The 459,623-nt window shown below is 73.2% G+C and carries 358 protein-coding genes and 14 pseudogenes (1 of these 372 only partly in view); 195 read left to right on the forward strand and 177 right to left on the reverse strand.

The window, feature by feature from the left end; all coding sequences use genetic code 11:
* The 6 genes from ACW14Y_RS38900 to ACW14Y_RS38925 form a co-directional block, all read right to left on the reverse strand.
* Window positions 1-537: the 5' portion of a TOMM precursor leader peptide-binding protein gene (locus ACW14Y_RS38900; protein ID WP_456985167.1), read on the reverse strand. 1,368 nt of this gene lie to the left of the window's left edge; the window shows 537 of its 1,905 coding nt (coding positions 1-537); its start codon is at window positions 535-537; its stop codon lies off the left edge, out of view.
* Window positions 534-2,330, reverse strand: a complete 1,797-nt coding sequence (locus tag ACW14Y_RS38905) for a hypothetical protein (protein WP_456985168.1) — start codon at window positions 2,328-2,330, stop codon at window positions 534-536. The genes ACW14Y_RS38900 and ACW14Y_RS38905 overlap by 4 nt, the downstream gene beginning before the upstream one ends.
* On the reverse strand, window positions 2,327-3,574 hold the full coding sequence (locus ACW14Y_RS38910) for a hypothetical protein (protein ID WP_456985169.1): 1,248 nt from the start codon (window positions 3,572-3,574) through the stop codon (window positions 2,327-2,329). The genes ACW14Y_RS38905 and ACW14Y_RS38910 overlap by 4 nt, the downstream gene beginning before the upstream one ends.
* Window positions 3,571-6,264 (reverse strand): lantibiotic dehydratase, encoded by a 2,694-nt coding sequence (locus ACW14Y_RS38915; RefSeq protein WP_456985170.1) that lies wholly within the window; start codon window positions 6,262-6,264, stop codon window positions 3,571-3,573. Before ACW14Y_RS38915 ends, ACW14Y_RS38910 begins: the two co-directional genes overlap by 4 nt.
* Window positions 6,265-6,407: 143 nt before the next feature.
* Window positions 6,408-6,596, reverse strand: coding sequence for a thiazolylpeptide-type bacteriocin (locus tag ACW14Y_RS38920; RefSeq protein ID WP_380441638.1), 189 nt, complete (start codon window positions 6,594-6,596; stop codon window positions 6,408-6,410).
* Between the two features lie 46 nt (window positions 6,597-6,642).
* Window positions 6,643-6,825 (reverse strand): thiazolylpeptide-type bacteriocin, encoded by a 183-nt coding sequence (locus tag ACW14Y_RS38925; protein WP_380394583.1) that lies wholly within the window; start codon window positions 6,823-6,825, stop codon window positions 6,643-6,645.
* An 820-nt stretch (window positions 6,826-7,645) separates the two neighbouring features.
* On the opposite strand from ACW14Y_RS38925, the gene ACW14Y_RS38930 reads away from it, so the two are divergent.
* The 3 genes from ACW14Y_RS38930 to ACW14Y_RS38940 all read left to right on the forward strand — a co-directional run bounded on the left by ACW14Y_RS38930 (window position 7,646) and on the right by ACW14Y_RS38940 (window position 11,015).
* Window positions 7,646-8,824 (forward strand): serine hydrolase domain-containing protein, encoded by a 1,179-nt coding sequence (locus ACW14Y_RS38930; protein WP_380441640.1) that lies wholly within the window; start codon window positions 7,646-7,648, stop codon window positions 8,822-8,824.
* 134 nt (window positions 8,825-8,958) lie between these two features.
* The gene (locus ACW14Y_RS38935; RefSeq protein WP_456985171.1) at window positions 8,959-9,948 is read left to right on the forward strand and encodes a S66 peptidase family protein; all 990 of its coding nucleotides are present in this window, start codon (window positions 8,959-8,961) and stop codon (window positions 9,946-9,948) included.
* A 182-nt stretch (window positions 9,949-10,130) separates the two neighbouring features.
* Entirely contained in the window at window positions 10,131-11,015 is an 885-nt protein-coding gene (locus ACW14Y_RS38940; RefSeq protein WP_456985172.1) for a prohibitin family protein, read from the forward strand.
* A 69-nt stretch (window positions 11,016-11,084) separates the two neighbouring features.
* Here the strand turns inward: ACW14Y_RS38940 and ACW14Y_RS38945 are convergent, their stop codons facing one another.
* Together ACW14Y_RS38945 and ACW14Y_RS38950 are read right to left on the reverse strand one after the other, a co-directional pair.
* Window positions 11,085-11,450: a darcynin family protein gene (locus tag ACW14Y_RS38945; protein WP_402723225.1), complete on the reverse strand. Its 366-nt coding sequence runs from the start codon at window positions 11,448-11,450 to the stop codon at window positions 11,085-11,087.
* Window positions 11,440-12,387 carry an NAD(P)H-binding protein gene (locus ACW14Y_RS38950; RefSeq protein WP_456985173.1) on the reverse strand — a complete coding sequence of 316 codons (948 nt, stop codon included), beginning with the start codon at window positions 12,385-12,387 and terminating at the stop codon, window positions 11,440-11,442. The genes ACW14Y_RS38945 and ACW14Y_RS38950 overlap by 11 nt, the downstream gene beginning before the upstream one ends.
* A 109-nt stretch (window positions 12,388-12,496) precedes the next feature.
* Here ACW14Y_RS38950 and ACW14Y_RS38955 point away from each other — a divergent pair, with 109 nt between their 5' ends.
* Window positions 12,497-13,441, forward strand: a complete 945-nt coding sequence (locus ACW14Y_RS38955) for a LysR family transcriptional regulator (RefSeq protein ID WP_380299644.1) — start codon at window positions 12,497-12,499, stop codon at window positions 13,439-13,441.
* 150 nt (window positions 13,442-13,591) lie between these two features.
* Here ACW14Y_RS38955 and ACW14Y_RS38960 read toward each other — a convergent pair whose 3' ends face one another.
* A complete protein-coding gene (locus ACW14Y_RS38960; protein ID WP_456985174.1) occupies window positions 13,592-15,082 on the reverse strand; it encodes an alpha/beta hydrolase family protein in 1,491 nt (496 codons plus the stop codon).
* Between the two features lie 323 nt (window positions 15,083-15,405).
* Here ACW14Y_RS38960 and ACW14Y_RS38965 point away from each other — a divergent pair, with 323 nt between their 5' ends.
* The 11 genes from ACW14Y_RS38965 to ACW14Y_RS39015 all read left to right on the forward strand — a co-directional run bounded on the left by ACW14Y_RS38965 (window position 15,406) and on the right by ACW14Y_RS39015 (window position 32,878).
* Window positions 15,406-16,632: a sensor histidine kinase gene (locus tag ACW14Y_RS38965; protein WP_456985175.1), complete on the forward strand. Its 1,227-nt coding sequence runs from the start codon at window positions 15,406-15,408 to the stop codon at window positions 16,630-16,632.
* The gene (locus tag ACW14Y_RS38970; RefSeq protein ID WP_380299641.1) at window positions 16,629-17,291 is read left to right on the forward strand and encodes a response regulator; all 663 of its coding nucleotides are present in this window, start codon (window positions 16,629-16,631) and stop codon (window positions 17,289-17,291) included. Before ACW14Y_RS38965 ends, ACW14Y_RS38970 begins: the two co-directional genes overlap by 4 nt.
* Window positions 17,292-17,363: 72 nt before the next feature.
* Window positions 17,364-19,421, forward strand: a complete 2,058-nt coding sequence (locus tag ACW14Y_RS38975) for a glycosyl hydrolase (RefSeq protein WP_456985176.1) — start codon at window positions 17,364-17,366, stop codon at window positions 19,419-19,421.
* A 248-nt stretch (window positions 19,422-19,669) separates the two neighbouring features.
* Complete coding sequence (katG, locus tag ACW14Y_RS38980; RefSeq protein ID WP_456985177.1) at window positions 19,670-21,859, forward strand: catalase/peroxidase HPI; 2,190 nt, start codon at window positions 19,670-19,672, stop codon at window positions 21,857-21,859.
* 1,202 nt (window positions 21,860-23,061) lie between these two features.
* Window positions 23,062-24,228 carry a 4-hydroxyphenylpyruvate dioxygenase gene (gene hppD / locus ACW14Y_RS38985; RefSeq protein WP_380441654.1) on the forward strand — a complete coding sequence of 389 codons (1,167 nt, stop codon included), beginning with the start codon at window positions 23,062-23,064 and terminating at the stop codon, window positions 24,226-24,228.
* Between the two features lie 122 nt (window positions 24,229-24,350).
* A complete protein-coding gene (locus tag ACW14Y_RS38990; protein ID WP_456985178.1) occupies window positions 24,351-25,583 on the forward strand; it encodes an acyltransferase family protein in 1,233 nt (410 codons plus the stop codon).
* 26 nt (window positions 25,584-25,609) lie between these two features.
* The gene (locus ACW14Y_RS38995; RefSeq protein WP_456985179.1) at window positions 25,610-26,704 is read left to right on the forward strand and encodes a prenyltransferase; all 1,095 of its coding nucleotides are present in this window, start codon (window positions 25,610-25,612) and stop codon (window positions 26,702-26,704) included.
* 130 nt (window positions 26,705-26,834) lie between these two features.
* On the forward strand, window positions 26,835-27,983 hold the full coding sequence (locus ACW14Y_RS39000) for a polyprenyl synthetase family protein (protein ID WP_456985180.1): 1,149 nt from the start codon (window positions 26,835-26,837) through the stop codon (window positions 27,981-27,983).
* Between the two features lie 79 nt (window positions 27,984-28,062).
* A complete protein-coding gene (locus tag ACW14Y_RS39005; RefSeq protein WP_456985181.1) occupies window positions 28,063-29,946 on the forward strand; it encodes a prenyltransferase/squalene oxidase repeat-containing protein in 1,884 nt (627 codons plus the stop codon).
* Window positions 29,947-29,954: 8 nt separating this feature from the next.
* Window positions 29,955-31,304, forward strand: coding sequence for an FAD-dependent oxidoreductase (locus tag ACW14Y_RS39010; RefSeq protein ID WP_456985182.1), 1,350 nt, complete (start codon window positions 29,955-29,957; stop codon window positions 31,302-31,304).
* A gap of 62 nt (window positions 31,305-31,366) precedes the next feature.
* Window positions 31,367-32,878, forward strand: coding sequence for an NAD(P)/FAD-dependent oxidoreductase (locus ACW14Y_RS39015; RefSeq protein WP_456985183.1), 1,512 nt, complete (start codon window positions 31,367-31,369; stop codon window positions 32,876-32,878).
* A 129-nt stretch (window positions 32,879-33,007) separates the two neighbouring features.
* Here ACW14Y_RS39015 and ACW14Y_RS39020 read toward each other — a convergent pair whose 3' ends face one another.
* The 4 genes from ACW14Y_RS39020 to ACW14Y_RS39035 all read right to left on the reverse strand — a co-directional run bounded on the left by ACW14Y_RS39020 (window position 33,008) and on the right by ACW14Y_RS39035 (window position 36,738).
* Window positions 33,008-33,397: a transglycosylase family protein gene (locus ACW14Y_RS39020; protein WP_380299460.1), complete on the reverse strand. Its 390-nt coding sequence runs from the start codon at window positions 33,395-33,397 to the stop codon at window positions 33,008-33,010.
* 459 nt (window positions 33,398-33,856) lie between these two features.
* Window positions 33,857-34,492: a TMEM175 family protein gene (locus tag ACW14Y_RS39025; protein WP_380308805.1), complete on the reverse strand. Its 636-nt coding sequence runs from the start codon at window positions 34,490-34,492 to the stop codon at window positions 33,857-33,859.
* 112 nt (window positions 34,493-34,604) lie between these two features.
* On the reverse strand, window positions 34,605-35,336 hold the full coding sequence (locus tag ACW14Y_RS39030) for a heparin lyase I family protein (protein ID WP_380308803.1): 732 nt from the start codon (window positions 35,334-35,336) through the stop codon (window positions 34,605-34,607).
* Between the two features lie 262 nt (window positions 35,337-35,598).
* Entirely contained in the window at window positions 35,599-36,738 is a 1,140-nt protein-coding gene (locus ACW14Y_RS39035; protein ID WP_380440651.1) for a PucR family transcriptional regulator, read from the reverse strand.
* An 87-nt stretch (window positions 36,739-36,825) separates the two neighbouring features.
* Between ACW14Y_RS39035 and ACW14Y_RS39040 the strand changes: the two genes are divergently transcribed.
* Together ACW14Y_RS39040 and ACW14Y_RS39045 are read left to right on the forward strand one after the other, a co-directional pair.
* Entirely contained in the window at window positions 36,826-37,881 is a 1,056-nt protein-coding gene (locus tag ACW14Y_RS39040) for a ferredoxin reductase (protein ID WP_456985184.1), read from the forward strand.
* A gap of 7 nt (window positions 37,882-37,888) precedes the next feature.
* The gene (locus ACW14Y_RS39045; protein WP_380392987.1) at window positions 37,889-39,007 is read left to right on the forward strand and encodes a fatty acid desaturase family protein; all 1,119 of its coding nucleotides are present in this window, start codon (window positions 37,889-37,891) and stop codon (window positions 39,005-39,007) included.
* A gap of 51 nt (window positions 39,008-39,058) precedes the next feature.
* Here the strand turns inward: ACW14Y_RS39045 and ACW14Y_RS39050 are convergent, their stop codons facing one another.
* Window positions 39,059-40,453 carry a uracil-xanthine permease family protein gene (locus ACW14Y_RS39050; protein ID WP_380308795.1) on the reverse strand — a complete coding sequence of 465 codons (1,395 nt, stop codon included), beginning with the start codon at window positions 40,451-40,453 and terminating at the stop codon, window positions 39,059-39,061.
* 271 nt (window positions 40,454-40,724) lie between these two features.
* On the opposite strand from ACW14Y_RS39050, the pseudogene ACW14Y_RS39055 reads away from it, so the two are divergent.
* Together ACW14Y_RS39055 and ACW14Y_RS39060 are read left to right on the forward strand one after the other, a co-directional pair.
* Window positions 40,725-41,002, forward strand: a pseudogene (locus tag ACW14Y_RS39055) (ATP-binding protein); the annotation flags it as partial.
* Between the two features lie 49 nt (window positions 41,003-41,051).
* The gene (locus ACW14Y_RS39060) at window positions 41,052-41,510 is read left to right on the forward strand and encodes a DUF4279 domain-containing protein (protein ID WP_380308793.1); all 459 of its coding nucleotides are present in this window, start codon (window positions 41,052-41,054) and stop codon (window positions 41,508-41,510) included.
* Window positions 41,511-41,744: 234 nt separating this feature from the next.
* Here the strand turns inward: ACW14Y_RS39060 and ACW14Y_RS39065 are convergent.
* The 5 genes and pseudogenes from ACW14Y_RS39065 to ACW14Y_RS39085 form a co-directional block, all read right to left on the reverse strand.
* Window positions 41,745-42,527, reverse strand: a pseudogene (locus ACW14Y_RS39065) (GNAT family N-acetyltransferase).
* A 287-nt stretch (window positions 42,528-42,814) separates the two neighbouring features.
* Window positions 42,815-43,441 carry a class I SAM-dependent methyltransferase gene (locus tag ACW14Y_RS39070; RefSeq protein WP_456985185.1) on the reverse strand — a complete coding sequence of 209 codons (627 nt, stop codon included), beginning with the start codon at window positions 43,439-43,441 and terminating at the stop codon, window positions 42,815-42,817.
* Between the two features lie 300 nt (window positions 43,442-43,741).
* Entirely contained in the window at window positions 43,742-44,620 is an 879-nt protein-coding gene (locus ACW14Y_RS39075) for a SecDF P1 head subdomain-containing protein (RefSeq protein ID WP_456985186.1), read from the reverse strand.
* A gap of 350 nt (window positions 44,621-44,970) precedes the next feature.
* On the reverse strand, window positions 44,971-47,457 hold the full coding sequence (locus ACW14Y_RS39080) for an RICIN domain-containing protein (RefSeq protein ID WP_456985187.1): 2,487 nt from the start codon (window positions 47,455-47,457) through the stop codon (window positions 44,971-44,973).
* A gap of 588 nt (window positions 47,458-48,045) precedes the next feature.
* Complete coding sequence (locus ACW14Y_RS39085) at window positions 48,046-49,392, reverse strand: ROK family transcriptional regulator (protein ID WP_456985188.1); 1,347 nt, start codon at window positions 49,390-49,392, stop codon at window positions 48,046-48,048.
* A 303-nt stretch (window positions 49,393-49,695) separates the two neighbouring features.
* Between ACW14Y_RS39085 and ACW14Y_RS39090 the strand changes: the two genes are divergently transcribed.
* The 5 genes from ACW14Y_RS39090 to ACW14Y_RS39110 all read left to right on the forward strand — a co-directional run bounded on the left by ACW14Y_RS39090 (window position 49,696) and on the right by ACW14Y_RS39110 (window position 55,941).
* Window positions 49,696-50,997, forward strand: coding sequence for an ABC transporter substrate-binding protein (locus ACW14Y_RS39090; RefSeq protein WP_456985189.1), 1,302 nt, complete (start codon window positions 49,696-49,698; stop codon window positions 50,995-50,997).
* A 2-nt stretch (window positions 50,998-50,999) separates the two neighbouring features.
* Window positions 51,000-51,980, forward strand: a complete 981-nt coding sequence (locus tag ACW14Y_RS39095; protein ID WP_402723191.1) for a carbohydrate ABC transporter permease — start codon at window positions 51,000-51,002, stop codon at window positions 51,978-51,980.
* Entirely contained in the window at window positions 51,977-52,819 is an 843-nt protein-coding gene (locus tag ACW14Y_RS39100) for a carbohydrate ABC transporter permease (RefSeq protein WP_380393003.1), read from the forward strand. The genes ACW14Y_RS39095 and ACW14Y_RS39100 overlap by 4 nt, the downstream gene beginning before the upstream one ends.
* A 173-nt stretch (window positions 52,820-52,992) precedes the next feature.
* On the forward strand, window positions 52,993-54,951 hold the full coding sequence (locus ACW14Y_RS39105; protein WP_380308777.1) for a DUF5107 domain-containing protein: 1,959 nt from the start codon (window positions 52,993-52,995) through the stop codon (window positions 54,949-54,951).
* Window positions 54,952-55,125: 174 nt separating this feature from the next.
* The gene (locus ACW14Y_RS39110) at window positions 55,126-55,941 is read left to right on the forward strand and encodes a hypothetical protein (protein WP_402723189.1); all 816 of its coding nucleotides are present in this window, start codon (window positions 55,126-55,128) and stop codon (window positions 55,939-55,941) included.
* Between the two features lie 22 nt (window positions 55,942-55,963).
* Here ACW14Y_RS39110 and ACW14Y_RS39115 read toward each other — a convergent pair whose 3' ends face one another.
* The 4 genes from ACW14Y_RS39115 to ACW14Y_RS39130 form a co-directional block, all read right to left on the reverse strand.
* Window positions 55,964-56,827, reverse strand: coding sequence for a carbohydrate ABC transporter permease (locus tag ACW14Y_RS39115; RefSeq protein ID WP_380312559.1), 864 nt, complete (start codon window positions 56,825-56,827; stop codon window positions 55,964-55,966).
* Window positions 56,827-57,756 (reverse strand): carbohydrate ABC transporter permease, encoded by a 930-nt coding sequence (locus ACW14Y_RS39120; protein ID WP_380312562.1) that lies wholly within the window; start codon window positions 57,754-57,756, stop codon window positions 56,827-56,829. Before ACW14Y_RS39120 ends, ACW14Y_RS39115 begins: the two co-directional genes overlap by 1 nt.
* A gap of 127 nt (window positions 57,757-57,883) precedes the next feature.
* Window positions 57,884-59,152 carry an extracellular solute-binding protein gene (locus ACW14Y_RS39125; protein WP_380443670.1) on the reverse strand — a complete coding sequence of 423 codons (1,269 nt, stop codon included), beginning with the start codon at window positions 59,150-59,152 and terminating at the stop codon, window positions 57,884-57,886.
* Between the two features lie 635 nt (window positions 59,153-59,787).
* Complete coding sequence (locus ACW14Y_RS39130; RefSeq protein ID WP_266272152.1) at window positions 59,788-60,546, reverse strand: DeoR/GlpR family DNA-binding transcription regulator; 759 nt, start codon at window positions 60,544-60,546, stop codon at window positions 59,788-59,790.
* Window positions 60,547-60,804: 258 nt separating this feature from the next.
* Here ACW14Y_RS39130 and nagA point away from each other — a divergent pair, with 258 nt between their 5' ends.
* From nagA to ACW14Y_RS39155, 5 genes are all read left to right on the forward strand, one after another.
* Window positions 60,805-61,977 carry an N-acetylglucosamine-6-phosphate deacetylase gene (nagA, locus tag ACW14Y_RS39135; protein WP_456985190.1) on the forward strand — a complete coding sequence of 391 codons (1,173 nt, stop codon included), beginning with the start codon at window positions 60,805-60,807 and terminating at the stop codon, window positions 61,975-61,977.
* 133 nt (window positions 61,978-62,110) lie between these two features.
* Entirely contained in the window at window positions 62,111-62,983 is an 873-nt protein-coding gene (locus ACW14Y_RS39140) for an SIS domain-containing protein (protein WP_380304173.1), read from the forward strand.
* Between the two features lie 322 nt (window positions 62,984-63,305).
* A complete protein-coding gene (locus ACW14Y_RS39145) occupies window positions 63,306-66,131 on the forward strand; it encodes a TIM-barrel domain-containing protein (protein ID WP_456985191.1) in 2,826 nt (941 codons plus the stop codon).
* Window positions 66,132-66,425: 294 nt separating this feature from the next.
* Entirely contained in the window at window positions 66,426-66,713 is a 288-nt protein-coding gene (locus ACW14Y_RS39150; protein ID WP_380439742.1) for a hypothetical protein, read from the forward strand.
* 379 nt (window positions 66,714-67,092) lie between these two features.
* A complete protein-coding gene (locus ACW14Y_RS39155) occupies window positions 67,093-67,653 on the forward strand; it encodes an exonuclease domain-containing protein (RefSeq protein WP_456985192.1) in 561 nt (186 codons plus the stop codon).
* 167 nt (window positions 67,654-67,820) lie between these two features.
* Here the strand turns inward: ACW14Y_RS39155 and ACW14Y_RS39160 are convergent, their stop codons facing one another.
* From ACW14Y_RS39160 to ACW14Y_RS39180, 5 genes and pseudogenes are all read right to left on the reverse strand, one after another.
* On the reverse strand, window positions 67,821-68,453 hold the full coding sequence (locus ACW14Y_RS39160; protein ID WP_456988435.1) for a hypothetical protein: 633 nt from the start codon (window positions 68,451-68,453) through the stop codon (window positions 67,821-67,823).
* Window positions 68,454-68,621: 168 nt separating this feature from the next.
* Window positions 68,622-68,795: pseudogene (locus ACW14Y_RS39165) on the reverse strand (IS630 family transposase); the annotation flags it as partial.
* Between the two features lie 141 nt (window positions 68,796-68,936).
* A complete protein-coding gene (locus ACW14Y_RS39170) occupies window positions 68,937-72,503 on the reverse strand; it encodes an NACHT domain-containing protein (RefSeq protein ID WP_456985193.1) in 3,567 nt (1,188 codons plus the stop codon).
* 176 nt (window positions 72,504-72,679) lie between these two features.
* Window positions 72,680-74,416, reverse strand: coding sequence for an amidase (locus tag ACW14Y_RS39175; RefSeq protein ID WP_380300320.1), 1,737 nt, complete (start codon window positions 74,414-74,416; stop codon window positions 72,680-72,682).
* Between the two features lie 153 nt (window positions 74,417-74,569).
* Window positions 74,570-76,066 (reverse strand): APC family permease, encoded by a 1,497-nt coding sequence (locus tag ACW14Y_RS39180; protein ID WP_380300319.1) that lies wholly within the window; start codon window positions 76,064-76,066, stop codon window positions 74,570-74,572.
* A gap of 98 nt (window positions 76,067-76,164) precedes the next feature.
* Between ACW14Y_RS39180 and ACW14Y_RS39185 the strand changes: the two genes are divergently transcribed.
* The 3 genes from ACW14Y_RS39185 (at window position 76,165) to ACW14Y_RS39195 (ending at window position 78,824) form a co-directional block, all read left to right on the forward strand.
* Complete coding sequence (locus ACW14Y_RS39185) at window positions 76,165-76,794, forward strand: TetR/AcrR family transcriptional regulator (RefSeq protein ID WP_456985194.1); 630 nt, start codon at window positions 76,165-76,167, stop codon at window positions 76,792-76,794.
* Window positions 76,795-76,988: 194 nt separating this feature from the next.
* Entirely contained in the window at window positions 76,989-77,852 is an 864-nt protein-coding gene (ddaH, locus tag ACW14Y_RS39190) for a dimethylargininase (protein WP_380394327.1), read from the forward strand.
* A gap of 369 nt (window positions 77,853-78,221) precedes the next feature.
* Window positions 78,222-78,824 (forward strand): MarR family winged helix-turn-helix transcriptional regulator, encoded by a 603-nt coding sequence (locus tag ACW14Y_RS39195; protein ID WP_456985195.1) that lies wholly within the window; start codon window positions 78,222-78,224, stop codon window positions 78,822-78,824.
* A 68-nt stretch (window positions 78,825-78,892) separates the two neighbouring features.
* Here the strand turns inward: ACW14Y_RS39195 and ACW14Y_RS39200 are convergent, their stop codons facing one another.
* Window positions 78,893-79,840 carry a methionyl-tRNA formyltransferase gene (locus ACW14Y_RS39200; protein ID WP_380300316.1) on the reverse strand — a complete coding sequence of 316 codons (948 nt, stop codon included), beginning with the start codon at window positions 79,838-79,840 and terminating at the stop codon, window positions 78,893-78,895.
* A gap of 188 nt (window positions 79,841-80,028) precedes the next feature.
* Here ACW14Y_RS39200 and ACW14Y_RS39205 point away from each other — a divergent pair, with 188 nt between their 5' ends.
* From ACW14Y_RS39205 to ACW14Y_RS39240, 8 genes are all read left to right on the forward strand, one after another.
* Window positions 80,029-81,390 (forward strand): lysine N(6)-hydroxylase/L-ornithine N(5)-oxygenase family protein, encoded by a 1,362-nt coding sequence (locus ACW14Y_RS39205; RefSeq protein WP_380439726.1) that lies wholly within the window; start codon window positions 80,029-80,031, stop codon window positions 81,388-81,390.
* Window positions 81,391-81,661: 271 nt separating this feature from the next.
* Window positions 81,662-82,657: a FecCD family ABC transporter permease gene (locus tag ACW14Y_RS39210; protein ID WP_456988373.1), complete on the forward strand. Its 996-nt coding sequence runs from the start codon at window positions 81,662-81,664 to the stop codon at window positions 82,655-82,657.
* On the forward strand, window positions 82,654-83,715 hold the full coding sequence (locus ACW14Y_RS39215; RefSeq protein ID WP_380394339.1) for a FecCD family ABC transporter permease: 1,062 nt from the start codon (window positions 82,654-82,656) through the stop codon (window positions 83,713-83,715). The genes ACW14Y_RS39210 and ACW14Y_RS39215 overlap by 4 nt, the downstream gene beginning before the upstream one ends.
* Window positions 83,716-83,753: 38 nt before the next feature.
* Window positions 83,754-84,653 (forward strand): ABC transporter ATP-binding protein, encoded by a 900-nt coding sequence (locus tag ACW14Y_RS39220; protein ID WP_380439724.1) that lies wholly within the window; start codon window positions 83,754-83,756, stop codon window positions 84,651-84,653.
* Window positions 84,654-84,740: 87 nt separating this feature from the next.
* Entirely contained in the window at window positions 84,741-85,802 is a 1,062-nt protein-coding gene (locus ACW14Y_RS39225) for an iron-siderophore ABC transporter substrate-binding protein (protein ID WP_380394345.1), read from the forward strand.
* Between the two features lie 46 nt (window positions 85,803-85,848).
* Complete coding sequence (locus tag ACW14Y_RS39230; RefSeq protein ID WP_456985196.1) at window positions 85,849-87,660, forward strand: ABC transporter ATP-binding protein; 1,812 nt, start codon at window positions 85,849-85,851, stop codon at window positions 87,658-87,660.
* Window positions 87,661-87,700: 40 nt separating this feature from the next.
* The gene (locus ACW14Y_RS39235) at window positions 87,701-98,674 is read left to right on the forward strand and encodes an amino acid adenylation domain-containing protein (RefSeq protein ID WP_456985197.1); all 10,974 of its coding nucleotides are present in this window, start codon (window positions 87,701-87,703) and stop codon (window positions 98,672-98,674) included.
* On the forward strand, window positions 98,661-100,364 hold the full coding sequence (locus ACW14Y_RS39240; RefSeq protein WP_380300308.1) for an ABC transporter ATP-binding protein: 1,704 nt from the start codon (window positions 98,661-98,663) through the stop codon (window positions 100,362-100,364). Before ACW14Y_RS39235 ends, ACW14Y_RS39240 begins: the two co-directional genes overlap by 14 nt.
* A 41-nt stretch (window positions 100,365-100,405) precedes the next feature.
* Here ACW14Y_RS39240 and ACW14Y_RS39245 read toward each other — a convergent pair whose 3' ends face one another.
* On the reverse strand, window positions 100,406-101,530 hold the full coding sequence (locus tag ACW14Y_RS39245; RefSeq protein ID WP_456985198.1) for an alpha/beta hydrolase-fold protein: 1,125 nt from the start codon (window positions 101,528-101,530) through the stop codon (window positions 100,406-100,408).
* 157 nt (window positions 101,531-101,687) lie between these two features.
* Between ACW14Y_RS39245 and ACW14Y_RS39250 the strand changes: the two genes are divergently transcribed.
* Window positions 101,688-101,900, forward strand: a complete 213-nt coding sequence (locus ACW14Y_RS39250) for an MbtH family protein (protein WP_380300306.1) — start codon at window positions 101,688-101,690, stop codon at window positions 101,898-101,900.
* A gap of 61 nt (window positions 101,901-101,961) precedes the next feature.
* Here the strand turns inward: ACW14Y_RS39250 and ACW14Y_RS39255 are convergent, their stop codons facing one another.
* A complete protein-coding gene (locus tag ACW14Y_RS39255; protein WP_380387656.1) occupies window positions 101,962-102,543 on the reverse strand; it encodes a DEAD/DEAH box helicase family protein in 582 nt (193 codons plus the stop codon).
* A 249-nt stretch (window positions 102,544-102,792) separates the two neighbouring features.
* Between ACW14Y_RS39255 and ACW14Y_RS39260 the strand changes: the two genes are divergently transcribed.
* Window positions 102,793-104,373: an amidohydrolase gene (locus ACW14Y_RS39260; RefSeq protein ID WP_456985199.1), complete on the forward strand. Its 1,581-nt coding sequence runs from the start codon at window positions 102,793-102,795 to the stop codon at window positions 104,371-104,373.
* Between the two features lie 413 nt (window positions 104,374-104,786).
* The gene (locus ACW14Y_RS39265) at window positions 104,787-105,122 is read left to right on the forward strand and encodes a type II toxin-antitoxin system PemK/MazF family toxin (protein WP_456985200.1); all 336 of its coding nucleotides are present in this window, start codon (window positions 104,787-104,789) and stop codon (window positions 105,120-105,122) included.
* Between the two features lie 657 nt (window positions 105,123-105,779).
* Here the strand turns inward: ACW14Y_RS39265 and ACW14Y_RS39270 are convergent.
* The 5 genes from ACW14Y_RS39270 to ACW14Y_RS39290 all read right to left on the reverse strand — a co-directional run bounded on the left by ACW14Y_RS39270 (window position 105,780) and on the right by ACW14Y_RS39290 (window position 109,692).
* Window positions 105,780-106,790 (reverse strand): hypothetical protein, encoded by a 1,011-nt coding sequence (locus ACW14Y_RS39270; protein WP_456985201.1) that lies wholly within the window; start codon window positions 106,788-106,790, stop codon window positions 105,780-105,782.
* 54 nt (window positions 106,791-106,844) lie between these two features.
* Window positions 106,845-108,119, reverse strand: coding sequence for a hypothetical protein (locus tag ACW14Y_RS39275; RefSeq protein ID WP_456985202.1), 1,275 nt, complete (start codon window positions 108,117-108,119; stop codon window positions 106,845-106,847).
* Between the two features lie 52 nt (window positions 108,120-108,171).
* Window positions 108,172-108,492 carry a chaplin family protein gene (locus ACW14Y_RS39280; protein WP_380300300.1) on the reverse strand — a complete coding sequence of 107 codons (321 nt, stop codon included), beginning with the start codon at window positions 108,490-108,492 and terminating at the stop codon, window positions 108,172-108,174.
* 254 nt (window positions 108,493-108,746) lie between these two features.
* Window positions 108,747-109,100 (reverse strand): ferrous iron transport protein A, encoded by a 354-nt coding sequence (locus ACW14Y_RS39285; protein ID WP_456985203.1) that lies wholly within the window; start codon window positions 109,098-109,100, stop codon window positions 108,747-108,749.
* A gap of 70 nt (window positions 109,101-109,170) precedes the next feature.
* Window positions 109,171-109,692 (reverse strand): MerR family transcriptional regulator, encoded by a 522-nt coding sequence (locus ACW14Y_RS39290; protein WP_456985204.1) that lies wholly within the window; start codon window positions 109,690-109,692, stop codon window positions 109,171-109,173.
* 232 nt (window positions 109,693-109,924) lie between these two features.
* Between ACW14Y_RS39290 and ACW14Y_RS39295 the strand changes: the two genes are divergently transcribed.
* On the forward strand, window positions 109,925-111,088 hold the full coding sequence (locus tag ACW14Y_RS39295; RefSeq protein ID WP_456985205.1) for an MFS transporter: 1,164 nt from the start codon (window positions 109,925-109,927) through the stop codon (window positions 111,086-111,088).
* 7 nt (window positions 111,089-111,095) lie between these two features.
* Here ACW14Y_RS39295 and ACW14Y_RS39300 read toward each other — a convergent pair whose 3' ends face one another.
* Window positions 111,096-111,611 carry a hypothetical protein gene (locus ACW14Y_RS39300; protein ID WP_456985206.1) on the reverse strand — a complete coding sequence of 172 codons (516 nt, stop codon included), beginning with the start codon at window positions 111,609-111,611 and terminating at the stop codon, window positions 111,096-111,098.
* Between the two features lie 96 nt (window positions 111,612-111,707).
* On the opposite strand from ACW14Y_RS39300, the gene ACW14Y_RS39305 reads away from it, so the two are divergent.
* A complete protein-coding gene (locus ACW14Y_RS39305) occupies window positions 111,708-112,073 on the forward strand; it encodes a MerR family transcriptional regulator (RefSeq protein WP_456985207.1) in 366 nt (121 codons plus the stop codon).
* A 62-nt stretch (window positions 112,074-112,135) separates the two neighbouring features.
* Here the strand turns inward: ACW14Y_RS39305 and ACW14Y_RS39310 are convergent, their stop codons facing one another.
* The 4 genes from ACW14Y_RS39310 to ACW14Y_RS39325 form a co-directional block, all read right to left on the reverse strand.
* Window positions 112,136-113,050, reverse strand: coding sequence for a LysR family transcriptional regulator (locus tag ACW14Y_RS39310; RefSeq protein WP_456985208.1), 915 nt, complete (start codon window positions 113,048-113,050; stop codon window positions 112,136-112,138).
* A 125-nt stretch (window positions 113,051-113,175) separates the two neighbouring features.
* Entirely contained in the window at window positions 113,176-114,213 is a 1,038-nt protein-coding gene (locus ACW14Y_RS39315) for a sulfotransferase (RefSeq protein ID WP_456985209.1), read from the reverse strand.
* A 64-nt stretch (window positions 114,214-114,277) separates the two neighbouring features.
* Window positions 114,278-115,327 carry an SDR family oxidoreductase gene (locus tag ACW14Y_RS39320; protein ID WP_380300292.1) on the reverse strand — a complete coding sequence of 350 codons (1,050 nt, stop codon included), beginning with the start codon at window positions 115,325-115,327 and terminating at the stop codon, window positions 114,278-114,280.
* A gap of 300 nt (window positions 115,328-115,627) precedes the next feature.
* Window positions 115,628-116,617, reverse strand: a complete 990-nt coding sequence (locus tag ACW14Y_RS39325; RefSeq protein ID WP_456985210.1) for an aldo/keto reductase — start codon at window positions 116,615-116,617, stop codon at window positions 115,628-115,630.
* A 207-nt stretch (window positions 116,618-116,824) separates the two neighbouring features.
* Between ACW14Y_RS39325 and ACW14Y_RS39330 the strand changes: the two genes are divergently transcribed.
* The gene (locus ACW14Y_RS39330) at window positions 116,825-118,378 is read left to right on the forward strand and encodes an AMP-binding protein (RefSeq protein ID WP_456985211.1); all 1,554 of its coding nucleotides are present in this window, start codon (window positions 116,825-116,827) and stop codon (window positions 118,376-118,378) included.
* Between the two features lie 15 nt (window positions 118,379-118,393).
* Here ACW14Y_RS39330 and ACW14Y_RS39335 read toward each other — a convergent pair whose 3' ends face one another.
* Complete coding sequence (locus tag ACW14Y_RS39335; protein WP_456985212.1) at window positions 118,394-118,768, reverse strand: hypothetical protein; 375 nt, start codon at window positions 118,766-118,768, stop codon at window positions 118,394-118,396.
* A gap of 314 nt (window positions 118,769-119,082) precedes the next feature.
* Between ACW14Y_RS39335 and ACW14Y_RS39340 the strand changes: the two genes are divergently transcribed.
* On the forward strand, window positions 119,083-119,586 hold the full coding sequence (locus ACW14Y_RS39340) for a hypothetical protein (RefSeq protein ID WP_380300321.1): 504 nt from the start codon (window positions 119,083-119,085) through the stop codon (window positions 119,584-119,586).
* A gap of 104 nt (window positions 119,587-119,690) precedes the next feature.
* On the opposite strand, the gene ACW14Y_RS39345 is transcribed toward ACW14Y_RS39340, so the two are convergent.
* The gene (locus ACW14Y_RS39345; protein WP_380439686.1) at window positions 119,691-120,182 is read right to left on the reverse strand and encodes a DUF1269 domain-containing protein; all 492 of its coding nucleotides are present in this window, start codon (window positions 120,180-120,182) and stop codon (window positions 119,691-119,693) included.
* A 310-nt stretch (window positions 120,183-120,492) separates the two neighbouring features.
* Between ACW14Y_RS39345 and ACW14Y_RS39350 the strand changes: the two genes are divergently transcribed.
* Window positions 120,493-121,395 carry a polyphosphate kinase 2 family protein gene (locus ACW14Y_RS39350; RefSeq protein ID WP_380387619.1) on the forward strand — a complete coding sequence of 301 codons (903 nt, stop codon included), beginning with the start codon at window positions 120,493-120,495 and terminating at the stop codon, window positions 121,393-121,395.
* 172 nt (window positions 121,396-121,567) lie between these two features.
* Window positions 121,568-124,330 carry a cation-translocating P-type ATPase gene (locus ACW14Y_RS39355; protein ID WP_456985213.1) on the forward strand — a complete coding sequence of 921 codons (2,763 nt, stop codon included), beginning with the start codon at window positions 121,568-121,570 and terminating at the stop codon, window positions 124,328-124,330.
* Between the two features lie 24 nt (window positions 124,331-124,354).
* Here ACW14Y_RS39355 and ACW14Y_RS39360 read toward each other — a convergent pair whose 3' ends face one another.
* Window positions 124,355-124,594 (reverse strand): amphi-Trp domain-containing protein, encoded by a 240-nt coding sequence (locus ACW14Y_RS39360; RefSeq protein WP_340634921.1) that lies wholly within the window; start codon window positions 124,592-124,594, stop codon window positions 124,355-124,357.
* 420 nt (window positions 124,595-125,014) lie between these two features.
* Here ACW14Y_RS39360 and ACW14Y_RS39365 point away from each other — a divergent pair, with 420 nt between their 5' ends.
* Complete coding sequence (locus ACW14Y_RS39365) at window positions 125,015-127,612, forward strand: collagenase (RefSeq protein ID WP_456985214.1); 2,598 nt, start codon at window positions 125,015-125,017, stop codon at window positions 127,610-127,612.
* 196 nt (window positions 127,613-127,808) lie between these two features.
* Here ACW14Y_RS39365 and ACW14Y_RS39370 read toward each other — a convergent pair whose 3' ends face one another.
* Complete coding sequence (locus tag ACW14Y_RS39370; RefSeq protein ID WP_456985215.1) at window positions 127,809-128,600, reverse strand: class I SAM-dependent methyltransferase; 792 nt, start codon at window positions 128,598-128,600, stop codon at window positions 127,809-127,811.
* Window positions 128,601-128,780: 180 nt separating this feature from the next.
* Here ACW14Y_RS39370 and ACW14Y_RS39375 point away from each other — a divergent pair, with 180 nt between their 5' ends.
* The gene (locus ACW14Y_RS39375; RefSeq protein ID WP_380300283.1) at window positions 128,781-129,125 is read left to right on the forward strand and encodes a 5-carboxymethyl-2-hydroxymuconate Delta-isomerase; all 345 of its coding nucleotides are present in this window, start codon (window positions 128,781-128,783) and stop codon (window positions 129,123-129,125) included.
* Window positions 129,126-129,192: 67 nt separating this feature from the next.
* Here ACW14Y_RS39375 and ACW14Y_RS39380 read toward each other — a convergent pair whose 3' ends face one another.
* Window positions 129,193-129,447 (reverse strand): hypothetical protein, encoded by a 255-nt coding sequence (locus ACW14Y_RS39380; RefSeq protein WP_456985216.1) that lies wholly within the window; start codon window positions 129,445-129,447, stop codon window positions 129,193-129,195.
* 711 nt (window positions 129,448-130,158) lie between these two features.
* On the opposite strand from ACW14Y_RS39380, the gene ACW14Y_RS39385 reads away from it, so the two are divergent.
* Both ACW14Y_RS39385 and ACW14Y_RS39390 read left to right on the forward strand, forming a co-directional pair.
* Window positions 130,159-131,379 (forward strand): hypothetical protein, encoded by a 1,221-nt coding sequence (locus tag ACW14Y_RS39385; protein WP_456985217.1) that lies wholly within the window; start codon window positions 130,159-130,161, stop codon window positions 131,377-131,379.
* A gap of 117 nt (window positions 131,380-131,496) precedes the next feature.
* Window positions 131,497-133,719 (forward strand): tetratricopeptide repeat protein, encoded by a 2,223-nt coding sequence (locus tag ACW14Y_RS39390; RefSeq protein ID WP_456985218.1) that lies wholly within the window; start codon window positions 131,497-131,499, stop codon window positions 133,717-133,719.
* 138 nt (window positions 133,720-133,857) lie between these two features.
* Here the strand turns inward: ACW14Y_RS39390 and ACW14Y_RS39395 are convergent, their stop codons facing one another.
* From ACW14Y_RS39395 to ACW14Y_RS39410, 4 genes are all read right to left on the reverse strand, one after another.
* A complete protein-coding gene (locus ACW14Y_RS39395) occupies window positions 133,858-134,367 on the reverse strand; it encodes a DUF6545 domain-containing protein (protein WP_380300279.1) in 510 nt (169 codons plus the stop codon).
* Window positions 134,360-134,911, reverse strand: a complete 552-nt coding sequence (locus ACW14Y_RS39400; protein WP_380438410.1) for a ParH-like protein — start codon at window positions 134,909-134,911, stop codon at window positions 134,360-134,362. Before ACW14Y_RS39400 ends, ACW14Y_RS39395 begins: the two co-directional genes overlap by 8 nt.
* Before the next feature lie 90 nt (window positions 134,912-135,001).
* A complete protein-coding gene (locus ACW14Y_RS39405; protein ID WP_456985219.1) occupies window positions 135,002-135,493 on the reverse strand; it encodes an XRE family transcriptional regulator in 492 nt (163 codons plus the stop codon).
* Between the two features lie 137 nt (window positions 135,494-135,630).
* Window positions 135,631-136,338 carry an SDR family oxidoreductase gene (locus ACW14Y_RS39410; protein WP_456985220.1) on the reverse strand — a complete coding sequence of 236 codons (708 nt, stop codon included), beginning with the start codon at window positions 136,336-136,338 and terminating at the stop codon, window positions 135,631-135,633.
* A 250-nt stretch (window positions 136,339-136,588) separates the two neighbouring features.
* On the opposite strand from ACW14Y_RS39410, the gene ACW14Y_RS39415 reads away from it, so the two are divergent.
* The gene (locus ACW14Y_RS39415) at window positions 136,589-137,065 is read left to right on the forward strand and encodes an N-acetyltransferase family protein (protein ID WP_456985221.1); all 477 of its coding nucleotides are present in this window, start codon (window positions 136,589-136,591) and stop codon (window positions 137,063-137,065) included.
* A gap of 22 nt (window positions 137,066-137,087) precedes the next feature.
* Here the strand turns inward: ACW14Y_RS39415 and ACW14Y_RS39420 are convergent, their stop codons facing one another.
* The 3 genes from ACW14Y_RS39420 to ACW14Y_RS39430 form a co-directional block, all read right to left on the reverse strand.
* The gene (locus tag ACW14Y_RS39420) at window positions 137,088-137,459 is read right to left on the reverse strand and encodes a fic family toxin-antitoxin system, toxin component (protein ID WP_380438401.1); all 372 of its coding nucleotides are present in this window, start codon (window positions 137,457-137,459) and stop codon (window positions 137,088-137,090) included.
* A complete protein-coding gene (locus ACW14Y_RS39425) occupies window positions 137,456-137,707 on the reverse strand; it encodes a plasmid mobilization protein (protein ID WP_030397208.1) in 252 nt (83 codons plus the stop codon). The genes ACW14Y_RS39420 and ACW14Y_RS39425 overlap by 4 nt, the downstream gene beginning before the upstream one ends.
* 182 nt (window positions 137,708-137,889) lie before the next feature.
* On the reverse strand, window positions 137,890-139,389 hold the full coding sequence (locus ACW14Y_RS39430) for a purine-cytosine permease family protein (RefSeq protein WP_380300274.1): 1,500 nt from the start codon (window positions 139,387-139,389) through the stop codon (window positions 137,890-137,892).
* Window positions 139,390-139,623: 234 nt separating this feature from the next.
* Between ACW14Y_RS39430 and ACW14Y_RS39435 the strand changes: the two genes are divergently transcribed.
* Window positions 139,624-140,361, forward strand: a complete 738-nt coding sequence (locus ACW14Y_RS39435; RefSeq protein WP_380438397.1) for a VOC family protein — start codon at window positions 139,624-139,626, stop codon at window positions 140,359-140,361.
* A 95-nt stretch (window positions 140,362-140,456) separates the two neighbouring features.
* Here the strand turns inward: ACW14Y_RS39435 and ACW14Y_RS39440 are convergent, their stop codons facing one another.
* The gene (locus tag ACW14Y_RS39440; RefSeq protein ID WP_456985222.1) at window positions 140,457-141,671 is read right to left on the reverse strand and encodes a saccharopine dehydrogenase family protein; all 1,215 of its coding nucleotides are present in this window, start codon (window positions 141,669-141,671) and stop codon (window positions 140,457-140,459) included.
* Window positions 141,672-141,960: 289 nt separating this feature from the next.
* Between ACW14Y_RS39440 and ACW14Y_RS39445 the strand changes: the two genes are divergently transcribed.
* From ACW14Y_RS39445 to ACW14Y_RS39465, 5 genes are all read left to right on the forward strand, one after another.
* Window positions 141,961-143,346, forward strand: a complete 1,386-nt coding sequence (locus ACW14Y_RS39445) for an NAD(P)/FAD-dependent oxidoreductase (protein ID WP_402724963.1) — start codon at window positions 141,961-141,963, stop codon at window positions 143,344-143,346.
* 5 nt (window positions 143,347-143,351) lie between these two features.
* Window positions 143,352-143,846: a nuclear transport factor 2 family protein gene (locus tag ACW14Y_RS39450; RefSeq protein WP_456985223.1), complete on the forward strand. Its 495-nt coding sequence runs from the start codon at window positions 143,352-143,354 to the stop codon at window positions 143,844-143,846.
* A gap of 308 nt (window positions 143,847-144,154) precedes the next feature.
* Window positions 144,155-144,715, forward strand: coding sequence for a dihydrofolate reductase family protein (locus tag ACW14Y_RS39455; protein ID WP_340634941.1), 561 nt, complete (start codon window positions 144,155-144,157; stop codon window positions 144,713-144,715).
* A gap of 253 nt (window positions 144,716-144,968) precedes the next feature.
* Window positions 144,969-145,187: a DUF397 domain-containing protein gene (locus ACW14Y_RS39460; protein WP_380301331.1), complete on the forward strand. Its 219-nt coding sequence runs from the start codon at window positions 144,969-144,971 to the stop codon at window positions 145,185-145,187.
* 122 nt (window positions 145,188-145,309) lie between these two features.
* A complete protein-coding gene (locus ACW14Y_RS39465) occupies window positions 145,310-146,269 on the forward strand; it encodes a Scr1 family TA system antitoxin-like transcriptional regulator (RefSeq protein ID WP_380438389.1) in 960 nt (319 codons plus the stop codon).
* Window positions 146,270-146,328: 59 nt separating this feature from the next.
* Here ACW14Y_RS39465 and ACW14Y_RS39470 read toward each other — a convergent pair whose 3' ends face one another.
* Together ACW14Y_RS39470 and ACW14Y_RS39475 are read right to left on the reverse strand one after the other, a co-directional pair.
* Window positions 146,329-147,156: an SAM-dependent methyltransferase gene (locus ACW14Y_RS39470; protein ID WP_380301261.1), complete on the reverse strand. Its 828-nt coding sequence runs from the start codon at window positions 147,154-147,156 to the stop codon at window positions 146,329-146,331.
* Between the two features lie 201 nt (window positions 147,157-147,357).
* Window positions 147,358-147,804, reverse strand: coding sequence for an RNA polymerase sigma factor (locus ACW14Y_RS39475; protein ID WP_380301263.1), 447 nt, complete (start codon window positions 147,802-147,804; stop codon window positions 147,358-147,360).
* An 808-nt stretch (window positions 147,805-148,612) separates the two neighbouring features.
* Between ACW14Y_RS39475 and thpR the strand changes: the two genes are divergently transcribed.
* Window positions 148,613-149,230 carry an RNA 2',3'-cyclic phosphodiesterase gene (thpR, locus tag ACW14Y_RS39480; protein WP_456985224.1) on the forward strand — a complete coding sequence of 206 codons (618 nt, stop codon included), beginning with the start codon at window positions 148,613-148,615 and terminating at the stop codon, window positions 149,228-149,230.
* An 80-nt stretch (window positions 149,231-149,310) separates the two neighbouring features.
* On the opposite strand, the gene ACW14Y_RS39485 is transcribed toward thpR, so the two are convergent.
* Both ACW14Y_RS39485 and ACW14Y_RS39490 read right to left on the reverse strand, forming a co-directional pair.
* Window positions 149,311-150,663: a glutamate-cysteine ligase family protein gene (locus ACW14Y_RS39485; RefSeq protein WP_456985225.1), complete on the reverse strand. Its 1,353-nt coding sequence runs from the start codon at window positions 150,661-150,663 to the stop codon at window positions 149,311-149,313.
* The gene (locus ACW14Y_RS39490; RefSeq protein ID WP_327075240.1) at window positions 150,660-152,192 is read right to left on the reverse strand and encodes a flavin monoamine oxidase family protein; all 1,533 of its coding nucleotides are present in this window, start codon (window positions 152,190-152,192) and stop codon (window positions 150,660-150,662) included. The genes ACW14Y_RS39485 and ACW14Y_RS39490 overlap by 4 nt, the downstream gene beginning before the upstream one ends.
* 405 nt (window positions 152,193-152,597) lie before the next feature.
* Between ACW14Y_RS39490 and ACW14Y_RS39495 the strand changes: the two genes are divergently transcribed.
* Window positions 152,598-153,716 (forward strand): zinc-dependent alcohol dehydrogenase family protein, encoded by a 1,119-nt coding sequence (locus ACW14Y_RS39495; protein WP_456985226.1) that lies wholly within the window; start codon window positions 152,598-152,600, stop codon window positions 153,714-153,716.
* 32 nt (window positions 153,717-153,748) lie between these two features.
* On the opposite strand, the gene ACW14Y_RS39500 is transcribed toward ACW14Y_RS39495, so the two are convergent.
* A complete protein-coding gene (locus ACW14Y_RS39500; RefSeq protein ID WP_456985227.1) occupies window positions 153,749-155,119 on the reverse strand; it encodes an amidase family protein in 1,371 nt (456 codons plus the stop codon).
* A gap of 297 nt (window positions 155,120-155,416) precedes the next feature.
* Between ACW14Y_RS39500 and ACW14Y_RS39505 the strand changes: the two genes are divergently transcribed.
* Complete coding sequence (locus tag ACW14Y_RS39505; protein WP_380438381.1) at window positions 155,417-155,866, forward strand: hypothetical protein; 450 nt, start codon at window positions 155,417-155,419, stop codon at window positions 155,864-155,866.
* Window positions 155,867-156,061: 195 nt separating this feature from the next.
* Here the strand turns inward: ACW14Y_RS39505 and ACW14Y_RS39510 are convergent, their stop codons facing one another.
* Window positions 156,062-157,102, reverse strand: a complete 1,041-nt coding sequence (locus ACW14Y_RS39510; protein WP_380438379.1) for a GIY-YIG nuclease family protein — start codon at window positions 157,100-157,102, stop codon at window positions 156,062-156,064.
* A gap of 156 nt (window positions 157,103-157,258) precedes the next feature.
* Between ACW14Y_RS39510 and ACW14Y_RS39515 the strand changes: the two genes are divergently transcribed.
* From ACW14Y_RS39515 to ACW14Y_RS39540, 6 genes are all read left to right on the forward strand, one after another.
* On the forward strand, window positions 157,259-158,029 hold the full coding sequence (locus tag ACW14Y_RS39515) for a hypothetical protein (protein ID WP_380438377.1): 771 nt from the start codon (window positions 157,259-157,261) through the stop codon (window positions 158,027-158,029).
* A gap of 115 nt (window positions 158,030-158,144) precedes the next feature.
* The gene (locus tag ACW14Y_RS39520; RefSeq protein WP_380438375.1) at window positions 158,145-159,230 is read left to right on the forward strand and encodes an ATP-binding protein; all 1,086 of its coding nucleotides are present in this window, start codon (window positions 158,145-158,147) and stop codon (window positions 159,228-159,230) included.
* Between the two features lie 1,324 nt (window positions 159,231-160,554).
* On the forward strand, window positions 160,555-160,986 hold the full coding sequence (locus tag ACW14Y_RS39525) for a hypothetical protein (protein ID WP_380438373.1): 432 nt from the start codon (window positions 160,555-160,557) through the stop codon (window positions 160,984-160,986).
* A gap of 57 nt (window positions 160,987-161,043) precedes the next feature.
* On the forward strand, window positions 161,044-161,964 hold the full coding sequence (locus ACW14Y_RS39530) for a hypothetical protein (protein ID WP_380438371.1): 921 nt from the start codon (window positions 161,044-161,046) through the stop codon (window positions 161,962-161,964).
* 53 nt (window positions 161,965-162,017) lie between these two features.
* Window positions 162,018-163,100 carry a hypothetical protein gene (locus ACW14Y_RS39535; protein WP_456985228.1) on the forward strand — a complete coding sequence of 361 codons (1,083 nt, stop codon included), beginning with the start codon at window positions 162,018-162,020 and terminating at the stop codon, window positions 163,098-163,100.
* Window positions 163,101-163,288: 188 nt separating this feature from the next.
* Window positions 163,289-164,290, forward strand: a complete 1,002-nt coding sequence (locus tag ACW14Y_RS39540; RefSeq protein ID WP_380438367.1) for a hypothetical protein — start codon at window positions 163,289-163,291, stop codon at window positions 164,288-164,290.
* A 216-nt stretch (window positions 164,291-164,506) separates the two neighbouring features.
* Here the strand turns inward: ACW14Y_RS39540 and ACW14Y_RS39545 are convergent, their stop codons facing one another.
* The 3 genes from ACW14Y_RS39545 to ACW14Y_RS39555 all read right to left on the reverse strand — a co-directional run bounded on the left by ACW14Y_RS39545 (window position 164,507) and on the right by ACW14Y_RS39555 (window position 166,857).
* Window positions 164,507-164,773 (reverse strand): hypothetical protein, encoded by a 267-nt coding sequence (locus ACW14Y_RS39545; protein WP_380438365.1) that lies wholly within the window; start codon window positions 164,771-164,773, stop codon window positions 164,507-164,509.
* A 68-nt stretch (window positions 164,774-164,841) separates the two neighbouring features.
* Entirely contained in the window at window positions 164,842-165,852 is a 1,011-nt protein-coding gene (locus tag ACW14Y_RS39550) for a DUF4365 domain-containing protein (RefSeq protein ID WP_456985229.1), read from the reverse strand.
* A gap of 74 nt (window positions 165,853-165,926) precedes the next feature.
* Window positions 165,927-166,857 (reverse strand): IS5 family transposase gene (locus tag ACW14Y_RS39555; RefSeq protein WP_456985230.1). Its coding sequence is split into 2 segments (ribosomal slippage): window positions 165,927-166,463 and window positions 166,465-166,857, totalling 930 coding nucleotides; the frame shifts between segments, so codons are not numbered across the junction.
* A 374-nt stretch (window positions 166,858-167,231) separates the two neighbouring features.
* On the opposite strand from ACW14Y_RS39555, the gene ACW14Y_RS39560 reads away from it, so the two are divergent.
* The gene (locus ACW14Y_RS39560; RefSeq protein WP_456985231.1) at window positions 167,232-168,824 is read left to right on the forward strand and encodes a hypothetical protein; all 1,593 of its coding nucleotides are present in this window, start codon (window positions 167,232-167,234) and stop codon (window positions 168,822-168,824) included.
* 54 nt (window positions 168,825-168,878) lie between these two features.
* Here the strand turns inward: ACW14Y_RS39560 and ACW14Y_RS39565 are convergent, their stop codons facing one another.
* Together ACW14Y_RS39565 and ACW14Y_RS39570 are read right to left on the reverse strand one after the other, a co-directional pair.
* The gene (locus tag ACW14Y_RS39565; protein ID WP_456985232.1) at window positions 168,879-169,178 is read right to left on the reverse strand and encodes a hypothetical protein; all 300 of its coding nucleotides are present in this window, start codon (window positions 169,176-169,178) and stop codon (window positions 168,879-168,881) included.
* A 14-nt stretch (window positions 169,179-169,192) separates the two neighbouring features.
* The gene (locus ACW14Y_RS39570; RefSeq protein ID WP_456985233.1) at window positions 169,193-174,364 is read right to left on the reverse strand and encodes a DUF6531 domain-containing protein; all 5,172 of its coding nucleotides are present in this window, start codon (window positions 174,362-174,364) and stop codon (window positions 169,193-169,195) included.
* Between the two features lie 815 nt (window positions 174,365-175,179).
* Between ACW14Y_RS39570 and ACW14Y_RS39575 the strand changes: the two genes are divergently transcribed.
* The 4 genes from ACW14Y_RS39575 to ACW14Y_RS39590 all read left to right on the forward strand — a co-directional run bounded on the left by ACW14Y_RS39575 (window position 175,180) and on the right by ACW14Y_RS39590 (window position 177,594).
* The gene (locus ACW14Y_RS39575) at window positions 175,180-175,539 is read left to right on the forward strand and encodes a hypothetical protein (protein ID WP_456985234.1); all 360 of its coding nucleotides are present in this window, start codon (window positions 175,180-175,182) and stop codon (window positions 175,537-175,539) included.
* 89 nt (window positions 175,540-175,628) lie between these two features.
* Window positions 175,629-176,489, forward strand: a complete 861-nt coding sequence (locus ACW14Y_RS39580; protein ID WP_456985235.1) for a peptidoglycan-binding protein — start codon at window positions 175,629-175,631, stop codon at window positions 176,487-176,489.
* 47 nt (window positions 176,490-176,536) lie between these two features.
* Entirely contained in the window at window positions 176,537-176,791 is a 255-nt protein-coding gene (locus tag ACW14Y_RS39585; RefSeq protein WP_456985236.1) for a hypothetical protein, read from the forward strand.
* 215 nt (window positions 176,792-177,006) lie between these two features.
* Window positions 177,007-177,594, forward strand: a complete 588-nt coding sequence (locus ACW14Y_RS39590) for a hypothetical protein (RefSeq protein ID WP_456985237.1) — start codon at window positions 177,007-177,009, stop codon at window positions 177,592-177,594.
* 15 nt (window positions 177,595-177,609) lie between these two features.
* Here ACW14Y_RS39590 and ACW14Y_RS39595 read toward each other — a convergent pair.
* The 3 genes from ACW14Y_RS39595 to ACW14Y_RS39605 form a co-directional block, all read right to left on the reverse strand.
* Window positions 177,610-178,541, reverse strand: a protein-coding gene (locus ACW14Y_RS39595; RefSeq protein WP_456985238.1) for an IS5 family transposase whose coding sequence is annotated in 2 segments (ribosomal slippage) — window positions 177,610-178,098 and window positions 178,101-178,541 — 930 coding nt in all. Because the reading frame shifts where the segments join, the coding sequence is not laid out codon by codon here.
* A gap of 123 nt (window positions 178,542-178,664) precedes the next feature.
* Window positions 178,665-179,228, reverse strand: coding sequence for a peptide deformylase (locus ACW14Y_RS39600; RefSeq protein ID WP_380438361.1), 564 nt, complete (start codon window positions 179,226-179,228; stop codon window positions 178,665-178,667).
* Window positions 179,225-180,193 (reverse strand): helix-turn-helix domain-containing protein, encoded by a 969-nt coding sequence (locus tag ACW14Y_RS39605; RefSeq protein ID WP_380438359.1) that lies wholly within the window; start codon window positions 180,191-180,193, stop codon window positions 179,225-179,227. Before ACW14Y_RS39605 ends, ACW14Y_RS39600 begins: the two co-directional genes overlap by 4 nt.
* Before the next feature lie 195 nt (window positions 180,194-180,388).
* Between ACW14Y_RS39605 and murC the strand changes: the two genes are divergently transcribed.
* Window positions 180,389-181,816 (forward strand): UDP-N-acetylmuramate--L-alanine ligase, encoded by a 1,428-nt coding sequence (murC, locus tag ACW14Y_RS39610; protein WP_456985239.1) that lies wholly within the window; start codon window positions 180,389-180,391, stop codon window positions 181,814-181,816.
* Between the two features lies 1 nt (window position 181,817).
* On the opposite strand, the gene ACW14Y_RS39615 is transcribed toward murC, so the two are convergent.
* Window positions 181,818-183,206, reverse strand: a complete 1,389-nt coding sequence (locus ACW14Y_RS39615; protein WP_380438355.1) for a UDP-N-acetylmuramoyl-tripeptide--D-alanyl-D-alanine ligase — start codon at window positions 183,204-183,206, stop codon at window positions 181,818-181,820.
* A gap of 130 nt (window positions 183,207-183,336) precedes the next feature.
* Between ACW14Y_RS39615 and ACW14Y_RS39620 the strand changes: the two genes are divergently transcribed.
* The 5 genes and pseudogenes from ACW14Y_RS39620 to ACW14Y_RS39640 all read left to right on the forward strand — a co-directional run bounded on the left by ACW14Y_RS39620 (window position 183,337) and on the right by ACW14Y_RS39640 (window position 187,343).
* On the forward strand, window positions 183,337-184,287 hold the full coding sequence (locus ACW14Y_RS39620) for a D-alanine--D-alanine ligase family protein (RefSeq protein WP_380438353.1): 951 nt from the start codon (window positions 183,337-183,339) through the stop codon (window positions 184,285-184,287).
* Window positions 184,284-185,297, forward strand: coding sequence for a threonine ammonia-lyase (locus ACW14Y_RS39625; RefSeq protein WP_380438351.1), 1,014 nt, complete (start codon window positions 184,284-184,286; stop codon window positions 185,295-185,297). Before ACW14Y_RS39620 ends, ACW14Y_RS39625 begins: the two co-directional genes overlap by 4 nt.
* Window positions 185,273-185,881 carry a C39 family peptidase gene (locus ACW14Y_RS39630; RefSeq protein ID WP_380438349.1) on the forward strand — a complete coding sequence of 203 codons (609 nt, stop codon included), beginning with the start codon at window positions 185,273-185,275 and terminating at the stop codon, window positions 185,879-185,881. The genes ACW14Y_RS39625 and ACW14Y_RS39630 overlap by 25 nt, the downstream gene beginning before the upstream one ends.
* 246 nt (window positions 185,882-186,127) lie before the next feature.
* A pseudogene (locus ACW14Y_RS39635) lies at window positions 186,128-186,340 on the forward strand (transposase); the annotation flags it as partial.
* Between the two features lie 82 nt (window positions 186,341-186,422).
* Window positions 186,423-187,343, forward strand: coding sequence for an IS3 family transposase (locus ACW14Y_RS39640; RefSeq protein WP_380438416.1), 921 nt, complete (start codon window positions 186,423-186,425; stop codon window positions 187,341-187,343).
* 28 nt (window positions 187,344-187,371) lie between these two features.
* Here ACW14Y_RS39640 and ACW14Y_RS39645 read toward each other — a convergent pair whose 3' ends face one another.
* Window positions 187,372-187,884 (reverse strand): recombinase family protein, encoded by a 513-nt coding sequence (locus ACW14Y_RS39645; protein WP_380438347.1) that lies wholly within the window; start codon window positions 187,882-187,884, stop codon window positions 187,372-187,374.
* 47 nt (window positions 187,885-187,931) lie between these two features.
* Between ACW14Y_RS39645 and ACW14Y_RS39650 the strand changes: the two genes are divergently transcribed.
* Both ACW14Y_RS39650 and ACW14Y_RS39655 read left to right on the forward strand, forming a co-directional pair.
* A complete protein-coding gene (locus ACW14Y_RS39650) occupies window positions 187,932-188,204 on the forward strand; it encodes a hypothetical protein (protein ID WP_380438345.1) in 273 nt (90 codons plus the stop codon).
* 178 nt (window positions 188,205-188,382) lie between these two features.
* Window positions 188,383-189,864 (forward strand): glutamate synthase subunit beta, encoded by a 1,482-nt coding sequence (locus ACW14Y_RS39655; RefSeq protein ID WP_456985240.1) that lies wholly within the window; start codon window positions 188,383-188,385, stop codon window positions 189,862-189,864.
* Here the strand turns inward: ACW14Y_RS39655 and ACW14Y_RS39660 are convergent.
* Window positions 189,854-190,294 carry a hypothetical protein gene (locus ACW14Y_RS39660; protein ID WP_456985241.1) on the reverse strand — a complete coding sequence of 147 codons (441 nt, stop codon included), beginning with the start codon at window positions 190,292-190,294 and terminating at the stop codon, window positions 189,854-189,856. The two genes, ACW14Y_RS39655 and ACW14Y_RS39660, sit on opposite strands and share 11 nt — an antisense overlap.
* 217 nt (window positions 190,295-190,511) lie before the next feature.
* Window positions 190,512-191,078, reverse strand: coding sequence for a TetR/AcrR family transcriptional regulator (locus ACW14Y_RS39665; RefSeq protein WP_456985242.1), 567 nt, complete (start codon window positions 191,076-191,078; stop codon window positions 190,512-190,514).
* A 104-nt stretch (window positions 191,079-191,182) separates the two neighbouring features.
* Between ACW14Y_RS39665 and ACW14Y_RS39670 the strand changes: the two genes are divergently transcribed.
* Window positions 191,183-191,653, forward strand: coding sequence for a nuclear transport factor 2 family protein (locus ACW14Y_RS39670; protein ID WP_380301281.1), 471 nt, complete (start codon window positions 191,183-191,185; stop codon window positions 191,651-191,653).
* Window positions 191,654-191,685: 32 nt separating this feature from the next.
* Here ACW14Y_RS39670 and ACW14Y_RS39675 read toward each other — a convergent pair whose 3' ends face one another.
* Window positions 191,686-192,426, reverse strand: a complete 741-nt coding sequence (locus ACW14Y_RS39675) for a class I SAM-dependent methyltransferase (RefSeq protein ID WP_456985243.1) — start codon at window positions 192,424-192,426, stop codon at window positions 191,686-191,688.
* Window positions 192,427-192,639: 213 nt separating this feature from the next.
* Window positions 192,640-194,223: an FAD-binding oxidoreductase gene (locus ACW14Y_RS39680; protein ID WP_456985244.1), complete on the reverse strand. Its 1,584-nt coding sequence runs from the start codon at window positions 194,221-194,223 to the stop codon at window positions 192,640-192,642.
* 65 nt (window positions 194,224-194,288) lie between these two features.
* On the opposite strand from ACW14Y_RS39680, the gene ACW14Y_RS39685 reads away from it, so the two are divergent.
* Window positions 194,289-194,912 carry a TetR/AcrR family transcriptional regulator gene (locus ACW14Y_RS39685; RefSeq protein WP_380301287.1) on the forward strand — a complete coding sequence of 208 codons (624 nt, stop codon included), beginning with the start codon at window positions 194,289-194,291 and terminating at the stop codon, window positions 194,910-194,912.
* A 154-nt stretch (window positions 194,913-195,066) separates the two neighbouring features.
* Here the strand turns inward: ACW14Y_RS39685 and ACW14Y_RS39690 are convergent, their stop codons facing one another.
* From ACW14Y_RS39690 to ACW14Y_RS39700, 3 genes are all read right to left on the reverse strand, one after another.
* Window positions 195,067-208,890, reverse strand: coding sequence for a DUF7927 domain-containing protein (locus ACW14Y_RS39690; protein ID WP_456985245.1), 13,824 nt, complete (start codon window positions 208,888-208,890; stop codon window positions 195,067-195,069).
* 274 nt (window positions 208,891-209,164) lie between these two features.
* Window positions 209,165-209,764 carry a fasciclin domain-containing protein gene (locus ACW14Y_RS39695; RefSeq protein WP_456985247.1) on the reverse strand — a complete coding sequence of 200 codons (600 nt, stop codon included), beginning with the start codon at window positions 209,762-209,764 and terminating at the stop codon, window positions 209,165-209,167.
* Between the two features lie 160 nt (window positions 209,765-209,924).
* Window positions 209,925-211,442, reverse strand: coding sequence for an MFS transporter (locus tag ACW14Y_RS39700; protein WP_456985248.1), 1,518 nt, complete (start codon window positions 211,440-211,442; stop codon window positions 209,925-209,927).
* A gap of 285 nt (window positions 211,443-211,727) precedes the next feature.
* Here ACW14Y_RS39700 and ACW14Y_RS39705 point away from each other — a divergent pair, with 285 nt between their 5' ends.
* Window positions 211,728-212,300, forward strand: coding sequence for a hypothetical protein (locus ACW14Y_RS39705; protein ID WP_456985249.1), 573 nt, complete (start codon window positions 211,728-211,730; stop codon window positions 212,298-212,300).
* Between the two features lie 229 nt (window positions 212,301-212,529).
* The gene (locus tag ACW14Y_RS39710; protein WP_456985250.1) at window positions 212,530-213,264 is read left to right on the forward strand and encodes a hypothetical protein; all 735 of its coding nucleotides are present in this window, start codon (window positions 212,530-212,532) and stop codon (window positions 213,262-213,264) included.
* A gap of 43 nt (window positions 213,265-213,307) precedes the next feature.
* Here ACW14Y_RS39710 and ACW14Y_RS39715 read toward each other — a convergent pair whose 3' ends face one another.
* The 5 genes from ACW14Y_RS39715 to ACW14Y_RS39735 form a co-directional block, all read right to left on the reverse strand.
* The gene (locus ACW14Y_RS39715) at window positions 213,308-213,565 is read right to left on the reverse strand and encodes a hypothetical protein (RefSeq protein WP_159400532.1); all 258 of its coding nucleotides are present in this window, start codon (window positions 213,563-213,565) and stop codon (window positions 213,308-213,310) included.
* Window positions 213,566-213,651: 86 nt separating this feature from the next.
* Window positions 213,652-214,539: an alpha/beta fold hydrolase gene (locus ACW14Y_RS39720; protein ID WP_456985251.1), complete on the reverse strand. Its 888-nt coding sequence runs from the start codon at window positions 214,537-214,539 to the stop codon at window positions 213,652-213,654.
* Window positions 214,540-214,545: 6 nt separating this feature from the next.
* A complete protein-coding gene (locus tag ACW14Y_RS39725; RefSeq protein WP_380391638.1) occupies window positions 214,546-215,214 on the reverse strand; it encodes a dihydrofolate reductase family protein in 669 nt (222 codons plus the stop codon).
* A 143-nt stretch (window positions 215,215-215,357) separates the two neighbouring features.
* Entirely contained in the window at window positions 215,358-216,371 is a 1,014-nt protein-coding gene (locus ACW14Y_RS39730; RefSeq protein WP_456985252.1) for an alpha/beta hydrolase, read from the reverse strand.
* Between the two features lie 113 nt (window positions 216,372-216,484).
* Window positions 216,485-217,552 (reverse strand): alcohol dehydrogenase catalytic domain-containing protein, encoded by a 1,068-nt coding sequence (locus ACW14Y_RS39735; RefSeq protein ID WP_456985253.1) that lies wholly within the window; start codon window positions 217,550-217,552, stop codon window positions 216,485-216,487.
* Between the two features lie 134 nt (window positions 217,553-217,686).
* Here ACW14Y_RS39735 and ACW14Y_RS39740 point away from each other — a divergent pair, with 134 nt between their 5' ends.
* A complete protein-coding gene (locus tag ACW14Y_RS39740; RefSeq protein ID WP_456985254.1) occupies window positions 217,687-218,325 on the forward strand; it encodes a CGNR zinc finger domain-containing protein in 639 nt (212 codons plus the stop codon).
* 22 nt (window positions 218,326-218,347) lie between these two features.
* Here ACW14Y_RS39740 and ACW14Y_RS39745 read toward each other — a convergent pair whose 3' ends face one another.
* The gene (locus tag ACW14Y_RS39745) at window positions 218,348-219,706 is read right to left on the reverse strand and encodes a Fic family protein (protein WP_456985255.1); all 1,359 of its coding nucleotides are present in this window, start codon (window positions 219,704-219,706) and stop codon (window positions 218,348-218,350) included.
* Window positions 219,707-220,139: 433 nt separating this feature from the next.
* Between ACW14Y_RS39745 and ACW14Y_RS39750 the strand changes: the two genes are divergently transcribed.
* Window positions 220,140-220,907: a DUF4232 domain-containing protein gene (locus ACW14Y_RS39750; protein ID WP_402724052.1), complete on the forward strand. Its 768-nt coding sequence runs from the start codon at window positions 220,140-220,142 to the stop codon at window positions 220,905-220,907.
* A gap of 263 nt (window positions 220,908-221,170) precedes the next feature.
* Window positions 221,171-221,326, forward strand: a complete 156-nt coding sequence (locus tag ACW14Y_RS39755; protein WP_380438310.1) for a hypothetical protein — start codon at window positions 221,171-221,173, stop codon at window positions 221,324-221,326.
* 51 nt (window positions 221,327-221,377) lie between these two features.
* Here the strand turns inward: ACW14Y_RS39755 and ACW14Y_RS39760 are convergent, their stop codons facing one another.
* The gene (locus ACW14Y_RS39760) at window positions 221,378-222,370 is read right to left on the reverse strand and encodes a protein kinase domain-containing protein (protein ID WP_456985256.1); all 993 of its coding nucleotides are present in this window, start codon (window positions 222,368-222,370) and stop codon (window positions 221,378-221,380) included.
* 111 nt (window positions 222,371-222,481) lie between these two features.
* Entirely contained in the window at window positions 222,482-222,940 is a 459-nt protein-coding gene (locus ACW14Y_RS39765) for a hypothetical protein (RefSeq protein WP_380391622.1), read from the reverse strand.
* A gap of 301 nt (window positions 222,941-223,241) precedes the next feature.
* Between ACW14Y_RS39765 and ACW14Y_RS39770 the strand changes: the two genes are divergently transcribed.
* Entirely contained in the window at window positions 223,242-224,069 is an 828-nt protein-coding gene (locus ACW14Y_RS39770; protein ID WP_456985257.1) for a lipase family protein, read from the forward strand.
* A 54-nt stretch (window positions 224,070-224,123) separates the two neighbouring features.
* On the opposite strand, the gene ACW14Y_RS39775 is transcribed toward ACW14Y_RS39770, so the two are convergent.
* A complete protein-coding gene (locus tag ACW14Y_RS39775) occupies window positions 224,124-224,867 on the reverse strand; it encodes a hypothetical protein (RefSeq protein ID WP_456985258.1) in 744 nt (247 codons plus the stop codon).
* A gap of 252 nt (window positions 224,868-225,119) precedes the next feature.
* Here ACW14Y_RS39775 and ACW14Y_RS39780 point away from each other — a divergent pair, with 252 nt between their 5' ends.
* From ACW14Y_RS39780 to ACW14Y_RS39790, 3 genes are all read left to right on the forward strand, one after another.
* Window positions 225,120-225,533, forward strand: coding sequence for a hypothetical protein (locus ACW14Y_RS39780; protein ID WP_380309289.1), 414 nt, complete (start codon window positions 225,120-225,122; stop codon window positions 225,531-225,533).
* A gap of 729 nt (window positions 225,534-226,262) precedes the next feature.
* Entirely contained in the window at window positions 226,263-234,377 is an 8,115-nt protein-coding gene (locus ACW14Y_RS39785) for a ricin-type beta-trefoil lectin domain protein (protein WP_456985259.1), read from the forward strand.
* Window positions 234,378-234,435: 58 nt separating this feature from the next.
* Complete coding sequence (locus ACW14Y_RS39790) at window positions 234,436-234,813, forward strand: hypothetical protein (RefSeq protein ID WP_456985260.1); 378 nt, start codon at window positions 234,436-234,438, stop codon at window positions 234,811-234,813.
* A gap of 747 nt (window positions 234,814-235,560) precedes the next feature.
* Here ACW14Y_RS39790 and ACW14Y_RS39795 read toward each other — a convergent pair.
* Together ACW14Y_RS39795 and ACW14Y_RS39800 are read right to left on the reverse strand one after the other, a co-directional pair.
* Window positions 235,561-236,445 (reverse strand): DMT family transporter, encoded by an 885-nt coding sequence (locus ACW14Y_RS39795; RefSeq protein ID WP_456985261.1) that lies wholly within the window; start codon window positions 236,443-236,445, stop codon window positions 235,561-235,563.
* A 50-nt stretch (window positions 236,446-236,495) separates the two neighbouring features.
* A complete protein-coding gene (locus ACW14Y_RS39800; protein WP_456985262.1) occupies window positions 236,496-237,299 on the reverse strand; it encodes an alpha/beta fold hydrolase in 804 nt (267 codons plus the stop codon).
* Between the two features lie 367 nt (window positions 237,300-237,666).
* Here ACW14Y_RS39800 and ACW14Y_RS39805 point away from each other — a divergent pair, with 367 nt between their 5' ends.
* Complete coding sequence (locus ACW14Y_RS39805) at window positions 237,667-238,698, forward strand: serine protein kinase RIO (protein ID WP_456985263.1); 1,032 nt, start codon at window positions 237,667-237,669, stop codon at window positions 238,696-238,698.
* A gap of 71 nt (window positions 238,699-238,769) precedes the next feature.
* Here ACW14Y_RS39805 and ACW14Y_RS39810 read toward each other — a convergent pair whose 3' ends face one another.
* The 12 genes from ACW14Y_RS39810 to ACW14Y_RS39865 all read right to left on the reverse strand — a co-directional run bounded on the left by ACW14Y_RS39810 (window position 238,770) and on the right by ACW14Y_RS39865 (window position 251,594).
* Window positions 238,770-239,870 (reverse strand): LLM class flavin-dependent oxidoreductase, encoded by a 1,101-nt coding sequence (locus tag ACW14Y_RS39810; RefSeq protein WP_456985264.1) that lies wholly within the window; start codon window positions 239,868-239,870, stop codon window positions 238,770-238,772.
* Between the two features lie 6 nt (window positions 239,871-239,876).
* The gene (locus tag ACW14Y_RS39815; protein WP_380442535.1) at window positions 239,877-240,449 is read right to left on the reverse strand and encodes a flavin reductase family protein; all 573 of its coding nucleotides are present in this window, start codon (window positions 240,447-240,449) and stop codon (window positions 239,877-239,879) included.
* Complete coding sequence (locus tag ACW14Y_RS39820) at window positions 240,446-241,291, reverse strand: alpha/beta hydrolase (protein ID WP_456985265.1); 846 nt, start codon at window positions 241,289-241,291, stop codon at window positions 240,446-240,448. Before ACW14Y_RS39820 ends, ACW14Y_RS39815 begins: the two co-directional genes overlap by 4 nt.
* Window positions 241,288-242,517, reverse strand: a complete 1,230-nt coding sequence (locus tag ACW14Y_RS39825; RefSeq protein WP_456985266.1) for an LLM class flavin-dependent oxidoreductase — start codon at window positions 242,515-242,517, stop codon at window positions 241,288-241,290. Before ACW14Y_RS39825 ends, ACW14Y_RS39820 begins: the two co-directional genes overlap by 4 nt.
* A gap of 91 nt (window positions 242,518-242,608) precedes the next feature.
* Window positions 242,609-243,817, reverse strand: coding sequence for an acyl-CoA dehydrogenase family protein (locus tag ACW14Y_RS39830; RefSeq protein WP_456985267.1), 1,209 nt, complete (start codon window positions 243,815-243,817; stop codon window positions 242,609-242,611).
* On the reverse strand, window positions 243,814-244,890 hold the full coding sequence (locus ACW14Y_RS39835; protein WP_456988376.1) for an ABC transporter ATP-binding protein: 1,077 nt from the start codon (window positions 244,888-244,890) through the stop codon (window positions 243,814-243,816). Before ACW14Y_RS39835 ends, ACW14Y_RS39830 begins: the two co-directional genes overlap by 4 nt.
* A 2-nt stretch (window positions 244,891-244,892) precedes the next feature.
* Window positions 244,893-246,002 (reverse strand): ABC transporter ATP-binding protein, encoded by a 1,110-nt coding sequence (locus ACW14Y_RS39840; RefSeq protein WP_456985268.1) that lies wholly within the window; start codon window positions 246,000-246,002, stop codon window positions 244,893-244,895.
* Complete coding sequence (locus ACW14Y_RS39845) at window positions 245,983-246,906, reverse strand: ABC transporter permease (RefSeq protein ID WP_456985269.1); 924 nt, start codon at window positions 246,904-246,906, stop codon at window positions 245,983-245,985. Before ACW14Y_RS39845 ends, ACW14Y_RS39840 begins: the two co-directional genes overlap by 20 nt.
* Complete coding sequence (locus tag ACW14Y_RS39850; RefSeq protein WP_456985271.1) at window positions 246,903-247,982, reverse strand: ABC transporter permease; 1,080 nt, start codon at window positions 247,980-247,982, stop codon at window positions 246,903-246,905. Before ACW14Y_RS39850 ends, ACW14Y_RS39845 begins: the two co-directional genes overlap by 4 nt.
* Window positions 247,979-249,529, reverse strand: coding sequence for an ABC transporter substrate-binding protein (locus ACW14Y_RS39855; RefSeq protein WP_380301774.1), 1,551 nt, complete (start codon window positions 249,527-249,529; stop codon window positions 247,979-247,981). Before ACW14Y_RS39855 ends, ACW14Y_RS39850 begins: the two co-directional genes overlap by 4 nt.
* Before the next feature lie 674 nt (window positions 249,530-250,203).
* On the reverse strand, window positions 250,204-251,079 hold the full coding sequence (locus ACW14Y_RS39860) for a DsbA family oxidoreductase (RefSeq protein ID WP_456988378.1): 876 nt from the start codon (window positions 251,077-251,079) through the stop codon (window positions 250,204-250,206).
* A gap of 95 nt (window positions 251,080-251,174) precedes the next feature.
* Complete coding sequence (locus ACW14Y_RS39865) at window positions 251,175-251,594, reverse strand: RrF2 family transcriptional regulator (protein WP_053648489.1); 420 nt, start codon at window positions 251,592-251,594, stop codon at window positions 251,175-251,177.
* A gap of 204 nt (window positions 251,595-251,798) precedes the next feature.
* Here ACW14Y_RS39865 and ACW14Y_RS39870 point away from each other — a divergent pair, with 204 nt between their 5' ends.
* Complete coding sequence (locus ACW14Y_RS39870; protein WP_380301770.1) at window positions 251,799-252,341, forward strand: cupin domain-containing protein; 543 nt, start codon at window positions 251,799-251,801, stop codon at window positions 252,339-252,341.
* A 16-nt stretch (window positions 252,342-252,357) separates the two neighbouring features.
* Here ACW14Y_RS39870 and ACW14Y_RS39875 read toward each other — a convergent pair whose 3' ends face one another.
* Window positions 252,358-253,236 carry a TauD/TfdA family dioxygenase gene (locus tag ACW14Y_RS39875; protein ID WP_456985272.1) on the reverse strand — a complete coding sequence of 293 codons (879 nt, stop codon included), beginning with the start codon at window positions 253,234-253,236 and terminating at the stop codon, window positions 252,358-252,360.
* Window positions 253,237-253,373: 137 nt separating this feature from the next.
* Between ACW14Y_RS39875 and ACW14Y_RS39880 the strand changes: the two genes are divergently transcribed.
* Entirely contained in the window at window positions 253,374-253,703 is a 330-nt protein-coding gene (locus ACW14Y_RS39880; protein ID WP_380392005.1) for a UBP-type zinc finger domain-containing protein, read from the forward strand.
* Between the two features lie 22 nt (window positions 253,704-253,725).
* On the opposite strand, the gene ACW14Y_RS39885 is transcribed toward ACW14Y_RS39880, so the two are convergent.
* Window positions 253,726-254,244, reverse strand: a complete 519-nt coding sequence (locus tag ACW14Y_RS39885) for a dihydrofolate reductase (RefSeq protein WP_380442519.1) — start codon at window positions 254,242-254,244, stop codon at window positions 253,726-253,728.
* Window positions 254,241-255,038, reverse strand: a complete 798-nt coding sequence (locus ACW14Y_RS39890) for a thymidylate synthase (RefSeq protein ID WP_456985273.1) — start codon at window positions 255,036-255,038, stop codon at window positions 254,241-254,243. Before ACW14Y_RS39890 ends, ACW14Y_RS39885 begins: the two co-directional genes overlap by 4 nt.
* A 492-nt stretch (window positions 255,039-255,530) precedes the next feature.
* Here ACW14Y_RS39890 and rho point away from each other — a divergent pair, with 492 nt between their 5' ends.
* A complete protein-coding gene (gene rho, locus ACW14Y_RS39895) occupies window positions 255,531-256,982 on the forward strand; it encodes a transcription termination factor Rho (RefSeq protein ID WP_456985274.1) in 1,452 nt (483 codons plus the stop codon).
* Between the two features lie 100 nt (window positions 256,983-257,082).
* Complete coding sequence (locus ACW14Y_RS39900; protein ID WP_456985275.1) at window positions 257,083-258,090, forward strand: S66 peptidase family protein; 1,008 nt, start codon at window positions 257,083-257,085, stop codon at window positions 258,088-258,090.
* Between the two features lie 38 nt (window positions 258,091-258,128).
* Here the strand turns inward: ACW14Y_RS39900 and ACW14Y_RS39905 are convergent, their stop codons facing one another.
* Together ACW14Y_RS39905 and ACW14Y_RS39910 are read right to left on the reverse strand one after the other, a co-directional pair.
* Window positions 258,129-258,857 carry a nucleotidyltransferase family protein gene (locus ACW14Y_RS39905; protein WP_456988380.1) on the reverse strand — a complete coding sequence of 243 codons (729 nt, stop codon included), beginning with the start codon at window positions 258,855-258,857 and terminating at the stop codon, window positions 258,129-258,131.
* Window positions 258,858-259,071: 214 nt separating this feature from the next.
* Entirely contained in the window at window positions 259,072-259,557 is a 486-nt protein-coding gene (locus ACW14Y_RS39910; RefSeq protein ID WP_456985276.1) for an SRPBCC family protein, read from the reverse strand.
* A gap of 256 nt (window positions 259,558-259,813) precedes the next feature.
* Here ACW14Y_RS39910 and ACW14Y_RS39915 point away from each other — a divergent pair, with 256 nt between their 5' ends.
* From ACW14Y_RS39915 to ACW14Y_RS39925, 3 genes and pseudogenes are all read left to right on the forward strand, one after another.
* Window positions 259,814-260,422 carry a VOC family protein gene (locus ACW14Y_RS39915; RefSeq protein ID WP_456985277.1) on the forward strand — a complete coding sequence of 203 codons (609 nt, stop codon included), beginning with the start codon at window positions 259,814-259,816 and terminating at the stop codon, window positions 260,420-260,422.
* A gap of 192 nt (window positions 260,423-260,614) precedes the next feature.
* A pseudogene (locus tag ACW14Y_RS39920) lies at window positions 260,615-260,842 on the forward strand (helix-turn-helix domain-containing protein); the annotation flags it as partial.
* Entirely contained in the window at window positions 260,839-261,915 is a 1,077-nt protein-coding gene (locus tag ACW14Y_RS39925) for an alpha/beta fold hydrolase (RefSeq protein WP_456985278.1), read from the forward strand. The pseudogene ACW14Y_RS39920 and the gene ACW14Y_RS39925, both read left to right, overlap by 4 nt.
* Before the next feature lie 92 nt (window positions 261,916-262,007).
* Here ACW14Y_RS39925 and ACW14Y_RS39930 read toward each other — a convergent pair whose 3' ends face one another.
* The 3 genes from ACW14Y_RS39930 to ACW14Y_RS39940 form a co-directional block, all read right to left on the reverse strand.
* Window positions 262,008-264,773: a helix-turn-helix transcriptional regulator gene (locus tag ACW14Y_RS39930; RefSeq protein WP_456985279.1), complete on the reverse strand. Its 2,766-nt coding sequence runs from the start codon at window positions 264,771-264,773 to the stop codon at window positions 262,008-262,010.
* Window positions 264,774-264,906: 133 nt separating this feature from the next.
* Window positions 264,907-265,677 (reverse strand): VOC family protein, encoded by a 771-nt coding sequence (locus ACW14Y_RS39935; protein WP_380383351.1) that lies wholly within the window; start codon window positions 265,675-265,677, stop codon window positions 264,907-264,909.
* A 198-nt stretch (window positions 265,678-265,875) separates the two neighbouring features.
* Window positions 265,876-266,340: a hypothetical protein gene (locus tag ACW14Y_RS39940; protein ID WP_266272021.1), complete on the reverse strand. Its 465-nt coding sequence runs from the start codon at window positions 266,338-266,340 to the stop codon at window positions 265,876-265,878.
* A gap of 321 nt (window positions 266,341-266,661) precedes the next feature.
* On the opposite strand from ACW14Y_RS39940, the gene ACW14Y_RS39945 reads away from it, so the two are divergent.
* Window positions 266,662-268,059 (forward strand): DUF7507 domain-containing protein, encoded by a 1,398-nt coding sequence (locus tag ACW14Y_RS39945; RefSeq protein ID WP_456985280.1) that lies wholly within the window; start codon window positions 266,662-266,664, stop codon window positions 268,057-268,059.
* A 72-nt stretch (window positions 268,060-268,131) separates the two neighbouring features.
* Here ACW14Y_RS39945 and ACW14Y_RS39950 read toward each other — a convergent pair whose 3' ends face one another.
* Window positions 268,132-268,830 (reverse strand): hypothetical protein, encoded by a 699-nt coding sequence (locus ACW14Y_RS39950; RefSeq protein ID WP_456985281.1) that lies wholly within the window; start codon window positions 268,828-268,830, stop codon window positions 268,132-268,134.
* Between the two features lie 285 nt (window positions 268,831-269,115).
* On the opposite strand from ACW14Y_RS39950, the gene ACW14Y_RS39955 reads away from it, so the two are divergent.
* The 3 genes from ACW14Y_RS39955 (at window position 269,116) to ACW14Y_RS39965 (ending at window position 274,407) form a co-directional block, all read left to right on the forward strand.
* On the forward strand, window positions 269,116-269,454 hold the full coding sequence (locus ACW14Y_RS39955) for a PadR family transcriptional regulator (RefSeq protein ID WP_380301734.1): 339 nt from the start codon (window positions 269,116-269,118) through the stop codon (window positions 269,452-269,454).
* Entirely contained in the window at window positions 269,451-270,068 is a 618-nt protein-coding gene (locus tag ACW14Y_RS39960) for a hypothetical protein (RefSeq protein ID WP_456985282.1), read from the forward strand. The genes ACW14Y_RS39955 and ACW14Y_RS39960 overlap by 4 nt, the downstream gene beginning before the upstream one ends.
* A 310-nt stretch (window positions 270,069-270,378) precedes the next feature.
* Window positions 270,379-274,407: a hypothetical protein gene (locus ACW14Y_RS39965; protein ID WP_456985283.1), complete on the forward strand. Its 4,029-nt coding sequence runs from the start codon at window positions 270,379-270,381 to the stop codon at window positions 274,405-274,407.
* Between the two features lie 78 nt (window positions 274,408-274,485).
* Here the strand turns inward: ACW14Y_RS39965 and ACW14Y_RS39970 are convergent, their stop codons facing one another.
* Window positions 274,486-275,256 carry a hypothetical protein gene (locus tag ACW14Y_RS39970; protein WP_456985284.1) on the reverse strand — a complete coding sequence of 257 codons (771 nt, stop codon included), beginning with the start codon at window positions 275,254-275,256 and terminating at the stop codon, window positions 274,486-274,488.
* On the reverse strand, window positions 275,240-276,514 hold the full coding sequence (locus ACW14Y_RS39975) for a hypothetical protein (RefSeq protein ID WP_456985285.1): 1,275 nt from the start codon (window positions 276,512-276,514) through the stop codon (window positions 275,240-275,242). The genes ACW14Y_RS39970 and ACW14Y_RS39975 overlap by 17 nt, the downstream gene beginning before the upstream one ends.
* A 178-nt stretch (window positions 276,515-276,692) precedes the next feature.
* On the opposite strand from ACW14Y_RS39975, the gene ACW14Y_RS39980 reads away from it, so the two are divergent.
* The 3 genes from ACW14Y_RS39980 (at window position 276,693) to ACW14Y_RS39990 (ending at window position 278,898) form a co-directional block, all read left to right on the forward strand.
* Window positions 276,693-277,481 (forward strand): hypothetical protein, encoded by a 789-nt coding sequence (locus ACW14Y_RS39980; RefSeq protein ID WP_380444162.1) that lies wholly within the window; start codon window positions 276,693-276,695, stop codon window positions 277,479-277,481.
* 112 nt (window positions 277,482-277,593) lie between these two features.
* Window positions 277,594-278,091, forward strand: a complete 498-nt coding sequence (locus ACW14Y_RS39985) for a phosphoribosyltransferase (protein WP_093858332.1) — start codon at window positions 277,594-277,596, stop codon at window positions 278,089-278,091.
* Between the two features lie 153 nt (window positions 278,092-278,244).
* Entirely contained in the window at window positions 278,245-278,898 is a 654-nt protein-coding gene (locus ACW14Y_RS39990) for a hypothetical protein (protein WP_456985286.1), read from the forward strand.
* Between the two features lie 121 nt (window positions 278,899-279,019).
* Here the strand turns inward: ACW14Y_RS39990 and ACW14Y_RS39995 are convergent, their stop codons facing one another.
* The 3 genes from ACW14Y_RS39995 to ACW14Y_RS40005 all read right to left on the reverse strand — a co-directional run bounded on the left by ACW14Y_RS39995 (window position 279,020) and on the right by ACW14Y_RS40005 (window position 282,257).
* Window positions 279,020-279,235, reverse strand: coding sequence for a DUF6243 family protein (locus ACW14Y_RS39995; protein ID WP_380306747.1), 216 nt, complete (start codon window positions 279,233-279,235; stop codon window positions 279,020-279,022).
* Between the two features lie 413 nt (window positions 279,236-279,648).
* Window positions 279,649-281,511: a hypothetical protein gene (locus ACW14Y_RS40000; RefSeq protein WP_456985287.1), complete on the reverse strand. Its 1,863-nt coding sequence runs from the start codon at window positions 281,509-281,511 to the stop codon at window positions 279,649-279,651.
* Entirely contained in the window at window positions 281,508-282,257 is a 750-nt protein-coding gene (locus tag ACW14Y_RS40005) for an ABC transporter ATP-binding protein (RefSeq protein ID WP_380393689.1), read from the reverse strand. Before ACW14Y_RS40005 ends, ACW14Y_RS40000 begins: the two co-directional genes overlap by 4 nt.
* A 421-nt stretch (window positions 282,258-282,678) precedes the next feature.
* Between ACW14Y_RS40005 and ACW14Y_RS40010 the strand changes: the two genes are divergently transcribed.
* Window positions 282,679-283,320, forward strand: coding sequence for a sigma factor-like helix-turn-helix DNA-binding protein (locus tag ACW14Y_RS40010; RefSeq protein ID WP_380393687.1), 642 nt, complete (start codon window positions 282,679-282,681; stop codon window positions 283,318-283,320).
* Window positions 283,317-284,084 carry a hypothetical protein gene (locus ACW14Y_RS40015; RefSeq protein ID WP_380306755.1) on the forward strand — a complete coding sequence of 256 codons (768 nt, stop codon included), beginning with the start codon at window positions 283,317-283,319 and terminating at the stop codon, window positions 284,082-284,084. The genes ACW14Y_RS40010 and ACW14Y_RS40015 overlap by 4 nt, the downstream gene beginning before the upstream one ends.
* Before the next feature lie 261 nt (window positions 284,085-284,345).
* Here ACW14Y_RS40015 and ACW14Y_RS40020 read toward each other — a convergent pair whose 3' ends face one another.
* The 6 genes from ACW14Y_RS40020 to ACW14Y_RS40045 all read right to left on the reverse strand — a co-directional run bounded on the left by ACW14Y_RS40020 (window position 284,346) and on the right by ACW14Y_RS40045 (window position 289,667).
* Window positions 284,346-284,681 (reverse strand): hypothetical protein, encoded by a 336-nt coding sequence (locus ACW14Y_RS40020; protein WP_456985288.1) that lies wholly within the window; start codon window positions 284,679-284,681, stop codon window positions 284,346-284,348.
* 60 nt (window positions 284,682-284,741) lie between these two features.
* Complete coding sequence (locus ACW14Y_RS40025; RefSeq protein ID WP_456985289.1) at window positions 284,742-286,055, reverse strand: sensor histidine kinase; 1,314 nt, start codon at window positions 286,053-286,055, stop codon at window positions 284,742-284,744.
* A gap of 4 nt (window positions 286,056-286,059) precedes the next feature.
* Window positions 286,060-286,857, reverse strand: coding sequence for a response regulator transcription factor (locus tag ACW14Y_RS40030; RefSeq protein ID WP_456985290.1), 798 nt, complete (start codon window positions 286,855-286,857; stop codon window positions 286,060-286,062).
* A gap of 175 nt (window positions 286,858-287,032) precedes the next feature.
* Window positions 287,033-287,467, reverse strand: coding sequence for a DUF6188 family protein (locus ACW14Y_RS40035; RefSeq protein ID WP_380306761.1), 435 nt, complete (start codon window positions 287,465-287,467; stop codon window positions 287,033-287,035).
* A gap of 158 nt (window positions 287,468-287,625) precedes the next feature.
* The gene (locus tag ACW14Y_RS40040; protein ID WP_456985291.1) at window positions 287,626-288,486 is read right to left on the reverse strand and encodes an endonuclease/exonuclease/phosphatase family protein; all 861 of its coding nucleotides are present in this window, start codon (window positions 288,484-288,486) and stop codon (window positions 287,626-287,628) included.
* Window positions 288,487-288,680: 194 nt separating this feature from the next.
* Window positions 288,681-289,667 (reverse strand): D-alanyl-D-alanine carboxypeptidase family protein, encoded by a 987-nt coding sequence (locus tag ACW14Y_RS40045; protein ID WP_380306793.1) that lies wholly within the window; start codon window positions 289,665-289,667, stop codon window positions 288,681-288,683.
* 354 nt (window positions 289,668-290,021) lie between these two features.
* On the opposite strand from ACW14Y_RS40045, the gene ACW14Y_RS40050 reads away from it, so the two are divergent.
* Window positions 290,022-290,447, forward strand: a complete 426-nt coding sequence (locus ACW14Y_RS40050) for a DUF6228 family protein (protein WP_456985292.1) — start codon at window positions 290,022-290,024, stop codon at window positions 290,445-290,447.
* Window positions 290,448-290,607: 160 nt separating this feature from the next.
* Window positions 290,608-291,321 (forward strand): hypothetical protein, encoded by a 714-nt coding sequence (locus ACW14Y_RS40055; RefSeq protein WP_380393666.1) that lies wholly within the window; start codon window positions 290,608-290,610, stop codon window positions 291,319-291,321.
* Window positions 291,322-291,479: 158 nt separating this feature from the next.
* Here ACW14Y_RS40055 and ACW14Y_RS40060 read toward each other — a convergent pair whose 3' ends face one another.
* From ACW14Y_RS40060 to ACW14Y_RS40105, 10 genes are all read right to left on the reverse strand, one after another.
* Window positions 291,480-291,950 carry a PH domain-containing protein gene (locus ACW14Y_RS40060; RefSeq protein ID WP_456985293.1) on the reverse strand — a complete coding sequence of 157 codons (471 nt, stop codon included), beginning with the start codon at window positions 291,948-291,950 and terminating at the stop codon, window positions 291,480-291,482.
* Window positions 291,951-292,165: 215 nt separating this feature from the next.
* The gene (locus tag ACW14Y_RS40065) at window positions 292,166-295,099 is read right to left on the reverse strand and encodes a polysaccharide lyase family 8 super-sandwich domain-containing protein (RefSeq protein ID WP_456985294.1); all 2,934 of its coding nucleotides are present in this window, start codon (window positions 295,097-295,099) and stop codon (window positions 292,166-292,168) included.
* A gap of 273 nt (window positions 295,100-295,372) precedes the next feature.
* Window positions 295,373-296,587: an MFS transporter gene (locus ACW14Y_RS40070; protein ID WP_456985295.1), complete on the reverse strand. Its 1,215-nt coding sequence runs from the start codon at window positions 296,585-296,587 to the stop codon at window positions 295,373-295,375.
* A complete protein-coding gene (locus ACW14Y_RS40075; protein WP_380306775.1) occupies window positions 296,577-297,869 on the reverse strand; it encodes an ATP-grasp domain-containing protein in 1,293 nt (430 codons plus the stop codon). Before ACW14Y_RS40075 ends, ACW14Y_RS40070 begins: the two co-directional genes overlap by 11 nt.
* A gap of 53 nt (window positions 297,870-297,922) precedes the next feature.
* Window positions 297,923-299,554: a class I tRNA ligase family protein gene (locus ACW14Y_RS40080; RefSeq protein ID WP_456985296.1), complete on the reverse strand. Its 1,632-nt coding sequence runs from the start codon at window positions 299,552-299,554 to the stop codon at window positions 297,923-297,925.
* A 55-nt stretch (window positions 299,555-299,609) separates the two neighbouring features.
* The gene (locus tag ACW14Y_RS40085; RefSeq protein ID WP_456985297.1) at window positions 299,610-300,743 is read right to left on the reverse strand and encodes an FAD-dependent oxidoreductase; all 1,134 of its coding nucleotides are present in this window, start codon (window positions 300,741-300,743) and stop codon (window positions 299,610-299,612) included.
* Window positions 300,730-301,560: a class I SAM-dependent methyltransferase gene (locus tag ACW14Y_RS40090; protein ID WP_456985298.1), complete on the reverse strand. Its 831-nt coding sequence runs from the start codon at window positions 301,558-301,560 to the stop codon at window positions 300,730-300,732. Before ACW14Y_RS40090 ends, ACW14Y_RS40085 begins: the two co-directional genes overlap by 14 nt.
* A complete protein-coding gene (locus ACW14Y_RS40095) occupies window positions 301,557-302,870 on the reverse strand; it encodes an ATP-grasp domain-containing protein (protein ID WP_456985299.1) in 1,314 nt (437 codons plus the stop codon). Before ACW14Y_RS40095 ends, ACW14Y_RS40090 begins: the two co-directional genes overlap by 4 nt.
* Window positions 302,867-303,208, reverse strand: a complete 342-nt coding sequence (locus ACW14Y_RS40100) for a cupin domain-containing protein (protein WP_456985300.1) — start codon at window positions 303,206-303,208, stop codon at window positions 302,867-302,869. The genes ACW14Y_RS40095 and ACW14Y_RS40100 overlap by 4 nt, the downstream gene beginning before the upstream one ends.
* Window positions 303,201-304,565, reverse strand: a complete 1,365-nt coding sequence (locus ACW14Y_RS40105; protein WP_456985301.1) for a lysine N(6)-hydroxylase/L-ornithine N(5)-oxygenase family protein — start codon at window positions 304,563-304,565, stop codon at window positions 303,201-303,203. Before ACW14Y_RS40105 ends, ACW14Y_RS40100 begins: the two co-directional genes overlap by 8 nt.
* Before the next feature lie 647 nt (window positions 304,566-305,212).
* Here ACW14Y_RS40105 and ACW14Y_RS40110 point away from each other — a divergent pair.
* From ACW14Y_RS40110 to ACW14Y_RS40135, 6 genes are all read left to right on the forward strand, one after another.
* Window positions 305,213-306,070: a hypothetical protein gene (locus tag ACW14Y_RS40110; RefSeq protein WP_456985302.1), complete on the forward strand. Its 858-nt coding sequence runs from the start codon at window positions 305,213-305,215 to the stop codon at window positions 306,068-306,070.
* Between the two features lie 184 nt (window positions 306,071-306,254).
* On the forward strand, window positions 306,255-307,055 hold the full coding sequence (locus ACW14Y_RS40115; protein ID WP_456985303.1) for a dienelactone hydrolase family protein: 801 nt from the start codon (window positions 306,255-306,257) through the stop codon (window positions 307,053-307,055).
* Window positions 307,056-307,265: 210 nt separating this feature from the next.
* Entirely contained in the window at window positions 307,266-308,612 is a 1,347-nt protein-coding gene (locus ACW14Y_RS40120; protein WP_456988383.1) for an NAD(P)/FAD-dependent oxidoreductase, read from the forward strand.
* Between the two features lie 5 nt (window positions 308,613-308,617).
* A complete protein-coding gene (locus ACW14Y_RS40125) occupies window positions 308,618-309,436 on the forward strand; it encodes a DUF1365 domain-containing protein (protein ID WP_402724066.1) in 819 nt (272 codons plus the stop codon).
* Window positions 309,433-310,767, forward strand: coding sequence for a class I SAM-dependent methyltransferase (locus ACW14Y_RS40130; RefSeq protein ID WP_456985304.1), 1,335 nt, complete (start codon window positions 309,433-309,435; stop codon window positions 310,765-310,767). Before ACW14Y_RS40125 ends, ACW14Y_RS40130 begins: the two co-directional genes overlap by 4 nt.
* Entirely contained in the window at window positions 310,764-311,603 is an 840-nt protein-coding gene (locus tag ACW14Y_RS40135) for a DUF1295 domain-containing protein (protein WP_380394514.1), read from the forward strand. The genes ACW14Y_RS40130 and ACW14Y_RS40135 overlap by 4 nt, the downstream gene beginning before the upstream one ends.
* A 52-nt stretch (window positions 311,604-311,655) precedes the next feature.
* Here ACW14Y_RS40135 and ACW14Y_RS40140 read toward each other — a convergent pair whose 3' ends face one another.
* From ACW14Y_RS40140 to ACW14Y_RS40155, 4 genes are all read right to left on the reverse strand, one after another.
* Window positions 311,656-312,978 (reverse strand): MFS transporter, encoded by a 1,323-nt coding sequence (locus tag ACW14Y_RS40140; protein ID WP_456985305.1) that lies wholly within the window; start codon window positions 312,976-312,978, stop codon window positions 311,656-311,658.
* The gene (locus ACW14Y_RS40145; protein WP_456985306.1) at window positions 312,975-313,523 is read right to left on the reverse strand and encodes a hypothetical protein; all 549 of its coding nucleotides are present in this window, start codon (window positions 313,521-313,523) and stop codon (window positions 312,975-312,977) included. The genes ACW14Y_RS40140 and ACW14Y_RS40145 overlap by 4 nt, the downstream gene beginning before the upstream one ends.
* Window positions 313,520-314,800: a hypothetical protein gene (locus tag ACW14Y_RS40150; protein ID WP_456985307.1), complete on the reverse strand. Its 1,281-nt coding sequence runs from the start codon at window positions 314,798-314,800 to the stop codon at window positions 313,520-313,522. Before ACW14Y_RS40150 ends, ACW14Y_RS40145 begins: the two co-directional genes overlap by 4 nt.
* A gap of 201 nt (window positions 314,801-315,001) precedes the next feature.
* Entirely contained in the window at window positions 315,002-315,151 is a 150-nt protein-coding gene (locus ACW14Y_RS40155) for a hypothetical protein (RefSeq protein ID WP_167349754.1), read from the reverse strand.
* A 409-nt stretch (window positions 315,152-315,560) separates the two neighbouring features.
* Between ACW14Y_RS40155 and ACW14Y_RS40160 the strand changes: the two genes are divergently transcribed.
* Window positions 315,561-316,547, forward strand: coding sequence for a YncE family protein (locus ACW14Y_RS40160; protein ID WP_456985308.1), 987 nt, complete (start codon window positions 315,561-315,563; stop codon window positions 316,545-316,547).
* Between the two features lie 164 nt (window positions 316,548-316,711).
* Entirely contained in the window at window positions 316,712-317,749 is a 1,038-nt protein-coding gene (locus ACW14Y_RS40165; protein WP_456985309.1) for an ArsR/SmtB family transcription factor, read from the forward strand.
* A gap of 96 nt (window positions 317,750-317,845) precedes the next feature.
* On the opposite strand, the gene ACW14Y_RS40170 is transcribed toward ACW14Y_RS40165, so the two are convergent.
* From ACW14Y_RS40170 to lanKC, 3 genes are all read right to left on the reverse strand, one after another.
* Window positions 317,846-318,532 carry a hypothetical protein gene (locus ACW14Y_RS40170; RefSeq protein WP_456985310.1) on the reverse strand — a complete coding sequence of 229 codons (687 nt, stop codon included), beginning with the start codon at window positions 318,530-318,532 and terminating at the stop codon, window positions 317,846-317,848.
* Window positions 318,533-318,726: 194 nt separating this feature from the next.
* Window positions 318,727-318,849, reverse strand: coding sequence for a hypothetical protein (locus ACW14Y_RS40175; protein ID WP_380444072.1), 123 nt, complete (start codon window positions 318,847-318,849; stop codon window positions 318,727-318,729).
* Window positions 318,846-321,497, reverse strand: coding sequence for a class III lanthionine synthetase LanKC (lanKC, locus tag ACW14Y_RS40180; protein ID WP_456985311.1), 2,652 nt, complete (start codon window positions 321,495-321,497; stop codon window positions 318,846-318,848). Before lanKC ends, ACW14Y_RS40175 begins: the two co-directional genes overlap by 4 nt.
* A 648-nt stretch (window positions 321,498-322,145) precedes the next feature.
* On the opposite strand from lanKC, the gene ACW14Y_RS40185 reads away from it, so the two are divergent.
* The 3 genes from ACW14Y_RS40185 to ACW14Y_RS40195 are packed head-to-tail and all read left to right on the forward strand — an operon-like array spanning window position 322,146 to window position 326,022.
* Window positions 322,146-323,615 carry a pyridoxal phosphate-dependent decarboxylase family protein gene (locus ACW14Y_RS40185; protein ID WP_456985312.1) on the forward strand — a complete coding sequence of 490 codons (1,470 nt, stop codon included), beginning with the start codon at window positions 322,146-322,148 and terminating at the stop codon, window positions 323,613-323,615.
* Complete coding sequence (locus ACW14Y_RS40190) at window positions 323,612-324,796, forward strand: sulfotransferase family protein (RefSeq protein WP_456985313.1); 1,185 nt, start codon at window positions 323,612-323,614, stop codon at window positions 324,794-324,796. Before ACW14Y_RS40185 ends, ACW14Y_RS40190 begins: the two co-directional genes overlap by 4 nt.
* Window positions 324,793-326,022 carry a cytochrome P450 gene (locus ACW14Y_RS40195; protein ID WP_456985314.1) on the forward strand — a complete coding sequence of 410 codons (1,230 nt, stop codon included), beginning with the start codon at window positions 324,793-324,795 and terminating at the stop codon, window positions 326,020-326,022. Before ACW14Y_RS40190 ends, ACW14Y_RS40195 begins: the two co-directional genes overlap by 4 nt.
* Before the next feature lie 59 nt (window positions 326,023-326,081).
* On the opposite strand, the gene ACW14Y_RS40200 is transcribed toward ACW14Y_RS40195, so the two are convergent.
* Window positions 326,082-326,696, reverse strand: coding sequence for a helix-turn-helix domain-containing protein (locus ACW14Y_RS40200; protein WP_456985315.1), 615 nt, complete (start codon window positions 326,694-326,696; stop codon window positions 326,082-326,084).
* Window positions 326,697-326,838: 142 nt separating this feature from the next.
* Between ACW14Y_RS40200 and ACW14Y_RS40205 the strand changes: the two genes are divergently transcribed.
* The 8 genes from ACW14Y_RS40205 (at window position 326,839) to ACW14Y_RS40240 (ending at window position 337,437) form a co-directional block, all read left to right on the forward strand.
* Window positions 326,839-327,828, forward strand: coding sequence for an alpha/beta fold hydrolase (locus ACW14Y_RS40205; RefSeq protein ID WP_456985316.1), 990 nt, complete (start codon window positions 326,839-326,841; stop codon window positions 327,826-327,828).
* Between the two features lie 216 nt (window positions 327,829-328,044).
* On the forward strand, window positions 328,045-329,238 hold the full coding sequence (locus ACW14Y_RS40210) for a hypothetical protein (protein WP_402723992.1): 1,194 nt from the start codon (window positions 328,045-328,047) through the stop codon (window positions 329,236-329,238).
* A gap of 107 nt (window positions 329,239-329,345) precedes the next feature.
* On the forward strand, window positions 329,346-330,602 hold the full coding sequence (locus ACW14Y_RS40215; RefSeq protein WP_456985317.1) for a COG4705 family protein: 1,257 nt from the start codon (window positions 329,346-329,348) through the stop codon (window positions 330,600-330,602).
* 416 nt (window positions 330,603-331,018) lie between these two features.
* Window positions 331,019-331,465, forward strand: coding sequence for a peptidase inhibitor family I36 protein (locus tag ACW14Y_RS40220; protein WP_380308557.1), 447 nt, complete (start codon window positions 331,019-331,021; stop codon window positions 331,463-331,465).
* 82 nt (window positions 331,466-331,547) lie between these two features.
* Entirely contained in the window at window positions 331,548-332,510 is a 963-nt protein-coding gene (locus tag ACW14Y_RS40225; RefSeq protein ID WP_456985318.1) for a hypothetical protein, read from the forward strand.
* 224 nt (window positions 332,511-332,734) lie between these two features.
* Window positions 332,735-334,813 (forward strand): MDR family MFS transporter, encoded by a 2,079-nt coding sequence (locus ACW14Y_RS40230; RefSeq protein ID WP_456985319.1) that lies wholly within the window; start codon window positions 332,735-332,737, stop codon window positions 334,811-334,813.
* Window positions 334,814-335,077: 264 nt separating this feature from the next.
* Window positions 335,078-336,403, forward strand: coding sequence for a preATP grasp domain-containing protein (locus ACW14Y_RS40235; protein WP_456985320.1), 1,326 nt, complete (start codon window positions 335,078-335,080; stop codon window positions 336,401-336,403).
* A gap of 86 nt (window positions 336,404-336,489) precedes the next feature.
* Window positions 336,490-337,437: a quinone oxidoreductase family protein gene (locus ACW14Y_RS40240; RefSeq protein ID WP_456985321.1), complete on the forward strand. Its 948-nt coding sequence runs from the start codon at window positions 336,490-336,492 to the stop codon at window positions 337,435-337,437.
* Between the two features lie 116 nt (window positions 337,438-337,553).
* On the opposite strand, the gene ACW14Y_RS40245 is transcribed toward ACW14Y_RS40240, so the two are convergent.
* From ACW14Y_RS40245 to ACW14Y_RS40255, 3 genes are read right to left on the reverse strand one after another with little or no spacing between them, the layout of a single operon-like run.
* Window positions 337,554-338,087: a MaoC family dehydratase gene (locus tag ACW14Y_RS40245; RefSeq protein ID WP_456985322.1), complete on the reverse strand. Its 534-nt coding sequence runs from the start codon at window positions 338,085-338,087 to the stop codon at window positions 337,554-337,556.
* A complete protein-coding gene (locus ACW14Y_RS40250) occupies window positions 338,087-339,340 on the reverse strand; it encodes an aminotransferase class I/II-fold pyridoxal phosphate-dependent enzyme (RefSeq protein ID WP_380308569.1) in 1,254 nt (417 codons plus the stop codon). Before ACW14Y_RS40250 ends, ACW14Y_RS40245 begins: the two co-directional genes overlap by 1 nt.
* A gap of 2 nt (window positions 339,341-339,342) precedes the next feature.
* Window positions 339,343-340,308 (reverse strand): HpcH/HpaI aldolase/citrate lyase family protein, encoded by a 966-nt coding sequence (locus ACW14Y_RS40255; RefSeq protein ID WP_456985323.1) that lies wholly within the window; start codon window positions 340,306-340,308, stop codon window positions 339,343-339,345.
* A 271-nt stretch (window positions 340,309-340,579) separates the two neighbouring features.
* Between ACW14Y_RS40255 and ACW14Y_RS40260 the strand changes: the two genes are divergently transcribed.
* Together ACW14Y_RS40260 and ACW14Y_RS40265 are read left to right on the forward strand one after the other, a co-directional pair.
* Window positions 340,580-342,487 carry an nSTAND1 domain-containing NTPase gene (locus tag ACW14Y_RS40260; protein ID WP_456985324.1) on the forward strand — a complete coding sequence of 636 codons (1,908 nt, stop codon included), beginning with the start codon at window positions 340,580-340,582 and terminating at the stop codon, window positions 342,485-342,487.
* Between the two features lie 437 nt (window positions 342,488-342,924).
* Window positions 342,925-344,004, forward strand: coding sequence for an inosamine-phosphate amidinotransferase 1 (locus ACW14Y_RS40265; RefSeq protein WP_456985325.1), 1,080 nt, complete (start codon window positions 342,925-342,927; stop codon window positions 344,002-344,004).
* A 174-nt stretch (window positions 344,005-344,178) separates the two neighbouring features.
* On the opposite strand, the gene ACW14Y_RS40270 is transcribed toward ACW14Y_RS40265, so the two are convergent.
* Window positions 344,179-345,015, reverse strand: a complete 837-nt coding sequence (locus tag ACW14Y_RS40270; RefSeq protein WP_456985326.1) for a hypothetical protein — start codon at window positions 345,013-345,015, stop codon at window positions 344,179-344,181.
* A gap of 188 nt (window positions 345,016-345,203) precedes the next feature.
* Here ACW14Y_RS40270 and ACW14Y_RS40275 point away from each other — a divergent pair, with 188 nt between their 5' ends.
* Window positions 345,204-345,959 carry a TIGR04222 domain-containing membrane protein gene (locus ACW14Y_RS40275; protein ID WP_456985327.1) on the forward strand — a complete coding sequence of 252 codons (756 nt, stop codon included), beginning with the start codon at window positions 345,204-345,206 and terminating at the stop codon, window positions 345,957-345,959.
* Window positions 345,960-346,072: 113 nt separating this feature from the next.
* Here the strand turns inward: ACW14Y_RS40275 and ACW14Y_RS40280 are convergent, their stop codons facing one another.
* The 3 genes from ACW14Y_RS40280 to ACW14Y_RS40290 form a co-directional block, all read right to left on the reverse strand.
* On the reverse strand, window positions 346,073-346,504 hold the full coding sequence (locus ACW14Y_RS40280; RefSeq protein WP_380308581.1) for a hypothetical protein: 432 nt from the start codon (window positions 346,502-346,504) through the stop codon (window positions 346,073-346,075).
* Window positions 346,505-346,866: 362 nt separating this feature from the next.
* Window positions 346,867-348,609: a TnsA endonuclease N-terminal domain-containing protein gene (locus ACW14Y_RS40285; protein WP_456985328.1), complete on the reverse strand. Its 1,743-nt coding sequence runs from the start codon at window positions 348,607-348,609 to the stop codon at window positions 346,867-346,869.
* Between the two features lie 287 nt (window positions 348,610-348,896).
* Window positions 348,897-349,280 (reverse strand): winged helix-turn-helix transcriptional regulator, encoded by a 384-nt coding sequence (locus ACW14Y_RS40290; RefSeq protein WP_380395054.1) that lies wholly within the window; start codon window positions 349,278-349,280, stop codon window positions 348,897-348,899.
* 63 nt (window positions 349,281-349,343) lie between these two features.
* Here ACW14Y_RS40290 and ACW14Y_RS40295 point away from each other — a divergent pair, with 63 nt between their 5' ends.
* The gene (locus ACW14Y_RS40295; protein ID WP_456985329.1) at window positions 349,344-350,186 is read left to right on the forward strand and encodes an SDR family oxidoreductase; all 843 of its coding nucleotides are present in this window, start codon (window positions 349,344-349,346) and stop codon (window positions 350,184-350,186) included.
* A gap of 386 nt (window positions 350,187-350,572) precedes the next feature.
* Here ACW14Y_RS40295 and ACW14Y_RS40300 read toward each other — a convergent pair whose 3' ends face one another.
* On the reverse strand, window positions 350,573-352,075 hold the full coding sequence (locus tag ACW14Y_RS40300) for a hypothetical protein (protein ID WP_456985330.1): 1,503 nt from the start codon (window positions 352,073-352,075) through the stop codon (window positions 350,573-350,575).
* Between the two features lie 378 nt (window positions 352,076-352,453).
* Here ACW14Y_RS40300 and ACW14Y_RS40305 point away from each other — a divergent pair, with 378 nt between their 5' ends.
* Window positions 352,454-352,885 carry a nuclear transport factor 2 family protein gene (locus tag ACW14Y_RS40305; RefSeq protein ID WP_380308591.1) on the forward strand — a complete coding sequence of 144 codons (432 nt, stop codon included), beginning with the start codon at window positions 352,454-352,456 and terminating at the stop codon, window positions 352,883-352,885.
* 90 nt (window positions 352,886-352,975) lie between these two features.
* Entirely contained in the window at window positions 352,976-353,629 is a 654-nt protein-coding gene (locus ACW14Y_RS40310; protein ID WP_456985331.1) for a hypothetical protein, read from the forward strand.
* Between the two features lie 88 nt (window positions 353,630-353,717).
* Here ACW14Y_RS40310 and ACW14Y_RS40315 read toward each other — a convergent pair whose 3' ends face one another.
* Complete coding sequence (locus ACW14Y_RS40315; protein WP_380311243.1) at window positions 353,718-354,332, reverse strand: YdeI/OmpD-associated family protein; 615 nt, start codon at window positions 354,330-354,332, stop codon at window positions 353,718-353,720.
* A 255-nt stretch (window positions 354,333-354,587) separates the two neighbouring features.
* Between ACW14Y_RS40315 and ACW14Y_RS40320 the strand changes: the two genes are divergently transcribed.
* From ACW14Y_RS40320 to ACW14Y_RS40345, 6 genes are all read left to right on the forward strand, one after another.
* Window positions 354,588-355,049 carry an N-acetyltransferase family protein gene (locus ACW14Y_RS40320; RefSeq protein WP_456985332.1) on the forward strand — a complete coding sequence of 154 codons (462 nt, stop codon included), beginning with the start codon at window positions 354,588-354,590 and terminating at the stop codon, window positions 355,047-355,049.
* A gap of 669 nt (window positions 355,050-355,718) precedes the next feature.
* Window positions 355,719-355,877 (forward strand): hypothetical protein, encoded by a 159-nt coding sequence (locus ACW14Y_RS40325; RefSeq protein ID WP_456985333.1) that lies wholly within the window; start codon window positions 355,719-355,721, stop codon window positions 355,875-355,877.
* Between the two features lie 139 nt (window positions 355,878-356,016).
* Window positions 356,017-356,631: a hypothetical protein gene (locus tag ACW14Y_RS40330; protein ID WP_456985334.1), complete on the forward strand. Its 615-nt coding sequence runs from the start codon at window positions 356,017-356,019 to the stop codon at window positions 356,629-356,631.
* A gap of 801 nt (window positions 356,632-357,432) precedes the next feature.
* Entirely contained in the window at window positions 357,433-357,822 is a 390-nt protein-coding gene (locus tag ACW14Y_RS40335; RefSeq protein WP_456985335.1) for a peptidase inhibitor family I36 protein, read from the forward strand.
* A 273-nt stretch (window positions 357,823-358,095) separates the two neighbouring features.
* The gene (locus ACW14Y_RS40340) at window positions 358,096-359,277 is read left to right on the forward strand and encodes an ISAs1 family transposase (RefSeq protein ID WP_456985336.1); all 1,182 of its coding nucleotides are present in this window, start codon (window positions 358,096-358,098) and stop codon (window positions 359,275-359,277) included.
* A gap of 90 nt (window positions 359,278-359,367) precedes the next feature.
* Entirely contained in the window at window positions 359,368-360,450 is a 1,083-nt protein-coding gene (locus tag ACW14Y_RS40345) for an RICIN domain-containing protein (RefSeq protein WP_380311233.1), read from the forward strand.
* 346 nt (window positions 360,451-360,796) lie between these two features.
* Here the strand turns inward: ACW14Y_RS40345 and ACW14Y_RS40350 are convergent, their stop codons facing one another.
* The gene (locus ACW14Y_RS40350) at window positions 360,797-362,143 is read right to left on the reverse strand and encodes a hypothetical protein (RefSeq protein WP_456985339.1); all 1,347 of its coding nucleotides are present in this window, start codon (window positions 362,141-362,143) and stop codon (window positions 360,797-360,799) included.
* Window positions 362,144-362,383: 240 nt separating this feature from the next.
* Window positions 362,384-363,001: a TetR/AcrR family transcriptional regulator C-terminal ligand-binding domain-containing protein gene (locus tag ACW14Y_RS40355; protein ID WP_456985340.1), complete on the reverse strand. Its 618-nt coding sequence runs from the start codon at window positions 362,999-363,001 to the stop codon at window positions 362,384-362,386.
* A 101-nt stretch (window positions 363,002-363,102) separates the two neighbouring features.
* On the opposite strand from ACW14Y_RS40355, the gene ACW14Y_RS40360 reads away from it, so the two are divergent.
* Window positions 363,103-364,323, forward strand: a complete 1,221-nt coding sequence (locus ACW14Y_RS40360) for an alpha/beta hydrolase family protein (protein WP_380394073.1) — start codon at window positions 363,103-363,105, stop codon at window positions 364,321-364,323.
* Window positions 364,324-364,429: 106 nt separating this feature from the next.
* Here the strand turns inward: ACW14Y_RS40360 and ACW14Y_RS40365 are convergent, their stop codons facing one another.
* Window positions 364,430-364,924: a cupin domain-containing protein gene (locus ACW14Y_RS40365; RefSeq protein ID WP_456985342.1), complete on the reverse strand. Its 495-nt coding sequence runs from the start codon at window positions 364,922-364,924 to the stop codon at window positions 364,430-364,432.
* A gap of 338 nt (window positions 364,925-365,262) precedes the next feature.
* On the opposite strand from ACW14Y_RS40365, the gene ACW14Y_RS40370 reads away from it, so the two are divergent.
* On the forward strand, window positions 365,263-366,861 hold the full coding sequence (locus tag ACW14Y_RS40370; protein WP_456985343.1) for an alpha/beta hydrolase: 1,599 nt from the start codon (window positions 365,263-365,265) through the stop codon (window positions 366,859-366,861).
* 137 nt (window positions 366,862-366,998) lie between these two features.
* Window positions 366,999-368,477 carry an insulinase family protein gene (locus ACW14Y_RS40375; RefSeq protein WP_456985344.1) on the forward strand — a complete coding sequence of 493 codons (1,479 nt, stop codon included), beginning with the start codon at window positions 366,999-367,001 and terminating at the stop codon, window positions 368,475-368,477.
* A 1,324-nt stretch (window positions 368,478-369,801) separates the two neighbouring features.
* Here the strand turns inward: ACW14Y_RS40375 and ACW14Y_RS40380 are convergent.
* Window positions 369,802-370,269 carry a MarR family winged helix-turn-helix transcriptional regulator gene (locus ACW14Y_RS40380; protein ID WP_456985345.1) on the reverse strand — a complete coding sequence of 156 codons (468 nt, stop codon included), beginning with the start codon at window positions 370,267-370,269 and terminating at the stop codon, window positions 369,802-369,804.
* A 116-nt stretch (window positions 370,270-370,385) separates the two neighbouring features.
* Here ACW14Y_RS40380 and ACW14Y_RS40385 point away from each other — a divergent pair, with 116 nt between their 5' ends.
* From ACW14Y_RS40385 to ACW14Y_RS40395, 3 genes are all read left to right on the forward strand, one after another.
* Window positions 370,386-371,714: an aldehyde dehydrogenase family protein gene (locus tag ACW14Y_RS40385; RefSeq protein ID WP_456988385.1), complete on the forward strand. Its 1,329-nt coding sequence runs from the start codon at window positions 370,386-370,388 to the stop codon at window positions 371,712-371,714.
* A 51-nt stretch (window positions 371,715-371,765) separates the two neighbouring features.
* The gene (locus ACW14Y_RS40390; RefSeq protein WP_456985346.1) at window positions 371,766-372,536 is read left to right on the forward strand and encodes a maleylpyruvate isomerase family mycothiol-dependent enzyme; all 771 of its coding nucleotides are present in this window, start codon (window positions 371,766-371,768) and stop codon (window positions 372,534-372,536) included.
* Between the two features lie 123 nt (window positions 372,537-372,659).
* Window positions 372,660-373,412 (forward strand): hypothetical protein, encoded by a 753-nt coding sequence (locus tag ACW14Y_RS40395; protein WP_456985347.1) that lies wholly within the window; start codon window positions 372,660-372,662, stop codon window positions 373,410-373,412.
* Window positions 373,413-373,414: 2 nt separating this feature from the next.
* Here the strand turns inward: ACW14Y_RS40395 and ACW14Y_RS40400 are convergent.
* Together ACW14Y_RS40400 and ACW14Y_RS40405 are read right to left on the reverse strand one after the other, a co-directional pair.
* Window positions 373,415-373,813: pseudogene (locus tag ACW14Y_RS40400) on the reverse strand (transposase); the annotation flags it as partial.
* Between the two features lie 104 nt (window positions 373,814-373,917).
* Window positions 373,918-374,214 (reverse strand): hypothetical protein, encoded by a 297-nt coding sequence (locus ACW14Y_RS40405; RefSeq protein WP_380300125.1) that lies wholly within the window; start codon window positions 374,212-374,214, stop codon window positions 373,918-373,920.
* Between the two features lies 1 nt (window position 374,215).
* On the opposite strand from ACW14Y_RS40405, the pseudogene ACW14Y_RS40410 reads away from it, so the two are divergent.
* Window positions 374,216-374,470, forward strand: a pseudogene (locus tag ACW14Y_RS40410) (DUF4383 domain-containing protein); the annotation flags it as partial.
* 157 nt (window positions 374,471-374,627) lie between these two features.
* Here ACW14Y_RS40410 and ACW14Y_RS40415 read toward each other — a convergent pair.
* The 8 genes from ACW14Y_RS40415 to ACW14Y_RS40450 all read right to left on the reverse strand — a co-directional run bounded on the left by ACW14Y_RS40415 (window position 374,628) and on the right by ACW14Y_RS40450 (window position 386,697).
* Window positions 374,628-374,975, reverse strand: a complete 348-nt coding sequence (locus tag ACW14Y_RS40415) for a PRC-barrel domain containing protein (protein ID WP_456985348.1) — start codon at window positions 374,973-374,975, stop codon at window positions 374,628-374,630.
* A gap of 192 nt (window positions 374,976-375,167) precedes the next feature.
* On the reverse strand, window positions 375,168-376,859 hold the full coding sequence (locus tag ACW14Y_RS40420; RefSeq protein ID WP_456985349.1) for an Imm49 family immunity protein: 1,692 nt from the start codon (window positions 376,857-376,859) through the stop codon (window positions 375,168-375,170).
* 220 nt (window positions 376,860-377,079) lie between these two features.
* Entirely contained in the window at window positions 377,080-377,382 is a 303-nt protein-coding gene (locus ACW14Y_RS40425; protein WP_456985350.1) for a hypothetical protein, read from the reverse strand.
* Window positions 377,383-377,675: 293 nt separating this feature from the next.
* Window positions 377,676-379,307 (reverse strand): S41 family peptidase, encoded by a 1,632-nt coding sequence (locus tag ACW14Y_RS40430; protein ID WP_456985351.1) that lies wholly within the window; start codon window positions 379,305-379,307, stop codon window positions 377,676-377,678.
* On the reverse strand, window positions 379,304-380,908 hold the full coding sequence (locus ACW14Y_RS40435; protein ID WP_456985352.1) for an amidohydrolase family protein: 1,605 nt from the start codon (window positions 380,906-380,908) through the stop codon (window positions 379,304-379,306). Before ACW14Y_RS40435 ends, ACW14Y_RS40430 begins: the two co-directional genes overlap by 4 nt.
* A 16-nt stretch (window positions 380,909-380,924) precedes the next feature.
* Entirely contained in the window at window positions 380,925-381,731 is an 807-nt protein-coding gene (locus tag ACW14Y_RS40440) for a uracil-DNA glycosylase family protein (protein ID WP_456985353.1), read from the reverse strand.
* A 455-nt stretch (window positions 381,732-382,186) separates the two neighbouring features.
* Entirely contained in the window at window positions 382,187-386,227 is a 4,041-nt protein-coding gene (locus tag ACW14Y_RS40445; protein ID WP_456985354.1) for a tetratricopeptide repeat protein, read from the reverse strand.
* 2 nt (window positions 386,228-386,229) lie between these two features.
* Window positions 386,230-386,697: a hypothetical protein gene (locus tag ACW14Y_RS40450; protein ID WP_380300177.1), complete on the reverse strand. Its 468-nt coding sequence runs from the start codon at window positions 386,695-386,697 to the stop codon at window positions 386,230-386,232.
* 258 nt (window positions 386,698-386,955) lie between these two features.
* Here ACW14Y_RS40450 and ACW14Y_RS40455 point away from each other — a divergent pair, with 258 nt between their 5' ends.
* The 3 genes from ACW14Y_RS40455 to ACW14Y_RS40465 all read left to right on the forward strand — a co-directional run bounded on the left by ACW14Y_RS40455 (window position 386,956) and on the right by ACW14Y_RS40465 (window position 388,003).
* The gene (locus ACW14Y_RS40455) at window positions 386,956-387,099 is read left to right on the forward strand and encodes a hypothetical protein (protein ID WP_456985355.1); all 144 of its coding nucleotides are present in this window, start codon (window positions 386,956-386,958) and stop codon (window positions 387,097-387,099) included.
* Window positions 387,100-387,340: 241 nt separating this feature from the next.
* Window positions 387,341-387,571, forward strand: coding sequence for a hypothetical protein (locus ACW14Y_RS40460; protein WP_456985356.1), 231 nt, complete (start codon window positions 387,341-387,343; stop codon window positions 387,569-387,571).
* A gap of 210 nt (window positions 387,572-387,781) precedes the next feature.
* Entirely contained in the window at window positions 387,782-388,003 is a 222-nt protein-coding gene (locus tag ACW14Y_RS40465; RefSeq protein WP_380300134.1) for a hypothetical protein, read from the forward strand.
* Window positions 388,004-388,117: 114 nt separating this feature from the next.
* Here the strand turns inward: ACW14Y_RS40465 and ACW14Y_RS40470 are convergent, their stop codons facing one another.
* Window positions 388,118-389,368 carry a hypothetical protein gene (locus ACW14Y_RS40470; RefSeq protein WP_456985357.1) on the reverse strand — a complete coding sequence of 417 codons (1,251 nt, stop codon included), beginning with the start codon at window positions 389,366-389,368 and terminating at the stop codon, window positions 388,118-388,120.
* Between the two features lie 744 nt (window positions 389,369-390,112).
* Between ACW14Y_RS40470 and ACW14Y_RS40475 the strand changes: the two genes are divergently transcribed.
* From ACW14Y_RS40475 to ACW14Y_RS40490, 4 genes and pseudogenes are all read left to right on the forward strand, one after another.
* Window positions 390,113-392,923 (forward strand): tetratricopeptide repeat protein, encoded by a 2,811-nt coding sequence (locus tag ACW14Y_RS40475; protein ID WP_456985358.1) that lies wholly within the window; start codon window positions 390,113-390,115, stop codon window positions 392,921-392,923.
* 176 nt (window positions 392,924-393,099) lie between these two features.
* Window positions 393,100-393,369: pseudogene (locus tag ACW14Y_RS40480) on the forward strand (SDR family NAD(P)-dependent oxidoreductase); the annotation flags it as partial.
* A 192-nt stretch (window positions 393,370-393,561) separates the two neighbouring features.
* Entirely contained in the window at window positions 393,562-394,164 is a 603-nt protein-coding gene (locus ACW14Y_RS40485; RefSeq protein WP_456985359.1) for a DJ-1/PfpI family protein, read from the forward strand.
* Window positions 394,165-394,482: 318 nt separating this feature from the next.
* A complete protein-coding gene (locus tag ACW14Y_RS40490; RefSeq protein ID WP_456988387.1) occupies window positions 394,483-395,022 on the forward strand; it encodes an SMI1/KNR4 family protein in 540 nt (179 codons plus the stop codon).
* Between the two features lie 358 nt (window positions 395,023-395,380).
* Here ACW14Y_RS40490 and ACW14Y_RS40495 read toward each other — a convergent pair whose 3' ends face one another.
* A complete protein-coding gene (locus ACW14Y_RS40495) occupies window positions 395,381-396,307 on the reverse strand; it encodes a DMT family transporter (RefSeq protein WP_456985360.1) in 927 nt (308 codons plus the stop codon).
* Between the two features lie 882 nt (window positions 396,308-397,189).
* On the reverse strand, window positions 397,190-398,968 hold the full coding sequence (locus ACW14Y_RS40500; protein ID WP_456985361.1) for a penicillin-binding transpeptidase domain-containing protein: 1,779 nt from the start codon (window positions 398,966-398,968) through the stop codon (window positions 397,190-397,192).
* Window positions 398,969-399,669: 701 nt separating this feature from the next.
* Between ACW14Y_RS40500 and ACW14Y_RS40505 the strand changes: the two genes are divergently transcribed.
* The 8 genes from ACW14Y_RS40505 to ACW14Y_RS40540 all read left to right on the forward strand — a co-directional run bounded on the left by ACW14Y_RS40505 (window position 399,670) and on the right by ACW14Y_RS40540 (window position 407,336).
* Complete coding sequence (locus ACW14Y_RS40505) at window positions 399,670-400,596, forward strand: ABC transporter substrate-binding protein (RefSeq protein WP_456985362.1); 927 nt, start codon at window positions 399,670-399,672, stop codon at window positions 400,594-400,596.
* 145 nt (window positions 400,597-400,741) lie between these two features.
* The gene (locus ACW14Y_RS40510; RefSeq protein ID WP_456985363.1) at window positions 400,742-401,758 is read left to right on the forward strand and encodes a DUF4129 domain-containing protein; all 1,017 of its coding nucleotides are present in this window, start codon (window positions 400,742-400,744) and stop codon (window positions 401,756-401,758) included.
* On the forward strand, window positions 401,755-402,348 hold the full coding sequence (locus tag ACW14Y_RS40515; RefSeq protein WP_380438953.1) for a hypothetical protein: 594 nt from the start codon (window positions 401,755-401,757) through the stop codon (window positions 402,346-402,348). Before ACW14Y_RS40510 ends, ACW14Y_RS40515 begins: the two co-directional genes overlap by 4 nt.
* A gap of 146 nt (window positions 402,349-402,494) precedes the next feature.
* Window positions 402,495-403,604, forward strand: a complete 1,110-nt coding sequence (locus tag ACW14Y_RS40520; RefSeq protein WP_380438955.1) for an AAA family ATPase — start codon at window positions 402,495-402,497, stop codon at window positions 403,602-403,604.
* The gene (locus ACW14Y_RS40525) at window positions 403,601-404,959 is read left to right on the forward strand and encodes a DUF58 domain-containing protein (RefSeq protein ID WP_456985364.1); all 1,359 of its coding nucleotides are present in this window, start codon (window positions 403,601-403,603) and stop codon (window positions 404,957-404,959) included. The genes ACW14Y_RS40520 and ACW14Y_RS40525 overlap by 4 nt, the downstream gene beginning before the upstream one ends.
* Window positions 404,956-405,567 (forward strand): hypothetical protein, encoded by a 612-nt coding sequence (locus tag ACW14Y_RS40530; RefSeq protein ID WP_456985365.1) that lies wholly within the window; start codon window positions 404,956-404,958, stop codon window positions 405,565-405,567. The genes ACW14Y_RS40525 and ACW14Y_RS40530 overlap by 4 nt, the downstream gene beginning before the upstream one ends.
* 110 nt (window positions 405,568-405,677) lie before the next feature.
* Window positions 405,678-405,989 (forward strand): ArsR/SmtB family transcription factor, encoded by a 312-nt coding sequence (locus ACW14Y_RS40535; RefSeq protein WP_380438960.1) that lies wholly within the window; start codon window positions 405,678-405,680, stop codon window positions 405,987-405,989.
* A 135-nt stretch (window positions 405,990-406,124) separates the two neighbouring features.
* Window positions 406,125-407,336: an MFS transporter gene (locus tag ACW14Y_RS40540; protein ID WP_380300148.1), complete on the forward strand. Its 1,212-nt coding sequence runs from the start codon at window positions 406,125-406,127 to the stop codon at window positions 407,334-407,336.
* Window positions 407,337-407,697: 361 nt separating this feature from the next.
* Here the strand turns inward: ACW14Y_RS40540 and ACW14Y_RS40545 are convergent, their stop codons facing one another.
* Window positions 407,698-408,567 (reverse strand): DUF3592 domain-containing protein, encoded by an 870-nt coding sequence (locus ACW14Y_RS40545; protein WP_456985366.1) that lies wholly within the window; start codon window positions 408,565-408,567, stop codon window positions 407,698-407,700.
* A gap of 76 nt (window positions 408,568-408,643) precedes the next feature.
* Window positions 408,644-409,753, reverse strand: a complete 1,110-nt coding sequence (locus tag ACW14Y_RS40550; protein ID WP_456985367.1) for a hypothetical protein — start codon at window positions 409,751-409,753, stop codon at window positions 408,644-408,646.
* Between the two features lie 691 nt (window positions 409,754-410,444).
* On the opposite strand from ACW14Y_RS40550, the gene ACW14Y_RS40555 reads away from it, so the two are divergent.
* Window positions 410,445-410,945 carry a hypothetical protein gene (locus ACW14Y_RS40555; RefSeq protein WP_380438966.1) on the forward strand — a complete coding sequence of 167 codons (501 nt, stop codon included), beginning with the start codon at window positions 410,445-410,447 and terminating at the stop codon, window positions 410,943-410,945.
* Window positions 410,946-411,106: 161 nt separating this feature from the next.
* On the opposite strand, the gene ACW14Y_RS40560 is transcribed toward ACW14Y_RS40555, so the two are convergent.
* Window positions 411,107-411,955 carry a DUF1206 domain-containing protein gene (locus tag ACW14Y_RS40560; RefSeq protein ID WP_456985368.1) on the reverse strand — a complete coding sequence of 283 codons (849 nt, stop codon included), beginning with the start codon at window positions 411,953-411,955 and terminating at the stop codon, window positions 411,107-411,109.
* A gap of 583 nt (window positions 411,956-412,538) precedes the next feature.
* Between ACW14Y_RS40560 and glsA the strand changes: the two genes are divergently transcribed.
* Complete coding sequence (glsA, locus tag ACW14Y_RS40565; RefSeq protein ID WP_456985369.1) at window positions 412,539-413,942, forward strand: glutaminase A; 1,404 nt, start codon at window positions 412,539-412,541, stop codon at window positions 413,940-413,942.
* Window positions 413,943-415,514: 1,572 nt separating this feature from the next.
* On the forward strand, window positions 415,515-415,748 hold the full coding sequence (locus ACW14Y_RS40570; RefSeq protein WP_380443024.1) for a hypothetical protein: 234 nt from the start codon (window positions 415,515-415,517) through the stop codon (window positions 415,746-415,748).
* Between the two features lie 817 nt (window positions 415,749-416,565).
* On the opposite strand, the gene ACW14Y_RS40575 is transcribed toward ACW14Y_RS40570, so the two are convergent.
* Window positions 416,566-418,107 (reverse strand): alpha/beta hydrolase family protein, encoded by a 1,542-nt coding sequence (locus ACW14Y_RS40575; RefSeq protein ID WP_456985370.1) that lies wholly within the window; start codon window positions 418,105-418,107, stop codon window positions 416,566-416,568.
* Between the two features lies 1 nt (window position 418,108).
* Here ACW14Y_RS40575 and ACW14Y_RS40580 point away from each other — a divergent pair.
* The 7 genes and pseudogenes from ACW14Y_RS40580 to ACW14Y_RS40610 form a co-directional block, all read left to right on the forward strand.
* Window positions 418,109-419,287, forward strand: a pseudogene (locus tag ACW14Y_RS40580) (sensor histidine kinase); the annotation flags it as partial.
* A 25-nt stretch (window positions 419,288-419,312) separates the two neighbouring features.
* Window positions 419,313-419,983: pseudogene (locus ACW14Y_RS40585) on the forward strand (response regulator transcription factor).
* 559 nt (window positions 419,984-420,542) lie between these two features.
* Window positions 420,543-420,746: a hypothetical protein gene (locus ACW14Y_RS40590; RefSeq protein WP_456985371.1), complete on the forward strand. Its 204-nt coding sequence runs from the start codon at window positions 420,543-420,545 to the stop codon at window positions 420,744-420,746.
* A 779-nt stretch (window positions 420,747-421,525) separates the two neighbouring features.
* Window positions 421,526-422,041 carry a hypothetical protein gene (locus ACW14Y_RS40595; RefSeq protein ID WP_456985372.1) on the forward strand — a complete coding sequence of 172 codons (516 nt, stop codon included), beginning with the start codon at window positions 421,526-421,528 and terminating at the stop codon, window positions 422,039-422,041.
* A gap of 495 nt (window positions 422,042-422,536) precedes the next feature.
* Window positions 422,537-422,722, forward strand: a complete 186-nt coding sequence (locus tag ACW14Y_RS40600; RefSeq protein ID WP_456985373.1) for a hypothetical protein — start codon at window positions 422,537-422,539, stop codon at window positions 422,720-422,722.
* Window positions 422,723-422,858: 136 nt separating this feature from the next.
* A complete protein-coding gene (locus tag ACW14Y_RS40605) occupies window positions 422,859-423,194 on the forward strand; it encodes a hypothetical protein (RefSeq protein WP_456985374.1) in 336 nt (111 codons plus the stop codon).
* 180 nt (window positions 423,195-423,374) lie between these two features.
* A complete protein-coding gene (locus ACW14Y_RS40610; protein WP_456985375.1) occupies window positions 423,375-424,520 on the forward strand; it encodes a hypothetical protein in 1,146 nt (381 codons plus the stop codon).
* 486 nt (window positions 424,521-425,006) lie between these two features.
* On the opposite strand, the pseudogene ACW14Y_RS40615 reads toward ACW14Y_RS40610, so the two are convergent.
* The 3 genes and pseudogenes from ACW14Y_RS40615 to ACW14Y_RS40625 all read right to left on the reverse strand — a co-directional run bounded on the left by ACW14Y_RS40615 (window position 425,007) and on the right by ACW14Y_RS40625 (window position 427,906).
* Window positions 425,007-426,104: pseudogene (locus ACW14Y_RS40615) on the reverse strand (MerR family transcriptional regulator).
* A 266-nt stretch (window positions 426,105-426,370) separates the two neighbouring features.
* The gene (locus tag ACW14Y_RS40620; protein ID WP_456985376.1) at window positions 426,371-427,117 is read right to left on the reverse strand and encodes an MBL fold metallo-hydrolase; all 747 of its coding nucleotides are present in this window, start codon (window positions 427,115-427,117) and stop codon (window positions 426,371-426,373) included.
* Window positions 427,118-427,579: 462 nt separating this feature from the next.
* A complete protein-coding gene (locus ACW14Y_RS40625; RefSeq protein ID WP_380300160.1) occupies window positions 427,580-427,906 on the reverse strand; it encodes a hypothetical protein in 327 nt (108 codons plus the stop codon).
* 282 nt (window positions 427,907-428,188) lie between these two features.
* Here ACW14Y_RS40625 and ACW14Y_RS40630 point away from each other — a divergent pair, with 282 nt between their 5' ends.
* From ACW14Y_RS40630 to ACW14Y_RS40645, 4 genes are all read left to right on the forward strand, one after another.
* A complete protein-coding gene (locus ACW14Y_RS40630) occupies window positions 428,189-429,151 on the forward strand; it encodes an endonuclease toxin domain-containing protein (RefSeq protein WP_456985377.1) in 963 nt (320 codons plus the stop codon).
* A gap of 14 nt (window positions 429,152-429,165) precedes the next feature.
* Complete coding sequence (locus ACW14Y_RS40635) at window positions 429,166-429,465, forward strand: hypothetical protein (protein WP_402723929.1); 300 nt, start codon at window positions 429,166-429,168, stop codon at window positions 429,463-429,465.
* Between the two features lie 283 nt (window positions 429,466-429,748).
* Entirely contained in the window at window positions 429,749-430,369 is a 621-nt protein-coding gene (locus ACW14Y_RS40640; protein ID WP_456985378.1) for a hypothetical protein, read from the forward strand.
* A gap of 266 nt (window positions 430,370-430,635) precedes the next feature.
* On the forward strand, window positions 430,636-430,908 hold the full coding sequence (locus ACW14Y_RS40645) for a hypothetical protein (RefSeq protein WP_380300176.1): 273 nt from the start codon (window positions 430,636-430,638) through the stop codon (window positions 430,906-430,908).
* A gap of 1,775 nt (window positions 430,909-432,683) precedes the next feature.
* Here the strand turns inward: ACW14Y_RS40645 and ACW14Y_RS40650 are convergent.
* Window positions 432,684-433,220 (reverse strand): DUF6884 domain-containing protein, encoded by a 537-nt coding sequence (locus ACW14Y_RS40650; RefSeq protein WP_456985379.1) that lies wholly within the window; start codon window positions 433,218-433,220, stop codon window positions 432,684-432,686.
* 267 nt (window positions 433,221-433,487) lie between these two features.
* On the reverse strand, window positions 433,488-433,874 hold the full coding sequence (locus ACW14Y_RS40655; protein ID WP_456985380.1) for a hypothetical protein: 387 nt from the start codon (window positions 433,872-433,874) through the stop codon (window positions 433,488-433,490).
* A gap of 311 nt (window positions 433,875-434,185) precedes the next feature.
* Between ACW14Y_RS40655 and ACW14Y_RS40660 the strand changes: the two genes are divergently transcribed.
* On the forward strand, window positions 434,186-434,749 hold the full coding sequence (locus ACW14Y_RS40660) for an SMI1/KNR4 family protein (protein ID WP_456985381.1): 564 nt from the start codon (window positions 434,186-434,188) through the stop codon (window positions 434,747-434,749).
* 15 nt (window positions 434,750-434,764) lie between these two features.
* On the opposite strand, the pseudogene ACW14Y_RS40665 reads toward ACW14Y_RS40660, so the two are convergent.
* Window positions 434,765-435,130: pseudogene (locus ACW14Y_RS40665) on the reverse strand (transposase); the annotation flags it as partial.
* 83 nt (window positions 435,131-435,213) lie between these two features.
* On the opposite strand from ACW14Y_RS40665, the gene ACW14Y_RS40670 reads away from it, so the two are divergent.
* Window positions 435,214-435,924: an SMI1/KNR4 family protein gene (locus tag ACW14Y_RS40670; RefSeq protein WP_456985382.1), complete on the forward strand. Its 711-nt coding sequence runs from the start codon at window positions 435,214-435,216 to the stop codon at window positions 435,922-435,924.
* A 1,019-nt stretch (window positions 435,925-436,943) separates the two neighbouring features.
* On the opposite strand, the gene ACW14Y_RS40675 is transcribed toward ACW14Y_RS40670, so the two are convergent.
* Window positions 436,944-437,645: a hypothetical protein gene (locus tag ACW14Y_RS40675; protein WP_456985383.1), complete on the reverse strand. Its 702-nt coding sequence runs from the start codon at window positions 437,643-437,645 to the stop codon at window positions 436,944-436,946.
* Window positions 437,646-438,569: 924 nt separating this feature from the next.
* On the opposite strand from ACW14Y_RS40675, the gene ACW14Y_RS40680 reads away from it, so the two are divergent.
* From ACW14Y_RS40680 to ACW14Y_RS40740, 13 genes and pseudogenes are all read left to right on the forward strand, one after another.
* Window positions 438,570-440,123 carry a Mu transposase C-terminal domain-containing protein gene (locus ACW14Y_RS40680; RefSeq protein WP_456988389.1) on the forward strand — a complete coding sequence of 518 codons (1,554 nt, stop codon included), beginning with the start codon at window positions 438,570-438,572 and terminating at the stop codon, window positions 440,121-440,123.
* A complete protein-coding gene (locus ACW14Y_RS40685; RefSeq protein ID WP_456985384.1) occupies window positions 440,120-440,875 on the forward strand; it encodes an AAA family ATPase in 756 nt (251 codons plus the stop codon). Before ACW14Y_RS40680 ends, ACW14Y_RS40685 begins: the two co-directional genes overlap by 4 nt.
* Before the next feature lie 119 nt (window positions 440,876-440,994).
* Window positions 440,995-441,984, forward strand: coding sequence for a hypothetical protein (locus ACW14Y_RS40690; protein ID WP_456985385.1), 990 nt, complete (start codon window positions 440,995-440,997; stop codon window positions 441,982-441,984).
* Between the two features lie 285 nt (window positions 441,985-442,269).
* Window positions 442,270-442,896: a DNA-binding protein gene (locus ACW14Y_RS40695; protein ID WP_456985386.1), complete on the forward strand. Its 627-nt coding sequence runs from the start codon at window positions 442,270-442,272 to the stop codon at window positions 442,894-442,896.
* A 992-nt stretch (window positions 442,897-443,888) separates the two neighbouring features.
* Window positions 443,889-445,331, forward strand: a complete 1,443-nt coding sequence (locus ACW14Y_RS40700; protein ID WP_456985387.1) for a hypothetical protein — start codon at window positions 443,889-443,891, stop codon at window positions 445,329-445,331.
* Window positions 445,279-445,824, forward strand: a complete 546-nt coding sequence (locus tag ACW14Y_RS40705; RefSeq protein ID WP_456988391.1) for a helix-turn-helix domain containing protein — start codon at window positions 445,279-445,281, stop codon at window positions 445,822-445,824. The genes ACW14Y_RS40700 and ACW14Y_RS40705 overlap by 53 nt, the downstream gene beginning before the upstream one ends.
* Window positions 445,825-446,202: 378 nt before the next feature.
* Entirely contained in the window at window positions 446,203-447,876 is a 1,674-nt protein-coding gene (locus ACW14Y_RS40710; RefSeq protein WP_456985388.1) for an ATP-dependent nuclease, read from the forward strand.
* 529 nt (window positions 447,877-448,405) lie between these two features.
* Window positions 448,406-449,569 (forward strand): exonuclease SbcCD subunit D, encoded by a 1,164-nt coding sequence (locus tag ACW14Y_RS40715; RefSeq protein ID WP_456985389.1) that lies wholly within the window; start codon window positions 448,406-448,408, stop codon window positions 449,567-449,569.
* Window positions 449,569-449,892, forward strand: a pseudogene (locus tag ACW14Y_RS40720) (AAA family ATPase); the annotation flags it as partial. The gene ACW14Y_RS40715 and the pseudogene ACW14Y_RS40720, both read left to right, overlap by 1 nt.
* A 62-nt stretch (window positions 449,893-449,954) precedes the next feature.
* Complete coding sequence (locus ACW14Y_RS40725) at window positions 449,955-452,591, forward strand: SbcC/MukB-like Walker B domain-containing protein (protein WP_456985390.1); 2,637 nt, start codon at window positions 449,955-449,957, stop codon at window positions 452,589-452,591.
* A gap of 115 nt (window positions 452,592-452,706) precedes the next feature.
* Window positions 452,707-453,243 carry a DEAD/DEAH box helicase gene (locus tag ACW14Y_RS40730; protein WP_456985391.1) on the forward strand — a complete coding sequence of 179 codons (537 nt, stop codon included), beginning with the start codon at window positions 452,707-452,709 and terminating at the stop codon, window positions 453,241-453,243.
* A gap of 547 nt (window positions 453,244-453,790) precedes the next feature.
* Window positions 453,791-453,940: pseudogene (locus ACW14Y_RS40735) on the forward strand (hypothetical protein); the annotation flags it as partial.
* Window positions 453,941-454,121: 181 nt separating this feature from the next.
* The gene (locus ACW14Y_RS40740; protein WP_456985392.1) at window positions 454,122-455,045 is read left to right on the forward strand and encodes a helicase associated domain-containing protein; all 924 of its coding nucleotides are present in this window, start codon (window positions 454,122-454,124) and stop codon (window positions 455,043-455,045) included.
* Between the two features lie 477 nt (window positions 455,046-455,522).
* Here ACW14Y_RS40740 and ACW14Y_RS40745 read toward each other — a convergent pair whose 3' ends face one another.
* Window positions 455,523-457,313 carry an RICIN domain-containing protein gene (locus tag ACW14Y_RS40745; protein WP_456985393.1) on the reverse strand — a complete coding sequence of 597 codons (1,791 nt, stop codon included), beginning with the start codon at window positions 457,311-457,313 and terminating at the stop codon, window positions 455,523-455,525.
* 377 nt (window positions 457,314-457,690) lie between these two features.
* On the opposite strand from ACW14Y_RS40745, the gene ACW14Y_RS40750 reads away from it, so the two are divergent.
* Window positions 457,691-457,813 carry a hypothetical protein gene (locus tag ACW14Y_RS40750; protein WP_456985394.1) on the forward strand — a complete coding sequence of 41 codons (123 nt, stop codon included), beginning with the start codon at window positions 457,691-457,693 and terminating at the stop codon, window positions 457,811-457,813.
* A gap of 581 nt (window positions 457,814-458,394) precedes the next feature.
* On the opposite strand, the gene ACW14Y_RS40755 is transcribed toward ACW14Y_RS40750, so the two are convergent.
* The gene (locus tag ACW14Y_RS40755) at window positions 458,395-458,544 is read right to left on the reverse strand and encodes a hypothetical protein (RefSeq protein WP_456985395.1); all 150 of its coding nucleotides are present in this window, start codon (window positions 458,542-458,544) and stop codon (window positions 458,395-458,397) included.
* Window positions 458,545-459,623 lie beyond the last annotated feature (1,079 nt).

The raw sequence follows: 459,623 nt of genomic DNA on the forward strand, positions 1-459,623 counted from the left end.
CGGGTGGGGCGCGCCGGGCAGCCGGGCGGCGTCGGGGGTGTCCTCGGGGAGCGGGTGGCAGACGGCGCAGCCGCCGACGGGGCGGACCCGGTGGGTGGACCAGGTGGCGCGGTCGCCGTGGACCAGGTGGACGGTGGCGTGGGTCGGGCCGTCCGGGCCCGCGCTCGCGTCGGTGCTGTCGTCGGCCTCGGCGAGGTCGGCGGCCAGGGCGAGCACGGCCTCGGAGAAGGCCGGGGTGCCGGTGCCCGCGAGGGCCAGGGCCGGGCTCCGCCAGGGCACCCGGCCGCCGGCGGTGGCGAGCCGCTGGAACTCGGTGCAGCTCAGACAGGCGGGCGAACCGGGGTGGAGGACGGGCCCGACGACGGTCAGCGCACCGTCCTCGCGCACCGGGACCAGACGGACGGGGTGCGCCAGGGCGTGCCGGCCGAGCCGCTCGGCGAGGCCGAGCGTCCAGGCGGTGAGGTGGACGACGGCGGTGCCGCTCGTGGTCGCCAGGGCCTGTTCGGCGTCGAGGACGGGCGGCTCGGGGGCGGTCACCGGCGGTCTCCCACGGGGACGAGGACGGTGAGGCCGCAGCCCGCCAGGGCGTCGGCCAACGGGTGGGCGGCGGTTCTCCGGGGTTGCCAGGGGGTGGTGCGCAGTCCGGTCAGGCCGTGCAGCGCGGCCTGCAGGTGCGCTTCGCGGTCGGCGAGTCCGGCGAGCCAGCGGCCGGTCCAGCCCTCGTCCACCCAGTCGGGCAGTTCCCGTCCGGCGGCGGCCAGCGGGGCGGCGGCGCCGCTGAAGGCGGTGTGGCGGACGCGGGCGGGGGCACGGGCCGGGTCGAGGTCGCGGGCCGCCAGCCGGGTGAGGGCGCCGAGGGCGGCGACGGCCACCGCGTCGGCGGCGGTGGCCTCGACGGCGCGGCTCCCCTCGACGGTGGCCAGGACGGCGGAGCCGGCGAGGCGGCGGACCGTGACGTCGGGGTCGTGGCCGAGGCGGCGGGCCAGCGCCGTCGTCCAGTACCGGGCCTGCGGGTGCCCCTGCCACCGGCTCCCGGGCGCCGCCCCGACCGGGGCGGCGGCCCGGGGGTCGGCGGGGTCGGCGAGGGCGGTCAGGGTGGCTCGCCGCAGGGCCCGGCCGAGGGCATGCGCGGGCCCGGCGCCGACCGTGACGCGCGGTGCTGCCCCACGGGCCCCGGCAGCCCCGGCCGCTTCCGGATCGACGGCCGCCAACCCGAGTTCGAGGGCCCGGACGGCACCCGTCAGCCGGGCGAGGTCGGTCCGGGCGGCCCCGGCCACCAGCAGGCCGTCCGGCGTCCGGCAGCTCACCAGGGCGGTGGGCAGCTGCGGAAGGTCGCCGGGGGAGGGTGCGTCGAACACGCCGAGCCGCGGGTCGCCGAGCGCGGCGACGCGGCGCAGGGCCGCGTCGAGGTCCTCGGGCGGCGCGGCCACCGGTCCGGGCCCCGCCGCCCAGGGGTGGTGCTCGGCCCGCAACGGGCGGGTGTCGGCGACCAGGACGGCGGGGCGGCCGGGGAGGAGCCGGGGGTTGTCCGCCGGGTCGCCCGGGTCGGGAAGCCCGGCGACGGCGCAGAGCAGCCGCTGGGCCGTCGCGGCGGCGAGCAGCAGCGGGAGCGCCCTCGGTGCCGAACTGCCCTGGCCCCGAACGGAGTCGGACCGCAGCCGTTCGGTGAGGGCCGCGAGATCGGCGCGGGTGCGGGCGGGACCGGCGGGCGCGGTGACGAACCCGCCGTCCGGGCCGTGCCGCAGTCCGACGGCCACCGGGGGGTCGCCCGCGACGACCAGCAGCTGTCCGACGGGCAGTGAGGCCTCGGTGCGGACGGTCGGCGTCGCTCCGCCCCGGGCCAGGGCGCGCGCCACCGCGAGGGCCGTGCCGTCCTCCGGGTCGGCCGCGAGGACCACCGGGTGGGCGGCGGCGATCGCCGCGACCGCGTCCCCGGGGCGTTCGGCCACCGAGCCCGGCCAGGGCGGCGGTTCGGCGTCGTCGAACCGGTCGACCAGCAGGTCGTGCTCGCGCAGGCGGGCGGTGACGGTGGCCAGCGCGGCCTCCAGCTTCGGGTGCCCGACGGTGGGGTCGCGGCGGCCCGTCGCCGGTTCGGGGCTTCCCGGGCCCGTGCCCGCGTTCGCGTCCGTCCCCGGCGGCCCGGGGTCCGTCGCGGCGGCCGGATCACCGGCCAGCCGTGCGGACAGGACCTCCCACAGCGCGGGCAGCGCGCGGCTGCCCTCCAGGGTCAGGCTGGTGCCGCGCCCGCGCAGGTGCAGCCCCTCCCGCAGCGGGGTGACCGCCACGCCGGGGCGCAGCCGGGGCTGTCCGGCGTCCGGTTCCGCCGTCATGCCGCCCCCTCGGCCCTGGCGACCGCCGCGCCCTCGGCCCTGGCGACCGCCGCGCCGAGGTGGTCCTGCCAGCGGTGCCCGGTGAGTCCGGGGACGGCGCGCACGAGGAGGTGGGCGGCCAGGTAGCGTTCCACCGGCCGGACGTCGCAGATCGCGAAGAGCCGGTAGAGGGCGTTGGTGGCGGTCCGGTAGATCAGGTAGTCGGCGCGGTCGAACATCGTGCCGTCGGGGTCGCTGCGGGCCGTCAGCCGGTGGAACTCGCTGTAGCGGGTCCGCAGTTCGAAGTCCCAGCGTTCGGCGACGGCCCGGTCGCCCAGGGCGGCCGCGCGGGCCCGGTACTCCTCGCTGCGGCCCGAGAGGTCGGCCCCGGCCGCCAGCAGCCGTTCGGCCCGCCACCAGGCCGTGGCCGACCAGTGCGCCCAGTCCCGCTCCCAGCCCCGGGCGTCCCCGGCCGCGACGCGGCGGACCAGCTCCGTGACCGCCGGGCCGCCGCGCTCCCAGTGCCGGTCGAAGGCGGCCCGCAGACGGCCGTCCGGGTCCTCGTGGACGAGGAAGTCCTCCAGGTGGGAGAGGAAGGAGTAGTGTCCGCCGACCAGCCCGTCCGTGTGGGTGCTCGCGTGCGCCGCCAGTGCCGTGACCGCCAGCCGCACCCGCGCCTCCGCCGTGTCGCCGTGCTCGCCGAGGAACGCGCAGGCCGAGCCGGCCGGGGCCAGCCCGGCGCGCATCAACTCGTCGCGCAGTGCGGCCGGTTCGGCTCCGAGCAGGGCGTGCAGGTCGGCCGTCGCGGCCGGGTCGGCGGGCGCGGTCCGGACGGTGTTGTCCGGGACCAGCGGGCCGTACGGCGGGGCGATCAGTTCGGCCCGCCCGGCGACGGCGGCCTCGGCGAGCAGCTGCTCCTCCGTGCGGTCGGCGACGGAGGGGTGCGCGGCGACCCACGCCCGCAGCACCTCGGCGGACTCCCGTGCGGCGGCGGTCACGTGTTCGGCCGGGCCCTCCAGGCGCAGCCGCAGGTGCGGACCGAACCGCCAGTGCCGTTCCACGTGGGCGCGCAGCCCGCGTTCGGTCGCCCGGCGGGCCAGCGGCAGGACGGCCTCGCGCAGGACGGGGGCCTTGACGGGCCGGTAGTAGTACAGGACCACGTCGTGGGCGGTGCCGGGTGCCGGCCCGTTCGTCGGCCCGTTCGTCGGCTCGGTCATGAGGTCGGTCACGGGCTCGCTCACGGGCTCGGTCACGGGCTCGGTCATCGGGGAACTCCTCGGCGCCGCGCCGACGGTGCGGAGGCGGGGTGGGCAGGGGGAGCGGGCCGGGGGTCGGCCGCCGCGACGGGCCGGGCCGGACGGTAGGTCTCCGCGACGAGTTCGACGGCCCGGGTCGGTTCGGCCCGGCCGCCGATCAGGGGCAGCGCCTCCTCCAGCAGGACGCCGTTCGGGTGGCGCGCGAGCCACCGCTCCAGGTGGCGGAGGTGGAGCGGATTGCCGAGGTCGACGGGCTGCGGCTTGGGCTCCCGCAGCCGGTCGAGGAAGACCTCGACCGCCGGGGCGTCCTCGCGGGGCCGTGCCACGGGGTGGAGGAAGACCTGTTCGGGCAGGTCGAGGCGGGCGCGCCAGCGGGCGACGGCGGCGGCCGGGACAGGGTCCGCCCCCGGGGAGCGGGGGGAGCCCGGGGGATCGGCGGCGAGGTCGGCCCGCAGGGCGTCGAGGACCCCGGCCGGGAGGTGCCAGCGGCGCCGGGCGAGCACGACGTGCCGGTGCCGCAGCCGGGGAGTGCGGACGACGGTGCCGCCGGGCGCGGGCAGGGTGGTACGGGGCAGCAGCGACTGGAGGACGACGACGCCGTTCGGGTGGTCCGCGAGCAGGGGCGCCAGCCCTTGCGGCAGCACGACCGGGGAGAGGAAACCCAGGTAGAGCACGTCGAGGTACTCGCGGGTGGAGCGCAGCCGGAACCGGAGCTGGTCGCTGTCGACGTCGTGGACGAGATCGAGGTCGGCCTCCGCGAGGGCGGACCAGCGACGGTCGGGGCCGATCTCCTCGGCGAGCAGCAGCGGGTGCAGGTTGGCGTTGAAGCCGCCCACCGGGCGGACCTGGGCGGCGCGCGCGTCCGCGCCGAGCCCCTCGCGGATCTGCCGGGCGACCTCGGCCGAGGCCTGCGGCGCGGTCGCGTCGAGGAACCGGCTGGTGAAGCGGCCCCAGCCGCCGTAGACGTGGTTGACGCACAACAGGCCCTCGGACGGCTCGCGTTGGACGAACCAGGAGTAGCTGAGCGGCCGGGCCGCCGTCCAGGCGGGCAGCCGGCCGGCCAGCGTGCGCACCCGGTCGGCGGGCAGGACGACCTCGCCGTCCCGTTCGGGCAGGCCGGTGAACTCCCGTCGCAGGGCGCCGATGTCCTCGGGGACCGGGAGGTCGGCCCAGGCGTCCCCGATCCCTGCGCCGAACTCCCACGGCGCGACGCAGACGCCGCCGGTGCCGTACCGGGCGACGAAGCGGTCCCGGGTGGCCGACCGGGTGAGATGGCCGTGGTCGAACAGCTCGGCCAGCGCGGTGAGTTCGGCGAGCGCGGCGCGGTCGGCGGCGTTCGGCCGGGGTTGCGGCGGCGTGGAGGTGTGGACGTCCTCGCTGAGGACGTTGATCGGCAGGGTCCCCGCAGGGAGGGGCCGACCGGCGTCGGCGAGCAGGTCGCGCCAGCCGGCGGCCAGGGCGGCGAGCGCCGCCGGACGGAGTTCGGCGGGCGTGGTGGCGTAGGCGGCGGTGTCGTCGGCGAGCCTGCGCAGCGCGCGGGCCAGCGCGGCGTCCTCGGGCCAGGCCCCGAGCCATTCGGCGAGCCGTTCCAGCGGGTCGGGGCTCTGCGGGTCGACCGGGTCGGTGGGCACAAGCAGGCCGGCGTCCAGGAGTCGGTCGACGAAGCGCCGAACCGCCCGGTCCCCGGCGGGGCGCCCGAGGGCCGAGGCCAGTCGTGCCGTGAGCGGCTCCAGGGGTTCGGGGGTCCCGACGAGGGAGGCGAGCAGCGTCAGTTGCGGCCGGGCGCCGAGTTCCACCTCCTCCTCGTGCGTGCTGAGGTAGCGGCCGCCGACGAACACCGGCCGGGTGCGCAGGTAGTGGGCGCGGCCGGCCTCGACACGGGCGGCGCTGGTCATCCGGTGCGGCAGGCCGCGGGCGCGCCGGGGTTCGTCGAGCAGGGCCTGGACCAGCGCGCCGACCAGCGTCCGGTTGACCCGGACGACCGCGCGCGGAGCCCGGTCGGCCGCGCCGGGGGGCGGCTCCTCGGAGGCCCAGCCGACCGCCGTGAACCAGGACAGCGGACTCGTCTTGCAGGTCGCCCGCAGCGCGTGGCGCAGGACGGCGGCCTCCTCCTTGCGGGCCCGGCCCGGCCGTCCGGCCTGCTGGTCCGAGGTGTGGACCACCGCGCGCAGCAGGTCGGCGCTGCCCAGGGCGACGGCGCGCCGGAACGCGGGCTCCCGGCAGAGCCCGGCCAGCGCGGCCCGTTCCGCCGCGAGCGCCGGCGGCAGGGCCTGCGCGAGCGAGGCCAGCAGCCCGGTCCGACGCTCCCGGAGCTCCAGCCACTCGGCGAGACGGGGGACCCGGGCGGGGAGGTCCCCGAGCCGGTCGAGCTGTGCGGCGCGCGGGGCGCGGCCGTTGTGCAGGTCCCGGCGCAGCGGCAGGACGACCCGCCGGTGGAACTCCTCGTCGTGGCCGTCCCGGCTGGCGTAGAGGTCGTCGCCGAGTGCGGAGCGCAGGGCGGCGTCGGCGGTCTCCGCGTCGGTGAGTCGTGCCAGCAGGTCCCTGACGAGCGCGGACGCCGCGGACTGCGGGGCCCGGGCGAGCACGGTGGAGCGCACCAGCGCGTACGCCGCGGTGGAGGCGGTGGTGGAAGCCTCGGTGGGCGCGGCGGCCGGTGGCGCGGGCGCCGGGACGGCCCTGGCAGGGGCACGGTTGGGCACGGCGGGCTACCTCCGGTGGCTGGTGGGCGGCAGGGGCGGACCCGGCGCGTTCCGCCGCGGAACGCGCCGGGTCCGATGGTGGTTCGTCGCCGCTCAGCGTCTGCCGACGCCTCCGGCTGCCGAGCGGCGCGGGTCCGCGCCGCTCACCAGCGGGTCGTGGGCGGGTGGATGATGCTGGAGTTGGAGGAGGACTGGCAGGAGGAGGAGGCCGGGTTGCTGGAGGCCCCGCCCTCCGGCAGGGCGATGCTGTCGCGCAGCGCGGTGACGGTCAGTTCGCCGAGGTCGAGGTCGAGGTCGTCGAGCACGAGGGCGTCCTGCGGTTGGTCGGACATACGGGTCTCCCGGGAATGTCGATGGGGGAAGGGATCCGACGGATCGTCAGATCAGGTCCGTGGCTGTCAGGTTGGGCTGGACACAGGACGACGAGGCCTGGCAGGAGCACGAGCCGTGGGACGCGCCGTTCTCCGGCAGTGCGACGGTGTCGCGCAGCGCGGTGACGGTCAGCTCGCTGAGGTCGAGGTCTTGGAGGTCGAGGCCGAAGTCGTTGGACGGGTCGGACATGACGGGCTCCCTGGGCGTGGAGGGCGTACCGGGTGGAGGTGCGACCTGCATGCTCTTGCGCACATGTGTGCCCGAGCGGGTGGTGCCGCTGTGCCTGGTCCCCCGTGGGTGCCCGGCGCGGACCGATCACGGCCGGGCGTCACCGCGGAGCCGAGTCTAGGTCGCCGTGCGCGCCGCCGAGAGGGGGCCTCGACCACATTGGCCGGTAAGGCGCGCCGGTCCGCGGCGGGGGCCGCACGGGGCCGGGGTGTCGTGATGCCCGGTTCGTCCGCATGCGCAGGTCCCGGCGGCGGCGGCGCCCGCCGGCCCGCGCGAGCGCCGTCGGCGCGGTCCGGCGGGCACCGGTCCGCGCCGTGTTCCTGAAGAGGGCAGCTCGGCGCCGCCTTCGGCCGCCGACGGATCCTTCACCCCGCCTCCACCTCCGCCGCCTTCCTAAGGGTCCGGTGCGACCCGGGTCCTCCGCGCGGGTACCGGGCGGAGACGTGTCCGGATTCGGTCGGCGGTCGCGACCACTGCGGTCGGAACGTGCTGACTAATCGTCAAATACCGTTACTGCACAGGCATGTTCGACAGCGGGCCCGCAGCGCACCGGCTCCGAGCGAGCCGAGGCCGGTACCCCTCGGGACCGAAGGACGGCCAGCGGCGGCGGTACGCACCCGACCTCCCTGTGCCCCGAGGTGACGGACGGTTCGGGCCCGGGGGAAACCGGCCTGGGGCAAACCCCCGTACCGGCCGGGGTGTCAGCGGGATGGGCGGCCGGTGCGCCGCCCCGGCAGGATGGGTACGAACCAGCACGGCACCGGAAGTCAGGGGAACACCGATGAGGACACGTACGGGGATCGCGGCACTGTGGGTGGGGCTCTGCGCGGTGGCGGTGACGGGGTTCCTCCCGGCCTCGGCCGTCGCGGAGCGGGCGCCCGCGGCGCCGCCCGCCGGCCTCACGGAGAGCCTCGAACAGGCGGTCGCGGACGGATTCCCGGGCGTCGTGGCCTACACCAGGAACGGGGAGCGGGAGTCACGGGTGGCCGCCGGGGTCGCGGACACGGCGAGCGGCGAGCGGGCCCGGCCGGACCACCGGTTCCGGATCGCCAGCAACACCAAGTCGTTCGTGTCCACGGTGCTCCTCCAACTGGAGGGCGAAGGACGGCTCTCGCTGGGCGACAGCGTGGAGAAGTGGCTGCCCGGCGTGGTCAGGGGGAACGGCAACGACGGCCGGACCATCACCCTGCGGCAGTTGCTCGACCACACCTCGGGCATCTACGACCCCACCACCGAGCCGGAGTTCTTCGCCCCCTACCTGGAGCACCACGACCGGGACCACCTCTACACCCCGCGGGAGGTGGTCGCCCGCGCCGTCCGCCACGCACCGGCGTTCGCCGCGCCCGACCACGGCTGGGAGTACTCCAACACCAATTACCTGCTCGCCGGTCTGGTGATCGAGGCGGTCACCCACCGCAGCGCGTCCGCCGAGATCCGCCGGCGGATCCTCGAACCGCTCGGCCTGAAGGACACCTCCTTCCCGCTGACCGACCCGGTCGTCCGCGGTCCTCATCTGCACGGGTACGACCTCGGGGGACAGGACGTCACACGGTTCAGCCCGTCGTACGACTGGACCGCCGGCGCCATGATCTCCACCGTCGACGACCTGGCCCGCTTCCACCGGGCCCTGTTCGGCGGCAAGCTGCTGCGCCCCGCCCAGCAGCGCGAACTCCTGACCACGGTGCAGCCCGACGGCACGCCGGTGGCGTACGGACTCGGGGTGCAGCGCATGGACCTGCCGTGCGGCTCGGGGTCGGACGGCAGGCCGCCGGTCGGCGTCTGGCTGACCGACGGCGGCGGACCCGGCTACACCAGCTACTCGTTCACCACCGTCGACGGTGAGCGGCAGTTGGTCATCGCCCTCAACGTCTACGACCTCGGGGCCGACCTGAAGCACCAGGCGCCCTTCCCGCTGAGCAAGGGGATCCTGAAGGCGCAGACGGCGGCCCTCTGCGGCTGACGCGCCGCCGGGCCGCCGGGCCGCCGTGGACGAGGTCCTCGCGGCTCTCGGCCTCGCTGTCGGTACGTCGCTGTCAGTGCCTCCGGCTAGTGTGCCGACGACCGTCCACCGGAGCCGGGAAAGGGTCCTCCGCCATGCCGTCACTCCTGCGCCCACGCGCGCTCTCGCCCGGCGATGTCGTCGCGGTCGCCGCGCCCTCCGGCCCGCTGGACGCAGCGGACGCACCGCTCCTGGCCCGTGGCATCGGGACACTGCGGCAGCTGGGTTTCGAGGTGCGCGACTCGGCGGTGCTCGCCGCGGACCGCCCGCGCTGGTGGGCGGCGGGCTCCCCGGCCGCGCAGGCCGAGGAGTTGAACGGCCTGCTGCGCGATCCGCAGGTGCGGGGCATCATCGCCCACACCGGCGGTCAGGCGACCCTGGGCTACCTGGACCTGCTCGACCTCGACGCGATCCGCGCCGACCCCAAGCCGCTGCTGGGCTGCAGTGACATCTCCCTGCTGCTGCTCGCCCTGTACGGCCGCACCGGTCTGGCCGGCATCCACGCCGACATGGCCACCTACGGGCTCGGCGGTTCCTGGCACACCGTCCCGGGCCGGCACGAGGAGTTGGCCGCCCTCCATCGTCGGCTGCTCACCGTGCCCGAGCCGCTCGGCGCCCTGCCCCCGAGGTCGGGCCGGGAGTGCTGGCGGGCCGGGCGGGCCCGGGGGCCGCTGGTCGGCGGCCTCCTCAACCGGCTGATCTCGTTGCAGGCCACCCCGTACGCCCTGCCCGCCGAACTCTTCGACGGCGCGGTGCTGTTCTGGGAGGAGGTCGAGCGCCCGCTCGCCGCGGTCTGGAGCGATCTGCACGTCCTGCGGCTGTCCGGGGTGCTGGACCGGATCGCGGCGATGGTGGTCGGAGTCCCGCACCGGCTCACCGCCCCCGGGTGCGCGCAGGGGGCGCCGGCGCTGCGCGAGGTGGTCCTCGACGTCCTGGGCGACCGCGACCTCCCCGTGCTCGGCCAGGTCGACATCGGCCACGCCGGTCCCAATCTCCCGCTGCCGCTGGGCATCCGCGCGGAGGTCGACGCCACGGCGCGGACCTTGACCCTCCTGGAGGCCGCCGTCACGGCCGGACCGTCGTGAACGCTCCGAACCGGGACCCGGTGTTGCCGTAAGCCGGGCGGCGTCGGGGCACCTCCCGCTCCCCTCGGCCAACGAGGGGGGTTGGTCGTATGAATATCGCGTGACGTGGCTTATGGAGGCGAGGGTGGGCTGTCTAGGCTGCGGCCGTCCGGTGTGATCATTTCAGTTCGAGAGACTTTTCCATGCTGATCGTTTCCCTGCTGTTCCTGGCCATCGGTGTCAGTCTGCTCGTTCTCCGCTGGCGCAAGGTCGGGTCCTGGCCGGTCACCGTGGGCGGACTCCTCGCCGGTGCCCTGGGGCTGCTGCTGGGGCTCACCACCTTTGTGCACGTGGTCGATCCGACCGAGGTCGGGGTGCCGACCAGCCTCGGCAAGGTCGGCTCGGCCTGGCAGCCGGGGCTGCACTTCAAGTCGCCGCTGACCGACGTGACCACCTTCTCGACCCGGCCCGTCGACCTCGATCTGACCGGTGACTCGACCGTCGAGGTCCGGTCCTCCGAGGGCGGGGTGCTGTACGCGGACCTGACGGTCAAGTGGTCGATCGACCCGCAGCACACCGTCGAGCTGTACAAGCTGGCCGGCAGTTCCGAGGCCGTCCAGCAGCGGCTGGTCTACCCGGACAGCCGGGAGATCGTGCGCAACGTCTTCGCCCGCCACACCAGCGTCGAGGGCTACAGCTCGCAGCGGGAGGCGATCAGCGCGGAGATCGACAAGCTGATCACCGCCCGGCTGGCCCCGCGCGGCATCCTCGTCAACGGGGTCAACCTGCGCAACGTCCGGCCGAGCGACGGCCTGCAGAAGGCCATCGACCAGAAGATCCAGCAGGACCAGGCCACCGCCCAGGCGGAGGCGTCCGTGCGCACGGCCAAGGCCGAGGCCGAGAAGCGCAAGATCGAGGCCGACAGCACCGCCGCCGCCAACGCCGCGATCGCCGGCTCGCTGACCGACAAGATCCTGCTGAGCCAGTGCATCGAGGCCTTCAAGGCCGCCGCAGAGAAGAACGCCGTCTACGCCAGCCCCTGCGGCTCCAACGGCACGCCGGTCATCGTCGACGGCACCAAGCGCTGAGGCCGGAGCCCGGTCCACCCCTGCCGCCCCTCCCCGACGTGTGCGCGGGGGAGGGGCGGTGACCGATCGTCAGACCGCGACGGTGGCGACCGGGTCCAGGCCGTAGGTGCGGGCGTAGCCGTTCTCGGTGCCCACGAGCAGCTCGACGACGTCGAACCAGCGGTCCCAGAACGGGGTTTCGCGCAGCGCGTCGACGAGCAGCCGGTAGGCGTCGTGGTCGTCCGCCTCCCAGACCCAGATGTCGGTCACCCGCGCCGAGTAGAACTCCGTGTCGTAGAAGCGGGAGCGGACACCGCGGGCGCGCGCCTCGATCACCGGGAGGACCTGGGTGGTGAAGCCGTGGACCCGCTCGCCCACGGTCATCCCCAGCCACTCGGGCGTGGTCTTGACCAGCATGAACGCGGTGACGGGCGCCGTGGTCGGGTCAGTGGGCATCGATGGCCTCCGAAGCCGTGTCGGCGGTGGGGACGGTGTCGGCGGCGAGGACGGCGGGCTTCAGCGTCTCGGCGCACCACCGCGCGAACCCGGTGGCCGGGACCACCGGCCGCGCCGGGCGCCCGACGCCCGCGTCCAGCCCCTCGTCCTTGGCACGCTTCATCTCGACGACGCCCTCGGCGAAGGCCGGGTGCAGGCCGTACCCGAGCAGCTCGGCCCGCAGGTCGTCCAGCGACCGGCGCCGGTAGCGGACCGGGCGGCCGAGCTGCTCGGTCATGATCAGGGCCAGGTCCTCGGGCGAGAGGTCCTGCGGGCCGAGCACCGGGACGCTGTCGACGCCGATCCAGGAGCGGTCCAGCAGCAGCCCGGCCGCCGTCGCGGCGATGTCGGCGACGGCCACCAGCGGGGCGCGGCGGTCCGCGGCGACGGTGTCGGTGAAGACGCCCTCGGCGCGGATCGAGCCGGCCTCCTCCAGCAGGTTCTCGAAGAAGGACGGGCAGGCCAGGGCGCGGTAGGCGACGCCGGACCCGGCGATCAGGTCGTCCATGGCGAGGGAGGCGGTGACCAGCCCGGCCCGGGCCGCCTGCGCGGTGCCCCGGCCGAGCGCCGACACCCCGACGACCCGGTCGACACCGTGGGCGGCGAGGGCCCGGGCGGCGGGGCGGGTGAAGCCGCTCCACCCGTCCTCGGGCGCGGCCGAGGCGTCCGGCGGGACCAGCCAGAACACGGCGTCGGCGCCGGCGAACGCGCGCTCGACGGTCGCGGCGTCGCCGTGCGAGCCGGTGACCACCTCGACCCGGTCGCGGACGCCCGCGGGCAGCCGGGCCGGATCGCGGACCACGACACGCAGCTCCTCCCCGTGCGCGGGCGCGGCCTCGACCAGGAGGGACAGCAGCCGACGGCCGATGTTCCCGGTGGGGGCGGTGATGACGATCATGAAAACCTCACGGTCTCGGTCGGATCGGGGGTGCCCCCTCATCGTGCGGACGGTGACCGTATTGCCACAATGGGAACTTCAGCATCCAATCCTTGCCCAGAACGGAACAATGCCGGTGACCGGCCCGGATCCGAACCTCGACGCCAATCTCGCGGTCGCCCTCGACGCCCTGCTGACCGAGCAGAGCGTCACCCGCGCCGCCGCGCGGCTGCACACCTCCCCCGCGGCGATGAGCCGCACCCTGGCCCGGCTGCGCCGGGTCCTCCAGGACCCGCTGCTGGTACGGGCGGGCCAGGCGATGGTGCCCACGCCCCGCGCCGAGGAGCTGCGGGAGGAGGCCGCCGCGGTGGTGCGCCGGCTGGAGGCGCTGCTCACCCCGGGCGGCGGGGTCGATCCCGCCGCGCTGCGGCGCACCTTCACCGTCCAGGCCGCCGACCTGGTCGGCGCGGCCCTGGCACCCGGCCTGCTCGCCCTGGCCCGCCGCCGGGCACCGGGCGTCTCGCTGCGGGTACTGGCCGAGGACGCCGAGGCAGGGCCCGCCCTGCGCGAGGGCCGGGTCGACCTGGAGATCGGCGCGATCGACCACGTCGACCCGGAGACCCTGGTGGAGGAGCTGACCACCCTGCGGATGGCGGCCGGGGTCAGGGCGGGCCACCCGCTCGCCGAGGGGCCGCTGACGGCGGACCGGCTGGCGGCCGCCGAGCACGTCGTGGTCAGCCGCCGCGGCCGTTTCACCGGCCCGCTGGACGCGGCCCTCGCCGAACGGGGGCTCAGCCGCCGGGTGAGCGCCGTCCTGCCCGGACACCTGGCGGCGATGACCCTGGCCGCCACCGGCGACGTGGTCTGCCTGGTACCGGTCGCGCTGCCGGGCGAGCCGCCGTCACCGCTCTCCGGCGCGGCGCGGACACTGGGCCTGCGGCTGCTGGACATCCCGCTCGAACTGCCGCCGCTGACGATCGGCATGGCCTGGCACCCGCGCCACGCGGCCGACGGCGGCCACCAGTGGCTGCGCGCCGCCGTGCGGCGGGTGCTGCGCCCGGCCCCGGCGGGGTGAGGCCCCGGACCGCGGCGGCCGGAACCGCGGGTGCGGCACCGCCAGGGCGATGCCGCACCCGCGTCAGCGGGCCGTCGGTGGGAGCACCCCTCACGTAGGAGCACCCCCACTAGGAGCACCCCTCAGTAGGAGCGGCCCTCAGTGCCCCCCTCAGCCCCCGCCGCCCGGCGCCCGGACGGTGAGGCTCCCGTAGGCCGACAGCGCCCCGGCCAGGTCGCCGGGCCGGTCGCGCAGGGTGGCGTCCAGGAAGGCCAGGGTGGCCCCGGCGACGACACGCGGGCTGCGGGTGCGGCCCAGGGAGCCCACGATCGCGGGCACGGGCGGCAGGTACAGCGGGCCGTCCATGAAGCTGAGGTGCGCGGCGCCGGGAACGGTGAGCCGGTAGCTCGTCGCGGAACTGGCCGCGAGCGCCTCGGTCAGCCGGGGGAGGTAACGCGCGTCGGTCGCCCCGGTGAGAGCCTGGGTCATGGCGAGCGCCGGCCGGTCCAGGGCGGGCGAGGCCGGGCCGTGCGGGAAGCCGTCCAGATCGACGACGGCGCGGAACCGGCGGTCCTGCCGGGCCGCCTGGAGCGCGGCGGCGCCCCCCATCGAGTGGCCGGTCACCGCGGCCCGGCCGGTGTCCAGTCGACCGGCCAGCGGGTCGCCGCTCCCGGCCCGGCCGAGACCGTCCAGCTGGGTGAGGACGAAGCCGAGGTCGGCGGCCCGGACCGCCGTCCAGCCGGCCGCCAACTGCTCGTCCTGCTCCGCGTCGCCGGAGGAGGAGGTCTCGGTGGTGACCGTCCGGCCGTCGGCGAGGACCACGGCGGCGGAGTCGTACGGGTGGTCCAGGGCGGCCACCAGGTAGCCGTGGCTGGCGAGTTCCTCCGCCCAGGCGGTGTTCTGGGTGCGCACCCCGCCCGAGCCGGGCGAGAACAGCACCACCGGGAACCGCTCGCCGCCCCCGGCCACCGGGGCCTCGAAGACCGAACGGCTGCGGGCGTGCGGGACGCCGTCGACCAGGAAGTCCGGCAGGCCGACGCCGCGGGCGAGGGCGGCGGAGACGGTGCGCGCCTCGTCCTCCGTGCGCCCGAGGTACTGGGCCCTCGGCGTGCCGGCGGGGCTCTCCTGCGCCGGGTACCAGAGCTGGACCACGACCGTGCGCCGGTCGGCCGGATCGGGGGTGAAGGTCTCCTCCCGCTGCTGGTCGGTCCACTGCAGCACCCGGGTGCCGACCGCGAACTCGCCCGTGGGCTCGGGGAACAGGGGAACGGGGAAGGCCCAGGCGGACACCGGTCCGCCCGCGATCAGCCCGGCGCAGGCCAGCGACCCCGGCAGCGCCAGCCACCAGCGGGCCCGCCACGCCGGCCGGCCGGTCCGGCGCCGCCGCAGCGGAGCGAGGACGAAGGGCAGCACGAGGGCGGCACCGGCCAGCACGGGCAGCAGCTGCCAGCGGAGCCCGGTCACCCCCAGCACGATCACGGACAGCAGGAGCACCGCCCCCGCCGCGACCGCGGTGCGCGGGCGGGCCGCGGGGGGCAGCCAGCGCGTCACCACCAGGGCGAGGGCACTCAGCAGGGCAAGTATTTCCAGGGGGGACATGAACAGTCCCGTGATGATCTCGGTCACGGGCCCATCGTCGGCGCCGGGCCCCCGCCGCCACATCGCTCCCGGGTCGCCACCCGCTCCGACCGGGGGCGGGCGCCGTCGGCGTCACCGCTGCGACCCGGGTGGCAGGCGAACGCCCCGGATCGGCGGCCGCGTTGCGACCCCGGGAGGTGTCCGTCTCCTCCTCCGGTCGTACACCGGCCCGGACGCCGTCCGACGGTGGACCCATGCGCCCGGCGGACCGGTGGCCTACCGTGACAGGGCCGCGGGACGAGCCGGCCGGCGCGCGGAGTGCGGTCCCCGTACCCGAGGCGGGCCCGGCGGTCCCCGGTGGTGGGCCCGACCGGGCCGCCACGACACCGGATCGACAGGAACAAGCGATGACCGAGGCCGCCGCGGAACCCGGCAAGGCCCACCGGCCGGGGGCCCGCCCGTGGCAGCGGGCGGCCGCCGCCGCCCGTCGGATCCCCCGCCTGCCGCCGCCGGTGTGGGACTCGCTGCTGCCGGTGCTCCTCCTCCTCAACGCCGCGACCACACCCGCGCCGCGCGAACCGGTGGGGACCGTGCTCCTCACCGCCGCCCTCGCGCTGCCCCTGCTGTGGCGCCGCCGGGCCCCGCGCGCGGTGTTCGGCGCGGTGGTGGCCGCGGCCCTGGCCCAGTGGCTGCTGGACGTCCAACTCCCGGCCGACATCGCCGTACTGGTCGCCCTCTACACCTTGGCCGCGCACTCGGACCGCCGCACCACGCTGCTCGCCGGAGCCGTCGTGCAGGCCGGGGTCCTGCTGGCCTGCCTGCGCTGGGCGCCGGACGGCGCGTTCCTCACCCCGTTCGTCGCGGTCACCGCGATGACCGCGGCCGCCGCCGTCCTCGGGATGAACGTGCGGACCACCCGCGCCTATCTCGCCGCCGTGGAGGAACGGGCCGCGCACCTGGAGCGGGAGCAGGAGCAGCAGGCACGACTGGCCGTCGCCGAGGAAAGGGCACGGATCACCCGGGAGATGCACGACATCGTCACCCACAACCTGTCCGTCATGGTCGCGCTCGCCGACGCGGCCGGCTACGCCCGGCAGCGGTCGCCCGAACGGGCCGACGCCGCGATGCGGCAGATCTCCGAGACCGGCCGACAGGCCCTGACCGACATGCGGCGCTCGCTCGGCGTCCTGCGGGCCGACGAACCGGACGCGGAACGCCACCCGCTGCCCGGCATCGCCCAGCTCGACGCCCTCGCCGAGCAGATGTCCGCCGCCGGTCTGCCGACCGCGCTGGAGGTCCACGGCGGCCACGACCACCTGCCCGCCACCGCGCAGCTCACCGTCTACCGCCTGGTGCAGGAAGCCTTGACCAACGCCCTCAAGCACACCCCCGCCGGCACCCGCGCGACGGTCCGGATCCGCTGCTCCGGCGCCGCCGTCACCGTGGACGTCACCGACACCGGCCCCCGCCCGCGGACCTCCGACCCGGCCGCCCCCTCCGGCCACGGCCTCCCCGGCATGCGCGAACGCTCGGCCGCCTACGGGGGGACCCTGCGGGCCGGACCGCTCCCCGGCGGCGGCTGGGGCGTGCGTACCCGCCTCCTCCTCGACAGCGCCGGGGCGGTGTCCGCATGACGATCCGGATCCTGATCGCCGACGACGAGGCCCTGCTCCGGATGGCCTTCGGCACCGTCCTGGACGCCCAGCCCGACATGGCCCCGGTCGGCGAGGCCGCCGACGGGGCGCAGGCCGTCCGCCTGGCCCGGGAGCTGCGCCCCGATGTCGTCCTGATGGACGTCCGGATGCCCGGGACCGACGGGATCGAGGCCACCCGCGAGGTCGTGCGGGTCTCCCCGCGGAGCAGGGTGCTGATCCTCACCACCTTCGACCTGGACGAGTACGCCTTCGCCGGGCTGCACGCCGGAGCCTCCGGCTTCCTGCTGAAGAACACCAGGCCGGAGGAGCTGCTCGCGGCGATCCGGAGCGTGGCCGCGGGCGACGCGGTGGTCTCGCCGCGGATCACCCGGCGCCTGCTGGAGACCCTCCGCCCGCACATCCCCGACGGCCGGGGCGGCGCGCGCGACGACCGGTTGGGACGGCTCAGCGCCCGGGAGCGCGAGGTGCTGGTCGAGGTGGGCCGGGGGCTGTCCAACGCCGAGATCGCGGCCACCCTGTACCTGGCGGAGGCGACGGTGAAGTCCCATCTGGGGCGGGTCCTGCACAAGCTCGAACTCCGCGACCGGATCCAGGCCGTGGTCTTCGCCCACGAGAACCGCCTCGTCCACCCGGGGTGACGCCGCCACCGGTCGCCGTACGGGCGGCGGCCACGCCCTAGTGTGATCATCGGCAGGACGGACGGTCCTGCCGTGCTGAAAGCAACGGGGGTGCTGATGAGGCTGCGTCGACGATCCGTCGCGGTCCTGCTCGCGGTGGCGAGCATGCTGGGCGGCGGGAGCGCCGCCGCGCCGGCGGCGGTGGCCGTCCAACCGGTGACCGCCGTCCGACCGGTGGACGCGGGCGCGGGCCCGCAGGCGCGGGCGGTGCTGAACTGGCTCGCGCAGCTGCCCGACCGGGGCCTGCGGAACCGGACGGCGTCCGGATTCTTCGCCGGGTACAGCGGCAGCGCCGCACCCGGGTCGGGCAAGGACTTCGCCACCCAGTACCGGGACGTCACCGAACTGGCCGACCGGACGGGCCGGTTCCCGGCCGTGCTGGCCTGCGACTACGCGAGCGGCTGGAACGCCGACGGGGCGCCGACCGCGATCGACTCGGGCTGCGACACCGCGATGATCGACCACGCGGGTCGCGGCGGACTGGTCTCGGTGAGCGTCCACCTGCCGAACCCGGTGGCGGGGGCCGCCTGGCGGACTCCGCTGCCGCAGCCGGCCTTCCGCCGGCTGTCCGACCCGGCCACCGCCGCCGGACGGGCCTGGCGGGCCGAACTCGACGACATCGCCGCCGGGTTGCGGCGGCTGTCCGACGCCGGGGTGCCGGTGCTGTTCCGGCCGTTCCACGAGATGAACGGCGACTGGTTCTGGTGGGGCCGCCAGGACCCGGCCGACTTCGCGGCACTGTGGCGCGGCACCTACGACTACCTCACCACCGCCAAGGGCCTGCACAACCTGCTGTGGACGTACGCGCCGAACTGCGGCTCCGCCGACCCCACCGCCTACTGGGTCGGCGGCGGCTACGCCGACGTGGTCGGGCTGGACTGCTACACCGCCGACCCGTCGGCGATCACCGGCTACGAGAAGCTGGTCGAGCTCGGCAAGCCGTTCGCGTTCACCGAGATCGGCCCCGGCTCGGGCGCGGGCGGCACCTTCGACTACGAGCTGTGGGTGAAGGCGCTGCACGAGCGCTTCCCGCGCACCTCCTACTTCCTGGCCTGGAACAACGAGTGGAGTCCGGCCCGGAACGTCAACGGCGCCGAGCTGATGAACGACCCGTGGACGGTGAACCGGGGCGGGGTCGACCTCGCCGCCGCCCCGGCGGAGAACCCGCCGGTGACGTACCAGGACTTCGAGAGCGGCACCCAGGGCTGGAGCGGCTGGCACCTCGCGGCCGGCCCCTGGCAGGTCACGGAGTGGTCCGCCCGCGGCAGCGGCTCGCTCAAGGCCGACGTCGACCTCGGCACCGGCGCCGCCTACCTCAACAAGGTCGGCCCGCTCGACCTCTCCGGGGACACCGTGCTCAGCGTCGACGCCCGCACCGCGCCCTGGGGCGACCAGGCCGGCGGCACCCGCGCCAAGCTCTATGTGCGCACCGGCACCGGCGACGCCGCCGGCTGGAGCTGGACCGACTCGGGCGCCGTCACCGTCGACACCAAGTCCACTCGGCTGGTCCTGGACCTGACCAGGGTGCCGGACCGGGCCCACGTCCGCGAGATCGGCGTCGAGTTCGCCCCCGCGGCCGGGGCGAGCGGCCGCTCCGCGGTCTATCTGGACGACATGCGGCGCGGCGGCCTGCTGGCCGGCTTCGAGCACGGCACCGAGGGCTGGTCCGGCTCCGGCATGGCGGCCGGGCCCTGGGCGGTCGCCGACGAGGGAGCGGCCGAGGGCCGCAGCGCGCTCAAGGCCGACGTCGAGCCCGAGCGGGGCGCCGTCCTGCTCCGGCGGACGGCCCCCGCCGACCTGACCGGGGCCACCGCGCTCACCGTCGCCGCCGGCACCGCGCCCTGGGGGCAGCAGGCGGGCGGCACCACCGCCACGCTGTATGTGCGCACCGGTACCGGCGACGCCGTCGGCTGGACCTGGACGGGGAGCCCCGCCGTCACCGTCGGCCCGGACGGGCGGACCCTGCGGCTCGACCTGGCCGGGGTGCCCGACCTCGCCCACGTCCAGGAGATCGGCGTGGTGTTCACCCCCGCGCCGGGCGCCACCGGCCGCACCGCCGTCCACCTGGACGGCCTGTGGAGGTGGAGCTGACCCGGACGGCCCTGCTGCCGCCCGGCCGGGCCTGATCCCCGGTACCGGACGCCCCGGTCCCCGCCACCGTGCGGGGGCCGGGGCGTCCGGCGTCCGGCCGCGCGCCGCCCGGCCCGTCGGCCCGCCGGCCGCGCCGTCGTCCGTCCCAGTGGCCGGTGGCGCCCCGCGTGTTCTGCCCGCCGTACGGTCCCGGGTGCGGGACCATACGGGCGAAAGGGCAGAAAACGACTAAGGACGAAGGGGCGGACGTGTCCGGCAGCGAGAGCGAAAACCCAGCAATTCCTTCCCCCACCCCCAAGGCGACCGGGCCCCGGAGCAACCGTGACTGGTGGCCCGAGCAGCTGGACCTCCAGGTCCTGCACCGGCACTCGCCCCTCTCCGACCCGATGGGCGAGGACTTCGACTACGCCGCGGAGTTCGCCACCCTCGACGTCGAGGCGCTGAAGCGGGACGTCATCGCGCTGATGACCGACTCCCAGCCCTGGTGGCCCGCCGACTACGGCCACTACGGCCCGCTGTTCATCCGGATGAGCTGGCACGCCGCCGGCACCTACCGGATCTCGGACGGCCGGGGCGGCGGCGGCAGCGGCGCCCAGCGCTTCGCGCCGCTCAACAGCTGGCCGGACAACGCCAGTCTGGACAAGGCCCGGCGACTGCTCTGGCCGGTCAAGCAGAAGTACGGCCGGAAGATCTCCTGGGCCGACCTGCTGGTGTTCACCGGGAACTGCGCCATGGAGTCGATGGGGTTCCGGACCTTCGGCTTCGGCTTCGGCCGCGAGGACATCTGGGAGCCCGAGGAGGTCTTCTGGGGCCCCGAGGACACCTGGCTCGGCGACGAGCGCTACAGCGGCGAACGCGAGCTGGCCAATCCGCTCGGCGCCGTCCAGATGGGGCTGATCTACGTCAACCCGGAGGGCCCCAACGGCAATCCGGACCCGAGGGCCGCCGCCGTCGACATCCGGGAGACCTTCGCGCGGATGGCGATGAACGACGAGGAGACGGTCGCGCTCATCGTCGGCGGCCACACCTTCGGCAAGTGCCACGGAGCCGTGGACCCGTCCTGCCTCGGCCCGGAGCCCGAGGGCGCCCCGATCGAGCAGCAGGGCCTGGGCTGGCGCAGCACCTGCGGCAGCGGGTCCGGGGCCGACGCCCTCACCAGCGGGCTCGAAGGAGCCTGGACCACCGAGCCGACGAAGTGGGACAACGGCTACCTGGACAACCTGTTCCGCTACGACTGGGAGCTCACCACCAGCCCGGCCGGGGCCAAGCAGTGGAAGCCCACCGATCCGGCGGCCGCGAGCGCCGTGCCGGACGCGCACGACCCCGCGAAGCGGCACGCCCCCATGATGCTGACCACGGACCTCGCGCTGCGTCAGGACCCGGTCTACGAGGCGATCTGCCGGCGCTTCCACGAGCACCCCGACCAGCTCGCCGAGGCCTTCGCCAAGGCCTGGTACAAGCTGCTGCACCGCGACATGGGCCCGGTGTCCCGCTACCTCGGACCGTGGGTGCCGGAAGCGCAGCTGTGGCAGGACCCGGTGCCCGCCGCCGACCACGAGCCGGTCACGGACGAGGACGTCGCCGCCCTCAAGAAGCGGATCGACGACTCCGGCCTGGGTGTTCCCCAGCTGGTCGCGACCGCGTGGGCGTCGGCGGCGACCCACCGCGGCACCGACCTGCGCGGCGGCGCCAACGGCGCCCGGATCCGGCTCGCGCCGCAGAAGGACTGGGAGGTCAACGACCTGCCCGAGGTGGCCGACACGGTCCGGCGGCTGGAGGAGGTCCGGCGGGACTTCAACGCGGGGCAGAGCGGCGCCAGGCGGATCTCGCTCGCCGACCTCATCGTGCTGGGCGGCAACACGGCGGTCGAGCGGGCCGCGCGCGCCGCCGGGCACGCCGTGACGGTCCCGTTCGCCCCGGGGCGCACCGACGCCTCGCAGGAGCAGACGGACGTGGAGGCGTTCGCCGTGCTCGAACCGAGGGCGGACGGGTTCCGGAACTACCTGCGGGCCGACGAGAAGCTGTCACCGGAGAGCCTGCTGCTCGCCCGGGCCGACCTGCTGACGCTGACCGCGCCCGAGATGACGGTCCTGGTCGGCGGGATGCGGGCGTTGAACGCCGGCTTCCGGGGCTCCCCGCACGGCGTCCTCACGCACCGGCCGGAGACGCTGACCACGGACTTCTTCGTCAATCTGCTCGACATGGGCACGGAGTGGAAGCCCTCGGCCTCGGAGGCGAACGTCTTCGAGGGGCGGGACCGGGCCACGGGCGCGGTGAAGTGGACGGCCACCGCCGTCGACCTCGTCCTCGGCTCGCACTCCCAGCTGCGTGCGCTTTCCGAGGTCTACGGATCCGGGGACGCGGACGAGAAGTTCGTCCGGGACTTCGTGGCGGCGTGGACCAAGGTGATGAACCTGGACCGGTTCGACCTGCGCTGAGCGGCTGCCCGGCCGGGCAGCCGCCCGGCCGGGCACCGGGGGGAGAAGCGGGGGAAGAGGGGGCGGGAAGGGGGAATCGGAGCCGGTGCATTCCGTTCCGCGAACACCGGAACCGAACGGCCCCTGTTCCGCTCCGGGGCGAGCGGAACCGAATCATTTCCGTTCCACTCCGCAGTGCGGGTACGGCCCGCAAAATTCGTCGGCGACGCTCTTGAATCAACCTCGGGGTGGGGTAGTGTGATCCCGTCGCTGGGGGAGCGAAGGAGTGGAAACGCCTCCTCTGCCGGCCATCGCATTCCCGATGAATAGCGCCTTGATACCAGCACTGCCGTCACTTTCCGTCGCCTCCGGCATGCTCCGGACGCGGCGGTCGGGTGGACCTGTCCGGTCTCGGTTCGAGAAGAGCCTCGCCGTTGAATCCGGGCATTGTGCACAAACGGGGGAGATGGAAGATCATGGTACTCATTTCTGAACGCGTGCCCGCATTGTCGCCGGATTCGGCGGGGCCGTCCGGGACCGTCCGCAAGGATTGCCCGGGGATTCTCGGAGCGCGTTTCCAGGTCGGCCGGGAATTCGTTCCGGCCCGACCCTGTACCGACCAGGGGCCGGCCGTCGAGGAATTTCCGGCAACGGACCTGCGATCATTTCCCGGCTCCGGCTGAGCGACGCCTCCGGGGCCCGGCGCCGGCTGAAGGCGGACGTCCCGTCCGCGCGGCCGGTCGCCGTACGTGATTCCCGCGCGCCCGCGCACCGTCGGGCGGACGCCGCCCCGGTCCACGACCGGTGCGGCCGGCGCGGCACGCCCGCCTGCACCTTGTCCCGGTCCGGGACCCCGTGCGGTGTGCGCGCCGTGCCCGGATCCGCTGTGACCACCTGACCGGCGTTCCCCGCTCCACCATCACCTCTTCCATGCGAGCCGGTGCGGTCGCGTACGGGTTTGTTGTTGGTCGGTGCGGTCGCATGCCCGTGCGGTGCGCGGCGCGCCGTCGTGCCGCCGTGTCGTCGTGCCGTCGTGTCGTCGTGCCGCCGTGACGGTGGTCGCGGCCGTCGGGCCTGCCCTGCGGTGCCCTGCCCTGCCCTGCCCTGCCCTTCCCTGCTCGGCCCTGCCTCTCCCTGCCTCTGCCCTGCTCGGCCCTGCTGCGCCGAGCCATGTCCTGTCTCCTCCCCGGTCCGGGACCGGGGCTTCTCACGAAGGAAGCCTGATGACCGATCTCGTGCTGCCCGAAACCGCCCAGGTGGCCCGCGGCGGGCGGACCCCGTCCACCGAGCCGTTCCCCGTCCTCGGTATCGACGCCGTCGAGTTCGCGGTCGGAAACGCCAAACAGGCCGCACACTTCTACACCACCGCGTTCGGCATGCGGCTCGTCGCCTACCGGGGTCCGGAGACCGGTCACCCGGAGACGGCGTCCTACGTGCTGGTCTCCGGCGACATCCGGTTCGTCTTCACCTCGGCGGTCCGCGCGGTCGGCGAGGAGGCCGCGTTCGTCGCCGGGCACGTCGCCCGCCACGGCGACGGCGTGCTCGACGTGGCGATCGCCGTCCCGGACGCCCGCCGCGCCCACGAGCTCGCGGTGGAACGGGGCGCGACCGGCCTCGCAGCGCCCCGGGAGACGGCCGACGAACACGGGACGGTGCGGACCGCCGTGATCGCCACGTACGGCGAGACCAGGCACAGCCTGGTCGAGCGGACCGGCTACGACGGCCCCTACCTGCCCGGCTACGTGCACCGCGGGCCGTCGCCCGCCACCGCTGCCCGGCGGCCGCTGCTGACCGGCATCGACCACTGCGTGGGCAACGTCGAACTGGGCCGGATGGACGAGTGGGTGGCCTTCTACAACCGCGTCATGGGCTTCACCAACATGAAGGAGTTCGTCGGGGACGACATCGCCACCGAGTACTCGGCGCTGATGTCCAAGGTCGTCGCGGACCGCACCCGCAGCGTCAAGTTCCCGCTCAACGAGCCGGCGGTCGGCCGGAGGAAGTCCCAGATCGACGAGTACCTGGAGTTCTACGGCGGGCCGGGCGTCCAGCACATTGCCCTGGCGACCGACGACATCGTCACGGCCGTCCGCGAACTCCGTTCCAGGGGAGTCGAGTTCCTGGACACCCCGGACAGCTACTACGACGCCGTCGGCGAACGGCTCGACGGGACCGGGGCGGTGGTCGAGGAACTGCGCGAGCTGGGGATCCTCGCCGACCGGGACGAGGACGGCCACCTGCTGCAGATCTTCACCAAGCCGGTGCAGGACCGGCCGACCGTGTTCTTCGAACTCATCGAACGCCACGGCTCCCAGGGCTTCGGCAAGGGCAACTTCAAGGCCCTGTTCGAGGCCATCGAGCGCGAACAGGAACGCCGCGGCAATCTCTGAGCGGCTCTCCGGCACGCCATTCACGCCATTCACGTCAGCAGGTCGGCAGGTCGGTACGTCACCACGTCGAAGGGAGCGGACTCGTGTCCGACGAAGGGCCGAAGCGTTCAGCGGAACAGCAGGTGGAACGGTACCCCTCCCTCACCGGGCTGAGGTTCCTCTGCGCGCTGGGGGTCTTCCTGACCCACGCCTGGTACGTCGCGAAGGTGTTCCGGGACGACCGGGCCGAACAGGCCGTCAAAGCCGTGCTCCCGCTGGGCATGGTGGGCGTCTCGGTGTTCTTCGTACTGAGCGGATTCGTGCTCACCTGGTCCGCCCGCGACGGCGACGGTGCCCGCGACGGCAATGGTGCCCGCGACGGCGACGGCGCCCGCCGGGGCGGGAGCGCCCGTTCGTTCTGGCGGCGCAGGGCCGCCAAGGTCTACCCCAACCACCTGGTGGTGTGGGCGCTGCTGTTCGTGTTCGTGCTCGCGACCGGCTCCGCCGTGACGGGCGGGTCCGGCGGCGGCTTCCCCTGGCTGCCCGCGCTGGCCAACCTGCTGCTGCTGCACGCGTGGCTGCCCGGCCCGGGCTTCACCGCGGGGCTGAACATCGTCACCTGGTCGCTGGCCGTCGAAGTGTTCTGCTACGCCCTCTTCCCCTTCCTGCTGCCCCGCCTGCGACGGATCCGTCCGGAACGGCTCTGGGCGGCCGCCGGGTGCGCGGTGCTGGCGGTGTGGCTGGTGGCGGTGATCGCCTCGCAGTTCCGCGGCGGCCGCACCGTGCCGGACGTCGAGGTCTCCCAGTGGCAGTTCTGGATCCCCTACTTCTTCCCGCTCGGCCGGCTGCCGGAGTTCGTCCTCGGCATGCTGCTGGCCCGGATCGTCCGCGAGGGCCGGGGTGTGGTGCCCGGCATGGCACTGTCCGGGCTGGCGCTGGTGCTGGCCCTGGGCACGGCACTGGCGACCCTGCCGTTCGCCTTCCTGCCGGCCGCCGCGACCGTCGTGCCCGTGTCCGGTCTGATCCTCTCGGCCGCGGCGGCGGACCGCGACGGCCGCAGGTCCTGGCTGCGCCGCCCGGCGCTGGTGCGGCTCGGCGAGGCCTCGTTCGCCTTCTACGTGGTGCACTGGCCGGTCGTCATGGTCGCCCACTGGGCCCTCGGCGGCGGCCGCTGGAGCACACCCGTCGCGATGGCGGCGACCGCGCTGTTCCTCGCCCTGTCCCTGCTCGCCGCCCGGCTGCTCCACCGGTACGTCGAACTGCCCGCGATGCGCCGGTTCGCCCGGCCGCGCCGAGCGGGCGCCCCGTCCACACCCCCACCCCTCGACGAGGCACGCCGCCCGGCGGTCCCGGTGCCCGGCAGCACGGCGAGCTGACGTACGAACAGCAAGGGAGCTGACGCATGAACAGCACAGGATTCGCCGCCTCCGCCTCCGCCCCCGTACCCGCCCCCGTTCCGGCCGCCGCGCCCGCACTGCCGCGCGCCGAGCGCGTGCGCGCCTTCGTCAGGCTGGGCAGGCCCAAGTTCCTCGTCCAGAGCATGATGGTGGTCGGCCTCGGGGTCAGCATGTCGGTGCACGACGGCCACGCCTTCCGGCCCGGCTGGTTCGTCCTCACCCTGGCCTTCGCCTGGTGCACCCACCTGATGACGCACTACTGCAACGAGTACTTCGACCTCGACGCCGACCGGGCGAACGCCGCGCCGACGGGCTGGACCGGCGGCAGCCGGGTCCTGGTGAGCGGCCTGCTGCGCCCGATGGTCAGCCTGTCCGCCGCGTTCGTGCTGCTCTTCGTCTCGCTCGGCCTGATCGCCGTCATGCCGACGACGGGCACCCGGGTGATGGCGGCCGCGATCGCCGCGCTCTCCTGGTTCTACACGGCCCCGCCGCTGCGGCTGAACTACCACGCGCTGGGCGAGGTGGCCTGCGCGCTGGTGCTGTACGGGCTCGGGCCGCTGCTCGCCCGCGCCCTCCAGTCCGGCTCGGTGACCGGGGCGGACGTCGTCTACGCCGGTGTGGTCTGCGCCCTGCAGTTCCTCCGGATGTCCGTGATGAACCTCGCCGACATCGAGGGCGACCGGCGGACCGGCAAGCACACGCTCGCGGTCGCCCTCGACGGCCCGGGCCTGGTCCGCCTCTACATCGCCGGCCAGGTCGCGGTGGGCGCCGGGATGCTGGTGCTCGCCGGGACCGGGGTCGTCCCCGCGGCCGGCGCGATCGCGGTGCTCGCCACGGCCCCCGTCGCGGCCTGGGTCTCCCGGCGGCTGCTCACCGGGGCCCTGCGCCGGCCGGAGAAGGCGAACGCGGTGACCTTCCTGGCCTCGATGCACATGCCGGTCACCGCCTGCGCGATCACGCTCAGCCTGCTCGGCAGCGCCCTGAACACCGGTCGCGGGGTGCCCGGCGGCTGGCTGGCCGTCTACGGCGTGACGCTCACGGCGTTCCTGGTGTGGCTGACCGGAGCGGTGCGCAGCAACGTCCTCCGGCGCCCCGCCTGACTCCGCACCGCGACCGCATCCGAACGTTGCCCGGCGCCGAACCGCCGAACCGCCGCACCGCCGGGGTCGGACGACCGACCGGCCCCCGAGCTTTCGCCCAAGCCGACCACCGCTACAGGAAGGGTCCGCCATGACGACGATCGCGCACACGCTGCCCCCGCACACGCCGTCCCCGAACGGCCAGTCCCCGAACGCCCAGTCCCCGAACCCGCAGCCCCCGCACCTGCCCTCCCAGCACTCCCTGGCCGCCGGAACGACCCGACGGGCCAGGGAGCTCACCGAACCGCTGCTGCGTGAGGCGGTCGCCCTGCTGGAGCCCTGGACCGCCATGATGAGCTCCTACCACCTCGGCTGGTGCGCCGCCGACGGCTCGCCGGTGGAGCTGGACTCCGGCAAGGCCGTCCGCCCCGCCCTCGCGGTGCTGGCCGCCGAGGCCGTCGGGGCGCCGGCGGAGGCCGCGCTGCCCGGTGCGGCCGCGGCGGAGCTGATCCACAACTTCAGCCTGATCCACGACGACATCATGGACGGCGACGAGGAACGCCGACGGCGCCCGACGGTCTGGAAGGAGTTCGGCGTCAGCGGAGCGATCCTGGCCGGGGACGCGCTGCAGGTCCTCGCCTTCGACCTGCTGCTGGCCAAGGGGGGACCGCACGGCCCGGCCGCGGCCGGTCATCTCGCGGTGGCGCTGCGCGAGCTGGTGGAGGGCCAGGCGTGCGACATCCGGTTCAGCGAGCGCCCCTGGTCCGGCCCCGGCACGGTGACCGTGGCCGAGTACCAGGCCATGGCGATGGCCAAGACCGGCGCCCTGCTGGCGGGCGCCAGCGCGATGGGCGCCGTCCTCGGCGGAGCGGACCGGCCGCTGGTCCACGCGCTGGCCGAGGCGGCGGGACAGCTGGGACTGGCGTTCCAGTGCGTCGACGACATCCTGGGCATCTGGGGCGACCCGGCCGTGACCGGGAAGCCCGTGCGCGGCGATCTGCGCGAGCGCAAGAAGAGCCTGCCCGTGGTCGCCGCCTCCGCCGCCTCCGGGACCGTCGCGCGGCGCCTGGCGGAACTGCTGGCCGACGGCCGCGCCCCGGCGGGCGAGGAGGAGGCGGAGAAGGTGCTGCTGGAGGCCGCCGCACTGATCGAGGAGGGCGGGGGCCGGCGGGCCTGTGAACGCGAGGCCGAACAGGCCCTGGCCAGGGCGCGGGCCAGCCTCGACCTGGTGCCGATGCCCGCCGGGGTCCGCGCGCAGTACACGGCGCTCGCCGACTCCTTCGTCTCCCGCGTGATGTGACGTGTCGTCCCGTCACAGCCACAGCCACAGCCACAGCCACAGTCAGAGCCCGGCCCCGTCGTCGTCCCGTGGAGCGCCGATGTCCCTCCCACTGAACCAGCACCCGCATCAGCACCCGCACCAGCACCTGCACGACGGCCTCGAACGGCGGACCCGGATCGAAGGCGCGGTGGCGGCGAGCACCGGCCTGCTGCTCGCCACCCAGTTGCCCACGGGCGCGTGGACCAATCCCCGCCCCGCCGCGGTCTCCGGCACCGCGGGCGCGGCCCTGGCCCTGCACCTGGCGGGCACCGGGGCCGACCGCGCCCTGGCGGAGGGCGGGTGCGCCTGGCTGCTGCGGGTGCGCAACCCCGACGGCGGCTGGGGCACGCTCGAAGGATTCCCCTCGGACGCCGTGGCCACCTGCATGGCGGCCGCCGCCCTGACCCTGGTGCCCCGGCCGGACCCCGGCGACGCCGCGGCCCGCGAGGCGGTTGCCGGTGCGCTGGCCTGGCTCGGCGCCGCGGGGGGCGTCGAGGCCGTGGCGGACCGCACGGTCCGGCAGCTGTGCTCGCTGGTCCTGGCCCTGGCGGGCCTCGGCGACGCCGGCGGGGTGTCCCGCGTCCCGGTCGAGCTCGTGCTCCTGCCGGCCGCGCTGCGCCGCAAGGTGCTGTCCTACCTGTCGCCGCCGTTCGTCGCGCTCGCCCTGCTGCAGTCCCGCTTCGGGGCCCCGGGCCCGCTCGCCCGCGGCGCGCTCGCGGCCGCGCGGCCGGCGGCCGTCCGGCTGCTGGGCGCGGTGCAGTACCAGGAGGGGGACGTCGGCTCGTACGGGGGCGACCCGTGGCTGACCGGCCTGGTCGTCACGGCCCTGGCGAGCACCGGCTCCGTCGCGTCGCCGGGCTCTGTGGCGTTGCCGGGTTCCGGCACGTCGTCGGGTTCCGGAGCGGAACCGGACGATGCGCGTCTCGTCGCGGCGGGGCTCGACTACCTGCGGGCGACCGTCCAGCCGGACGGCTCCTGGTGCATGATCCACGGGATGGAGACCGCCCGGGTCGAGGTCACCGGCCCGGCCTTCGCGGCCGCCGCCCTGGGCACGGCGGGCTTCGCGGACGACCCCCGGTTGGCCCGCACCAGGACCTGGCTGGCCGACTGCCAGCAGACCACGCCGTTCCCGCTCTACGACTGCCCGCCCGGAGGCTGGACCTGGTCCGGACCCAAGGGCTGGCCGAACGTCCTGGACTCCCTCGCCGTGCTGGAGGTGCTGCTCCAGGGCGACCGCGACGCCCCCGCGCTGCGCCGCGGTCTGGACTGGCTGCTCGCCCGGCAGGACCGGCGCGGCTCGTGGAGCACCTTCGTCCGCAACACCCTCGTCCCGCTGGACGGCCCCTGCCCGTACATCACGGCGAAGGCGCTGCTCGTCCTGCACGAGGCGGGCGTGCCCGCGAGCGACCCCCGGCTGGTGCGCGGCCTGCGGTGGCTGCTGCGCCGGCAGGACCGGGACGGCGGCTTCCGGGCGCTGTGGCACCGGGGCGTCGTCCCGGCCACCGTCGCCGTGCTGCGGCTGCTGGCCGCGCTCGGCCGTTCCCGCAGCCCGGTCGCGCGGCGTGCCCTCGACCGCCTGCGGGCCGCACAGCTCCCGGACGGCTCCTGGTCCACCGGCGACCGGGGAGAACCCGGCACGGTGGACGAGACCGCCCGCGCCGTCCTGGCCCTCGCGGCCTGCGGGGACGGTGCGGGGGCGGCGCGCGGCGCCGACTGGCTGCTGGAGCACCAGCGGCCGGACGGGAGCTGGGAGCCGGGCCGGACGTGCGTGTACATCCGCGACCACGTCCACTACAGCGACTTCCTGATGGCCCAGGGCCTGGCGCTGTCGGCACTCGCGGCGGTCTCGGCCCTCCCGGCGCCGTCCGACGCGTCCGACCCGTCCGGCGCGTCCGAAGTGTCGGAGCCGGTGGCCGGTGCCGGGACGGGGGACGCCCGATGAGCGGGGCCGTGGACGCAGGCCCGGGCCGGGGCCGCTGGGACGCGATCGTCTGCGGCGCCGGGGTGGCCGGGCTGGCCACCGCCCGCGCCCTCGACCTCGCCGGGCTGAGGGTGCTCCTGCTGGAGAAGCAGCGGGTGCCCGTGCCGATCGCCAAGGGCGAGGTGCTGCAACCCAGTTCGGTCCGGATCCTGCGCGAGTGGGGCGTCATGCCGCTGCTGCTGCGGCGCGGCGCCGTCCCGCTCGGGCAGCTGATGATCCGCGACGCGGACGGCCGGCGCCTGATGCTCTTCGACTACCGGACGATGCCCGGCGAGGACCGCCAGCTGTTCTCCCTCGACTACCCGGAGATCCTGGCGGCCCTGCGCGAGTCCCTGGGCGAACGGGTGGAGTCCTGGTCGGGTGCCCTGGTCGAGGGGCTGGTCCGGGACGGCGGCCGGGTGTCCGGCGTGCGGGTCGCACGGCAGGGCCACGAGCGGGAGCTGACCGCACCGCTGGTGGTCGCCGCCGACGGACGCTCGTCGAAGCTGCGCCGCGACGCGGGCATCGGGACGAGTTCCGCCGAGTACGGGCACCGACTGCTGTCCTTCGACATCGACGGCGTCCCGGCGGCGGCACCCGAGGTGACGACCTATCTCACCGGCGAGGGGCTGCGGCTGGCCTACCCGCTGCCCGGCGGGCGGATGCGGCTCTACGCCCAGGTGCGCCCCGACGCGCTGCGCGGCACCGGCCCGGAACGGCAGGCGAGGCTGGAGGACTGGTGCCGCGACCTGCTGGCGGGCACGCCCGCGCTGCGGCCGCTGGAGGAGCGGCTGCGCGCCAGCTTCGGCAGCCGGCAACTGCTCAACCTGTGGCGGTTCACCGCCGACGTGCTGGCCGTCCCCGGGCTCGCCCTGGTCGGCGAGGCGGCGCACTGCGTGCACCCGATGGCGGCCCAGGGCATGAACACCGCCATCGCCGACGCCGAGGCTCTGGCGGCCTGTCTGACCGGCCGGGGCTTCACCGCCGGCGCGTCCACGGCCACCGCCACGGCCACGGCCACGGCCACCGCCTCCTCCACGGCCACGGCCACCGCCGCCGTCGACCGGGCGTTGGAGGCGTACGCGGCGCAGCGCGTGGACTGGGTGCGGCACATGGACCGGATGAGCCACGACGCGACCCGGATGATCACCCAGCTCTCCAGGTCCGGCCAGGCGCTCGGGCGCCGGGTGCTGCGCCGGATGGACGGCAACCCGCGGCTCCGCTACCAGGCCACCTACAACATGGCGGGGCTCGGTATCCGCCCCTTCACCGCGCTGGACCGGCTGCACCAGTTGGGCCTGCCGGACCCGCGCGCCCGGCGCGTGCCGGACTGGGCGTGACCGGGGCGAGGGCCGGGGCGAGGACCGAGGTGAGGACCGACGAGGAAGGACGGGACAAGGGGATGGACCGATCACGCGGGGCCGAGAGTATGGCCGAGGGTGCGGGGGACGAACGGTCGCGCCGTCCCGCGGTGCGCCGGGCCGTTGTCCTGGGCGGCGGCTTCGCGGGCATGCTCACCGCTTCGGTGCTCGCCCGCCACGCGGAGCAGGTCGTCGTGGTCGACCGGGACCGGCTGCCGGCCGGCCCGGTCGCGCGGGCGGGCCTGCCCCAGGCCCGGCACGGACACCTGCTGATGGCTGCGGGGGCGGCGAGTCTGGAGGCGCTGCTGCCCGGGTTCACCGACGCCCTCACCGCCGCCGGGGCCCGCCGTCTCGCCCTGCCCGGTGACCTGGTGACGCTCACCCCGCACGGCTGGCTGCCCCGGACCGGCGAGTCCTCCCACGGCTGGTGCCTCAGCCGTGACCTCCTGGACTGGATCGTCCGCGCCCGGGTGCTCGCCGACCCCGGGGTCGAGCTCCTCCAGGGCGTCCACGGCGAGGGCCTCGTCGGCGACGCCCGCCGGGTGACCGGCGTACGGGTGCGGGGCGGGGCGTGGCCGGACGGCCGCGAACTCGCCGCGGACCTGGTGGTGGACGCCACCGGGCGGGGCTCGCGCGCACCCGACTGGCTGGCCGGGCTCGGCCTGCCCGAGGTCGCGCAGGAGCGCGTCGACTGCGGGCTCGTCTACGCGACCCTGCTGGTCCGCGCGCCCGACGCGGCGGCCGGCTTCCCCTCGGTCTCGATCCAGTCGGGACCGGGGGCCGGTCCCGGGCGGGCGGGCGTGGTCTTCCCGATCGAGGACGGTCGCTGGCTGGTCACCCTCTCCGCCACCCGCGGCGCGGAGGCGCCGCGCGACGAAGCCGGGTTCCACGCGTTCGCGCGCGCCCTGCCGCATCCGCTGATCGCGGACCTGCTGCCGCTCTGCGAACCGCTCGACCGGGTGCGCCGCTACGGCAACACCGCCGACCGCCGCCGTCGCTACGACCGGCTCCGGCGGTGGCCGACGGGCTTCGCGGTGGTCGGGGACGCCGTCGCGCACACCAACCCCGCCTACGGACACGGCCTGTCCGTCGCGGCGGCAGGCGTTCTGGCGCTCGCCCGGGCCCTGGAGCGCCGGGGCGCGGACGACGGAGGCGTCACCGCGGGCGTCCAGCGGGCCGTCCACCGGGCCACGCGGGCCGCCTGGAGCCTGGCCACCGGCCAGGACGTGCTGTACCCCGACGTCGCCGGAGCCCGGCCGACCAGGGGCGACCGGGCGCGGGCCCGGCTGGGCGCGCGGCTCCAGGCGGTGGCGGTGCGCGCGGACGGCACCGGGGGAGACGCCGACGCCGTGCTCGGCACACTGGTCCGGCTGGGCACGCTGGAGGGACGGCCCGCGGACCTGGCCCGCCCCGCCGCGGTGCGCGCGCTGCTGCGCGGCCCGTCCGCCGCGGTGCTTCCCGGCCGTGAACCGCCCCTCACGGAGGGCGAGCTGGCCTTGCTGGGCGGTGCTGCGGGGCGTCCGTACGACCGGGCGGGCGGTCGTACGGTGTGAGGCTGTTCGGGCCCGGTGTGCGGGTCGGGGGAACGCACGACGCCGCTGGTCACCTGGCCGTCCCCGGGGTGGGGGTGGTCGGGTGCAGCGGCGTTGTTGTGGTGCGCCCCCTGTGTGGGGGTGGGGGTGTTACTTGGTGAGGCCGGCCTTGACGGAGCAGACGGGCCAGGCGCCGGGGCCCTGGGCGGCGAGGACCTTCTCGCCGATGGTGATCTGCTGGGCCTTGGTGGCCTGGTGGGCCTGGGGGGCGTAGGCGGTGCCGCCGAAGGCGGCCCAGGTGGAGCTGGTGAACTGGAGGCCGCCGTAGAAGCCGTTGCCGGAGTTGATGGCCCAGTTGCCGGTGGCCTCGCAGGCGGCGACCTTGTCCCAGACGCCGGCAGGAGCGGCGGAGGCGGCGTTGGCCGTGACGAGGCCGGCCACCGGCAGGGCGGTGAGGGCCCCGGCCATGAGTGCCATCCGGACGCGGTTGCGGCGCTTGGTGGCGGTGGTGGCGGTGGCGGTCTCGTTACGGAAGGTCATGGGTTTCCTTTGCGGAAGGGGATGCGGGCGTGCGGAACCAGGCCCTGGGGGCTTGTGGTTTCGCGGGGTTCGCACGGGGTGTTGCCGGTGAGCGGTGTGCTCGTTCGGTGCGACGCATTCGAAGTTACGGGGGTGGGGGTGGGGTTTCAAGGATTCGTAGGTTTAGGCACGTCAGTGGGGGGTTACCGTGGGTATGGATCTTGATATTGGCCTGTTTTGAAGGCATATGTCCGCATTTTCAAGATCGAATACTGGCTGGAAGTGGTCCGGGCCACTCCGGGGGGTCTGTGAGGCCGGGCACACGGTCGACGCGCGGTGGCCGTGCCGTCGCGCGGGGTGCGGGAATCGGGGTGCCGGGCGGGGTGCGGCGGTGGTGCCGGGTGGTCCGGGCCACAGCCCTCACCCGCCGTGCCCCGCGCCGTCACCCGCTGTGCGCGAAAACCCCCGACGCGGGCGCGGTCAGACGTCCGAACGGCTGACCCGCGTGCTCCAGCGCCCGATGGCGACCTTCACCGGCAGCAGGACCAGCCAGCCCCACGCGACCCGGGACCCGACGAGGAAGCTCAGCGGCGCCGTGGCGGCGAAGACGACCACCGTCGCTCCGAGGTCCGCCAGATAGGCGTGGGCCTCCCGGTCGGGAAGCGGTGCCGCCCGGAGCCAGGGGCGCTTCCACACCACGAACAGCAGCGCGAACTGGGCGCTGCCCAGGGTCGCGACGGCCGCCGAGTAGACGGCCACGGCCGAGGGCTCGCTGGCGTACTCGGCGATGAGGGAGGTGGGGAAGGGGAGCAGCGCCGCGACCCCGAGGCCGAACAGCGTCAGCCGGATCACCAGGCCGTCCACCTGCCGGACGCCGAGGAAAAGACGGTGGTGGTCACGCCAGAAGGCCGCGAGGACGAGGAAGCTCAGGGCGTACGCGCCGACCTGGGGGAGGAGGTCGTGCAGCTGGCGGTGGAACTCGGCGGAATCGAGGCCGTCCGGGAGCTTGATGTCGATGGCGAGCAGGGTGATCGCGATGGCGTAGACGCCGTCGGCCAGCGCGACCAGCCGTTCCGGCCGGCCGAGCAGGGGTTCCGGGGCTGTCGGGGTCGTCATCCTGCCGACCTTAGGGAGGGGAAGGCCGGGAGCGGCGCAGGTCCGACGGTGTGCCGGGCCGTGTCCCGCCCCCGGCCGCGTCTCCCGCTCCGGCCGCGCGGCGCGCCGGGTGTCAGGAGCCGGCGGTGGCCGCCTGGAGGGTGGTCGCCATGATCGGGCTGGTGAAGGTGTTCGTCGCGTTCCCCGGGGACGGGTGGTACGAGCCCCACTTGAGGTAGTTGCGGTCACCGTCCCAGGTGGTGCCCTTGAAGGTGCCGGAGCCGGTGGTGAAGGTCTGCTTCACACCGTCGAACCAGAAGTCGATGGTGCCGTTGGTGCGGCCGAGCCGGATCTTCAGGGCGTAGGAGTGCCACTGGTTGTTGCTGGTCGGCGCGGTCCAGAGGGTGTGGGCGACGTGCTTGGTGTCCCACTCCTGGAGGCGGATGCGGCCGGTCGTCGCGTCGATCTCGATCGGGTGGTTCGCCGTGTCGGTGCTCGGCGAGCACTTGAGCTGGAAGACGTAGCGGCTGTTGGAGTCCTTGATGTTCAGCTTGGAGGACCAGCCGAGGTAGAAGGTGCTGCCCTCCTTGAGGTTCGGGCCGAGCGTCTCGCAGCGCTCCTCGCCGGCGGCCTGGAAGGCCCGCCACACGTTGCCCTTGGCCGGGTCCTTCACCACGCCGAACTTGCCCTCCGCGCACTGGACGCCGGCGAAGGAGGAGGGGCCCTTGCTGGTGCTGGGGGTCCACAGGACGGTGTCCGCCGCGGTGGCGGAGCTTCCGGCGACGGCGGTGCCGCAGGTGATCGCGAACGCGCTGAGCGCCACGACACCGGCGGTGGTTCGATGGCGGTGTGCCGAAGAAGGCATGTCTCTCCTGGGCGGACGAGTTGTCGGAATCGGATGCCGACCGGGCGGTCGGCCCGGACGTGCGAGGAGATTCGACCACCTGACGACCCGTTGGACCAGCCGGGCCGACCGGCCGTGGCCCTTTCGGGCAACACCGCCGGTCGACCCGTCCCGGCGGCCGCCCGGGGCGGGCGACCGGGGGAGGTCGGCGGCGGGAACGGCACGGGAACAGGGGAGGGCCGCCCGGGTCGCCGGCGAACGAGGGAGGTGGCCCGCCACCGTCTCAGCCGGCCGCGATGCCCACGGCCAGCGTCAGTTCGAGGACCCGGTGCGGCGAGGCGAGGTCCGGGAAGAGCTCCCGCAGCTTCGTCATCCGGTACCGGACGGTCTGGGGGTGGACGAACAGGGCTGCCGCCACCTCCTCGCGCCTGCCCTGGTGCAGCAGCCACGCCCGCAGCGTCTCCTCCAGCCGCCGTGCGGTCGCGACGGGCAACGGTCGCAGGGGTGCGAGGGCTCGCGCGCGCAGATCGGCGAACGCGTCCGCGTCCGCGCTCAGCACCAGTTCGGGCAGGTGCTCCTCGGTGTCGCGGATGTCGGGTGACAGGGAGCGCGCGCGTACGGCCCGTGCGTAGGAGGCGGACGCGCGGGTCCACGGCCGGGCCGGGCCGACCACGGCGACGCGGTCGGTGAGCTGCCGCAGGAGCCGCGACCGGTCGGCGTCGGGGACGAGGAGCACTCCCGTGGCGTCCGGCAGGTCGTCGAGGACGAGGGTGCCCGGGGCGAGCGTGCGGTACGCGGGCCGGGTCTGGGCGGCGGGGAGCAGCACCGCGGTCAACGAGGACGGAGGCTGCCAACGGGCCCGTTGGGCGGAGGCCAGCAGGACGTCCTGGCTCGCGTCGGCGAGGAGGTCGCGGGCGAGCTGCTCCAGGTGGCGCTCCTGGGCCCGGCCCCGGGCGGCCAGCTCGTCGGCGTGCCCCGCGGCGCTCGCGGCGGAGAGCTCGTCGATGTAGGCGAAGGTCAGCTCGGCGAACTTGGCGACCTCGGCGGCGGGCAGGCCCGCGGGTACGGCACCCGCCGCCAGGCACCGCCAGGCCACCCGGGCACCGACGCGGTACGCGCTCAGCAGGGCGTCCATCGAACGGCCGTCGCGCACCTCGCCGCGGCCCAGTTCGTAGGCCGCGTCGCCGGCGTCGCCTCCGGTGGGGTTCCCGCTCGCCAAGTCCAGGTAGTGCCCCAGGGCGGTGCGGACGGCTCGGCGGATGGTGTTGCCCATGCGGCCGGACAGGGCGTTGGCGTAGGAGGGGACTTCTTCGATGATCGCCCGGACGACCTCCTCGGCGGTGGCCGTCAACGCGGCCCTGAGGGCGGCGACCGTCGTCTCGTCCAGGGCCGGCTCGCCGGCCTTTCGGACTGCGTTGCTCATGTTCTTGTTCCCTGCGAACAAATCGGCGGACCGGATTCACGTTCTACGGTCAGGACTTTACGCCCGTATGCGCAGCAAGCTGGGCCTATGACGAGTGCAGCCCTCCGCAGCCGGGCGTGGAAACTACTGGAGCTGGTCACGACGCCGCTGCTGCCGTCGGACTACCTCGACCTGGTCAGTCCGCTGCGCGCGGGCGCCGACCTGCGCGGGCGGATCGAGGCCGTGCACCCCGAGACGGAGGACGCCGCGACCGTGGTGATCAGGCCCGGTCGCGGCTGGCGCGGCCACCGGGCCGGCCAGTACCTGTCGGTCGGGGTCGACGTCGACGGAGTCCGCCTGTGGCGGTCCTACTCCATCACCTCGCCGACGGACCGCAAGGACGGCCGGATCACGATCACCGTGAAGGCGGTGCCGGGCGGCAAGGTCAGCAACCACCTGGTCCACCGGGCGGCACCGGGCACCCTGGTCCGGCTCGACCAGTCCGCCGGCGACTTCGTCCTGCCGCCGGCCAAGCCCGCCAAGGTGCTCTTCCTGACGGCCGGCAGCGGCATCACGCCCGTGATGGGCATGCTGCGGGACACCGGGTTCGACGACGTCGCCATGATCCACTGCGCGCCGCGGCCCCAGGACGTGATCTTCCGCGACGAGCTGCGCGAGCTGGCCGCGGCGAAGAACCTGCGCCTCACCGAGGTGCACACCGGCACGGACGGTCGGCTCGACCTCGCCCGCCTCGACGAGCTGGTGCCCGACTGGGCCGAGCGCGAGACCTGGGCGTGTGGGCCCGCGGGCCTGTTGGACGCCGTGGAGGAGCACTGGACCGGGCACGGCGTCCTCGGGCGCCTGCGCACCGAACGCTTCCGGCCCGCGGTCGTCGCCACCGGTGACGGCGGGACGGTCACCTTCAGCGCCACCGGCCGGACCGTCGAGGCGGACGGCGCCACGCCGCTGCTGGACCTCGGTGAGGAGGCCGGGGTGCTCATGCCCTCCGGCTGCCGGATGGGCATCTGCTTCGGTTGCGTCACGCCGCTCAAGGCGGGCGCCGTCCGCGACCTGCGCACCGGTGGGATCACCGAGGCCGAGCCGGGCGTCCTCATCCAGACCTGCGTGTCCGCCGCGGCGGGCCCCTGCGACATCGAACGGTAGGAGCACCATGACCGCCATCGACCCCGCCACCCGTCTGACGGCGGAGCAGATCGAGGAGCTGGGCCGCGAGCTGGACGCGATCCGCGACGAGGTGATCGCCGGCCGCGGCGAGAAGGACGCCGCCTACATCCGCAAGGTCGTCTCCGCGCAGCGCAAGCTCGAACTGGCCAGCCGGGCCGTGCTGCTGTTCTCGCTCTTCCCGCCCGCGTGGCTGATCGGCACCGCCGGTCTGTCGGTCGCGAAGATCATGGAGAACATGGAGATCGGCCACAACGTCCTGCACGGCCAGTGGGACTGGATGCGTGACCCGAAGATCCACTCCACCACCTGGGAGTGGGACCACGTCTCGCCCTCCGACCAGTGGAAGCACTCCCACAACGAGCTGCACCACACGTACACCAACGTGATCGGCAAGGACAACGACCTCGGCTACGGCATCATGCGCGTCGACGAGGACCAGAAGTGGTACCCGTTCCATCTCGGCCAGCCGCTGTGGAACCTCGTCAACGCCTGCTTCTTCGAGTACGGCATCGCGGCCTACGACCTGGAGCTCGGCAAGAACCTCCGCAAGCGCCGCCGCAAGGACCCGGAGTTCCGCGCCCGGGTCAGGGCGGTGGGCCGCAAGATCCGCAGGCAGATGCTCAAGGACTACGTGATCCACCCGCTGCTGTCGGGCCCGTCCTTCCTCACCACCCTCGCCGCCACCTTCACCGCCAACCTGGTCCGCAACCTCTGGACCCACTCGGTCATCATGTGCGGGCACTTCCCCGAGGGCGTCCAGGTCTTCCAGCGCCGGTCGATCGAGGGGGAGACGCGCGGCCAGTGGTACCTGCGCCAGATGATGGGCTCGGCGAACATCAGCGGCAGCAGGGCCATGCACTTCATGACCGGCAACCTGTCGCACCAGATCGAGCACCACCTCTTCCCGGACCTGCCGAGCAACCGGTACGCCGAGGTCGCGGTGAAGGTGCGCGCGCTGTTCGAGAAGTACGAGCTGGAGTACGTCACCGGACCGCTGCCCAAGCAGGTGTTCTCCGCGTGGCGCAAGGTCGTCCGGCTCTCGCTGCCGAACCGGCGGCCCGCGGCCGGGACGCCAGACCGCGAGCGGGAACTCGCCGCCGCCTGACGCGCGTACGGGACCGCCCGCGCTGCGGACGGTCCCGGCTTCGGAGCCCGATCAGTCGCGCGTGCCCTCGTGGTCGTCGTAGTCGGTGGTGCCCGCGTCCAGGAGTGGCGTTTCGGTCGGCTGCTTCATGTGGGCCGGCGCCATCGCGCGCAGCGCGTGGTATCCCGTCAGCACGATGATGGTGCCGAGGGCGATCCCGGACAGCTCGAAGTTGTCGGTGAACTTGAGTGTCACATTGCCGATGCCCACGATGACGCCGGCCGCCACCGGGACGAGGTGGAGCGGGTTGGTGAGGTCGACCCTGTTGTGCACCCAGATCTGCGCGCCCAGCAGGCCGATCATCCCGTAGAGCACCACCGTGATCCCGCCCAGCACCCCGCCCGGGATCGCCGCGATCACCGCACCGAACTTCGGACACAGCCCGAACAGGATCGCGAACCCGGCCGCGCACCAGTACGCCGCCGTCGAGTAGACCCGGGTCGCCGCCATCACGCCGATGTTCTCCGCGTACGTCGTCGTCGCCGGACCGCCCACCGCCGTCGACATCACCGTCGCCGCGCCGTCCGCCATGATCGCGGTGCCCATCCGGTCGTCCAGCCGGTCCCCCGTCATCTCGCCGACCGCCTTCACGTGCCCGGCGTTCTCCGCGATCAGCGCCACCACCACCGGCAGCGCCACCAGCACCGCCGACAGCGAGAAACTCGGCGCGTGCAGCGACGGGAACCCGACCCACTCCGCCTTCCCCACCCCCGACAGGTCCAGCCGCCAGTGCTCCACCGTCTGCCCCGCGCCGTTCACCGAGTCGATCCGCCCGAAGACCCGGTCGAACAGCCACGACACCGCGTACCCGAACACCAGCCCCAGGAAGATCGCGATCCGCGACCAGAACCCCCGCAGCACCACCAGCGCCAACCCCGTGAACGCCATCGTCAGCAACGCCGTCCACTGGTCCTGCGGCCAGTACGTCCCCGCCGCCACCGGCGCCAGGTTGAACCCGATCAGCATCACCACCGCACCCGTGACCACCGGCGGCAGCACCGCATGGATCACCTGCCCACCCAACGCCTGCACCACCGCGCCACAGGCCGCCAGCACCGCACCCACCACCAGCAACGCCCCCGTCAGCGTCGCCGCGTCCCCACCCTGGGCTTTGATGACCGCCGCCACCCCCACGAACGACAGGCTCGACCCCAGGTACGACGGGATCCGACCCCCCGTCACCAGCAGGAAGAACACCGTCGCCACACCCGACACCATCACCGCGAGGTTCGGATCCAGCCCCATGAGCACGGGGGCCACGAACGTCGCCCCGAACATGGCCACCACATGCTGCGCGCCGAGCCCGACCGTCCGCCCCCAGGACAACCGCTCGTCCGGCCGCACCACCACCCCGGGCCGCGGCGCCCGTCCGTCCCCGTGCAGCTTCCACCCGAACCCGACCTTCATGCCGCTCCTCGCTCGTGGCCGACGCCTGTCGGCGCTGTCGGACCGCTATGTACGATCAACCAGGGTCCGATCATGCATCGACCGGAGCAGCGACGGCCGCACATGGACGATGGTCGGAGGCAGTTCCTCCGGCCGGCACCTCGCACCGCGAGCGGCGTCACCATGGGCCCGCTGCCGGTCCGGGCCCGGCGTCCGGTCGAGGACCTGGTCGACGACATCCTCGCCGCCCACGCCGAAGCCCGGCGTCTGCGCGACGCCGCCCGCCTGGTCGAACGCGCTCGTCGAAGCGGCCGACGAGAAACAGCTGACCAGGACCATCGCCCGCTACGGCCGCGTCGATCTCCTCTGCGTCGATGAACCGGGCCACCTCGAACTGGACCGCCGCAGCGCCGAGATGTTCCAGGTTCTGACGGAAAGAGAGGAGAAGAACAGCGTTGCCCCGGCCTCCGGCTCTGCGCGGCCGTCGTCGACCGCCTCACCTTCAACGGCACCATCATCGAGACCGGCGCCGAGCCCTACCGCCTCGCGCAGACCGAAGCCAGGCGGCAGGCGAGGAAATGGTCGGGCGGCTGTGCGGCTGCGTCGGTAGTCTCCGCGGGTGTCGTTGAATCAGTACGTCTACTTTGCGATCGCCAGCGTGGGCACCACTGCCGACGAGATCACTCAGTTGCTCGGCGTGGAACCGGACGAGGTGACGGTGCGGGGGAGCATAGCCACCTCACCTCACGCCATCCCGTTCTGCCATGTCTGGAAGGTTGTCTGCCGCGAGCCCGGCCTGCCGGTCGACGAGCAGATCGGCCGGGTCATCGGCAGGCTCGCGCCCCGCATGGAGGCGCTCATCCGTCTGACGGCCCGTCTCGCAACCGAGGAGGGCCCCGGGGGCACGATTCTGCAGGTCGAGCGCTTCTTCAACCGGCGTCACGAGCAGCCGTCCGGCTCGTCGGACGACACGAACCTGTTCGGCTGGCGCCTGGACCGCGCGGTGGTGGACTTCCTCGCCGCAACCGGCGCGGACCTGGATGTCGGCGAATACGACATGACGCCCATCGACGACTGATACCGCCCCCATCAAGGCGGTGCCAGTTCAGACCGGAAGCGGCGCTGCTCGGGGCCGGAACACAAGGGCCCCTCGCGGAAAGGCGGGGCCAGTTCGGACCGGAAAGACGGGGCCGTACCGAACCGTTGACGCCACGGATGACGGCTGCGACTGGCGCCTCCAGGCCGCCCGCGCGCATCGCCGCAGGAATTGCCAAATTCTGTGGATCGACCGGACAGTCCAATGGCTGGTCGCTCAAGCGAGTGGCTTGCGGTAGCGGACGTACTCGTTCTGTCTCCGGAACCCCACGCTCTCGTAAAGATCGTAGGACCGGTGGGGATTTGCCGTGCCCGTGTACAGCCTGGCCGTCGTTGCACCCTGTTCGCGAAGGCTTCGCAGCCCTTCCAGCAGTAGGATCCGGCCGATTCCCAGGCGCCGCTGGTCCGTTCGGACGCTCAGCTCTTCCACCTCGCCCACGGTGTGGTCGTGGCTGCGGATGGAGCAGAGGGCCACTCCGAGCATCTCCTGCTCCCTCCAGGCAGCTCTCCAGCAGGTCGGGTCGGCGGTGTCGACAAAGTCCTGGAAGGACCATTTCTGAGTGAAACCGGTATCCGTATACGAATCGACGACCGTCGTCCAGGCCGCGCGGTAGTGGCTGGTCCCGATCGGCTCCGTCCGTAACCCTGCCGGGAGTTCGCTGCCCGGCCCGGGCAACTGCTGCGGATCGTTCAGCTCCAGCTCGACCAGACTGAAGACACGTCGGGTAGCCGGCTACGAGCAGAAGAGCCGTGGCGTCCTGCTCGGAGACCGTGGCGTTCGCACCGATCACTGCCGCCCGCGCCGTGCCATGGTCCTCGGCGAGCCGGCGGATCCGCTTCTCGGCCCAACTCAGCATGGCTGACCCGATGCCCTGGTGGCGATGCTCGGGCAACAGGTAACCGCGGTGCAGGTAGAGCCAGGGTCGTGGTCCTCGTGGCCCCGATACGGCCGGAACCCGAAGCCGGGTGGGAGGTCCTGTCCTGGTGTGTCGTCCGACATGAGCGGATGATCTCGAACTTCGAGACAGGTCCGCCACCCTGTTCATGATTCATGCCGCGGTTGTGTTGGGCCGTTCCACGAGGCAGCCGCGTTCGAACAGGGGTCTGGTCCGACCGGCGAAGTCACGCAGGCGGATCGAACACGACTACCGCGAGCTGAAGACCCGAATCGGGCCGGACCACGTCGAGTGACTCCAGCCGGCGAGCAAGGTGTTGGGCCGTCCGCGCCGGTCCGGAATCTCGCACGATCGGGTGCTGCCACGATGCCCCCACTCCTTCCCGCCACTGTCACCCCCAAGGGCGCCGAGCCCAGAACAGGACATGGCCGCTGTCGCCCTCGGGCACGATCTCTTCATGAACCACGTCGAGGCCGGCCCGCACGAGCCATGAGCGGCTCGTCGCGGCGTCCGCGTGACTCCACCACATCGCCGCCCCGCCACCGAGCCAGTTCTCATCGGTCCCGGTCCAGGCTCGATGCCCGGCGGTGGCCAGGAACCAGCCCCCGGGCCGCAGCCAGGAAGCGATCCGACCCAGCAGGGCAGGCTGTTCCTCCACCGGAATATGGATCAGGGCATACAGGCAGACCACGGCGTCGAAGCTCTCCTCGGGGAACTCCGAGGTCGTGGCGTCAGCCCGGACGAAGTCGGCGCCAGGCACGAGTTCCCGGGCCCTGCGGATCTGGACCTCACTGATGTCTACGCCCGTCACGCGGTGACCAGCCATGACCAAGGACCGGGCCGCAGGGACACCGGTGCCACACCCGATGTCCAGGACGATGCCTGCCTCCGGCAGTCGGCCGAGCAACTCCTCGATCCACGATCCGTATTTCGTCTCGCTGCCGAATGCCCGCTCATAGTGCTCCGAGAGCAGGTCGTACCCCCTCCGGACCACCTCTTTGGGATCTTCAACGTTCACGCGGCGCACGATAACGGCGCATCGCCGAGAACACGACTCCTTTTCCTCGCAGGTCCGGTTGCCAGAACTGCCACCCGCTCCAGTGACCGTCGAGTTCGGGTTGCCGGAGAGAGCGGCTCCCTCGGGCAACCCGACCGTCCACTCCTGCTGATCGGCCTGCCCGCGCCGTCCGGGGACCGGCTCCGAACCTCCGAAGACCGTGACAACGCCACGGCACAGCCTTCCGTCCAGACCCGCTCAGCCCGGAGCACCCCACCCGTACCGGAGAGATGCCCGGTCCCGGACCTTCCGGAACAAGCTTCAGGGTGTGGTTCCTCCGGCGACGGTGATGTCGGAGGACGTCAGGTCGAGGGGCAGCTGGTCGGTGAGGGCCGCGGCAAGCTGTTCGGCCTGTTCGCGGGTGAAGGAGCCGCTGATCTGGGCGGTGCCACCGGTGACGGCTTCGCGGACGTAGGGGTGGGAGAGCACGGCGCCGTCCACGACGATGGCGAACTGATTGTTGGGCAGGTTCTGCCGGGCGAGCTTGCCGGTGGTCTCGGCGAAGGCCTTGGCGCCGGTACTGGTGAACGAGAGCTGGACCTGCCAGCCCGCGCCCGACTGTTCGTCGTAGGCGGCCTTGGCGCCGGCGATGGTCGTGCCGTCGAGCGCGGCCGGGCCCAGTGCGAACTTGTACCAGATGTCCTGCTCGGCGGTGGAGCCGCAGGCGAGGGCGGCGGCAGCGGCGGAGTGGGAGGTCGAGACGTCGCCGGCCCGCTGGGAGGCGTCTGCACAGTCGAGCGCCGCGAACGGGGCTGCGAGTTCGGGCGGCACCGTTCCCTGGGTCATCGCGGCCGACGGGTCGCCGGTGCCGGGTGCTGCGGCGGACGGCGCGGCGCCGGCCCGGGCGGTCGGAGAGTCGGCCGGCGCCTTGAGCGCGGCGTTGACCCCCGAGGGGGCTACCGCGGGCGGGGTGGGAGACGGCGGATTCGTGATGCACGGCGCAAGCGCGAGGACGGGGCGCAGGTGGAGGCGGCCCGGTCGGGTGGCGGCCGCGACCTTGTCGGTGGCGTCGCCGGCGGCCGAGAGCACGATTCGGCCGTCCTGGACCGTGACTTCGACGGCGGTCAGGCCGAGCGCGTCGGCGCGGTGGCGGAGTTTCTCGGCGGCCGACTGGAGCGTCGGCACCGAGGCGCTGGTCACGGGGGAGAGCGTGACAGTCGTGCGCTTTCCGTCGCCGGCAGCCCTGGGCGGTGTGCCGGTTTGTCCGGAGCAGGCGGCGAGCGCGGTGGCGGCGAACAGGAGTACCGCCGCCCGGCGTGCAGGAGCGGAGCCTGGGAGGGAGTGCATGGCGGCCAATGTTTCCGCTGCCGTGTGCGAGTCGTGGACGACTTGACCCAAACGTGACCGAACTGTCTTGGGAACATAAGGAGTTGATGAGGTCGGCAGTGGCGGTCGCGTCCCGGGCGAGGGGTGGGGCCTCCCGGGCGGTTCGGACGGTGCGTCCGTTCCGGCCGGGAGGCCCCGTCCTGCCCAGGTGCCTCCAGTGGTGGCTAGTTGACGGTCCAGCGCTGGAGTGCGGTGTCGGTGTCCGGTTGCTGGGTGACGAGGGCTCCGTTGGTGGTGGAGGCGGTGGTGAGGAGGAGTCCGCTGCCCTTGGAGGTGATCTTGTAGCCGCCGCTGGTGGCGGGGGTCACGGTCCAGCGTTGGTTGGCTCCGGTGGTGCAGGGCCACTGGATGACGGCGGTGCCGGCGGTGGTGGATCCGCCGTTGACGTCCATGCAGAGGCCGGACTCGGCGTTGGTGATGCGGTAGGTGCCGTCGCTCTGTTGGGCGAAGGTCCACTTCTGGTTGGCGCCGGTGCCGGGGGTGTAGGTGATGAGCTGGGTGCCGGGGACGGTGGAGTGGTTGGGGTTGTCGAGGGCCTTGCCGGAGGCGGTGAGGGTGTGGGTGCCGTCGAGAGCGGTGGTGACGGTCCAGGTGAAGGTGGTGTTGCCGGTGGTGGTGCCGGCGGTGGCGGTGACCGTGGTGGTGTAGGCGCCGGTGGTGGTGGGGGTGCCGGTGATCAGGCCGGTGGTGGCGTTGATCGTCAGGCCGGTGGGCAGGCCGCTCGCGCTGTAGGAGAGGGTGCCGGCGCCGCCGGCGTTCGCCTGGATCTGCAGGCTGACGGCGGCGTTGACCTTGCTCGACTGGGTGCCGGGGTCGTTGACCGTGACGAGCGCGGGCGCGGGGCCGGTCTGGGTGAGGGTCAGGGTCTGTTCGGCCGCGCCGCGCGTCCCGCCGACCGGGCTGGTCGTGGAGTTGGTCCAGGTGCGGGTCGGCGTGGTCTCCGACGGGCGGGCGGTGTCCGCGGACAGCCCGATCACCAGGCCGCTGTAACGGTTGACCAGGCGGTACGTTCCGGAGGCGGACCCGTTGCTCGCGGACGTGCCGGGGACGACGAACCACTGCTGCCCGACGCCGGGGCCGCTCGCGCCGGCGGCGGTGACGATCGGCTTGGCGCCCCAGGCCCGGCCCGCCTTCGAGGAGGCGTCGACGCCGAGCAGCTTGCCGGTCGAGGCGTTGGTGATCCGGTAGGAGCCGTCGCCGTTGCCGGTGAACACCCAGGACTGCAGGGCGGAGGTGGTGGCCGTGGCGACGGAGGTGGTCGCGGAACTGCCGGAGACCTGGGCGAGGATCTGGCCGTTGCCGCCGGAGATCCGGTAGGCCTTCGTTCGGTCGACCGGGGCCGGGGCGGGGGCGGACGAGCCGATGCTCACGTCCACGTACTCGCCGGAGGCGCCGCCCGAGCAGCCGAAGGCGCAGTAGGTGCGGAAGTTCTTGCCGACGATGGTGGAGCTGGTGCGGTTCGCGCTGTCGAGGAACCAGCGGTACCAGGAGGCGGTGTGGTAGCTGCCGCTGTTGCCGATCGGGTACCACTTCTGGGTGGCCAGGTTGTCGGTGGCGTAGTACTGCTGGGACGCGTTCCCGCTCTGGTCGACGCCCTGCGGCTCGCCGATGTACAGGCCCAGGTACGCGTTGTAGGTGATGTCCATGACGAACAGCGGCGAGGTCGCCGGCATCGTCCCCGCGGTGATCTGCTGGGCCGAGGTGCCGGTGTTCGCCGGGTTGTACTCGCCCGCGACGGGGGTGTAGCCGGTGGTGCTGGTGGTGCCGACCGGCACCATGTTGCTCTCCTTGCCGCCGACCCCGGCCTGGGACCAGGCGCCGTCGTACCACTTCTGCCAGCTGGAGGGCGCCATCTTGCCGGAGATCGGCGCCCGGGCCACGTGCTCGTGGAAGGCCTTCCAGCCGCCGCTCTTGTCGACGACGCGCGAGCCGTAGAAGACGTAGAAGTAGCCCGAGGCGGTGTCGACGAAGAGGCGCTGGTCGCCGTCGCCGTAGTGGTAGGTCTGGTGGGGGAACTGGGTGGTGTCGCCCCGGACGGTGCTGAACGGCGAGGTGATCACGTGGTCCTTGATGGTCCACGTGCGGCCCTGGTCGGTGGAGACCGTGTAGTCGATGGCGTCGAAGTGGAGGCCGTCGCCGAAGGGCTGCGGGGTGAACTCGTTGTGGACCAGGCCGTACCAGTCACCGGTGTCCGGGTCGACCCAGACCCCTGACAGGTCGCAGAAGTTCTTCTGCGAGTAGCTGGTGCTGCCGACGGCGAAGCTCGACGTGAGGCCGGTCGGGCTGTTGTTGCACCGCCAGGTCGTGTCGTTGTTCCTGTCGTTGGTGTTGGCGGGGTTCACCGCGTCGCTGACGGTGCTCGACCGGGAGGCGGTGTCGAAGTCGGTCCCGGTGAAGAAGTCCCAGTACCTGGGCTGGTCGGCGCCGTACAGGGCGGCCGACTGCTGGAAGTAGAACGTGCCGTCCTTGTCGAGGTACGGGACGGCGGGGGTGTCCGTCGGGTGCGGGTACGGGACGGGGGACCCGACGCTGATCGTGTAGCCGGCACTGTCGGGGGTCGCCGCTGTCGCGGGCGGGGTGGCGGCGCCGCCGAGCGCGAGGAGCGCGGTGGCGAGGGAGGTGGCGAGGATTCTGCGCGGCGGGGATGACACGAGAGCTCCTTGGGGGGACAACGCACTGGTGGGGGAGGGGCCGACCGGGACTGCCGTTCGGTACTGCCTGCCGTTCGGGACTGCCGGCCGGGATTGCCGACCGGTACTGCCGTTCGGGATTGCCGCGTCGGCCGCCGGGGGCCTGTCGGCACGGCGACGGTCGGGCGGGGCAACGGCGATCGGCGCCGTGGAGGGGGGACGTGCGGCTCCGAGGGCCCGGGTGTCGGGCGAGGAGCGGTGGTCCGAGGGACATCTCGATGTCCCTGGATCGATCTGACTGAAGTTGCTCGAAATCATGCGTCAGAGAGCAACTGCGATCAAACGGTGGCAGGGGACGTCGCGACTGTCAAGGGCTCGCCCGGTGAATGTGGGGTGCCGGTCGGGCTGGTCGCCGCGCAGGTGCGGGCAGGTCGGTCCACGGCGCCGGCCGGCGGCCCGGAGGACGGCCCTCGGGCCACAACTGGGCGGCCTGGCGCATGGATTGTGGGCCTGGCTGGTCGAAGACGTGGACGTTCGAGCAAGTCGGAGCAGGATTCGGCACTGGCCGCCGGGCTCGGGGCCGGGGCGGTGACTGCCCCGGCCGGGGCGTCAGAGCGGCCAGGTGTCGCTGTCCTCCGGGGCCGGTCGGACCGGGACGACGGAAGGGTCCTGGAAGATGCCCGCGAGCGCCAGCAGCGCGCCGCCCCGCGCGGCGTTGGAGAGCCCGAGCGTCGAGGCGGCCACGATCACCCGCTCGGTGGTGGGGGCGATCCTGCGCTCGTCGAGGATCTGCTGCGCGGGCCCGACCAGGTAGCGGCCGAACACCGCGAAGTACCCGCCGAGGACGATCCTGGGCGGATTGAGCACGTCCACCAGGATGCTCAGCCCGAGGGCGAGGTCCTCGGCGAGGCCGGCGAGCGCGGCGAGGGTTCTCGTGTCCCCGGCGTCGGCCCGGTCGAGCAGGTCGCCGAGGCGTTCGGCCAGGTCGACGGAGAGGTCGTGCACCCGGTCCGTCGGGTCGGCGGCCGCGTCCAGGAAGGCCTGGAGTCCGACGGCGACCTCCCAGCAGCCGGTCCGTCCGCACGGGCAGGGCCGGTCGAGCCGGTCGAGCTTCATGTGCCCGATCTCCGAGCCGCGCAGCAGTTTGCCGCCCGAGATGCTGGCGCCGCCGACGCCGATTCCGCCGGTGACGTAGACGAGTTCGCGGACGTCGGTGCCGGGGGCGCCGAGGTATTCGGCGAGGGCGCCGGACTCGGCGTCGTTCTCGACCAGGACGGGCGGGGCGTCCCGGCCGAGCCGCACGCGCAGTTCCTGGGCCGCCCGTACGCCCCGCCAGCCGAAGTTGGTGGCGACGACGACGCTGCCGGAGGCGGCGTCGACCGATCCCTGGGTGACGAGGGTGATCCCGATCGGGTGCATGTCCCGCTCGGCGACGGCGCTCAGGCAGTCCGCGACGAGGTCGGCGACCTCCGCCAGGGCGGCCCGGGCGGTCAGTGCCGGTACGTCGAGCGCCCGGCGGTCCTCGTGGACGACGGTGCCGCGCAGGTCGAGGGCGAGCACGGTGAGGTGGTCGGCACCGATCTCCGCGCCGAGGCCGCAGATGCGGCGGCCGTCGAGCTCGACCATGCGGTGGGGTCGGCCGATCGAGCCGGCCCGGTCGAGTTCGCCCTCGCGCACCAGGCCGCGCTCGATCAGGTCGGCGACCAGGACCGACACCGTCGCCTTGGGCAGGCCCGTCGCGGTGGACAGGTGGGTGCGGGACTGCGGCCCGCTGTCGCGCAGGTGACGCAGCAGCACGCCGAGATTGGTGCGGCGCAGCGAGGCCTTGTCGGCCGCCTCGGGGTAGCCCGCCATGACGGCGGCGGCCCCGGTGGCCGGTGCCGGTGCCGCGCCCGGGTGGGTGCGGCCGGCCGGGCCGGCGCCCGTGCCGGTGGTGCCGCGCTGTCCTGGCCGCACGTCGTCTCCTTGTTCCGCTCCGGATCCTGCGCGCAGGGCAGGGCCGATCTTGACCATGTTAGTTGATGCACCGTTCGAAGAAACTCGCCCCGACGCGACCGCGGGATGCGGTGCTGTGCCCCTTTCGAACCGTTCTGCGGGCTGGTGGGGCCTGTTTGCAGAACGTTCCGACGCATCCCTTGACAGCGCCATTCTTAATTAACACACTAGCCGAACTAACAACCCGCAGCGTCAGCGGGTTCCCCCACCGCCGCGTCCGGGCCGTGCGTCCCGCCCGCGGCAGGCAGAGATGAGGGCCTCCCCATGAAGTCACGCCCGTTCAGAGCGGCCACCCTCGCCATGGCGCTCACGTCGCTGACGGCCTTCGCCGCCGCCTGCGGCTCCGACGGGTCGGCCGAGCAGGCCTCGGGGCCGGTCACCGTCGAGTTCTGGGGCTGGGCCCCCGGTTACGAGAAGTCCGTCGAGCTCTTCAACGCCGCTCACCCCGGCATCAAGGTCACCTACAGCAAGATCTCGCCCGGCTCCAAGGGCGGCTACACCAAGATGCTCAACGCGGTGAAGGCGGGCAACGCCCCCTGTCTGGGATCGGTCGGCTTCGAGACCCTCCCGACCTTCGCCGCCGCCGGAGCCCTCCAGGACGCGACGCAGGCCGCCGCGCCCTACGCCAAGGAGTACGCCCCCTGGGCCTTCGCCCAGTCCGGGGTCTCCGGGCGCACCTTCGGCCTGCCGGTGGACATCGCCCCGATGGCGATGATCTACCGCAAGGACCTGTTCGCCAAGTACGGCATCGCCGCCGCGCCCAGGACCTGGGACGAGTACGCCGCCGACGCGGCGATCATCCACGCGGCCGACCCGAACGCCTACATCGGCTACTTCGGCAACGACGCCTACAACTTCGCGGGTCTCGCCTGGCAGGCGGGCGCGAAGTGGTTCGGCACCGGCGGCGACAAGTGGACCGTGAACCTCGACGACCCGGCGACGAAGAAGGTCACCGCGTTCTGGCAGGACCTGATCGACAAGAAGCTCGTCAAGACCGTGCCGAGCTTCGACACCGCGCTCTACAAGGGCATGGGGGAGGGCACGATCCTCTCCGACGTCAACGCGGTCTGGGACACCCCGATCCTGGCCGACAGCGTCAAGCAGACCTCCGGCAACTGGGCCGTCGCCCCGATGCCGGTCTGGGACGCCGCCAAGCCCGCCTCCGGCAACGCCGGCGGCACCCCCAACGCCGTGCTGAAGGGCTGCAAGCACGTCAAGGAGGCGGTCGAGTTCGCCCACTGGTTCGGCACCGACCAGGCCAGCGTCAGCAACCTGATCAAGGAGACGGGGATCTACCCGGCGGCGCTCTCCGGCCTGGAGAACCCGGCGCTGCACCAGCCGGACCCGTTCTACGGCGACCAGACGATCTTCGACGTGTTCAAGGAGAGTGCCGGCCGCGTCGACACCGGCTTCCAGTGGGGCCCGGTCATGACCAAGACCTCGGGCGTGCTCGGCGACGGCCTGGGCAAGGCGGGGGCGGGCGGCAGCGGCCTGGACGCCGCGCTGGCCGAGGCCCAGGCGCAGACCGTGGCCGAGATGAAGACCCAGGGCATGGAAATCGGCTGACCATGCACCCTTCCACTGACGCCCCGGTGCGCTCGGCGGAGCGCACCGGGGGTACCCCGGAACCGTCCCGGCCGACGACCGGCCCCGCCCGCCGGCGCAGGATCGACGGCCGCCGCTGGGCCCCCGTGGGGTTCCTGACGCCGTTCGGCACGCTGTTCGCCGTCACCTTCGTCGCCCCGATCTGCTACGCCCTGTACGAGAGCCTGTACAAGGTGCGCCGTTCCGGGCTCGGTCTCGCTCCCCCCTCCGAGGTCTTCACCGGACTCTCCAACTACACGGACGCGCTGGCCGACCACGCCTTCACCTCCTCGATCGTCCGGGTGGTGCTGATCGGCGTCGTCCAGGTGCCGCTGATGCTGGGCCTCGCCCTGGTGCTGGCGCTCGCCCTCGACGCCCGCCGCACCCCCGCGAAGCGCTTCTTCAGGCTCGCCTTCTTCCTGCCGTACGCCGTCCCCGGCGTGATCGGCGGCCTGATGTGGTCGTTCCTCTACCAGCCGGACGTCAGCCCGATCGCCGACGCCCTCGGCCGGATCGGGCTGGACGTCGACTTCACCTCCGACGGCATGCTGCCGTGGTCGGTCGGCAACATGCTGACCTGGGGCTGGACCGGTTACAACATGATCGTCATCCACTCGGCGCTGAAGGCCATTCCGGGCGAGTACGCCGAGGCCGCGGAACTGGACGGCTGCACCGGCTGGCGGCTCGCCTGGCACATCAAGATCCCGATGGTCCGGCCGGCCCTGGTGATGACCACCGTGTTCTCCATCATCGGCATGGCCCAGCTCTACAACGAGCCCGTGATCATGAAGGCCGTCGCCCCCAACCTGGCCAGTGACTGGACGCCGATCATGGCCGCCCAGAACGAGGTCGCCGCGAACAACTACCATGCGGCGGCCACCCGTTCGGTGATCCTCGCGCTGGTGATCTTCGTGCTGTCCTTCGGATTCATGCGGTTCGTCAACAAGCGCGGAGGAGCCCAGTGAAGGCCACCGGTCAGGCCGGCCGCGCCGGGGTGATCGCCGTCCTGGTGCTCGCCGCGATCTACTCCCTGCTGCCGGTCTGGTGGCTGGTCGTCTCCGCCACCAAGAGCAGCAGCGACCTCTTCTCCAGCAACGGCTTCTGGTTCGCCGGGCGGATCGAGCTGGTGAAGAACGTCTCCACCCTGCTCGGCGTCCAGGACGGCATCTTCGGACGCTGGCTGCTCAACAGCCTGCTCTACGCGGTGGGCGGCGCCGTCGTGGCGACCCTGCTCTCCAGCATGGCCGGGTACGTTCTCGCGAAGTACGCCTTCCGGGGCCGCGAGGCCGTGTTCAACACCGTCCTCGGCGCCATCCTCATCCCCGCCCCGCTGTTCGCACTCCCGCTCTACCTGATGTTCTCGGCCACCCACGTGGTCAACACCTTCTGGGCGGTGTTCGTCCCCAGCATCGTCAGCCCGTTCGGTGTCTACCTGGCGCGCATCTACGCGGCCGCCTCCGTACCGGACGAACTCCTGGAAGCGGGACGCCTCGACGGTGCGGGCGAGTTCCGGATCTTCCGGTCCGTCGCGTTGCGGGTGCTCCAGCCGTCGCTGGTCACCATCTTCCTGTTCCAGTTCGTGACCATCTGGACGAACTACCTGCTGCCGTCGCTGATGCTCGCCAACGACCGCCTGCAGCCGGTCACCGTCGGACTGGTCGCCTGGAAGGAACAGCGCGGCCAGACCGTCCCCTACAACCTGATCATCACGGGCTCACTGCTCTCCGTCGTCCCGATCGTCGTGATGTTCCTCCTGCTCCAGCGCTACTGGAAGGCCGGCCTGACCTCCGGCAGCGTCAAGTAGCCCACCGCCGGGACTCACCGCCCGCGACGGCCCACCACCGGGACCCACCGCCCGCGACGGCCCACCACCGGGACTCACCGCCCGCGACGGCCCACCGCCGGGACTCACCGCCCGCGACGGCCCACCGCCGGGACTCACAGCCCGCCACCCGACTCATAAGAGGCAGAAGACAGATGAGTGAGCTGCGGCTGACCACGCTGACCCTGCCGACCGCACCGGTCGGCCCCGTCAACCCCCTCCCGCCCCTCTTCACCGGGGCAGACCTCCACGAGGTCGCCGACGCCAGTCAGGCCGACGACGAGATGCGGCACAACATCGGCTACGGCCGGGTGCCCTCCGTCATGCCGTACCTGATGCAGGACGGCTACACCCGCGAACGGGCACCCGCCGAACACCCGGTCGCGGTACTGGAGAACGCCACCCTGCGGGCGACCTTCCTGCTCGGCGCCGGCGGCCGCCTCTGGTCGCTCGTCCACAAGCCGACCGGACGCGAACTCCTCTTCCGCAACCCGGTGTTCCAGCCCGCCAACCTCGCACTGCGCAACGCCTGGCTGGCCGGCGGCGTGGAGTGGAACATCGGCACCATCGGCCACGCCCCCACCACCTGCGAACCCCTGCACGCCGCCCGCGTGCTGCGCCCGGACGGCACCCCGGTGCTGCGGATGTGGGAGTACGAGCGCATCCGCGGCGTCGTCCACCAGATCGACGCCTACCTGCCCGACGACTCCCAGGTCCTGCTCGTCCACGTCCGCATCACCAACCCGCGTGACACCGTGGTGCCGATGTACTGGTGGTCGAACATCGCCGTACCCGAGGCACCGGACGTACGGGTGCTGTCCCCGGCGGACGCGGCGTGGCAGTTCTCCTACGACCGCCGCGTGCGCCACGTCGCACTCCCCGCCCCCGACGGCACCGACCTGACCCGCACCACGCGGTCCCTGGACGCGGCCGACTACTTCTTCGACATCCCCGACGGCCGCCGACGCTGGATCGCCGCACTCGACGCCGGCGGCCGGGGCCTGGTCCAGGCGTCGACCGACCGGCTGCGCGGCCGCAAACTGTTCCTCTGGGGACAGGGCGAGGGCGGCCGGCACTGGCAGGACTGGCTGTCCGGGCCGGGCAACGCCTACCTGGAGATCCAGGCCGGCCTGGCCCGCACCCAGCTCGAACACGTGCCGATGCCCGCCGGTGCGCGATGGTCCTGGGTGGAGGCCTACGGACTCCTGGAGGCCGACCCCGCCGCCGTCCACGGCGAGGACTGGGCCGCGGCGCGCGAAGCGGCCCGCGACGGCGTCGACACGCTCGTCCCGGCGAGCGTGCTGGAAGCCGAACTCGCCTCGGCCGAGGCGTGGTTGGACCAGCCACCCGTCGAGATCCTGGCCACCGGATCCGGTTGGGGCGCCCTGGAGCGCCACCGCCGGATCCACGCCGGCGAGCCCGCCCGGGAGATGTCCGGCACGCCCTTCCCGGACTCGACGCTCGGCCCCGAGCAGGAGGCGTGGCTGGAGCTCCTCGACCACGGACGACTCTCCCCGGCCGAGCCGGTGCGGGCGCCCGTCTCCTACCAGGTCGACCCCGCCTGGGAGGAGCTGCTCGGGAAGGCGGACGGCTGGCTCGCCGGGCTGCACCTCGGAGTCCTGCGCGCCTACGCCGGTGACCTCGACGGTGCCCGCGAGAGCTGGTCGGAGTCGGTCGAGAGCCGGCCCACCGCCTGGGCCTGGCGCAACCTCGCCGTCCTCGCCGACCGCACCGGCGACCTCGCCGAAGCGGCCCGCGCCTACCGCGAAGCCCTCCGGCTGGAGCCCGCCCTGCTGCCGCTGGCCCTGGAGGCGGCCGGGGTCCTGCTGCGCGCCGGAGCCCCGCAGGACGTCCTGTCGCTGCTCGCCGACCTTCCCCCGGCCCACCGCTCCCTGGGCCGCGTCCGCTGGGCCGAGGCCCGCGCCGCACTCGACTCCGGCGACGTCGAACGCTGCGGCCGACTGCTCGACGAGGGCATCGAACTGGCCGATGTGCGCGAGGGCGAAGGCACCCTGCACGAACTGTGGTTCGCCCACCGGCGCGCGACCCGCGGCGCCGAGCCGCTCCCGCCGCTCCCGCGGGAGTACGACTTCCGGATGCTTGCCGCGAGCTGAGCCGAGCCGAGCCGAGCCGAGCCGAGCTGAGCTGAGCCGAGCCGAGCCGACCCGACGCGCCCCGCTCGCCTGCGACGCGCGCGGGGGCAGCCCTTCCCGGCCGCCCCCGCGCGCCGCGCGAATTACTGTTATGCCAATTGACACAACATCAAAGGGGCTCCTACGCTCCCGGTCATGGAGGAAGAGCCCAAACGGCGCGGTCGCCCGCGCAAGGATCCGGAACGACTGGCGCGCTGGACGCCGCCCGACGGGTGGTCACGGCTGGTCGCGTGGATCTCGCCGGAGGAGAAGAAGGCGCTCAAGCGCGTCGCCGTGGACGCCGAGGTGTCGGTCGCCGATCTGGTGCGGGCCCTGGCGGGCGGGCTGGCCACGGGGGCGATCACCCACGAGGAGCTGGTCGGGCAGGTCAGGAGAGGGAGGCAGGTCATGGAGAAGATCCCCACGCTGTTCGAGCGCGACGGCGACTTCCGCGTCGTGGACCGTCCGCGGGCCGAGTGCGCCTGGGTCTTCGCCGGGGAGGGCGCGCCGACGGAGAAGCTGGACGGCACCAATGTGCGGCTGACCGTCCGCGGCGGCCACCTGGTGCGGGTGGAGAAGCGGCGCAACCCGAGCAAGGCGCAGAAGCAGCAGGGCATCGTCGACGGCTGGTACGTCGACACCGACCGGCACGGGCCCGAGGACCGCTGGATCCTGACCGCGGCCGACAACACCGACGTGACCGCCTGGCCGGACGGCGAGCACGCCTGCGAGGCCCTCGGGCCGCGGATCCAGGGCAACCCGCTGGAGCTGGACGACCACCTGTGCGTGCCGTTCGACCTGGCGGCGCCGGTGTACACCGCCGTGCCGCGCAGCTACGACGGCCTGCGGGAGTTCCTGGCCGGCCTGGAGAGCCGCTACGCCCCGGGGACGCCGGCGGAGGGCATCGTGTTCCACCACCCCGACGGCCGCCGGGCCAAGATCAAGCGCAAGGACTTCCCCGCGGCGGTCTGAGCAGCCGCCCCCGTGCACCCGGTCATTTGACCGAACCGGCGGTGAGGCCGGAGACGACATGGCGCTCGATGACGGCGAACAGCACCACCACCGGCAGGATCGCGATCACCGAGCCGGCGAAGAGGAAGTTCCACTGGACGGTGTAGTTGCCGATGAAGCTGTTGATGCCGACGGTCAGCGGCTGGCTGTCGGACCGGGTGGTGAGGGTGAGGCCCATCACGAACTCGTTCCAGGCGGAGATGAAGGTGAAGACGACCGCGGTGACGATGCCCGGCATCGCCAGCGGCAGCACCACCTTCCGCAGGGTGCCGAACCGCCCGAGCCCGTCGAGCATCGCGGCCTCCTCCAGCGCCACCGGGATGGAGCCGATGTAGGCGGTGAGGATCCAGATGGCGAAGGCGAGGTTGAACGCGGCGTTGCAGAGGATCAGCGTCCACACCGAGTTGAGCAGGTCGAGCTGGTGGAACTCGCGGTAGAGCCCGACCAGCAGCGCCGTCGGCTGGAACATCTGGGTGACCAGGACGAGCAGCAGGAACAGCTTGCGGCCCCGGAACCGGGTGCGGGCGGTGCAGTACGCGGCCGGCAGGGCCACCGCGAGGGCCAGCAGGGTGGAGCCGCCGGCGACCAGCAGGGTGACCCGGAGGTTGGTGCCGAGGGTGGAGTCCCGCCAGACGTCGACCAGGTTGGACCAGGCGAAGTGGCTGGGCAGGTAGCCGGCGTCCCGCAGTTCGTCGGCCGGCCGGACGGCGGTGACGACCATCTCCAGGTACGGCAGCAGGAACAGCGCGGCCAGTCCCCAGGCGACGGCGGCGACGACGAGGGTGCGGGGGCGGATCGGCTCGCGCCGGGCCCGCGGAAGCTCGGTCCGACGGTTCGGACGGTTCATCAGTTCTCCTCCTGGTTCCACCGGCTGACCCTGAGGAAGAGCAGCACCATCAGGACGACCAGGGCGAAGTTGACGACGGACATGGCGGCCGACTCGCCGATGTCGGTGTTCTTCAACTGGTACATGAACACGGTCGTGGTGGCGGTGTCGCTGTTGGGTCCGCCCTGGGTCATGCCCCAGATCACGGGGAAGGAGTTGAAGACGTTGATCAGGTTGATCACCAGGCCGACCAGGAAGGCCGGCCGCAGCAGCGGCAGGGTGATCCGAAGATAGGTCTGGAAGGCGGTGGCGCCGTCCACCCGTGCCGCCTCGTGCAGTTCGGCGGGGACGGTCTGGAGGCCGGCGAGCAGGGTGTAGGTGGTGAAGGGCAGCGAGACGAAGACCGCCACCACCATCATCCAGGGCCAGGCGGTGTCCGGGTCGCCGAGCCAGTCCCGGGGGCCGTCGATCAGTCCCAGGTCGGCGAGCAGCGTGTTGAGCACCCCGGAGGTGCGGTTGAGCATCCACTTGAAGCCGATGGAGGTCATCAGCACCGACGCCGCCCAGGGCGCGATCAGCGCCCAGCGGGTGAAGCGGCGCCCGGGGAAGCGCTGGTCGAAGAGCTGGGCCAGGGCCAGCGAGAGCAGCATCGTCAGCCCGACCACGGCCAGCGTCCAGACCACGGTGTGCACGAGCACCCGGCCGAGGTCGGGCTCGTCGAAGAGCTTGCGGTACTTGTCGAGTCCGGCCGAGCCGCGGACGAAGCCGCTGGTGCTGATCCGCAGGAAGGAGGTGCGGACCATCTCGTAGACCGGCCACAGGACCACCAGGACGATCAGCAGGACGGCCGGGCCGATCCACGGCAGCGGACCGAGCCGGGCGGCGAGGGAGCGGCGGGCCGGGCGCCGGCCGGCCCTCCGGCCTTGTGGGGCAGCTGACTTGAGGGACACGAGGGTGCCTTCCGGGCGTGTGGGCCCGCCGGTCGGGCGGCGCGCGGGAGGGCGCGCCGCCCGGAGGGTGCGGCGGGAACCGCGGGTGCGGCGGGTGCGGTGCCGTGGAACCGGGCGCGCGGGCGGGCTACTTGTCGGCGACCGCGGCCTGGGCCTTCTTCTGCAGGTCGCCCAGGACCTTGGCGGGGTCGTCGGCGACCGCGGAGCCGATGCCCTTCTTGAGCTCGGCGGAGACCTTGTCCCAGGCGGTGTCGCCCAGGGGGTAGAAGGCGGCGCCGGGCAGCAGGGAGAAGAAGGGTTCGAGGTCCTTGTGCTTGCCGCCCGTGCTCATCTCCTTCAGGGTGTCCTGGGTGACGGGCATCAGGTTGTAGGTCTCGACGAACTTGAGGGTGTTCTCCTTGCTGTAGGCGAAGTCGAGGAAGGCCTTGATCTGCGCCGCGTGGCCGTTCTTCTTGAACGCCATCGTCCAGTCCGCCACGCCCAGGGTGGACTTGAGGGGACCGGCCTTGCCGGGGATGGGCGCCACACCGTAGTCGACCTTGCCCTCGGTGGACATGGAGATGAGCGAGGGGTGGCCGTTGAGCATGGCGGTCTTGCCGGCGGCGAAGTCGGCGAAGGCGGTCTTGCGGTCGGTGGTGGCGGGGTTGGCGTAAGTGAGGCCCGGCTGAACCAGGTTGGCCTTCAGCCAGCTGAAGGTCTCGACGTTGGCGGGGCTGTCGAGGGTGTAGGCGCCGCTGCGGTCGGTGTGGCCGCCGCCGTTGCCGAGCTCCCAGATCATGCTCTCGCCCTGGGCCTCCTCCGGGCCCAGCGGCAGGGCGTAGGGGGTCACGCCCGGCACCTTCGCCCTGATCTTCTCCGCGTCGGCCTTGAGTTCGTCCCAGGTGGTGGGGGGCTGGGCGATGCCGGCCTGCTGGAACAGGGCCTTGTTGTAGAAGAAGGCGCGGGCGGAGGAGACGAACGGGATGCCGTACTGGGTGTCCTTGACCTTGCCGGCGTCGGCGAAGGTGGCGATCAGGTTGGCCCTGGTTGCGGTGGAGAGCACGTCCTCGGCCTTGTAGAGCAGGTCGTCCGCGACCTTGTCGGCGTAGCCGCCGGTCTGCAGGACGTCGGGGACGTTCCCGCTCTGGATCATGGTCTTGACCTGGCTGTCGATGTCGTTCCAGTTGATGACCTGGACGTCGACCTTGATGTCGGGGTGGGCCGAGGTGAAGGCGGCGGCGACGCCGTCCCAGTAGCCCTTGGAGCTGTTGGACGCCTTGTCGCCGTAGTCGGCCGCGACCAGCTTGAGGGTGACGTTCCCGCCGTCGGAGCCGCTGGATCCGCCGCTGCCGCACGCGGTGAGCGTCAGCGCCGCGCTGGCGCACAGCAGGGGGATGCCGAGGAGCCGCTTGTTCATGGCCGTGTACCGCCTTCGTCCTGCGAACCCGTGTTGCGAGGGATGGGTTCGTTCCTGGGAGTGCAGAAGCCGAGCACCGCACCGGTGCGTCGCGGGGGCTGGGGGAGGCCACCGCTCCGCGCACCTGTCGGCTGTCGAACGGGCCGCGACCGGCCATGGCTGCTTGATTGTGCTTGAAGACAGCCAGGTTTGCGCAAATCCGAAGTGCCCGTTGTTCACGGAAGTATTCACGAGGGGCGCCGGGCGGTCTAGTTGCTGTTACCGGACCGTTGCGGACATGCCGCCTGCCGGACGGCTCGGCCGCTCCCGTCGGATCTCTCGGACGCACCGTCAGATGTGCTGTCCGGCCTGGTCGGAGTGGATGGAGCGGCCTCGGGGGCCGGGCGGCGGGAGCTCGCGTCGACCGGCGGGTTCCGGCTCCGGAGCGGGCGGGTGGTCGGGCGGGGGAGCGGGGCGCGGCCCTCTGCTCAAATTTGTTTGCAAGGGGTGCAAAAGCACGGAGTGTGCACGTCGGCGCGCGCGCTCGTCGGTGCGCACACGTCGGAGCCCCCGGCCGTCGCGGATCCGGGGCCGAGGGCGAGGGGGGCGGGGGCGAGCGGGTCGGGCGAGCGGGTCGGGCGAGCGGTCGGCCGGGGTCAGGCGCGCAGCACGCGCACGCCGCAGCCGGTGACGGCCTTCTCCTGGGCGCCGGTCAGTCCGTCGTCGGTGACGAGGTCGTGGATGTCCGTCAGCGGGCAGATCGCGGCGAAGGTCACCAGCCCGACCTTGCTGCTGTCGGCCAGCACGACGCAGCGCGCGGCACTGCGCAGGAAGGCCCGGTCGGTGTGGGCCTCCATCTCGTCGTGCGTGGTGCAGCCCTCGCTGGCGGTGAGGCCGTCGACGCCGATGAACGCGACGTCCAGGTGGTACTGCGAGAGCATCCGCTCGGAGGCCGGCCCGACCAGCTCGTAGCTGGCCGACCGCGCGATGCCGCCGACCACCACCAGGCGGATCTCCGGCCGGACGATCAGGTCGGCGGCGATGTTGACCGCGTTGGTCACGATGGTGACCCCGCCGCGCTCGGCGAGCACCCGGGCGAGCTCGCTGGTCGTGGTGCCGCCGGTCAGGCCGACCACGGCGCCCTCCGGCACCAGGCGTTCGGCCGCCAGGGCGATCCGCCGCTTCTCGGCCTGCCGCTTGCCGTGCCGGTGGCGCAGCGGCAGCTCCAGATTGACGGTGCCGGTCACCGCGCCACCGCGGGTGCGGTGCAGCAGACCCTGGTCGTGGAGCTCCTGGAGGTCCCGGCGGACCGTCGCGGTGGAGACGCCCAGCAGCTCCGCCAGCGCGTGCACGTCGGCGCTCCCCGCTTCGGTGACATGAGCGAGGATCTTGGCGGTCCGGTCAGCTTTGAGCATGTCCGGGAGTCTAGACGAGGCTTGGTCCGTACCGCAGCGGTGGCTCCGGAAGCCGGGGAACGGCGCTCCGGCGCTGGCAGGACGGCAGGTATGTGACAAGTCGGCGCTGGGGTCAAGATGCTCGGAACTGATTAAAGTACCCGGCACAGCGAACAATTTCGATCGACGCGCGCTGCCGTCCGCCCGCTGTCCGCCGCCACGACCGGACCGGCGGGGCGGGAGGGCGGTGGCCCGCGTCCTCCTTCCGGAGGTGACCGCGTGACCGCGGACCTGCTCGCACTGTCCGGCGCCCGGCTGGTCCTGCCCGGCGGCGTCGTGGAGAACGGCCGTCTCGCCGTCGAGGGCGAGCGGATCGCCGGCCTCGGCGGTACCGCCACCCCCGGCGACCTCGACCTGACCGGGTACACCGTCGTACCCGGCTTCGTCGACCTGCACGTGCACGGCGGCGGCGGCGCCTCCTACGCCTCCGGCATCGCCGAGGAGGCCCTGCGCGCCGCCCGCACCCACCTCGAACACGGCACCACCACCACCGTCGCCTCCACCGTCACCGGCGAGATCGACGACCTCGCCCGCCAGGCCGCCGTGCTGTCCGAACTCGCCGAGGACGGCGTCGTCGCCGGCGTCCACTTCGAGGGCCCCTTCATCTCCCGCAACCGCTGCGGCGCCCACCGCCCCGACCTGCTGCGCGACCCCGACCCGGCCCTGGTCCGCAAGCTCGTCGACGCCGCCCGCGGCCACGCGAGGATGGTCACCCTCGCCCCCGAACTGCCCGGCGGCCTCGACTCGGTCCGGATGCTCGCCGACCTCGGCGTCATCGCCGCCGTCGGCCACACCGACTCCGACTACGGCCGGACCCTGGAGGCGATCGACGCCGGCGCCACCGTCGCCACCCACCTCTTCAACGCCATGCCCGGCATCGCCCACCGCGCCCCCGGCCCGATCGTGGCCCTGCTGGAGGACGAGCGCGTCACCGTCGAACTCATCAACGACGGCGTCCACCTCCACCCCTCCGTGCTCGACCTCGCCTACGGCACCGCCGGCGCCTCCCGGGTCGCCCTCATCACCGACGCCATGGGCGCCGCCGGCATGGGCGACGGCCTCTACCCCCTCGGCCCGCTCCAGGTCGAGGTCAAGGACGGCGTCGCCATGCTCACGGACGGCAGCTCCATCGCCGGCTCCACCCTCACCCTGGACCGGGCGCTGCGGCGCTGCGTCACGGTCGGCGGGCTCTCGTTGAGCCAGGCCGTGGAGTCGCTCTCCACCGTCCCGGCCCGGCTGCTCGGCCTCGCCGACCGGGTCGGCAGCCTGGAGACCGGCAAGCTCGCCGACCTCGTCGTCGTCGACTCCAGCAGCTACGACCTGGTCGCCGTCATGCGCCGCGGCGAGTGGATCACCGGCGGCGACCGCTTCGCCCCGATCACCACCGCCTGACCCCACCCGGCACGACGAACGGCCGCCCCCGCAGGAAGTCCAGGACTGCACACTGGTGATCGATATTGCGCAAAGTTGGCACCAAGGTCTATAGATTAAGCATGTGTGAGCAGAACCTGCTGGGAGGACAGTCGTGAGCCATGTGGACGTGGAGATCGCCAGCCAGCCCGACTGCTGGCGGCGCGCCCTCGATCTGGCGCCCCGGGGGCTGCCGGAGCCGGGCGAGCGGGTGGCGGTGATCGGCTGCGGCACCTCGCTGTACATGGCGCAGGCCTACGCGGCCCTGCGGGAGGAGGCCGGGCTGGGGGAGACCGACGCCTTCGCGGCCTCGGAGTTCCCGCACCGGCGGCGCTACGACCGGGTGCTGGCGATCACCCGCTCCGGCACCACCACCGAGGTGGTCGAGGCGCTGGGCCGGGTGACCTCGGGCGAGACCGTCGCCGTCACCGCCGACGGGGCGACCCCGGTCGCCGGTGCGGCCCGCTCCCTGGTGGTGCTGGACTTCGCCGACGAGCGGTCCGTCGTGCAGACCCGGTTCGCCACCACCGCGCTGGTCCTGCTGCGGGCCCGGCTCGGGCTCGCCCCCGCGGACCTGCCGCGCCAGGCCGAGCTGGCACTGGCCGAGCCGCTTCCCGAAGGGGCTGCCGCCGCGGAGCAGTTCACGTTCCTCGGGGCGGGGTGGACCTGCGGGCTCGCCCACGAGGCGGCGCTCAAGGTGCGCGAGGCCTCGTACCGCTGGGCCGAGTCCTACCCGGCGATGGAGTACCGCCACGGGCCGGTCAGCGTCACCGCCCCCACCAGTGCCGTCTGGTTCTTCGGTGCCCCGCCGGCCGGACTGGAGGACGAGGTCCGGGCCCTGGGTGCCACCGTCTCGGTCTCCCCGCTGGATCCGCTCGCCGACCTGGTGCGGGCCCAGCGGCTGGCCGTCGAGGTGGCCGTGTCCCTCGGCCTCGACCCGGACCGGCCGCGCAACCTGACCCGGTCGATCATCCTGGACCGGCCGTGACCGTCCGGCTCCGGACGCCGGCCGTCCGCCGTGTGGCGCGTTCGGGAGGAGGCCGGGTGTCGCGGTAGCGCCCGCCGGCCGGACCCTCGGCAGACCTCCAGCCCCCGTCGGACCGTCGCGGTCCGCGGGGGCCGTCGGTCGTTCCGCCGCCGCCCCGGCTGCTCGCGGTTTGCAAATCGCTGCTCGATATTGCTCGAAATAGCCACAGTTCAAGCACTTGACGACATGTCATGAACCTTGCTGTCATGGCGGGGCACCGCCCTCCCCGGCCTGCGGCCCATCGCCGCGCGGGCCTTCCTCACTCCCTCCCCAGGAGGACAGCGTGAGCGCTGCCGCCGCCCCGCCCACCCGCCGACCACGGGCCGTCCGCCACCGCCGGACGGCCGCCGCCCTGATCCTGACCCTGCTCGGGGCCCTGCTGACCGCACTCGGCCCGGCCCTTCCGGCCCGGGCCGCGACCGCGGGGAACGCAGCCTCCGTCACCCGCGCCGGTGACACCTTCACCGTCCGGACATCCAGCGCCGCCGCCGCCCGGATCGTCGTCGCCCGCGCCGACGTGTTCCGGATCTGGCTCTCCCCGGACGGCTCCTTCACCGACGACCCGGCCGGTTCCGACCTCGCGACCACCACCTCCTTCGGCACGGTCGGCGCCACCCTCACCGACGCCGGCGCGTACTGGCGGATCGGCACCCCCGCCATCAGCCTGCGGATCAACAAGAAGCCGCTGACCTTCGCGCTCTACCGGGCCGACGACACCACCCTGGTGTGGGCCGAGTCGCAGCCGACCAGCTGGAGCGCCGGCCGCACCACCCAGTACCTCGGCCGCGCCGCGGACGAGCAGTTCTACGGCACCGGCCTGCACCTCGGCGAATGGGCCCTGCGCGACCGGACCGTCCCCGTCGCGGTCTCCAACAAGTGGACCGAGGGCACCAACGCCAGCCCGGCGCCGTTCTACATGTCCACCAACGGCTACGGCGTGATGCGCAACACCTGGGCGCCCGGCTCGTACGACTTCCGCGCCCCGACCGCCCTCAGCCACGACGAGAAGCGCTTCGACGCCTGGTACTTCGCCGGCGACTCGCTCAAGGACGTGCTCGACGGCTACACCGACGTCACCGGCAAGCCCTTCCTCGCACCGATGTGGGGCCTCGAACTCGGCAACGCCGACTGCTTCAACGCCTCCAACCCGAACTACCAGGGCGACCACAACCGCGCCCGCCACCAAACCACGCCCGACGTGGTCGGCTACGCCGCCGACGCCCGCGCCGCCGACATGCCCTCGGGCTGGATCCTGCCCAACGACGGCTACGGCTGCGGCTACACCGCCCTGCCGTCCACCGTCGCCGCCCTGAACGAGAAGGGCTTCCGGACCGGCCTGTGGACCTCCACCGGCCTCTCCGGCATCGATCAGGAGGTCGGTACGGCCGGCTCCCGCGCCGTGAAGACCGACGTCGCCTGGATCGGCAGCGGCTACAAGTACGCCTTCGACGGGGTGAAGCAGGCCGTCGCGGGCATCGAGGACAACTCCGACGCCCGCCGGTTCGTCTGGACCGTCGACGGCTGGGCCGGCACCCAGCGCAACGCCGTCGTCTGGACCGGCGACACCAGCGGCACCTGGGACGCCATGCGCTGGCACGTCCCCTCCATCGCCGGCGCGGGCCTGTCCGGCCTCAACTACGCCTCCGGCGACATCGACGGGATCTTCGGCGGCAGCCCGCAGACCTACGTCCGCGACCTCCAGTGGAAGGCCTTCACCCCGGCGTTCATGACCATGTCCGGCTGGGGCGCCACCAACCCCTCGGCCGGGTACCAGGACAAGCAGCCCTGGCGGTTCGCCGAACCGTACGCGTCGATCAACCGCAAGTACCTGCAGCTCAAGATGCGGCTGATGCCCTACCTCTACACCATGGGCCGGACCGCCAACGAGACCGGCGTGCCCTCCACCCGGGCCCTGGTGCTGGAGTACCCGGACGACCCGGTGGCCCGCGGCAACGCCACCTCCGGCGAGTTCATGGCCGGCGACTCCTTCCTGGTCGCCCCGGTCGTCAGCGACACCGCCGTCCGCAACGGCATCTACCTGCCGGCCGGCAGCTGGACCGACTACTGGAGCGGAAAGGTCTACCAGGGCCCCGGCTGGCTCGACGGCTACTCCGCCCCGCTCGACACCCTGCCGCTGTTCGTCCGCCAGGGCGCGGTCGTCCCGATGTGGCCGCAGATGAACTACACCGGCGAGAAGGCCGTCTCCACCCTGACCTACGACGTCTACCCGCGCGGCGACTCCACCTTCAGCCTCTACGAGGACGACGGGGTGACCCGCGCGTACCAGAACGGCGCCTACGCCCGGCAGCGGGTGGACGTGCACGCGCCGGCCGCCGGCCGGGGTGACGCCGTCATCAGCGTCGGTGCGGCGAACGGCAGTTACACCGGGAAGGCCGCCGCCCGCGGCTACGAGTTCACCGTGCACAGCGCGACCGCGCCCACCTCGGTCTCGGTCGGCGGGGCGCCGCTCCCGGCCCTCGCCGGCAAGGCCGCCTACGACAGCGCCGGCAGCGGCTGGTACTACGACCCGGCCGACCGCGCCGGGGTGCTGTGGATCAAGGCCGGCAGCCGGTCCGAGGCGTTCACCGTGACCGCCGCCGGGATCACCGCCGCGCCCGGGACCCCGGTCGGCACGAGGTCCGCGCCGATCCCGCAGACCGGCTGGAAGGTCGTCACCGCCGACAGCCAGGAGACGGCCGGCGAGAACGGCGCCGCCGCCAACGCGATCGACGGCGACCCCGCGACCATCTGGCACACCAAGTGGTCGGGCGGCGCCGCCCCGCTGCCGCACGAGATCCAGATCGACCTCGGCGCCCGCTACGCCGTCGACGGCCTCGGTTGCGTTCCCCGGCAGGACGGCGGCGTCAACGGCCGGATCGGCCGGTACGAGGTGTACGTCTCCGACAGCACCACCGCCTGGGGCAGCCCGGTGGCCACCGGCTCCTTCGCCGACACGGCCGCCGCGCAACAGGTGTCCTTCACCGCCGCCTCCGGCCGCTACCTGCGTCTGCGGGTGCTGAGCGAGGCCGGTGGCCGGGGGCCCTGGACCAGCGCGGCCGAGATCACGGCCACCGGCGCCAAGGCGCCACCGGCCGCCGCCACCGGCTGATCCCCGGCCGGTGGGCGACCCGATGGCCTCCGGTCCGCGGACCGGAGGCCATCGGTGGTGCTGTCGGCGGCAGTGACGGTCGGCGGTCGCGACGGTCGCCGGCCGGGTGGGCGGCGGGGCGTTGGGGCGTTGGGCCGCAGCGGTGATCCGAGGAGCGCGGCCATCGTGTCCTCCGGCGGCAGCGCGGGGTGATTCGCACACTGACAGGAGGGGAGGGAGGACCGGGCGCGCGCCGGGTCGTCACCGCCCGCACCGTCCCGCGAACCACACCCCGACACCCACCGGAGAGCGCCCATGAACCGGCCCGCCCGCCGTGCCTTCCTCCTCGCCACCGCAGCCCTGCTGGTCACCCCGGCGGCGTCCGCCGTCGCGGCCGGGACCACGGACGGAGGTTCGGGCGGCACCACGATCGGAACCGGCGCCGCCGCGCGGCCCCCGGCCGGCAGGAGTGCCCGTGCCTCCCGGTCCTCCGTCGAATCGGAGGGGATCGTCGTCCTGGACCAGTCGTCGTCCGACGAGAGTTCGTCGAGCTCGGACGAGGTCGTCATCGTGGACCACTCGTCGTCGAGCGGGAGTTCGTAGCGCTCGGACCCGATCGTCACGCCGGGCTCCACCGATGATCGGACAGTTGCTTCGATCGAGTGAAGGTCGGGTTCGGTACCCGTCGGGTGTGGGCAGAGCCCCGGGCATGACGACACCTCAGGACAAGCGCCGCCGCCGCCGTCCGGCCACCCGCGCCGCCGTGCCCGCCCCCGCAGTGCCCGCCCCCGCCGTGCACGCGCGGGCCGCGCGGCCCCCGGCTCCGGCCCGGCCGCGCCGGGCGGGCGGTTGCTGCGGGACGTGGTCCAGCGAACACCTCACCCGGGACGCGAGGGTCGTGCGCACCGTCTGGCACGAACCCGCCTGCCGGGGCCGGAAAACCGGATGACCGGAGACCGCCGCCGCCCCTACGGTCGGCCCCATGGACGTCAACGCGCACCTGGTGAACGTGGTCGATGTCGAGGCGACCTGCTGGGAGGGGCAGCCGCCGCCCGGCCAGGTGAGCGAGATCATCGAGATCGGTCTCACCGTGGTCGACCTGCGGGCGGGCGAGCGCCTCGCCAAGCACCGCCTGCTGGTGCGCCCGGCCCGGTCGGAGGTGAGCCCGTTCTGCACCGGGCTGACGGGGCTGACCCCGGCCGAGGTGGCCGGCGGCCTCTCCTTCGCCGAGGCGTGCCGGACCCTGGCGGCCCTGCACCGGACCGGTGCGATCCCCTGGGCCAGCTGGGGCGACTACGACCGCAACCAGTTCACCCGGCAGTGCGGCCGCACAGGTACGGAGTATCCCTTCGGCCACCGCCACACCAACGCGAAGGTCGCCTTCACCGTCTCCTACGGCCTGCGCAGACGGCCGGGCATGGCCCAGGCCCTCACCGTGGCCGGCCTCCCCCTGGAGGGCCGCCACCACCGCGGCGACGACGACGCCTGGAACATCGCGGCCCTGGTCCTGGACCTGGCGGCCCGCGGCGACTGGCCCTGGTGACCTGAGTCGGAGACTCATCGTCAGTCGGACACGGTCCGCACCTGTCGGCGCCGGTTCGCCGAGCGGGGGATCCCGGTCCGGGCTCCGTCGGTCGGCCGGCATCCGGTCTCCTTGCCGTGCGGCCGCGCCGCCCGGCTCCACAGCCCGCCGGGAGCGGCGGCGGGTGCTCAGTACAGCTTCTTCACCGCGGTGTTCAGGGTGTTCTTCCAGGGGATCACCGGCGGATCGCCCCAGTAGCTCTGCCACAGGACCAGCGTCACCGTGTCGCCGTCGCGGCCCACGCCCCACAGGTAGTTGTAGTCGGGGCGCTCGGTGGCGTTGGAGTCGAAGGTGTGCAGCCCCTGAAGGGTGGCACCCTCCTCGACGTTGATCACCCCGTGGTCGAAGTAGGTCGCGGTCACGCCGGGCCGCTGCGGGGCGTGCGCGCAGGCGATGTAGTCCTGCCGGACCTTGTCCGCGAAGGCGACGGCCTGGGCCTCCGTGTCGAAGACCGCCACCTTCTGCTGGGCGAGCGCGGTCTCCGCGGTGGTGAAGTCACGGTGCCACACATTGACTTCGGCCGGCTCGGCGGGCCAGCCCACCTGACAGTCGAAATCCTCGCCCCACCCCCGGGCGGTCGGGTTGGCACGCCACGACTCGGTCTTCGGCAGGTCGGAGATGTACAGGGTCCCCGGCTGCGGCCGCCACTGGTCGGCAGCCGCCGCCCGACCCGGAGTCACCGCGGCCCCCAGGGCCCCGACCGCCAGTACCGCGGCCCCCACCGCGACCGCGCCCCCGCGCAACCGTGCACGTACTCCCATGGCGTCCCTTCCTCCGTGCGCTTCGATCACCCCGTTCCGCCCCGGACCGGGGCAGACTTCCCTCCACGGTAGGGTGTCAGCCCCCGCGCGGCAGGGCCTTTCGGTCGGAATTGACCGAGAAGTCCGCGGCTGTCGACCGAGAACCCCGCCAGTCCGGCAACCGCAGGGAGTGGTCGTGCCGGCCCGGGCGTGGTCGTGGCCGCGGCGTTCGGGAACACCGGGCACCATCGGCGGGACCGGCTGAGGCCGGTCCCGGGCCTGGGTCCGCGACGTCTCGTCCACACAGAGCACCAGGGCCGTCTCCGGCGGGTCGAGGCGGAGCCCGACCACGGCGCGGACCTTGACGCAACCAGCCCGGCAGCACGGCCCGCTGAGCATCGGTGACCGACAACGGCGGACTCCTCGGACCCGGACGTCTCGTGCCCGCGCCCCGACGCCGCAGCCTGTCCGAGAAGATCGACAGGACGGCCCCCGGGCCGTGTCTCAGCTCGTCGGGCGGCCGCCGGTCTGGGTGTAGACGTCGTTGACGACCTTCTGCAGCGTGGCGGCGCGACCGGGTGAGACCGTGCCGCGCACTCCCACCAGGTAGCTCGCCCCGCCGTTGGCGAAGGCGCGCAGCAGGTTCAGCCGGTAGGCCGGACCGTCGGCCGACTCCGAGCGCAGGGCCCAGGCGTCGTGCCACGTCCACGGGCCGAGCCCGGACCAGGCCGGGGTGGCGGCCAGGGCCGCGAGGTCCTGGCGGGTGCACCGGGTCCCGCACGGCCGCAGCTCGACCACCAGGGCGAAGTGCGAGCCGGATCCCCCTCGCCGGTCGTGGCCGCAGTGGATCCGGGTCACGTCGGGCCCGGTGCGCCGCTCCTGGACGCAGTCCATCCCGGACGGAGCGCGCATCACGAACGGCAGGGCGTCGAAGGCCCAGAGGTAGGACGGGTCGGCCGGGGACCAGGTCGCCCCGGCGACGGTCTGCGGGGGGAAGTCCCGGTAGGCGGTGAAGCGGCTGTGCGCCGGCAGCTTCCGGGCGGGCAGGGCACCGAAGGAGGGGCTCCCCGGTCCGGGGGCGGGACCGAGCGGGGCCCGGCGGCGGATCTCGCCCAGCAGGGCCTCGGCCGCGTCCGGCGTCCGGTCGTCGCCGCCGAACTCCTCCGAGTAGTACAGGTACAGGTAGGCGTTGCCGACCACGGCCCCGGCGGAGGACGACCTGAAGCCGGAGAGCGGTCCGCGATTCCGGTACGGCTGCCGGTCGACGAACCGGGCGGGGGCGAGCTTCGTGCGCAGCCAGCGGTCGTAACCGGTGCGGGCGTTCACCAGGGCGCTGTGACCGCTTCCGGGCTGCTCCAGGTGGGTCGCCAGGAACACCCGGGTCGCGGGCGCGAAGGGCGCGTCGTCGAACGCCTCGCAGCTGTCGGGCGAGGCCTGCCGGAGTACGGGCGTGGTCATGACCGGTGGGAGCACCCCGGTGGAGAGCAGGGCGCAGGCGTCCGGGAGGGCGAGGTAGGGCCCCGGTGCGCCGACGGCGCTCATCGTGCCGATCTGCATGACGAACAGCAGGCCCGCCGTGGCCGCGCCGGCGGGCGCCGAGCGGGCGGCGGCCCGCACCCGGCCGAAGGAGGACCGGGGTCGGTCCTTCGGCCGGACGGAGGAAGCGGGGCGCGGGCCCGCCAGGCGGTTGCGCAGCTCGATGTGGCGGAACCGGTAGCTGCCTCCGCTGCGGCGGAGCAGGCCGTGCCGGTGGGCCTCCTGGAGGAACGGCATCAGCCGGAACGGCAGCTTCCCGGTGGCGGCCAGCCAGCACCGGGCGACGGTGTACCGGCCCCAGGCGGAGGAGGCGACGCCGTACACCGCCGCGGCCAGGAGCGTCCCCGCCAGCGTGCGCGTCCAGGTCCAGAGGTGCACGGTCCGCGCGCCGCCCGACAGGGTCCAGAGGAGCAGCAGGAACGGCGGCGTCTTGAGCGCGGTGCGCACCGCCGCCTGGCGGTCGTGGCCGTCGAGCACGGTGAGCACACCGGTGACGAGCGCGGCACCCCGGTCGGCGCGCACCAGGGCCGCCGGGTCGGCCGCCGCGGCCGGGTCGGCGGGGCGGCGCGCGGAGTGCAGGGCGCCCACGGCGGTCGTCCAGCTGACGACGGCCGCTCCGGCGAGCAGGAGCCAGGGGGTGAGCCAGTGCCAGCGGAGGCCGGCCGCCGTGCCCGCCGCCGCCAGCAGCAGCCACCCGTAGCGGTACACCGAGGCACCCCGCACCGCACGCTCGCGCAGCGACCGCCGGTACTCCCGCCCGGTCGGGAGCCGGTGCGGCGCGGGAAGACCCTCCGGGGCGGCGAGGACCCATTCCGCCACCACGGCCAGGGCGGCGAACAGGGCGAACGCGAGGCCCACCCGCAGGTGGACGTACGGGAGCTCGCCGACGCCCAGGGCCGTCACGGTGAGGGCGGCGACCGTCACCGCGGCGGCCGGGCCGAGGGCCCGGACCGGTCGTGGCACCGCCTCGTCCAGCCGCCACCAGGACAGTTCCTGGGACTGCGAGTCGCGCAGGTGGGCGGCGAGCCAGCCGGCCCAGCGACGGACCTGTGCCTCGTCCGGTCCGGGCGCCGCGCCGACGCTGCCCGGACCTTCGAGGGGAGTGGCGTAGACGGACGGGACGAACCGGTCGAAGAGGTGCTCCTCGACCGAGGAGCGGTCGGGGAAGCGGCCGGGGTCGAGCAGTTCGGCCGGGTCGGCCCCGGTGTCGCCGTACGCGGCGCGGGCCATCGCCACCATCAGCGGGGTGGCGAGGACGGAGCGCAACCGGCGGGCCGGCGGGTCCCCGGTGGTGTCCCGCAGCCGCTCCAGGACCGGGTCCCACTTGGTGGCGTAGCCGTCGCCGCCGCGCACCAGCCGGGTGGTGCGCGGGAGGTAGGCGCGGACGTCGGCGACGGACAGCGGCCGGATCCGCACGACCGCGGCGCCGTCCAGCACGGCGCCGCCGAGTTCGACGGCGGCCATGTACGGGGTGATCCGGCTGGTCAGGACGAACCTGGCCGGGCCGCCGAGGCTCGCCCGGAGCCGGGCCAGCGCCTCGGGCTGGGCCGGGCCGGGCAGTTCGTCGAAGCCGTCGAGCACCGGCAGGATCCGGCCGGTGCGGATCAGCTCCAGGGCGATCGCGTGCCGTTCGGCGGTGGAGGGGGCGAGGCCGGTGTGCTCGGCGGCGATCCGGGCGGCGGCCCAGTGCCACAGGCCCCGCTGGCGCCGCGGGTCCCAGGAGGCGAGCGGGAACAGCACCGGCACGGGCGCGTCGGGTGCCCGGTCGGCGAGGAGGCGCCCGGCCAGCCGCAGGACGAGCGCCGATTTGCCCGCGCCCGGCCCGCCCAGGACTACCAGCCGTCCGGTGGGCAGCCGTTCGAACAGCTCCGCCACGTGGTCGAAGCGGCCGGTGAGGTCGAGCGGCCGCCGCGCGCCGTCGCGGACGTGGACCCACTGGTCGACGACCCGCGGGTCGCCCTCGGACCAGCCGATCTGGATGGGCAGCGGATCGTCGAGCCGCAGGGCGTGTTCCTCGCGCTCGTACTGTTCGCCCAGCGCCCGGGCCAGCGAATCGGCGGCGGAGCGCAGCCGCTCCGGGGGCACCGCGGCCCGCCGTCGCCGGGTCCGGGCCGCGCGGAGCTCCAGGAGGGCGGCGGCCGAGGCGGCGACCGCGACCCCCGCGACCCCGAGCCGGGCGGCCGGTGCCCACGGCGCGCCGATCGGCGTCAAGGACAGCGCGAGGACGGCGGCGAGGGCCACGGCGAGCAGGGAGGCGAGCAGTGGCCGCGAGGGCCCGCGCCGGGCGGGGGTGTCGGCGCCGTCGACGTGGAAATGGGCCTCGCCCGTCGGGCGGACGCCGCCGGCCGCGCCCCCGCCGGCCCCGCTCTCCGGCCCTGCGGACATGTTGACGGTGATCCGGCCGGCCTGGAAGACATGGCCCACCACCGTGTTGTCCCGCATGAGGTTGTGGGTGACGTGGTGTTCGTCGGGGGATGCGCCCCGGTCCTCGTCCGGGCGCCCGTCGTCGAGCCCGCCGTCCCCCTGGTCCGACATCCCGCCCGCCCCCAGCCGAGTGCACTCCCGCGAGGACATCATCGTCGGACCGCGCCCGTCGGGCGGCGTTTTCGCGAACTCGGCCGGGGCGGAGCACCGACGGGCGCCGAGGCGCTCCCGCCCGGCCGCTCCCGCCCGGCCGTTCGTGGCCGGGCGGGAGCGGTGCCCCCGGTCGGTCAGGCTGCCGGGAGGCGGGGGGTGCGCGGCGGGGTGGTGCGGCGGTCGCCGGTGGCCTCGAAGGCGGCGGCGAGACGGAGCAGGGTGGTGTCGTCGTAGGCGCGGCCCGCGAAGGTGAGGCCCACCGGCATGCCGATGTCGGCCATGGTGCCCATCGGCACGGTCACGGTCGGGATGCCGAGGTGGCGCGGTACCAGGTTGCCGTTGGCGACCCACACGCCGTTGCGCCAGCCGAGGTCCGCGGAGGCCTCGGTCACGTCCATGTCGGCCGGGCCCACGTCGGCGACGGCGGGGAAGACCACGGCGTCCAGGCCGAGTCCGTCCATCCACTGCTCCAGGTCGGTCCGGCGGGTCTCCTCCAGGCCGCGCAGGCCCTGCTCCAGGAGCGGGATCTCGGTGACCGACGCGTAGGGGTGCTCGCGCACCTGGCGCGGGTAGTCGGTGATGGTGTCGTCGAAACCGGCGTAGCGGTCCGGCAGTTCGCCCTGGTGCTTGGGCCAGATGGTGTCGGCGTCGACCTCGGCCAGGCTCGGGAGGGCGGGGTCCCCGTTGGCGCGCAGGAAGTCGTCCCAGGCCCAGGCCGACAGGTCGAGGATCTCGCGGGCGAGGAAGTCGGCGCCGATCAGGCCCCGGGTCTTCACGGACGGCGCCCCGGGGCGGTCGGACTCGTAGTTGGTGACCACGGGGAAGTCGACCTCGACGACCTCGGCCCCGGCGGCCTCCAGGTCGCGGCGGGCCTCCTCCCACAGGGCGATCACCGAGGCGCGGGTGTCGATCCGCTGGCCGGTCTGGCCGCCGATGCCGCCCTCGGGGTTGGTCCCGGCGTCCGGGTCGGCGTTGATGTACATCCTGGGCACGCCGACGCGCTTTCCGGCGAGCGCTGCCCGGGCCGCCGAGGTGTCGGCGGGGGCGAGCGCCGGGTAGGAGTCCGGGCGGACCTGCGAGGGCGCGGGGATCGGCAACCAGGGCTGGGTCCGCCAGAGGTCGCCCCGGGTGTCCGGGTCGTCGGCCACGACGACGTCGAGCAGTTCGAGCAGGTCGGCCATGGTGCGGGTGTGCGGGACGACGACGTCCATGGTCGGGACGAGCGGCCAGTTGCCGCGCACCGAGATCACGCCCCGGCTGGGGGTGTAGGCGCACAGGGCGTTGTAGGAGGCGGGCGCCCGGCCGGAGGACCAGGTCTCCTCGCCGAGCCCGAACGCGCCGAACGAGGCGGCGGTGGCGGTGCCCGAGCCGTTGGAGGAGCCGGAACCGTAGGCGCTGGTCAGCCAGTCGGCGTTGTAGGGGCTCTCGGCGCGGCCGTAGACGCCGCGCTGCATGCCGCCGTTCGCCATCGGCGGCATGTTGGTGAGGCCGATGAGCACGGCGCCGGCGGCGCGCAGCCGCTCGATCGCGAAGGCGTCGCGCTGGGCGACGAGGTGCTCGAACGCGGGGGAGCCGGCGGCGGCGGTCAGGCCCTTGGCGAGGTAGCTGTCCTTGGCGGTGTAGGGGATGCCGTCGAGCGGGCCGAGGCTCTCGCCGCGGGCGCGGCGGGCGTCCGAGGCCTCGGCGTCGGCGCGGGCGTCCGGGTTCATCACGACGAGCGCGTTGAGCGCGGTGGCGGTGCCGGGCCGGTCGTAGGCCTCGATCCGCGCGAGGTAGGCGTCGAGCAGGCCGACCGCGGTGGTCCGGCCCGTCTCCAGCGCGGCCCGCAGGTCGGCGATACCGGTCTCGACGACGTCGAACGGGTGGGTCATGGGGTTCGTCTCCAAGGTGCTTCGGTGGAACGGTCGGGTGAACAGGTGAGCAGGTGGGCAGGTGAACGGGTCCGCGGCGCCCCGGCCGGGAGGCCGGGACGCCGGGGCGTCGGTGCGGAACGGAAGAGAACGGAAGAGAACGGAAGCGAGGGGCTAGATCACGGCCGGTGCGAGCTCCTCGGTGTGCGGGCGGTCCCGGTCGGCCTCGCCCATGCGCCGGTCGGGGCGGCGCGCGAGCAGGTAGCCGAGACCGGTGAGGGTCACCGTGCCGACGCCGAGCGGTGCCGCCCAGATCTGGTACCACGGCGCCCCGGCCGGGGAGAGCACGGCGCGCGGCCAGCAGATGTTGACCACCTCGAAGCCGGTCCACAGCACCGCGAGCAGGTTCAGCGGGGTGCCGAGGCGCCCGTAGCGGACCGCCCCGGCGGGCGTCCAGCGGCCGCGCAGGCGCGCGGTCAGGGCGACCAGGGTGAGCACGAAGAACGGCACGAAGGTGGCGGCGCCGCCGAAGGTGATCAGACTCCCGATGGCCGAGGTGCTCAGCCCCAGCGGCAGCGCGGCGCAGCTGACCACCGCGGCGGCGACCAGGCCGCCGATCGGCGCCCGGTGCCGGTTGACCTTGCGGATCCGGCGGGAGAAGGGGAAGACGTCGTCGCGGGCGAGCGAGTAGAGGCCCCGGGCGGCGCCGCCCTGGGAGGCCATCAGGCAGGCGGTGAAGCTGATCAGCACGACCAGGACGAAGGGCTTGTCGCTCCAGCCGCCGAAGGCGTGGGTGACCGCAGTGGTGACCGGGTCGAGGTCCTGGCGGGCGACCACCTCGGCGGGGGCGGGGTGGGCGAGCGCGACCGCGACCGCGTTGAGGATCACCACGAGTCCGACGGCGAGCAGCGACCACCACATGGCCCGGGGGACCTGCCGGGAGGCGTCCTTGGTCTCCTCGGCGGTCGACACGCAGGCGTCGAAGCCGATGAACGCCCAGCCGGCGACGGCCACGGCCGCGAGCACGGCGCCGGTGTCGCTGAGGCCCAGGGCCTTCGGCGCGTCCAGCATGTCGGTGAGCAGGGCGAAGCCGTGCTCCCGGAAGAACAGCAGCAGGGTGAGGCCGACCACGACCGAGGCGACCGTCTCGGCGGCGATGCCGAGGCCGACGAAGCGGCGCAGCAGGTTGATGCCGTAGGCGTTGACCAGGGTGCAGAGCAGTACGAAGCCGACCGAGGCGAGCACCTGCTCGGCGGGGGTGGGGACGGCGCCGAAGAGCGCGAACAGCCAGGGGGAGGCGAGGTAGGCGACGGTGGTGTTGCCGAACATCACGGCGAACTGCCACAGCCAGCCGCTCAGCCAGGCGACGCCCGGACCGGCCAGCCGCTTGCTCCACTGGTAGGCGCCACCGGCCAGCGGCCACTGCGAGGCGAGCTCGGAGTAGACGGCGACCACCAGGCACTGCCCGAGCAGGCACAGCGGCAGCGCCCAGACCCAGGCCCCGCCCGCGACGCCCATGCCGACCTGGACGGCCGCGTACAGACCCACGACGGGGGAGACGACGGCGAAGCCCATGGAGATGTTGCCGAGCACGTTCAGGCTGCGTCTCAGCTCCTGCCGGTAGCCGAGAGCTGCCAGCCGGTCGTCGTCGGTCGGGGTGTTCTCGGCCACGGGCTGCGCCCTCCAGATAAAACTAACTTTGTTAGCGTCCGCTGTTGATCTGGCACGATAGCCCCCGAAGCACGAGGAGCGGAAGAGGGGACCTATCGGTGGGCCGACCGAGCAAGGCACTGCTGACCCGTGAGCGGATCGCGCGCGCGGCGCTCCAGGTGGTGGACGAGGAGGGCCCCGACGGCCTCACCATGCGGGCGCTGGCGGAACGGCTCGGGGTCAAGGCCGCCTCGCTCTACAACCACATCGAGAACAAGGACGCCCTGGTCGACTCCGTCTCCGAACTGGTCAACGGCGAGATCGACCACGCGCCGCTGGGCGACGCCGACTGGCGCTCGGGCCTGGCCGCCTACGCGCGCGGCTACCGCGCCGTCTTCGTCCGGCACCCGAACGCGGTCTCCCTGCTCGCCCGCCGCCGCGTCGTGGCGGACAACGCCCTGCGCGGCTACGACGCGCTGCTCGCCCTCCTGGGCCGGGCCGGTCTCGGCCCGGCGGACGCGGCCGAGGTCGCTGCGGCCCTGGACTTCCTGGTCCTCGGCTCCGCCCTGGAGACCTTCGGCGCCGGCTTCACCCGGGAACCGGCCGGCTACCGGCCCGAGTACCCGGCCCTCGCGGACGCCCTCGACGGCGCCTACGCCGACGGGAGCGGTGCGACGGAGCTCGACGACCGGGGCTTCGAACTGGGGCTGCGCCTCCTGGTGGACGGCGTGGAACTCCGCACCCGGTAGCGGAGCCCGGCGGTCCTGCTTCTGCCTCCGGTGACGAGTGACGAGTGACGGGTGACGGGTCGACAACGAGACGGAAGTCTGCGGGAGTTGATAAGGTTAGGGTAACCTAACCAGGTTGGAGCGTTCCCGAAGGGGCGGCCCGGATCGATCCCGGCGCCGCGCACAGAACCGGCCGACTCTCACCAGAGGTCCACATGCCTGCAACGGACACGATCCCCACCCCGCTCGCCAGGGCCGCCGCCGCACAACGCGTCCGCGTCGCGACCCCGCGCCGCTTCCTGATGTGCGAGCCGCTGCACTTCGACGTCAGCTACTCGATCAACCCCTGGATGGACCCCGGCAAGCCGGTCGACCCCGCCCTCGCCCTCGCCCAGTGGACCGCCCTGCGGGAGCTGTACCTGAGCCTCGGCCACACGGTGGAGGTCATCGAACCGGCGCCGGGGCTGCCCGACATGGTCTTCGCGGCCAACGGGGCCACCGTCCTGGACGGGAAGGTGCTGGGAGCCCGCTTCCGGCACGTCGAGCGGACCGCCGAAGGACCCGCCTACCTCAACTGGTTCGCCGGGAACGGCTACCGGGAGCTGCACTGGCCCGAGCACATCAACGAGGGCGAGGGCGACTACCTGGTGGTGGGGCGCAGGATCCTCGCCGGGTCGGGCTTCCGCACCGACCGGCGGTCGCACGCGGAGGCACAGGAGTTCTTCGGGGTCCCGGTCATCGGGCTGACCCTGGTGGACCCGCGCTTCTACCACCTCGACACCGCGCTGGCCGTGCTGTCGGACGACGAAGTCATGTACTACCCGGCCGCGTTCAGCGCGGGCAGCCGGGCGGTGCTGCGCGAGCTCTTCCCCGACGCGATCCTCGCCGACGAGGAGGACGCCGTGGTGTTCGGGCTCAACGCGCTCTCGGACGGCCGCCATGTGCTGCTCCCGGCCGCCGCGACCGGCCTCCAGCGGCAGCTGCGCGAGCGGGGGTTCGAGCCGATCGGCGTCGAGCTCACCGAACTGCTGTACGCGGGCGGCAGCGTGAAGTGCTGCACGCTGGAGCTGCGTTCCTGACGGTGGTGCGGACGCCGGCCCGGCCCCGCCCGAGGGTGGGGCCGGGCTCCGGCCTGTCCGGCTGTGGTGTCCGTTGCGGGCCTGTCTCTTCCGTCGCCCGGCCGAGACCGGGCGTCCGGCGGCCCCGCGGCCGGCTTCGGTCGGGAATTCCTGCCATTGGGCCCTCTGAGGCGTTTGCCCCGGCCCGAGTCGACGGTCCGGCGGTAGGCCCGCCGCAGTCTCCCGGGAGGTCGGGCCGAGCGCCGCCTTCACTGGCAACTTAGGTAAGGCTATCCTAAATCGAAGACGCGATCGGGGGGACACCGACGGTCGGCCACCGGCCTGTTCGGTGCGACGACGCACGATCGATCCACAGGGGAGGCACGTTCCATGACGAACCGTATGCCCGGCGCACAGCGCGCCTCCGGTGCGACCGCGAGCGCGATCGCGACCGGCCGCCCGGCCCGCCCGCGGGGGTCCGCCGCGCCGGCCGGGTGCGCGCATCTCGGCCAGGATGGCCCGGCGGGCCTGCTGGCCCGCAGCAGCTTCCTGATGGCCCTCGTCGGCCGGGCCGCCCGGCGGCTCCTCGCGGAGCAGGCGGCGGGCCGGGGGCTCAAGCTCTGGCACGTGATGGTGCTCTGCGCCCTGGGGGACACGCCCGGCCTCTCCAAGGCCGAACTGGCCGAGCGGCTCGGCCTGTCCTCCGCCGACGTGGCCCGGGTGGTCGGGGACCTCGTGGCCGCCGGGCATGTGACCTGCGCCCGCGACGAGGCGGACCGCCGCCGGACGCTGACCCGGCTGACGCGCAGGGGCCGCGAGGTCGCGGCCGCCGTCGACGTGGAACTTGCGGCCGTCGACGACGACGTCCTCGCCCCGCTCTCGGCGGTGGACCGGGAGCGGCTCGCGGACATCCTCGCCCTGCTCTCCGAGCACCTGGACGCCGAGCACTTCGGCCTCCGGCCGGTGCGGCGGCGGCCCGCGCCCAGGGCCTGACGGCGGACCCCGCGCCGCCGCTACGGCGCGGGCCCGCCATCGGCGGTGCGTGGGGGCCGACCGGTCGGTCAGGGCCGGCCGGTGAGGTAGCCGCCCATCGTGGTGAAGTACTCGGTGGCCGCCAGCTCCCGGCCGTCCTCGGTGCGGACCCGGGTGACGGCCAGGCCGTGGTTGCGGCCGGTGCGGGCGTCCGCGCCGGCGACGATCACCACGCCGTCGCCCTCGCGGTAGAAGATGCGGCCGGGGGTGCCGCCGTAGCGGCCCTCCGAGACGACGGCGGCGAGGATCTCCAGCCGCCTGCCCCGGTGGTGGGTGAAGGCGGCCGGGTAGGGGGCGGACTGGGCGCGGACCAGGCGCTCCAGCGCGTCGGCGGGCCAGCCCCAGTCGATCCGGATGTCCTCCTCGGCCCGCTTGTGGAAGAAGCTGGCCTGCGAGCGGTCCTGCTTGGTGAACTCGGTGCGGCCGCCGGCGATCAGGTCGAGGGCGCCGACGGTGACGGGCGCGATCAGGTCCACCGTCCGGTGGAAGAGGTCGGTGGCGGTGTCGGTCGGACCGACGGCGACCGCCTCCTGTCGCACGATGTCGCCGGCGTCGAGCACCTCGTCCATCAGGTGCGCCGTGACGCCGACCTCGGACTCGCCGTTGACCAGGGCCCAGATCAGCGGTGAGAAGCCCGCGTACTTGGGCAGCAGCGAGTCGTGGATGTTGAGGGTGCCGTGCTTCGGCAGGGTGTAGATCCGGGGCGGGATCCAGGTCCGCCAGTTGTTGGCGACGATGATGTCCGGGGCGGCCTCCTCCAGGCGCCGCAGCAGCTCGTCGTCGTCGGGGCGGTTGCGGATCAGGACCGGGATGCCGTGCTCCTCGGCGAGGTCGGCGACCGAGTCGCTCCAGATCTTCTCGTAGGCGTGCTCGCTCCTGGGGTGCGTCACCACCAGCACGACGTCGTGCTCGGATTCCAGGAGCGCCTTCAGGGTGCGGTGGCCCCAGGTCTGATAGCCGAACATGACGACCCGCATCAGCGTTCCTCCTCGGGCTGGCGAACTGACACGGAAGAGTAAAGCAAGGCTTACCTAACCGTGCAACGGCACGCATGCGCGGCGGAGTTGACCGGCAAGGCAAGGATTTGACCGTCCGTCCGGTCGACAGGCACGATAGATCAGGTTAGCCTTGCCTAAGTTCAAATCGGCGCACGAATGGGAGTGACATGCCTCGGGCCCTTCCCGGCGACGCAGCACTGATCCACGACCTGATCGGTATCGGCTTCGGGCCGTCGAACGTCGCCATGGCGATCGCGCTGAGCGAGCACAACGAGCGCGTCGGGAGGCACGAGGCCGTCACCGCGCACTTCTTCGAGCAGCAACCCGGCTTCGGCTGGCACCGGGGCATGCTCATCGACGACGCGACGATGCAGGTCTCGTTCCTGAAGGACCTGGTGACGCTCCGGAACCCGGCCAGCGAGTACAGCTTCCTCTGCTACCTGCAGAGCAGGGGCCGCCTGATCGACTTCGTCAACCACAAGAACCTCTTCCCGCTCCGGGTCGAGTTCCACGACTACTTCGAGTGGGCCGCAGCGAAGGTCGACGACATGGTCTCCTACGGCCACCGGGTCGTCTCCGTCGAACCCGTCCTGCGCGACGGCGTGGTGGAGTACCTGGACGTCACGGCGCGGTCCGGCGACGAGACCGTGGTCCACCGCGCGCGCAACCTCGTCATCGGCACCGGGCTGCGCCCGGTCATGCCCGAGGGCGTCCAGCGGGGCGAACGGGTCTGGCACAACTCCGACCTGCTGCGGAACATCGGCGCCCTCGACGGCACCGAGCCCGGCCGCTTCGTCGTGGTCGGCGCCGGCCAGAGCGCCGCGGAGGCCGTCGCCTACCTGCACCGCCGCTTCCCGGCGGCCGAGGTCTGCGCGGTCTTCTCCCGCTACGGCTACAGCCCGGCGGACGACAGCAGCTTCGCCAACCGGATCTTCGACCCGCAGGCCGTCGACGCGTACTTCACCGCGCCGGAGGAGGTGAAGCGCCGGCTGATGGACTACCACGGGAACACCAACTACTCCGTGGTGGACATCGACCTCATCGACGACCTCTACCGGCAGGCGTACCAGGAGAAGGTGCTGGGCACCGAGCGGCTGCGCTTCCTCAACGTCTCGCGCCTGACGGCCGCCGAGGAGATACCCGGCGCGGTCCGCGCGACCGTCGAGAACCTCGTCACCGGCGAGGCGGCCCCGCTGGAGGCCGATGTCGTGGTCTGCGCCACCGGCTACCTGCCGGCCGACGGCCTCGGGGTCCTCGGCGCGGTCGCCGACCGGTGCCACCGCGACGACCTGGGCCGGGTCCGGGTCGGGCGCGACTACCGGGTGGCGACCGATCCCGCGCTGCGCTGCGGCATCTACCTCCAGGGCGGCACGGAGCACACCCACGGCATCACCTCCTCCCTGCTGTCCAACACGGCCGTCCGGGTCGGCGAGATCCTGGACTCGATCCTCGACCGGGGCCGCGGGGTCGGATCCCTCGAAGCCCCGCCCGTCACCGAGGAGGCCGGCCTCCGCCAGCCGACCCGCTAGACCCCAGTGCCACGACATCACGGCACCACGGCACCACCGCAATACGGCACCACCGCACCCGCCGTCGTACCGCACGGTACGGCGGCGCGTGAGCGCCATGCAGGAGAGAGAGGAACCGCCCGTGCCCCTCGGCACACGCCGTCGCCCCGACGGCCCGCCCGCCGGCAGATCCGGGGGGACGCACCCGGCCGTCGGCCCGACGACAGCCGGGCGCCCGGCGACAGGCCGACGCCCGGCGCCGACCGGGGCCGCGGCGGCTCGCGGGCGGCGGATCACGGGGCTGGCGGCGATCACCGTCCTGCTCCTGGTCGCCGCGGTGGTCTCGGTCGCCGTCGGCGCGCGGGCGTTGAGCCCGGCCGAGGTGTGGCACGGACTGTTCGCCGGGCCGGACGCGGACCAGCGCGCGACCGAGATCCGGCTGATCGTGCAGACCGTGCGGCTGCCCCGGACGGTGCTCGCGATCCTGGCGGGCATCGCCCTGGGGGTCGGCGGCGCGCTGATCCAGGGGTTCACCCGCAACCCGATCGCGGACACCGGCCTGCTGGGGGTGAACACCGGCGCCTCCTTCGCGGTGGTGTCGGCGATCTCCCTGTTCGGCCTCACCGACCCGTTCCAGTACGTCTGGTTCGCGTTCCTGGGCGCCGGGCTGGCCGGGGTGGTGGTGTTCGGGCTGTCCAGCATCGGCCGCGGGGCCGGGAATCCGCTGACGCTCGCCCTGGCGGGCCAGGGCGTCGCGGTGTTCCTCGCGGCGATGACCACCGCGATCGCGCTGTCGGACAAGGCGGCCCTGAACGCCCTCCGGTTCTGGAACACCGGCTCGCTGGCCGGCGTCCCGTTCCGGGTCATCTGGCCGGTGACGCCGTTCGTCGTGGTCGGCCTGGTGCTGGCCCTGGCCGTGCTGCCCTCCGTCAACCTGCTCAACCTCGGGGACGACGTGGCGCGGGGCCTCGGGGTGAACATCACCCTGATCCGGACCGTCGGCATCGTCGCCATCACCCTGATGGCGGGCGCGGCCACGGCGGCCTGCGGCCCGATCGCCTTCCTCGGCCTGATGGTGGCGCATGTGGCGCGCTACCTCGCCGGGCCGGACTACCGCTGGCTGGTGCCGTACGCGGGCCTGCTCGGCGCGGTCGTCCTGCTGGTGTGCGACATCGTGGGGCGCGTGGTGGTCCGACCGGGCGAACTGGACGCCGGTGTGCTGGTCGCCCTGCTGGGCGCCCCGTTCTTCGCGGTCCTGGTGTGGCGAGGGAAGTTCAGGAGCGCATGAACGTGACAGTGGTGAAGCGGGCCGTGGCACCGGGTGTGCGGCTCGGCGGGATGTCGTTCGTCTGGCGGCCCAGGGTCGTCCTGGTCACGCTGCTGCTGGCGGCGGTGACCTTCCTCCTGTTCTGCCTGTCCATCGCCCACGGGGACTTCCCCATCGGCCTGCCGCAGGTGGTCGCCACCCTCTTCGGCGGCGGCGAGCGGGTCGACCAGTTCGTGATCATGGACCTGCGGCTGCCGCGGGCCCTGGCCGGGCTGGTCGTGGGGGTCGCCCTCGGGGTGTCCGGGGCGCTGACCCAGTCGATCGCCCGCAACCCCCTGGCCAGCCCTGACATCCTGGGGATCACCGGCGGGGCGAGCGCGGTCGCGGTGTTCCTGGTGACGGTGTCGGGCGGGTCGGCCGCCGCGGTCGTCAGCGCGGTGGGCCTCTCCGGGGCGTCGCTCCTGGGCGGTCTCGGCACGGGACTGCTGGTGTACTTCCTGGCCTGGCGGCGCGGGGTGGACGGCTTCCGGCTCGTCCTGATCGGCATCTCGGTCAGCGCGGTGACGGAGGCGCTCACGACCTGGCTGCTGGCCACCGCCGACATCAGGGACGTGGCCAGGGCCCAGGCGTGGCTGGTCGGTTCGCTGGACAACCGCTCCTGGGACGAGGTCGCGACGGCGCTCTGGGGCACCCTGGCCGTGCTGGCCGTCGTGACGGGCGCCGCCTTCCAGTTCAAGCCGATGCAGTTCGGCGACGACGTGGCCGCGGGCCTGGGCGTCCGGTACACCCGGGTGCGAGCGGTGCTGCTGCTGTGCGCGGTGCTGCTGGCCGGGTTCGCGGTGAGCGCGGCCGGTCCGGTCCCCTTCGTCGCCATGGTGGCGCCGCAGGTGGCGATGCGTCTGACCAAGCACCCGACACCGCCGCTGGTGGCCTCCGCCACGGTGGGGGCGCTGCTGCTGATCGGATCGGACCTGGTGGCCCGGACGGCGCTGCCGGTGACCCTGCCGGTCGGCGTGGTCACCGCCGCGATCGGCGGCCCCTTCCTGGTGTACCTCCTGGTGCGCGCCAACCGCCGTTAGCCGACAAGAAGCACGCAGGCCCGAACCGAAAGGGAGCCATGGTCGCCGACTCCATCACCGGGAGCCGTCCCGGCAGAACGACCGGGAACAGCACAGAAGTCGAGGCCGGGGCCGTCGCGCCGCGGCTGGCCGCCCGGGGCGTCACCGTCGGGTACGGCGAGCGGACCGTGATCGACGCGCTGGACGTCACGATCCCCACCGGGCTGGTGACCACGATCATCGGCCCGAACGGGTGCGGCAAGTCCACCCTGCTGCGCACCCTGTCACGGCTGCTCAGGCCGAGCCGGGGCTCGGTGGTGCTCGACGGCGAGGACATCGCCACGCTGCGGACCAGGGACGTGGCGAAGCGGCTCGGCCTGCTGCCGCAGTCGCCGGTCGCGCCGGAGGGCCTGACGGTGGCGGACCTGGTCGCCCGGGGCCGGCACCCGCACCAGAGCTGGCTGCGGCAGTGGTCCTCCGACGACGCCTCGGTGGTGGAGGACGCGCTGGCCATGACCGGGGTGTCCGACCTGGCCGACCGCCCGGTCGATTCGCTCTCGGGCGGTCAGCGGCAGCGGGTCTGGATCTCGATGACGCTCGCCCAGGGCACCGATCTGCTGCTGCTCGACGAGCCCACCACCTATCTGGACCTCGCGCACGCGATCGACGTGCTCGACCTGGTGGACGATCTGCACGAGTCGGGGCGCACCGTGGTGATGGTGCTGCACGACCTCAATCTGGCCGCCCGTTACAGCGACAACCTGATCGTCATGAAGGCGGGCTCGGTGCTGGCGCAGGGTCACCCGCGCGACGTGGTGACCACCGAGCTGCTGCACGAGGCGTTCGGCCTGCGGGCCCGGGTGATCGACGATCCGGTGGGGGACCGGCCGCTCATCGTGCCGATCGGACGGACGCACGTCCGGAGCGGGATGAAACGGGACGTAGATACCGCAACTTAGGCTAGGCTTACCTCACAAACCCAGGATAGCGTTTGCCTCCCCCGCTGAGGGGGTTTCGGCTGACGGCACGACAGCAAGGGATTCCGGATGCTCCTCGACCGAACGACACGTACGAAGCGCCGGCGGCGGCTGGCGGCGACCGTGGCCGCCGCGGCGCTCGGCGTGGGCCTGCTCGCGGGCTGCGGGTCCGACGCGACGGGCAAGGCCGCCAACGACACGGCCGCCGGCGGGACTTCGGCGGGCACCTTCCCGGTGACGGTGGAGCACGCGTTCGGATCCACGAAGGTCGAGAAGGCCCCCAAGCGGGTCGTCACCGTCGGCTACACGGACGACCAGGCCGTGCTGGCGTTCGGCATCAAGCCGGTCGGCATGGTCGACCAGTACCCGAACCCGGCGGGCCAGAGCCCCGACATCAACACCCAGTGGCCCTGGGTGAAGGACAAGTGGGGCGACGCCAAGCCCGAGGTCGTCCTCAACAACGGCGACGCCGGCCCCAACTTCGAGAAGATCGCGTCCCTGCGGCCCGACCTGATCGTCGCGGTCTACTCCGAGATCGACCGGGCCGCCTACGACAAGCTCTCGAAGATCGCTCCGACGGTCGGCCGCACCAAGGCGGAGAAGGAGCCGTTCAGCGCTCCGTGGCAGGACAACGCCCTGCACATCGCCAAGGCGCTCGGCCGGGCCGACGAGGGCAAGCAACTGGTCCAGGGCATCCAGGACAAGCTCGCCGCCGTCAGGACGGCGCACCCGGAGTTCGCCGGCCAGACCGCCGTCGCGCTGTCGTGGTACAAGGACTCGGTGACCCCCTTCACCACCACCGACGTGCGGGGCCAGCTGCTGTCCGGCATGGGCTTCAAGGGGCAGACCGAGATCGACCGGATCGCGGGCAGCGAGTTCTCCACCCAGCTCTCCCCGGAGCGGATGGACCTGATCGATGTCGACCGGGTCTTCGTCATCAACGACAAGGCCGACACCGACGCGCTGAAGAAGTTCGACCTCTTCGCCAACCTCAAGGTGACCAAGGCCGGCAAGGTGTCCTACCTGCTGGACAGCGAGGGCCCCGCGGTCGGTGCCGCGATGTCCCAGGTCACCCTGCTCTCGCTGCCGTACGCCATCGACGAGATCGTCAAGTCGGTCGGCCAGGGGTGAGCCGCCCCCGGCCGGCCGGTCCCCCGTCCGGAGGAAGGACCCGGGTGTGACCACCACGGAGGAGCGCGTCGCTCCGCCCGCCGCCGCCACCCTGCGCACCACGAGCGGCCGGGAGGCGGCCCGGTGGGTCCTCTCCCGCTGCCGCGAGACCCCGTGGCTGACGGCGGCCACCGTGCTCAGCACGGTGGCCGGGGCGGCGCTCCAGATGCTCCCGGTCCTCCTGCTCGGCCGGGTGGTCGACGGGGTGGTCGGCGGCGAGCCGCGCTCGGCCCTGCTGGGCACCGGGGTCCTGATGGTGGTCTCCGCGCTGCTCGGCGCGGCGGCCACCGCGGCGTCGACCTACCTGATCGGGCGGCTCGGCGCGGACCTGCTCGCGCACCTGCGGGAGGGCGCCGTCCGGGCCGTGCTGGGCATGCCGGTCGGCCGGGTGGAGCAGGTGGGCCGGGGTGACGTCCTCTCCCGGGTGGGCGACGACGTCGCCGTGCTGTCCAGGGGCATCCGGGCGGCCGTCCCCACCGTGTTCTCCGCGGGCGTGCTGGTGGCCGTCGCCACGGTCGGCATGTTCGGGCTGGACTGGCGGCTCGGCCTGGCGGGCGCCTGCGCGCTGCCGGCGTACGGGCTGGCGCTGCGCTGGTACCTGCCCCGGTCCGCCCCGCTCTACCGCAAGCAGCGGGCCGCCCAGGCCGATCGCGCGCAGGCGCTGATCAGCGGTCTGAACGGCATCGGCACGGTGCGGGCGTACCGGCTGGAGGAGGCGTTCCGGGAGAAGGTCGCCACCGACTCGCGGCGGGTGCGGGACCACGGGATCGAGGTGTTCCGGCTGTTCGGCCGGTTCGTCGGCCGGGAGAACCGGGCGGAGTTCATCGGGCTGGTCCTGATCCTCCTGGTGGGCTACGTCCTGCTGGAGACGGGTTCGGCCGGACTCGGCGCGGTGTCGGCGGCCCCGCTGGTGTTCCACCGCCTGTTCACGCCGCTGGGCGCCATCATGTTCACCTTCGACGAGGCGCAGAAGTCGGGCGCGAGTCTGACCCGGCTGGTCGGGGTGCTGGCGGAGTCCGAGGCGGAGCGGCTGGTGGGCCACCCGGACGCGGCGCCGCGGGGTGTCGTCCCGTGCCCGGTGGCGGTGGAGGGGCTGACCTTCGGTTATCCCGGCGCGGAGGAACCGGTCCTGCGGGACGTCACCCTGACGATCCCGGCGGGGGGTTCGCTGGCGCTGGTGGGGGCGACCGGCGCGGGCAAGTCGACGCTGGCCGCCCTCGTCGCCGGGATCGAGACCCCGCAGTCCGGCTCGGTCCGGATCGGGTCGAGCGACCTCGCCGACCTGGACGAGGTCGAGGCGCGGGCGCTGGTGAGCGTCCTGACCCAGGAGACCCACGTGTTCTCCGGCCCGCTGGCCGAGGACCTGCGGCTGGCGGCGCCGGCGGCCACCGACGCCGAACTGGCCGGGGCGCTGCGCACGGTGGGCGCCGCCGAGTGGGTCGAGGCCCTGCCCGAGGGGCTGGCCACGCCGGTGGGGGAGGGCGGTGAGCGGCTGGACGGCACCAAGGTCGCCCAGCTGGCCCTGGCCCGTCTGGTGCTGGGCCGGGCGCCGGTGGTGGTGCTCGACGAGTCGACCGCGGAGGCCGGCAGCGAGGGTGCCGCCGAACTGGAACGGGCCGTCCGGGCCGCCTGCGCGGGGCGGACCACGCTGTTCGTGGCCCACCGGCTGACCCAGGCGATGGCGGCCGACCGGATCGCGGTGCTGGACGCGGGGCGGGTCGTGGAGCAGGGCAGCCACGAGGAACTGGTCGCCCTGGGCGGCCGTTACGCGGAGCTCTGGCGGGCCTGGAGGGGAGACAGCCGGGTGAGGCTGAGTTAGGTTAGGCTGACCTAAGTTTCTGGGGAGGGTGAGTCGTCGAATGACGGAACCGAGTGCTCGTCCCGTACTGTTCTCGCCCGCCCGTCTGGCCGGCCTGCGCCGGCGCGCGGGCGACTGGTCCGACCGGACCATGGCCGAGGCGGCCGCCGTCGGCCTCTCGTACTGGGCGACCGGCCGCAGCCCCGACGGGCTCGACCTGGCGCCCGGCACCCGGTTCGCCGACGTGCTCGGCTGGGTCGCCGGCGGCGGCGGCGCGCCCCGGGGCTGGGACGTCGGCGCGGCCGCCCCGGACGGCATCCGGATCACCGTGCCCGCGGGCGTCCCGACCCACGAGGCGCAGCGCGCGCTCGACGACCTGGCGGACTTCCCCGACCGGCCCGTCGGCACCATCGGCCCGTCCGGCGCGGCCGAGCGGCTCGCGGCCCTGGCCGCGTGGAACGACACCGCCGCCGACCGGGTCCGGCCGACCGTCGTGGAACTCTTCCTCGAACAGGCCCGGCTGCGGCCGGACGCCGTCGCCCTCGTCGACGAGCACCGGTCGCTGACCTACCGTCGGGCGGCGGAGCTCTCCGCCCAGCTCGCCCACCAGCTGCTCGGCCGGGGCCTGACCGCCGAGCAGACCGTCGGCATCTCGCTCGACCGCTCCGCCGAGATGGTGATCGGCCTGCTCGCCGTGCTCCGGGCCGGGTGCGCGTTCGTCCCGCTCGACCCGAGGTGGCCCGCCGCGCGCCGCGCCGTCGTGATCGCCGACGCCCGGGTCGCCGTACAGCTCGACCGCGCGGGGCGGCCCGGCCCCGGCGAACCGGACGCCCTCGCGGTGGACCTCGACGACTGGCGCTACGGCGCCCACCCCGTCCAGGACCCGGGGACCACCGTCCGCGGCGACTCGCTCGCCTATGTGATCTTCACATCCGGCTCCACCGGCCGCCCCAAGGGCGCGATGATCCGTCACGAGGCGATCAGCGAACGCCTGCTGTGGCAGGTCCACGAGATCCTGGGCTTCGGCCACGACGACGCCTCCCTGTTCAAGGCCCCGCTCTCCTTCGACATCTCCGTCAACGAGATCTTCCTGCCGCTGGTGTGCGGCGCCCGGCTGGTGGTCCTGAGGCCGGGCGGCGAGCGCGACCCGCACCACATGCTGGACGTGATCGCCGAGCAGCGCGTCACCTTCACCTACCTGGTGTCGTCGATGCTGGACGTCCTGCTGGAGATCGCCGGCGACACCGCGCGCCTCGACAGCCTGCGCCATGTGTGGTGCGGCGGCGAGGTGCTCACCCCCGAACTGTACGAGCGGTACCGCACCCGGCTCGGGATCCCGATGTACCACGGCTACGGTCCCGCCGAGACCACGATCGGCGTCTCCCACGTCGTCTACCGGGGCGAGGCGGAACGCCTGTCGACCTCCATCGGCCGGGCCAACCCCAACACCCAGCTGTACGTCCTCGACGACGAGCTGCGCCCGGTCCCGGTCGGCGTCGGCGGCGAACTCTACGTCGGCGGCTTCCTGCTGGGCCGGGGCTACGTCGGCGCGCCCGGTCTCACCGCCGCCCGGTTCGTCGCCAACCCCTTCGCGGACGACGGGTCACGGCTCTACCGGACCGGCGACCTCGCCCGGTTCGCCCCGGACGGCTCGCTGGACTTCCTCGGCCGCGCCGACAACCAGGTCAAGGTCCGCGGCATGCGGCTCGAACTGGAGGACGTCGAGGCCGGGCTCGCCGAACACCCCGGGGTGCGGCACACCTGCGTCGTCGCGAAGAAGAACAGCGCGGGCGGCACCTACCTGGTCGGGTACGTGATCCCGGCGGCCGGTCACGAGGACCTGCGGGCCGAGGACGTCAGGGAGTGGGCCACCGGGCACCTGGTGGAGTACATGGTGCCCGCCCACGTCGTCGTGCTGCCGGAGTTCCCGCTGACCCCGAACGGCAAGCTCGACCGGCGTGCCCTGCCCGAACCCGGACCGGCGCCGGCCTCCTCGGCCCGGCCGGTCACCGAGGACGAGCGGGCCGTGTGCGCGGCCGTCGCGGAGGTGCTGCGGCTGGAGGACGCCGGGGTCGACCAGGACTTCTTCCGGCTCGGCGGGGACAGCATCCTGGCGATCTCGCTGCTGACCGCGCTGCGCCGGGCGGGCCTCCACGTCACCGCGCGCCAGCTCTTCGCCAACAGCGTCCTGGGCGCCCTGGCGGCCGTGGCGAGCCGCGAGGAGACGGCCCGGGCGGACCACGAGGACGTCGCCACCGGCGCCGTCACCGGCTCGCCCGTCCTGCGCTGGCTCGGCGGGAGCACCGACGCGGTCGACGGCTTCGTCCAGTCGGTCGTGCTGACCACCCCGGCCGAACTCACCGCCGAGGCCCTCGACGCCGTCCTCGGCGCCGTGGTGGCCCGGCACGACATGCTGCGCGCCCGGCTGGTCCGGGGCGAGCAGTGGGGCTTCGACGTCCCGGAGGCGGAGCCCGCGCAGGTGGCCGCCTGGGAGGAGAGCGACCTGCCCCTGGACGCCTGCGCGGACCTCGCCACCGCACGGCTGGACCCGGACCGCGGCGTGATGCTGCGGGCCGTCTGGCGCCGGGAGGCCCGCCAACTCGTCCTCGTGGTCCACCACGTGGTGGTCGACGGGGTGTCCTGGCACGTCCTGCGCGAGGACCTCGCCACCGCCTGGCGCCGCCGGGCCGAGGGCGAGCCGGTCGAACTGCCCCCGGTGGGAACCTCGTTCCGGCGCTGGACCCAACTGCTGGAGGGCGCGGACTTCGACGCCGACCGCGCCCACTACGCACGCCCCCTGCCGGGACCGGACGCGCCGCTGGGCCGACGGCCGCTCGCCGCGGACGACACGGTCGCGCGGGAACGCCGACGGACCTTCACGGTCGGCCCCGGGCTCACCGGCCCGCTGCTGGGCGAGGTCCCGGCGCGGTTCCACGCCGGTGTCAACGACGTCCTGCTGACCGTGCTCGCCGTCGCCCTCGCCCACTGGCGCCGCGACCGGGGCCAGGAACAGACCTTCGCGCACATCGAGCTGGAGGGCCACGGGCGAGAGGCGCGCCACGTGGCCGGCGCCGACGGGACCGAGCCGGACCTCTCCCGGACCGTCGGCTGGTTCACCACGCTCTTCCCGGTGACCGTGGACCCCGGCGCGGCCGAGGACCTCACCTCGCCCGAGTACCTCGCCGCCGCCCTCAAGGCGGTCAAGGAGGACCTCGCCCGCGTCCCGGGCCACGGCCTCTCCTACGGCGCGCTGCGCCACCTGCACGGCGCCGCCTTCGCCGCCCCCGCGCCGCAGGTCCTGTTCAACTACCTCGGCCGCTTCGACGCGGGCGCCCCCGGCGACTGGCAGCTCGCGGGGCCGACCGGCCACCTGGGGGAGCGGCGCGACCCGGGGATGCGGCTGCCCCGCGCCCTGGAGTTCAACGCGATCGCCGAACCCGCCGGGTCCGGCGGCTACCGGCTGGTCACCACCGTCTCCTGGCCCGAGGGGATGTTCACCGACGAGGAGGTGGAGGCGCTCGGCGGCCACTTCCGGACCGCCCTCGCCGGGATCGCCGCCCTCGACCGGGGCGGCCACTCACCGAGCGACTTCCCGCTGGTGCGGCTGACCCAGGCCGACGTCGACGCCCTGGACGGCCCCGCCCTGGACGACGTCCTGCCCCTGACCCCGCTCCAGGAAGGGCTGTACTTCCACTCGGTCTTCGACGACGACTCCGCGGGCAGCTACGTCGAACAGCAACTGCTCACCCTGGAGGGGGAGCTCGACGCCGACCGGCTCGCGGCCGCGGCGACCCGACTGCTCACCCTGTACCCGAACCTGGGCGCGCGCTTCACCGCCCTCGCCGACGGGCGGGTGGTCTCCGTCCTGGAGCGCGGCGCGGCGGTGCCGTTCACCACCCTCGACCGGCCCGGCCTCACCGACGAGGAGCTGCGCAGCCACGCCGAGCGGGACCGCAGGGCCGGCTTCGACCTGGCCGCCGGCCCGCTGATGCGGTACACGCTGTTCCGCGACCGGGAGCCCGGCCGGCACGTCCTGGTGCAGACCGTGCACCACATCCTGGCCGACGGCTGGTCGGTGCCGCCGATGCTCCGCGCGCTGCTCGCCGAGTACCACGCCCCGGGGGCGGCCTACCCGGTCGGCGGCTTCCCCGACTGGGTCGCGCGGCTCGCCGGACTCGACACCGCGGAGAGCGACCGGGTGTGGAGCGCCGAACTCGCCGGACTGCCCGGTCCGTCGCTGGTCGCCGAGGGGCACACCTCCTCCGGCCGGTTCGCCGACATCTCGGTGGCGGCCGACGACCTCGACGCGGCCGCCCGGTCCGCCGGGGTGACGCCGAGCGCGGCCGTGCACAGCGCCTGGGCGCTGACCGTGGGCGGCGTGCTGCACTCCGCGGACGTGGTGCTCGGCTCCACCGTCTCCGGCCGCGACGCCGAGGTGCCGGGCATCGCGGAGATGGTCGGCCTGTTCATCAACACCGTTCCGGTGCGGGCCCGGTGGACGGCGGACACCACGGCCCGCGAGCTGCTCGCCTCGGTGCGCGAGCACCAGGGCGCCGTCCTGCCGTACCAGCACGTCTCGCTGGCCAGGACCGCCCGGCTGGCCGGCCACGGCTCGCTCTTCGACACCCTGGTGGTGTTCGACGTGGCGACCGACACCGCCGCCCTGCGCCGGCCCGGCGACACCCTCGTCCTCACCGGCGTGGCCAACGAGGGCGCCCCGCACTACCCGCTGACCCTGGTGGTCGAGCGCTCGCCGGACGGGGGCACCCGCTTCACCCTGATCCACGACCGGGAGCTGCTGCGGGAGGCCGGCGCCCGGGACATCCTGGACCGGTTCACCCGCACCCTCACCGGACTGCTCACCCGTCCGGACACCCCGGTCGGCGCGCTGGTGCCCTCGGCGGAGCCGCGCCCGGCGCCCGTCCCCCCGGCCACCCTCGGCGCCCTGTTCGACGCCGCGGCCCGCCGGGACCCGGGTGCCACCGCCGTCACCGAGTGCGCGCTCGACGGTGCCACCAGGTCGCTGACCTACCGCGAACTGGCGGCGGCCAAGGAGGAGTTGGCCGCCGGACTGCGCGCGGCCGGGGTCCGGCCGGGCCGACCGGTGGCGGTCGCCCTGCCGCGCTCGGTGGAACAGGTGGTCGCCCTGGTCGCGATCGTCAGCGCGGGCGGCGCCTACGTACCGCTGGACACCGCCTACCCGGACGACCGGCTGGTGTACGTGCTCGCGGACACCGCGCCGCGGGTCGTCCTCGTCGACCCGGAGCAGCGGGAGCGCTTCACCGCCCTGCTCGAGCGCGCCGGCGTCCCGGCCCGGGTCCTGGTCCGGGGCGAGGACCTGCCGGAGGCGGCGGAGGATGCCGCCGGAGCGCCCGGACCCGGCCCGCACGACCCCGCGTACGTCATCCACACCTCCGGCTCCACCGGCCGCCCCAAGGGCGTCGTCGTACCGCACTCCGCCGTGGTGGCGCTGCTCGCCAACACCCGGCCGACCATGGGCTTCGGGCCGGGCGACGTCTGGGTGCAGTTCCACTCCTACTCCTTCGACTTCGCGGTCTGGGAGCTGTGGGGCGCGCTGCTGCACGGCGCCGAACTGCTGGTGCCCGACTACGCGCTGACCCGCTCCCCGGTGGACTTCCACCGGCTGGTCCGCGAGCGCGGGGTGACCGTGCTCAACCAGACCCCCTCGGCCTTCCACCGGTTCGTCGAGGCCGACCGGCACGCCGGCGCGCCCCTGCCCGCCCTGCGCCTGGTCGTGCTCGGCGGCGAGGCGGTGGACCTGGGGCGGCTGCGCGGCTGGGTCGAGCGGCACGGCACCGCCTCGCCCGAACTGGTCAACATGTACGGCATCACCGAGACGACCGTCCATGTGACCCACCGGGTGCTGACCGACGAGGACTTCGGCCCCGACGGGCCGGTCAGCCCGATCGGCGGCCCGATCCCGGGCCTGACCACCCATCTGCTGGACGAGCGGCTGCGGCCGGTGCCGCCGGGCCGCACGGGCGCCGTCTACGTGTCCGGCGACCAGGTCTCGCTCGGCTACCTGGGCCGGCCCGGCCTCACCGCGGGCCGCTTCGTGGCGGACCCGTTCACCGGCGACGGCTCCCGGATGTACCACACCGGCGACCTCGCCCGCCGACGGCTGGACGGCGAGCTGGAGTTCGTCGGCCGCGCCGACGACCAGGTCCAGCTGAAGGGGTTCCGGATCGAACCCGGCGAGGTGGAGGCGGCGATCCGCGAGCTCGACGGGGTGGTCGACGCCGCCGTCACCGTGGCGGACAGCGGCGACCACCTGGTCGCGCACCTCGTCGGCCGGGCGCCCGCCGACCTCGCCGCGCAACTCGCGGCGAAGCTGCCCGCGCACATGGTGCCGGGCCGGGTCCTGACGGTCGACACCCTGCCGCTGACCCTCAACGGCAAGCTGGACCGGGCGGCCCTGGTCGCCCGGGCCGCGCGGGACGACGTCCCGGAGGTCCCTGCGGCGGCGGGAGAGCCGGCGCTGCCCGCGCTCGTCGGCATCTTCGCCGACGTCCTGAAGCACCCCGGCGCGGACGCCGACACCGATTTCTTCCGGGCCGGCGGCGACAGCATCGTGGCGATCACCCTGGTCAACCGGGCCCGGGCGCTGGGCCTGCGGATCGCGCCGCGCGACGTCTTCCTGTACCGGACGCCGCGGGCCCTCGCCGGGCTCCCGGGCACCGTCGCGGCACCTGCTCCCGCCTCCGCCCCCGCCTCCGTCCCCGCCCCCGCCTCCGTCCCCGCCCCCGCCTCCGCCTCCGCCTCCGACGGGGTCGGGCCGGTGCCGCCCACGCCGATCGTCCTGCGCCGGCGCGAACTCGGCGGCTCCCTCGCCCGCTTCGCCCAGGCCAGGGCCCTGCGCCCGCCCGAGGGCAGCACCCTCGCCGACGTCGAACGCGCCGCGAGCGCGGTCCTGGCCGCCCACCCCGTCCTGCGGCTGCGGCTCGACGCAGGCCACGGGGTGTGGACCCTGCGGACCGGACCGGCCCGCGCGGCCACCGTCCTCAGCTCGGACACCGACGACCCCGCGGTCGCCGCCGACGAGGCCGCCGACCGGCTCGACCCCGCGGCGGGGGAGGTGATCGCGTTCACCCGGCTCGCCCCGACCGGCACGGTGGTGGTCACCGTCCACCACCTCGCGATCGACGCGGTGTCCTGGCTGATCCTGCTGGACGACCTCGCCACCGCCCTGCGCGGCGAGGCCCTCGCCCCGGCGACCACCTCCTACGCCGAGTACGCCGAGGCACTCACCCTGCGGGCCGCCGCCGACACCGGCGACCTCGGCCGCTGGACCGACACCCTCCAGGCACCCCCGCTGCTGCCCGCGCCCCCCGGCCGGCTGCGCGACCTCACGGTCGTGCTCCCGCCCGAGCCCGCCGACCGGGTCACCCGCACCGCGCCCGCCGCCCTCGGCCTCGGCCTCACCGAACTGCTCTGCGGCGCCCTGCGCACCGCGCTGACCTCGGTCCAGCCCGAGCCCACCGAGCTCGCCGTCGAACTGGAGCGGCACGGCCGGGTCCCGGTCCTGGAGCACCACGACTACTCCCGCACGGTCGGCTGGTTCACCGCCGTCGCCCCCGTCCGGCTCGGCCCGCACACCGACCCCGTCGCCGCCGCCCGCGAGCTGGCCGAACGGCAGCCCGACGAGGCCGGGCACCTCGCCTACGGCCGGCTGCGCTACCTCAACCCGCAGACCGCGCCGCTGCTGACCGCCCGTCCGCAGGTGCTCTTCAACTACCTCGGCCGGGGCGCCGAGTCGCAGGCCCTCACCGTCACCGGCGACGACGGCGCCGGCCCCTACGCGGTGGAGGTCAACGCCTGGACCGACGAGGACACCGGCGCCCTGCACGCCGCCTTCACCCTCGCCGAGGAGGTCCCCGACGCCATCACCCGCCACTGGCTGCGGGCCCTGGAGGCCGTCGCGGACGCCGCCGGCACGGCCGGGCGCACGGCACCGGTCACCCCGCTCCAGCGCGGCCTGTACTTCCAGGCCCAGCTGGCCGGCCCGGCCGGGCACTACGTCGCGCAGAGCTGGTTCCGCTTCGACCGGCGCCTCGACCCCGACGCGCTCGCCGAGGCCCTGGCCGCGGTGACCGCCCGCCACCCCGTCGTCGGCGCGGGCTTCACCACCGACGAGGACGGCAACCCGGTCCAGCTGCTCGGCACCGGCGGGCGGGTCGGCGTCCGCACCGTCGAACTGTCCACCGAGGCGGAGGTGGACGCCCTGCGGGCCCGGGACCGGGGCACCGGCTTCGACCCGGCCGAACCGCCGCTGGTCCGGCTCACCGTGGTCCGGTTGCCCGGCGGCCGCGACGGACTGCTGCTCAGCTACCACCTGCTGCTGTGGGACGGCTGGTCGCGCGAGATCGTGCTGCGCGACCTCTTCGCCGCCTACGAGGCCGTGCTCGCCGGGCAGCGGCCGGACACCCGCCCCGCCCTGCCCACCTTCGAGGACTGCGCCCGCGCCCTCGCCGCCCGGGACCGGGCCGCCGCCGAGCGCTTCTGGGCGGAGCACCTGGCCGGCCTCCCCGGGCCCACCCTGCTCGCCGGACCGGAGCCCGCCCTCACCGACGGGCTGCCGCCCGTGCTGCTGCGCACCCTGTCCACCGAACGGTCGGACCTCCTGCGGACGGCCGCCAAGGCCCACGGCGTCACCCTGAACACCGTCCTCACCGCGGCCTTCGGCCTCCTCCTCGGCGCCCGCACCGGCCGCGCCGACGCGGTCTTCGGCGTCACCGTCTCCGGCCGCGAGGGCGAGGGCCTGTCCGAGGTCGTCGGCGTGCTGCTCAACACCGTGCCGATGTGGACCCGCGCCCGGCCCGGCGACACCGTCGGGGCCCACCTGGCCGCCGTCCAGCAGGCCCGGGTCGAGGCGATGGAGCACGAGCACCTCGGGCTCGGCGAGATCCAGCGCGCCGGAGGCCACGACACCCTGTTCGACAACCTGTTCGTGCTCCAGAACTTCCTGGACCCGGACGCCTTCACCGCGATGAACGCCCGCCACGGCATCACCGAGGTCAAGGCCGACGACTCCACCCACTACCCCTTCACCTGGGTCGTCACCCCCGGCGACCGGCTCACCGTCAAACTGGAACACCGCCACGGCGACAGCGCCGAGGCGAACCGCCTCCTCGACGACTACCTGCGGGTGCTCGCCGACCTCGCCGGAGCGACCGGTCCGCTGGGCGCCCTGCCCGGCCTCGGACCGGTCCCCGAGCCCGCGGAGCGCACCGACATCGGCACCGACACCGTGGTCGACCGGTTCGACCTCGCGGCCGACCGCGCCCCGGAGCGGACGGCCCTCGTCTCGCACGGCGCCAGGACGACCTTCGCCGAACTCCGGGACCGCAGCCGCGCCCTGGCCGGCGTCCTGGTCGAACGCGGGATCCGCCCCGGCAGCACGGTCGGGCTCGCGCTCCCGCGCTCCCTGGACTCGATCGTCGCCCTGTTCGCCGTGCTGCGCACCGGAGCCGCCTACGTCCCGCTGGAACTGGACCACCCGGACGAGCGGCTCGCCGCGATCCTCGCCGACGTCCGCCCCGACGTGGTCCTCACCGTCCGCGCCGTGACCCCGCGGCTGACCGGTGGGCGCGCCGAGCTCCTCGAACTGGACCGCCCCCTGCCGGCCGCCGCGCCGTTCACGACCTTCGCCCCGGACGACCCGCGGCGCCTGCGGCACCCCGCCTACACCATCCACACCTCGGGCTCGACCGGGAAGCCCAAGGGCGTGGTGACCGAGTACGCCGGCCTCACCAACATGCTGATCAACCACCAGCGCCGGATCTTCGCCCCGGTCCTGGCCGAGCACGGCCACCGGACCTTCCGGATCGCCCACACCGTGTCCTTCGCCTTCGACATGTCGTGGGAGGAACTGCTCTGGCTCGCCGACGGCCACGAGGTGCACATCTGCGACGAGGAACTCCGCCGGGACGCGCCCGCCCTGGTCGAGTACTGCCGTGAACACGCGATCGACGTGGTCAACGTGACCCCGACGTACGCCCAGCACCTGCTGGCCGAGGGGCTCCTCGACCACCCGGAGCGCCGCCCGGCGCTGGTCCTGCTCGGCGGCGAGGCGGTCACCCCGACCCTGTGGCGGCGGCTCGCCGGGACCCCGGGGACGGTCGGCTACAACCTCTACGGCCCCACCGAGTACACCATCAACACCCTGGGCGTCGGCACCTTCGACTGCCAGGACCCGGTGGTGGGCGTCGCCATCGACAACACCGACGTCTACGTGCTCGACCCGTGGCTGCGCCCGGTGCCCGACGGCGTGCCCGGGGAGCTCCACGTCGCCGGCGTCGGCATCGCCCGGGGCTACCTGGGCCTGCCGGGCCAGACCGCGCACCGCTTCGTCGCCTGCCCGTTCGGCGCGCCCGGCGAGCGGATGTACCGCACGGGCGACCTGGTGCTGCGGCGGCCGGACGGCAATCTGGTGTACCTCGGCCGCACCGACCAGCAGGTCAAGATCCGCGGCCACCGGGTGGAGCTGGGCGAGGTGGAGGCCGCCTTCGCGGCGCACCCGGCGGTCCGGTTCGCCGCCGCCGTCGCCCAGCCCGACCCCAACGTCGACGGCGCCCACCGGCTCGCCGCCTACCTGGTGCTGGACGGCGCCGACCTGGCGACGGTCGCCGCCGAGGTGGGCGCCGCACTGCCGGACTTCCTGCGCCCGACCCACTACGCCCAGGTCGACGCCGTCCCGCTCACCGTGAACGGGAAGGCCGACACCCGGGCCCTGCCCGAGGCCCGGCCGCTGGGGGCGCTGACCACGGCGGGCGAGCGCGGCCCCCGGACCGCGACCGAGACCTCGGTCCGCGGGTACTTCGCGGAGACCCTCGACCTGGACGACGAGGAGGTCAGCGCGGTGGGGGACTTCCTGGCCCTCGGGGGACACTCCATGCTGGCCGTCCGTCTGGCCGGACTCCTGCGCCGGGAGTTCGGCCCCGTGATCACCATCCGTGATCTCCTCACCCTGCGAACCCCGGAAGCGATTGCGCGCCACATCGATGACAACTCCTGACAGTCGGCGGTCCCGCCGTCCCGGATCCCGGATCCTCCGGACGGCGGTCCGCCGCAACACCCGTGCCATGCTCGTCGGCACCGTCCTGATGGGCCTCTACCAGGCCGGTGAGACGGCCTTCCCGATCGCGCTCGGCCTGATCGTCGAGCACACCCTGCGCGAGCGCTCCCCGGGATCGCTCGCCCTCGCGGTCGCCGCGCTGGCGGTGATCATCACCACGGTGTCGCTGTCCTGGCGCTTCGGCATGCGCGTCCTGCAGAAGGCCAACACCACCGAGGCGCACCGCTGGCGGGTGAAGGTGGCCGCCTGCGGCCTCCAGCCGGTGGCCCGGGACACCGGCCTCAAGTCCGGCGAGGTGCTCACCATCGCCACCGAGGACGCGGACCAGACCGCCGACATCGTCGAGGTGGTGCCGATGCTGATCAGCTCCATGGTCGCGGTGCTGATCGCGGCGGTGGCGCTGGGCACGGCGAACCTGTGGCTCGGGCTGCTGGTCGTGGTGGGGACCGTCGCCATTCTCTCGGTCCTGAGCGTGATGTCCCGGCGGATCGGCAGCAGCACCAAGGAGCAGCAGGCCCGGGTGGCCCGGGCGGGGGCGAAGGTCGCCGACCTGATCACCGGCCTGCGCCCGCTGCACGGCTTCGGCGGCAACCACGCGGCGTTCCGGTCCTACCGGAGGGTCAGCACGGAGGCGAAGGAGCAGGCGGTCACGGTGGCCCGGGTGAACGGCCTCTACGCGGGCACCGCCCTGGGGCTGAACGCGATCCTCGCGGTCTCGGTCACCCTGACGGCCGGCTGGCTGGCCTTCGACGGGCAGATCGACATCGGGGAGCTGGTGATGGCGGTCGGCCTCGCGCAGTTCGTCATGGAGCCGCTGCGGCTGTTCTCGGACATGCCGAAGTACGTGATGATGGCGCGGGCCTCGGCGGAGCGGATGGCCCTGGTGCTGTCGGCGGCGCCCGTGGCGGTGCCGGGGGAGGAGCGGCCGTCACCGGGTGGCGCCCTGGAGATCGACAACGTCCGGTACGGCGCCCTGCAGGGGGTGAAGTTCCACGTCCCGGCCGGCGAGTTCACCGCCGTCACGGCCTACCAGCCGCGCGCGGCGGCCGACCTCGCGGCGGTGCTGGCCCTGGCCGTCCCGCCGGAGTCCTACGAGGGGGAGGTGCGGGTCGGCGGCCGTCCGTTCGCGGAGCTGTCGGTCGAGTCGCTCCGCGCGCACCTCCTGGTCAATCCCTACGACGGGGAGATCTTCGCGGGCACGCTCCGTTCGAACATCGACCCGTCCGGGACGAGCACCACGGTGCCCGAGGCGGTCGAGGCGTCGATGCTGACCGACGTGGTGGCCCTGCACCGGCAGGGGCTCGACTACGAGGTCCGCGACCGGGGCTCGAACCTCTCCGGGGGCCAGCGCCAACGGCTCTCGCTGGCCCGGGCGCTGGCCGCCGACACCGAGGTGCTCGTGCTGCGGGACCCGACGACGGCCGTGGACGCCGTCACCGAGCAGCTCGTCGCCCGCAGGCTCGCGAAGCTGCGGCGGGGCCGGACCACGGTGGTGATCACCAGCAGTCCGGCGCTGCTGGACGCCGCCGACCGGGTCCTGGTCCTGGACGGCGGCGTGGTCAAGGCGGAGGGCACCCACCGGGTGCTGCTGGACACCGACCCGGCGTACTGCCTCGCGGTGACGCGCTGACGCCACCGCTCTCCTCCTGGGCCCCGGCCCCGGCCCTGCTGTCAGGCCAGGGCCCAGGCGACATCCCTGAGCAGGGCCTGCCGCCAGCCCGCCCGGTCGTGCTCGGCGGCCGACCGCGACACCCGCACGGTCGCGCCGGCCCGCCGGACCAGGCCCTCCACCTCTTCGCAGTGCGGCCGCATCCGGGTCTCGTGCTCGCCCAGGTCGAAGGCGATCCGCAGCCCGGCCGGGGCGGGGCGCTCCCGCAGCCGGGCGGCGACGGCGCCGCCGACCGGCCCGCTCAGCGGGTCCGCCAGGCCCGAGGCCTCCGGCGTCCACCAGAACGACCCCGACTGGCAGGCGACCCGGGACACCAGGTCCGGGAACTCCAGGGCCGCGTACACCGCGCTCAGCCCGCCGAGGCTCTGCCCGGCGACCACCAGCCGGTCCGGGTCCCCGGGTACCCCGCAGTCGGCCACCCGGGGCAGCAGCTCCTCCCGCACCGCCTCCCACAGCTCCGGTCGGCACGCGTACTCGGCGAGCCGGTCCCCGGCGGGCAGGAAGACCAGGGTGACCGGGGGCAGTTCACCGGCGGCGGCCGCCGCGTCGAAGGCGGTCACGGCCGGGTGCAGGTACAGCCAGTCGTCCCCGTCGAGCAGCAGCACCACCGGTCCGCCGCCGGCCACCGGGTGGACCCGGACGGTGCGCCGACCGCCGAGCCGTCCGCTCGCCCAGCGGATCCGGGTGGGCGGCAGCGGCAGCACGTCGTCGGCGCCGACGGCCGGCCAGTGCGGCTGCGGCGGGGCGTCCGGGGTCGCGGCGATGGACCGCTCGCCGCCGGCCCCGACCGGGTTGAGCGGATCGGCGTACCAGTCGTCACCCGCGCGGATCCGGTAGGTCACCCGCAGCCGCGCGGGCATCCGCACCTCGGCGTACCAGCAGTCCGTGTCGCGCCAGCGGACCATCGGGACCGGGCTCGACCAGCTCTCGAACTCGACCGCCGCCGGGCCGCCGCGCCACCGGAACAGCGTCGTCCACCCGCCGTCGGGGCCCGGTACGAAGACGGGGCCCGGCGCGCCCCAGAACTCCTCGCCGCCGGGCGGGCCGGGCAGCCCGAACGCGGCGAAGGGGTGCGCGGGGTCGAGGCGAGCGGAGCCGGCCGGGGGGCCGGGAACGGGATCGGTCATGCCCGGGCTCCTTGTGAGGGAGGAGGGAGAACGTTAGGCTCGAAACCCAGGTTAGCCTAGCCTAAGTCACCTGGCCCGGGCTGTTCGCCCGAACCGCCCGACCCGCCCGACCCGCGTTCAACACCGCATCCCTGTCGACGACATGGAGGACCCGGACATGAGCACCAACCCCTTCGACGACCCCGACGGCCGCTTCCTGGTCCTGGTGAACCACGAGGGCCAGCACTCCCTCTGGCCGGCCTTCGCCGACGTCCCCGGAGGATGGACGACCGTCCTCGCCGAGACCACCCGCGACGCGGCCCTGGAGTACGTCGAGTCGAACTGGACCGACCTCCGCCCCCGCTCCCTCGCGGCCGCCACCGAGTCCTGACCGGAGGCACCCGCCCGCCCGTCGCGATGGGCCCCGCTCGCGCGGCCCCCGGCCGGGGCGCTCAGAGCCCGAAGTGCGCCACCGCGAGCTCGGCGACGGTGTCCGGCTCCAGCCGGGTGTTGTCGATCAGCAGGTGCGCCTCGGGCAGGTGCGCGAAGTCGTCGACGGAGTTGAGCCGGAACCTGGCGTCCATGTCGACCAGATTGGCGTTGGACCACGCGAGGTCGCGCTTGGACGCCTTCTCCGAGAGCCGCGACTCACCCGCGTTGCGCTCCAGCCGAACGTCCTGGTCGGCGCTCAGCTCCAGGAACAGCACCCGGGCGCCGCGCTCGCGGAAGGGGGCCGCGTACCGTTCGACCAGTGCGGCGTCCTCGGGGTCCTCGAAGTCCCAGACCAGGGTGAACACCAGCCCGGGTAGGTCCGAGGCGGCGACCTCGGCCAGGATCTGCTCGCGGAAGGCGTGGTTCAGACGCTGGAACTGCGGTGACTCGTAGGGGAACAGCCGGAGCAGCGGCTCGATGGTCAGATGGTTGTGGAAGAGCCGGAAACCCGTGCGCTCGGCGATCGATCCGCCCACCGTCATCTTGCCGACCGCCGCCGGGCCGATGACGAAGAGCAGGGTGGGAGGGGTGCTGGTGGACATCGGGCCAGCATAGGCGCTTGGCGTGATCATGGTCGAACGATTTCGGCCCCGCTCCTCGTCGCCGGCCACGGCGACACCCACGGCGACACCCGCGGCGCCGACCCGTTCGACTCCGTCGGGCGCCGTGGCCGGCCCGACCCGGCCCACGTATCCTGGCCCGGGTCCAACACCCCACCCGCGTCGATCGCATGGAGGATCCGGACATGAGCACCGACCGCTTCGACGGCGCCTGAGCGGGAGCACCCGCCCGTGCTGTGCAGCCGGCTGACCAACGCGAACATCCTCACCATGGACCCGGACCACCCGGTCGCCCACGACCTGGGCATCTGGCGGGGCCGGATCGTCGGCCTCGACGAGGCCGTCACCTCCCTGCCCGCCCGCGAGGTCCTCGACCTCCAGGGCGCCACCGTGCTCCCCGGGTTCGTCGACAGCCACGTCCACCTGGCCTGGACCGGACTGAAGCAGACCGCGCCGAGCGTCGCCCCCTGCCGGCAGGTCGCCGCCGTGCTGGCCGCCGTCGCCGGAGCGACCGCCCGCACGGGCGCGCCCGGCGACTGGGTGGACGTGATGGGCTACGACCAGCGGGCCCTCGGCCGGCACCTCACCGCCGCCGAACTCGACACCGTCAGCCACGGGCGCAAGGTGTTCCTGATGCACGACTCCGGCCACGGCTGCGTCGTCAACAGTGCCGTCCTGGAGCTGCTCCCCGCCGGGATCCCGCACCAGGACGGCTTCCTGGTCGAGAGCGCCATGGCGGAGGTCCGCCGCCGCCGGCTGCCCTACGCCCAGACCGAGATCGCCGACGCCGTCGAACGGGCCGCCCGGACCTGCCTGGCCGAAGGCGTCACCGCCGTCGCCGAGGCGGGCATCGGCGGCGGCCTGCTCGGACACAGCCCGGTCGAGCTCGGCGCCTACCAACTGCTGCGCGACCAGGGGCGCCTGCCCCTGCGGGTCCAGCTCATGGCGGCGGCCGACACGCTGCGCCCGCGCGAGGCCCACCGCGAGGACCGACTGCCCCGCGCCCTCGACCTGGGCATGCGCACCGGGTTCGGCGACGACTGGCTGTCGCTGGGCGCGCTCAAGATCTACACCGACGGCGGCATGATGGCCCGCACCGCCGCGCTCACCGCCCCCTACGAGGGCCTGGACCACACCGGCCAACTGCAGGACGACCCCGAGCACCTGACCCGGCTGGTCGTCGACGGCCACCTCGCCGGCTGGCAGCTCGCCGTCCACGCCATCGGCGACCGCGCCGTCGACCTCGCACTCGACGCCCTGGAACGGGCGCAGCGCCTCCGGCCCCGGCCGGACGCCCGGCACCGGATCGAGCACGCCGGACTCGTCCGCCCCGACCAACTGCCGCGCTTCGCCCGCCTCGGCGTCGCCGCGGTCGTCCAGCCGGCCTTCCTCCACTCCTTCGGCGACGACTACGCGACCCTGATGGGCCCGGACCGCTCACCCTGGCTCTACCGGGGCCGCGGCTTCCTCGACCACGGCGTACCGCTGGTGGGCAGCTCGGACCGCCCCGTCACCGACGGAGCACCGCTGCGGGCGGTCCAGTTCATGGTCGAACGCGCCTCCGCCTCCGGCCGCCCGGTCGGCCCCGCCGAGGCGATCACCGTCGACGAGGCCCTCCACGCCTTCACCGCGGCCGCCGCCCGCGCCTGCCACTGGGAGCACAGCGCGGGCAGCCTCACCCCGGGCAAGCGCGCCGACCTCGTCGTCCTCGCCGACGACCCACGACGCGTCGACCCCTCCCGGATCGCCGGGATCGGCATCGTGGCGACCTTCGTCGACGGCCGGAGGGCGACGCCCACCGACGGCCGGTGACCCGCGCCGGACGGCGTGGGCGCGGCGTCGACCAGCCGCTCCGACGGACGACGGCCGGTGCCGCCCGTGCGAAGCCAGCCCCCCCCGGCGTACGGGCCTCAGCGCTCCCACTGCGCGCCGATGGGAAAGCAGCCGGCCCGGCCCGGGCGGCCGGGGGTGCGAGCTCGACCTGCCGCGGTGGACGAATCGGTGGTCGGCATGGAGGTGGATCAGTTCCGCGGCGCGGCGGTGGCGCCCGTGACGGAAAGGAGAGCCGACGCCTCCTGCCGACGGGCGGGGTCTACGCTGTGACCTGACGCCACCGCATGATCCTCGGTCCTCACGCACTCGGCGGGCGAAGCCGGGGCGGCGTCCCTTCCGTGTCCCACTCGGGGCACGCGGCGTTCACCCGCCGACTCGTGCCAGGAGGACACATGCAACGCGGCGAAGTCTGGTGGGTCGACTTCGACGAGCGACGCCCGGTCGTGCTGCTGTCGGACGAGGAGCCGTCCGGGTTCCAGGCGATGCAGGTCGTCGCTCCGGCGGGCTTCGACATCAGCGGCCTCGGCGTCGAAGTGGCCGTGGGTCCCCTGGAAGGAGTGCCCTTCGACGGCGTGCTGCGGTTCGCGTTCGCGCGCCCGGGCATCACCCCTTGCACGTGGCTGACCACCGTGGCCCGGGACGACCTGATCGAGCGGGCGGGCGTGTTGTCCCCGGCGAAGCTCGGCGAGGTCGGAGAAGCCCTCCGTCCGGCCGGACTCGACGAGTAGCGCACGTCTCCGCTGCTCAGCCCGATCTCCTCGGTAGTCAACAGCGGCCCCCGCTCCGCCCCACTCCAGCGACAGGATCACGATCCACGGCTGGAGTACTGGCCGCTGTCCCGTCAGAGGTGGACCGGCCCGCCGGCCTCCGCAGCGATGCAATAGGAACGGCCACGCTGTAATTTATATCGTTTCGCGCTACCGTGCTGGAGTCTGTTGCGCACCCTGTTGGGGGTACGCAACAGGCAGAAGCCCCCGACCAATACCAGTGGTCGGGGGCTTCCTGTGACGGGCTGGGATGGACGGTTCCGTCGGGGGCTCTCCGCGACGGTCACCTCTGGGAGGCCCAGCCCCGGCAGCTACTTCACTGCCGCTACGACCACCCCGGCTACCGCTGCGAGAGCCGCGATGATTCCGGCGTTGCGGCGAAGCCATCGCGCAAGCCGGGACTGCCGGTTCGGTCGAACATCGCCCATCGAGCTTCCTCCTCTTGACTGGCCCGGGCCAGGTGACCCGGGCCGGAACAGTGGAAGCGGGGGAGAGCGTCGCTGGAGCGACATCGAGACGCTACCGCGCCCGGTGACGCGACGTCCTCGAAAGCGCAGAGTTCGCGCCGGCGGCCGCAGTTGCTCGACGCGACGCCGACCCAGCGGGGCGGGTACGGGTTCACCGGGATGCGGGGCGCGAGGAGGCCGGGGTGTCGGGGCGTCGGGGGCCGATGGTGTGAGCGGCTTCGTCGGGACGGGGCGGCAGGAGGTCGGCGTGGTGCCGGCGGAGGAGGCGTTCGTGCTCGGGGGTGAAGTGCGTGCGCCAGGCGCCCACCGGGAGTTCGTCGCTCCCGGGTTCGGGCAGGGCGGCGCGGGCCGCGGCCGGGTCGGGGTGGCCGGTGGCGGTCAGGAGCCGGTCGAGGGCGCGGTTGCGGGCTTCGGTGCTGCCGCCCTGGGCGGGGCCGGCGAGTTCCTCGTGGGTGAGGACGCAGACGGCGGGGTGGCGCAGCAGCCACTGGCAGCTGCGGGCTTCGCGCATGCCGGGGAAGCCGGGGTCGGTCAGGGCGAGGGTGATCCTGGCGTCCATGGTGGGCAGGGCGCTGACGATGTCGCGGTAGACGAGGTGATCGGGCAGCGAGCCGACGTGGCCGGCGGGCTGGGAGAGCAGGTGGATCTGCTGGACGACGCGGTCCCGCACGTCGCGGTGGTGGTAGACGATCGGCGGTCGTGCGGTGGTGTGCCAGGCGCGCAGGAAGCCGGCGTCGGCCCGTTCCAGGTCCAGGCTGTTGACGTACCAGCAGCCGCGGCCCGGCAGGAGCCGGGGCAGGTCGCTGTCGGGGACGCGGGTCAGGCGGTCCTCGAGCACGGGGTCGACGGGGGAGGCGGCGGTGACGGGCTGGCCCAGGCGTGTCCACCACACCCGCCACACGGCGGTGACCGCCTGCTGGAAGGCGGCCTCCAGCTCTGCCCGGTGGTCGCGCTGCCCGAGCAGCAGGCGTCCGGCCTCGTCCTGCCCGTAGGCGGCCCGGAGCAGCGGGGAGACCTCGCCGGGGCCGGGCCGCCCGCCGCCGTCGGGCCGGGTGCCGCTCATCGTCCCGTAGGGGGTGTAGCCGAGTGCGCTGGTGATCCGGGCCAGTAGCGGGGTGCCGCTGCCGCGCGGCGAGACGACGATCAACTGGGGCAGGACCATGGGAGATCTCCCGGGGAAGAAGAGGCGAGGGGATGCGGCAGGGGCGGGGGAGGGTCAGCGGGCCGGAACGGCGGCGCGGCGTTCCGGCCCGGGCGTACCGGCGGGCGTGGCGCGCGGGGTGAGGACGAGGTCCTCGTAGGTGTGGTGGCGGCGGGTGGTGACGCGCCCGTGCAGCAGGGCGGCCGCCCGGGCACGGTCGCCGGTGTCGATCAGGGCTCGGGCCAGCGTGTCCTGGACGATCTCGCGTTCCACCCGCACGCCGCCGATCCGCTCCACCTGTCCGCCCAGTCGGGTCAGGAGGTCGACGGCCGCCTGCGAACGGCCCGCTGTCACATGGGCGAGGGCCCGGACCACGGGAGCGAGCACCTCGCGGTAGTCGGGGCGCTCGTCACCGGCCGCCCGGCGGGCCAGGGCCTCCAGGTCCTCGGTCGCCGACTCGACGGCCAGGGCCAGGGCCAGGTTGAAGGTGTGGAAGACCTCCGCCGTGCCGCCGGGCCCGGCCAGCAGGTCGCGCACGTGGTCGAGGTCGCAGCGGCCGGCGGGTTCCTGTCCGGCCAGCAGCAGGCGCCAGTTCGTCGCCGACCGCATCCCCACGTCCGCGCGGCCCAGGACCTCGTCGGCCCGTCGGCGCGCGTCCGCGAAGTCCCCGCAGGCCAGCGACTGCAGGGCGGCGTGCCAGTTCAGGTGCTTGAACTGCACCGCCTGCGGGTCGACGGCCAGCCAGCCGTCGAGGAACGCGGTGGAGGCGGGACCGGTTCCCAGCTCCTGCTCGGCGTGCGCACGGGCGTGCGCGGCGAGCCCGGCGCGCGGGAACAGGGCCAGCGCCCGCCCGGCCAGGTCGAGGGCCTCCTCGGCGCGGCCCTGCTCCGCCCGCGTCCAGGCCAGCCTGCCCGTCCACGGCCAGCTGTCCGCACCGGCCAGGGCGGAGTGCCGCTCGACCAGCGCATCGCCGTGCGCGCGGTAGTCGGCGTCCCCGCAGGCGTGGAAGGCGTCCAGCAGCAAGGAGGCCACCTCGTCCCCGGGCCACCTCGCGAAATGCGTCACCAGGTGGTCGGCCGTCAGCCGGAACTGCCGGTGGGTGTACAGGAAGACGCCGTACACCAGGCTCGCCGACCGGGCGTCGGCCGCCTGCGCGTCCTGGTAGGCGACCACCAGCTCCTCCCGCAGCACCTGATCGCTCAGGCCCCCGCCGGTCGCCAGCAGCAGCAGCGCCCGCGCCGCGCCCAGCCGCGGACACTCGCGCACCCAGTCCCGCAACCACGGCACCGCGCGTCCGCTCAGCGCCGCCAACTCCCGCACCGCGGCGTCCTCCAGCGACACACCCGTCACCCCGGGACCGGACACGGCACCACCCGCTTCGCACACCGTCAGGCCCGCCGGATCAGTAGGCGGCCGGGATGATGGCCGTGCAGACGATCCCGCTGCTCCCACAGTGGTTGCGGGGCAGGTCCAGCGGCAGGCCGACCTGGTTGCCGCTCACCGTCCCGCTGTCGGAGACGGTTCCCCCGGTGGCCTGCGTGCCGCCGTAGGTCTCACAGGAGTTGCCGAACACCGCGTTGCCCACTCCGACGATGCCGGCGTGCGCGGCACCGGCCGGGACCAGCGCCGCCCCCACGGCCGTACCCACCGCCGCCAGCCGCTTGCCCACTGTACGCGCACCGCCGCCCGCGCCCTGGCGCCCGTCACCCGTCACCGTGTTCATCGCACTCCTTCCCGGCCCAGCCCCCGGCGAACGCCGACGCCTGCGCAGACCGCACCCGGGCAACCACCCGGAGTCACAGCCTGGTCAACGACCGGAAGCACCCTCCGGATACGCACCATTGCGGAAGCGCTCACGACTCGCGGCGCACCGCGCCGTCACCGGTGGCCGACGAGCGGGTTGCGGAACGGTCCTCGGCCCGGCCGATTCCGCCGGTCACGTGCCATCCGTGCTCCCGGACCGCGGCCTCGCTCCGGCTACGCCGGAGGGGTCGGCTCGGGCCGCAGGTACCGGTCCCAGATCTGGGCCCCGCGATACGGACCGCTGCCGCCGCTGTCGTACTGCGGTTCGTCGAAGACGACCCAGTACGACAACTCCTCGGCCTGCGCGAGAGGGTTGTCGACGGACTCGGGCGCGCCCGTGTCGTCCACGGTGCCCAGGAACTCGACCTGCCAGGGCCCGTCCCACGCCGGGTCGCGGATCACCGTGACCCGGCTGCCGGGCGACAGTGCGGCCGCCGGCCAGGCCCGGTCCAGGGGACGGCCCAGGACGTGCTCGACAGCTTCCCGGTCCCGTGTCGTCGCCGGGTCGGAGGATGGGTCAACAGTCATGGGCCCAGCTTCCCCGGACGGACTCCCGGAAGCCACCGGTTAAAGATCGAGCTGAGGCGAGGGCCCGGGTCTACGGGCCGGTCGGGCCGGTCGGGCCGACCGTCCCGACCGTCCCGACGGGCTTCGCCGGGCCCGGCCGCCGCTCGTCGGGGTGCCCGGGCAGGAAGTCGTCGGTGAACTCCGTGCCGCTGAGGGCGGCGTCGACGCGGGCGCGGATGTAGGCGCCGGTCATCGGGCAGTCCAGCGGGCGGTCGGTGCGGCAGTCCAGCATGTGCTCCAGTACGGCGGCGGCCCGGGTGAGCCTGCGGATGCGTGCGAGCATCCCGTCCCGCTGCTCGGTGATCAGGGCGTGCCGGTCCTCGACGCGTTCGCACTCCAGCACGGCGGCGGTGTCGGCGATCGGCATCAGGCCGTCGTCGTGCCACAGCTGGGCGTACGCGAGCTGCTGCAGGCCGTCGTGGTCGTAGTAGCGCACCCGCCCGCGTCGGGCGGCGGGGCGGACCAGGCCGCGTTCCTCGTAGTAGCGCAGGGCGGGCACGGACAGGCCGAACGCCTCGGCCACCGCACTGATCGAGAACAGCTGCTGCTCCATCGTCCCTCCGGGTGCGGGGTTCTGGCACTTGCGCTCAAGCGCGCTTGAGCGTGAAAGGTAAGGGCATCCTAACGTCCACCTCGAAGGGCAGGGCAGTCCCGTGCCGGTCTCCTCATCCGCCGACGCAACGACCGCCGGAGCAACCTCCGGAACAACCTCCGCCGGAGCAACCGCCGGAGCAACGTCCGCCGGAGCAACGTCCGCCGGAGCAACCGCCGCCGCCGGAACAACCGTGCCGCCCGCCCCCGCGGCGGGCGTACTGCTCGTCGTCGGCTTCGTGCTGCTGAGCCTGAACACCCGGGTCGCGTTCGGGCAGATCGGGCCGCTGGCCCCGGTCGCCCACTTCGGCCCCGCCGCGGTGACCGTGCTGGGCCTGCTCCCGCCGCTGTGCATGGGTCTGTTCGCGCCGCTCGCCCCGCTGGTGCGGCGTCGGCTCGGCGAGGAGCGCGGTCTGCTGTGGGCCAGCGTCGTGCTGGTCGTCGGCGCGGTCCTGCGTATGGCCGGGATGCCGGGCCTGTACGCCGGCACCGTCGTCGTCAGCCTCGCCACCGCGGTCGTCAACGTGCTCGTCCCGGTCTTCGTCCGGACCCGGTTCTCCCATCGGCGGGTCGGCACCATGATGGGCGTCTACGCGCTGTCCATGGGCGTCGGTTCGGCGATCGTCGCGGCCCTGGTCGCGCCCGTCGCCCAGGCCTCCGGCGGCTCCTGGCAGCTCGCGGTCGGCCTCGCCGTGGTGCCGGCCGTGCTCGCGGCGGTGGGAATCGCACCGCAGGCCCGCGTCCACCGGCCCCGGCCCGCACCCCCGGCGGCCGCCGCGACCGCACCGCGTCCGCACGTGGCCCGCACCAGGCTGGCGTGGAGCCTGACGGCCTTCTTCGGCATCCAGACCCTCGCGTTCTACACGGCGCTCGCCTGGCTGCCCTCCGTCCTCATCGCCTCCGGCACCGGCCGGACGGCCGCCGGGAGCTGCCAGGCCGTCCTCATCCTGGGCGTGGCCGCGGGCGGCTTCCTCGCCCCCGTCCTCGCCGCCCCCCGCGCCGACCAGCGCCCGCACATCCTGGGCACCGTCCTGGTCTGCGCCGCCGGGTTCACCGGACTGATGCTCGCGCCGAGCGGACTCCCGGCCCTGTGGGCGGCCGTCCTCGGCCTGGGCCTGGGCGCCGGACAGGCCCTCCCGGGCGTGCTCTACGCCCGCCGGGGCACCGACCACGACCACGTCGCCGCCCTGTCGACCATGGCCCAGACCTGCGGCTACCTCCTCGCCGCCACCGGCCCCGCCCTCGCCGCCGGCCTCCACGCCGCAACCGGTTCCTGGACCGTTCCGCTCGCGGCAGTCACCGCGGCGCTGCTGCTCGGCGCCGCGCTGAGCGGGCGGGCAGGCCACGACCCCCGCTGACCACCGGTCAGCTCGCCGGGGCGCGGGAAGCCACGGGAGCGGTCCCGCCCACACCCCGGGCACCGCTCGGGGACTCGGGCTCCGACCGGTGCCCCACCGGGCCGGCCTGCCCGTCGGGTCGCCACAGCGCGAGCTGGACGATGCCCCACGCCGCCTCGACGACGAGGAACGGCCACAGGATCCGCGGAGCGCCGTGGGCCAGCGCGTACGCCATCCAGGAGGTGAACAGGACGCGCGCGATGCCGTCGAGCAGTCCGTGCAGCGGCAGCGGCCGGAGGATGCGCAGGGCGGCCCAGACGATCACGACCGAACCCATCAGGTTCGCGTACAGGGTCTGCCACGGGTCGAGCGCGGGCAGGAGGCCCCACCCGAGGCTGTCGCCCAGTGAGGAGAGCGCGCCGTGCACCAGCGTGTAGGTCCACGGTGTCGCGAATCCTGCGGTGACGGCGAGGTCGTACCAGGCGCTCGCGCGGACGACGCGGAGATACGCGGGACTCGCGGAGGTGAGGAGGGGGCGGTTCATGGCGGGGCTCCGGTCGGTCGGGGTCGGTGGAGCCCCACGCTAAACAGTGGAGTACGGTCCAAGGTCAAGTTCACCGTCCGAAGGGAGCACCGGGGTATGCGCATCGGGGAGTTGGCCGCGCGGACGGGACTGTCCAGGGACACGATCCGGTTCTACGAGAAGGTCGGCCTCGTCGAGGGTCGGCGCCTGGCCAACGGCTATCGCGACTTCCCGCCCGAGGCGGTGGCCTGGCTGGAGTACGTCCGCACCGCGCAGGCACTCGGATTCTCCTTGGCGGAGATCGCGCGGACCGGCGAGGAGCTGCGCGGCGCACCGGACACCGCGGCAGCGCTGTCCGCCCTGTTCGAGGAGAAGATCCAGGTCGTCGACGCGCGCATGGCCGAACTCGCCGCCCTGCGCGCCGAACTCGCCGCACGCGTCGGCACCGGATGCCCCCTGCTGGCGGCCGGCCGACCCGGATGAGGGCACGTTCGGTCGCGCGACGGCCCGGCCGCTGATCGCGGCCGTGGCCACCGCGCAGGCCGTCAGGAGGCGGTCGGCTGGTCGAACAGTTCCCGGACGGTCCCGGTGGCCAGGGTGCGCAGCCAGTGGTGCGCGCGGTCCTCGTCGTAGCGCTGGTGCCACAGGAGGTACAGCGGGACCTCGGGCAGCGGGAGCGGCAGCGGCAGGGTGACCAGGCCGAGGCGCTCCCGGGCCGTGCGGGTGACCGCGTCGGGGAGGGTGACCACCAGGTCGCTGTCGAGGGCGAGTTGCAGGGCGAAGGCGGTGGTCGGCCCGGCGGCGGCGACGCGGCGTTCGAGGCCGTGCTGGGCCAGGACGTCGTCGATCGGGGCGCGCAGGCTCCCGCGCCGCGAGACCGTGAGGTGTTCGGCGGCGGCGTAGCGCTCGACGGTCAGCGGTCCTTCGGTGAGGGGATGGCCCGGGCGGACGGTGACGGTCAGCCGGTCCGTGCCGACCAGGTGGTGGCGGATGTCGGGGAGGGTCGGAGCGGCGGGCGCGGATTCGAGGTCGACCTCGCCCCGGCGCAGTTCGGCGTCGTCCGTGCCGGGTTCGGCGGACAGGCGCAGCCGCACGCCGGGTGCCTGCTCGCGGACGGCCGTGATCAGGGCGCTGCCGCAGGCGGCGGTCAGGGTGTCGTGCCAGCGCACGGTGAACACCCGTTCCAGTGAGGCGAGTTCGAGTTCCCGCTGCGCCGACAGCAGTTGCTGGGCCTGCTGCACGAGGGTGTGGACCTGGGCGCGCATGGCGAGTGCGCGGGTGGTGGGCACCATGCTGCGGCCGGTGCGGACCAGGATCTGGTCGCCGGTGGCCTTGCGGATCCGACCCAGGGAGCGGCTCATCGCCGGGGCGGTGACGTGCAGTCGGTCCGCGGCCCCGGCGACGCTGCCCTCCTCCAGCAGGGCGTCCAGGGCGGTGAGCAGGTTCAGATCCAGTTGCATGGGAGTCACTCTACAAGCGCACGGCATGCACCAGTTGTTCATGGGCGGAGTCCTGCCTCCCCCTCGACCCGCCCGTGAGCATCGGAGGCGGTGACGGGCGGCGCGACCTGGGCGCGCGCCGGTCGTCAGCGCGCGTTCCCGGCGTGGGGGAGGCGGTTCTGGCGTTCCAGGGCGCGTTCTCCCGGTGCGCAGGCGGACAGCGTGTCGGGGTCGGTGACCGGTGGGCGGTCGGTGCGCACGACGGATGCCGCCGCCTCGTGCAGCCAGGCCGGGTGGGGTTCCGCTCCGCTGAAGGCGGCCAGTCGGCCCAGGTGGTGCTCCGGCCGGTCGAGGATGTCCTCGTAGGCGAGCGTCATCCGCCGCTGGGGCGGCAGTCGGAGGAACTCGTCGACTCCCCGTGTCATGAGGTGCGACCAGAGCCTGCCGAACGCCGCCAGCGGCATGGGGGTGCGCATGACCCGGTCGACGTCGACCTTGCCCACCAGGTGGGCAAGGTGGTCGGGCAGGAGCGTGCCGTGTTCCGGTCCGAGGTCGAACGGGGAGGCGAGCCCGAGCGATGCCACGGCCTCGGTGCGCAGCAGCAGCGTGCGGAAGGCGGCGTGCCGGCTCATGGAGCGGGCGCAGTGGGGGCCGGAGCGGCTCAGGTGCACGAAGCGGGCCTCGGGGAACAGGGCGCGCAGCGCCGGGAGGAAGGCGACCGAGGCGCCGGAGCGTTCGACGACGACGGAGCGTCGGAGGCGTTGGCCGAGGTCGGTGAAGAGTGCCCGGTACTGGTCGGCGACCGGCCGGGTGGGCCAGTGGGGAACCACGGCGGCGAGGTCGTCGTGAAGTGCGTCGGGGTCGGCTGTGAGCGCGGGCAGGGTCATGTGCGCGATGGCCGGTACGCCGGTCTCGGGGCGGAAACGCCCCTCACCGTAGGGGTAGATCATCTCCGCGGTACGGAACGCGGAGGCGGCGATCGCGTCGAAGGTGAGAGCAGGTTCGCTCAGGAGCGACCAGAACCGGCGTCCGTCGATCGGCCGGTCCTGGAACGCGCCGTCGCCCTTGGCGGCCAGGGAGGTGAAGAACTCGTTCATGCCGAGCACGTCGGGGTGGGCCTGCAGAGCGCGGGACAGCATGGTCGACCCGCACCGGCCCGTTCCCACGACGAAGGTGATACGCACACGGTCTCCGGAACGTCAGGTCATGGTGTGATCGAACGCCGCCAGTACCTCGGTGCGGACCGGTTCACCGCAGGCTCGGCTGTGCGGTGCGGGACTGCCGGAGCATCCAGTCGATGTCGTTCTCGAACAAGGAGCACGCGAAGGCGTTGTCGAACCCGGGCCGACCCGGTTGCCCCCCGGTGGCGGGGAAGGAGGTGGGGAACGGCTCGGCGGCGAGCGCGAGGGCGCTGACGTACAGGGTGGCCATGCCGCGCCGCACGCTGCGCCGGAGCTCGTCCCAGCCGGGGTAGTCGGTCACCCTGGTGGAGAAGGGGTCCAGCTGGAGCGGCGGCGGGATGGGGTTTCCCGCCCGGGCGAGTGACCGCTGGATGACCTCGGACCACTGACGCATGGTCAGTGCCGCACTCCCCGCCGTCGCCCAGAACTCGGGTGGCAGCGCCCGGCCGGCGACAGCGTCCAGGGCGAGCCGGTGGACGGCCTGGGCGACGTAGTCGCGGGGAACCATGTCGACGAGGTGGTCGGGGTGTCCGAACATGGCCGGCAGTCCGGCGCTCAGCATCGACACGATCCGGTGCGCGTTCTGCAGTTCGGGCATCGATCCGTCGAGCGAGTCGCCCATGACGACCGAAGGGCGGACGATCGACCACGGCTGTCCGCACTGTCGGACCCGCTCGTCGGCGGCGGCCTTGGACCGGTGGTAGAAGGAGGGCCTGGCATGGGTCACCGCACCGACCTCAGCCTCGCGCGGGGCCTGCGCGTACCGTTCGGCGAACGCCGTCGAGACGAACACCAGGGGGCAGCGGGCGGCCTCGGCCAGCGCGGTCACCTCGGCCGCGCCACCCTCGTTGACCGCGTGCAGCTCCTCGGGGGAGGTGGTGTAGTTCACGCTCCCGGCCATGTGCACGATCACGTCGGCGCGTTGGGCCAGCTGCGAGAAGACACGGGGGGCCAGGCCGAGCCGCGGTGCCCTCAGTTCGATCGGCACCTGCGCGCAGTCCAGGTCCAGAACGCGGCGGCCGGTGAGGGCCACCACCTCGAACGACGAGGTCAGTAGCGGCGCCGCCGTGCTGCCGACCACTCCGGACATTCCGGTGACCAACGCAACCGGCTTCATCGGGCCTCACCTGTTCTTCCGCTCCGCCCCCGGTGGAGTCGCCGCCGGGAGGACGGTCACCGACCGTCCTCCGCACGCTAGCCACCGACCGTCGGTTCGTGCTCGCCACAAGGGAGGATGTCCCACGAAGGACTGAACTGCGCCACCCGGTAGGGGGTTGGGAGCGCGGCCGGGGTCGACGCCGGCGGACACCCGGACACCCGGGCACCCGGACACCCGGACACCCGGGCACCCGGACACCCGGGCACCCGGGCACCCGGGCACCCGGGCACCCGCACCTGCCGGTCCGCAGCCGACCGGTCAGCGGTTCACCGCGCGCATCCCGTCCTCGTCGTAGCGCTCGCCCTCGACCGCGGGCAGCTCGGCGTCGATGCGCGCCAGGTCCTCGCTGGTCAACTCGACGTCGACGGCGCCCGCGTTCTGCTCCAGGTAGGTCCGGCGCTTGGTGCCCGGGATCGGCACGAGGTCCTCGCCCCGGGCCAGGACCCAGGCGATCGCCAGTTGGGCCGGGGTGACGTCCTTCTCCGCGGCGATCTCCTTCACCTTCTCGGCGAGCCGGAGGTTGGCCGCCAGATTGCCCTCGGCGAAGCGCGGGTTGGTGCGGCGGAAGTCGTCCTTGTCGAGCTCCTCGGGGGAGCTGAAGCGGCCCGCGAGGAAGCCCCGGCCGAGCGGGGAGTACGGCACGAAGCCGATTCCGAGCTCCCGGCAGGTGGGCAGCACCTCGGCCTCCACGTCCCGGGTCCACAGCGAGTACTCGCTCTGGACGGCGGTCACCGGGTGGACGGCGTGGGCGCGGCGGATGGTCTCGCCGCTCGCCTCGCTCAGTCCGATGTACCGCACCTTGCCCTCGGCGACCAGCTCGCCGAGCGCGCCGACGGTCTCCTCGATGGGCACGTTCGGGTCGACCCGGTGCTGGTAGTACAGGTCGATGCGGTCGGTCCCGAGACGCGCGAGCGAACCGTGGACGGAGCTGCGGACGTGCTCGGCCGAGCCGTCCTGGTGGCCCACGGTCGACATGTCGCCCGGAACGGCCTTGTCCATGCGGTAGTTGAACTTGGTGGCGATCACGTACTCGTCACGGTGGCCCCGGACGGCCTCGCCGACCAGGGACTCGTTGGTGAGCGGTCCGTAGACCTGCGCCGTGTCGAGGAAGGTGATGCCGAGGTCCAGGGCGCGCCGGACGGTCGCGACGCCCTCGTCCTGGTCGGCCGTGCCGTAGAAGGCGGACATCCCCATGCAGCCGAGGCCGATGGCCGAAACCTGGAGATCCCGCAGAGTGCGCTGTCGCATGTGACGACCCGGCCCTTCGTCTCTCGTTGTTCCGTGGCCCGACGCCCTCCGGCGCCCCGGTCCGGACGACCGGTCCGGCCACGACTTCCCGGAGAGGACCCTACGGTGTGCCTCGCCCCCGGGGGCCGACCGGGCGTCGTTTCGGCGCGCCGCCCGACGCCCGGTTAGCCTGGGCCCGTGGTTGCCGTCTAGCAGGAAGAAGTGGCCATGAACGAAGCGGAGTTCATCAGCGCGCCCGCCCTCGTCCTGAGGTCCCTGGCCCGGGATCCCGACCGGCCGGCCGTCACCACCGCCGACGGCGCCACCCTCACCGCCGGGGCGTTCGCCGCCACCGCCTACCGCCTCGCCCACGAGCTCGTCGCCCGAGGCGTCACCCGGGGCGACACGGTGGCCCTGCTCACCGGCAACACCCCCGAGGCGCTCGCCGCCCGCTACGCCGTGGGTGTGGCGGGCGCCCGGGTGGTCAACCTCTACGACGGCATGAGCACCGCCGTCCTCGCCGGGATCGTCGCCAGCGTCGACACCGCCGTCCTCCTCGTGGACGCCGAACGGTACGCGGAGGCAGCGGAGTTGACCGCCCTGGCCGACGTGCCGACGGTGCTCGCCCTGGGCCCCGGCCCCGCCGGGGTCGGCGAGGACGCCATCGCGGCCTCCGCCCACCGGCCGGCCGAACCCCCGGCGGTGCGGATCGGCCCGCAGGACCACCTGGGCATCCGCCACACCGGCGGCACCACCGGCATCCCCAAGGGCATCCTCAGCCTGCACGGCCCCTACCGCCGGGCGTTCGACGTGCCCTTCGGCCCGGACGGGAAGGCACCCCGCTTCCTCGCCGCCACCTCCATCGCCCATCTCGCCGGAGTACTCAGCGATCTGACGCTCCATCACGGCGGAGAGGTGTTCCTCCAGGGATCCTTCGACCCCGGCGAGGTGCTGGCCGCGGTCGAACGCGAGCGCATCACCGACCTGTGGGTCCTGCCGCCACTGCTCCACCGGCTGCTGGACCACCCGGCGATCACCGGCACCGACCTCTCCAGTCTGCACCGCGTCAGTTACGGCGGCTGCGTCGCCTCACCGACCCGCGTCCGCGAGGCCATCGAGGTGTTCGGGCCGATCCTGACCGGCGGCTACGGGATGTCGGAGGCGCAGAACATCGCCGTCCTCGCCCCGCAGGAGCACGACCGGACCGGCCCCGGCGGACAGCTCTCCGTCGGCCGCCCCCTCCCGGGCGTCGAGGTGGCGGTCCGCTCCGCCGACGGCGCCGCGCTGCCGGCCGGGGAGCAGGGCGAGATCCACGTCCGCTCGCACTCCCTCATGGCGGGGTACTGGAAGCGTCCCGAGCTCACCGCCGAGGTGCTGCGCGACGGCTGGCTGAGCACCGGCGACATCGGCCACCTCGACCAGGACGGCTACCTCTACCTGGCCGACCGGCGCACGGACCGGATCATCGTGGTCGGCGGCCACGTCTACCCGTCCGAGGTGGAGGAACTGCTGCTCACCCACCCGGCCGTGGCCCAGTGCGCCGTCCTCGGCGTGCGCGACGCGCAGCAGACCGAGCACGTCCACGCCGTGGTGGTCCCCGCGTCCGGGCAGCACCCGGACCTGGCGGACGTCCGCGCCTTCGTCACCACCCGCAAGGGCCGGATCTACGCGCCGGAGGCGCTGCACCTGGTGCCCGAGATCCCGCTCACCTCCGCGGGCAAACCGGACAAGAAGCGTCTGCGCGCGACCCTCGCGGGCGACGGTCCGGGCGACCGGCCCTGAATCCGGTGGGCCGCCTCACAGGAGCGTGAGCACCTCCCGGTGCGCTCCGTCGAGGACGAGGCCGTTGTCCCAGCGGACCCGGACCGTCACCCGCCTGCCCCGCTCGCGGTGGGCGGTCCACTCCGGTTCCAGCTCGGCGATCTCCGTCTCCAGCCGCTCCCGGCTGGCCGCCGGCATGGTGTGCCCGTAGTCCTCGAACAGCGCCTTGAGCCGCTGGTACTCGCGGACCTCCTGGCTCTCCGGCAGCTCCCCGTCCACCCGCTCGACGGTGCCCTCGATGCCGGCGCCCAGGGCGAGGAACCCGACCGCGGCCCCGGGATCCCCGCCGAAGGCCTCGCCGATCCCGAGGTCCTCCGCCAACCGGACCCGCCGGCCTGCCTCCAGGGTCATCCGTCCGCTTCCTCTCCGTCGATCCGTCGCGGTTCCGCCGAGGTTCCGTCGTGGTTCGGCCGTCGTTCCGCTGCCGCCGCCGACCCGGCGGGCCCGCGACCAGGCCATTATCCGTGCCGCCGACCCGGCCCCTGGCCGGGGGCCGCACCGGGTCGGCACCGCGTACGGCCGGCCGTCACGCGAAATTCACAAACCGGCATCTACTCGCATAGACCGACGGTGCGCCATCCTGGTGCGGCATTCGCGGGCGAGTCCGAGGTCCACCACACCCTCACCTGGAGAAGCCGATGAAGCAGAGGAAGCCCATGACGCCCATGACGCTGCTGAAGCCGATGAAGCCACGTACCGCAGGCGCCGCAGCCACCGTCCTCGCCCTGGCCCTGGCCGGCCTCGCCGTCTCGGCGCCCACGGCCGGCGCCAGCGGCACCAAGCTGTCGCAGGCGACGGCGGCCGGTCAGTTCCGGAACGCCGGCATCACCTGGAGCTCCAGCGGCGGCTGCACCACCCGCTCCAACTCCACCTGCACCTCGTTCGAGCAGATCAACTCGGGCACGGTGAGCACGATCATCACCCTCAAGCAGTCCAGCGGCTGCGCGATCAACATCACGGGCGGGACCGAGGTGGGCCACGCCTCCGGGACCTACAGCCACTACAACGGCTACAAGGTCGACATCTCCCGCAGCTCCTGCATCGACGGCTACATCCAGAACAGCTTCACCTACATCGGCCTGCGCGGCGACGGCTACCCGCAGTGGAAGGCGGCCTCCGGCAACCTCTACTGCAACGAGGGCAGCCACTGGGACATCCTGGTCTACTGACGCCGGTCCACGGGGGCCGGCTGCGCCGGCCGGCCCCCGTTCGCGCGGGAAGCCGGGGAAGCCGGGGATGCCGGGGATGCTGGGGATGCCGGGGAGGCCGGCCCTCACTCACCCTCGGTGAACGCCTCCCGCAGCCGGGCCTCCTCCTCCGCCGAGAGGTTGGTCTCCAGGAGCTCCGCCTGCCGGCCGTCGAACTCCGCCCTGACCCGGTCGACCACGGCGTCCGAGCTGAGCACGAACAGCGCCGAGGTGCCCGGGGTGACCTTCTCCCGCACCTGTCGCACGAAGTCGTCGTCGATGCCGACATGCGCGAGGTGCCCCCCGAGCGCGCCCCCGGCCGCGCCCAGTGCCGCGCCGAGCAGCGGGACGAAGAAGATCAGCCCGAGGATGAAGCCCCAGAAGGCGCCACCCACGGCCCCCATCCCGACCATGTCGCCCAGATGGCGGGTCCTGGGCTTCCGCGCACCGTCGGGCCAGCTGACCACGGCGCCGTCCTGGACCTTGATCAGCTCCTGCCGCTGGAGCTTCTGCAGGGTGTCGAGGGCTTCGTCCGCCCCGGTCGCGGTGGGGAAACGCCAGACCGTCAGGGTCGCCATCTTGGCCTCCGAATCGCAGGGGAATGCCCGGAGCCCCATCGTCGGCCCGGGTACCGGCCGCCGCCACGCACGGCCGTCGGACGGGCGACCGGGGCGCCCCGGCGGACCCCCGGTGACCCCCGGTGACCCTCGATGCCCCGCCCCGCTTCGCCCCCGGACGGCCGAAGACGGATTGACGCCGCCACCGGGCGGCCACAGCGTGGCAGATGGCGCCCCCTCCGCGGATCCGTCCGGCCCGGCCGGCCGTCCAGGTCCACCCGACCGCGCGGACGGAGCGACCGGCGGGCTGCGAAAGGAACCGGTGCGGGCGATGTCGGACGGACGGGCGGCCAAACGCGTCGCGAAGTTCATCAAGCCACTGCGGGTGAAGCCGGGGTCGACGGTGGACCTCACGGAGGACTTCGACCCCCGCTACAAGGCGGACCTGAAGAAGCGCGACGGCGTCGAACTGCTGGCCACCGGGGTGTCGTTGCTGGCCGACCTCCAGGCGCGGCTGGCCGCCCAGGACACCTACGGCGTGCTGTTCTGCCTCCAGGCGATCGACGCCGGCGGCAAGGACGGGACGATCCGCCACGTCATGAGCGGGGTGAACCCGCAGGGTGTCCGGGTGAGCAGTTTCAAGGTGCCGTCCGCGGAGGAGCTCGACCACGACTACCTGTGGCGGTACGCGCAGCGGCTCCCGTCGCGCGGCGAGATCGGCATCTTCAACCGCTCGCACTACGAGGAGGTCCTCGTGGTGCGGGTGCATCCGGAGAACCTCGACCGGCAGAAGCTGCCCGAGGAGGCGAAGGGCCCGGACGTCTGGCAGCGCCGCTACCGGGAGATCAACGACTGGGAGCGCTACCTCACCGACAACGGGATCAAGGTGGTGAAGGTCTTCCTGAACCTCTCCAAGGAGGAGCAGCGCCTGCGCTTCCTGAAGCGGATCGACCGGCCGGAGAAGAACTGGAAGTTCTCCGCGGCCGACGTCCGCGAGCGCGAGCACTGGGACGACTACCAGGAGGCGTTCTCCGAGATGCTGTCGGCCACCAGTACGCCGTGGGCGCCCTGGTACGTGGTCCCGGCCGACCGCAAGTGGTTCGCCCGCATCGGCGCGGCCGCGGTGCTCGCGCACACGCTGATCGGGATCGACCCGCAGTACCCCTCGCTGGACGGGCAGGCGCGCAAGGAACTCCTCGCCGCCCGGAGCGGGTTGGAGGCGGAGGCCCCCTGACCGGAGCGCCGGACCGAAGCGCCGGACCGAACGGCGCACCGTCGGCGCACCCGATGCGCCCGCGCCTGCGCCCGTGCCCGGGTCCGGCCGACCGGTCCCCGGCCCCCCGGACTCACGGCCCACGGCCCCGGACCCACGGCCCCCGGACCGTCCCGATCGTTGAGGAGTGAAGATGGCGGATCAGCCCGACCGGTCCGGACCGCAGGAGTCGCCGGGGTCGTCCCCGGGCTCCCCGGCGTCCCCGGAGCCCTGGCACACCCGGACACCGGAGCAGGTCGCCGCCCGGCTCGGTGTCGACCCGGCGGTCGGGCTCAGCGACGCCCGGGCGGCCGAACTGCTGGCCGCCCACGGCCCGAACACCCTCCCCGAGGAGAGGCGGAAGCCGGACTGGCTGCGCTTCCTCGACCAGTACCGCAGCTACATGCAGATCATCCTGGTCGCCGCGGCGGTGGTCTCGATGGCCATCGGGGAGTGGACCACGGCGATCCTGCTGCTCGTCCTGACGCTGCTCAACGCGCTGGTGGGCCTGCGCCAGGAGGGCAAGGCCGAGAGCGCGATGAACGCGCTGAAGTCGATGATGGAGGCGACGGCGCGGGTCCGGCGGGACGGGGCCGAGGCCGAGATCCCGGCCGAACAGCTGGTGGTCGGCGACATCGTGCTCGTCGCCGCGGGGGACGAGGTCCCGGCGGACGGGCGGATCGTCGTGGCGGGTTCGCTGCAGATCGACGAGTCGGCGCTGACGGGGGAGAGCGTCCCGTCCGCCAAGGACGCGGGCACGCTGACGGACGAGGGGCTGGGCCCGGGGGACCGGACCAACATGGCGTTCATGAACACCCCGGTCACCCACGGCAGCGGACTGCTCGTCGTCACCGCGACGGGTGCCGGGACGGAACTGGGCCGGATCTCCCGGATGCTGTCGGCGACCAGGAAGGAGCAGTCGCCGCTGACCCGTGAGCTCAACACCCTGACGCTGTGGATCGCGGCGGCCGCCGGCCTGACCATGGTGGTGATGTTCGCCCTCGGCCGCAGCCGCGACCAGGCGTGGGACGCGTTGTTCGTCAGCGCGGTGTCGCTGGCGATCGCGGCCATTCCGGAGGCACTGCCGACGGTCAGCCAGGTGATCCTCTCCGTCGGCAGCCTCAAGCTGGCCGAGCGCAGCGCGATCGTCAAGGAGCTGCCGTCGGTCGAGACCCTCGGCTTCACCTCGGCCGTCAACTCCGACAAGACCGGCACGCTGACGATGAACCAGATGACGGTGGTGGAGGTGGTCAGTCCCACCGACCGCTACACCGTCTCCGGCACCGGCTACCGCCTGGACGGACGGATCCACCACGCGGCGGGATCCTCCCCGGGCATCGAGGACGCCGTACTGCCCTACCTGGTCGCCAACGACGCCGAACTGGTCGACGGGGCGGTGGTCGGCGACCCGACCGAGGGCGCGCTGCTCGTCCTCGGCCACAAGGCGGGCCTGGACCTCGCGGCCACCCGGGAGCGCTTCCCCCGGCTGGCGGTGCTGCCCTTCGACCCCGGCTACAAGCTGATGGCCAGCTTCAACGAGGCGAAGGACGCCGACGGCCGTCCGGTGGTGCGCTGCTTCGTCAAGGGCGCGGCCCCGGCGGTGACCGCCCGTGCCGCCACCGCGCTCGCGGACGGCGCCGGCATCCCGTGGGACGAGGAGCTCGCCGGCCGGGCCCGGGCGCAGAACGAGCGGATGGGCGCCGAGGGCCTGCGGGTGATGGCCGCCGCCTACCGCGACCTGGACCCGGCGGACTTCGACCCGGCCGGCGACCTGCTCGGGTACGTCACCGAGCTGCGGATGACCAGCCTGGTGGGCATGGTCGACCCGCCGCGCGAGGAGTCGAAGGCCGCGATCGCCGACGCGCAGGCCGCCCACATCCGGGTGCGGATGGTGACGGGCGACGACGTCACGACCGGCGCCGCCATCGCCCGCCAGCTCGGCATCGACGGCGAGGCGGTGCTCGGCGCCGACTTCGCGGCCTGGTCGGAGCAGGAGCGGCTGGACCGGATCGACGCCATCGGCGTGGTCGGCCGCGTCGCCCCCGAGCACAAGGTGCTGCTCGCGGCCACGCTCAAGCAGAAGGGCGACGTGGTCGCGATGACCGGCGACGGGGTGAACGACGCCCCGGCCATCAAGGCCGCCGACATCGGCATCGCGATGGGCAGCGGCACCGAGGTGGCGAAGAACGCGAGCCGGATGGTCCTCGCCGACGACAACTTCGCCACCATCGTCTACGCGGTGGAGGAGGGCCGGAAGCTCTACGACAACCTCACCAAGTACATCCGCTTCGTGCTGGTGCTGCTGGTGACCTTCGTGCTCACCTTCCTCGGCGCCGCCGTCCTGAACATCGCCGCCGGCGAGCCGTTCACCCCGCCGCAGGTGCTGTGGATCCACTTCGTCGTCAACGCCCCCTTCGGCTTCGCGCTCGGCTTCGACCGGGCGAGCCCCGGCCTGATGCGGCGCACCCCGCGCCCGCGCGGCGAGTCCGTGCTGACCGGGCCCGTCCTGATCACCGTGGGCCTCGCCGGACTCGCCGTCACCGCCGCCCTGCTCGGGCTGATCAAGCTCGGCGAGACGCACTACGACAGCCTCCCGATCGGCAACTCGATGGCGTTCACCGCCTTCGCGCTCTGCCTGATCGTGGCGGCCTACGAATGCCGCAGCGAGCGCGGCTCGGCGCTCGGGGTCAGCACCTTCGACAGCAAGCAGATGAACCGGGCCGCGCTGGGGGAACTCGTCCTGGCCGTCCTGGTCACCCAGATGGACGTGTTCCACCGCATCCTCGGCACCACCGACCTCGACGCCCGCCAGTTCGGCTGGGCCCTGCTCGCCGCCGTCACCCTGCTCGCGCTCTGGGAACTCGGCAAACTCCTCGCCCGCACCCTCGCCGCTCCCCACCCCGCACCGGCCGGGTGACGCGCGGCTCCCCGGCCGCGGCCGTCAGTCCTCGGGCTGTTCGGTGTGCCAGGTCAGTTCGACCTCCAGCTCGATCTTGCCGTCCTCGAGCTCGACCTCGATCTCGGTGGAGAGTTCGTCGGGGATCCGCAGGGTCAGTCGTCCCGGTCCGAGCTCCAGCTCGGCCTGGCCGCCGCGTCTGAGCGCGGCCGCGAGAGCCTCCAGCTGACCGGCGGCCTCGGCGCGTGACAGAGTGCGCTTCTGGGTGAATTCGAGATCCTTCACGGGTGCCTCCCGCTCCCGGGGGAATCAGCGGCCTCTCCCATTCTGGTGCCGTTTCCTCCGACCGGCCCGCCGGGCGGTGGGGCGCGGACCGGCCGGCGGGGAGCCGGTGTCCACGGGCTGGGACGCGGGGCGAGTACTTTTCGTGTTCCCGCGGTCGCGCTCGGAAAAGCCGTACACGGGTCTTCACGCGCGGAGCTGCGGCGGTCCGGTGCGGTGGGTCGGGCGCGGTGTCACGGTGCGCCGGAAGTCGAGGACTTGGTTCCGTTCTGCGTCTTCCACGGCAATGTGAAGTATGCAATTGTACATGCCACACTTCACCGCACCGATGGTGTGCCGATCCCCGCGGCCTGCCCTTCGACGGTCCCCACCCATGCCCGGTCGTGACCCCACGACGCCCGGGTACAGCTCGGAGGCCCCCACTTGAGCCCCACCCGCATACCCGGCCTGCCGCACCTGGCAAGGCTGTTGACCCTCGTCCTGGCGCTCTGCACCGTGCTCGCCGTGTTCGCCCCCGGCAGCCACGCCGCCCCGACGGCCACCCCCACGGCCCCGGCCGGCACCGGCACCCTGGCACCGCAGCCCGCCGCCGGAACCTCCCCGTACACCGGGGAGGCCGACCGGGGCGCGCCCGTCCCGGCCAGGAACCGGGCACCGTTCAACGCCCCGCTGGACGCGGTGGCTTCCGCCCAGTCCCTCGGCCTGAGCACCAGCACCACCGGCCGGGCCCCGTCCGCCGGCACCGCCGCGAAGTCCCTCGGCAGCGCGGCGCCCTCGGCCACCGCGGCCGCCGAAGCCGCCTGCAACGTCTCGGACTTCACCTCCCGCACCGGTGACGCCCTGGTCCAGCAGGTCAAGGCCGCCACCGGCGACTGCGTCAACCAGCTGTTCAACCTCACCGGCAACGACGCCTACTGGGCGTTCCGCGAGGTCCAGATGGTGAGCGTCGCCGACGCGCTGCGCTCCTCGGCGTCGGCCTACCCGGGCGACAACAGCACCTCGGTCGCGCAGTTGGTGCTCTTCCTGCGGGCCGGCTACTTCGTGCAGTGGTACCACGCGTCCGACGTCGGCACCTACGGCACCGCCCTGCAGAACTCGATCCGCGGCGCGCTGGACTCCTTCTTCAACAGCGCCCGTTCGCGCGACCTGACCGCCGCCAACGCCGCGATCCTCGGCGAGACGGTCACCCTGATCGACAGCGCGCAGGAGAACAGCCGCTACCTGCCGGTGATCAAGCGGATCCTGAGCGACTACAACCCCGCCACCCACAACGGCGTCAAGGGCATGGCCGGAGCGGTCAACAACGTCTTCAGCGTGCTGTTCCGGGGTCACCAGCTGGCGAGCTTCCCGGCCGCCGTCGCCGCCGACCCCTCGCTGCTCGACACCCTCGACAACTTCGCCGCCGTCAACGGCTCCCTCTACGGCACCGACTTCGGCTACCTGCCCTACAACGCGACCCGTGAACTCGGCCGCTTCGTCCAGTACACCGCGCTGCAGCCCAAGGTCCGCCCGTTGCTCAAGGGCCTGGCCCAGCAGAGCTCCCCGAGCGGCCGGACGGCCTACCAGTGGGCCGCCGTCGCCGAGATGGCCACCGAGTACGACGCCGCGAACAGCGCCTACTACGGCACCACCGACGCGGCCGCGCGGCTGCGTTCCGGCCTGCTGGCCACCGACTTCACCTGCTCGTCGAGCATCCGGATCATCGCCCAGCAGGCGACCTCCGACAACCTGAACGCCGCCTGCCGCAGCCTCACCTCCCAGGACGCCTACTTCCACACGGTGGCCAAGGACAACGGCCCGGTCGCGGACGACCGGAACACCACCATCGAGGTCGTCGTCTTCGACAGCCCCTTCGACTACCAGGTGTTCGCCGCCTCGATCTACGGCATCAACACCGACAACGGCGGCATGTACCTGGAGGGCAAGCCCAACGCGGCCGGCAACCAGCCGCGCTTCCTCGCCTACGAGGCGCCCTTCGCCAAGCCCGCGTTCGAGGTGTGGAACCTCAACCACGAGTACACCCACTACCTCGACGGCCGCTTCGACATGTACGGCGACTTCGACTCCGGCGTGACCACCCCCACCATCTGGTGGATCGAGGGCTTCGCCGAGTACATCTCGTACTCCTACCGCAAGGTCGACTACGACGCGGCGATCTCCGCGGCGGGCCTGCACACCTACAAGCTCTCCACCCTGTTCGACACCACCTACGAGAACACCAACACCGAGCGCACCTACCGCTGGGGCTACCTCGCCGTGCGCTACATGCTGGAGCAGCACCGCAACGACGTCGACGCCGTGCTCGCCAAGTACCGCGCCGGTGACTGGAACGGTGCCCGCACCGTCCTCAAGACCACCATCGGCACCCGCTACGACGCCGACTTCGACACCTGGCTCACCGCCTGCGCCGCCGGCGCCTGCGCCAACACCACCCCGCCCGGCAACCGGGCGCCCACCGCGGCCTTCACCGCCTCGGTCAACGGACGCAGCGTCAACCTGACCGACCTGTCCACCGACCCGGACGGCACGATCGTCGGCCGGACCTGGAGCTTCGGCGACGGTACGAGCTCCACCGCCGCCAACCCCTACAAGAGCTACCAGAGCCCCGGCACCTACACCGTCACCCTGACCGTCGTCGACGACAAGGGCGCCAAGGCCACCACCAGCCGCAGCCTGGTGATCACCGCCGCGAGCGAGTGCGCCAACCCCGACGTCCGCGTCCTCGACCGCAACTGCGCGCGCAGCAACGTCTCCGCGACCACCGGGAACTACGCCCACTTCTACCTCTACGTGCCGGCCGGCACGCAGAACATCACCGTCAGCGCCAGCGGCGGCACCGGCAACGCCGACCTCTACTACGACTGGGGCAGCTGGGCGACCAAGAACAGCTACGTCACCCGCTCGGCCAAGGCCGGCAACACCGAGAGCCTGACCATCACCAACCCCCCGACCGGCTACGTCTACTTCAGCCTGCTCGCGGAGGAGGGCTTCACCGGAGTGACCGTCACTTCTCGCTACTGACCCGCGGCCCCCTGGCGCAGGCCCCGTGACCCGGGCCGCGCGGGTCCACCCTTTCCCCGGCAGGCGGCCGGGGAACGGGCCCCCGGGACACCACCGGCCGCCCGACCCCTTCCCGGGGCCGGGCGGCCGGTGCCGTGCGTCGCGGTGTGCGGGCCGTCGGACGCGGGCGGTGTCGTGCGCTGCCGGGCGCGGGCCGTCAGACGCGGGCGGTGAGGATCGCGACCCGCACGTGTTCGGTGAAGGTCTCCCGGTCGGCCGGCAGGCACCGCCGGAGGTACTCCGCGAACGCGGGTCGGTCCTCGGGCGCGGGCAGTCGGTCGGTGGGTACGGCGGAGCAGACGCCGCCGACGATCTGCTCCAGGGTGAGTTGGTCGGTGTACTCGACGACGGTCTCCCGCACCTCGCCGAAACCGGCCGCGCCCAGGGCCCGCCGGTACTGGTCGCGGTCCCGGGGCAGGGTGCCGCAGGACGGCGCGAGGCCGGTGCCGAAGTGGTGTTCCAGGCCGGCCCGGAGAGCCGGTGACCAGTCGTTCTCCTGGAGCCAGAGCGGGGTGCCGTTGGCCACCACGGCGATGCCGCCGCCGGGCCGCAGGAGCGGGAGGAGCGCGTCGAACAGCTCCTCGTGCCGCATCCAGTGGATCGCGTTGCCGATCACGGTCATCGCGAGCGAGTTCCGGCCGAGCAGGGTCCGGAGGGTGGGGACGTCGCGGTCGCCGCCGAGTATCCAGGTGGCGTTGCCGATGCCCCGCTCGGCCGCCGCCTCGCCCGCGAGGCGGAGCATGTCGGGTTCCGGATCCATGCCGATGACGGACCGGACCCGGTCGGTCAGGGGAAGGGCGAGCTGGCCGGTGCCGCAGCCGAGGTCCAGGACCACGTCCTCGGTACCGAGTCCGAAGGCCTCCTGCAGTGTGTCGACGGCCTGCGGCGGGTAGCCGCGGCGGTACTTCGCGTAGTAACCGGCCACGTCGCCGCTGAATGCCCGAGTCATGGCCGACACCCTGCCACCCCGGCGCGGGGGCGGGACAGGCCTCCGGTCCGGTGATCGCTGACGGCGGAAATCCCCGGGGCGACGGTCGGACGGACGCGCCGTCGGACGGGCGGGGGAGGGGCGGTAGCGTCGCGGACACCGCCCGCCGGGACCCGGCGGGCCCCGTCCCCGGAGGTTCCCTTGCCGCAGATCCTGGTCGACCACTCGGCCGAACTCGACTTCGACCGTGCCGTTTTCGCCGAGGAGGTGCACCGGGCGATCGTCGAGGTGATCGACACCGCCGTGCCGGACTGCAAGACCGTCTTCCGCCCGGCCGAGCGGTACGTGGTGGGCGACGGGTCGACGGGGGAGGCGGTGGTGCTGGTGGAGATCAAGATCCTGGCCGGCCGCAGTGCGGAGCAGCGCGCGGAGCTGACCGCCCGGGTGCTGGCCGTGCTGGAGTCCTGCGTCACCGTGCCGGCCGCGATCGGGGTCGAGGTCACCGAACTGGACCGTGCCACCTACCGCTTCGTCCACCACCGCTAGCCGCCCCGCCGCCCCGCCGCCCCGACGCCCCGGCCGACGACCGCCGGCCGGGGCGCGCGGGATCCGGTCAGTTCACGCAGGTGACGATGACCTCCCAGTAGCCGGGGGCGATCACCTCGACCTCCGAGCTGCACTGGGCGTCGGTGAAGCCCGCGGCGTGCGCGGCGGCCCAGGCCCGGTTGGTGGCGGCGGACGGGTTGGGGCCGTAGGCCCTGAAGAGCTTGGTCGCGGTGGTCGACGCGTCGGCGGCGGTACCCGCGGCGCCGAGCAGGGCCGCGGTGGCGAGCGCCACGGCGGCGATGCGGCGAGGAAGCGAACCCATGGCTGTTCTCCACTCTCCTGGATGGACGGTGCGGGAAACGGCACGTGCGCTGTCGTTGCAAGCAGGGACTGTAGCAACCGATGTGACGGTCCGACAGATGCCGGTGGGCCGGGATCGATCGGGGGCGGAGGGGGCCCTCGGCCCGGGGTGCCGGGGCGCGCCGTCCCGGGGAGTGCAATTCATTTCAGTTTATATTCTGGCGCGGCATCGGAGCTTGCCCGGCGGTCGGGGAGTGGACTTCGTCGGCGCCGGTCGGTCCTGCGGAAGTCGGTCCTGACCTGCGCGCTCGACCGCTTCTTGTCCGGGGTTTTGCCAAGAGGCGGTGTGTCGTTCTCTTGACGCGGGTGACGCGGGTTCATCACTCTTGGCCTCGGCCAGCTGGTGTGGCTGAGATGGAGAACCTGATTCATCTCAGCTCATGCCTCCTCATGGCCTCGACCACGAGTCGTGGAAGGAGGTGTCCGTCATGAAGAAGATCGTCGTCCGCAAGGCCGGCCCGGTCCGCCTGACCAGCACGGCGCGTGCGCTGTACCTGCCGTGGGACTGCATGGTGCAGGTCTGATCCACCCCGAGGGCAGGGGACGGCGGTGCCGGTCGGGCGCATCACGACCGGCACCGCTCACCCTCCCCTCGGCCCGTCCGCGCCACCACCCGTTCGTCCGCGCCACCCGCCCGTTCCCTCCGCCCGCCCACCTCCCGCAAGGAGGCCCCGTGCACTCCCCGGTGGACAGCAACTCCGACGCCCCGGGCCTCGACCTGGACCGACCGCTGCCCATGCGCCGGCTCGTGTACCTGGAGGAGGCCGACGAAGTCACCATCGGCAGCCCGGAGACCGACACCTACGCCGTCTTCCCGGCCGACGGCGCGGAACTCGTCCGGATGCTGGCCGACGGCCTCACCCCGCGCGAGGCGGCCGAGCGCTACCGGGCCGCGCACGGCGAGAGCGTGGACATCGCCGACCTGGTCGAGGTCCTCGCGGAACTCGACCTCTTCCGCCCCGCCGACACACCGACGGCCGAAGCCGCGCCGGTGCGCTGGCAGCGACTGGGCACACTGCTGTTCGGCCGGCCGGCGCTGCTCGGCTACGCGCTCGTGACGGCCCTCGCCGCGGTCGAGATGGTCCGGGTGCCCGCCCTGGTCCCGCGGACCGACAACCTGTTCTTCACCACGTCGTACACCCTCGTCGTCCTGCTCCTGTTCTTCGGCCAGGCACCGCTGCTGGCGCTGCACGAGGCGTTCCACGCCCTGGCCGGGCGTCGGCTCGGCCTGCGCTCACGGCTCTCGGTCGGGCACCGCCTGGTGTACCTGGTGCTGGAGACCTCGCTCGACGGCCTGGTGAGCGTGCCGCGCCGGAAGCGCTACCTGCCGATCCTGGCGGGCATGCTGGCCGACGTGCTGGCGATCGCCGTGCTCACCCTGGTCGCCGACGCGACGCGCGGGGGAGCCGCCACCGTCGCCCGGCTCTGCCTCGCGATCGCCTACGCCACGGTGCTGCGGCTGGCCTGGCAGGGCTTCTTCTACCTGCGCACCGACCTCTACGTGCTGCTCAGCACCGCGCTGGGCTGCGTGAACCTGCACGCCGCCGCGGTCGACGTGCTCCGCAACACCGTCCGGCGGTTCACCGGGCGGCGGCCGCAGGTGGACCTGGAGGCCCACCATCCCGTCGACCGGCGGGTCGCCCGCTGGTACGCCTGGCTCATGGTGGTCGGCTACGCGTTCACCCTGACGATGTTCGCCGGCGTCGTCGTCCCCACGGCGTACCGGCTGCTGCACGACGTGTGGCTGCGGATGACCGGCCAGGGGTCGACGGCCGCCCGGCTGGACTCGATCGTCCTGCTGCTGCTGAGTCTCGGTCAGACCGCCGCCGTCGTGGTCCTCGCCGTCCGGGAGCGCCGCGCTGCCCGGCGCCCCGCCCCCGCCCGGACGGCCTGAACCCCGGACGTCCCGACCCCGGCCTCCCGCACCCCGTCGGCAGGCGCACCGAGTCACCACCGCGCCGCGTCACCACCCGCCCCACCTCCCCGTCACCGCACGAAAGGCAGCTGTGCCATGGCCGAACACCGCCACCACTGGGTCCGCGCCGCCGGGCGCCACGCTCGCGCCGCCGCCCGCGCGACGCTCGACCTGCCGCCCGTGCTCGCCGTGGTGAACGCCGACCGCCGCCTGCGCGGGCCCTACACGGCCGTCGGATCGATCCTGCGGGCGACCCTCCCCGACGCACTCGCGCGCTGCCCCGAAGCCGTCACCGGGCACGACATCGAGATCCTCTCGACCACCCCCGAACTGCGCGACCTGGTGCCCGCCACCCGCGAGACGCTCACCTCCCTGGCGGTGCCCAAGGAACGCACCCGCTTCTACTCCGCGCTGCGCACCCTGCGGATCGCCCACGGCCTGGTCGAGTTCCTGGAGGCGTACCTGCGCGCCCTCGGCACGGGCCCGCACACCCTGGTGGTCGAGGACGCGCACCGGGCCGATCCGACCGACGGCGAATTCCTCGCCGTCCTGCTGCGACGGATCGACCCGGCACTGCTGACCGTGGTCGTGACCACCGGTACCGAGCCGCTGGAGCGCCCGGCCGGCCCGGGCCGCGAGACACTGCCCGACGCGCTCGCCGCCCACTGCGCGGTGCTCGACCCGGCCGCCGCGGAGACCGCGGCCGCCCCGGAGCCTGCCGCGCCCGGGCAGGCCGGACTCGCCCACGCCCACATCGCCCACGCCCACATCGCCGCCGACGGCATCGGCGACGACGCCGAGGCGCTCGCCGCCTACCTGGCTCTCCCGGCCGACGAACGCGCCCGCCTGCACGACCTGCGGCGCGCCGAACTGGAGACGGCCGGCGAGTCCTCGCTGCGACTGGGGGCCATCGCCTGGCACGCGGAGCACGGCAGCGACCCGGCCGGCGTCGGCGCGGACATCCTGCGCCACGCCCTCGACCACTGCATGGACCTCGGCTACTACCACGCCGTGGTGGACCTCGGCGAGCGCGGCCGGCGGCTGGTGACGCACGAGAGCAACCCGAACCACTGGTGGGCCTTCACCACCAAGATGACCACCTCCTTCGCGGCGCTCGGTCTGGCGGAGCGGGCCCTGCCGCTGTACGACGAGGCCCGAGCGCTCAGCGCCTCGCCCGAGGTCCACATGCAGGCCGCGTACGCCACCGCGATGCTGCACACCCGGCACTTCGAGGCCGGGCGCCGCGACCACCAGCTGGCCCGCGCCTGGGTCAACCAGGCGATCGCCTTCGCCCGTTGGCACCCGGACCCGAAGGAGCGGGAGGCGCGGGTCGTGTTCAACCGCAACGGGCTCGCGCTGATCGAGGTCCACCAGGGGCGCCCGGCCGCGGCGCTGGAGCTGCTGGACGCCTGCATCGCCCGGCTGGACGAGACCCTGGAGCCCGACGAGCACGCGCTGCACCGCTCGGTGCTGCTCTACAACCGGGCCCAGGTGCACGCGGCACTCGGCCACCACACCGAGGCCGTCGCCGACTACACCGCGGTGATCGAGTGCGACCCCAACTACGCCGAGTACCACTTCGACCGGGGCATGCTCTGGCGCGACCTCGGCGAGCCGGAGCGGGCCCTGGCCGACTACGAGCACGCCATCCGGCTCTCCCCGCCGTTCCCCGAGGCCTACTTCAACCGGGCGGACGTCCTGGCGGAGCTGGGCGACACCGAGGCCGCGGCGGCGGACTTCGGATATGTGCTCCAGCTCGACCCGGAGTTCGACGAGGCCCGGATCAACCGGGCGGCCCTGCTGATCGAGACGGGCTCCCACGACCTCGCCCGGGCGGACCTCGCCGCCGGGCTGGAGCGGAACCCGAAGAACGCCCGACTCCTCTGCCTGAAGGGGCAGTTGCTCGCGGCGGAGGAGGATCTCGCGGCGGCGGCCGGGGCCTACGCGGAGGCCGTCGACGTCGACCCGGAATCCGCCGAGGCCTGGGCCCTGCTCGGGGAACTCCGCTACCAGGAGGGCGATCTGGACGGCGCGGGCAGCCACCTGGCGCGCGCGGTCGAGCTGTCCGCGGAGCCGGGCATCCGGTTCAACCTGGCCGTGGTCCACCACGACGCCGGCCGGTACGGCGAGGCCGTCCGGCTGCTGGACGAGGTGGTGGACGCGACCGAGGACGTGGACGCGCGCCTCCAGCGGGCCCGTTGTCTGCTCGGGCTGGACCGTCCGGAGGCGGCCAAGGCCGATCTGCTCGCCTGCCTGGAGGCGGATGCCGGGGCGGCGGAACAGGTGTACGGGCTGATGCCCGAGCTGGCCCGGGGCTGAACCGGCCCTCCCGGCAGTGCTGTTGGACCCCGTCGCATCCGTCGCATCCGCCGCCCCGCCCCCCGCTGCCGCCGGGCCGCGGGTCCGGTGGGGCGGCGGGGCGGTGGGGCGGTGGGCGGTGTGGTGCCCAGGGTGACCTCAGCGTGCCGCCGCGACCCCGGCCAGCTCCGCCCGCACCCGGCGCCGGACATGGGCCATCACCGGTGAACGGCGATAGGCGGCGGCCACCCCGACCAGCCACGCCGCCTCCTCGCGGAGACCGGCCGTGAGCGGGTGCGGCACCCACCCCTCGGCGGGGCCGACGGGGAAGCGGTGCCCGGCGCGGGCCGCCTCCAGGGCGGCGGCGATCGCGGCGGCCTCGACCAGGATCGCGAACTGCTCCGTCCCGGCCGGGCGGACCACCTCGCCCACCCAGAACGGCACCCGGGGGTGCAGGTGCGGGCGGAGGGACAGCTGGCCGTCGCGGATCTCGATGATCCGGCGGAACAGCGCGAACCGGACGCCCCCGCGCCGGCCGCCCCCGGGGCCGAACCACGGCTCGGGGGTGACGAGTTCGATCTCCGGACGCTCCGCCCGCAGGGCCGACCAGAGGGGGCCGAGCCGGTGGAGGTCGGCCCAGTCGCGGACCGGTCCGCCCCCCTCACCCATGCCGTACCGTTCCACGCGCCCGCGTCCCGCCGCGTCCGGCTCCCAGCCGGAGCACGCCCTCGGCCAGCTGCCCGACCACCGAGGACCGTTGACGCCGCAGCACCCGGTGCAGGACCAGCGAGGCGACGAGCTCCGCCTCCTGCTCCTGCCGCTGCGTGTACGCCGACCGTCCGAGCACCCGGCGGACCAGCTCGCCCGACAACCGGGGCGTCAGCGCCTCCCGGACGTTCTCGCCGAGCCCGGCGCCGTCGCCGGTGTGCCGGCAGAGGAGGTGGCCGATCTCGTGCAGCACGATGTGCTGTTGGTGCAGCGCGGTGGTGTCGACGGCGTAGCCGATGTAGTCCGCGCGGTCGGTGCTGATCAGCACACCGCAGGGCGAGTGCGCGGGGCCGGAGAGCGGGACCAGTTCGATGGGTCTGCCGCGCAGCCGGGCGAGTGAATCCGTCAGGGCCCGGATGTCGAAGGGCTCGGGGAGCGGTATCGAGTCCGCGACGCCGCGACATCGGAGCCAGAGCCCCCGCTCGACCCCACCCGGATGCCCCATGTCCGTACCCCCGATGCTCCACCGCCCGATGCGGGAGGCGATCCTACGGACGGGGGCGCCCCGGGAGAACCGCTTCGACAGCGATTGCCGCTACCTGCCGCCGGCCCCGCCGCCGGACCCGCCGACGGTCCCACTCCCGGCCCCGCCACCGGACCCGGCGTCGGGCCTGCCGGCGGCCTCGCGTCGGGCGATCGCCTCGATCATGTCGCTGATCGTGCCGAGCCCCTCGGGCGACAGGGCCACCGCGCGCAGCGCCACGTCCCGCACACCGGCGTCCCGCAGCGCGCCGAGCAGCGCCAGCTCCTCGGTGATCCGGACGCTCTGCCGGTCGTCGAAGAAGTAGGCGGGCGGCACCTGGAAGAACTGGGCCAGCGCCTCCAGATGACGCTTCGTCGGATTGTCCCGGCGGCCGGTGCGGAGCTGCCACAGGTACGTCGCCGAGAACGTCTCGCCGGTGGCCTCCCGGCAGGCCCGGGCGACCTCTTCATGGGTGTACGGCTCGCGGTCGGGGCGGCGGACCACGTCGAACAGCCGGTCCAGCTTCGCCGCGAGCGTGGACGCACCGGAGTCTGCTTCGGGCACGGCGCACCTCTTCCCTCACCCCGCGGACACGCCCCGTGCGTGTGCGGAACCACCACTCGCGACCGGTCACCCATTCTAGGGTCGCCGTCAAACCCCCTGGGGCCCGGAGGAAGTCGGCTCCCGACCGGAGGGACCGCCTACCAGTCCAGCGGCTTCCCGTCCCGGAAGAACCCGCCGGTGGGGCCGGAGTCGGGCAGGGTCGCGGCCCAGAGCACACCCGCGGCGCCCCGGTCGACGGGCGCGCCGCCGGGACCGCCCATGTCGGTGGCGATCCAGCCGGGGCAGACGGCGTTGACCAGGATCCGGTCACCGCGCAGCTCGTCCGCGAGCTTGCGGGTCAGGGCGTTGAGGGCGGCCTTCGAGACCCCGTAGGCGGGCGTCCCGCCCGTCATGTGGGTCAGCGATCCGGACTCGCTGGACACGTTGACCAGGCGCGGGTGCGCCGACCGGCGCAGCAGCGGGAGGAACGCCTGCGCGGTGCGCCAGGCGCCGAACAGGTTGGTCTCCAGGGTCCGGGCGACCTCGTCGAGGTCGACGTCGGTGGCGCGTCGCGCGGTGTCGTAGTTGACGGCGGCGTTGTTGACGAGCACGTCGAGCCGGCCGAACCGCGCGTCGACCTCACGGGCCAGCGCGTCGACGCCCTCGGCGTCGGTGACGTCCAGCCGGTACGGCAGCAGCGTGCCGGGGACGTCGGGCGCCAGCTCGGTCGCGGCCTGGTCGGCCTCGGCGGCCCGGCGGGCGCACAGCAGGACGGTGTGGCCGAGCGCGGCGAGCTGACGCGCGGTCTCGCGGCCGATTCCCCGGTTGGCGCCCGTGACCAGCGATACCGGCGGGGTGGTGCTCATGCGTGCTCCTCGGCGGGACGATCGGAACCGGAGGAACGACGTCCGTCCCCCGGCGGCCACCGCAGTGTGCCACGCCGGGCGGACGGAAGCGGCACCGCCCGGGCGGCCGTGGCGGGATCTTGGCGACCCCGGGCGTCCACGCCACTCGTGCGGCCCGGACCAGGGGCCGGAGGATGGGCCCCGGCCGACCGGGGAGTCCGGTGCGGCCCGCCGGTTCCGCCCCCGACCAGCAGGAACACGAGGTCACCCGATGCCCGTCGCCACCCCCGCCGTCGCCACCCCCGGCGCGATCCGTCCGGCCGCGCCCGCCGACCTGCCCGCGATCGCGCGGCTCTGCGCGGACCACGCCGCCTTCGAGGGCGCCGGGCCGGTGCCCGCCGACCTCGCCTCCCGACTGGAGCCGCCGTTGTTCGGGCCGAACCCGAGGGCCTGGTGCCTGGTGGTCGACCGCGGTGGCGAGCTGCTCGGCTACGCCTCCTGGTCCCGCGAGTTCTCCACCTGGCAGGCTGCCGAACACGTCCACCTGGACTGCCTGTTCGTCGCCGAGACGTACCGGGGCGAGGGCTGGGGTCGCGCCCTGCTCGACGCGGTGAAGGACGCGGCCGAGGCCCGGGGCGCCGCCGAGGTGCAGTGGCAGACCCCCGACTGGAACACCGACGCCGTCCGCTTCTACCACCGCGCGGGCGCGCTGGGGCGCCCCAAGGTCAGGTTCTCGCTCCCGCTCTGACCGCCGACAGGCCCGGCCCGGGTCAGCGGTACCAGGCGCGGACGGCGGTGGCGGTCTCGCGGACGTCGGCCCGGCCGTCGCGGATCCGCGCGGCGAGTTCGACGGCCGCCTTGGGCTCGGCGGTCACGATGACCCCGGAGGCGCTGAGGTAGGACGCGGCGACGACGGCCGCGAAGTGCTCGTTGGCGAACTCCAGCGCCGGGACGCGGATGAGCTGGTGCATGAGGGCGGCCGCGCGCTGGTGCACACCGCCGTACACCGCCACGTCCATCACCTCGTCGACATGGCGGGCCACCGCCGCGGCGAGCGTGCCGTAGTCCGTGACGTCGGGATCGGCGCGAAGGAACTGCTGGGCGACCTCCAGCAGCCAGGTGCGGTCGACGCGCAGGATCACGCCGCGTCCGCCGTCCCGGACCGGTGCCCGGCCCCGCCCTGCGGGTAGGGGCCGAACTCGGCCTCGAACGCCGGTGCCCACACCTGGGAGAAGTGCGCGGCGGCGGTCAGGAACCGCTCGCGCCGCTCGTCGGCCTCCTCGGCCAGGACCTTGCGGGCGTAGTCCGGCAGGCTCATCCCGGCCGCCTCCGCCCGCTGCTCCAGGGCCTCGTGGGTTTCCTCGTCGATGCGCAGGTTCAGTTGCTTCACGCGTGGCAGCGTAGCGGCGGGTACACCGCGCTACAAGACGAGCGCGCCGGGGCGGCCGTCGCGGCTGTGGTCGCGGCTGCGAGCGCCCCGGGCACCGGGCGCCCCGGAGACGCAGGATCGCCCCGGCCGGGACGGCCGGGGCGATCGGAGCCGAAGGGCTCAGGGGCTGCAGGGTTCGGGGGTCAGACGGCGACCCGCTCGGGCCGCTCCTCCGCCACCGCGTCGGCGGACCGGTCGGCGTCGGCGGCCACGTTCTCCCGGGGGACGGGCAGCACGGCCATGATCACGCCGGAGACCACGATGGTCGCCGCCCAGGCGAGCCCGTACCGGCCGACGGGGGTGTCGGACAGCGGCCCGGCGAACCAGTCGCACTTGGTGAAGGCCAGGCCGACCAGCAGCGCGAGCACCCAGGACACCATCGCCTGCCAGCAGAAGCCGCCGACGTACCAGTACCGGCTGCTCCGGCCGGTGTCCATCAGCGCGGCGGCGTCGTAGCGGACCGCGCGCGAGCGGCGGCGGAACATGTCCACCGCGTACACGCCGATCCAGGCCGAGAAGGAGACGGCGAGCAGGATCAGGAAGGTGATGAACGAGCCCAGGAAGCTCGTGGCGACCAGCATCAGCAGCAGGCCGCCGACCAGCGAGATCACGGCGTTGATGCTGACGGCCATGGCGCGCGGCAGCTTGACGCCCATGGTCTGGGCGGTGAAGCCGGCCGAGTACATGGAGAGGCTGTTGATCAGCAGCATGCCCACGATCGCGGTCAGCAGGTACGGCACGGCCAGCCAGGTCGGCAGCAGGTCGCCGAGGAAGGAGACCGGGTCCGCGGCCTCCGCCAGGCCGGGGGAGGCCACCGCCATGACGGCGCCCATCAGCACCATCGGCACCATCACCAGACCGGCGCCGGAGACCGTCACGCCGACGATCTTCCGGCCGGAGGCGGAGTGCGGCAGGTAGCGGGCGAAGTCGGGGCCGGTGGGGACCCAGCTGATGCCGCCGGCGGCGATGGTCCCGATGCCGGCGACCATCATCGCGGTGGTGCCCGCGGGCTTGGCGAATACCTCGCTCCAGTCCATGGTCGCCACCAGGTAGCCGAGCACCAGGACGCTGAAGACGCCGAAGAGGTAGGTCGACCAGGTGTTGCAGACGTTCAGCGCCTTCCGGCCCAGACCGGAGACCAGGAAGGTGCACGCGACGAAGACGAAGAGCGTGACGACGATCAGCGCGGTGTTGCTCCGGACGCCGAGGAGCAGGTCGAGGACGGTGAGGACGGCGTAGGCGCCGGTGACGGCGTTGATCGTCTCCCAGCCGAACCGGGCGATCCAGAGGATCGCGCCGGGGAAGAGGTTGCCCCGCACGCCGAAGGTGGCCCGGGAGAGCGTGGCACCCGGGGCTCCGCCCCACTTCCCGGAGACCGAGAGCAGCCCGACCATGCCGAAGGAGGCGAGCGCCGCGCACGCCGCGACGACCAGGACCTGCCAGAAGTTCAGCCGGTTGAACACCACCAGGGCCGCGCCCATGGTGAGCAGCAGGACGCTGATGTTCGCCGCGACCCAGGTCGGGAAGAGCTCGCGGACTCTGCCCCGGCGCTCGTGGTCCGGGACGGGTTCGATACCGCGGGTCTCCATCGCGCCGTCGGTGTCGGCGGTGGACGGGTTGTCCATGAGGGTGGCTCCGTGCATGTGAAGCGGGAGATTAATCGGTCAAAGTCGAACATTTATGGAAGTCTTCGCGCGTAGCACGAAGGTTGGGTCATCCTACTTTGTCCGCTTCGGCCTGGAACGCGGCCCCGCCTCCACCCCCGGCCGGCCCCGCCTCCACCCCCCGGTCCACCCCCGGCCGGCCTCCGCCCCCGGCTCCGGTCCGCCCCGGAATCGCCGTCGACGGATCCCGGCTCCGCTCATATGATCTTGATCATGGCAACGCGACTTGTGCAGATCAACATGAAGGCCCAGGACGACGCCGCGCTGGGCCGGTTCTGGGCCGAGGCGCTCGGCTGGGGGATCGACAGCGAGGGCCCCGGGGTGACCAACCTCGAACCCGTGGGGCTCCCCTACCCGGACCCGTCGGCGATCTTCATCGACCTCGTCGCCCGCCCGGAGCCCAAGGTCGGGAAGAACCGCGTGCACCTCGATCTGGCCACCACCTCGCCCGCCCACCAGGCGGAGCTGGTCGAACGCCTGAAGGGCCTCGGCGCGACGCTCGCCGACGTGGGCCAGGGCGACGTCCCCTGGACGGTCATGGCGGACCCGGAGGGCAACGAGTTCTGCGTCCTGGAGCCCCGCCCGGTCTACGGGGACACCGGCCCGGTCGCGGCGGTCGTGGTCGACTGCGCCGACCCGCGGGAGATGGCCCGCTTCTGGGGCGAGGCGACGGACTGGACGGTGCACGAGGTCGCCGACGACCACGCGAGCCTGCGCTCCGCCCAGGGCGTCGGCCCGTACCTGGAGTTCGTCCGCACCCCCGACGCCAAGACCGGGTGGAACCGCGTCCACCTCGACGTCCGCCCCTACCCGGGTGACGACGTGGAGGTGGAGGCGGCCCGGCTGCGCGCCCTGGGAGCCACCGATCCGGGCTTCGACCGGGCCGCGATCTCCTGGACGGTCCTGGCCGACCCGGAGGGCAACGAGTTCTGCCTCCTCAGCCCCAAGTGAGACCCGGGGCGCCGCCCGACGGACCCCGACGGACCCCGACGGCCCACGGCGCCCGAGCGCGCGTGGGCCGTCGGCGGCCGGTCGGGCGGCGCCCCTCAGCGCCCGGGCGCGCCCGTCGGCGGGGCGTCCAGGACCCGGAAGGACAGCCCGGCCGAGGCCAGCCGGTCGATCAGCGGACGCCCCATCGCCACGGCCGTGGTCAGCTGCCCGGCCGTGGGCGGCAGGTCGTCGTAGGCGAGGCAGAGCGCGGACTCGGCGAGCATGACCGCCGTCTCCTGGTAGCCGGGATCGCCCCCGGACACCTCGGTGACCAGCGGCCGACCGAGGTCCGTCCGGGCCACGAACCGCACGGTGAACCAGGACCCGGCCCGCTGCCGCTCGCCCGGTCCCTCGCCGGGCTTGCGCAGCCCCTCCAGCGCGTGGCGCAGCGGCCGCAGCTGGGCGGCGAGGGCGAGCGCCGTGACCACGACGACGCCGCCGACCGCGATCGGCAGCCGCCGCACCGCGGCGTAGTGGGTGTAGCCGAAGTCCGGGCCGTAGGCGTCGAGGGCGGCGGCGGAGCGCCCCACCACCTGCGGGTCGATGGTGGGCAGCGGCAGCGCCCAGGCCCGGGCCGCCCGGGACCGGTGCGGGCGGCCGGCCGGTGTGCGGATTCGCCGCCCCTCGGGCCGGGGATCGGCCGCGCGGCGTTCCCGGGCGGCCCGGGCCATCGCGCGCGGCCTGGAGAAGGCGGTCATCGCCGAGGCCAGGGTGCCGCCGGAGACGGTTCCGGCGACCCGGACGAAGCCCTCGACCGAGATCCGCTCCGGTGCGGCACCGCGGCGCAGCAGTTCCTCGACCGTGAACAGCACGCCGAGGTCGTGCGGCACCGAGTCGAAGCCGCAGGCGTGGACCAGCCGCGCGCCCGTGGCCACCGCCCGCTCGTGGTGGCGCAGATACATCCGGTCGACGAACTCCGGCTCGCCGGTGAGGTCCACGTAGTCCGTCCCGCTGTCCGCGCAGGCGGCCACCAGCGGCTCGCCGTGGCGCAGGTACGGGCCGACCGTGGAGATCACCACCCGGGCCGAGGCGGCCACCTCCCGCAGGGCCTCGCGGTCCCCGGCGTCGGCGACCAGCAGGGGCAGTTCGGCGCAGCGCGGATCGATCGCCGCCAGTGCGGCGCGGACGGCGGCAAGCCGGTCCGCGTCCCGGCCGGCCAGCGCCCAGCGGCAGCCCTCGGGCGCGGCCCGGGCCAGGTACTCGGCGGTGAGCCGGCCGGTGAACCCGGTGGCGCCGAACAGGACGAGGTCGTACGGGCGCGCTGCGGCCATCAACAGTCCCTACTCGTGGGTAATCGCCCGCGCCACGCTAGGAGCCCGCCGGGGCACTGTCAACGACGCGGCCCCGGGCGGCACGCGTCCGGGGCCGCGTCCCTCCTGCGAGCCGTGCCCCTCCGGGCCGGGCCGATCGGCCGTCACCTCCCGTCACCCGTACCGGTCGGGCGACCGTCGTCCACCGGCTTCACCCGGATGCGCGGGCGCCCGATGGTGTGGGCCGGGTGCGGAACGGGAAGGTGGGACCGCGCGCCCGACGGCAGGAAACCAGCGATCGGAGCCGACCGTGAAGCCAGCACCCGTCCGCAGCCGCAGGGGAACGGACCACGCGATCGTGCTCGGCGCGGGCATCGGCGGCCTGTGCGCCGCCCGAGCCCTGTCCGGGGCCTTCGAGCGGGTCACCGTCGTCGAACGGGACACCTTCCCGGCCGTCCCCGGGGTCCGGCGCGGAGTGCCGCAGGGGGCGCACGTCCATTCGCTCACACCCGGTGGCGCACAGGTCCTGGAGGAGTCATTCCCCGGCTTCGTCGAGGAGCTGGCCGCCGAGGGCGGCACGCTCGCCGGCGCCCTGGACGAGCTCGACATAGTGTTCTTCGGCTCGCGCCTGCGGCAGGTGCCCCTCGGCCGGGTGCTCCAGGTGAGCCGGCCGTTCCTGGAGGACCGGCTGCGCGCCAGGGTCGTGACCCTGGCGAACGTCGAACTGCGGACCGGGCTCGAAGCCACCGCTCCCGTGGCCACCGGCTCCTCCGGTGTGACCGGAGTCCGGCTGGCCCGCCCCGGGGAGGCCGACTCCGTCGCGACCGTCGACGCGGACCTCGTCGTGGACGCGACGGGGCGCGCCGGCAGGGGCGCCGCCTGGCACCGCTCCCTGGGCTACGAGGAGCCCGCGACCCGGCGCCTCCACGTCGGCGTCGGCTACGCCAGCCGCCGCTACCGGGTGCCACCGGGCGCGCTGGGGGAGGCCAAGGGCGTCCTGATCGGCGCGACCCAGGATCGCCCCCGCGGCGCCGTCCTCACCCAGCAGGAGAACGACGCCTGGGTGCTCTCCCTCTACGGGTTCGGCAAGGAGCACCACCCGCCGGGCACGCCGGACGAGTTCCTCGGCTTCGCCGAGGGCCTGCTCACCGCCGGCACCCGGGCCGCGCTCCGCGCCGCCGAGCCGATCTCCGGGGTCTCCTCGTTCCGCTACCCGGCCTCGGTCCGCCGGGACTTCCACCGGCTGCGCCGGCTTCCCGAGGGGCTGGTCTGCGTCGGGGACGCGGTGTGCAGTCTCAACCCGATCTACGGGGCGGGCATGACCGTCGCGGCCCTGGAGGCGAAGGCGCTGCGGGCCTGCCTGGACGACGGCGGCGTCGACGGCCTTCCCCGGCGCTTCTACCGCGAGGCCGCCCGCGCGGTGCGGCTCCCGTGGCTGTTCTCGACCATGGCCGACCGGTCCATGCCGCAGGTCCCGGGCACCCACCCCGTCCTGGCCGGCCTGCTGGCGCACGCCTTCCGCGCGACCATGCGCGCCGCGGCCGCCGACGCCGGGGTCGCCGCCGCGGTCTGGAACGCCGTCAGCCTCACCGGCTCCCCGGCGGAACTGGCGCGGCCGAGGGTGCTGGCCTCGGTGCTCCGCCACTGGTCGCCGCCCCGCACCGGCGCCGTCGGCGCCCTGCCCGGAAAGGACTGATCCTCGTGCCGCAGTTCGACGAGAGCGAGCGGAAGGCGTTCGTGGAACGCTGGGTGGCCATGTGGGAGTCCCCGACGGCTCCCGCCGACGCCATGGCCTACTACACCGAGGACGCCGTCATCGAGGACAAGGCGTTCGGCCACACCTACCGGGGCCACCGGGAGCTGCACGAGTACTTCGCCCGGGCCGGCGAGCTGTTCGCCGACATCCGGTCCGTCAGCGTGGGCGTGCTGGTCGGCCGGTCGCACGCGGTGGCGCACGTCCAGTACGGCGCCACGATCAGGGAGCCGTTCCTCTGCCTCCCGGAGTCCAGCCGGGGGAAGGGCTTCTCGCTGTACGTGATGAGCCAGCTCGAATTCGCCGAGGACGGACGGATCGTCAGGTCGGTGGACGCGTACGACCGCACCGCGGTGCTCCAGCAGCTCGGCGTCCTCCCCGCCGGCCTCCTCGCCCCGGCCGAGGTCCGCACCCCCTTCTCCGGCACCACGCCCTCCGCCTGAGCGTTCGGCTCCAGGGCATTGCAATGGGTGGACCAGCTCCGTTGCATTAAGTTCAAGCCAGTTGCAATGATCATGGCGCTGTTGAGCTGCGGAAATGCTTGAGCGATGTCGTCCGTGTGTTGCGAAAGATGGAAAAGCAACCTAGCTTCTGCGTTGTCGGATCGCGGGCGGCGGCCGCGGGGAACGGGGGTGCGGCGGCCCCGCACGTGCCCCGGAAGAAGTTTTTCTGCCGGGAGCGATGAGTTCTGCCTCGCCGACCGGTCTGACTCCGTGAAAGCAAGCAACCCCCGAGACACAGGGAGATCCTGATGCGCAAGCTCACCGCAGGTCTGTTCGTCGCCGCCGACGGTGTGGTGGAGAGCCCGGAGCAGTGGCACTTCCCCTACTTCGACGCGGAGATGGGCGCGGCGGTCGGCGCCCGGCTGGCGGAGGCGGACACCGTGCTGCTCGGCCGCGCCACCTACGACACCTTCGCCGAGGTCTGGCCGCACCGCGAGGACGCGGGCGGCGAGGAGGGCGGGATGGCCAAGGCGCTCGGGGACGCGCGCAAGATCGTGGTCTCCCGCTCGGAGCTGGAGCTGACCTGGCGCAACTCCGAGCAGCTGAAGGGCGAGCTGGTCGAGGGCGTCACCGCGCTGAAGCAGGAGGACGGCGGCCCGATCGGGATGTCCGGCTCGGTCTCGGTGGTGCGGGCGCTGCTGGCCGCCGGGCTGATCGACGAGCTGCACCTGCTCGTCCACCCGATCGCGGTCGGGCGCGGCATCCGGCTGTTCGAGGAGGGCGTCGACCCGATCCGGCTGAAGCTCCTGAGCAGCACGGCCTTCGCCAGCGGCGTCCTGAACACCGTCTACGGCCCGGCGGACCAGTAGTGGGAGGCGGTCGGTCCGACAGTGCGATCGGTCGCTGACAATAGGTATGCATAAAGCGCTCCGCATTCACCCGAATAGGGAGTGGCGCTGTTCGATTGTCGAGGTGAATGATTCAAGTCGCCCGGCCTGCGCAATCCCGCACGGGATTGCGCAGGAGTCCCACCAGGGCACTTCTCCGTGCGTGTGAAAATCGGAGAAGCGGGCGCCCATCGGACAGTGGAGATGGCTGATCGTGATCGACTACTTCAACGGCATGCCGGCCGACGTCATCGAGGCGACGGACGGCTGGCAGAAGGCCCGGGCCAGCCAGGGCACGGGCGCCTGCGTGGAGCTGCGGAAACTGGACGACGGCCAGGTGGCCCTGCGCAACAGCCGCTTCCCGAGCGGTCCGGCCCTGGTCCTCACCGCCCCGGAGATCGCGGCACTCCTGAACGGCGTGAAGAGCGGCGAATTCGACCGCCTGGCGGTTTGAGTTCGTAGTACCGGCACCCGGGTCCAGCGGTCCGGCGTGACGACGGTGCCCCCCTTGTGTGAAGCTGAACCCGACCGTTCGGGGTGAGCTTCGCGATTGTGCCCAAGGGGGGCCCTTTGGCCATGGAGGACCGTGCAGTCCCGTTCTGGCGTACCGCGCCCGACCCGCCGGGATCCTGGGGCGTTCCCGCCCTGCTCCTGGGCGCGGAGCTGAAGATCGAACGCGGCACCCTGACCCAGCGCCAGGTACTGGCGCGGACCAGGGTCAAGGTCTCCACCTCGGTCTACAGCCGGATCGAGAACGGCGAGATGCGGATCGACAAGCCGGCCGTGGTGGACGTCCTCCTGGACGCCCTCGGCGTGCGGCCCGGGCCCCGGCGCGCCCAACTGCTGCAACTCGCCCACGACGCCTCGGCGGAGGGGTGGGCCAACTCGGTCCGGACCCGCTCCCGGGTCGCCTACCGCGAGGCCGTGCCGGACTCCATGCTGCGGCTCACCAGCCTGGAGGAGTGGGCCGCGCGACAGATCATCGTCGACACCAATGTGATCCCCGGGGTGCTCCAGATCCCCCGGTACCGCGAGGTGGTGACGGTCCGGACCCTGCTCGCCAGCCAGCGGAGGCTCGCGGACCGGATCATCGAGGTCCGGGGCCTGCGTGCCGAGCGTTTCGCGAGCAGGCTCCCGAGGTCGACCTTCTTCGTCCAGCGCAGCGCCCTCTACGCCGACTTCGGCGAACCCCGGATGATGGTCGACCAGCTCTCGGTGCTGCTGCGGCACGTGGACGAGGAGCATTCGCCGGTCGGGCTCAGGGTGATCGCGGCGGACAACCCCCTTGCGCTCCAGGTGACCTCGCTGATCCGGCTCAGCTTTGAGCGGGGCTCGTTCGCCGCGCCGGACGTCATCTACACCGAGGCCGGGGGGCGGGGCGAGTTCCACCGCGGCCCGATCGCCGGCGAGGAGGCCGACAGCGACTACCTCGACTACCAGGACCTCAGCGACAGCGTCATCCGCCAGGCTCCCGGACCGGTGCCGAGCCGTGAACTGCTCGTCGAGGCGCTCGACTGGCACCGCGCCCGCCTCTGAGGCCCCGCCCGCCCCTGGCGCCGTGACCGCCGCCCCCGGCCCCGCCGGGGGCGGCGTCCTCACTCGACCGTGGCCAGGCCCCCGAATTCGATCCACTCCTGCGTGGCCTGGCGCCGGACCAGCTCGGTGTCGGGCCGCCAGTCCGTGACGTCGAGCAGGCCGACCTCCTCCTCGACCCGGAGACGGGGGATGGTGAAGAGCTCGGCCACCTCCGCCTTGGTCCGCACCCGGCCCCAACGGTCGCCGGTCTGCTCCCGCATCAGCTCGGTGACGGCGTCCCGGATCGCGGGGTCCTCGCTGACGAGCTGGCAGAGCACCACGACGCTGCCGGGGGCGAGCAGGCGCACGGTGTCCTCGACCATCCGGCGGGGGTTGCCGCGGTCGTCGTCGGGCACGCAGTGCAGCACGGACACGAACAGCGCGGCCACCGGCCGGCGGAAGTCGATGATCCGTGCCGCGTCGGCCGCGATGGCCGAGGTGTCCCGCATGTCCGAGGGCAGGATGAGCACGTTCCGGTTCTCCTCCAGGAACGCGCGTCCGTAACCGAGGACCAGCGGGTCGTTGTCGATGTAGACGACCTTGCTGTCCGGATCGACGCTCTGGGCGACCTGGTGCACATTGTTCTGGGTGGGCAAGCCCGAGCCGTGGTCGAGGAACTGCCTGATCCCGTAGCGCCGGGCGATGTGCCGCACCACCCGTTCGAGGAAGGCCCGGTTGTTGAGCGCCAGCTCCCGGGTGCTGGGGGCGGTCACCAGCAGTTGGTCGCAGGCCTCGCGGTCGCACGGGTAGTTGTAGTGCCCGCCCAGGAGATAGTCGTACATCCGCGCCGCACTGGGCGTGTCCGCGTCAACATAATGATCCTGCGATCGGGCCCTCGCGTCGTTCACGGTGCTCCCTTGTGTGCGCCGAAGTCCTTCGTCGACAAGCCATTGTGACGACACGTCATCCTAGGTCGGCCCGATCGCCGTTGAAACAACCCGGGTGGGTGAACTGTGGCGGGGCATGGCGAATCCGTGGCGCACCGGCGTCCGCGGGGGAGCGGTCGGGTGCGTCACGGTGGGACCGGCGTCTCGGGGCGGACTCGGGTGTCAGGCGCCCCCGTTCCGGCCGCCGGGGTCGCGTTCGGCCAGGATCCTTCGGGCGGCCCGGAGTTGGACCTGCAACTCGGGTTCGCCCAGGCCCATCAGGGCCGCGGCCGCCTTGGGAGTCAGACCCAGGCGCTCGTGCAGGAGCGCCGCGTCGGCCGGCCGGTCGGGCAGCGCGCGGTGCAGGTCGTCCGCCGCGGCGTCGACGGCCTCGGCGCGGGCCGTCGTGACGCTCTCCCGCAGGACGTCCCAGGTGAGGGCGGCGGGGTCCCCGCGGAGCGCCGCGCTCCAGTTCAGCTCGGCCCGGCGCAGGACCTGCGCGACGACCGTCGTCGCCAGCGAACGGTCGCCCAGGCGGGCGCGGGCGTAGCGCTCGTAGCCGTGGCGGTGGAGCTGGACGAAGGCCGCGTAGTCGACCGGACCGGTCGCGGGCCTGTGCGGAGGGGACACCACGCCTCCGATCGGGGTCGGGTCGTCGGTGTGCGGGGGGATCGGGCGGCTCGGAAGGTGCGCGTGGTGCGCGGGAGCGCGCGCCGGGGCCGGAGTTCCGGGCCGGGGGCGCGTGCCGACCGGCCTCCATCAGGAGGGGGCCGGGTGCGGCTCGCTCAGCGGTGGCGGGTCCGGCGGTCCGGACGCGGCCCGGTCCGGGCGGCCCGACCCGCTCCCAGCAGGCCGGGGATCATCGCGAGGTGTCCCCGCCGGCCCGCGCGGTCGGCGTACGCCACCCGGTCGGCCGCGAACAGGACGGTCGGCCGGTCGAGTTGGGCCCGTCCGGGGTGGCGCGCGGGCTGCGAAATCCCGTGGGCGCGCCGTCGCCCCTGCTAGCGTGGGAGATCACCGGGGGCAGGTCCGCCCGTCCCCGGAAGGGTCGGTCATACACAGGTGTGCCTCATCTTCTGTGATCGGCCCGTGCGCCCCACTCGGTGTCCTACCACTGGGTGGGGCAACCCCATTACGGGAAAAGGCCGTTGAGCAGAACCGTACCTCCCTGGTGAGCGGGTTCCGGCTGTTCCGGACCGTGCGGGATCCCCCGGTCGGATCCGGTCGCGACCCGGTCGGATCCGGGCCGACACAGGTGCCGACCACGCCCTCCCGGCCAGGTGCGATCGCCCGCCGTTCGATGCGCGGACGACAGCGCCCCGGCAGGGGCCCGGCAGCGGCCCACCCAGGCAGCGGTCCACCGCGCCCCGCCGCTCCGGCGGCCCCGCCCCGGGCACCGGTGGGCAGGGCCGCTCCGGCCTGGGCTAACCTCCCCTTCGTGAACGATCACCCCGAGCCCTCGACCCTGCGCGTCTTCGTGGCCCTCGCCCCGCCCGACGACGCCAAGGACGAACTGGCCCGGGCCCTGCGCCCCGCCTACGAGACCTTCCCGGGACTGCGGTGGAACCGGATCGAGGACTGGCACATCACCCTTGCCTTCCTCGGTGAACTGCCCTCCACGGCGGTCCCCCCGCTGCGCGCGGCCCTGGCCGCCCCGGCGGCCTCGCGCCCCGCCCTGGACCTGCGCCTGCGCGGCGGCGGCCACTTCGACGAGCGACTCCTGTGGAGCGGGATCGACGGCGACCTGGAAGGACTGCACACCCTCGCCGCCGACGTCCGCGAGGTCGTCGGCTCCTGCGGCATCACCTTCAGGGACCGCCCGCTGCACCCCCATCTGACCCTGGCCCGCTCCCGCCGCGACGATGCCACCAGCGTCCCGCTGGCCGCGGCCGGGCTCACCGGCTTCGAGGGCCGGCCGTGGCCGACCGATCGCCTGCACCTCGTCGGCAGCAACATTGGCCGGGGCCCCGGGCCGATCCGCTACCGCGACATCGAGGCGTGGCGGTTCGGCTCCGCCGTCCGGAGCGGCGGCGGGGGCACCCCCACCGCCCGGTAGCGGGCCTCACCCCATCCCACCCCGCACCCCAGCCCAGCCCACCCCGCACCCCAGCCCACCCCGCCGCCGGCCCCGGCGGGTCAGACGCGGTACGCGGCGACGTAGCGCGCCGGGTCGGCGCGGAGGTCGCCGTGCCAGCGGTCCAGGCACTGGGCGGCGAAGGTGCGGCCGGTGGCGGCGATCTCGTCCAGCGGGTCGAGGAGGGCGGGCACGTGCGGCGGCTCCAGACCGGCCGCGACCCGGGCGTGGAGGCCCGCCCGGGCGAGCCGGAGCAGCTCGACGGCCAGTGGGCGCACGGGGGTGTCGCCGAGACGGGTGTCGAGGCCGTGGGCGGGCAGGAGGTCGCGGGCGGCCCGGTGCTCCCCGGCGGTGTGGTGCCGGAGGAGTTCCCAGGCGGCGAGGCAGGACTCCGGGTGGTAGGTGAGGCCGGTCCACAGGGCGGGCAGGGCGGAGAGGTGGGCCCGGGGCGGCCCGTCGGCGCCGCGGAGCTCCAGGGTGCGCCGGACCCGGGTGTCGGTCCACAGCTGGGAGAGGTGGGCAGCCCAGTGGTCGAGGGTGGGCGCGCTGCCGTCCGCCAGGCCGTCGCGGATCAGGTCGGCGAAGGTGCCGTCCGGTGCGCGGTGGTAGCGGCCGTCGGCGGCCCGGTAGTGGATCAGCGGGACGCCGAGCGCCCAGTCGACGATGTCGTCGGCGCCCACATCGGGCCGCAGCGCGGGCGGCAGCAGCCCGTGGCGGCGCGGGTCCATCCGCAGCCAGGACCACGAGCGGTGCGACAGCAGGCCGCACGGACGCCCTTCGTGGAGCGGTGAGTTGACGAGCAGGGCGGAGACGACGGGGGCGGCGGCCGTCTGCATCCGCAGCTTCCGGCCGAAGTCCCCGGGGTCGAGGAAGTCCAGGGTGACCTGGGTCGACAGTGACAGCGCCATCACGTACGGCGCCCGGGCCCCGGCCGGGCCGAGGTCCTCGAAGTAGCGGCGCATGACGGCGCCGCGGGTCATCGGCACCCATTCGACGTCGGCGAGCCGGCCGAAGGGCAGGTTGCCGCCCGGGACGAGCGCCAGGCCGAACCCGGCGGCCAGGTCGGCGAGCCGCTCCAGCGCCGCCCGGACGTCGTCCATGGCCTTGCCGACACCCGGGGCCGGAGTCGAGGAGTACTCGATCTGGCCGCCGTGCTCCAGGGTGACGCTGCTGCCGTCGGGCAGCCGGACGCCGGTCAGCCGGCCGGTGTCGAGTTCGGGTTCGCCGCCCCACTGCCGCAGCACCGCCGTCAGCACGGCGCGGACGCCGCGCGGGCCGTGGTAGCGGGCGCCGACACCGGTGACCGGGTCGAGCAGCCCGCACTCGACCTCCACCCCGACCTGCTCGGTGCTGTCCGGGGACGCGTCGACCAGCGATCGCAGTTCGGCGCGGCCGAGTGCTACGCGCGGGCTCACCGGACGGGCGCCGCGGCCGTGCCGCGCGGGTGCCGGGCGTGCTCCAGCAGGGCGCCGACCGCGCCGAGGGCCGACTGCGCCGCCCCCTGGCACCAGGCGTGGGCGCCGGACAGGTGCTCGCCCGCGAAGAAGATCCGGGGTCGCCCGGCCGGGTGCGGGGCACCGAGCACCGACAGGTAGCGGGTGTGCTCGCCGGGGGTCAGATGGGCGAACGCACCGCCGCCCATGCCGGTCTGCACGTCCCAGTTGCAGTGGACGATGTCGTCGACGTCCGAGGTGATCCCGGGGTGGAGCTTCTCCAGGCACTCCAGCACCAGGGCCTCCCGGTCGGACTGGTCCAGCGCGGCGAACCGGCGGGCGTTGGCCCCCCACAGGTAGGCGCCGAGCAGCGCGGCGGGCTGCGCCGAGCGCAGCGGGTCGCGGGCGTCCCAGCGGGGAGTGCCGAAGCCGTTGACGCCGCCGTCGGTGCGCACCGCGTTGTCGGAGGGGTACCAGACCTGCTGGATCGGCAGATCGGTGAAGCTGCCGCCGCCGTGGATGCCGTCCTCGCTCTCCCAGCGGCGGCGGGTCACGTGCAGTACGGTCTTGGCGCTGCTGGCGTAGCTGATGCCGCGCACGGCGTGGCGCTGGGCGTGCGGCAGGCCGGGGGTGACGGTGATCTGGTCGAGCGCGGGGGCCGGGACGCAGCAGACCACGAAGTCCGCGCTGTCGTCGAGCCGGCCCCCGATCCGGCGGCCGCGCACCCGTACGCCGTCCGCGGTGGGCGCGAGCTCGTCGATCCGGGTGGACAGCCGCAGGGTGCCGGGGCGCAGTGCGCGGACGAAGGCGTGGACCAGAGCGTCGAGGCCGTCGGTGAGTTCGACCTGGCCGCGGTGGAAGAGGCCGAAGTAGTCGACCAGGACCTCCAGCAGCGAGGACTGCTCGTAGTGGGCGAGGCCGCTGGCGTGGCCGTAGAGGTCCCAGGCGTCCTGGGAGAGGTGGTCGTGGACGAACTGCCAGAGGGACACCGAGGCCGCGCGCTCCAGCGCGGGGTCGTCCCAGTGGCCGTCCAGGGCGAGGCGCTGCTGCTCGGTGGTGAAGGCCTGCCAGACCGGGCCGAGGATCCGGTCCAGCAGGGCGGACGGCTGGTGGCGCTCCTCCGGCCGCAGGGCGAAGGCGGGGAACAGGGACGCGACGTCCTCCACCCGGACCCGCCGGCCGCGCAGATGGTAGTAGGCCCTCGGGTTGCAGTTGACGAACGGGCGGGTCGGGAGCCGGAAGCGGTTCACGTAGTGGAGCACGCAGTGGTGGTTCGCGGGGATGCGCATCGCGCCCAGGTCGGCGTGGGTGCCGTCCCAGAACCGGTGCGTGCGCACCCGCCCGCCCGGGTGGTTGCCGCGTTCGTAGACCACGACGTCGAAGCCGCGCCGCTGCAGCTCGTACGCGCACACCAGTCCGGCGATGCCGGCGCCGACCACGACCACGCGGCCGCCGGGGCCGGCCACCGGGTTCAGCAGGGCCCGGGGGAACGCGAAACTGGAGTCGAACATCGGCGGCGGCCCTTCGCTGGACGGCCCCGGCCACCGGACTGATGACATATCAGCAGGCTTGTGGGGTGTGGGAGTTGGTGTAAGGCGGCAATGGTTCCGGTGGTCGGCCGGCGGTCGCTCCGCCCGCGCCCGAGGTGTTCCGGTTCCGGTGCGCATGCCGGGGGACGCCGCAGGGCGGTGGTGCGTGGACGATCGAACGGGGTGTGACCGTCCCGTCGGTCGCGACGGCTACCGGGCAGTCTGCCGGGTCGCGGGGCGTCGACCGCGCATTGTCACCCGAATGAGCTGCGCCCCCGGGGAGGGGAGGGGGCCGGTCGCCATTCCCGGCCGGGAATTGAGCGGTGACCGGGGTCGGCGGCACGGTGGAGGCACACACCGAACGCCTCACCACCGGGGGACCGAACAATGACCACCACCGCGCCCGCCGCCGTTCCGCCCACGGCCACCGCCGCCGCCGTTCCGCGCACGGCCACCGTCGCTGCCGTCCCGACGACCGCCGCCGCGTTCCCGACGACGGTGCGCAGCTACCACCTCGGCGAGGGCAGCGGCCTCGACCGGCTGTCGCTGCGCACGGTCCGGCCGAGGACTCCGGGGCCGGGGGAGGTGGCGGTCGCCGTCCGCGCGGTCTCGCTGAGCTTCCGGGAGCTGCTGGTGCTGCGCGGGCAGTACGTGCTCCCCGTCAAGCCGGACCTCGTCCCGGTCTCGGACGGCGCCGGCGAGGTCGTCGCCGTCGGACCGGGCGTCCGGTGGGCACGCCCGGGGGACCGCGTGACCGCCACCCTGTTCCCGTACTGGCGGGACGGCCGGCTGGCCGCGGACCTGCTGCCGCAGCTCGGCGGCTCGCTGGACGGGATGCTGACCGAGCTGGCCGTGCTCCCCGAGCAGGCCCTGCTGCCGGTCCCCGCGCACCTCTCCTACCAGGAGGCGGCCACCCTGCCCTGCGTCGGCCTCACCGCCTGGAACGCGCTGACCGGCGACGGCCGCGGCGTGCGCCCCGGGGAGACCGTCCTGACCACCGGCTCCGGGGGCGTGTCCCTGTTCGTCCTCCAGTACGCCCGCGCCCTCGGCGCGCGGGTGATCGCCACCACCGGGAGCCCGGCGAAGGAGCGGCGACTGCGGGAACTGGGCGCCGACGAGGTGGTGAACTACCGAGCCCGGCCCGACTGGCACACCGCCGTCCGGGAGCTGACCGGCGGACGCGGCGTCGACCGGGTGGTCGACACCGCCGGGTCGCTGGAGCAGTCACTGAAGTCGCTCGCCGTCGACGGCCACCTCGCCCTGGTCGGCTCCGTCTCCGGCGCCTGGCCGCCGCTCGACCCGCGCCTGCTCTTCGGCGCCGCCGCGACCGTCCGCGCGGTGGCGGTCGGCAGCCACGCCCAGTTCGCGGCCATGAACGAGTTCCTCGCCGAGCACGCCCTGCGCCCCGTCGTCGACCGGGTGTTCCCGTTCGAGGAGGCCGCGGCGGCCTACGACTACTACGAGCGGGCCGAGCCGCTGGGCAAGGTCGTCATCGCCGTCGGCTGACCGGCACTCCGCCACCCGTGTCCCCCGCCCCGTCACGGACGGGCGCCCCCGGCCTCCCCCCGCCGCAGCAGGGCGTCGATCCGCGCGGCCACGGCCAGCAGCTCCCGGTCACCGCCGCGCGGTCCGACCAGCTGGAGGCCGACCGGCGGCGAGCCGTCGACCGGGAGCGGCACCGTGACCGAGGGCAGCCCCGCGGTGGCCGAGGGGGAGGTGTTGCGGATCAGCGTGGGGAACGTGGGCACCTCCCGGCCGTTCAGGGGGAGCCACTCCTCGTGCCGGTGCAGCGGCCGGGCGCACACCGGCACGGTGGGGCTCAGGATCGCGTCCACGCCGTTCACGGCGAAGAGTTCGGCGTAGGCGGCCTGCATGGCGCGGCGCTCCACGACCGCCCCGCGCAGCGCGGCCGGTCCCGCGTACGCCGGGCCGGCCGGCAGGGCGGCGGCCCTGAGCAGCTCCGCGACGGCCGGGTCGGCGGCCGCCTCGACCACCTCGGCGGTGCTGCGCCCGACGCGGTGCCCGGCGAGGTAGCGGTCGAAGGCGGCGGCGAACTCCCCGAGCACGAGGTGCATCCCGGCCCGGGCGTCGTACTCGACCAGGTGCCCGGTGTCCACCGGGACCCAGACGGTCCGCGCCGTGCCGAGCCGCTCCACGGCCGCCTCCCAGGCCGCCCGGACGGGGGCCTCCAGGTCCTCGGTGAACACGTGCCTCGGCAGGCCGAGCCGGAGCGTGCGGTCCGGGGGTGGCGCCGCCCCGGTACGGCCGGTGACAAAGGCGTCCAGCGCGGCGAGCCGGTCCAGGGTGCGCGCCATCGGTCCGGGCGTGTCCCGGGTGACCGACAGGGGCGTGACACCGGCCGAGGGGTAGCGCCCGGCGCTCGGGCGCAGCCCGTAGATCCCGTTGAGCGCGGCCGGGATGCCGACGGACCCGCCGGTGTCGGTGCCGAGCCCGGCGTCCACGACGCCCGAGGCCACCGCGGCGGCCGTACCGCCGCTGCTGCCGCCCGAGAACAGGGCCGGGTCGGCGCCGTTGCCGACCGCGCCGAAGGTGGGGTTGCCGGAGGTGACCCCCAGCGCCAGTTCGTGCATGTTGGTCTTGCCCAGCACGATCGCGCCGGCCGCGCGCAGCGCCGCGACGACGGGTGCGTCGGCGGCGGGGACGAATCCGGCGAGCCCGGGGGTGCCCGCCGTGTTGGGCAGGCCCGCGACATGGACGTTGTCCTTGACGGCGAGGCACCAGCGGTGGGCGCCGCCGCCGCGCCGGTCGTGGCGGGCCGCCTCCGCCCCGGCCCCCTCGGCATCGAGGGTGATGAAGGCGTTGAGGTGCGCGACGGCGGCCGCCCGCTCCAGGGCCGCCGCCACCGCCTCCTGCGCGGGCCCTCGGCCCGCTGTTCCCGGCCTGCTCATCCGACCGCCGCTCCCCTCGACCGTGCGACCGCTTCCTCGGGGCGGCCGCCAGGACTCCAGCCTGGCAGCCGGCCGGACGGCCGGACGCTCGCGGCGCCCGGCGGGCCGCGATCTCGACAAGTTCGCTACAGGAGCACCGGGTCGCGTTCCGGTCGGCCACATCATCGGAATCATCCCTGCCGGGCATCGGGGAGATGCCGGTGGACATGATCGTTGGGGGTAACGATGAATGCTCGGACCAGGGACGCGAAGCCGCCGGCCCGGCACCGGCCCGCCGGAGGGAACGTCGCCCGCGCTTTGGCGCACGGCCTCTTCCTCCTGGCCGGACTGGCCACCACGGTGCTCGGCTTCAGCTGGTTCGTCGACGCGAACGACGAGGCGAACGCCTACCGCACCGCGCCGGTGTGCGGCACGGCGGCGCACACCCCCGGCACGGACTGCGTGCGGCACGAGACCGGCAAGGTGACCGAAAGGCACGCCGGTTATGTCGGCGAGGACACCGTCTTCACGCTGACCGTGGCACGTGGGACGGGCCCCGGGCACCGCTACACGGTCGACTCGGACCTCTACGACGCCACGAAGGTCGGCGCGGACGTGGACCTGGCGTTCTATCGGGGGACGGTGGCGGAGGTCTCCCACGGCGGGGCACGCACCCCGAACCCGGGCACGGCCTGGGCGACTGTCCCGAAAGGGACCTCTCAAATCACGATGGTGGCGCCCACATCGGCCGCCCGCCTATCAGCGTAGAACTCGGCAGCGTCGGCGTCGATCAGTAGAAGACAGGCAGCTGGCTTGCTCTTACTGAGCTCCTGGCCCAGGCCGTTGAGCGGTCGCCGGACGCATAACTTCAGGCGACCGGTGACCTTTTGGCAGCCCGGTTGAGGCCTGGGCTTGAGGTGCCACGCCTCATGGCGACCTGGCACCTCAGCGGCTTCGCCCTCCCTATGGCGCGCTGGTTCCTGCACCCGTTGGAGGCCTCGTCGCCGATGAAGGCGTCCTGCGAGGGCTTCGCGGCGGGCGCTGCCGCGGAACGCCATAGTGCAGTGCGGCGTCGAGGTCGCCAGGCTGCCGGTTAGTGGCTGCTGTCTTGGCTTTATCCTCCTTGTCACGCTCAGCCTTGAGATTCGCCTTCTTCGCGTCATAGGCGACGGCGGAGAAGATAAGCCCCATGGCCGGGAAATAGAAGGCGGAAAACGATAGCAACTCGTCAGCACCGTAAGCGAGATACCGATTCCAGAATTGAGCCACCTGCTGCACTGGCAAGTGTGGCGAGATGAAGTCATGCACCATCAGGCTGAAGCGCATGTCGTGGTAGCAGAACCAGGCAGCACCCCCAACCCAGGGTGCGCGCCGCAGGAGTCGGGAGTCGCCGGTCAAGGCACGCAATAGCAGCCAAGCCATGAGGACTGTCGTCTGGAGAACCTTGATCAGGAATCGGAACCACCACTCGCCGCGACCGATCGACTCGTCCAGGGCGTCGTTGGCGAGCGACTCGAAGCGATCACCATGCCAGAGGCCATCCAGCTTCTCGTAGACATACTCCCTCCGCCTCGCTCGCTCTTGCTTTCGGGCGTCACTGCGCATTCTGCGCCGAATCCGCCATCCCATGGGTCGGTGAAGGTACCCCGGGAGAGTGGTGTCCTCTGGTTCGGACCGAAGGTCGGCAACATTGGTGTGATAGTACGGCGCATTGAGGAGGCGGTGGCCGGCCTCGATGTGCTCCTCGATCTGCCGTTGCTCCTCGGCGTCGAGCTGGCTCGCGCTGACCGTCGCGAGGGTCGAGATCCGGGGAGTCTCGCCGTTGGCGTAGAGGATGCCGATCCAGGCGCCCATGCCCTTGTTGGTGGGCTTTGCGATGTGCTGGGCCAGGCGATCTTGTAGGGGGTTGATCGTCTGCCCGATGTACCGGATCGTGCCGTCGCGTGGATCAGTGAGCTTGTAGATGGAGCCGCTCGTACCTGCCTCTGAGCGCCTTCCGGCCATGCCGTTGCCTCCCCTGGTGCTAGAGCCTCTGGAGGAGGCTATCGGCGAGCACTGACAACGGTTAGTGACAGCCTCATCGCCAGGGAGGATGCATGCGGCTACCTACAGGCTGACGAACCCAGGCACTTGATCCACTCACACAGGTACCGCTGCCGCGTGACCTTGCCGTCCAGCTCGGTCTTCAGTGGCTGCGGGGCCCAGTGGTTTGTAGCCCTCGCTCCAGTCCGCTGCGACCTGCACGTCCTCGTGCTGGTCGTAGCTGTGGCCGGCGTCGTGGAAGCCCGGAAGGTCGTCGTGGCCCCCACACCGCGCCGAACTGCTGCGGGTGACCGTCCAGGCTGGGCAGGCCAGCCGTTCGAGCTCGCGGAGGTTCGCGCCCTGCTCATCGGCTACATGCTGGCGCGCATGGCCGAATCGGGCCGCCGGGCGGTCCGCCGCTACCGGTGCCGCCGGACGGACAACCACGGCCGGACCATCGGATGCGGGCAGACGTTCCGCATCGCCGAGCCGGTGGAGCTGCTGGTGAAGGAAGCGGTCCTGACCGCCTTCGACGACCCCAAGATCGCCATCACGCTGGCACCAGAGGTGGACGAGGACAAGATGCGCGCCTTGGTGCAGGAGTACGAGCGCCGCCGAAGCAAGGTTGACCAGCTGGTCACCGACTACGCCACGGATCTCCTCACCAGGAAGCAGTTCGCCCAGGCCAAGGCCATTGCCGAGGCGGCCGTCCAGGAAGCCCAGGAGCTGCTGGCCCAGGCCCAGGAGGAGACGGCCCTGGCCCGGGTGCCAGCCCATCCGGGAAGCCTGGGACACCACCGGCCTGAACTGGCGGCTGAGTGTCGTGAAGCTGGTGGTCGAGCGGGTCACGGTGGTCCCCGGCGGCCGACCGGGCAGCAAGACCTGGCGGGGCTTCCGGTTCGACCCTGACTTCGTCGAGATCCAGTGGAAGCACTGATCTAGGGCCGTCGGCCGTCAATCCACTGGTCGGCCAGCGGCTCTACCTGCGATGCTTCCGCAGTACAAGCAGGGAGGGGATCACTCAGTGAGCGCACCGAAGACCGTCACGGTGGATGGCCATTTCCTCATTCTGGCTGACGGTGGCGAACGCGACGGCCCCGACACCGACCACTTCCTGCTGCACGTTGACGATCTTCCTAACCTGCACTCGACGGATCTCAAAGCCGCTCTAAAGAAGGCTAGTCAGGGCGCCGACGTGACCGTCAGCATAACGCGAGACGAGTACGCCGATTGGAAGTATTCTTCGGTCGAGCCTGTTTACCTCGGCCTTTCAGACGGCGAACTCGTAGCAGTGGTTGACTACGCAAGCGACGACTATGAGTTCGACCAGAAAGACGAACTCCACGAAGCACTCTCAGCTGTACTCAAGCCGTATCTGACACGAAATCGCGCATCCCTCGCTGGAGTCGAATGGGATTCAAACTACTCCTACCCATCGGTGTGGCACCTCAAAATCTTGTGCTCTCTTCGAAATAGGGATGCCTCAGAGATACATCGGGTGGGCGAAGGAGCGTTGGCCCTGATCCACGCGTTCAAGAGCGGCAAACTAACGAGAGAAACAACCCTCGACCTACTCCGCTCCGGCAACGCACAAGTGCTCATCGGCCAGGAGGAAGGAGCGTGGCTGGACGTCAAGGTCCAGCACTACGACCTCAAGTCGCCGGTGGGCAAGATCTCCATCGCCGAGGCCGTGGCCCGCTTCGCCAACGCCGAGCACGGCGGCATCGTCGTGGTGGGCATGAAGGCTAAGAAGAAACCTGGTGGTGAGGTAATCAGCGGCATCAACCCGGTGCCGGTGGACGGTCGGACGCTGCGCCAGTACCAGGACGCAATCGAGAAGCACCTGTACCCGCCGCCGGACCTGCTCGACATTGAGGTTGTGCCGGCTGACGGCGGCAGCCTGGTGATCCTGCACATCCCGCCGCAGCCAGAAGAGCTCAAGCCGTTCCTCGTGCACGGTGCGGTCGTGGACGGGCGAGTCGAAGGTGCCTTCATCAGCATCGTCAGGCGCCGGGGCGAATCATCCATCCCCATCACGGCGCCAGCTATCCACGCCACCCTGGCCGCCGGCCGGGCGCTGCTACGGCGCGGCGAGCTGCCCAAGGAGTGAGTCCATCCCTCCTCCGGATAAGGCAAGAGATCGGGAAGGACTGGGCCTCCTCGATGAGGGGCCCCAGCAGAAGAAGGCCCAAGATTACAGGGGCATCCAACACGCCGGCCTGCCGCACTATGCGAGCCAGGACATGCAGGGGCCAGCCGCCCCGGCCAGCCTTGGTGTCGCGCAGCAGCTTGTCCCGGTCGGGAAATTCGGTAGCCCATGCACGTACGAGGAATGGAGCCGGGAACGCGACCAATCGCATCTGCGCATTTGCGGCCCGACTGAAACGCGCTAACGAGTGCATAGTGCAAGCGTGAGCGCCCGCTGTCGCTCTGCACCTTGCTGATTAGCGTGGCCGCAACCCCTTGAAAATTCCGCCTTCCGTTCGTACGACCAGGAGTTTTTCGGACCCACCTGCCAGCCCGCATAAAGCTGCAGGTCAGAAGCCTCCTGCAATTAGCTGCAATTGCAGGAAGCCAGGACTGGATGGTAGCCACCGAAAATCGAACAGCGCGTGCGCCCACACGGGTGATTGCATAAGGAAGATTGGATTACTGGGAGAGTCTTTCTGATCACTGGCGCGGTGCACCGTTTCAGGGATCGACGCTGCGGCCGTCACTGCCGGCATCCAGGGACGGTCACTCGCGACCTGGGGGCCTCGGGCCAACGGACCACTTGGATGGAGGTGGCAGTAGATAGGGGTCACAGTCGGGTCGACTCAGCAGAAGCGGCAGGCTTGCGACCAGCCGTGGTCGCAAGGCCCAGGCTCGGCAAAAAGGGACGGGTCGTGCGCGGGCCGATCTGGGGGGCTCGCGCCTCGACTTGGCCGCGGAGGCGATGCAGTTCCTCCTAAGCAGGCAGAGCTGACCGTCTGGCCGTCCCAAACGCCATAGCCCAGCTGGATACCCAGGCCGCCTCCGACGTCAGGCCGGAGTGCAGGCTGCATCTGATCGACTGGCATGCTCATTGCGGCGGATCAACCGTGGTCGTCGGCAGCGCCCGAGTCCATCCTGTAGTGCTACCATCCCTGCCTCTAGCGGAAGTTGAGGCCACGATGTCGCCAGCGCCGGGGGTGGGCATACACCCGGACCTACCAGAAACCCTCGTGCACTTCACGGGTCGCCCGAGGAGTTCCAGCGACACTCCGCCGGCCTTTGCAGCTGGGACGGCTGAGGACCGGATGGTGAGCATCCTTATCGACGGGGTGTTGCGAGGTTCGACCGTGCCAGCTTCAGATCTCCCGGTGGTCTGCTTCAGCGAGCCCTCTGAGAAGGCTCGCCGGGTCATGCTCCGCACGGGCGTGAGCCAGCGTGGGCCCTACGAACCATGGGGGTTGGTGTTCGACCGCGAAGCGCTGATCAAGGCTGGTGTTCGGCCGGTTCTATACCTGTCCGACGAGGAGATGGCCCTCACCAGGGACCTGCCTGACAAGGTAAGGAATCGGAGAGTTCGCTACGAGCCTGGACGGGCCGACTGGCTGCACGAGCGAGAGTGGCGCTTGTGCTTCGAGACCGACGACAAGGCCGACCTCAACCTGGCCAAGGGCCTCGTGGTTGGCGTGATCGTTGGTGAACAGGGTTGGCTTCCGCCGGCTGCCAGGCGGCGGATGTCGATGAAGGGCGGCAAGATCTCGATTGAGGTCACGCGCTTCGCTGGAGCCGCTGACGGCTTGAAGCGCCTCTGGTGGAACGGCAAGAAGCTGGTCGAGGATGGCATCTTCGACATCGGCGAGCAGATGATGATCGATGCGGCATATGGCCAGCGGTAGGTTAGCGGGATCCAAACTGCTGATCAGCTCATCAGATTGACGCTAGCCTGTGGCGTCATGGACACCGAGCCGTACCTGCCGCGGTTGTTGCTGTGGCTGGCCGACGAACGCTCCCGTCGGCCGGGTGAGACCGCCCCGTCGGCTGGGTTTGCCGCTGGCGAGTCACTGCCCGAGACCGTGGTGGAAGACCTGGCCTGCACCCTGGAGTCGCGGGGCCATGTCGCGCTCAGCCCCAGCCTGGCCGCCACTGCCCCAGAGATGATGCTCACCGCAGCTGGTCTGGCCGAAGCCCGCCGCCTGCGCACCGTGCGGCACGACCCCAGTCAGCGCATCCGCTACGCCCACGACGCCATCGTGAGGTGGTTGTTCCCCCTCCGGCACGCGGGCCCTGTCAGCATCCAGGCCTTCCTGTCCAGCAATGGGTCCGTCTTCCTCGGTGACGCCCTGACCCGGGCCGAGATCGAGGAAGCCGTGGGGTACCTGGTGGCAAAGCGACTCGTCTTGGCCGGCGGCCAGGACCACTACGACGGTGGACTGGTGTCCATCGCGCTCACCGCAGACGGCATCGACTGCGCGACTTCTGGAGGATCAGTGACTGACCATCTCAGCCGCACCAACCCTGGTTCGACCATCAACATCACCAACAGCCAGGGCGTCGTGGTCGGCTCGAATAGCTTCACGCAGAACAACACCTTCGGCTTCAACCCTGCCGAAGTCGGCCAGCTCGCCTCCCTGGCCGACTTGGTGCGCCAGGTCGGGCCCACCCTGGGCGCGTCGGCTGAGCAGGAAGCTGAGCTGATCCACGATGCCGAGTTGCTCCACGATGAGGCCATCGCGGCCGCTCCCGACCAAGGCCGGCTCCGGGTGGCCACCGATCGCATGATCGCTGGTCTGAGGTCCGTCCCCCAAGTAACCGGTGGGCTGACCATGCTCATCAACACCGCGAACCAGGCGTACCAGGCAGTCTTCGGCGGATGATCGTCCCGTCAGGCACCGCGATGGCTCGTTCCGCACGATAAGGATCTTCGCTCATGAACGCCGCTCGCCTGCGCCTGGCCTTGCTGGAGTGGGCCGTCGACCGAACCGCCGCCGGCCATCCTAACGTTGACGTCCGCGCTTGGCCCACGCCTCCGGACGTGGCACCAGACCAGGTCTTCGAGGTTGTCCAGGAGTCAGCCGCAGCTGGCCTCGTCAACTGCGCTGCTGACCAGCACCAGCTGCGGCTGACTCCTAAAGGCATCGCACACATCCAGCAGGTGCGGGCGCGGCGCGGCGACCGACCGTTTCGGCGCAGCCAAGCTCGCAGCGCACTCCTGCAGTGGCTGTACGACCAGCCCGGCCAACGCGGTCTGAGCCTGCGCGGCTACTACGATCTGTCGTTCTTCCGCCGCGACGATCGGTCCCATCTCGATGGCGTCCAGCTCCGCGATCGCGAGATTCGGGACGCCTATGACGACCTCCGGGAGTGGGGACTGGCGCAGGAGGCCGGCTGGACGATCATTGGCATCACCTCCAGCATCCAGCACCCCAAGGCCACGGCTAACGGCAAGCTCTGCATCGAGCAATGGGGCGGTGACGTCGCCGCGTACATGGACTATCGGCAGGGAACGAGCGCGAAGACGATCTACAACATCAACCTCAACGACTCCACGGCCGTAATCGACAGCGAGGGCTTCACCCAAAACAATCAAACCCAGGCGGGTGCTTCCCCACAGGCATCCAGCGAGCAGGAACGGCTCTACACCCGGCTACTGGTGGACAACGACGCCACGATGTCGCCAGCAACCAAGGGGTACCCCTCGGACTGGGATGACGAAGCCCGCTCAGAGAGCTTCGCGACCGCAAAGCACCGGTCGAAGCTCATCGCTGAAGTAGAGGCGCTGGCGTCAGCGGCTGTTCACACGCTATGGCTCCAAGCGATCGACGCCGACCAGGAGGTCATCGACCTCAGCAGCAACCTCCCGTGGTCCCCCGAAGACGTCGCCCGGGAGATCGAGAGGTCCCCCCAGAGCAAGCGCCGCAAGCAGGCCCGGGACGCCCTTAGAGCACAGGCACGTCTCGAACTTGGACGCGACCCTCTCGTTGATCGAGCACGCCCAGACGACGCCCCTTAGCAGTTCATCGTGAGCCTCAGCTTCATGTTGGACGAGCCGCGCAGGTTACCCGTACCAGCGCAGATCTTCATGCCAAGCAACTCCCCTGACTAGCAAGGAAGTCCAGGCCGACGTGCCACATAGGCACCGGCCTGGACCGATCTGTAAATCCCCCAACTCGCTTCAGTGGTGCCCGGTACGATCCGGCCATGGCAACCAGGCAAGCAATGTCCTACCGCCAGGCCGTGCTTGCGATCATGCAGGAGGACATCAGAAGTCAAGCCGACGACGAGCGCCAGCACATTGGGCGCGCCATCGCCAGGATCGACGGACTCACCGAGGCCCAGCAGCTCCGCGTGCATGCCAGCTACATGCGCGCGTGGCGACGGAACCAGCGCCACTCAGCACCCCAACTGGCAAGGTGGCTGTTGAACCTCACCGCAGTCCTTTTTGCGGTTTGGATAACTGCCGATGTCATCCTGATCGTTGGCTTCGATGCTGAGTTCAGCGGCTGGGTCGGAACAACGTTCATCGTGACTGGTGCAGTCGCATTTCTGGTTGCGGCGGCCACCAAGATCACCCTCACTGTCGAGGACAGGTGGCACTTCGCCTCGCCGTCCGCCCATCGGTCAGACCTGGTCACTGATCAGCTGATTCATCTGCTGTCGCTACTCAACAGCGCAAGGGCCCATTGGCGCGATCCCCGGACAATCCGGCGGCTTCGCTACCAAATCCACCTGTCTGCCCGAAGGATCGCCCGGTCGCCGGTTCGACTGCGACGCACGCAGTGGGGTGAGCTTGAGTTGCGCCGAGCAATCCGCCAGGAGCAAGCCCAGGTAGCTGCTGTCCTGCGACTTCACGCCGACCGTCTCGCAGTCATCGGCACCCAGGGCGAGTACGTCCAGATCTGCTCATCGGTGACGGAGGGGTTGCTCGCAGCCGTCGACGACGACTGGGACGGGCTGACGGCGAACGCGCCCGAAGTCACCCTCGCGTCTCGGCTCAAGCGGGCATCGGCCCGTTTGGGAGGCCCACTGCTGCTGGTGACTGCAGCCTTGACACTGCCACTCATCCCGGAGTTCCACGACTCGCGCACCACGATCTACAGCTCGCTCCTTCCGCTGGCTGTGCTGATGGCGCTCCGCGCACCCGAGGCGGTGGCCAACACGATTCGCGGAGCAATCGACAAGGCATCGGCTGCACGCGAGTAACAAACCGCCCGCGGTCGCCCGGCGCGGCTCCGACCCTGCACAACCTGCTTGAAGCATGCCTGTAGTGCGGGGCCTGCAAGGCCCGCACTCTCAACGTCCACGCAACGCGTGGTCTTGTCAGTGCGTCCAGGACGTTCCGCTGCCGCGGTACTCCTCGACGGGAATCGGGTGGACCCCTGGCGCATCTGGTCCGCTTAGAGCAGACCGTCCAGGTAGTCAATCTCGCGGGCAATGAGCCGGGCCAGCCCGAACTCGTAGGTCACGGTGGTGATGACCGTCCAACGTGGTGGCAGTGACATCCATGGTCAGCCCCTCAAACGCGTCTTCACCACCGTCCGCGGCCAGCTCACCGCTGAGCGCCTCCATCTCGACCGGGCCATCCTCAAGGTCGAAGTGCTGGCGGTCCACGATGCGCACCAGGTCGTCGTCGTTCACCACGTGCGTGCCGGTCAGGTCCGAAAACCGGATGATCTTCTGGCCCATTTCTACCTCTCGTGCCGGCTGCGGCCAGGCGAGAGCTTACGTTGGGTGGTCGGTACGAGCTGCCCGGTTCATCCTGCGCCTTGATGCCCAGCCAACTCCTGCGCTCGCCTCTTGCGTTCCTTCGCGTAGCCGATGAAGAAGACTAAGAGGGCCTTGTGACCGATAGACGGGGCAAAGACGCCGAGCACGATCCACGTGGTGCCCCACCAGCCGTGGCCATCGCCCGGATCGAAGGCTGGGACCCATAGAAAGTTGGTGGCGAACAGGGACAACCATTGGCCGAGTTGCTTTGGGAAGCGGCCAGCACGGAACTCGAAGTAGATGGTCAGCGCCGCGTACGCGATGAACATGTAGACATTGACGACCCAGAGTATGGGACTCATGTGGGAGTTCATCTCGACGAACTTAATCTGGCGTGGCCACTCCCAGACCATGATCATGGCGAGAACCATTAGCGGAAGTGCTCGCCTGATGTCGCGCATCACGGTGTCGATCTTCTGCTCGTGTCGCAGCGCAATGTCCCCAAGTCCCTCGTACATGGGGTTCGGCGCCGTTGCCGGGTCCAGGCCTCGGCGGGCACGAGCCGCACCGGCGAAGCCCTCCTCCTGAGTTGAGCTGCGCACCCGCATACCGGCGTTGTCGACATACGCCTCGACTTCGGCGATGAAGCCGCGGATCGTGTCGTGGGACAGCTGCGAGCTCAGCGGGATCTGGACCCAGGACGGTGGCTCGGAGGCGGCCCGTAGCTCCTTGGTGAGGTTGACCCAGAAGATCGCGTCCGTATCCGGGTCGTAGACGAAGCCCATCACCGGAATCCGGCTCTGCCGCCAGTCCTCAAAGTGCTCTTCGATGGGGATGGCGTAGCCGTGGGCGCGCTTGTACTTCTTGCCGCTCTTCACCTGCACGGCGAAGTAGTGGCCCGTCCGGCGGCCGGCTCGCGTCACGTTGATGAAGAGATCTTCACCGTGGTCGTTACCGCCATCGATCTCTTGCACGATGTGCTCGTGATCTTCAAGCAGCGTGCGGACGGCGTTGACACCCGCCCGTTCGATGCGACGGCTGGGGCGAACCTTTGCCACGGCGTTCCTCCTCGCGCTCGGCCAGATGGACGATAGCGACCGCCACCGACAGTGGCTAGGTTCCGTCCGGGCGATCATGTGCGGAGCCAGATGACGAGGGCTGCTGCGGTGACGGTGCCGAGGTAGACGTATCCGCGTTTGTCGTATCGGGTGGCGACGGCTCTGGCGTGCTTGAGCTTGTTGATGGCCCGTTCGACGGTGTTGCGTTTCCTGTACCGCTCCTCGTCGAAGCCCGGCGGTCGCCCGCCGCGTGAGCCTTTGCGCAGGCGGACGGCCCAGCTGTCGGTCTTCTCCGGGATGGTGTGCCGGATGCCGCGCCTGCGCAGGTAGTCGCGGCATGGCCCGTTGCTGTAGCCCTTGTCGGCGGCAAGGCTGTCGGGCCTCTTGCGAGGCCTGCCCGGACCGCTCCGCGGGACACGGATCTTCTCCAGCACGGGTTCGAACTGCGTGCAGTCCGCCCGCTGTCCCGCGGTGATGACCAGGGACAGCGGGCGGCAGCGGCCGTCCGCGCTCAGGTGGACCTTGGTGGTGAACCCGCCCCGCGAGCGGCCCAGGCCCTCGCCTCCGCCACCACCTCCGCCAGGCGGGCGACGAGGCTCTGCCACGGCGTCTCGACCTGGTGTTCCCCCGGCCCAGCCCCTTTGAATCAAGGGCTGGTGGCAGATCGGTACGGGCACCGGCCGCGTGCTGGTGGGCCCGGACGATGGTGGAGTCGACCGAGATGTCCCAGTCGATGTCGCCGGCCTCGTCCGCTTCCGCCTGGACCCGCTGGAGCAGACGCTCCCAGGTCCCGTCTGCCGACCACAGCCGATGGCGCTCGTAGACCGTCTTCCACGGCCCGAACCGCTCGGGCAGGTCACGCCAGTGCACATCGGTCCGTACCCGGTGCAGAATCCCGTCGATCACCTGCCGATGGTCCCGCCACCGACCGCAACGCCTGTTGCTGACCGGCAGGAACGGCCGCAGCCGTTCCCACTCGGCATCTGTGAGATCTCCCCGCCCCATGCCCGGACCAACGAGCAAGGCAGGCGATAGTCACATGATCGACCGGACAAGTCCTAGCCCACTCCAGCGTCGACGACGGCGCACTCAAGGTCACCTCGAACGGCCGGCTGCGCGCCGTCATCGGCCAGCAGCCCGACGGCACCACCGCCCTCAACATCGTCAACGGCCCCACCCCGCCCGCGCCCGCCGCACCGACCGCGACACCGACCCTCGGTGGCGTCCGTGTCGGCTGGAACGGCAAGTTCGCCGACGGTGCGCCGAGCCCCCTCGACTTCTCCCGCGTCGAGGTCCACGCCGCGACCGCCGCCTCGTTCACCCCGTCGCCCGCCACCCTCGTCACCACCATCGAGACCCCGCAGGGCGGCACCGCCACCGTGCCGACCAGCACCCCCGTCTGGGTCATCCTGGTGACGCGCTCGACATCGGGGAAGGCATCCAAGCCGTCGCCGACCGCGGTCGCCGGACCTGCCCCGGTCGTCGCCCAGGAGGTTCTGGCCGGCATCGTCGGGGAGCTCCAGCTCGCCGACGACGCCGTGACCGCCGCCAAGGTCGCGGTTGGCGCGATCGACGCGGCAGCCATCGCCGACGCCGCGGTGACCGCCACCAAGCTTGGCCAGGCCGCCGTCACCGCCGGGAAGCTCGCCAACGACGCGGTCACGCCGGGCACCATTGCCGCCGACGCCATCACCGCACGCGAGATCACCACCGGAGCGATCACCGCCGCCGAACTCGCCGCTGGGGCCGTCAACACGGCGAGCCTCGCCGCCGGCGCCGTCACCGCCGGGCAGATCGCCGCCAACTCGGTCACTGCCGCCAAGATCGCCGCGAACGCGGTCACCGCCGGGAAGATCGCTGCTGACGCGGTGGCCGCCGGAACCATCGCCGCCGGCGCGATCACCGGCCGCGAGATCAAGGCCCTGGCCATCACGGCCGACAAGCTCGCCGTGAACAGCATCACCGCAGACAAGATCGCGGTCGGCGCGATCACCACCACACTGCTGGCCGCCGACGCCATCGACGGCAAGACCATCAAGGGCGTCACCATCACCGGCGGCATCCTCCAGACCGGGCAGACCGGCCGCCGCGTCATGCTCGCCCCGACCGACCCCGTCGACAGCAGCCCGGCACCGTCCGCTCTCCTGTACTCCGGCGCCGACGTGGAGAAGCAGCCCGCCCGGCTCACCGCAGAGGTCCGCACCACCCCCGACGGCTCCGTCCCCATGACCCGCCTGACCGGCCCCCAGCTCACCACGGACGGCACCCAGACCCCGAGGCTGTGGCTCAGCTCCGGCAGCCCCGGCAGCGCCTACCCGGCCCGCGGCAGCTACTCCCTGAGCGTGGCCGGCGAGTACGGGATGGCTGGTGAAGCCGTCATCGTCGGGAACGCCGGAGACAAGAACAAAGCCGCGTCGATCGAGCTGAGCGTGCGACGCAGCACCGGCGGATACAAGACCGCCCTCACCCACCTGGACCCGGACGGCTGGTTCGTCCAGCTCGCCGACCAGGTCGCCGCGCTGTACCTGAGCAGCGCCGGTCTCACCGTCAGGGCGCTGCTCGGCGAGGTGCTGCTCCAGACCGGCACGGGCCTCCGGCTCCAAGGCGGCAATATCGACGTCGGCAGCGGCCTCGTGAAGAACGGCGCCGCGTGGACACCGATCACTCTCAAGCGCGGCTGCTCACAGCTTGGCGGCTGGCAGTCCGTCACGGTGAAGAAGCGGCCCGACGGGATGGTTGCCCTGCGCGGCATCATGTCGGTTCCGGCAGATGTGACCGACAACGTGATCGGCACTATCGACGATCCCAACCTCCGCCCGAAGATCGGCGAGATCTTCCCTGTCGCAACCCCGGAGAACGTCGGTGCCAACCTCTACGTACAGCCCAACGGCGATCTGGAAATATGGAATGCCACGGGCCCGATCGGCGGCTGGCTATCGTTTGGAGCTATCGAGTGGGACAGCACTGATTAGATCGAAGAGAGATCTGGCGTGGCGCCCGCGCGAAGCGGGCGCCACGCCAAGGCGTTATTCGTCGTCGCCGACGACTGCGGCCTTCAATTGTGAAGCGAGGCTCTCGGCGATTCCCATCACCTTGTCGGTGAACACTCCGGAGATATCAATCCTTCCGACCCCCCAGGAGAACGAGATGACTTCTCCCGAAATAGTGTAGACCGGCTGGCGCCCGATACCACTCGAGACGAAATAGCCTTCCTGGAACAATTCAGGGTGGGCATCTGCCATCATCTCCCATTCTCTTCTTTCAATGGGAAACTGTTCGCTCTCCGGCCAGTTCTCCGCACGCGTGATATGAAAGTCGTAGCTCACTTTTCCCCCTTGCATCATCCCCTGGATGCGCCGAATACTAGCACCACACCCTTGGTTTGCGCGTATTCGACCGCCCTGGTCATCTGCTCGATTTGAATTTCGGTCAGTGGAACGTTCGCATTGGTGATGACATAGACGACGCGATGCTTGATTTGATCCTGGTTGACACCTCCGTTGTACGACGGGCGATCATCGCGCTCGTATCGTGCGGCTTCGTCGACAACCCCTTTCAGGCGCGTCAAAAATACCCCGGGATTGTTGATGCTCTTCAGGCTGGTGTCCATCGACTTCAGACTGATGGCGATGCCGCTGTCGGGTTCAAAATGATCCCAGGTCCTCGATCCTGCCGGGAGGTTGTCAAATCCCATCTTGTCCTCGAAGGCGAGTCCCTTGTCTCGCGAGGAGAGCGACCAGAGGTTGTGCTCGACAATCTCGGTGACCTTGCCGAGGTTTTGGACGTCCGGGCCGTTCTTCTTCGCTATGGTACGCCGCGCCCAGACATCGAGGGCTCCGATGGCGACCTGGGCGGCGAGATTGTCGGCGTCTTTCTCGACCTCGTCCGCGACCTTGTTGCAGCCGAACTCTCGGAGTTTGGCTGCGGCGACGTACATCGCGTAGGCGGGGCGGACGGGGAAGTACTTGTCAACGAAAGCGCCGACGCCGCCGTTGCGTCCGGTAACGGCGTTGAACAAGTCGCCAACTACTTCGAACGGAGCCTTGGCGCCTTGGCCGAGCCATTTGGCGATGTTTCCGGGGGTGATCTCGTCGTCGCTGTCCTCGGGGGACATGCCGCTGGGGTCGGTGTAGAGCGTGGGTGCGCCGGCGGCGTAGGTGTAGGAGGAGACGGACGGTGCGCCAGCGGGGGTGGTGAGGGGGTCCTGGGCGGTGAAGCGGCCGAGGGAGGGGTCGTACTCGCGGGCGCGCAGGTGCTGCTTGCCGGGGAGGGAGGGGTCGTTGTACTGGCCGGTGAAGCCGAAGGGCGAGCTGGGGGCGCCGGTGGTGAGGGTGGTGGTGGTGGCGCGTCCGTAGGGGTCGTAGGCGGTGCGGCTCTGCGGGGTTCCGTTGGCGCTGGTGAGGTCGGTGACGGAGCCGAGCCAGTCGTGGTGTGCGTAGAAGGCGCCGGCTGTCGTGTGCTGGCTCTGGGGGAGGCCGAGGGGGTCGTAGGTGTGGTCGCCGATCAGCTGACCAGTGGCGTCGGTCTCGGTCGCGATCTGCGGCAGGGGGTTGTTGATGTCCCAGGTGAGGTTTCGGCCCGGGGTGCCAGCGCCGGTGGTCGTGGTGCGGTTGCCGAAGGGGTCGTAGGTGAAGGTCTGGGTGCTCTTGCCGGTGGCGGTGGTGAGGCGTCCGGCTGCGTCGTAGGTGTAGGTGAGGGTGCCGGTGTCGTAGATGGACTTGGCGGTGTCGGTGGTCCAGATCCGCTTGCCGGTGCTGGTGTAGACGGCGAGGTCGCCGTCGTCCTGGAGCGAGGCGCGGGCGCCGGGGTTGGCACCGGTGTTGCTGGTCCAGAGTGTGGCGTGGTTGGTGTCCTGGACGACGAGGTTGCCGTCGGACTGGAGGGTGGCGGTGGCGCCGGGGTGTCCTGCGGTGTTGGAGGTCCACAGGGGCTGGTTGGTGGCGATGGAGGAGAGGACGAGGTTGCCGTCGCTCTGCATGGCCAGGCGCACCGTGTTGGAGGTGATGGTGGCGCCGGAGGCGATGGGGGTTCCGGCGGTGAGGTTCTTGGTGCCGGCGGGGGTGGTGACGGTGGTGTTGTTGCCGTTGGCGTCGTAGCCGTAGGTGGTGGTGGCCGCCGGGGCGGTGGTCTTGGTGAGCTGGTCGGCGGCGTCGTAGGTGTTGGTGGTGGTGCCGGTGGGGTCGGTCTGGGTCAGGCGGTTGCCGACCTTGTCGTAGGTGTAGGTCAGGGCGCCGGCGGTGCAGCCGGTCGCGGTGGTGGACAGGGGGCAGCCGGAGAGGAGGCGGCCGGCTTTGTCGTAGGTGTAGTTCTGGGCGCCCGGGGTCATCCCCACGCGGTTGGTGTCGATCTTGGTGGGTTGGCCGGCGGCGTCGCGGGTGAGCTGCCAGGAGGAGAGCGTTGTGGCGCCCTTCGCGTTGGTGATGCTCTTGAGGCGGCCCGGAGCGTCGTAGGTGCGGGTCTCGGTGTGGCCGTTGCTCGCGGGCAGTGCGGTGGTGGCCAGGCGTCCGGCGGGGTCGTAGGTGTACGTGGTGGTGGCGGTGCCGGTGGTCTGCGCGGTCCTGCGGCCGTCGCCGTCGTACGTGTAGGTGGTCGTGCGGCCGTCGGGGTACGTGCGGCCGGTGATGTTGCCGGCCGTGTCGTAGGCGTAGGCGAATCCGGTGGTCTCGTCCCCCTTGGTCACGGAGGTCAGGTGGCCTGCCGGGTCGTATGCGAGGCGGCGCACGTCGGTTCCGCTGCTGACGGAGACCAGCCGGTTCTCCACGTCGTAGGCGGTCTCGACCGTCGGTGTGCCGTCGGAGAAGGTGGTCCGCATCGGCAGGCCGCGAGGGTCGTAGGTCGATTCGGTCGTGACGCCCCGCGCGTCGATCGTCTTCGCGCGGCGGCCTTCCTCGTCGTACCAGGTACGGGTGGTGCGGCTGAGGGGGTCGGTGACGCTGCTGACGCGGTGGAGCTGGTCGTAGGTGTAGGTGGTGGTTCGGCCGTTGGCGTCGGTGCGTTTGGTGCGCTCGCCGGCTGTGTTCCAGGTGTTGGTGGTGACCGCTCCGGTCGGGTCGGTGACGGAGGTGACCCTGCCCGCAGCGTCGTACGCGGTGGTGGTGACGCGGCCGAGCGGGTCGGTGACGGAGGTCGGGCGCCCGAGCGGGTCGTAGCCGGTGGTGAGGGTGTTGCCGAGCGGGTCCTTGACCGTGGTCGGGTTCCCGGCCGGGTCGTAGGTGAACGTGGTGGTGTAGTCGCTTACGTAGGCTCCGCTGACATTGCCGCGGGGGTCGACGATGCTGGTCGGCCGCTGGTCGAGGTCGTAGCCCCAGGTGGTCCGGTTGCCTTCGGGTGTCGTGCGGTCGGTCAGGTTGCTGTCGGCGTCATAGCTGTTCCGTGTGGTTTTTCCACGTGCGTCGGTGCGGCTGGTGGGGCGCCCGAGGGCGTCGTAGTCGATCGTGCTGGTCGCGTTGTTGGGATCGGTGGTGGTGATGACCTGACCGGTGGCGTTGTAGGTCATCGAGGTCGTGTAGCCGCTCTGGGTGGTGACGGTGAGCGGGCGGTTCACGGCGTCGTAGGTCGTGCTGGAGCCGCCGCCGGCCTGGTTGCTCATCCCGGTGGGATTGCCGTTGGCGTCGTAGCTGTAGATCCAGGTGTAGAAGCGTTCGAACGGATGCTCCGGAGAGGTGTTGCCCCGTGCGGTGACGGTTTTGACGTGCCGGTTGTTCTTGTCGTAGGCGAAGGTGGTCTCGTTGCCGAGCGCGTCCTTGACGGAGGTCAGGTTGCCGGCCGGGTCGTAGGCGCTGGTGGTGGTGCTGCCGCCGGCGTCGGTGACACGAGTACGGTTTCCGGCCGGGTCGTAGCCGTAGACGGTGGTGGCGCCGAGAGGGTCTTTGACAGTGGTCAGGTTGCCCGCGTCGTCGTAGGTGTAGGTGGTGGTGCCGACGACCGGTTCGGTCATGGAGGTGAGGAGGCCGCCCGGGTCGTAGGTGTAGGTGGTGGTGTAAGTGGCGGCGGTGGCGCCGGGGGTGTTGCCGCGGGGGTCGGTCTTGGAGGTGACGCGGCCGGCCGTGTCGTAGCCGAACGTCGTCTTCTCCCACATCGATGTGGTGACCGAGGTCCGGTTGGCGGCGGTGTCGTAGCCGTAGGTGGTGGTTGCGCCGCGCGGGGTGGTGACGGTGGCGAGGGCACCGAGCGGTGTGTAGGTCCAGTTGGTCATCCCGCGGAGGGCGTTGGTTGTATCGAGGAGTTGGTTGGCGGTGTTGTACGTGTAGGTGGTGGTGTTGTTCCGGCCGTCCTTGTGGGTGGCGACGTTGTTGTTGCCGTCGTAGGTCCAGGTCTCGGTGACGGAGACGGGGGCCGGGGCGGTGCCGGTGAGGACGTTGCCGTTGGCGTCGTGGGTGAACGTCCAGGTGTTGCCGTTGGGGTCGGTGACCGATGTGCGGTTGAACGACGTGTCGTAGGTGTAGCGGGTGGTCTTCCCGTAGGGGTCGGACTGCCAGCTGACCACGCCGCCGTTGTAGGCCAGGGTCCAGATCCCGCCGTCCGGGTGCGTGACGTAGGTGGTGCTCTGTGCGTCGTCGTAGCCGAAGGTCGTCGTGCCGCCCAGTGCGTCGACCTGTTGGGCGACGCGGCCGTTGCCGTCGTAGGTGTTGGTGGTGACGACGTGGCCGAGCGGGTCGGTGACGGTGGTCAGTAGGCCGCTGGTGGCGTCGTAGCCGTAGGTGGTGGTCTTTCCCCGCAGGTCCGTGACGCCGGTGAGACGGTCACCGGTGTACTGGTAGGCGACGGTGCGCTCACCGGGCAGGGTGACCGTGGTGAGGAGGGTACCCGTGTAGCCGAGGGTGACGGTGTGGCCGGCGGCGTCCGTGATCCCTGTCAGCCTGCTGTCGGTGTAGGCCATGGACAGTCCGATGCCGGCGGCGTCGCGCATGGCGGTGAGCCGCCCGCCGGCGTCGAAGAGCAGTTGGCGCTGCTCGGGCGTCGTCAACTGGTAGCCGTCTGCGGTCTTCTGCAGCTTCGAGTGGACGTACGGCCGGGTGGGGTTGAGGGAACCGTCGGCCTGGACCGCGTAGTCGGTCTGCGAGCCGTCCTCGGCACGGAAGCTCACCACGGACTGGCCGACGACGAGCGACGCCGAGTACGGGAAGGCCCAGCCCCGGCCGAGCACTCCGGTGGCCTGTGAGGAGGAGGAGTAGCTGCGGGTCAGATCGAACGACTGGCCCGGGGCCGGCACGGTGGCGTCGGTGATGGCCTCGCCGAACGCGCCCGTCGAGGTGTTGACCGGGTCGCCGCAGTACTTCACCAGGTTCAGCACGATGCCCGTGCTGGCGGGCGAGCCGGGGCAGGCCAACGACACGTTGGCCGGGACACCCAGGATCGGTGCGGGTGCCGCCGCTTCGGAGACGAGCCTGTCGGTGCTGCCGTCCGCGAAGTAGTACTGGACGGCCACGTAGTAGTTGACGTTCCGCTGGATGTTCGAGACCCACGAACACCAGCTGTTGGACTCGTACTCGCGCCACTGGTCGGCGCCCACCAGGGCATTGTCGGAAGCCCGGTAGAACACGAGGTAAACGTTGGCCCGACTGTCGGCCCGAAGCTCCGCCGGCGTGTTCGGGTTGAAGTCCCATGTCGCACACCAGGAAAGCCCGGTGTTCCCACTCTGGTAGTTGTCCGTGTAGTAGTGGAGATTGGCTATGTAGGGGTGGCCCGTCGGCCAGTCGGCCGCAGCCGCCGGCGGAGCCTGCGGGGCGGACTTCACCAGCGGCCGGTCCGTTCCACCAGGGCTCAGCGACCGCAACTCGGCCTCGGTCAGGCTCCGAAAGCCCGGGGTACCGGGACCCGCCATCCGCTTCACTGCAGGAACAGGCGCATCTCCCGCTGGCGCTGGCCTGTCCAGCTTCGACGCCTGCGCCCGCTTCTCCTCCATCGACAACGGTGCAGGTGCAGGGGCCGCCTTCCACGGCACTCCGCGGGGTGCCGTCACGCCCGGACCGCCGTTGTCGGGTTGGGCCCAGGCGGGAGGCGTGATGGAGAGGGAGAGGAGGACCAATAAGAGCGTGCGAACAACCAGCCTCTGGAGTTGCTCTCTTGCCATGTCATTACCTTTCACGTCGCGACGCGCCGGAGTGACGCCAAGGCAATGGTTGTCAGTGCACAGCTAGCCATGGTGGCGATGCGAAGCTATTGGCGCGAACTGGCGTACGGCTGGCTTATGTCCGCTACTGCAATGACGAAATGTATATTGACCCGTTCTGCCTGAATGATTCCGCCTCAACAGGGCCGGTTGGGGACGGCGGTCCTTCCTCGTAGGATGGTCTTCGGCGCGGGGAACGCCCTTTCGGAGTTTCAGTGAGTGTCCCGCCGACCGCAGAGCCCACGCTGTGGGAGCTCCAGCGCGCCATCCTCCAGATCCGCGAGGACCAGCGTGACGGCATCGCCGGGCTCCGCGAGAACCTACGCGCTGACCTCCAGGTCCTGGCCGGCCGGATCGAGCAGGCCGTGACCAAGGACGTCTACCTGTCCGATCAGCGCCTGACCGAGCAGCGGCTCGGTGTCCTCGAACGCGACCTCGCAGCCGAGGTCAGGGCCCGGGCGGCAGCCGAGGATTCGGCGGCGGCCGCGAGGCGCTGGCTGATCGGCGCGTTCGTGGCTCCGCTGGTCGTCGCGGCGGTGCAGCTGTGGATGCTGTCGAAGGGCGGCCACCCGTAGAACTGCGGCCTTCCCCAGGCCGTGAGCCCGGGCAGGCCGCCGAGCACGACCCATCAAATTGGTGCGCGGGGGAGAAACGCGAACCAACCATGGCAACACCTCTGTCCGCCGACGCCTTCCTCAACGCCCTCCGAAACGAGGGGATCTCCGTGAACGAGATCGGCGGCTGGCGCAACCACAACCGCAACAGCAAGGGGGCGTGGGGCCCCGTTCACGGCATCGTTATCCACCACACCGCGACGACCGGCACCGACGCCTCCGTGCAGATCTGCCACGATGGCTACGCCGGACTTCCCGGCCCGCTGTGCCACGGCGTGATCGCCCGCGACGGCGGTGTGCACCTCGTCGGCTACGGCCGGACCAACCATGCCGGGGCGGGCGACGGCGACGTGCTCGCCGCGGTCATCGCCGAGCGGAACCTGCCCTCCCCCGACCAGGCCAACACCGACGGCAACAGCAGGTTCTACGGCTTCGAATGCGTCAACACCGGTACCGGAGCGGAGGATTGGCCGGACGCCCAGGTTGAGGCGATGGTGCGTGCCGCTGCCGCGGTGTGCCGCGCGCACGGCTGGACCGAGCGGTCCGTCATCGGCCACAAGGAGTGGCAGACAGCCAAGCCGGACCCGCGCGGTATCGACATGGGCGAGTTCCGGGCCCGGGTCGCTTCCCGCCTGGGCAGCCGTCCTGCCCCGCAGCCGCAGCCGTCCGGGCCGCCGGCGTACCCGGGCCGGGACGCCTTCGGGCCGGGCCGCTCGAACAGCAGCATCCTCGCCCTCGGCCAGCAACTGGTGCGCCGAGGCTTCGGCGGGGCGTACAAGGTCGGGCCGTCCCAGTCGTGGGGCGAAGCCGACCGGCAGAACGTGGCCAGCTTCCAGCGCGCCCAGGCCTGGGGCGGATCGGACGCCGATGGCCTGCCGGGCCCGGAGACCTGGCGCCGCCTGTGGTCCTGAACTCTGCCCCCGCCCCCGCCCCCACCCCCGCCTGTCCGAGGATTTCCGTGAACCTCTACCTCTCCCTGCTGCGCACCGCCGTCCCCGCGCTGGTCGGCTGGCTGGTTGCCCTCGCCGCCCGGTACGGCCTCGACCTCGACCCGGCCGCCCTGGCCGGTGTCGTCGCGCCGGTGGCGAGTTTCGTCTACTACGCGGTGTTCCGCTTCGCCGAGGTGCACGTGTCGCCGGCGTGGGGCTGGCTGCTCGGCTACGCCCGTCCCCCGCTGTATCCGGGCGGCAGGGCCGTACTGCCGTCGTCGTGAGCCGTACCCGGGCCCGCGCCGCCCACGAGTAACCCGCCCCGAGGGGCGTGCCGAAAGGGGTTGCAAGTTCGCGCGGGTCCGGGAAACGACCAGGCCCCCCATCCCTAGGGATGGGGGGCCTGACCTCTTGGATCACCCACTGTAGCAGCGGATCCGGCACATGGTGTTTCCGACTCCGGCGAGTAATCTCAATACTCACGGAGCGAGGAGAGAGTATGGCGGGAAGAAGTACGGCCCCCCTGGTGCTGGTCGGGTCGCAGGAGTTCGCCGCGGTCTACGGGGTGCCGGCGCGCAACACGGCGCAGTGGATCCAGCGAGGCCTTTTGGACTACCAGGAGGCGGTGATCGTATCGGGACGGGCGTACTGGCCGATCGGTGCTGCGGTCGAGTTCGGGGAGAGCGCCGAGCGTCCGCGGACGCCGGACATGGCGTTCGTGGAGGGCCTGGTCGCTGAGCAGGCGCCGGGTCGGAGTGTGAAGGCGGCGCTTGCGGTCCGGGCGAAGGACCTGCCGCCGATCGTCGGCATCCGGGAGATCCTGGAGCTGACGGGCGAGGACTCGACGAAGAGCAAGCTTGTGTCGGACGCCGTGACCAAGGGTGTGTTCACCGAGCCGGACTGGCGGTTGTCGGGCTCGCCGCTGTGGCTGCTGCCCAACGCCCTCACCGGCCTGGACCGGATGCGGGAGCGGCCGAAGTCGCGGCCCTTGGTCGTGATTCCGGAGGTTCTGGCGGCTCTGGAGACCGGTACGTACGACGGTCCGGGTTCGCAGGTCCTGACGCGGGGGCAGCGGGCGGACGGCTAGGTTCCGTCCGGGCGATCATGTGCGGAGCCAGATGACGAGGGCTGCTGCGGTGACGGTGCCGAGGTAGACGTATCCGCGTTTGTCGTATCGGGTGGCGACGGCTCTGGCGTGCTTGAGCTTGTTGATGGCCCGTTCGACGGTGTTGCGTTTCCTGTACCGCTCCTCGTCGAAGCCCGGCGGTCGCCCGCCGCGTGAGCCTTTGCGCAGGCGGACGGCCCAGCTGTCGGTCTTCTCCGGGATGGTGTGCCGGATGCCGCGCCTGCGCAGGTAGTCGCGGCATGGCCCGTTGCTGTAGCCCTTGTCGGCGGCAAGGCTGTCGGGCCTCTTGCGAGGCCTGCCCGGACCGCTCCGCGGGACACGGATCTTCTCCAGCACGGGTTCGAACTGCGTGCAGTCCGCCCGCTGTCCCGCGGTGATGACCAGGGACAGCGGGCGGCAGCGGCCGTCCGCGCTCAGGTGGACCTTGGTGGTGAACCCGCCCCGCGAGCGGCCCAGGCCCTCGCCTCCGCCACCACCTCCGCCAGGCGGGCGACGAGGCTCTGCCACGGCGTCTCGACCTGGTGTTCCCCCGGCCCAGCCCCCTTTGAATCAAGGGCTGGTGGCAGATCGGTACGGGCACCGGCCGCGTGCTGGTGGGCCCGGACGATGGTGGAGTCGACCGAGATGTCCCAGTCGATGTCGTCGGCCTCGTCCGCTTCCGCCTGGACCCGCTGGAGCAGACGCTCCCAGGTCCCGTCTGCCGACCACAGCCGATGGCGCTCGTAGACCGTCTTCCACGGCCCGAACCGCTCGGGCAGGTCACGCCAGTGCACACCGGTCCGTACCCGGTGCAGAATCCCGTCGATCACCTGCCGATGGTCCCGCCACCGACCGCAACGCCTGTTGCTGACCGGCAGGAACGGCCGCAGCCGTTCCCACTCGGCATCTGTGAGATCTCCCCGCCCCATGCCCGGACCAACGAGCAAGGCAGGCGATAGTCACATGATCGACCGGACAAGTCCTAGGCGGTCACGCGAGTGATCAGGTCAGGGCATCGTCCAGGTACGCCTGCACCGACTCGAACAGCCCCGTCAGTACTTCCAGGACATCCCGGTGCCGCGGTACTCCTCGACGGGGATCGGGTGAACGCCGGAGCGCATGCGGTCGGTGTAGAGCAGGCCATCCAGGTGATCGATCTCGTGGGCGATGAGCCGGGCCAGGCCGAACTCGTAGGTCATGGTGGTGACGACGCCGTCCAGGGGGGTGGCAGTAACGTCCATCCGCAGCGGCCGGGGCACCATGCCGCGCACGTCGAAGAAGCTGAGGCAGCCCTCGTACTGCTCATCCGTCTCGTCAGAGACAGCCGTCACCCTGGGGTTGAGCAGGATGATCGGGTCGGCGCCGGCAGTTGGCGGCAGCACGATGGCGGCGGCCCGCGGGATGCCGATCTGCGGGGCGGCGATGCCCATGCCCTTGGCGAAGGAATGGACGCGGCCAATCCGGTCAATGGCCCCGAACAGCTCGTCGATGACAGCCTGAGCAGCCGCGGCATCGGTCGGCAGGTCGAATGGCTCGGCTGGCCGGCTGAGGATGGGGGTGCCCTGCTGAATGACACCGAGGGACTGCATCTGCTGGCTGGGCCGCACCAGGGTCACCTGATCTCCTTGGTCTGCTGCGGGGTGGGGGCGGCGCGGAAGCGCCATTCGAGGCGGTAGCGGGCGTGCAGCGGCGGGTCGTCGGTGGCCCAGGCGAAGTGCCGGCGCTCACCATCATCGCGGCGGCCGACGGCGGTGCGCAGCGGGGCGGCTTCGGCCGTCATCGAGGTCTCGGTGCCCCACACCACCGGATCGAGGGCGGCGGGAAAGTCCAGCCGGACAACCAAGTGTTCCGTGGGCAGGCGGACGGCCCGCTGGAACCAGTGGCCCCACTTGTCAGCGCCGACGCTGTAGGCGTACTCGATCCACGTGGCCTCACCCGGGTAGAGCGGGAAGCGGCCGTGCTCGTTCTCGAACAAGAGCCAGACCTCCTTGAAGGCGTCGCGGTCGTGCTTGGCCTGCCAGCGCATGTCCTCACCCTGGCACGAGGCGGCTAGTGCCAACTCATCCCAGGTCAACGGATGTTCACGATAGTGGGCGTTGGACCGCTCTGGCTCGCCGGGGTAGCGGTCGACGGCGATGCGGATCAAGTACCGGGTGATGGGCTCGCTGCCGGTGTTCCGCAGCCTCCGACGCATCGTCAACCGGTAGGTCGAACCGTCGTACTGGAGGCCCGCTTCGTCGTGCTCCACCACCAGGGCGGAGCCGGAGGCATAGGGCTGCTCGGAACGCCGCGGTGCGGGCGGGGTGGCCCCAGGGCGGCTGCGGGTGCGGGCGGCCTCATAGTCCAGCCAGCGCCGCCAGATGGCTTTGCCGGCGTTGAGGATGCCGTCGGCCAGGCGAGCGAACTCCTCGGTCGGCTTGTGACGACCCGACTCGATGTGGCTGACGTACGACGGATCGAAGCCCATCTTCCCGGCCAGACCGCGCTTCGACAGGCTGCGGACTTCTCGCCAGTGGGCGACTTCGGCCGCGAAGGCCTCCATGGCCTGCTCGACCGCTGCCTGGCTGGCCTGCGTCTCCATCCGCCCCGCCCCCAGTGAGTGATGAATGAACCGTGAGTGACCTTAGTTCACCATCCCGTCACCGTCCTGCCTGCGGCTGTCATTACCTCAAGCGGCCACGAGCTTCCAGCATCCGAGCCGCACACCCGGTACCCCCCGAGAGCCCAAGACCCGCCCCGCGTCAGGCGGGGCCGGACCCGAATTGGAGCTTGCAGCATGGAAACCAGGAACGTGATCGTCCCCGTGCACGACGGACCCATCGACCTCTCCCGCGCGCACTTCGCGGGCATCGGCGGCGCCGGCATGTCGGCGTTGGCCCGGCTGCTGTTGGAGCGCGGCAGCCGCGTCTCTGGCTCGGACACCAACGACACCGCCGCTCTGAGGGCCCTGGAGGAGGCCGGGGCCTTCGTCACCATCGGGCACAGCGCCAGCAACCTGCCCACCGACGCCAGCGTCCTCGTCTGGTCGAGCGCGGTGAGCCCCAGCAACCCGGAGGTGGCCGCCGCCCGTCGCACCGGCATCCCCGTCGTGCACCGGTCGGACGTGCTGGCCCACCTGATCGCCACCGCCGAGCAGTCGGTCGCCGTTGCTGGCACCCACGGCAAGACCATGACAACCGGCATCCTCACCGCCGCCCTGGCCCACCTCGACCCGTCCTACGCCATCGGCGGCATGCCCGTCGACCGCCCCAACGCCTACCAGGGAACCGGCGGCCTCCTGGTCGCCGAGGCAGACGAGAGCGACCGCACCGCGGGCCGCTACCACCCGAAGGTGGCGGTTGTCCTGAACGTCGACGACGATCACCCCGAGCAGTACGTCGACCTGGACGACGTCCTGGACGTGTTCGAGCGTCTGGCCCGCAACGCGAGCGTGCTGGTGGTCTCGGCCGACGATGCCGGTGCCCGCCAGCTGACCCAGCGCCTGGACGGCTCGCCCAGCCCGCACCTCATCACGGTGGGCGAGGCGAAGGACGCCGACGTGCGGGTGCTGCGCGTGCTGTGGGACGGCACGGCCAGCCACGTCACGGTGCAGGACACGGATGGGTCGTGGCACGAGTTCACCCTGGCGGTTCCGGGGCGGCACAACGCCCTGAACGCTGCCGCCGCCTTCGCCGCCGGCCGGGTGCTCGGGGCCGAGCCCATGGATCTCGCAAGCGGCATCTCCAGCTTCCAGGGCGTCCAGCGCCGACTCACCACCACCGGCCGCCACGCCGGGGTGGCGGTGCTGGACTCCTACGCCCACCACCCGACCGAGATCACGGCCGACCTGGCCACGGCCCGGATGCTGACCGAAGGCCGGGTCATCGCGGTGTTCGAGCCGACCGGCTGGACGCGGACCGCGGCCCTGGGCGAGGAGATGGGCCGCCGTCTCGCGGCGGCCGACGAGGTCGTCCTGCTGGACGTGCACTCCTCGGTCGAGTCGCCGCTGACCGGCATCAGCACCGTACCGATGGCCGCGCAGGTCGCCGAGTACGGCAGCCGAGCCCACCGGGCCAGGGCCGGCCGTGACGTGGCGGACCTGGTCGCCGAGCTGACGCAGCCCGGCGACCTCGTCATCACGATGGGAACGGGGACGGCCGGCCGCATCGGCCGGGCGATCCTGTTGCGGCTCACCGAAGCCGCCGTGCCCGCGCCGGCCGCGTAGGTCAGCTACTGGCGTCGGCTTTGGCCAGGCGCAGCGCCGTGTCCTCCAGCCCCACGCTGTGGGAGCCCTTGACCAGCACCACGTCGCCGGGCTTCAGGTAGGTCAGCAGGAGGTCGAGGGCGGCGTCCCGGTCCGGCACAAGCGTGCTGGTGACGCTGCCCTCGACCGCCGCGCTGTACGCCAGCTCGGCTTCCTGGCCGCCGACCGCGATCAGGTCGGTGATTCCACTCCGGGCGACGAGTCGGCCCAGCTCCGTGTGGTGGGCCCCGGACTCCGCGCCCAGTTCTCGCATCTCACCCAGCACTGCCACCGTGCGGCGCCCGCCGCCTGCCATGGCTGCCAGCGCCGACAGGGCCACGGCCATTGAATCGGGGTTGGCGTTGAAGGCGTCGTTGATCACGGTCACGCCGTCCGGGCGCTCGGTCACGTCCATGCGGCCGGGCGTCAGCTGCCGGGCGCCGCTCAGCGCCTCGGCGGCCTGCGCCACGCTCGCCCCCAGCCCAATCGCCACGGCCGCGGCGGCCGTCGCGTTGGACACGTGGTGGGCGCCGTGCAGCCCCAGCGTCACGCGGGCGCTGTCGCCCCGGTACGTGAGGATGAACGAGGGCCGGCCCGCGGCGTCCAGTTCGACGTCAGTGGCCCGGACGTCGCCAGCCTCCACCCCGAAGGTCAGGACGGACGCGCTGGTCCGCGTAGCCATCGACATGACGTACGGGTCGTCCGCGTTCAGCACGGCCAGGCCGTCGGCCGGCAGCGCCTCGACCAGTTCGCCCTTGGCCTCGGCGATTGACTCCTTGCCGCCGCCGAACTCCCCGACGTGGGCGGTCCCGACGTTGAGCACCAGGCCGATCTGCGGTGGCACGAGGCTCGTCAGGTACGAAATGTGGCCCTTGCCACGGGAGCCCATCTCCAGCACCAACAGCCGGGTGGTCTCGTCCGCCCGGAAGACAGTCAGCGGCAGGCCGATCTCACCGTTGAACGACAGCGGGGTGGCCACGGTGGTGTCCATAGTGCCAAGCACCTGGGCCAGCAGGTCCTTGGTGCTGGTCTTGCCGGCCGAGCCGGTCAGCCCGATGACCGTCGGGGACTTCAGCCGGGCGAGCACCGCCCGAGCCAGGGCGCCCATCGCGTCCTGGACGTCCGGCACCACGATGGCTGGCACCCCAACCGGCCGGAGCGCCAGTACCGCCGTGGCTCCAGCTGCCACCGCAGCCTCGGCGAACCGGTGGCCGTCGGTGTGCTCGCCGGGCAGGGCAATGAACAGCGACCCGGGCTCCACCAGCCGCGAGTCAATGACCCCGGGCCGGTCCACCACGGCGGTGGGATCGGGCACGTCGTGCAGGTCGCCCCCGACGGCCGCGGCGATCTCTTGCAGGGTCATGGGGACCACGGTGGCTCCGATCCATCTGATGCAGCTATCCGCCTCCGAAGGCGGCCTGCCCCTGACGCTAGCCACTTCCACCGGGCCCTGCCGGTCGTCCCACGCATTCCGAACCAGACTGTGACAAAAGGAAATGGGCATGTCTGCTACCAACCACCTCCGCATCGCTCTCGTCACCGGCGGCCGGTCCGGTGAGCGCGATCGCTCCCTTATCTCGGGCGAGGCCGTCCGCGAGTCGCTGGTCCGCCAGGGCCTGGCGCACGTGGTGCTCGACCCGACCGACAAGGACTTCGCCGACCGCGTCCGCGAGACCGACGTCGCATTCCTGGCCATTGCCGGCCAGTGGGCCGAAGACGGCAAGCTCCAGGGACTGCTGGACAGCCTGGGCGTTCCCTACACCGGCTCCGGCGTGCTGGCCAGCGCCACCGCGATGCACAAGCCGACGGCCAAGACGTTGGTCCAGGCGGGCGGCGTGAACGTGTTGCCGCATATCCCGCTGCAGGGCACCCAGGGTCCGACCGAAGCCGCCAATGCCTGCGCGGAGGAACTCGGTCTGCCGGTCATCCTCAAGCCGGCCTCGGAGGGTGGCTCCATTGGCATGCGGGTCTTCCGCGACCTGAACTCGCTGGCGACCACGCTGACGCACGACACGCGGGGCGGCGAGTGGTTCGTCGAGCCGTTCAAGGAGGGCACGGCCGTCACCTGCGGCGTGCTGGAGCAGGGCGGCGCGCTGCTGGCTCTGCCGCCGCTGGAGACGGTCCCGACCACGGCCGACTTCTACGACTACCGGGCCAAGCGCAACCCGGCCGGCCACCGCTACCGCTGCCCGGCCCAGCTGCCCGACACCACCCTGGCAACCATCTCGGGTGCCGCTCTCCGGGCCCACCAGCAGTTGGGGTGCTCGGGCTACTCGCGGTCGGACTTCCTGGTCACGGCGGATGGGGCGGTCCACTGGCTGGAGATCAACACGCTGCCCGGCCTGTCCCCGCACGGCAACCTCGCCACCATGGCCGCGGCGGCCGGCATCAGCTACGACCAGCTCATCCAGACCATGCTCACCACCGCCCACACCGACGGGTACCGACCGTGAGCGCCGCCCTGCCACTGTCGGCGGCCGACGTCTACGACGCCCAGCGCCGGCTGCAGGGCGTCGCTGCGGCGACCCCCATCCTGTCGCACCCGCGGCTCGACGCGTTCGCCGGCCGAAGCGTGCTCTGCAAGGTCGAAGCCCTCCAACGCAGCGGCTCGTTCAAGTTCCGCGGCGCCTACAACGCAGTTGCTGAGCTCAGTCCCCGCGACCGACGGCGCGGCGTGATTGGCGCCTCCTCCGGCAACCACGCCCAGGCCCTTGCCCTGGCTGGTCAGCTGCTGGGTGTGCCCGTCACCGTCGTGGTGCCGCACGACGCACCACCAATGAAGGTGGATGGTGCCCGCGCGATGGGCGCTGAGGTTGTCGCCTACCACCGCCAGCGCGACGACCGCGACGCCATCGTCGCCGAGCTGACGGTCGACCGAGGACTCGCCATCGTGCCGTCCGCCAATGCCCCAGCAGTCATGGCCGGTGCGGGCACGGTCGCGCTGGAGCTGCTGTGGCAGGCCCCGGTGATGACCGCGATCCTGGTCCCGGTCGGTGGCGGCGGGCTGGCGGCAGGCACCGCCGTGGCGGCCAAGCACCTCAACCCGCACCTCAAGGTCATTGGGGTCGAGCCCGTCACCGCCGGCGACACCGCCGCCTCACTCCAGGCTGGGCAGCTGGCTGAGCTCCCCGCGGTTCCGGACACCATCGCGGACGGGCTGCGGCACACGGCACCGGCCGCGCTGCCGTGGGAGGTCAACCGCGTTCTGCTCGACGACGTAGTGACGGTGACTGACGATCAGATCGTGCAGGCTATGGGCTGGGCGTTCAACCACCTCAAGGTGGTGGCCGAACCCTCCGGCGCTGTGGCGCTCGCAGCCCTGGACGGTCTCGACCTGCCGCCCGGTCCGGTGGGTGTGATCATCTCCGGCGGCTCGGTCGAGTTGGACGCCTTCCATCGTCTCGTGGCCACTGCGCCATCCCGGAAGGAACCAGCCCGTTGCCTCGCCACCCGATCCCCCTGATCACGCAGTACGCCACCCCCAGCCTGATCCAAGCCATCGCCTACGAAGGCCACCCGCCAGGCGATGACGACAACTGGGCGACGAGCGGTGCGCCGGACCGGGAGACGTACGGCTACTGGTGCACCCGGCTGTGCGGGATGGCCTGCCTGCGGATGGCTCTGTTCGCCCGGGACGGACTGGCACCCACGCTGTTCGAGCTGCTGGACGGCTGCCGTGTCTACGGGGGCTATGTCCAGCGGGAGGACGGCGGCGTCGACGGTCTGTACTACCAGCCGTTCACGGCGTACGCCGACGCCCACCACGGCTTGGCGACGGAGATCATCACGGCTCTGACGCCGGACCGGCTCATCGCCGAGCTCGACCAGGGCCGCCTCGTGATCGCCTCCGTGCACAAGGAGATCCGCCGTCCTGACCGGCCGGCCCCTGGGCGCGGTGGGCACCTCGTCCTCGTCACCGGCCACCAGACCGGCACCGTGGCGTTCCGCAACCCGTCCGGCCACACCGCTGACTCCCGGGAGGCAGTGCTGCCCCTCGACCATTTCGACACCTTTGCCGCCGGGCGAGGGATCTCGCTGCACGTCTGACGCCGCTGGCCGCGGCCCAGAACCTCGCGGCTTGGCCTCCTTGCCTCCGGCCAGGAGGCCACCGCCGTGCCAGACGTTCGTTCGCCCCTGGTCCAGCTGACGCTGGCCGATACCCCCAATGCCGTGCTTTGGGCCCGGCGGCACACAGTCGACCTGCTCGGCCGGTGAGGTTCCCCCGAGGTGCGGAAGGTTGCCGGACATGGCCTGATGGGCCGTGAGAAGGGAGCCTGTGCCATGGCTGCACCGATGAAGTACCCGCCCGAGTTGCGACAGCGAGCTGTTGCCGCGTACCGGGCCGCCGACCCGAAGCCCGTGATCCGGCAGATGGCCCGCGATCTCGGGGTGCACCACGAGGCCCTGCGCAACTGGATCCGCCAGGACGAGGCGGACCGCGGCGAGCGCGACGACCGGCTCACCACGGCCGAGAAGGAGGAGCTGGCCGCTCTTCGCAAGGAGAACGCCGAGCTCCGCCGGTCCTGCGAGATCCTCAAGGCCGCCTCGGCTTTTTCGCCCAGGAGCTCGACCCGACCCGGCGACGGTACTGAAGCTCATCGACGAGCACCAGGACCGCTTCGGGGCCGAGCCCGTCCTCCGGGAGCTGCACATCCCCGCCTCCACCTACTACCGCTGGCGCCGCGACGTTCACGAGCCGTGCGCGCGCAGACGCCACGACGCCGAACTGACCGAGGACATCCGCCGCATCCACACCGACTCCGACGCCACCTACGGCTCCCCGCGCGTCCACGCCGTCCTGCGACGCGAGGGCACCCACGTCGGCCGCAAACGGGTCGAGCGCCTGATGCGCGAGGCCGGCCTGCAAGGTGTCAGCCCGCGCCGACCCCGTTCCTTCACCCGCCGCGACCCGGCGGCCGACCTTGCCCCGGACCTGGTCCGGCGCGACTTCACCGCGGGCGCCCCGAACCGACTGTGGGTCGCAGACATCTCGCTGATCCCCACCGGCGAGGGACCGTGGTGGCTGGCCACGATCCGCGACGCCTTCTCCCGAAGGATCGTGGGCTGGCACACCTCGGAGCGAGCGGACGCCGACCTCGTGCTCACCGCCCTGGAGTACGCCCTGCACGGCCGGCCCGTCGAGCCAGGGAAGCTGATCCATCACAGCGACCACGGGTGTCAATACACATCCATCAAGCTCACAACTCGGCTGTTGAAGGCGGGAATCGAGCCGAGCATGGGAAGTGTGGGCGACTCCTACGACAACGCCCTCGCGGAGAACTTCTGGAGCGTCCTGAAGACCGAGTGCGTGCGCCGCACGACCTTCGCGACCCGCACCGATGCCGACCTCGCCCTTTTCGCCTACATCGACGGCTTCTACAACATCCGCTGCATCCAAAAGCGCCTCGGCTGGCTCAGCCCGGACGAGTACGAGACGAAGTACTACGCCGACCAGACGACGGCCGAACCAGTGGCCGTCGAACCACCCACACCTGTCCTGACCAGGTAATCAGCACCTCCCGCGCAACGGGGGAAGCTCAAGCCTGAGCCGCCTTCTTGCTGCGGACTCGGTCCGAGATGTTGTCGCTCTCGCCGGCGGCCGTGTTCACGGCGTCACGGATGGCCTTACGGCCGACGCTGGTACGCAGGTCGTAGTAGCCGCCGCGGGTGGTGACGATGGTATGCAGGCTGGTCTTCTTCGACCAGACGAGGTCGATCAGGGCTTCCGCTTCGAGCGGCTTACGGAACAGGCGGGTCACTTCGACGCACAGGATGACATCGACCCCGCTGGCGCGGACCAACGCCATGAGCTTCTCGAAGTCCTCGCGCTCCTCGCTGCTGTAGGAGGAGGCCGAGATGTCGTTGTCATCGAAGCTGGCGACATGCAGCCAATCCGGCCTCGACATGCGGAGGAGCGCACACTCGTCCAGCTGGATGGCGACGTTCTCGCCGCGAGCAGCTGGGTCTTTGGCATCGTCATCCGACAGCCGCGCGTAGTCAGCGACGCGCTGGAGAAGCTGTTGACCTGGCAGAACTTGGACAGTGGACACAAGAACATGCCTCGTTATGTCCAAATTGTACCATCTGACAGGTCCCTTTGCCAGCAGTCGCCTGGACGGCATCCCTGGAGGTGGCACTCCTGGTCGGCCCGGGAGCGGCGCTCACCATCATCGGCCTGACCTGGACGCGCTTCATCGCCCGCGTGGCGTCCTTCGCTTGCACCATGGGCGGCTTCACCGTCGTGCTGGCGTTCGCCGGCAGCCTCACCCTCGTGCCGTCGCAGCTGCCACTCGCCGCCACCCTGGTCCTCCCCGTCCTCGGCTGGCTGGGCATGACCCTCCTCCCGACGGCGATCGTCCGGATGGACTGACCTTCCCGGTCCCGCCGGACGGAGTTCCGCGCCCGCGGTGGCCGACCCGAGGAGCGACCCGGCCCCCGGCTCCCCCGGGCCGCTTCCCGCCGGCCGTTCGTGGGCGTACCGTGGCCACACGGTGGCGCGTCCGCCGGGTGCCGCCGGCCCGTGTCGGCACGCCCTGCCGGAGGCCGCGATGGCAGCAGACCGGATGGCCTTCCTCACCACCCCGCGCGCGGAGCGCGTGCGGCGGGACGCCCGGGAGCGGGTCGAGGACTGGCGGGAGGTCTACCGCCCCGGGTCCCTGCTGCCGATCGTCGGCGGACAGGCCGCCCGCTGCATGGACTGCGGGCTGCCGTTCTGCCACAGCGCCTGCCCGCTCGGCAACCTCGTCCCGGACTGGAACCGGCTGGTGGCCCTGGACGGCTGGCGGGCCGCGGCGGCGCGCCTGCTGGCGACCAACAACTTCCCCGAGTTCACCGGGCGGCTCTGCCCGGCCCCCTGCGAGAGCGCCTGCGTGCTGGCCGTCGACGGCGGGGCGCCCGTCACGATCAAGAACATCGAGCTCGCCCTGGCCGACCGTGCCTGGGCGGAGGGCTGGGACCTCCCGCAGCCGCCCGCCAGCACCACCGGACGGCGGGCGGCCGTGGTCGGCTCCGGCCCGGCGGGCCTCGCCGCCGCCCAGCAGCTCACCCGGGCCGGCCACACCGTCACGGTGTACGAGCGGGCCGACCGCCCCGGCGGGCTGCTGCGCTACGGCATCCCGCCGTTCCGGCTGGAGAAGCACCGGCTGGACCGCCGGCTCGACCAGATGCGGGCCGAGGGCACCGAGTTCCGCACCGGCCTGCGCGTCGGCCGGGACCTCGCGGCCGACGAGCTGCGGGCCGGGTGCGACGCGCTGGTGGTCGCCGTCGGCGCGGGCCTGCGGCGCGAACTGCCGGTGCCCGGCTGCCGGCTCCCCGGCGTGCACCAGGCGATGGCCTATCTGACCGGCGCGAACCGGGTCGACGAGGGCGGACTCCCGGCCGCGCCGGTGTCCGCCGAGGGCCTCCGGGTGGTGATCGTCGGCGGTGGCGACACCGCGGCGGACTGCCTCGGCACCGCGCTGCGGCAGCGGGCGGCGGCCGTCACCCAGCTCGACATCAACCCGCGCCCGCCCGCGCGCCGGGCCCCCGGGCAGCCGTGGCCGGTCCATCCCAAGGTCCACCGGGAGACGACCTCGCACGAGGAGGCCGGCGCCACCGGGGGCGGGGTCCGGGTGTTCGCCGCCAGCACGGTCGCCTTCGAGTCGGGCCCAGACGGACGCCTCGCCGCGGTCCGCTTCGCCGACGCGGACGCCGAATCGCCCGACCGAGGGCCCCGGGCGGGCACCGAGCGCAGCGTCCCGGCCGAACTGGCCCTGCTCGCGCTGGGCTTCACCGGCCCCGAGCCGGAGCCCTGGCTGAGTGCCGACCTCGGGCTCACGGTCGGCCCGGACGGCGCCTTCGCCCGGGACGACGGCTTCGCCGCCGGGGCGGCCGGCGTCTTCGTCGCGGGCGACGCGGGGCGCGGCCAGTCGCTGATCGTGTGGGCGATCGCCGAGGGCCGCTCGGCCGCCGCCGCCGTGGACCGCTACCTGCGCGGCAGCACCGAACTCCCGGACCCGATTCGGGCCTCCGCCCGCCGGCTCACCCTGTGAGGCCGGGGGCACCGGCCCCGTTCGATGCCCCCGGGACCCAGGCGGCGCAGAACTGCTGCCCGCCGTCGGAGAACTTGTAGGCGGTGCCGGGCGCGCACGTGTCGGGGGTGGATCCCCGGGGGGTGAGGAGTGGTGAGCGGAGCTTCTTGACGATCTTGTACTGCGGCTTGGAGGGGCCCGTGGCGTCGCACCTGATCTCACGGCCGGAGGGATCGCCGTTGGCGGCGAGCGCCCCCACGATGCAGTCGCCGACGCCGATCATCGGGCCGCCGCCCTGCCCGGGGTCGCCGGGGTGGGGGGCCTTCAGGTTGCGCAGGCAGGCGTACGCCTCCTTCTCGTAGAGCTGGGCGGTGCGGCCGTTCGCCCGCGCCAGGTTCGGGCCGAGGTCGAGCACGAAGTCGGTGTCGTCCTTGCAGGCGGGCCGCTTCACGGCGGGTACGGACGAGTGGGGGAGGGCGGTGCGGGTGCGCGAGACGACCTGGGCGACCGCCGTGAGGCTCTCGCACGGGACGGGGCCGTAGGTGGCCGGGTGGAGGTCCGAGACCGCCTCGGACGCGACGGAGACGCACTGTCCGGCGGCGAGGTAGTCGTCCGTCAGCTCGGTGGCCGTGGACGCCGTGGGTGTGGCGGGTGCCGGGGGCGGGTCCTCAGGTTCTCGCGCCGGCGCCGGTGAGCAGCAGCCGGGCGCACGCCCCGGCCTCGGCGGCGGGGTCCGGGGTCCCGGTGAGGGTGGCGAGGGTGATCGCCCCCTCGGTGAGCAGGGCCAGGTGGACCCCGGTGCCGGGCGGACAGTCGGCGTCCTCGGCGAGCCCGCCGAGGTAGTCGCGCAGCGCCTCCTTGTGCCGGCGCGCGACGGCGGCGACCCCGGGCGCGGTGGCGCCGAGCTCGCCGTAGGAGTTGACGAAGGCGCAGCCCCGGAAGCCGGGCCGGGCGAACCAGTCGGCGAGCCAGTCGTACACGGCGAGCACCCGTTCGGCCGGAGTGCCGCCGACCGCGTCCACATGGTCGGCGAGCTCGGCGAGCCAGCGCCGGTCGCGGCGCTCCAGATAGGCCTCGACGAGTTCCTCCTTGGAGGGGAAGAGCTGGTAGAGGCGGCGCAGGGTGACGCCGGCGGTGGTGCGGACGGCGTCCATGCCGACCGCCTGCACGCCCTGGGCGTAGAACAGCTCCTCGGCCGCGTCGAGGATCCGGGTACGTGCGGCGTCGGTGTCCATCAGCCGTGTCCTTTACATGAGAACCATGGTTCTCATAGGGTAGCGGACATGGTGAGAACGACCGTTCTCACTCGACCCGGCACCATCCCCAGAAGGAGACCGGTATGTCCGAGCAGCGCCCGCCCCTGCCCCCGTTCACCGAGGAGAGCGCCCGCGTGAAGGTCCGGGCCGCCGAGGACGGCTGGAACACCCGAGACCCGCAGCGGGTCTCCCTCGCCTACACCCCGGACAGCCGGTGGCGGAACCGCGCCGAGTTCGTCACCGGGCGCGAGGAGATCGCCGCCTTCCTCACCCGCAAGTGGCAGCGCGAGCACGAGTACCGGCTGATCAAGGAGCTCTGGGCGCACTCCGCCGACCGCATCGCGGTCCGCTTCGCGTACGAGTGGCACGACGACTCCGGCCAGTGGTACCGCTCCTACGGCAACGAGAACTGGGCGTTCGACCAGGACGGCCTGATGGCGCACCGGCACGCGTCGATCAACGACCTGCCGATCGCCGGGGCGGAGCGCCTCTTCCACTGGCCGCTCGGCCGCCGCCCCGACGACCACCCGGGGCTGACCGAGCTCGGGCTCTGAGCCGGGGCCCGGGCCCCGGCCGCCCGGTGGGGTCAGGCGCGGCAGCGCAGCATCGTCAGCGGGGGATTGGCGGCGTAGTCGTCCCAGAACTCCTCGCCGTACTCCCGCAAGCCGGCCGCCGAGATCTCCAGCGGGACCCAGGTGATCCCGGTGAACCCGGCCGCCCGCAGGCTCCGCTCCCAGACCTCGCGGCCGGGCGGGTTCGCGACGAAGGAGATCGGCGGATCGAGCAGTGCGGTGATCCTCACCCGGGGCCCGATCGCGGTGTCCTCGCCGAGCGATTCGCAGAGGAAGCCGTACTTGGCCAGCGACGGTCCGTCGAAGCGGTAGTCCGGGTGCTGCCCGAAGGCGAAGAACTCGGCCCCGGAGGCCAGGCTCCGGTGGATGTTGCGGCACATCCGCTCGACGGTGGCGACGTCCTCGGCGTAGTTGAACAGCTGGACGGCGACCGCGAGGTCGAAGGGCTCCTCGAAGGAGCGCAGTTCGGCGACGTCACCGAGCTCGTACCGCACGCCCAGCGGGTCGGCGTCCTCGCGCGCCCGGGCCGCCTCGACCATCGCGGAGGAGATGTCGACGCCGAGGATGCGGGAGGCGCCCCGGCGCTTGAACTCGCGGCTGTAGAAGCCGGTTCCGGAGGCGAGGTCGAGGACCGACCTGCCCTCGACGTCGCCGACCAGGCCGAGGAAGCCGGGCACCTCCCCGTAGCGGGCGAGCGGAAGGGTCTTGAAGCCCTCGAACGCCTCGCCGATCCCGTCGTACAGCTGACCGCTCATCGTGTCGGTCCCCCCTCTGTTCCGTCCGTGGCGGCGGCCCCCGGAACGGGCCGCCGCCCCTGGCGGGAAGTCTCCCTCCCACCCACCGGCCCGGCGAACTGGCGGAAACCCCGAACCCGGTGCGGTCACGGACGGTCCGGTTCTCGTGTTCCTCCCGACCGGAACCGCGCGGAGCGCCGGAACGCCCGCACCTCGACCGCCCGGCGGCACCCGTCAGTCGATCAGCACACCGGGGTTGAGGATGCCGTGCGGGTCGAGGGCTCCCTTGGCGGCGCGCAGGGCCAGGGCGAACGGCTCCGGACGCTGGCGGTCGTAGCCGGGGCGGTGGTCGCGGCCGACGGCGTGGTGGTGGGTGACCGTCGCGCGGTGGCGGTGCAGGACGTCGGTGGCCGCGGCCTTGACGTCGTCCCAGACGGCGACCTCGTCGCCGGGGCGCCCGGCCACCGCGACGGTGAAGTAGGGCGCGGCGCCGTCCGGGTAGACGTGGGTGAGGCGGCAGTTGACGGTGGCCGGCTGTCCGGTGGCCGCGCGGGCGGCGGCGCCGACCTCGGCGCGGACGGCGTCGATCAGGGCGGGGATCCGGTCCCAGATGGCGGCGGTCTCGAAGGTCTCGACGACGGCGCCCATCCGGGCCAGTCCGTCGCGGAGGTAGGGCATCCGCAGGAACGCCGAACGCCAGGTGCCCACGGCGCCGCCGCCCGCGGTGTCCGCCGCGACGCGTCCGCCGTGGTCGCGGGCCAGCTCGACGGCGGCGGCGAGCCGGCCGTCGACGGGCCCGGTGGCGGACTCGAAGCCCAGGACCAGGACGCTCGCTCCGTCCTTCGACGCGCCGGAGAACAGGGCCTCGCCGGGGTCGAGCAGCCGGCAGTTGGCCGGGGCGAGGTCGGTCTGCGCGACGGCGCGCACGGCGTCCAGCGCCCGCCGGAAGTCGGTGAAGGCCAGTGCGGCGGAAGCCTTGTGGCGGGGGCGTTCCTGCACCCGCATCCAGGCCTCGGTGATGACGCCGAGGGTGCCCTCGGAGCCGAGGAACAGCCGGTCGGGCGAGGGCCCGGCCCCGGACGCCGGCAGTCGCCAGGAGGCGCTGGTCCCGGTGGGGGTGACCACGCGCAGCGACTGCGCGAAGTCGTCGATGTGCGTGCGCCCGGTGGCGTAGTGGCCGCCGGCGCGGGTGGCCAGCCAGCCGCCGAGGGTGGAGAACTCGAAGCTCTGCGGGAAGTGGCGTAGGGTCAGGCCGTGGGGCCGCAGCTGGTCCTCCAGGACGGGACCGAGGGCCCCGGCCTGGATCAGGGCGGAGCGGCCGGCCGGGTCGACCTCCAGGACGCGGTCCATCGAGGTCAGGTCGAGCGACAGCACGGCGCGGTGGGCGTCGCCCCGGTACTCCACCCCGCCGACCACCGAGGACCCGCCGCCGAACGGAACGACGGCCACCCCGTGCGCACCGGCCCAGTCGAGCAGGTCGGCCACCTCCCGGTCGCCGGTCGGGCGGGCGACCAGGTCCGGGATCCGGCCCGGGCGGCCGCGCAGGGCGCGGGCGATGTCGCGGTAGGCCTTGCCCATGGCGTGGGCGGCCCGGTCGTCGGGGCCGTCGCCGACGAGGTGGGCCAGGGAGGGCGGGGGTGTCACGGCGGGTTTGCCGACGGCGAGGTCGGCGACCCGGGGGACCGGCAGCGGGCGGGCCAGGGTCCCCGGCAGCAGGGCACCGAGCGCGAGGCACTCGGCGTCGTCGGGCTGGGCGTCCTGATAGCCCCAGCCCCACCAGGACCGGAGGCGGGGAGCGTTCTCGGCGGCAGGCGTCATGGGGCAGCTCCGGGGGTCCGATGAACTTACCGGTCAGTAAATTACCCTAAGGTAAGATCAGTTCTATGACAATGCTTCCCACCAGGGCCGGCACCAAGGGCATGCCCAGGGCCGAGCGCGAACGACAGGTTCTCGCCGCGGCCACCGAGGAGTTCGGCCGACGCGGCTACGAGGCCACCACCATGGCCACCGTCGCCGCCCGGGTGGGCGTCACCAAGCCCCTGCTGCACCAGTACTTCGGCAGCAAGCAGGACCTCTTCCTCGGCTGCCTCGAACCGGTCGGCGACCGCCTGCTGACCGCCGTCCGGACCGCCATGGCCGACCACGACAACGGCGCGCCCCCCACCCCCCTGCGCGTGCTGCGCGCCCTCTTCGACGCCCTCGACGGGCAGCGCGAGGCCTGGTTCGTGCTCTATGACCCCTCGCTCCCGCCCGGCAGCGAGGCCGCCCACCGCGCCGCCCACTACCGCGACGCCATCGACGAACTCGCCGCCACCGGCACCGCCGACCTCCTGCGCAGCACCGGATCCGACGACCCCCTCGACGCCGACGCCCTCAAGTACGCCTGGCGCGGCCTGTGCACCACGCTCGTCCGCTGGTGGATCGAGCACCCCGACCAGACCCCCGAGGCCATGGCAGCACGCTGCGCCCGGATCTTCGCCACCGCCCGGGCCGTCGGCCCGGGCTGAGGGCCGACGCGGCGGCGCCGCGCACGGCCGCCGGGTCGCGCCGCCGCGTCCGACCGCCACGCCCGACCGCCGGGTCACGTTGCCGGGTCGCGCCGCCGCGAACCACCGCCGGGCGGCCGGCAGAGCCGACCGCCCGGGCGATGTTCGGCGGACGTCAGCGGCGGGAGCGCCGCGCCGTCACCAGCAGGCCGCCGAGGGCGAGGAACAGCACGGTGAGCAGCAGTGCCGGCTTCGGGCTGCCGCTGCCGGTGGGCGGCAGCGGAGGCCGAGTCGTCGGGCTGGGGCTCGGGCTCGGCAGCCCGCGGACCGTGGTGGTGGTCGAGCAGTTGCCGCTCGCGCTCACCGCCGCCGCCCGCCGCGCCCCGCCGCCGCCATTGCCGCTGCCGTTCCCGTCGGCGCCGCCGGGGCAGTTGGACCCGTCGGCGGAGAGCCGGTTGACGAGCGTCGCTCCACCCGCCCCCGGCTTCACGGTGACGGTGTAGCTGAGCGTCGCCGTCGCTCCGGGCCGGAGGTCCAGCGTCCACGTCAGGCGCGGCGCCGCGTAGGCGGTCCGCCCGGTGTCGGCGTGGGCGTCGAGACCGTAGACCGCTCCGTCCAGGACCCCGGAGAGGTCGTCGGTGACGACCGCGCCGAAGTACGTGCCACCGGCCCGGTTGGTGGCGGTGACGGTGTACGTGACCCGGTCACCGGCCTTCGGGTCCGCCGGCGTCGCGCGCTTGGTGAGCAGCAGGTCGTGCCGCGCGGTGATCGGCACGGTCGGGCTGGCCACCGTCGTGTGAGCGGTCGCGTCCGGGTCCGGCCCGCCCGTCACCACCACCGTGTTGAGCGGGACGGCCGTGGCATCCGGATCCAGCGTGCCGGTGAGCGTCCAGCCCGCCGTCCCGCCGACCGGGATCTCGACGGCCGGGCAGGTCGCCGTTCCGTCGGTGATCGGGCAGGCGGTGCCGTCGTCCGCCGTCATCGAGGCGCCGTTCACCCCGGCGGGCACCCGGTCCGCGACCACGACGTTCCGCGCCCGCGAGGGCCCGTGGTTGGTCACGGTCACCCGCCACTGGATCCGCTGCCCGGCGACGACCGGGTCGGTCAGCAGCACCTTGGCGACGCTCAGCCGCGCCTGCGCCGACGGCGACTCCGAGGGCGAGGCCACCGCCGTGTGCGTGGGTGTGGCCGGGTCGGGGCCGCCCGTGACGGTCGCCGTGTTGGTCGGCGTGACGGTCGCGCCCGGGTCGAGCGTCCCCTTCACCGTCCAGGAGAGCGTCCGGCCGACCGGGATCTCGACGGCCGGGCAGGTCGCCGTCCCGTCGGTGATCGGGCAGGCGGTGCCGTCCTCCGCCGTCATTGAGGCGTCCAGCACACCGGCCGGGATCCGGTCCGTGACGACGACACCCCGGGCCAGGGAGGGCCCCTCGTTCGTCACGGTCACCCGCCACTCGACCGCGGCACCCGGCATGACCGGGTTGGTCACCAGCACCTTGGCGACGGTCAGGTGCGCCTGGGGCACCGGCCCGACGGACGGGCTGGCGACGGTGGTGTGGGTCGGCGTGGCCGGGTCGGGCCCGCCCGTGACCGTCACGGTGTTGGTCGGAGTGACGGTGGCGGCGGCGTCCAACGTTCCGGTCAGGGCCCAGGTCCGGGTCTCCCCGACCGGGATCCCGACGGCCGGGCAGGTCGCCGTCCCGCCGGTGATCGGGCAGGCGGCGCCGTCCTCCGCCGTCATCGAAGCGTCGTTCACTCCGGCGGGCACCCGGTCCGTGACCACCACGTCACGGGCCACGGACGGGCCCCGGTTGGTCACCGAGACCTGCCACTGGATCCGCTGCCCGGGCACGACCGGATCGGTCAGCAGGGCCTTGGAGACCGAGAGGCGGGCCTCCTGCACCGGCGTGCCCGACGGGCTGGCGACGGCGGTGTGGGTCGGCGTGGCCGGGTCGGGCCCGCCGGTGACGGTGACGGTGTTGGTCGGTGTGACGGTGGCGCCGGCGTGGAGCGTGCCGGTCAGGGTCCAGGTCCGCGTCTCTCCGGCCGCGAGCTCCACGGCGGGGCAGGTGGCGGTCCCGTCCGTGATCGGGCAGGCCGTGCCGTCGTCCGCCGTCATCGTGGCGCCGTCGACCCCCGCGGGCACCGGGTCGGTGACGACGACGTTCCGGGCCCGCGAGGGCCCGTGGTTGGTGACGGTGACCCGCCACTGGATCTGCTGTCCCGGTACCACCGGGTCGGTAACCAGCACCTTGGCGACGACGAGGTTGGCCTGCGGCTCGGGACTGCCGGTCGGCGAGGCGACGGCGGTGTGGGTGGGCGTGGCCGGGTCGGGCCCGCCGGTGACCACCACCGTGTTGGCCGGCGTGACGACGGCATCGGGGTCGAGCGTGCCGGTCAGGGTCCAGGCCAGGGTCTCCCCGGCCGCGAGCTCCACGGCCGGGCAGGTGGCCGTCCCGTTGGCGACGGCGCACGCGGTGCCGTCCTGGGCCGCCATCGAAGCGTTGGACACCCCTGCGGGCACCCGGTCGGTGACGACGACGTTCCGCGCCCGCGAGGGCCCGTGGTTGGTCACCGTCACCCGCCACTGGATCCGCTGCCCCGGTACCACCGGGTCCGTGACCAGGACCTTCGCGACGACGAGGTTGGCCTGCGGCTCGGGACCACCGGTCGGTGAGGCCACCGCCGTGTGCGTCGGCGTGGCCGGGTCCGGCCCGCCCGTGACCACCACCGTGTTGGTCGGGGTGACGGTCGCGTCCTGGGCCAGCGTGCCGCTCAGCGTGTACGAGGCCGTCTCCCCGACCTCCAGGTCGATCGCCGGGCAGGTGGCGCTGTCGTTCGCGACGGGACAGGCGGTGCCGTCCTCGTCCGACGCCATCGAGGCCCCCGACACCCCGTCCGGAACCCGATCGGTGACGACGACGTTCCGGGCCCGGGAGGGTCCGTTGTTGACCACGGTCACCCGCCACTGGATCTGCTGTCCGGGTACCACCGGGTCGGTCACCAGCACCTTGGAGACCGTCAGCTTCGCCTGCGGTTCGGGACTCGCGGTCGGCGAGGCGACGGCGGTGTGCGTCGGCGTGGCGGGATCGGGCCCGCCGGTGACCACCACGGTGTTGACCGGCGTCACCGTGGCGTCCTGCGCCAGCGTCCCGCTCAGTGTGTAGGTGACGGTCCCACCGACCGGGATCTCGACCGGCGGGCAGACGGCGGTGCCGCCCGTGACCGGACACGCCGCCCGCGTCGCGTCCGGCGAGAGCGAGGCGCCGACGACACCCTCCGGGATCCGGTCGCTCACCACGACCTCGCGGGCCACGCTCGGCCCGTTGTTGGTCACGCTGATCCGCCAGGCGATCGTCTCACCGGGCACGACCGGGTCGGTGAGCAGCGCCTTCGACACGGTGAGGCTCGCCCGGGGCTCGACCGTCTCGCTGGCGTGCGCGGTCGCCGTGTGGGCGGTCGCCGTCGGATCGGGTCCGCCGGTGACGACGGCCACGTTGACCGGAGTGCTGGTCGCCGCCGGGTCGAGCGTCCCGGTGACGGTGTAGGAGACGCTGCCGTCGGCCGGGATCTCCACGGCCGGGCAGGTCGCCGTCCCGCCGGTGATCGGGCAGTTGGTCCCGTCGGCGTCCGAGGTCATGGCCGCGCCGTTGACCTGCGCCGGGACGGTGTCGGTGACGACGACGTTCCGGGCCCGCGAGGGGCCGTGGTTGGTCACCGTCACCCGCCACTGGATCTGCTGCCCGGGGACGACCGGGTTGGTCAGCAGCGCCTTGGCGATGCTCAGGTTCGCCTGCGGTGTGGGTACGGCGGTCGGCGAGGCCACCGCGGTGTGCGTGGGTGTGGCCGGGTCCGGACCGCCGGTGACCGTCACCGTGTTCGTCGGCGTCACGGTCGCGTCCGGGGCGAGCGTCGCGGTCAGCGTGTACGAGGCGGTCTGCCCGACCTCCAGCTCGATCGCCGGGCAGATGGCCGTCCCGCCGGTGATCGGGCAGGCGGACGCGTCGGCGTCCGACTGGAGGACGGCGTCGGAGACCCCGTCCGGGATCCGATCGGTGATCACGACGTTGCGCGCCTTGGACGGACCGTTGTTGGTCACCGTGACCCGCCACTGGACGACCTCGCCCGGAACGACGGGGTCGGTCAGCAGCGCCTTGGCGACGGTCAGGCTCGCCCGCTGTTCGGGACTCGCGGTCGGCGAGGCGACGGCGGTGTGCGTCGGCGTGGCCGGGTCGGGCCCGCCGGTGACGACGGCCGTGTTGGTCGGCGTGACGGTCGCGTCCTGCATCAGGGTGCCGCTCAGCGTGTAGGAGACCGCCTGTCCGACCTCCAGCTCGACCGCCGGGCACGTCGCCGTCCCGTTCGCGATCGCACAGACGCTCCCGTCGCCGGCCGTCATGCTCGGCCCGCCGACCCCGTCCGGCACCCGGTCGGTGACGATGACGTTGCGGGCGCGGGAGGGTCCGTTGTTGGTGACGGTGACGCGCCACTGGATCTGCTGTCCGGGGACGACGGGGTTGGTGAGCAGCGTCTTGGAGACGGTGAGGTTGGCCTGCGGCGTGGGCGTGTCGGTGGGTGAGGCGACGGCGGTGTGGGTGGGTGTGGCGGGGTCGGGTCCGCCGGTGACGGTTGCGGTGTTGGTGGGCGTGACGGTCGCGTTGGCGTCGAGCGTGCCGGTGAACGTCCACGTCATCGTGGCGCCGGCCGGAATCTCGACCGCCGGGCACGTCGCCGTTCCGTTGTTGATCGGGCAGGGCGTGTTGTCGGCGTCCGCCTTCATGCTGGCGCCGGTCACGCCTGCCGGCACGGTGTCGGTGACGACGACGTCGCGGGCGCGGGAGGGGCCGTTGTTGGTGACGCTGACCTGCCACTGGATCTGCTGTCCGGGGACGACCGGGTTGGTGAGAAGCGCCTTCGAGACAGTCAGATTGGCCTGTGTCGAAGGCGTGTTGGTGGGCGAGGCCACCGCCGTGTGGGTCGGGGTTGCGGGGTCGGGGCCCCCGGTGACCGTGGCGGCGTTGGTGGGCGTGACGGTCGCGTTGGCGTCGAGTGTTCCGGTGAGTGTCCAGGTGAGGGTCTGTCCGACGGAGATCTCGACGGCCGGGCAGGTTGCGGTGCCGTTGTTGATCGGGCAGTTGGTTCCGTCTGCTGCCGTCATGGCCGGGTTGTTGACCCCGGTGGGCACCTGGTCGGTGACGACGACGTCCCGGGCGCGGGAGGGGCCGTTGTTCGTCACACTGACCTGCCACTGGATCTGCTGTCCGGGGACGACCGGGTTGGTGAGCAAGACCTTCGACACGGTGAGGTTCGCCTGCGCCGAGGGTGAGTTGCTGGGGCTGGCGACGGCCGTGTGGGTCGGTGTGGCCGGGTCGGGTCCGCCGGTCACCGTAGCGGTGTTGGTCGGTGTGACCGTGGCGTCCTGAGCCATGGTTCCGGTGAGCGTCCAGGTCAGGGTCTGTCCGACCGGGATCTCCACGGCAGGGCAGGTCGCCGTCCCGCCGTTGATCGGGCAGGCCGTCCCGTCGGCCGCCGTCATCGAGGCGTTGCCGACCCCGGCCGGCACCTGGTCGGTGACGATGACGTTGCGGGCGCGGGAGGGTCCGTTGTTGGTGACGCTGACCTGCCACTGGATCTGCTGTCCGGGGACGACCGGGTTGGTCAGCAGCACCTTCGACACGGTGAGGTTCGCCTGCGCCGAGGGCGAGTTACTGGGGCTGGCGACGGCCGTGTGGGTCGGTGTGGCCGGGTCGGGTCCGCCGGTGACGACAGCCGTGTTGGTCGGTGTGACGGTCGCGTTGGCGTCGAGAGTGCCGGTCAGCGTCCACGTCAGCGTCTGGCCGACAGGGATCTCGATGGCTGGGCAGGTTGCGGTGCCGTTGTTGATTGGGCAGTTGGTTCCGTCGGCTGCCGTCATTGTCGGGTTGTTGACTCCGGTCGGAACGGTGTCGGTGACGACGACGTCGCGGGCGCGGGAGGGTCCGTTGTTGGTGACGCTGACCTGCCACTGGATCTGCTGCCCGGGGACGACCGGGTTGGTGAGCAGCGACTTTGAGACAGTCAGATTGGCCTGTGTCGAAGGCGTGTTGGTGGGCGAGGCCACCGCCGTGTGGGTCGGGGTTGCGGGGTCGGGGCCCCCGGTGGCCGTGGCGGTGTTGGTGGGCGTGACGGTCGCGTTGGCGTCGAGGGTTCCGGTGAGCGTCCACGTCATCGTGGCGCCGACGGGGATCTCGACGGCCGGGCAGGTCGCCGTTCCGTTGTTGATCGGGCAGGGCGTGTTGTCGGCGTCCGCCTTCATGCTGGCGCCGGTCACTCCGGCTGGCACGGTGTCGGTGACGACGACGTTGCGGGCGCGGGAGGGTCCGTTGTTGGTGACGTTGACCTGCCACTGGATCTGCTGTCCGGGGACGACGGGGTTGGTGAGCAGCGACTTCGAGACGGTCAGGTTCGCCTGTGTCGAAGGCGTGTTGGTGGGCGAGGCCACCGCCGTGTGGGTGGGGGTCGCGGGGTCGGGTCCGCCAGTGACTGTTGCGGTGTTGGTGGGCGTGGTGGTCGTGTTGGCGTCGAGGGTTCCGGTGAGTGTCCAGGTGAGGGTCTGCCCGACCGGGATCTCCACGGCCGGACACGTCGCCGTTCCGTTGTTGATCGGGCAGGGCGTGTTATTGGCGTCCGCCTTCATGCTGGCGCCGGTCACTCCGGCTGGCACGGTGTCGGTGACGACGACGTTGCGGGCGCGGGAGGGTCCGTTGTTGGTGACGTTGACCTGCCACTGGATCTGCTGTCCGGGGACGACCGGGTTGGTGAGCAGGACCTTGGAGGTGGTGAGGTTCGCCTGTGTCGAGGGTGAGTTGCTGGGGCTGGCGACGGCGGTGTGGGTGGGTGTGGTGGGGTCGGGTCCGCCGGTCACTGTGGCGGTGTTGGTGGGCGTGGTGGTCGCGTTGGCGTCGAGCGTTCCGGTGAGCGTCCACGTCAAGGTCTGCCCGACGGGGATCTCCACGGCAGGGCAGGTCGCCGTACCGCCACTGATGGGGCAGGGAGTGCCGTCGGCTGCCGTCATCGCCGGGTTGTTGACCCCGGCTGGCACGGTGTCGGTGACGACGACGTCGCGGGCGCGGGAGGGTCCGTTGTTGGTGACGTTGACCTGCCACTGGATCCGCTGCCCGGGGACGACCGGGTTGGTGAGCAGGACCTTGGAGGTGGTGAGGTTCGCCTGTGCCGAGGGTGAGTTGCTGGGGCTGGCGACGGCCGTGTGCGTGGGCGTCGTGGGGTCGGGTCCGCCGGTGACAGTGGCGGTGTTGGTGGGTGTGGTGATCGCGTTGGCGTCGAGCGTTCCGGTGAGCGTCCACGTCATCGTGGCGCCGACCGGGATCTCCACGGCTGGGCAGGTTGCGGTGCCGTTGTTGATCGGGCAGTTGGTTCCGTCGGCTGCCGTCATGGCCGGGTTGTTGACCCCGGTGGGCACCTGGTCGGTGACGACGACGTCGCGGGCGCGCGAGGGTCCGTTGTTCGTCACACTGACCTGCCACTGGATCTGCTGCCCGGGGACGACGGGGTTGGTGAGCAGCGACTTCGAGACGGTCAGGTTCGCCTGTGTCGAAGGCGTGTTGGTGGGCGAGGCCACCGCCGTGTGGGTCGGGGTTGCGGGGTCGGGGCCCCCGGTGACCGTGGCGGTGTTGGTGGGCGTGAAGGTCGCGTTGGCGTCGAGCGTTCCGGTGAGCGTCCATGTCATCGTGGCGCCGACCGGGATCTCGACGGCCGGGCAGGTCGCCGTTCCGTTGTTGATGGGGCAGGGCGTGTTGTCGGCGTCCGCCTTCATGCTGGCGCCGGTCACGCCTGCCGGAACGGTGTCGGTGACGACGACGTCGCGGGCACGGGAGGGTCCGTTGTTCGTCACACTGACCTGCCACTGGATCTGCTGGCCGGGGACGACGGGGTTGGTGAGAAGCGCCTTCGAGACAGTCAGGTTCGCCTGTGTCGAAGGCGTGTTGGTGGGCGAGGCGACGGCGGTGTGGGTCGGTGTCGCGGGATCCGGGCCACCGGTCACGATCGCGGTGTTGGTCGGAGTCACGGTCGCGTTCGCGTCGAGAGTGCCGGTGAGCGTCCACGTCAGCGTCTGGCCGACAGGGATCTCGACCGCCGGACACGTCGCGAGAGCGTTGGCGATCGGACAGTTGGCTCCGCCGGTGTCCGCCGTCATCGAGGCGTTGCCGACCCCGGCCGGCACCTGGTCGGTGACAATCACGTTCCGCGCCAGGGAGGGTCCGTTGTTGGTGACGCTGACGCGCCACTGGATCTGCTGTCCGGGGACGACGGGGTTGGTGAGCAGAACCTTAGAGGTGGTCAGATTGGCCTGCGGCGAGGGAGAGTTGGTCGGCGAGGCGACAGCCGTGTGCGTCGGCGTGGCCGGATCGGGCCCGCCGGTCACCGTGGCGGTGTTGGTCGGTGTGACCGTGGCGTCCTGAGCCAGGGTTCCGGTGAGCGTCCAGGTGAGGGTCTGCCCGACCGGGATCTCGACGGCCGGGCAGGTCGCCGTTCCGTTGTTGATCGGGCAGGGAGTGCCGTCGGCTGCCGTCATGGCCGGGTTGTTGACGTCGGCCGGCACCTGGTCGGTGACGACCACGTTCCGCGCCCGGGAGGGTCCGTTGTTGGTGACGCTGACGCGCCACTGGATCTGCTGTCCGGGGACGACCGGGTTGGTGAGCAGCACCTTCGAAGTGGTGAGGTTCGCCTGCGCCGAGGGCGAGTTGGTGGGCGAGGCCACTGCCGTGTGGGTGGGGGTCGCGGGGTCGGGCCCGCCGGTGACGGTTGCGGTGTTGGTGGGCGTCACGGTCGCGTTGGCGTCGAGCGTGCCGGTGAGCGTCCACGTCAGCGTGGCGCCGGCCGGGATCTCGACGGCCGGGCAGGTCGCCGTACCGTTACTGATGGGGCAGGGAGTGCCGTCGGCCGCTGCCATCGAGGCGCTGCCGACCCCGGCCGGAACGGTGTCGGTGACGACCACGTTCCGTGCCAGAGAGGGTCCGTTGTTGGTGACGCTGACGCGCCACTGGATCTGCTGTCCGGGGACGACCGGGTTGGTGAGCAGCACCTTCGAGGTGGTCAGATTGGCCTGCGGCGAGGGCGAGTTGGTCGGTGAGGCGACAGCCGTGTGCGTCGGCGTGGCCGTATCGGGCCCGCCGGTGACCGTCACCGTGTTGGTCGGTGTGACCGTCGCGTCCGCGGTCAAGGTGCCGGTGAGGGTCCAGCTCAGCGAGGAACCCGCGGGGATCTCGACGGCCGGGCAGGTGGCGACCCCGCTGGTGATGGGGCAGTTGGCGCCGCCCGTGTCGGCGGTCATCGTCGGGCCGGTGACGCCGGTCGGTACCTGGTCCCGCACGACGACGTCGCGTGCCCGCGACGGGCCGTTGTTGGTCACGGTGACCCGCCACTGGATCTGCTGTCCGGGCACGACCGGGTTGGTGAGCAGGACCTTCGAGGCGGTGAGGTTGGCCTGCGGCGACGGCGAGCCCGAGGGCGAGGCCACGGCCGTGTGGGTGGACGCGGTCGGGTCCGGTCCGCCCGTGACCGTCACCGTGTTCGTCGGCGTCGCCGTCGCGTCCGCGGTCAAGGTGCCGGTGAGGGTCCAGCTCAGCGAGGAACCCGCGGGGATCTCGACGGCCGGGCAGGTGGCGACCCCGCCGGTGATGGGACAGTTGGCGCCGCCCGTGTCGGCGGTCATCGTCGGGCCGGTGACGCCCGCCGGTACCTGGTCCCGCACGACCACGTCGCGTGCCCGCGACGGCCCGTTGTTGGTCACGGTCACCCGCCACTGGATCTGCTGCCCCGGCACGACCGGGTTGGTCAGCAGGACCTTCGACACCGTCAGGTTCGCCTGCGGCGAGGGGCTCGCGGTCGGGGAGGCGACCGCCGTCCGGGTGGAGGCCGCCGGGTCCGGTCCGCCGGTGACCGTCACCGAGTTCACGGGCGTCGAGGTCGCGTCGGAGGCGAGAGTGCCGGTCAGCGTCCAGGTCTGGGAGGAGCCGGCCGGGATCTCGACTGCCGGGCAGGTCGCGACGCCGCCGCTGATCGGGCAGCCGGTCCCGTCCGAGGCCGTCATCACGGGGTTGGTCACCCCGGCCGGGACGGTGTCGCTGACGACCACGTTCCTGGCGCGCGAGGGGCCGTTGTTGGTGACGGTGACCCGCCACTGGATCTGGCGGCCGGGGACCACCGGATCGGTGAGCAGGACCTTGGAGACGGTGAGGTTGGCCTGCGGCGACGGTGAGCCCGAGGGCGAGGCCACGGCGGTATGCGTCGGGGTAGCGGGGTCGGGTCCGCCGGTGACCGTCACCGTATTGGTCGGTGTGGTGGTCGCGTTGGCGTCCAGGGTGCCGGTGAGGGTCCAGCTCAGCGAGGAGCCGGCCGGGATCTCGACGGCCGGGCAGGCGGCGACGCCGCTGGTGATGGGGCAGTTGGCGCCGCCCGTGTCGGCGGTCATCGTCGGGCCGGTGACGCCGGTCGGCACCTGGTCCCGCACCACGACGTCACGCGCGCGTGACGGCCCGTTGTTGGTCACGGTGACCCGCCACTGGATCTGCTGCCCCGGGACGACCGGGTTGGTCAGCAGGACCTTCGACACCGTCAGGTCCGTCTGCGGCGACGGCGAGCCCGAAGGTGAGGCCACGGCGGTGTGGGTGGACGCGGTCGGGTCCGGTCCGCCCGTGACCGTCACCGTGTTCGTCGGCGTCGCCGTCGCGTTCGGGTCCAGCGTGCCGGTGAGGGTCCAGTTCAGCGCCTGCCCGGCCGGGATCTCGACTCCCGGGCAGGTCGCGACGCCGCCGCTGATCGGACAGGTCGTACCGTCCGGTGCCGTCATCACGGGGTTGGTCACCCCGGCCGGGACGGTGTCGGTGACGACCACGTTCCGGGCCCGGGACGGACCGGAGTTGAGGACGTTGACCCGCCACTCGATCCGCTGCCCGGGCACCACCGGGTTCGTCACCAGGGACTTGCTGACCTTGAGGTTCGCCTGCGGCGAGGGGCTCGCGGTCGGGGAGGCGACCGCCGTTCGGGTGGACGCTGCCGGGTCCGGGCCGCCGGTGACCGTGACCGTGTTCGTCGGCGTGGTGGTCGCGTTGGCGTCGAGGGTCCCGCTGAGGGTCCAGCTGAGCGAGGAGCCGGCCGGGATCTCGACCGCCGGACACGTCGCGGTCCCGCCGCTGATGGGGCAGTTGGCGCCGCCCGTGTCGGCGGTCATCGTCGCGCCGCTGACCCCGGCCGGGACGGTGTCGGTGATGACCACGTTCCGCGCCCGGGACGGCCCGTTGTTGGTCACCGTCACCCGCCACTGGACCGGCTGCCCGGGCACGACCGGGCTGGTGAGCAGCGACTTGGAGACGGTGAGGTTCGCCTGCGGCGAGGGGCTCGCGGTCGGCGAGGCGACCGCGGTGCGGGCGGTGGCCCCCGGATCGGGGCCGCCGGTGACCACCGCCGTGTTGGTGGGCGTCACGGTGGCGTTCGGGTCCAGGGTTCCGGTGAGGGTCCAGGTCTGCGAGGAGCTGGCCGCGATCTCGACGGCGGGACAGGTGGCGGTGCCGCCGCTGATCGGGCAGTCGGCCCCGTCGACACCCTGGCGCATCGTCGCGCCGGTGACGCCGGCCGGCACCTGGTCCGTCACGACCACGTTCCGGGCCCGGGACGGCCCGTTGTTGGTCACCGTCACCCGCCACTGGATCTGCGCGCCGGGCACGACCGGGTTGGTCAGCAGCGTCTTCGAGATCGTGAGGTTGGCCTGCGGCGAGGGGCTCGCGGTCGGGGAGGCGACGGCGGTGCGGGTGGAGGCCGACGGGTCGGGGCCGCCGGTGACCAGCGCCGTGTTGGTCGGCGTCGCGGTCGCGTTGGGGTCGAGCGTGCCGGTGAGGGTCCAGCTGGCGGTGCCGTTCACCGGGATCTCGACGGCGGGGCAGGTGGCGGTGCCGCCGCTGATCGGGCAGGCGGCGCCCTCCTGGTCGTTGGCCATGCTCGCGGCGGTCACGCCGGCCGGGACCTGGTCCGTCACCACGACGTTGCGGGCCCGGGACGGGCCGTTGTTGGTGACCTTGACCTGCCACTTGATCTGCTGCCCCGGTACCACGGGGCTGGTCAGCAGGGTCTTCGAGACGACCAGGTTGGCCTGGTTGCCGGGCGGGACGGGGTTGGCGGTGCTGGTGCAGCTGGGGGAGCAGTTCGGGTCGGTGGTGCCGCCCGGCGGGGTGACGGTGGCCCGGTTGTCGAGGGAGCCGGTGGCGTCGGCGGGGACGGTGCCGGTGAGGCGGTAGGTGACCTGGCCGCCCGCCGGGAGGTCGACGGTGGTGTTGATGTCGCCGGTGCCGGAGGCGGGGCTGCCGCAGCTGCCGCCCCCGGCGGCGGTGCAGGTCCAGGAGAAGTTCCGGATCGTGGTGGGCAGGGTGTCCTTGACCGAGGTGCCGATGGCGTCGGAGGGGCCGTCGTTCTTGACCACGATGGTGTAGGTGAGCGGCTGGCCGGGCACGTACGGGTTCTTGTCGGGCGTCTTGGTGACCGACAGGCCGGTGGTGACGCGCCCGGGTGTGTCGACGGTGCTGGAACAGGTCGGACCGCAGTTGGGGTCGGTGCTGGCGGCCGGGCGGGTCACGGTCGCCGTGTTCGACAGGGTGCCCGTGGTGGCCGACGGGACGATGCCCGTCACGGTGTACGTCACGGAGCTGTTGGCCGCGATCGTGGCCGTCGTGTCCAGGTTGCCGGTGCCGCTCGCGGCGCCGCAGCTGCTGCCGGTGCCACCGGAGGCGCAGGTCCAGGTGAAGCCGGACAGCGCGGACGGCAGCGCGTCGCGGACGGCCGCGTTGACGGCCGGCGCGGGCCCGGCGTTGCTCACCACGAAGGTGTAGGTGAGCCGCTGTCCCGGGACGTACGTGGTGGGGGAGGCGGTCTTCTTGACGGACAGGCCGACCTGGGTGACCCATTCGAGGACGATCTCGCCGTTGCCGCCGTTGGTGTAGCCGCCGCCGTCGCCGATTCCGCTGCCGCTGGTGTACTGGGCGTCGCCGCGGCCGCCCGAGGTGCCGCCGACGCCGTTGCCGCTGCTGTTGGTGCCGTTGGAGGTCTGGGTGTTGGTGACGCCGGTGCCCCGGTTGTAGCCGGAGCCGCCGCCGCCCATGCCGTTGGCGTCGAGCGTTCCGCCGCGCTGGCAGGCGCCGCCGCCACCGCCGTAGTAGCCGCCGCCGCCTCCGCCGCCGCCCTCGTTCTGCGGGCTGGAGGCGCCGCGGCCGCCCTGGTACTGGGCTCCGGCGGTGGCGGCCGCGCACGCCGTCTGGGTGGCGGCGGCGCCGCCCGCGCTCTGGGTGCCGCCCCGGCCGGAGGCGGCGGGCTGGTTGTCCTGGCCGCCGTTGCTGCCACCGCCGCCGCCCGCCGCCGGGGTGGTGGCGTCGGCGCCGGGGGAGGAGCCGCCGCCGCCACCGGCCACCACCAGTGGGTTGGTGCCGGAGGCGCCGTTCCACACGGCGCTCATGCCGCCGCCGCTGCCACCGGTCGCGCTGGACCCGTTGGCGGCCGTGTAGCCCTGGCCGCCGGCGCCGCCGCCGCCGTACGTCGAGGTGGTGCTGTTCAGCCGACCGCCCTGGCCGACGGTGAGGGTCAGTGCCTGACCGGGTGTCGCCGCCAGGGTGCCGGTGGTGTAGCCGCCACCGCCGCCGCCGTACTGGCCGGTGTAGTAGTCGCGGGGAGAGCCCGCGCCGCCGGCGCCGAACACCCGGGCGTAGACGGTGGTCACGCCGGCCGGCACGGTGAAGGTCTGGTCGCCGCCGCTGTAGGTGACGCGGGCGCAGTTGGTGAAGCTGCCGCTCGGCGTGCACGCGGTCAGGGCCCGCTGCTCCCGGGGCAGGCCCTGCGGACCGTAGGCGGGAGGGGCGGCGGCGAGCGCCAGTCCGCCCTGGGGGACCAGGCACAGGAGCGCGAGCGCACCGCGCATCGCCGTCCGGAACCGACCGCCGAGCAACGACCTCACCGGGGCCATCCGGCGTCTCCTCTCGCGACCGTGCACGCACGGGCACAGCTGGGCGGACAACACGACAAATCAGGCGAATGAACGCAGATGAGATCAGAGACTGTCGAGAAGAAGCGCCCATTGGGACGATCTGATGACGTGTCAGTCAGCTTTTGTGCCGGAATCCGCGCTTTCGGCCCATCCCGGTCACCGTTCGGCGCAACCGGCCGGAGCGGCCCGGATGGCGCGGCCCCGGCACGGGGCGGGGGCCGCCGGGCCGGGGCCGGGGCCCGCGTGCGGAGCGTCAGCCGAAGGCCGGCACGGTGTCCAGGATCGCGAGCCGCGCGTTGGCCGTCCTGATGCTGCCGCACAGCACCTGCGCGCCGCCGACGCGGTAGTCCTCGCCGCTGCCGGTGGCCTTGATCGCGGCGCCCTGGAGCGAGGTGTACTGCTTGTCCTGGAGGTCGTCCTTGCGCAGGTCGCGGACGACGATGAGCTTGCGGACCAGGTCGCCGGCGCCCTGCTGGGTGGTGAGGGCCTTCTTCTGGTCCTCGCTCAGCTTCGCGAAGGCCGCGTCGTTCGGGGCGAAGACGGTGACGTTCTCCATCGAGTCGAAGATGTCCTTCGCCTTGGCCGTCTTCACCAGGGCGGACAGCTGGGAGAGGTCCTTGGTCTGGTCGATCGCGCCCAGTACCGGCAGGCGGCCCATCGCGTCGAGGCTGCCCGCGCCGTCGCCCGGCATCGCCGCGCAGGCCTGGCCGAAGGCCTTCTCGGGCGGCGGGGGCGCGACAGCCACCGGGCCGGGCCCGCCGGTCCCGGCGTCGACGCCGCCGCAGCCGGCGAGCGGGACGACGGCGAGCGCCAGGGCCGTGAGGAGGGCGGGGCGGTGGGTACGGCGGCTCATACGGGGATCCTCCAGGGGGAACCGGTCGAATCGTGCCGGATACGCCCCAGATGGTGACACCGCGCCGAGCCGCCGCCCGGGAGATCGGGCCCGCACCGCACCGCCCGTCACCCGTGCGGAGCCGTCCCCGGACGGCGACGGCACCTGGTGGGACCGGTCGCTACGTGGTCCGGGTGGGTTCGACCGCGCCGAGCGGGGCGGCCAGCGACTCCAGGCTGCGCCGTTCCGCCCTGACGCCGATCGCCGCCTCGACCAGTCCGGCGAGGGTCATCAGGGTCGCGCCGATGCAGAACGCCAGGGTGGTGTCGGAGACCTTCCCGCTGCTCACCAGGCCGTTGAACAGCAGGGGGCCGCTGATGCCGCCGACGGCGGTGCCGACGGCGTAGAAGAAGGCGATGCACATCGCCCGGGTCTCCAGCGGGAAGATCTCGCTGACCGTCAGATAGGCGGAGCTGGCGCCGGCGGAGGCCAGGAACAGGACGGCCGTCCAGCACGCGGTCATGGTGACGGCGGACAGCGAGCCCTGCTGGAAGAGCAGCGCGGTGCCGAACAGCAGCACGCCGGAGCCGATGTAGGTGCCGGCGATCATCGGCTTCCGTCCGACGGAGTCGAACAGGCCGCCCAGCAGCAGCGGTCCGAGGAAGTTGCCGACCGCGATCACCGCGAAGTAGTAGCCGGTGTCGCCCTCGGGAACGGCGAAGTACTTGGTGAGGATCACCGCGTAGCCGAAGGTCACCGCGTTGTAGAGAAAGGCCTGCCCGATGAACAGCGACAGGCCGAGCACCGTGCGGCGCGGGTAGCGGGTGACGACCGTGCGGGCGATGGTGCCGAAGCCGAGCGGGCCGCGCTCGCGGATGCGGATCGGTTCGCCCTCCACCGGCGGCAGTTCGCGGCCGTACTCCTCCCGCACGATCCGTTCGGCCTCGGCCACCACCTCCTCGGCCTCCTCGGCCCGGCCGTGGGTGAACAGCCAGCGCGGACTCTCCGGCACGTGCCGGCGCACCAGCAGGATGACCAGGCCGAAGACCACGCCGATGCCGAAGGCCAGTCGCCAGCCCAGATCGGTCGCGAACAGGGCGGTGTTCAGCAGGGCGATGGAGGCGAAGGCGCCCATCGCCGCGCCGATCCAGAAGCTGCCGTTGATCACCAGGTCGATCCGGCCGCGCACCCGGGCCGGGATCAGCTCGTCGATCGCGGAGTTGATCGCCGCGTACTCGCCGCCGATGCCGAATCCGGTGAAGAAGCGGCAGAGGAAGAAGAACCAGGCGCTCCACGAGAACGCGGTGACGGCGGTGGCCACCAGGTAGACGGCCAGGGTGACCATGAAGAGCTTCTTGCGGCCGAGCCGGTCGGTCAGCCAGCCGAAGAACAACGCTCCGCTGCACGCCCCCGCGACGTACACGGCGGCCGCGATCGTGGTGACCTGCGTCGTCGAGATGGCGATCCCGCTGCCGCTCTGGGCGAGCCGGGCCGCCATGTTGCCGACGATCGTCACCTCCAGACCGTCGAGGATCCAGACCGTCCCCAGCCCGATCACGATCCGCCAGTGCCAGCCCGACCACGGCAGCCGGTCCAGCCGCGCGGGGACGTCGGTCTCGATCACCCCGTCACCGGGGCGGTCCCGGGCCGGTGCTGGTTGCCGCGCCTCTCGCTCCGTGCCCTTCGCCGGGTCGGCCATGGTGAACCCCTTCCCTCGCGCCGGTAGGACCCCCGGCGTCTGCCCGGATCCCGCACGACCACACCACACCACATCGAACCGCCCATCCTTCGCATACCGCCCACTCGGGCCGCGCCGCAGCCGGGACGCGAGGTCCTGCGGTGTCCGGTTCCGGCAACTCCCGGGTCCGGAGTGGTGGTTGAGGGTGCGGCGCGACATGCTGTCGGCGGGTGTGCGGCCCACCCGGCGGGCGAGGGAGTGCCGGGCCCCGTCCTCGGCTCCGGACTTCGGAAAGGCCTGTTCCCCATGGACGAGACGCTGGATCGCTTCCTGCCCGTGTACGGGCACCGAACGGTTCACGGAATCACTCTGGCGGCGCCGCCGGAGCAGGTCTGGGCGGCGCTGCAGAAGGTCACGCTGGCCGACCTCCCGCTGCCCCGGCTGCTGCTGGCGCTGCGGACCCTGCCCTCGCGGTTGCGCGGCACGGGCCCCGACCTCCTGGACCGGTCGGTGCCCCTGGCGGAGCTCTTCCGCCGGGACGACCGCTGGGTGACCCTGGCCGACGAGCCGGGGCGGGTGCTGGTGCTGGGCCGGGTCGCGCGGTTCTGGGACCCGGTGCCCCGGGCGCCGGCGCGACTGGGTGACGGCGGCGGGGGGTTCGTGGCGTTCGGCGAGCCGGGCTGGGCGAAGGCGGTGATCTCCCACGAGGTGTTCGCGCACGGCGGCGGCTCACGACTGGTGACGGAGACACGGATCCAGGGCACCGACCCGCGCGCGAGGCGGCGCTTCGCGGCGTACTGGTTCCTGATCCGCCCGGGAGTCGGCCTGATCCGGCGCAGCGCCCTGGCTGCCGCGGCCCGCCGCTGCGAGGGGCCCTGAGAAACTCTTCTGCGGGGCTGTCACGTCTGTCGTGGGCTGCCTTCCCACCTGACCAGCGGCCTCATCCTGTCCTCCCTCGGCGCGGTGATCAGCTGCCTGCGGGCCCGCTCCTCTGCCTCGCCCCCGGGACAGTCGCCCCCGGCCTGGGCCTCGCGGCCTGACCGGGACCGTGCAAGGCCAGGTCCGGTCCGGCGAATCCTGGCACGCCGCACCTCGGTACGCTGGGGCGATGCTGCTCCCCGCCGTCCCGCGCATTCGCCTGCGTTCCGCCGTTGCGCCGTCCGTCGACACGCCGTTCGGCCCGCTGGCCTTCGCCACGAGGATCGGGAACACCGTCCTTCCGCAGGTGCCCGACGAATTGTTCGAGCTGCCGGGCGACCGCACGCTGGCCCGCTGGGTGACGCCCGGGGCCACCGTCGAGTTGCTGCTGACCCCGTACGATCCCGAGCTCGACCCCGAGACCTGGGGGCCGCTGACCGGTTGCCGCGCGGCGGTGTGGCGGATCGATGCCACCGCGCCGCTCGGGCGGGTGCGGTTCTCGGCGGAGCTGCCGACGTGGCTGCCGGAGGGCGCCGACGCGGGGTGGGACGGGGGTCAGGGGCTGGCCGCTGTCACGGTGGAAGACGACGCGACCCGGCTCACGGTGGGCGGCAACGACGAGGAGGCGATCTGCTGTGCAGCCCTCCAGGGAGAGGCGCCCCGGCGGTGGGCTGCGCTGATGGACGAGGTGTACGACCATTTGTTCAGCTCCTGGGGTGTGGACTTCGGCCGCCACGGCATGTCCTGGGCGCTGCCCCCGCTGGAGGCCGGCGACCACTGCGAACTTCCCGTCGTGGCGGCCTGGGCCCCGGCCGCCGACGAGAGTGCGAACACCTGGTACGCCGTCATGCCGTCGTCGACGGTTGTGCTGAGGCAGGTCACTGCCGAGCCGGCAAAGGGGGCCGACGCGTCGAACGCGGGCTGATCACGCTCCGGGCCGGAGGGGTGTCGACGCCGACGGCGACCACCTAGCGGTCGGGGGCGGCGTCCTCGATGGCGGCGAGCAGGAGCGCGTGGACGGTGGCCGCCGCCTCCTGGGTGGCCGGGTCGGGGTCCGTGAGCTGGGGGGTGATCAGCTCGGCGGCCGCGGCGAGGAGCGGGACCGGCACGGTGGCCTCGCGCAGGTGGAGGAGCTGCGAGGCGGCGCGCTCGCCGGGGGTGGCCCGGGTGCGGGCGTCGGGGATCAGGGAGGTGAGGCCCCGGGGGAGGGGCTGGGTGCTGGTCACCCGGTCCATTCTTCCGCCTCCGGGGTGCCGGCGATCACCACGGCCGGCCGGTGGGTTCCCCGCCGCGCCCGCCCCCGGGGTGCGCGTCAGGTCGGATCGGTGGGTGGCTCCTCCGGTCCGGGGTTCGACAGGGCGCCGAGGCCGAGCATCGCCGCCGCGACCGCGTCCGCCGCGGCGTCGGGGATCCCGATGGCGGCGTGGTCGAGGACGAGGAGCCGTGCGCCGGGGATCTCGCGGGCCAGGGCTTCGCCGTTGCCGAGGGGGAAGAGGGGGTCGTGGCGGCCGTGGACGACGAGCGTGGGGAGGCCGAGCGTGGGCAGGCGTTCGCGCCAGCGGGGTCCGCAGTCGAGCCGGGTGAACACGGTGCCCAACTGGTTGGCCAGCTGGACCGGGGGCGCGGTGCCGGGGGTGCGGTCCCAGATGCGCGCGGCCCGTTCGCGTGCGGCGGCGGGGTCGTCGCCGCGGATGCCCGCGCCGACGGCGGCGAACTCCGCGACCGCCTCGCGGTCGCTCCAGTCGGGCATCGGTCGGGCGAACAACCGGCCCATGACCGCCCGGTCGTGGTCGGGGAGGTCCTCGTCGGGCGGGCCTGGGGCGACCGGGCGGGTGCCGGCCAGGGTGAGGGCGGAGAAGGCGTCGGCGTGGTCGAGGGCGGCGACCTGGGCGACCATCCCGCCGACGCCGGTCCCCGCGAGGTGCGCGGGCGCCCCGCCCAGTGCGTGGGCGAGGGCGGCGGCGTCGGCGGCGAGGTCGCGCAGGGTGTAGGCGGGCGCCTGCGGGTCCACCGTCGCCGACTCCCCGCTGTCGCGCAGGTCGTAGCGCACCACCCGGCGTCCGCCGGCTGCGAGGCGCTCGCAGAGCGCGTCGGGCCAGGAGAGCATGGTGGGCCCGCCGGCGAGCAGGACGAGCGGTGCGTCGTGGTCACCGAAGGACTCGATGCCCAGGACGGTGCCGCGGACGGCGACGGTGGCCATCTCAGCTCACCGGCCGTCGCTGCTGCTGTTGCCGTCGCTGTCGCCGCCCCGGCCGAGGCCCCGGTCGGGCGCGCTCATGTCGCCCGTCGCGGGGACGCCGTCGACGCGGGCGTAGCGCAGGTACACGGTGCCCTCGGGCCCGGCGGTCGGCGGTTCGAGGAGGGCGAGGTTCGTGGGGACGGCGCCGCCGTCGAACACCTTCTTCCCGACGCCGAGCACGATCGGGTGCACCCACAGGTCCAGGCGGTCGAAGAGCCGCTCCCGCAGCAGGGTCTGCACCAGGTCCAGGCTGCCGACGACCTTGACGTTCCCGTGCCGCTCGCGGATCTCCCGCACGGCGGCGGCCAGGTCCGGCCCGAGCTGCGTGGAGCCGTCCCACGGGAGCTCCGGCGTGCCCCGGGAGGCCACGTACTTCGGGACGCGGTTGAACAGCTCGGCGATCTCGCCGTCCTTCTGGTGCGGCCAGTACGCGGCGAAGATGTCGTACGTCCGCCGGCCGAGCAGCAGGGCGTCCGTGCCCTCGTACGCGGCGAGGATCTGCGCCCCGGTGACCTCGTTCAGCAGCGGCGCCTGCCAGCCCCCGAACGGGAACCCCGTCGGGTCCTCGTCCGGTCCGCCCGGTGCCTGCGCGACGAGGTCGAGGGTCGCGAACAGCTCGATCTGGACGATTCCCATGTCTGTACTCCCGGAGTGCGTGGATGTCCCTTCGAGATGTAGACCGGCCGGGACCGGAAAACTCATCGCCACGCCGGTACCCGGTTTTCCCGGCCCGCCGGCCGGGGGCCGTGCACGGTGGCCCCCGGCGCGCGGTCGCGGTGTCAGGCCGCGACCGGTACGGCGTCGAACTGGCGGGCGAGGTAGTCGAACCAGGTCCGGTGGAAGGCGGTGGCCAGCCGGGAGCCGGGGGCGATGAGGTCGAACGCGTGGTAGGCGCCGGGGTAGAGGTGGAGTTCGACCGGGACGCCCTGGGCACGCAGCCGGGCGGCGTAGTCGAGGTCCTCGTCCCGGAAGCAGTCGAGGTCGCCGACGGTGATGAACGTGGGCGGCAGCTCGGCGAGGTCGGCGGCGCGGGCGGGGGCCGCGTACGGGCAGACGTCCTCGGTGCCGGCGCGGTCGCCCAGGATCGCCTGCCAGGCCAGCAGGTTGGTCGAGCGGTCCCAGATGCCGATGTCGGTGATCTCGTGGCTCGACGCGGTCCGGTTGCGGTCGTCGAGCATGGGATACGTCAGCGACTGGAACAGCGGTGCCGCGGCGCCCCGGTCGCGGACCAGGAGGGTCGTGGCCGCCGCGATCCCGCCGCCGCCGCTCTGGCCGGCGATGCCGATGCGGGTGGCGTCCAGGCCCAGGGCCTCCGCCTCCCGGCAGAGCCACTGGTAGGCGGTGAAGCCGTCCTCGGCGGCGCCGGGGGCGGGCGTCTCCGGGGCGAGCCGGTAGTCGACCGAGGCGACGGCGCAGCCGAGGCTCGCCGCGAGTTCGCCGAGCCACGGCTCGTCCTGGGCGGCGAAGCCGAGCACCTGGCCGCCGCCGTGGAACCAGAGCAGGACCGGCAGCGGTCCCGAGGCGGTGGTGGGACGCAGCAGGCGGACCGGCACCGGCACGTCGAGGCCGTCCGGGCTGTCCCCGCCGTCCGCTCGGCCCGCTCGGCCCGCTCGGCCCGCTCGCGTCGCGAGGTGTTCCTCGACGGCGACCGACGGATTCGCGGGCGAGCTCTCGGCGGCGGACTCGGCCTGGGCACGGAACGCCGCGCGCGTGGTGGCCAGGTCGGTCAGGTCGAACGCGCCGTTGGGGGTCATCGGGACCGCGTCGAGGGCCAGGCTCAGCTCCTGGTCCATCAGCCGACGGGAATCGGGCCTGCGGGAATCGTGCCGACGGGAATCGTGCGTGCGGGTCTCGGCCATGGTCGTGCCTGCTTTCGAGGAGGGAGGGATCAGCGGGTGAGGACGGTTCAGGCGTCGAACGTGTCGATGACGACGACACCGGTGGGCCCGTACGTCTCCAGGGACTCCAGGACCTCGCTCGCCTCGTGGAGGCCGACGGTGCGCGAGACGATCCGGCCGGGGCTGAGCCGGCCGGCGGCGATCATGTTGAGCATGGTGCCGAAGCGCTGGCCCTGCATGCCGAAGGCGCTCACGAATTCCAGCTCCTTGACCATCATGACGTCGATCGGCAGGGCGACGTCGCCCTGCTCCGCGGCGGTGGTGTGCCCGAGCTGGAGGTGGCGGCCCCGGGTGCGCAGGGACAGCACCGAGTTGCGGCAGGCGGCGGCGATGCCCACGGCGTCGACCGACACATGGGCGCCGCCGCCGGTCAGGGTCTTCACGGCCTCGACGGGGTCGGTCGCGGCGGCGTTCACGGTGTGGACCGCGCCGAGCGCGCGGGCGGCGTCCAGCTTGTCGTCGGTGATGTCGATCGCGATGACGTTGGCGCCCGTCGCCGCGGCGATCTCCACCGTCGACAGCCCCGTGCCGCCCCCGGCGCCGTACACCGCGACCCACTCGCCGCCGCGGACCCGCGCCTGGTCGACGACCCCGTGGAACGCCGTCATGTAGCGGCAGGCCAGCGCGGCGACGTCGGTGAAGCCGACGCCCTCGGGCACCTCGACCAGGTTGACGTCGGCGAAGCGCACCATGACGTACTCGGCGAAGGCGCCCCAGTACGAGACCCCGGGGACCAGGGAGTCCACGTGCTCGCAGACGTGCTGGTTGCCGCTGCGGCAGAACTCGCACGAGCCTTCGCCGGGGTTCATCGGGAAGATGACGCGGGCCCCCTCCTTCCATCCCCGGACGTCGCGGCCGACCTCCACCACGGTGCCGGCGAACTCGTGGCCGAGCACGAACGGGGCCTCGACCCGAGGCCCGCCGGTCCAGAACTGCCCGGCCCACAGGGCCCAGTCGGTCCGGCAGATGCCGTTCGCCCCGACCCGCACGATCGCGCCGTCCGGCGGGCAGACGAGGTCGGGCACGTCCTGGAGGACGAGCGGGCGGTGGAGTTCCTCGATGACTGCGGCGCGCATGGCGCGGCCTCCTCGTGCTGCGGGGCGAAGACGCGTGGAGCGGGGAGCCGTCACGCGAAGTCCACCGGTTCAAGTGGTGGACCTGGAAGCTAGCCGCTTGTTCGGAGCGATGTCAACCGCATAGAGTGGTGGACATGAAGGGTCAGCTGAAGGACACGACACCGGACGGCACCGACGGCGCGGACGGCGTCCGGGAGGGGCGTCAGCGCGCCAAGAGCGACTTCCGCTTCGACGACGCGCGGCTGTGCTTCGCCTTCGTCGGCACGCTGGCCGACCGCGGTACCGCTGCGCCCTTCGAACGGCTGGCCGGCCCCGAGGACTTGAGCCGTTGGGCGGTGGAGAGCGGCTGCACCACGGTCGTGCCGCCCTGCACCGGGGCCGACCTCGACCGGGCCCGGCACCTCCGCGAGGCGATCCACCGGACCGGCCGGGCCCTGGCGGACGCCGCCCCGCCCGCGCCGGAGGACCTCGCGCTCGTCAACCGCGCCGCCGCCGAACCGCCGTCGACACCCGAACTCGCCCCCGACGCCACCACCGTGCGCTGGCACGGCGACGGGATCGCGGCGGTACTGTCCATGGTCGCCCGGGACTTGATCGCCCTCTGCGCCTCCGAGCACCGCGCCCACGTCCGCCTCTGCGGAAACCCCGACTGCGAGGTCCCCTTCGTCGACACCTCGCGGGCGAGCGCCCGCCGCTGGTGCTCGATGAAGACCTGCGGCGCCCTCGCCAAGAAGCGCGCCTACCGCGCGAGGCAGCAGACGCCGGACCGTTGAGACGGGCCCGCGGCCCGGCGGGTCACCGGGTGGCGGCGCGGCTCTGCCCGATGGAGAACGCGACGGTACGGCACAGGGCCAGTGCGTCCTGCGGATCGTCGGCCCGGCGGCCGAACCTGCGGATCAGCAGCACCGAGTCGAGCGTGACGCCCGCGCGGGCCAGCACGAACACCAGCGTGAGCAGGGCGGCGCGGGCGTTGCCGTCGTCGAACGGGTGGAAGAAACAGACGTCGAGATGGGCCCGGGCCGCCCTCGCGGCCAGGGAGAGCCGGTCGCCGGCCGCCTGTGCCAGGCAGGCGTCGAGCCGGGCGCGGGTGTCGGGGCCGATGCCGTAGCGCTCCTCGCCGCCCTTGGCGAAGGCGGGGAGGGTGCGCAGCGGCGGCGGTTCGGGAGTGCCCAGGACGTGCTGCTGCCAGCGGCGCAGAAGCTCGAAGTCGAGGACCGCTCCGCGTGCCGCGTCGGCCCGCACCAGCTCCAGCGCGGCGAGCAGGCCGGCGCCGCGAGCGGGGTCCACGACGGCGTCGAAGGAGCGGAAGTCCTCCGCGGCCCCGTCCCGGGCGGTACTCATCGGTCCACCGTCGTCACTGCCGTCGTCACTGCCGTCGTTCTCCGGCCACGGCACACTGTTGCGCACCGCGATCCAGCGCTCCAGGTGGTCCGGGAGCGGGCCGCGGTCCGGCGGTGACCAGCGGGTGTCCTGCGGGCGCAGCGGGCCGACAAGTTTCTCGGCGATGTCCTCCGCCAGGACGGTGTCCGGCGAGGTCCAGCTCTCGAACCGGCCGCCGACCGCCTGCCGCACCAGGCGCGCGGCCGGCTCGGGGGCGACACCCCAGTAACCGAGGAACCAGCCCAGGACCTGCAGGCAGTGCCGGTACCAGCCGCTCTCGGCGCCCGCGCGGTCGGCCACCTGCAGAATCAGGTTCCGGGCGGCGCGCTCCCACAGGATCCGGTCCGCCACCAGGGTCTCCGGGTCCAGCGGGTAGGCCTCGAACCACTCCGCGAGGTCCTCCAGCCACTCGCGCCACTCGCACAGTGCCGCGACGACCCGGTCGACGGTTTCCTCCGGGGTGGTGATCGAGTGCGAGCCGCAGCACCAGCTTCCGACCGGCCCCCCGTCGACGTCCCCCTCGCCGACGGACCAGCGCCACCCCGCCGCCCACCGGCCGTAGCGTTCCACCAGCACGTGCGTCATGGCATCGGACCACGGCTTGGCCACGTCCCAGGCCCAGTTGACCCGGGTCGGATCGAAAGCGGGGTCCAGCCGGGAGGGTACCTGCCGCGCCGGGCCGAGGGAGCGGACCACCCGCGCTGCCGAGGCGGGATCGAAGGGGTGGTCGGCCGGGTCGACCTCGTCCCAGGTGAGGTCTGCGGGGTAGAGCATGGTCAACACCCGCTCAGCCTGCCACGGGGGCCGGGGGTGCGGGCAACGGTATTTCCGCCCGGGCGCCGGTAGCGACGCAGGCCGTCGGGGTCATTTCGCCGACGGGGTCGGTGGAGGAACCGACCCCGCAGCGGCGTCGTACGTCCGTGGCCCCGGTGTGCCGGACGGGCACTTCCGGGGCGCGGGAGGGGCAGAACAGCGGGGCGGACGGGGCAGCGAGGTGGGGCGGGAGGCTCCGGGAAGTCCCGTCCGGCTGTGTCGAGTGGAAGCGTTCTCGCAGGTCAGGAGCGGTGATGTCGGCTCCGGTGGGCCGGATCGCGAGTGCGGGGTCATCGGGTGAGGCGGGGAGCGGGTCGCAGTACTGTCCGGCGGGGTTCGGACGGCGGTGCCGGGCGGCCCCGTTCGTCCGCACTTCGACCTCGGGGGATCTGCCATGTCGGCTCGCCGTACCCTGCTCGTTCCGGCCGCGCTGGTCGGCGTCCTCCTTGCCGTGAGCGGCTGCGGACCCGACGACCCCGGCGGCCCGGGACCTGCGCAGGCCGCGACCGGTGGCCCGACGACTGCTCCGGTCAGTGCCCCGGCCGGCGTCCCGGCGAGTGCCCCGGCCGCTGCCGCTCCGAGCGGCGCTGCGACCGCCGCACCCGCCGCACCCGGTACGGCCGCGCCGAAAGCCACGACGCCCGCGACGCCCGCCGCGACCGCGCCCGGCGGCGGAGGTGTCGACGAGGCCTACGCCTACGCCCACCCCTGTGACGCCAAGGACCTCGTGATCCGGGTGACCGCCCGCCCCGAGGCGACGAGCCAGCGGGTGATCGAGGTGCGCAACCAGGGCGCGCGCTCCTGCGGCCTGAGCTACTTCCCGCTGGTCAGCCTGGGCGACTCGCACGCCGCCGACCGGGGCAAGGACATCAGGCCGCTGGTCCCGGGCGGGCTGGGCGGCCCGCCCGCGTACCCGGTCGGCGCCGGGCGGACGGCGTTCGCCGTGATCGACCTCAACCCCGGCGGCGGATCCGCCACGACCTCGGCCGGGATCGACGAGCTGAACGTGGTGGCCGACGGTGACCACATGCCGGCCGCCGAGACGCGGAACTTCCCGCTCGGCCCCGGTGCGAAGGTCAGGGCGCCCAAGCTGGGCCTGTACCGGGCCACCGTCGCCGACGCCGTGGCCAGCGCGGCGACCGCGGACCAGCAGCAGCAGTAGCGGTCGTCGTGCTCGGCCGAGCGGGAGGGCCTTGACGCCGGAGAGGCGCGGGACGAGCGGGACCGGGTGGTCATGAGGTCGAAGCCGGTCGGCCGGCTCCCCCCGCCTCCGGAGGCCCCGGCTGCCGGACGGGCACGTCACCCGAACGCCGGGCCGCCCGTACGGGGCGCGCGATCCAGCGTGTCCGACGTGCTGTCCGCGGTGGCCCGGGCCCGGTTGGTAGGTTCACCCGGACGCACTGACGACGGACACGAAGGAGCGCCATGGGCGTCCTCCGCAAGCTCACCTCGATGGGCACGCTCGGGCTGGTCGACTTCCGCAGCGACAAGGAACGGATCGCCAGGAACACCAAGCAGACCGTCAGGGAACTGAGGAAGCAGACGAAGCTGATGAAGGAAGCGAAGAAGCGCGGCAAGTAGCGGAGGCCGCCGCTCCCGGAACTGTCCCCCCGGGGGGGCGGGCGGGGCGGCTCACGGGCGTGCTCCGGTGAGGGCGAGGGCGGCGCGCAGCTGGGTGGTGAAGTGTCCGGTGCTGGGGTGGCGGTGGGCCGGGTCGGGGTGGAGGGCCCGGTGCAGCACGTCGGCGAGGCGGGGCCAGGTCGCGGTGGGCCAGCCGGTGAGGGGCCGGGGCGGGTGGTCGAGCTGGTGCTCGCGGGTCTTGCGGCGGCTGCCGGTCCGCGGGACGTGGTGGCGCTGCTGGAGGACGCGGTAGAGGATCGCGGCGGTGCTGTACTGGTCGCCGGCGGTGGTCGGGACGTGGCCGGACCGGGAGTCGAGGCACTCGGGTGCGGCGTACAGGGTGGTGGCGCAGCGGTCCAGGGCGCCGGGGTCGGGGTCGCCGCTGTGCACGCAGCTGTCGAGGTCGATGAGGGTGAGGGTGCGGCCGTGGCCCAGGACGATGTTGCGGGGGCTGAGGTCGGCGTGGACGACGCCGTGGTGGTGGAGGCCGTCGAGGGCGTGGCACAGGGTCAGGGCGAGGTGGGTGAGGAACTCGGCGCTGCCGGGTGACCAGGCGCTCATGGAACGGTCGAGGTGGTCGAGCAGTTGGTGGAGGGTGAGTCCGGGCTGCCAGGCGACGGCGAGGTAGTGGAGGCCGTCGTGGACGCCTTCCCCGGTGAGGTCGGCGACCAGCGGGTGCGCGGCTGCCTGCCGCAGGCCCCGGGCCTCGTTGCGGGCCCGGGCGAGGCTGCTGGGCGCGGCGTCCAGGCAGGTGGTCTTGAGGGCGACGCGGGCGCCGCCGGGTGCGAGGGCCCGGAACACGTTCTGGCAGCCCCGGCCGTGCAGGAGGTCCAGCGGCGTGTGGCCGGCGATCCCGGTGCCCAGCAGATCCTGCGGGCCGCGGCCGTGCGGGCAGCGACGGGAGGGGCGTTGGCTCGTCTGCTGCCCGCGTTGCCACAGCCGGGGCTGTTCGCGATGGTGCGGCGGTGGTGCGGCGGCTTCGACGGTGGGGATCGGACGGGGCACGGTGTCCTTCGCTCCAGGAGGGGGCGGCCGGGTGGGGTGCGGGGGAGAGGCGTGGGGCGCGGGGCACGGCCGTCCGGCCGTGCCCCGACCGGGCGCGTGGTGGCGTGGCTGTCAGGTGCGGCTGACGGTGAAGGGGATGCGCTTGCTGACGTCCTGGACGCGGATCGCCCCGCTGATCTTCGTGACGCGGGTCCCGCCGTTGCCGCACACCACGCTGTCGCCGATGCCGTGGCCGGCGTAGGAGACGAAGGTGATCGTGCCGCGGCCGGTGGTGTCGACCCGGAGCTCGAACGGGCCGACGGCGTAGCGGGAGTCGGTGGGGCCGGTGGCGATCTCGGTCTTGAAGGAGTTGACCCCGAAGGTGACGGGACTGATGCTCAGGGCCCGGTCGTTGCCGTTGCTGGAGGCCGTCCCGATGAACGGCAGATCGAGGCCGGCCAATCCGACGTAGTCGCTGACGGAACCGCCGCAGGAGTCGGCGGTGGCGGCCCGGGCCGGAACGACGGTCGCGGTGCCGGCGGCCAGGAGGAGAGCCGCGGTGGTGGCCGCGGCCAGGCTGGTTCTTCTCATGGAACGTGAGTGTCCTTTCCTCCGGATATGTGGCCATCAGTGTGCGAACCGGAGGGGCGTGGGCGGTGGAACGAGCTCCGACCCGGCCGGTGCCTCCCCCGGAACGGAGTAGTGGTGGCCGTCGGCGACGGGCGCCGGTCCTGGGCGGGGAGGTTCACCGACTCGGCGCCGGGGTCCGGCCAGTCCGGACAGCCCGGTCCGGACAGCCCGGCCGGGCGTCCCGGCGCGTCCCGGGACGGATCGTTCGTCCACGGGCCTATGGTGCTGGGTGCTCCCGCCCAGGCTCTCCCGGAGGACACCGATGGCCGTTCCCGCGCTGGACCATGCGACGACCCGTTACTCCCTGCACCACGCCTACTGGATGGCGCGCGCGGCGGGCCTGGCGCCGCTGGAACGCGGGGCCATCGAGCAACAGGCGCGGGTGTGGGGGTTCCAGGAGGTCAGGCACTTCGAGTCCCAGCACGCGATGCCGTTCCCGATCGAGGACACCCAGGCCTACGTCATGGCCGGTGACCGCATGATCGTCGTCGGGTTCCGCGGCACCGAGGTGCTCAAGATCTACGACTGGCTCACCGACGTGAACACCCCGCCGGTCCCCGGCCCGGCGAACAAGGGCTTCGTGCACTACGGCTTCCACCAGGCACTGCAGTCCGTCTACCCCGGGATCCGCGACACCGTGAAGGAGTTGCGCACCGGGAACCAGAGCATCTGGTTCACCGGGCACAGCCTCGGCGGCGCGCTCGCGATGCTGGCCGGCAGCAGGTTCTACTTCGAGGAGCCGCAGCTCCTGCCGGACGGCATCTACACCTTCGGACAACCCCGTACGTGCGAGCGCCTGCTCGCCGACGCCCACAACACGGCGTTCCGGCAGCGCTGCTACCGCTTCGTCAACAACAACGACATCGTCCCCCACCTGCCGCCCGGCCCGTTCTTCACCCACGTCGAGGCACTGCGCTACTTCGACGTGAACGGCCGCCTCCACGAGTCCATGCCGCTCGTCGCGGGGCTGAAGGACCGGGCCAAGGGCTTCGTCACCGACCCGCCGGCTCCCGAGACGGACGCCATCAGGGACCACCATCTGCCCAACTACCTGGCCGCGTTCGAGAAGAGCCTCGCCGCATCGGGCTGAACGACGCCTCCGCCCCGCGGCGCCGGGCGCCCGCCGTCACCCCCGCCGTCACCCTCACCGGAGGCCTCGCCACAGGCGTCGCCGTCGGCGGGATCCGGCGGGGGCCGCGTCCTCCGGTGACCGGGGCCTTCGGAGCGGGCCGGACCGGATCCCGCCGGTTTCGACCAGGCCGGTGAGGTGCGCGCCCAGGCCGACCGAGCCCACCGCGACAGCGGCCAGGCCGGCGTTGCGCGCGGTGGCGTCGGGCGGCCCGGGAGGCGGGCCGAGGCGGGACCGCGCCGGTCCCGAGGGGTCCATGGTGACGACGGTCTGCTCGCCGGTCCGCGGCATCCAGTCGCCCAGCTCCACATCTCCGTGCCTGCTGCCGTCGGCGAGGCGTACCTCGACGGTGGTGGAGGAGTTCTGGTCGCCCTTGTACACCTTGACGACCACCGCGGGGACGGTCGTGCCCCGGTCGTGGAGGGCCTGCTGGTCGGCCATCGACACGCAGTAGTCCTCGAAGACCAGCCAGCCGACCGCGAACACGACGAACGACGCCACGGACACCTTCCACCACCCGGGCCGGTAGGCCGCGCCGGCGACCAGCCCGAGAAACAGCGCCGCGGCAGCCGCCAGCATGACGACGACCTCGACCACATGGAGGAACACCCAGTGGTAGACCACCCACATCGACAGCCACCCCAGACCGGCGACCACCCCCGTCAGGACCGCGCCGAGGCCCACCGCTGACGCGCCGCGCACCACCGCCCGGCGCACCACCGGCACCCCGCGCCCGTCCGCCCCCGCCGCCACTCCCACCCCCGGTCCGTCGCACGCCGGTCCCTCGCTCCCCGCGGGCCCCGATCCAGCGTGCGCGGTCGGGCCGCCGGAGACAAGGCCCGTGCCGCCGCGACCGGAGCCGGTCACCGACCCGGCGCCCCGAACACCAAGCGAACGTCAACCTGCCGTCATGGAGCTCCCGTTCGCGGGCGCCGAGGATGGGGGCAACGGCAGGGGCGGGACCAGGGACCGTCCGGCACCCGGCGCCCCGGCCCGTAGGAGGGGATCACCATGTTCAACGGCAGGAAGCTGACCGCGACCCTGGCACTGCTCGGTGCCATGGCCACAGGCGGAGTGGTGGCCGCCGCCCCGGCGGGAGCGGCCCCGCGCGCCGCCGGCTCGCAGACCACCCTCGCCTCGGTGGGGATCCGGCTGAGCACCACCCACGGCGTCGGTGTGTACGGCTACTACAACGTCAGCAGCGCCAAGGTCGCTGCGGACCTCTTCCCGTCCTCGCACGACGGGATCGACGTCGACTGCTGGAGCGACTGGGGACAGGACATCGGCTCCGGGAGCCTCTGGTACCACACTTACCGCGAGTACCACAACGACGCCGGGTGGTCGCAGAGCGTGTACGGCTGGACCTACGCGGCGTACGTGGACTACGGCGCCGCCAAGAGCCGCCTTCCCTTCTGCGGTTACTAGACCTCACCGGTTCCCACCGTCCTGAGCGGGCCCGCGTCGCCCACCGACCGGGAACCGCACGGTCGGCCGGTGACACGTCGACACCGGCCGACCCCAGGGTAAAGCGGGCGGCAGCGCCTTCGGTGAGCTCCCGCGGCCGACCGTACGGGGGTCCCAGCCCACTCGACCGGTGTGCTGGCAACGGACGGCCACCGCCGGGGCGCCCACGCCCGGTCCGGGCTCCGGCACCCGACGCATGTCGGGTGCCGGAGCCCGGACCTTCTGCGTTCGGCGGACGAGGGCTCGTCGAGGGCTGGAATCCGTTGAACGTCCACGAAGTGCTTGCCCGACGAAGCAGGTGACCGACCGGCTGTCGTGCGTGTGCGTCATGCGTTGGTCGCCTCCATCGATCACGCGGCGTCACGGGCTCTCCGGCCGCCGCTCCTTGCGGGCCCGGGCTCGGATGCGTGGCACGCCGCGACCGCTGGCGGTTTCATATCGGACATACATGACCTTACGCCTCAAATTATTTCACCCTGCCCTTGTTTCTGATTATTCATTACATGACGATGCTTTATGTACTGTTACATAATTGTCATTGACTATGGTCGTGGGCCACCTATTGGGGGTGAGAGATTGAGGCGCACCTTTACCCGGTGCTTACTGTTCATTTGCCATTGAAAGAACCTGATGTCACGACGCACTCAGGCCTCGCCCGCGTTCGCGGGTGGGGCCTTCTCTTCGCGCTGGATGCGCCGAATATCGGGCGTGGTGACGCTCGGTCTGCTGGTTCAGACCGGTGTCGCGCTCGATGCGCTGACGGCGCCCGCGGCTTCGGCCGCGCCGGCTCCCCAGACTCCGCAGACCCCTCCCGCCGTCCCGTCGACCGAGGCGCCCGACGAGGCGTCCGCCCTGCTGGCGGCGCGCCTGCAGAACCGGCGGATCGAGGTCACCAAGGCCCGTACCGAGTTCACGACGCTGTGGGCGAACCCGAACGGGACGCTGACCGCGGACCGGTCCACCGGGCAGGTCCGGATGAAGGTCGGCGAGGCGTGGGTCCCGGTGGACACCACGCTGGTGCGGACGCCGGACGGCAAGGTCGCACCGAAGGCACACCCGGAAGGGCTGGTCTTCGAGGGCGGCGACCCCGGCGTGACCGTGGGCGACAGCCTTCCCGTGGCCCCGCCGACCGCGCCTCCTGTGGCCCCGTCGGCTCCCGCGCCGACTGCGGCTGCGAGCGCCGCCACGATCGCTCCGACGCCCGCCTCCTCCCCGGCCACGGCGGCCACGCCGTCCACCACGCCGACCGCCCCGGTCCCGGCCCCGACCCCGACTCCGGCAACGGTTGCCCCGACGGCGGCCCCGTCGACCGAGGCCCCGGAACCGACCGCCGGCGGGACTCCGGAGGCGAGTGCCTCGCCGTCCGCCGCCGATCGGGCGTCCCGGACCGCGGCCCGTGCGGCTGCCCCGGCGGCCGACCCGACGCCGACCGCTTCCGCATCGGCTCCCGCCGAGCGCCCGCTGGCCAAGCTCGGTACCGGTGAGCAGCAGGTCTCCTTCGGCTGGCTGGGCAGGCTGCCCGCGCCGAAGCTGGAGGGCAGCAAGGCCACCTACGTCGACGCCCGCCCAGGTGTCGACCTGGTGCTCCAGGCAACCCGGACCGGCTTCGAGCAGTTCCTGATCGTGAAGGACCGCTCCGCCGTCGCGCAGACCGGCCGGGTCACTATCCCGCTCGACACCACGGGCCTGACCGTCGCTCCGCAGCGGGACGGTTCGGTCCATCTGCTGGAGAAGGCGAGCGGCAAGCCGGTCGTCCGGCTCCCGGCACCGGTGATGTGGGACGCCGTCGTCGACCCGGCCTCGCTGGAGCACCTCAACCGTGCCCCGGTGACGATGGAGGTGCGCGGTCAGGGCGCGGACACCGAGCTGGTGCTCACCCCCGACGCGGCGTTCCTCGCCGACCCGAAGACCCAGTACCCGGTCACCATCGACCCGCCGACCGATGTCGCCGCGCTCTACGACACGTATGTGCAGACCGACGAGTACAACGACGTGTCGTCGTCGATGGACCTCAAGCTCGGCAGCTACGACGGCAAGACCGTGGCGCGCTCGTTCCTGACGGTCCCGGGTGGCGAATTCAACGGCAAGCAGATCCTCGAAGCCAAGCTCAACCTGTACAACTACCACTCATCCTCGTGCATCCCGAAGCAGTGGGAGGTGTGGGACGCGCGGGGCGCCGGCTGGTGGACGCGCTGGACCGACCAGCCGCAGTGGGGCCAGAAGTGGGCGACCTCGAACGACACCTTCGACGAGGACGGCGACGACCGGCACCAGTGCACCCGCCCGGACGGTTCGGTGTGGGCGAGCGCCGACGTCACCGAGATGGTCCAGTACTTCGCCGACCACGGCTTCGGTGAGTACGGCATCGGCCTGAAGGCCGCCGACGAGTCCAGCAGCCTGTCGTGGAAGCGGTTCAGCTCCGCCGAGGGCGGCGCCACGCCGTACCTCTCGATCACCTACAACACCGTTCCGGCGACCCCGGCCGCCGTCGAGGTCCAGCCCTCGCAGCCCGGCAGCCCGCGCTACACCCCGGACGCCAACCCGCGCTTCCAGGTGCAGGCCGCCGACGTGGACGGCGACGCGCTCAAGGTCTACCTGGACCTGTGGCGCGAAGGCGCCTTCGTCGGCTCCATCGCCAAGGACGTCCCGAACGGCGCCGTCGCGACCGTCCGCCCCTCCGACTACGGCCTCGCCAGGCTCGACGAGGGCGTGCAGTACTCGATCTGGGCGATGCTCGACGACGGCAAGTCCCGCTCCGGCTGGACCGGCACCCACCTGATCGCCGACACCGTCAAGCCCGGCGCACCGTTCGTGTCCTCGGCCGACTACCCGTCGGACGGTCTGTGGCACGGTACGGCGAACCAGCCCGGCTCGTTCACCTTCTCGGCCCCGCCCGGGACGAACGACGTCGGCGCCTACGTCTACACGCTGGACGGCGGCACGCCGGTCACCGTGGAGACCACGGGCGCGATCACCACGAGCATCACCCCGACCACCGAGGGCCGGCGCGTGCTCAGCGTGCAGTCCAAGGACCGTGCCGGGAACCTCTCCCCGCCCGCGACCCATGTGTTCCAGGTCGGCAGGGCCGGTCTGAGCTCGCCCGTGAACGGCAGTCAGTCGGCCAAGCGTGTCAAGCTCGCGGTGGACGCCCAGACGCAGTTCGAGCGCGTGGTCTACGAGTACCGCCGAGGCCCCGGCGCCACCGAGTACCCGGTGCCCCGGACCAACCTCACCAAGGCCGACAACACCCCGGTCACCGAGGACAAGCCGCGCCTGGACGACCTCGGCGGCCACGCCAACTGGACGGTCGTCGACACCCTCGGCAATGTCGGCGGTGTCGTCCAGGTCCGCGCCAAGCTGTTCCCCGCTGACGGCTCCGGCGACGGCTACCCCACGGTGTGGAACACCATCACGGTGGACCGCAACGCCGACGGCGCCGCCGCGACGGCCATCGGCCCCGGCTCGGTCAACCTCCTGACCGGCGACTACTCCACCGACGTCACCGACGCCAACGAGCTCGGCATGTCGGTCACCCGCACCACCTCCTCGCGCGACCTCGGACGCGGCTGGCAGCCCCAGGGCGAGCGACTGACGCTCAACCAGCGCCAGATCGGCACCGACACGGCCGGCTTCACCCCCGGCCCGGCCGAGGTCACCCGCTCCACCGCCCGGGGCCACGACAGCTCCACCGACTCGCTGCTGATCAAGCCCGCCGACAGCTGGGCCTCCTACGCGGCGATCGGCCCCGAGTACACCTTCGCCCAGGGCATGCAGCCCGGGAAGACCTACCGGCTGACCGGCTGGATCTACGTCCCCGGCGCCACCGGCCTCGACCCCGACCGCGCCGACATCGGCCTGCGCCTCGCCGGCCTCTACCGCACCCCCGCCGGTTACGGCGACGTGCTGTCCCCGAAGGCCGCCTTCACCGACGGCTGGCAGCAGCTGACCGTCGACATGGCCGTCCCGAAGGACGCCACCGAAGCCTGGTTCCGCCTCATCAACGGGTTCGGCGCCGGTACCGGCAAGGAGGTCTTCTTCGACGACCTGTCGCTGAAGGAGATCGTCGCCCCGTTCGGCCCGCAGTGGGCCGGCGGTCCCGACGCGGGCGCTGGTTCGGACTACCGTTCGCTGTCCTTCCCCCAGTCCGACCTGGTAGAGATCAAGGGCAACGACGACGGCACCCTCACCTTCGCCAAGGGCACCGACGGCACCCTCTTCCCCGAACCGGGCGCCGAATCACTCACCCTCAAGGCCGTCCCCGCGGCCTCCGGCGCACTGGTGCTCAACAGCACCGGCCAGTGCCTCGAAGCCCCGAACGGCTCGGCCGGCAACGGCGCCGCACTTCAGCCGGCACCCTGCACCGGAGCCACCAACCAGCAGTGGTCCCGCGGCGACGACCTGACGCTGCGCCTGCTCGGCCACTGCCTGGACAACCCGTGGGGCCAGGTCGACGACGGCTCCCAGCTGATGCTCTGGAGCTGCAACGCCGGTGACAACCAGCAGTGGGAGGTGCGCACCGACGGCACGGTGATGAACCGCCACTCCGGCAAGTGCCTGGACACCGACCGCGGCGCCTCCGTCTGGGTGTGCTGGGCCGGCCCGAACCAGGTCTGGGACGTGCAGACCGCCGGCACCACCTACGAGCTGTCCGAGCTGGACGGTTCGAAGACGGTGTTCGCCCGCCAGGCCGGCTCCTCCATCTACCAGGTGGTCGCGGACATCGGTCCCGAGGCCGCCTCCACCACCCGCTACCAGTACGACACCGCCGACGGCCGCTCCCTCGTGAAGCGCGTCATCCCGGCGGTCGAGCCGGGCGTGGACGACGCCAACCACTGCTCGGTGGACCCGCTGCCGCGCGGCTGCGAGGTCATGGAGTACGACTACGCCAAGTCCACCACCGCGACCGCCGGTGCCCCCGGTGACTACCTGGACCGCATCAAGGCGGCCAAGGTGTGGTCGTGGAACCCGGCGACCTCCAGGCAGGAGGCCGTCGAGGTCGCGCACTACGCGTACGACGACAAGGGCCGCATCGCCCAGGTCTGGGACCCGCGCCTGGCCCAGCCGCTGAAGATCTCGTACGGCTACGACACGGACGGCCGGGTCGTCCAGCTCGCGGCGGCCGGTCAGCTGCCGTGGAACTTCGACTACGGCAGGGCCGCGGCCGACCAGGACCCGGGGCGCCTGCTGAAGGTCCGCCGGGCCAGCCTCGCCCCCGGTTCCAAGGACCAGGTCAACGGCGAGATCGCGACCGCTGTCGTCTACGACGTGCCGCTGACCCGCGACGCGGGCGGTCCGTACGACCTGTCCGGCGCGGCCACCTGGGCGCAGACCGACGCACCCACCGACGCCACCGCCGTCTTCGGCCCCGAGGACGAGCCCGGCACCCACACGGCCACCGCGGTGAAGCCGGGTGCGGACGGCTACAAGCCGGCCGCCGTGCACTACCTCAACGCCTCCGGCAACGAGGTCAACACCGCCAGCCCGTCCGTCACCCCCGGCGGTGACATCGACACCACCGAGTACGACCGCTACGGCCACGCCGTGCGTTCGCTGCAGGCCACCAACCGCGCGATCGCGCTCGGGACGCACCCCGAGTGGGAGCGGTTCACGGCCGAACTCGGCCTGCCTCCGATCCCCGCCGAGCTGCTGGCCGCCGTCCTGACGGACGAGCAGAAGGCCCGCAAGGCCGAGATCACCAAGTCCCGGGCGCGGTTGCTCGACTCGCGCACCACGTATTCCCAGGACGGCCTGGACGTCGTCGAGACCCTGGGTCCGGTCTACCGCGCCTCGCTCGCCGAGGAGGTCAAGGGCCAGAGCGACCCGGTCACGGTGACCTGGGAGGCGGAGAAGCTCCCGCAGCTGGGCACCAACACCACCGTCCAGATCGACAACGACTGCTGCGGCCTGACCTGGTCCGGCGGTGCCCACCTGGGCATCCGCGGCACTCAGGCCGGAGCCTTCGCCAGCCTGCGGGTCAACGTCCCGGAAGAGGGCAAGTACCTCCTCACCGGCCAGCTGACCAAGAACAGCGACCACGGCACCGTCCAGTTCTCGATCGACGGCCAGTCCCCGATCGGCTCCCCGATCGACACCTACTCGGCCGATCCGGTGATCGCGCCCTACACCGCCGGACTGCCCGTCCACCTCACCCGGGGCGACCACGAACTCAGGGTCACGGTCACCGGGACGAACGACGCCTCCTCGGGCGAGCGCTTCCACACCGGCCTCGACACGGTCACCCTGACCAAGGACACCCTCAACCCCACCATGCGCGCCGGGGAATCGGTCGTCGCTCGGGACCACAACACCAACACCTACGACGAGGGCAAGCCCGACGGCCAGGCCTACCACCTGGTCACCACCAGCACCGACGGCGCCCGCATCGACGGCTACGCCGACGACGCGGAACTGCGGGTCACCAAGCAGGGGTACGACGCGCCGATCGGGGGGACCTCGGGCTGGACGCTGAAGGCGGCCACCTCGGTGACCACCGATGCGCTCGGCGCCAAGCTGACGGCCACGGTCAAGCTCGATGCCTCCGGGCGTGCTATGGAGTCCCGCAAGCCGGGCTCCAACGGCAGTGATGCCGGGACGGTCAAGGCGGTCTACTACACCGCCGGCGCCAACCCGGACGACGTTCTCTGCGGTAACCGTCCCGAGTGGGCGGGTCTGGGATGCGTCACGATGCCGGGCGGTGCCGTCGCGGATGCCGACGGTACCCGAATGCCGACGACCCTGCCGGTCAAGCGGGTCACCCGTTACTCGCCGTTCGGCGAGCCCGAGGAGACCACCGAGACCAATGCGGGCAAGTCCCGCAAGACCGTCACCACCTACGACGGCGCGGACCGGATCCTGTCGACCGAGATCACCTCGGACGAGGGCAAGCCGCTGCCGAAGGTCACCACCGAGTACGACCCCGCCACCGGCGGCATCGTCAAGACGAACGCCGGTGGCAAGTCGCTGGTGCGCGTCCTGGACGCGCTGGGCCGCCTGATCTCGTACACGGACGCCGACGGTGGCACCACCACCACGGAGTTCGACCGGTTCGGCAAGCCGGTGAAGGTTACCGACCCGACCGGCTTCAGCACCTACACCTACGACCGCGCGAAGGAGCCGCGCGGGCTGGTCACCTCGGTCAACGACAGCGTGGCTGGCGAGTTCACCGCGAAGTACGGTCCGGACGGCCAGCTGGTCGAGCAGACCTACCCCGGCGGCATCGTCCGCAAGGACACCACCAATGCCGTCGGCGAGGCCACCGGCCGCACCTACACCCGCACCAGCGACAACAAGGTGATCTGGGCCCAGACCACTGACATCTCCACCCAGGGCCAGGTGGCCAAGGACACCAGCTCCACCGCCACCCGCACCTACCAGTACGACCGGCTCGGCCGGCTGGTGAAGGCCGAGCAGTCCACGGTCGCCACCGGCTGCGTCACCCGCCAGTACACCTTCGACGATCGTTCCAACCGGCTGTCCAAGCAGACCTCCCCGAAGGGGGCGTCGGGCGAGTGCAGCACGACCGGAGCGGTCGCGGAGAACCACACCTACGACAGGGCCGACCGCCTCACCGACCCCGGCTTCGTCTACGACGCCTTCGGGCGCACGGTGAAGACCGCGACCGGCGCGACCAACACCTACTGGGCGAACGACCGCGTCGCGGCCCAGGAGAAGGGGGACACCAAGCAGGAGTGGGCCGTCGACGCGGCGCACCGCCTGACCGGGTTCACCACCAGTAAGAAGCAGGCGGACGGCTCGTGGGCCGGCGCCACGTCGAAGCTGAACCACTACGGTGACGACTCCGACGAGGTCCGCTGGACCGTCGAGGACACCACCCAGGGCACCCTGACCCGCAACGTCTCGGGCCCGGATGCGGACCTGGTCGCCACCACCAGCAGGACGGGTGACGTCCAGCTCCAGCTGACCAACCTGTTCGGCTCGGTGGTCATCACCACCGACACCGCGCTGACCAGGCCGGTGGTGCTGGACTTCGACGAGTTCGGCATCCCGCAGGACGGCCAGGCGGGCGTCCGGTACGGGTGGCTGGGCGGCAAGCAGCGCTCCGCCGAGGCCCAGGACGGCGACATCCTCATGGGTGCCCGCCTCTACAGCCCGGCGCTCGGCCGCTTCCTGCAGATCGACCCGGTGCCCGGCGGCAACGCCAGTGCCTACGACTACTGCACCGGCGACCCGGTCAACTGCACCGACCTCGACGGCAACTGGGGCATGCCCAAGTGGCTGAAGAAGACGGTCGAGGTCGTCGCCAAGGTCGCCGAGGTCGTGGCCACGGTCGTGCCTGGCCCCATCGGCGCGGTGGCCGGTGCGGTCTCGGCAGTCTCCTATGCCGCCACCGGTAACTGGGAGAAGGCCGCCGAGATGACGGCGACGGCGGCAGCACAGGTCGTCGGAGCTGGTGCGGCAGTGGGCGCTGCATTTGCGGCGGTAAAGACCGTGAAGGTAGCGCGTAAGGTGGCCTGGGCTGCAACCAAAGCAAAGGTCAAGTATACGGAGAAGCTGTTTCTCAGCAAGACCTTCGGGGGGAGGTCGGAAAAGTTCGGCAATGCGAGCATGACGGCATTTAAGAAGGGAGAGCAGAGGCTCGGCCTCAGGGAGCCCGGAAAGCCGGGGCGTTACAATAATGGAGACAAGGACACTAAATGGTCGGCGGGATGGTCGGTCCACAAGCGCGACGGTGACAAGAACCATCGAGTCGTCTTTAGAGTCAAGACTCCATTCAAAAAGCTCCGGAAGATCGATGTCTTGTGGGGGCCGCGAATCGGCAAGCATGCATTCAAGAGCCACTGGTAGTCGCAATTTCTGACGACGTCGGATATGTCAGCGAGAGGCTGAAATGGATATTGATGACATGGCGGAACGGATCTCGGTGGCCACATCATCTGCAGATGTGATTTCCGATTTCTTGCCGATCTCGATTGATGTAGACGAGATCGATCCTATGGTCACCGTGCATTTCGGGAGTCTTCTGGATATTGACCTGCGACCTGTGGGGGACTGGTCGATCTACAGCTTCTTCTGTGGAGGATTCTCGTTCGAGGAGATGTCGCCCGAGTCGGCAATTGCCGCAGTTCTGCTGATTGCAACAGGGAGTGCCAGTATTCGCTCCACTGGAAAGTGGATCTTCCGGGAGCTGGTGCTGGAGTTTAATATCGACGGAGAGGAGTGGAGAGATTATCGGTCGCCGTCCCGCGAGACGCCGCTGTGGGAGAAGCTCCTCAGTAGGTAAGATTGTCGACCTGATGCACCAGTAGGGTTCCGCTCTCTCGGGAAGTAGTCGAAGGTCTCTGTTGGATTCTGAACTTCGCCAAGGATTCAATGGAGAAATGGTAACTGTTCCGGTCTCTGCTTTGCGACGATTCCGATTATGCATGCTAGTTCCGTGCGACATGGGCAGGGCTGAATGAACGTCGAGGGCAATCTCTGATTTCAGAGGTTGCCCTCGACGCTGTCCGGTTGCTGATGCCGGCTAGGCTTAGCTCGGCTAGGTGATTCCTCGGTGTCCCGCATTCGGCACAGTGATCTCTCTGTCGGTGAGTGAGGTATGTGCGTAGCGGTTAAATGGAAGCTGACGGGGAAGGAATCTCAAAGAATTCACTCCCACTTGGGTGAAAATAGCCACCGAGTGAAGAGCGGGCCCTGTTGGCGGGTGGCTTTATTGTGATGGAATGGTCGGAAGATCTTTTTGAGGTGTGTGGAAATCCGGCACTGGCCCGACGTTATCTCGCTGTCCGAGCCGCTCAATGCCGTGTCGCGAGTTCGAGAATCCAGGGGAAATCGGATTTAAAAGAGAGGTGAGGTCGGATGGCCCGAGATCGCAATGTTTGGCGGAGGGGGACCTGGCGGCTGGCTAGGAAGGTCACTTCTCGTAGAACGAGGAATAGATGAGAGATCGATTCAACCGGGTGAAGCCGTGGGAGGCCCCGGGCGAGATCGACCTCGAAACCGGGGTGCCTCCGTAGAACGAGAGGCCCGGTCAGGTGCGGCGGGTGACGGCGACGCCGGCCAGGCAGAGGACGCCGCCGGCCAGGGTCAGGAGGGCGGGGGTTTCGCCGAGGAGGAGCCAGGCCATGGCGACGACGAGGGCGGGGACGGAGTAGGTGGTGGCGCCCATGCGGGCGGCGGTGGTGCGGGAGAGGGCGTAGGCCCAGGTGGTGAAGGCCAGGGCGGTGGGGAAGAGGCCGAGGTAGACCACATTGAGGGTCGCGGACATCGGTGCGGCGGCCAGGTCGGACACCAGCTGGGGGGCGAAGGGCAGGCAGGCGACCGCGCCGATCAGGCAGCCGAAGGTCGTCACCTGGAGCGCGGTGCCGTGTCGCAGGGCCGGCTTCTGGGCCACCACGCCCGCCGCGTAGGTCACGGCCGCGAGCAGGCACAGGCCGATGCCGAGCAGTGAGCTGCTGTCGCCGCCCGACTTGGAGAGGCCCACCACGACCACGCCGGTCAGGGAGACGGCCATCCCGGCGAGCAGCTTGGACGGGAGGCCCTCGCGCAGCAGCCAGCCGCCCAGCAGGGCGATCAGGACGGGTCCGATGCCGACCAGCATCGCCGCCGTGCCCGCGTCGACCTCCTGCTCGCCCCAGTTCAGGGCGACCATGTAGAGGCCGAACCAGAGCAGGCCCGAGACGGCGATGCCCGGCCAGGCGGCGCGCGGGGGCAGGCTCTCCCGGCGGTGGGCGAGCAGGCAGAGCAGGGCGACCGTTCCCACCAGCAGGCGGCCGAGAGCCAGCGATCCGGGCCCGAAGTGCTCGCTCGCGCTCCGGATCGCCACGAACGCGGATGCCCACAGGACCACCGCCGTCGAGGCCGCCGCCAGTGCCTTGCCGTCCCTCGGGGTCACGCCCGCCGCTGAGATGCTCATGCGGGAGAACCTATGGTGTCGAGGTTTCGGTCCGCACCGAAATATAGGGGTCAGCTGTTGAGGACGACGTCGGCGACCAGGCGGGCCACCGCCTCGGGCTGCTCCACCATCACCATGTGCCCGCTGTCGGGGACCTCCACCAGGGTGGCGGAGGGGCAGGCTTCGAGGGCGGCGCGCTCGGTGTCGGTGAGCCCCACCTCGTCCCGGTCGCCGCGCACCACCCAGGCGCGGGCGCCGGACTCGCAGAGCCGCGGCACCAGTTGGCCGTGGCGGTCCAGGTAGGCGAAGTACTCGGCGATGGCGCGGTTGCAGAACGCCGGGGAGTTCCGCTTCAGATCGGCGACCAGCTCCTCCCGGCGCCGCTCCGGGAAGCCCTCGGCCAGGACCTTCGGCGTCAGCCAGAGCATGACCGGCCAGACCACGGCACCCAGCCCCGGGATCCGCCCGAGTGTCGTGGCGACCGCGAGCGCCTTGGACTCGTCCGGTCGCGAGAACGTGGGGGAGAGCAGCACCACAGGGCCGGAGAAGTGTCCGCCGGCCACCATCTCCAGGGCGATGTTGGCACCGATGCTGTGGCCGACCACGGCCGTACAGCCGTGGTCGGCCGCGAAGGCGCCGGTGATCGCCGCGTAGTTCTCGATCGACACGTCCACGGGCGCGATGGTGCCGGCGTGGCCGGGGACGGTCGCCGCGATCAGGCGGATCGGTGCGTCGGCGAGTGCGGGGGCCGCCGTCATGTCGGCGAAGAAGGTCGTGCCGCACATCCCACCGGGCAGGAGCAGCACCCGGTGCGGGGCGTCGGGCGGGCCCGACTCCTGGACGTTCCAGGCGTGGAACTGCGCGGCACCGACCATGGTTCGACCCTCCGGACTCGTACGACGACCCGCATTGTCGCGTGGCGCGCCGCAACGGTCGGTGACCTTGGGCCGGGCGCGGCATGTCGGGCAGGGCAGGGCAGGGCAGGCCATGGCAGGGGTGGGCGGGAAAATCGGTTGCGCCGATCTTGGAAGTCGCTAAGCTCTGACTCGTTCGCGCCGCGGGGCTGCCCGTGGCGTGGGGACTGACGTGGAGAAGCAGAGGAGGTGCGTTTCGATGGTCGCCGCCGTGTCGCGGCGCGCCCTTGTGTGCGCGCCATACGCCTCTTCCTCTCGTCTTTCGCCCACCGGCTGACGACGCCTCGCAACTGGCGCAACGGTGGGCTGTTCCCCAGGAGCCACCACAGTGCGTGAGCGCTTTTCCACCACCGACACCGAGTCCTTCTCCCGTATCCGTGCCAAGGGCGCACCCCGTCGTGGCCGCCGGTCCGAGCGGTTCGACGATCACGAGCCCGAGGTCGTGTTCGGGTTCGACGAGCACGGGGCCTACGCCGTCGACAGTGACGAGTACGCCGACTTCGACGGCGACCACGAGAACCACGACGGCGAGCACGACCACCACGACGACAGTTACGACGACAACTACGACGGCCCGGCCGGGGGCGACCGCTGGTCGACCTGGGACCAGTCCACCCCCACCGAGAAGGGGCCCGAGCCGCGCCCTGCCTGGGTGGTGACCGAACTCGCGGCCGTGGACACCGAAGTCGGGCTGGTGAAGACCGGCAAGGAGGCGGACGTCTTCCTCCTGGAGCGCGGGGTACCGGGCACGGACCGCCGCACGCTGATGGCGGCCAAGCGCTACCGCGACTCCCAGCACCGGATGTTCCACCGCGACTCCGGGTACCTGGAGGGGCGCCGGCACAAGGAGTCCCGGATCGCCCGGGCGATGGCCAAGCGGACGGCGTTCGGCAAGGAGGCCATCGCCGCGCAGTGGGCCGGTGCCGAGTTCACCGCGCTGTGCCGGCTCTGGTCGGCCGGGGTGGCCGTCCCCTACCCGGTGCAGATCCTGGGCACGGAGATCCTGATGGAGTTCGTCGGCGACGAGAGCGGCACCGCCGGGCCCCGGCTCGCGCAGCTGCGGGCGGAGGAGGTGGACGTCGAGGACCTGTGGGACCAGCTCGGCCGCAGCCTGTCGCTGCTGGCCGGTGACGGGTACGCGCACGGGGACCTGTCGGCGTACAACATCCTGGTCCACGAGGGGCGGCTGGTGATCATCGATGTGCCGCAGATCGTGGACGTGGTCGCGAATCCGCGCGGGCGGGCGTTCCTGGAGCGGGACGTGCGCAACGTCGGCGCCTGGTTCGTCTCCCGGGGCCTGCCGGAGCACCGGGTCGGCGAGCTTGTCGGGGCGCTGGAGTTCGACGCACGACTGGGGTGACGAGGACCTGGGGGAGGGGCCGGTCGGGCAACAGGGGCGCGCCCTGTCGTCCGACCGGCCACCGACCCCCGTCAGGCCTCGCGCTTCCAGAGCCCCCGCTCGGCCAGGACCGCCAGCACGTTCTCCCCGACCCAGTACGCCTCCTCCAGGTGCGGGGCGCCGGAGAGGATGAACTCGTCCACGCCCAGCCGGTGGTACTCCTCGATCCGGTCGGCCACCTCGCGGTGGTCGCCGACGAGGGCGGTGCCCGCGCCGCCGCGCACCAGGCCGATCCCGGCCCACAGGTTGGGCGAGACCTCCAGCCGGTCGGTCGAGCCGCCGTGCAGCAGGCGCATCCGCCGCTGGCCCTCGGACTCGCTGCGGGCCAGCGCCGCCTGGGTCTCGGCGATCCGCGCCGGGTCCATCCCGGCGAGCAGACGGTCGGCCTCCGCCCACGCCGCCTGCGCGGTGTCGCGGGTGATGACGTGCAGCCGGATGCCGAACCGCGGCGTGCGGCCGTGCCGGGCGGCGAGTTCGCGGACGTGCCGGATCTTCTCGGCGACCATGGCGGGCGGCTCGCCCCAGGTGAGGTAGACGTCGGCGTGCCGGGCGGCGACCTCGGCGGCCTCCGGCGAGGAGCCGCCGAAGTACACCTCGGGCACCGGCTCCGGCAGCCGGGTCAGCCGGGCGGCCTCCACCCGCAGGTGGGCGCCGCGGTGGTCGACCTGTTCGCCGCGCCAGAGCCGGCCGGTGACGGACAGGAACTCCTCGGTGCGGGCGTAGCGGCCCGCCTTGTCGAGGAAGTCCCCGTACGCGCGCTGCTCGGCGGACTCGCCGCCGGTGACGACGTTGAGCAGCAGCCGGCCGCCCGACTGGTTCTGGTAGCTGGTGGCCATCTGGGCGGCCAGCGTCGGGCTGAGCTGACCGGGCCGGAAGGCCACCAGGTACTTCAGCCGTTCGGTCTCCCGGGTGAGCATCGCGGTGGTCAGCCAGGCGTCCTCGCACCAGGCGCCGGTCGGCGTCAGCGCCCCGGTGAAACCGAGCTGTTCCGCACTGCGGGCGATCTGGCCGAGGTAGGCGATGCTGGGCGGCCGGTCGGTGCCGGCGGTGCCGGGGGTCGAGCCGTGGCCGCCACCGACGACGTGCCGGCTGTCCCCGGTGGTCGGCAGGAACCAGTGGGCGGTCAGCGCCATGGCGGCTCAGCCCTCCCGGACGGGGACGAACCCGCCGTAGCCGCCGTCGTGGTGGACCAGCGGCGGGCCGTCGGTGGTGTCCACGGCCAGCACCTCGCCGACGACCAGCAGGTGGTCGCCGACCGGCTGGAGCAGGAACGGGCGGGCCGTGAGGCGGGCGGCGGCGCCCGCGAGGACGGGCGTGCCGTACGGGCCGGTCTGCCAGTCGGTACCGGCGAAGCGGTCGATCCCGCTGCGGGCGAAGCGGTTCGCCAGCTCCCGCTGGTCGTCGCGGAGGATGTGCACGGTGAAGGCCTCGGCCTCCCGCACCGCGGGCGCGGCCGAGGCGGTGGCCGACAGGTAGAAGGACACCAGGGCGGGGTCCAGGCTCACCGAGGTGAACGAGGTGGCGGTGAAGCCGACGGGACCGCCGGGGCCGGCCGCGGTGATCACCGTGACGCCGGCCGCGTGCCGCCGCAGGGCGCTGCGGAGCAGGTCGGCGCCGTGGGATCCGGCGAGCGCGGACGGCTGGGCGTGCGTGGACGGCTGGGCGAGCACGGACGGCTGGGTGAGGACGGGGCGTTCGTCGAGGGTGGTCATGCCGGGTTTCCTTCCAGGGCACGCGGGTCGGGGGTGCGTCCGCCCGCGTCGGTGGTGACGATCTGGGCGGGCAGGTGCGGGCCGCCCCGCAGGCGTTCCAGCCACTGGACGACGGCGGCGGCGACGCTGCGGTGGGCGGCGTCGTTGAGCGCGTCGTGCCGGCCGTCGGCGACCAGGACGAGGTCGGCGGCGAGGCGCTCGGCGAACCGCCGCGCGGTGGCGGGCGGCGACACCGGGTCGGCGGACCCGTGCACCACCAGGACCGGCACCCCGGAGACCGGTGCGTCCTCGGCCGCCCGGGCGAGGTCGGCGGGGACGTCCTCGGCGAGCGCGCCGCGCCGGAAGTCCGGGTCGGCGGCCAGCAGGCCCCGGTGCGCCGGGCAGGACGTCCGGGCGCCGAGCTCGTCCGTCCACTCGTCGGCGGTGTCCGAGGCTCCGGGCGCGGCAACCGTCGTGGGCAGGCCGACGAGCAGCAGCCCGTCGGGGGCGGCCTGCCGGGCGGCGGCCAGCGCGAGCAGGGCGCCGGTGTCCGAGCCGGCCAGCACCACGGGCGTGCCAGGCGGTGCGGTCTCGCGTGCCTCGGCGACCGGACCGGCCAGGTCCACCCGGTCCAGAGGGGCGGACCCTGCGGCGGGCACCGCCGGGACGACCACGCGGTAGCCGTCGAAGGCCAGCCGCCGGCCGAAGCGGCCGTACACACCCGCGTGCTCGCCCCGGCCGGGCAGCAGCAGGACGGTGCCGCGCACGGTGACGTCGGCGGCGGGCTCCCAGACGGCGGCGGGCTTCCGGCCGGCGGAGGACGGGCCGGTCAGCGGCACCGGGGAGGCGGTGGTGGTGGTCATCGGGCGGCACCGGACACCGCGATGGCGGCCTGACCGGCCTGACCGGCCTGACCGGCCTGACCGGCCTGTGCGGCCTGACCGGCCTGTGCGGCCTCGACCGCGCGGGCCGCGTCGACCTCCCGCGCCGCCCGGGCGTCCCGGCGGGCGACCTCCTGGCGCACCAGCGGGATGAGCTCCTTGCCGTAGTCGAGGGCGTCGTCCAGCGGGTCGTAGCCGCGGATCAGCAGCGTGGTGGCGCCGAGGTCGACGTAGTCCAGCAGCGCCTGGGCCACCGTTTCCGGCGTGCCGACCAGGGCGGTCGAGTTCCCGGCGGCGCCGGTCGCGGCGGCCGGGGCCGTCCAGAGCGCGCGGTCGTGCCGGTCGCCCTTGGCGGCGGCGGCCAGCAGGCGCTGGGAGCCGACGTTCTGCGGCGCGGCCCCGGGGCCGGTCGGCAGGATCGGGCGGCGTCCGCCGAAGACGTCGTTGCGCTCCTTGATGGTGGCCAGGACGCGGTGGGCGCGTTCCCAGGCCTCCTCCTCGGTGCGGCCGAGGATCGGACGGAAGGACACGCTGATGCCCTGGACGTCGGTGCGCCCGGCGGCGGTGGCGGCGGCGCGGACGGAGGCGATCTGCTGCGCGGTCTCGGCGAGCGGCTCGCCCCACAGCGCGAAGGTGTCGGCGTGCTTGCCGCCGACCCGGTAGGCGGCCTCGGAGGAGCCGCCGAAGAACAGCGGGATGCGCGGCCGCTGGACCGGCAGCACCTCGGACTTGAAGTCGGCGAGGCGGTAGTACGGGCCCTCGTGGTCGAACGGCTCCTCGGCGGTCCAGGCCTTGGTGAGCACGGTCAGGTAGTCGTCGGTGCGGGCGTAGCGCTCGTCCTTGGTGAGGTAGTCGCCGTCGCGGCGCTGCTCGGCGTCGTGGCCGCCGGTGATGATGTGGACGGCGACCCGGCCGCCGGAGAACCGGTCCAGGGTCGCGAAGGTGCGGGCGGCGACGGTGGGCGCGATGAAGCCGGGGCGGTGCGCGATCAGCAGGCCCAGCCGCTCGGTGTTCGCGGCGGCGAAGGCGGCGACCTGGTTGGGGTCGGGGCTGGCCGAGGAGTGGGCGATCAGGATGCGGTCGAAGCCGGCCTCCTCGTGGGCCCGGGCGAACCGGCGGGTGTAGTCGGGGTCGACCACCGGACCGTGGGCGGGGCGGGTCTCGGAGACGTCGTGGGTGGAGATCATGCCGATGAACTCGACGGGCATGGTGGTCTGCCTTTCTTGGCAAGGGGCTCGGCAAGGGTCTTGACGAGGGGGATCGGGAGGGGAACGCGCCGGGAGAGAAGGAAGGAGCCGGTCAGCCGACCGTCGGGCGGTGCAGCGCGGCCCGGCCCCGGGCGAGCAGGACGGTGTCGTCCTGCGGGGTGTGCACCCGGGCGCACAGCACGTCGCGCAGGTGCCGCTGGAGCGGGTGGTGCCGGGTCAGACCGTGGTTGCCGACCAGGGCGACGGCCCGCTGGACGGAGTCGACGGCGGCGCGGGTGCCGAGCAGCTTGGCCCCGGGCGCCTCGTCCACGGCCGTCGGATCGCCCGCGTCGACGGCCGCGGCCAGGGCGGCCACCAGCCGTTCGGCGCCGCCGAGCTCGACGTCGATCAGGCCCAGTTCGCTCTGGAAGCGGGGCAGGCTCGCCAGGGGCGCGCCCAGGGCGCTCGGGGTCCGCTCGTGCAGGAAGGCGGTGAGCCAGGACTGCGCCGCACGGGCGACGCCCAGGTAGAGGGCGGCCAGGCCGAGCGAGTTCCAGGCGGCGCCGACCGGGTCCCGGCCGCCCTCCGGGGAGGGGGCGGCGAGCCGTGCGGTGTGGTCGAGCGGGATCCGTACGGCGTCCAGCAGTACGTCGTCGCTGCGGCTGGCCCGCAGGCCGAGGTGGTCCCAGGTCGGCTCGACGGTGATGCCGGGCAGGTCGCCACGGACCAGGAACGAGCCGACCCGGGGCTCGGGTTCGTCGGTGCGGGCCCACACCAGCAGCCAGCGCAGCGCGGGCGCGCCGGTGGAGAAGATCTTGCGCCCGGTCAGTTCCCACACGTCGCCGCGCCGTTCGGCCACCGTCGCCGGCAGGCCGCCGCGCACGGGGGTGCCGAGTTCCGGCTCCACCCGGACGTGGTTGACCAGGGTGGGACGCTCGGCGGACTCGGCGAGCAGCTGCGCCAGCGGACCGGCCGGCCAGTGGGCCTCGCGCGCCTCGGCGGCGTGGACGAACAGGGTCATCGCGGTGACCAGGGCGACCGCCGGGTCGCCCGCGCCGAGCGCGCGCAGGATCCGGACGGTGTCGGCGAGACCGAGGCCGGGGCCGCCATGCCGTTCGGCGACGGTCGCGGTGAGCAGGCCGGCCCGGTGGACGAGCGCGAGGCCCTCGTTGGGGAGGGTGGCGTCCCGGTCGTGCTCGGCGGCCCGCTCGGCGAGGGCGGTGGTCAGGGCGGGCAGCGCGTCGAGGTCGGGCGGTTCGTCGAGGGCGAGGGGCGGAGGTGCCGGTCGGGCGGGTGCGGCGGGTGGTGCGGCCGGGGTCATCGGGGCTGCTCCTGGGGGGTGGTGGTGGCGTCGGGGGTGCGGACGGTGGCGTCCGGGTGGAGCCGGGCCCGCCAGTCCGGGCTGTGGTGGCAGGCGGCGACGTGCGCCTCCGGACCAGCGGTGGGGACGGCGGGGGCCGGGCCGGGTTCCGGCACCTCCGCGCAGGCCGCGTCCGCGAACGGGCACCGGTGCGCGAACCCGCAGCCCCCGGCGGGGACGGCGGCCGTCGCCGGCGCCCGCAGGAGCCGCAGCACGGTCCGCCGTGCGGGATCCGGGCCCGGCGCCGAAGCGGCCAGCAGCGCGCTGTACGGGTGCAGCGGCCGGTCCAGTACCGCCTCCGCCGGGCCCTGTTCGACGATCCGGCCCCGGTAGAGCACGGCGATCCGGTCGGCGATCCCGGCCAGTGAGTCGAGGTCGTGCGAGATCACCACGACGGCCAGTCCCAGTTCACGGCGGAGCCGGTCGAGCAGGCGCAGCACGTGGTTGCGGTTGGAGGCGTCCAGGGCGCTGACCGGTTCGTCGGCCAGCAGCAGTCGCGGCCGTCCGACGATGGCCCGGGCCAGGGCGACCCGCTGGCGCTGGCCGCCCGACAGCGCGCCGGGGGTGCGGGAGGCGAGCGCGGTGTCCAGGCCGACCCGGTCGAGCGCCTCCCGCACCCTCGGCCCGCGCTCGGTGCGGGGGACGCCGGCCACGGCGAGCGGTTCGCCGACGAGGCGGGCCACCGTGAGATCGGGGTCGAGGGAACGCAGCGGGTCCTGGAACATGTACTGGACGGTCCCGGCACGACGCGCCGTCCGCAGGGACCGGCCGTGCAGGGCGGTGCGGTCGGCGCCGTCCACGGTGATCCGGCCGGCGGTGACGGGGGCCAGCCCGGCCACGGCCCGGGCGAGGGTGGTCTTCCCGGAGCCGGTCTCGCCGATGAGGCCCAGGATCTCGCCCGAGCGTGCCTCCAGGTCGACCCCGCCGAGCACGGGGGTGCGGCCGTAGCGGACCTCCAACCGCTCGATCCGCAGGGTGGGGGATCCGGTGGCGGGCGTCGGCCCGTCCGTGATCGACGGGGCGATGGTGGTGATGCTCATACCGGGACCTCCGTTCGTTCCGTGGCGTCCGTCCGTTCGCGGACGCCGCTGAGGGTCAGTTCGGCGCTGCGCAGGCAGCGCGCCGCCCGGCCGCCGGTGCCGCTGTCCTGCTCGGTCCCGGGGACGGGCGTGAGCGGGACGGCCTGCTCGACGCAGGCGGCGGTGGCGTACTCGCAGCGCGGGGCGAAGCGGCAGCCGGCCCCGGCGGCTCCGGGCTCGGGCGGCCGGCCGGGGATGACGGCCAGCTCCCGGCGGTCGCGGCGGCCCAGGGCGGCGACCCGCAGCAGCGCCTCGGTGTACGGGTGGGCCGGGGCGGCGACCACCTCGGCGGTCGGGCCCTCCTCGACGACCTCGCCCGCGTAGAGCACGAGGACCCGGTCGCACACCTCGGCGACCACCGCCAGGTCGTGGCTGACCAGCAGCAGGGCCAGCCCGTGCCGGTCGCGCAGCACGTCCAGCAGGTCCAGCACCTCCGCCTGGACGACGGTGTCCAGCGCGGTGGTGGCCTCGTCGGCGACCAGCAACCGGGGGTCGCCCGAGATCGCGACCGCGATCAGGACCCGCTGGAGCATGCCGCCGGAGAGTTCGTGCGGGTAGCTGTCGTGGACCCGCTCCGGGTCGTGCAGGCCGACGGCCTCGAAGAGTTCCACCGCCCGGCGGCGGGCCTCGGCGCGGGTGAGTCCGCGCCGGCGCAGCGGCTCGCTGAGCTGGCGCCCGACGGTGAGGGTGGGGTTGAGGTACGAGCCCGGGTCCTGGAAGACGGCGCCGATCCGGGTGCCGCGCACCTGTTGCCACTGGCGGTCGGTCAGGCCGACGAGATCGGCGTCGTCGCCGCCGTCGTCCGCCGTGCCGCCGAGCACGATCCGTCCGGCGGACACGGCGACCCCGGGCGAAGGCAGGCCGAGCACCGAGCGGCAGGTGAGCGTCTTGCCGCTGCCGGACTCGCCGACCAGCCCGACGGCCTCGCCGGGGAGGATGTCGAAGGAGACGTCGCGGACGGCCTCGGTCCGGCCGTGGCCGACGGTCACGTGCAGCCCCTCGACCCGCAGCGCGGCGGTGCGATCGGCAGAAGCGGGACGGTCGGGCTCAGGCAGGGTGGGGGACATGGTCGTGCTCCTTCCGGTCCGGCACGGACGGCACACCCGAGGCGGCGCGCCTCCCGCCGACCCGGCGCGTGCGGGCGGCGGCCGGGGCACCGGACCGCTCGGTGTCCGCGAGGGCGTCGGCCAGCAGGTTCAGCGCCCCGACGGTGAGCATGATCAGCACGGCGGGCGGGATCGGTGCCCACGGCTGCTGGGCCAGGAAGCCGAGGTCGCTGGCGAGCATGCCGCCCCAGGTCGGGTCCGGCGGTTGCACACCGATCCCGAGGAAGGTGAGGGAGGAGACCGTGAGCAGACCGGTGGCCAGCGCGTGCGCGGTGGTGACGGCGACCGTCGGCAGCACCTTGCGCCAGATGTGGACCCGCAGGATCCAGGACCGGGAGGCGCCCATCAGCTCGGCGGCCTCGACGTACTGGGCGCGGTCCAGTCCGAGCGCGGCGGCCCGGCTGACGCGGAAGAACAGCGGCGCGAGCAGGACCCCGAGCGCCAGCATCGCCTGGTGCAGCCCGTTGCCGAGCAGGCCGACGGCCGCGATCGCGAAGAGCGTGAACGGCAGCGTCATCAGGGAGTCCACGGCGCGCAGGGCCAGCCAGGACCCGGCCGGGCCGAACCGCACCGACAGCAGCCCGGGGACGACCCCGAGCAGGGCCGCCACGGCCACCGCCTCGACGGCGGCGAGCACGGAGAGCCCGGTGCCGGCCAGCAACCGGCTCAGCACGTCGCGGCCCAGGTAGTCGGTGCCCAGCAGGTGGTCCGCCGAGGGGCCGCCCAGGAGGCGGGCGGTGTCCTGGGCGAGCGGGTCCGCCGGGGCGATCCGTCCGCCGAACAGGGCCAGCAGCAGGACGACGGCCAGGACGGCCAGCGCGGCGCGGGCGACGGGCACCCGCAGCGAGGCGCGCAGCGCGGTCACCGGGCCCCTCCCACAGCCGACGCCGCCCCCGTCGCCTTCACCTTCGTCAGGCGCCGCTCCGGCCGGGGCCCGCGACGGGCCACCGGGTTGAGGGCGAAGAGCACGGCGTCGACGGCCAGGTTCGCCACCAGCACCACCACGACGGTGACCAGCAGGGTGCCCTGGATCACCGGCACGTCGTGCTGCTCGGCGGCCCGGAGGGAGAGTTGGGCGATCCCCGGCAGGTTGAAGATCCGCTCGGTGACCACGGCGCCGCCGATGAGGACCGGCACGCTCATGCCGAGCACGGTGAAGGCCGGACCGGCGGCGTTCCGCAGCGCGTGGCCGAACAGCACCCGGCGCCCGGAGAGTCCGCGCATCAGGGCGCCGGTCGCGTAGTTCCGGCGCAGCTCCGCGACCAGCGAGGTCCGCAGCTGGCGGGCGATGCCGGCGGCGGCGTCCAGGCTGAGGGCCAGGGCCGGCAGCAGCGCGAACCGCAGCCACTCGCCCGGCTGTCGGGAGAACGGCACGTATCCGCCGGAGGGCAGGAGCCGCAGCTGGACGGCGACCAGGGTGATCAGTCCGATCGCGATCACGAAGGCGGGCAGGGTGCCGAGGAGGGTGCAGCCGGCGGTGACCGCGCGGTCCAGCCGGCCGCCGTTGCTCAGCGCCGCCGCCACACCGGCCGCGCCGCCCAGCAGGACGGCCAGCAGCAGCGCGAGGCCGGCGATGGAGAGGTCCACCGGGAGCGCGGTGGCGATCGAGTCGGCGACCGGCACGGTGGTGAACCAGGAGGTCCCGAGGTCGCCGCCGACCGCGTCGAGCAGCCAGCCGCCGTACTGCGCGGGCAGCGGCCGGTCCAGGCCGAACTCGTGGTCCAGCCGGGCGATGTCGGCCGCGGTGGCGGTCTCGCCGAGGACGGCGGCGGCCGGATTGGCGTCCGAGACGGCGCCGAGGCCGAAGGTGAGCAGTGAGGAGAGCAGGAAGACGGTGACCGTGCTCGCGAGCACCCGCCCCAGCGGGCGCGGGGCGCGCGCCGCCCGGCGGGCGAGGGGCCCCGCGCGCCAGGCGCCCGCGCGGGGCAGGACGGCGCTCACGACGCGGTCACCCCCTCGAACCGCTGCACCGCCGTGAAGGCCGGGACCGGCGAGACGGACTTCCGCCGGGCCAGCAGCCGGGGGACGCTGTACAGGAAGGTGTTGGGCATCGTGCGCACCGCGAGCGCGGTCGCCGCCCGCAGCACCTTCGGGTACTCCGGCGAGTCCAGCGGGGTGCGGGAGACCAGCTCGACGGCGGCGGCCAGCTCCGGCGGCGTACGGCGGCCCGGGTTCATCAGGCCCTGCTCGCCGAACAGCACCTGGAAGGACTGCGCGGCGGAGTCGCGGCCCGCGAACTGGTCGGTGAACAGGGCCTTGGCGTGCTGGATGTAGACGATCTGGGTGGCCTGCGCCGCCGGGACCACGTCGATGGTGGCCCGGATGCCGACCTCCTTCAGCTGCGCCTGGAGCTGCTCCGGCAGTCCCTGCGCGGCGGTGGTGGTCAGGGTGAGGTCGACGCCGTCGGGGTGGCCGGCCTCGGTGAGCAGCGCGCGCGCCTTCGCCGGGTCGTACCGGTAGAGGTCGGCGGAGGCGGGGTCGTAGCCGACGTAACCCTTCGGGAACGGCTGGTGGTTGACCTCTCCGTAGCCGAACAGCTGGGTCTTGAGCAGGGCCTCCCGGTCGATCGCGAACTTGAGCGCCTCGACCACCTTGGGGTTGTCGAACGGCGCCTTCTCGACGTTGACGTCCAGTACCGCCACCACCAGGGACGGGATCACCTGGACCTCCAGGCCCGCCGCCCTGGCCGCGGCCACCTGGCTGCCCGGGATCTGGGCCACGTCGAACTGTCCGGACTGGAGCCCGGCGACCACGGTGGCGGCGTCCGGCAGCGGATGGACCTCGAAGTTCTCCAGCTTGATCGCGGTCGCGTCCCAGTAGGCGGGGTTGCGCCGCAGCACGGCCTTGGCGTTCTGGGTGTAGGAGGTGAGGGTGAACGGCCCGGCGCCCGCCGGTCGGGTGGCCAGCCCGGCGGCGTCCGACTCGAAGGCCTTCGGGTTGACGACCATGCCGGTCTTCCCGGCCAGCAGGTTGGGTATCTGGTAGTCGGGCCGGGAGAGTTCGAGCAGCACGGTCTGCGGGTCGGGCGCGGACACCTCGCGGACGCTGGTGAGCTGCGGGGCGACCAGGGACTTAGCCTCGGTGCGCCCTCGGTCCAGGCTCTTCTTGACGGCCGCGGCGTCCAGCGGGGTGCCGTCGGAGAAGGTCAGTCCGGGGCGCAGGGTGAAGGTGACCGAGGTGCCGTCGGCGCTGAACTTCCACGCCGAGGCCAGCGCCGGTACGGCGGCGCCCTGTTCGTCGAGCTTGGTGAGGCCCGCGTAGACCAGCGACAGGGAGTGGACGTCCCAGCCCGCCGAGGAGAACACCGGGTCCCACGAAGTCGGCAACGCCCAGCCCCACTTGAGGGTGCCGCCGGTGGCGGACCCGCCCGTCCCGGCCTGCCCGGGGTCGCCGCACGCGGCGAGGGCGAACGAGGCGCCGAGGCCGAGGCCGAGGCCGAGCAGGGAACGTCTGCCGAGCAGCGGGCGGTCGTTGGAGGAGCTGGTCATGACGGTCGGTCACCTTTCGGAGGGTGCGCGGCAGTTCCGGCTTTGAGCACGGGTGCGGGTACGGTCGCGGTCGCGGGCCGGAGCGCGGGATCGGGGCAGGGCGGTGGGCGGAGCAACGGCACGGGGGCGGGCCGGGAGTGCGCGGTCGGGAGTGCGCGGTCGGGCGGCGCGGAGGGGGCCGACGGGCGGTGCCGAGGGCCGGGAGACGCGTGGGAGGCGCAGGGGGGTGGCGGTCGGCCGGGGGAGAGGGCCGGTCGGCCGGGAACCCGGGGCCCGGGGCGCCGGGTTCAGGGCCCGGAGCGCCGGTGGTCAGGGTTCGTACGAGCGGTTCGCCCGGGCGGGCCGGGGGGAGTGGCGGCGTCGTGGCCGCCAGGTCCGGACGCGGTCAACAACAGTGGGTGCTGCTGGTGCGTCGGTGACTCGTCCAGCGGCGCACCGGGAGGGGGTGCGTGGAGGTCATGGACTCATCCTGGCCAGGTCAGCGGCCTGCTGTCAATGGACACCAAAAGGTGTCCCTTTGCTCCGGCGGATGCCGCAACACGCCCTCAATGTGCCGTTCACGCGGCACCGTTGCGACGTCCACGGAGCGTCGTTGCGGCGGCGGGATCCGGCCGGTGCGCCGTGCGCGGGGCGGCGCCGTGTGACGTCTTCGCCCCGTTCGGAGGCGTGCTCCGTCAGTCGTCGGCGGGGGAGCGGTGGGCGGAGCGGTGGGCGGCCACGACGGCCGGGCCGGAGCGTTCCTGCGGGTGGAGGACGACGTCCCCGTTGGCGGTCCGTACGCGCCGGGCGCCGGGCGGAAGGCTTCCGGCCGCTCCGGCCAGCTCGGGCGAGGTCAGGCTCCGGTAGCGCTCCAACAGGTCCGCGGCGCTGGGAAGGCCGTCCGTCGGCGGCAGCGGCGCGCGGGAGACCGAGGCCAGCGCGGTCCGGTACTCGTCCACGCTCCGCCACCCCGGCACCACCCGGCGCCCGCCCGGCCCGGTGAACACCACGGTCGGCAGCGCGTACCGGTGGCCGCCGTCCTCGGTCTCCTTCGCCGCCCCCGGGTGGGGCCCGTCCCCGCGCAGGCCGATCACCTCCGGCAGCGGCCGCCTGGCCTCGGCGCGGTCGCGGCACACCCGCTCGCGGACGGCCGCGGAGGCCAGATCGGCCCGCAACCGAGGCTCGTCGAGGCCGGGCACCCCCGCGACCGCCGCGAGCACGCGCCCGGGGGTGTCGGCGGGCTCGCCCAGCACGAACACGCTCTCCCGCAGCCGGCGCAGCACCCGGTCGGCGACCAGCGGTCCCTGCGCCTCGGCGGCGGCCGCCGCCAGCGAGGACGGCCAGCTGCTCGCCGCCACCCAGCCCAGCCGGGCGGCCCTCGGCGCGCCCGCGTAATCGGTGATCCGCTCGACGTACCCGGCGTACCAGGCCGTCTCGGCGGCCGGGTCCGGCGCGGGCTCCTCGTCCTCGTCGAAGAGCACCCCGAAGACCCTCCGGTGCCGGCAGAAGCCCTCCGCCTCGCGCAGCAGCGCCCGCAGCCTCGGCTCGGCCGCCCAGGACCACGGGCACATCGGGTCGGTGTACTCGACGACCTCGACCGCAGTGGCCCCGGGGCCTGACTCGTCCACGGCCCCGGTCCCGCCTTCGGTCCTGCCTTCGTCCCCGCTCACGCGGTCGCCACCCGGTCGCCGGAGCGCACCAGTTGGGCCACGGTCGTGCCCGAGAGGATCTCCACGGCGCGCTCCTCGACGCTGCGCCAGACCGACGGCAGTCCGTGCGCGGGGCCCGGGTAGTCGAGTCCGGCCAGCGGCTCGCCGCGCAGGGTGATCACCTCGCCGTCCACCGCGCGCACCACGTCCAGCAGGGTGATCTCCTCGGCCGTCCGACCGAGCCAGTAGCCGCCCTCGCAGCCGCGCTGGCTGCGGACCAGCCCGGCCCGCCGCAGTTCGCCCACCACGGACTTGAGGAACCGGAACGGGATGCCCTGGGAGGCGGCGATGGCCTCGCAGGTGAGTGGGCGCGACGTGTCGCAGGCGAGCTCGACCAGAGCCCGGGCGGCGTAGTCGGCCTTGGCGGATATGTGCATGCACCCGAGTATCCCCCGGGCGGAGCGGTGCTCAAGTCCCTTGTCCGCCAAGGGCGGGCCCGGTCGGCGGGAAAAGACACCTCTTGACATCCTTTTGCCGCCGGGCCTAGCGTCCGGTGACATCCCGGGGCGTCGGGCGCGGCCGGGGGAGGCACCGGGAGACGCCGCCCCCTGTCCTGATTCATGCCGCGACCTAGGAGCACCATGTCCGCCGAACCCCACCCGCACACCCCCGCGAACGCCGCCGAGGGGGCGGCCGTCGTCACGGAGGCAGGTACCGGCTTCCACCCGCACCTGCACGGCACGGACGCTCCCGCCGGCACCGCCCTGCGGGCCCGGCTGCACCACATCCGCGCCGGCGAACTCGACGACGGCACCGCCCAGACCGGCGGGATGCGGCGCTTCGCCGCGATCAGCGGACGGACGGTCGGCTCGGAGAAGCTCTGGATGGGACAGACCCACGTCGCCCCCTCGACCGCCTCCTCCGACCACCACCACGGCGAGTCCGAGACCGCCATCCACGTGGTCAGCGGTCACCCGGAGTTCGTCTTCGTCGACGACTCCTCCGGCACGCCCGAGGAGATCCGTCTGCGGACGGGCCCGGGCGACTACATCTTCGTCCCGCCGTTCGTCCCGCACCGGGAGGAGAACCCGGACCCGGACGAGGAGGCGGTCGTCGTCATCGCCCGCAGCACCCAGGAGGCCATCGTGGTCAACCTCCCCGGCCTCTACGCCCTCGGCGACTGACCGCGCCGGCGTTCTCTCACCGGGCGGCGGGCCGGTCCGCCCAGACCCGGGCCAGACAGCGCCGCTCGCCCGGACCGGCGGGATCGCTGAACCCGGTCCGCCCGTGCAGGACGGCCGTGTTGTCCAGGAGCAGGAGATCACCCCGGCGCAACGGGACGCGCAGGACCGTCCCCGGGTCGGTGAGCACCCCGTGGAGGGTGTCCAGCGCAGCCAGCCGCCCCGGCGGGAACGGCCGACCGGCCTCCCGCTGGCCGCGCTCGATCCAGTAGCGGTTGTACTGGACGTGCAGGCCGTGCCGGCGCTGCTGGAACACGGGGGAGACGCGGTCGAAGTCCGGCCCGCGCCCGAAGTGGAAGTCCTGGTACAGGTGGTGCAGCGCGGACGGGTCCTGCTCCGCGAGACGGTCGTGGACGGCGCGGGCGCTGACGAGCAGCGACTCGCCCCCGGACCGGGCGGGGCGGATGCACAGCAGACCCAGCAGCCACGGCGACTCGGGCCCGTGCGAGCGGTCGGTGTGCGGGTCGAGCGTCCTGGCGTCGCCCTCCCGCTGCCTGGCGCGGTCGGCGGCGGAGAGCTCGACCGCCGGCGCGGTCTCGGCGGTCAGCAGGTCGTCCGCCGCCGGGCCCGCCGGGAGCGGCAGCACCGTGCCCAGCCGCGCGGCGAAGCGCCGGCACAGCTCGGCGCACTCCGGATCACCGAGGCCGTCCAGCTCCAGGCCACGCACCAGGGCCAGCCCCGGCCCGTGGCGCAGGCCGTGGGCGACGCGGGCGACGACGTCCTCCGCGTCGTGCGGTCCACCGGGCGAGCTTCGCGGCCACGGAACGACCCAGTCCTGCTCGTCCAAGGTGTCGGGGGTCCAGGCCCGGGGCCCCGGCCCCTCGGCGCGTCCCGTCATCGGTGGTCCCCTTCCGGTCGCACGAGCGGGAGTCCCGACACCTTGTTCCCCGCCCGGCAGGCCGAAAACCCCGCCCGCCCCGGGCCTCCGGGCGCCCCCGCCTGCGCCGCCGGGTCCGGCCTCGTAAGGTGTGCCCCGTGAACGATCGGCACGAATGGCGGGTCGCGGCCGATCCCGGCCGGGCCGTCCAACCGACCTGCGACCACCTCGACGGGCTGCACGAGGTGCCCGCGAACGCGGCCCCCGGCTGCGAGGACTGCCTGCGGGAGGGGCGCACCTGGGTGAACCTGCTGGCCTGTCTGAGCTGCGGGCACGTCGGCTGCTGCGACAGCTCCCCGGGGCAGCACGCCTACCGGCACGCGCACGCCCACCACGCGCACCACATCGCCCGTTCGCTCCGGCCGGGCGAGGACTGGGCCTGGTGCTACACCGACGAGGTCTACCTGCGGCCCGCCCGACCGGCGTGATCGCGACGGCGGGCCCGAAGGGTCAGTCCGGGTCGCCGCTTCGCGCGTACGTACGGATCCGGTAGCCCACGCCGGTCACCGAGGTCTGCGGTCCGCCGTCCTCGGTGACGGTCCAGGCGGGGCCGACGGCCGGGGCGTAGGTGTCACCCGGCACCGACAGGTCGACCTCGGTGACCGACAGGGTCACGGCCCGGTCGACGACCTGGCGGTAGAGCTGCCCGCCGCCGATCACCCAGATCTCGGCACCGGTACCCGTCCCCGGTTCCGCGGCCGCGAGGTCCAGCGCCTCGTCGAGGGACCCGGCGCGCTCCGCGCCGTCCGCGGACCACTGCGGGTTGCGGGTCACCACGATGTTGCGCCGCCCGGGCAGCGGGCGGAACCGCGGCGGAAGCGACTCCCAGGTGCGGCGGCCCATCACCACGGGGCGGCCGAGGGTGGTCGCCTTGAAGTGGGCGAGGTCCTCGGGCAGGTGCCACGGCATCGTGTTGTCCGCGCCGATCACACCGTCCGGCGTCTGGGCCCAGATCAGTCCGATCCTCATACCGCGACCGGTGCCTTGATCGCCGAGTGGTGCCGGTAGTCGACCATCTCCACGTCGCCGAACGCGTAGTCGAAGAGCGAGTCGGCCTGCCGCAGTCGCAGCTCGGGGAAGTCGAACGGCGTCCGCGAGAGCTGCTCGGTCACCTGCTCCAGGTGGTTGGCGTAGATGTGGCAGTCACCGCCGGTCCAGATGAAGTCCCCGGGCTCCAGACCCACCTGCTGCGCGACCATGTGGGTGAGCAGGGCGTAACTGGCGATGTTGAACGGGACCCCGAGGAACAGGTCGGCACTGCGCTGGTAGAGCTGGCAGGAGAGCCGGCCGTCGGCCACGTAGAACTGGAACAGGGCGTGGCACGGGGCGAGCGCCATGGCGTCCAGCTCGCCGACGTTCCAGGCCGAGACGAGCATCCGGCGCGAGTCCGGGTCGTTGCGCAGCGTGTCGAGGACCTGACTGATCTGGTCGACGTGCCGGCCGTCGGGAGTGGGCCAGCTGCGCCACTGGACGCCGTAGACGGGGCCGAGGTCGCCCTCGCGGTCGGCCCACTCGTCCCAGATGGTGACCCCGTGCTCACGCAGCCACTTCACGTTGGACTCGCCGCGCAGGAACCACAGCAGCTCGTACACCACGGACTTCAGGTGCACCTTCTTGGTGGTGACCAGCGGAAACCCCTGTGAGAGGTCGTAGCGCAACTGGTGCCCGAACACGCTCCGGGTACCGGTGCCCGTCCGGTCGGCCTTGGCCGTCCCGGCGGTGAGCGTGTGCTTCAAGAGGTCTTCGTACTGGGTGTCCACCACGAGGGGCAAGTGTACGTGCCCGTCCTGCTCGCCCCGGCCCCGGACCGCCGCCTGCCCGGGAGCGCATCGATATTTCCCGGGCGCCGCAGCCACCCATGGTGCTACCCTGCATACAGGCGATGCTGGAAGCCCACCCCTCGGGGTGCGGGAACCAGGCGCTGTTCCACAGCTGAGCCGCTCGTAGCGGAAGGCCCCGGACACCGGCGGACCGAGGCAGCTCCAACGCTCCGTTCCCGGCACATCCGCAGCAGTCGAGTGCGCTCGCCCCGGGCATCCCTCGGGCGAACCCGCGTCAATGCGACAGCGACAGTCGACGCCACCCCACGGGCCCCTTCATGGTCGTGCCGAGGTCGCGCCGTCCGCCGTCCCGCGTATGTCGACCGGCTTTCGGCCGAACCGCGATCCCGCTTTGCGTGCCCGCCCGGCCGCCCACGGCCGCCGCGCCACCGCACCCTTCACATCACACTTCTCACACCACAGGAGTACCTGCTCGTGACGACCACCACCGAACCGACCACCACCGCCACCACGCCGCTGGACGGCCTGCTGAAGGCCGACCTGCACCAACTCGCCTCCGCCCTGGGCATCCAGGGCGCCGCCCGCCTGCGCAAGGGCGAACTCGTCGAGGCGATCACCGCCACGCGCTCCACCGCCACGCGCTCCACCGTCCGCCCGCCGGCGACCGAAGTCCCCGGGCCCGCACAGCGGGCCCGCGCCCGCTCCGACGGACCGGCGCAGCCGGACACCGCCGCCGCGAGCGACCTCCTCCCCGTCGCCGGAGTGCTGGACATCCGTGAGGGCAGCGCCGTGCTGCGCACCTCCGGTTACCTCCCCGGGCCCACCGACGTACACCTGCCCGCCGGTCAGGTGCGCGCGCTCGGTCTGCGCACCGGCGACGTCCTGACCGGCGCGATCCACCCCGGCGCCACCCATCCCGGTGCGACCCGCCCCGGCTCGGCCCGCCCCCGTGCGAACGGTGCCCGTCCGAACGGCGCCCGCCCGCAGCTGGCCCGGGTCGACACGGTCAACGGCAATCCCGCCGAGGAGTCCCGGCCCCGCCCGGCGTTCCACGAACTGACCCCGCTCTACCCGCACCGGCAGCTGCGCCTGGAGACCGAGAGCGATCCGCGACAGCTGACGGGCCGTGTCATCGACCTGGTGGCGCCGATCGGCAAGGGCCAGCGCGGCCTGATCGTGGCACCGCCGAAGGCGGGCAAGACGCTCGTCCTGCAGTCGATCGCGGAGTCGATCGCCCGCAACCACCCCGAGGCGCACCTGATGGTCGTCCTGGTCGACGAGCGCCCGGAGGAGGTCACCGACATGCGCCGCTCGGTCAAGGGCGAGGTCATCGCCTCCACCTTCGACCGGCCCGCCCGCGAGCACATCGCGCTCGCCGAACTCGCCATCGAGCGGGCCAAGCGCCTCGTCGAACTCGGCCACGACGTGGTCGTCCTGCTCGATTCCCTCACCCGCCTCGCCCGCGCCCACAACGCCAACGCCCCCGCGAACGGGCGGACCCTCAGCGGCGGCCTCGACGCGAGCGTCCTCCAGCACCCGAAGCGGCTCTTCGGCGCGGCGCGCAGCATCGAGAACGGCGGCTCGCTGACCATCCTGGCCACTGCCCTCGTCGACACCGGCTCCCGGATGGACGACCTGATCTTCGAGGAGTTCAAGAGCACCGGCAACATGGAGCTCCGCCTCGACCGCCGTCTCGCCGACCGGCGCGTCTTCCCGGCCGTCGACGTCAAGGCCTCCGGCACCCGCCGCGAGGAACTCCTCCTCGGCCCCGTCCGCACCCCCGCGACCTGGGCGCTGCGCCGGGCCCTGGGCGGCCTCGACACCCAGCAGGCCACCGAACTCCTCCTGGACCGCGTGAAGCGCACCCGCGGCAACGCCGACCTGCTGCGCCAGGTGGTCACCAACTCCCCGTCCCACCAGGCCTGAACGCAAATACCCCGGCCCACTTCCTCCGCGCCCCTGCACCGCGGTGGGCGTCCGCCGAAACCCGCGTGACGTCACGGACGGCACCCACGACACTGACGCCATGACTCCCTCCGCACCGCCCCGACTGCTGCGACCGCGCGCGCTGAGGCCCGGAGACCTCGTGGTCCTCGCCTCCCTGTCGGGCCCGCTGCCGGCCGCCTACGAACCCAACGTCGAGCGGACGGTGGCCCTGTTCGAGCGGATGGGGTTCCGGGTGCGCCGGGCTCCGCTGCTGGAAGCGGGACGCCGCCACTGGTGGAGCGCTGCCACGCCGGCGGAGATCGCCGGGGAGCTCAACGCTCTGCTGCGCGATCCCGAGGTGCGCGCGATCGTCGCGAGCGACGGCGGCCAGACGGTGTTCGGCTACCTCGACCTGATCGACGTCGAGGCGGTCAGGGCCGACCCCAAGCCGATCCTCGGCTACAGCGACATCTCACTGCTGCACCTGGCGCTCCACGCGCGCACGGGCTTGGTCGGGTTCCACGCCGACATGGCCGTCCCCGGCTTCGGCGGGCACTGGCAGTCCGCCCCGGCGCCGCGTCGGGCCGAACTCGAAAGGCTCTACTTCGAGTTGCTGACCGGCACCGAGGCCATCGGCGCGCTGCCGGCGAGCCCGTCGTGGGAGTGCTGGCGCCCCGGCCGGGCCGAGGGCCCGCTGATCGGCGGGGTGATCAATCGCCTCGTGCTGGCCCAGGCGACGCCCTTCGCGCTGCCGCTCGAACGGTTCGACGGCGCGGTGCTGTTCTGGGAGGAGATGGGCGGCCTGGCGTCGTACGTGTGGAGCTACCTCCAGGTGATGCGGCACTCCGGCATCCTCGACCGGATCTCCGGCATGGTCGTGGGCGTGCCGCGCGAGATCGGCGGCCTCGAACCCGGCGCGTCCCCCACCCTGCCCGAGATCGTGCTCGACGTCCTCGGTGACCGTGACATCCCGGTCCTGGGCAACGTCGACTTCGGGCACGCCGGTCCGAACCTGCCGCTGCCGCTCGGCATCCGCGTCGGCCTCGACGCGCGGGAGCGGACGTTGTCGCTGCTCGAACCGGTGGTGGCGCCGCCCGCGGCGGCGTGACCGCTGCCGACTTCCCCGTGTCAGCCGTGTCAGCCGTGTCAGCCGGGCCCGGCGGGTCCGGAGAGTTCGCCTTCGACCTCGGCCAGGTCGTGCGGCGTGTTGATGGCCCGCCAGGGGCTGTCCACCGGATATCCCATCAACTGGCGTGCGCGGACCAGTCGGGGCAGGGTGGTCCGCTCGTGGTCGCCCTCGTCGGGCAGCATGTCCACGACCTGTGGTTCGAAGACGAAGACGCCGCCGTTCACCCGCAGGGGCGGCGCCGCCGGCGAGACGAGGGCGGTCACCCGCCCCCGCTCGTCGCAGTCGACGCTGCCCCTGGGCAGCCAGGGCCGGGCGAGGGCGAGCGTGGCCGGCGCGCCGTGCCGCCGGTGGTGGGCGAACATCGCGCCGAGCGGGAACCGGGTCCAGATGTCGCCGTACAGCGCCAGCCACGGTTCACCGGGCCGCCCCAGCGCGGCGGCCGCCAACTTGAGCCCCCCGCCCCGGCCCAGGGGCCGTTCCTCGACCACCAGGTCCGTGCGCAGCGGCAACCGCTGGGAGGTGAGGTAGTCGTCGATCACCCCCGCCAGGTGCCCGGCGGAGACGACGACCTGCTCCACTCCCGATTCGGCGAGCCAGTCGAGCTGATGGCGCAGGATCGGTCTGCCGCGCACCTCGACCATGGGCTTCGGAAGGCTCAGCGTCAACGGCCGCAGCCGACTCCCGGCCCCGCCGGCCAGGACCACGGCCTGACGCACCGCATCAACATCGGAAGCCTCGCCGGCCATGCTGGCTGTGAGTTGTGACACAGTCACTCAGCGTAGTGCATGCCTGGTCCCCGTGGGTGACGAATCCGCCCAAGGTCCTTGCGGCCGAAGGACGTTCCAAGCGCCTCGGGTGACTGCTGCGCCGGTGCGTCGTCCCGACCGAGCGGGCGCCGGGGCGTTCCCCGGGTCTCGCCCTCCGGTCGAGGGCCGGTCCGCGGGTCGGTCCGGGGGCCGGTCAGTGGGTGTGACGGGTGGTGGGGTCGGGCCGGTCGTGGGGCGGGAGCGGGCGGGCCTCGACTGCCTTGACCGTGTTCTTCAGCGCCTTCGCCAGCACGCCCTTGCCGACGCTGCCCAGGAGCAGCCCGGTGAGGCGCCCCCTCAGGTTCTTGCCCTCGCGCACCACCACCGCGTCCAGCCGCGTCGTGCCGTCCGGCAGTGGTGTGAAGGTGTACGTGTGCCCGGAGGCGCCGCCCCAGAGGTTGGAGTCGACGGTGGTCATCACCACCCGGTGCGGGTCGGACCAGTCGTAGTGCAGCCGCTCCCAGATGCCGCCCGAGCCCTCGGTGACGTCGGCGCGGTCGGATCCCATGGTGTGGACCTTCAGGTACTCGTCGGCGCTGTTGCCGAACAGTTCTCGGCGGCCCGGGCCGAAGTCGGTGAGGCAGGACACGAACTGTTCCGGTGTCGCGTGCGTCCGCTCGGTGAGGTGGATGGTGGCCATGGTGTGTTCTCGTGCTCCTCGGGTCGGGCCGGTCCGGTGCGGGCCGGTGATCGCTGGACCCAGGTTGCCGGTCGGTGCCCTCCCGTCGAGCCCGTGTCGGACCCTGGTCCACCTGCCCCCGGGCCCTGGCCCGGGTGACACGGGGGACACGGGCCAGGGTCTCCACCAGGGTCCGCCCCTGGGGCGACGGGCCGGTGTTCCCGGGATCGTTGTCGGCGGGTGCCGGGCGGCACCCGCCGATGCGAAGGAGTAGCAGATGACGGTGGATCTCAGGATCGAGGTCGTGGTCGTGCCGGTCTCGGACGTGGACCGGGCGAAGGAGTTCTGGACGCGGATCGGCTTCCGCGAGGACGTCGACTTCTCCGGCCCCGGGGGTTTCCGGGTCGTGCACCTGACGCCGCCCGGCTCGGCCGCGTCGATCGTCGTCGGCAACGGTGTGACCGACGCGGAGCCGGGGTCGGAGCGGGGCGTGCACCTGGTCGTGGACGACGTCGTGGCGGCGCGCGCCGAGCTCGTGGCCCGAGGCGTCGACGTCGGCGAGGTGTTCCACGACGAGGGCGGCGTCTTCCACCACGCCGGCACCGCCGGCCGGGTGCCGGGGCCGCATCCGACCCGGCAGTCCTACGGCTCGTTCGCGACCTTCGCCGACCCGGACGGCAACACCTTCGTCCTGCAGGAGGTGACGACGCGACGGCCCGGCCGGATCAGCCAGGTGGTCTACCGATCGGTGGCGGAGGTCGAGCAGGCGCTGCGCGACGCGGCGCTCGCCCACGGCGAGTACGAGGCGCGGCTCGGCCACCACGATCCGGACTGGCCGTCGTGGTACGCCGCGTACATGGCCCGCGCCGCCGGTCTGGGCGGCTGACACCCGGTGGCGGAGTCCGGTCACCGGGCCGGTCACCGGGCCGGGCGCGATAGGCCGACCGACGGCGGACGAGGGAGGAGACCGATGCCGACGAAGAGGGAGAGCGGGCACGGGAACGGGAGGCGGGGAGCCGTCCTCGCCGACGTGGCCGCCGCGCACCCGCCGGACCGCGCCGCGGCGCCGGTCACCCCGCTGACCCGACAGGAGCACCGGGTCGCGGACCTGGCGGCCGGAGGACTGACCAACAAGGAGATCGGCCTGCGCATGCACCTCTCGCCGCGCACCGTCGGCTCGCACCTCTACCGCGTCTTCCCGAAGCTGGGCATCACCACCAGGGCGGTGCTGCGCGACGCCCTGAACCGGACCACGACCGTCTGGGCACGTCAGCAGGTTCCCGTTCCGAGGAAGGATCGAACATGATCGACAGGCGTACGTTCTCCAAGGCGGTCGGTCTCGGCCTGGGCGCCGCGGCCGTGCCCGCCGGGGCCGTCGCCGCCGACCGCTCCGGCCGCCCGGCCGCGGTCGGCCCGGCCGAAGGACCCGCTCCGGCCGAAGTGCCCGCCCCGGCCAAAGGACCCGCCCCGGCGCGGCCGTTCGGCAGGCTGAAGCAGGTCCGCGCCGGCGTGCTCGACATCGGCTACGCCGAGGCGGGACCGGCGCACGGCCCCGTGGCCGTCTGCCTGCACGGCTGGCCGTACGACATCCACAGCTACGTCGACGTTGCCCCGCTGCTGGCCGAGGCCGGTTACCGGGTGATCGTCCCGTACCTGCGCGGCCACGGCACCACCACCTTCCGGTCGCCGACCGAGGTCCGCAACGCGCAGCAGTCCGCCGTCGCGCTCGACATCGTCGCCCTCCTGGACGCGCTGGGGATCCGCAGGGCGGTCCTGGCCGGGTTCGACTGGGGTTCGCGGACGGCCGGCATCGTCGCGGCGCTGTGGCCGGAGCGGGTCAGGGCCCTGGTGTCGGTGGGCGGGTACCTCGTCACCGACGTCCGGGCGCAGCAGAACCCCCTGCCGCCGAAGGCCGAGCACACCTGGTGGTACCAGTACTACTTCGCCACCGACCGCGGCCGCCGGGGCCTGGAGAACCCGCAGTACCGCCGCGAGCTGTGCCGGGCGGTCTGGGCGGAGGCCTCGCCGACCTGGGCGTTCGACGACGCGACCTTCGAACGCACCGCCGCCGCCTTCGACAACCCCGACTACGCCGCGATCGTCACCCACAACTACCGCTGGCGACTGGGGCTGGCCGCCGGCGAACCCCGCTACGACCGCTACGAGCAGCGGCTCGCGGACCGGCCCGCCATCGGCGTCCCGACCATCACCCTGGACCCCGGGCTCGATCCCTTCCTGGCCTCCACCGACGGCCTCGGGTACCGGAAGTTCTTCACCGGCGCGTACGAGCACCGGGTGCTCGACGGCGTCGGGCACAACGCGCCCCAGGAGGCCCCGACGGCGTTCGCCCGGGCCGTGCTGGACGCCGACCGCCTGTGAGCACACCGCCCCGGTCCGGCCGGCCGTGACCCGGGCGGCCAGGCCCCGGCCGGCGCGGTCACGGCCGACGCGTGGTCACGGCCGAGGCGTGGTCACCGGACGCCCGACAGCGCCCCGTCCAGCTCACGGCGGGAGGCGATCCCCAGCCTGACGAAGACCTTGCGCAGGTGCCACTCGACCGTCCGGGGGCTGATGAACAACTGGGCCCCGATCTCCGCGTTCGAGTGCCCGGCGACCACGAGCCGGGCGATCTGGGTCTCCTGCGGGGTCAGGGCCGGTGCGTCGACGGCCCGGCGGCGGACCGTCTCGCCGGTGGCGAGCAGTTCCCGCCGGGCCCGCTCCGCGAACGCCTCCATGCCCATCGCCGCGGTGGCCCCGTGCGCCGTCCGCAGCTCGGTGCGGGCCTCGGCCCGCCGGTTGCGGCGGCGCAGCCACTCGCCGTACAGCAGCCGGGTCCGCGCCTCGAACACCCGGAGCCCGCCCCGCTCGTAGTGCTCGATCGCGGCCCGGTAGCGGTCCTCGGCGTGCTCCTCGGGCCCGGTCAGGGCGTCGGCGACCGCCGCCGCGCCGCGCGCCCAGGGGGTGCCGGACAGGCTCCGGTCGGCGAGCCGTTCCCGGGCCTCGCGCGCCTGTGCCAGTGCCTCGGGGTCGTCGGTGCGGGTGGCCGCCTCGATCAGTTCCAGGCAGGTCCAGTGGTGCACGGCGAGGTCCTGGTACTCCAAGCCCCGTCGCGCGGCCTCCAGTGCGAGCGGGTAGTTGCCCAGGCCGTTGTGGAGCACCGCCCGGGCGCACGCGGCCACGGCGATCGACCGGCCCGGACCGCGCCGCTCGCCCTCCCGTTCCAGCGTCTCCAGGATCTCCAGGGCCGGCCGCTCCCGCCCCCGGTAGGCGCTCAGCAGCCCCGTGGTGGCCAGGCGGGCCGCGGCCCCCACCGGTTCCTCGGTGTTCGCCCCCTCGGCCAGCAGGTCCCAGGCCTCGTCGAAACGGCCCGCCAGGCCCAGCGCGGTCGCCCGGTGGGGGAGCGCCGTGGAGAGGACCGACAGGGCGCCCGTCGTCCGGGCGAACCGCACCGCCCGGTCCGTGACGTCCAGCCACGCCGCCAGGTCGCCGAGCTCCCCGGCCGTGCCCACGGCCGGCCCCAGGACCGCCGGGACCGCCGGGTCCTCCCCGTCGGTGACGGCGCGCAGTGCCCGCGCCAGCAGAGGGAAGGCCTTGACCGGTCCGTCCTCGGTCCAGACGGCCAGGGCGTGCAGGAACGCTCCGGCCGCCTCGTCGTCCGCAGGTCCGTCCCCGGCCGTCCCGCCGGCGGGCAGCAGGCCGCGGGCGGCCTCCGCCACCCGCCGCAGCCCGTCCTCGTCGAGCCGTCCGGCCCGGACGGCCGCGCCGAACGCCGCGAGGCAGGTCTCGCGCGCCGCCGCCGGGTCGAGCTCCCCGAGCGTCACCGCAGCCGCGAGCAGCGGCCGTATCGCGCCCGGTCCGGGGTCGGTCAGGGCGGTCGCCCCCGCCCGGAGCCGGTCGGACGCGGCCTGCTGCCACCGGTCCAGCGGCCCGAGTCCGGCGGCGGCGAGCAGGTCCGGGACCCGGTCCGCCGCGCCCGCCGCGAGATGGGCCGAGGCCGAGGCCAGCGCCCGCCGGGCCCGCTGCGCCGGGTCGGGGCTGAGCGCGGCGGAGCGCTCCAGGAACGAGGCCGCGGCGGCCCGGCCGCCGCGGGCCAGGGCCCGGTCCGCCGACCGCTCCAACGCGTCGGCGACCGGCTCGTTCGGACCGACCGCCGCGTGGGCGAGGTGCCAGGCACGCCGGTCGGGGTCGCGCTCGGCGTCGGTGGCGTCGGCGAGGGCGCCGTGCACCGCCCGCAGGTCCGCGGCCCCGGCGCGGCGCCAGACCGCCGAGCGCACCAGCGGATGCCGGAACCGCACCGGGGCGCCCAGCTTGAGCAGCCCGGCGGCCACGGCGGGCGGCGCCGCCTCGGGCCCGATGCCCAGCGGGCCGAGGGCGCGCCACAGCAACAGCTCGTCGCCGACCGGCTCGACCGCCGCGAGCAGCAGCAGGGTGCGGGTGTCGGCGGGCAGCGCGTCGACCCGCCGACGGAACCCCTCCTCGACCCGGGTCGCCACGGGGGCGAGGCCGTGTCCGCCGAAGCCGAAGGCCAGTTCCGCCGCCGACAGCCCCTGCGGCAGTTCGAGCAGGGCGAGCGGGTTCCCACCGGTCTCGGCGACGATCCGGTCCCGCACCCGCGGGTCCACCGGACCGGGCAGCACCGAACCGAGCAGGGTCCGGGCGTCCGCGTCGGCCAGCCCGCGCAGGGGCAGACCCGGCAGATCGGCGAGCTCGCCCTCCCCGTCGGCGAGCCGCTCGGCGAAGACCAGCGCCACCGATTCGGCGTCCAGTCGGCGGCCGACGAACCCCAGGATCCGCAGCGACATCAGGTCCAGCCACTGGGCGTCGTCGACCAGGCACACCAGCGGGCTCCCGGCCGCCGCCTCGGCGAACAGTCCCAGCACCGCCATCCCGACCAGCAGCAGCTCGGGCGCGGGCCCGCCGCTCAGGCCGAACGCCACCCGCAGCGCGTCCTGCTGGACCGGCGGCAGCCCGTCCAGATGCGTCAGCAGCGGAGCGCAGAGCCGCTGCAGGCCCGAGTAGGCGAACTCCGACTCGGCCTCGACGCCCTCCGTCCGGACCACCCGCATCCCCGCCGCCCGGGCGGCCACCTGGTCGAGCAGCGCGGACTTGCCGATCCCCGGCTCACCGCGCAGCACCACGACCCGGCTCCGCCCGTCGCGCACCTCGCGCAGCAGCCGCTCCAGCGTCTCCGACTCCCGCTGCCGCCCGAGCAACTGGCGCGCCGCGTCCTGCTCCATCACGCTTCCTCCGCCGGATCTCCCCTGGCGGAGAGCCTTCCCCAGGAGCTTCGCCCCCATCCTACGAACCCCGCGCGCGGCCCGGCCCGGCCCGGTGTCGGCCCGGTGACGGCCGGCCCCGCGCGCCGGAACGTCAGGGTGTGTCGACGGTTCCCTCTCCCGGCTCCGCGCCGCCGCGCCACAGCCGGAGCGCTTCGGGGTCGCGGAGCCCGGCGGTGGCCCGGTGACGTTCGCCCTCGGTGAGGTCGAGCGCGTTCAGTCGACGGCGCCACTCGTCGACACCGTCGGTCTGCTCCAGGGCGGTGCCGAGTTCGACCAGGGTGGCGAGTGTCCGGGCGACCTCCAGGGGCGCGGCGGTGTCCCCGTGCCGGCGCAGGGCTGTGACCAGGGCCCGCAGCGCCGCACGGTCGTCGTTCTTGAACTCGCTGAGGACACGGGCGTTGTCGAGCGCCTTGGCCAGGCCGGTGAGCGACTTCGAGCCGCCGTGCTCCAGCTCCGCGGGCTCGTCCCGCTGGATGAAGATGATCGAGTTCCCGGACGGGTCGACGAGGGTGAAGCGGCTCGCCCCCGGCCTGAACCGGGTGATGCGCGGCCGGCCGGTGGACAGCGTCCGCCCGTAGGCGGCGCGCAGGGACCGGGTGAACTCGGCGTGGTACGCCGCGACTTCGTCGACGAGGACCAGGCAGCCGCCGCCGTCCTCGTGGCTCGGATCGATGTTCCTGGGCGGAGTCCCGAAGTGCAGGGCGAACCCGCTCCACTCCAGTGCCAGGTAGACGTAGGGCCGGGTCTGCTTGTAGGTGACCTCGAATCCGAGGGCCTGGTAGAACTCCAGCGTCTCGTCGACCGACACGCACGGCAGCACCGGCACCGTGGTCTCGTTCGCGCGCACCGTCGGTCCTGTCATAGCGGCCACCTCATCGCCTCCTGCTCCGATCCGGACCTCCGAGCCTGCCGCAGAACCGGCCCCGGCGCCTAGCGAGTTGTTCCGTTCCGTCGCTGCCGCGACGGCGCCCCGCCAGGTGCCGGACCGGACCGGCCCGGCCCGGACTGGACCGGACCGGCACCTGGCGTGCCGGGCCGGTCCGGCCTCGGGCCCCGGAGGTCAGCCGCGGGGGACGGCCTTGGTCCACCAGCCGCCCCAGTTGCCGCCGGCGTCCCGGTCGCGGAACAGGTCCGCGCCGATGGTGAAGGAGCGCGAGCCGATGCTGAAGGCGTTGCCCTTCTTGTTCACGATCTTGACCTTGTTGGCGAAGTCGTGGTCGCCGCCCAGGGACATCCACGCGGCCTGCGCGCCCTTCGGCGGGAACCAGGTGGTCCACACGTTGAAGTCGGTGCCGATCACGAACAGCTGCTTGGTGCCGTCGGAGAGGGTGACGTAGGTCTTGCCGTCGCCGTAGTCGCCGCCGCAGAAGAAGGTGCCGCCGCTCGCGCTGCAGGTCTTGGGCCGGGGCGCCGGCTGGGCCTGGCCCCGGTCGTCGCCCTGGCTCTGGGCGAGGGCCGGGGACGAGGCCAGTCCGAGGGTGGCCACGGCGGCGAGGGCCACGACGGCGGTCCTGATCCTGTTCATCACTGCTCCTGGGGAGTGCTGGTGCTGCACGGGAGGTGCGGGCCGGTCCGGCCCGCGGCCAGCCTCGGCCAGTCCTTGACGGAGCGTCAACGAATTCCGGGGCCGGTGCCCGCGGCGCAGGTCGTCGATGCCTCTGTGGGCACGAAACACCGGAACGGTGAACCGCCCGGCGGTCGCGGCGGGGCGGGGCGCGCTCCGGGGCGGTTCGCGCCGACGCGTGCTCCGGGAGCCGCGCCCCGCGCTCTCGTCCGTACAAGAACCATTGCCGCACCCTGAAGGCGGATGCCACCGGATCCCGGCACCGGAACGAAGGGGAAGACCGTGACCACTCCCGCCCCGTCCCGCATCACTCTCGTGAACGGCAGCTTCGAGCAGCCCGCCGTCCCCGCCGGCAGCAACGCCCTGCTGCCCGACGCCTCCCAGACCCAGAGCCCGAACCGCGTCCCGGGCTGGCTGACCACCGCCACCGACCACCTCATCGAGATCTGGCACGACGGCTTCAACGGCGTCCCCTCCGCCGACGGCGCGCAGTTCGCCGAGCTCAACGCCAACCAGGTCTCCACCCTCTACCAGGACCTGCCCACCACCCCCGGCGCCACGCTGTACTGGCGGCTCTACCACCGCGGGCGGCTCGGCCAGGACACCATGGCGCTGGACATCGGCCGGCCCGGCGCGGTCGTCCAGCAGCGCCAGTTCACCGACGGCACCACCGCCTGGGGCTTCTACTCCGGCACCTACACCGTCCCGGCCGGGCAGACCGTCACCCGCTTCGCCTTCCGCTCGGTCGCCTCCGCCGGCGGCAACCAGTCGGTCGGGAACTTCCTCGACGGCATCTTCTTCGGCACCGCCCCCGCCGTCGTCCTCACCAAGTCCGCGATCCCCGACGGGCCGCTCCAGGTGGGCGACACCCTCACCTACCGGATCGTCGCCAGGAACGAGGGCGGCGGCAACGCCGAGACCCTCGTCCTGACCGACACCGTTCCCGACGGCACCAGCTACCTGCCCGGGAGCCTGCGCATCGTCGACGGCCCCAACGCCGGGGCGAAGACCGACCGGCCGGGCGACGACCAGGCGTCCTACGACCCGGTGACCAACCGGGTGACGTTCAACCTCGGCAACGGCGCGACCGCGGGCCACGGCGGCAGTCTGCCCAACACCGACACCCTGCCGAACGGCACCACCGTGGAGTACCGGGTCACCATCGACGAGGAGAGCGCCGGCGGACACATCACCAACACCGCCACCGCCACCTACGAGAACCGGCTCGGCGCCACCCCCGAACCCCTCACCGCCACCTCCGGCCCGGCCGACACCGAGGTCCTCCCGGCGGCCGACCTGGGCGTCACCAAGTCCGCCGACGAGACCACCGTCACCGTCGGGCAGACCGTCACCTACCGGGTCACCGTCCGCAACGCCGGCCCCAACACGGCCACCGGCGTCACCGTCACCGATCGCCTCCCGGCGGGCCTGGCGTTCCTCTCCGCCGAGGAGGGAGTCGGCACCTACCACCCCGGCACCGGCGAGTGGAGCGTCGGGACGCTGGCCGCCGGCGCCTCCGCCACCCTCACCCTGCGGGCGAAGGCCACCGCCCCGGGCACCGTCACCAACACCGCGACGGCGCACGCCGCCGAGACCGACCTCCACCTCGCCGACAACGCCGACTCCGTCACCGTCTGCGTCAAGGCCGCCCCCGCCTGCCCGCCCGCCGGCTGCTGCTGATCCTGCCGGCGCCGCTGTCCTGCTGGCCGGCCCCGCCCCACCCGGGGCGGGGCCGGCCGCGCGGGCGCCGCCTCACTGCAGGATGTTGATCGCGCGGGCGATCACCAGCGTCGCCACGATCAGGGAGGTCGCGGCCTCGACCATCATCAGCAGCTTGGCCCACCGCTTGATCGCGGAGACATCGGTCGGGCTGAACGCGGTCGCGGTCCAGAACGACAGCGACAGGTAGTCGGCGAACCGCGGCACCCAGCCGGCCGGCGCGTAGGCCGTGTGCTGCATCTCGGGGAAGACGAACGCCGGCTCCGCGGCGGGCCGGTGGGCCCGCGCCGCCGCGCCGCCCCGGTCCAGGTCCCAGTACCAGAGCGCGAAGGCGATCACGTTCGTCACCCAGGTCACGCCACCGGTCGCCAGCAGACCGGTGGCGTTGTTCGCGAACAGCTTGTTGTCGGTCAGGATGTCCGACACCAGGTGGATCCCGGCGTACAGGTTCGACGCGGTGATGAAGGCGATGACGCTCTCGGTGACCACCCGCAGCCAGGCCTTCTCGCGGTCGATCCGCCCCGGATCGCCCACGACCAGCACCACCAGCAGCGTGAACAGCACCACCGGCACCACCCACACCGGATCCACCCGGTACGACGCGGGCAGCGCCACGTGCAGCAGCCCGGCACTCACCACCGCCACCGCCACCGGCCACCAGTGCTCCCCCCGCACGGCACCCCCACCGGATCCCACCGAGGACGGACCGGCCGGACCGGTGCTTGCGCGCATGCCTCATTCTGACCTCGTCGGTGCGTGCCCCCCGCGATCCGCCGCGCGACACGCGGCCCGCCATGTCGACCGTTTCGCCGGACGCCCCTGCCTCGTCGAGGGATCCGTTTGCCCGGTCGTCGCGATCCTCCGTCGAGTGTCGAGAACTGTGCTTACCTCTAAGGCCTTTGACGGTAAATCACGCTCCGCGTCGAATCGGTCGCTGCTACCCTAGGTAGAGCACCTACCGGGTGTGCGGGTCCTGGGACCCGCGCACCCGGGACGGACGGAACAAGGGGGACGGGTATGCCGATCAGGATCACCACAGCTACGGCCCGAGTCCTCCAGGCCCTCCTGGCGGACCTGGACGCCGAGTTCTACGGGAGGGAACTGATGAAGACCACCGGGCTGCAGAGCGGCAGCCTCTACCCGATCCTGCTGCGACTGGAGAAGGAAGGGGTGATCACCAGTCAGCAGGAGGAGATCGACACCAGGACGGCAGGCCGCCCCGCCCGCCGCTACTACCGGATGACCGGCGACGGAGTGGTCGCCGCACGCCAGGCCCTGGCCGAGGTCCACGAACTGACCCGGGCCCCCGGTGTCGGGCTGCTGCCGGGGCTCGCCCCCCAGGGAGGTGCCGCGTGAACACTGTCGCCACCGGGACCGCCGGCAGCCTCCTCCACGAGCTGGCCGCCGTACCGCGGGCCGAATGGATCGTCGCGCTGATCGCCGCGATGGTCGCCGCCGTGGCGTACGAACTCGTCGTCAAGGTCGTCGTCCGCAGGATCACCGCCAGCCTGCCCTTCGTCCTGCTGCGCCTGACCCGGGTCATGCTCCGGCGGGACGCCTGGAGGGTCCTGTTCCACGAGATCTGGGCCCCGGACCTGCACGACATCCTCGACCCGGGCGAGGGCTCCGCGGCCCGCCGCTACCTCGAGGCCATGCGGTTCTCGCTCTCGCTCCTGTTCGGCGGAGCCGTCCGGGCGGCCCGCCAACTGCCGGGCCCGGCCCGGTCCGCCCCTTCGGCCGCCCGTGTCCACCGCGTGATCCGCGTTCTCCGTTCGGACCTGCGGTCCGCCGGAGTGTCGATGAGCGGCGTGGCCGCGCTGGTCATCACGGTGGTCCGGCTGGGGTCCGACTCGCCGACCTCCGAGAAGGTCCTGACCGTCGCCGCTTGGCTCCTCTCCGTCGGGGTGCCGGGTCTTCGGCGCCTCGACCGCGTGCGCCGCAGCCGTCGACAGCCGGCCGCCAAGGACTGACGACGGCTCCCCGCACACGCCGAGGGTCCCCGGAGCACCAAGTCCGGGGACCCTCGGTGCTTCGGCGCGGTGCCCTTCGACACCCGGGAGCCTCCCCGGCGCTCCCTGTCGGTCCGCCCGCCGCCGAAGCACCCCGCCGAAGCACCCCGCTGAACCTCGCTCCGCCGAACCTTGCTCCGCCACCGGGACGCCCCCGTGACCGGGGAAGCGAGCTCCCCGGCCGCCCGCTGTCAGAGGTCATCGTTAGGCTGCCGGAACAGCCGGGTGATCACTGCCCGGCCGCTGGACAGCACGGGGGAGTGGCAGGGGCATGGTCGGGGAGATCGGTGCGCAGGGTTACGTCGCGCGGCTGGAGGACACGGAGGTCGTCTTCCGCAACGAGCGCGGGCGGGTCCTGAAGAAGGTGCCGCCGCCGCTGGCGGGGCATCCCGGGCTGGCGCGGCTGTTCGCGCTCGCGGCCGGTGCCGAGGCGCACCGCCGGGTGTGCGGGCAGGAGGCCGAGCGGCTGGTGCGCGAGGGTGTCGCGGTGCCGGCCCGGGCGGTGCGGCTGCTCTCGGTGGACGCCGCCTGGGCGGAGGCACTGGCGCAGGCCGGCCTCGTCGCCTCCGCCGGGGAGCCGGACGGCGAAGGCGGTCTGCTCGCCCGCCGCTACCGGCACCCCGCCCTGCCCGACGCGGAGCGCGTGCTGCTCACCACCCCCGACGCCGCGCGCCACCGCGACCGGCTGATGGCCCACCAGGGCTGGGAACCGGTCGGCTCCCCGGCGGCGACCGGGCTGCCGGACGACGGAGCGATGCCGTTCCCCGAGTCCGCGCTCGCCGGGCATCCCGCCCGCGAGCAGGAGGTGCTGCGGTACGTCGAACGTCTGGAGGAGGCCACCTCGGCCCGGCGGGTGTGGGTGAAGCGCGACGTCGACGCCGTGCTGAAGGCGATCGCCACCGCCGAGCCGACGCTGTCGCGCAGCTTCCTGGACGGCGTTGTGGACCTGTGCCTGCGCCACGGCGGGGAGCGGGCCGACGCTGCGGCGTGGTTCGCCCGCGCCAGGACGACGGAGCGCACCGCCGGCGAGCACGTCGACCAGGAGTGGCTGGACGCCCGCTACGCCGCCGCGGACGCGGCCGGCGCGCTCACCGACACCGCGCTGCGCGAACGCCTGCGGCAGGTCACCGCGCGCGGCGCCGACCGCGACGCGGCGCGCCGCACATTGACGCTGCTCGGCGACCGCACGCTCCGCGAGGGACCGCGCGCCGGACTCGCCACCGACCTCGTCCGCACCGCCCGCGCCGCCGGCCTCGACCCGGCCCGCGAGCTCGCCCGACTGGCCGGCCGGCTGCTGCCGGCCCGTCACCTGGGGCACCCGGCGGCCCGCGAGTTCTGGGCCGCGCTGCTCGTCGACCCCGCCTGGGAGCTGGTCCTGGCCGAACGTCCGGACCTCGGCCGTGAGGTGGTCGCGGTGGGGCCGCAGCCCGGGATGCCGGAGGCGGACCTGACCGTCGACTACCTGGAGCGGACGGGTGCGCTGGCGCACCTCACCGCCGCCACCGACGCGGGCGGCGCCGCACCCGGCACCGCAGCCGACTGGCTGCGCGCCCTGGTCGTCCTGGCCGACCGCTCGTTCCGCCCGGGGGCCCGGCCGGTCGTGCATCGGCTCGCCGACCTGTTGGCGCCCCGGATCGCGGCCGACGGCGTGCCCGTCGACCTGCCGTACCCGAGCCGGAGGGACCGGCGGGCGGCGGGGAGCTCGGTCCTGCGACTCGGTGTCTTGGACCAGTTGCTGGCCGCGGGCGCGCCGGTGGCCGACCCGCCGCCGCGACTCGCCGACCCGTACCTGCACCGCATCGACACCGCGCCGCGCCCCGCGCTGTCCTCGCTGAGCGCCGACCCGAGGTTCGCCCGCGAGCTGGGGGCGCTGCTGCGGGCCGAGTTCGAGCTGACCAACGGGGGTGACGCGGACAACCTCTGGTACCAGCCGCATGATCCGAAGGGGTGGGCGAAGGTCCCGACCCTGGTGGACAGCGAACCGGGGCGCGCCGCGCTGGCGCGGTGGTGCGACGAGGAACTCGCCGAGCTGCCCGTGCTCGACCTGGACGGGCTGGCGCTGATGCTCGCCCGCTTCCAGCACATCGGAGCCGCCGCCGTTCTGCTCGCCGACCCGGCGCGGGCCCGGCGGCTGGCCGCGGTGGACGTCCCCGCGCTGCTGCTCGACGCCGTTCGGGCGGAGGCCCCGGAACCCGCGCTGGACCGGGCGGGTGCCGAGCTGCTGCTCGGGGCGGTCGAGGCGTGTTCGGTGTTCCGCGACGCTGCCGCCGGCCCGGTGCGCCAACGGATCGGGCGGCTCCTGGAGATCGACGAGGAGCGGGTCGGCCGTGAGTTCACCCGCCTGGTGCAGATCGCCGCGAACTGCCGGGACGGACTGGCCCACCTGGTGCCGCTCCTGACCCCCGAAGCCGCGACGCCCACCCCTCCTGCGGATCCCGCCCCTCCTGGGACCCCCGCCCCTCCGGCCCCCGCCGACCCGGCGCCCGCCCCCGTCGTCCCGGCGCGCGTGCGCGTCGGCCGCCTGCTGCACGAGGCGGCCACCCGCAGCCCCCTCTGGGACGGCGACCTCGACCGTCCCAGCACGATCGTCCCCGGCGTGTCCGCCGCCTTCCCCTACCTGGTCGTCGACTGGCGGACCGAGCTGCTCCGCGGTGACGCCACGAGTCCCGGGCGGCTGCGCGAGTACGCCGACCTGCCGTGCGTGGCGGAGCGCGGGCCGGGCCGCTGGCGCACCGTCACCGTCTCACGCCCGGACCACCGACCCACCCCGCCGGCGGGCCACCTGTTCCGGACGGCGCTGTCGACCGCGCTCGTCCTCCACAGCAGCTTCAACAGCGCGGTGCTGCTGGAGTACGCCCCCGACGGCACCTTCCCCGAGGGCGGCCCCCTGGCCGTCCCCGGCTGCGAGGTCCGCGCCGGTGCCGAGCTCACCGCACAGATCGGCCCCGACCTGCTGCACGCCTACCTGGCGCTGTTCGCGGAGCGCGGCCCGCTGCCCGCCCACCCCGGCACGGTCGAGCGGCTGGCCGAACGGCTGGCCCTGACCCCGGCCGAGGCGGGAGCCCTGCTCGCCGTCCGCACCCACCACCGGGACTACGAGAGCGCCGCCGAGAAGGAGATCGTCCGACGGATCGGGGGCGACGCCGTCCGGGAGTTCCGCACCCGGCTGGTGCCCGCCGAGCCGGAGCGCCTGTGGACGCACGGGCCGGACGTGGACCGCGCGGTGGCCTGGTGGCACGAGCGGTACGGCGCGCCGCCGGTCGACGCGGGTCTGCTCGCCCTGGCCCGGCGCGAGATCCGCTTCCCCACCGGCGAATGGGTACCGACCGGCCCCGGACCGGCCGCCGACCCGGTCCCGCCGGGCCGACGCAGGCGCTGCCGCCGCCCGGAGGCCCTGCTCGCCGCCGCCCTCGCGACGAACGGCGACCCCGACCACGCACCCGCGCCGTACGCCTCGCCGTACGCGATGGCCTGGCTCGCCTACCGCACACCCGCGGGCCACCCGCTGCGCCCCGCACTCGCCACCGCCGCACTGCGCGTCACCGCCGAGTCGGTGGACGCCCGAACGGTGTGGCGGCTCTTCTCCGTCGACCGCCGGACCGCCACCGGCAGGCCGCCGGCCCCACCGGCCGACCTGCCCGGCGTGGAGGTGGTGGACGAACCGGCCACCCACCAGTGGCACGTCCTGGTGCGCCCCGGCCTGTTCACCGGTGCCGACGACCCGACCCTGGACGCGCTCGACGACTACTACGACCGGCTGAAGCCCTCGCAGGCCCGGCCGGCCGGCTCCGGCCTGCCCGCCCTCGCGGACCTGCGCGTCCTGCTGTCCGGCGGCCTGGAGGCGCTCGGCCACCACCTCGCCGCCGACGCCGAACGCCTCCCCGGCTGGGAGCAGGACCCGCGCCGCAGCGCCCCGGACGTCGTCGCCGACTGCGCGGGCGCCCTGGACCTGCCCACGGACGCCGCCGCGCTGTACCTGATGCTGCTCGCCCTTCCCGACCCCACCGACCGTCACGTCCGCCAGTGGACGGGCTGGAGCGCGGCCACGCTGAAGGCCGCCCAGCAGCGGCTGTGCGCCACCGGCCGGGTGGTCACCGCCCGCCGCTCCCGCGCCGGTCGGACCCTCTTCCTCCCCGGCCCCTGGCTGGACCTGAAAGCCCCCCGACTCCCCGTCGAGGCCGCCAAACTCGCCCCCCTCACCCTCACCCCCGAACGCGCGAGCACCGCCCACGCCGTTCTCGTCCCCGCTCATCCCCTCCCCACCCTCTTCACCACCGCCTGGCACACCGCCCATCCCTGACGCCGCCACCGCGTTCCCGGAAACGCGGACGGCCCGTCCACCCCCGGAAACCGCCGGGGGCGGGCGGGTCCCTCGACCTCAGACGGGCGGCAGCAGATCGCCCTCGCTGATCGTGTACGTCAGCAGGGGCTGGACGAAGTCCGTCTCGCGGTTCTCACGGCGCCGCAGCCGGAAGAACTCCTGCCGCTGCTCCTCGTCGGCCGGCACCAGGGGCTCGCCCTGCGGCAGGTACGGGCGCCCGTCACGGAACCGGAGCAGGGTCTTCGACGTCCGGAAGGTCACGCCCAGCCACTGGTTGTCCGCCGTCCGGGCCGGTGCGTCCAGGACGATCCGGTGCCTGAGCCGCCGATTCGACTCGACGGAGAACACGACCGCGCCGTGGTGGTGCAGTGGGACCTCGAACGTCTCGTCACCGGGCTCCTTCGACTCGACGATCAGCTTCCTCGGCGGGTCCGCGTCGGGATGCCGGTAGCAGGAGAAAACGGCGATGAACGTCCCGTCGGCCAGGTCGAGGGCCTGGTCGGAATGGCTGCCCATGGTGGTGCAGGCGTTGGTGTAGCTCTCGACGAGCGCGTTGTTGAAGCCGACCGCGAGCCCCGCACGCTCCTGGATCCGCCGGGCCAGCCGCTCGTGCACCGCCCGGAAGCGCTGCGCCGGGCCGCTGCAACGGGTGGTGGTGCGGACGAGTGGCACGCCGCCCGTCCCGTCGACCAGGGTGAGCGTGGCGCCCTGCCGACCCTTGCCCGTGTCCTCCAGCCGGGCCGACGCGGAGAGTTCCGTGAAGAGGTTCCCGTCGGCGGGCAGGTCGTACGAGCGGACCTGGTCCGGGATGCTACGGGTGGGGCGCAAGGTAGTCTCCGGAGTTCATGCTGAAGCGGAATCCCTCGCCGTAGTCGATGAAGGACGCAGTCCTGTTCTCCTCGGCGTACAGCCGGCGCAGCTCGTCCATGCCGGCCTCCGTGGGCGGCTCCAGCTCCACCGGATCCCCGGCGGTCTTGAGGAACGTGCGGCCGTCCCGGTGCACGGCTTCGGCACTCGAACAGCGCACCACGTACCCGAGGCGGGTCGGGAGCAGCCCGGCGTCCAACGACGAGGGACGGATCTCGTGCGTGTAGAGGCGGTTGGTGGACAGCGGCACGAGGAACACGGAGCCGGGGTGGAGGGTCAGGGTGAACTGCGGCGGCAGCGCCGTCCCGTCGGGCACGGCCGCCGGGTCCTTGAGGTGGAAGCGGAGCCTGGTCAGCCCGCTGACTCCCTTCACACCGAGGTCGAAGGGATCCTGGGCCGGGGGCCGCGACCCGTCGAGCCGGTCGAGCCGATCGAGACCGTCGAGCCGGTCGTAGAAGGTGCAGAAGGCCATGATGCCGTTGACGGGCATGTCCTTGGTCTTGTCGGCATGGGCCGAGATCCGCGCCTTGGACTGCTTGCGCCCCTCCGTGGCGCCGGTGTTGTGGTAGATCTGGGCGAGCACGTGGTTCAGCGGCGCCTGGCCGCGGAACACGGCGGCGGCCTCCCGGTTCAGCTCCTCGACGACGTCCGCGTCGGTCGGACCGAAGCCCTCGGTGGGCCCCGAGAGGTTCGTGGAGCACCGCAGCAGCCGGAAGTGCAGCCCGTCACCGTCCCGCGTGACCGGCGTCAGATAGATCCCGCTGCGGTGGGCCGTCCCGGGCTTGGTGGACTCGGTCAGCGACTGGAACGTGTGCTCCGCGCGGATCCGCCCGAAGTGATCGGCCTCGGGCCCGAAGAACCGCGGGTAGTACACGCCGACACCGTGCACCCGCACGGGCACCCGGCCGAGCCCGACGACACTCCACGACGCGTCGCCGCTCCCGGCCCCGCCCTCGTCCTCGCCGTATCCGTGCGAAAGCTCCCGGACCACGAACACCCGCGCGGCCGCCCGCAGCCGGCTGCCACCGATCGCGCCGATGTCGCCGCACAGGTAGACGGTCCTCCGCGCGACGTCGACCGCACCGGAGGCGAGCTCCTCCGGCGTGACGACCGACCCGGGGAACCGCGCCACCACGTCCTGGCCGTGCACCACCGAGGGCGCGACCAGGACACTGCCCGCACCCTCGATCCGGGCCTCCGCCGACTCCGTCGCGCCCATCAGGAACTCCCGCCCTTCGCAGACATCGGTGAATCGCCCCCACAACCGTCGACCGCCGATGCTCTCACGGGGGGCTGACAGCGGGTGACGCCCTGTCCTGCGGCCGCCGCCGGGGCCCCGCGTGTCGCCCCGTGGCCACAGCCGGGACAATGAGCCTGTGCCCGAGGAACCGAACCCGTTGTCAGACCAGTGGCCGCTCGCGCCGAGCGGGGCGACAGACTGGTTGTTCGAGCTGTGCGGAGACGGCCTGACCGGGTTCATGCCGCCGGCGATGCCGGACGCGGTCTGGGTGCTCAACGCCATGTACGAGCACGAGCGCGGACCGGGCACCGCCACGTACCACGAGTACCGCCAGGCGGCCCTGGCCGAGGGGAGCACCCCGCGCGACATCATCGGGGGCATCGACCTCGACGCCGTCGCCATCACGACGGGGGGCGGCCTGGGCCGCGCGGGGCACCCGGGCCCCGGCTGGCGGCGCCTGCCCTGGGCGGAACTGGCCCGGCGGACCGGCGACCCCGTCGTCGCCGACGGCCTGCGGCCCTCCCACCGCTGTTTTCCCTCGGTCAGGACGAACGGCAGCTGGCCGCTCGGCATCACCCCACCCACCGAGGGGAGCCTGGACCGCGAGACCTGGATCCGGCTGATCGACATCCTCATCACGCACAGCCCCGCAGGCCCGGACACCCGTTGCCTGGCCTACTACAACCCGATGACGCTCGGGGCCGTCGACTTCGACAACCTCCACGTGCGGATGGGGCGGCTCGGCGACGCCGTGAGCCTCTACGACGCGCCCGAGGCCGACCTGACCGACTTCAGCCCCGCCAACCTCTGGGCCGAGGACCGTTCATGGGTCCTGTGCACCGACTACGACCTGTGGGCCACCAAGGTCGCCGGCCCTTCGGTCCTCGTCGAGGCCCTGCTGAACGACACCGGCGTCGAGGCGATCCGGTTGCCCTGGGCGCGCTGAGTACGAACCGCACGGCTTGCCCGCCCTCCGCGCCCGCGCGACGCCGCTTCCGTGGCCCTGCCCGGCGTGCCGGTGTCCGGTGCCGGGCCGAGTGCCGAGGAGACTGGGCGCCGTGACTGATGTGCGAGAGAACCTGACCTATCAGAAGTTCGGCCTGGCGGTGCGTGAGCTTGCGCGGACGATCGCCGACGACGGCTACGAGCCCGACCTCATCCTGAGCATCGCCCGCGGCGGTGTGTTCGTGGCGGGCGGTCTGGCCTACGCGCTGGACTGCAAGAACATCCACCTGGTGAACGTGGAGTTCTACACGGGCGTGGGCACCACCCTGGACATGCCCGTCATGCTGGCGCCCGTCCCCGCGGCGATCGACTTCACCGACAAGAAGGTCCTGATCGCCGACGACGTCGCCGACACCGGCAAGACCCTGAAGCTGGTGCACGACTTCTGCCTCGACCACGTCGCCGAGGTGCGGTCCGCCGTCATCTACGAGAAGTCGCACTCCCTGGTGAAGTGCGAGTACGTGTGGAAGCGCACGGACGACTGGATCAACTTCCCGTGGTCGGTGGAACCGCCGGTCGTCCGGCGCGAGGGCCAGGCACTCGACGCCTGACCGGAGCAGCGCCGCCGAGGCCGCGGGCGATGCCGCGGCCGAGGACGGCCCGGGGTGGCGTTCGGGCCCGACGGTGCGTCGGCGCGGTGTACGGGATTGACCGCCGGAGGTGCCAGGCCCTACTTTGAACGCGTTCAATCTCGTGGAGGGGGCATGGGAATGAGGCGGAACACCGGACCGGTGGCGGCTGCGGCGGGCGGGGGACGGGCCGGGGGCAAGGAACGCGGTCTCGGCTGCGACACCGCGCACGCCCTCACCGTCACCCTGCTCGCTCTCCTGCCCCCGGCCTACGTACTGGTCTTCGAACTCGACGACGGCTACCCCGGCGGGGACCCGGCGATGTACCTCCTGTGCGTCCTGCCCCTCCTGCTCCTCCCGTTCGCCATCGGCGCGCGCGGCTGGGCGGACCACGGCAGGGCGACCCTGCGCTGGTTCCTGCGCGCCGCCGCGCACTACCTGCTCCGCTTCCTGGCGCCGACACTGCTGCTCCTGGAGCTGGCCGAGCTGGCCGTCAGGGCGTCCTACGGCGGCACCTGGAGTTCGAGCGAGTCGACGCTTGCGATGGTCGGCCTCTCCGCCCTGATGATCGGCGGCCCCGTCGTCCTGGCGCTGCTCATGGTGGCCCCGTGGGCCGCCCGCGGCCGCGACGCCCGCTGCGCCCTCGCGGTGCTGGCCAACCTGGTACCGCTCCTCCTGCTGATGGTCGGCGCCATCCCCCTGCTGCTCGTCGTCATCGTCAACGTGGTCTTCACCTGCCGAGTGATGCCGGCGGCCACCTTGCGGCGCCCCGGGCCGGACGACGTGTAGGGGGACCGACGGTTGTTTCCTCTGTCGCGGTACCGCGGCAGGACCTGAGATCGCAGCAGGGCCCGGACCGCGACGTGCGGTCCGGGCCCTGCTGCGTGCCTCCCTGCGGGGTGGCGGTGTGTCAGCTCTGTGCGGTGTCGTCGTCCGCCTGCTCGGGGGCTTCGGCCACGCCCGCCTTCTCGCGCATCTTGCGCACCAGCTCCGCCTTCTGGTCGGCGGCACCCTGACGGTCGAGGTTGCGGTGCGGACCGTTGTTCTGCCGCTCGGCGCGGGACAGCCTCTTGCGCTGGCCGCCGCCCATGCCCACGGGGTTGTTGATGTTCTTGCTCACGGTCACGGGTCTCCGGTCAATAATGTGAAGCGATCTACGGATTCATCGGTGGGAGGCGGGCGGCGACATCGAAGGATGTCAGCAGGGGCCCGTCACGCTCTCACTCGTAAATCGGCGTCTGGAAGAACACGACAAGAACGTTACCCGGTTCCACCGGCCCCGCATACCAACCTTTTCGCCGACCGGCCGTGCAGAGACGGCCGAGTCCCCCACGCTCGTCGACGTGGGGGACCCGACTGCCAGCGTACGCCGCGGCGTCGCACCTCCGTCGGCCGGGACCGACGGGAACGCCGTCCCCGCAGGATCCGGCACCCCGGCAGGATCCGGCACCCCGGCAGGCCCGGTGCCCACGCAGGGCCCGGCCCGCTTGTCGGCAGGCTCCGCGATCGGCCCGCCGAGCCGCGCAGGACGGACGGTCCCTAGGGAGTGCTCGCCCCGGGGCGGACCCTGCTCATCTTCGCCGCCCTGGCCTGCGCCCAGAGCAGCAGCAGCACCGTGACCATCACCGCCATCAGCGCGGCCTTGCCGACCGGCCCGGCCGCCCCGCCGCGCAGTGCCGAGGAGAACATCGGCGTCAGCGCCGCCACGCCCACGGCAGGCCCGGCCGCGTACCAGGCGGCGAACAGCAGCGGGCCCGTCCCGCCGCCGGCGCCCTGGGACGGCGAGAACATCAGGTCCTTGCGCAGCACCCCGCGGCACGCGTTCACCAGCCCCGCCGCGACCAGCGCCGGCGCGGCGGCCGGCGCGAGCCACGCGGCCGGGCCCGTGCCCGTTGCCAGCAGCGCTCCGGTGCAGGCCAGCCCCAGCAGGACCCCGGCCAGCGTCGGAACGATGGCGTGGCGCAGCATCAGGGCGGCGAACGGATACGGCGACCAGGAGGCCCGCCGGACGTCGTCCGTCTCGATCCGGGCCGGCTCCAGCAGCTGCGCGACGGCGAGGTAGCCGAACGTGAGCGCGACGGCGGTGGCCAGCCAGGACAGCCCGCCGGTGGCGCCGTGCGCGAGCACGGCGCAGAGCAGCGCGGGCACCACCAGCACCGTCGCGCGACCCAGCCGGGCGGGGGAGCGGAGCAGGGCGAGGGTGTCCCGCCACGGCACCACCAGCCAGGCCCGTCGGGGCGCGGGCAGCCGGAGCCGGCGCTGCCGGGCGCTGCCGTTGGCGCTGTTCACCGCGAGCCGCGCGCTGCGCAGCTCGACCGTCCGGAGCGCGGCCAGCACCCCGGCGGCGGTCCTGGCGCGCTCCCGCAGCCGGGCCAGCGGGACCGTCGGGGCGGCCCGGTCGGCGAGCACCAGGGCGGCACCGGTCGACACCAGCAGCAGTGCGGCGGCGACCCAGCCGCCCGTCACGGCGGCCGAGGTCGGCGCCAGCGCGGCGATCGCGGCCCAGCCCCACGGCCCCGACCACATTTCGACCAGCTCCAGCCAGCGCACCGGGTGACCGGCGACGGCCAGTGCGCTCTGCGCCGCCAGCGCGATGATCAGCAGCGTCAGATACGGAGTGAGCCGGCGCACCCAGCGGGCGGCGCGGTCGCTGCGCTCGACCAGCAGGGCGGCGCAGGTGGCCAGGAGCGGCACGCAGAGGCCGCCGAGCAGGCACCAGCCGAGCGCGGCGGGCAGGCCGACCCGGACGGTGAGCCCGAGGGCGACCATGCCGCCGACCGCCGCCACCAGGCCGGGGAACGCGGCCACGGCGCAGGACAGCCAGAACCACGGCCGGAGCACCGGGCGGGGTCGGACGGGGTGGATCAGCAGCCAGTCGGTCGCCGCCCGGGGCGGCACCACCGGGCCGCGCCACAGGCCGTCCCGGACCAGCAGAAGGAAGGTGACCAGCCCGATCGCGGTGATGCCGGCGGGCATCGCGGCGAGCAGGTCGCCGCCGTGGCCGGTGTAGTCGGCGCCCATGGAGGCCTGCAGGAACAGGCCGAGGCTGGGTACGCCGCCCCAGATGATCAGGATGAGGATCACGCAGTAGACGGCGAAGCCGACCGACTTGGCGCGGTTGCGCCGGTGGGGGGCGCGCAGGGTGCGGAGCAGGGCGAGGGTCTCGTCGGTCCAGTCGTCGTCCTCCGTCCAGTCGTCGCCGGTCCGGTCGTCGTCGCTCCAGCCGTCGCCGGTCGAGTCGTCGCCCGTCCGGTCGTTGTCGGTCGACCCGTTGTCGGTCGACCCGTCGTCGGTCGAACCGCGGCCCGTCGGGTCGTCGTCCGTGAGGTCGTCGTCCGCCCGTTCGTCGCCCGGTCGGGCTTCGGCGGCGGGGTCGGTCTTCGGGTGAGGGGTGGCGGTCACCGGGCACCCGCCGAGCCCGCGGCGGTCCGGGCCGCGAAGTCCGCCGCCAGTACCTTGCGGGTGGCGCCCTGCTTGAGGATCTTGCCGTCCTCCAGCACCACCACCCGGTCGGCCACGTCCATGGCCAGGTCGGTGTGGTGGGTGACCAGCAGCACCGCGACGCCGTCGGCCAGCTCGGCCTTCAGCAGGTCGGCGAGGTGCCGGCGGGCGTCCGGGTCGAGTCGCTGCTCGGGCTCGTCCAGCAGCAGCAGGTCGCGCGGGCGCACCAGCGCGCAGGCCAGCAGCAGCGCCTGCATCTGTCCGGAGGAGAGGGCCGAGGGCAGTGCGTCGGCCCTCTCCGTGAGCATCCGGCCCTCCAGTACCTGGGAGACCCAGTCGGGCGCGTCGGCGACCCCGTGGGCGACCGCGACCAGCAGCAGGTGCTCGCGGACGGTGAGGTCGGGGTAGCACGCGACGGTGTCGCCGACCACCGCGACCCGGGCCCGGACCCGGGGGTCGTTCTCGTCCATCGGGATGCCGTCGAAGACCACGGTGCCCTTGCTGGGGGCGTCGCGTCCGGCCGCGACCCTGAGCAGGGTCGACTTGCCCGACCCGTTGTGTCCGAGCAGCGCCACGCACTCTCCGGCGGCCAGCGACAGGCTCACGGGGTGCAGCACCTCCCGCTCGCCGTACGAGCGGCTGACGCCGGTCAGCTGCAGCAGGGGCCTGCGGGCTGCGGGACGTGGTTCGGCGGCGTTCTTGGCCATGGGGGAGGGAGCCTCTCAACGGGTTGTCCAGCCACAGTACCGACCCGCCGGGGGCCACCCGGGTGAGGGTGAGGGTGACGGCTGCGGCCCCGCGGCCTGACAACGGCAGCCCCGCAGCCCGACGGCTGTCGCCCGGCGGCCGTGCGGCAGCGGGCCGGGGCCGGCCTCGGCCGAAGCCCGCCGCGCTCGTCGGGGCACGTCGTGGGTGTGGACGACTGTGACCGGGCTTGACCGCACGGTGATCGAATGATCTGGCGAATGCGGATCGGAACGGTCAGGACGCGTGCTCTTCGGACAAGTCCGTTCAACGTCGGTCCGGCCCGCAGATCCTGGGTGCCCGATCGATTGTCTGGTCCCGAGCAGGCCTCGCGGTCCGGACCGACGGTCGGTGCGCACCCCGAGGCGGGAGGACGGAAGCCACATGGTCGGCATCGACGGCGGTGGCCGCGCGGACGCGCACGACGACGCCCCGAGTCCCCAGGTCCACCAGGACCCTCCTGACCAGGCCCGCGAGGCCGAGGTCCGCGGCCTCGCGGCGGACACCTCCCTGCCGAACGACCTGGTCGCCCTGCTGGTGATGCACGGCGAGGCGTACTGGGAGTACGCGCACCTGCACCTCGGCGACGCCGACGCCGCCGACGCGCTGGTCGACGACGTGTTCGCGGACCTCGCCGCCCACTGGAACACGGTGCTCCAGCAGGAGAACGTGGACGAGTTCTGCTGGGGCGTGCTGCGGGCGACGATCGACGACACGCTGCGGCTCCTCGCCCGGCCCTCCGCCTTCACCTGCGCCGCGTTCGCCTTCGCGATGGCCGACGCCCGGGAGGCGTTCCAGGCGCTGGAGAGCGGGATCGGCCTGTTCGCGGCCATCGGCGAACTGCAGGAGCGCCAGCACGACGTGGTCGTGCTGACCTACGTGCTCGGCTACCCGATCGTGACCGCCGCGCGGGTCATGGGGATCACCAGGAGCGGGGTGTACAGCCTGCGCCGCGACGCCCGCCGCCGGCTCGCCTCGGCCCTGGGTCTGGACGAACAGAGCGCCGAGAAGGCGGAGGAGCAATGATCGACATCCAGAACGCCACCGGGGCGCAGTCCGACACCACCCGCGGAGCCTCGGACCCCGGCGGTCCGGCCTGGCTGCCGCTCGCGGAAGTGCGCCTTCCGGAGCCCGTGACCAGGGGCCGGGGCTCCGACTGGCTCGACCGGGCGCCGGCCAGGATCGCCGCGCGCCTGGCGGCCCGCACCGCGGAGCCCCTGGCGCCTTCGGTGGCGGTCCGCCTGGACCGCGGCCGCTTCGAGCTGCTGGCCCTGTGCCACCTCGTGGTGGAGGACGCCCGGGCGCCGGAGTGGATCGCGACGCTCGCGGACACCCCGGCGATCGATCCGCACGGGGCGCTCGTCCTCGGCGCCCTGTGCCACCTGGCCGTGCACGAAGGCGACGACGAGGACGGCGCGAGCCTGCGCCGGACACTGGCGGACGGGCCACGGATGTGGTGGCAGTTGGCTGCAGGGGCCGACTGTCTCCCGGCTGCCCACGCCCTCGCCTGCCTCGCCGCCGGCCGCGGCGACCAGCAGGAGGCCGGACACTGGCGCGACCAGGCCCGCCGACTGGCCGGGCGCCGGGACGCCCGCTCGGCGGTGCTGTCCGCCTTCGAGGGGTTCCGGCCCACCCACGGCCTGTGCGCCGGGGTCCGCGCGGCCCTGGCGGCGCTGCCCACCAGCCGCGACCCGGACTTCGGACGCACACCGGCGATCGATCCCGACCCGCTCGCCGCGGCGCTCCGTCGGCACCGGGCCGGCAGCTGCTGCCGGCCGGTACTGCCGTAGGCCCGTAGGCCCGTAGGCGCGAAGACCCGAAGGCCCGTAGCGCCGTAGCGACCGGGCAGCGACGGGGCGCGCCGCGGTTCGGGGTTCGGACGGTGACGTCCCGGGACGCCCCGGGCAGCATCGTCTGCTCCTGTGGCGTCCGCTCGGTGTCGCCCGGCACGGAGGCCGGGTGCACCGGACGGAAGAACGGGACGGAAATGACCTGCTTGAGAGCACAGGAGGCGGTACCACCGGCCAGTGGTACCGCCTCTCGCTCTTCACCTACGGTTGCTCGGCGAGGTTGTCGACGAGTTGCCAGGCGAGCCGGGTACCGGCCGCTTCGAAGCCATGGCGGAGTTTTTCCAGCGCGGAGTGGATTTCCTGCCATTGCTGATCACCCGCGGGGAAACAGTCCAGGTAGTACGTCGAACGCTCGATGCCCGGCTGCCAGGAGGCATCACCCTTGAGGTCGGACGTCGTGCCGATCTCGATCTCCCAGTCATCGGCAAAGACAACGAACGGATTGTGGTTGAAGGTGTCCAGAGCATCAGCCGTGATTTGAGGCACCTGCTCCTCATCGATCTCGCCGATGATGATGGCCCGAATGAAGAGCTTCACTTGTATTCTTCCGGTTGATCCAGGTGATATCGCCAGCGGCCACTTTGCCGCTTCCTGGGTTCAGGTGTCCCGGTGGTCGGTCGGGGCGGGTGGACGGGCGAGGTCGAGGGTGGCGAGGGCGCCGCCGTCCGGGGCGTTCGTGAAGGTCAGCGCGGCGCCGAGCACCGCGGCGTGGCCGACGGCGATGGTGAGGCCCAGTCCGTGGCCCCGGCCGCGTTCGGCGGCGCCGGTGCGGAAGCGCTGCGGCCCGTCGGCGAGGAGGTCGTCCGGGAAGCCGGGGCCGTGGTCGCGCACCGTGATCCGGGCGCCGGTGACGGTGACCTCGACGGGCGGCGCGCCGTGCCGGTGGGCGTTGGCCACCAGGTTGGTGACGATGCGTTCCACCCGGCGCGGGTCGGTCGGGACGACGGCGGGAGCCTCCAGCCGCAGCCGGGTGCCGCCGCCGGTCTGCTCGGCCTGTCCGGTCTGTTCGGCCTGTCCGGCCTGCGCTGCCGCGTGGGCGACGAGTTCGCCGAGCGGTACCTCGTCGACCCGGGCCCGCTCGGCACCGGCGTCCAGGCGCGAGACCTCCAGCAGGTCCTCGACCAGGACCCGCAGCGTGAGCACCTGCGTGCGGACCAGGTCCGCCGCCTCGTCGTCCTCCGGGAGCAGGCCCGCCGCCGTGACCAGGCCCATCAGGGGAGTGCGCAGCTCGTGGGCGACGTCGGCGGTGAAGCGTTTCTCCGCGGCCAGCCGCGCCTGCAGCGCGCCCGCCATCGCGTCCACCGCCACCGAGATCTCGGTGATCTCGTCGCGGGCCCGCCCCCGCGTGCCGATCCGGGCGTCGAGGTCCCCGTCCGCGATCCGGCGGGCGGTACGGGAACCGCGGCTCAGCCGCCGGTTCGTCCGCTCCGCCACCAGAGCGGCCACGGGCACGACGACCAGCAGCGCGGCGAGTGCCGCCTTGACCATGCTGCGGTCCAGCAGTTGGAGACTGCGCACCTGCGCGCTCATGTCGGTCCGTACGACGATCACCTGGTCGTCGCCGACCGGGGCCGCCGCCCAGAGCCAGTACCAGTTGGGCGCCTTGACGTCGTACCAGAGCGCGTACGCCTCGGGCGTCCGCAGGTCGGCGACCGACTTCGCCAACGGTGCCGGCAGATCGGCCGCGGTCCGCAGGTCCGCGAAGGCCGGGCGGTTGCCCGTGAGCGAGTACTCCTTCTCCGCCGCGGCCAACTGCGCGGCCGCCAGTTCGCGCCCGGCCCGCTCACTGCTCCGGTCCGCCGCCCGGTGGACGAGCACCCCGATCACGGCGGCGACCGCGCAGCAGGCGAGCGCGACCAGGGCCGCGACCTTCCAGCGCAGGGAACGCGGGTCGAACAGTCGGGTGGCCATCCGCTCAGCCCCGCACGAGCTTGTAGCCGAAGCCCCGGACGGTCTCGATCCGGCCCGCCCCGATCTTCTTGCGCAGCCGCACCACGCACAGGTCGACGACCCGGGTGTCGCCCTCCCAGCCGTAGTCCCAGACGTCGCGCAGCAGCCGGCGGCGGTCCAGGACCGCGCCGGGGTTCTCGGCGAAGGCCAGCAGCAGACGCAGTTCGGTGGGCGTCAGCGGGACCGGCCGCCCGTCCAGGCGCACCTCCAGGCCGCGCAGGTCGACGGTGAGGTTGCCGAAGACGAGGAGATCGGGAGAGGCGGGGGCCGTCGGGGGGTCCACGGGCGAGGCCGGTCCGGCGGGGGCGGTCGGCGCGGTGGTCGGCGCGTCCGGATCCCGGTCGTCCTGCGCGGGTTCCGGGGTGGGGGCCCGGTGGAAGGTGGCGCGGCGCAGCAGGGAGCGGATGCGGGCGACGAGGACGGGGATGTCCACCGGCTTGACCACGTAGTCGTCGGCACCGGCCTCCAGTCCGGCCACGACGTCGAGCGCGTCGCCCCGGGCGGACATCATCAGGACGGGGGTCAGGCTCTCCTCGCGGATCCGTCGGCACAGGCTGATGCCGTCGAGCCCCGGGAGCATCACGTCCAGGATCAGCACGTCGTGCGCCCCGGCCCGGAACGCCTCCAGGCCGTCGAGCCCGTCCCCGGTGACATCGACCTCGTAGCCGTACCGTTCCAGGGCCAGCTGCACCGAGCGGCGGATGACCGCGTCGTCCTCGACGAGCAGCACGCCGACCGGGTCGGGCACACGAATGGCGGTCAAGGAGTCTCCGATGTGTTCGCGAGGTGTTCGCCCGGAGAGCCGCACTCGTCCGGGCCCGCGGGTGATCGATCGTAACCGTACGGGCGGCGGGGCTGCGGCCGTCCGGGGTCGGGGTGTGCCGGAGCGGGGTGTGCCGGAGCGGGGTGTGCCGGAGCGGGGTGGTTGTCACCCACGGTCAATGCTCAGCTTTTCTGTCGCCTGCGTGGCCGGGCCAGACCGCGAGCCCCCCGCCCGGTCCTGAGACGATCCGCCAGCCTTCGGGGCCGAGTACTTCCCAGGCCTCGTAGTCCGGGTGCGCACGGCAGTTGAGGTGGCAGCCGTTGTCGAAGACCAGCCGCATCGAGCCCGTCTTGAAGGCCACCGCGGACACGACCGTCGCTCCGAACAGCCCGAGTGCGGCTGCCACGTTCTGCCTCCCCGGGTCGAGGACGACCGACTCGGCGGTTCGCTTGGAGCCTTGGCTGAGTTCGAAGGGGCATCCCAGAGCGATGCGGGCATCCGAGTCGAGCAGGAGGGTCAGTCGGTGGTCGATGCTGATCCTGGTGACGTCCTGGCCGCGGAGGTTCATGATCCAACGGTCATCGTGCTCGGTCAACAATGGTTCACTCATCACCGAAAGATGCACTGCGGAGCACCGAGAGCGCCAGCGGAACGGACCCGTGGCCGTGACCGGGTTCCAGTCACCGTGTTGGGGTGACAACCGTCGCGTTCCGGCACACGGGGCCGAAAGGCGGCGCTTCGGGGCTGCCGGACGGTCGCGCGGACCGGTCAGAGCCGCAGGGACGCCGCGACCGGTAGGTGGTCGCTGCCGGTGGCGGGCAGGGTCCACGCCGCACGCGGCGTGACGCCGGACACCAGGATCTGGTCGATCCGGACCACCGGGAACGCGGCGGGCCAGGTGAAGCCGAAGCCGTCGCCGGCCTCCCGCTGCGCCGACCGCAGCGACCCCGTCAGCCCGCGCAGCGCGGAGTCGTCGACCGAACCGTTGAAGTCCCCCAGGACCACGACCCGTGCGAGCCGCTCCGCCCGGACGGCCTCGGCCAGCCTGGCCGCCGCCTCGTTGCGGCGGGCCGTGGCGAAGCCGGTGGTCGGTTGCACGCGGACGGAGGCGAGGTGCGCCGCGTAGAGCGCCACCGGTCCCTTCGGCGTCCGGACCGTGGCGCGCAGCGCCCTGGTCCAGGGCATGATCTCTACCGGTTCCACCTCCTCCAAGGGGAATTTGCTCCACACCCCGACACCTCCCAGCACCTGGGAGTAGGGGTAGGCGGCCGCCAGTTCGCGGCGGAAGGTCTCCTGCGCCCGGCTCGCCAGCTCCTCCACCGCCAGGACGTCGGCGCCCGAGGCCGCCAGCGCGCGGGCCGTGCGGGCCGGATCGGCGTTCTGCTCGTTCACGTTGTGGCTCACCACCGTGAAGTCCCCGCCGCCGGACCTCTTGTCGAGGAGAGCGGGCCCGAACAGGACGGTCCACACCAGGGCGGGGACCAGCACGGCGACCGTCGCCAGGACCGAACGGCGCGCCGCCGCGCAGCACAGCAGCAGGAGGACGCCCAGCCCCGACCACGGCAGCACCGTCTGGCAGAGGCTGCCGAGGTTGCCGACGACGTTCGGCAGGTGGGAGCTCAGGACCATCGGAGCGGTACAGAGCAGCGCGGCCGCGGCGACCGGCCAGCCGCGCGGCCCATACCGCCCGCGCCGTCCTGCGCCTCGCCGCCCCGCGCCGCGGTGGGTCGGACGGTGCGGGGCCGGGGGCGGTACAGGAGGCTGGGCAGCGGGCTGGACAGCGGGCTGGACAGGGGGCGGCGTGACCGCGCCCGGGGCCGCGGTCACGCCCACTCCCGGCGACCGACGTCGAGGGTCGTCAGGACCTGCGGCAGCCTGTTCCGCAACGCGTCGACGAGCCGCCCGCTGTTCTCCAACGCCGCCCTCATGCCCTCGGTGGGCGTCGTACCGGCGCGCTGGCCCAGCACCACGCCGAGCACGAGCCGCTGTCCCGTCCCGGGCCCGTCCTCCGGAACCTCCAGGGCCCACATCAGGTTGCCGCCCGCCGGTGTGCTGGAACCGGTCTTCAGCCCCACCACCCCGGGACGGTCGAGCAGCGTGTTGGTGTTGCGCAACGGCGCCTCGCGGCCCGGCAGGGTGGTGCTGCGCAGGGCCACGGTGGCACGCAGCGCCGGGTCCTTCATCGCCTCGCGGGCCAGCACCAGCTGGTCGGCGGCCGTGGAGACGGTCGTGGGTTCGATCCCGCTGGCCCCGGTGTAGGTCGTCGCGAGCATCCCCAGCCGGGCCGCCTCCGTGTTCATCCGCTTCACGAACGCCTCCTCGCTCCCCGCGTCCCAACGGGCCAGCAGCCGGGCCACGTTGTTCGCGGACGGGAGCAGCATCACCTCCAGCAGCTTGCGCTGGGTCAGCCGCTGGCCCGCGACCACGGGAGCCGTCGACTCGCTCGTCGACGCCGCCTCGGCCGCCGCCTGCGCGTCCACCGTGATCGTCGGGCCGTCCTCGCCGTCCCGGAGCGGGTGGTCCCGCAGAACGACGTACGCCGTCATCACCTTGGTGACGCTCGCGATCGGCACCGGCTGCTGCGGCCCGTTCACCCCCAGGACGCCGACCTTCGTCACGGCGACGGCCGACTGCCCCTCCTCCGGCCACGGCAGAGCGAGATCGACGACGGGCGCAGGAGCCGGCAGAGTCGGCGTTCCCTCGACCCGGACGCCTCCTTTCCCGGCGCCGCCGACCGCGGCCCCCTCGGGCAGGTTCGCCGCCACACCACCGCCGGCGCCAGCGACCAGCACCGCGGCCAGCAGCCACATCACCCTGCGGCGCGGGACCGGGCGCCGGCCCGGCACGGTACGGGGATCGTCGTTCTCGTAGTTCGTCACGGCGGACACGGCAACTGCCTCCCGAAGCAGAGGAACAAGAAGCCCCGGTGCACGGACCGCGACCCGGGGTGTGTCCACAGCCTCCGGGACGCCTGCTTCGAGCCGGTCGTCACCCGACTTCCGCAAGCACGCGATCGTGTATCAACCACGTACCACCGGCGACGGGGGACGCGGGGAGCGGAGCGCCAGGTCGTGCGACCGGCCGCGAGCGCTGGTCGGACGAATGCTCTGTGCTGCCCGGGAACGACGGCGGTGTCGGGGCGGGGTGTCCGTATCCTTCGTCGGGTGAGTCTGATCGAGAGGGATCCGGAACAGGTCGAGCTCGTCGTTCGGGGGGCGGGGGCGGCCTCGGTCCGGCTGTTCGACCTGTCCCGGGCGGAGTACGAGGTCGCGTTCTGTGTGGAGGCCGTCGACGACGGTGTGCGGGCACGGCTCGAGGACGTGACGGTGACCGTCTGGGACGACATGGGCGGGTTCTTCGACGGCCTTGCGCGCGACTTCCGTGGCTGGGAGGGCGAGCGGGTCTGGGTCAACAATCACCTGGTCGTGACGGCGACGTTCGGCTCCGGTGGCCATGTGTATCTGGGCTGGACCCTGCGGTCCGGGTTCTTCCCCGGCGACTGGAGCTGCACCGTGACGACCGTCATCGACGCCGGTGAAGGGATGACGGTGCTGGCCGCGGACGTGCGGGAATTCCTGCGCGAGCAGTAGGCGGGCGATGGCCGGTCCGTCCCGGGCGCCGGCTCGGTCGACGGCTTGCCGTTCGGCCGGGCGAGGGTGTCGACGGGTCGGCGCCGGTCCCCGACGGCAGTGCCACCCGGGTTCCCTCGATCCGCGACGCCTGGGGCGCCACGGGCTCTAGCCTGACGCTGTGACAAGTCGAAAGCGAACCTCCCGTACCGGCACGGCTGCCCTGGCGGCCGCCGGCCTCGTTCTCCTCGCCGGCTGCGGGGGCGGTGGCAGCAGTAGTGACAGCAGCAGTGACAGCAAGGCGAAGCAGGTCGGCTGGTACCGCACGGTCGGTGACCTCTGCGCGGTGGTGGGGGATCCCGGTCTGCCGGGGGAGTTGAGGGACTCGATACCGGTCACGACCGACGGGATCGCGAGCGATCCGTCCAAGACGCTCGGTTGCAGCTACGACGGCGGTCCGGCGACGGAGGACTGGCGGGTGAGCATCGATGCGACGGTCTTCGAGGCGGCCCGCGGCTGCCACTGGCTGGAGGTCTCGGCGGAGAGCGCCAGGTCGCCGATCGGCGGGCCCAAGCCGACCGAGAGCCGGAAGTTCGAGAGGACCGACGGCGGTGGGCTGGGCCAGGAGGGGTACCAGGTGTCGGTCCGGCACCCGCTCACCGACAGCATTCCCGGGCCGGTCGACCAGCTGAGGTTCACGTCGGCCTTCTGCGACGGGAATCTGCGTCTGACGGTCGAGGTCGACTACGGTGCGGGCTCGGGCATGTCCGCCGACTACCCGGGTGCGCTCGACAAGGCGGAGGAGGCGTCGCGGAAGAAGGCCGCCGAACTGCTCAAGCGGGCGCGGGAGAAGCTGTACGAGCGTGCGATGAGCCCGCAGCCGACGGGTTTGTGACAGGCAGGCGCCCGGGGCCGGCGGCGCCCCGGGCCGGCGTCCGCCTCCGGGCTGCGGCCCTCGCCCCCGAGAACGCCCCGGAGAACGCCCCGGAGAACGACATCCCCCGCCTGTCACCCGGCCTGGTCCGACCACGCCCCGGGGGGGCCGGCCCCTGTTCAGCCGCCGTCGCCGCGGCGCTCGGCCAGCAGCGCGTTCAGCCGCTCCACCTCACGGTCCACCAGGACGTGCTTGTCGTCGACGTAGGGAAGGTGGACCTTGCGGCCGTCGGGACGGAACGCGTAGGTGAGGAACGCCGGTGCGCCCTTGGCGTGCGCGTTCGGGTTGGGGGCCTTGCCGAACCGCGCGATCTCGGCCCAGCGCAGCCGGCGGCGGCGCACGATCCCGCGGACGGTGATCCCCTCGGCGGTGACCAGCGTGCCGGCCCGGAAGACGCCGACGACCACCAGCAGGCAGAAGCCGATCACCAGCAGCGAGCCGATCGCCTTGGTGGACGGCGCGAACTCCTTGTCCTTCCAGATCGGCAGCATCGCCCCGAAGGACAGCAGCAGGATGGTGAACGCGAGTCCCCCGACCCGGTTCGTCGCCACCCGGTACTCGTGCGGAACTCTCAGTTGCCCGTCGCTCATCCGGCCCGCCCCTCGATCGGTCTCACCGGTCCGCCGTCCTCGTCGACGACCGGTCGGATTCGCAGTGTAGGGGCGGGAGTTGTTCATCGACAGGTCATCGGACAGACGGATGGGCGGACGGCGTCGAGGACCCGGCCGAGCGCGCGGAACGGCGTTCCCCGCCCGGACGGGTCTTCGACGCGCGCTGCCGACGCGGCCGCGGGCCCTCCGGGTCCTCAGGAGGTGATCAGCTCCAAGTGGGGCCTGAAGGCGGCGTTCTCCCGGCTGTTCAGGTTGACCGCGAGCCCGACCGCGCCGAGCGGCTGCCAGACCGCGAGGGTCACCGCGCCGCCGAGGGCGACGGCGGCGGTGACGTCCAGGCCGACCCAGTCGGCGGCGGTGGAGACCTGGCCGGTGCCGAGCGCCGTGGTCGGGGCGGGGGAGCGGTTCCAGGTCACCGCGGTCTCCGTCCAGCTGTCCGAGGCGGTGGCGAAGGCCTGGAGCGAGGTCTGGGTGCCGCCGGCGTCGGCCACCGCCCCGCGCACCCAGAGCACCGCCCGGCGGACCGTCCCGCTCACCCCCGAGGTGTCGAAGGCGAGCAGCGCCCGCCGGTCGAATCCGCTGCCGGTCGAGTCGGTGTTCTTCACGGTCAGCGTGGTCGCCGTCCCGTAGTTGGTGTCGCCGTACGAGCCGTCCCGGACGTAGGCGTCCTGGGTGGGCTCCAGCCGGGCCGCGGTGGCCGGCGCTGGCGCGGTGCCGGTGGTGCGCAGCGTCACGGTACGGCTGGCACCCCGGGTGCCGCCCAGTTCGACCAGCAGGGTGACCGAGCCGCCGGTGGCCAGGACGGTGACGCCCGGGGCCGGATCGGCCGTCCGGTAGCCCGGCCGGGCGACGGTCACCTGGACGGTGGAGGCGGTCCGCCCCGGGTCCGCCACCGCGACGGTCATGGTGCCGCCCGACTCGCGGACCAGGACGGAGGCCGGCGCGGAGACGGTGATCGGACCGGCGGTGCCGGCGGCGAAGAAGTTGGCGGCGGTGACGCCGGAGGCACTGTCGGAGACCGCCTGCACACCGGCGGAGTTGGCCAGCACGGTGACGGTCGGCGCGGCCGAGCGGGCCTCCGCCGCCGCGGCGTCCGCGCCCGGCATCAGCAGGTAGGAGTAACCGGCGGCGGACGGATCGGTGCCGTGGTCGAACCAGAGCGTCAGATAGCGGCGGGTCAGCGCCTCCGTGGTGCCGCCGCCGTTGATGTCGTGCCAGCTGCCGGTACGGGCCTCGCGCAGCGCGTCGACCGTCGCGCCGCCGGGGAAGAGGTACGCGCCGAATCCGGAGACGGCGGCCCAGCGGGCCCCGGTGAAGCGCCGCGACCAGCCGAGGGTGGTCGGCTGGGCCGTGCCGTCCACGGTGAGGGTGTGCTGACCGGTCGCGCCGAGGTTGCGGTTGTCGACCACGGTCTCCACCGGCACGCCGTCCGCGCAGCGGATCCCCGCACCCAGGCAGACGACCGAATCGTCCAGCAGGAACCAGGACTTGACGCCGCTCAGGGTCGAGGAGAGGCCGCGCACGGCCTGCCCGACGGCGGCGTAGGTGCCGTCGCAGGCGCCGCCCGCCCAGGTGTTGTCCGGGCGGGCCGTGCCCCAGGCGCCGCCCGCCGCGTCCGCCAGCGGCTTGGTGGAGACGGTGGTGCCCGGCAGTCGGTACGGGTTCACGGTCGGCCAGAAGGCGTCCGAGTACTGGCCGTTGCCGAACGTCGAACCCCACCACGCGAGCAGGCCGTTGTTGGTGTGCCAGCCGCGCAGGTTCTCGCCGTTGCCGGTCTCGTAGAAGGTGCTGCGGGCCGAGCACATCGCCAGCGAGGCCGCCCAGCCGGTGCGGCGGACGACCGCCCGGTCCATCGCGAACACCCGGGCGCCGGCCGGCTCGGGGGCCGGTCCGGTGCCGGAGTCGTTCATCAGTGCCTGGGCGCGGGCGAGTTCGGGGATGTCGACGGCGGGGTCGGTGAGGTACGGGCGGTAGAGATCGCGGGCGATCCAGCCCTTGACCGACGCCCGCCAGGCCGCCGACTGCGCGGCCGGCGCCGCGCCCGAGTCGGCGAGCCGCAGGATGTGCCCGATGATCGTGTGCCCGCGACCGTGGTCGTCCTGCTGCAGCTGCAGCGCGTCGCCGCTCTGCAGACCCCGGCTCTGCGCCCGGCCGCTCACCGAGTCCATCACCAGGCCGTTGTAGAGGAACGGGGCGAACGCGGAGTCCACCGCGTCGAACACGGTCTGCCGCTGCGGGTCGGTCACCGCCCAGGCCGAGCCCGCGAGCAGCCCGAACAGCTTGCTCAGCCCGCCGAGCAGCACCTCGCCGTAGGAGCCGGTGTACGGCACCCAGGTGTGCTGCACGAACGAGCCGTCCGGGTGGAGGCCGTCGCCGGTCAGCACGTACGGGAAGACGGGGGAGAGCGCGGTGGAGGCCAGGGCCAGCTTGGCGGAGCTCCTGCCGATCACCCCGCGCAGCGCCAGGACGCGGCAGAGGTCGACCCGGTTCGCGCCGGTGGAGGTGCCGGTGTAGGCGGCGACCTTCGAGTCGGGGACCGAGCGGTCCACGGCCGCGCAGTAGTTGGCGATCCGGGTGGCGCCGAGCAGCGGCTGGACCAGCACGCAGATGTCGAGCAGCGCCTGCGGTGTGCCGATCTGCCAGTCCCACCAGTTGTTGTAGTTGCTCGCGGTGGGGGTGTAGGCGATCGCGTGCAGGTGGTCGAGGCCGGTGGTGACGGCGGTGGCGAGCGCCGCGTCCGCGGTCGAACCGGTGCCGGGCCGGGCCCAGGCCAGCGCCATGGTGCGCAGCCGCAGGTAACTGGAGGTGATGTTGGCGGAGACCGTGCCGAGCGGCAGGTCCGGCCAGAGGGAGCCGGTGGTCGGTGCCATCGCCGCCTGCTGGGCGCGGGCGCGTTCGCCGAGGGCGGCGAGCGCGGTGGCGAACGGCTGGGCGGCCGGATCGAAGCCGGTGCCGGTCAGCATCGCCTGCCAGCGCAGGCGCAGCGTGTCGTACGCGTCGGCGGCGTGGGCCGTCGGTACACCGAGGGCGGACCAGGTGCCCGCGGCGGCCAGGCCGACGGCGGAGGCCTGGAGCAGTCGGCGACGGGAGAGCGGGAGGTGTGCGGGGGAGTGCGGCTCGGGGATCAAGGGGGCTCCTTGCCGGGTGCGACCTGCGGCGCACGGCTGCCGGAGCGCCGTGGGGGGTCGGCGCGGCAGCACCCGGGCGGCGCCGCACCGCGCCGGACGGTGTGACGGTAAGCGCTTTCCTGTGCGGGCGTCAACGAATGGTGCAGACCTCTGCCCACCCGTCAGCGGGAACCCGCCGCCCGGCGACGGCCCCCGACCGCCCCGCCCACCTCGGGACGGCCGGGTTCGCGCGCCACCTGCCGCGTGTCACCTGCCACCTGCCACGCCCGCGCGTCAGCCGCGGACCCTCCGCAGGAGGCGGACGGCCGTGGTCGCCGCGAGCAGGGCCGCGGTGACCACGGCGAGGGCGGTGTACAGGCGCGCGGTGCCGAGCCCCTCCGCGGTGGCCGCGCGCACGCCGCTGAAGCTGCCGACCGCTTCGCCGAGCCCGGTCGCGAGGGCGGCGAGGGAGAAGTAGGCGGCATGGCGCTGTGCGGGGCCGGCCGAACCGACGAGCACGTCGAGGGCGGGCATCAGCAGCATCTCGGCGAAGGTGACCAGGACGACGCCGGCGAACAGCCATCCCACGGTCCGTCCCGCGCCGAGGCAGGCGAAGGCCGCCGCGAAGCATCCGAAACCGAGGGCGCACAGGCTCATCGGCCCCGCTCCCAGACGGCCGGCGAGCAGGGTCAGCGGCAACTGCAGGGCGATGATCAGGACGCCGTTGACGAGGAACACGGTCCCCAGCGATCCCCCCGTGCCGAGGACCTCCTTCGCGTACAGCGGGAGTGTGGCGAAGAGCTGGGTGTACAGCACGAAACCGAGGGCGGTCAGGGCGAGCGGGATCCTGAGGCCCGGCTCCCGCAGGAGGGTCTTCCACGGCGCCCGCGGGGTGCCGGCGGCCGGCGCCGCGGCTTCCCCGGCCGGGCGTGCCAGGAGGACGAGCCCGAGTGCCACCGCGTGCACGCAGGCCGCGGCGGCGCAGAAGACGGCTGTGCCGTAACGCTGTTGGAGGGCGACGCCGCCCAGCGGGCCCAGCGCCATGCCGAGGTTGACGGCCACGGCCTGGGAGGCGAAACCCCTTGCCCGGCGCCGCTCCGGCGCGGCGGCGGCGACGAGCTTCAGCGCCATGGCGTTCATGCCGAACCCCAGCCCCAGCACCGGGAGCACGGCCGCCAGGACGACGGCGCTGCCGTCGGTCGCGGCGAGCGCGCCGAACGCGAGGGCGCCGAGGACCAGCGCGGCGGAGATCGCGGTGCGCGGGCGGAGTCTGCCCAGGGCGGGCCCCGCCACGATCCGCATGAGGCGCAGGCCGACGACCGCCTCCGTGACCAGGGCCGCCACCGTGCCGGCGCTGTGGTGCCGCTGGGTGAGGTGCAGCGGCAGCACGGTGAGCAGGGCCCAGACGGCGCAGCAGGACAGTGTCCACTGGGCGAGCAGGGCGGCCCCGGCCGCCGCGTCCCCGGGCGGGGACGCGGCGGCCACGTCGGCTGCGGTGTCAGCGGGCATGGGCGGCGAGCACCGTCTGCCCCTCGCCCTGCTCGGGGAAGGCGAAGGCAGGGGAAGCGGCCTGCGCCGCCCGCTGGAGGACCTCGTGCACGGCGGCGTGCCCGGCCCGGCGGGCGATGACGGAGCCGAGGACGCAGCTCATGTAGTCCTCGGGCGGCAGCGCCACCCGGGTGCCGACGGCCTGGTCCAGGGCCACGTGTTCGACCCCGGGCAGTTCGAGGACGGCGTTGAGCCCGGCGAAGCCGGCGAAGGTGCCGGCCCGGGGGCTGATGAGCTGGCGGGAGCCCGCGTGGAGGTTGCTGCGCCGCTCCAGGTCCGGCGGGTTGCCGGTGGCGACGGCGATCGCGGCGGCGTAGAAGTCGATTCCGGTGGCGAGGGGGATCAGGTGGGAGGTGATGTAGCCGCCGCCGATCCGGCCCGCGATCTCCAGGAGCCGGGCGGTGCCGTCGGGCAGCAGTCGGCATTCCAGGTGGAAGGCGCAGTCGCGCATGCCGGTGGCGCGCACGGTCCGCGTGGTGAGGTCCTCGATGGTGTGCTGCCGTCCCCGGTCGAGGTCGGTCGGGTGGATCTGCAGGTACTCGACGGAATAGGGATCCGCGACCCACTTGTCGGTGATGCCGACGATCCGGATCTCGTCGCCGACGACGAGCCCTTCGACGCTGTGCTCCGTTCCCCCGAGGAGCTCCTCGTAGATGAGTTCGCCGGGCCTGGCGCGGAAGATCGGGTCGCGCTCCGGGCGGGTGAAGTCCCGCAGCAGCCCGTACTCGGTGCCGAGGTCGTCCGGCCCGTGGACGCGGTGGATGCCGCGGCTGCCGGACGCGCCGGTGGGCTTGAGGACGGCGGGGTAGCCGACGTGGGCCGCGGCGCGGTGCAGGGAGTCCTCGTCGTGGACGAGGGCGTAACGCGGCATGAGGTCCGGCCGCCCGGCCGCGGTGAGGGCCTCGCGGGTCAGGAACTTGTTCCGTACGGTGCGGGCGGCGGCGGGCGGCAGTCCGGGCAGGCCGAGTTCGGTGGTGAGGCCGGCGACGAACTCGACGTCGCGGTCGCCCCAGGTGAGGACGCCCCGGAGGTCGTGGCGCCGGGCGAGGTCGAGGGCGGCCTCGCGTGCGGCGGCGGTGTCGAAGGTGTTCACGACGCGGGTCTCGGCGACGAGTTCGGGTGCGTAGGGCGGTTCACGGTCCGCCAGGACGACGACGTCGAGGCCGAGCCGGTGGGCCGCGAGGGCGGTGGCGTTGACCTCCAGGGGGGACCTGCGGGTGTTGACGAACAGGACGGACGGCATGCGTACTCCGGGCGGGTCTGGTGAGCGGTGGACGGGGGTGGTGCGGGGCGCGGTCAGCCGGACCGGCGGACGAGCGCCCGGACCTCGGCCGCGGCGACGGGGGCGAAGCGGGGCACTTTCCCGGGGGCGGGTGCGGAGAGGTGGGACGCGTCCGAGGAGAGCAGTCGGCCGGCCGCGGCGAGTGCCGGGACGGCGGGCAGCCCCAGTCGCTCCCAGAGGAGGTCGGCCCAGCGGGGCATCAGGGGTGCGGCGAGCGCCGCGAGGACGGCGAGGACGCGCGGGGCACCGGCCGTTCCCACGGCGCCGGGGGCGAAGGCCAGCCAGTCGTCCACGGCGGCGGCGGCCAGGGCGAGGTCCCCGGTGCGCAGCGCCTCGCGGTGCCGCGCCGCGGTGTCCTCGAAGCGGTGACGGACAGCGACCGGGGCGGTGGCGGCGCGGGCGTTCGGGGTCGGGGCGGTGGTTTCGCAGGCGTCGAGCAGCCGCGAGAGCCGGCCGGCCAGGGTCTGCGTGACGTCGTCGGCGAAGGCGTCCGGGGAGAAGTCGGTGGGCTTCTCCCCGGGGCTGAGCCGGGCGAGGTGGAAGCGGAGCGCGTCGGTGTCCAGCCCGGCCGCCACGTAGTCCAGCACCCTGATGACGTGGTCGCGGCCGGTGGAGAACTTCTGCCCGTCGAGGGTCATGAACCGGTTGAAGCGGTACTCGTCCGGGGCGCACGGCATCCCGGTGGCTTCCTGGACGGCGAGTTGCATCAGGAGGGGGAGCGCTCCGTCCAGGCCGAAGCACAGGGTGAAGTGCGGCCGGTGCGTCCCGTTCGTCAGCAGGGGGTTGTGGGGCAGGCCGTGTACCCGGGCGTGTTCCCGGCCGGCCAGCAGGAACATCGCGGTGGTGCCGAGGGCGTACGTCGAGTGGACCTGCCGGGGCGCCAGGGGAGCCAGCGGGTCCGGTGAGGCCAGGGGCGCGGGGGTGGTCCAGGGGACGCCCCAGCCGAGCGGGTGCGTCAGCCGCCAGAGCGGACCGTTGAGTTCGACGTAGCGGCGGAGGAGGTCCACGTAGTCCTCGGGCACCCGCCGTCGGCGCGCCAGGTCGAGGAGGGCCGGTACGTCCAGGCGCAGGAACGCCGAGGCGGTGCCGGTCGTGGTGACGTGCCCGCGCGGGTGGCGGGCACGGGGTTCGCGCACGTCGGCGGGCTGGAACCACATGCCGCACGCCTCGCAGGTGTACCCGGCCGTCTCCTCGCCGCACGCGGGGCAGCGTCCGGCGAGCCAGCAGGCCACGAGCTCCTCGCCGGTGGCGGCGTCGGCCAGGAGGCGTTCGCGGCGGATCTCGATCCGGCCGCGTTCGGCGAGCCGTTCGGCGAGGGCGTGGTGCCAGCCGCGGTGGTCCGCTGCCGCCGCCGCGTCGTGGACGTCGAGGAAGACGTCGGGCCGGCAGTCGGTCGCGGTCAGCGCCGCCTCGATGCGGGCGTGGTAGTCGCGGGCGGTGGCCTCGGGCGTGCGGCCCTCGCGGCGGGCGGCGTCCAGGACGTAGGACTCCAGGCCGTCGGTGGCGGAGACGGTGGTGACGCGGTGGCCCTCTGCGCGCAGGTGGCGGGCGAGCGCGTCGGCGGCCAGGAAGGGGCCGCCGAGGTGTCCGAGGTGGAGTTCGCCGTTGGGGGTGGGCAGGGCGGCCAGAATCAGATGATCGGTCATGCGTGGTCCGTACGTCGGTCGGGCGGAAAGGGACAGCGGGAGGGCACGGGGGCGTTCACGGCGCGAGGAGTTCGAGTACCCGGTCCGCCATGCCCCAGCACAGGCGGGCGCCGGCGCCGGACGCGGCCGAGGCCCGAGCGAGGCCCGGGGCCGGCAGGTCGGTGAGCGGCGTGCGGTCGGGCGGGTAGCCGTCGACGCCCGCCCGTCCCGCGCGCGCCGCCGCGACCAGCTGCGGCAGTCGGCGGCCCAGGGCGCGGCGCCCCTCGTCGAGGGTGTCCGGGCCGAAGGTGTCCGGGCCGCCGTCGGGCGCGACGTCCCACTGCTCGCTGCGGAAGCTCACCCACGCCCCGCCCGGTGAGGCGGTAGCGCCGCTGTCGGCCGGGGCGGGCAGGAGGAACAGGTCGTCGTCGGGGAAGCACACCATCGGCGCGTCGGCGGGCAGCTCCCGGTCGATGCGCAGCGCCGCCATCCGCTTGGTGCGCCACGGCGCTTCTCCGCTCGGCTCGACCCGCCGCCCGGCCCCGATGGTCGGGCCGGGCCACGGGCCGGTCGCCAGCGCGGTCCTGCGTGCGGTGACGGTCGATCCGTCGGACAGCAGCAGCCGCTGCCCGCCGGGTCGCGCGGTGTCGATCCGGGCCACTCGGGCGCCGGTGCGTCGGTGGCCGCCGGCGTCGACGACCGCGTCGATCAGGGCGGCGGCCGCGGCGGCGGTGTCGAGGACCGCGATGCCGCCGTGCACGGTCGCGAGGCCGTCACCGGGGCGCAGCAGGAGCTCGCCGCAGGCGTCCCGGGCGGCCCGCACCGTCGCGGGGGAGGCGGGTCCCATGGTGGCCCCCACCGTGGAGCGGGCCAGCCGTTCCAGGGTGGGGGCACCGGCGGCGACGAGGACGGGCACCCGGCGCAGGTGCGGGCGCAGGAGCGCGAGGAGGCGGGGGTGGTGGAACCTGGCCGTCCCGCGTTCCAGCAGGTCCCGCTGGCCGGGCGTGGCGGCCCAGGGGGCGAGGACGCCCAGCGACCAGTGGGTCGCCGTGTTCGCCGCCCCCCGGTCGAGCACGAGGATCCGGCTGCCGGGGCGGTCGGTGAGCGCGCCGAAGGCGATGGCCGCGCCGACGATCCCCGCGCCGACGACCGCCAGGTCCGCCGCCGCGCCGGTGGCCCGCCCGGGTGTCGCGGGGTCAGGCGGAGTCATGGCCGCCGCCGAGCCCGGCCACGATCTCCGTGCGCCGCATCCGGCCCGCCCGGTGCTCGTCGCGCAGGACCCGCACCTCGGCGAGGTACCGTTCGCCGGGCGCGTCGCCCAACTGGTTGCGCAGTGCGGGCAGTCGGCGGGCGAGCGCCGCGTACAGGCGCTCCACGCACTGGGCGTCCGCCTCGGTGAGGTCCCGCACCTCGATCTCGAAGCCGGCCGTGCGCAGGGCCGTCTCCCAGTCCGGGTGCGGTGCGAACAGCCCTTCCTGCAGGGTCAGTTCGATGTCCTGCGGGGTCTGGGGGCGCAGGATGCGGCTGATCACGACGACCACCGCGGGCCGGTCGCCGCGCAGCAGGGACCGCCAGTGTCCGACGGTGGTGGCGGGGTCGGACCAGTATCCGGAGCCGATCGCGAGCACGGCGTCGAAGGAGGCGGGCGGAAGGTCCGGGTCTCCCATGTCGCCGACGGCGTAACTCACGCGGTCGGCCTCGGGGCGGCCCGCCAGGCGGGTGCGGGCGACGCGGACCGCGGCGGGGCTGGCGTCCAGGCCCACGGCCGTGCAGCCGGTGCGGGCGGCGAGCGCGGCGGTCAGGCCGCCGGTGCCGCAGCCGGCGTCCAGGACCCGGGTGGTGGTGCTCCAGCCGAGGCGGGCCGCCAGTTGTTCCAGGTAGTGCCGGGTGGCGCCGCTGAACTGGCCCGCGAACTGGTCGCCGAGGGCTTCGGCGTAGGCCTCGTCGATGGCGGGGATCTCCTGGTAGGAGTCCCATTCCTCGGCGATCTGCGCCATGGTGGTGGAGGCGGCTGGTCCGCTGGTCATCGGGTGTCCTTGTCGTTGGTGTCGTCCCCGGCCGGGGCGGCTTCGTCCGCGTCGGGGGACGGCGGGGCGGTGTGCACCTTCAGGCCCGCGAGCAGCGCCTCGACGCCGTCCGCCGCGGCCCGGGCACTGTCGGCCCCCAGACAGACGGTTCCGGCCCGGTCGCCGGAGGAGCGCGGGGGAGCGACGACGTCCCCGGGCGCCACCGACAGCTCGGCGTGGATGAGCCGGTCGTCGGCCGCGAGCGCGTCCCAGCCGTCCACGGCGGTGACGAGGCCCGCCTCGGGCAGGACGAATCGCACGGCCGCGCCACGGGCCGGGCGGCTGGGCAGTGCCACCGGCAGTCCGAGCAGGTCGTCGTGGAGGCAGCCGAGGAGTTCGAGCCCGGGGTGGGACCACTCGACCATCGCGTGCAGCCAGTCCCCTCCCGGCCGCACGTGCACCTCGCCCAGGACCGGGCCCTCGGCGGTGAGCCAGCACTCGACGTGGAAGATCCCGTACCTCAGCCCGAGCGCCTCCAGCGCCCGGACGGCCTCGCGGGCGATGTCCCGGTGGCGCCCGTCGGGGAGTTCGACGGGCGTGACGTGCCCGGCCTCGACGAAGGTGCCGGGGGCGAGGATCTTGCGGGTGACGGCCAGCGCGTGGGGGATGCCTTCGGTGAAGAGGCCCTCCACGCTGTACTCGGGGCCGGTGACGAACTCCTCGACGAGGACCGGGCCGGGGCCCGCGCCGGGGCCCGCGCCGACCCGTGCCCGCGCGAAGGCCCGGGCCGCGCCGTCCGCCCCGTCCCGCGCGTCCACCCGGACGACGCCCTCGCTCCCCGCCGCGTCGCGCGGCTTGACCACCACGGGGCCGCCGTGGCGGGCCAGGAAGTCCACGACGTCCTGCGGGGTCGAGCACAGGGCGGTGGCGGGCTGGCGGAAGCCGAGGTCGGACAGCGCGCGCCGGCACAGGTCCTTGGTGCGCACGGTGCGGACGAGTTCGGGCCGGTTGCCCGGCAGCCCGAGGGCGGCGGCCACCTCCGCGACCGCGAGGACGGAGTACTCGCGAAAGCCCGTCACGACGTCCACGGGGTGGTGCGCCCGGTAGGCGAGCGCCCATCGCACGCAGGCCGCGGGGTCGGTGTGGTCGAGGGCGTGCGTCTCGTCGGCGAGCGCGGCGTACTCGGGGGCGGCGGCGAGGGCGGCGGCGGTGTCGGTGACGACGACGCGGCTGCCGCGGGCCTTGAACTGCGTCAGCGCGCGCAGGCTCAGGTCGCGGCCGTGCCCGGCGCCGGCGGGGGCGGCCCCGCCCAGGATCAGGACGGTGCTCACGCCGACCACCACACGGAGAAGACGGTCAGCGTGGTGGTTCCCGTGTTGCGCACGCGGTGCGGGCGCCGGCCGGCGAAGTGGAAGCAGTCGCCGGTGGCCACCGGGTGGGTGGCTCCGGCGTACTCCACGTGTCCCTCGCCGGCCGCGACGAACCAGGTCTCCAGCACGTCGTGGACGTCGGGGTCGGTGGCGGCGCCGGGCGGCAGTACGAACACCGAGGACGAGAAGGGCGCCGGGACGCCGGCGAGATCGTGCTCGCGCAGCACGATCCCGTCGGGCCCGGGGATCGGCGGCAGGCAGCCCACGGGGCCGCCGGGGTGGGTGGGCGCGTCAGACACGGGCGGTCCTCTCCTGCGGGGCGGTGGTGTGCGGGGTGGCGGTGGTTTGCGGGGCCGCCGCGGGGGACCAGGTGACGGTGCTGCTGTCCCGGTCCGTGCGGTAGAGGGCGCGGCCGGCGACGGCGTTCGCGATCACGGCGTTGCGCCAGGCCATCAGGCTGAGGTTGGCGTCGGCCACGCCGTGGCTGTGGCCGGCGGCGCCCTGGACGAAGATCCGGCAGCCGGGCGGGCCGTCGAACTCGATCGAGTAGTCCTCCCGGACGCGGAAGGCGCCGTCCTCGTCGAGCGGGATCAGCTCGCGCAGCGGCTCCAGGTAGGCGGGGACGCGGTTGCGGTAACCGGTGGCCAGGATGACGACGTCGACGACTTCGCGGTGCACGCTGTCGGTGTCGATGTCCCGGGTGACGACGTCGATCGGTGCGCCGTCGGCCCCGCCGTCGACGGCGAGCAGTTCCTGGCCCGGGCTGAGGCGGTAGGCGCAGTGTCCGGGCCGCAGGGCGTCGAGACGGTAGAGCTGCGCGTGGATCGCGTCGAGGAGGTCCGCCGACACGCCGTCGCTCGTCAGGCGCTGCGTGCGCAGCAGGGCGGCGCGCCGCTGCGCGGACAGCCGCGTGAAGTGCCGTACGTAGCCGGGGAAGTACCACTCGTTGCTGAACGCGGAGTCGTCCAGCGGCAGAAAGCCGTCCCGCCGGGTGGACCACACGAGGGAGGAGGGCAGCAGGTCCTTGTCGCCGAGGAGCCAGTGCACGATCTCGGCACCGGACTGGCCCCCGCCGATGACGGCGACGCGTCGGCCGAGGGTGTCGGGGCACCGGTGCATGACCTCGGCGGCGTGCAGGACCCGCGCCCCGCGGGCGGTGACACAGCTCGGGACGTGCGGCCGGCGGCCGCTGCCGAGCACGAGGTTGCGGGTCCCGGTGACGCCGCCGGTGGCGTCGTGGACGGTCAACTCCTCGCCTTCGGCGCGGACTTCGGTGATCTCGGCGCCGAAGGTCAGCTGCGGCATCAGGTCGGCGGCCCAGCGGTAGTACTGCTCGAACTCCTCGCGCGGGGTCCCGCTCCGCGAAGCGATCAAGTGCCGGTAGAGACGGCCCTGTTCGGCGAGGAAGTTGAGGAAGGAGAAGCGGGACGTCGGGTCGACGAGGGTGACCAGGTCCTTCAGCGGTGGCACCTGGAGGGCGGCTGACGGGAGCATCGCCCCGTCGTGCCAGGCGAACCGGCTCCGGCGTTCGAAGAACCGTGCGGTGAGGGCGGGTTGGGGATCGATGAGGGCGGACAGTCCGAGATTGGCGGGCCCGATGCCGATCCCGACGAGGTCGGGCCCGGCCGCGCGGCCGTCCTTCATTGTTCCGGTCATGACAGCCGCTACCCCCGCGGCCGTTTCGCGATTGTGCACATACTGGCGGATTCCCCCTGGAAATAACGGTTTCCGGGCCGCGATCGTCCGTGTGCAACTCGCGGCGTGGAGACAGTCAACAGAGATCAACCGCGCCCCCGCCCCCGCCGAACCGGCGCACTTCGCGCGCGCCTTCTGGCACAACGGCGCATTGACGAACCGCCGCCCGTGGCACCCGGCGAGGGCCTGGATCGCTTGCGGGAAGCGGAAGTTGCCGTCACGTCAGGTGGCTGGTTCGGGATCGGGTAGACCGCCGACACGGTGGTGGCCCCCGAGGGGCCCGGCCGGGCCGGCGTCGCCCGGACCACCGGCGTCGCCGACCGGGCGGTCGGCTCCCGGGCCCGCCGGCCTCGATGCGGGGCAGGGCGTCTCCGGCCCCGCGGTGCTGCGCGACGCCCGTTCCGCCTCCCCGACGGACGCCTGGGTCGAGCCGAGGAGATGCGGGACGCGGCCCGGCCCCGTCGTTCGCCGCTCGATCGGGTGGGGGCGCTGAGCGACGCTGGTCGGTGCTCCGTGGCAGCCGCCGCCGTGGCCCTCGACGGTCGACTCTGTCGGAGACCCCGGAGGGCGGCAGTCGGGCAGTCGATGCGGGGTGCGAGACTCCGGTGATGGGGAACAGTCAGGAGTTGGTACTGCGCGGCCGTGGGGGTGTCAGTGCCGGCTGGTCGGACGGTGCGGTGCTGGTCCGGGACAGGTTCGTGGAGCACCGGATACCCGTCCAGCTGATCGAGCGGGTCGAGCTGAGGGGGCGCCGGGTTCGGCTGGTGCTGCGTGCCGACGGGGCGTCGGAGTCCGACTACCTGGTCCGGGCCCGATCCGGGCCCGCCGCGACGGAGTTCGTCCGGGCGGTGCGGGTGGCCGTCGAGACCGCCGGGCCGGTGGCGGAAGGCGCCGTGCGCACCGTCTGGCGGCCGGCCGGACCGGGTCGGCCGGCGCGCTCGCGGGCGGGGCGGCTGCTGGCGCTCTTCCTGCTGTGCCCGGTCGGGCTCTCGATCGCGGCGGGCGGCGGGGCCGGGGTGGGCCAGGTGGTGGTGGGGTGGTTCTGCGGCTCGCTGGTCACGGGGTTCGGTGTCGCCGTGCTGTACGGGGCCCGGGCGGAGTGGCGGAACCGTCGGCTGTACCTGCGCGGCATCCCGGTGACGGCCGAGCTGACCGAGCAGGAGCTGGTCGACATTCCGGACCAGGAGCCGCCGCATCACCGACGACGCAGGTTGGCCTATGAGTTCACCGATCTGCAGGGGGTCCGGCGGACCTACCGGACCGAGCGGTCGCCGAGTGACGCGGTGCGGGCCGAGGTGGAGCTCAGCTACGACCCGGCCGATCCGCGGCTGGTGGTGCAGGGGGCCCCGACAGTCTGGACGACCGTCGGAGCGGTGCTGGCGGTGCTGCTGCTGGGGCTGCCGGTCACGGCGGCCGGGCTCGGCCTGGTCGGGGTCGCGGTGGCCGCCCCGTTCGTCAGCCTGTAGCGACCGGACGCCTTTCCGGCTCGCCCCGAGCGCCGGGGCGGGCCGTCAAGGCAGGTGCCTTGCGGAAAATTCATCTTCATGATATGATGCCCCGCCGCATTGAGATTTCTCGCATAGTGTTCCCGCGTCCGCCGACGCCGAACGTCCGGCGTCACCCCGTGGAAACACTGACGAGGAATGCCCTGTGTGCTACGAGTCCGACGCTGTTCCGCCCGTCCACGGCGCCGCCGTCACCCCCGTCCGGGAGGCGGGTCCGCTCGTCCTGACGGCAGCTGACGGGACCCGGTTCGCCGCCTTCCTGGCGCGGCCCGAGCGCCCGTCCGGCGCCGCCGTGGTGGTGCTGCCCGACAACAGCGGCCTGTCCCCGTTCTACGAGGCACTCACCGAACGGCTGGCGGAGCAGGGGCATCCCGCGCTCGCCCTGGACTGGTTCGGCCGCACCGCCGGGCCCGACCTCCGTGACCGGGGAGCGGAGTTCACCGAGCCCGGCAACCTGCTGACCCACCTGATGAGGCTCACCCCGGCCGGCCTGGACGCCGACATCACCGCGGCGGCCGCGGCACTGCGCGACGACGGTGACGGCGACGGTGGGGCGGTCGGACGGCCGGTGATCGCCCTCGGCTTCTGCTTCGGCGGCCGTCAGGCCTTTCGGGCCGCCGCCGAGCGGTTCGGGCTCGCCGGTGTGATCGGCTTCTACGGATACCCGGACGCGATCAACGGCTCGCCCGGCCCGACCCAGCTCGCCGGCGACTTCACGGCGCCGCTCCTGGCGCTGTGGGGCGGCGCCGACGAGGCTGTTCCGCCGGCCGCGGTGGCGGGGTTCGAGCAGGCGCTCGACGCCGCCGGGTGCCGGTACCGGTCGGTGGTCTACCCCGGGGCTCCGCACGGCTTCTTCGAGCAGGGCGCGGCGGACACCGCCGAGGCGTGCGCGGACTCCTGGCGCGGGGTCCTGGCCTTCCTCGCCGAGCACGGCGCCGGGCGCTGACCCGACGTCCCGGCCTTCGTCGCCGAGCACGGCGCCGCGCGCTGACCCGACGTCCCGGCCGACGCACAAGCGATGCGGCACCGCTGCGGTCCCTCCGGACCACCGCTGCGGCCGGGACGGGGCCAATCCGGTTCGGGCGCGGTTCCGAAGAACAGGTGCGACGACATCGCGGGTCGCGCCGCGGCCCGGTCGGGAGGGGAACCCGTGACCATGTTCGACACCGTCTCCGCCGCGCCGGTCCCGCGCCCCGGCCCGGCCCCCGCCGCCCCGCGCCCCGGCGCGCGTCCGCGCACCGTGGCGGTGGTGGGATCCGGCGTCGCCGGGCTCACCGCGGCGTACCGGCTCTCCCGGGCCGGAGTGGAGGTCGAGCTGTTCGAGGCCGACGACCGCCTCGGCGGCCACGCCCACACCCAGGAGGCCCACGACCGGGACGGGCGGGCGGTGCCGCTGGACACCGGGTTCCTGGTGCACAACGAGCGCACCTACCCGTACCTGGTGGGCCTGTTCGCGGAACTCGGCGTCCGCACCCGGGACAGCGAGATGAGCATGTCCGTACGCTGCGACGGCTGCGGCCTGGAGTACGCGGGCGCGCGGGGGCCGTCGGGGCTGTTCCCCCGCCCCGACGTCCTGGTCCGCGGCCGGTACCTGCGCCTGCTCGCCGAGGTGCCCCGGTTCCACCGGCTCGCCCGCCGGCTGCTGGCCGACCCGGGGGCCGGGGAGCCGAGCCTGCGGGAGTTCCTCGCCTCGGGGCGGTTCGGGCCGTACTTCGTGAGCCACTTCATGACCCCGCTGGTCTCCTCGGTGTGGTCCTGCGCCCCCGACCTGGCGGGCGACTACCCGGCCCGCTACCTGTTCGCCTTCCTGCGCAACCACGGCCTGCTCGGCGTGGGCGGCTCGCCGACCTGGCGCACCGTCGTCGGCGGCTCGCGCACCTACGTCGACCGGATCGCGGAGCGGCTCACCACCGTGCACAGATCGGCGCCCGTGCGCGCGGTGCGCCGGCATCCCGACGGGGTCACCGTGGTCCGCGCGGACGGGCGCAGCACCGAGACCGACGCCGTGGTGGTCGCCACCCACGCCGACCAGGCGCTGCGGCTGCTCGCCGACCCGAGCGACGACGAGCGCGAGATCCTCGGCGCCTTCACCTACTCCCGCAACCCGACGGTCCTGCACCGCGACCCGGGGGTCCTTCCCAGCGCCCGGTCGGCCCGCGGATCGTGGAACTACCGGATGCCCAGCTGCACCGCGCCCTCCGACCGGGTGCGGGTCAGCTACCACCTCAACCGGCTGCTGCGCCTGGACACCGAGGCCGACTACCTGGTCACCCTCAACGAGGACCGGCAGCGGCCGATCCCCGAGCACCTGGTGCTCTCCCGCACCGTCTACGAACACCCGGTGTACACCGCGCGCACGGTCGCGGCCCAGCGCCGGCTGCCGCAACTCGCCACCGCCCGGACCGTGTTCGCGGGCGCGTACCACGGCTGGGGCTTCCACGAGGACGGCTGCCGTTCCGGCATCGAGGCCGCGCACGCGCTGCTGGGGGTGAGCGTCCCGTGACCGCGCTGCCCGGACCGTGGGGCGCGGTCCTCTACGAGACCGTCACCACGCACGTGCGCACCGCCCCCCGGCGACGGCCGTTCCGCCACCGCGGCTACCTGTGGCTGGTGGACCTCGACGACCCGCCGGTGCTCGCCCGGCCGCTGCGCCCACTGGCCCGGTTCCTGCCGCGCGACCACGCCCTCGCCGCCGGCGACGACCCGCCCACGATCCGGCACGACCTGGAGCGCTACCTCCTCGCCCACGGCCTGCGGCTCGGCCGGGGAAGGGTCCTGATGCTGACCCAGGCCCGCTCGCTCGGCCACGTGTTCAACCCGCTGACCGTGTACTGGTGCCGGGACGGGGAGGGCCGCCCGCTGTGCACGGTCGCCGAGGTCCACAACACCTACGGCGGGCGGCACCGCTACCTGCTGCCCCCCGATCCCGAGGGCCGCGCCGAGACCGTCAAGGACTTCTACGTCTCGCCGTTCTTCCCCGTCGACGGACGCTACCGCATGGTGCTGCCGGAACCGGGGGAGCGGCTGCGGTTGGCGGTCCACCTGGAACGCCGGGGCGAGCCCGCCTTCACCGCCACCGTCCGCGGCACCGCCCGCCCGGCCGCGCCGGCGGCTCTGCTGCGCGTCGCCCTGACCCATCCGTTCGCCACCTGGGCCGTCAGCCTGCACATCCGCTACCGGGGCATCCGCCTGTGGCTCAGCGGTCTGCCGGTCCACCCCCGCCCGGCCGCCGCCACCCCCTGCCCGGCGGCCACCCCCTGCCCGGCTGCCGGCCCGTCCCGGCCCGACGACCGGCCCGTTCCCACGGAAGAGGTACCCGCCCCATGACGACCACGGCCTCCCCGACCGAGACGCCGACACCCTTCGTCGACCCCGCGCGCTGGCCGGACGTCGCCCGGGTACCGGACGTGCCGCTGCGCGCGGCCGCCGCCGCGCGCCTGCTCCGCCGGGCCGCCTCGCGGCGCGGCCTGCGCGTCGAACTGCCCGGCGGCCGCGTCCTGCGGCCGGCCCCGCCCGGGGCACCGGTCCTGCGGCTGCACCACCCGCGGGACTTCCTGCACCGGGTCGGCGAGAGCGGCCTGATCGGCTTCGGGGAGTCCTACCAGGCCGGCGACTGGGACAGCCCCGACCTGGTCGCGCTGCTCACCGCGCTCGCCACCGCCCCCGAGACCCTGGTGCCCAGCGGCGCGCGGTGGCTGCGCCGGTTCTACGTGCAACGGCCGCCGGACGAGGAACTGTCCACCGCGGCGAACGCGCGGCGCAACGTCCGCCGGCACTACGACCTGTCGAACGAGCTGTTCGCGCTGTTCCTCGACCCGACGATGAGCTACTCCTCGGCCCTCTTCCCGACCGGCCCGGCCGACGCCCCGCTCCCGGGCCCGCGCCTCGGCCGGGCACCGCTCCCCGGCCGTGCGCTGCTCGCCACCCACGACGGCCTGCCCGCCGCCCAGCACCGCAAGATCGACCGGCTGCTCGACCTGGCCCGGGTCGGCCCCGGCACCCGGCTGCTGGAGATCGGCACCGGCTGGGGCGAACTGGCCCTGCGCGCCGCCGCCCGCGGCGCCCACGTCGTCACCCTGACCCTCTCCGAGCAGCAACTCGCCCTCGCCCGGCAGCGGATCGCCGCCGCCGGGCAGGCCGACCGCGCGGAGGTCCGGCTGTGCGACTACCGCGCCGCCGAAGGCCGGTACGACGCCGTCGTCAGCGTCGAGATGATCGAAGCCGTCGGCCGGCCGTTCTGGCCGGACTACTTCGCCACCCTCGACCGGGTCCTGGCCCCCGGCGGCCGGGTCGCCCTGCAGGCGATCACCATGCCCCACGACCGGATGCTCGCCAGCAGCCGCACCTACACCTGGATCCTGAAGTACATCTTCCCCGGCGGCCTCGTCCCGTCCGTGCGGGCGATCGAGGAGACCGCCGCCCGCCACACCCGGCTGCGCCTCACCCGCGCCGACACGTACGGACCGCACTACGCCGAGACCCTGCGCCTCTGGCGCGAACGCTTCACCGAACGCTCGCCCCAGGTCGCGGCCCTCGGCTTCGACGAGGTCTTCCGGCGCATGTGGGAGCTCTACCTCGCCCACTCCGAAGCCGGTTTCCGCACCGGCTACCTCGACCTCCACCAACTCCTCCTCACCCGCGACGAGGACCGGCCGTGAACGCCGCCGCCTTCGCGCTCAACCTCGCCGTCACCGCCGCCGTGGCCCTGGCCGTCCTCCTCGTCGCCTTCGCCGCGGGAGTGCGCTCGGGCCGCCACCGGGGCGTCGACACGGCCTGGGGGCTGGCGTTCACCGCCGTGGCGCTGAGCGGATTCGCGCTCTCGGACCACCACGGGGACCCGGGCCGCCGCCTGCTGGCCACCCTGCTCGTCACCGTCTGGGGCCTGCGGCTGTCCGCCCACCTGTGGTGGCGCTCCCGCGGCGCCCCCGAGGACCCGCGCTACGCCCGGATGCTCTCCCGCGCCCCCGAGGGCCCGGCCCGCACCCGGTACGCCCTGCGGATCGTCTACCTGCTCCAGGCCGCCATCGTCTGGTTCGTCTCGCTGCCCGTCCAGGCCGCCCAGTACCTTCCCCACCCGCCCGGCGCGCTCGCCTGGGCGGGCACCGCGCTGTGGACGGTCGGCCTGTACTTCGAGGCGGTGGGGGACCGGCAGCTCGCCCGGTTCAAGGCCGACCCCGCCAACCGCGGCCGGATCATGGACCGCGGCCTGTGGCGCTGGACCCGCCACCCCAACTACTTCGGCGACGCCTGCGTCTGGTGGGGCCTGTTCCTGCTCGCCGCGGACAGCCCGATCGGCTGGGCCCTCGTCCTCAGCCCGCTCCTGATGACCTACCTGCTCGCCTTCGGCAGCGGCAAACCGATGCTCGAACGCCACCTCGCCCCCGAACGACCCGACTGGGCCGCCTACGCCGCCCGCACCAGCGGCTTCTTCCCCCTCCCACCCCGCCGCCCCCCGGCGCCCCCACCCGCCCCGCACCCCGGCCCCGGCCCGTGACCGCGGCCCGGGGCCTGCCTTCACATCGGTTCGGTTTCCGCTCCAGCCCGGATCACGCCCCGGCCCGGGCCGCGCGCAGGGCCAGCGGCGTGACCAGGAGGGCTGTCAGTGCGCAGGCGAGGGCCAGGCTGGTGTAGCCGCCGGCCGTGACGGCGAGGCCCGAGAGCAGGGCGCCGGTGCTGCCCGCGACGGCGAGGCCGACGTCGGCCAGGCCCTGGGTGTTCGCGCCGTGCCCCGGTGGCAGCGCGGCCGTGATGACGGCCGTTCCGCTGACCAGGCCGAGGTTCCAGGCGATGCCGGCGAGGGTGAGGGCGACGGCGAGGAGGGGCACCGAGTCGCCCGGCGCGGCGGCGGCCAGGAGTGCGGCCGCGCAGAGGAGAGCGCCGGAGGCGGCGGCGACGGGGAGGGCGCCGAGGCGGTCGGTGACGAGGCCGGTGAGCGGGGAGGGCAGGAACATCGCGGCGATGTGGAGCGAGACGACCAGGCCGATCGTGCCGGTGCCGTGGCCGTTGGCGGCCAGGTGGACAGGTGTCATCGTCATGAGGGCGACCTTGGGCAGCTGGCCGAGCAGCATGATCCACAGGCCGGTGGCGACGCCCGGCCCCCGTGGCGGGTCCTCGCCCTTCCGCACCGGGTCGGCCGCGCTTCCGGAGTCGGTTCCCTGGACGGTGCCCGGGGCGTCCGCGGCGGGGAGCCGGGCCCGGGCCAGGTGGAGCGGGTCGGGGCGCAGCAGCGCGGTGAGCAGGACGGCCGCCGCCGCGTAGCCGAGGGCGGCGAGCAGGAACGGCCCGGCGAGTGGGGGGATGCCCCAGGCGCGGGCGATGTCGCCGGTGAGCGGGACGAGGTTGGGCCCGGCCACCGCGCCGAGGGTGGCGGCGAGCAGGACGCGGCTCAGGGCGCGGGCGCGGCGGTGGGGTGCGGCGAGGTCCGCGCCGGCGTAGCGGGCGAGGAGGTTGGTGGCGGTGCCGGCGCCGTAGACCAGGAGCGAGGGCAGCAGCAGGACGACCTGGTCCAGGGCCACGGCGGCGACCACGCCGACGCTGCCCAGGGCGCCGATCGCGTAACCGGCGCCGAGGCCGGGGCGGCGTCCGCGCCGCTGGCACAGCCGTCCGATGGCGAACGCGCCGAGCATCGATCCGCCGGTGAACAGGGCGGTGGGGATGCCGGCGAGGCCGGTGGAGCCGAGCATCTCTTCGGCCAGCAGGGCGCCGACGACGATGCCGGCGGTGAGTCCGGCGCCGCTGACCAGCTGCGAGGCGACCAGGACGGCCAGGATCCGCCGCTGTTCGGGGGCCTCGGGCGCTTCCGGTGCTTCCGGCGGCCCTGGACGCCCCGCCGGTCGGCGGGCCACGCCGCCCGCCGGGGCGGCGCTCACGAGGACGCCAGGGGGCTCAGCGCCGAGATCTCCTCCAGCGACATGTCCAGCTGCTCGTGCAGATAGCGGACGATGGTCCAGTGGGGGAGGGCACCCTCGTCGAACGGGCCGAAGGCACCGCAGTAGAGCGGGATCCAGCGCAGCGCCTCCTCGGCGGCCTGCCGGCGGCCGGGTTCCTCCTGGTAGGACTCGTACGGGATGCCGCGGTGGTGGACGAAGAACCGGCCGGGCAGGCGTTCCTCGCACAGCGCGCGGTACTCGCGGGTCTGCAGGATGAGGTAGTGCCAGATCTCGTCGATGTGCTGCTCGACGGGGAGGAAGAGGCCGGCGAGCTCCTCCCGGTGCCGGGAGACGAGGTAGAGGTAGCGCAGGCACTCGGTGACCTGGCGTTCGGCGTCGGCGGGTGCGCAGCCGGTGCGGTTGACGGTGTAGGCGACCGCCTCGGCGTGGAGGTCTTCGCCGAGCAGCTCTTCGAGGTCCGTGACCGTGACACGGTCCTGGGAGTCGGACCGGTAGTCGGGCCGGGAGTCGGATGGGGCGGTCATCGGGTACCTCCGGCCGACGGGGTCGGGTTCGTGGCGCCGGTCGGGGACGCGGCGAGCCAGGCGTACTTGCCGGAGGCGCCGACCGGCAGGTGGTCGTGGTGCTCCACGCGGCAGCGCCGGCCGGTGAGTTCGCCGGCCGCGTCGGCCAGGGCGTCGCTCTCGGCGCGGGTGAGCGGGGCGGCGTCGAAGGTGGTGCAGCGCAGGACGGCCCCGTCCGGCTCCTCCAGGTGCAGACGGGTGAGGAAGACCCGAGCGGTGACGGCGCTGACGGCTTCGTCGAGGTCGCCCTGGGCGCGGGGGCCGCGCGGGGTGGCGAGCAACTCCTTCTCGCGGCCGCAGAAGCGGGTGATGCGCTCCGGGTCGGTGCTGCCGTCGGCGGTGCGCACGCAGTCGCCCGAGCGGTAGCGGACCAGCGGCATGAAGGGATTGCGCACGCTCGTGACGATGAGGCTGTGGATGGTGCTGCCGGGGGCGACGGGCAGCAGTTCGACGCTCATGTCGTGCAGGTAGGGCCGGTAGTCGCCGCCGCGGTCGCTGTAGTAGAGGTAGCCGAGTTCGGTGCTGCCGAACAGGTCGACGATCGGGCAGTCGAAGTGCTCGCGCAGGTACCGGGCCACGTTCGCCGGCGTGTACTCGTAGGCGTGGACGACGGCCGCCGGCGGCGGGAACCCCTCCCACAGGCCCCAGGCACGGGCCTTGCGCACCAGGTGGGCGAGGTGCGACGACGAGCAGTCGAGCAGGTAGCGGCCGTGCGGGTGCGCGCGGGCGGCGTCGCGGATCTCGGCGAGCATGCGTTCGACGTCGGCCCGCTGCCAGTGGTCCGGGTCCAGCCGCAGGTTGAGGTAGAAGGTGCGGTCGTCCAGCCGGCGGTCGCGCAGGTCCGGTTCGGCCGCCGGTTCCTCGCCCCGCTTGCGGGCGTTGACGCGGGCGACGTGCTCGGTGGCCAGGACGGTGGTGAGGGAGACCCGGTTGCAGCCCTCCCGCCAGGTGTCGGCGAGATCGGGGTGCTCGCTCCACAGGCGGTAGTAGGACTTCAGCAGGAAGTAGGGCGGTCGGATGATCTGCATACGGGCGTGGTTGGTGCCGGTGGAGAGCACGAACTCCGCCTCGCCGGCCGTGAGGGCCGCCGACAGCTGAGGGGTCATCCAGTTGTCGGGAAATCCGCTGGCGATCTCGGGTTTCTCCAGAATGGGGAAATGGCCCTGTTCGATCGAGGCGCGGTAGAGGGGAATGTCCTTGATCCGGTCGACCACGTCGGCGGTCGGCTGGCCGTTCAAATGCCACCTCCGGTCGGTGTCCGGGGCTCCGGTTCTCCGGCCCCGGGGCAGGAATCGGACGGCAGGCCGGCCCGGGCGACGCGGGCGGTACGCGTCGGCGAGGGCGCGCCGCAGGCCCGGGCCGGCCGGGTGTTCCGGCCGGCCCGAACCTCGTCGGCGCAGGTCAGGGCAGATCTGCGCCGTCAGGTGCCGGTCGGTGCGTCAGGAGATACAGCCGGCCTTGGCCACGCTGATGCACCCGGACTTGGGGGCCGCGCTGATGCAGCCGTCCTTGGCGGTGCTTCCGGAGTTGGCGGCGACCCAGCCCTTCCACTTGTCGTCCTGGGTCATCTTCTTGATGAGCTGTTCCATTCGGACCTCCGAGATATACCGGTAATCCGGCGGCGCGTTCGTCGCCGCCACTGCGACATTAAAGCGATGGTCAAGCACGTGTCAACGACAGGTCATCGGACAGTGACGCGAAACGCCTGGCCGATAATCGCCGTCCGGGGAACCGGGCCCGGCGGGCGCCCGTCGAACCGGAACGACATGTTCATGCCTTAGCCTCGTGGCAGGTCCGCACATCCGGCACGGGAGAGAGGCTGGTTCCATGAACTCACGTCCACCGGTGGCCCGTTGGGCCGCTTCCCTGCTTGCGGCCGCGCTTGTGGCGGCGGGCGTTCTCGTCGGCCCCGGCGTCGCCACCGCCACCGCTACCGGCGCTGCTGCCGCACCGTCACCCGGGGGCGGAAAGCCTCCCGTCGGCGGTGTGGAGCGACTGGTGCCACTGCCCGGCATCGACTGGACGCAGCGGGCCCTGATCAGCGCCGACGGGCGGCGCGCCTACATCGGTGAGGAGACGCAGACGGGCAATCGGCTCGGTGTCGTCGACACCCGCAGCGGCGCCGTCCTCGCCGAGGTCCCGATCGGCACGGAGCACTGGAGCGGTACCAAGACCTTCTCCCCGGACGGCCGGCTCATCTACCTGACCGGCGCGGGCACCCTGAACATCTTCGACACCACCACCAACACCGTGCGGGCGAGCGTTCCGCTGCCCGAGCAGCCCCACCCGGACGGCTGGCAGGTCGGCTCGCCCTACAGCCTGGCGGTGTCGCCGGACGGGGCGACGGTCTACGTCGGCCAGGGCGGCCCGTTCCTGGACGCGCGGCCGGAGCCGTCCGTCCTCCCCGGGCGCCTGCTCACCTTCTCCGCCGCCTCCCGCACGTTCACCGGTGGGACGCCGCTGCCGACGTCGAACCCCCGTGACCTCGTGCTGCGCCCGGGCGGAGCGACCGGCTACCTCTCCAGCCCCGAGGGCCTGATCCGCCTCGACCTCACCGGGGCGCACCCGGCCGTCGTCCGCACCATCACCTCGCCCGGGTTCATCGACGACCTGGTCCTGGCCCCGAACGGGTCCACGGTGTACGCGCAGACCAAGCCCGAGGGCCGGATCCAGGTGATCGACCTGGCCACCGACACCCTCGCCACCACGATCGACCTCCACACGGGCTTCCGTCAGATCGCCGGTCTCGCGGTGAACCCCCGCGGCAGCCGGCTGTACGTCCTGATCCAGACCAACCTGCCGAGCCCGACCGTGGCCGCGTACAGCACGGCCACCGACCAACCGGTGCCGAAGGAGGACTTCGCCGAGTTCGACCTCGAACACGGCGCCAACCTGACGGTCGGCCCGGACGGCCACACCTTCTACGTCACCGGCACCAACTACAACGACAACCCCGGCACGTTCCTGCAGATCGTCAGCTTCTGACCGGACCACCGCGGGGTCGTGGCCGCCGCCCGGCGGCCACGACCCGTTCGGGCGCGCCGGGCGCACGACGGTGCGGCACGTCGGTCTACGGTGGCCGTAGGGCCGCAGGGGGGCGGGCCGGACCGCCGCGGTGCCCCTGCCGGTGTGCGACGGAGGGGGCGGAATTGCTGCGGATCCACTTCACCCACGAGGACCTGACCAGGGTTCGGATCGCGCGGGCACCCGATCCGCTGGCCGAGTCGATGCTGAGCCTGTCGCTGGTGCAGGCCCGCGGGGTCGGCGGTGCGGCGCTGGAGGGGTGGCGCAGCCGTACCCGCCTGGGCCTCCGCCCGGAGCAGCGGGTGCTGTTCGACCTGGCGACGCCGGCCGGGGCGGCGGAGGCCGCGGAGGTGTTCCTGCACGCCGGCAGCCACACCCTGGCGGAGAGCCTGGACCAGACCTGGTCGCTGCCCGGCCGGCGGTGGAGCGCCGACCTGCGCGTCCTCAGCGGGACGCGCCCCCGGGCGCCCCGGTGGGTCCACGAACTGCGTCGGGGCGAACGCGAGTGGCGCGAGCTGGTGGACCGCCGGCTGCGCGAGTACCACGCCTTCGCGGTCGAGCCGTACTGGTCGCAGCTGCTGGCCGTCGCGCACGCCGACCGCGCCCGTCGGGCCGTCCTCGTCACGGACCTCGGCCTGGAGGGACTGTTCGACAGTCTCCATCCCGACGTCCGCTGGCAGTCACCGGTGCTGACGCTGCCCTGGCCGGTCGACGCGGACCTGCGGCTGCGCGGCGCCGGGGTGATGCTCGTCCCCACCTTCTTCTGGCCCGAGCCGATCCCCCTCACCGACACCCGCGGCCTCGACCACCCGCTCGTCCTGCACTACCCGCTCACTCCCGACCTCACCACCTACCGCGCGATCTGGTCCCAGGGCGCCCCGGACGGGCCGGACGGCCCGCTCGTCGCGCTGCTCGGCACCACCCGCGCCCGCACCCTGCGCGCGGCGGCCGACCCGGCGGGCACCGCCGAACTCGCGCGCCGCACCGGCACCTCGCCGGCCACCGCGAGCCACCACGCCACCGTCCTGCGCTCCGCGGGCCTGCTGACCACCGAACGCAGCGGCCCGGGCGTGCGCCACACCCTCACCCCCCTCGGCCGGGCCCTCCTCGACGACCGACCGGTCCTGCCCGCGACCGCCCTCACCACCACGGACCCGCCCTGACCGCCCGAGGCGCGCCCGCCGGGCCGTGCCGACCTCCCGGCCGTCCGGGAACCGCCCGCCGAGGGCCCGGACACCGGGTCGCCGACCGGTCGGGGGTCACCTGCGCTGCAGCTTCACGGCGTCGTCGCGGATCCAGTAGTAGTGGCTGCCCTCGCCCCTCGGGGTCTCGTAGAAGGTGTGGCCGTCCCACTTGGCGGCGCTGCCGGTGAGCTTGACGCACTGGTCCTTGCGCCAGCGCGGGCCGATGACCGTGAAGCCCACCACCTCGTTCCAGGTCCTGATCCATTCGGTGAGCTGGAGGTTGGGTTCGCCGTAGACGCGGATGTCGGCCCGCCAGGCGTCGGCGACGTCCTGGGTGACCCTGGCGTCGCAGCCGACGTTCTCGGCGACGTCGCGCAGCTGGTCGAGGTCGACGGTGTAGGACTCGGTGTAGCCGTTGGCCTCCTTGCGGACCACCGCGTGGGCGAACTGCTTGTACACCGCCCCCTTGTCGTTCTCCTTGGCGATCGACCAGTAGCCGTTCCAGCCGGTGTACCAGCCCGGCGGGTAGCGGTTCTCGTCCAGCGAGATGAAGCAGGTGTCCTTCGCGACGGTGCCCACCGTTCCCTGGGCCTTGCGGAAGGTTCCGTCGGAGTGACTGAGGTAGGCGACGGCCTGCACCTTCGTCCAGGCCGCGCAGGACTGCGCGCGGGGCTTGTCCTGGGCCAGGGCCTGCGGGCTGCCGGCCAACACGACCAGGGTGGCCAACGCCGCTGCGGCCACCGGGGTCCTGCGGTTCGTCACGGGTACTCCTCGGCAGATCATGGTCATCCGTACACCGGGAGAACCGGCGGCAGCAGCGAAGGGTCACGCCGATCCGGACCTGAATGACCTGCCCGGGCGAGCGGCTTGTCCGCTGTCGGCCCGGGCGCAGCACCGCGCCCCTTCCCGCCCGGCCGGTGCCGGGCTGGAAGGGGCGGTCCGGTGCCGGCCGGAGGCTAGTACGCGCCGTCGTCGACGAACGTGCTGGCGTAGATGCTGAAGCAGGGGAAGGGGTACGCCTCTTCCGTCTGGTCGTCGCTCTGGGCCTCCAGTTGCTGGAGGGCGAGGATCTCGGTCATGGGTGGTTGCCTCCGTTGTCTCGTGAGTCCCGCGAGTCCCGTGAGTTCCGTACGTCCTGTGGGTCTCGTGGGTCTCGTGGGTGGGTGGGATCCAGGGTGAACCAGTCGTCACCCGGGCCGTGGAGGGCTCGGTGCAGTGCCAGCAGGATTCCGGCGCTGCCGTTGGCCACGTCGGCGCTGAAGCGCAGTGAGCCCGTGCCGAGCCAGCGGACGCCGTCGCCGTGCGGGACGGCGTACTTGAGGAGCCCGGTCGCGAGCCGCAGCGCGTCCTGGCGGTCGGCGTCCTGCTGGGTGCGGTCGGCGTGTTCGGAGAGCAGGTAGACCAGTCCGGCGAAGCCGTCGTGCAGGCCGGCCTGGAGCGCGCTGACCTTGCGGGCGTCGGCGAGGACGCGGGGCAGGGCCGCGAGGAGGCGCTCGTCCGCGGTGGCGGCGTAGCGCAGCAGGACGGTGCCGATGCCGGCCGACCCGGTGGCCAGGTACGGCATGACGCGCCGGTTCACGGCGTTGTCGGCGAACGAGAGCGAGCCGTCGGGCAGTGCCACCGCGCGGTCCAGCTCCTCGTGCAGCAGCGCGCGCCCCGCCGACAGCCAGCGCGGTTCCCCCGTCTCGCCGGTGAGGTGGTGGAGGAAGAGGGCCAGTCCGGAGCGGCCGTGGAACAGGCCGCGGGCGTCGTGGGCACCGAGCGTCGGAGCCAGGTCCGTGCCGTGCCGCAGGATCGCGTCGCCGGCGGCCGCCGCGCGGTCCAGGTGGCGCGGGTCGCGGGTGAGGCGGTGCAGGGCGAGCCAGGCCAGGCCGATCCCGGCCCGTCCGTCGGCCAGCGTGGTCGTGGTGGCCGTCAGCGGGTGGCGGTCGGCCGCGTGCAGCAGGTCGATCGCCTCGTCGAGGTGCCCGGTGCGGGCCAGCGCCCGTGCGACGCCGGCCGAGCCGACGGCCAACCCCGGGGGCAGCGTGTCGGCCGCGCCGAGCGCGTCCGCGCGCAGCCGCTTGCGGACCTCGTCCGGGACCGGGACGCCGGCCCGGCACAGGGCGTGCGCCACACCCGCCGTTCCGTAGGCGACGCACACCGTGTTGGTGCGGAACCCCTGGGGCGACGGTGGGAAGACCCAGTCGGGCCGGTCGGTGTCGGCCAGGGCGAGCAGTCCCGAGGCCGTCCGCTCGGCGAGCAGGGTCAGGCAGCCCAGCGGGTCGGCGTCCACCTGCCCGGGGTCGGGAAGGGTCCACGCCCGGTCGTCGCCGGACCGTCGGAAGGCGGTGGCCCGCTTCCAGAGGTCGTGCGGAACCGGCGACCCGGCCGCCAGGTCGCGTCGCAGTAGCGCGAAGTTCGCCGCCGTCAGCCGGGGAGCGTTGTGGAAGGGCGCGAGCAGGGTGAGCGCGAGGGCCGACAGGCCGTAGCGGTCGCCGAACAGCGGGTCGGCGCGGTGTTCGGCGGTCAGGGCCGGGGGCGGCACGAAGCCGGGAGTGCCCATCCGGGCGGGGCGGGCCTCCAGCGCGGTCGCGGACTCGAAGTCGACGAGCCTGGCGTCCCCGGCGGGGGTGACGATGACGTTCCCGGGGCTGACGTCGCCGAACCGCAGCCCCAGCGCGTGCAGCCGCTCCAGGGCGTCGTCGAGCGAGCCGAGGACGCGCCGGCAGGCGGCGTGGTAGCGGTCGAAGTCCGCGGCCGGCCGGTCGGCCAGCAGCACGGGCGACGAGCGGTTGATCCACGTCACCAGCGGCAGTCCCTCGACGTACTCCATGACGAGGAAGTCGTGCTCCCACTCCGTGAACCGCTCCAGCGGCCGGGGGCACACGCCCTCCGCCGCCGCGTGCACGGCGGTCAGGGTGTCGAACTCCCGGCGCAGCCGCTCCTGGGCGCTGACGCCGTCCCAGGTGTAGCCGTTGTGCGGGCGGGCCTCCTTGACGAGGACGAGCTGCCCGGTACGCGTGTCCCGGGCCCGGTAGGCGCCGCCGGCGTTGCTCGGCTGCAGCACCTGGACGATCTCGTAGTCGCGGAGGCGGATCGCACCGAGGTGAGGGGCCGGCTCCTGGTCGACGAACGGGTCGCGGACGCCCTCGGGCAGGACGAAGTACGGCAGCCGCCGGTCCGGCACGTCGTGCCCGTGCCCGTCGGTCAGCAGCGGTTGTGCGGTGCCGTCGGGCAGCAGTCGGCTGCGGCGGCCGAACGCGCCGTAGCGGTAGTGGACGGTGCGGGAGTCCCGGTAGCGGCGGTCGCTGAGGACGTAGGCGCCCTCCTCGCCGTGCAGGGCCTCGGCGAGTCGGTCCAGCAGCCGTGCGGCGACGGGGGTGTCCGGCGGGTACACGGCGCAGAACTTGCCCGCCTGGGACCGGGCGCCGTGCTTGTGGTGGAGGGCGAGGAAGAAGAAGTGCGCCGAGAGGTGCTTGAACGGCACCTCCTCGGCGAAGCAGATGTCCGCCACGGCGTCGAGGACGTGCTGGGCCCGCTCCGGGCGCGCCGATACGTGGATCTTCCAGCCCTGCTCGGCCCGGCGCGCCCCGGGGGTGCTCCACGCCGTCCAGACGCCCCGCTCGCTTCCGCGCCAGCCGGCCGCGACCCGGGCGGGCACGAAGCGCCGGCCGGGGTCCGCCATCGTGCCCAGCGGCGCGTAGAACTGCTCGTCGGCGAGTGCATCGGACAGCGCGTCGAACAAGTCGGTCTCCTCCACGTGGTCGTTCGCCCGCCCGCCTCCGGCCGGCCGTCGAGTCGCGGCAGGACCGCCTCGGCGCGGTGACCCCGGGGCCGTCACCGGCCCGGCGTTCCCGTTTCCACGGGGCGCGCCGCGGAAGCGCGACGAGCCTCCCCGGTCGCGCCCGTGCCTCCGGAACGGCCGCCGCCCCGACGGACGGGACGTTAGGCGCGACGGGTTCGACAACGGTTCGGCCGCGGTATGGGAACGCCTGTTCCGAGGACGGCGCGGGGTTCACCGGTCGGGCCGTTCTGCCACCGACTGCTGTGCGGATCGGACCGGTTGGACGGAACAGTTGGCAGGCCCCACGAGCCCCTGCCCTACCACGCCCCCGCACCACCGCGTACCCGCCGGGCCCGGAGCCCGGCGGGTACGCGCGTCAGCCCGCCGCCGAGGAGCCGCCGCGGACCGCCGGCCGTTGCGCGGCGGTGCCGCCAGGCACGCTCGTGGCTCGGGCTCCGGGCGGCGGACCCGAAGGGCGTACTTGTCACGCCCCCACCGGAAGTACCACAGTGTGACTCCATGGACACCAGCGGTGATGGCGGGGCTGACGGAGCGCCGGACGAATGGCGGGATCCGCGGCGGATCGGACCGCCTGCGGGGGGCCGTCCGGTGAACGCCTCCCTGACCCTGCCGGCGGAGACGGTGACCGCGTTGGGTCACCGGGTGTGGGAGATCCTCTCGGGACACCTCGGGGCCGGGTGCCGAGGCCTTCCGGTCGCCTCGCCGGGCTCGGCCGCCGAAGCGGTGCGGCTGCGCTCCGAGCCCCTGCCCGACGCCCCCGCGGACGATCCGATCGCCCTGGTGGACCAGGTGGGCCGGCTGTTGCGCGAGGGCAACGCGCACCCGGACCATCCGGACTTCCTCGCGTTCGTGCCCTCCCCGGGGACCGTCACCGGGGTGCTGGGAACGGCGCTGGCCGCCGGGTTCGCCGTCCCGACCGGATGGCGTTTCACCGGGAGGGTCTCCAGCGCGATCGAGTCGGCCACCGTCCGGTGGCTGGCCGAGCTGATGGGCCTGGCCCCCGGGACGTCCGGTCTGTTCGTGTCGGGCGGTTCGGCCGCCAACCTGACCGCCCTGACAGCGGCGCGCGACGCGCTCGTCGGGACCGAGGCCCGCGGCGCCACCGCCTACTTCTCCGACCAGACCCACCTCTCCGTCCCCCGCGCCCTGCACGTCCTGGGCATCGGCGAGGACCGCCTCCGGGTCCTGCCCGGGGACACGCACCGCCGGATCCCCCTGCGCAGCCTCGCCCGGCAGGTGGCCCGGGACCGCCGCGCCGGTCTGCGGCCCTTCCTCGTGGTGGCCAACGCGGGCACGACGGCCACCGGTGACGTCGACCCGCTGCCCGAACTGGCCGCCTTCTGCCGCGAGGAGGGCCTGTGGCTGCACGTGGACGGCGCGTTCGGCGCCGCCGCGGCGCTGACCGAGCGCGGACGCCGCATGCTGGCGGGCCTGGACGCGGCGGACTCGGTGAGCGTCGATCCGCACAAATGGCTGTTCCAGCCCGCCGGGACGGGATGCGTGCTGCTGCGCGACCCGACCCGCCTGACGCGGGCGTTCGGCGTCGGGCTCCCCGGGTACCTGGACGCGGGCACCACCGGCCACGACGAGGGCGAGGTGGACTACCTCCACTGGGGGATCGAGCAGACGCGGGAGTTCCGGGCACTGCGCCTGTGGCTGTCGTTGAAGGTGTTCGGCGCGGACGCCTTCCGCGCCGCCGTGGACCGGGGCCAGGCGATGGCGGACGACATCGCCGCGTACATCGCCGCCCGGCCCGGGCTGGAGGTGGTGACCGGTCCTTCCCTCGCCGTCGTCACCTTCCGCGCGCTGCCGCCCGCCACCGGGCCCTTCCCGTCCCCGGAGGACACCGACCGGGCGGTGGACGAGGTCTGCCACGACCTGCGGTCGGAGGGGCGGGCCATGGTGGTCGGCGTGACCGTGGCCGGCCGCAGGGTCTTCCGGCTCTGTGTGATCAACCCGCGTGCGCGGTACGAAGGGCTCCGCGCCCTGGTCGACCGGGTCGCCGAGCTGTGGAGGGCTCGAACGGCGCCCACGGGGCGGCCGGGGGCCGCCCCGTGAACGCGGGGCCGGTGCCGGGCCGCGCACTCTCCGCGGACGGGAACGGTCGCGGGCGCGCACCCGTCGAGCGTCTCGACGCCGCCGCGCTGCGGGCCGAGGCGGTACGCCGCACCGGTCTGGCGGACTTCGGCGCACCCGGTCACGGACCGGCCCTGGACCTGCTCGTCCAGGCCCTGGAGACCGAGGCCCGGCTCAGCCCGGCCGGCCGGGCCGAGGCGCGGGACACCCTGCTCCGCGCGCTGTGCACCCGGCTGTGGCTGCACGCCCTGCCCGTACCGCCGGTGCGGCAGGAGCCTCCCGTCGTCCTGGTCGGCCTGCCGCGGACCGGCAGCACCCTGCTGCACAGGCTGCTCGCCCACCATCCGGCGCTGCGGGCCCCCCGTCTGTGGGAGCTGCTGGCGCCGGTCACCCCGCCGGGGCTCCGGGCGGCGGATCTGTTCGCGGACGCCGAGCGGCACGTGGCCGATCTGGTCCGGACCGCACCCGATCTGGCCCGCGTCCACCCCACCGGGGCGAACGAACCGGAGGAGTGCGAACACCTGATGAACACGGACTTCCGCAACAGCGTCCTCGGCCTGCTCAGCTATCGGGTGCCCACCTACGCGTCCTGGCTCGCCGGGCAGGACCTGACGGCCGCCTACACGCTCCACCGGGCCCAGCTCGCCCACATCCTCGCCCGGCGTCCGGCGCCGGCCTGGTCCCGGCTCGTCCTGAAGAGCCCCGCCCACCTGTGGCACCTGCCCGCTCTGGACCGAGTCCACCCCGGCGCGAGGTTCGTCGTCCTCGAACGCGGCCGCGAAGAGGCGATCGGCTCCGTCTGCGGCCTCGTGTCGGCGGCCCGCCGCAAGCGCAGCGAGGCCGTCGACCCCGTGGAGATCGGCCGGGACATGACCGCCGCCACGCAGGCCGGACTGTCGAGGATGTACGCCTTCACCACCGACCCGTCGGTCGCCGACCGATGCCTGACGGTCCGCTTCGCCGACCTGGTGGCCGACCCCGACACCACCGCCCGGCGGGTGGTGGACTGGCTGGGGCTGACCGCCGACGGCGCCCTGCGCCGGCGCTGGCACGACCACCTCTCGCGCAACCCGCGTCCCGAGCACGTCCACCCCCGCGAGGCCTGCGGTCTGCCGCCCGCCGGTCCGCGACCCGCGTCCCACGATCCGGAGGCGACGTCATGACGACAGCCGCTCCGCACCCCGGCCGGCTGCCCTATCCCTTCGACCGCGCCCACTGCCTGTCGCCCATGCCCCACAACGGGCTGCTGACCCTGCCGGGCCTGGCCCGCATCACCCTGCCCAGCGGCGATCCGGCGCACCTCGCGGTCCGCCACGCCGACGTCCTGCGCGTCCTCACCGACCGCCGGTTCAGCCGCCGGGCCATGCTCACGGCACCGGGCGGGCCCCGGTGGACCCTGGCGGACCGCGACGAGCCCAGCCTGCTCGGCCTCGATCCGCCGGACCACACCCGGGTCCGCCGGCTCTGCGCCCCCGCCTTCCGCCGCGACAGCGTCGCCCGCCTCGCCCCCGCGGTGGACGGTCACGTGCACCGTCTGCTGGACGCGGTCCTCGACGCCGGTACGGGCCCCGAACCGGTCGACCTGCACCGTGCGTTCGCCCTCCCGCTGGCCGAAGCCGTCGTGTGCGACATCCTCGGGGTGAGCTCCGCGCACCGTGCGCCGCTGGTCGAGTGGGCACGGCACAAGCTCTCCCTGACGTCGCTGCCGCCCCAGCGGGCCCGGGCCGGCCACGAGGCACTGCGCGCCCACTACGACCGACTGTTCTTCTCCCCGCGGACCGCCGACGCCCTGGTGCCGGGCGGGTTGCTCCACCGGCTCCGGGACGCCCACGCCGCCGGACACCTGAGCCGGCCCGAACTCCTCGCCACCGCCGTCAACCTGTTCGTCGCCGGACACGCCACCACGGCCGCCACCCTCACCAACGGCGTCCTGGCCCTGCTCAACCACCCGAACCAGTGGCAGGCCCTGCGCGCGGACCGGACACTGCTCCGGCCGGCCGTCGAGGAGATCCTCCGCTTCGACACCATCGCCGACGTCGGGCTGCCCCGCCTGGCCGTGGCGGACGTCACCGTCGCGGCGACCACGATCAGGGCCGGGGAGGCCGTCGTCCCCTCCCACGCGCACGCCGGACGCGACCCCGCTGTCTTCGTCCGACCCGACGACTTCGACATCACCCGCCCGCCGGGTCCCCACCTCGCCTTCGGGCACGGCCCCCACCGCTGCATCGGCGCGGACCTGGCACTGCTGGAACTACGGACCGCGATCGGCGCGCTCGCCGACCGCGCACCGCACCTTCGTCTCGCGGAGCCCGCCACCGCGCTGCCTTTCCTCGGTGGCTCCCTGATCGGCGGGGTCGAGCGCCTGCCCGTCAGGACGCACGCCCCGTGATCCGCTCCGCCCCGTCCCCAGGTCCGGACACGCGATGTCCGCGCCGTGGAACGGTCCGGTCAGAGCCCCGTACCACCGGGTCGGAGGGCCGGAGTGCGCGGTCGAAGGCGTTCCCCCTGCGGCCCGAACATGATCAGGTACTCGACCGGTCCGCCGGGCCCGGCGTTCGCGACTCCGTGGGCGGTGCGGGTGTCGAACTCGACCACCTCCCCGGCGCTCAGCACGAGGTCGTGGTCGCCGAGTGCCAGCCACAGCCGCCCGTACAGGACGCACAGCCATTCGTACCCGTCGTGGGAGACCTGCCGCGGCCGCTCCGGCGGCGCGTCGACGGCGGGCAGGACGTGCTTGTGGGCGTGCAGGCCCCCGACGTACCGGGTCAGCGGCAGCACCGCCTTGGCAGGGGCGGACCGCTGCGGCGCGGGGGAACGCGGTCCGTCCGCCGCGGCGGACGCGGTGCCGGCCAGCTCGTCCAGTGAGATGCCGTACGCCTTCGCGAGCCGCAGCAGTACCTCCAGGGTCGGCTTCCGCCGGCCGGTCTCGATCCGTGACAGCGTGCTCGGCGAGATCCCGGTCGCGCGGCCGACGCCGTTGAGCGTGGCACCGTTCCGCTCGCGCGCGGTCCGCAGCCGGGGGCCCATGGCCGCCAGGATGTCGGCGGTGCCGTCGTCCGTCACCGTCGCCCAGCTCCTCGAGGTCTTGCCCGTGCACCGCGCTGTGCTGCCAGTTTGCCAGAACGGCAACGCTGCTCGCCCCGGGCGGCCGCCGCGCCCCATGATCGACGGGTAACCGCGACCGCCCGTGAACCGAGGAGAAGCCATGCACCGGCCCGCGCCGTCCGCCCACCCGCGTCACCGCACCGTCGAGGCACCCGCCGGACGCCTGCACCTGGTCGAGCAGGGCACCGGACCACTGGTCCTGCTCGTCCACGGCTTCCCCGAGTCCTGGTACTCCTGGCGCCACCAGCTCCCGGCGCTCGCGGCGGCGGGGTACCGGGCGGTGGCGTTCGACGTGCGCGGCTACGGCCGCTCCTCCAGGCCCGCCGCGACGGACGCCTACCGGATGCTCGACCTGGTGGAGGACAACCTCGCCCTGGTGCGCGCCCTGGGGGAGGAGAGCGCGGTGATCGTCGGGCACGACTGGGGCTCCGGCATCGCGGCGGCCTCCGCCCTGCTCCACCCCGAGGTCTTCCGTGCCGTCGGCCTGCTGAGCGTCCCCTACACGCCGCCCGGCGGCCCCCGCCCCACCGACGTTTTCGCGCGGATGGGCGGCGACCAGGAGTTCTACGTCTCCTACTTCCAGGAGCCCGGCCGGGCCGAAGCGGAGATGGAGCCCGACCTCCGGGGATGGCTCGCGGGCTTCTACGCGGCGATGTCCGCCGACACCATGCCCGCCCACGGCGAGCCCGACCCGCACTTCGTGGCCCGCACCGGCGGCCGGCTGCGCGACCGCTTTCCCCGCGGCGGGCTGCCCGCCTGGCTGACGCAGGACGACCTCGACGTGTACGCCGGGGAGTTCGAGCGCACCGGTATGACCGGGGCCCTCAACCGCTACCGCACCATGGACCGCGACTGGGAGGACCTCGCCCCGTACGGCGGAGCCCCGATCGAGCAGCCGTCGCTGTTCATCGGCGGCGCCCTGGACGCTTCCACCACCTGGATGGCCGACGCGATCGACGCCTTCCCGACCACCCTCCCCGGCCTGGTCTCCAGCCACATCCTGGACGGCTGCGGGCACTGGATCCAGCAGGAGCGCCCCGAGGAGGTCAACCACCTGCTGACCGCCTGGCTCGCCTCCCTCCGGAGCTGAATCGGCGGGGCGGCGAGGTGGGCACGGCGCTCCGGTGCCCGACCACCCCGCTGGACGCCGGCGGCGCCCGGACGCCGCCCCGGCGGGCCGTCAATTCCGCGGCGATCCCTTGAACCCGTGTTCACCCGGCCGTTCCCGGAGCGGTGCACGCTGCTTCCGGCACAGCCCTTCGCACGGCACGGCCCTTCCCACGGCGCACCCTCCGGGAGACAGCAGATGAACAGACGTATGTACGCGGCCGCGAGCCTCGCCCTCGCGCTGAGCGTGGTGCCGGCCACCACCGCGACGGCGAGCCAGGGCGGCCACGCCCGCGGCGCCCGCGCGCCGTTCACCCTCGCCGTGTACGGCGATGCCCCGTACGGCACCTCGCCGAGCGACACCAGCGAGTTCCTGGCCACGCCGGCGTTCATCGCGAACGTCAACGCCGACCCGGACGTCAGCACCGTCGTCCACGTGGGTGACATCCACTCCGGCAAGCAGTACTGCACCGCCGCGTACGACGAGTCCGTCGCCGCGCTCTGGAAGACCTTCGCCGACCCGCTGGTCTACACCCCCGGCGACAACGAATGGGCCGACTGCCACAAGGCCGCCGAGGGCGGCGGCAAGTACAACGCCGCCACCGGGAAGATCGACCCCGTGCTCGACCCGGCCACCGGGCAGCCCGTCGACCACGCCGCCGGCAACCCGGTCGCCAACCTCGACCTGGTCCGCAAGAACTTCTTCCCGCGGGCCGGCCACACCCTCGGCAGCGGCACGCTGCGCGTGCTGTCCCAGGCCGAACTCCCCGACCGGGCACACCCCGAGGACGCCCGGTACGTCGAGAACGTGCTGTGGATCAAGAACGGCACGCTGTTCGTCACCATCAACGTCCCCGGCGGCTCCAACAACGACGCCGACCCCTGGTACGGCGCGCCCACCGCCTCCCAGGAGCAGCTCGACGAGGCCGCCCGGCGCACCGCCGCCGACCTGCGGTGGCTCGACACCGCCTTCGCCGTCGCCCACGTCGGCGCCGTCTCGTCGGTCGTGGTCACCACCCAGGCCGACATGTGGGACCTGGACGGCAAGCCGGCCACCCACGTCGCCGGCTACGAGCCGTTCGTCGCGAGCCTCGCCTCGCACACCGCCGCGTTCGCCAAGCCGGTGCTCCTGCTGATGGGCGACTCCCACGTGTACCGCTCGGACAACCCGCTGAGCCAGGGCGCGCCCTGCGCCGGCGACCAGGACGTCTGCTCCTCCGACGCCTGGAACAGCCACCCCGGCTACAGCGTCCCGAACTTCCACCGCATCGTCGTCCACGGCAGCACCGTGCCGCTGGAGTGGCTGAAGCTCACCGTCACCCCGGGTGCCCACCACCCGACGACCGACACCTCGTTCGGGCCCTTCAGCTGGAGCCGGATCACCCAGCCCTGACCCTCCGCCCGGGAGAGCGGTCATGCCGGCCGCTACCGCCCGGCGGACGCACCACCCGGGACCGGTGCTCAGGTTGCGTTCAGGTTCGTTGTGCGAGCCTCGGCCGCATGGTTACCAACACTGAACGGCGTTCCGCCGTGACCGACGTCCACGGGCTGCTGAACAAGGTGCCCGAGGTCACGGTCTGGTTCTGGGTCATCAAGATCCTGTGCACCACGGTCGGCGAGAGCTTCGCCGACTGGATCAGTACGACCCTCGGCGTGGGGCTGGTCAACACCTCGCTGATCTTCACGGTCGTCCTGGCCGCCGTCCTGACCTGGCAGTTGCGCACCCGGCGGTACGTTCCGTTCGTGTACTGGCTCACGGTCGTGGTGCTGAGTGTGACCGGCACGCTCTACACCGACATCCTCACCGACAGCCAGGGCGTGCCCCTCGTGGTGAGCAGCAGCGTGTTCACGCTGGTGCTCACCACGGTGTTCGGCATCTGGTACGCCCGTGAGCGGACGCTGTCGATCCACAGCATCGTCACCCGCCCCCGGGAGCTGTGCTACTGGCTGGCGGTCCTGGTCACCTTCGCTCTCGGTACCGCGACCGGCGACTGGACCCTGGAGCTCACCGGCTGGACCCCCGGGGTGTCGGTACTGCTGCCGCTGGGCCTGATCGCGTCGATCGTGCTCGCGTGGCGCCTGGGTGCGAGCACGGTGCTGTCCTTCTGGCTGGCCTACATCCTCACCCGCCCGCTCGGCGCCAACCTCGGCGACTGGTTCGCCTCGCCGAGGGGCGACGGTGGCCTGGGCCTGGGCACCGCGGTGACCAGCGTGCTGTTCCTGGCCGCGATCCTCGCCACCGTCCTGCACCTCACCCGAAGCCGCGCCGACGTCCTCGAGTCCCGGAGCGAGGACCGGGCCCTGCGGGCGGCGGACCCGTCCCGCGAGAGGATCATGCTCGGCTACTACGCCGTCGTGGCCCTCGCCACCGCGGGCCTCCTGGTCTGGGCGCATCAGCAGCCGCACGCCGCCGCGGCGAGCGAGGAAGGCGATTCGGCGGGAGCGGCCGCCGCCCCGCTCACCCCCGAGCAGGCCACCGCCTCGTTCCCCGCCGCCGAGGTGGCGAAGTTCCGCACCGTCGCCGCCGACACCCTCACCAGGCTCGACTCCGGCGACCAGGCCGGGGCGACCGCCCGGATCGCCGACCTGGAGAAGGCCTGGGACGACGACCAGGCCGCCCTGCAACCCAGGAACCAGCAGGCGTGGACGCTCCTCGACGGGCAGATCGACCAGGCCCTCAAGGCACTGCGCGCCTCCAGGCCGGACAGGGCGACCGAGGTGAAGGCGCTGGACACCCTTCTCGCCTCGCTCGGCTGACCGGCGCCGGGCCGGCCAGGCGACGCGCTGCCCGGGCGCGTCGTAGGGCGGTACCGGAGGGGTCCGGTGCCGCCCTGCGACGCGTCGTCGACCCGCACCGGCCGGTGCGGGTCGACGACGCGTCCGTCCCCGGTCGTGCCCGGCGAGCGGTTCGGCTTCGACCGCTGCCTGCGGGAATCACCGGTTCCGGTGTGTGCCGGGGAACGGCCGGTGAATCCGCGGTTCCGCTGCGGGGCCGGTGGTCCGGCGGGGGCGCGGGGGCAGGTGGATCGGCCACGGATTGGCTGCAAACCGTGCAGACAGCGATTCGGAAGTGGATCTACCGTTTCCCGCCGAGGGGGCAGCTTCGCCTGCCCTCTCGGGTTCGGGGACCGGATTTCGTACCACTCGATCTGCCCTACGGAGGAGAACTCGACATGTCCGTGAAGAAGACAGCATCCCGCCTCGCCCTCATCGGCGCGACCGCCGCGCTCGTGCTCGGCGGCCCGGGCGGCCTCGGCGGCCAGGCCAACGCCAGCGTCGAGAACATCGACAACTGGAACTCGTTCACCTGTGCCCAGAAGGGCGGCTACTACTGCCTCTGGTACAGCCCCAACCACGGCGGCGGCATCTGGAGCAGCAACGTCGTCGCCACTCCCACGATCAGCGGGAACTTCAGCGACGGCAACCCCGTGCGGAACAACGCCGCCTCCGCCGAGAACGCGAGCGCCTGCAACGTCGGCATCTGGGTCTACCCCAACTACATGGGCGACGAGAACTGGCTGAGCCCCAACCGGGGCGGCAACCTCACCCCGTGGCTCAGGAACAACGAGGCGTCGATGGCCCTGGACGACGCCACGCGCTCCTTCTGCCCCACCGTCTGACGATCCGCCCCGTGGCCAGGGCCTGCCCGCCGGAACGAACACCGGCGGGCAGGCCGCCTCGCGAACCCGAAGGAGAACAGCCGTGACTGCCGCAGCGAGAGTCCGCCGAGGGCGGCTCCTGGCGCCGGTGCTGATCGCCCTGGCGGTGACCGGCTGCTCCTCCGGGCAGGCCGCGCCGCCGCCCGCCGCCGACCCGCCCGCCGCGGCGCCCCCGCCCGCGGTGGTGGCGACCCCCACGCCCGAGCCCTCGCAGGTGGCCGAACTCCAGCTGCCGATCGCGGAGTACATGCTGACGCCCCAGCAGTCGGCCGAGCTGAAGTGGCTGAACACCAAGAAGGTCGCCGTCTGCATGAAGCAGTACGGCTTCGACCTGCCGATCGCACCGGCTCCGGTCGTCTCGGCCTCCGACTCCCTCCTGTTCCGTCGCTACGGCCTGACCGATCCGGCAAGCGTCAGCACCTGGGGCTACCACCTGCCCAAACGCGACACCGCCACTCCGCGGGCCACGCTCTCCCCGGCGGAGAACGCCCTGCTGCTCGGCCGGGACGCCACCGGCAAGCCGCTGACCAGCTCGAACGGCCAGGCGGTGCCGACCGGGGGCTGCCAGGGCAAGGTGAACACCGATCTCCGGTCGCTGCAGCCCGGCGGACAGGGCCCGGGCGGCGGCGCGTCCCAGCTCGCCGGGCAGACCAAGGCCGACAGCTTCTCCCGCTCGATGGCCGATCCGCGGGTGAAGGAGGTCTTCGGACGCTGGTCGGAGTGCATGCGCGCCGCCGGGTTCACCGCGCCGAACCCGGTCGAGGCCGGAGCGGACCTGCCGTCCGTGAAGGCACCCGAGCCGGACGCCGCGGAGATCCGCATGGCGCAGACCGATGTGGAGTGCAAGACGCGCACCAACCTGGTCGGGCTCTGGTTCGCCGTCGAAGCCGACTACCAGAAGGCCGCGATCGCCCAGCAGCCGGAGGCGTTCGCGGCGCTCAAGATCGAGCGGGACGCGCAGGCCGCCCGGCTCGCGCAGCAGATCGCCGCGCTGCCCGGCGGCTGAGCGCGAGGAGCGTCGCACGGGCGTTTCCGCCGGTCCGTCCACCGCGCCCGGTGCCCGGCCCCGTGGCGACCGGGGCGCCGATGCCCGCCCCGCTCCGGTGGCGGGGTCCGGCGGCAACAACGTCCGGCCCCGCCGCTCCCGGGGCCGGCCCCGCCGAGCCCCCCGTTCACCCGGACGACGGAGCCCGATCGCGGGGCCCGCGGCCTTGCGGCGAGGCTGTCGGCATGACCGTCGACACCGAGAACCCGCCGTCCGCCCCGCCGGTGCTGGATGTCCGGCAGCGGAACGTCGTCTTCGCCACCATCGTGCTCGGCATGCTGCTGGCGGCCCTGGACCAGACCATCGTCGGCACCGCGCTGCCCACCATCGTGGCGGACCTCGGTGGGGCGGCGCACATGTCCTGGGTGGTCACGTCCTACCTGCTCGCCGAGACGGTGGCCACCGTGCTGGCCGGCAAGTTCGGCGACCTCTACGGGCGCAAGGTGCTGTTCCAGATCTCCGCGATCGTGTTCATCACCGGCTCGTTCCTGTGCGGCCTGGCGACGAACATGACGCTGCTGATCGCCTGGCGCGCGCTCCAGGGGATCGGCGCGGGCGGGCTGATGGTGACGGCCATGGCGCTGATCGCCGACGTCATCCCGCTGCGCGAGCGGGGCAAGTACCAGGGCGCGATCGGCGCCGTGTTCGGCGTGGCGACGGTGATCGGGCCGCTGCTCGGCGGGCTGTTCACCGACCACCTGTCCTGGCGCTGGGCCTTCTACGTCAACGTGCCGATCGCCGTCGTCGTGGTGGTCGCCGCCGCCCGGACCATCCCCTCGGTGCGGGCGGCCGTCCGGCCTGTCGTCGACTACCTGGGCATCGCCCTGGTCACGGTCGGTGCGAGCGCGGTGATCCTGGCGACCAGCTGGGGCGGCAACGAGTACCCCTGGACCTCCGGGGTGATCATCGGCCTGTTCGTCGGCGGCGCCGTGGCCCTCGGACTGTTCTGCTGGGCGGAGACCCGGGCGGTCCAGCCGATGCTGCCGATGCGGCTGTTCCGCACCCCGGTGTTCGCGGTCTGCTCCGTCCTCAGCTTCATCGTCGGCTTCGCGATGCTCGGCGCGCTGACCTTCCTGCCGACCTTCCTGCAGTACGTCGACGGGGACTCGGCGACCGTCTCCGGCGTGCGGATGCTGCCGATGGTGATCGGCCTGCTGCTCGCCTCCGTCGCCAGCGGCAACATCGTCAGCAAGACCGGGAAGTACCGGATCTTCCCGATCGTCGGGACCCTGGTGATGGCCCTGGGCCTCTACCTGCTGTCCCGCCTGGAGCCGGACACCGGTACCGTGCTCGCCTCCTGCTACATGTTCGTCCTCGGCGTCGGCATCGGGCTGAGCATGCAGGTGCTCACCATCGCGGTGCAGAACACCGTCGACTACGCGGACCTCGGCACCGCGACCTCCGGGGTGACCTTCTTCCGCACCATCGGCAGCTCCTTCGGCACCGCCGTGTTCGGGACCGTCTACGCCAACAGCCTCAGGACCGAGCTGGCCGAGGGAGTGGCCGAGTCCGCCCGTTCGACCGGCGCCGACCCCGCGGCGCTCACCCGGGTGGCCGAGAGCCCGCAGGGCCTGCACGGCCTGCCCGCCGACCAGGCGGCGCCGATCGTGCAGGGCTACGCGGACGCCCTGCACACCGTGTTCCTGTGGACCGTGCCGGTGGCCCTGCTGGGCTTCGTGGTCGCGCTCTTCCTCAAGCAGGTGCACCTGCGGGACACCGCCCGGGCGGGCTCCACGGACCTCGGCGAGGGCTTCGCCCAGCCGACCAGCGGCGACTCGGACCAGCAGCTGGAGTCGGCGGTCGGCCGGATCGTGCGCGGGGCCGACCTCGACACGGTCCGCTCGATCGTCGGCGGCGCCGACACCCGGGTCGACCTCGCCGGCGCCTGGGCGCTGATGGAGGTCGCCGGCCACACCAAGGCGGTCGGCCAGGCGTCGCTGACGCTGATCGGCGCCCGCAAGCGCGTCCCGCCGGAGGTCCTGGAGCCGGTGTTCGAGCGGATGGCCGGCGAGGGGCACCTCACCCGCGACGGCGACCGGCTGGCCCTCACCGCCACCGGCACGCACGAGGTGCGCGCGCTCGCCCGTGCCTGGTCCGACTGGCTCAACGACCGCCTGGAAGCCGATGCCGGGCGGCCCCGCAGCCCGCAGCTGCGGACGGCGGCCGAGGCGATCGCCTGGCGACTGCTGGTCGAGGACCTCGCCAACGGCCTGCCCGCCCACGTCCGGGAGAAGGCGGTGGCGGCTGTGCGGGAGCCGTCCTGACCGGCTCCCGACCCGGCGGCGCCGAGAACCGCGACCACCGGCCGCGCGAGGAGAGCGGCTGCGTCGTTCGGGTGATTCCCGAAGGCACGGGCAGACCCCGGGGCGGCCGGCTCGGCGAGGACCGGATTGTTCGGCGTTTTGTTCAATGACCGAGGACCGAGCCGGAACAATCCCGGTGCGCTAGACCGGTAGCGCACGCCACACCCGTGCCGTGCGTGGGACCAGGGCCGCTCCAGCACCGGTCACCCCGGGAGGGTTCACCAGATGACGACGCTCTGCATCGCGAACAACCGCACCGAGGAGATCGTCGGGGACCTCGCCGCGATGTCACCGCCGGAGCAGCTGGCCTCCGGGTACGGGGCTCAGCGGATCCTCTGGTGGGCGAAGGACGGGGACGTCCTGGTGGTGCCCTGGGTCCCCGACCCGGAGTACCTCGCGTACGTCACCGGGCTGACCGGGGTGCGGGCCGCGAGCCTCACCTTCGTGGTGCCGCCGCCCGGCGCCCAGGGCGACCGGATGATCACCGGAGACCGGCTGGCGGATCCGGCCTTCAGGGCCGAGCTCGGCCGGGTCCTGGCGGGCCGGACGGTCACGGAGGTGCTGCCGATCACACCGAACGGCGCCGTGGCCGGGCTGGCGGCCGCGCTCGGTCTGGCGCACGCGATGCCCGGTCAGGCCTTCGCCGCCCAGGGCGGCAACGCCCTGGTGAACAGCAAGGCCGGGTTCCGGGCGGTGGCCGCCGGCGTCGGGGTGCCGATCCCGCCCGGGCGCGTGGTCGCCTCGCCCGCCGAGGTCGAGGACGCGGTCGAGCAACTGCTGGGGCAGGGCCACAGCGTCATCGTGAAGGTCGAGTTCCAGGCGGGCGGCTTCGGCAACGAGATCCTCGCCCGGGACGAGCGGGTGGACCCGGCCGGTGCCGAACGGGTGGTGGTGCTGGCGGACCGGGCCGCGGTGGCGGTCTACGTCGCCGAGCGGTGGACCTGGCTGACCGCCGGCCGCGGCCAACGGGTCGTCGTGGAACAGTACTTCGCCGACTCCGCGCCGCTGTACGCGGAGTTCGCCATCGACGACGCGGGTGTGGTGCTGGTCGGCTGCGGCGAGATGGTGATGCGGCCGATGGTGGTCGGGGAGATCACCCCGCCGGTCACCCCGGACGCCGAGGCCCGGGCCGAACTCGTCGCCCAGGGCGCCCGGTTGTGCGAGGCGCTGCGCGCGATCGGCTACCGCGGCAGGGTCAGTGCGGACGCCGTGCTGACGCCCAAGGGCGAGATCCGCTTCCACGAGACGAACGGCCGGCTGACCGGCTCCAGCCACCTGCACGACGCGTTCCTCGGCCGCCTGCTGCGCGAGGAGCACCGCGGCTCGCGCTGCATTCTGGAGCTGGCCGGTCTCAAGGTGCCCTCCTTCGCCGAGGCGGTGGCGGGGATCGCCGCGGCCGGGCTGGCCTTCAGCCCGGAGACCGGCACCGGCGTGCTCTACAGCTGCGACTTCACGCCCGCCGACGGCTCGGTGATGTACTGCGTGGTGGCCGAGAGCCCCGAGGCGGCCCGCGCCCTGGAGGCCGAGCTGCTCGCGCTCTTCGCCGGATGAGCCCGGGCGCGGCCGGCGGCGGGACGAGGGCGGCGGCGGGATGAGGGCGGTGGCGGGATGAGGGCGGTGGCGGGATGAGGGCGGCGGTGATCCACCGCTACGGCGGGCCGGAGGAGTTCCGCGCCGAGACGGTGCCGGAGCCGGTCGCCGGTCCGCGGCAGGTGCTGATCGACGTCACCCTGGCCGGGCTCAACTACGCGGACCTGCACTGCCGCACCGGTGAGTACGCGCGGTACCCGCTGCCCGCCGTGCTCGGCGCCGACGTGGTCGGCCGTCGGCGCGGGGACGGCCGGAGGGTGGCCGCGCTGCTGCGCTCCGGCGGCGGGTACGCCCAGGTGGCCCGCGCCGAGGCGGCCCACACGGTGGAGTTGCCGGACGCCGTGGACGACGAGCAGGCGCTCGCACTGCTGGAGCAGGGCGCGACGGCCTACGCCGCGCTGACCCTCGCGGGGCGGCTGCGGCCGGGCGAGACCGTCGCGGTGACCGCCGCCGCCGGCGGGGTCGGGCACCTGGCGGTGCAGCTGGCGCGGGAACTGGGTGCGGGCCGGGTGCTCGCGCTGGCCTCCACCCCGGCGAAGCGGGAGTTCGTCCGCGCTCTCGGGGCCGACCGGACGCTGGACCCGGGTGACCCCGAGTTGGCCGAGCGGTTGGTCGCGGGGTCGGAGCCCGGCGGGGTGGACCTGTTCGTCGACTCGGTCGGCGGCCGGGTGCTGCGCGTCGGGCTGGACGCGCTGGCGCCGTTCGGCCGGTTGCTCTCGATCGGCTCCCGGGGCGGGGCGGAGGAGACCTTCTCCGTTGACGAACTGGCCGACCGCTCGGCGGGGTTGGTGGGCTTATGGCTCCAGCACGTGCTGGCGGACCGGGTGTTGTTCGCGGGGATCGCCGAGCGGCTGTTCCGGCTCGCCGCCGACGGGCGGTTGGTGGCACGGATCGACCGGACCGTGCCGCTGTCGGGGGTGGCCGGGGCGCACCGGGCGCTGGCCGGCCGGGAGACCATGGGCAAGGTGCTGGTGGACGTCCACCGGGAGGACTGAACCTTCCGGCAGCCCAGCAGCCCAGCAGCCCAGCAGCCCGGCCGACGCGAGCGTCGTGCCGCGCGCGCCGGGTCCGGCGGCGGGCTCCCCGTACCGGACCCGGCGCGCGCGGGCTCTCAGTACCCCGCGACCTCGTCCAGCCCGTGGCCGAGCAGCGGGACGAGGAAGCTGCGTTCGAACACCACCACGGTCTCGCCGGTCGACTTGGTGCCGGTGGTGCGGCAGTTCACGATGCCCTGCCCCTCCCGGCTCCTGGAGAGCCGCTTGGCGAGCGTCTCGGTCTGCGCGTAGAGGGTGTCACCGGTGAACACCGGATGGGTCATCCGGATGTTCTCCCAGCCCAGGTTGGCGATGGTGCGCCCGCTGGTGGACCGGGCGGTCATCCCGCCGACGATGCTGAGGGTGACCAGGCTGGAGACGATCGGCCGCCCCCACGGGGTGTGCGCGCTGTAGGCGGCGTCGATGTGCAGCGGGGCGTCGTTCATGCTCAGCATGCTCATCAGCACGTTGTCGAGCTCGGTCACGGTCCGTCCGGGGCGGTGCTCCACCACCTCGCCGACCTCGAACTCCTCGTAGTGGCGCCCGACCACCTCGCGGTAGCGGCGCTCGCCGATCCGGCGGTAGCCGGCGGGAACGGCTCCGTCGTCCATCAGGCCTCCCTCGATTCCCGGAGACCGGCGGTGAGTTCCTTGACGTGACCGGCGAACTCGCGGATCAGCGGCTCGTCCATGTCGGCACGCATCATCAGCCGGAGCCCGGCCTCGCCCCTGGGCACGATCGGGAAGAACACCGCCGAGCTGTAGAAGCCCCGTTCGAAGAGCTGGGCGGACAACTTGACCGCCTGCTCGGCGTCCCCGACGTCGATCCGGCGCACCGGCAGGCCGTTGCCCGCGAATGTGGTCGGCAGCAGTTCGTCGAAGAGCTCGATGTTCCGGTTCAACCGGCCCTGCAGCGAGGCGAGTTCGGGGGAGCGATGGATCGCGGCGCTGCCGAGCGAGGCGCCGACGAGAGGCAGCGCGACGTTCTGCGACCAGCCGACCGGGCCGGCGTGCCGGTGCAGGAACTCGAACTGCTCGCGGTTGCCGAGCATCGCGATGCCGCCGCCGACGCCGAAGCCCTTGCCGAGGCTGGCGACGATGACCGTGAGCGGGTTCATCTCCAGGCGGGAGCGGACGAAGCCCTCGCCGCGTTCGCCCATGATGGACAGCGAGTGCGAGTCGTCGATGTAGAGGAACAGCCCGTAGCGGTCCTGGAGTTCGAGCAGGCCGTCGAGGGCGGCCGCACCGCCCATCGAGTACGCGCCGTCCGCCACGTAGGCGACCCGAGGGTACTTGCGGCAGATGTCCTCCAGGTAGTCGAGGTCGTTGTGCGGACAGGTCAGGACCAGCGACTCGTCGGCGCAGATCGGCTTCACGTACGCCATGCAGAAGTGGCAGAAGCGGTCGAAGACCATCACTCGGGGGCCGCCGCCGCTCCGGCAGGTGCCGTCCAGGTGGCCGGAGGCGATCAGCGGCAGGATGCCGGCGGTGAGCGAGGTGCAGGAGGCGCCCGGCAGGATGTGCGCGCCGAACAGGTCTCCCAGCTCCTCCTCCAGCCGCACCAGCAGGTTGTGCCGGATCCGGGTGGTGGAGGTGACCAGCCAGGTGCTCCGGGACTCGGTCAGCGCCTCCACGGCGCCGGCCGCGACGGCGGGGTGATTGTTCAGGCCCAGGTACGCGCAGGAGACCATGTTCGCGAACTCGTGGCCGCTCTCGCGGACGATCAGCCGGTTGTTGGACTCCGAGTCCACCGTGATGCCGATCAGGCCGTTGGCGGCGGCGGCCTGCCAGACCGGATCGGCGCCGGCCAGCATGGCCTCGGCGTTGCGGTACCGGCGCGGGCCCAGGATCGATTCCTCGGTCATCGTCACTCCTCCGTCGCGTGGTCGGGGTTGTCGGTTCGGGTGCCGTTTCGGCTGTCGGCCCGGGATTCGGTTCGGGGTTCGGCCCGGGTTGCGGTTCGGGTGTCGGGCCGGTCCGGAGCCGGGTGCGGCGGCGGGTCGAACTGCTCGATCAGCCGCTGCGACGCCTCGAAGAACGGCATGCCGACCATCACCCCGTCCACCACGGTGACCGAGCGGCCGTTCTCCAGACCCGCCGCGACGACCCGGCGGGCGCGCGCGAGCAGCTCCTCGTCCGGGCTGAACGTCCGGTTGATCAGGTCCAGTTGGCGCGGATGGACGGCGATCTTGCCGCTGAAGCCGAAATCCCGGGCGAGACCGGCCTCCCGGCGCAGCCCGGCCAGGTCGTCGACCTCGAAGAACGGCGCGTCCATCGCCTCGATCCCGGCTGCGCGGGCGCTGTTGACCACCCGGCCGCGGGCGTGGGCCAGGGCCTCCCAGCAGAGCCGGGCGCCGACCGCGAAGGCGTAGTCGGCCGAACCGAAGACCAGCCCGCGCAGCCGGTGGCCGGCGGCCGCGATGGCGGGCGCGTGCTCGATGCCCAGCGGGGTCTCCACGACGGCCAGGAACTCGGTCTCCGGGCAGTCCTGGCCGAGTGCGCCGGCGGCGATCGCGACGTCCCGGGGGGACTCCGCCATCGGGATCAGCACGAGGTCCGGCTTGACGCGGTAGCGGGTGATCGCGACCAGGTCGCGCAGGCCCTCCGGCCCGGACAGGGCGTTGATCCGCACCGCGCTGCGCGCCAGCTTGGTGGACGGGAGGGCGAAGAACTCCTCGGCGAGACGGCGGGCCTCCTCCTTCCGGGCGGGCGGGACCGAGTCCTCCAGATCGACCATGGCGATGTCGGCCCCGGACCGGTGGCTCTTGGTGTACCGCTCCACCGCCGTCGCGGGTGTGGACAGCAGGGAACGGCAGTACCGCGTGAACTTCATGGATGTCTCCGAAGTCAGCGAGGGCTGCGGGTCCCGGTTCTATCCCACCGGGCTTGTTCGGCGCCGTACGGCTGGACATTGAACATCAACTCGGAACAACCGACCCGCACGCACCATTGTTCGACGCCAACGGCCCTGTGCATGATGAATCACCGGGGGACGGACAGGGGACGCGCGCGGCACGCATGACACCACGGCACACACGGCGGGCGTCGGCGCGTGGACGCGCAAGGGCGTCAGCACACCGCTTCAACGACGAAGGGGGCCGTAAGTGCCGCGTCGGGAAAGTCCACTGGATCCCGGGGACGGGGCGCTGCTGCGCTTCGCGGGCGATCTGAGGGCGCTGAGGGAGCGCGCCGGAAGTCCGCCGTACCGCCAACTCGCCCTGCGGGCACACTGTTCGGCGGCCAGTCTGTCGGTGGCTGCGGGCGGGCGGCGGCTGCCGAGCCTCGCGGTCACCCTCGCCTACGTGCAGGCCTGCGGCGGGGACGTGCGGGAGTGGCGGCACCGTTGGCAGTTGCTGGCCGCCGAGCTGGCCGCGGACGCGGCGGCGCGACGGCGCGCCCTGGACGTGGGGCGGGCCCCGTACCCCGGCGCGGCGGCCTTCGAGGCCGTCGACGCCGATCGGTTCTTCGGCCGGGAGGCGCTGCTGGACCGTCTGGTCTCGGTGCTGGCCGAGCGGCGGCTGGTGATCGTCACCGGGCCGTCCGGGGCGGGCAAGTCGTCCCTGGTCAGGGCTGGTCTGCTGACCAGGCTCGGTTGGTCGCCTGCGGCCGCGGCGGCGACCGGGGACGGGGACGGGGGCGGGGGCGGGGACGGCCCGGAGGGCGGGGCGGAGCGGCCCCGGACCGGTGATGGGGTGCCGGTGGCGCTGCTGACGCCCGGCGAACGACCGATGGAGGCGTACGCGCTCGCGCTCGCCCGGCTGGGGCAGTCGGCCGCGAGGGCGGCGCGGGACCTGTCCGGGCCGACGGCCGGGGATTCCGTCCTGGTGGTGGACCAGGGTGAGCAGTTGCGGACCCGGTGCCGGGACGCCGCCGAGCGGGTGCGCTTCCTGGACGCGCTGGTGGCGCTGGCCGCGTGCGCTCCCGAACGGCCCCCGGCCGGACCGGCGGGGCCGGCGGGGGCGGCGCAGGCCGGGTGCCGGGTCGTGCTGGTGATCCGCTCCGACCAGAGCGGGCCGCTGTTCGCCGAGCACCCGGGGCTGGCCGAGGCCGCCCGGCACGCGGTGGTCCCGGTGGGGCGTCCGGCGCCGGTCGAACTGCGGCGGGCGATCACCGAACCGGCGTTACGGGCGGGCTGCACCGTCGAAGGAGCCCTGCTGGCCGTCCTCATCTCGACCGCCGCGTACCAGCCCGGCGGGCTGTCGCTGGTGTCCGCGGCGTTGGCGGCGACGTGGCGGCGGCGCAGCGGGAACGCGCTGACCCTGGCGGGATTCCAGGCGACGGGCGGGTTCGAGGGCGCGTTGGCCCGCGCGGCGGAGACGCTGTACGACGGGCTGGAGATCGCGGACCGGATGCTGGTGCGGGCGGTCTTCCTGCGGCTCGGCGCGGAGTTGCTCGACGGCGGTCCGCTCGGGGCCGGCGGGGGCACCGCCGCGGCGGTCGCCCTGGGCGGTGGGCCGACGGCGGGCGGTGACGGGACGGCCGGTGTCGGGACGGCCGGTGAGGTGGCGGCCGGTGAGGTGGCGGGCGGCGACGAGGGGGCGCGAACTCCGCTGTGGCGGGCGGAGTTCGACGGTCCCGGGGTCCCGGAGATCCTGGAGCGGCTCGTCCGCGCGCGGTTGGTGGTGGTGGACGGGGAAACCGTCGAACTCTCCCACTACGCCCTCCCGCAAGCCTGGCCGAGGCTGCGCGGGTGGCTGGTCGAGGGGCGCGGGGCCTTGAGCGAGCTGCGGGGGCTGACCATGGCGGCCCGGGGGTGGGCGGGTGCCGGCCGGGATCCCGAACTGCTCTACCGGGGAGCGCGGTTGGAGCAGCTGATGCGGCGGGTGGCGGACGGAGAGCTGGCGGCCACCGGGATCGAACGGGCCTTCCTGGCGGCCTCGGCCCGGGCCGCCGCCGCCGACCGCCGCCGGGCGCAGCGCCAGCAGTTGACGGTGGCCGGGGTCGCCGCGGCGAGCGGAGCGCTGCTGGCACTGGCCGGAGGGAGCCGGATCCGGCGCGCCTGGCGCTGGTGACCCCCGGGCCGCCCGCGGGGAGCGGCGGCGGCAGTCCGTGCGGCGGGCGGGGGATTGATCGGTGTCGGCGCGGCGGAGTCGAACAACGCGCTGATCGACCGGAGCCCGGTGGGGCGGCGCCCGCGGTGCCGATCACGGTCCTTGCGCCGTCGTCGACCGGCCGGGTAGCTTACGAGCGATCCCGGCCCGTCGACGAGCGAACTCGGCCGCCCGGCCGGTGAGTTCCGTCAGCCCTGGTCGCCCCTGTCGCCCCTGATCGGCCGGGGAGGGTCCGGCGACGGACCCGTACCGCTGTTCCCCGTGGCCGGCGTCCGCAGGCCCGGGGCCCCGTCCGACCGGGGTCCCGGGGCACCTCCCGGGGCCGTCGCCACACCGCCGGAAGCCGTCGTTCTCGCCGTCGCGTCCTCGTTTTCCCGAACCCGCGTCAAGGGGGAATCATGTCCAGTCCGGCCCGTCCGGTGCACAGTTGGGACGAGTTCAGCACACTGCGGGAGGTCGTGGTCGGCAGGGCCGTCGGTGCCCGGCTGCCCGAGCAGAACGAGCCGTCGTCCTGGCTCTCCTGCTTCCCGAGGACCAGCGCCGCCGACCTTGCCTCGATCCCGGTCGGCCCCTACTCGCCACAGGTGGTGGAGGAGACGGAGGAGGACCTGGACGCGCTGGTGGCCACCCTGCGCGGCCTCGGTGTCACCGTGCACCAGCCCGAAGTGATCGACCACGCCGCGGAGTTCTCCTCCCCGCTGTGGAAGGCCGACGGCGGGTTCCACTCGTACTGCCCGCGTGACCTCACCCTGGTCGTCGGCGAGACGGTCATCGAGGTCGCCAGCCCGATGCGCCAACGCTACTTCGAGGTCTTCGGGCTGCGTGGACTCTTCCACGACTACCTGCGCAGAGGTGCCCGCTGGATCTCCGCGCCCCGGCCCCAACTGAGGGACGAACTCTTCGAGTTCGACGCCGACGGGCTCCCGCTGCTCGGCGAGAGCGAGCCGGTCTTCGATGCCGCCAACGTTCTGCGGCTCGGCCGGGACGTGTTCTACCAGGTGTCCCGCAGCGGCAACGAGCTCGGCCTGCGGTGGCTGGAGTCCACGCTCGGCCTGCTCGGCGACGGCGGGCTGAGACTGCACCCGCTGCGCGACATCTACGGCTACACCCATATCGACAGCACCATCGCGCTGCTGCGGCCGGGGCTGGTGCTGCTCAACCCGGAGCGGGTCGGCCCGGACACCGTGCCGGAGCCGCTGCGAGGCTGGGACATCCTGTGGTGCCCACCGGCCGAGCCCACCGGCGACGCGGTCGACAACGCGTTGAGCGAGAGCTGGATCAGCATGAACCTGCTGATGGTCGCCCCGGACACGGCGATCGTCGAGTCCGGCCAGGACGCCCTGATCAAGCAGCTGGAGCATGCCGGCATCACGGTTCTGCCGCACCGGTTGCGGCACTCCCGGCTGCTCGGCGGGGGCTTCCACTGCGTCACCCTGGACATCCGGCGCGACGGCGGTCTGGAGGACTACCTGTCCTGACCCGCGGGGGCGGCGTCGAGCGGGCCGAGCACGAGGCCGGCCGACCTCCACCGGGCCGCAGAGGTCGGGAAACCCGAATCCCGGGTTTCCCGACCAGGACCGCCCCGGGTACCGACGACCGCAGCCGGGGCACCGCTCCGCCGCCGGGGCACCGGTCCGCCGCCGGGCGAGGTGTCAGACGGAGCCGGTGGCCAGGTACCGGTGCAGCGAGTCGGCCGTCGCACGCACGAAGGCGTCCTGGGTCGCCTCGTCCAGCAGCTCCAGGGAGAGGTACGGGTTGAGGTCCTCCAGCTCGACGAGCAGCAGCTCGCCCGCGCGGGTGCGGCAGGCGTCGACGCGCTGGATGCCGTGCTCCAGGGTGTTCCAGCGCACGAACCGGTCCGCGAACGCGAGGTCCTCGGCGTTCGCGCGGTACGGTTCCAGCTCCCAGCGGCGCTCGGGGTCCGGCGCGTACAGGGCGTACTGGAAGGCGTCGTCCACGTAGTAGAACGACACCTCGTGCAGGAAGTCGATCCGGGGCTGGACCAGCATCCCGCCGAGGTCCGCGCCGTCGAGCCCGGCCCGGTCCAGGAAGGCCAGGCCGATGGAGTCCGCGCCCGCCTTCGGCTTCACCGCGTACTGCGCGGTGTCGGGAAGCCGCCCCAGGTCCTCGGCGCGGTCGACGGTCGGGATCACCGGGTACCCGGCGGCGGTCAGCTCGGTCAGGTACTGCTTACCGGCCATGTCGCCGCGCCCGGTGAGCGGGTTGTAGACCCGGGTGCCACGGGCGAGGGCCTGGGCCCGGAACGCGTCGTACGCCCGCTGGTAGTGCAGGACGGGGCCGCTGTTGCGCACCACGACGGCGTCGAAGCCGTCCATCAGGGCGGCCGCGTCCAGGGGGTGGCACACCGCGAGGTCGAAGTCCGCCCGCAGCCTCGACGTCAGCAGGATGTCCTCGTCGCAGTACCGCCGTCCGCGGGCGGGGTAGGCGAGGTCGGAGACGAAGAGGATGCGGGGACGGGCGGTGGCCATGGTGCGGCTCCTTGTTCGAGTCCGCCCACGATAGTTCCTGGCCCTCGCCGCTCCTGCGGCCGCCCCGGGTGTCCGCCTCCGCTGCGGCTCCTCCTCGTCAGGGGCAACCGCGGGGCGCGGGCCGTCGTCTGGCCCTGTGGTGACGGGCGGCCGCGGACGCCGCCGGATCTCTGGCTACGGGGGGCGCTGTGGGAACGATCGGTGCGGTGGGTGCGGTGGTGGGGCTGCTCTGCGCGGGGCTGCTGCGGTGGCTGCCGCTCCGGGGCCGGGCGGAGGATCTGCCGACGGCGGGTGTCGCCGCGGTGCGCGGCGGGTCCAAGGCGGCGCTGACGGTGGTCGTCGTCGAACTGCACCTCGCGGGGGTGCTGGACGTCGACCGCTTCGGGCGGCTGAAGCGGGTGGTGCACGGGAGCCCGGGGCGGGACGGGACGCCGCTGCACCGGGCCGCGCGGTCGGCCTTCGGCCGGGCCCTGTCCCGGAGCGACGCGGCGGTCGCCCCGGCGGTGCGGCGGGCGAACGAGGAGGTCCGCGTCGACCTGGTGGCACGGGGTCTGCGGTGCGGCCGGGTGCGGCTGGCGGCGGCGGGTCTCACGGCGCTCGCCGCCGCCGTCCTGGCCCAGGTCGCCGCCGCGCACGGGGCCGCGCCGGCGGGAGTTCCGGTGGCCGTGCTCGCGCTGGGCGTGCTGCTCGCACCGGTGCGCACCCTCGCCGGGCGGCGCCTGCTGCGGGACCTGCGCCGCGATCACCCCCTGCCGGGGGCGGCGGGTACTCGCCCGGGACCCGAGGAGGCCGGCCTGCTGATCGCGCTGTACGGCCGCCGGGCCCTGCGCCGCCTGCTGCCGGACTTCGCGGCGGCGGCCGGGCTGCTCGGCGGCCGTGCGGCCCGGGAGACCGTCGCCCGCAGTGGCGGCGGCCCGTACGAGGGGTCGGACGCCGTCATCTGACCTGCCGGCCCCGGGGCGCCGGTCGGACGGTGGCACTCGGCGCGCGATCGCCGTCCCCCGGCAGGACCCCCGTGCGGCCGGGGGAGGGGGAGGGGAGGCACGGGGGGCGCGGGTCAGGCCTTCGCGTCGGCGGAGGATTCGGCCCGCTGCTTGGCGACCAGCCGGTGGCGCAGAGCCGCGGCGGCGGGGTCGGCGTCGACCTCGCGCCACCGGCGGCGGTCGAAGCCCGGCGTGTCGGCCCACTCCTCGGCGGCTTCCACCAGGGACTGCCAGCTCTGGCGGAGGCTGTTCAGATTGTCCGTCCGGTGCCGGTCGTCGGGGGTCTCGATCAGACGCCCGAGCATCACCTCGGCGCGGGCGGTGGCGGTGCGTACCAGACTGGACAGCGCCCGCGCGGCACGCTGTTCCGCGCTGCCGAACGCGCTGTCCCCCTCCATGGGGCGGATCTGCTCGCGGAGGAAGGCATGGATGGCCCGGACATCGGCCGGGGTGAGGTCCACCGCGTAGTGCAGCGGCTCGGTGGGCGGGGTACTGGTGTCGGCCACGGGTTCTCCCTCGGTCTCGGGAAGGCGGTCGGACGTGTCGTCACGCCGGCTGGATCGCCTCGGACAGGGCATGTCTACCGGATCCGAGGGGATGTGACGGGTGTTTCGACGAGACCTGTCCGCCGGGTCGCCGGTGTGCTCGGATTGCTGGGGGACCTCGAACGACCAGGCGGTAGGAGGTCCGTGGAGCGGCTCGATACGCAGCACGGAGTCCCCGTGTTCGCCACCGCCCGTCGGCCGGCAGCGTCCCCGTGGCCGCCGGACGCATCGGGCCCGGCCGCTGCCGCACCGCGCGCAGCAGGGACTGCCTCGCATCGGGTGCGGCGAAGACAGGGCGCGAACGGCCGCCGGCGTCTCGCACGTCACGGACACTCGGGCCGGGTGTGGGCGGTCAGCTGTCGTTTCCAGCCCTTGGGAGGAGGCCAGGGCACGCCCCACGCCGCGAGCTGGCCGCGGCTCCATCCGCCGGCCGGGGTCCGGGCCGCTTCGATCTCCTCGGGCGTCGGGCGCACCGGCTCGCCGGGGGAGGGCGGCGCCGGGGCACGGTCCGGCAGCAGCGCGTCCTGGCGCGCTGGCGCGACGACCGCCGGAGTCGGCTCGGGCACGGATTCGCCGGCCCGCAGCCGGAACGGCCGGGTGCGCCAGTCCCATCCGTGGCGAAGGACCAGTGACGCGATGTCCAGGGAGCCCGGGCGCTGTTCGCCCGCGGCGGTCAGGACATGGGGCCATCCCAGCACCGTGCCCCTGGCCAGCAGCGGGCCGATGACGCCGACGAGGCGGGGGTCCGGTCGGTGCTCCTCCAGCAGGGCGCGGGTGCGGTTCCCGTCCGTGACCAGCAGTCCCCAGCCGCGTTCGCGGCACAGTGTCTCCAGAGCGCGGTACTTGGCGAGGTTGACGGCGGTGGCCATCTCGAAGACCGGTTTGACCTCGACGAGGACGCAACGTCCGTCCGTGGTGGCGACGAGCAGGTCGGGGAAGTACGTGCGCGATCGCCCGTCGAAGCGGTAGCCGATGGCGAGGGGCTGCTCCTGGTAGTACGAGACCTGCGGCGCGAAGGAGAGGAGCTGGATCACGCGCAGCTCGGTCTCCGACTCGTACGCCACCGCACGCCCGAGCTTGGGGCAGTGCCAGGACCCGGAGCCGGGCTCCTCGCCGTCGGCTTGGCGCAGCGCTTCGAGTTCCGTGCGCGGGGGAGCGCTCTCGGGCGTGCCGAACCACCGGACGTCACGGTCGAGGCGGCTCCATCGGGCCTCGGCCCGCTCGACACGCCCTTGCCGGGAGGACTCGCGGCGGGCTGTGTCCTGGCGCAGCGCGCGGATCGTCATCGCCTGCGCCGCGAGGTTGTCCGCGGGCAGCTTCCGGACTCCCGTCAGGGCGGCGAGCAGAGCCACCGCCTGGCGCGGTGCCATGGACGGGCACAGGACCTGGGACAGGTCGAGGAGGCGCTCGGCGCTGCCGGGGCCGTCGTCGTGTTCGGGCGGGGGGCCTTCGAGCCGGCCCAGGTCGGACAGCAGGGCGCGGAGCCTGCTGGTGGCGGGTGTCCTGGCGCGAGCCATCGCGCGCACGGTCCTGTTCTGCAGCTGGCGGACACGTTCGCGGGAGAGGCCGAAGGCGCCGGCGATCTTCTCCATGCTCTGGGCGTCCTGGTCGCCCGCACCGATCCGGCGGGCAAGGATCTGGCGGCTGCGCTCGGCAGGGATCTCGTCCACGGCCGCGGCCAGGAGTTCCCGCAGGACCATGGTGGTGTCGTCGTCGCGTTCGGCGACGGCGCTCCAGGGTGGTGCCAGCGCGACAGCGCCCGGACAGGCGCACTCCAGCGCCCAGTCGTCCAGGAGAAGCTGCCGCATGTCCCGCCACAGGCGCCGTCCGGTGTCCCGACGGACCTCGGAGTTCACCGCGGCCAGGGCGGCGACCACCGGGCGCGCCAGGAAGACGGGTTGCCGCTCGGGGCGCAGGACGTGTCCGGTCAGGCGCTGCCACTCCTCGAGAACCTCGACAGCCCGAGGATCGGAAGCGGCCGGGACGCTGTCGACGGTGTCCGCGCCTTCCTGTTCCGGGCCCGCGCCGGACAGTCCGGACCTCGGACTGGACGATGTACGCTGCACGATTTCCCCCCGGGCTCCGCCGTACCGTCGAAAGTATGCCCGCACACGCGGCAGCTCGGAACCGGGTCGTTGCTCACAGTGACCTTCTGCACAGCCCGCGCGGCCGCGGTGTGTGCGCCCGGAGCAGCCGGAGCTCCCGCCCGTGCGAGAAGGCCCCCACCGCGAGGCGGGAGCTTCGTGCGGGGCGGCGGCCGGGGCGCCGGTCCGGGTGGGGGCGGTGGTCGGGCCGGCCGAGATTGGCAGCACCTCCCCGCCGGAGCCGACTCCGTACCCTCTGCGGGAGGACGCTATCCGTCGCCGAGCGCACGCGAAGCGGGGCCGATGCCACGGCCGGGGGAGGAGGACGCGGGGTCGGAGGGGTCGGGAACCGACGCGGCCCACGCGGCCATGCTCTCGAGCACGGGACCCAGGCTCTCGCCCAGCGGCGTGAGGCGGTACTCCACACGTGGCGGGATCTCGGCGTAGGCGGTCCGGGTGACGAGGCCGTAGGTCTCGAACTGGCGCAGACGGCTGGTGAGGGTGTGCGGGCTGATCCGAGGGAGCGCTGCGCGCAGCTCGGTGAAGCGGTGCGGGCCGTGCAGCAGCTCGCGCACGATGAGCGTGGCCCAGGGCCCTTCGAGCAGGGTGAGGAACCGGGCTACGCCGCATTCGGGAAGAGGATTCGTCGACACATCTTCACTGTAGGCCAATAGTGCAGTTGAAGTAACTGGTGCACTGTATGCACTAATCGATTCATGAGCTATGTGATCCACGGCGCCACCGGCGCCCAAGGCACCCCTGTCGCAGCCGCCCTCGCCGCCGTCGGCGCCTCCGTCACCGCCCTGACCCGCAACGCCGACGCGGTCGTCGCGGGCGCTCGGGTGCGGGCGATCGACCTCGGCGCCACCGACGCACTCGCCGAGGCGTACCGCGGTGCGGACGGCGTCTTCGTCCACCTCCCCATCGGCGGGCCGGAGGACCGGCTGCGCCACGCCCGCAGCATCGTCGCCGCCCTGAACGCGGCCCGCCCGGGCCGGGTGGTGTTCTCCACGAGCGGCGGCGTGCCCGTGGAGTTCGCCGACCCGGCGGTCGCGGCTGTCGTCGACGGGCTGGAGCAGAGCGGCCTCTCCCACGCGGTGATCGCGCCGCGCCTGTTCCTGGAGAACCTCCTCCTGCCGCCCGTCGTCACCGGCGCCCGCGAACAGGGCCTGTTGCGCTACCCGCTGCCCGTCGGCCACGCGGTGTCGTGGGCCTCGCACCTGGACGTCGCCGACGCCGCGGTCGCACTGTTCGACCGGCCGGAGGTCACCGGCCTGATCGAGGTCGGCCTGCACCCCGCGGTCACCGGCCCCGAACTCGCCGAGGCGTTCGCCGCCTGCCTGGGCCACGCCGTCACCTACGAACCGCTCACCCCGGCGGCGTTCGGTGACCTGCTCGCCCCGCTCCTCGGCGCCGACGCCGCCGGTGGCGTGGCGGGACTCTACGACTTCCTCGGCACGCTCCCGGACAGTGCGATCGCCCCCGACCGCTCCGCCCGGACAGTGCTCGGCCTGCAGCCCCGCACCCCGCTCCAATGGCTGACGGAGGCGGTCCGGTAGGTTCTTCCGGCCGCTCGGCCGACCGGGGCCCGACCGAGGCGTCGCCACGGACCCGCTGAGCGCACAGGGGCGCCGACAGCCGGCCCCGACGGTCGGCCCGACGCGTCCGTCTCGGTCCCCGACCGACCGGAGACCGTCCTCGCCGAGCTCGGCGGGATCCCCGGAAGCGCCCTCGCCGCCGTTCCACGGGCCACAGCCGTTCCACGGTCCGCAGCCGCGCCACGCCCGCAGCCGGGCGTGGCGCGGCCCCGGATCCCGGAGGCGGCCCCAGGCACCGCACGACGCGGCACACCACCGCCCGCCTCCGGGACTCCTGGCCACGGAGGCGGGCGGCCGCTTCGTGGGGTCCGGCGGTGCCGTGGGCCGCCGGGGAGGCGGTCGGCGCGTCAGAACGGCAGGACGCGGCGGAGGAAGGCGTCGTTCCAGAAGTTGCCGTCGCCGTCCACCAGGGTGCCGTCGTCGGCGGTGAACAGGACGGCGGTGCCCAGGCCGCCGACGACCGGGTCGTAGGAGCTGCCGGTGGACTGGGAGCCGTCGGCGGCCACGCTGACCCGCTCGGTGCGGCCTGTCCACAGGTCGTGCCGGAAGACGTCGGTGGCGTGGTTGGTGTCGCCCGGGACGAGGTTGGCGGCGTCGGAGTTGAAGTACACCCAGCGGTTGCCGGGGGCGACGACCGGTAGGGAGGAACTGCCGGTGGTGACGGTCCCCGGCAGGGCGATCGGCAGTCGGCGGACCGCTCCCGTCCTCAGGTCGCGGACGAAGAGCTCCTGGTGGCGGAAGTTGCCGTCGGGTTCGTCGGGGACGAGGCAGGAGTAGACGGCGAGGCGGCCGTCGGGGCTGATCGTGCCGGTGGCCGCGGGCTGCGGATTGCCGGACTCGTCGGCGCTGGCGACCGTGGTGCGGCCGGAGGCCAGGTCGTGGACGTAGTACGGGTACTGGCGGGGCGGTCGGGCGGCCGTGCCGTCGCCGTGGAGGCCGCGGCGGTCGGGCCGAGGCGGTGAGGCCTCGTCGTCACCGGCGGCGGCCGGTGCGCCCCCGGCGGGCGGCGGCAGCAGATTGGTGGCGCGGGAGATGAAGCCGACGCTCCCGCCGTCCGCGCTGATCACCGGCCAGAAGGAGTGGCGGTTGGCCGGTGAGCCGTCCGCGCCGATCGTGAGCAGGCGGGTGGTGTGCTGCCACCGGTCGGTGACGTAGATGTTGACCGTGCCGTAGGGGCCGGCGCCGGGCGCCAGGTCGTCGCGGGTCGAGGAGAAGGCCACGTAGCGGCCGTCGGCGCTGATCGACGGCTCGTTGGCGTACCGGTCGGGTTCCAGCTGGGCCGGGCCGCCCGCCGTGATCCACTCGATGCCGCCGGTCCACAGGTCGCGGACGTAGATGTCGGTCGTGCCGTTGGTGTCCTCCGGGACGAGGCCGGCCCGGGAGGTGAACACCACGGAGTGGCCGAGGGCGTCGATCTCGCCCTCGTAGGAGAAGTCGTCGGCCTGGGCGCCGGTGGAGCCGAGGCTGATCCGCTGGACGACGCCGGTCCACAGGTCGCGGACGAAGACGTCGGTCGTGCCGTTGGTGTCGCCCGGGACGATGTTGGTGGCGTCGGAGTCGAAGACGGCCCAACGGCCGTCGGCGCTCAGCCCGGTGGCCCGGCTCCCGCGGTCCGGCTCGGCGCCGCCGATACCGGTGCTGAGCCGGACGGTGCGCGCCCGGAGGCCCCCGGCGTGCGCCGCGTCTGCCTGCGCCGCGCCGGTCGGGGCTGCCTCGGCCGGGGATGCTTCGGCGGGGACGACCGCCGTGGCCCCGGCGAGGACGGCGGCGGCCAGCACCGCGGCGGCCCGCACCGCGCGTGTTCCCCGGGTGGTGCGGGCGGTGCGGGCGGCCGGTTCTGTTCTGGTCATAGCGGATTGCCTCCCCTGCTCGCGCCTCACGCGCGCCCGGCCACGCACTGCCGCGCGGCCCGCCCCCCTCGGCGGTCGGCTGGGTACGAGCCAACCGCCGGGCGGGGCCCGGGTCAATGCTCCGGACACCGCCTTGATGAGAACCCGCCAACCCCTGTACTGCCGAGGGGCGGAAGCGGGACTGAGCGGTCCCGGAGCGCCTGCCCGTCCCCTGTCGACCGGTCAGGCCCCGTGGCTCGAAGGGGTTCCGCGACCGTTGGACCACCCGCGGACTCCGTCTCACATACCGGGACCGCACTGGCGTCGGGCATCTGCTTCGAGCATGATCTCCGCGGCACCGATCAGGGGGATCGGTGCACGAGGATCCGAGGGGGACCCATGAGCGAGACGAAGGACCCGAAGGTTGTGGCGATCGAGGCCTTCTTCGCGGCCTACGGCGCGGGTGACGTCGACGCGATGAGCGCGGTGCTGGCCGAGGGGATCGAGTGGACCATCCCGGGGCGCCACCCGCTCTCCGGTACCAAGCGCGGGGTGGCCGAGGTGCGGGCCTTCTTCGACCAGCTGGGCAAGTCCGGCTTCAAGGCGGAGCCGATCTTCTTCGGCGTCAACGACGAGTACGTGGTGGACATTCACCGGGGCTGGACCACCGAGGGCACCGGGAAGGTCGACACCACCTGGGCGCTGGTCTGGCACTTCGACGCGGCGGGCAAGGTCGACCGGGTGGTGAACCTCTCCGGTGACCAGCACCAGATGGACGCGTTCGTCTGGGAGAACTACGCGCTCGCCCCGATTCCGGACCGCCTGGCCTGATCCGGCGTACGGCCCGCGCGCGGCCGGAGCGGCCGTGCTCTACGGTAGTGATCATCAAGCAATGTCCGTCACTTGACGATAGGTGCTCCTTTGAACATACCTGGCGATCCGTCGGCCTCGGCGACGCGCTCCGAGGACCTCGCGCGTCTGCTGGTCGCGGCGGTGGACCTGGCTCCGGCGGGCCTCGACGACTTCGCCGAGATGGCCTCCGCGTCGTCCGACGAGGACCCGCCACCGATGACCGGCCCGACGGCGGAGCTCACGGCCGTGCTGAACCGGGCGTTCGGCGACAAGGCCGCGCGGGAGGTCAGGACGTCGTTCGTGAACGCGGACTCCACGATCGTCGTCGACGTGGGCGTCTCGGAGCGGGTGGCGGGGGCCGCTGCGTCCTGGATGGCGGACATGCGGCGGGTGTACGCCGAGTGCCCGGCCTGGACGATGAGCATCGAGGGCCAGGAGTTCACCGTCCAGGTCGTGGATCCGACGGAGGACGCCTGCCGGCCGCTCGAGGCGGAGCAGCGGTTCGGCGACGAGGCGCTGATGCGTACGATGCTCGCCGGTCCGGTCGGACAGCAGGCCCGGATCACCACCCTGTTGGTCCGCGACGGTGACCGGGCGCTGGAACTGACGTTCCGCAGCCTGGCGACGGAGTCCGACGACCCGGCGGCGGCCCTGCTGGGTACCGCGGTGCCGCGGTTCCTCGAACTGGCCCCGGCCAGGTTCCTGGGCCTGCCCGTCGGCTGAACAGCCTCCGCGCCCGCGCCCGGTTCCGGGAGTCGGCCCGAGAGCTGCCTCGGCTGCGGTGCGTGGCGCGGCGGGTCGGGTCGGGCGGTCAGGACGTCGGCGGGTCCGTCGGCCTGGCCCGCTGCGGGTGGAGCGTCTCGTGCCGGGCCAGCATCGCCACGAACTCGGCGATCTTCCGGGTGCGCGTCTCGGCGCGTTTGACGGCGTTGACCCGGTTGATGAGGGCGAAGCGGTTGGTCCTGGTGAGGACCTCGAACATCGCCTGCGCGGCCGGGACCGCGGCGATCGCGGCTTGCAGGTCGGCGGGCACCTCCGCCTCCGACGACGGCGCGTAGGCCGCCGTCCACCGCCCGTCGGCCTTCGCGGCGTCCACCGCGGCACGGCCGGAGGGAAGCATCAGGCCGGCCGCCTCCAACCGGGCCACGTTGTCGACGTTGCGCCGGGACCAGACGCTGCGAGGCCGGCGCGGGGTGAACCGCCTCCAGGAACTCTCCTCGTCGCGCTTGCGGGCCTGGCCGTCGATCCAGCCGAAGCACAGCGCCTCGTCGACCGCCTGCTGCCAGGTCAGCGTGGTGACGGAGCCGCCCTTCCTGGTCAGGGCGAGCCACACGCCGGGAGAGGCGGTGTGGTTCTCCAGCAGCCACGCGCGCAGCGCCGCGCCGTCGGCGACGATCAGCTCGTCCAGCTCGGTTCCGGTCACCACCACAGGTTAGTGCGAGGGGGTCGGTCGCGGGTTCCAGGGTGCCCCCGTGAACGTCGATGATCTTGTGTGGCAGCGGGGCAACGCCGCAGGCCCGCTACGGTGTGCGTGCGGACAGGCCGACGGTCACCGAGAGTCCGGCCGAGGGAGCCGACCGGGAGCGGCGCCACACGTCGTGCTCCCGCCGTTCCCGGCGCCACGACCCTGCTCGCCCGCAACGCCCACCAGCGCCGCTGAACGTTCTCACCTGGAGCCGAGATGTCAGAAATCCCCCCGATCACCATCCGTGACCTCGCAGCCGCCGACGAGAAGGACTGGCGCCGGTTGTGGGCCGGATACCTCGACTTCTACGAGTCCACCGTGCCCGCCGGGGTCGCCGACTCCACGTGGCGACGGCTCCTCGACCCGCACCAGCCACTGCTGGGCCGTGTCGCCGAGCACGACGGCACGGTGATCGGCATCACCAACAGTGTGCTGCACCACAGCACGTGGCTCACCGGCCAGGTCTGCTACCTGGAGGACCTCTTCGTGGACCCCGCCCACCGCGGCCTGGGCGCGGGCCGCCTGCTCCTCCAGGACCTCTTCGACCTCGCCGCCGTTCGCGGTTGGGCACGCGTCCACTGGCTCACCGCCCACGACAACCCGGCCCGCCGCCTCTACGACACCTTCGTCCCGGCCGACCACTTCGTCCACTACGAGCGGGACCTGCCGCTGTCGTAGGCGAGTGTGAGCCGCGCGGATCTCGCCGCAGGGCCCTCGGTCGGGTCGGCGGGGGACCAGATGCGGTTCGGCATGGTGTCTTCAGCGTTCGGTTACAGGGTGGTGTGCGACATCCTGCCCGGTGCGGTCCCGTCTGCGGGAACCCCCGATCGGTCGGCTTCCCGCCGCCGGGCGGCCGGTTCGTGCCGCCCGGCCGGCCAGCTCCTTCGGGCTGGTCGGCGGGTTTCGAACAGCCCGCCCCGGGAGGGAAGCTGATCCCGCAGCCCACCGGAACGCCACCGACCGAGAGGGACGACCCAGGATGCATGAGCACCAGCAACACGCTGCGGCGGCACGATCCCCAGCCGTACGGACACTTGGGCACCTCCTCGGAACCGCGTGGTTCGTCCACCTCGCCCTGTCCGGCGACGAACGTCCCTTGTGGCTGCGCATCCTGTACGGGGCAGCCGGGGTGATGTTCGCCGCCGGCGTCGCAGCCACGGTGACCCGAGCCGTCGAGGACCATCGCACGAAGCCCTCCCCGTGACCATCCGTCACCAGTGACCGCACCACCCCCGACCAAGCGGGCGGCAAGATCGTGCAGATCCTCGCTGTGGCGACCGAAGGTGACGAACGGACGGCCGTCACCAGCCTGATCCACCTGCCGCTGTACTCGCACGAGAGCCGCGCATGACCCCCGCTGCCGCGCCGCCCATCGCGTCACCGCCGACACGCGCCATCGCCGTGCTGTGCCTGGTGCAGGTCCTGGTGGCCCTGGAGTTCTCGATCGCCAACGTGGCCCTGCCCACCCGCGCCGACGACTTCGACGTAGCCGCCCGCGACCTGTAGTGGGTCCTGTCCGGCTACGCCCTGGCCTACGGTGCAACGCTGCTGTGCGGAGGCCGGCTCGCCGACGTCCACGGACCGCGCCGGGCGTTGCTGACGGGCCTGACCTGCTTCACCACCGCACCCACGCCACGGGAGAGCCATGAAGCACCGCACCCTCCCTGCCCTGTTCGCAGCTCTCGTGACCCTGACCGCCTGCACGAACGACGACCCCACCGACAAGGCCGAGCCGTCCGTTCGGGCCGTCGCCTGCACGGCGGAGTACCACGCCCCGGAAGGCACGCTCCTGCGCCCGGAGAGCGTCTGGCCCCAGGCCCCCTACAGCCGCTCCGAGTCCTCGCTCGCCCTGTCCGCGGGCTGCCCGGAGGCGCCCGCCGCCCCGTCCACCTCCTGCGACCCGGCGGAATTCCCGTGGAGCGCTCCCGACGAGCTGCGCGCCGCCCGCCTGCGCGCCGCCGGCGTGGAGACCTGGGTCAGGTCGACGATCACCGGCGGCGGCGCCGGCCAGGCCCTCACCCAGCAGGTCCTCCGACTCGCCCCGGAGCAGGCGTCCGCGGCGCTGAACCGCTTCCGCGACCACCTGGTGCAGTGCGGCGCGACCACCGTCGCCGAGACCGACGGACAGCCCCAGGTCCTCCTCCTCGAGGACCAGGCCCGGCCGAAGCTCCTCGTCGACCTCGCCAACGACCGGATCACCGCACTCACCCCGACCGGAGAGGGATGGACCGGGCCACAACTGCTGCAGCTCCAACACTGACCCGCGCCCACGGAACGGTCCGCGCCGGCCCCGACGGCCCGGCGTCGTGCTGTCGACGGCGGCGGACAGCCCGAACAGGGCTGCCCGCCCCGCAGTACCGCCCCTCTGGCCTGGCATGTCCGCGGCCGAAAAATCCCAGGTCAAACCCCTGGCCAGCGCCCGACCGGCAGGTCTACTGTTCCCGGCACGGCGGCCCCACCACAGCCCCACCGGGCCGCCGGCCAGAGCAGCTGCGCCATGTCCCCCGGCGCGGCTGGCCCCCCACGGCCGGGCCCTGCGGACCAACCCCCCTACGTCCCCGGGCCCGGCCCCTGCACGCCCCTCCGGGGGGCGTCCGCCCGAGGGCTCGCGCGCGGGCGGCTTCAGCAGTCGGCTCGCACTGGGCGGCTGTTCGGGTCAATGTCTGACAACAACATCGCCTGCTTGTCGACGGATCCGGCAATCGGTCCCGAGACGTCCCGATCCAGTCATGGTCAACCTCCAACTTTGTTGACGATCTTCCGCCCTTCCAGCAGTTTCCCCAGTTCGTGGCCAGCCGATTGTTGTCGACGGAGACGGCTCTGCGCCCCGGACGCTACGGGTGCAATGTTCGACAGGTGGCAGCGTCGGGCTGTTCTCGACTGGTCGGATCCGTGACTGGCAGCTGATCCGGAACAGGCCGCCGCAGTGATGTTCCAGACGATCCGGACTGGCCTGTTCCTGGGTTTCCGCTCGACGCGGTGCGGGTGAAACTTCCTGTTACGGCCCGAACTGCATCGGACGGGTCGAGGGAAGATCTCGCATCGTTCAAAGGGAGGGTCAATGAATTCTCGTACGAAGTTCGCTCTGGCCATGACTGCGGGCCTCTTCGGGAGTGCGCTTGCGCTTGCTCCTGCCGCCCAGGCCGGCAGCACCACTGTCAGCGGCTACGACAACTGCGGCTCCGGTTGGATCTGCTTCTATTCGGAGCAGAACGGCAACGGCCAGAAGTGTCAGTGGAGCCAGAGTTCCACGGACACCCGTTCGCAGTGTTCGTGGATGGCTGCGGGTACCAACACGCGGTCGGTGTACAACCGCACCGGTAGCAGGTTCCACTACTACCACAACGTCAACTACACCAACCGGATCGGCAGCACCACCGCCGGGAACAAGGGAAATCTTGCCGGAACCTACACGATCGGTTCTCTCTGCGCCGGCTCGTGCCCGGGGTGAGCAGCTGATCAAGTGACGGACTTCCTGGCACGCCTTTCACCCTGAACTCCGCAGCGGACAGCTCGGAACGGATAATGAACACAGTGGTGAGGGGGCAGGGGCATTGCATGTTCGAGATCGGTCCGGTTCGCCGGTCTGGTGATGTGATGTCATGTCTCGTTCTGGGGATGGTTGTTCCCCGGAACGTAGTGCAGGCACGGTGCCCGGTGATCGTGTGGTTGTCGAGACCCATGAGAACCGAGCGAGACCGTGCCTGCCCGAACATCGTCGCCCATGCCCGTCGGGCTGGGACACCTGACCCGCCAGAATCGCGCTGTCATCCGACAGGATGCCGCTGACCTGCGGCGCTTCCTGATCTGGGTGCCCGACCCACGCAGTCGGCGGGGGCGGCGGTATCCGATGCTCGCCCTGTTGTGCGCGGCAGCTTCGGCCGTGCCGGCCGGTGCCCGTTCCCTCATCGCGATCGGGGAGTCGATAACGGATGCCCCGCAGTCGGCCCTGGAGGTCCTCGACTTCCCGGCCGAGCCGCTCACCGGTGTCCATCCCGTCCCTCACCCGGCGACCGTCCGGCGCCTGCTCCAGCGGCTGGACGGCGACGCTCCGGACGCTGCCATCGGAGCATCCCTACAGGCCGGAGGAGTACACCCGAGCGAGTCCGAGCGATCGGCGAAGCCGGTGCCGCGGGCGATCGCGGTCGACGGCAAGACGGTCCGCGGCTCGCGCACCGTCACGAGCACCGCGATCCAGCTGCTGGCCGCAATGGACCACCACGGCGTGGTCCTGGCCCAGCGGCAGGTCGCCTCCAGAAGCGACGAGATCCCCGCCTTCGCCCCGCTGCTGGACAGCATCGACCTGAGCGACACCGTGATCACCGGCGATGCCCTGCACACCCAGCACGCCCACGGCACGTACCTCCGCGAGCGCGGCGCCCACTACCTGGCCATCGTGCAAAAGAACCGCCCCGGGCTGTATGCCCAGGTCAAAACGCTGCCCTGGGCGGACATCCCGCTGGACCACCGCACCCGCGACCGGGCCCACCACCGCGACGGGATCCGCCGACTCAAGACCGCCGCCTTCCACCACCTCGACTGTCCCGGCGCCCGCCAGGCGATCCAGATCGTCCGATGGCGCCGCGACCGCTCGACCGGGAAGCTCACCATCGCACGGGTCTACCTGATCACTGGCCTGGACACCTACGACGCCACCGCCGTCCAGCTCGCCACCTGGATCAGGGGCCACTGGGGCATCGAGAACCTCCTGCACCACGTCCGAGACCGGACCTTCCGCGAGGACGACTCCAAAGTCCGCACCGGCCACCTGCCCCGCACCATGGCCGGCCTGCGCAACCTCGCCATCGGCATCTTCCGCCAGAACGGCCACACCAACATCGCCGCTGCCCTCCGCCACACCGGCCGCGACCACACCCGACCCCTGCGAATCCTCGGCCTCACGTGATCAATCCGGACCGACCGCAACCATGCAATGCCCTTGGGATACATACGGCGTTCTCTCGGCGGCCATTCATGATCCCTAAGCTCACGCCTCGTGAAGAACGTGAAGAGGGCGATCGTGTTGCTCGCCTTGATAATGAGCTGCTTCCCGCTGACCCCGACGGCGTTCGCCGCGGCCAAGTCGCCCGCACAGGTGGCCGAGGACTGCGCCGACCCGAGGCCCACGCAGGCCGGGGACATCATCTACTGGGACCCCGAGTGCTACCTCACCTTCAAAAGCAGCAAGCAAGTATGGGGCGAGGCCACCATGCCCGACAAGCTCGGCAGTGGGAAGAGCCCCATCGCCTACGGCTGCACCAGTAGCGGCAGCGTGAGCGTCGCCGGAACCAAGAGCTCCTCCACCAGCTTCTCCTTCGGCCTCGACATCGGCGGGAAGAAGAAGTTCGGTGACTGGGAGGCCTCCGTCGGGCCCAAGCTCGGTTGGAGCTGGACCTGGAGCACCAGCGACACCCACACGCACACCGCCACGGTCCCCCTGGGCAGCGTCGGCTGGATCGAGGTCAGGGAGCCGCTGATCGAGGCGGTCGTCGACATCGATGCCCGCTACGACGGCAACAAGAACGAACTCGTCAAGAACGCGGTCGTCCGGGTGCCGGACACCAGCCGGTCCTTCGCCTGGTTGTATCAGAGCCGCAAGATGACCGACACGGAGCTGAGGGACATCTGCGGGCAGGACCCGCCGACCACCAAGACCTACGACATGTGGTCGGCCGGCGGCAAGGCTCCCTACAAGAACCTGCTGAGCGGCAAGTGCCTGGCCATCGGCCCCACCGTCCCCAACGGCGGGCTCGTGGTGCAGCGTACCTGCGACGGCGGGGCCGCGCAGAAATGGAACGCCGTCAAGGCGAGCAACGGCTATTTCACCATCCGCAACAACAACGGCTACTGCCTCACAGTCCCCTACAACAACGGCACCCCGCCCGGTCAGAACACCCAGCTCATGTGGTGGGGCTGCGAGACCCGCTGGGACTCGGGCAGCCAGCTCTGGTCGGTCAACCCGACCAAGATCAGCGGTACCTACACCTTCGCCAACCAGTGGACGGGGCTCTGTCTCGCGCCGCACTCCAATGAGATGACCAAGAACGGCGGCCGGGTGACCATCCGCAAGTGCGTGTAGCGGGATCGGTTGACCCCTCCTACGGAGTCCTCTGCGGAGTGGAGAGGACTCCGTAGGAGGGGCCCTGTGGACTCTTCTGCAGGAGCGAACCGGACTCCACTGGAGTCCATTCCGAAGCGGACTCCAGTGGAGTGGAGTCCGCAAGCGTCCAGAGCGTCGCCGTCCAGCGGCTGGAGCAGGCGCCGGACGGTCGCCGGGTGAGGGACGGGATGGACACCGGTGAGCGGCTCGGCCGGGAAGTCGAGGTGCCCTTCGGTATGTCCAGGTGGCTGTGGGGTGGGGGCAGGGGTGCAACGCGGGACTCCGCGTTGCACCCCTGCCCCCGGGCGATTGTCGCGAGGTGCGGTCACGGGGCCTTGGTGTCGGGGATGCGGACGCCCTCGCCGAGGCAGTCGCGGAACTCGTACCAGGGGGCGGGGCCGCTCCAGCGCAGGGCGGTGGCGGCGGTGGCCGTGTCGGCGAAGCGGCAGCCGTCGTAGAGGAGCTTGCCGGCGGTGGTGGCGGTGGACGTGGTCACGTGGTGGGAACCGAGCAGGGCGCAGTCCTGGTAGCGGATCATGGGCCCGCGCGAGGGGTTGACGGCGTTGAAGCGGTAGACGTGGGGGGTGGCGTCGGTGGCGAACGCCTTGAAGGAGTTCGCGGTGTCGTCGCAGGAGACGAAGGTGATGGTGCCCTTGTACCAGGCGGAGTCGATAACCTTGTGGTCCTTGCCGCGGACCTCGAAGCGGATGCCCTGCGCGTACAGCCGCATCACCGAGTCGTTGCGCGGGCTGTTGGCGTTGAGCTTGAAGAAGGTGCCGGTGGAGTTCTCGTCGACGAGGATGTAGGAGCCGCCGATGAAGTTCATCGACCCGCCGCGCTCGTTGCGTACGAAGATTCCGGACTGGAACTCCACCTTGCAGTCGCGGAACCAGTAGTTGAGGAACTGGTCCTGCTGGTTCTCGGTCGGCTTGCCGCCCATCACCAGGAAGGCGTCGGCGTAGGAGCCGCTGATCTGGCAGTGGTCCCAGCCCATCTCGCTGTTGAGGTTGGAGGTGCCGGCGGGCCCGTCCAGGACGATGCCGGCCTTCCAGGAGCCGTGCCACTCGACGTCGGTGTACCAGGTGTCCTGGACGCCCTTGCCCACGGCGGAGAGCGCGAGGTTGAAGGTGGCGGTGGCGTCGCGGCTCTCGAAGGTCAGGCCGTTGAGGCGGATGTTCTTGTAGCGGCCGTCGTTGGTCCAGAACACCGTGTCGGGGGTGGTCGGCGCGTAGACGACGCGGGAGAGCCGCTTGCCGTAGCCGCTGATGGAGATGCCGTCGATCACGCCCGGGTTGTCGGTGCCGTGGGTGACGGGCAGCAGTGAGTCGGGCTGGGTCAGCAGGTAGGTGCCCGGCGGGACGAGCAGCACCTTCTTGGGGGTGTAGCCGGTCTTGGGAGCGCCTCCGAGCAGTTCCAGGGCGGCCTTGCGGAAGGCGTCGTCGCTGGGCGTGCGCCCGCTGGGGTCGGCGCCCTTGGCGACGACGTCGACCACGTAGTCCGCGGGGCCGGCGGTGGTGGCGGCGCTCGCCGCGGAGGCGCCGCGGGTGCCCAGCGCGATGCCGCCCGCGAGCGCCCCCGCTCCGGTCATCCCGGCGAGCAGCGCCCGGCGGCCGGGCCGGCGCCCGTTCTCCTGGGCCCCGTCGTCGTGCCTGCCGTCCGCGTGCGTGGTCATCGGTACCCCCGGTGGGAAGAGAAGTTCGGTCGAGCGCCGCGGGCGACCAGAAGTCGATCATGGCGGGTCGGCCTGATCCTCTGTCATGCCCACCCCGCGCCGCAAGCCTCGGCCGCGGGGCCTGTGGTGGCCCCGTGTCCGGGTGGGTCGGCCGCCGGGCCGCCGGGCCGCCGGGCCGCCGGGCCGCCGGGCGGTCGGGGGCGTCGGTCGGCTGTCGTGCGGGCGGGGGTTCGTGGGGTGTCAGGCGTCGGGCTGTCGGGCCTCGGGGTGTGGGCCGCCGGGGTGTCGGTCGTGGAGGAGCCGGTCGACGAGCAGCTCGGGGTAGCCGGAGGTCGGCGGGTCGATGCCGAAGATCGCACGGAGGTAGAACGGGGCGACGAGTTGGTCGAGGATCTGCTCCAGGGGAGGCGGGTGCTCGCCCCGGGCCGTGGCCCGCTGGCGGATCTGTTCGATGGAGTGCATGCGGCGGCGGAAGTGCTGGGCGCGTTCGTCCTGGGTCTGCGGGTTGTTCGGCATGGAGAGGATGACGGCGCGTACGAGGGCGCGTCCTTCGGGTGTGCGGATGCTCGCGACGCTGGCCCGGGCCCAGGCGAGCAGGTCGCCGCGCAGGGAGCCGGTGTCGTTCAGCGGCGAGTCGCGCTCCAGGCGGGTGGTGACCACGTCGGCGAGGAGCGTGTCGAGGCTGCCCCAACGGCGGTAGAGGCTGGTGTGGTTGACGCCGGCGCGTTGGGCGATCGCGGGGATGTTGAGGTCTTCGCCCGCCGGGTCGCAGAGCAGGTCCACGACCGCCTGGTGGACGGCCGCGCGGACCTGCTCGGGGCTCTTGCGGATGCGTGTGGTCGGTTGCTTCGGAGTCACCCCCACATCGTAAGCACAGATGTTTGCTTCGAGTACTCGGAGGGTCTACAGTCCTCACCACAAGCACAGATCCGTGCTTAACCCCTCCTGAGGAGTGCGCGATGAAGCAGCTGCTGTTCCCGAACAACATCCAGTTCTGGTACGAGACCCTGCGGTCGATGAGCCACATCGCCTACGGGGGCGCCGACTTCGGCGAGGTCGTCTCCACCGCGGAGCGCATCGTGGAGGGCGACTACGTCAGCTGGTACACCGAGTGGATGGCCACCGCCGACCGGGTGTCCGGCCAGGCCGAGAAGGCGCTGGCGGCCGGCCACCGGGTCAGTGCCCGGGACGGGTTCCTGCGGGCGTCGAACTACTACCGGTCGGCCGAGTTCTTCCTGCACGGCCACCCCTGCGACCCGCGTCACGACCACGCCTACGACCGCAGCGTGGACTGCTTCCGGTCGGCGGCCGCGCTGTTCACCCCGATCATCGAGCCGGTCGAGATCCCGTACGAGGGCACCACCCTGCCGGGCTACCTGTACCGCGTCGACGACTCCGGGACCCCGCGCCCGACGCTGATCATGCACAACGGCTTCGACGGCACCGCCGAGGAACTGCACTACTTCGGGGCGATGGCCGGAGTCGAGCGCGGCTACACGGTGCTGGTCTTCGACGGCCCCGGCATGCCGGGGCCGCGCCACCGCGAGGGCCTGGTGTTCCGTCCCGACTGGGAGAACGTCGTCACCCCGGTCGTGGACTTCGCCGAGAAGCTCCCGGACGTCGACAACAGCCGCATCGCGCTGCTGGGGATCAGCATGGGCGGCATCCTGGCGCCCCGGGCCGCGGCGTTCGAGCACCGCCTGGCCGCGCTGGTGGCCGTCGACGGCCTCTACGACCTCGGCGAGACCTCGGTGCGCAACATCCCCGGCCCCCGCGAGGAGGCGGAGCGGCTGCTGCGCGCGCCGTCCGCCCCGGAACTCGACGCCGCGCTCGAAGAGATCATGGCGAAGGACCCGATCGCCCGCTGGGCGATCAACCACGGCATGTACGTGATGGGCGTCGACACCCCCCGGGCCTTCAACGCCTCCTACCTCGACCACACCCTCGCCGGGGGGATCGCGGAGCGGATCCAGTGCCCCACCCTGGTCTGCGACGCGGAGCAGGACATGTTCTTCAAGGGCCAGCCCGAGCAGCTCTACGACCACCTGACCTGCCCCAGGACGCTGATGGTGTTCACCGCCGAGGAGGGCGCCGGCGCGCACTGCCACCCCGGGGCGATGCGTCTGACCCAGGCCCGGATCTACGACTGGCTGGACGAGACCCTCGCCGCGGGCGCGTGAGGGGCGGGGCGCCGCGGCGCGGGGGAGGGGCGCCGGGGAGCGGCGCCGCCTCGCGCCGGCCGGCGCCGCCCGCCGGTCCGCCCCGGTCCGGCTCGCCCCGGCGCGGTCAGGCGATGTGGTGGTCGTGCCGACGGTAGAACTCGGCCCATTCCTCCGGGTCGGGCCGGCGCCCGTCGGACACGATCCGGGCGAGTTCCTCGTAGAACGGGGCCCGCGGCACTCCGGGTGCGACGAGCATCAGCATCGAGGCCGGCTCGCCGGAGTCGTTGCGGAAGGAGTGCACCGCGCCCCGCGGGACGTGGAGGAGGCCGCCCGGCCCGGTGTCGGCCCAGCGTCGGCCGTCGTACAGGCGCACGATCCCGGACAGGACGAAGAACGTCTCGGACATGCCGCGGTGGAAGTGCGGCGCGGGACCGCCCGGCCGGGGCCCCAGATCGAGCCTGAACAGCCCGAACCGGCCCTCCGCGCCCAGCGGTTCGACCAGGTGGTGGACGGCGGTCCCGCCGTCGCCGACCAGCACGTCCGGTGCGGTGCCGGCGTCGCGGAGCTCGGCCCTCGCCGTCGCGGGGGCGTCGGGGTGGCGGGTGTTCGGGTAGGTCATGGGGGGTGTCCGTTCGAGGGAGGGACGGTCGACGGGAACCCGTACCCGGTCCTCCCGGGGTCCGTTCCCCGGCGGGGCCGCCGTCCCCCGTACGGGCGCGCCACGGTGACGGCCCGTCGGCGGGCGGGATCCTCCGGGCACGACGGTCGACACGGTCCGGCCCGGTGCGACCGATCACCGCCGACCACGCGCCCGAGGTGTTGCGGATGGTCCTGAAGTAGCAGATGCGCAGGGGTACTTCGGCGGGGTGGTCCGGTACCGGCGGTGGACGCGCCCGGCCGCGGCGGGCGCCTACGGTCGTGCCGACGGTTCGCCGAGGCACCCCAGGGAGAGAGACCGTGATCCGCGCCGCCGCGCCGGCCGCCGCTGTGGCGGCGCTGGCCATGACCCTGACCCTCCTGACCGTGTCGGCCCCACCGGCCACCGCCGCGGCCACCACCACTGCCACCGCTTCCGCCGCGGCCGCCACTGCCACCGCTTCCGCCGCGGCCGATCCGCTCGCCGCGCTGCGCGGCCGGCAACCGTCCTGGCACCCCTGCGCGAGCGGTCCGCAGGACGCCGAGGGCGCCGACCTCGACGCCGCCGGCGCCCGCTGCACCGAGGTCACCGTCCCCCTGGACTACCGCCGTCCCGACGGGCGGACGCTCGGCGTCGCCGTCTCCCGGCTGCCCGCCACCGACCCCGCCCACCGGCTGGGCACCCTGTTCTACAACCCCGGCGGCCCCGGCGTCCCCGCCCGCGCGCTCTCCCTCGCCCTGCGCCGGGCCGCCCCCGCGCTCGGCGCCCGCTACGACATCGTCGCCGTCGACCCGCGCTTCGTCGGCGCCAGCGCCCCCCTCGACTGCGGCTGGCCGACGGCCGGCCCGGGCAGCGCCGGCCCCGACCGCGTCGGGTTCGACCGGTCCGCCGAGACCGCCAAGGACCTCGCGGCCCGCTGCGCCCCGTACCGGGCGCTGCTGCCGCACGCCTCGACCCGCAACGCCGCCCGGGACCTGGACCTGGTGCGCTCGGTCCTGGGCGAGCCGACGATCTCCTACCTCGGTTCGTCCTACGGGAGCTACCTCGGCGAGGTCTACCTCCAGCTGTTCCCCGAGCGGGTGGGGCGGGTGGTGTTCGACGCCGCCATGGACCCGGACCTCTTCGGCCCCGACCTGACCGCCACCCAGGGCCCCGCGATGGCGGGCGCGCTCACCGCCTGGGCCACCTGGGCGGCCGGCCACGACGACCGCCACCACCTGGGCACGACCACCGCCGGGGTGCTGGCCGCGGTCGAGCGGGTGCGCCTGGCCGCCGAACGCGCCCCGCTGGCGGTCGGCGACCACCGCGTCGACGCCCGGGCGCTGCCGCAGGTGCTGTGGACGGTGTCGGCCGGCGACGACGACGCCGCCTACGAGGAGTTCTCCGCCCTGGCGCGCGTCCTGCTGGACGCCGCCGAGGGCCGGCCCGCCCGCCCGACCCCGCTGCTGGAGGCGGTCCTGACCGGCCTGGCGTCCCCCGACACGGGAGGCTACGCGGCCGCGCAGACCGCGGTCATGTGCGCGGACCGCGCCGCCTCGCGCGACCCGCTCGCCTACTACCGCGACATCCGCGCCCACCGCGCCGACGAGCCCTTGTTCGGCCCGCTCACCCGCAACCTCACCCCCTGCACCTTCTGGCCCGCCGAACCCGCCGAACCGCCCACCCGGGTGCGCAACGCCGTCCCGGTCCTGCTGGTCGGCGCCGACGGCGACCCCGCCGCCACCTACCCCGGCCAGCTCTCCGCCCACCGCGCCCTGACCGGTTCCCGCCTGGTGACCCTGCGCGGTGCCTTCCGCCACACCGTCTACGCGGGCCTGTTCGCCCCCCGCGACACCTGCGTGGACGCCGCCGTCGACCACTACCTCCTCGACGGCGTCCTGCCCGCCCACGACACCGACTGCCCACCGCCCCGCCCCTGACGCCGTCCGTCGCCGGTCCTGCCACCAGGAGGGGGAGGAGCCACGGCCCAGGCCCGGCCCGCCGTCGTGGGACGTGCACGCAACGATTGCTGGGGCCGGGTCAAGGGTTTGCAAAGGGATGGTCGTATGATCGCCCGATGCACCACGACCTCATCGACGGCGTCCCCGTCATCTGGACCGAGACGCCGGGCCCGCTCGAAGCCACTCTGATGTTCGGCTGCGGGATCCAGGACGAGACCTTCCGCACCTTCGGGGTGACGCACCTGGTCGAGCACCTGGCGATGAGCACTCTGCCGAGGCTGCACTTCGACCACAACGCCTCGGTGAGCCTCTCGCTGACCGATTTCACCTGCACCGGCCGCCCCGAGCAGGTGGTCGACTTCCTGGCCCGCGTCTGCGAGGCCCTCACCGGGCTGCCGCTGGAGCGGATCGAGAAGGAGGCCGGAGTCCTCGCTGCCGAGGGCAGCGGCGTCGCCGACCCGGTCACCGCCGAGCTGCTGTCGATCCGTTACGGCACCCAGGGCCTGGGTCTGGCCTCCTTCAGCGGCCCCGGTGCCGACCGCATCCCGCTGGACGCCGTCCGCAGCACCCTCGCCCGCCACTTCCACGCCGGCAACGCCGTCCTGGCCCTCACCGGCCCGCCGCCCGAGGGCCTGCGCCTTCCGCTGCCGCCCGGCCCCCGCGCCACCCGCGCGCCGCACCCCGCCGCGCGCACCACCCGGCCGTCCTGGCACCGGGCGGACGTGCCCGGCCCCGGCCTGCTGCTGTCCTGCGACCTCAACGACCAGGCGATGCTGCTCGCCACCCACGTGCTCTGTCAGCGGCTGACCGACACCGTCCGCCACCAGCACGGCCTCAGCTACGACGTCGGCGGCACCGCCGTCTTCGTCGGCCCCGGCCGGGGCGAGCGCAGCATCCAGCTCGACGTCCGCGAGGGCCAGGAGAAGCGCGTCGCCGAACTGCTCTGGCAGGAGGCGGTCCGCCTCGCCACCGAGGAGCCCACCGAGGCCGAACTCGCCGAGGAGCGCGAGGCCGCCCGGGAGTTCTTCGCCGACCCGCGCACCGCCGACATGGAGGTCGCCGAGCGTGCGGCCGACCTGCTCCTCGGGGAGACCCACCTCGATGCGGAGACCAGGCTCGCCCTCCAGGCCGAGGTGACCCCGGCCCGGGCGCGGGAGGCCTTCGCGGCGGCCATGGAGACGGCGCTGCTGCTCGTCCCGTGCGGTGTGGAGCAGCTGATTCTCGGTCGACCCGACGGATCCGGGCTGCCGGCCGGCGGCTGTTCCGATCTCGCGGAGCTGCCCGAGGGACCGCGGTTCCGTCCGCCGCTGCTCGCCCGGGCGCGGTCCGGCGCGGCGCGCAAGGTCCGCCTGGTGGTCAACGGTGACGGCGCCTGGTGGCAGGACGAGGACGGCCTGGTCCACGGCTTCCCCTACACCGAGGTGGTCGGCGTGGAGGTCCACGACGACGGCCGTATCCTGCACGGCCTCGGCAACTGCTTCGTCCCGGTGGCTTCGGAACTCTTCTCCGGCCTCGGCCCGGCCTTCGCCGCCATCGACGCCGCCGTGCCCGAGACCCTCCGCTACCCGGTCTCGGCACTGCGGGCCGGCAACTGACGGTGAGCCGCCCGGCCCGGCCCGGCCCGGCGGGCCGGGCACGGTGAGAGGAAGCTGCACGGTATGCCCGCAGAATCACCACCCTCCGCGGACGAGAACGGCGACGGAGGCCGAAGGGCGTGGCCCGCGACGTGGGGCTACCGGTTCACCGTCGAGCTGGTCGCGCTGCTGACCGTTTCCGCCGTGCTGACGTTCTGGCTGGTCCCGGAGCCGTTCAGATTCCTCACGCTTCCGGTGGCCGGCCTCGCCATCGGCCGGCGTTGGAGGGGCCGGTCGCGACGGTAGCGCTCCGCGGACCGTGCCACGCGACGCACGGCCTCTCCCTTCTCGCGCTCGCACGGGCGCGGCACGCGCCTGCGCGATCAGAAGTGGTGCCTCCGACACGGGTCACCGCTTCCGGAACGTTCGGTCCGCCGCGCCCCGACCCTGTCGGTCCGACGGCTGAACCGTGGCTCCTGGGCACCTCGATCCTGTTTCGGGGGTGCATGGCCGCGGCCACCCGAACCCGAGCGAGACGCCGTTCGACCGGCGCCGCTCGGGATCGGAACGGCACCGACCACTGAGCCGTGGGTCCAACGCCACGGACAGGGTCCGGCGGACCGTCATCGCCGGAAGAGCTGGGGACGGGGACACACGTCCAGAGGCTCTGCGGGCCGGTCCGCCCAGCGCCACCAGCTATGACCCTGCGGGCACTTCCAGGCGTGTCGGCACACGCGCTGCCGGTCCTCCTCGCGGACGGACAGGACAAGGCCCAGGCTCCTCAGCGGTTGCCCGCAGTCGGGGCAGGTCGGCGGTTCGGGAGTGCGGTCCACGGTGGACACGCTGGCCCACCAGGTCCGGACTGCCGTTCGACCGGCATCTCTCGAGGTCGGAACGACAACAGCCACTCGGATCCACCCCTCCTCCCAGGCGCGCCGCGCCGCTTCGTGGCGGGTGCGGACGGCGAGTTCGGTGATGGCGGAGGAGAGGTAGTTGCGGACGGTGCCGGGGGACCGCCGGCAACGACCAGCCCGCCAGCCCCTGGAGCTGACGGCCGGACCCCGGGCGGGCGCCGTCACCGGAGCCCGCCCGCAGTTCCCGCTGCGGCCGGTCCGATCCCTACCGGTGGGGGAGCAGCAGGTCGCTCGCCGGGGAGGCGGCGGTGCTGGCGCGTCGACCGGCCGTGACCGAGAGCGGCTTGGGAGCGTCGTCCCACTGGCACACCGTCGGTCTGCTCCAACGTCAAGATCAAGAACCTGTGGAGCGGCGGCTGCCTCACCGCCGTCGACGGCCGGGTGAGGATCATGGGCTCGTCGCGGGCGTCCTCGTCCGGTCCGCTCGCGGGTCAGGGGGAAAGGGGGGCCCGGTGCTGAGGGGCGGCGGTCTCGGGGAAGGCGCGGCCCAGCAGGGTGTGCAGGGTGTCGCGCTCGTCGGGTGCAAGGAGTTCGAGTGCGGTGAGGCCGGACATCAGCTCGGCCCGGATGGCGCGGACGGTGCGCTCGCCCTGTTCGGTCAGCACGATGTTCTTGATCCGGCGGTCGGCCGGGTCGGTCTCCCGGCGGACGAGGTGCTGGGCCGCGAGCCGGTCGACGATGCCGGTGACGTTGGAGGCGTCGCAGGCCAGCAGGTCGGCGAGGGCGCGCATGGGCCGGGGGCGGACCAGCAGGCTGAGCGTCTTGCCCTGCATCAGGGTGAGCCCGTGCTCGGCGGCCACCGTCGCGAAGTGGCGGTAGTAGGACGCCGCCACCCGCGCGAGCCGGTCCAGCAGCTCTTCGGGGGAGGGCGCTGGTGCGGGCGGGGGCGTCTGGGGCATGGGTTCAGCATAGGGAGATCGGTTGACATCCTCAACCATCGAGGTCTACCGTCGAAATTACTTGAAGACATCAACCATCAAGGTCTTCAAGCCCCTGGAAGGACCGCGTGACCCTCATGACGCACACCCCGCCCCCCGCCGCGGCAGACGTTTCCGCCCTGGTCGCCCGCCTGCGCGCCACCTTCGACAGCGGCCGGACCAAGCCCCTCGCCCGGCGCCTGGAGCGGCTCGCCGCCCTGCGTTCGATGCTCACCGAGCAGGCCGAGGTGTTCCAGCAGGCGCTGGCCGCCGACCTCGGCAAGAGCGCGGCGCAGGCGTACCGCACCGAGATCGGGTTCACGCTGAACGAGCTCGACCACACCGTCGCGCACCTGGAGGAGTGGCTCCGGCCGAAGCCCGCGGACGTCCCCGGGTTCTTCCGGCCCGCCTCGGCCCGCGTGGTCCGCGATCCGCTCGGCGTGGTCCTGGTCGTCGCACCCTGGAACTACCCGCTGCAGCTCGCGCTGGTCCCGCTGGTGGGGGCCCTGGCGGCCGGCAACACGGTGGTCGTCAAGCCCAGCGAACTCGCCCCCGCCACGTCCGCCGCGATGGCCCGGCTGCTGCCGCGCTACCTCGGCCCGGACACGGTGGCCGTGGTCGAGGGCGCCGTCCCCGAGACCACCGCCCTGCTGGAGCAGCGGTTCGACCACATCTTCTACACCGGGAACGGCGCGGTCGGCCGGATCGTGATGGCCGCGGCCGCCCGCCACCTGACCCCGGTCACCCTGGAACTCGGCGGCAAGAGCCCGGTCGTGGTCGAGCCCGGCGCCGACCTGGCGGTCACCGCGAACCGGATCGCCCAGGGCAAGTTCCTCAACGCCGGCCAGACCTGTGTGGCCCCCGACTACGTCCTCGCCATCGGAGAGAGCGCCACCGCACTGGAGCGGCACCTCGCCCACGCCGTGCGCGAGCTGTTCGGCGACGACCCGGCCGCCTCGCCCGAGTACGGACGGATCGTCAACGACCGCCACTTCGACCGGCTGACCGCGCTGCTGGACGACGGGAGGGTCGTCACCGGCGGCGGTCACGACCGCGGTGAGCGCTACCTCGCCCCGACCGTGCTCGCGGACGTCTCCCCGGACGCGCCGGTGATGCGCGCGGAGATCTTCGGCCCGATCCTGCCGATCGTCGCCGTACCCGACCTCGACACGGCGATCGCCTTCATCAACGAGCGTGACAAGCCGCTCGCCCTCTACGCCTTCACCGAGTCCGAGCGGACCAAGCGGCGGCTCACCGAGGAGACCTCCTCCGGCGCGCTCTCCTTCGGCCTGCCGGTCTCCCACCTCGCCATGCCCGACCTGCCCTTCGGCGGCGTGGGGGAGAGCGGCATGGGCCGCTACCACGGCGAGTACTCCATCGACACGTTCAGCCACGCCAAGGCCGTCGTCGACAAGCCACTCACCTGAACCGAGCGGCGCCGCCGTCCGAGCCGACCGACCACCCCGGAGAACGAACCCGTGACCACCCCCATCGACCACGCCGCCGCCGTCGCCGCCGAGACCGCGCGCTTCGTCACCACCGTCCGCACCGCCGACCCGGCCACCCCGGTGCCCACCTGCCCCGGTTGGACGCTGTCCGACCTGGTGCGCCACACCGGCAGCGTGCAGCGCTGGTTCACCGTCCTGCTGCGGCAGAGGCTCCAGGAGCCGCCGCGCAGCCGGGACGTCGAGCTGCATCTGCCGTCGACGCCGGACGGCTACCCCGCCTGGCTGGCCGAGGCCGCGGCGCAGGCCGGCGCGGCATTCGCCTCGGTCGATCCCGACGCGCCGATGTGGGCCTGGGGCGCCGATCAGCACGCCCGCTTCTGGGTGCGCCGGATGCTGTTCGAGACCTTGGTGCACCGCGTCGACGCCGACCTCGCCCTGGGCCTGGACCCCGACATCGACCCGGTGCTGGCCGCCGACGGCGTCTCGGAGTTCCTGACCAACCTGCCCTTCGCCGCCGGGTTCGCCCCCGGAACGGCCGCCCTCCGGGGCGCGGACCGGACCATCCGGTTCACCCGCACCGACGGCGACGGGGACGGCGACGGCGACTGGCTGGTCCGGCTGCGTCCCGACGGCTTCGGGCTCGACCGGCAGGCCGCAGCGGACGCCGACGCGTCGCTCCGGGGCACCGCCGCGGACCTGCTGCTCCTCCTCTACGGCCGACTGGACCGGTCCGCCGACCGGTTCGAGGTGCGGGGGGACGACGAGCTGCTCGCGCACTGGACCGCCAACTCCGCCTTCTGAGCCGCCGGCCGGCCCGCCGGTGCTCTCGGCGGGCCGCCGCTCGTTCGCCCGGGGCTCGTCCGAGGCATCCGCCCAGGTGGACGGCGGTGCGGCCGACCGGCGGGCTCGCCCTATGCTGGCGCCATGACAGAGCTTCCCGGCTTCGCCGTCCTGCTGACCCGCCTGCTGCACCACCAGGGTCAGGAGCCCGCCGAGCTCGCCCATCGGGCGGGGGCCGACGAGGCCGAGGTCCTCGCGCTGCTGGACGGTGCCGCGCCGGACCAGGCGCTGCTGCGCCGCCTCGCCCCCGCGCTCGGCCTGGACACCGCCGACCTGTTCGAGATCGCGGCCGTCCCGCTGCCGGAGGACCTCGCACCGGCCGGCGGGATGGCCACCACCTCCATCGTCAGCGTGGTGCGGTTCGGCAAGGCGCTGCCGGCCGACCGGCGGGCCGAACTCCGCACGTTCGTCGCCGGTCTGCCGCCTGCTCGGGCGACCGGACGGATCGAGGGACTGCCCGCCTCGGCCCCCGCCCCCGACCCGCGGTCCGCCGGGAACCTGCTGATGCGGATGGTCGCCACCCGCAACCTCGGCTGGACCGGGACGGCGAAGGTGTTCCACCTGCTCACCGGGCGCTACTGGATGTCCACCGCCTACGGGCGGATCGCCTCCGGCGAGGACCGGCTGACCCCGGATCTGCTCGTCGACTTCGCCACCGTGCTCGGCCTGCCCGCGGCCGTGCCGGCGGCGCTCCTCGGCATGCCGCTGCCGCCGGACGCACCCCGGCCGGACGCGTCCGCGACGGACGCCGCCCTGCTGCTGCGCGGCCTCCGCCGGCTGGGCGTCGAGCAGCTCCGCGAGGCCGAGGACCTGGCGCGGGCCCTGCAACCGGTCTGATCCTGGCGCTTGGAGTCGCCGCGGCCGTAGGTCTGGCAGAACGACCGGTCCGGGCAGGTCCCGGCGTCCGGCCGCAGCCACGGCGAGACGTCCACCGCCGGCATCAGGTGGCCGTCGGCGGCCCGCGACAGCGAAAGGCTGGCCAGCTCGGCCCGCAGCCGCTCGATGTCCAGGCGGCCCTTGTTCAACGCGCCGTACAGGGCGCCGTGCCCACGCCGGTGCTCGGGCGCGAGGGCCAGGTCCGCCAGAGTCTTCACCGGGCCCTCAGCGCACAGCAGCGCGTCGGCCGACTCGAACAGTGCGTCCCCTCGACCGCGCAGGCAGTCGTAGAAGTCCGCCCGGAAGCGCGACAGTTCCGCGAACGGATCGCGCCGGTTTGCCTGTTCCACCACACTCGTCACTACGGCCTTCGCGTGAAGTCGTCGATCTTTTAGCCGACTTCAGGATCACGTGAAGGCCGACCCACCGTCGTGGGAATCCCCGTGTGGGTGACAGGGGCGAACACTCAGATTCGGGGACCTCGGCTGCAGCGGATTCCCCACTCGCCGCTGGGCGAGAAGGTCTCGCCGTTCGCTCGTGTCACGGACAGGCTTCGGCCGTCGAAGCTGATCCGGTCGCCGATCGCCAGGAAGAGCGGGCTGTCCAGCTCGCAGAAGCCGCCGCCATCCGTCTCAAGATCGTCAACCAGCATCATCTGTGGGACCGGAGTGACTCCGTCAGCAATCAGCAGCATGTCGGGATCGTCCCACACCCGGTTGATCGGCGGCGATCGATTTCCGGCGGCCGAGAGGTTGAACGGCAAGCTGAGCGGCTTCGTCAACCTCGCCCTGCTTGACTCCTCGGCCAACCTCCTGGCCTTCCGCATCCCGAACGTGCTCTTCAGCTTCGTCATGGGGCTGGTGATCGCCACCTTCGGCATGTACGGCCGGGTGAGCGGCAAGCCGCCGCTGGACAATCCGTACTGGCGGCACCGCCACCCGCGCCAGGCCGAGCCGGACACCACCGCGGCCCTCGCGTACAAGGGTGGTCCGGTCGCCCTCCCCGGGCCTCCTGTGTGAGCGGACGGCTTCGACCCGGACGCGCTGGCCGGGACGAGCACAGTCCCGCGCCCCGGGCAGTTCGGACGGGCCGAGGCGTCTCCCGGGCTGGCGAGCCGGACCGACCGGCGGATCCGCCGGACTCTCGTGGTCCGGCGGACGACAGAGGGCGGGCGGGTCAGGTGGCACCGCTGTAGTAGTCGCCGACCGTGAGGCGGTAGTCGAGGTCGCCGGTGTGCTGGTCCTTGTGGTACTCCGGCGCGTTCTTGATCTCGTCCTTCGTCCGGTTCAGCCACACGGCCCGCTCCTCGGTGTCCACCCGCCGGACCGTTCCGGCGGGCAGGAGGATCTCGCGGCCGAAGATCCACGGGCCGGTGTCGACCACGATGTGCGCGAAGTCGACGTCCTGGCTGTGCCGGTCGACCTTCCCGACGGGTCCGTCCTCCGCCTCGACCCGGTAACCCGTCAGGTCCAGTGTCGCGCCGTAGCCCTCGGCGTTGCTGTAGTCCCACAGTCCGCTGTTCACGGGTGCCTCCTGCGCGGTCGCCGGTCTGCGTGGTGCGACGGTCGACTTCCCCGATCGGACCGGAGCATGCGAACCCCGTGCCGTCCGGGGACCGCTTCCGGCACCGCCCCGCCCGGGTCGACGCATCCCCGGACGGGCTGCCCCCGCCGCTGCCGTTCCAACCGCGCAGGTGGCCGCGGCGGACCGGCGCGGTCAGGGCCGGCCGGCCGCTTCGAGGAGGCGGGGCGGGAGGTAGGGCGAGCGGACGCGGGTGACCCAGCCGCGGGTACGGCGGGCGTGGCAGGCGAGGGCGAGGACGTCGAGGCTGAGCGGTGCGCCCGGTTCGGTGCCGCGGTCGGCGACGCTGTGGTGGTCGCGGTGGGCTTCCAGGGCGTCGAGGAGGGCGAGGTCGAAGCCGGTCGCGTCGCCCCCGATCAGCTGCGAGAGGAGGACGGCCGGGGCCGGGAGCCAGCCCTCCCGGACGCGCTCCGCCTCCTTCAGGGCCCGCTCGGCGGCCGGGAGCGGGTCGGCGCCGCGGAGGTGGTCGTGCAGGGCGGTGCGGTAGGAGGCGGACGGGGAGCGGTCCTCGGCGGCGATCGTGGGGCCGGCCAGGACCAGCGGTTCGAGGTCCTCGGGGGAGCCGGTGATCAGGGCGTAGGAGAGGGCGGTCTGCCAGAAGGCCGGGCCGAAGTCCCGGTGCCGGCGGGCTGGGAAGCGCAGGGCGCGGCCGTCGATCGTCGCCTCGGCCTCGGTGCCCGGCTCGGCGAGGGCGGCCCGGAACACGGCGGCCCCCAGCTGGGATCCGCGCCGCAGGGTGGCGATCACGGCGTCGGTGGCGTCGTCGCACGTCGAGGCGCGCGCCGCGAGGAGGTAGGTCTGGTAGCGCAGGGCGCCGGTGAGCTCCCACGCGTCCAGCGGCTCGCCCTCCTCGGCCGTGACGGCCTCCAGGGTGCGCCGCTCGAACCGGGCCTCGCCCTCCGGGCTGTACGGGAGGGCCGGACCGGGCCGCTCGACGTGGACGGGTCCGGCGGCGAGCACGGCCACGGCGTCGGGGCGCGGGTCGCGGCCGAAGGCGTGGACGCGCGGCCCGGCGGTCTCGAAACCGGTGACCAGGGCGTGCGGTAGGTAGTCGGTGTCGACCGCCGGAACCCAGCCGTGGGTGCGGTACGCGAGCGCGGCGAGGGCTATCGGGAGCAGCGGCAGGAGGCTCGCCGGGCCGGTACCGTGCGGCCCGTCCTGGAGCAGGGCGAGCAGGGCGGCGTCGAAGACCTCGCGGTCCCCCGCGCCGAGGGCGCGCAGGGCGCGCAGGCCGGGCTGCGGTTCGGCGGCGGGGGCGGCGCCGTCGGCCGGGACGCTGTCGGTCGGGACGTCGTCGGCCTCGGCCTCGAAGAAGTGGGCCAGGAGGCCGTCGACGAGTTCGAGGGCCGGCGTGGCCGGCCCGTCGGGCATCAGCTGCCGCGCCCAGCCGAAGGCCTCGCCGTGGACGGAGACCTGGTCGGCGACGACGGCGAGGCAGAAGGCGTCGAGCCACTCCCGGGCCGTGACCCGGTGCCGGGGGTCGCGCCCCTGCCCGTGCTCGCGGTCGTAGCTCATCCCGAAGTTCGGGTAGTCGAGGAAGACGTGGAAGCTGTCGACCGGGTAGTAGGCGGCGAAGGAAACGGCGCCGGCGGCGGCCGCGGCGGCGTCCTTGAGGACCGCCCTGGCCTCGGCGGAGTGCAGGTCGGGCCGGGTGGTGGAGAGGGCGCCGAGGTAGTCGAGGAAGGAGTCGCAGATCAGCTGCCACTCGGTGGTGGTCATCAGTCCGGCACGGGAGTAGGAGTGGACCTGCCTCCCGATCCGGTTCACGAAGTCCTCGCCGGCTTTCGCCACCCGCGCCCCGTCCACCTGGTGACGTTCGATCCGCACAGTCCTGCTCCCTTGATCATCGGCTGCCCCCAGCCTAGGCAGCGGGTCCGACACCAGGGCCCGCGGGGCGGCGGGAGGGCGTCGGGGTGTCGGGGCGTCGGCGGGGTGATGCCGCATCGGTGGATGCGGCCGGGAGCGGGCAGCGGATCAGGTCGCGGGGCTGCCCGGCGCCGCCGGTGGCGGCGCCGGGCCCGTCCTCAGGCCATCACCGGGGCCCGCTCTAGCCGTTGAGGATCGTCACGCTGTACACGGTGACCGAGGTGCTGAAGCCGACCGCGTTGGACCGGGTACCGGTCGGCCCGATGTCGAGGTTGCCGACGCTGGTGTCGAAGGCCCCGTGGTTCCAGTCGGCCGTGATCCGGTAGACCCCGCTCTGGTTGACGCTCCACGTGCCGGGGGTGCCCGCGTAGCAGTAGTTGCCGTGCGAGGTCCAGACTTCCAGGCCGTGGCTCATGGGGTAGCTGCTGTTCTGGGTGGGGCACGCGGTGGGGCCGATGGCGCTGGCCGGCGTGGCGATCGCCACGCCGTACCAGGATGCCACCGGTGAGGGCTACGGCCGAGAGTTTCCTGCGAACGATCAAGGTCATCTCCTGTGCCTTGCGGTGGCCCCGATCCCGTGTCGGTGATCGCGGTGGTCCGAGTCGTGCCGTCCTGTTCCGGTTCGCCCGTCGGCCCCGGTTCCCGGGCGGGTCCGGGGCCGGTTCGAGATGTTCTCCGGTGCTGAGCATGTCAAGATTAGCCATCGGCCCCGGGCCTCGCCGGGCTTCTCCCTCCGCAACTGCGCTTCCCCGGACGGCACCCGGGCCGCCCGCGCGGTCAGGGCAGCAGCGCGGCCGCCGCCCCCAGCAGGTCCCGGTTGTGGCCCAGGACGTCGCGCCTGGTCAGCCGGTGCAGCGGGTCCGCCGCCACGCCGAAGTCCTCCAGCGGGACGCCGGTGCGCGCCCCGGCCCGGGTCGCGCGGCGCAGGGCGACGCGGAACCCGGCCCCGCGCGGCAGCTCGTCCAGCAGTTCGGGCAGCCACACCCTCAGCAGCTCGTACGTCCACACGTTGGCGCCCCCGGCGCCGGTGGTCGCGGCGGTCCCGAGCACCGGGCCGAGCCCGCCGCCCGGCCCGTCGCCCGTGGGCCCGCCCGCCACCGGCCCGTCGCCCGCGGGCCCGTTGTCCGCGAAGCCGGCCGCGAAGATGTCGGCGGCCGAATAGGTCAGGGCGTCGACGATCAGCACCTTCGGCCCCGCGTAGCGAGGCAGCCCCTCGGCGACCGCGTCCGGGTCGGAGAGCGGGAAGGCCTGCGAGTACTGCTCGCCGCTCTCCACGGCGTCGCGGATCGACCCCGTCCACCGGCGGAGGGCCGGATCGGCGCGGACAAGGGCGAGCGCCGCCCGGGTCGTCGGCAGCGAGAACCGGACCGGCTCCACGGGGTCCCTGCTCAGCACCCGCAGCGCGGCCTCGGCGGCCAGGATGTTGCCGCCCGGGTTGCCGCGGACGTCCACGATCAGCCCGGCCGCCGGCGCCCGGGCCGCGATCGCCGCCACCTGCTCGGCGAACCGCCGCGCGCTCGCGACGTTGAAGGAGTAGATCCGCAGGTACCCGTACGGCCGCGCCCTGGCCGCCGAGTACGCGAGCACGTCGCGCGGGGCCCGCGCCACCGAGGTCCGGGCCGGCCCCGGCGCGAACAGCGCGCGCTTGGCCTGGCGGGTGGCCTCGTTGCCGGCGTCGATGCCGAGACGGGTCCCGAGCGTGGGCACCGGATCCTGGTCCCGGCCCCGGTACCGCTCGGCGGCCCGCACCCGCCACGGGATGCGGGTCTCACGGAGCCGGCCGTCGGGCGTGCGGTACGTCAGCAGGACCCAGCGTTCGTCGGGCGGCGGCGCGGTCCGCAGCGGGCGCAGCGTCAGCGACTCCAGCCCGCGCGCCAGCCGCGCGTCGGGGCTGCTGCCCGCCTGCGCGGCCGTGCCGCGTTCGACGGCGCGCTCCACCGGGACCCCGTTCCACAGCTCCAGCTCCACACCGGCGTCGAAGTCCCCGTGCCGCAGCGTGTCGTCGATCCGGGAGACGAGGTGGTGCGGCGTCCCGTCCTCGTCCTGGTAGCGCTCGACCAGGAAGCCGAGCACGGCCACCTGCCCCCGGTACGGGGCGGGCAGTTGGTAGACGGTGTGCAGATCGCGCAGGTCCCGGAAGACGGCGGCGAGCTCGGCGTGGAACTGCAGCTCGCTGAGCGCGGGCACCCGCCGCTCCAGCAGGCGCAGCCGCTGGACCGGGTCGGTGGCGTACCGCGCGCGCTTGAGCGGCAGGTGGACGTACAGCTCCTCGACGAGGACGCGGGCGGCGGTCACCAGCCGGTGGCGGTCGGCGAGCGGCAGCGGGTCGGCCCCGACCCGGGCCATGAACGCGTCGAGCCCGACGGTGTCCGGCAGCGTCCGGGCCGGCCTGGTCGGACGCGGGCTCACGGCGGGCCCGGCCGGTAGTACTCCGCCAGCCTGGTCAGCGCGGGGATCCCGCTGCGTTCCACGGCGGCGAAGAAGGCGTCGTCGTGGGTCAGCGCGTCCGTCCCGGGAACGACCAGCCCGGCCGGGACGTCGTCGGTGCCGGCGACGGACCCGGCCTCGCCCTCGGGCATGTCGCCGAACAGGACGAGCGGTGCGTCGGGATCGTCGAGCGGGCCGCCCCAGGCGGCGAGCGCGTCCTGGGCGTCGCGCCAGGCGGCCCGCGGGTCCTGGCGGACCTTCTCCAGCGCCCGCTCGGCGGCGGGCCAGTCCAGGACGGTGTCCGGCGCGTCCGGGGCCCGCACCGCGACCCTGCGCCGGATGCCCTCCGCCGGTTCGATCGCGTTGGTGCCCCGGGCCCCGGCGGCCGTCATCAGGGCCGCGGTCCCGTAGCGCGGCACGCCCCGGGAGACGACCAGGAGCACCCGGCGCTCGGTCGCGTCGATCAGGTTGCGGTACTCGTCCTGCGCGGGTTCGTGGCGTTCGAGCACCAGCAGGTCGGCGGCGCTGCCCGCCGCCAGGCGCCCCACCTGCGGACCCCAGGCGGTCGCCAGCGCGTCGCCGGGGTTCGCGGTGACCATGTCGCACAGGGCCCGGTCGTCGAAGTGGCCGCCGAGTTCGTGCCGGTTGATGCCGTCGGCCACCTTGAGCTCGCCGAGCACGTGTTTGGTCCCCGACGGCGACCAGTCGGAGCCGAGCGCGATCCGCAAGCCCTGCTCCGCCGCCGCGACCACGTCCGTCGTTTCGTGGTAGAGCCAGTGGTTGGAGAACGGCGACCACACCACGGTGCCGCGCTCGGCGGCGTCGACGCCCGCCACGGCCTGCTGCCAGGCCGCGAACTCGGCGGAGGTGAGCGCGGTGCCGTGCACGCAGATCAGCCCCGGCCTGAAGCAGGGCGCGAGGTCGGCGAACTCGCGGTGGACCAGCGGCGCAGGCTTCGGCGGGGGCGGCACCGCGGCGCGCCGCCCCTCCGCGACGTGGTAGATCAGCACCCGGCTGCCGTCGAGCCGGGCCGCCGTCTCGTCGCGCAGCACCTCGGCGTCCTGCTGGAGCGCGGCGGTCAGCACCACGTCGCGGCCCGCCGGCAGCTTCTCGACGTCGACGATCCGCACCGGCCCGCCGTCGATCGCGCGGGTGGAGCGCGGCGCGCCCTGGATGGAGGTGGAACCGCCGACCAGCGCCTTGACGCCGATGTAGGTGAGCAGCGCCTGCGGGGCGGCGGTGCCGAGCACCTTGGCGGGCCAGGTCACCGTCGTCGCGTAGTCCGGCGGGTGCTTCTCGTCCACCCAGCGGTCGTGGTGCAGGTACGGGACGCCGACCGCCTCCCACAACGGGAGGGAGTTGTACTGGAGGTGGCCGTGCAGGTCGACCAGGCCGGGCAGGATCAGCGCGCCGGCGGCGGTGAGGTCGATCACCGGGGCGTCGGCGAACCCGGCGGGCGGCGCCTGGCCGGCCGGCTGCACCGCTGCGATGCGGCCGTCGTCACCGGCGTACACCGCGCCGGGGTCCAGGATCCGGTGCTCGGCGTCGAAGGTGACGACGGTGCCGCGCAGGACGAGCGCCATCAGGACGGGGCCTTCGTCATCGGTCCGGCGCCTTCCAGATCAGGGTGTGCAGGTCGTCCGGGACCGGACGGCGGACGGAGTTCTGCTCCGCGCCCCCGAGGGCCCGCACCCAGGCATCGTCCCCCAGGAACGCCGGGACGCCGAACGGCAGGTCGCGGGCCGGCACCGGCCGGTAGTCGCCCGCCTCGAACACGGTCCCGTAGTTGGGTCCGGTGTTGTCCCCGTCCTCGTCCGGCGTGACGATCGGGCGCAGCGTGTCGATCGCCGCCCGCCACCCGTCCAGCAGCGTCGACTCGGTGTGGCTCGACGGGTGCGGGACCTGCACGAGCACGGACCCGGCGGGTCTGCCGGTCCACAGCCGCACCGCCTCCTGGGCCACGCCCCCCATCGCGACGACGGCCTCCAGCGCGGGACCGGCCACCGCGCCGTAGAGCTCGTTGCGCCACTGCGCCTGCGCGGGGTCGGCGAGCCGCGGCTTCATCTCCCCGGCGAACGACGGGCGGACGGCGTACGCCCACGCGTTGAGGCAGACGTAGGACCGGGTCAGGCCCAGCCTCGCGAGGAACCCCTGCACTCGCTGCCCGGCGTTGCCGACCAGGGTCCGCCCGGCGATCCGCTCGGTCGGCCCGGGATCGGAGGCGACGACCAGCACCCGTGCCGACCCGTCCAGCCGCCCCCGGTAGAACACGGGCCCCCAGTCGGACCAGAACGCCTCTTCGCCGGGCGGATCGCCATCGGGCGGATCGGGTGGATCGGGCGGATCGGGCACCCGCGCGAACAGCTCCGCGAACGCGTCGGTCGGCCCCCGGTCGAACTCGGCCATCGGGTCACCACCTCACTCACCGGCGGACCTCACGGACCGTGCCCGCTCCTCGCCCCCACGCGGGGTACGGCCGTTTCGGTCCACCTCCCAATGCACCACACCGCCCCGCCCCCCGCAAACCGTCGCCGCCGCCGCACCGGGGCGCCGGGGCCGTGCGCTCAGGCCTTCGTCGGCTTGCGGGGCTCCCCGACGCCGGCCGGGTCCTGGGGTCTCCTGTGCGCTCCCACGGCGGCTCCTCCCGTGTGCGGACATCGCCGTCCGTCCTGGCCGTCCGGACCGGGGTGGCGGAAGCGGTGTGGGGCGGACCTCCCGTGCAGCTTCCACCCGAACGCTACCTCCGTACCGCCCCTCGTCTCTGTCCGACCCGTGCGTGCGTCGCGCCATGATCTCCCACCGGCGCGGGGGAGATCGGCCGGTGACGGCATGTCAGGCGTCCGGCGGCCGAAGTGCTTCGGTCACTGGGGTTCCGGATCGGACGCGTTGACGGCGAGCCATGAGTGGACGGCGGCGGCCTCGTCCTGCTTTCCCAGCGCCTGCAGGAGGTTCTCCTGCAGGCGCAGGATGTCGCAGAGCGGGGCGTGGAACCGTTCGGGGGCGGCTGCCGCGAGCCTGCGGTGGATCTCCAAGGCCTCCGTGGTTGCCCGTAGTGCCTCGGGCAGGTCGTCCCCCGTCAGCAGCCGGAGCAGTGCCGACGCGGTGAGCGCTTCGGAGAGGCCGGATTCGTAGGCGTCCGGGTTCTGGGCCGTCAGCCAGCGCCGGACCTTCACCAGTTCCCTGGTGACAGTGATGGCTTTCGCCCAGTGCCGCGTCAGGGTCAGCGCCCCCGCGAAATCCTTCAACGCCTGGGCGAGGTCGGGACCGTGGGCGTTCGGGTCGTCGGCTGCCAGCTGCTGTCGGATCCTCACCGCCTCCAGGGCGACGGGCAGGGCCTCCTGGTCCTGTCCCGCCTCCCGCAGGCCCGCGACGAGGTGGGACAGGGTTCGGGCGAGGGCCAGTGTGTGGGCGGCCGGTTCCTCCGCCGCCAACTGGCGGTAGAGCTCGACCGCCGCTCCGGTGGCGGCGAAGGACTCGGCCCGGCGTCCCGTTCCTGCCAGCTGCTTCCCGAGGTCGGTCAGGGAACGGGCGAGGCGGGGACGGTGGGTGGCCGGGTTGTCCGCGGCCAAACGGCGGTAGGCCGTCACCGCCTCCTCGGTGGCGGTGACGGCCTCCTCCCAGCGTTCCGTGTCCGCCAGCAGGGAGCCGAGGTCGGACAGTGACTTCGCGAGATCGGGCAGGTGGGCCGAAGGGTTGTCCTCGGTCAGTTGTCGCCGGATGCCCACCGCTTCCAGGGAGGCGGCGACGGCGTCGTCCGGTCGGCGCAGGAACGGCAGCAGGGTGCCGAGGTTGGCCAGGGAACTGGCGAGGTCCGGTGCGTGGGCGGCCGGGTTGCCGGCCGCCAGTCGGCGCCGGATCTCCAGGGCTTCCTCGACGACGGGCAGTGCCTCGTCCCACTGCCAGGTCGCGAACAGGTCCGCTCCGCGGTTGGACAGGGAGTGGGCCAGGTCGGCTTCGTGGGCCGCCGGGTCGTGGGCCGTCAGCCGCCGCCGGATCTCCAGCGCTTCCAGGGTCGGAGCGAGCGATTGCTGCCGCTGTCCGGTGTCCGACAACAGGCCTCCGAGGTTGGACAACGCGTGGGCGAGGTCGGCTTCGTGGGCGGCCCGGTTGCCTTCGGCCAACCGCCGGCGGATCTCCACTGCCTCCCGGGCGACGGGGACGGCCTCCGGGCCACGTCCCGCTTCCGACAGCCAGGCGCCGAGGTTGGCCAGGGAGCTGGAAAGGTCGGCTTCGTGGGCGAGGGCGTTGTCGGCCGCCAACCGGCGTCGGATCTCCACCGCCTCCGTGGTGAGGGCTACAGCTTCCTCGTGCTGTCCCGCGCGGGAGAGGTTGACGCCGAGGGTATTCAGCGCAGCAGCCAACTCCGGTTCGTAGACGGCGGGATGAGCCGTTGTCAGCTGGCGGTAGAGGTCGACCGCCTCCCGGGCCGGAACGAGGGCCTCCTCGGTTCGCCCCATCACCGACAGCCGGGCCCCGAAGTTGGAGAGTGCGCGGGCGAGGTTCGGTTCGTGGGCGGCCGGGCTGTCCTCGGCCAGTCGGCGGTAGAGGTCGACGGCCTCTCCGGCGGGAACCGGGGCGTCCTCCAACCGGCCCGCCGTCGCCAGCAGCACACAGACGTTCGACAACGTGCGGGCGAGGTCCGGTTCGTGGGCAGCGGGGTTGCTCTCCGCCAGTCGGCGGTAGATGCCGACCGCCTCCTCGGTGACGCCCAGTGCCTCCTTCCGCCGTCCCAGCTTCGACAGATCGGCACCGAGGCCGGTCAGGACGAGGGCGAGCTCCGGCTCGTGGGCGGCCGGGTTGGTGGTCACCAGCCGACGGTGGACCGCCAGGGTCCTTTCCCGCGCGGCCAGGGCGTCGTCCAAGCGCCCCGCCGTCACCAGCCGGTTGGCGAGATTGTGCAGCGAGTCCGCGAGGCCGGAATCGTGGGTCTCCGGGTCGTCGGCCGCGAGTTGCTGCTGGATGGTCACGCCCTCCTCGGCGACGGCCAGGGCTTCTTCCCAGTGCCCCACCGCCTGCAGTCGGCTACCGAGCGCGGACAGCGCCCAGGCGAGTTTCGTCGCGTGGGTGTCCGGGGCGTCGGCCGCGAGCCGCCGCCAGATGGCCGTGCCCTCCTCGGCGGCGGCCAGGGCCTCGTCCCGATGTCCCACCGCCTGCAGTCGGCTACCGAGGTTGGTCAGGGCCAGGGCCAGGTCGGAGTCGTGCTCCGGACGCGTCGGGGTGAGCTCTCGCCAGATCCGCACTGCCTCCCGGCCGCTGGCAAGGGCGTCGTCGTACAGGCCGGCCTGGCTCTGGCGGACCGCGAGTCCGTTGTGGATGCGGGCCCGCGCAGCCGGGGAGCGGGTGGTGGCGAGGCGGTGGTGCGCCAGGCGGGTGGCGACGGCGGCGATGCCGACGTCGAGGTCGGTGTGGCGACCCTCGGGGAACTCGTACTCGAGGGCTTCCAGGACGTCGAGGTCGAGGTTCTCCAGGGCGGCCAGGCGGGTCAGGGCGGCGCTGCCCGCGGCCAGGGCGAGGTGGGGTTGGCTGCTCAGGATCGGGTCGAGGTGACGGTAGGTCAGGTGGGGCCAGCGGTGGGCCGCTTCGATCAGGACCGTCAGCGCCTGGCGGGTGTAGCCCGCGGGTTCGCCTCCCCAGCGGTCGGGTACCAGCAGCGCGGCGGGCGCGGTGCCGGACCAGGGGTCGGTGGCGTGGTAGCCGAACTCCTCCTCGTGGCCGGGCAGGGTGAGCGCCAGATAGTCCTCCCCGAGGCGGTCGGGCGCGAGTGGGTCCAGCAGCAGGGCCTGATCGGCAGGCGGGTAGCACCGGGAGTGGTCCTCGGCGAGCTCCGCGCCGACAGCCGTACTGTCGGCGGCCCCCGCTCGTACCAGGGCGGCCGCGGCGGCGGCGGGGGGCAGCGAGCCCGCGAGGGTGGCCACGTACACCGCCCGACCCATGGCGTGCGGGTTGCTGCGCAGGGGGCCGTGGCCCTCGTCGTGGAAGGAACGCCAGTGGTCCTGCTCGCGGTCCAGCAGGTAGGAGGAGAGGCTCGCCTGCCCGCTCCCCGTGGGGGGCGTACAACCGCGGCTCGCGGCGTCCACGTCGACCAGAGCCCGCATGTGGACGGTGAGGGGCAGGGCGAACGCCGAGTCACCCAGGTCGCCGGGCACGCCCAGCCCGGCGGGGTCGGGGTGGGCGAAGACCTCGGCGAACCGGTCGCGGGCCGCGGTGTACATGGCGCTACGGGCGCCGGGGGCGTCGGGAAGCCCTTCGAGCCGCAGCATCCCGGTGTCGAGGACGTCGAGCTTGGCGAGCTGGTGGGCCAGGCCCTGCCACCAGCTGCCGGCCTGGCGGGCCAGCAGCAGGATGCGCAGCCGGTCACGGGCCGCGTCCCGGTGCTGTCGCAGCAGGGTGATCAGGTCCTCCAGCGGCCAGCGCTCGGCGTAGTCCACCACCATGACCAGCCCTGGGGTGTGCACCGCCAGGGACTGGTCCCCGCCCCCGGCCGAGGCGACCTCGCTGCGGTGCCGGGCCAGCGCGACCGCCCAACCCGCCCCGGCCGAGCGGACGGCGAACTCGGCGGCCAGCCGCGTCTTGCCGGACCCGCCCTCGGCGTGCAGCAGCCGCACCGACAGCCCCGGTACTGCCTCGTCCCGCCAGGACTCCAGCAGCGCCGACTCCGGTCGGGGCAGGAAGGGCACCACCTGGTGACGGGCCGTCAGCAGTCGGCTGGGCACACGTGCCAGCCCGGGTGGCAGGGCGGCTGGCGCGTCGAGCGGGAAGGGCTCCACCCGGTACGGCGGGGTGCCGCGGTAGATGTAGTTGTACTGGTCCCCGTTCTGCACGGCGTACACCCGGCCGCTGCCGGTGGCCGTGATGTTCTGCGTGTGCACCGCACCCTCGCCGGGGCCCGCAGGCGTGCTCACGGTCAGCCCGTCCTCTCCTCACGGCCCGTGCCGGTATGGATCCTGGGGGCGGAGGAGTCCATGTAGTGGTTGTGCTGGGTGCTGTTCTGCAACACGTGGACGGTGGCGTGGTCGTTGGCGGTGACGTTCTGCACCCACTGCTGCTGGGCCATCGGCAACGCCGCCCGCATCGTGTCCAGCTGCGCCCGCAGTTCCTCGACCGCCTCGGGATGCGCGCTCAGGAAGTTCTCCAGCTCCAACTGCCACTGCCCGCGCACCATTTCGCGGGCCCGGTCGGCGTCCTGGCCTCGGGCGACCTGCATCGCGCTGCTCTCCAGGCGTGCCACGATGGCGGCGCGCGGCTCGGGGCCGCGACGGTGGAGGAACGCCGACACGTGGTCGCGCACGGTCTCCCAGGCGTCCGTGGCCATCGCCGCCACGATCGTCGTCGCACCTGACATCGCCAGGGTCAAGATCTCTTGCTGTGTCACGAAGATCCTCTCGAACGTTCGAAATGCCGGGCCCGGCGGTCGGCGGAGGGCGGTGGCGAAGCCGGTCGCCCCTCCAGCGGCCGCCCCCGTGCGGCGCAGCCTGTGAATCGGAGCCAGATCAGGATTGCCGAACCGGGAGACTGGACTCGTCCGGTCGGAGCGCTTGTGACACGTTCGTTGCAGTGCCTCACCTGTCCCGGTCGAGTCGCCCCAACATTCGTGGAGCCTCCGATCGTGTGATCGAGTCGCCTGCGGGTGTTGCTCCAATCCCGTCCGGTACGCCTGTTCGTACTGGTCGGGCGGCATGTGGTCGAGGGCGAAGTGGAGCCGCTCGCTGTTGTACTGCGCGACCCACTGGAGCACGGCTCGCTCGACCTGGTCGAAGTCCCGTCGAGGTCCTGATGCCGGATCAGTCTCCCGACGGTCGATGGGTGAGTTGCCGGGTGGTCCGGCCAGGCTGCGCTTCACCTGCACGCACGGCCACCCCGTCCGGTCCTGGGAGGACGGGGACACCCTGGAGTGCTGGCACGTCCAGATCTCCTACGGCCTCGACGGCGACGAGGAGCAGGACCAAGGCCCCGAGAGAGCGGTACCGGCCGGTGATGGGCCAGCGGCTCCAGCGCCCGGGTCACCGGTCGGTCGTGTGAGCCTCTATCGGCTGAGGGCGGACACCGGGCACAACTGGTGGTACGGAGTCGACGCCCACCCCGGCGATCTCGAGGTCATCGCCAGTGCCGCCCTCACCAGGAACGGCCGCAGCTTTGCCACGGCCTTCGAGAAGGCCGTCACCATGCCGGCCGGTGACCTGCTCGTCCTCGACCCTGTCCACCTCGCCAAGGCGTGCTGGTGCTCGGCGGCACCGGCGTCCGGGTGATGCTGCGTTATCCCGGTGGCTGGCGGTACGCCTTCAGCCCTGACTGCACCGAGTAGCGGCAGGACCTGGACGCCGCCCGCGGAAGGCTCCGTGGCCTGGAGCGCGCGGCGGGCCGCGAACGCGATGCCGCCCGGGCCGAGGTCGAGGCCGCGAAGCGGGTCCATCAGGACCGGGTCGGCCGGGCCCGGACACATCTGGCCCGGCCGGGGCGTGTCGAAGTCCTCGCTCGGGGACAGCCTGCGGCTGTACGAAAACGCACTGGGCGTGACGGTGGACGGCCGCACCGTCGAGCACCCGCTGTCCGAGGTCTCGATCCTCGACGACCACTCGGGCCAGGACTGCCACATCTATGTGGCTCTCCCGAACGGCCGCCGGCAGATGGTGACCGTCTCCCTGGAGGAACGCCCGAGTCCGAGGTCCGGAAGTTCGTGATCGAGGTGATCAACGCCGTCGCTGATGGTGTCCGAGGGCGCCGGCCGGGCGACCGTCCACGAAGGTGTACGGCCGGGTACGTGGTACGGGTACGATGTGCGGCCCGGTGGCCGATCACGTCGTGCTCCCGCCGCCCGGCGGGCCGGGCGCCCCGGTGACGCGCGACGGTGCGGGCATGCGCAGGTAGAGGTTGGTAAGCACCTTGCCGGCTCTGAGCCAGTCCAGTTCCTGCGCCTCCAGGGCGGCGATCGCCGCCGCCTCGTCGGCGAACTCGCGCTCGGGGCGGGCGCCCTGGATCCCCGTTGCCCAGTGGCGGCCCCAGACCCCGAGCGCGGGCTCACCGCTGTACCTGCGCATGAGGGAACCGCGCTTCGCGTCCGACCAGGCCGGGACACGACGGTAGGAGCGTGGCAGCGAAGCGGTGAAGTCCTCGACCAGCCCGGCGGCGGCCTCGGCCGTCCCCGGTGAGAGCCAGAGCGAGTAGTCCATCTCCGCCCCGCCCCGGGACGCGTGGTGAGTACCCGCCACCAGCAGTACCTGGCGTCCGTACCGCAGCGCCGCCCGGTAGCTGTGCTTCCCGGAGAAGGCCACCGCCCGCTGCTCGCAGCGGGTCGCACCGGAGACGAACGCGCGGTCGTCGGCGGGTTCGAGAGTGAAGGGCATCGGCGCGGGGCTGACGGACCGGCCGTCGAAGACCAGCACGCCGGTGCCGAACAGGTCGAGGTACCAGACGTGGCCGGTGTCGCGCCCGGTGAACAACCGGAAGTGCGGGTGGCGTTGCGCGGTGACCCAGGCGACCAGGCGAACCGCCTGCTCCGTCCACTCGGCGGCCGGACGGCCCGCGGCGACCGCCTCGGCGGCCTCCCGCTCGAAACCGCCGTCGGCGAGCCGATCCATGGCGCGGACGCAGTCCGGGCAGTCGTCCACGCCACCCTCCATGAAGGTGTGGAACCCGCGGTGCCGGCGGAGCGGCCGCCCCCGGCGGTGGCCGCGCCACAGGGCGTACCAGGTGCTCGCCCGTTCCCGCTCGTAGCGGCGTACGGCGGAGGCGATCCCGTGTTCGAGGATGCTCGCGGCCTGCTCCGCGTCCACGCCGTCCGGACCGCGCAGGACCCAGTGGTCGACGGCCTCCAGGACCGCGCGGTCGTTGCGCAGTTCCCGCCGACGCCCGGACCGGTACGTCCCGGGTGTCCGGTGGACGGCGGAGACGTACTCGTGCACAACGCGGGTGCCGGGCTCCGGAGCGGCTCGCAGCCGCTCCATCACCGAGCGGTGCAGCGCGGGCGTCCACAGCCGGGCGATGTCGGCCGGGGTCTCGGCCTCCGGGTCGAACAACGCCTCGACGCAGCGCTCCGGATCGTCCATCGGCCCCTCCCGGCACGGCATCCGCACCGGTGGCCCGGCGCGAGGACTGCGGCGGAGTACGGCCCCGCAGTGGGGAGTTACCGCCTTTCGGGGCCGGCCGCCACCGGCCGCGACTCCGCGCCGAAGACTATCGAACACCGTGCCCGCCCCGCGTCGGCGCCGGTCCCGAACCGGCCCTGCCGGACGACCCGCTGTCGAAGGCGGCGCCGGCCGGGGTGGCGGACGACCTCGGCCCCTGTGACCCGCGAGCGGCCCCGTGCGGGCCGCTGGAGCCGCAGCCCACCGCTGATTGCCGGCCCGTCCACCGGAATCCTCGGGCTCCGGGCTGGCGCCGCACGGCTCTGTCCCGACGCCACGCCAATCGAACTCGCCGACGGTAGCTGACCTGGAACCGTTCGATATCTGGCCTTGGCAACTACGTACGAGACCTCTGAACGCAGGCAATCAGGCCTGCCAAGCCGCCAGCACTCGGAAGAGGGTCTTGTTCCGGATCATGGCCCACAAGACGTTGGTCCGCCGCCGGGCGAGGGCGATCACGGCTTGCTTGTGCCCCTTTCGATGCCTTCGGCCGGTAGTGATCGGCCCGCCGCACGATCGAATTTGCTGTCGCCGAACGGTTCCCGGTCCTCCCGGTGGCAGGCGGATCCGGTTGGTCGTTCGCCGTTCTGGGTGGGTCGGGTGGTGGGAAACTTCCGGCCACGGGGGCTGTGCCGTTGGGGAGTTGGCGAAGGGGGTCGGGGGCGGATGCGTCGGTGGGTGTGGTGGGCGGTGGCCGGGGTGTGTGCGGCGGTGGGGGCCGGGTTGGTGGCGGTGGCGTTGTGGGTGGATCTGGAGACGGCGGACATGGTGGCGAGTGTGGTCGGCGCGCTCCTCGCCCTCGCGGGCCTGGCGTTCACGGTCCGGACCCTGCTGCGCGAACGCCCGCCCGCTACCGCGGCCGGAGGGGCGGGGGCATCGGGGACCGGGGCGCGGGAGGGCGACGCCGACGGTGGTGTCCCCGTTGCGACGGCCGGTGATGACGCTGTCGGGGACGGCGCTGTGCGGGAGGTCCGGGGCCGGGTGCAGGCGTCCGGTGAGGGGTCCGTCGGTGCGGGCCGGGACGTCTCGCACTCCGCCGTCGGCGCGGGGAGCCGCGTCGAGCACACCGAGGTCGACAACCGGATCGAGAACACCACCGTCGGCCGGGACCAGTTCCAGGTCGGCCGCGACCTCACCGTCAACAACCACCCCGCTCCTCCGCCGGAGCCGGTGCGGCGACCGGTGCGGGTCGGTGCGGTGCCGCCGCTGGCCTCCGCGTTCCAGCCCCGCGAGGAGCTGCGGGGAAGAATCGACCGCGCCCGGGAGCGGAACACGATCGTAGTCCTCATCCAGGTCCTGTCCGGGGGTGGCGGGGTCGGCAAGTCCCAGCTCGCCGCCGCGTACGCCGACCAGGCCCACGCCGAGGGCGTGGACGTGCTGGTCTGGGTGAACGCCGCCGAGACCTCCCAGATCATCACGGCCTACGCCGAGGCCGCGAGGGCTGTCGGGGTGGGCGCGCTGGGAGGGCAGGACGCGGAGCAGGACGCGGCCGCGTTCCTGAAGTGGCTGGCCGTCACCGACCGCTCGTGGCTGGTGGTCCTGGACGACCTCACCGACCTCGAGGGCGTCCAGCGGTGGTGGCCCCGCCCACCGGCGGGAACGAGCGGTGGGGGACGGGTGCTGGCCACCACCCGCCGCCGCGACGCCCTCGTCACCGGCGGCGGCCGCGCGGTCGTCGACATAGGCACCTACAACCCCACTGAAGCCCTCGCCTACCTGCGCGAACGGCTCGCCGAAGCCGCCGCCGGCCACCTCCTCGACGACGGTGCCCCTGGCCTGGTCGAGGCGCTGGGCCTACTGCCGCTGGCCCTGGCCCACGCCGCCGCCTACATGATCAACGAAGAGGTCGACTGCACCGCCTACCTCCGCCTGTTCACCGACCGCACCTCCCGCCTGGAGAACCTGCTGCCTCCGGACGCCGACACCGACAACTACGGGCGCCAGGTCACCACCTCCCTCCTCCTGACCCTCGACGCCGCCGACCGCCGCAAACCGGTCGGCCTCGCCACCCCCGCGATCCGCCTCGCCGCCCACCTAGACCCCGCCGGCCACCCCGACACCCTCTGGACCACCAACGCGGTCACCCACTACCTCACCACCCACCGCACCCCCGCAAACGACCCTGTCACCGCTGAACAGGCCCGCGCCGCCCTGCGCCTGCTCCACCACTACGCCCTGATCACCCACCACACCCACGACACCCACCGCGCGGTACGCCTCCACGCCCTCACCGCACGCGCCGCCCGCGAAACCACCCCCGACGACGACACCCCCGCCACCGTCCGCGCCGACGCCGACGCCCTCCTCGAAACCTGGCCCGAACACGAACACACCGCACCCGACCTGACCGCCGTCCTGCGCGCCAACACCGACACCCTCGCCACCCTGGCCGGCGACCTCCTCTGGCAGACCAACGGCCACCTGATCCTGTTCGCGACCGGCAAGAGCCTGACCGCAGCCGGCCTGATCGGGACCTCCGTCACCCACTGGCAGCACCTCACAACCGACGCCGAACGGCTCCTCGGCGCGAACCACCCCGGTACTCTGACCGCCCGTGGCAACCTCGCTTCCTCCTACGGGCGGGCGGGGCGCACCGGGGAGGCGATCGTGCTCGAGGAGCGGGTCCTTGCCGACCGCGAGCGGCTGCTCGGCGGGGACCACCCCGACACCCTGACCGCCCGTGGCAACCTCGCCACCTCCTACTGGCAGGCGGGGCGCACCGCCGAGGCGATCGCGATCGAGGAGCGGGTCCTTGCCGAGCGCGAGCGGCTGCTCGGGCCCGGCCACCCCAGCACTCTGACCGCCCGTGGCAACCTCGCCACCTCCTACGCGCAGGCGGGGCGCACCGGGGAGGCGATCGTGCTCGAGGAGCGGGTCCTTGCCGAGCGCGAGCGGCTGCTCGGGCCCGGCCACCCCAGCACCCTGACTGCCCGTGGCAACCTCGCCACCTCCTACGCGCAGGCGGGGCGCACCGCCGAGGCGATCGCGATCGAGGAGCAGGTGCTTGCCGACCGCGAGCGGATCCTCGGCGACGACCACCCCGGTACCCTGACCGCCCGTGGCAACCTCGCCGCCTCCTACTGGCGGGCGGGGCGCACCGGCGAGGCCGTCGACCTGTTGCGTTCCGTTGTGGAGGACCGAAACCGTGTCTCCGGCCCTGCGCACCCGGACACCGTGGTGTCGCGTGCGGGCTTGGCCACTGTGCTGGCCTGGCGGGGGCGTGCTCTGCTCCCTGGTGACTTGGCGGGGGCGTGGCGGGACGCCGCTGAGGCGGTCGGGGCGGTCGGCCCGTACCTGTCCGATGATCCGGCGACGTACGGGCCTGTCCTGGCGGAGGCGTATGGGCTCGCCGCGGCGGTGCTGGACGCCGAGGGGCAACCGAAGGCCGCCGCCGACTTCCGGTCCCGCGCCCTCCAGGCCGTGGCTACCCCACCGCAGCCCCAACCTGGACACGACGACGCGGGCAGGAGCCGGTAGCGACCCCGCGCTGTCTGCCGACCAGCAGGGATGTCACCAGTTTGACTGGCTGCCCCTGGATCACGCTCCTGCTCACCGGAGCCGTGCCGCTGACGGACGAGGAGACCTTCCCCGCCGATCTCGTGGCGGCGTCCGCCGCCATGCTCCCCGCCCTCACCCTCCTCCGGGAGCACGTCATGAACGACCTGACCGGCAAGACCGTCGTCATCACCGGCGGCGCCGGTGCCGAGGCCGCGCGGCTGGCCGTCGCCGCCGGCGCCAACGTGGTGATCACCGACCTCCTGGAGGGCGACGGCCAGGCCACCGCCGCCGAGCTCGGCGAGCGGGCGCGGTTCGTACGGCACGACGTGACCTCCGAGGAGGAGCGGCAGCACGTGGTGGACGTCGCGGTGGCGGAGTTCGGCGCGGTGCACGGGCTGGTCAACAAGGCCGGGCTGCGGAACGGTGTGACGGCGGTCGTCGCTGGACCGGACGGGAACAATCCAGGTGCAGGTCTATACCAATATCAATGATCTGTCTCATCATCAGAGAATAGCCATCACATGGATGTTGGCGAACCACAAGCTGCCGCCATCGCAGCCGGACACCCGCTCGTAATCCCTGGCAGTGACTCCCGCGCCCCTGCTTTGATGGCGCCCATGAGCGACGAAACACTCCGCAGGATCGCGATCCTGCTGTTCCCGGACGTCGAGGAACTGGACGCCGTCGGCCCGTGGGAGGTGCTCTCCTACTGGACGCGAAGGTTCCCCGAGGACGGCTGGCGCGTCGACTGCGTCTCGCGGGACGGCGCTCCGGTGCAGTGCGCGAAGGGCCTCACCATCCTGCCGCACTTCTCCCGGGACGCGATGCCGCCCGTCGACGTCTTCCTGCACCCCGGCGGGCAGGGCACCCGGCCGCTGATGGAGGACGAGGACCACCTCGCCTGGGTGCGCAAGCTCTCCGCGGAGGCGGCACTGACCACCAGCGTCTGCACCGGGGCGCTGGTACTCGCCAAGGCGGGCCTGCTCCGCGGCCGCGCGGTCACCACCCACCGGACCTCCCTCGACCTGCTCGCCGAGCTGGAGCCCACGGCCGAGGTCCGCCGGGACTCCCGCTTCGTCGACGACGGCGACCTCGTCACCTCGGCCGGCATCTCCGCCGGGATCGACATGGCACTGCACCTCGTGGCGCGGCTGCACTCGGTCGAGCGGGCCCGCCAGGTGCGCCACGGCATCCAGTACGACCCCGAGCCGCCGGTGTAGCCGGCGGCGGCCACCGCGTGCTGCCGGTGCCGCGCCGTGGCCCTCGCTCGAGTCCTGGAAGCTCATCGGCCGGGCCCGCCGGACACGGTGGGTTGTCTGTGAAAAATCGCGGGCGGTCGCTCCACCGAGGGGCCGACCCGCACTTCGGGGCGAGAAGATGATCATAGGGAGAGGGGGAACACGCGCTCGAAGTACCATCCCTGCAAGGTTCTTCGGCCGATAGTTCCCGACCCACAGTGGCGTGGTCGGGCGGAGACATCCCTGCAGAGAGGACGGAGGGCAAGGGCGATGAGTGTGACGGAGAGTTGGTCGCGTGTGATGACTCTTCTTCGGGAGCACGCACCGGCCGATCACGCAGATCTGCCGGGGCCCGCCACGGAGCAGATGCTCGCGGCAGCCGAGGAACGGATGGGGATCTCCCTGCACGGGGACCTGCGGACGTGGCTGTTGCAGAACAATCTGGATCTGCCAGAGGGAGACGTCGACGACGAAGTGGCATGTTGCGGCTTCGACGGGTTCCCCGACGAGGGAAGCTTCTTTCTGGGCGTCCGGGCGATGGCGAGGCTCCACACGAACCGCTCCACGTCCTGCGGATTCGACCCTCCGGACCAGCCGGACTCCCCGTTCTGGCGGAATGAGTGGATCCCGTTCCTGTCGGACCAGGACGGCTGGACGGGAAAGTTCGTCGATGTGCGGGACGGGCGCGTCGGCAACTGGTTCGTGGGTGGGCCCACGGTCACGGGCGAGTACGAATCGATGGCCCAGTATTTCGACTCCGTGGCGGAGACGCTGACGAGGATCGTCGATGGAAGCTCACCGGTCTGTCGGTTCACCGAAGGTCGACTTGTCTGGTCGTGAGACGGCTCCCCACAGCGACGGACCGCACCGTCACGTCGGCGATCGACGGGAGCAGTAACTCCTCCAGCCGGTAAACCATTTCGTCCACGGGCCGAACTGTCAGCTGCACCGCACCTGGTACGGGCCACTTCCGGGCAGCTTCCCCAGGGCCCACTCGCCCAACAACCGGCGCGCGGCGTGCATGCTCCACGGAAAGCGAGCCAGAGCCCGAGATTCGACAGCGTTTGTTCATGGCTCGGGACAGCAGGGCTTGGTCAGGCGGTTCGAACCGTACAGCCGTGGTGTCGGCTTGGTCGGCCGACCGGACGAGGCCGGCCGGCCTGAGGGAACGAGCACGCCGACCGGCCTCGTCGTTTCGTCAGTCCGTGGCGTTCGACCGGGACTCCGCGACGGCGAGGCCGGCGATGGCGGCGAGCATCAACGCCGTGCCGATGACCGTGGCCGCGGTGAGCCGCTCGCCCAGGAACAGCACGGCGAGCACTGCCGCGCCGACCGGCTCGATGAGCATGACCACCGACGCGGTGGCTGCCCTGACCGCACCCGCTCCGGCGAAGTACAGCGGGTAGGCGAGTGCCGTGGTGACGGTGGCGACGTAGAGCATCAGCAGCACGACGTGGCCCGGGTCGGCGGTGTGGGGCAGGAGGCCCTCGCCCCAGGCGAGCGGCAGCACGACGGCCGCGCCGACGGCGAAGGACCCCATCGTGAGGGTGTACGGGTCCTCCCCGGCGCCGTGCCGTCCGGTCCACCGGCCCAGGAGGTTGGAGGCGGCGTATCCGGCGGCGGACAACAGTGCCGTTGCCACCCCGACGGGGTGGACGACGCCCTGCTGGTTGCCCAGCACCAGGATCGCCAGGCCGGTCAGCGCGCCACAGACCGCCAGCAGGCCGCCGCGTCCGACGCGCTCGCCCAGGAACACGCGGCCGCCGCCGGCGGTGAACACCGGGGCCGCCCCCAGGGTGACGATGGTGCCCACGGCCGGCCCCGTGTCCCGCACGGAGGCGAAGTAGGCGGTCTGGAAGACCGCCAGGCCGACGCCGGTGCCCGCGAACAGCAGCACACGTCGGCCCCTCGGCTGCGGCGTCCTGGACCGCTTGCGGGCCGGGCGGACGACGTTTGCTGCGAGCAGCAGCGCCACGCCGGTCAGGAAGCGCCAGAACGAGACGGCCATCGGCCCGAAGTCGCTGGACCGGTAGATGATCTCCACGGCGGCGCCGGTAGTGCCCCAGGTGATGGCGGCGAATGCCAGGCAGGCGAGGCCGCGGCGGACGGATCGGGGCGCCGTCACGGGGGCAGGGGCCGTGGCAGCAGCAGTTTTCGACACGGAAGGAGTCTCCAGAGGGAGCAGGTGATCGTGGACTCGCGTCTGCGGGTACAACCACCCGGCGCGTCGCGGCCCGTGGCCTGCCTACGCGCTGGTGTCGGTGGCGACCCGCCTCAGAGGACGGGAGGCGCGAGAACTGCTGCACACATGAGGGCACTGTACGACATTGCCGCACGGCGCTTCCTTGCAGCTTGGCCGGCCCGCGGCTCTCCTCGTGGAGCTGGACCCCACCTCCGTGCCGCCGCGGCGACGCTGCCCGGAACCGCACACAGGTGGCCGGGGCGCTGTCCTGGGTCGTGAACAAACGCTGTCGAATCTCGTGGACAAAGCCAGCGGTGCGCCCCCCCGGCGGGCCGGCGGGGCGCCGAAACAGAAGTGCGCACCGTGGCCGAAGGCGAGCTGCTCCTTGTCCGCCCAGGTGACGTCGAAGGGGGCGGCCTTCGGGTGGCGGCCTGGGGCCGACCGCCGTCGGCCAGGCACTGCGCGGGCCTCGCCTGCCGACGCTCCGGGAGTCTGCCGGGCCAGGCCACGAGCGGCAGGGTGGCGGCCAGCCGGCCAGCGGTGAGAGCTTCGTCGGCGTCCCGGTCGAGGTACAAGGCCAGGTGCTCGGCGAGCCGGTCCAGGTAGCGGGCGAACCCGAGGCCGGTGCCGGGGCCGGTGGCGGCCATCCGGCACCGACGGGGCTGCATCGGTGCTCTCGAACCTCTCGGCGACGCGGTCCACGAGCGCGTGCCACCGGCCGACGGCGCGGGCGATGCCCGGCCGGGTCGGGCCGAACAACCCGTCGAGGGCGTCGAGACGGTGGCCCTGATTCCGACTCAACGGCGTAGCGGAGTGTGGAGGTCGTCAGCCCTTGCCACCGGCCTTGAGGACCTGGGCCGCGGCCACGCCGGCCGCGGCGAAGCCGTGACCGCCGCCGTCGACCTCGGCGGCGACGGCGAGGTCCCCGCGGTAGGCGATGAACCAGCTGTTGGTGGCTGTCCCGCCGGATTCCGCGGTGCCGGTCTTCGCGCCGATCTGGCCGGTGAGGCCGGCCATCGGCGTGCGGGCGGTGCCCTGGGTGGCGGTTCTGGCCATCATGGCGCGCAGGTCCCTGGCGACGCCGGCGGGCAGCGAGCCCGGGGCGGTGACGCGCCTGGCGTCGTCCCGCAGGACGGGCTGGCGGAACTTCCCGCTCTGCACGGTGGCGGCGACCGAGGCCATCGCCAGCGAGTTGACCTGGATCGTGCCCTGGCCGATGTACGCCGCGGCGGCCTCGTCATTGGTGCGCGGCACCGGGATCGTGGCGTCCCGGCTGTCGATGCCGATGTGCCACTCCAGGCCGAGGCCGAACTGCTCGCGGGCCACCTTGGAGAGCGTTCCGGGCTGCAGCTTCTCCAGGCCCTTGTCGATGAAGCCGGTGTTGCAGGAGTGACTGAAGTCGTCGGCGAGCGTGTACGAGGGGAAGTCACCGCGTTCGTCGTTGTGCCACTGCCGGGGCGAGTTGGTGGTGTCCTTGCAGGGCACCACGGTGTCCGGGGTCACCCCGGCCTCCAGCAGCGCCGCCGAGGTGATCACCTTCATCGTGGAGCCGGGGGCCTGGCCGGCCGAGACGGCGCGGTTGTGCCCGCTCGGCGAGTAGGCCATCGCCAGGATGTGGCCGGTGCTCGGCTGGATCGCCACCAGGGAGGCCGGCTTGCCGCCCGCGGCCTGCTGCTTGATCGCCTCCTCGGCCACCCGCTGGAGCTCGGCGTCCAGCGTCAGCTTGACCTGCGGCGCGCTCGGTGGGGTGAGCACGTACAACTGCTCCGGTTCCCTCCCGGCCGCGGAGAGCACCACGGCCCGCCCGCTGACGACCGTCCCGCCGTCGGCCGGCGTGATCCTGGGCAGCACGGCGGCCAGCGAGGGGAAGCCCTCGAGCGGCTTGCCGTTGCGGTCGGTCGGCTTGGACACCGGGTCGGGCAGCGACTTCACGGCGATCGTCCCGCCCTGGGCGAGGTGCGGGTGGAGCACGGTCGGTGCCCAGTGCACGACGGCCTTGCCGCTCCCGCCCCGGACGACGCCGAGCGTGCTGTCGTACTCCCAGGCACCGGTCGCGCCCTCGAACTCGGCCTTCGCCCGGAAGCCGACCACCGGTTCCCCGGTCGTGCCGGTGGTCGCCGGGCCCGAGGCGGTCAGCGCGAGCGCGCGGGCCGGCACGTTCTCCTGGAAGGCGGCCAGCGCCGCGCGGGCCGTCTCCGGCCGGTCGGTCAGCGCCGATGCGGCCGTGACGTCGCCGCGGCCCCACGCCGCCAGGAAGTCCTGGGCCACCGCAGCGGCCTCCTCGGTGGTCGGCGGCGCCTGCGGGGTCCTCACCGCGCTCTCGGACGCCTGAGTGCCGCCGGCGCTGCCGCCGTTCGACGACCCGCCCTGCACGGCGGTCACGAGGTTGTGGAGGCCGTATCCGCCGACCGCCAGCAGCGCGGCGGACACCCCTCCGACGGCGGCCAGGACGGCCTTCCGGGCGCCGGAGCGGCGCGGTGCGTCCGCCTCGTCCCCGTACCCGTCCCCGTCCCCGTACCCGCCCCCGTACTCGACGTCGTAGTCGTCGGGCTCGGTGTGCCCGGCGTACCCCTGGTTCCCGTCGGGTTCCTGTCCGTCCCGCATGTCCTCGTCCCCCTGCGTGTGGGTGTCCCGCGGACCTGCCCCCTCCGGCATCCCGGCCCGCGGCCCGGACGGACGGTCGTGGATCCGTTCGAGCACGGATCAGCATAGGGGGGTGCCGTTGAGAGGTCGACGGAGGGCGCCATCGGGACGGACCGGCGACGAGTGCGAAGGGCGCGACGGGGGCGGCCCGTAGTCGTCCCGCGGCGTGCGGCCAGGGACGCCGGGCCGCCATCGGCGATCTGGCAGTGCCACGGTGCGCGAGCGCGCCTCCGGCCGGGCGTCCCGTGCCTCGCGCCCCTCCGCCGCGCACGGGTCTCGATCGGTTCGGGCCCGACGGCGCCGCCACCACCGGATTCGGGCACGATCGAGTCCACCACGTGGACGGCCGCAGGGCGTCGTGCGGGCCCGTCGTGCGGGTCCCTCGTACCGCCCTGCCCGCGCTCGTGCGCCCGGCTTCGCCGAGCGTCGCCGAGCCGCTTCGCGGCCCTCCGGCCTTGCCCCGCCTCGCCAGGCCTCCTCCCGTCCGACCCGTTCCCAGGAGGGGCAGCGCGGACTCGGCGGCGCGGGCGAAGCCGATAGCGGATCGTGACATGCCCACCGCTCGTCGAACCAGAAACGGATGGCAGGATTCCGCCTCCCGGTCGCTGCCGCTCCCTCGTGGGTGCCGGTCGCGCCACCCTGCCCCACACAGGAGCGCCATCGTGGTCCATCTCCCCGGCTCTTTCCCCCACCGCCGAGCCCTGCCGGCAGCCCTCACCACTGCGTCCGCCCTGCTGCTCACCGCGTGCGGCGGGTCACCGGCCCCGGCGAGTGTCGAGGACAAGGCACGGGCAGCCGTCCCGAGCGCGCAGCGCGCCGCCGGGGTCCTGCGGATCGGGTCCGACCTGAACTATCCGCCGGTCGCGTTCCGCGGCTCGGACGGCAAGCCCGCCGGCCTCGACCCGGAACTGGCCGAAGCCCTGGGGAAGGTCCTGGGCCTGCGGATCGAGATCGTCGACACGCCGTTCGACAAGCTGATACCCGGTATCGACGACAAGCAGTTCGACCTCGCGATGTCGGGCATCAGCGACACACCCGCGCGCCGCAACGCGCTCGGCGACAACGGCATGCCGACGGGCAAGCCCGGCGTGGACTTCGTGGACTACTTCATCGCCTGGACCTCGATCATCGTGCAGAAGGGCAACCCGAAGGGCATCCGGACGCTGGACGACCTCTGCGGCCGCACGGTCGCCGTGCAGCGCGGCACGACCCAGGACGAGATCGTCACCCGCCAGGTCGGCGCGTGCGAGCGGACGGGCAAGCCCTTGCAGGTCCACCGCTTCGACGACGACACCGCGGCCCTCGCCGAGGTGGCGGCCGGCAAGGCGGTGGCGGACTTCAACGACCTCCCGGTGGCGGCCTATGCGGCCAGGACCACCGACAACGGCAACAGCCTGGAGGTCACGGGCGCGCTGTCGCAGTCCAGCCCGTACGGGATCGCGGTGAACAAGTCCGACACTGCTCTGCGTGACGCGGTGGCGAAGGGGTTGGACGAGCTGATGCGCGATGGAACGTACGACGCGATCCTCGCGAAGTGGAACATCAGTGCCGGTGCGGCCCGGGTGGCGGCGGTCAACGGGGGACTGTGACCGCAGGCCGCGCGGGGCGCACGCCGCCCTTCGGTCAGGGAGCCCGGCGCTCGACCACAACGCGGGGTGACAATCCGATTGTTGGTGTGCGACGCTGCAGCTCGCGCGGTGCCGTCCGCGCTGCGGGGGAACCAGGGGTGGCCGCATGAACGACGAAGCGCAGCCGATCGGGCCCCGGCACGACGGCCGCGACGCACCGGACGACAGCGCGGGGGAGCCCGCCCGCAGGTCGGGCGGCCGGATCACGGGCGTCCTGGTCACCTTGGCGGGCCTGCTGCTCGCGGCCTCGGCGCTGCGGCCCGACGGCGGACTGCTCGGTGCGCCACTCGCCGAGGTGCCGGTCCAGGCCGTCGGGTTCGTCCTGCTGCTCGCGCTCGGCTGGCTGATCGCGGTCGGCCGGTTCGCGCTGCGCTTCCGTGCGGAGGTCCGCCACCTGGTCGGGCCCACGCCATGGGCCGAGCGCCTGCGGGAGGCGGCCGCCGTCCTGCTGCCCGGGGCCGCGGTGGCGGTGCCGGTGCTGATGTTCCTCTTCCACAACCGGGCGGACACCGGACCGGACGGGCCGCACCGGGCGCCGCCACTGCCCCCGGTGCCCACGGTGGCGCCGCCCGAGCCCGCTGAACCGGCGCCCGGGGGATCACTGCCGGGCGTGGTCCAGGTGCTGTTCGGCGTGCTCCTGGCAGTGCTGGTGATCGCGGTGGTCGTCGGTGTCGTTCTGCTGCTGCGGCGGCTGCGGGTCGTCCGGCGGCGGCGGCCGTCGGCGCCGTTGCCCGCCGCGCCGGCCCGGAGCGAGGACGCCCTGGCGGCCGCGGTGGTGACGGGGCGGCGGGCCCTGACGGGTGCCGACGCGCGGGCGGCCGTGATCGCCTGCTACGCCGCGATGGAGACGTCGCTGGCCGCCTCGGGGCTGTCCCTGCGGGCTCCTGACAGTCCGACCGAGTTGCTGGAGCGTGCGATGGCCGACGACCGTGTCGATCCGGTCCATGCGCGGGATCTGACCGCGCTGTTCCGGGAGGCCAGGTACTCCACCCACCCGATGGACGAGACCCATGTGCGTCGGGCGCGGACCGCCTTGGACGCCCTGGCCGGGCGACTGGCGGAGCAGCCAGTGGCGGTGGGGGCGGCCGGCGCCGTCGACCGGGTCGAGGGAGGCCACCGATGAGCGTCCGCCCGAACCGGCGCACAGCCGGCCCCACCGCGTCCGCCGACCAGGCCGACCCGACCGGTCACGGCCTCGCCGCGCCCGGCTCCGTCCGGCACAGCCTGATCGAGCTGACCGGGACGGCGGTGTTGGCCGAGGTCCTGTTCGCGCTGGTCGGTGGAGTTCCTGCGGCGGTTGCGGGTGCGGTCCTGCTGGCCATTGGCGCCCTGGCCACGGGCCGGTACGTGGCCGGCGCGGGTTTCCTCGACATCGGTCTGCGCAGTCGGCAGCGGGTGATGGACTCCCGCGAGCCGGGCCTGGGTGACTGGCGCTGGACCGTCCGCGAGGGTCTCGACCCGCAGGGCGACGCCGGGCCGTTGCGCGGTCGCCTTCGGCGGCTGTACGCGGCACGCCTGTCCGAGACCCACGGCCTCTCGCTCACCGCCGACCGCGACCGGGTCGCCGAACTGATCGGGCCCCGGCTGTGGCCGTGGATCGATCCGCAGGCCGAGGACCGGGACGGGGCCGTGCCGGAGGCCGTTCTCCTCGCGCTCGTCGACCGCCTCGAGGCCCTGCAACCGCCCGGCCCGACGCCGCCGACGTCCGGCTAGCGGCGCCGCGCGGTGTCCACCGCCCCCGTGTTCCGCTCGTTTCCCGCACTTCCCGCACTTCCCGCATGTTCCGCGCTCACCGCACTTCCCGAACTCACCGCCGGTTCCGACAAATCGGCCGACCGACGCCGTCCTCCAGGAGAGTCATGACCGCCGTTCCCCAGGCCCCCGCCCCGGACACCGAGCAGGCCCGGGTGGCCGAGGCGGGCCCGGGCCGTCCCACCGAGGCCGCCGTGCTGACGCCGCAGGAGGCCGGCCTGCGTGCCCGCGCGGTGGTGGAGGAGATCGAACGCGCCGTGGTCGGCAAGTCCGAGGCCGTCCGTCTGGTGATGCTCGGCGTGCTGGCCGGCGGCCACACGCTGATCGAGGATCTGCCGGGGCTCGGCAAGACGCTGCTGGCACGCTCCTTCGCCACCGCCCTCGGCCTGGACTTCCGCCGGATCCAGTTCACCCCCGACCTGCTGCCCTCGGACGTCACCGGCGCGCCGTTCTACGACCGGCGCAGCGGCGAGATGGTGTTCCGCCCCGGGCCGCTCTTCACCCAGCTCCTCCTGGCCGACGAGATCAACCGGACTCCGCCGAAGACCCAGGCCGCGCTGCTGGAGGCGATGGCCGAGGGCCAGGTCTCCGTCGACGGCGCCACCCGTCGGCTGCCGCAGCCCTTCCTGGTGATCGCCACCGCCAACCCGATCGAGTACGAGGGCACCTACTCGCTGCCCGAGGCGCAACTGGACCGTTTCCTGCTCCGGGTGCGGATGGGCTATCTCTCCACCGGCCTGGAGGCCTCGATGCTCCGGGCCCGCCTGGACCGCGCGACGCCCGAGCCGGACCTGGAGACCGTCAGCAGCCCGGCCGAACTGCTCGCGATGCGGGCGGCGTTGGAGCGGGTCGAGGTCGACGACGACCTGGTCGAGTACGTGATCGCGCTGGTCCACGCCACCCGCAACGACGCGCAGATCCAGGTCGGCGCCTCGCCGCGGGGCGGTCTCGCGCTGGTCCAACTGGCCCGGGCCCGCGCGATGCTGGAGGGGCGCGACTACCTGACGCCGGAGGACGTGAAGGCGCTCGCCGTCCCGGCGCTGGCCCACCGAATCACCCTGACACCGGAGTTGTGGGTGCGCCAGGTCGAGGCGGACGAGGTCCTGGCGCGCCTGGTGGCCACCGTTCCGGCACCGCGGACCCTGCCGCGCGCGGCAGGCGGCTCGGAGAGCGGTCCGGAGAGCGGTTCGGTGGACGCCCCGGGCGCCGCCCGGTGAGCCCCGGGCCCGCCGCCGACCACCGGCGTGCGGAGCGGGCCGCCGCACGCCTGGTCGCCCGCAGCACCAGTGCCACACTGGCCGGCCTGCCCACCACGCCGCCCTCCCCGCACTGGCGGCCCGGCGAGCGGGCCCTGCGCCTGCTCACGGTGGCCGCCGTCGCGGCCGTCGCCGCACTGGCCACCGGTCACCCGTGGCTGCTCGCGCTGGCGGCGGGCCCGGCCGTCCTGCTCGTCCTGGCGGGCACGGGCAACGACCGGCCGTCCCGGCTGGACGCCGAGAACACCGTCACGCCCCGCCGCTGCCTGGAGGGCGAGCCGATCACCGTACGGATCACCGTCCGCCACGACGGGCGGATCGGCCGGCTCGACCCGACCGCCGCTCTCGGCCCGGGCGTCACCCTGACGGCGGTGACCGTAGGCACCAATGAGGTCGACCTCGTGCTCCGGGCCGAACGGTGGGGCCGGTGGACCTTGGGCAGCGTCGACATCGAGGTCTACGACGCCGGCGGCCTGACCCGCCGGACGGTTCGCACCGACCTCGGCACGATGGACGTCTTCCCGGAGCCGAGCGCGGCCCGCCTCACCCCGATCCCGGTGCGCTTGCCCGAACGCATCGGCGAGCACACCACCGCGCACGAGGGCACCGGTGTCGAGGTGGTGGGCGTGCGCCCGTACGTGCCCGGTGAGCGCCAGCGGCGCATCCACTGGCCCTCCACCACCCGCCGCGATGCGGTGCAGATCAACCAGTTCGCGGCGGAGCGGGCCGCCGACGCGGTCGTCCTGTTGGACACGCTGGCCGACTTCCGGGACGCGGCCACCGGCCGCTCCAGTCTCGACGAGACACTGCGCGCGGCCACCGGGCTGACCCGTGCCTACCTGCGCCGGCACGACCGGGTCGGTCTGATCGCGGTCGGCGGGAAACTGCGCTGGCTCACCGCGGGCAGCGGGGAGCGGCAGTCCTACCGGATGGTGGAGAGCGTGCTGGAGGTCCGTCAGGACCGCGGCCACCGCGGGCTCCTCGCGCCCCGGCTCCCGGTGGCGGCACTGCCCCGCCACGCGCTGGTGTACGCGTTCACCCCGCTGGCCGACCAGCGGATCCTGGACGTGCTCGGCCGGGTCCGCGACCTCGGCAACCCGCTGGTCGTGGTGGAGATCCCGGCCGGCGAACCGGCGGTGGAGCCCGGTGACGAGATCGACGCCGTGGCCCTGCGCCTCTGGCACGCCGAACGCGAGGCGATGCGCTCGGCACTGCGCACCCGGGGCATCCCGGTGGCCCGCCACACCCCGGGCGAGGCGCTCGACCTGGCGCTCGCACCATTGCTGCGCCGCCGGATCGGAGGAGGAGCCCGATGACCACGCCCGACCACGTCCCGACCCCTACCCCGACCCCGGTTCCTGTCGCGGCGCCGATTCCCGACACGGCCACGACGGCTCCTGCGGCTCCGTGGTCGCGGTGGGCCGAGCGGGCCGCGCTGCGCTGTACCGGTGTCGCCCTCGCGCTCACCGCCGCCGGGGTCGGCGCCGCCGACGGTGCGGCGGACCGCTTCGGGCCCGCCGCCGTGGTGGCCGCCGCGGCCTTCGCCCTCTGGGCCGCCCCGCCGCTCGAGGAGCCGCCGCGCCGTCCGCACGGCTGGCCCGGGCGGCTCGCCGGGTCGCGCGGTACCGTGCTGGCGGCCGGGAGCGTCCTGCTGGCCGCGCTGGGTGAGCCCCCGTTCGGGCGGATCGCGGCGGTGGCCGCGCTCCTGATCGGCTATCTGCTGCTGGTCGACGTCCTCGGCCCGCAGCGCGACCGGGTCCGGCCCGCACACGTGCTGGCCGCCCTCGCCGCGTCCGGCCTGGTCCTGTCCGTCGCGTTCGCGCCGACCGGGGCGGGGGAGTGGTCGCGCCCGATCGCCCTGGCCGGTCTGGCGGCCGCGGGCTGGGGCGTCGCGCGGGCACTCCGGCCGCGCCCCGGCGGCTGAGCGGGGGCGCTGTGCGATGGCTGCGGGCAGGGGTTCCGGGTTGACACGTTTCTTCGTATCGAGAATATTAGATACGTCCCGGGAGGTCCGGCTCGCGAAAGGGGTGTGCGGTGGATCCGCTGGCCGTCCACAAGGCGCTCGCCAATCCCGCGCGGGCGGAGTTCCTGCGCTGGCTGAAGACGCCGGAGCTCTACTGGGACGAGGCGTACTACCGCGAGCGCGGTGTCGGCTTCCACATCGGCGTGTGCGTGACGGAGATCCGGGAGCGTTCCGGGTTGGCCCAGTCGGTGGTCTCCGGCTACCTGCAGATTCTGCGGGACGCCGGGCTGCTGGTGTCGGAGCGGGTCGGCAAGTGGACGTTCTACCGGCGCGACGAGGAGACGATCGCCGCCTTCGCGGCGTACGTGCGCGACGAGCTCTGACGCTCGTTCCCGGGTCGGCGCGGGGGAGGGGTGTGCCCTTTTCGCGCGCAAACCCATCTAACTATCTAGATTTGTAGCTCGGTCCGGTGGGGCGGTGCAGCCGTGCCCGCGCCCGGCCGACGGCGGAAGGCAGTCATGGGAAAGACCGGTCCTGTTGTCCTGACCCTCTCCCTGGGGGTGTTCGGCATCATCACCACGGAGATGGGCGTCGTCGGCGTCCTGCCCCGGATCTCCGAGCAACTCGGCGTGCCGACGGCGACAGCCGGGTGGCTGGTGGGGGTGTTCGCGCTCGTGGTCGCCGCGGCCGGCCCGTTCGCGACACTGCTGGCCTCCGGGGTTCGGCGCAAGGCCGTCCTGGCGGCGGCGCTCGCGGTGTTCGCGGCCTCCAACGCCGTCTACGCGCTCACCGACAGTTTCCCGGTGATGCTCGTCTTCCGGATCGTGCCGGCGCTCTTCCATCCGGTGTTCTTCGCGGTGGCGCTGACCGCCGCCACCCGGCTCGTGCCGCCGGAGAAGGCCACCAGGGCCGCCACCACCGTCTTCGCCGGGGTGACGCTGGGCTTCGCGTTCGGTGTGCCGGCCACCTCCTACCTCGCCGAACACTTCTCCCTCGCGGCCGCGTTCTGGTTCGGCGCCTGCGCCAACCTGCTCGCCCTGGTCGGGATCCTGGCCCTCTTCCCCTCCATGCCCGCCGGCCAACGTCTCTCCTACGGGGACCAGTTGGGCATTCTGAACCGCCCCCGGCTGTGGCTGTCCCTGTCGGCCGTGGTGTTCGTCTTCGCGGCGATGTTCTCGGTCTACGGCTACTTCGCCGAGTACCTGGAACGCGTCACGCACCTCGGCGGATCGACGATCGGCGCGCTGCTGATGGCCTTCGGGGTCGTGATGGTCCTCGGCAACCTCCTCTTCGGCCGGCTGCTGGAACGCGACCCGGTCCGGACGGTGACCGCCTTCCCCGTCCTCTACGCGCTGCTCTACGTCCTCCTTCGCACCGTCGCCCCGTGGGCCGTCCCCACCGTCCTCGCCGTGCTCCTGTGGGGCGCGGTCCACTCGGGCGGACTCGTCGTCAGCCAGACCTGGCTGGCCCGGGACGCCCAGGACGCTCCGGAGTTCGGCAACAGCCTCTTCATCTCCTTCTCCAACCTCGGCATCACGATCGGCAGCGCCGCCGGCGGCCTGGCGGTCGCAACCGTCGGAGCGCGCCAACTCCCCTGGGTGGGAGCGGGGTTCGCGCTGGCGGCACTGGCCGCGGTGCTGCTGCGCCGCCGGCTGGGGCCCGAAGCTCCGGGAGAGGGAACGGGCGAGACGGCGGACCGGGCAGACAGGCGCACCCGCGTGCGGTCCTGACACCCGGCCTGCGCCCCGTGCGGGGTCCGGCTCTCTCCCTCTTCGACCGTCGAGAGCCTTGCTACGGTTTGTGGACGATCACTGACGGGGAGGACGCGCCGCCACGGGCGACGTACCGCGGCGCCGGCGGTGTCCCGCAGGCGGGACCGGTGGGACTCACCCGGACGTTCGATCAGCGGCAGTCCGACGCAGCGGGCCTCTCCCCGCACCGGGTGGTCGGGAGAGGCCTCCGACTGCCGGGACCGGGACCGGGGGCGCGGTGGCAGCGTCAGGGGCGGCGCGCGACGCCGGTAGCCGCCCGTCCCCGGGGCGGGCCCGGTTCCGGTGTGCGCACGGCCGGTCCCGGCGTCCCGGCCTCGGGTCAGAGCAGGAGGAAGCCCGTGACGGCCGCTGCCGCGACGAGGACCAGGCACACCACGTTGATCGCGGTGTCGGAGCGTAGGGAACGTTGTCGGGCGGTGTGGTCGAGGACGAATCCGGCGGGGTCGTCGGCGGGGTAGTGGACCGTCAGGTGCCGCCCGTACGAGCCGGCCGGGTCCGGTACACCTGTGTCGCAGTGTGCGGTGACGGCCGTGCCCTCGCGGGTGGTGAACGCCACCACCGGTGTGAGCGTGGTGGAGGTGCTGCCCTCGGCGTCGGTGGTCACGTCCCGCAGTACCGCGACGATCCGGCCTTCGGCGGCGGTCATCGAGGCCAGCCGCTCACGGCGGTGCCTGGTGTCGCGCACGTTGCCCGGCAGGTAGCAGGCGCCTATGAGGGCCCACGGCCCGCAGACGCCGATCAGCGCCCACGGCCAGCCGTGGCCGACCGCGGCGGCGACCACCAGGCCGGCGTAGAGCAGGAACAACGCCGTGTTCGGCCAGCCCAGCCCGCGACCGCCCGCCTGCGGGTCCGCGGTGAACCGGTAGTTGTGCGGCCTGCCGCGCGGGTAGCGGACCCCGATCTCCCGGCCCGTCCACGCGGCGGTGATCGTCTCACCTTTCTCGCCGTGCTCTCCGTCGTTCGTCACCACGACCCGCGCGCCGCTGGACGGCTCGCGGTAGGACACCACCACCGCGATTCCCCCGCGCCGTGAGCCGCCGTGCCGGGGCACCCGCACCTGCTCGATCCGTCCCGGGACCCGCACCGCCCGCTGCTCGCGCGTCATCCCGGCCAGCGACCTGCCGTACCCCACCAGCGCCACCGCGCCCAGCACCCCGCACCACACCGCCAGGTACCCGTGCCACCCCATCGCCCGTCCCTCCTGCCGTTCCGACCCCGTCGATCCACCGGTCCGCACCACCACGACCCACCGCTGCCGCGCGCCCTCAACGGGCCGGGCTGCGCCGCACCACCGCGCCCTGCCCGTCCGCCTCCAACGAGGCCGAGCCGCCGGCCCCGGTCACGCCGATCCTGATCGTGAGTGCACCGGCCAGGCGTTCCGCGGACAGTTGCCAGGTGCGGGGCTCGTCGACGCCGAGGGCGGTCCTGGCCTCCTGGACCAGCGCGGGCAGCCGGTCGAAGGGCAGCGACCGCGGGTCGAACGCGGGGACGTTCACCCCGTCGGGGGCGAACACCACCGTCAGCAGCTGCTCCCGCACCACGACGGTCATCGCCTGCCTGCCGTCCCCGCCCCCGGCGAGCGACTCGACGGCCTCCCGCAGCACGCCCCGGTCCAGCACCGACCGGCCGGGGCCGAAGGCCACCGTGCCGGTGGTCGAGGAGGTGACCGTGGCCGTCACCGAGAACGTGCTCGTGCTCGTGCTCGTGCTGGACGAGGTGACGGGCCGGGCAGTGGGCGCCTCGGTGTCCTTCCCGAACAGCTCGGTCCGCATGAGCAGGACCACGGCGGCCGCGCCGAGCAGCACCCCGAGCAGGGTGGTCAGGCTCCAGGCGCAGCCGTCCTGGCTATCCGCCACCACGACCGGCCCGGATGCCGGCTCCAGGACGGCGCCGGCCGCCCGGTCCTCCCACTCCGGGGTCGGCCGCCTCACGATCCGCAGCAGCCACGGCCGGTCCGGGGGGTAGCGGACCACCAGGACCGTGCCCGGCCGGTGGTCGGTGAGTTCGGAGACGTGCACGTTCTGGGTGATCCGGATGCGGAAGGCGGGCGCCAGGTCCGGGGCGACGGTCAGGTCGAAGCGCACCGGGACGTCCGTCTCCTCGACCGTGGGCATCTCCCGTCCGTCGATCACCGCCAGTGCCGTGAGGGGAGCCAGGGCACCTTCCCGGGCCCGGCGCGGCGCGCCGGCGAGGCGGAACAGCAGCGCGTAGGCCGCGAGCAGGGCCGGTCCGGCGACGATCAGCGCGACCCTGCCGAGAGTGCAGCCGACGACGAAGGCGGCCAGCGACGCCCCGATCACGCCGCCGGTCAGGAATCCCCTGGCGAGGTCGAGGGGAGCGGCACCGGTGGGCGGTGCGACCGTGGCGGTTGTCATACGGGTGATTCTGTCCGTCCGGCGCGGCTGCCGACAGGGGTCGGTGCGCGTTCGATCGATCGTTCTCCCCGGTCGACCGTCATGACGGTCCATTGGCCGGTGGCGACGGCGGCCGACGGCGACGGCCCCGCGACGACACGACCGACCGCGGACCCAGGGGCAGTGAGCCCGGCGGCGCGGGTCGTTGGCCCGGTCCGCCGCCACCCGCACGACCGGGCGCCTGCCTTCCGCCACCCGTGTATCGGAGCCGGACGTGCCCGGCACCCCTGCCCTCACTGGAAGGTGGTGCGGTGCGCCACCTCCCCGTGGGACACCCGACGCTGCGCAAGGGCGGGAGAGGCCCGACCTCGTCTCTCCCGCCCGTTGGCATGGACAGCGGGTCGACCGGCGGCCGTGGGTGGCCCAGTTGCTCGGCATCGTGCGCACCTCCCCGGGCCTCGGCGGTGGCACGGGGGATCGCCTGCGGTCAGCCGCGCTTCAAGGTGCTCGGCCTGGTACGAGGGTCGTCTCCCGGGATCGGGGGAGTCGTCCCGAACCGGAGCCAGGGCCGATCCGCATCGGCCCGGTCACGGGGATGCGTCAGGACGACGTGGATTCGATCGGGTCGGGGAGCGGAATCCGGTCGCGCGCTCGCTGTGCGGCCCGGGGGTGGGGCGGCCCGGCGTGATGGGGCGTCGCCTATGCTGAACCGATGTCGGACGACGGCGGAGTTCTGGGTATCGCGGGCGCTGATGTGGACCTGCCTGCCACGCTGCGTATCGCCGGGCTCGTGTTGGAACGGACGCAGAGCCCTGCGTCCTTGGCCTGCTGGACCGGTTCCTTCCCGGAGTCGGCAGGCGGCGAAGCGGCGGTTGTCAGTCTGGTGATCGAGCCGGCCGCGCCGCCCGAGGAGGCCGTCCTGCGACTCGCTCTCGACGTGGTGAGCAATTTCGACGTCCTCGTCGACCGGGCCGTGCGGTACTGCCGGACCCGGCTCGGGGAGCGGCACTTCGAGCTCGCGCCGGAGGAGCTGAGCTGGCTGGATCTTCCGGAGTTGCCGTTGGCAGGTCCCGAGGTGGTGGTGTGGGCCGACCGGACCTGGGCGATCCGGTTCACGGAGAGCAGGTTCCGGCTGGCGGACCCCTTCGGGATCCTGGTGACCTTCGACGGCACGCGGCCTGTCGACGTTCAGGGCCCCGAGGACGAGCAATGAGCCGTTTGTCGTGGCATCGCGGTCCCGGGGACCGTCGGACCGTCAGCAGGCCGGGCCGGTCGGCGGACGGACGGCACGGGGGCCGGGTCGCCGCACGGTGACCGCGGCCGCGCGGCGCAGGGCCGGCGCCACCGGGTGCGGTGGGGGAGGGACTCGCCGGGTCAGAAGCGCCGTCGGCGGGCGGAAACGAACGAGAAGACGCCGAACAGCAGCAGTCCGACTGCCACGACGGCGAGCAGCCACGGGCCGGCCGGGGTGTCCGCGAAGGATCGAAGGGTGTCGTCGATGCCTCTCGCCCGCCCGGGGTCGAAGCGGACCGCCGCCGTCATGACGAAGAGCCCCACGCCCGCGAACACCGCGCCGCGCGCCGTGTTGCCGGCGACCCCGATCCCGGTGACCGCGATGCGGGTGCGCCGGCCCATCGAGGCGGTGTCCAGTCGGCGCAGGAAGGTCCGCAGGGCGGCGCGCACGGCGATGCCCGCACCCACGCCGACCAGTGCCAGGCCGGCCGCGCCCACCAGCAGGCGGCCGCCCGGCAGGGCGAGCGCGTCGGCCGTCCGGTCCTTGGAGGCGCGGTCGCTGTTCGACCCGCCTGCGGTACCGGAGGCGAAGGCGGCGGTACCCCAGCAGACCGACGCGTAGAACACCGCCCGCCCGGCATCCAGCAACCGCTTGCCCGGCTTGCGCCGACCGCCGCCGTGCCCGCCGTGCCCGCCTTGCCCGCCGTGCGAGATTGCGGCGGCGGCGCGCCAGAGCGTCATGCACGCGAAGCCGAGGACGAGCAGCCACAGGAGGAGCGTGCCGCCGGGCCGGGCCGCGATCTGGCGCAGTGCCCCTTCCCGGTCGGCCTCGTCCGGGCCCCGGCCGTCCGTCGCGATCCGCAGGGCGAGGTAGCCGATCACGACGTAGACGACTCCGCGGGCCGTGAAACCGGCCCGCCCGGCGGCGCGCAGGAACGGACCGGCCGACACCGCCCCACTGGACCGGGACTCCCGTGCGGTGGCCACCATGACGCCTCCTCCGTCCTGAGCGCGCGGCGCGCCCGGGAGCCGTGTGCCCCCTTTCCGGGCTGCCACGCACCACACCCCCGGCACCCGATTCCACCGTCTCGCCGCGCTCCGGCCGGGCCGTTCCTGCGGAGCCGTCACCGGCGCCGACGCGGCGGCCGCCGCGAGCCGGAACACCGTTCCTGCACGTCCTGCTGTTCCGCGGGGCGTACGCGGACGGCGGAGTTTCCCGACGTGTTCGACCCGGGCGTGGGTACGGGGCACATGGTCCGTCCTCGAAGTGCTGCTGATGGAACCGCAGGTACCTTTCTCGAACAGTGGGCCCATCACACCAGGGCCGGCCGGCGTCGGGTCCCGCTCGCCCGCTCGCCCGCTCGCCCGCTCGACGGCGGCCGGGCCGCGACCGCCTCCGGTGAGTCGTGGGCGGGTGCTGGTCGCGCCCCTGGCATGCTGCTGAGCGCGGCTGCGTTCGGCGCCGCCCGGGCGGGCCGGCCGACGGGCAGTGGCAGCGGGTTCCGGGAGTCCGGGACCCCCCGAGGCCCCCGGGGCCCCGGAACGGACGAGCGGGAACGGAAGGGGTGCGTACATGGACCCGGTGACGAAGGCACTCGACGAACTGCACCGGCGGATCAGCGGGCTGAAGGGCGGCGAGGTCGCCTCCTACATCCCGAAGCTCGCCCAGGCCGACCCCGAGGACTTCGGCATCGCGATCACCAGCATGGGCGGCCGTCGCTACCAGGCGGGCAAGGCCGACACCGAGTTCACCGTCCAGTCGGTCTCCAAGCCCTTCGTCTACGCCCTGGCCCTCACCGACCTCGGACCCGACGAGATGCTCCGACGGGTCGGCGCCGAGCCCAGCGGCGAGGCCTTCAACGCCATCAGTCTGGAACCGGGCACCGGTCGGCCGGCCAACCCGATGGTCAACGCCGGCGCGATCGCCACCACCGCCCTGGTCTCGGCGGCCGACCCCGAGGCGCGGTCCGCCCGGATCCTGGACTGCCTGTCCGCGTTCGCGGGCCGTCGGCTGGGCTACGACGAGGAGGTCTACGCCTCCGAGGTCGCCACCGGCGACCGCAACCGTGCGCTGGCCTACCTGATGCGCTCGGCCGGCTCGTTGAGCGACGACCCGTACGCCGTGACGGCCACCTACTTCCGCCAGTGCTCGGTCCTGGTCACCGCGGCCGACCTGGCGGTGATGGCTGCGACCCTGGCGAACGGCGGCCGCAACCCGGTCACCGGCGAGCGGGTCGTAGAGCGGAGCGTGGCGGTGCGGACGTTGGCGGTGATGGCCACCTGTGGGATGTACGACGGCGCCGGGGAGTGGTTGTTGAGTGTTGGTTTGCCGGCGAAGAGTGGGGTGTCGGGTGGGTTGATCGCGGTGGGTCCGGGTCGGTTCGGTGTCGCGGTCTACAGTCCGCCGTTGGATGCGGCGGGGAACTCGGTGCGGGGTGTGGCTGCGCTGACTGCGATGTCGGAACGGCTTGCTCTTCACCTGATGCACGCACCGGTGCACCTGACGGCGACTGTCACGGACGCCGGGCACGGTGCCCGGTCCTCGCGTGCCCGCAGTCCGGAGGAGAGCGCGCTGCTCAACGCGAGCAGTCGGCGTATTGTCGTTGTCGGTGCCCAGGGCGAGCTGGAGTTCACCGAGACGGAGCAGTTGTTGGGGGCTGTCGAGGGGGCCGTTCCCGAGCCGCCGGGCTGGCTGGTGCTGGACCTGATGGCTGTCACCGGGATCCGGCCGGGTTCGGCGGCGATGCTCGCCGCGGGTCTGGCGGACGTCGCCCGGCGTGGTCACCGGATCGTCGTCGCTGCCCAGGAGCCGTTCCTGGCCGGCGTCGGCGGGTACTCCGGCTGGCGGGCTTTCGCCGGCCGGGACGACGCGGTGGCCTGGTGCGAGGATCAGCTCCTGGCCGGCGAGCTGCCCGTCGGCCCGCCCGTTGCGGAGGGCGGGAGCGGGCCGTCTGCCGGGGCCGGTTGCGGGCCGTGACGTGCGGCGGCGGGGTCCGGTCGATGCCGGGCGGCGGCGGGGTTCCGTGACCTGCGGGACGACGGGCTCCCGGTCGGGTCTCCTCGACGGTCACGGTCCTGGCCGTGCTGTCGTCGAGGGGGGTGTCCGGCGGCTCACCCGGGATCCGTGCGCCGCCGTGCGCCGCCGTGCGGCGCCGTGCGGCGTGGCCGCAGGGAGGGCGAGGGCGGGGGAGGGCGGGCGGCGCCGCGTCGTCCGTCTCCGTCTCCGTCTCCGCCTCGGCCTCCGCCTCGGCCTCCGCCTCCGCCTCCGCGTCCGTTTCGGAGTTCTGGGACGGTTCGTTGAGTCAGCGGGGCCGGTCCGTGGCTGTGACGAACGCCGGCTGCGACGGGGCTCTGGCCCCGGGCGTCGGCACGGCGGCCCGCGACGACGGTCCCGGGCTCACCGTCCGCGGTGCCGTTCCCTATCCCCCTGCCCGCGTTCGCCTGCACTGTCCTCCGACGGGTAGGCAATCAGGGGGCTCGTGGCGCGGGTCCGCGCCGTGCCCGGTCGGGCTGTCGGTGCTGCGGGTCGCGGCCCTGCGGGGCGGCGGCCTGTGGCGCGCAGGTGGGTCACGGTCGCTGGCGGGTCACGGTCGCTGGCGGTGCGGCCGGGTTCGGCGTGCGGGGGCGTTCTCGTACTCGGACCGGTGCGCGCTGTCCCGGGGCCCGGCCGCCCGCGGTGGCCGGGCTCCGCAGCCGTGGCATCGCGGTGAGTTGCCACGATCGGCATCCAGCCGGCATCGTTGAGGACGTCCGTGCTGGTGGAGCCCGGCGGGTGCTCCAGCAGCAGGGCCTTGACCGGGGAGAACGCCCGCTCGGCGGTGGACCTGTCGCTCGCCCGCAGAGCGCGGGCGGCAGGATGTTGCGGCCCAGGGCCTGCTGGGCGTCGACCGGACGGTGGTCCTCGTGCGGACGGGCTCCCACGACCGCGCGGGTCCTGACGGCCTCTGCCGTCCGACTGCGGCGGACGGGTCGTACGTCCGAACCGTGGGAACCGGCGCGCCCCGCCTCGGCCTTCTCTGCACTACGGCTCGCCCCGGTGGTTGTGGCGGCCGTGAGCGTGACGGGCGGTCAGTGCCGGAAGGGATCCGTCTCTCCGTTGATCCGGATCAGAAGGTCTGTGATCGGGTCCCGGCCTCCGCTGGGGACGAGGATGAGTCCTGCGGCATGGATCGCCTCACCGGCCTCCCCGGACGCGGTCCGGGTTGTCGGTGTGCGGCTGTGACCGGACGTCGCCTCCAGTCGCCCGGCCTGCTCGCCCGGCCCGCCCGCCTGCTCGCCGTTCGCCCGGCCCCGCTGGCCCGCTCGTCCGCCCGGCCGCCTGGCAGGTCGCCTGGCAGGTCGCTCGCCCGGCTCGCTCGCCCGGCTCGTCGGTCCGCTCGTCGGCCCGGCTGGCCGGGTCGGCGCGGTGACGGCCGCGGTCGGGGTGTTTGGCGTGTTGTGGTGGCGCGGGGGTGGGGTGTCGGTGTTGCGGGTGCCCCTATGTGTGTGGTCAAGGTCCGAGGCCAGTAGGTTCGTGCGGGCAGGGGCGGGCCGAGTCGTAGGGGTGTGCATGAGTGATAGCCAGGTCATGATCCAGCTCACGAGTGACGAGGCACTGGTGCTGTCGTACTGGCTGGAGAAGCTCCAGATGACGGACCTCAGCCGCGTTGTCGACGATCCGGCGGTCTGGGCTCCGATCCATCGGATCGCTGGAACACTCGACAAGTCGCTTCCTGAGCTGTTCGCGCCTGACTATGACCAGCGGCTTGAGGCCGCTCGTCAGCGGCTTCGGCCGGAGGATTGATCGAGCACTCTGGACTCCTCGCCTGGCCGCAGCGGGTTCGGGCTTGTAGAAGGTCCTGTCGCGGAGCATCGCGAACGGGACGTCGGCCCGGTGTCTGGCGAGGCGGGGGTCTGGTGCGGCCGGTGCGGTCCCTGTGTCCGGGGAGCGGGAGATCTTGCGGTCGGCGGGGCGGGAAGCGGCTTGCCCGGCCCGGGGCGTGCCGAAGATCTTCCTGTGCGGGGTAGAAGCGGTCCAACGGGTGGGAAGGTGGGGAGGTCTGACGGGCCGGGGGTTCGGTGGTGCGGGGGGTGGGGCCCGTGGGCCTTTGCCCGGAACGGGGTCCGGTTGTTCCGGTGTCACCGGTGTCCGCCCCCCGTACGGGGTCCGGTTGTTCCGGTGTCACCGGTGTGCGCCCCCCGTACGGGGTCCGGTTGTTCCGGTGTCACGGGTGTCGATCACGCTGATCCTTTACGAGGTCGTGCTGTCCCGGCCTCGTTGGCGTGGCACCGGTCGCCGGCATCCACGTGACGAAGAGCCTCCCAACGAGCTGGTGGTCCTGCCCCTATCAGCGGTCCACCGGTGCCTCCGGCCCGGTGGCACCACCCCCCGGGTCATGCGAACTGCAGGGGGGAACAGTCCTGCCGAGCCGGAGGCCGGGAGCCCCGTTGCGGGGCCACGAAAAAGGTAGCGGGGGGCAGGGGGTCCGTCCGTTCTCCGTCGGTTCTCGGGTTGTGCCGGCTGCGTGTCGGGGTCTGTCCCGTGTGGGTCGCGTTCCTGGCCGCACGGTGGTGCCGTCGGGCGTGACCGGGCGTGACCGGGGGGTGTGGGGCGGGTGGGTTCAGTGCAGTACCTCCAGTTCCGGCCAGTGGTCGCCGGGCCGGTCGAGGAAACCGGTGGGCCGCCCCATCAGGTATTGGGCGAAGAAGGCGGCGACGGCGGTGCGTTGGGCGGCCAGGGAGCGGTGGGGGTCGAGGGTGCCGATGAGTGCGGCCGTGTCGGGGACCGGGAGGCGGTGGACGAGCTGGGGCAGGAGGACCTGGAGGTCGGTGTACGAGCCGTGGGCGGCGTTCCGCAGCCGCAGGGCGTGCCGGGGGCCGGTGGACGCCGCCCAGCAGGAGGCCCAGTCCGGTTCGGTGGTCAGGGTCTTCGTTCCGGAGGCCATCAGGAGGAAGGGCTTGGCGAGGCCGCTGTCGGCGACGGGTCCCAGGAGGGCGCCGTCGAGGTCGGCCGCCGCGCGGACGCGGGGCTCGTCGTGGGCGAGCTGGGCGGCGACGGAGCCGCCGAGGGACTGCCCGAGCACGCCGGTCCTGGCCGGGTCGGCGGCTTGGGCCAGCCCGTCCGGGAGCGGGTCGGTGCCGGTGTCGGGGCGGTGGCCGCGGGCGAGCCGGTCGAGTGCGCCGAGGACGAAGCGGGCGTCGGCGAGGCGGGCCCGGGAGTGTCCGGCGAGGAGGGCGGCGATGACCTGCGGGGTGAGGTCGTCGGGGAGCGGGAGGGCGCGTTCGACCCGGCCGCCGGGGAACTCGACCTGTTCGGCCTCGTAGGTGGAGTCGAGGGCGACGACGAGGTGGCCGTGGCTGGCCAGTTCCTCGACCAGGGTGGTGCCGAGGGCGCGCGAGCCGCCGTCGCCGGAGGAGAACAGCACCACGGGCAGCCGGCCGGCACGGCGGGCGACGGGCGCGCCGGTGCGGGCGTGGGTCCTGATGCCCCGCCAGTCGGCGGCGCCGGTGGGGACACCGAGGGCCGGTGCGGAGTGCGTGTCCCAGTCGGCCGCCGCGGCCGGGGGCAGCCAGGGGGCCCTCGGGTGGCCGGCGCCGGGTTCCGCCGGGTACCAGAGGCCGGCCATGAGCTCCCGGTAGGGCTGGGCGGGCAGGAGGGGGTCGGGGCGGCTGTCGTCGACCAGGTGCAGCGCGACGGTGCCGACGGGCCAGGGGCCGGTGGGCGCGGGCAGCCGCAGCGGGACGGGGGTGCCGGGGGTGTGCGCGGGGGCCGGCCCCCGCGGCCGGGGCGGCGGGGCGGCTTCCCGGGGCGGGGGCGGGGGCGGGGGCGGCGGCGGTGGCGAGCACGGCGGCGCCGAGCGTGCCGAGCGTGCGGAGCAGGGCGCGGCGGGTCTGGGGCATGGGCGGGCTCCTCGGGCGGGTGCGGCTGCGGGGTCGTCACCAGGGTTTCGCCGCCGGGGGTGCGGGGCGCCCTGCGGGGGGACGGTCCCGCGGGTGGTCGCGGGTCGCCCCGGGGGCGCGTGCGCTCCTGCGCGCGGAGGAGGCCCCGGTGTCCCGGGGTCTCCCCGGTCTCCGCCGGTGGGCGGACGCGTTCGCGGGCGCGGGGGTCCTAGCGTGGGGATCCGGCGAGGACGCCGCGGGAACGCGGAGGCGAGGACGGACACGATGACCGGGACCGGTGCGGTACGGACGGGGCGGCCGGGTGCCCTCGCGCGGCTGCCGGGGCGGGTGCCGCCCCTGGTGGCGGACGCCGCGCTCGCGGCGGCCCTGTTCCTGCTGACGCTCGGGCCGGGGCGGGTGGCGGACGGTAGGGGTTTCGCGCTGCAGAGCGCTCTGGTGCTCCCGTTGGTGTGGCGGCGGCGGGCGCCCCGGTCCGTGTTCGGCGTGATCGCGGCCGCGGCGCTCGTGCAGTGGCTGCTGGGTGTTCAGCTGCCGGCCGACGCGGCGTTGCTGGTCGCCCTCGGGACGGTGACCGCGCGGGCGCCGTACCGGTCGGCGTGGGCGGCGGGTCTGGTGGCGGCGGCGGGTGCGGTGCTCGCGGCGGCGCGCTGGGCGCCCGAGGGACGCTTCCTCGCCTCCGGCGCCGCGATGGCGGCGGCGGTCGCCGCGAGCGCGCTGCTCGGGGCGAACACCCGCGTCCGGCGGGCCGCGCGGGCGCAGCGGCTGGCGCGCCTGGAACGGGACCGCGACGAGCGGGAGCGCCGGGCGGTGGAGGAGGAACGCGCCCGGATCGCGAGGGAGTTGCACGACAGCGTGACGCACGGCCTGTCGGTGGTGGTGGCGCTGGCGGACGCGCTCGGGCACGCGCGGCCGGCCGACGCCTGCGCCGTGACGGCCCGGATCGCGGAGACCGGTCGGCAGGCGCTGGGCGACATGCGGCGGGCGCTGGGCCTGCTCCAGGACGCCGGACCCGACACCGGGTCCGGTACCGACGCCGGGTCCGGTGCCGGGTCCGGTGGCGAGCGCCGGTCGCCGCCGGGGATCGGCCAGCTGGGGGCGCTGTGCGCGCGGATGGAGGCGGCGGGCCTGGTGACCCGGCTGCGGGTGGACGGCGAGGCCGCCGGGGTGCCGGCGGCGGCGCAGCTGACAGTGCACCGGCTCGTCCAGGAATCGCTGACCAACGTCCTGCGCCACGCGCCGCAGGGGACGCGCGCCGAGGTGCGGGTGTCCTGCGCGCCGGGGGCGGTCACCGTCGAGGTGACCGACGACGGGCGGGCCGCGGGGACCGGGCGTCCCGGATCCGCGGGGGCCGGACTGGGTCTCACGGGGATGCGGGAACGCGCCGCGGCCTTCGGCGGGGTGCTGGAGGCGGGCCCGCGGCCGGGCGACGGCTGGCGGGTCTTCGTACGGCTGGATCCGGGGGCGCGTCGTGAGCGTCCGGGTGCTGCTGGTGGACGACGAGGAGCTGCTGCGGCTGGCGTTCGCCATGATCCTGCGCGCCGAGCCGGACATGGAGCCGGTCGGGGAGGCGGCCGACGGGGCGGCGGCGGTGGAGCTGGCACGGCGGCTGCGGCCGGACGTGGTGCTGATGGACGTGCGGATGCCGGGCACCGACGGCATCGAGGCGACCCGGCTGCTGCGGCGCGAGGTGCCCGGGACGCGGGTGCTGGTGCTCACGACCTTCGACCTGGACGCCTACGCCTTCGAGGCGCTGCGGGCCGGGGCCTCGGGCTTCCTGCTGAAGAACAGCGGCCGCAGGAACTGCTGGGGGCGATCCGCGACGTGGCCCGGGGGGACGCGGTGCTCTCCCCCCGGGTGACCCGGCGGCTGCTGGACCGCTTCGCGCACCGCCTCCCCGCCGCCGGGCACGACGGGGGCGGGGGCGACGCGCAGCGGCTGGGCGTGCTGACCGCGCGCGAGCGGGAGGTCCTGCTGGGGGCCGCCCGCGGCCTGACCAACACGGAACTCGCCGCCGCCCTCGGTCTCGCGGAGCCCACGGTGAAGAAGCATCTCGGCCGGGTCATGTCCAAGCTGGGTCTGCGGGACCGGGTGCAGGCGGTGATCCTCGCGTACGAGTGCGGGCTGGTCGGGCCGGGGTAGCCACGGGCGGCCGTCGGGCGGTGTCCGACGGCCGGCCCGCCCGGACACCCGGCCCGCCCGGACACCCGGCCCGGCCGGACACCCGGACACCCGGGCAGTCCGGACACCCGGCCCGGCCCGGCCCGGCCGCTGCCCGGACCGCCCGGCCGCTGCCCGGACCGCCCGGGAGTACCGGCCGGACGCAGGCCTGCGGGCGGCGACGGGAACAGGGGCGCGCCCCGGACCCCGGGCCGTCCGCCGCCGACACCGCGGACGCGGTCGACCCGAACCGGCAGGAGCCCGGTCCGGTGCGGGCGCCGGACCTCCTCCCGGGCGGCAACCGGCCGAGGCAGGCGTTCGACGCGGCCACCGCCCGCCCGCGGACCGGACTGCGCCGCGCCGCCGCCGGCCGCGAAAACCCCTACGGCGGCACCGGCGAGGCCGCCCGCCTCGAACTGCTCCACGACGGTTCGCTCGCCGGCGCGACGGAACCGGCCATGCTACCACTGCGGCCCCGCCTTTCTCCCGGTCGAGCGGCAGGTACCGCGGCAACGGCCGGAGAAGGGGCGTCCGGGACCCGGTGACGGTCGCGGCCCTGCACGCGTCCCGCCGCGCGGCGCACGGCACGTCCCGGGGCCGGGTCGGGACCGTCCCCACCGCCCCGATCCACAAGGCCGATCCGGTACGCCCCGTCCGCGGGCACCGGACAACGGGGCACCCGGAGCCCGTGCCGAACGGCATCACGCTGCGCCGCATCGTGCCCGCGAACGCCGAGGCGCCGTAGGCCGACGTCGTGTCCCCGGCGGGCAAGCGGGAGCGGTTCGTTCGGCAGCTCGCTGCGGACCTCGTGCAGCGGTTCGCCGTACCGGCTCTCCGGTCGCTGCGACGGTCGTCCCCGACGGCAGGGGCCGGGTCCGCGGGGGCCCGCCCCTTCGCCGCGTCCGCCCGCCTGCGGCTCCGTCCGTCCGCGGGCCCGCCCGCGGCTGCTGGGCGGGCCCGCGGACGGGTGCGGACGGTCCGTGCCGGACGAGGTCCTCGATCCGGGTGGCGCAGGCCGGGACGGTGGCGAGCGGTTCGGCGGCGGCCGGGTTCTCCCCGGCGGCCGGGCGCGGGCCCGCCACCGTGCGGCGGACCCCGGCGGCCGCCGCGGCGACCGGGACCACCGGCAGCCGCGGGAGAAGTGATCGACAGACCGACGTGCCGGGGGAGAGGGCGGCCTGCGAGCACGCGTGCACGTGCGGGTGCTCGGGTGTCCGCGGTGGCTCCGCGCGGGGGCGGCGGAACACGGCGACCTGCCTCCTCGCGGTGAACTCCGCCGACCCGCAGGTGACATGAGCGTCCATCGGGGTGCCAGGGCGGGTTCCCCGGACCCGGTAGCCGACGCTTCCGGGGCCGGCTGTTTGAAATCGTCTGAGCGGGAACCCGAAGGACGGGACCGACCAGCCACTCCGGGCCGCGGTCGAACCCGAGGAGGAGCGGTATGAGCATCTGGATCGTTCTGGCAGTGGCCGTGCTGGCAGCCGCGGCGGCCCTCGCCGTGCTGCTGCCGCAGTGGAACACCCCATGCGGCTGCAACAGCGTTTCGGTCCGGAGTACGACCGGACGGTGCGGGCGCACGGCGGCCGCACCGGGGAGGCCGAGCACGAGCTGGCCGGCCGGCTGCGGCAGGCCGGGCGGCTGGCGCTCACCCGGCTGCCGCAGCGCCGCGCCGAGGAGGTCGCCGACCGGCTCGCCGCCCTCCAGGAACTGTTCGTCGACGACCCCGCCCGCTCGCTGGACGAGGCCGTGACCCTGCTCGACGGCACGCTCGACGAGATCGGCTTCCCTGCCGGGGACCGGCTTGCCGTGCTCTCGGTCGATCACGCCGCCCTCGTGCCCGGCTACCGGAGCGCCCGGCAGGTGCTGGAGCGCAGCCGGTCGGAGCGGGTGGGCACCGAGGAACTGCGCACCGCGCTGCTGGCCGTGCGTGACCTGTGCCTCGAGGTGGCCCGCCCCGGCGACGAGGAGGGCAGGACGGCCCGTGCCGGCAACTCCACCGGTGCCGTCCACCGCTCCGGCCCGCGCCACGCCACCCGATGACGCCGGCGACCCCACGAAGGAGAGGACGACCATGTCCCAGCACGGTTCTGCAGCCCGCAACGACCCCGGCGACGACGCGCCGGCCCCGGACCCCGCGGCGGTCCGGCGGACCCGGCCAAGGCGGACACCCTCCGCCCGCACGGCGCCCCCCGGACGCCGCCCGCGCGCTTAAGCACGCCCCGCCCGGACCCGCCCCGCCCGGACCCGCCCCGCCCGGACCCGGCCCGCCCGGAGGCCGGCCGCCCGCCGGCTTCCCCCGAACGAGGCGCCGCCGCAGGACGCTTCACCGTCGTACCGGGAGGCGACCGGGCCGCGGACCGGCCGTCCGAGCCCGCCCGCCCCCTGCCGGGACCCCGGACCGGCGACCCGCAACCGGCGTCGGCGGCACCCGCGCAGAGCGGACCGGGCGGTTGGCTCGGCGTCGAGCGCACGCGGCGACTGCGGGCCGAATGGCACTCCGTCCAGGCGGGATTCGTCGACGATCCCCGCCGGTCCGTGCAGCAGGCCGACGCCCTGATCGAGAAGTCGGTCGCCCTGCTGGCCGAGGCCGTCACCGAGCGGCGCCACCGGCTGCGCGGCGCAGAAGCGGCACCGGACGGCACACCGGCCGCCAGCACCGAGGACCTGCGCCTCGCCCTGCGCGAGTACCGGTCACTGCTGGACCGCCTCCTCGGCACCTGAACCACCGGCACGTCCCGGGGCGGAGCGGGGCGCCCGGGCGCCCCGCTCCGCCCCGGCACCCGGGGTGCGCCTCGCCGTCCTGGCGGTGCGGCCTGTGGCGGCTGCTCCCGGTGTCCCGGCCCTGACGTGACGCGGGGTGCGACACGTCAGGGCCGTGCTGCGCCCCCGGCCCGGCGCCGACCGGTGCCGCCGGGCCCGGCGGGCCGAGGGCCGCCCCCTGGCCCCGGCCCGGGCGCCCGGTCACCGCGAGGACGTCCCGGGGTGCAGCGTGACGCTGACCGTCGCGTTCCCGGACGGCGCCGGCCGGACCCACCACGGCGACCCCGCGCCGCGGCGGCCCGGCTCACCCCCCGCGCGTGAGCCGTCGGACTCCCGGCCGGTCTTCGACGAGGCCCGCGCCGCCGGCAGGTACCCGAAGTTCCCGACCGCGCCGCACCGGCGCATCACCGCGGCCGAGGCCGGAGCGGCCTGACCGGCTGCGCGTCCCGCCCCGTCCCGTCCCGGCCCGCGTGCTGTGTCCGGTCTGCTGGGACGCTCCCGGGGCACGGCGCCCCCGTCTGCCCGGGTGGCGGCGGTCTGCGGCCGGACCCGGGCGGGTGGCCGACGGGTGCGGCCGGGGCCGACCTGCGGTAGTGGAGGCCCGTGTACCGGTGTGGACGGGCGGGAAGTACTACCGGTCGGGGAATCGTCTGCACGGGGGAGTGCGATGGATGCGGCGGCGTTGGCGGCGTGGGTGGCCTCGGTGATCGGCGGGATCGCCACCGGCGCGGGAACCGGTTTGGGGACGGCCACCGCCGAGCGGATCGGCCGCGCCGCCCGTGAGCGGCTCGCCGCGGACGAGGAGAGCCGGCGCGTGCTGGAGCGCTTCGACGGGGACCCGGCGGCGCCAGGAGCCCGGGACGACCTGCAGGCCCGCCTGCTGGCCGTGATCGAGCAGGACGCCGAGTTCGCATCCCGCCTGCGCGCGGCCGCGGGCGTGCCGCCCGGGCCGCCCGGCTCCGTCAGCCAGCACGTCCATGTCGGCCGCGACGTGAAGAACGGCGTGATCGCGATCGGCCCGGTGAGCATCCGCAGGAAACCCGGCACGATCGCCGTGCTGATCACCGTCGTGGTGATCGTGCTGGCCCTGGCCGTCAAAGGCGTTGCCGATCTCGGTGACAGCGACAACAGCCCTGCCGGCAGCACACCGACGGGCGCGGTACCCGCTCCCGCTTCCGGTGCCGGCGGGCGCGGAGCGGACCCGACGGCGGGCGGCGACCGCGACAAGGCCGCCGTCGTGCGGGACGACGCCCTGGTGCAGGCCATCGCCCCCGACCTGCGGTCGATGCCCGGCGGCTGGGTCACGAAAGCGGGGCCCGATCTCGTCCCGTGCCCCTCCGACTGCAACGGCAGGCTGCAGATCGGCATGGTCACGTTCGAAGGCCTCGCCGCAAGCGACTCGAGCAACGACCGGGTCACCTTCGCCTACGGCTGCTACGACAGCGTCGAGAACGCCGCGGCCGCCTACCAGCACAACACCGCCAGAAGCCCGGCAACCGCCGACAACCCCTCGCACGAGATCTCCGTGCCGAAGGTCGGCGACAGCAGCAAAGCCGAGTCCTTCCACGACTCCACAGGCATCAACCCCGGTTACGACGGCCTCGTCAACTTCCGCGTCGGCACCATCACCGCCACCGTCCAGTACGCCTCCCTCAACCAGATCAACACGCGCCAGCTCACCCTCCTCGCCCGCCTGCTCGCCGACCGCGCGCAACAGGCACAGAACGGTCGGACACCCTCGGCCCAGGCCGCCGCGTGACCAGCAGGTCCGAGCAGCCGATCCACCGACCGGGTCGGACGGTCCAGCGGTGGTCCTGGCGGGGGTGCTTCTTGCGGATCGTCGGGCCGACCCAGGGGCGCGGCCGTAGCCGGACCGGTCGGCCTCGGCGGCGTCCGTCGTCGTGACCAGGGCGGGCAGCTCGCGGCCGAGGTCGCCCAGCACCGTGCGGGGCGTCGCCGCGGCGAGTGCGCAGAGGGCGACCAGGGCGACCTTCTCACCCGGCGCCAGCTGCGGTGTCCCGTCGGCGAGCATGCTGCCGGTGACGACGGCGCCGAGGTCGTGCGCCAGCTCCTCGTCCAACTGCCCGTCGCCGCCCGGGGAGACCTCCCGCCCCGCAGCCTGCTCGAGCGCGTCGGCCGAATCTCGTGATCGTCGACACCTGTCCGCAGCGCCGTGCCCGCTGAGCGCCGTACACGGCCGGCGGGCCGTCCGGGAGCCGCCACGGCGCTGACGCTGCGACGCGGTTCAGGCTATGAGCAGGCGCAGGCCGAGATCTGCCGTGTCGTGGTCGGCGAGGTGGCTGTTGCGCTCGGCCCACCGGCCGGAGTCGAGGTCGTCGGCGAGGCTTCGTACCGCCCGCTGCTCGGCCTGCGGCCCGACCCTCGTCCACACCGACATCGCACGGCGCACGTGGTCCTCCGGATACGCCCCCGGTCGGCGCCAGTACGCCTCGAACAGGCCGTCGGCGCAGTCCCACGGGACGGGCACCGGCTCGGTGCGGGCGCCGACCGCGTCGGCCATCCGGGCGAGCGAGGGGAACTCCGCGAGGACGGCGGCGAACTCGGGCAGGTAGTCGCGGGTGAGCCAGAACCGGTCCTGCCATCCCGGCTCGTCGGTGTCGAACGTGAGCACCACCACGCGGCGGGCCACGCGCCGCATCTCGCGCAGCCCCGCCATCGGGTCCCCCCAGTGGTGAACGGTGGAGACGGCCATCGCGGCGTCGAAGGAGCGGTCCCCGAACGGCAGGTTCTCCGCGGCGGCGGCCACGCAGGCGCCGAGCCGGCAGGCCGCTGCCCCCGCATGACCGCCGACGGCTCCACCGCGGTCACGTCGCGACCGGTCGGCTCGTAGGAGCCGGTGCCGGCTCCGACGTTCAGGACTGTCTGCGCCTCGCCGAGCGCGTCCCGGATCTGCGCGGCGATCCGCGGATCGGTACGCCGTGTCGCGGTGTAGGCGCCGCCGATCGCGTCGTACAGTCGTGCACCGAGCATCTCGAACTGTTCCTCCGGTGTCACCGTCAGTCCCTTCGCCCGTGCCTCGAGTTCCCTGTCGACGGCCGCCGCCATGGCGTCGGCGCGATCACGCCGTTCCAGCAGCAGGCCGCGCAGCCGGCGCAGGTGCGCGACCGCGTCGGTGGACGGGTCGCCGACCAGTTCCGCGACCTCCCGCAGCCCGAAGCCCAACCGCCGGTAGGCAAGTACCTCGCGCAGCCGCTCCACGTCGCCCGCCGAGTAGGCCCGGTACCCGGCCGCGGTCCGCGCCGACGGCCGAACGAGCCCGATCCCGTCATAGTGGTGCAGCGTGCGGACGCTCACGCACGTACGGCTCGGCCACGCGTCCCACGGTCCAGTGGTCTTCCACGGCACCGACTGTGCGGCCTGACGCCACGTGAGGGTCAAGAACCCCGCTCACGGCGGCAGGAGCCGAACGCCAAGCAGCGGCCGACCGCCACCACGACCGAACCCGAGCCACGATCGAACCAGGGCCGCAGAGGGGCTGCCTCCCCCAAGGAGGACGCCCGTGGAGCGCACATAACCGGCGCCGTCGGGCACAAACCAACGGCACGGCCTCGCGGGGCTCGGGACCGGGTCCATTTCGGGGCCGGTGGTTCACGCGGTGCCGAACCGCGCGGCCAGCTCGTCACGTTGCTTGCGTACGAACCCCGTGTCCACCACGGCCCCGTGCCCGGGTACGTAGAGCGCGTCCTGCCCGCCGAGTGCCAGCAACCGGTCGAGTGCCGCCGGCCAGGCATGCGGCTCTGCGTCGGAGCCCGCCTTGGGCGCGCCCGACTCCTCGACCAGGTCGCCGCAGAAGACGACGTCCGGGGCCCCGTCCCGGCCGACCGCCAGGACCGCCAGGTCGTGGGCGGTGTGCCCGGGGCCGACGTTCGCCAGCAGCACCCGCTGCCCGTCCTCGTCCAGGTCGATCACGAACTCCCCGGAGACCAGGTGCTGCGGAACGACGAGCGCGGCCGCCGCCTCGGCCGCCTCCACGGGGTCCACCCCGAGCCGCACCGCGGTGCTCCGTATCTCTTCCCGCTCGCTCGCCATCAGCCGCTCGACGCCCGCGGCCCCGTACACCTGCGCGTGCGAGAACGCCGCTGTGCCGAGCACGTGATCGAAATGCGGGTGTGTGAGCGCGACGTGCGTCACGGGCAGGCCGAAGAGTTGCGTCACCTCGTGCCGGATCTCCGCCCCCGCGCGCAGCGTGGCCCCGGTGTCGACGACCAGCACACCCGTACGGCCCGCGATCGCTCCGACGCTCTCGTCCCATCCCGGCATCCTGCGCCGGGCGACGCCGGGCGCGAGCCGTTCCCAGCGCGCCTCGACGCCGCCCGTTTCCCCTTGTGTTCCCATGCCGCGACGGTAGCCCGGACGCGGTACCGTCGCCCAGCAGGACCACCGGGCCGGGGTGTTGGGACAGGTCGGCGTTTCTTCGTCCCGCGCTATGGAGTTCTCCCCGCCCCGACTGCCCTGGCGCCCGGGGTCCTTCCCCGGGCCGACCGACCCGTGCCGGCCCCGCCGTCCACGGACGCCGGCCCCTCGCCCCGGCCGGCCGACGGGGGAGCAGCCGGGACGTCACCCGCCCCCGTCATCGGCGCGGCCTGCCGGCGGCCCGGTGGGCATCCTCGGCGCGCCGAGGCGGTCTGCCGGCGGGGGCGTACCGGTCTCCGGGCCGGCGAGACCACCTGGTGCCCGTCCCGGCCCGGCTCCCGTAGGACCGGTACCCGTCGGAGCTGAGTTCGAGTCGACTGTCACCGACCTCCCGGAGCCGCCGGCGAGCATCGAGGCTCGCCGGCGGGTCGCGCACGAGTACCGTCAGAGCGGTGGTGCGGCGGAGACCCAGTCGCCGCAGCGGCTCGTCATCCTCCAGGGACTGTCGACCGGGTCCTTCGGCGGCCGCCGGAGAGCCGCTGTCGCGTCCTTGATGCGCCCGGCGTCGATGAGGTGCTCGGCGAGGCGGACAGGGCTGGAGGCGAGGTGCGGTTCGAGGACCGCGCGGGCTTCCTCGGGGCGGCCGGCCGCGGTGAGCATGCGGGCGATCTCGTCGGCCGCGTACCAGGTGTCGCCCTCGGGGAGCGCAAGTGCCAGCTCGATCGCCCTGTCGGGCAGGCCGCAGGCGGCGGTGATGAGCGGTAGGCGCATCCGGCTGGAACATCCACACGTTGAGCCAGGGCCGGGACTGGCTCAGGGGTGTCGCGAGTGGTGTGTCAAGGCAGGGGACCGTGGACGGCGCAGAACTCGCAATCGCACCTGGTCATGGAGTTGGCCGGACAGTGGGCGGTGGGCCAGTACGGCGATGCGCATGGGCCGGGATCGACCGGCGTGTCGCCGGCCGTGATGCGCTGGCGCCAGCCGCAGCGGACTACGGCTGGTACGCCGGCCCGACGCAGACCCTGCCCCGTGCGAGCGGCGACGTCGAACGGGATGTCCGACCGGACCACGGCAGGCGCGCCCGCCCTCCCCGGCAAGCAGCACCTCCGCGCCCGCGAGTACGACCCCTCCCTCGGCCGCTTCACCGCCCAGGACCCCCTCACCACCCCCGCTGGCGCACCGTCCGTCTCCTCCTACACCTACGCCGCCGGCGCACCGACCGTCTTTACCGACCCCAGCGGCATGTCCCCGGAGGACAGCGACGACGAGATCACTCCCGGCAACATCGCCAAGTGGCTCGGTCAGGGCGCCAAGGCGCCGTTCGAAGTAGTAGGTGACATATTCAACGCCGCCACCGGCCGCAACGGTGGCGTCGGCGCCTTCATCGACAAGTACTTCCCCGTCCGCCCCGCCTACGCGATGTACGTCGCCGCAGCCAAACTTCGTGAGTTCGGTTGCAACAAGGTCGCGGACGAGGTCGAGAAAGACGCCGATAGTCTTGCTGCCCAGGTCGCCATCGGAGCCTTGGATGTCTGGGCGCGGCGAACCCTCGCCAAGAAGAACGGCCCTGACGTCCAAAATCTCGGCAAGGTCACCGAGATTGTCGAGCACAACCTGTGGAAGCTTTCCTCGCGAGACAAGGGACTCGCCTTCGAAGACAAGATGGGATTTGACAACCTCCGGGCGGGATCGCTGACCTGGGATCACTTCGAGCCCGACAGCGGCATTGCCATCAGTCTCAAGTCGATGGACACCAGCCTCAAGACCATCAACAATCCAGGTGCGTTCTTGACCCGCCTGAAGAGTGTTGTCGACGACGCCGCAGGGTACAACGGCGATCAACGGCCCGCCTACAATGGGGGCGTCGACCCGAGCCACATCAAGCATCGCGTCGTCTACGTAATCACCAATGCGAACGTTCCGCTGACCGAAATTCAAATCGAGCAGATGACCCGAGCGGTCGAATATGCCCAAACCAAGGGCGTGGTTCTGGTATTCGGCGCATCCAGGGGATAGAAGAAGGGTGAGGAGTGAGCTACGACTTCCACATCACGCGTGCGGAATCCTGGCCGGAGAGCGAACAATCTCCCATCGAGAGAAGGGAATGGGAGGCGGTGGCGGATGGCCATTCCGAGCTGCTCCAGGATGGCTTTTTCGACTGGAATGATATTGGGCGCCAGCCGGTCTACGCAATTTCTGGGGAAGTCATCTCGTTCTCCTGGAGGATCGGAAGAGTCGATATCTCCGGAATAATCACCGACAGGGTGATGGGAATCGCCGAAGGCCTTGCTTCACAGTTGAACGCTGCTGTCGTGGGCGACGACGAATAAGAGCACTCCGGTGTGGTGCCAGCATGGCGCGGGCACCACACCGGACCTCTCACAAAGCCGGGAGGCCGTGCGGCCAGGGTCGGGTGACATTCTCGCCACGGTAGCCGCCCTGTGGCCGGGGGGCCTGGTCGAGGCCAGCCGTGGGCCCTCGCGCCCGAGCGGTCTGTCAGGACCACCACCCGCTACCGCCCGCCAAGCCGTCCACGACGCCTTCGACGACCTGGCCCGACGATGGCCCGACGTCCTGGCCACCCCCAGCCCCACGGCCTGCGCGTGGCAGAGCGTGCGCCACCACGTCGTCACGGTCAAGGACCCGCTCGGCAACACCGTCACCACCAGCTACGACCCGCTAGGGCGCCCGACCTCCGTCACCGACCCGCTCGGCCGGATCACCACTACCGCCTACGATGCCGCGGGCCGGGTCACCTCCGTCACCGACCCGACCGGAGCGGTCACCACCAACACCTGGAACACAGCCGGCGAGCGCACCAAACGCACCGACGCCAACGGCCGCACCACCACCTACACCTACGACCGGCTCCACCGCATCATCGCCGTCACCGACCCCCTCGGCCGCACCACTCGCACCTGGTACGACGAGGAAGGCCGCCGCGCGAAGACGACCGACCGGGCGCTGAACCGGCGGGCCGGGGGCGGAGGTGCGGCCGGCCTCGACGGCGGCGTCCATCGTGGCGGCGAGGACGGGCAGCCCGCGGCCGAGGTCGCCGAGCACCGTGCGGGGCATTGCCGCGGCCAGCGCGCAGAGGGCGACCAGGGCGATCCGCTCGCCCACCGACAGCTGCGGCAGCCCGTCGGCGAGCACACTGCCGGTGACGACGCCGGCGCCGAGGTCTACCGGCTGGACCTGTGGTGGATCGGGGAGTCTCCCGACGAGGGCGACTGACACCCCCGGGCCGACGACCGGCCGCCGGACCTCCCGGCACGGCCTCGGCGCACGCCGGCCACTGACTGCGGACCCGCATCCGCGGGCAGCGGCCGGCGTGCCTCGTGCCTCGTGCCTTGTGTCCCGGTCCCGGTTCCGGACCGGGACACGCCGCACGGGAACGACCCGCTGCCGCCATGGCAGATCGACGTCCCGGCTCCGGTGCCGGCCCCACGGGCCGGCACCGAGTCGCTCGGTTGTCAGTGCTGGTTGCGATGCTGGCGGGCATGGACGAGGAGGCGTTGATGCGGGGCCGGGTGTACGGGGCGGACCACGACGACCCGGATCCCGGACCACGGCCCGGCCGCGCCTACCGGGAGCTGTGCGGCGGTCCGCTCGACGGCCTCCTGCTCGATGTCACCGGCTGGGACAACGGCGCTCTCGCGGACGGAGCCGCACTGCCCACGGAGATCGGCGCGTTCGGCCCCGGCGGCCGCGCCCACTACGAACCGCGCCCCGCGGATCCGAAGCGATGGGACTGGGCAGGGGACAGCGCCTGAAGAACGACGACCGCGCTCCGCCCACGGCGCCGACGATCCTGGCCGCAGGCCGCCTCCACACCGTGACAGCCGTCCGCCGGGCCGCGGCCCGATCGCCGGGCTCCACGCCGAACACCCTGGCTACGATGCGCGGCAGGAAAGCGGGGGAGGGACACGGCCGAGCGGCACGGTGCGGCGGACCGCGGCGTCCACCACGACGAACACCGGGCGGAGCGCGACCAGCCGGCGGACGCCGCGCACCGGGGCGACCGGCCGCAGGTCCTGGCGGCGGTGCGAAAGCCGGCCGGCCTGGTCAACATCCGGCGGGTCGCCGGCCGCAGCGGCTGGGCGCCGCTGCACCGGGCCGCCGGGCACAACGCCCCCACGGAGGCGGTCGAGCGGCTGCTGGCGGCCGGCGCCCGCTGCGCTCCGCCGGCGGCGACGCCCCGTCGACCTCGCCACCCGCCTCGGACACGAGGCCCTGGTGCCGGTTCCGCACCCGGTGCCGCTGCACCCGGTGCCGGAAGCCGGTCTGCGGGCGATGGAGCACCTCCCGCACGCCCTGATCCGGGTCCGCACGAGTACTTCAACGTCACGGTGACGCTGGTGCTCCCGCAGGTCTGTGTGCTGACCGAGCTGCCCGACCCGGCACTGTGGTTCTCGGCGCCCGGCATGTACGGGGCTTCGGCGTCCGGCCCGAGGAGGAGCGGGGCACGGCCCGTCTCGCGGTCGGCAGGCACTGCCGGGTCGTCGGCTGCTCCGGCCGCACGCACCACGTCACCCCCGACGGCTGCGTGCCGGTCGAATCCGGGTGGTGGTAGCAACCCGCGCCCCGGACGCGGGAGATCGGCGCGTTCGCCCCCGGCGGCCGTGCCGGCTTCGAACCGAGGGCCACGGACATGCGGCCGGGGGACCGGGGCAGTGACTGATGACCGGTCGGTGACGACTCGAAGGCCTCTTCTCGTCATCGCCCGGTGAGGCAGCCGGTCCTCCCGCGACGGTCGTACCTGGGCCGGGGTGCGTGCGCGGCGTGGGCCGGACGGGCTCCGGGGAGGCGGGGGAGTGGCTGGCGCCGTTTCGGGGGCAGGCTTCGAGGTCGATCCCGACGTGCTGTTCCGGGCACCGGTGAAGTTCATGGGATCGAAGGACTTCGTCTGCAGCATCGCCTCCGGCGTGGCCGGAGACCTGGCGTCCACGGCCGGGACGGCGGGCGACGACTCGGCGGCCCACGGCTTCGCGCGGAAGTACGAGCCCGCGGCCAGGAGCGTGGTCAAGGCGATCGGGAGCGCCGGACAGGGCATGGCGACGATCCCCTGCCGCCTGCTGACGACGGCCGCGAACTCCCTCGCGGTCCAGGACTCGGTGGCCGGCCCGGAACTCGGACGGGCCGGCCGAACCCGCACGAGCGGGGCCGCAGCCAGCCGTTGCAGACATCCGGCCCCGGCCACCCGGACCGCCTGTCCCGCCCTTGGTAGGCCAGCGGGCGGCCCCTTCCGGGCGGCGTCCGTCGGCAGGCCGGCGTGCCGCAGGGTGGGCCATCGCGCGGGCAGGTCCGGGGAGCGTCCGGGCGTGGGGCGGGGAGCGCCGGGGAGCCTCGTCGGGGCAGGGGCCCGGGGAGTGTCGAGTTCGTGGTGGGGCGGTTCAGGGGCCCGGTCCGGGCAGGGGTCGCGTTCGAGGCCGGTGAGGACGGTGTTCGGGTTGCCGCCGTCCGCGCACCCGTTTCCGGTTGGGTCCCGCGCTGCCCGGGGCGCCGGCAGTGGTGGTCGGTGTCCCTGGCACGGCCGTGCTGCGTGCCGTCATCGGTCTCGTCGTGCCGTGTGGTTCTGTCGTCCGGGGTGGTGGTCGTGTGCGTAGGTGAGGAACTCGGCAAGCCGGCCCGGGCTGGTGTACATCTCCTTGGCCCGGGCCATCATGAGGCCGGGGCTGTGGACGCCTTCCATCGCACTGGCCGCGTGCGGCCAGACGTGGCGGCAGCGGGTGACGTACTCCCCGGACGCGACGACGATCACCTCTGCCGCAGTGTCGACACCCTTCTTGACCGCGTCTGTGTAGATGTGGTCCTCCGTCGCGGACCGGGGGTGCTTGTTCTTGAACCTGATGCCCTTGTAGCCGCGCACGGGGTCCGACAGGTCCAACAGGCCGTAGTGGTCCGAGAGGATCAGCAGTCGGTCGCCGGCCTCTTCGTCGATCACCGACTCGACCGCTCTCCGGAGCGCCTTGTGCAGAGGTCCGGTGTAGACGAGCCCGGCAGGGACGGGCTCGATCTCTGCGAGCGGGTCCTTCTGTTCCCCGCACGAGACCACGTACAGCTTCCTGACGATCGCCGCCCCCATGGCAAGCCCCTCTTCGTCGTGATTGTGCCGCCGTGCATCCTACGGAGGTGCCCGGCGGGAGGTCGCGGCTCTCCAGGGAGTGGGTGGTGTTGTCGGGCGTGCGGGGGTGATGTCCGGCCGTGCCCCGGCCGGCCGGGGCGGCTCTCTCCCGGGGGCGGATCGTGCGGAGGACCGCATTGCGCGGATCCGCAGCCACCGGCCCGCACGACCGGGCGGTCCACCCCCACCGCGGGAGCGGGCCGGTACGCCCCCGCGGCGGACGACGGGTCAGGGCGGTTCGGCGAGGCGGGCGGCGACGGTGAGGAGCAGCAGCCCGCCGGCGGCGGCGGCGGTCCTGAAGTCCAGGACGCCGGTGAACGGTCCGGTGACCAGCAGCAGGGTGCGGTGCGCGCGGATCGCGCGCTGCCACTGGCGGCCGGCGGCGACGGGACCCTCGTACCAGGGGTGCCCGCCGGGCCGGCGCACGGTGAGGTGCTGCCCGTCGAGGACGGCCGTCCATCCGGGGGCCGGGTCGCCCCCGGGCGGGTGCGCCGTCCAGCCCTCCCCGGCCACCACCGGAGAGGCGGCCGCGGCGGGCACGACCAGGACGGGGCGCCGGTCGGGCAGCAGCTCCGGCCACGGCGAGCCGCACAGGCCCGTACCGGTCAACTCCACGCACGACCCCTTCCCCCCGCCCCTGGCCGGGCCGCTTCCACGGACCCGGCAGGCCCCATCATCGGCCACCACCCGGGCCGGCGGAGGCGGAATCCGCCGACGAACCGACCGGCGGCCGCGGCCGGCCCGCACGGCCCGCCTCCGGACCTGCGGGCGGCCGCTGCTTCCGGCCGCGCCGGGTTCGGACACCGTTTCGAATCCGGTCCGCACGGTCGGAGGCGGCTGGAAGAATCTCGGCCTGTCGGCAGACGGTCGATCGGGCGAGGACGCCGGGTTGTTCGGCGACGGGTGACGAGGGAGGACGAGGATTCATGCACGAGATGATCGGTCGCTTGTCCGGCATACTCGGGATTTCGGAGGCTCGGGGTGATGTCGTCGACTGGGAGGAAATTGCGCGGAGCACGGGCCTGCGGGTTCCGGCGGACTACCGGGACTTCGTCGCGGTGTTCGGCGGCGGCGAGCTGAACGAGTACCTCGCGGTCCGCATCCCGCCGGCGGAAGGCCGCCCCGAGAGCCGGCTGCTGGAGGGACTCGGGTTCGATCCGCGGGAGGAACCGCAGCCGGACGGCGGCGCCGGCGCCGTGGAGCTGTCCGAGGAGGGCAGGCTTCTTCCCTTCGCGACGACCATCAACGGTGACGTGGTGTTCTGGATCTGCGACTCGCTCGATCCCGAGAGCTGGGACGTCGTCGTCTTCAGGCGCCAGGTGCCGTACGGAACCGCCCGGTGGCGCCGGTACGGGACGGGTTTCGGCGAGTTTCTCGCCGGTGCTCTGGACGGGGCGCTGCCCAATCCCTTCAGCGACGACTCCTGGAACCTTCCCCCGCACGAGTACCGGAACTGGCGGGAGGGACTGAAGCCCTCGGCTCGGCTCTGAAGCCTCTGCAGACCGTCAGGCTGCAGGAGACGGCCCGGTCGCGTCGCCGAAGGCGCCGGTGAGGCAGCGGCGGACCTCTCTCGTGACGAAGCGCTCGAGGCATCCGAAGATGTCCTTCGTCCTGAGTCCGCCGAGGGTGCGCCGTGCCACGCAGCCGCGCGTTCGAGGGTCGTGACGCATGCGGACCGGCACGATTGTGTGCGGCGCGCGGTCGGCCCGGCGGTCTCCGCCACGGTCGGGCCGGTGGCGGTCGGTGCGCCCGGACGAGGCCGGGACGGGTGCGGCGGCGCACGGGTGGGCGAAGGAGGTTTCGGACGCGAGCCGGTCGGGGCTGTCGCCGGCGGTGACCGGCAGCTGCCCGGCGGTCTCGGTTCCGACGCCTGGATCCGGCGGGGCGGTGGAGCAGAGTGCCCCTGAGCGTCCGCACTGGCCGGCCCGTCAGTGCGCGGCCCTACGGTCGCGGTATGACCGACACCGGTGCCCTTGCTCTCGTCCCGGCCTGGCGGGGTTTCAGCGCCCGGCTGGCCGCTCGCTCTCCGGCCGACCACGCAGCCCTGCGCCCGGCGGCCGACGCCGGGCGGATCGCAGGCCTGGAGGACGGACTGGGCTTCGCCCTGCACCCCCAGGTGCGCGCCCTGCTCGAACTGCACGACGGCGTCGCGCCGCGACCCGCCGGGGACACCTTCCCCGCGGGGTCCTTCCTGCCACTGGCGCACCGGCTGCTCCCCGCGGAGCACATCCTCGCGCGCCACCGGAGGTACGTGGAGCTGTTCCCGGCGGACATCCGGGATCCCGGGGGCCGGGGCACGCCGGCCGGTCACGCCCGCTGGTGGGTGCCCATCGCCCTTCCCCTCGACGGGGGCGTGCTCCTCGTGGACCACCTCCCGGGCCCCACCTGCGGGCACGTGTACGAGATGGGTATCGGCTCGGGCGACATCGAGGGCAGCCTGTGGGCCACCAGCCCGGCGGACATGTTCGCCGCCCTGACCGACAGCCTGACCACCGGCCGGCCGTTCCGCCACTTCGTCCCCGACACCCACCGGCACACCTCCGGAGAACACCGCCTCGACTGGCGGGTGGCGCGACAGCCCGCCCCCGAAGCGAAGCGGTGCGATGCCGGGATCCGGTGGTGGCGGCTCCGGGGCAGTGGCTGCGGAGGGGAGGACCACAGGTGAGTACGGCGTTCCCGGGCCGGAGCGCTGACGCTGTCCCGTGAATCCGCTGACGCCCGGCGGTATCGGCTGGTCTCCTCCTGCCCGTACCTCACAGCGCCGAGGGGCCGGGGCGTTCCCGGTACCGTCACGTGCGGACCCGTTCCGGGCGGGCGCGGCGCCTGGGGCCTTGGCCCGGTTGCACGCGCGGATCACGGCGGGTCGGGTTGCGGCGGAGCACCCCGCGCGGGACCCGACCGGGTTCGCCGCTGCCTTTCGCGCCGACGGCGAACGGAGCTGGGCCGCCCGCCGCCCGCCGCCGGCCGTTGCCTCCGGTCCGGCCGCTCCGCCGGGGAGGTGGGTCTCCGTGCGGTCGGTGATCCGGTCCGCCCAGCAGGTACCGACGAGCACCGGCCTGGTGAGGAGGATGTCGCCGGCCCGCTGGGAGCGGCCGAAGAACCCCGGCTCCTCCGAGGAGAGGTCACCCGGGTAGTTGCAGGGCACGCAGATGCCGCGGGCGTCCGTGCACGTGAGGGGACCGGCACGGAGCCGGGACGGCGCGCGGCCCACCAGCGCGATCCCGTCCAGCAGGACCTGGGGCCGTGCAACGCGTCGACGGCCGCGCCCGCCGGGTGCCCGGCGCTGGAGTACCCGGTGACAGCCGACTTTCAGGCGTGGCTGTGCCGGGGGTTGTCCTCGCGGCCGAACACCGGCCCGTGGGGCGAGTACGGCCTGTCCCTCCTCCACGGGAGGAGCTCCGACACACCGTGGAGCGCCTCCTCCACCTCCTACCGTGGAGTGCCTCCTCGACCTCCTGCGGCGTCATCCCGAACCGCAACGGGCCCACACCGTGAAGCGGCTCCGCCGTCCGTCGGACCCGCTGCTCCTCGGCGGCAACGTCCCGGCTCACGCGCGCCGAACCCCTTCTCGCCGCCGGGGCCGGAAGTCCCGGGCGGGGCCGGCCGGTCCTTTCGGCCCCGGGGGACCGTACGCCAGGACGGTGACAGCCCGTACCGGCAGGCGCTCGACCGTGCCGGTCGGGATCACTCGGGCGTCGGTCGGGGATCTTCCGGCTGCTGCTCCGGACGGCGGGAGCCCGGGAGTGCGCAGGCGGCCGCGGCGGTGAGGGATCCGGCGCAGAGCAGGAAGAGGGCGGCCGTCCGCACGGTCCAGGGCGGTGCGCCGGGGACGGGGCCGAGAGCGGGGCGGACCTCGTGGCGGGGGTCGTAGGTGAAGAGCACCTGGCGGCCGACGTCGAGGTGCTTGTCGCTGGGGTCGGCCTCCAGGGTCCAGCGGGTCCCGTCGGGGGCGCGGGCGGTGAGGTAGTGGCTGGGGGGCGGCCCGAGGCCACCGGTGTCGTCGGAGCCCCGGCTCCACCGCCGCTCCACGACGCCGGTGACCGCCACCCCGCGCTCGTGCCTCACCTGCACGTCGGTCCAGCCAGGGGTGACCGTGCCGTAGACGGACGCTCCCAGCAGCACGGCGGTCGCGGCGGCCGCCATGACGCCCCGCGGGAGGGACTCCCGAGCGGAGCCGTAGTAGAGGACCGTGACATGGACCGTCAGGGCGGCCAGTCCGACGACCAGCATGGCCAGGTAGAACAGCTCGTCGGCGGTGTGCCGGTACACCGCGGCCGTCACCCACGAGCCGGCCACCACCGCGGCGACCGGAGCCAGGGCCGCGGTCACGAACCGCCCCAGGGCCCACAGGACGCCGACAACGCGGCGCCGGAACGTATCCCCCATGGCGCACAGCGTGACCTCCGCACCCCGGCCGACAAGCCCTCCGGTGCGAGCGGACGCAATCGGAACCCACGGGCGGCACCCTGGCCGCCACCGCCGACGTGCTCGGGAAGCCACTCGCCCACGCAACCACCGGCTGCGATTCCTCGGGTTGGTGTCGGTACTGGTGAGAGGTTGATGGCGGCGCCGGTCTGAGGGCCGGGTTTGGGCTGGTCGGGTGGGTGGTCGGGGGTGGTGGGTTTGGCTGTCGTGGGGGTGAGAGTTCCGGCGGTCGGGCGCTGTCGTGGGGGTTGTATCTCACCGTGGCTGCCGCTGTCCTGGGTTCGAGAGATCTGATGCCCTCTGCGGGGCGGTGCCGCTTGGATCTGGTTCATGGGTGACAACGGTGGGGTGTGGGGCGGTGGTTGCCCCGGGCTTTGGTGGTACGGCGTCCGGTGGAGCGCCAGGCGGCTGGTGAGCTGACGTCGCGGCATGTGCGGGCGGTGGCTGACACGGTGGGTGTGTCGGTGCGGACGGTGTGGCGGTGGTGAACGCGACCGGCGCGGTGGACGGCAAACCCGCCCGCCAGGGCTACGCAATGTCTGGGGCACGGCAACTTCCGGACCTGGGCGAAGGTGGCCTCGCGTCTGACGGCGGAGGTCTACGGCCAGGCCCGCCCCGTGGTCGAGCGCCGACTGCTCCGCCTCACCGGCCCGTTGTGACGCCACCGCGGCCCATCGGACCCGAATCTGCGGCACCGCCGCCGCACCACGTGAAACAAGGCCGGGCAGGCCCTCACCCCGGCTTGGAGGAAGGCAGGAGAGCGTGAGCGAGCGCCCGAATCCCGAGCCCGGATCCGGCGGGGCCGCCCGCGGCGCTGCTGGCGCCGGTGGGGCGGCCGGTGCCGCTCTTCCCGCGGCTTCCCTGGCCGCTCTGCGCGGACCGGCGGTGCGCCGTCTGCTGGCCCTGCGGCAGGAGCGCGCTCTGACGGCCCGACAGGTCCGGCTGACCGCCCAGCACCTGGCGGTGACCGAGCGGACGGTGTGGCGCTGGCTCGCCGCGGCCGAACGCGACCCGGCCGCGGCCCGTGACCCCGGTTCCCGCGCCGGGACCAGCACCCGCTTCACCGTCACACCCGAGGTCCGCCATCTGCTGGCCCTGTGGAAGGGCAACGTCGCCGCGGTCCACCGCGAGCTGGCCGCCCTGGCCACCCAACAGGACCCGCCCGGCCGCCCGCCGTCGCTGCCCACCCTGCACCGGGCGATCCGGCGGGACCTGAGCGCGGGGGAACGGGCGGGCCTGGCGGCGGGAGAGCGGGCCGCCCGCAAGCACGACGTGTTCCTCACCCGCCCGCGCGGGCACCGCAACGCCGTGTGGGAGACCGACCACAAACAGGCCCCCGTGCTGGTGGACGTCGACGGCCGGGCCCGCCAGCCGTGGATCACCTGGTACGTCGACTGCGCGACCAACGCGATCGCCGGCCTCGCCGTGACACCCGGCCAGCCCTCCCGCGAATCCGTCCTGGCCGCGCTGCGCTCCGCCGTGCTGCGCACCGACCCCTACGGCCCCGTCGGCGGCCTGCCCGCAACCGTCCGCATGGACCGGGGCCGCGACTTCCTGTCCCGCACGGTGATGGCCGCTTTCGAGCTGCTGAAGGTCGAGGTCGAGGACCTGCCCGCCTACACCCCGCACCTGAAGGGGACGGTGGAGGGGCTGAACCGTTCGGTGGAGCGGATGCACCTGGCCGCGCTGCCCGGCTACGTGCACCAGCCCCGACCGGGCCGCCGCCCCCGCCCCGCGGACCGCCACGGCCTGCTGTCCTTCGAGGAGTTCACCACCGGCCTGATCGCCTGGGTGGTGTGGTGGAACACCGAGCACCGCCCGGCCCCGCTCAAGGGCAGGACTCCGCTCCAGGCGTGGCAGGACGATGCCGCGCCGGTGAGGGACATCCCGCCCGGGGACCTGTGGACGTTCACCCTCGAGGACGACCGCGCCGAGCCCCGGGCGGTGACCGGTCGCGGCGTGAAGTTCAAGAACCGCTACTACGTCGCCCCGTGGATGACCGGCCGCACCGGCACCCGGGTGAGGGTGCGCCACATGCCCCACCACCTGCACGAGATCGAACTCTTCGACCCCACCACCGGCCGCCACCTGGCCACCGCCCACCTCGCCGACGAAGCCACCCCCGAGCAGATCGCCGCGGTCCGCCGCGCCCGCACAGCCCGCACCCGCCGCCTCAGACGCGACCTCGAACAGGCCCAGGCCCAGCGCTACGAGCGCTACGCCGCCGCCACCCGGCCCGAGGCCCCGCGAACGCTGGACGCCCTCACCGCTGCCGAGGCCGGCTGCGAACTGGCCACCTCCACCCACACCGACCTGACCGATCTCGCCCGGCCCGACCTCGTCCCGCCCACCGCCCCGCCCGGGCACTGGAGGACCCCGCCAGGACTGCTCACCACCGCCCGCCCCGTCACCGAAGCGACCCGAAAGCAGACCCTGTGACCGGACTCCTCCCGCCCCAGGCCAGCGACCAGTACCTGCGCCTGCCCGGCGCCCAGGTCGTCACCACCCGCGCCCTGCTCGCCGCCCGCGACAACCTCGCCGACACCATCGACGCCCGCGCGATGATGTGCGTCCACGGCGGCGCCGGCTTCGGCAAGACCCTGGCCGTCAACACCTGCCTGCGCGACCTCGACCCCGCCGAGGACGTCCGCCGCATCACCTTCCGCGTACGCCCCACCCCCCGCGCCGTGCGCCACGAGCTCTTCGCCGCCCTCGACCTCCCCGGCACCCCGCCCCGCGGCCCCAGCGAGTTCGACGCCCTGCTGCGCGAAGCCCTCGCCCGCACACCCCGCACCCTCGTCGTCGACGAGGCCCAGTGGCTCGGCGGCGAGGCCTTCGAGTACTTCCGCTACCTCTGGGACGACCCCTACACCCGGCTCGCCATCGTCTTCGTCGGCGGCGAAGGCTGCCACCAGGTGCTGCGCCGCGAGCCGATGCTCTCCTCGCGCATCTTCATCTGGCAGCACTTCACCCGTCTCACGTCCGAGGAGGTCCAGGCCGTTATCCCGCTGTTCCACCCGGTGTGGGCCGACGCCGACCCGGCCGAGATCGCCTTCGCCGACCAGCACGCCGCCCACGGCAACTTCCGCGCCTGGGCCCAGCTGACCGCGCACGTGCACCTCGGCCTGGAGCGCACCGGCCGCGAGCGGGTGGACCGCGAGGTCCTCGGCTGGGCCTTCAGCCGGCTATGAACCACCGCCAGCCGTCCCCGGACGGCGCGCCCCGCCCGGGAAGCCCTACAGGTGCCGGCACGTCGGCGGGCGTGGCCGACGCCGACTGTCCGCAGTGCCGGCGGCCACCTGCCGGGAAGGTGGCATCGACGGCGCGGTACCTGGCCGTCGACCTGCTGCTGGACCCCGCAACCGTCCTGGCGGCTTCGCAGCGGCGCGTCCTGCCGCCGGTGACGGTGGTACTGGACCGCGACGACGACGCCCGCTTCACCGCCGCCGCGCTGGCCGCCCACCGGCCCCGGGCCGGAACCATCACCGTCCACCCCACCGTGGGAACGGCCCGCACAGCCGTCCTCCTGCACGACCACCTCACCGCCCTCGGCCGGTCTGTGGCCGGGCTGCGGGCCCAGGGCCTGACACGGGAGGTACAGGCCGAGCATGCGGTACGGGTCTGGATGTGGACCGAGGCCGTACGCCACGTGATCGTGCTGCGCTCGCACCTGCGCATCGACCTGCACTACCTGCTGGACCTGCACACCGCCACCGGTGCCGCCCTCACCCTCGTCTGGCACACCCCCGCCCCGGGGCGCGAACTGGAACTCCTGCTGAACAGCCTCGACCACCGTGTCGTCGACACCCTCGCCGCCGCCCGTGACGCCTTCCACGAACCCGCCGTCTGCACACCGTGTTGCCCGGCCGCTCCGTCCCGCGTCAGGGGCCGGGTCCTGATCCCGGGGTGGGACGTCCCCTTCGCCGCCCTGCCTCCCGCCGTGGTCCTGAGGCGGATTCGCCGCCATGCCGCGCACCCGGTCCAGGCCGGGGCGCTGGCCGCCGCCTGGATCACTGGCGCGTCACCGGATCGTCTGCGCGGAGTGCGTCTGCAGGACGTCGCCCCCGATGCTTCCGCACTGTCCCTGCCGACGGTGATCTCGGTCGGTCCGGGGCGTATCGGCCGTCACGGCATGCGGCGGGCCTTCCACGTCCCCGCCCGGCTCCGTCCCTACCTGCTTGCCGCCGCACACCACCGCGGCCTGGAAGGCGCCGGCTCCGATGCCCGGCTGTTCACCACGGTCCGCGCGGACCGCCTGAGCGCCGTGGCCACCGCGTGCGGGCTCCACATCCCTTCCTGATCGCACCTGCCCCAAGCATCGGGATCGGGTGGGCAGACTCAGGCGCCGGCGAGGGCCGCGCCGGGCAGGACGGCCCCTGCTGCATTCCCGTCATCTCCCGGACATCCTTTTCGGGGTTGGTGACCGATCACGGCCTCACCCGGCACCGACAGACCGGGGCGGGCCGCCCGCCGAGGCATGCTTGTACGACTTACTCAAAAGGCGTGGACCGGTGTCGGCGTGGAGGCGTAGGGTCTCCCTAGTGTTTCAAGCTAGATAAATAGGCGTGGAGGTTGTGGTGTGTTCGTGACGACCGGTCAGGCCGGGACGGCCCTGGGGTGCTCGATCCCGACGGTGAGGAAGCTGATGGCCACCGGCGCGGTCCCCGGCGTGCGCGACACGGGCCGGCAGGTGTTCCCGCTGGCCGCGCTCCAGCAGCTGCAGGCCCGCCAGGCCGCGGACCTGACCGTGCTCGGCACCCCGGAGGTGGCGGTGCTGCGCTCGGACGCCCCGGCGAAGGTGGACGAGCCGGACCGCCAGTGGATCGGGTTCGGCACCGGCCTGGACCAGGCGCAGCTGCTGGCCTCGCTGTCGGGCTGGTGGCGGTGCGACCCGGCCCGGGTCGCGGCCGGCGCCGTGCTGCCGGTGACGGTGGCCGGGTTCGTCGTCGCGGTGCTGACCGGCCTGACCGAGTGGGAGGCCGACGGCACCGCGGGCACCGCGGGCCGGTTCCGGTTCCCGAAGGCGCGGCTGGCCGGCTACCTGACCGACCTCACCGCCCCCGCGAACGCCGCAGACCCCACCGACCCCAAGGACGCCCGCCTGGCGGGCCTGCTGCTCGGCACCCGCCTGCCCTCGCTGTCCGGTGGCCCGATCGCCTACGTCACCACCACCCCGACCACCACCGACCAGCCCACCACCGAGGAGGAGTGACCCGCTGATGGACCGCAAGACGTACACCGCCGAGCTCGCCTCTCTGCGCGAGCTGCGCACCGAGATCACAGCCGCCGAGAAGCAGGTCGCCGCCGCGCAGAAGGAGCTGGACAAGCTCACCGCCCAGCGCTCGCGCCGCGTGGCCGGGCTCGCGGGGTACGAGGGCGCCCAGGCCGCAGCGGTCGCGAAGGCCTCCGGGTTGTCGGTCGGCGACGTGGTACGGATCGCCCCGCTGCTGGACCCGACCCCGGCCGCCGTCCGCGCCGCCGCTGCGCCTGCCCCGGCATCCGTGGCCGAGCCGGTCGACGAGCCCGCCGTCGCGGTCGCCCCGGCGCTGACCCGCCCGGCCCCCGTACTCGAGCAGCCCGCCCCGGCCACCCCGGTGACTGAGGCGCCGATCGACGTCGCCGACCAGGCCACCGCCGCCTTCGCTGCCCCGATTGTTCCACCTGCGGTGCAGGAACCGCAGGAGACAGAACCCGGCGTACAGGCCGGCTTTGTTGCCGCGCCGCGCCCGGTGCTCGAGGCCGGTCCGCGTGAGCTGCCCACCCTTCCGGAAAGCCCGGCCGGTGCCCGGTTCGAGGCCGTGACGACCGGGCTGGTGTCGAAGCGTCCGAACTTCACGCAGCAGTCCCGCGCGACGGTGTTCCTGGACGCGGCGGCCGGGATGCTCGCCGTCCGCGACCAGGTCGTCCGGGTCGATCTCGGGGCCCGCATGCCCGGGGAGGTCCTGGACGCGGTCCTGCACGCCGCGCCCGGTACGGAGCGGGTCTACGTCACCATGCGGCGCCCCGTGGCACGACGGCGCCGAGCGCTACAGCACGCTCAAGGACGCGGTCGCGGCCTGGCTGAACGCTCCGAGCGAGCGGTGGACCACCGCCGTCGGGAGCGGCCGGGACAGGCTCGCCGGGCACTTCGTCCACCAGCGCCAGCCGGTCGGCCGCTACGCCCCGGCGGCCGCGCCGGACAGCGGCAGCATCGAGATCCGGAGCATGGGGGAGTGGTTCGACCCGGACGGCGCCGACGTCGTCACCTGCCGCCAGGCGTTCACGCTGCTGTGGCAGGCGCTGCGCCGCCACTGGGACGACGCGGTTCTGATGGGCTCCCCCAGCCAGACCGGCCGGGACCTGTGGTCGCGCACCATCCCGACCAGCGGCAAGTGGGCCGGGGGCTATCCGGTCCTGTCGGAGGAACTGCGCGCCCTGCTGCACGCCACCGGCGGGCAGGGCCGCACCGAGCTGCTCCTGCCGCCCCGCGTGCCGGAGCGGCTGCCCGCCCTGGTGGAGTACGACCGCACCTTCGCCTACGCCAAGCACCTGTGGAAGAGCCCGGTGGGTACCCCGCGCCGGATCACCGCCGCCGCGTTCGCCGCGATGACCGAGGCCGAGCAGACGAAGGCGCTGATGTCCTGCTCGCACTGGAACGTGCGCGTCACCGTACCGGCCGGGTGGAACCACGTCGGCCTGCTGCCCGCCCCCGTCACCGGTGACCGGGCCTGGATCTACCCGGCCACACCGGGCACTACCTTCACCACCTGGGCGGGCGGCGCGGAGGTCCACCTCGCCCTGTCGAACCATCTCGCACCGTGGCGGATCGAGGTCCTCGGCGGCCTGCTGTTCGAGGACAGTAAGCCGCTCGACGAGTGGGGCAAGCGGTTGAAGGCCGCCTGGGCGGACCTGACCAACCTGTCGAAGCTGCACGGCGACGAGCGCCAGCGCACCGCCGCCTACCTCGCCTCCCGCGCCGTCCGCTCCGTGCTGCTGTTCGGCCTCGGCGGCTTCGCCCAGCGCCCGCGCCTGGTCTCCGGCACCACCCCGCTCGGCGAGACCCTCCCCGCCGGGGTGGAGATCCTCGGCCAGGACGACCAGGTGGTCACCTGGCAGCGGCAGGCTGGCTTCTCCCGCGACCCGTACGCGCACCCCGAGTGGGCCGCCTACGTGTGGTCGGGGGCGAGGGCGGCACTGCTGGACATGAAGTACCGCCAGGGCAAGGAGGTCATCGGCTACGCAGGTGCCCTGCACGCCAAGCCCGGCACGGTCGTCTACTTCGGCACCGACGGCATCGCCCTGACGGAGCGCCAGCCCTGGCCGTACCGGGGCGAACCGGGCGACTATCTCCTCAAGGGCCACCTCACCGGCCGGTGGAGCACCCGGTCAGCCAGGAGCAGTACCTCAAGCTGCGAGGCCTGGGCCGCGCCGAACTCGCCGCCGCCGCGAAGGGAGCTGGCCAGTGAGCCCGGCCGACCCGAACAACCCGAACGGGGCCGCCCGGTTGACCCAGGAGTTGCTGGACCAGGGCTACACCAAGCGCCAGGTCGCCAAGCTGCTGGGCAGGGACGCCAGCCTGGTCTCGCAGTTCTTCACCAAGGGCAAGGGCGCCAGCATGGTCGGCGCGCTGCGCCAGGTGGTCCGTGCGGTGCGCGGCGGCGAGCGTGATGAGGAGGTGCTGTCCGGGATCGCGGAGGCGAACACCACCCGCCGCCGCACCAAGACCGGCCAGAAGGCCCGGGTGCGCGGCAAGGACGTCGTCGGCAAGCCCGGCGAGTCGATGGCCGGCCGCGCGGGCAAGCAGGCCATCAACTCCGGTGCCTCCCACCTCGCGCCGGTGGTCCACGCCACCGGCCAGGCCGGCGGCCGCCTCGCCTTCACCGTCCGGATGAAGGCCGATCAGTACGTCTACGGCGCGGGCTCGGAGCAGGACTCCGGTGGCATCCGACGCGGCTTCCTCCCGCGCGCGGACGGCACCGAGGAGCGCACCTACGGCTCCGCCTCCACCGGCGGGTTCGACGCCGCCGAGTGGTCCCAGCGCGTCGCCGACCACCACGGGGACGTCACCGAGGCGATGCGCGAGTGGCTGGTGGAGACCGGCCGGGCGGTCGAGGGCGCGGACATCCGCTACCTGGAGGTCCGCGGCTGGACCCCTGAGTAGTCGGTGGGCCCCCGACTCGGCCGCACCTGCGCGGGCCGGGAGCGTTCGGTCGGCCGGTGAGCGCAAGGGGAGCCGATCGAGCGCCCGGCCCCTGGTCCGGGGTGTGCGCTTCAACGGCCGGGCCCGGCCAGCCTCCTGACGGACGGACCCACAGCGGTGTCGCCCAGGGTTCGGCGCCCTTCGTGCTCCGCCCACCCCACGGTGGCCCGCCGGTCTTCCGCCGCCCGCGCCACGGCGCCGCGCCGATGAGCCTACGATGTTCACCTGCGGCGGATGTGACCTCAGAAAGCCCATGCCGCACGATGGTTGCTGCCTGCGGTACGGCAGGCGGCAGGGGAGAGCGGAGCGGCTGCGACTGTGCACTTGAAGGACTTCTCCGTGAGCGGGTTCCGCTCGCTGACGCTGCTCAAGAACATCCCCGTCAGCTCGCCGACGATCCTGGCCGGCCACAACGACGGCGGGAAGAGCGCGGTGCTCGCCGCCCTCGCCTTCCTCCTCGGCGGCCATCGTCTGGCCGAACAGGACCGAACCTACGTCACCCCGACCGGAGCCGGCGGCGTCGCCGAGCCGGGACGCTGTGCCTCGACATGGGTCGAAGGCCGCTTCGCCCTGGACGACTTCGAGCAGGAGGCGGGCTTCGCACCGGAGTTGAGGGTACGGCGCCGAGTGGAGGGCGATGCCGCGCCCGTGCTCGAGTACTGGGCCAGGATTCCGGCCGACCCCAGGCTGCGTGACATCCACTCGCTGCTCGTACCCGAGCTCAGGGAGCTGGTTCTCGCCCTCGGACTGCAGGCCGAGGGCAAGGGACTCAAGGCCGACCTGCAGGCGGCGCTGGCCGCACACGCGGCACGCTCCCCGCAGGTCGACCAATGGGCATCCTTGCCCAAGCAGTTGGCGCGACGGCTGCCGCGGCTGTTGTCATTCAGCGGGAAGGACGAGAGCCCGGAGCGGGCCGTCCACACGGCACTGGTAAGCAGCTACCAGGCCCATCTCGAGGACGACGGGCTGCAGGGCCGCCTGCGTACGATCGAGTCCGAGGTCACCGCGCTGGTCAAGGACGACGCCGCCGACCTGTGCGAACACATCAAGGCACACTGTCCGGATCTCGTGGACGTCTCCGTCGAGCCGGAGGTCTCCTTTTCCCACGGTTTCAAGCAGGCGCATCTGCACATCTCCCGTGCCCGCGGCGAGCGGGTCGATCTGTCCAGGTCCGGACGGGGCAGCAACCGCCGGATCGCCCTGGCGGTCTGGGAGTGGACCAGCAGGCTGCTGGAGGGCCCCCAACCGGACGGGGACGACATGCCGCCCGTCCAGACGATCGTCGTCTACGACGAGCCCGACACCCACCTGGACTACACCCACCAGCGGACCGTGATGGACCTGATCCGCCGCCAGTGCGCGACGGATGCCGTCAACGTCATCGTGGCCACCCACTCGATGAACCTCATCGACGGCGTGGACATCGCCGACGTCGTCCACCTGCGCCTGGAAGCGGGCCGCACCGTCATGGAACGCCTCGCCGAGGACACGCACGAAGGCATCGACCTGCACCTGGGGCAGATCGCCGTCGCGCTGGGCCTGCGCAACTCCGTCCTGCTCCACGAGCGCTGCTTCCTCGCCGTCGAAGGCCCCACGGAGCAGCAGGCGATCCCGGTGCTCTTCCGCCTCGCACAGGGCCTGTCCCTGCAGGCGGCGGGTATTGCCCTGTGGGCCTGCAACAACAACGAAGGAGCCCTGCACCTCGCCCGCTACCTCATGCGGCCAGCGCCGCACCGTCATGTTGCTCGTCGATGCCGACAGCCGCAACGTCGCCAAGTTCTTCAGGGACGACCGGCTGCGCCAGTTCGGCCTCGATCCCGCGCGGCAGGTCTCGTTCGTCGGCGAGGCGACGGGCTTCAACGAACTCGAGGAGCTCTTCGAGGACGAGCAGTGGGCCCAAGTGGCCAACCGCAAGTGGCCGCGCCCCGACGGCCAGCAGCATTGGGAGGCCACGGACTTCAAGGCGCACCGTGGCGGCCGGAAATTCAGCAAGGACATTCTTGGCATGATTAAGGATCAGGGCCGCACGAGTCCGGACGGTAAACCCGAAATGGTTTACGAGCTGGCCACGTCCTTGGGCTCCGCCGCAGACGTGCCGTCGCAGTTGAGGGAAGTATTCGCGGCTTTGCGGGCGAGTGCGGGCTGATCATTTCCTGACGGCGCGTCCTGCCGGAGCCGGGCGGTGCGCCGCGCCGTCATCCGGGCCTTGCGTTGTTCACTGGTCGGGGAGGCCCAGGCGTGCCAGCCCGCCTCCTCCACCCACTGCCGTGCGTGGACCCGCTCGTCGATGCCACACCACCGGCACCCGTTCGGAGCAGGGAAACCGCTACGCAAAGAGCCTTGCTCGGAAGTCATCTCTCCCCCTCTCTGTCCTTATTCTTTCCCGCCGCACTGACAATCTCTCGCCCCCGGGCCCACCGCTCACTCCCTTGCCGCCGCCGGTACGGCATCTGACATCCAACGGTTCCCACAGATCACCAATGCGGGCCAGAACACCGAAACCGGCCCGCACCCCACACCCGAACGGTTACGGTCAGCGACCATGCGATTGCTCCACACCTCGGATTGGCACCTCGGGCGCACGTTCTACCGAGAGTCCCTCATCGATGCCCAACGTGCCTTCCTCGACCACCTGCTGACCGTCGCGCGCGAACGGGAGGTGGACGCGGTCCTGGTCGCCGGCGACGTCTACGACCGGGCCATCCCGTCCCTGGACGCCGTCGCCCTCTTCGACCACGCGCTCAACAGCCTGGCCGACCTGCGGGTCCCCGTCGTCATGATCAGCGGCAACCACGACTCGCCCCAGCGCCTCGGCGTCACGTCCCGCCTGATCGAACGGGCCGGCATCCACCTGCGCACCGACCCCGCCACCTGCCACACACCCGCTGTGCTGCACGACGCGCACGGACCGGTCGCCTTGTACGGTCTGCCCTACCTCGAACCGTTCCTGACCCGCGAGGAGATGGCAGCCGACAAGCCCACCCACGAGGCCGTCCTGGACGCGGCGATGGACCGGGTGCGGGCCGACCTCGCCGCCCGCCCGGCGGGCACCCGCTCCGTCGTCCTCGCGCACGCCTTCGTCACCGGGGGCCGCACCAGCGACAGCGAACGCGACATCACCGCCGGCGGGATCCCGACCGTCGGCGCCGCCGTCTTCGAGGGCATCGACTACGTCGCCCTCGGCCACCTCCACCGCCCGCAGAAGGTCACCGACCGCATCCGCTACAGCGGTTCCCCCCTCGCCTACTCCTTCTCCGAGGCCGACTACGCCAAGACCACCTGGCTCGTCGACCTCGACGCCGACGCCAACCTCACCACCGAGGCCGTCCCCTGCCCTTGCCCCCGGCCCCTGGCCACCCTCACCGGGCACCTCGACGACCTCCTCGACGACCACCAGCACGACCACCTGCACGACGCGTGGCTGCACGTCGTCCTGACCGACCCACAGCGCCCCATCAACGCAATGGACCGCCTACGCACTCGCTTCCCCCACACGGTCCAGCTCACCTTCCTTCCCGAGGACGGCGGCCCCCGCGACAGCGCTACCTACACCGAACGCACCCGGCACCGCACCCCGCTCGAGATCACCGCCGGGTTCGTCGACCACGTCCGGGGCGGCCTCGCTCCCACCCCGGCCGAACACGACCTGCTGCGCCGGGCAGTCGAGTTCGCCCGCCACGACGACACCGAGAAGGAAGCCCGCTGATGCGCCTGCACACCCTCGTCCTGCAGGCCTTCGGCCCCTTCCGTACCCGGCAGAGCATCGACTTCGACACCCTCTCCCAAGGAGGGCTGTTCCTCCTGCACGGCGCCACCGGCGCGGGGAAGTCCACCGTCTTCGACGCCGTCTGCTTCGCCCTCTACGGCAACGTGCCGGGGGAGCGGCACCAGACGGCGCTGCGCAGCCACCACGCCGACCCCGCCACACCCACCCAGGTTGAGGTGGAGTTCAGCATGGCGGGGCGGCGCCTGCGAATCGTGCGAACCCCTCAGCAGGAACGCGCCCGACGCGACGGGAGCGGCACCACGCGTTCCCAGGCCAAGGCCCGGCTGGAGGAACAAGACGGCGACGACAGCCTCGGTAAGCCCCTGTGGAGGCCCGTCACCGCCGCCCACCAGGAGGTCGCCCGCGAGGTCGAAGCCCTGCTGGGCATGAACCGCGAGCAGTTCTGCAAGTCGTCCTGCTGCCACAGGGCGACTTCGCGAAGTTCCTGCGCGCCAAGGCCGAGGAGCGCGCCACCGTCCTGGGCCGCCTCTTCGGCACCCACCGCTTCCGCACCATCCAACGCTGGCTCACCGACCACGCCAAGGAGAGCGGTCAACACTGCGACGACGCCCGCCGCGCCGTCCTGCGCGACATCGACCGCATCCAGGACACCGCCGGCGCCGCGATCACCGACCCGGTCGAGGAACCAACCCCCACCCAGGACAGCATCGACGCCGCCCACCCCGCCGCACTCGCCTGGGCGCGGGCCGTGCACGACGGCGCCGCCCAGGCCCAGCAGGCCGCCGCCGGCGCACTGCGGGACGCCCGAGCCCATCACCGGATCCAGGAGAGCCACACCGCACAGGTCCGCGTCCTGGCGGAGCGTCAGCTGCGCCACCGCACCACCGCCCAGGCCCTCACGGCCCTGCAGGCGCAGGCATCGGACTTCGAGAGCCTGCAGGCGGACCTGGAACGCGGTCGCAGCGCCGAGCGGGTCCGGCCCCTCGTCCGGGCCCTCGACGACGCGGACCGTGACCACGAACAGGCCCGCGAGGCAGAAGCCCAAGCCAGGACGCGACTGCCCGAACCGCGGCGCGAGGACACTGAGGAGAACCTCACCGCCGCCGAGGACCAGTTGAAGAACGAGCTGGGCCGCCTCGACGCCCTGCGCCACGACGAACGGCGCTTCGACGAACTGGCGGCCTCCCTCGCCACGCTCGAAGCCGAACTCGACGAAGCCCAGACCGACCACGACGAGATCACGGCCTGGCTCGGCCAAGCGGACGCCCGCCGCGCCGAGCACACCGCGCGGATCGAGCGCGCCCACCTGGCTCAGCTCCAGGCAGACAGTCTCGCCGCCACCCTGCCCGCCCTCCAGCAGCAACTCGCGGCGGCCCGCCGCCGCGACGAACTGGCCACCGAGGTGGCCCGGGCCCAGGCCGGCGTCGACGAGCTGACGGACGCCGTCGTGCGCAGCGCCGCGCACGCGCGAGAGATCCGGGACCGGCGCATCGACGGCATGGCCGGCGAACTCGCTGCCCGGCTGCGTCCCCAGGAGCCCTGTCTGGTCTGCGGTTCGCCCGTCCATCCCCGGCCGGCGACGGCTGCCGCCGATCACCCGAGCCGAGCGGACGAGGCCCGCGCGGAGCAGGCATATCAGCAGGCCGACCAGGCCTGCAAGGACGCCGAACAGGACCTGGTGCGGCTCACGGCCGAGGCCGGTGCGGCCGAGGAACTGGCCGACGGGCAGGCCACGGCAGAGCTGCAGCAGCGCCACCTCGCCGCCCAGGAAACCCACAAGGGCCTCCTGGCCACTGCCGCCGACGCCGTTCCCGCCACCGAGGAACTGCGCGCCTTCGACGAGACGCACACGACCCGGACAACCGAACTCACCGCCTTGGGCCGCCGCATCGGCGACTACATGGGCCGCCAGGAGACCCAGAACACCGAACAGGAGATCCTGACCCAGCGCCTGGCCGACGCTCTGGCCGGGTCCCCGACGATCGCCGCCCGCAGCGCCGGACTCATCGCCGAGGCCAAGGCGATCGCGGTGGCGCGGGCGGCGATCCAACAGGTCGCGGCGAGCGCGGTGAGCCTGGACCGCGCGCACCGTGCCGCCTCGACCGAGATCACCGCCGCGGGATTCGCCACCGCCGAGGCCGCCCGCCAGGCCATGATCCCCGGCGCCGAACTGGCAGCGATGGAAAGCGAACTGGACGCCTGGCGGACCGCCCAGGCCACCCACGCGGCGACACTCGAGGACCCGGACCTCACACAGGCCGCCGCCACGGAACCAGCCGACGAGCAGGCCGCCGAGGCGGCGCTGACGGCCGCCGCCGACCGCGCGCAAGCGGCGGCGATCGCCGAGAGCGCCAGCCGCGCCCGCAGCGAGGCGCTGGTCTGCCACATCGACGACCTCACCCGGCACATCGCCCGCCTGGCCCCACTGCTGGAGGAGCACCACGTCGCCAAACACCTGGCGGAGCTGGCCGCAGGCACCTCGGGCGACAACCAGTACCGCATGCACCTGGAAGCCTACGTCCTGGCAGCCAGGCTGGAGGAGGTGGCGCGGGCGGCCAACACCCGTCTGGAACGCATGTCCTCCCACCGCTACGCGCTGTCCCACACAGACGCGCGCACCAGTGGACGCGGCCGTTCCGGCCTCGGCCTGGAGATCCTCGACCAGTGGACGGGCCAGACCCGCGACACCACCACCCTGTCCGGCGGCGAGTCCTTCTTCGCCTCGCTCGCGCTGGCCCTGGGCCTGGCGGACGTGGTTGCCCAGGAGGCCGGCGGCAGCCGGCTCGACACCCTGTTCATCGACGAGGGCTTCGGCAGCCTCGACGACGACACCCTCGACGAGGTCCTCGACGTGCTCGACGAACTGCGCTCCTACAGCCGCACCGTCGGGGTGGTCAGCCACGTCGCGGATCTGCGACGGCGCATCCCCAGTCAGATGCAGGTCCGCAAGAGCCAGGACGGCTCGACCGTGAAGGCCATGGCCACCGCCCCGGCCTTCTGACCTTCCTACACGATAGGACGAGGCGAGACCCCCACACCGATCGGGGCGGTCGACGTCTCGTCCCGTCGTCAAGCGGGCCACCCGCCGTCCCAGCCCGCGAAGGAGAAGCACCGCCGTGGAGACCACCACCGAGGCCGATGTGCCGGCCGCGTTCCGCGCCGACGCCGGGCAGCCGGTCCCGCAGCAGCCGACCGGGGCGCTCAACCCCTTGCCGCTGCACTGGTTCCAGAAAGACGCGGTGGCGGCCGCGGTGAAGGAGGTTCGCGACGGCGGCCGCGCCGTCGTGGCCGCGACCGGCTCCGGCAAGACCCTCATTGCGGCCGGCTGCGCCCGGCGTCTGGCGGCGCGGGGGCGGGTGCTGGTGCTGGTGCCGACGATCGAGCTGTTGGAGCAGACCGCCGAGGCGTGGTCGCTGCGGGGCGGTCGCCGCGGGCTGGCGGTGGCGGCGTGCTCGCGCGAGGAGGCGCTGGAGAGCGCGGAGGCGGGCGGGCGGGTGCGTGCGGAGGTGTCGACGCAGGCGCCGCGGATCGCGGACCTGGTCGCCGCCGCGAAGCCCGGCGGCCGGCGACCGTGTACGCCACCTACGCGAGCCTGGAGCGCATCGTCCAGGCCCACCGCGACTTCGGCCTGGCGCAGTGGGACCTGGTGGTGATCGACGAGGCGCACCGTACGGCCGGCGCCGAAGGGAAGGCGTGGGCGGCCGTCCACGCCGACGACCAGGTCCCGGCGAAGCGGCCGGCTGTACTTCACCGCGACCCCGCGGATCGCCGACGACCGGCGCGCGAAGGACGGCCTGGCCGACCTCACGAACGCCGACGGCCAGGCGCTGCCCGCACTGTGCTCCATGGACGACGAGAGCATCTACGGCAGGACCGTGTTCACCTGGACCCTCGGACAGGGGATCGAGCACGGCTACCTCGCCGACTACCGCGTCCTGGTCCCCGTCGTCACCGACGAGGACCTGCGCGAGCTCCTCAACCTCCCGGCCGTCGCCGACCTGCGCTCCCAGCGCAGCAACGAGGAACTGCTGCGCCTGGCCCTGCAGATCGCGGTGCTGCGCGCGGTCGCCGACCTCGGCCTGCGCCGCGTCATCACCTTCCACTCCCGCGTCAGCGCGGCCCGAGTTCGCGAACACCCTGCTGGAGACCTCGGAGCTGCTCGAGGACGCGGAGCGCCCGGAGCGGATCTGGGCGAAGGCGGTGGCCGGCACCGACCGCCTCAAGGACCGCCGGGCCGCGTTCACCGAGTTCAAGGCCCACACCGGCGAGGACGGCGAGGAGTGTGGCATCCTCTGCAACAGCCGACTCCTGACCGAGGGCATCGACGTCGCCGCCGTGGACGCCATCTGCTTCGCCGACCCCAAGAGCTCGGTCATCGACATCGTCCAGGCCGTCGGCCGCGCGCTGCGCCAGTCCTACCGCCAGGGCAAGGTCTCCTGGGTCGTCATCCCGGTCTACCTCCCGACGCCGGAGGTCGGCGACGACACCGCCACCGCGGACCCGGCCGAGGTCCACGACAGCCGGCGAAGCCGTGAAGGCCGAGGCCGACACCGAGATCGAGGCCAGCTCGTTCCGCACGATCTGGCGGGTCCTGCGCGCCCTGGCCGCGCACGACGCCCGGGTGGTCGGCCGGATCACCGAACTGCGCGGCGCACGCTCGCAGGGCACCGCGCACACCACCGCGGCCAAGCCGGCCGAGGGCAAGGCCGCCGAGCCCGGCGGCGAGGGGGAGCAGCAGCCGGCCCCGGCCGAGTCGCCGATCGAGTGGCTGAAGATCAACGCCCGCCAGCACGCCGCCCGGATCCTCCAGACCGTCAAGCTGCGCGCGTTCAACCCGCGCGCGGTCGAGTGGCAGCGCATGCACGCCGTCGCCGCCCGGTTCCACATCGAGCACGGCCACCTCGACCCCACCGACAAGACCGAGCACGCCGAGCTGATCTCCTGGCTCGCCCGCCAGCGCCACCTGAACGGCCAGCACCTGCTCGACCCGGTCCGGGTGTCCGAGCTGGACGCGCTGGGCATGATCTGGTCGAAGAACGCCAACGCCTGGGAACGCGGTCACGCCTACGCCGCCGCCTTCCACCACCAGCACGGCCACCTCGCGGTCCCCGCCACCGCCAAGCTGGACGGCTACGCGGTGGGCGCGTGGATGCGCCGCCAGCGCAAGGCCGACAACCTCACTGGCGACCAGGTGGCGAAGCTCGACGGCCTGGACGAGCTGTGGCGCCTGGAGCCGGACTGGAACAGGTCGTACCGCCGCCTGCTCGCCTACCTCGCCGCCGGCGGCACCCTGGACGGCCCGGCGAACCGCACCGGCCTTGGCGACGACCTGACGTTCCGCCCCGGCACCTGGCTGCGCAAGCAGGACAAGGCCCGCACCGAGGGCAAGCTGACCGACCACCAGGCCGCGCTCCTGGACGCGCTCACCCGGCACGCCGAGACCGTCGCGGGCTGACCCGCCCCTGACCAACGCCCGCTGTCCCGGCCCACCCCGGGCCGGGACGGCCCGCTCCCTGGAAGGAGACGAGTGACCACCACCCAGCAGCCGAAGGTGTCCTGGTACGCGCAGTACGTGTGCCACACGCGGTCTGCCGAGCCGTGTTCGAGGAGCAGGGGCCGGCTGCCAGCGGCGGGTGGGGCCGGTGCCGGCTCGGGCAGGGACGAGGACCGTGCAGGACCGGTGGAGGCGGTGCGCGTTGGTGCTGGGACAGGGCTGGGAGCGTGGTCGGTTACCGGTCGGGTGTGATTGGCGGGTCTCGCCGGGGTTTGACGGGTGAGGGTTGTCTCATCGAGGCCTGACCGGGTTGTCCGGGTCGGTCGCTGACCTGCGGTGGACGACTTGTCGCATGGGCGATATCGGTAGGTGCTGGTGAGCGATCCCGTTTTGAACCGCGGGCTCCGGCAGGGCGATGGCCTTGCCGGAGCGTGGTGTTCAGATCTGGGGGTCGAGGCGGAACTTCTGGTGGTCGGCGTTGCTCCACTCCTGCTGGCGGACCGGCGCGCCGTTGCGTGTGCCGTCGTTGCCGAGGGCGATCTGCAGGACCTTGTCGCTGTGGCGGGCGACCAGGCGGTACCAGCCGTCGCCGACCGGCTCGGGGCGCCACTGCTGGTGGGCGCCGCCGCTCCACTCCCACTGCCGCACGGCGGCACCGTTGTCGGTGCTGGCGTCGGCGACTTCCAGGACCTTGCCGCTGTGCCGGGCGGTGATCCGGTAGAAGCCGCCCTCCACCTTCTCGAAGGTGAACCGCTGGTTGTCGGCGTCGCGGCGCTCCCACTGCTGCGCCCTGGCTCCGTCGGCGAGGCCTTCGGCGCCGGTGCCGGCGATCTCGACGAGCTTGCCGCTGTGTCGGGCGACTAGGGCGGCTTGGGTGGGGATGGCGGCGCTGGCCGCGTCGTCCCAGGTGATGTCGTCGCCGTCGATGTAGATGCCCCAGAACGGCACGTAGTAGAAGTACTTGTAGCGGCCGCCGAAGAAGGGCATCGGGTACCAGATGTAGTTGGCCACCACCCCCCTGGAGGAGACCCCCCACCCGGTCGTGTGGGCCCCTCGTTCGTAGCGGCCCTGCACCACGTCGGTGGTCTCCGGCAGCCGCTCACCGGGCTCGAAGTTGACGGCGTAGAGGTTCTCGGCCATCTGGCCGGACTCGACGCGGTGGAAGTAGGCCGGCGCGCTCTTCTTGATCACGCCGACCGTGCGGGCGGGCCGCGCGGGTACCGGGTCGCGGTAGCGGGTGGTTGCCGCCGCCACCATTGCGGTGCACTTGGAGCCCGAGGCCGTGACGTGCTGGTGCTCCCACTGGCCGTCGCCCGCGGGGGTGGCGATGACGAACCCGCCGACGGTGCCCACGCACACCGCGCCGTCGGGGCCGGCCGTCATCGCGCCGACCTCCGGCACCGACTGCTCCCCTTCCGCGGTCACGGGGAAGGTCCCGAGCTTCTCCAGGGTCCGCGCCGCCAGGACGACACCCTCGTAGCGGTACCTGGGGCCGATGGCGGCGTAGACGCGCTGCCCGTCCCCGCTGGGGCACACTGCTGCGGTGTACCCGCTCCCTCGGGCCACCACCTTCAGCGTGGCGGTGTCCACCGCGGCCAGGGAGTTCTCGCGGTAGCTGTTGAAGGTGTAGAGCAGCGTTCCGTCCTCGCTCAGCACGACCCTGACCCCGGCCGGCCCGTACGCGAAACCGGCCAGCTCGACGGTGGCGGTCACCGTCCCGTCGGCCAGGTCCAGCACCTTCACCGTGGGCGCGCCGTCGGAGCTGCCCGCGTACAGCCGCGTGCCGTCCGGGGAGACCGCGATACTCGTGTAGACGTCCTCGTTCTTCAGTCGGCGCAGCACGGTGTTGGTGGTGGTGTCGATCTCGACGATGTCACCGGTGCCGACCGCGACGTAGAGCCGCTCGCGCCGCTGGTCGATGACCGCGTCCCACACCGGCTCGTCCAGCAGCTGCCCGGTGCCGCGGTCCACCTCCTCGTCCAGCACTTCGGTGAGGGTGTCCGTCTCCACCAGGTGGACGCCGTCGTTCAGGCCCACGTACAGGTGGGTGCCCTGGGAGTTCGGGCACAGGAAGCCCCGCCCCAGCCCGCCTCCGACCGCGTTGCGGCTGGTCAGCGTGCCCAGCACCTCGCCCGACTCCGGGGAGATCGCCGACACGGCCCAGTACTCACTCGTACTCCAGTCCGCCTCGTGCAGGGCGTAGTAGTGGTACGTCCGCAGATCCGTCACGACCGGCTCCCCTCCCCGCCGACACATGGTGCATCGGCGCAGTCGCCAGCGTAAAGATCAACAAGAGGCAGCAGGGCACGTTCCACGAAATTGGCCGGCACCTCGTACCCCACTGGGTGAACCCTCCAGCACAAGCCCCGGGTGGCCGCTGCTGGCCCTGCCACCAGGACCGCGAGGAGCGCCTGGAGCGGGAGGCCCAGGCGCGGCTGGAGGCGGCCCGGGCGGCGAACGCCGAGCTGCGCCCGTGCTGGACGTGCCGGGGCTCGATCGGTGGGAAGTAGGGCTCGAAGCCGGAGCTGCGGGAGAAGGCCGGCCCGGACCGGCTGGAGTGCCCGCAATGCGAACAGGACCGCGCCGTCAAGGACTTGGGCCCGCTGATGCTGCCCGCCCCGACCAGGCGCGAGCAGATGGCTGCGCTGGTCTCCACCCCGGATGACCTCTGGTGGGAGGACCGCGTGCTGCACGCCAAGCTCCACCCGGCGAAGGGCCGCTGGGTGTGACCTGTTGGCCGTTGTGGGCACGATATGGCCTCTATCAGCGAGTTGTCTGGACCTTTGGTCGTTCCTGTCGGGGTGATGGCGGAGTAGGTGTGCGGGGCGGGGTTTGGTGACTGTGTGTTGTTATTTGCGGGGTGGCGGGACGTGTCGGCCGCCGACGGGGTCGGCGCGGCATTGTCGGGCCCGTATCCGGGGTGAATTCCTCTGATAGCTCCGTTCGGCTATTTTGCGGAGCGGATTTCTGTAGCGGCATGAAGGCAGATTGAACTTGCAGACTTGGGGCGGCCCAGTGGGAGTGTTCGATTTTTTGGGAGATTGCTGGGGTGTCAAATCTTCACGTGTTGGCCACGGTGTGGGACATCGGCGAGTGCTGTGTGGCGCGGGCTCGGGAGGTGGTCCCACTCCCGGAGTGGTTGCCAGGGCTGGCCTCTGAGCTGGGGTGATGCCGTTGTGACGGGAGGTTGCCCCGTCACCCGTGGCGATGTGGGGTGACGGGGCGGGGCTTCGGGTGCCAGCTGGTGTCGCCGTGCTCGTTGCGAAGGTGGCGCTGTCGCGGGGTGTCCAGGTGGCGTGCCCTAGCAGGTTCAGCGGGTGGTGAGCCACTGGAGGAGGAGAGTGAGAGGCAGGGCGCCGGCGGCGGAAGCGGCGCCGAGCAGTGCGCGGTTGACGAGGGATTGGCTGGTGGGCCAGCGACGGGGCTTGCGGCGTCGCTTCCAGGGGTCGGGCTGCGTCATGTCGGGTCTCCTGCGTGGTGGTTGGTTCGGGCTGGCGGGGGACTCCCCGAGCCCACCCACTGCGTAATCGTGCTAGGGGACAGCCTCCGCGCCGACTTCTGGATCTTGGCGAATTTTTGTTCGAATCTTGAGGATGCCGCATGTAGGCCAGTCGGGAACTTCCAGTTCGAACGAGTGTCGCTGCTTCGGGAATGGTGTTGGGTGATGCTGTGCGGGATTTCCTGGGCGGTCTGGAAGGGCGGTCGCCGTGTCGGCATGGAGGGCCGTAGGCCCTTTTTCTGGGTGCCTGAATTCGATTCCCTGCCGCTGCGCCAAGGAAGGGTTTCGGATTGCCGCCGAAAAGGGAGTGGGAGGGTATTCGGATTCCCGTCGCGAGTGCGGCCTGATAGATCCGTGAAGGATGGTCACCGCGAGGTTGTCTGTTCTCCTCCGACGCCCGCCGTGGAACCGGTGGGATAGGGCTGTGCGGAAGCCGGTGAAACGCTGCCGGATTCGCCTCGGGTTCCGGCCGGGAGTCTGTGGTTGAGGGCCCGTCAGGGATGGCCGCCAGGGGGGCACGTGAGGGCCCACCGCCGGGGCCGGGGAGGCCCGAGCCGGGACCGGTTGGTCCGGAGGTTGCCCCTGAGGGCCGCAGGCCCCGCCCCAGGGGGTACCGGATGGGCTGCCAGCCCAGTAACCAGGCGGCGGACCGGCCATCGGCCGGTGCAGGGGGAGGGGCCGGGAGGGGGAGGGTGTGACTGATACCGGAAGTCCGCGACACATCGTCAACGCCGAGGGCCGCAGGCCCCGGCCGGCACCCCGCCCGGCCGGAGGGACGGGCCGCTACCCGAATTCCGCGTCACATCGTCAACGCCCACCCCCGGGCGCAGCCCGGGAAACCCTGCCAGTCAATCGGCCCATAGGGCCGTGAAAAACACCGGCCCAACAAGACCGGAAAGTCGACAGGTTGACGGGCCGTAGGCCCGGGAGAAAGCCACCGGAAAGGCGGAGCGCAGCGACGCCCAACCCCCGCCACCAACCACCCGCACACACCCACGAATTCGCCACCGGCGAATTCGCCCAACCCCGCACCGCCCGCC

Source organism: Kitasatospora sp. cg17-2 (assembly GCF_054031055.1).

Coding starts and splice junctions, on each gene's coding strand:
- ACW14Y_RS38905 (WP_456985168.1), bottom strand. CDS start 2,330: ATGACGGCGGAACCGGACGCCGGACAGCCCCGGCTGCGCCCCGGCGTG.
- ACW14Y_RS38910 (WP_456985169.1), bottom strand. CDS start 3,574: ATGACCGAGCCCGTGACCGAGCCCGTGAGCGAGCCCGTGACCGACCTC.
- ACW14Y_RS38920 (WP_380441638.1), bottom strand. CDS start 6,596: ATGTCCGACCAACCGCAGGACGCCCTCGTGCTCGACGACCTCGACCTC.
- ACW14Y_RS38925 (WP_380394583.1), bottom strand. CDS start 6,825: ATGTCCGACCCGTCCAACGACTTCGGCCTCGACCTCCAAGACCTCGAC.
- ACW14Y_RS38930 (WP_380441640.1), top strand. CDS start 7,646: ATGAGGACACGTACGGGGATCGCGGCACTGTGGGTGGGGCTCTGCGCG.
- ACW14Y_RS38935 (WP_456985171.1), top strand. CDS start 8,959: ATGCCGTCACTCCTGCGCCCACGCGCGCTCTCGCCCGGCGATGTCGTC.
- ACW14Y_RS38940 (WP_456985172.1), top strand. CDS start 10,131: ATGCTGATCGTTTCCCTGCTGTTCCTGGCCATCGGTGTCAGTCTGCTC.
- ACW14Y_RS38945 (WP_402723225.1), bottom strand. CDS start 11,450: ATGCCCACTGACCCGACCACGGCGCCCGTCACCGCGTTCATGCTGGTC.
- ACW14Y_RS38950 (WP_456985173.1), bottom strand. CDS start 12,387: ATGATCGTCATCACCGCCCCCACCGGGAACATCGGCCGTCGGCTGCTG.
- ACW14Y_RS38955 (WP_380299644.1), top strand. CDS start 12,497: ATGCCGGTGACCGGCCCGGATCCGAACCTCGACGCCAATCTCGCGGTC.
- ACW14Y_RS38960 (WP_456985174.1), bottom strand. CDS start 15,082: ATGTGGCGGCGGGGGCCCGGCGCCGACGATGGGCCCGTGACCGAGATC.
- ACW14Y_RS38965 (WP_456985175.1), top strand. CDS start 15,406: ATGACCGAGGCCGCCGCGGAACCCGGCAAGGCCCACCGGCCGGGGGCC.
- ACW14Y_RS38970 (WP_380299641.1), top strand. CDS start 16,629: ATGACGATCCGGATCCTGATCGCCGACGACGAGGCCCTGCTCCGGATG.
- hppD (WP_380441654.1), top strand. CDS start 23,062: ATGACCGATCTCGTGCTGCCCGAAACCGCCCAGGTGGCCCGCGGCGGG.
- ACW14Y_RS38995 (WP_456985179.1), top strand. CDS start 25,610: ATGAACAGCACAGGATTCGCCGCCTCCGCCTCCGCCCCCGTACCCGCC.
- ACW14Y_RS39000 (WP_456985180.1), top strand. CDS start 26,835: ATGACGACGATCGCGCACACGCTGCCCCCGCACACGCCGTCCCCGAAC.
- ACW14Y_RS39005 (WP_456985181.1), top strand. CDS start 28,063: ATGTCCCTCCCACTGAACCAGCACCCGCATCAGCACCCGCACCAGCAC.
- ACW14Y_RS39015 (WP_456985183.1), top strand. CDS start 31,367: ATGGACCGATCACGCGGGGCCGAGAGTATGGCCGAGGGTGCGGGGGAC.
- ACW14Y_RS39020 (WP_380299460.1), bottom strand. CDS start 33,397: ATGACCTTCCGTAACGAGACCGCCACCGCCACCACCGCCACCAAGCGC.
- ACW14Y_RS39025 (WP_380308805.1), bottom strand. CDS start 34,492: ATGACGACCCCGACAGCCCCGGAACCCCTGCTCGGCCGGCCGGAACGG.
- ACW14Y_RS39030 (WP_380308803.1), bottom strand. CDS start 35,336: ATGCCTTCTTCGGCACACCGCCATCGAACCACCGCCGGTGTCGTGGCG.
- ACW14Y_RS39035 (WP_380440651.1), bottom strand. CDS start 36,738: ATGAGCAACGCAGTCCGAAAGGCCGGCGAGCCGGCCCTGGACGAGACG.
- ACW14Y_RS39040 (WP_456985184.1), top strand. CDS start 36,826: ATGACGAGTGCAGCCCTCCGCAGCCGGGCGTGGAAACTACTGGAGCTG.
- ACW14Y_RS39045 (WP_380392987.1), top strand. CDS start 37,889: ATGACCGCCATCGACCCCGCCACCCGTCTGACGGCGGAGCAGATCGAG.
- ACW14Y_RS39050 (WP_380308795.1), bottom strand. CDS start 40,453: ATGAAGGTCGGGTTCGGGTGGAAGCTGCACGGGGACGGACGGGCGCCG.
- ACW14Y_RS39090 (WP_456985189.1), top strand. CDS start 49,696: ATGAAGTCACGCCCGTTCAGAGCGGCCACCCTCGCCATGGCGCTCACG.
- ACW14Y_RS39095 (WP_402723191.1), top strand. CDS start 51,000: ATGCACCCTTCCACTGACGCCCCGGTGCGCTCGGCGGAGCGCACCGGG.
- ACW14Y_RS39105 (WP_380308777.1), top strand. CDS start 52,993: ATGAGTGAGCTGCGGCTGACCACGCTGACCCTGCCGACCGCACCGGTC.
- ACW14Y_RS39110 (WP_402723189.1), top strand. CDS start 55,126: ATGGAGGAAGAGCCCAAACGGCGCGGTCGCCCGCGCAAGGATCCGGAA.
- ACW14Y_RS39115 (WP_380312559.1), bottom strand. CDS start 56,827: ATGAACCGTCCGAACCGTCGGACCGAGCTTCCGCGGGCCCGGCGCGAG.
- ACW14Y_RS39125 (WP_380443670.1), bottom strand. CDS start 59,152: ATGAACAAGCGGCTCCTCGGCATCCCCCTGCTGTGCGCCAGCGCGGCG.
- ACW14Y_RS39130 (WP_266272152.1), bottom strand. CDS start 60,546: ATGCTCAAAGCTGACCGGACCGCCAAGATCCTCGCTCATGTCACCGAA.
- ACW14Y_RS39150 (WP_380439742.1), top strand. CDS start 66,426: ATGAACCGGCCCGCCCGCCGTGCCTTCCTCCTCGCCACCGCAGCCCTG.
- ACW14Y_RS39155 (WP_456985192.1), top strand. CDS start 67,093: ATGGACGTCAACGCGCACCTGGTGAACGTGGTCGATGTCGAGGCGACC.
- ACW14Y_RS39160 (WP_456988435.1), bottom strand. CDS start 68,453: ATGGGAGTACGTGCACGGTTGCGCGGGGGCGCGGTCGCGGTGGGGGCC.
- ACW14Y_RS39170 (WP_456985193.1), bottom strand. CDS start 72,503: ATGTCGGACCAGGGGGACGGCGGGCTCGACGACGGGCGCCCGGACGAG.
- ACW14Y_RS39175 (WP_380300320.1), bottom strand. CDS start 74,416: ATGACCCACCCGTTCGACGTCGTCGAGACCGGTATCGCCGACCTGCGG.
- ddaH (WP_380394327.1), top strand. CDS start 76,989: ATGCCTGCAACGGACACGATCCCCACCCCGCTCGCCAGGGCCGCCGCC.
- ACW14Y_RS39195 (WP_456985195.1), top strand. CDS start 78,222: ATGACGAACCGTATGCCCGGCGCACAGCGCGCCTCCGGTGCGACCGCG.
- ACW14Y_RS39200 (WP_380300316.1), bottom strand. CDS start 79,840: ATGCGGGTCGTCATGTTCGGCTATCAGACCTGGGGCCACCGCACCCTG.
- ACW14Y_RS39205 (WP_380439726.1), top strand. CDS start 80,029: ATGCCTCGGGCCCTTCCCGGCGACGCAGCACTGATCCACGACCTGATC.
- ACW14Y_RS39215 (WP_380394339.1), top strand. CDS start 82,654: ATGAACGTGACAGTGGTGAAGCGGGCCGTGGCACCGGGTGTGCGGCTC.
- ACW14Y_RS39220 (WP_380439724.1), top strand. CDS start 83,754: ATGGTCGCCGACTCCATCACCGGGAGCCGTCCCGGCAGAACGACCGGG.
- ACW14Y_RS39225 (WP_380394345.1), top strand. CDS start 84,741: ATGCTCCTCGACCGAACGACACGTACGAAGCGCCGGCGGCGGCTGGCG.
- ACW14Y_RS39235 (WP_456985197.1), top strand. CDS start 87,701: ATGACGGAACCGAGTGCTCGTCCCGTACTGTTCTCGCCCGCCCGTCTG.
- ACW14Y_RS39240 (WP_380300308.1), top strand. CDS start 98,661: ATGACAACTCCTGACAGTCGGCGGTCCCGCCGTCCCGGATCCCGGATC.
- ACW14Y_RS39245 (WP_456985198.1), bottom strand. CDS start 101,530: ATGACCGATCCCGTTCCCGGCCCCCCGGCCGGCTCCGCTCGCCTCGAC.
- ACW14Y_RS39250 (WP_380300306.1), top strand. CDS start 101,688: ATGAGCACCAACCCCTTCGACGACCCCGACGGCCGCTTCCTGGTCCTG.
- ACW14Y_RS39255 (WP_380387656.1), bottom strand. CDS start 102,543: ATGTCCACCAGCACCCCTCCCACCCTGCTCTTCGTCATCGGCCCGGCG.
- ACW14Y_RS39265 (WP_456985200.1), top strand. CDS start 104,787: ATGCAACGCGGCGAAGTCTGGTGGGTCGACTTCGACGAGCGACGCCCG.
- ACW14Y_RS39270 (WP_456985201.1), bottom strand. CDS start 106,790: ATGGTCCTGCCCCAGTTGATCGTCGTCTCGCCGCGCGGCAGCGGCACC.
- ACW14Y_RS39280 (WP_380300300.1), bottom strand. CDS start 108,492: ATGAACACGGTGACGGGTGACGGGCGCCAGGGCGCGGGCGGCGGTGCG.
- ACW14Y_RS39285 (WP_456985203.1), bottom strand. CDS start 109,100: ATGACTGTTGACCCATCCTCCGACCCGGCGACGACACGGGACCGGGAA.
- ACW14Y_RS39290 (WP_456985204.1), bottom strand. CDS start 109,692: ATGGAGCAGCAGCTGTTCTCGATCAGTGCGGTGGCCGAGGCGTTCGGC.
- ACW14Y_RS39300 (WP_456985206.1), bottom strand. CDS start 111,611: ATGAACCGCCCCCTCCTCACCTCCGCGAGTCCCGCGTATCTCCGCGTC.
- ACW14Y_RS39305 (WP_456985207.1), top strand. CDS start 111,708: ATGCGCATCGGGGAGTTGGCCGCGCGGACGGGACTGTCCAGGGACACG.
- ACW14Y_RS39310 (WP_456985208.1), bottom strand. CDS start 113,050: ATGCAACTGGATCTGAACCTGCTCACCGCCCTGGACGCCCTGCTGGAG.
- ACW14Y_RS39320 (WP_380300292.1), bottom strand. CDS start 115,327: ATGAAGCCGGTTGCGTTGGTCACCGGAATGTCCGGAGTGGTCGGCAGC.
- ACW14Y_RS39325 (WP_456985210.1), bottom strand. CDS start 116,617: ATGCGACAGCGCACTCTGCGGGATCTCCAGGTTTCGGCCATCGGCCTC.
- ACW14Y_RS39330 (WP_456985211.1), top strand. CDS start 116,825: ATGAACGAAGCGGAGTTCATCAGCGCGCCCGCCCTCGTCCTGAGGTCC.
- ACW14Y_RS39335 (WP_456985212.1), bottom strand. CDS start 118,768: ATGACCCTGGAGGCAGGCCGGCGGGTCCGGTTGGCGGAGGACCTCGGG.
- ACW14Y_RS39340 (WP_380300321.1), top strand. CDS start 119,083: ATGACGCTGCTGAAGCCGATGAAGCCACGTACCGCAGGCGCCGCAGCC.
- ACW14Y_RS39345 (WP_380439686.1), bottom strand. CDS start 120,182: ATGGCGACCCTGACGGTCTGGCGTTTCCCCACCGCGACCGGGGCGGAC.
- ACW14Y_RS39350 (WP_380387619.1), top strand. CDS start 120,493: ATGTCGGACGGACGGGCGGCCAAACGCGTCGCGAAGTTCATCAAGCCA.
- ACW14Y_RS39355 (WP_456985213.1), top strand. CDS start 121,568: ATGGCGGATCAGCCCGACCGGTCCGGACCGCAGGAGTCGCCGGGGTCG.
- ACW14Y_RS39370 (WP_456985215.1), bottom strand. CDS start 128,600: ATGACTCGGGCATTCAGCGGCGACGTGGCCGGTTACTACGCGAAGTAC.
- ACW14Y_RS39380 (WP_456985216.1), bottom strand. CDS start 129,447: ATGGGTTCGCTTCCTCGCCGCATCGCCGCCGTGGCGCTCGCCACCGCG.
- ACW14Y_RS39390 (WP_456985218.1), top strand. CDS start 131,497: ATGGCCGAACACCGCCACCACTGGGTCCGCGCCGCCGGGCGCCACGCT.
- ACW14Y_RS39395 (WP_380300279.1), bottom strand. CDS start 134,367: ATGGGTGAGGGGGGCGGACCGGTCCGCGACTGGGCCGACCTCCACCGG.
- ACW14Y_RS39400 (WP_380438410.1), bottom strand. CDS start 134,911: ATGGGGCATCCGGGTGGGGTCGAGCGGGGGCTCTGGCTCCGATGTCGC.
- ACW14Y_RS39410 (WP_456985220.1), bottom strand. CDS start 136,338: ATGAGCACCACCCCGCCGGTATCGCTGGTCACGGGCGCCAACCGGGGA.
- ACW14Y_RS39415 (WP_456985221.1), top strand. CDS start 136,589: ATGCCCGTCGCCACCCCCGCCGTCGCCACCCCCGGCGCGATCCGTCCG.
- ACW14Y_RS39430 (WP_380300274.1), bottom strand. CDS start 139,389: ATGCACGGAGCCACCCTCATGGACAACCCGTCCACCGCCGACACCGAC.
- ACW14Y_RS39435 (WP_380438397.1), top strand. CDS start 139,624: ATGGCAACGCGACTTGTGCAGATCAACATGAAGGCCCAGGACGACGCC.
- ACW14Y_RS39440 (WP_456985222.1), bottom strand. CDS start 141,671: ATGGCCGCAGCGCGCCCGTACGACCTCGTCCTGTTCGGCGCCACCGGG.
- ACW14Y_RS39455 (WP_340634941.1), top strand. CDS start 144,155: ATGCGCAAGCTCACCGCAGGTCTGTTCGTCGCCGCCGACGGTGTGGTG.
- ACW14Y_RS39460 (WP_380301331.1), top strand. CDS start 144,969: ATGCCGGCCGACGTCATCGAGGCGACGGACGGCTGGCAGAAGGCCCGG.
- ACW14Y_RS39465 (WP_380438389.1), top strand. CDS start 145,310: ATGGAGGACCGTGCAGTCCCGTTCTGGCGTACCGCGCCCGACCCGCCG.
- ACW14Y_RS39490 (WP_327075240.1), bottom strand. CDS start 152,192: ATGTTCGACTCCAGTTTCGCGTTCCCCCGGGCCCTGCTGAACCCGGTG.
- ACW14Y_RS39495 (WP_456985226.1), top strand. CDS start 152,598: ATGACCACCACCGCGCCCGCCGCCGTTCCGCCCACGGCCACCGCCGCC.
- ACW14Y_RS39500 (WP_456985227.1), bottom strand. CDS start 155,119: ATGAGCAGGCCGGGAACAGCGGGCCGAGGGCCCGCGCAGGAGGCGGTG.
- ACW14Y_RS39510 (WP_380438379.1), bottom strand. CDS start 157,102: ATGGCCGGAAGGCGCTCAGAGGCAGGTACGAGCGGCTCCATCTACAAG.
- ACW14Y_RS39530 (WP_380438371.1), top strand. CDS start 161,044: ATGGACACCGAGCCGTACCTGCCGCGGTTGTTGCTGTGGCTGGCCGAC.
- ACW14Y_RS39535 (WP_456985228.1), top strand. CDS start 162,018: ATGAACGCCGCTCGCCTGCGCCTGGCCTTGCTGGAGTGGGCCGTCGAC.
- ACW14Y_RS39540 (WP_380438367.1), top strand. CDS start 163,289: ATGGCAACCAGGCAAGCAATGTCCTACCGCCAGGCCGTGCTTGCGATC.
- ACW14Y_RS39545 (WP_380438365.1), bottom strand. CDS start 164,773: ATGGGCCAGAAGATCATCCGGTTTTCGGACCTGACCGGCACGCACGTG.
- ACW14Y_RS39580 (WP_456985235.1), top strand. CDS start 175,629: ATGGCAACACCTCTGTCCGCCGACGCCTTCCTCAACGCCCTCCGAAAC.
- ACW14Y_RS39590 (WP_456985237.1), top strand. CDS start 177,007: ATGGCGGGAAGAAGTACGGCCCCCCTGGTGCTGGTCGGGTCGCAGGAG.
- ACW14Y_RS39605 (WP_380438359.1), bottom strand. CDS start 180,193: ATGGAGACGCAGGCCAGCCAGGCAGCGGTCGAGCAGGCCATGGAGGCC.
- murC (WP_456985239.1), top strand. CDS start 180,389: ATGGAAACCAGGAACGTGATCGTCCCCGTGCACGACGGACCCATCGAC.
- ACW14Y_RS39620 (WP_380438353.1), top strand. CDS start 183,337: ATGTCTGCTACCAACCACCTCCGCATCGCTCTCGTCACCGGCGGCCGG.
- ACW14Y_RS39655 (WP_456985240.1), top strand. CDS start 188,383: ATGGCAGCAGACCGGATGGCCTTCCTCACCACCCCGCGCGCGGAGCGC.
- ACW14Y_RS39665 (WP_456985242.1), bottom strand. CDS start 191,078: ATGGACACCGACGCCGCACGTACCCGGATCCTCGACGCGGCCGAGGAG.
- ACW14Y_RS39670 (WP_380301281.1), top strand. CDS start 191,183: ATGTCCGAGCAGCGCCCGCCCCTGCCCCCGTTCACCGAGGAGAGCGCC.
- ACW14Y_RS39675 (WP_456985243.1), bottom strand. CDS start 192,426: ATGAGCGGTCAGCTGTACGACGGGATCGGCGAGGCGTTCGAGGGCTTC.
- ACW14Y_RS39680 (WP_456985244.1), bottom strand. CDS start 194,223: ATGACGCCTGCCGCCGAGAACGCTCCCCGCCTCCGGTCCTGGTGGGGC.
- ACW14Y_RS39685 (WP_380301287.1), top strand. CDS start 194,289: ATGACAATGCTTCCCACCAGGGCCGGCACCAAGGGCATGCCCAGGGCC.
- ACW14Y_RS39690 (WP_456985245.1), bottom strand. CDS start 208,890: ATGGCCCCGGTGAGGTCGTTGCTCGGCGGTCGGTTCCGGACGGCGATG.
- ACW14Y_RS39695 (WP_456985247.1), bottom strand. CDS start 209,764: ATGAGCCGCCGTACCCACCGCCCCGCCCTCCTCACGGCCCTGGCGCTC.
- ACW14Y_RS39700 (WP_456985248.1), bottom strand. CDS start 211,442: ATGGCCGACCCGGCGAAGGGCACGGAGCGAGAGGCGCGGCAACCAGCA.
- ACW14Y_RS39705 (WP_456985249.1), top strand. CDS start 211,728: ATGGACGAGACGCTGGATCGCTTCCTGCCCGTGTACGGGCACCGAACG.
- ACW14Y_RS39710 (WP_456985250.1), top strand. CDS start 212,530: ATGCTGCTCCCCGCCGTCCCGCGCATTCGCCTGCGTTCCGCCGTTGCG.
- ACW14Y_RS39720 (WP_456985251.1), bottom strand. CDS start 214,539: ATGGCCACCGTCGCCGTCCGCGGCACCGTCCTGGGCATCGAGTCCTTC.
- ACW14Y_RS39725 (WP_380391638.1), bottom strand. CDS start 215,214: ATGGGAATCGTCCAGATCGAGCTGTTCGCGACCCTCGACCTCGTCGCG.
- ACW14Y_RS39730 (WP_456985252.1), bottom strand. CDS start 216,371: ATGGACCAGGAGCTGAGCCTGGCCCTCGACGCGGTCCCGATGACCCCC.
- ACW14Y_RS39735 (WP_456985253.1), bottom strand. CDS start 217,552: ATGCGCGCCGCAGTCATCGAGGAACTCCACCGCCCGCTCGTCCTCCAG.
- ACW14Y_RS39740 (WP_456985254.1), top strand. CDS start 217,687: ATGAAGGGTCAGCTGAAGGACACGACACCGGACGGCACCGACGGCGCG.
- ACW14Y_RS39745 (WP_456985255.1), bottom strand. CDS start 219,706: ATGCTCTACCCCGCAGACCTCACCTGGGACGAGGTCGACCCGGCCGAC.
- ACW14Y_RS39750 (WP_402724052.1), top strand. CDS start 220,140: ATGTCGGCTCGCCGTACCCTGCTCGTTCCGGCCGCGCTGGTCGGCGTC.
- ACW14Y_RS39755 (WP_380438310.1), top strand. CDS start 221,171: ATGGGCGTCCTCCGCAAGCTCACCTCGATGGGCACGCTCGGGCTGGTC.
- ACW14Y_RS39765 (WP_380391622.1), bottom strand. CDS start 222,940: ATGAGAAGAACCAGCCTGGCCGCGGCCACCACCGCGGCTCTCCTCCTG.
- ACW14Y_RS39770 (WP_456985257.1), top strand. CDS start 223,242: ATGGCCGTTCCCGCGCTGGACCATGCGACGACCCGTTACTCCCTGCAC.
- ACW14Y_RS39780 (WP_380309289.1), top strand. CDS start 225,120: ATGTTCAACGGCAGGAAGCTGACCGCGACCCTGGCACTGCTCGGTGCC.
- ACW14Y_RS39785 (WP_456985259.1), top strand. CDS start 226,263: ATGCGCCGAATATCGGGCGTGGTGACGCTCGGTCTGCTGGTTCAGACC.
- ACW14Y_RS39790 (WP_456985260.1), top strand. CDS start 234,436: ATGGCGGAACGGATCTCGGTGGCCACATCATCTGCAGATGTGATTTCC.
- ACW14Y_RS39795 (WP_456985261.1), bottom strand. CDS start 236,445: ATGAGCATCTCAGCGGCGGGCGTGACCCCGAGGGACGGCAAGGCACTG.
- ACW14Y_RS39800 (WP_456985262.1), bottom strand. CDS start 237,299: ATGGTCGGTGCCGCGCAGTTCCACGCCTGGAACGTCCAGGAGTCGGGC.
- ACW14Y_RS39810 (WP_456985264.1), bottom strand. CDS start 239,870: ATGGCGCTGACCGCCCACTGGTTCCTGCCGACCACCGGGGACAGCCGG.
- ACW14Y_RS39815 (WP_380442535.1), bottom strand. CDS start 240,449: ATGACCACCCTCGACGAACGCCCCGTCCTCACCCAGCCGTCCGTGCTC.
- ACW14Y_RS39820 (WP_456985265.1), bottom strand. CDS start 241,291: ATGACCACCACCACCGCCTCCCCGGTGCCGCTGACCGGCCCGTCCTCC.
- ACW14Y_RS39825 (WP_456985266.1), bottom strand. CDS start 242,517: ATGCCCGTCGAGTTCATCGGCATGATCTCCACCCACGACGTCTCCGAG.
- ACW14Y_RS39830 (WP_456985267.1), bottom strand. CDS start 243,817: ATGACCCCGGCCGCACCACCCGCCGCACCCGCCCGACCGGCACCTCCG.
- ACW14Y_RS39840 (WP_456985268.1), bottom strand. CDS start 246,002: ATGTCCCCCACCCTGCCTGAGCCCGACCGTCCCGCTTCTGCCGATCGC.
- ACW14Y_RS39855 (WP_380301774.1), bottom strand. CDS start 249,529: ATGACCAGCTCCTCCAACGACCGCCCGCTGCTCGGCAGACGTTCCCTG.
- ACW14Y_RS39860 (WP_456988378.1), bottom strand. CDS start 251,079: ATGTGCCCGTGGTCCTGGGCGGCCGAGCCGAGGCTGCGGGCGCTGCTG.
- ACW14Y_RS39865 (WP_053648489.1), bottom strand. CDS start 251,594: ATGCACATATCCGCCAAGGCCGACTACGCCGCCCGGGCTCTGGTCGAG.
- ACW14Y_RS39870 (WP_380301770.1), top strand. CDS start 251,799: ATGTCCGCCGAACCCCACCCGCACACCCCCGCGAACGCCGCCGAGGGG.
- ACW14Y_RS39875 (WP_456985272.1), bottom strand. CDS start 253,236: ATGACGGGACGCGCCGAGGGGCCGGGGCCCCGGGCCTGGACCCCCGAC.
- ACW14Y_RS39885 (WP_380442519.1), bottom strand. CDS start 254,244: ATGAGGATCGGACTGATCTGGGCCCAGACGCCGGACGGTGTGATCGGC.
- ACW14Y_RS39900 (WP_456985275.1), top strand. CDS start 257,083: ATGACTCCCTCCGCACCGCCCCGACTGCTGCGACCGCGCGCGCTGAGG.
- ACW14Y_RS39905 (WP_456988380.1), bottom strand. CDS start 258,857: ATGGCCGGCGAGGCTTCCGATGTTGATGCGGTGCGTCAGGCCGTGGTC.
- ACW14Y_RS39910 (WP_456985276.1), bottom strand. CDS start 259,557: ATGGCCACCATCCACCTCACCGAGCGGACGCACGCGACACCGGAACAG.
- ACW14Y_RS39915 (WP_456985277.1), top strand. CDS start 259,814: ATGACGGTGGATCTCAGGATCGAGGTCGTGGTCGTGCCGGTCTCGGAC.
- ACW14Y_RS39925 (WP_456985278.1), top strand. CDS start 260,839: ATGATCGACAGGCGTACGTTCTCCAAGGCGGTCGGTCTCGGCCTGGGC.
- ACW14Y_RS39930 (WP_456985279.1), bottom strand. CDS start 264,773: ATGGAGCAGGACGCGGCGCGCCAGTTGCTCGGGCGGCAGCGGGAGTCG.
- ACW14Y_RS39935 (WP_380383351.1), bottom strand. CDS start 265,677: ATGACAGGACCGACGGTGCGCGCGAACGAGACCACGGTGCCGGTGCTG.
- ACW14Y_RS39940 (WP_266272021.1), bottom strand. CDS start 266,340: ATGAACAGGATCAGGACCGCCGTCGTGGCCCTCGCCGCCGTGGCCACC.
- ACW14Y_RS39950 (WP_456985281.1), bottom strand. CDS start 268,830: ATGCGCGCAAGCACCGGTCCGGCCGGTCCGTCCTCGGTGGGATCCGGT.
- ACW14Y_RS39955 (WP_380301734.1), top strand. CDS start 269,116: ATGCCGATCAGGATCACCACAGCTACGGCCCGAGTCCTCCAGGCCCTC.
- ACW14Y_RS39965 (WP_456985283.1), top strand. CDS start 270,379: ATGGTCGGGGAGATCGGTGCGCAGGGTTACGTCGCGCGGCTGGAGGAC.
- ACW14Y_RS39975 (WP_456985285.1), bottom strand. CDS start 276,514: ATGGGCGCGACGGAGTCGGCGGAGGCCCGGATCGAGGGTGCGGGCAGT.
- ACW14Y_RS39990 (WP_456985286.1), top strand. CDS start 278,245: ATGGGAATGAGGCGGAACACCGGACCGGTGGCGGCTGCGGCGGGCGGG.
- ACW14Y_RS40005 (WP_380393689.1), bottom strand. CDS start 282,257: ATGGCCAAGAACGCCGCCGAACCACGTCCCGCAGCCCGCAGGCCCCTG.
- ACW14Y_RS40010 (WP_380393687.1), top strand. CDS start 282,679: ATGGTCGGCATCGACGGCGGTGGCCGCGCGGACGCGCACGACGACGCC.
- ACW14Y_RS40015 (WP_380306755.1), top strand. CDS start 283,317: ATGATCGACATCCAGAACGCCACCGGGGCGCAGTCCGACACCACCCGC.
- ACW14Y_RS40025 (WP_456985289.1), bottom strand. CDS start 286,055: ATGGCCACCCGACTGTTCGACCCGCGTTCCCTGCGCTGGAAGGTCGCG.
- ACW14Y_RS40035 (WP_380306761.1), bottom strand. CDS start 287,467: ATGAGTGAACCATTGTTGACCGAGCACGATGACCGTTGGATCATGAAC.
- ACW14Y_RS40040 (WP_456985291.1), bottom strand. CDS start 288,486: ATGGTCCTGAGCTCCCACCTGCCGAACGTCGTCGGCAACCTCGGCAGC.
- ACW14Y_RS40045 (WP_380306793.1), bottom strand. CDS start 289,667: ATGTGGCTGCTGGCCGCGGTGCTGGTCGCTGGCGCCGGCGGTGGTGTG.
- ACW14Y_RS40060 (WP_456985293.1), bottom strand. CDS start 291,950: ATGAGCGACGGGCAACTGAGAGTTCCGCACGAGTACCGGGTGGCGACG.
- ACW14Y_RS40070 (WP_456985295.1), bottom strand. CDS start 296,587: ATGCCCGCTGACACCGCAGCCGACGTGGCCGCCGCGTCCCCGCCCGGG.
- ACW14Y_RS40075 (WP_380306775.1), bottom strand. CDS start 297,869: ATGCCGTCCGTCCTGTTCGTCAACACCCGCAGGTCCCCCCTGGAGGTC.
- ACW14Y_RS40080 (WP_456985296.1), bottom strand. CDS start 299,554: ATGACCGATCATCTGATTCTGGCCGCCCTGCCCACCCCCAACGGCGAA.
- ACW14Y_RS40085 (WP_456985297.1), bottom strand. CDS start 300,743: ATGACTCCGCCTGACCCCGCGACACCCGGGCGGGCCACCGGCGCGGCG.
- ACW14Y_RS40090 (WP_456985298.1), bottom strand. CDS start 301,560: ATGACCAGCGGACCAGCCGCCTCCACCACCATGGCGCAGATCGCCGAG.
- ACW14Y_RS40105 (WP_456985301.1), bottom strand. CDS start 304,565: ATGACCGGAACAATGAAGGACGGCCGCGCGGCCGGGCCCGACCTCGTC.
- ACW14Y_RS40110 (WP_456985302.1), top strand. CDS start 305,213: ATGGGGAACAGTCAGGAGTTGGTACTGCGCGGCCGTGGGGGTGTCAGT.
- ACW14Y_RS40120 (WP_456988383.1), top strand. CDS start 307,266: ATGTTCGACACCGTCTCCGCCGCGCCGGTCCCGCGCCCCGGCCCGGCC.
- ACW14Y_RS40130 (WP_456985304.1), top strand. CDS start 309,433: ATGACGACCACGGCCTCCCCGACCGAGACGCCGACACCCTTCGTCGAC.
- ACW14Y_RS40145 (WP_456985306.1), bottom strand. CDS start 313,523: ATGACCGCCCCATCCGACTCCCGGCCCGACTACCGGTCCGACTCCCAG.
- ACW14Y_RS40155 (WP_167349754.1), bottom strand. CDS start 315,151: ATGGAACAGCTCATCAAGAAGATGACCCAGGACGACAAGTGGAAGGGC.
- ACW14Y_RS40175 (WP_380444072.1), bottom strand. CDS start 318,849: ATGACCGAGATCCTCGCCCTCCAGCAACTGGAGGCCCAGAGCGACGAC.
- ACW14Y_RS40195 (WP_456985314.1), top strand. CDS start 324,793: ATGACGACAGCCGCTCCGCACCCCGGCCGGCTGCCCTATCCCTTCGAC.
- ACW14Y_RS40205 (WP_456985316.1), top strand. CDS start 326,839: ATGCACCGGCCCGCGCCGTCCGCCCACCCGCGTCACCGCACCGTCGAG.
- ACW14Y_RS40210 (WP_402723992.1), top strand. CDS start 328,045: ATGAACAGACGTATGTACGCGGCCGCGAGCCTCGCCCTCGCGCTGAGC.
- ACW14Y_RS40215 (WP_456985317.1), top strand. CDS start 329,346: ATGGTTACCAACACTGAACGGCGTTCCGCCGTGACCGACGTCCACGGG.
- ACW14Y_RS40220 (WP_380308557.1), top strand. CDS start 331,019: ATGTCCGTGAAGAAGACAGCATCCCGCCTCGCCCTCATCGGCGCGACC.
- ACW14Y_RS40230 (WP_456985319.1), top strand. CDS start 332,735: ATGACCGTCGACACCGAGAACCCGCCGTCCGCCCCGCCGGTGCTGGAT.
- ACW14Y_RS40235 (WP_456985320.1), top strand. CDS start 335,078: ATGACGACGCTCTGCATCGCGAACAACCGCACCGAGGAGATCGTCGGG.
- ACW14Y_RS40245 (WP_456985322.1), bottom strand. CDS start 338,087: ATGGACGACGGAGCCGTTCCCGCCGGCTACCGCCGGATCGGCGAGCGC.
- ACW14Y_RS40250 (WP_380308569.1), bottom strand. CDS start 339,340: ATGACCGAGGAATCGATCCTGGGCCCGCGCCGGTACCGCAACGCCGAG.
- ACW14Y_RS40255 (WP_456985323.1), bottom strand. CDS start 340,308: ATGAAGTTCACGCGGTACTGCCGTTCCCTGCTGTCCACACCCGCGACG.
- ACW14Y_RS40265 (WP_456985325.1), top strand. CDS start 342,925: ATGTCCAGTCCGGCCCGTCCGGTGCACAGTTGGGACGAGTTCAGCACA.
- ACW14Y_RS40270 (WP_456985326.1), bottom strand. CDS start 345,015: ATGGCCACCGCCCGTCCCCGCATCCTCTTCGTCTCCGACCTCGCCTAC.
- ACW14Y_RS40295 (WP_456985329.1), top strand. CDS start 349,344: ATGAGCTATGTGATCCACGGCGCCACCGGCGCCCAAGGCACCCCTGTC.
- ACW14Y_RS40300 (WP_456985330.1), bottom strand. CDS start 352,075: ATGACCAGAACAGAACCGGCCGCCCGCACCGCCCGCACCACCCGGGGA.
- ACW14Y_RS40305 (WP_380308591.1), top strand. CDS start 352,454: ATGAGCGAGACGAAGGACCCGAAGGTTGTGGCGATCGAGGCCTTCTTC.
- ACW14Y_RS40320 (WP_456985332.1), top strand. CDS start 354,588: ATGTCAGAAATCCCCCCGATCACCATCCGTGACCTCGCAGCCGCCGAC.
- ACW14Y_RS40325 (WP_456985333.1), top strand. CDS start 355,719: ATGACCCCCGCTGCCGCGCCGCCCATCGCGTCACCGCCGACACGCGCC.
- ACW14Y_RS40330 (WP_456985334.1), top strand. CDS start 356,017: ATGAAGCACCGCACCCTCCCTGCCCTGTTCGCAGCTCTCGTGACCCTG.
- ACW14Y_RS40335 (WP_456985335.1), top strand. CDS start 357,433: ATGAATTCTCGTACGAAGTTCGCTCTGGCCATGACTGCGGGCCTCTTC.
- ACW14Y_RS40340 (WP_456985336.1), top strand. CDS start 358,096: ATGCCCGTCGGGCTGGGACACCTGACCCGCCAGAATCGCGCTGTCATC.
- ACW14Y_RS40350 (WP_456985339.1), bottom strand. CDS start 362,143: ATGACCACGCACGCGGACGGCAGGCACGACGACGGGGCCCAGGAGAAC.
- ACW14Y_RS40360 (WP_380394073.1), top strand. CDS start 363,103: ATGAAGCAGCTGCTGTTCCCGAACAACATCCAGTTCTGGTACGAGACC.
- ACW14Y_RS40365 (WP_456985342.1), bottom strand. CDS start 364,924: ATGACCTACCCGAACACCCGCCACCCCGACGCCCCCGCGACGGCGAGG.
- ACW14Y_RS40375 (WP_456985344.1), top strand. CDS start 366,999: ATGCACCACGACCTCATCGACGGCGTCCCCGTCATCTGGACCGAGACG.
- ACW14Y_RS40380 (WP_456985345.1), bottom strand. CDS start 370,269: ATGCCCCAGACGCCCCCGCCCGCACCAGCGCCCTCCCCCGAAGAGCTG.
- ACW14Y_RS40385 (WP_456988385.1), top strand. CDS start 370,386: ATGACGCACACCCCGCCCCCCGCCGCGGCAGACGTTTCCGCCCTGGTC.
- ACW14Y_RS40395 (WP_456985347.1), top strand. CDS start 372,660: ATGACAGAGCTTCCCGGCTTCGCCGTCCTGCTGACCCGCCTGCTGCAC.
- ACW14Y_RS40435 (WP_456985352.1), bottom strand. CDS start 380,908: ATGGCGCTCGTCCTGCGCGGCACCGTCGTCACCTTCGACGCCGAGCAC.
- ACW14Y_RS40440 (WP_456985353.1), bottom strand. CDS start 381,731: ATGGCCGAGTTCGACCGGGGGCCGACCGACGCGTTCGCGGAGCTGTTC.
- ACW14Y_RS40470 (WP_456985357.1), bottom strand. CDS start 389,368: ATGGACGATCCGGAGCGCTGCGTCGAGGCGTTGTTCGACCCGGAGGCC.
- ACW14Y_RS40475 (WP_456985358.1), top strand. CDS start 390,113: ATGCGTCGGTGGGTGTGGTGGGCGGTGGCCGGGGTGTGTGCGGCGGTG.
- ACW14Y_RS40485 (WP_456985359.1), top strand. CDS start 393,562: ATGAGCGACGAAACACTCCGCAGGATCGCGATCCTGCTGTTCCCGGAC.
- ACW14Y_RS40490 (WP_456988387.1), top strand. CDS start 394,483: ATGACTCTTCTTCGGGAGCACGCACCGGCCGATCACGCAGATCTGCCG.
- ACW14Y_RS40500 (WP_456985361.1), bottom strand. CDS start 398,968: ATGCGGGACGGACAGGAACCCGACGGGAACCAGGGGTACGCCGGGCAC.
- ACW14Y_RS40510 (WP_456985363.1), top strand. CDS start 400,742: ATGAACGACGAAGCGCAGCCGATCGGGCCCCGGCACGACGGCCGCGAC.
- ACW14Y_RS40515 (WP_380438953.1), top strand. CDS start 401,755: ATGAGCGTCCGCCCGAACCGGCGCACAGCCGGCCCCACCGCGTCCGCC.
- ACW14Y_RS40520 (WP_380438955.1), top strand. CDS start 402,495: ATGACCGCCGTTCCCCAGGCCCCCGCCCCGGACACCGAGCAGGCCCGG.
- ACW14Y_RS40530 (WP_456985365.1), top strand. CDS start 404,956: ATGACCACGCCCGACCACGTCCCGACCCCTACCCCGACCCCGGTTCCT.
- ACW14Y_RS40540 (WP_380300148.1), top strand. CDS start 406,125: ATGGGAAAGACCGGTCCTGTTGTCCTGACCCTCTCCCTGGGGGTGTTC.
- ACW14Y_RS40545 (WP_456985366.1), bottom strand. CDS start 408,567: ATGGGGTGGCACGGGTACCTGGCGGTGTGGTGCGGGGTGCTGGGCGCG.
- ACW14Y_RS40550 (WP_456985367.1), bottom strand. CDS start 409,753: ATGACAACCGCCACGGTCGCACCGCCCACCGGTGCCGCTCCCCTCGAC.
- ACW14Y_RS40555 (WP_380438966.1), top strand. CDS start 410,445: ATGTCGGACGACGGCGGAGTTCTGGGTATCGCGGGCGCTGATGTGGAC.
- ACW14Y_RS40560 (WP_456985368.1), bottom strand. CDS start 411,955: ATGGTGGCCACCGCACGGGAGTCCCGGTCCAGTGGGGCGGTGTCGGCC.
- glsA (WP_456985369.1), top strand. CDS start 412,539: ATGGACCCGGTGACGAAGGCACTCGACGAACTGCACCGGCGGATCAGC.
- ACW14Y_RS40570 (WP_380443024.1), top strand. CDS start 415,515: ATGAGTGATAGCCAGGTCATGATCCAGCTCACGAGTGACGAGGCACTG.
- ACW14Y_RS40595 (WP_456985372.1), top strand. CDS start 421,526: ATGCGGCTGCAACAGCGTTTCGGTCCGGAGTACGACCGGACGGTGCGG.
- ACW14Y_RS40620 (WP_456985376.1), bottom strand. CDS start 427,117: ATGGGAACACAAGGGGAAACGGGCGGCGTCGAGGCGCGCTGGGAACGG.
- ACW14Y_RS40625 (WP_380300160.1), bottom strand. CDS start 427,906: ATGCGCCTACCGCTCATCACCGCCGCCTGCGGCCTGCCCGACAGGGCG.
- ACW14Y_RS40630 (WP_456985377.1), top strand. CDS start 428,189: ATGTCCGACCGGACCACGGCAGGCGCGCCCGCCCTCCCCGGCAAGCAG.
- ACW14Y_RS40645 (WP_380300176.1), top strand. CDS start 430,636: ATGGACGAGGAGGCGTTGATGCGGGGCCGGGTGTACGGGGCGGACCAC.
- ACW14Y_RS40650 (WP_456985379.1), bottom strand. CDS start 433,220: ATGGGGGCGGCGATCGTCAGGAAGCTGTACGTGGTCTCGTGCGGGGAA.
- ACW14Y_RS40660 (WP_456985381.1), top strand. CDS start 434,186: ATGCACGAGATGATCGGTCGCTTGTCCGGCATACTCGGGATTTCGGAG.
- ACW14Y_RS40670 (WP_456985382.1), top strand. CDS start 435,214: ATGACCGACACCGGTGCCCTTGCTCTCGTCCCGGCCTGGCGGGGTTTC.
- ACW14Y_RS40675 (WP_456985383.1), bottom strand. CDS start 437,645: ATGGGGGATACGTTCCGGCGCCGCGTTGTCGGCGTCCTGTGGGCCCTG.
- ACW14Y_RS40700 (WP_456985387.1), top strand. CDS start 443,889: ATGGGGGAGTGGTTCGACCCGGACGGCGCCGACGTCGTCACCTGCCGC.
- ACW14Y_RS40705 (WP_456988391.1), top strand. CDS start 445,279: ATGGTCGGCGCGCTGCGCCAGGTGGTCCGTGCGGTGCGCGGCGGCGAG.
- ACW14Y_RS40715 (WP_456985389.1), top strand. CDS start 448,406: ATGCGATTGCTCCACACCTCGGATTGGCACCTCGGGCGCACGTTCTAC.
- ACW14Y_RS40750 (WP_456985394.1), top strand. CDS start 457,691: ATGCTGCCCGCCCCGACCAGGCGCGAGCAGATGGCTGCGCTGGTCTCC.
- ACW14Y_RS40755 (WP_456985395.1), bottom strand. CDS start 458,544: ATGACGCAGCCCGACCCCTGGAAGCGACGCCGCAAGCCCCGTCGCTGG.